Raw genomic sequence first — 452,912 nt, 5'->3', positions numbered from 1 at the left:
GGGCCGAAGCCGTAGCGGCCGTAGATCGGGTACTCGGCGGCGATCAGGGTGGCGACGACGTCACCGCGGTCCTTCGCGGCGGCCAGGTCGCGGGCCATCATGCGGGTGAGCAGGCCGCGGCGGCGGTGGGTGGGGCTGACGGTGACGTTCGAGATGGCGTCCGCGGGGACGGGGGCACCGCCGACTGCGGTGATCTCCTGGGCGAAGGAGCGGAAGGTCGCCACGCAACGGCCGGTGTCGAAGGCGCCGAGGGTGCGGGTCGGGACGATGTACGACGCGCGGTCGGCGACCTCTGCCTCGGAGACGTCGGGGCTGCGCAGGAAGCCGGTGTTCAGGGCCCGGGTCCAGTCGGGGATGTCGGCCTCGGTGATCGGCCGGACGTCGATGTCGGTGGGAGGTTCGGGACGGCTCATGGGGTCACGGTAGGTGGGCGGGCGTGGCGTGTCGCCGGGTTTTTACTCGCCCTCAAACTCCCCCAGAGGGGGCACCCCCGGACCGTCAGAAAGGCGACAGCCCCCTCCCTGTGGGTGGGGGCTGTCTCAAGCGCCGGTCCTCGGACCGCTCCGGCCGGCGTGCTACGTCAACAGGTCGTCCACCTGCGCCTCACCGTCCCGGTACCGCCGCGCGATCTCCGCGCTGCAGTCGTCGGCCGTCCGCTGCAGGCGCTGGCGGCGGCGGGACACCTGCTGCTCGTAGCGGACGAGGCGTCCCATCGCGGTGTTCAGTTCGGTGTCCGTGCGGGCCTCCAGGTCCGACAGTTCCACCTCGGCCAGCATCTCGGCCGCCAGCAGCCGGTACTCCTCGCTCTGCGGGGTGCCCAGCGTCACGTGGCGGGCCGAGGAGCGGTGGCGGGCGGGGGCGTCGGTCAGGATCTCCGGGAGACGGTCGACGACGGACGCCGCGCCCGCCGGCGAACGCCGTGCCACCTCCGCCCGCAGGATGTCGATCCGCCCCTGCAGCAGCCGTCGTAGATAGCTCAGATCCGCCTCGTCGCGCTGCGCGTCCCGGCGTAGGGTGCGCAGCTCGGGCAGGCTGAGTGCGGTCAGGTCGTGCTCGGGCGGTTCCACGGGCAGCCGCGGGCCCGGATCCTCGGCGGTGCGCTGCGTGGGCGGCCGCAGGCCGTCCAGCTGGGCCGCGTGGCTCAACACGACAGCCCCAGGAGGCTGCCCTGAACTCGGTGTGCTCATATGCCTCTACCGTCCCCTCGACCGGCGTGTGGAAGCATGGTGCCATCCCAACTGGCCCCAATGTGACCGAGTGCCCCCGAACGGGCCCAGATGGGGGGTTAAGGATCAAAAAAGAAACCCCCAAAGAGGCCTCTGCTCCGCACCCGGCATGATGGCCGCATGCGAGCTGTGGTGCAGAGGGTGGACGGCGCGAGCGTCGTCGTGGACGACGAGACGGTCGGGGAGATCGACGGCGAGGGGCTGTGCGTGCTCGTCGGCGTCACACACGAGGACACCAAGGAGAAGGCGGCCCAACTCGCCCGCAAACTCTGGTCGATCCGCATGCTGCACGACGAGAGGTCGTGCAGCGACATCGACGCCCCGCTCCTCGTCATCAGCCAGTTCACCCTGTACGGCGACGCGCGCAAGGGGCGACGGCCCACCTGGAACGCCGCCGCCCCGGGCGATGTCGCCGAGCCGCTCGTCGACGAGGTCGTCGCCCAACTCCGCGCTCTGGGCGCGACGGTGGCGACGGGCCGGTTCGGGGCCAAGATGCGGGTGGGCTTGACGAACGACGGCCCGTTCACCGTGCTCCTGGAGATCTAGGCCTGTCGTTGGATAGGCCCTAGGGCTCGACCACCGTCTCCTGCGCCGCGGCCGTCGTGTCCGCCATCAGCGGTGCGTCCACCGGCACGTTCCGCTTGATCAGCGCGAGCGCGACCGGGCCGAGCTCGTGGTGCCGTACGGACGTCGTGATGAAGCCGATCTTGCGGCCGTCCGGGCCCTCGTCGGCGAGCCGGATCTCGGTGCCGGGCGCCGGCAGGTGGACCTCGCTGCCGTCGAGGTGCAGGAAGACCAGCCGGCGCGGCGGCTTGCCGAGGTTCTGGACGCGGGCGACGGTCTCCTGGCCGCGGTAGCAGCCCTTCTGAAGGTGTACCGCGCCGGCGATCCAGCCCAGCTCGTGCGGGATGGTGCGGTGGTCGGTCTCGAAGCCGAGGCGCGGGCGGTGGTGTTCGACGCGCAGCGCCTCGTAGGCGAGGATTCCGGCCGGCGGACCGGTCTTCTCCGCGTACGACTCAAGGTCGGCGCGCGGGAGGAACAGGTCGCGGCCGTGCGCCGTCTCGCGTACGACGCCGCCCTCGGGTACCTCGGCGATCGACCCGGCGGGCAGGTGCACGACCGCGAACTCGGCGGTCCGGTCGGCGACTTCGACCTGGTAGAAGAACTTCATCGACTCCAGGTACGCGATCAGCGCGTCCTGGGTGCCGGGCTCGACATGGGCCCAGACCGTCGTGCCGTCGTCGACCAGGTACAGCGCGTGCTCGATGTGGCCGTGCGCGGAGAGGATCAGCGCCTCGGTGGCCTCGCCCACCGGGAGGTCGCTGACGTGCTGCGTGAGCAGCAGATGCAGCCAGCTCAGCCGGTCCTGGCCGGTGACGGCGATCACTCCGCGGTGCGAGAGGTCGACGAAACCGGTGCCGTCGGCGAGGGCACGCTGCTCGCGGAACAGGTCGCCGTAGTGGGCGGCGACGCCTTCGTCCACGCCCTCGGCGGGCACGGCACCGGGCAGGGTCAGCAAAGGGCTCTTCATATGCACAAGCCTACGACTCGGTAGTTGAATTCTTGAGCTTGCGGGCGCAGTCCTCACAGCGGCCGAAGATCGCGAAGTGCTTCATGTCCGTGTCGAACCCGAAGGTCTCACGCAGCTTCGCCGTGAAATCCGCGGCCACCGACACATCGGCCTCGATCACGTTCGTGCAGTCGCGGCAGACCAGGTGGAGGTGATGGTGCCGGTCCGCCAGGTGGTACGTCGGCGCGCCGTGCCCGAGGTGGGCATGGCTGACCAGCTCGAGCTCCTCCAGGAGCTCCAGGGTCCGGTACACGGTGGAAATGTTGACCCCCGACGCCGTCTTCCTCACTTCCACGAGGATGTCGTCGGGGGTCGCATGCTCAAGGGTGTCCACGGCTTCCAGGACAAGCTGACGCTGAGGCGTCAGCCGGTAGCCGCGCTGCCTGAGGTCGCTCTTCCAGTCGGTGCTCACCACACCCAAGAGTCTAGGACTACTTGAAGAAAGCGATGCCGTCGTCCGGCATGTCATCGGGCAGGGCCTTGGCCCAGCGCTCGACATCCTCCGGGGTGACGACCTTCTTCAGGTGGGCCGACATGTAGGGGCGCAGCTCGACCTCGGGGGTCTGCTTCTCGCCGACCCACATGAGGTCGCTCTTGACGTAGCCGTACAGCCGCTTGCCGCCGGTGTACGGCCCGGAGGCGGCCGTACGGGCCACCGCGTCCGTGACCAGGTCGATCTGCGGCTTCTTGTCGGCCAGCTCGCCGTACCAGATCTCGACGACACCGTCGTCGCGGACCATGGTGACCTCGACCTTGCGGTCGGCGTCGATGCGCCAGAAACCGTGCTCGGACTCCAGCGGCTTCACCTTGTTGCCGTCGTTGTCCAGCACCCAGGTGTGGGACCGGTACTCCAGGAAGTCCCGGCCGTCGTGGCTGAAGGCGACCTCCTGCCCGAAGTTGCACTTCTCGGAGCCGGGGAAGTCGTGCACGCCCGCGCCCGCCCAGCTGCCGAGCAGGAAGGCGAGGGGGACGAGGTCCTTGTGAAGGTCGGACGGGATCTCGATCATGAGCAGCTCAGAAGTCTCGTACGTCGGGTGATGGGGATCAGCGCTGGCCCTGGTACAGCTTCTTCACGGCCAGCCCGGCGAAGGCGAGGACGCCGACGCAGACCAGGACCAGCAGGGCTTCGAAGAAGATCTCCACGGGGTTGCTCCTCGATTGAGCGGAGAGTGTGCGGTACGTACACAGGGCCGGGCCCCAGCTTACGCGGCCGGGGACCGGCCCTCCGTGTGAGGTGGGCCCTCGCCGGGATCAGCCGAGCAGCTGGCTCTGGAGGACCACCGTCTGCTGGAAGGGGATGGCCGCGGCACCGCCCTTGCGGGACTGCACGACCAGCCCCAGGACGTCACCCGACACCAGGTACGCCTGCCGGACCTGCTCGGCGCCGTACGGCTTGGCCTCGGCGTAGGCGTAGTGCCGTACGTCGGTGACCTCGGCGGCGGCCGGGAAGTCCTCGTCCATGTGCACCTGGGCGGCGCCGCGCAGGGCGTGCTGGGGCGAGTCGTAGCTGGTGAAGTGGTCCTGCTGGAGCACGTCGGTCACCTGGGCGGACTCGAACTGCAGCAGGTAGATCCTGGTGTGGGTGCCGTCGGGGGTGGTCCAGCCGCGGGCGGCGATGTGCCGCAGGGCATGGTCCTTGAGCACCTGGGCGAGGGCGTCCCGGTCCTCCGCCGACTCGTACGCCGCCAGGAAGTCCTTCGTCGCCAGCCAGCCGTTCCGTCCGCCGAGCGCCTTGTCGGCCTTGTCCGTCCTGGCCCCCGCGGGCGCCGGCAGCAGGAGCTTGCGCAGGTCCGCGTGGTGCAGGGCGGCCGCGTTCTCCTCGGCGAACGGCGCGGGGCTGCCGGAGGGCAGCGGCGGCTTGGTGATCGCCGGGTAGGCCCAGCGCCCGTCCGCCTCGGTCTCGAGACCGGGTACGTCCGTACGCTCCATCCGCGTGATGCCGTACGCGGTCGAGGCGCCGACGGCGGCGAAGACGACGACGGTCGCGGTCCAGCGCAGGACGGCGCGCAGAACGCGGCGATCCTTCTTCACCGGAGTCACCGGAGTCACCGGGTTCTCCGGGCTCTCCGGAATCACCGGAATCACCGGAATCACCGGGGGTACGGCGGGGGCCGGCGGTGCCTCCGGCATCGGCGGTGCGTCGGCGACGGGCGCCGTGGCGGTGGGCTGCTGCTCGGTCATACGGCCTTCCCCGGGTCGTCGATGCGGTCGAGCTGTCGGGTGACGAATATCCCGATGCTGTTCAGGTCGAGGGGCCGGAGGCCCGACACGGTGGCGCTGATCAGCACGTCTCCCGAGTAGGCCGCGCAGAACACCCGGTCGAGCTTCTCGTCGTCGACCTTGGGCGTCAGGAAGCACTTGGCGTTCTTGTGACCCTCGATCTTGGGGCCCTTGCGGAAGATGCCGATGGCGGAGAGGAACTCGTTCTGGGCGGTCGCGACGTCCCGTGCGTCGTCGCGGCTCTCCATCCGCGCCAGTACGACGCTGACGGAGAACGCCGTCTTGTGGTGGATGTCGTAGGGGTCGGCGTTGTAGTAGCTGCGCATCGCCATGCCCTTGAGGCTCCGCTTGTCGAGCGCCTTCTCCAGCTTCCGCCGCTCGCTGCGGGGCAGGTCCTTGAGCGACTCCTTGCGCAGGGCGGTGGCCTGACGGCCGCTGAGCTCGGCGTCGGAGCCGAACTCTCCGAGGTCGGGGCCGCGGGTGTAGCCCTTCTCGTCGTACGGCAGCAGCAGACCGGCCAGCCCCGTGGCCGCCGCATCCGTCTTCTCCGCCTTGTCGCCGGCCACGGCGGGCTTGGGGAACTTCCAGGTCGGCGCGCCCGCATCGCGGTCGGCGTTCTGGACGGTCACCACGGTGTAGCCGGCACCGCCGACGACGGCACCGAGCAGCAGGACGGTCCCGGCGATGGCGGCGATGCGCGAGGCACGCGGCCGCTTGCGTTCGGGGCCCGCGGGGAGGCTCTCGGGGCTGGAGAGGATCTCGGGGCTCTGCACTTCCTCAGGTGTCTCGCTCACAGCCGGCCCACCTGCCGCTTGGCCAGGTCCATGATCTTCTCCTTGGGGATCGGCTTGGTGTCGTAGACCCAGATGTCCACCGCGATGTCACCGCGCCAGGCATGTGCCTCGGCCGAGTACAGCGGGAGGTAGCCGGCCTTGCGATCCGGGCTGTCGTGCACGTACGCCATGCCGTCGCCCGTGCCCGGGATGGGCCAGCTGCGGGTGTCGGACTCCTCCTCGGCCCAGTAATAGGAGCCCTCGGCGTTCTCGGCGGCCGACAAGGCCTGCTCCTGGCGGTACTGCACCAGGTGGATCACGACGTTCTGCGTGCTGCCCACCCGCCAGCTCGTCGCGGCGGCACGGCGGAACTGCTCCTCGATGAGGTTGCCGACGGCCTCGTCCGGCTCCTTGAAGGTCTCCGCGTACTCGGCGAGGTCCATCCAGCCGTCCGTGCCCAGCTCGAAGACGGTGTCCCGCGTGCCCTTGGGCCGCTTGAGGAGCAGCTTGCGCAGGTCGCCGCCGGTCTTCACCCGACGGTCCTCGGCGGCCGACAGCGGCGCGACCTCGCCCTTGGCCTGCTTGACCACGGGCTGGGAGAGCGGCGGCAACTTCGTGGGCTCGCGGTCGGCCTGCACGAGATAGCCGGTGCAGGTCCCCGCGACGACCCCGAGCACGACGGCTCCGGCGATCAGCAGTGCCGTACGCCCCCGCCGGCGAGGCCGGGGCACGACCTCGTCCACTTCTTCAGATAGATCCAAAACGTCCCCCCACGGAACGTGAAGTGCGCATTCCGTATGCGCGCGCACAGAAGACCCGTGGCCAACGCACCAGGTTGTAAGGGAGTTGATTACGATTCGGCCATGGCGAAGAAGCTGGTGATCAAGGTGACGGCGGGGGCCGATGCCCCCGAACGCTGCTCACAGGCGTTCACGGTTGCGGCGGTGGCGGTGGCGAGTGGCGTCGACGTCTCCGTGTGGCTGACCGGCGAGTCCGCCTGGTTCGCCCTCCCGGGCCGCGCCGCCGAGTTCGAACTCCCGCACGCGGCCCCGCTCCCCGACCTGATCGACTCCATCCTGGCCACCGGCCGCCTCACCCTGTGCACCCAATGCGCGGCCCGCCGGGACATCACGGAGAAGGACGTCATCGAGGGCGTGCGGATCGCAGGCGCCCAGGTCTTCGTGCAGGAGGCTCTGGGGGACGAGACGCAGGCGCTCGTCTACTGAGACGGCCACGCACCTCGCGGTGGGCAGGACCGCCGGGGGCCGCTCACTGGCGCGGCCGCTTCTTGCCGTCCAGTTCGTCCCACCACTCGTCGGACTGGGGGTCGCCGGACGGGTCGTCCCACCAGCGGTCCTCCGGGCCGCGGCGGTTGGCGACCATGGCGGCGAGCGGCGGGATGACCATGGCGACCACGCACATGCCCACGGCCACCGGGATCGACCACAGGCGTACGACGCCCCAGGCCAGGACGAAGAGCGTGATGCAGATCCCCATCATGGCGAAGTACCAGTGACGCCGCCGCGCGTACATGACTCCAGAGTAGATCCGCACAGGCCGAAGGGCCGCACCCCAGGCGTCCAACCCGTGGGGTGCGGCCCTTCGGCCGATCAGAGGTGCCTCAGACCGCGATCGCGATCTCCGCCAGGCCGCCCTGCTGGGCGACGACCGTACGGTCGGCGGTGGCGCCGGGGACGAGTGCGCGCACGGTCCAGGTGCCCTCGGCCGCGTAGAAGCGGAACTGGCCCGTGGCGGAGGTGGGGACCTCCGCGGTGAACTCGCCGGTCGAGTCCAGCAGACGGACGTAGCCCGTCACCGGCTCGCCGTCGCGGGTCACCTGACCCTGGATCGTGGTCTCACCGGGCTTGATCGTCGAGGCGTCGGGGCCGCCGGCCTTCGCTCCACACATGTCTTTCTCCAAAGAGGGGTCTGACCGGAAGGAAGGCCGGTCGGGATCTGCGGGTCTGCGCTCTTACTACGCTTGCTACGGGCTTACTTGTTGGCGCCGAGCTCGATCGGCACGCCGACGAGGGAGCCGTACTCGGTCCAGGAGCCGTCGTAGTTCTTGACGTTCTCCACACCGAGCAGCTCGTGCAGGACGAACCAGGTCAGCGCGGAGCGCTCACCGATGCGGCAGTAGGCGATGGTGTCCTTCGCCAGGTCGACCTGCTCCTCGGCGTAGAGCTCCTTGAGCTCGTCGTCCGACTTGAAGGTGCCGTCGTCGTTGGCGTTCTTGGACCACGGGATGTTGCGGGCGGACGGGACGTGGCCCGGACGCTGCGACTGCTCCTGCGGCAGGTGGGCCGGCGCGAGCAGCTTGCCGCTGAACTCGTCGGGCGAACGGACGTCGACCAGGTTCTGCGAACCGATGGCCGCCACCACGTCGTCACGGAAGGCACGGATGGCGGTGTTCTGCGCCTTGGCCTTGTAGTCGGTGGCGGGGCGCTCCGGAACGTCCTCGACCAGCTCGCGGGCGTCCAGCTCCCACTTCTTGCGGCCGCCGTCGAGGAGCTTGACGTTGTCGTGGCCGTAGAGCTTGAAGTACCAGTAGGCGTACGACGCGAACCAGTTGTTGTTGCCGCCGTAGAGGATCACCAGGGTGTCGTTGGCGATGCCCTTGGCCGACAGGAGCTTCTCGAAGCCCTCCTGGTCGATGAAGTCGCGGCGGACCGGGTCCTGCAGGTCCTTGGTCCAGTCGATGCGGATCGCGTTCTTGATGTGGTTCTTCTCGTAGGCGGACGTGTCTTCGTCCACCTCCACGATCGCGATGTTGGCGTCGTCCAGGTTGTCCTGGACCCAGTCGGCGTCGACGAGGACGTCGCTGCGGCTCATGCTCTTTCTCCTCCGGGGCAGTTGCGGCGGGGCGTGCGAGTGCGAGGGGTGCGTGCTCGGACCGAGACGACGCACCTGTGCCCTGATCGGGGCAGCGGGGAAACGCAGAAGTCGGAGCTTCCGCTCAGAAGGGGCGACAGAGCATGGCGGCAACGCGGCAGAGGTCTACTGCCCGCCGCTTCGTGAGATCCGCCTGTCGCTTCATGGGCTCGATCGTAGGGACGGACAGGCGGGCGTGTCACCGGCGTGTCGCATTCTGAGACGCGATCGTCCGCAATATGGGAAGGAAGCGCCGTCGAGGCCCCGGCCGCACGGCTTCCGGAGGGATGCGTCTCGCATCACATCTACGGTACGGACGACACCGTCTCGCCCATTGGACGCGAGGCGTTTACGGGCCCATTCGCTCCGCCCGCCGCGGTACTACCCGGCGAGGCGGACGTTCGAACCCTTCACGGTGATCTCGACGCCGTCCTTCGCCGCCTGGACGCTGTCGAGCTGGATACCGCCGGGGAGGCCGTCGATCTTCTGCTCGAAGTCGGTGATCGCACGGGCCCGGTTCTCGGCGATGTCGGCGCCGCCGAAGTTGGGCAGGGTGTCGGCCTTCACCCGTACGGTGTCGCCCTGCGCGGTGACCGAGCTGAGGACGTAGACCGGGCTGGGGAGCTTGGTGCCGAGGACGGTGGCTTCGACGGCGACCTTGATCTTGCCGTTGCCGCCGTCGGAGAGGCCGACGACGTTCGCGGTGACGCCGGGGGCGACCTCGGTGGGCTCGGACTTGGCGGTCTTCAGCAGCTCGGCGTAGGTGATGGACGCGGTGCCGGTGGCGCTGGCCGCGATGGCGGAGCTGTAGTTCCCGGAGAACTCGACGCCCTTCATGCTCGCCGTGAGGTCGTCGATCCGGATCGTCTTGCCGTCGGTGCCGGCGGTGGCCTCGTAGTCCTTGATGCCGACCTCGACATCGTCGAGCGAGCCGCTCGCGACCTGGGTGAGGAACGGGAAGCCCTTGATGGACACGTCCGGGGCGGCGGCAAGGTTCTCGCTCGCCTGGAGCTTCCCGGCCGCCTCATCCTCGGCGAACCCGACGGCCAGCCGGTCGGCCAGCACGAAGAGGCCGCCCAGGATCACGACGACTATCAGCAGTATCCGCAGGGCACGCATGTTGTGGTGTTCCCCCCACCTCGGTGTTCGTCAACGACGCGAGGGTAACCCTGCGGCGGGGGTTGACCGGCGAATTGTCGATCATCTGTGACAGGGGGTTTGCCTGCGGGCTGAGCCGCCGCAGAGGAAGGCGCCTTCAGGCGCCCCCTCTCAGGATGGCGCTCCGTAGCGGGTGGCGATCGCCTCTGCGCGGTTGCGCAGGGCGGTGCGCAGCGACTGTGGGGTCAGGGCTTCCGCGTCCGTGGCGAGCTGCCACAGCGCCCATTCGGCATGCCGTGAATCCTGGAAGGTCACCTTCAGCCGCAGCCAGCCGTCTGCGTCGGGTTCTTCCGCGCGGACGGCCAGCGCGGTGTCCAGCAGGTCCTCTCGCCGGGCGGGCTTCACCCGGACCAGCACGGTGAGGTGGTCGCTTCCGGAGAGGAACTGCGTGGAGCGTTCCTGCCAGATCCGGTCCAGATCGACCTGGTTCGGTCGCTGTGCCGCTTCGGGGAGTTCCTCGGCGGCCAGCACCCGCGACAACCGGTAGGTGCGGTCCGCGCCGGATCTCGTGGCCAGCAAGTAGCCCCGGTCGCGTACGGTGACCAGGCCGATCGGGTCCACCGTGCGCCATCGTGGTGTCTGGCCCGTGGCCTCGTAGTGGATGCGCAGCTTGTGTCCGGCGAGCACTGCGCGCCTGATCTCGATCATTGTGGTGTCGGGTATCTCATCAGCGGCCGGCCGCCGTGAGAGCAGGTCGGTGTCCGGGTCGACGAGGAACCGCCGGGCCGCGTCGCTCGCGGTGGCCCGGTGGCTCTCGGGCAGCGCGTCGAGCACCTTGCGCATGGCCGAAGCGAGTTGCGAGCCGAGGCCGAACACCTGCTCGCCGCGCCCCGATCCGGCAGCCAGCAAGGCGAGGGCCTCGTCGTGGTTCAGGCCGGTGAGCTCGGTGCGGAAACCGGGCAGCAGGGCGAACCCGCCATGCCGGCCGCGTTCGGCGTAGACCGGGACGCCGGCCGCGGACAACGCTTCGATGTCGCGCAGCACGGTGCGGGTGGACACATCCAGCTCGCGGGCCAGCGTGTCCGCAGTCAGCCGACCGCGCCGGCGCAGCAGTAGCACCAGTGAGACCAGCCGGTCGGCGCGCATTCGAAAACTCTAACGAAATACATGACTGAGGATGTCGTGATTCGTTGGGACGCTCGCTGACACGACGTCACAGTCGGCGAATGCCGAGCCGATGGACGTGCGTACTCCCGATGCAGCGAATGGAGCTGATGTGGCAGTGGAACGAACGGCGGTCAACCCGGTGACGCGGTCGGCGGAGATGGGATTCAACCAGGGCGAGGTCGTCTCGGGGCACACACGGACTCTGTACATCTCGGGGCAGACCGCGATGAGCAGCGATGGCAAGCCCCAGCATGCCGGCGACATGGCGGCGCAGTTGACGCTGAGCATCGACAACCTGCAGGCCGTGCTCGGCGAGGCCGGGATGTCTCTCGCGAACCTCGTCCGGCTCAACGTCTACACGACCGACGTCGATCTGCTCTTCCAGCACTACGGCGTGCTGGCGGCACGGCTGGGCGCCGCCGGGGTGGCGCCGACCACCACGATGCTCGGGACGACACGGCTGGCGATCCCCACCCTGATGGTCGAGCTTGAGGGAACCGCCGTCGCGTGAGTCGTCCGAGCCGCGGGACGCCGCGTCGTGGTGGCGTCCCGCGGCACCGGCGCTCTCGGCACTCAGCGAAAGCCCCGCCTCAGACCAGCGCCCGCCCCAACAAATAAACAACCGGCGCCGCAGCAGCCAACGGCAGCGCAACCCCCGCCGTGAAGTGCACGAACCGAGACGGATAGTCATAGCTGGCCACCCGATGGCCGATCAGGGCACACGCCCCGGCCCCGACCCCGAGCACGGCCCCGCCGGACCCCACCCCCGTCATCGCACCGACAACGACCCCCGCTCCGGCCGCGGCCGGCAGAGCGGCGACCACAGAAGCCACCGTCGGCAACGGCAACGCCCGCACCAGCACCGCGACAGCAACCGCCACCGCCCCGACACTCACCGCATCGGCGTCGGCCGCGAGATACCCCGCCGCGACAATCGCCAGCGCCGCCGAGACCACCGTCGCCATCAGCCCGTACATCCGCTCGTCCGGCTCGGCGTGCGAACGAAGCTGCAGAACCAGAGTGAGCAGCACCCAGACACCCAGCGTGCCGAGGATGGCCGCAGGCGCCCCGTCGGCCACCAGCAGCGACACATCCGCCGCCAGCGCGCCCGCGAAGGCCAGCGCAATACCCTGCCGGGCCGGCCACATGCCGTTCAGCCGGAACCAGCCGGCGGCCGTCACGGCCTGCAGGGCGACAAGGGGCACCAGCAGGGCGTACGACCCGACCGCAGCCGTGACCGAGAGCAACAGCCCCAGCAGCGCGGTGAGCGCGGCCGGCTGGATCCCGGGCTCGATGATCGGGGAACGGCCCTCCAGCCGGGCCCGCTGGGCGTCCGTGACACGGGTGTTGCCGGCGACGGTCGCGGGACCGTAGCCGGGACCGTCACCGGATCCGGCCTCCGCCTCGGGGCGGGACGCCTGAGCTGGAGACGCCTGGGCGTGGGACGACTGAGGCCGAGCCCGCTGAGCATGGAACTGCTGACCATGGCCCTGCTGGGCGCGCCCCTGCGGCTGAGCGGCAGCATGCCGCCCCTGTGCCTGCGGCACCCCGTCCCAGCCATGGGCCTCGGAAGCGCTCCCGTACCCCGCGTACGCCCCCGCCCCCTGCGAGGGCAGATAAGACGTCTCCGCAGCCGGATCGGAAGGGGCAGAGGGGGCAGAAGGAGCCACCGGCGGCTGCACCTGCGTCTCCCAGGTCTGCCCCTGCCACTGCTGCGTGTACTGCTGGGCGGCCTGCGGATCGTCGTACGCCTGCTGCCCCGGCCACGCCTGCGGCGCGGTCGGCTGCTGCGGTTGCTGCGGCTGCTGTCGCTGCTGCTGATACGGGTCGTACCCGTCGTAACCGTCGTACCCCTGATACGGCTGGTCGGTCATCGTCACCCTCCTGCGAACGGCGGGAGCACCTCGACCGTGCCGCCGTCGGCCAGCCGTACCGTCTCATGTTCGCGGGTGCCCACGGGGTCACCGTCGACGAGGAAGGAGCATCGCTGCAGGACGCGCACGAGTTCACCGGGGTGTCGCTCGCGTGCGGCGTCCAGCGCCTCGGCGAGGGTGGCCGCGTCGAACGGCTCCTCGGCGATTCCGGCCGCGGCCTTCGCGGCGGCCCAGTAGCGCACCGTGACCTTTGGCATCCGGTTCCTCTGTCGATCGGCTGTGTACCCCGTCAGGCTAGCCGCCCCGTGCGACGGCCCAGTCCCCGATCCGGGCCAGCAGATCGTCACCGGCCGCGTGCTCGGCATGGCCCATGCCGGGCTCCAGCCAGAGTTCGCCGTGGTCACCGGCCGCCTGGGCCAGCATGCGGGGGTGGTCGAGGGGAAAGTAGCCGTCGAGTTCGCCGTGCACGATGAGCAACGGCGTCGGCGCGATCCTCGGGACCGCTTCCACCGGGGACATCGGCACGGGGTTCCAGTCCCGGTGGTGGATCCGGGTACGGAATCCGTACCGGCCGACCAGGCGCCCCTCGGGCCGGGTCACCAGCCAGTGCAGGCGGCGCATGCGCGGCGTGCCCCGGTAGTACCAGCGCGCAGGCGCGCTCACGGACACCACCGCGTCCGTACGCGCCCCGCGCTCCGCCGGCTCCTCGCCGCCCCCGCCCTTGTCTCCCTCCCCGAACAGCGCCGCGTGCCGCAGCACCACCGAGCCGCCCATGGAGAAGCCGATGGTCGCCACGCGTGTGTGCCCGAGTCCGCGGGCCCAGCGCACGGCGGCCGCCAGGTCGAGCACCTCCTTGTCCCCGACCGTGGACCGCCCGCCCGACGCACCGTGCCCGCGGAAGGAGAAGGTGACGACGGCCGCGTGCCGGGTGAGGGCCTGCGCCACCCGTCGTACATGTGGCCGGTCCACATCGCCGGTGAAGCCATGGGCGACGACGAACACCAGGTCACGGGCAGGTGGACGTGAGGAGTCGTATACGACCGCACCCGGGTCGTATACGGAATCGATCGTCACGCCGTCATCCGTGTGCAGAAACGTCCGCATAGGTGTACGTCTGGTTGTCTCAGAATTCGGACTAACCGTGGATCGTGCCACATGACCTGCCGGACGAATGCTCATGTGGGCTATTCTGCTGGGCAGAGGACTCGGGCAGCGTAGCCCCCGGGTCCTTTTGTGCTTTCGGAAGCGTTGTATACGACGCGGGAAACCTCAGGTGACCGCAGGTGTACGGGGCCCCCGGGATCGCAGAGCAGTTCCGTACCGCACATGTCCTCGCAGGGACCGAGGAGGAACCAGACGTATGAGTTCTCTGCTGCTCCTGACCAACGCCCTCCAGCCGTCGACAGAGGTGCTCCCGGCACTCGGCCTGCTGCTGCACAACGTACGCGTGGCTCCGGCTGAAGGCCCGGCCCTCGTCGACACCCCGGGTGCCGACGTCATCCTGATCGACGGACGCCGCGACCTCCCACAGGTCCGCAGCCTGTGCCAGCTTCTGCGCTCGACCGGGCCCGGCTGTCCGCTCGTCCTCGTCGTCACCGAGGGCGGCCTCGCCGCCGTCACCGCCGACTGGGGCATCGACGACGTCCTCCTCGACACCGCAGGCCCGGCCGAGGTCGAGGCGCGGCTGCGGCTCGCGATGGGCCGCCAGCAGATCGTCAACGACGACTCCCCCATGGAGATCCGCAACGGCGACCTGTCGGTCGACGAGGCCACCTACAGCGCCAAGCTCAAGGGCCGGGTCCTCGACCTCACCTTCAAGGAGTTCGAGCTGCTGAAGTACCTGGCCCAGCATCCGGGCCGCGTCTTCACGCGCGCGCAGCTCCTCCAGGAGGTCTGGGGCTACGACTACTTCGGCGGCACCCGGACGGTCGACGTCCACGTACGACGGCTGCGCGCCAAGCTCGGACCGGAGCACGAGTCGCTGATCGGAACCGTCCGGAACGTCGGTTATCGATTCGTTACGCCCGAGAAGGTGGACCGCGCCGCCGAGGAAGCCAAGGCCAAGGCTGACCGGGCAAAATCGGCGGATGCGGACGAGATGGCCGCCCTGGACGGCGCCGAGGTCCGTGCTGACGTATGACGGGCGCCCGGGCGGGGTGTCGCGGGCGTCACTCTCGCGCAGGAGAGTGACAGTGGAGCGGCAGGCAAGCTCCTTCACGCCCTGCCCAGAGCAGGTCCATCCGCGTAGACTCCGCGCGTGGCCAAGGTGACTCGCGATGACGTCGCACGGCTGGCAGGTACTTCCACTGCCGTCGTCAGCTACGTCATCAACAACGGACCCCGGCCGGTCGCCCCGGCCACGCGCGAGCGTGTCCTCGCCGCGATCAAGGAACTGGGGTACCGGCCCGACCGGGTCGCCCAGGCCATGGCCTCGCGGCGCACGGACCTCATAGGCCTGATCGTGCCGGACGCCCGCCAGCCCTTCTTCGGGGAGATGGCGCACGCGGTCGAGTGGGCCGCCGCCGAGCGCGGAAAGATGGTGCTCGTCGGCAACTCCGACTACGTCGGCGAGCGCGAGGTCCACTATCTGCGCGCCTTCCTCGGCATGCGGGTCTCGGGGCTCATCCTCGTCTCGCACGCCCTGAACGACCTGGCCGCCGCCGAGATCGAGGCGTGGGACGCCCGGGTCGTCCTCCTCCACGAGCGGCCCGAGGCCATCGACGACGTCGCCGTCGTCACCGACGACCTGGGCGGCGCCCAGCTCGCCGTACGCCACCTCATCGAGCACGGCAACGAGTACGTCGCCTGTATGGGCGGCACCGCGGAGACCCCCGCGGTCGGTGACCCGGTCTCCGACCACGTCGAGGGCTGGCGGCGCGCGATGACCGAGGCCGGGATTCCCACCGAGGGGCGGCTGTTCGAGGCACCGTACAACCGCTACGACGCGTATCGCATAGCGCTCGACCTCCTCGCCGGGCCGCAGCGGCCGCCGGCGATCTTCTGCTCCACCGACGACCAGGCGATCGGCGTGCTGCGCGCGGCGCGGGAGCTGCGGATCGATGTGCCGGGGGAGCTGGCTGTCGCCGGGTTCGACGACATCAAGGAGGCGGCGTTGACGGATCCGCCGCTCACCACTATCGCCTCGGACCGGTCGGCCATGGCTCGGGCCGCGGTGGATCTGGTGCTCGATGACGGGCTGCGGGTTGCCGGGTCGCGGCGGGAGCGGTTGAAGGTGTTTCCGTCGCGGCTTGTCGTCCGACGGTCATGCGGGTGCGCCTGAGTGCTCGGGGGTTTTGACGTCGGACGGCTTGCGGTTGTCCGTGGTTGCTCGCGCAGTCTCCCGCGCCCCTGAAGGGGCGCTTCTGTGAAGCATCTCTGAGAGAGCCCGGCCGGCCTCCAGAAGCGTCTTTACATCGGGCATACGGCCTTCTGCCGGGCTTCTCAGGCAGCACTCAGGAAGCTCTCATGGTCGGGCGACAAGCTCATTGCCATGACCGAGAGCTTCCGCCGCAGCGGCGATTACGAGAACCCGTACCAGGGCGCCCAGCAGCAGCACGCCTCCTCCCCCGTGAACCCGGAGTGGCCGCCCCCGCCGGCCTACCGGCCGTCGGCGGAGCAGGCGGGCGGCGGAGCCCCCACCGCTCTCCTGACCGAGCCCGTCGCCCAGCAGCCGAGGTCGCGGCGCCGGCCGCGCGGCCCCGTCGCCCTCCTCGCCGCCGTCGCGATCGTCGCCGCGGCGATCGGCGGCGGCACGGCGTACGGCATACAGGAGCTGACCGGCAGCGACACCGTCGCCGCGTCCAGCTCCACCAGCACGAACGTCGTCCCGTCCAGCCAGAAGGGCACGGTCTCCGGGGTCGCCAAGGCGGTCAGCCCGAGCATCGTCGAGATCAACGCGGCCTCGAACGCCGGGTCGTCCACCGGCTCCGGCGTGATCATCACCGGTGACGGCGAGATCGTCACCAACAACCACGTCGTCGCCGGCGCCTCGTCGGTCAAGGTGAAGACCAGCGACGGCAAGGAGTACACCGCCGAGGTCGTCGGGACCGACAGCAGCAAGGACCTCGCGCTGATCAAGCTGCAGAACGCGTCCGGCCTGCAGACGGCCACCCTCGGCGACTCCTCCGGTGTCCAGGTCGGCGACCAGGTCGTGGCGATCGGCTCCCCCGAGGGCCTCACCGGCACGGTCACCAGCGGCATCGTGTCCGCGCTCGCCCGTGACGTGACCGTCTCGACGGACGAGGGCCGGCAGCAGCAACAGCAGCAGGGCGGCAGCGGATGGCCGTTCGAGTTCGGCGGCCAGGAGTTCAACGGCGACACGGGTTCGTCGACGACGACGTACAAGGCCATCCAGACCGACGCGTCTCTGAACCCCGGCAACTCCGGCGGCGCGCTGATCGACATGAACGGCAACATCATCGGCATCAACTCCGCGATGTACTCGGCCGCCGGCTCGAGTGCGTCCAACGCGGGCAGCGTGGGCCTCGGCTTCGCCATCCCGATCAACACCGTCAAGTCCGATCTGGCGAAGCTGCGGTCGGGATCGCAGAGCTGAGCCGGGCTCACCGAGCTGAAGGGGTACCTCATGATCAAGCAGGTGGAGAAGGTCGGCCGGGTCGAGCACACCGCGGCCGGCGGCGGACCGGCCGACCTGGTCCTGGCCCTGGCGGTCGCCGGCGCCCTGCACGCTCCCACGGCCCCGTCCCGGGCGCCGGAGGTGGCGACCGCCCGCCCGAGCACCGCTCGCCGCACCGCTGCCGCCCGCGGCCGCCGCCGTACCGTACGAGGCTGAGAAAGCATGCGAGGCTGAAGGCGTCCAGCCCGCTCAGCGCCTGTCCTGCCCTCCCGTCCCACCGCACCCGAGGATCCCGAGCCCATGAGCCCCGCCGACGGCGACCGTGACCCCCAGCGCATCCTGATCGTCGACGACGAGCCTGCCGTGCGTGAAGCACTCCAGCGCAGCCTCGCGTTCGAGGGATACGACACGGAGGTCGCGGTCGACGGCGCGGACGCCCTGGAGAAGGCGACCGCCTACCGGCCCGACCTGGTGGTCCTCGACATCCAGATGCCCCGCATGGACGGCCTGACCGCCGCCCGCCGCATCCGTGGCGCCGGCGACACGACACCGATCCTCATGCTGACCGCCCGCGACACCGTCGGCGACCGCGTGACCGGGCTGGACGCCGGGGCCGACGACTATCTGGTCAAGCCGTTCGAACTGGACGAGCTGTTCGCCCGGGTCCGCGCGCTGCTGCGGCGCAGCTCGTACGCGGCGGCCGCCGGTGCGGGCTCGGTGGAGCAGGACGAGGCGCTGACCTTCGCCGACCTGCGCATGGACCTCGCGACGCGCGAGGTCACGCGGGGTGGGCGGCCGGTGGAGCTGACCCGTACGGAGTTCACGCTGCTGGAGATGTTCCTGGCGCATCCGCGTCAGGTGCTGACCAGGGAGCAGATCCTGAAGGCGGTGTGGGGCTTCGACTTCGAGCCGTCGTCGAACTCGCTGGACGTGTACGTCATGTATCTGCGCCGCAAGACCGAGGCGGGCGGCGAGCCGCGGCTCGTGCACACGGTGCGGGGTGTGGGGTATGTGCTGCGCCAGGGCGGCGCGGAGTGAACAAGGTGCTACGCCGGTTCCGGTCCCTGCCGATCCGCTCGCGGCTGGCCATGCTGGTGGCGGCGGCGGTGGCGTTCGCGGTGGCGGCGGTTTCGGTTACGTGTTGGTTCATTGTGCAGGGCCGGCTGTACGACCAGGTGGACGACGATCTGCAACAGGCTCGGATGAAGCCCGGGCAGAACATCGAGATGTCGAGCGCGCTGTCCGACTGCACGCAGACCCCCCAGGGCACCCAGCCCTTCCGCAACCTCTACTCGCAGGTCGTCAAGGCGGACGGAACTCCCTGCGTCACCGACGACTCTGTTGGCACGATTGAGGTCACCCAGGCCGACAAGGACGTGATCAAGAGCGGTAGTGCCGGCAAGGGCATCATCCGCAACGGCACCGCCGAGGACGGCACTCCGCTGCGCGTGATGACCATTCCACAGGTCGCCCGGAACCAGGTCACGGGCGAGCAGTCCTACGTCGCCGTCACCGTCGCCGTGTCCCTCAAGGGCACCGAGGCCACCCTCAACGACCTGGCCCTGATCCTCCTCCTCGTCTCCGGCATCGGAGTCATCGGCGCCGGCGCCGCCGGCCTCGCAGTCGCCCGCGCCGGCCTCCGCCCCGTCGACAAGCTCACCGAAGCCGTCGAGCACGTGGCCCGCACCGAGGACCTGAACGTACGCATCCCGGTCGAGGACGACGCCGAGGACGAGGTGGCCCGGCTCTCCCGTTCCTTCAACTCCATGACGTCCGCCCTGGCCAGCTCCCACGAGCTCCAGCAGCAGCTCATCGCGGACGCGGGCCACGAGCTGCGTACACCACTGACGTCGTTGCGTACGAACATCGAACTCCTCACCCGCAGCGAGGAGACGGGCCGCCCCATCCCCGAGGCGGACCGCAAGGCCCTACTGGCCTCGGTCAAGGCACAGATGACCGAACTGGCCGCTCTGATCGGCGACTTGCAGGAGCTGTCCCGCTCGGAGGGCCAGCGCGGCGAGCGCGTACAGGTGGTCTCGCTGGAGGACGCGGTCGAGTCGGCCCTGCGCCGGGCACGGCTCCGCGGCCCGGAGCTGACGATCACCGCCGACCTCCAGCCCTGGTACGTACGGGCGGAACCGGCGGCCCTGGAGCGGGCGGTCGTCAACATCCTCGACAACGCCGTGAAGTTCAGCCCCGAGGGCGGCACCGTCGAGGTGCGGCTCACCGACGGCCTCCTCACCGTCCGCGACCACGGCCCCGGCATCCCCACCGACGAACTCCCCCACGTCTTCGACCGCTTCTGGCGCTCACCGAGTGCCCGCGCACTGCCGGGCTCGGGCCTGGGACTGTCGATCGTGGCGCGTACGGTGCAGCAGGCGGGCGGCCGGGTCACCCTGGCCCACGCGGATGGCGGCGGCACGGTGGCGACCGTACGCCTGCCGGGTGCGCCGACGGCTCCGCCGGAGACGCCGTAGGCCTCTCCCGAGGGCCCTGAAGGGACCCCGAACGGCTCTCTCAGGGCGGCAACCTTTCCGTGCGAGGCGGCGACTGATCCGCGGACCATCCCCCCGCACGGAACGGATCGCCCCATGAGTGAGCAGCACAGCAAAGCCCGCCACCGCAGAGGCGGGAAGGCCCTCGCGGTCGGGCTCCCCCTCACCCTGACCGCCGCCGGCGCCCTCGTCCACGGCACCGGCCTCGGCCTCCTCGGCGCCGGCGCCCAGCAGGCGTCCGCCGCGACCGCCGCCGCCCCCGCCTGGGCCACTGCCACCGCCGACGGCTTCGCGTCCGTCAACTCGCTGGGGCAGAACGGTACTTACGGCGGGCGTGACGGGCAGATCGTGACCGTCAGGACGCAGGCCGAGCTGGAGAAGTACGCGACGGCCGCCGAGCCGTACGTCATCGTCGTGGCCGGGACGATCACCATGAACCCGGTCGGGAAAGAGATCAAGGTTCAGTCGGACAAGACCATCGTCGGGTCCGGTACGTCCGGGCACATCGTCGGCGGCGGGTTCTTCCTCGGCTCCGGCGTGCACAACGTGATCATCCGGAACCTCACCATCCGGGACGCGTACCAGGGCATCTGGAACGACAAGGATCATGACTTCGACGCGATCCAGATGGATGGCGCGCATCACGTGTGGATCGACCACAACGATCTGCGGCACATGGCCGACGGGCTCATCGACGTCCGCAAGGACAGCACGAACGTGACCGTGTCCTGGAACAAGCTGAGCCAGAACAACAAGACCTTCGGCATCGGCTGGACCGAGAACGTCAAGACGGACATCACGATCCACCACAACTGGATCCGTGAGACCGAGCAGCGCAACCCGTCCACCGACAACGCCGCCCACGCGCACCTCTACAACAACTTCCTGGAGGACGTGGCGGGCACCGACATCACGTCGTCGTACGGCACCTACTCGCGCGGCAGGACGGCGATGGTCCTGGAGAACTCCTACTTCCAGGGCATGAACAACCCCGTCACCAAGGACGGCACCGCGACGCTCGTCCAGCGCGGCAACGTCTTCTCGGGCACCGGCGGCCGCAACGAGAGCGGCGGTACCGCCTTCGACCCGAAGGCGTACTACTCGTACGCGCTGGACCCGGCTGTGAATCTGCCTTCGCTACTCAAGTCGGGTGCGGGGCCCCGGAGTTCCCTCGGCACGATGGCCGCCGGCGCCCCGGCGAGCACCAAGGCCGCTACGACGCTCACCGTCGCCAAGGACGGCAGCGGACAGTACCGGACCGTGCAGGCGGCGGTGGACGCCGTACCCGCGAACAACCCGTCCCGGGTCGTCATCTCCGTGAAGCCGGGGACGTATCGCGAGGTCGTGAAGGTTCCGGCCAACAAGCCGCACGTCACCGTCCAGGGCACCGGCGGCAGCCGCAAGGACACGGTCATCGTCCACGGCAACGCGGCCGGCATGCAGAAGCCGGACGGTTCGGGGACCTACGGCACCCCGGGCAGCGCCACCCTCTCCCTCCAGTCCGACGACTCGCAGCTGCGCAACCTCACCGTCACCAACGACTTCGACGAGGCCGCCAACCAGTCCCTCTCCGGCCACCAGGCCGTGGCGCTGCTGACCTCCGCCGACAAGATCTTCCTCGACGGCATCATCGTCAACGGCGACCAGGACACCCTGGAGCTGGAGACCGCCGCCAAGGACAAGCTCGGCCGTGTCTACATCGCCGACTCCTACGTCACCGGCAACGTCGACTTCATCTTCGGCCGGGCGACGGCCGTCGTGGACAAGTCCGTCATCACGCTGAAGAAGCGTTGGAACGGCACGTCGGCGGGGTACGTCACCGCGCCGAGCACTCCCGGCAACCGCAAGGGCATCCTGATCAACCGGTCCACCGTCAACGGCGATGTGGCGGACGGCAGTTTCCACCTCGGCCGCAACTGGCACCCCGGCGGCGACACCACCGTCGACCCGCAGACCACGGTCCGGGACAGCACGCTGAGCGCGGCCGTCAAGTCCACGCCCTGGTCGGACATGGGCGGCTTCTCCTGGAAGGACGACCGTTTCGCCGAGTACCGGAACACCGGCCCGGGATCCGGTTCGGCGAGCTCCGAGCGGCCGCAGCTGACCGACGCACAGGCCGGCGGACAGGAGGTCGCCGACTGGCTGGGGGACTGGACGCCCACGGCCTCCTGAGGCCCTGCGGCAACCGCTCAACGTCAAGGCGAGCGCGGGAGAACGTCAAGGGCCGTCCAACGTTCGATCATGAGTTCCCCGCGCTCGACCATGATTCAGCAACGTGAACATGTGTTCCGATGCTCGGGCGTACGTTCCACGCCGTGAACTCCGACAGATCCGTCGGCGCCCAGCCGACCGCCGCCGCCCACCAGCGGTTCGCCCTTGCCTCTCCCGCCCGCCGCGCACTCCTGCGGTTCGGGCTGACCGGGGCCGCGGCGCTGGGGGCGACCGCGGCCCTCGGCACGGCTCCCGCCTCCGCCACCACCCCCACATCCCCCACATCCCCCACGGCCGGCGCCTCGCGCAGGCGGCCCGGCACGCCCGAGGAGGCCCTGCGGGAGCTCGCCGCGGGCAACCAGCGCTGGCGCACCTTCCGTCAGCGCCACCCCGACGAGTCGCCCGCCGTGCGCCAGAGCCTGACGTCCGGTCAGCACCCCTTCGCCCTGGTCCTCGGCTGCATCGACTCCCGGGTCCCGCCGGAGCTGGTCTTCGACCAGGGCCTCGGCGACCTGATGACCGTGCGCTCCGCCGGTGAGGTGCTCGACGAAGCCGTACTCGGCAGCGTCGCCTACGGCGTGCTCGAACTGGACATCCCCCTGGTCATGGTCCTCGGCCATCAGTCGTGCGGCGCCGTGAAGGCCGCCGTCGAGTCGGACCTGTCCGGCGAGCGACTACCGGCCCACATCCAGTACATCGCCGACCGGATAGCCCCGAACATAGACCGCACCCAGGAGGGCGACGCCCGCATCGACTCCACCATCGACGCCAACGTACGGGCGATCCGCGCCCAACTCGCGGCGGAGCCGGACCTCGCCGCGAAGGTGACCTCCGGCCAACTGGCCATCGTGGGCGCCCGCTACGAGCTGACGACTCAGCGCGTGCATCGGGTCGGCTGACGGCAGGGAACGGGGGCGGCGGCGAGGGCCGGGTCAGCGCCTGAGGACGAGGGTCTCCTCCGCGGGCGTCCCCGGCACCGGCACCGGCCCCGCCAGCCGCCCGTACACCCCGCCCCGCGCCGCCAACTCCGCATGCGTGCCCGCCTCCACCAGCCGCCCGCCATCCACGACCAGCACCCTGTCCGCATCCGGCGCCAGGCTCAGATCGTGGGTGATCATGATCGTCGTACGGCCTGACATCAGGCGCCGGAGCGGCTGTACGACCTGGCGGGCGGCCACCGAGTCGAGGCCGGCCGTCGGTTCGTCCAGGACCAGGACGGGGGCGGTACGCAGCATGGCGCGGGCGATGGTGAGCCGCTTGAGCTGACCGCCGGAGAGGGCGGCCGTGCCGGGGGCGATGTGCGTGTCGTATCCCTCGGGGAGCGCGGTGATGAAGTCGTGGGCCGCCGCAGAACGTGCCGCCTGCTCGATGTCCTCGTCGCTCGCGCCCGGCCGGCCGCACGCGATGTTCTCGCGGACGGTGCCGTTGAGGATCAGGGTCTCCTGGGGCAGCAGGGTGACGTTCTCGCGCAGGAAGCGCAGGTCCAGCTGCGGGAGCGGCACGCCGTCCAGGGTGATCGCGCCCGACCCGGGGTCGTAGAACCGGGTGAGGAGCTTGGCCGCCGTCGACTTGCCGGCGCCGCTCGGGCCCGTGACGACCACCAGCTCGCCGGGGCCGGCCGTGAAGGTCACCTCGGTCAGCGACTCCCGTGTGGCGCCCGGGTAGCGGAAGGACACCCCGTGGAAGCCGACCCGGCCGTGGACCGGCCACGGCCCGACGGGCTCGGCGGGGTCGGTGACGGCCGGCTCGGCGTCCAGGATCTCGCCGAGGCGCTGGGCGCCGGCGGTGGCGGCGGTGAGGGTGAGGCCGAGCCGGCCGAGGCTGCGGACGGGCGGGTAGAGGTAGCCGACGAAGGCGGCGAAGGCGAGGAGCTGCCCCAGGGTCATACGGCCGGCGGAGATCTCCCACACCCCGAGGCCGATCACCGCGAGCACGCAGATCGTCTCCACGACCTCGACGAACTGCTCGTACATCTCACTCAGCCGCGCACCCCGCACGGACGCCTTCATCCAGGCGCGTGCCTCGCGGTCGAGCCGCTTCTCCTCGTCGCCGTGGCGGTTGTAGGCCTGGGTGAGGACGATGTGGCCCAGCGACTCCTCGACCACCGAGGTGATCGCACCGTCGGCGACCCGCTCGTCCTGGGAGGCGGTGCGGATACGGCCGGCGAAGCGGCGGGCGGCCAGCAGGAACAGGGGCGCCAGGACGAAGGTGGCCAGGGCCAGGTCCCAGCGCAGGTACAGGGCGGCCGCCGAGTAGAAGAGAGCCGAGAACACCGCCGCCACGGTGCCGACGACGCCCGACACGACCATCTGCTCGATGGCCTCGACGTCCCCGGTGAGCCGCTCGACCAGATCCCCGCGCCGGTGCTTCTGGAAGAAGTGCGGCGGCAGGCCCTGCACATGCCGGAAGACCCTTGCGCGCAGCCTCAGCACGAATCTCTCGGCGGTCCAGGTGGCGAGCGAGTTCCCGAGATACCCGACGACCGCACCCAGCACGGCAACGCCCAGCCAGGCCGCCGCCGGACCCCAGAAGGCGGCGAGCGAACCGGCTTTCAGCGCGTTGTCGGTGAGTTCCGCGAACAGCAGGATCGACGCGGTCTCGGCGAGCGCGGCGACCACCACGCAGGCCACAATGACCGCCGACCACTTGCGGTCGCCGAGCGTCAGCGGCCAGAAGCGGCGGAAGGCCGTACGCACTTCCCTCATGCTCAAGTCCCTTTCCCAGCAACGGACATGACCGGCACCGGACATGACGGAGGCGGGGCCCCCGAAGCCCGATCGCTTCGGTGACCCCGCCTCCCGTGTCGTGTCCTCAGCCCTTGTGCGCGACCGGACGCCGCTTCGGAGCGGCCTTCTTCGCCACCGGCTTCTTCTTGGGCGCCGGGGCCGGGGCGGCGGGCTTGCGGGTCTTCTTGACGGGGGCGATCTTGTGGAAGCTCATCATGTTCTCCTTGTTCTTGCGCCGATTGCGCAGATGACGTCGGTCGCATCGATTGAATCGATTGCTTTCGACACGGAAAACATTACGGGAGCCCGAACCGGAAAATCGCCAATTCCGCTGAGACCTCTATTAATTGAGCCTGAGAGAGTTTTTCAGGGAATTCCCGGAACTAATCGCGAACTCACACAGAATTGATTACCGGCGCCCCACCGCCAGCCCGGCCCCCTCCAGCCGCACCCTGATCCCGTCCTCCTCCACCCGCACATCCCGCAGCCGTACGTCCCCGTTCGGCGGTTCCGGGAGGCGGAAGCCCAGGGAGAGCTGGTCGGCGAGGACCGGGCGGGTGAGCCGGGGGAGGGCGTCGAGGAGGGCGGGGTCGAAGCCGAGGAGCTTGAGGATCTGGGGGTGGTCGAGGGCCAGGTCGATGAGGTTCAGGCGCATGGCCTGGCGGATGAAGCGCGGCGTGCCGGTCAGCTCGGTGAGCTTGGACTCGTGGCGCAGGGCCTCGCGGACGACCGAGTCGGGCACGCCCAGGCGCCGTACGACGGACGGGACGGACAGCAGCGCCTTCGCCTTGCGGGTCTCGTGGGCCAGGCGGGCCGCCGACGCGCGGCTCAGGTGCAGGCCCTCCGAGGTGCGGGCACCCGGGCGGTACGTGGCCAGGTCGCCGATGTCCAGGCGCATGCCGCCGATGTGGGTGGCGATGCCCCGGTCGCCGTCGCGCAGGATGCGGGCCTCGGCGCGCAGGTTGAGGTCGTGTCCGGCGACCGGCAGGGTGCCGCGGGCCCGGATGCGGTCGTGGCCCTCTCCGGTGAACGTGACCTGGGATGCGCCGAGTTCACGGTTGAGGTCCGCGAAGGAGAGCAGGACGTCGCCCTCCAGTTCGGGGACGTCGGCGCCGCGTATCGAGAGCGGGCCGTCGGTGTCGAGCCGTACGTCTCTCGCCGTCGCCGTCACCTGGGCGAGGGAGATCCGGTCGGCGGCCACGTCGGGGACGGTCACCTTCACCGAGTCCAGCCGCTCGTCGGCGAGTTGGGTGAGGAAGGGGAAGCCGCCGATCTCCACCTCGGGAGCGGCGGCGAGGTCCAGGTGGGTCTTGAGGGTGTCCGCCGCTCTGCGCTCGGCGTAGAGGAGGGCCCAGCGATCGGCGAGGCTGAGGAAGGCGGCGAGGACGACGACGCCGACGACCGCCTTCATCGCGAACGGAAGAGCCGCGAAGCGGCCTTTGCGGCGGCGACGGCCGTTGCGGCGGTGATTGGGCGGGGCCCAGGGATCGTCCTGGGCCGCCGCTGCGTCCACTTCATCCGATTGGTCCGGCTCGTCCGGTACGTCGTCGTGGAGGAATTCCTCCAGAGGACCGCCGTCCAGCCTGCCGAGCTCCTCGTACGGGTTCGTATAGGGAGCGTTTGGATGGGGATGCGCCGTTATGTGGTGGGGGGAACGCATCGGCCCATCCGACCATGCGCACGCCCCCCACCCGCAACCTCTACCGGAGGTTTGCGATCTAGTTCACGCTATTTCACTTCACTACTGCACTACTGTGATCCGATTCGCCGCCGGCGGGGCGATCGGGTTCGTGGCCGAGGAGTTGGCCGTCAGGTACTTCTCCAGCACCGTCAGGTCGTCGGTCCCGACCAGGTCGTTCGTGCCCTGACCCAGCGTCGGGAAGCCGTCGCCGCCGCCCGCGAGGAAGTTGTTCATGGCGACGCGGTAGGTGGCCGTCGGATTGATCGCCTCGCCGTTGAGCTTGATCGAGTCGGTCACCACACGGTCCGCGCCCGACTTCGTCAGGTCCAGCGCGTACGTCAGGCCCGAGGAGATCTGGAGCACCTTCGGCGAAGCCGCGTTCGTGCCGCTCACCTGCTCCTTGAGCACCTGGATCAGCTGCGCGCCGGTCAGGTCCTGGAGGTTCAGCGTGTTGGAGAACGGCTGCACCGTGAAGCCCTCGGCGTACGTCACCACACCGTCGCCCTCGGCGCCCTTCGCCGCGAAGGTCAGCGGCGCCCGGATGCCGCCGGGGTTCATCAGCGCCAGGTCCGTCTCCGGGTCCAGTTCCTTGCCGTACGCCAGTTGCGCGTCCGCGATCAGGTCGCCGAGCGGGGACTCCGTGCCGGCGCTGGGGATGTCGGCGGAGATGTAGCCGATCGCGCGGTTGCCGATGGGCGCCGCGAGGGTGTTCCACCTGCTGATCAGCTGGGTCATGTCGGGCGCCTTGGGGACGTCCCGGGTGACCACGCGGTTCGCGGACTTCACGGCCGTACGGGCGATGTCGCCGGTGTAGCGGTCGTACGTCAGCGTCGTGTCCGTGTAGAGGCGGCCGAAGGACGCCGCCGACGTGACCATGCGGGGCTTGCCCGACGGGTCGTCGATCGAGCAGACGTACGCGGCGTGCGTGTGGCCGGTGACCAGCGCGTCGACCTGCGGGGTGATGTTCTTCGCGATGTCGACGACCGGGCCGGAGACGCCGTCGCCCGCGCCCGGGGCCTCGCAGTCGTAGTTGTACGACGCGGAGGCCGGGGCCCCGCCCTCGTGGATGAGCGCCACGATCGACTTCACGCCCTGGCGCTGGAGCACCTTGGCGTACTTGTTGATCGTCTCGACCTCGTCCTTGAACTTCAGGCCCTTGACGCCCTCGGCGGAGACGACGCCCGGCGTGTCCTCCAGGGTCACGCCGATGAAGCCGACCTTGACGTCCCGCTTCTTCCACACCCAGTAGGGCTTGAGGATCGGCTTGCCGGTCTTCTCGTCGAGGACGTTCGCGGCGAGGTAGGGGAAGTCGGCGCCCTTGAACTTCTTGTCCGTGTAGCAGCCGTCCTTCGGGTGGCAGCCGCCCTTCTGGAGGCGGGCCAGTTCCTCGGCGCCCTCGTCGAACTCGTGGTTGCCGACCGAGGTGACGTCCAGGTCGAGCTTGTTCAGCGCCTCGATGGTGGGCTCGTCGTGGAAGAGGCCCGAGATCAGCGGGGAGGCGCCGACCATGTCGCCGCCGGCCGCGGTGATGGAGTACTTCTCACCCTCGCGCGCCTGGCGCAGATGCGTGGCGAGGTACTCCACGCCGCCCGCGTCGATGGTCTTCGTCGTGCCGTCCGGCTGCAGTTCGGTGACCCGGCCGGAAGAGCCGGCCGGCGGCTCCAGGTTGCCGTGCAGGTCGTTGAAGGACAGCAGCTGAACGTCCTGGTAGCGGCTGTGGCCGTGACCGTGGCCGCCCTTGCCGGTGCTCTCGCCCGCCGACGCCGTGGCGGGCAGCGCCGCGGCCAGCGCACCCACGGTGGCCAGACCTGCGGCGGTCGCGATCAGTGCGTACGTACGGCGTCTGCGGTGCTGCTGGTGGGATGTGGCTGACATCCGCCCCCCTGTGAGTCGTGAGTCGTGAGTGACATGGCCCCGTCGGGCGGCAGCCTAGAGTCAACGCGCGTAGCGCGACAGGGGGTTCCGGGTTACAGGCTGGTTGCTTCTGTGCCGGGACTTTGGCGGGGGCGCCCCTTACCCTCGTACGCATGACCAGCGACGACGCCGCACACCCGCTTCCGACCCGTTCCATCGAGACCCACCTCGCGCTCGCCCCGGAGCAGACCGAGGCCGTGCTCGAACTGCTCGCGGAGGCCGCCCGGAACGACGGGCAGCAGGCGGTGTCCGAGCAGGGGCGGCTGCAACTGCGGGGCGGGGAGCGCGAGGGCGTGTCCCATCTGCTGCTGACGGTCGGCGGCGAACTCGTCGGTTACGCCCAGCTGGAGGACACGGACCCGGTGGAGGCCCCCGCCGCCGAACTGGTCGTCCACCCCTCGCACCGCGGCCACGGCCACGGCCGCGCGCTGGGCTCGGCCCTCCTCGCCGCGTCCGGCAAGCGGCTGCGGGTGTGGGCCCACGGCGGCCACGCCGCCGCCCGCCACCTGTCCCAGGTCCTCGGCCTCACGCTGTTCCGCGAACTGCGCCAGATGCGCCGCTCCTTGACGGACCTATCGCTGCCCGACCCGGTGCTCCCCGAGGGCGTGACGGTCCGCACCTTCGAGCCCGGCCGGGACGACGCGGCCTGGCTCGCGGTGAACGCCGCCGCCTTCGCCCACCACCCCGAGCAGGGCTCCCTCACCCAGCGCGACCTCGACGACCGCAAGGCGCAGCCGTGGTTCGACCCGGCGGGGTTCTTCCTGGCGGAACGGGCCGGCGAGCTCATCGGCTTCCACTGGACGAAGGTCCACGCGGAGGAGGGGCTCGGCGAGGTGTACGTCCTCGGCGTGCGACCGGGCGCGCAGGGCGGCGGCCTGGGCAAGGCCCTCACGACGATCGGGCTGCGGCATCTGGCGGCGCAGGGGCCGACCACGGCCATGCTCTACGTCGACGCCGACAACAAGGCGGCGGTGTCGGTGTACGAACGGCTGGGGTTCACCACGTACGAGACGGACCTCATGTACCGGACCGAGACCTGACAGCTGACATCTGGCATCTGACATCTGCCAGATAAGGGCAGATAAGGGGCGGCGATCTTGACGCCGCCCCTTTCTTTGCACCACCCTTTCACTACTCAATTAGTGAAAGGGTGGTGGAACGGATGGTCGAGTACCGCATCGACCGGCGCTCCGGCGTCGCCACCTATGTGCAGATCGTCCAGCAGACCAAACAGGCCCTGCGCCTGGGCCTGTTGGAGCCGGGCGACAAGCTGCCCACGGCCCGTGAGGTCGTCGAGGCAACCGCCATCAACCCCAACACCGTCCTCAAGGCCTATCGCGAACTGGAACGCGAAGGCCTGGTCGAGGCACGCCGGGGGCTCGGCACGTTCGTACGGCGCGGACTGAACACCGCGCCGGCCGACTCGCCTCTGCGCACCGAACTGGACCAGTGGGCCGTACGGGCCCGCGAGGCCGGGCTGGACCGCGACGACGTGGACGCTCTCTTCACTTCCGTACTGGACACGCACTTCAAGCTGGACACGCACTACAAGGGGGACGAGTCATGACCGAGACCGCCATCGAGGCGGCCGCGCTGGGCAAGAGGTTCGGGCGGCGCCGCAAGCGGGCGCTGGACGGCTGCGACTTCCGGCTCCCCACGGGGACCGTGTGCGCCGTCGTCGGGCCGAACGGCGCGGGCAAGTCGACCCTGCTGTCCCTCGCTGCCGGTCTGCTGCCCCCCACCGACGGCACGATCAGCGTCCTCGGCCAGGCCCCGGCGGCGGTCCGCGAGCGGATCGCGTACGTCGCCCAGGACAAGCCCCTGCACCCCCAGCTCACCATCGCCGACACCCTGCGTTTCGGCCGCGAGCTGAACCCCGGCCGCTGGGACGACCGGGCCGCCGAGCGGATCGTCGCCGAGGGCGACCTCGACCCGGACGCGAAGATCCGCACGCTCTCCGGCGGCCAGCGCACCCGCGTCGCGCTCGCCCTCGCCCTCGGCAAGCGCCCCGAACTGCTGCTCCTGGACGAGCCGATGGCCGACCTGGACCCGCTCGCCCGGCATCAGCTGATGGCCACGCTCATGGCCGACGCGGCCGAGCACGGCACCACGGTTGTCATGTCCTCGCACGTCGTGGCGGAGCTGGAGGGCGCCTGCGACCACCTCCTGCTGCTCGGCGCCGGCCGGGTCCGCCTCGCCGGCCCGCTGGACGACCTGCTCGCCGCACACCGGCTCGTCACCGGCCGCGCCGACACGTCCCTGGACCCGCACACCGTGGTCGAGTCCCGCACCACCGGACGCCAACTCACCGCACTCATACGCCCCGAGGGCCCCCTCGGCGACGCATGGCAGACCACCGCCCCGACCCTGGAGGAACTGGTCCTGGCGCACCTGCGCGCCCCCGAGGCCCCGGCGCTGCGCCTCGACGACGTACGGGAGGCCGCCGTATGACCACCGTGACCATCGAGACCTCCACCACCGCCACGCCCTCCCGCGGGCCGCGCGGCCTGGTGTGGACGATGCTGCGACTGCACCGCTCGGCGCTGTGGTTCTGGGTGATGCTGGTGGCCGTGGCCGCCGGGGCACTGCTGTGGGCGTACGGCCCGGGAGCGGACGCCGTCTGGGCCGCGTTCCGGAAGATGGGCTGCGCCTCGGCGCAAGAGGGCATGGGCTGCGACGTCACGAACCCCGCCGTTGTGCGGTACGACACGGTCATCGGCGTCGGCGCCGGACTGCTCGCCCTCACGCCGATCCTGACCGCAGCCTGGGCGGGCGCCGCGCTCATCGGGCGCGAACTGGAGAACGGCACCGCCCAGTTGGCGTGGACGCAGTCGGTCTCCCCGGCCCGCTGGCTGGCCGCCAAGGTCGCCGTCCCGGCCGCCCTGCTCGTCTCCGGCACGGTCCTGCTCACGCTGCTGCACCGCATGCTGTGGTCCGCGGACGGTCCGCTGCGGCCGGCGACCTCGCGCCAGTGGGACGACAGCATCAGCTTCGTGGCCAACGGCACCCTCGCCACCGCCTACGCCCTCCTCGGCCTCGCCGTCGGCATCCTCGCGGGCGTGCTCCAGCGCCGCGCCCTGCCCGCGCTCGGCACCGCGGTCATCGGCCTTGCGGTCCTGCTGCAGGCGCTCGCCACGCTGCGGCCGTATCTGTGGCCCGTCGAGACGCTCGTCAACAAGGACGAGTACCCCCCGTACATCGGCATGGTCGTCGGCGAGGGCGCCCTCACCTCCACCGGCGCCCGCGTCTCGGACCCCATCTGCGTCGACGACGCCAAGTGCCTCGCCGACCACGACATCGTGGGCTTCTACCGCGACTTCCACCCGTCGTCGCACTTCTGGCCGCTCCAGCTGACGGAGACGGGCATCGCCCTCGCCGTCGCTGCCCTGGCGGTCCTGGTCGCCTTCCGGCTGCTGAAGCGGCGCACCGGAGCCGCCGTATGACGACCGCGCTCACCGCCACGTCCGCACCCGCCGACCGCACCCCGCGCGGGCCGCGGGGCCTGCTCTGGACCGTCCTGCGGGTGCACCGCACGGCGCTCGTGTTCTGGGCGCTGGCCCTGCTCGGCGCCACGGCCGTACTGATCTGGATGTACGTCATCGCCGACGAGGCCCGCAAGGGCAACGTCCCGTGCATGACACCCGCCCGCGACGGATTCCCCGGCTGCGCGTCCATCGAGTCGATCACCGTGGACGATGTCTATGCCGGCTGGATCGAGCTGGTCGCCACCTCCCTGACCTACGCGATCCTGCCCGTGGCCGGCTGGGCCGGCGGCTCGCTCATCGGCCGCGAGCTGGAGAGCGGCACCGCGCGGCTCGCCTGGACCCAGTCGGTCACCCCGACCCGCTGGCTGGCGGCCAAGCTCGCCGTCCCGGCCGTACTGCTGACCATCGGTACGGGCGGACTCGTCCTGCTGAACAACTGGGCGCGCGGCGACGGCGACCCCGACCTGGTCGGGGACTGGTACAACGCGGACGCCTTCATCGGGACCGGCCCGACCACCGTCGGCTACACCCTGGCCGGCCTCGCCCTCGGCGCACTCGCCGGGCTGCTGCTGCGGCGAGCCCTGGCCGGCGCCGGGGTGGGCTTCCTGGCCGCGCTCGTCCTGTGCGGCGTGCTGGAACGCTTCCGCGAGGACCTGTGGCCGGCTGTCACCCGCAGCCAGGCCGGTGAGTTCGAGCTGCCCCGATCGACCTGGCAGCTGGGCTGGGACACGACCTGGGGCCGGCATCCCGGAGAGGGCGAACCATTGGCCACCAGCGCCACTTTCCACCCCCGGTCCCACTACTGGCCGATCCAGTACGTCGAAACCGGCATCCTGCTCGCCGTGGCCGCCGCCGCGACGCTCGCCGCCTTCTGGCTGCTGCGCCGCCGCACGCCGTAGACCCCGCCGCACGTCCCTCACGGGGGAAGGGACGTGCGGTCCGGACAGCCGCCCGGCGATGTAGACGTCCGCGAGCCGCCCCCCGCTATCCCACACGCCATGTCTCCGTAACCATTGGTTCAGACGGGCTTGCGACGCTCAGCCAATGACCCCCGCCGTGCCAGAGCCTTCGCCGCACCCGGGAGGGAGCGCGAGGAACGGGGACGCCCGGCGCCTCCCCGCCAAGCTCCCGCCCGCGCTTTCCGACGCGCCCATAAGCCTCGGCACGCGGAACAATGGGCATATGAGCCAGTCCTCGAACGCCCAGGCAAAGGTCCAGCACGCGCAGCCCTCCGTGGGCTCCATCGCGGCGCACCGTCCGCACGGGGTCACCTCGGCAGTGGTCTCCGACCTGGAACCCGACATCGATGCCGACCTCGACGCGTACGAGGTCACCGAGATCGACGGCGTCCAGTTGCCCCAGGGCCGTTTCCTGGACCGGGAGCGCAGCTGGCTCGCGTTCAACGAGCGGGTCCTAGAACTCGCCGAGGACCCGAACACGCCCCTCCTGGAGCGGGCGAACTTCCTGGCGATCTTCGCCAGCAACCTGGACGAGTTCTTCATGGTCCGGGTGGCCGGTCTGAAGCGCCGTATCGCCACCGGTGTCGCCACCCGGTCCGCGTCCGGCCTCCAGCCCCGCGAGGTCCTGGAGATGATCTGGGCCCGCTCCCGCGAGCTGATGGCCCGGCACGCCGCCTGCTACCACGAGGACGTCGCCCCCGCGCTCGCGGAGGAGAGCATCCACCTGGTCCGCTGGAGCGAGCTGACGGAGAAGGAGCAGGCCCGCCTCTTCACCCTGTTCCGGCACCAGATCTTCCCGGTCCTGACCCCGCTGGCGGTCGACCCGGCTCACCCCTTCCCGTACATCTCGGGCCTCTCCCTGAACCTGGCCGTACGGGTCCGCAACCCCGTCACCGGCACGCCGCACTTCGCCCGCGTGAAGGTGCCCCCGCTGCTCTCCCGCTTCCTGGAGGCCTCCCCCGGCCGGTTCGTCCCGATCGAGGACGTCATCGGCGCGCACCTGGAGGAGCTGTTCCCGGGCATGGAGGTCCTGGAGCACCACGCCTTCCGGGTCACCCGCAACGAGGACCTGGAGGTGGAGGAGGACGACGCCGAGAACCTTCTCCAGGCCCTGGAGAAGGAGCTCATGCGGCGCCGCTTCGGGCCGCCGGTGCGCCTGGAGGTCGAGGAGAACATCAACCAGGAGGTCCTGGACCTGCTGGTGCGCGAGCTGAAGATCAGCGAGGCCGAGGTCTACCCGCTGACCGGCCCCCTGGACCTCACGGGTCTCTTCCGCATCGCCCACATCGACCGGCCCGAGCTGAAGTACCCGAAGTTCGTCGCGGGCACCCATCGCGATCTCGCCGAGGTCGAGTCGGCGTCCGCGCCGGACATCTTCGCCGCCCTGCGCAACCGGGACGTGCTGCTGCACCACCCGTACGACTCCTTCTCGACCTCCGTGCAGGCCTTCCTGGAGCAGGCGGCCGACGACCCGGACGTCCTCGCGATCAAGCAGACCCTGTACCGGACGTCCGGCGACTCCCCCATAGTCAACGCGCTCATCGACGCCGCCGAGGCCGGCAAGCAGGTCCTCGTGCTGGTCGAGATCAAGGCCCGCTTCGACGAGCACGCCAACATCAAGTGGGCGCGCAAGCTGGAGGAGGCCGGCTGCCATGTCGTCTACGGCCTCGTCGGCCTGAAGACGCACTGCAAGCTGTCGCTGGTGGTCCGCCAGGAGGGCGAGACGCTACGGCGCTACAGCCACGTCGGCACCGGCAACTACCACCCGAAGACGGCACGGCTGTACGAGGACCTGGGCCTGCTGACCGCCGACCCGCAGGTGGGCGCGGACCTGTCCGACCTGTTCAACCGCCTGTCCGGCTACTCGCGCCGGGAGACGTACCGCCGGCTGCTCGTGGCCCCCAAGTCCCTGCGTGACGGCCTGATCTCGCGGATCAACAAGGAGGTCCAGCACCACCGTGCCGGGCGTCCCGCGCATGTCCGCATCAAGGTCAACTCGATGGTCGACGAGGCGATCATCGACGCCTGCTACGGCGCGTCCCAGGCAGGCGTGCCGGTCGACATCTGGGTCCGCGGCATCTGCGCGATCCGCCCGGGCGTGACGGGACTGTCGGAGAACATCCGCGTCCGCTCGGTCCTCGGCCGCTTCCTCGAACACTCCCGGGTCTTCGGCTTCGGCAACGGCGGCGAACCCGAGGTGTGGATCGGCAGCGCCGACATGATGCACCGCAACCTCGACCGCCGTATCGAGGCCCTGGTCAGGGTCACCGACCCGGCCCACCGCGCCGCGCTCAACCGGCTCCTGGAGACCGGTATGTCCGACACCACCGCGTCCTGGCACCTCGGCCCGGACGGCGAGTGGACCCGGCACGCGACGGACGCGGAAGGCCAGCCCCTGCGCAACGTCCAGGAGATGCTCATAGACGCCCGGAGGCGCCGGCGTGGCACAGCAACACCTTGATCCGACGGACCCCATGGCCGGGACTGTGGCCGGGGACGCCCTCGCGGGCTACCTGCGCGCCCAGGCCACGGAGTTCCTCCGAGCCCTGCGCATGCACCGGGAGACCGGCGGCGGTACGGCGGGCGGTGGCTCGGAGGAGTCCGTCGACGCGGCCCGGGCCCTGCGCCGCTCGGCCCGCCGTATCAGCGCCAGCCTGCACACGTTCCGCCCGTTGCTGGACACCGACTGGTCGGAGGCCATCCGCCCCGAACTGGCCTGGCTGTCGGGCACGCTGGCGTTGGAACACGCGTATGCGGCCCGCCTGGAGCGCCTGCTGCTGGCGCTGCACCGCTTGTCGGGGGCGGCGGTGCTGCCCGCGCAGACGGGGGTCGCCGGCCTGCCCGCTGCGAGCAGGGCCGCAGGCGCGGCGGCGGGGAGCGGTTCCACCGACGCGGTCACGGGCGGGCGTGCCGCGGGAGTCGTCCCGCAGAAAGGGGAACCTGCCGACGCCGGTCCCCCGGCCCACCCGGCGGCCACCCCGGAACGCGGCAACCTGACCGTCGGCGCGGCAAAGGCGGGCGCACTGCTCGAACGCCAGCTCACCCTGGCCCGGACGCGAGCGCACAGCACCGCACTCCAGGCCCTGGGAAGCAGCCGATTTCACGCCGTGGCCGACAACATCGCCGTACTGGCCAGCGAGGTCCCCCTCACCCCGGCCGCGGCGACCGCCGACCTGCGCCCCCTCGGGGCCGCCGCCGAGGAGCGGCTCACCGACGCGGTGACGGCGCTGCCCCTGGTGACCGCGGGCCACCCCTACAACGCCGAGGCCCTGATCCACGGACTGTCCCCGGACCCGGCGCCGCATCCGCAGGACGCGCCCTGGCACCAGGTCCGCCTGCTGCTGCGCCTGCACCGCTACGCCCGCGAGGTGCTGCACGGCGACAGCGGCCCGGTGGACGTACGGCTGCTGGCGACCGGTCAGTCCCTCAACCGGCACCGCGACGCCTCCGAGGCCGCGGCCGCCGCGGCCCAGGCGGCCCGCACCCCGCGGATCGCCCCGGCGACGGCGTACGCCCTAGGCGTCCTGCACGCCGACCAGCGGCACGAGGTGGAGGCGGCACGGTTCGCGTTCCAGCAGTCCTGGCAGCGACAGACGGTGGGCACGCCGTAGGCATCCCTGAGGCGGGAACTCGTTCCTGAATCAGGAACTCCCGAAGGAGGCTTCATCCGGTGACGCACGCAAAGGACCTCACCGTCCAAGCGGCCGGCTGCGTCCTGTGGCGCCGTTCGCCGGTAGACGGTGAGCTGGAGATATGCCTCATCCACCGGCCGAAGTACGACGACTGGTCCCATCCCAAGGGAAAGCTGAAACGTGGCGAGGCGCCCCTGGCCGGTGCGCTGCGCGAGGTCGCGGAGGAGACGGGGCACTCCGCCCGGCCGGGCACCGAACTGCCGACGATGCGGTACCTGGCGAACGACCGCCCCAAGGAGGTCCGCTACTGGGCTGCCGAGGCGGGCCCCGGCAGGTTCACCCCGAACGAAGAGGTGGACCGCATGCTGTGGCTCTCGCCCACGGCTGCCCGCAGCCGTCTGACCCAGCCGAGAGACCGCTCCCTCGTGGACGCCCTGCTGGAGTCGCTGCGCCTGGCATAGTCCGCAACAACCCCCCACAAAGCCTCGGAATGCACCCGTGTCCTCGACGTAAGCGTTCCGTGACCTCACCGCACCGTCCTCAGGGGTTCACCCCCCGTTCATTTACGCCCTTCGGCGCCTTCACCTGTTCTGCCTAATTTCGGCCTTGCACGATGACGGACCGCGTCGGGGGGACGAGTCCGCATCACCCATTCTTCGCACGCCGCCGAATTCAGGACGGCGGCTCCTGGAAGGAACTCTTTCAAGTGAAGCTTCAGCGCAAGAACCGGCGGGCTCTCGCTCTCGGCGCTCTCGCCGTCTCCGGCGCCCTGGCCCTCACGGCGTGCGGCTCCGACGACACCGGCACGAACGGCGGTGGCGACTCGAGCGCCGGCGCCGATGCCAGCAACATCAAGTGTGACGACGCCCAGGGCCAGCTGCTCGCCGACGGCTCCTCCGCGCAGAAGAACGCGATCGACGCCTGGGTCAAGCAGTTCACCGCCGCCTGCAAGGGCGTCCAGATCAACTACAAGGGCGGCGGCTCCGGCGCCGGCGTCACCGCGTTCACGCAGGGCCAGGTCGCCTTCGCCGGCTCCGACTCCGCGCTGGACGAGGAAGAGATCACCGCTTCCAAGAAGATCTGCTCCGGCGGCCAGGGCATCGACCTGCCGATGGTCGGCGGCCCGATCGCGGTCGGTTACAACGTCCCGGGTGTCGACAACCTCGTCCTGGATGCGCCGACCCTGGCCAAGATCTTCAACGACAAGATCAAGAACTGGAACGACCCGGCGATCGCGGCGCTGAACCCCGACGCGAAGCTGCCCGACCTGAAGATCCAGGCGTTCCACCGCTCGGACGAGTCCGGCACCACGGACAACTTCACCAAGTACCTCATCGCCACCGCCAAGTCCGAGTGGCCCTACGAGGGCGGCAAGGCCTGGGAGGCCAAGGGCGGCCAGTCCGCCGCCGGCTCCTCCGGTGTCGCCCAGCAGGTCAAGCAGACCTCCGGCGCCATCAGCTACATGGAGCTGTCGTACGCCAAGGACGGCATCAGCGCGGTGAAGATCGACACCGGCGCCGACGCCCCGGTCGAGGCCACCACGGCCAACGCCTCCAAGATGATCGCCGCCGCCAAGCGCGTCGGCACGGGCAAGGACATGGCCCTGGAGCTGGACTACGCCACCAAGGCCGCCGGCGCCTACCCGATCACCCTGGTGACGTACGAGATCGTCTGCGACAAGGGCAACAAGTCGGAGACCCTGCCCGGCACCAAGGCGTTCCTGCGCTACATCGCCTCCGAGGACGGCCAGAAGATCCTCGAGGAGAACGACTACGCCCCGATGCCCGAGGAGATCATCTCCGAGGTTCGTACCACCATCGATGGCCTGAACTGACCTGAGTGCGGTCCGGTCGGGGCCTGAAAAGGCCCGGACCGGACCGCACCGTCCGGTGCACCGCCGCCCGGAGCCGTACACCGCCTACGGCTCCACCGAGCCACCGCAGACCCGCGTGGCTCCGCAGACCGGAGAACCCGATGGACATATCGACACAGAACACTCAAGCACCTCCCCCCACTCCACAGCCTGCGACCGCCGACCAGAAGCGCGCGGCCCGTGGCACCACCCGGCCCGGTGACCGGGTCTTTCTCGCGCTCTCCCGCGGTTCCGGCATCTTCCTGCTGGTGATCATGGCCGCCATCGCGGTCTTCCTCACCTACCGAGCGACCCTCGCGATCAGCAAGGACGACGCCAACTTCCTCACCGCCTTCGAGTGGAACACCGGCGTGGTCCCGCCGAAGTTCGGCATCGCGGTCCTCGTCTACGGCACGATCATCTCCTCGATCATCGCCATGGTCATCGCGGTCCCGATCGCCGTCGCCATCGCCCTGTTCCTCACCCACTACGCGCCGCGCAAGCTCGGCGGCCCCATCGCGTACGTGATCGACCTGCTCGCCGCCGTGCCGTCCATCGTGTACGGCCTGTGGGGCGCCCTGATCCTCGTACCGAACATGGACGGCCTCTTCGGCTGGCTGGACCGGTACCTCGGCTGGACCGGGATCTTCTCCTGGGACGGCGGCGCACCCCGCTCGATGCTGACGGTCGGCATCCTGCTCGCGATCATGATCCTGCCGATCATCACCAACGTGAGCCGCGAGGTCTTCCGCCAGGTCCCGCAGATGCACGAGGAGGCGGCCCTGGCGCTCGGCGCCACCCGCTGGGAGGTCATCCGCATGTCGGTCCTCCCCTTCGGCCGCTCCGGCGTCATCTCCGCCTCGATGCTCGGCCTCGGCCGCGCCCTCGGCGAGACGATGGCCGTGGCCACCGTGCTCTCCCCCGACTTCGACATCCACGCCAGCCTGCTCAACCCGGGCGGCGGAACCTTCGCCCAGAACATCGCCAGCAAGTTCGGCGAGGCGTCCCCGTTCGGACGTGACGCGCTGATCGCCTCCGGCCTGGTCCTGTTCGTCATCACGCTGGTGGTCAACGGCGCGGCCCGCGCGATCATCGCCCGCCGCAAGGAGTACTCGGGGGCCAACGCATGAGCCACGCCATCGCCGACAAGCCCAGCAGCCTGCACGGTGCCCGTCTGCCCAAGTGGTCCCCGTACGCCATCGCCGGCGGCTCCATCGCCGTCGCGGTCGGCATCGGCCTGGGCGCCGGCCTCGACAGCCGGATCCAGTGGGGGCTGATCGCCAGCCTCCTCTTCATCCTCGGTACGTACGTCATCGCCGCCGCCGTCGAGGGCCGCCGCCAGGCCAAGGACCGCATCGCCACGACGCTGGTCTGGGTGGCCTTCATCCTCGCCGTCATCCCGCTGGCCTCCCTGGTCTGGGCGACCGTGCAGCGCGGTGTGAAGGTCCTCGACGTCTACTTCCTGACCCACTCCATGGGCGTCGTCGCCGACTCCGAGCCGGGCGGTGGCATCTACCACGCCATCCTCGGCACGCTGGAGCAGGTCGGCCTCGCCACCCTGATCGCCGCGCCGGTCGGTGTGCTCACCGCGATCTACCTGGTGGAGTACGGGCGGGGCAACCTCGCCCGGGCCATCACCTTCTTCGTCGACGTCATGACGGGTATCCCGTCGATCGTCGCGGGTCTGTTCATCCTCAGCCTCATGCTGATGATGAACATGCAGCCCTTCGGCTTCGCCGGATCGCTGGCGCTCGCGATCCTGATGATGCCGGTGGTCGTCCGCTCCACGGAGGAGATGCTCAAGCTCGTCCCGAACGAGCTGCGCGAAGCCTCCCTGGCACTGGGCGTGCCCAAGTGGCGCACCATCCTGAAGGTGGTCGTACCGACCTCCATCGGCGGTATCACGACCGGCATCATGCTCGCGGTCGCCCGTATCACCGGTGAGACCGCGCCGGTGCTGCTGCTGGTGTTCGGCAACAGCTTCATCAACAGCAACCCGTTCGAGGGTGCCCAGGCGTCGCTGCCGCTGTACATCTACCAGCAGTACGCGAACAGTGCCGGGTCGTCGGCGGCGTACGACCGTGCCTGGGCGGCATCGCTCACGCTGATCGCGTTCGTGATGATCCTCAACCTGCTGGCCCGCGGGATCGCCCGCTGGAAGGCCCCGAAGACCGGTCGCTGACGCGGCCACAGCGACTGATCCGAATCTGGAAGTGAAGTAGACATGGCCAAGCGAATCGACGTAAGCGGGCTCACCGCCTACTACGGCTCCCACAAGGCAATCGAAGACATCTCGATGACGGTCGAGCCCCGCTCGGTGACGGCCTTCATCGGCCCCTCCGGCTGTGGCAAGTCGACGTTCCTGCGCACGCTGAACCGTATGCACGAGGTGACGCCGGGCGGGCGCGTGGAGGGCAAGGTCCTCCTGGACGACGAAGACCTGTACGGCGCCGGCATCGACCCGGTGTCGGTGCGCCGTGAGATCGGCATGGTGTTCCAGCGTCCGAACCCGTTCCCCACGATGTCGATCTTCGACAACGTGGCGGCGGGGCTGCGGCTGAACGGCAGCTACAAGAAGAGCGAGCTGCAGGACGTCGTGGAGAAGTCCCTCAGGGGCGCGAACCTCTGGAACGAGGTGAAGGACCGCCTGAACAAGCCGGGTTCCGGCCTCTCCGGTGGTCAGCAGCAGCGTCTGTGCATCGCTCGCGCGATCGCGGTCGAGCCCAAGGTCCTCCTCATGGACGAGCCCTGCTCGGCCCTGGACCCGATCTCCACCCTCGCCATCGAGGACCTGATCGGTGAGCTGAAGGAGCGCTTCACGATCGTCATCGTGACGCACAACATGCAGCAGGCGGCACGTGTCTCGGACCGCACGGCCTTCTTCAACCTCTCCGCCGTGGGCCAGCCCGGCAAGCTGATCGAGATCGACGACACGGAGCGCATCTTCTCCAACCCGTCGGTCCAGGCCACGGAGGACTACATCTCCGGCCGCTTCGGCTGACAGACCCCTCGCGGTGCTGCATGGCGGTGCCACCGCGAGGCAGATAAAGGGCCCGCCCCCCGGCTCCCGGGGGGCGGGCCCGTCTGCGTACGGGGTGCCTGCGGCGGCCTGTCGCTGTTGGGTGGGGGTGCGCGTAGCGCCAACGGTTCGGTGGGTGGTCGGGGCCGCGCCGGGGGGTGTCCGTCCTCGGACCGGCGGCCAGGGTCGGGCAGAGAGGGTCCTTTTCCTTGACGCCGGCCACTGCGGGCGGACACCCCCCGGCACGTCCCCTTGCCGCCGTGGGCGACTGCGGCACCGCGGGGGTACGCCACCAACACGGCCGCCAGGTCGGTCTCTTTCAAGTGCCGGTCCCGGCATTCCAGCCCGTCCGGCGTTTGAGGACGAGGCCCGTTCAGGGCCGAAGCGGGGGTCTGGGGGCGGCAGCCCCCAGGGGCGGGGGCGAAGGGAACCCGGCGCTTACAGGAACGCCAGGTTCACGACCCCGAACGCACCCGCCGCAACCAACGCGGCCGCAGGCATCGTGATGAACCAGCCAAGGACGATGTTCTTGGCCACGCCCCACCGCACGGCATTCACCCGCTTCGTCGCCCCGACACCCATAATCGCCGAGGTGATGACATGCGTCGTGGAAATCGGCGCCTTGAACAGGAACGCCGTGGTGAACATGATCGACGCCCCCGTCGTCTCCGCAGCAAACCCCTGCGGCGGATCAAGCTCAATGATCTTGCGCCCGAGCGTCCGCATGATCCGCCAGCCACCCGCATACGTCCCGAGCGACAGCATCACCGCACAAGCGATCTTCACCCACACCGGAATCGGATCGCCGTAGTCCTCGACATCGGCGATGACCAGCGCCATCACCACGATGCCCATCGTCTTCTGCGCATCCTGCAGACCATGCCCGAGCGCCATCCCGGCGGCAGAAACGGTCTGCGCTATCCGGAACCCCCGCTTGGCCTTGTGCGGGTTCGCCCGCCGGAAGATCCACATGATCGCCGTCATCACGAGATAGCCCACGCACAGCCCGACAATGGGCGACACGAACATCGGGATGACGACCTTCTCCAGCACCCCGCTCCAGTACACCGTCGTACCGCCGGCCAGCGCCGCCCCCACCATGCCGCCGAACAGCGCATGCGAGGAGGACGACGGCAGACCGTAGTACCAGGTGATCAGGTTCCAGGTGATCGCGCCCACCAACGCCGCGAAGAGGATCCCCATCCCCTTCGAGCCTTCCGGCGTCTGGATCAGCCCCTCACTGACGGTCTTGGCGACGCCGGACCCCAGAAAGGCACCGCCGAGATTCATCACCGCGGCCATCGCCAGCGCGGCCCGAGGCGTCAGGGCCCGCGTCGACACGGAGGTGGCGATGGCGTTCGCCGAGTCGTGGAAGCCGTTGGTGTACGTGAAGAAGAGCGCGACCGCGATGGTCACGACCAGAGCAAAGGTGTCCATGGGAGGGTCTCAGGACTCCTTGACGGCGATGGTCTCCACCGTGTTCGCCACGTGCTCGAAGGCGTCCGCCGCTTCCTCCAGGACATCCACGATCTGCTTGAGCTTGAGGACCTCGATCGCGTCGTACTTGCCGTTGAAGAGATGGGCGAGGAGCTTGCGGTGTATCTGGTCGGCCTGGTTCTCGAGGCGGTTGACCTCGATCCAGTACTCCGTGAGGTTGTCCATGGTGCGCAGGTTCGGCATGGCCTCGGCCGTCAGCTCCGCGGCCCGCGCCAGCACCTCGATCTGCTGCTCGACGCCCTTGGGCAGTTCCTCGACGTTATAGAGGACGACCAGGTCGACGGCCTCCTCCATGAAGTCCATGATGTCGTCGAGGCACGACGCGAGCTTGTAGATGTCCTCGCGGTCGAACGGCGTGATGAACGAGGAGTTCAACTGGTGGAAGATCGCGTGCGTGGCGTCGTCACCTGCGTGTTCCGCGGCCCTCATACGCTCTGCGATCTCGGCCCGGCCGGCGGTGTCCGCCCCGAGCAGTTCCATCAGGAGTTTCGAGCCCGTGACGATGTTGTCCGCGGATGCGGCAAACATGTCGTAGAAGCTCGTCTCCCGGGGGGTCAGACGAAATCGCACGTGGGGTCCTCAAGAAGCATCGGTTTCGGTCAGGCTGATGCTAGGCGCATCATCCGGCCACGGCTAATGGGCCGTCCTCCAGTGTCGCCCATCAGGCACAGTGGTCGGCACGGGGGCTGCCCGGTGGTCCAGTTCAGCGGCCGAATCACGGCGTCGGCCACAGGGCCCTATACCCAGCAAAGTTCGGTACGATATACCCAGTAGGGGTATGTGACGCGGTTTACGTCTGGAGGACGCGATGACGACCACCGAGGCCGGCGCGGGTGCACCCTCCGCCGCCGATCAGGCCACCACCGAGATCGTGACGGACCACGACCGGGGCATCCACGGCTACCACAAGCAGAAGGACGAGCACCTCAAGCGCCTGCGCCGTATCGAGGGCCAGATCCGTGGCCTGCAGCGCATGGTCGACGAGGACGTCTACTGCATCGACATACTCACGCAGGTGTCCGCCTCGACCAAGGCCCTGCAGTCCTTCGCCCTCCAGCTCCTGGAGGAACACCTGCGCCACTGCGTCGCCGACGCCGCCCTCAAGGGCGGTACGGAGATCGACGCCAAGGTGGAGGAGGCCACGAAGGCGATCGGCCGACTGCTGCGGACGTGAGGGACGGCTCACGCACCGACGGCTCACGCACCGCCCGCGTCGCGCTCGCGCTCCTCGGCGACGCGCAGCACCTCGTCGATGTCCTCCAGGCTGAGCCGGTCCTCACGAGCGGCCGAGGCCGCGATGATCAGCTCTCCGCACAGCTCGATCTCGGCGAGGGCCACGTGGTCCTGAACTGCCGTACCGCCGACCGGAGCCACGTGCATCACCTCTTCTCTGCCGTTACCGACTTCCTAGAGTAGGGAGCGGCCTACACACCGCGCATGGCACGGACGGGCTAGTTCTTGACGCCCGTCACGTACACCCGCGGCGGCCCTCACTCCTCGGCGATCTTGCCCGCGTAGATGTCGTCATCGTCCGGAAGCCGTACGTCGACGGGGGCCCCGAAGTCGTACAGCAGGGTCGTCGAAGCCACGGCGACGGCGCTCTGCTGCTGCCCGTTCACGAAGCTGAACCGGTGCCGCACCTTGCGGATCCGCCCCTCGTCATCGAGGTAGACGTCGAACGGTACCTCGTCCGTGGCGAACCCTTTCGCCGCCGCCGCCAGGGCGTCCGCGTTCCCGTCGGAGGCCTCCCGCGCGGCAACCCGCAGGTCAGCCGTCCCCCGGTAGTGCCGCACCGCCGCCCCCGCGACCTCTTCCTCACCCACATACGTCGCCGTCCGCGCCCCGCGCAGCACCTCCGCCGCGGCGTACGGATCGGTCGCCCCACCGGTGACCAGGTTCCCGTCGGACAGCGACCGCGTCTCGACGCGCACCCACTTGTCGGCGGGCACCCCGGCACCGCGGTTCTTCATGAACAGCGCCCCGGGAGCGAGGAGCTCCACGATCGGCCGCTGCGCGGGCGCACCGGCGGGGTCCTGCGGCAGCAGCACCTTCAGCCGCCCCACCTGCCGACGGAAGTCGTACACACCCTCACCCCGGATGGTGACGCGCGTCCCACCGGTGGCCATCTCCATCGACGTACGGGCCTTGGAGGACCGCACCCCGGCCAACGCATCGGCTGCGCGCCGCACCACCTTCACGGCATCCCCGTCCCGCGAATCGTCGACGGCGGCCCCGCTCTCCGCCACGCACCCGCTGCCCGCGAGGCAGATACACAGGACCCCTGCCGCAACGCCCGCCCCACGCCTCTGCCTGTGCTGCCGCTCCGTCATCGCCTGCCTACCCCCAGCCGGTACGTCCGTCACGGGCCCCCTGTCGTTCCGGATAACGACCGGTACGTGCCCCCGTCACGCACGCGGCAGGGTTGCGCCTACTTGCCTTGGGTAACGTTGTCGCCGTGGCGCAGCAGGACGGACCGACGTCCCCCCAAAATCCCGACGGCCCCTCGAACCACCGCACGACAACAGTGGAGAAGGGCCACTTCTGCACAGCCCACTGCACCTGCGGCTGGCGCGGCCCCGCAAGACGGGCCCGCAGCCTGGCCCGGGCGGACGCGGAGGGGCATGTGAGCGCTTGAGTGAGCGCAAGGCGTCCGCCTCTCAACCCCGGCCCAGGCACTGAGGGCTACGCCCACACGCGGACGGTCCCTCTCCGCGCCGGCCCCCGCATTCCAGCCCGTCCGGCGCTCAATGACGAGGCTGCACCATCCCCAACCCCCACCCACCCACCCACCCACCCACCCGCAGGGGGCTACACACGCGCGCAGACGGTCCCCCCTCGGCGCCGGCCCCCGCGTTCCAGCCCGTCCGGCGTTTGAGGACGAGGCCGTTCAGGCCGACAGCGGGGGTCTGGGGGCGGCAGTCCCCAGAGACCGGGGTCGAAGGGGCAGAGCCCCTGGAGGACGGGACGGGTAGGGGCGGCGGGGGCGAGAAAACACCCGGCCACCACCCAGGTCACCCCGACCCCATGGAACCCCGCCCGCCACCACCCCGTCTCGTTCCACGAACCCTCCAGGAGGCGACATGGAACGGCGCACCTTCATCGGCGGCACAGCAGCAGCCGTAACCGCCCTGACGGCAACCGCCTGCAACACCAGCTCGGGCAACGGCACTGGCGCAGAAACAGCCACCAGCACAGGCACAAGCGGCACAGCCACCGGCACCCGCACCCAGACCACCGCCACCAGCAAATCCGCCGCCGCCAACTGGACCGCCCTCGCCCAAGACCTGGACGGCCCCCTCATACGCCCCGGCGACGCCTCCTGGAAAACGGCCCACCAGCTGTACAACACCCGCTTCGACACCCTGAAGCCCGCCGCAGTCGCCTACGTCTCCCACTCGGACGACATCCGCACCACCCTCGCCTACGCCCGAGCCCACAACCTCCACGTCGCCATACGCAACGGCGGCCACTCCTACGGCGGTTGGTCGTCCGGCAACAACCGCCTGGTCCTCGACGTCTCCAAGCTCAACCGCATCCGGGCCACCGGCAACTCCGCAGTGGTCGGCGCCGGTTCAAAGCTCATCGACGTCTACCGCGCCCTCGCCGCCAAGGGCGTCACGATCCCGGCCGGCTCCTGCCCCACGGTCGGCGTCTCCGGCCTCACCCTGGGCGGCGGCCACGGCGTCACGTCCCGCGCCTACGGCCTGACGTGCGACAGCCTCACCCAGGCCACCCTGATAACCGCCGACGGCAAGCAGCTCACCGCCAACGCCACCACCAACAAGGACCTCTTCTGGGCCCTGCGCGGCGCCGGCAACGGCAACTTCGGCGTAGTGACGGAACTGCACTTCAAGACCCACCCCGCCCCGCAGGCCGTAACGGCATACATGACCTGGCCCTGGTCGAAGGCGACCGCGCTGATCAAGGCCTGGCAGGAGTGGGGCCCGACCCAGCCCGACGAGATCTGGTCGTCGCTGCACATCGCGAACTCCGCCGGCGGCACCCCCACGATCTCCGTCGCCGCGTTCTCCCTGGGCACCTACCGCGAACTCCAGAACGCGGTGGACCGCCTCGCCGACCGCCCCGGCGGCCCCGGCCCCGCGAGGAGCGTCTCCCTCAAGCGCCGCTCGTACGAGGAGTCGATGGAGCTGTACGCGGGCTGCTCGTCCTTCGCCTCGGACGCGCAGTGCCACCTCCCCGGCTCCACGCCGGGCCGCTCGCCGCAGGGCGCGCTGGGCCGGGAGACATACGCGGCGAAGTCGGACTTCTTCGACCGTTCGCTCTCCGCGGCGGGCATCCAGACCCTGCTGAAGCAGATGCAATCAGTGCGAGGCGGCGCCGGCAGCATCGCCTTCACGGCCCTCGGTGGAGCCGTCAACCGCGTCTCCCCCACCGCGACGGCCTTCGTGCACCGCCGCTCCCGCATGCTGGCGCAGTACCTCGCCTCCTGGCGCACCGGCACGACGGGCAGTACGGCCCAGGCCTGGCTGACGTCGGCCCACGACGCCATGCGCCCCCACGCCTCGGGCGCCGCCTACCAGAACTACTCCGACCCGGCCCTGCGGAACTGGCGCAAGGCGTATTACGGCGACGCGGCAACCCGCCTGACAAAGCTGAAGAAGCAGTACGACCCGCAGGGCTTCTTCACCTATCCACAGGCGCTGTAGGTCGTAGCCCGGCACCGGGCGGGGTCAGCGGAGCCGACCTCGCCCTACCGGCCACCCCTAAGCCGCAAGATCCCGTTCCTCGGCCCCCGCCGGCTCCTTCCGGGCTCCCGGAATCACCGCTTCCTGCCCGCCCGCCCGGGACCGCCCCCGCGCCTTGATCAGCAGGCCGCCTCTCGGCGACCGTTCGGCCGCGGACATCACGGGTGTCAGCAGGGCCATGGCCAGGGGTGACAACAGGAGGGCGACGGCGGTGCCGAGGGCGAAGCCGCCGATGACGTCGGTCGGGTAGTGCACGCCCATGTAGACCCGGCAGAACCCTTCGAGAAGAGCGAGGCCGATCCCTGCGAGGCCGAACTTCCGGTTGGCGACGAACAGTCCGACCCCCAGGGCCATGGCGATCGTCGCGTGGTCGCTCACGAAGGAGTAGTCGGTCTTGCCGGTCACCAGGACCTCGAGCCCCTGGTGATCACGGAACGGCCGGGGCCGCTCCACGAACCCCCGTATGGGCACGTTCACCAGCACCGCGATCCCGGCCGCCAGCGGCGCCCACACGAGCGCGGCGACGGACGAGGCGGCGTCCTCGTCACCGCGGCGCCGCACCGACCACCAGCACCACACCACGAGCAGCACCATGGCGAGCACCAGCCCGTACTCACCGACGTACTCCATGACCCGGTCGAACCAGCGCGGGGCATCCTTGGCCAGGCCATTGATGTCGAAGAGCAGGTCGACGTCGGGGTTCGACCCGGATTCTGCGAGTCCAGCCATGATGCCGCGGCCCCTTCGTCGTCTCTCCGGCGCATCGTGCGTACGCCGCTCCGCCCACCCCCGTGGTTGTGGATCCGGCTACGACACCAGGAACGCACGGCCCCTGTTAATACGTTCCACACTCCACTGAATGATCACGCAGACGTTATCGAAGAGAGACCCATCACCGCAGCTCAGGGGGTGGGTTCACGCTCCGTCTACACCGTCGTGGGCAGCGCTTTCGCGCCATCTTCCGTCACCCGGGTCGCCCCGAAGTAGTCAGGGGTGTCGATCGGGTCGAACCGGATCACAGCACCCGTTCTCGGCGCGTCGATCATGTACCCGCCACCGACATAAATACCCACATGCCGGATGGCCCGGGAGTTGGTGAGGTCGTCCGAGAAGAACACCAGATCTCCCGGCAGCAGTTCCTCCCTGGCCGGATGCGGCCCCGCGTTCCACTGGTCGTTGGCGACGCGCGGCAGCGTTATCCCGACGCTTTCGTAGGCGGCCTTCGTCAACCCCGAGCAGTCGAACCGCCCGTTGTCCTCAGCAGTGCCGTCGCCACCCCAGAGGTAGAGCGTGCCGAGCTTCTTCTGGGCGTAGTAGATGGCACCGGCGGCCTGCTTGCTGGGATCGACACGGCTGACGGGCGCGGCGAAGCTCTGCTGCAGCGTCGTGATCGTCTTGACGTAGTTCTGGGTCTCCTTGTACGGCGGCACGCCCTTGTACTTGATGACCGCGTACGCCCCCGCGTTGTAGGACGCGAGCATGTTCTTCGTGGGGTCGCCGGGTACGTCCTTCACGTAGGAGGCGAGCTTGCAGTCGTACGACGCGGCCGACGGAATCGCGTCATTCGGATCCCATACGTCGCGGTCGCCGTCCCCGTCGCCGTCCATCCCGTGCGTGGCCCAGGTCCCCGGGATGAACTGCGCGATGCCCTGCGCGGCGGCCGCGCTCTGCGCCTTCGGGTTGAACCCGCTCTCCTGGTACAGCTGGGCGGCGAGCAGCGCGGGGTTGATGGCGGGGCACAGGTTGCCCCACTTCTGCACGAGCGCCGAGTAGGCGGCCGGCACGGCCCCCTTGGCCAGCGCTTTGGACGCTCCGCCCACTCCACCGGCGAGGTTCCCGGCGACGATGTAGACCCCGACGACGAGCAGCATCACGAAGCTGAGCCCCGCCGCGAGTGCGGCGCCCGCCACGATCCATGCCTTACGCACCGTCAACCGCCCCTCGCCCACCGGGATTCCGCCCGCGCCAGTCTATGAGCTTCCCACCGGGAATCCACGGCAACCGATGCGGTCCTACAGTCGTACGGTCCGCCGGACCGCCCGTCACGGCCATGACCGGCATTACCTCAGCGGTAATCGATCCCCCGCAGGCCCGCGTGCCACCATCGACACCGGACGGAGCCCGACCGAACGGAAGGACATCATGCCCGCCTACGCGATTGCTCACCTGCAGGAAGCCGCCCCGCACCCGGAGATCGCGGAGTACATCGAGCGCCTCCCGGCCACCTTCGAACCGTACGGCGGCCGCTTCCTCGTCCATGGCACGCAGCACGAGGTGAAGGAGGGCAGCTGGCCCGGACACGTCGTGATGATCGGCTTCCCGGGGATCACCGAGGCGCGGTCCTGGTGGGACTCGCCGGCCTACCGCGAGATCGCGCCCCTGCGCTCCCGGCACATCGAGGGCGACATCATCCTGGTCGAGGGCGTCGCCGTGGACTACGACCCGACGACCACCGCCGGGGCGATCCGGGACGCCGCGTCCGCCAAGTAGCGTTCAGCGCCGCCGGCTTGCATGGGGGCGCGTCGACGGGGTGGGGCCGGCCGTTCGAGCGGCCGGTCAGGCGGTCAGTTCCGTGCGGCCCGACGCGCGGGAGACCGGTTCCTTCCGGATGTACCACTCGGTCGCCAGGACCCGTTCGCGTACGGCCGCCGGGAAACCGGCCGGCAACCCGGGTGCCGCCCCTCGCTCCACCTCGGTGCGATGGGCCAGTACGGCCGCCCACTTCTGCTCCAGCCAGGGGCGCACGTCGACGGTCGCGGTGATCCTGTCGTCCGGCACGGTGTTCATCCCTTTGCCGGCACGGGCCAGTTCCTCCAGGGCGGGAAGCGCCGAGTGCGGATGGGTGGCCAGGTAGAGGGCGCTCGGCTGCCAGGGGGCGCCGGCGTCCGGGTGGAGCCGTTCGAGGCCGGCCTCCTGGACCGCGAGCGTGGTCACGCGGTGGGTGTGCACATGGTCGGGGTGCCCGGTCAGGCCGCCGTACGCGTCATGGGTGAGAACGATCCGCGGCCGGAACTGCCGTATGTGAGCGACCAGCCGCCCCACCGACTCGTCGAGCGGCGCATCGCACAGCCGCGGGCGACCGGGGGCGGAGTGCGGCGCCCCGGCGTCGGCATGGCCGAGCATCCGCGGCTCACCGGCACCGAGGATCCGCAGGGCCTCGGCGAGTTCGGCGCCGCGCTGCGTGTCCGGGGTCCAGGTCGCCGTCACGACGGCGGTGCGGGCACCGGCGGCCGCGTGCCGGGCGAGGACTCCGCCCGAGAAGAGCGACTCGTCGTCCGGATGGGCGAACACCGCGAGCAGGCTCGGCACCGACATCGATCGACCACCTCCGGATACGGCCTGCGTCCGTGTCGCAGCCCGGCCGGCCCGACGCCGGCTTCGGCAGCACCACCACTGCCTACCGCCCGGCAGCCGGCTCGGCAACCCGTCCCAACGGCGAGCTCACGCCGGTCAGTTCCTCCGACACCGTCCACAACCGCCGCGCCACCGCCGCGTCACTGGCCGCCGTCGTCCGCCCGACCAGCGTCGGCGCACCCCGCATCTCGCCCAGCCCGTCGGGTCCGACGTAGCTCGCACCGGGGAGGTCCTGAGTCGCGGCGTACAGCGTCGGCAGTGCGCCCGCCTTGTCGTCCTGCGCGAAGACCCTGTTCCCGATGCTCATGAACGCCCGCATCACCGGACTTCCCGCGTGGCTCTGCAGGTTGGTGGCGGCGTAGCCGGGGTGCGCGGCGAGGGTGCGGACCGGGGAGCCGGACTCCGTCAGGCGGCGCTGGAGTTCCAGCGTGAACAGGAGGTTCGCCAGCTTCGACTGGGCGTACGCGCCATTCGGGTGGTAGCCGGACGTCCAGTTCAGGTCCTCGAAGCGGATCCTCGCGCCGGACCACCGGTGAGCACCGGACGACAGCGTCACGACCCGGTCGGTGACGTACGGCAGCAGCAGGTTCGTCAGCGCGAAGTGGCCCAGATGGTTCGTGCCGAACTGCATCTCGAAGCCGTCCGCCGTCCGCTGCTGCGGCAGCATCATCACGCCGGCGTTGTTGATCAGCAGATCCAGCGGCCGGCCCTGCCATGCCTCGGCGAACTCCCGCACGGAGGCCAGGTCCGCCAGGTCCAGACGCCGCACCTCGGTACTGCCGGTCACGGTAGCGGCCGCGGCCCGGCCCCGGTCGAGGTCCCGTACGGCGAACACGACGTGCGCGCCGGAACGGGCCAGCGCACCGGCCGCGGTGAGGCCGATGCCGCTGTTGGCACCGGTGACGACGGCCGTGCGGCCGCCCAGGTCAGGGAGGCTGGTCGCGTCCCACGTCTTCTTCGTTTTGTCAGCCATACCAACGAATGTAGGCGTCGCCAACAATGCTGTCAATGACAACAATGGTGACGACGCCAACAAAGATGGCACCGGCAACATCAAGCTACGATGGTGCGCATGCCCGAGAGCCGCCCCTACCACCACGGCGACCTGCGCGCCGCCCTGCTCGCCGCAGCGGAAAGCACCCTGCGAGAAAAGGGCGTCGGCGCTCTCTCGCTCCGCGAACTGGCCCGCGAGGTAGGCGTCAGCCACGCCGCTCCCGGCCGGCACTTCAAGGACAAGCAGGCCCTGCTCAACGCCCTGGCGCTGACCGGGTACGAGCGGCTCGGCCGGGCCCTGAGCGCGGCCGACGACCCGGCACTCCCCCTTGAGCCGCGCCTCACCGCCCTGGCCCGGACCTACCTCGGCTTCGCCATCGACAACGCCGAGCTGCTGGAGCTGATGTACGCCCGCAAGCACGAGCCGGGCGCCTCGGAGCAGATGGCCGCCGCGGTCGAGCAGACGATCGGCAGCCTCGACCGGGTCCTCGCGGACGCCCAGCAACGGGGCGAGATCATCGAGGGCGCCCCGGAGGAACTCAACCTCGTCACGGGCGCCGCCCTCCACGGCATGGCCGCCTTCATCGCCGGCGGCATGCTGACCCCCGAGGCGGCCATGGCCGGCGTCGACGGCTTGGTCCACCACTTGCTGCACGGCCTCAGGCCCCGCTGAGGGTCACTCAAGAACCTGCGCCAACACCCTGAAGGGCGCGGGGCCGTATCCACAGGCAACTCCGCCGCAGGGACGCGGCCGGCCACGACGAGCCCGCACCCGGCCGAACACCCCGCACCCCTGCGGCGCCACCGCTCCAGGCCCGCTCAGCCGCCGAAGGCCACCTTCAGCACGCTCACCGCCTGCCCGATGGCCGCCTCCGCAGCCCGCGTCCCGCGCAGCGCGTTCAGCATCACGAAGTCATGGATGATGCCCTGATACCGCACCGCGGTGACCGGCACCCCGGCCTCACGCAGCTTGTTCGCATACGCCTCCCCCTCGTCGCGCAGCACATCGGCCTCGGCCGTGATGACGAGCGCCGGCGGCAACCCCTGCAACTGCTCCACACCGGCCCGCAACGGCGACGCCGTGATCTGCGCCCGCTCCGCCTCGTCGGTCGTGTACTGGTCCCAGAACCACTGCATCGCGTCCCGGCGCAGGAAGTACCCCTCGGCGAACCGGTGGTACGAGCCGGTGTCGAACGCCGCGTCCGTGACCGGGTAGAAGAGCACCTGCTGCACCAGCGGAACGTCCCCCCGCTGCTTGGCCATCAACGTCAGCGCGGCGGTCATGTTGCCGCCCACCGAGTCACCGGCCACGGCGATCCGGCCGGCGTCCAGGCCCTTGCCCGCACCCTCGCCGACGACCCACCGCGCGACGGCGTAGTTCTGCTCTACGGCGACCGGGTAGCGGGCCTCGGGCGAGAGGTCGTACTCGGGGAAGACGACCGCGGCACCGGTGCCGACGGCCAGCTCCCGCACGAGGCGGTCGTGGGTGTGGGCGTTGCCGAAGACCCAGCCCGCGCCATGGATGTAGATGATCACCGGGAGAGCCCCGGTGGCCCCGGCCGGGCGGACGATTCGGGCCTTGACCTCGCCGGTCGGCCCACCGGACACGGTGACCCACTCCTCGTCGACGGCGGGCTTGGCGATCTCGCCGGACTGCACCTCGTCGACGGTCTTGCGCCCCTCGGCCGGCCCCAGGTCGAACAGGTACGGCGGATTGGCGGTGGCCTCGACGAAGGCCTGCGCGGCGGGTTCCAGGACGGGACGGACGGGTTCGGTCATGGCGATCTCCTCAGATCGGGGCACCGCACGGGATCGGCGGCACGAGATGAACGTAGCGCGCGATTAAGTCGTGCGCAACTGATTAGGGCTCGATGGATTAGCCCTCGATAGAATCGAGGAGACGCGAACATGAAAAGACGCGAAGACGCTAAGACGCGAAGACGCAAGATCCCGACACAAGACCCCGGAGCCCCGATGAGCCGAGCCACCGAAACGCCCCCGGAAGACGGCTCCCTCCTCCTGGACGACCAGCTCTGCTTCGCCCTGTACGCCGCCTCCCGCGCCGTCACCGCGCGCTACCGGCCCCTCCTCGACGAGCTCGGCCTGACGTATCCGCAGTACCTGGTCATGCTCGTCCTCTGGGAGCAGGACTCGATCTCCGTACGCGACCTGGGCGCGGCCCTCCAGCTGGAGTCCAGCACCCTGTCCCCGCTGCTCAAGCGCCTCGAAGCGGGCGGCCTGCTGCGCCGCGAACGCCGCCCCGACGACGAGCGCTCGGTCGCCATCCGCCTCACCGACACCGGCGACCGGCTCCGCGACCGTGCGACCACCGTCCCGCTCGACATCGGCGACGCCATGGGCCTGACCCCCGAACAGGACGCCCTCGCCAAGCAGCTCCTCCGGCTGATCACCGCGAACGTCGCCGAGAACTGACCGCCCGTCACCATGCCCGGCAGGCACGGGCGGTCGCGGCACCCTGCCTAGGGATGTTCATGTATCGGCGATAACCTTCACCCGCAGAACACCGGCACGACCCCTCACCCGACCACCCGTCAGAAGCGGCACCCCGGCGTGAAGAGGGCTAACGACGGAACCACACGACAGGTTCCGCCCAGGCCTCGTTGCCCGGCGTGACCTGCCGTGATACACAGAGTGACCGTGCGAGGTTTTCGTACGAATCCCGCCCATCGATGACGCCAAGTCGACATACGACAGCGCCATTGTCGGCGAGAATGAGATCTGACCTCTGCGCACCGCAGGGGACTGCGGAACTACCCAACAGGGGCGGTGACTTACATGCTCTTTGCGGCCGATAAGGGCGATATCAACACCATCATCGGTGGGATCGCTCCGGACTGGGGCCCCTTCGGCAGCCTGGGCAACGAGGCGAAGGTGATGATCGAGGTCGTGATGGCAGTGGCCATCCTGCTCTGCCTCGGCCTCGCCATCTGGGGGGCGGCCAAACAGCGCATCGGCGCGACCGCACTGCGCGACACGTTCAGCGCCGAGCAGGGCAAAGGTCTCATCATCGCCGGGCTGACGGGCGTCTTCATCATCGGCTCCCTGGGCACGCTGTTCACGATCGTGTACGGCATGGCCGTTTAGCCGCCTCAGTCGCGCTCATTTGCTCGAACCCGTCCTCCCCCTTCATCCCCTCCATCTCCTCCATCTCCTCCGTCCGCTCCGGGCACGCCCGGTCCCCGTCGTCCCCCACCCACCCGTCGTGCCCACCGGCTGAGGTTGCGTTTCCCTGATGTCGAGTCACCACACCGCGCCCATGCGGGAACCAGCACGGCTACCGTCGTACTCCAACGTGTTGTTGTCCGACGTCGAGGGGGCGTACGCGGCATGAGTCTCGGAGACGAGCGGGAGGCCTCCGGCGGTTACGGAGGCACGGGTCAGACCCGTACGCGCCTGCCCGAAAGCGGTGGTGACGCGTACGGGGGCACACGACGGGGTGGCCGTTCGTCGTCCCGGAGCCTGGTCACCGTCGTCGGCGTGGTCGTCCTCCTCATCGCCGCGATCGCCTTCGCGAACCGTGGAGGCGACGACTCCGGTTCCACGACCGGGGACGAAAACAAGCCGAAATCCTCAACGACGGCAGCCACGGGGACACGACCGGTGGAGGGCAAGGCGGCGGGGATTCCTGGGGGGTTCGCGCACGATGAGCAGGGGGCGGGGAGTGCGGCGGCCAACTACTCCGTAGCGCTGGGCTCGGCCGAGATGTTCAACACAGCCAGACGGCACGAGATCGTCACCACCGTCTACTCCCCCGATGTCGCCACCGGCCGGCAGGCCGACCTGGATCGCGCGTACGCCAGCGAGGAGTTCCTGGCAAACATCGGCCTCAGCGCTGACGGCGCGGCGCCGACGGGGCAGACGTTCATCTCCCGGGTCATCCCGGTGGGCACCAAGGTCACATCGTTCAGCGCGAGTGCTGCCACCGTCGAGGTCTGGTACACCTCCCTCTTCGGTTTGTCCGGCAACGGCTCGACCAACCCGGTCTCCGAGAGCTGGTACACCACGACCTACCAGCTGAAGTGGGTCGGCAACGACTGGAAGGTCACCGACTTCCAGCAGAAGGACGGACCCGTACCGGTCGGGCGGGACCAGAGGGCCTCCACTGCCGACGACATGACGAAGGCCGTTGAGGAGTACGGAGGGTTCACGTATGCGCGCTAACCGCCGCTTCCTCAAGGTCACCGCGGCCCTCGCCGCCGTACAGACCACTGCCGTGCTGCTGGCCACACGTGCCGTGGCCGCACCCACCCCCACACCAACGCCCTCGGCGAGCAACGACCCCTGCGACCTCATCCGCGGCCCCGCCAAGGACTACTGCGAAAAAGACAACGGCGGAAGCAACCGCACCGGCGGATCCAGCCCCCTCACCGACCCCACCTCCACCCTCGACCCCCTCTCCTCCCTCGCCAAGGGCTGCGCCGAAGCCGCCGCCTGGACCGTCGACAAGCTCAGCGAGGCCGTGAAGGAGACCGCGAACGTCGACTTCACGAACACGAAGTTCCTCCAGCAGTACGCCGTCGTCTTCGCGGCGTCCACGGTCCTCACCCTGCTCCTGTGGCTGCTGGCCGTGGCCAAACGAGCCGTCCGCGGCGTACCTCTGAGCACCGCCGTCTCCGAGGCGATCGGCTTCCTCTGGCTGACGGTCCTGGCGTCCGCGTTCACGCCGCTGATCCTCTACACGGTCGTATCCGCCACGGACGGCATCACGGACGTCCTCGCGAAAACGACCGGCGATCAGACGGACACCTTCTTCGGCACCTTCTCCGGCGCCCTGGAGAAGGGCGAGGACATCGGCGGCGGCCCGATCATGCTGATCGTGGTGTCCCTGGTCTCCATCCTCGCCGCCGGCGTCCTGTGGCTGGAGCTCGTCATCCGCGCCGCCCTGCTCTACGTCGGCGCCCTCCTCGGCACCGTCGTCTACGCCGGCCTGGTCGACAAGAACCTGTGGGGCCACGTCCGCCGCTGGGCGGGAATCATGATCGCCGTCATCCTCGTGAAGCCGGTCATCGTCATAGTGCTCGGCCTGGCCGGCGCCCTGTCGTCCGCCGACGGCCCGAACGCCTTCTCGGCCGTGGTCTCCGGCCTGGCCATCATCCTGCTCGCCATCTTCGCGAGCGCGATGATCTACCGCTTCGTCCCCGGCTTCGGCGACGAACTCTCCGGCTCCCGCAACAACCGCATCATGCGGGGCGCCGAAGGCAAGGCCGCCGCGGTCATCAGCTCCCCGGCGACCCTCGTCGCCCAGGGCATCAAGACCCACAGCTCCCGCGCGGACAACAAGGGCGGCGGGGGCCAGTCCAGCTCCTCCGCCCGCCCCTCCAACCCCGCCTCCGGCGGCGTCGCCGCGCACAGTTCGCGCTCCTCGAACGGCGGCGGATCTGTCCCCTCCGCCGCACCCGCACCCCGCTCGAGCAGCCCGGTGAACACCCCTCACGCCAGCAACACCCGCAGCAGCAATCGTTCAGGAGGTGACGGGCGTTGACGACCGAGTCCCATGTGTCCCATCCGGTCACGCCCCGCCGCACATATCTGATCGGCCGCGCCCGGCCGAACGCGATCGTCGGCCGCAACCGCGAGACCGGTGAGATCGCGCTGATCATCGGGGGCGCGTTCCTCGGCATGATGTGCGGACTCCTCGTCCCCGTCCTGTCCCTGCGCATCGTGCTGCTGATGGGCTTCCCCCTGCTCGCGCTCGGCGCGGTCTACGTGCCGTACAAGCACCGGACCATCTACAAGTGGTTCGAGATCAACCGCAGCTACAAGCGCACCCTGCGCCAGGGCACCACCTACCGCTCCTCCGCCGTGGAGGCCGGCACCGGTCTCGACGGGCGTGAGGTCGAGGTCGGCCCGCCGCCGGGCATCGGCCGCATCAACTGGCTGGCCGCGCCCTTCGGGCCGGACGAGATCGCCGTGCTCCTGCACGCCGACCGCCGTACGGTCACGGCCGCGATCGAGATCGAAGGGCCCGGCGTCGGCCTGCGCGACTCCGAGGACCAGGAAGCCCTCGTCGACCGCTTCGGCACCCTCCTCAAGCACGTGGCCAACGGCGACGGCTTCGTCACCCGGCTGCAGATGCTCGCCCGCACCCTCCCCGCCGACCCGGACGCCCACGCCAAGGACGTCGCCGTGCGCGGCGACGAGCGGGCCCCGGGATGGCTGCAGCAGTCGTACGACCAACTCCAGTCGATGGTGTCGACGAGCAGCGAGCAGCACCGCGCGTACCTCGTCGCCTGCATGCACTTCACGCGCGAACTGGCCGCCGAGGCCCAGGCGATGGCCCGCGCGGCCCGCCCGCACGGCGGCAAGGTCGACCGGGACTCCGGTCTCGCGGTCGTCATGGCCCGCGAGCTGACGGACATCTGCTCGCGCCTCCAGGAGGCCGACATCCGCGTCCGACAGCCTCTCGGGCAGGGGCGTCTGGCCTCGCTCATCCACTCCATGTACGACCCGGACCACCCGATCGACCACATCCAGGCGATGACGAAGCGCAACGCCTGGCCGGCCGAACTGGACGCCATGGAACCGACGTTCCTCCAGGCGAAGACCCGGGAGTCCTCCACCCGCGCGCCCTGGTGCCACGCCACGGCCTGGGTGAAGGAGTGGCCGATGACCCCGGTCGGCGTCAACTTCCTGGCCCCGCTGCTCGTCCACACCCCGGACGTCATCCGGACGGTCGCCGTGACGATGGACCTCGAACCCACCGAGGTCGCCATCGAACGCATGCTCACCGAGAAGACCAACGACGAGGCGGAGGCCAGCCGCGCCGCCAAGATGAACCGGACCGTCGACCCCCGCGACATCGCCGCCCACAACCGCCTCGACCAGCGAGGAGAAGACCTCGCGAGCGGCGCCGCCGGCGTCAACCTGGTCGGCTACATCACCGTCTCCTCGCGTTCCCCCGAGTCCCTGGCCCGGGACAAGAGGACCATCCGGGCGTCGGCCGGAAAGTCGTATCTGAAGCTGGAGTGGTGCGACCGCGAGCACCACCGGGCATTCGTCAACACACTCCCCTTCGCCACCGGCATTCGGAGGTAGGACCTGATGCGGGACCCGCTGTCCGTCCTCACCGACGCCTTCACGTCCTTCCTCTTCGGGAAGGTCGAGACGACGCGGCTGCCGGTGCGCACGTCGACGGGCCAGGCCCAGGCGGTCTACCTCCCGACCGCCGCCCCCGGCCTCGGCGACTCGGGAGTCATCATCGGCCGCGAGGTCTACTCCGGAAAGGGCTACATCTACGACCCCTTCCAGCTCTACGGCCAGCAGCTCCCGGCCCCGCACTGGCTGGTCCTCGGCGAGTCCGGCAACGGCAAGTCGGCGCTGGAGAAGACGTACGTCCTGCGCCAGCTGCGTTTCCGCGACCGCCAGGTCGTCGTCCTCGACGCCCAGGGCGAGGACGGCGTCGGCGAGTGGAACCTCATCGCGCAGGAGTTGGGGATAACCCCCATCCGCCTGGACCCGACGGCCGCCCTGGACATGGGCATCCGCCTCAACCCGCTCGACCCCGCGATCACGACGACGGGCCAGCTGGCCCTGCTCCGCACGATCATCGAGGTCGCGATGGGACACGGCCTCGACGAGCGCTCGGGCTTCGCCCTGAAGGTCGCGCACGCCTACGTCAACGAGACCATCGTCGAACGCCAGCCGGTCCTCACCGACATCGTCGAGCAGCTACGGCATCCCAAGCCGGAGTCGGCCGAGGCGATGAACGTCGCCATAGACGACGTACGGGCGTGGGGCCTGGACGTGGCTCTGGTCCTGGACCGTCTGGTCGACGGTGACCTGAGGGGCATGTTCGACGGCCCCACGACGGTCGGCATCGACCTCGACGCGCCGCTCATTGTGTTCGATTTGTCCCACATCGACCGCAACTCGATCGCCATGCCGATCCTGATGGCGATCGTCGGCGTTTGGCTGGAGCACACCTGGATCCGCCCCGACCGGAAGAAGCGCATCTTCCTGGTCGAGGAGGCCTGGCACATCATCAACAGCCCGTTCGTGGCCCAGCTCTTCCAGCGCCTGCTGAAGTTCGGCCGACGGCTGGGTCTCTCCTTCGTCGCGGTCGTCCACCACCTGTCCGACGTCGTCGACGGCGCTGCGGCGAAGGAGGCCGCCGCGATCCTGAAGATGGCCTCGACCAGGACGATCTACGCCCAGAAGGCCGACGAGGCGAGGGCGACGGGCCGTGTGCTCGGCCTGCCGCGCTGGGCGGTGGAGATCATCCCCAGTCTCACCCCCGGCATCGCGGTGTGGGACGTCAACGGCAACGTCCAGGTGGTCAAACACCTGATCACCGAGACCGAACGCCCACTGGTCTTCACCGACCGCGCGATGACCGAGTCGTCCGCCGACCGCGAGCTGACCGACGACGCCCTGCGCGCCGCCGAGCTGGAGGCGGAGGAACGGGCGGCGGCCTTCGTGGAGCAACACCTTGGCGACTCCGAATCGACGGTGGCGTAGGGGGCAGCGTGAGACCGGACGACCGTCGGGAACACCGGTACACCCGGGACAACGGAGGCAGTCAGGGAGGCGTCCCCGACGGCCTGCTGATCGGCCTGCTCGCCTTCCTCCTGGGCATGACACTGCTGGTCTGGACGGCGACAGGCCTGGCGGGCCTGTTCGCGCACGGCTCCTGGCCCTCCGGCGTCACCTTCGCCCGCACGCCCCTGGCCATGCGCTCCCTGGTCGCCCAGCCCCACGACATCCCGGGCGCGTGGCCGGAGACACCGGACGGACAGCTGTCGGGGTACGGGCTGTTCTGGGGGCTGTTCATCGGCCAGTTGATGGTCCTAGTCGTACTGACCGTGTTCGTGCTGGGGACGGTGGCACGCTGGCGGGCAGTCAGGGCGGCGCGGCGCACGGGTAGGACGGGGCGCGTCGGCAAGGCGGAAGCAGAGACAGAAGCAGAAGCAGAAGCAGAGACAGAAGCTGCGGGGAAGGCGGCCAGGGCGGGGAAGACGGACGACCCGGTACACCCCGGCTTCTCAGCAGCCCCCGAGCCCGCTCCAGCACCGGTACGCGGCGACGTGCCCGCCCCGCGGACGGAGGCGGAGCCGATGACGGCGGTGCCGATGACGGCAACGACAACGACAGCGGCGTCGGCAGCCTCGGAGACAGCTGTACGCAGCGAGCCGACGGCCCCCGATGCCGCACCCCACACCGCGCTGCTCGCCGAACGAGCCGGCGCGTGGGAAAGGATCCACCTGGCCCCGAGGGAAAGCCGGCAAGCCACCGCGACCCAAGCAGTACGCGACGCGGAAGGCCCCGCCCTCGTGGTCACGTCGAACCCCGCGGTCTGGCAGGACTCGAAGGACGCCCGCGCGAAGCTCGGCCCGGTCCTCCTCTACGACCCCACCCACCTCTGCGACACCCCGGCCCGCCTCCACTGGTCCCCCACAACGGGCTGCGAGGACAAGCAGACAGCGGTCTCAAGAGCGACCGCGCTCCTGAGGCCGGTCCGCCCCGCCTCCCGCCTCGACCAAGCGGTCAGCGACACCGCCGAAACGCTGCTGCGCAGCTATCTGCACGCCGCGGCCATCGACGGCCGCACCGTCCGCCACGTCCACCGCTGGTCCCAGGGCACCCAGATCCAGGACGCCGTACGCATCCTGCGCACGAACCCGAAGGCGGCCCCGGGCGCGGCAGGCGAACTCGAAGCGGCCCTCACCGCCTACCCCGAACGGCGGGACATGGCCCAGGAGTTGACGACGAGGGCGCTCTCCGCCCTCTCCACGGTCAACATCCGGGAGTCCTGCACTCCAAACCGAACTGATGCCCTCACCTTGGATTCCTTCGTCCACGAAGGGGGCACGCTTTATGTGGTGGGTGAATCCATCGAGGATCCCCGAGCCAACCCCGGCGCCATGCCACTTCTGACGGCCCTCGCCGCAAGCGTGGTCGAGCGCGGCCGGCGCATGGCCGAACGGTCATCCTCCGGTCGCCTCGACCCACCAATGACGCTCGTCCTGGACGACGTCGCCGCCGTGGCTCCACTTCCCCAGCTTCCGGAGCTGCTGGCCACCGGAGCGGACCGGGGCATGCCGACCCTGGCCCTGCTCCGGTCCCGGGAACAGGCACGCTCCCGCTGGCCCCACGACGACCTCCCGGTGTAGCCGAACTCCCGGGCCAAATCTCCGGGCCGAACCTCCGGGCCGAACTTCCGGTGCAGGCGAGCCGATCACCGCCCCACCCCCGGCCCCTACGGCCGCTCGATGACGAACTCCAACTCGACCTCCGCCTCCCCCTCACCCAGCGGCACGGTCACGCCACTCGGCTCGAACCCCACCTTCCGGTAGAACCGCTGCGCCCGCCCGTTCTCCTCGTGCACGATGAGCCGCACCCGCTCCGCGCCCCGCGACCACGCCCACTCCAGGCCGGCGTCGAAGAGCACGTCGGTCAGCCCGCTCCCCCGCTCCTCCGGCCGCACGAACACGGCGACGACATGCCCCTGCTTCCGCTCCACCGCGAACCCGGCCCAGTCGGTCGTCCCCGGCTCCTCGACCAGCACGGTCAACGTCCCGACCCAGACCCCGTCCGGCCCTTCGGCGATGATCTGCTGCGCGCCGTCGGCCCCCTCGCAGGCCCCTGCGGCCCGCTCCTGCCAGAAGGAGTCGGGCCGGGCGACGGCCTGCTCGTACGTCTCCAGGAACGCGAGCGGCGCGACGGGATCCTGCAGCGCGGCGAGCCGCAACTCCTTGGCGGCGGGCCACTCGTCGGCATGTATGGACCGGATGACGTAGGCCCCGGGGTTCGTGGTGCTCATGGTCGCCACCGTAGTACCCGGGTACGACATCGCTCACCCGGATTCCTGCCCAGGGCCCTGTGCCGGCCACCACCGGACCCCGGAGGATGAACCCGTGACGCACGAGCGAGCGACGACGGAACCCCTCACCCAGCACGTCCAGCGCATCAGCCGACGCGTACGTGCCTTCGACGGACGCCGCCCGCTCGTCTGGGACCTGCACCTGACCGGCTTCTGGGTGATTGCGGCCCTGATCGACTACTACGGCGACGGCTGGCTCAACGTGGCCCGCGACCGCGACAACCCCGGCTGGCTCGTCCTCACCCTGAGCCTCGGCCTCTCCGTCCCTCTCCTCCTGCGACGCACCCACCCCCGCGCCGTACTCCTGGCCATAGCCCCGTTCGCCCTGGTCAACGCCTGGACCGGCATCGCCCTCCAAGCGGTCCTGCTCCAACTGCTCGTCGTCTTCCACATCGCCCTGCGCCGCCCTCCCCGCAACCTCTGGTGGGCGACGGCCCTGATCACCGCGCCCGTCGCCGTGATGGCGGCCCGTCACCCGCAGGGAACCCCGGACAAGGACATCGTCCCGGTCCTGATGTCCATCGCCGTAGCGGTAGCCATCGGCATCACGGTCCGGACCCGCCGCGACCACACCGAGGCCCTCGAGGACCGCGCCCGCCGCCTGGAGATCGAACGCGACCAGCAGGCCCAGCTCGCCGCCGCGGCAGAACGAGCCCGCATCGCCCGCGAGATGCACGACATCATCGGCCACAACCTCTCCGTCATCACCGGCCTGGCCGACGGCGGCAAGTACGCGGCCGCCAAGTCTCCGGAACGCGCCACCCAGGCCCTCCACGCCATAGCCACCACCAGCCGCCAGGCCCTGGCCGAACTACGCCGTCTCCTCGACGTCCTGCGCGACGACGAACACCCCCGCGCCCCCCACCCGGAGCTGACCCCCCAACCCACCCTCACCGACCTGACCCAACTCCTCGACGGCGTACGCGCCGCAGGCCTCCCCGTCCACACCACGACCCACGGCACCCCCAACCTCCCCCCGGGCCGCCAACTCACCGTCTACCGCGTCATCCAGGAAGCCCTCACCAACACCCTCAAACACGGCGGCCCCGAAACCACGGCACGCATAGAGCTCTCGTACGAGGAGAAGGGCGCCGTCACCGCAACCGTGACCGACACCGGCAGCGGGGGCCCCGCCGAACCCACGGGCGGCCGCGGTCTGCCCGGAATGCGCGAGCGAACGGCCCTGTACGGCGGCACACTTGAGGCCGGCCCCCGCCCGCACCCCGAGCAGGGCTGGCGAGTCCACCTGCATCTCCCGGAGGAATCCCCGCAGTGACCACCGTCCTCATAGCCGACGACCAGCCCCTGCAGCGCTTCGGCTTCCGGATGCTCCTCGAAAGCCAGGATGACATGACAGTGGTGGGCGAAGCCGCCAACGGCAGCGAGGCGATCCGCATGACAGCGGAACTACACCCCGACGTGATCCTCATGGACGTCCGCATGCCCGGCCTGGACGGCATCGAGGCCACCCGCCGCATCACCACCACCGGCGACCGCACCAGGGTGCTGATCCTCACCACCTTCGACCTCGACGAGTACGCCTACGCCGGCCTTCGCGCAGGCGCCTCCGGCTTCCTCGTCAAGGACGCCCAGCCGGAGGAACTCCTCTCCGGCATCCGTGCGGTCGCCACCGGCGACGCGGTGGTCGCTCCGAGCCTGACCCGACGCCTGCTCGACGCGTACGCCCACCACCTACCGACGCAAGGCCGCACAGACGGCCCGGAAGCGTCGCCCCTGGAGCACCCTCGTCTCTCTTCTCTCACCGACCGCGAACGCGAGATCCTCTCGGTGATCGGAAGGGGCTGGACCAACACGGAGATAGCCACCCGCCTCCACCTGGCCGAGTCGACGGTAAAAACCCACGTGGGCCGCGTCCTCGCGAAGACCGGCTCACGGGATCGAATTCAGGCTGTGATTCTGGCGTACGACACGGGACTGGCGCAGCCGTCCTGAGCCCTAAACGCAGAAAGGCCCACACCATAAGGTGTGGGCCTTTCTCACAATTTGTTCGGCGGCGTCCTACTCTCCCACAGGGTCCCCCCTGCAGTACCATCGGCGCTGTAAGGCTTAGCTTCCGGGTTCGGAATGTAACCGGGCGTTTCCCTCACGCTATAACCACCGAAACACTATGAAACTGTCAGCCGCACCGCATGTGGCCATACGGGGCTGTTCGTGGTTTCAGAACCAACACAGTGGACGCGAGCATCTATGGACAAGCCCTCGGCCTATTAGTACCGGTCACCTCCACACGTTACCGTGCTTCCAGATCCGGCCTATCAACCCAGTCGTCTACTGGGAGCCTTACCCCATCAAGTGGGTGGGAATACTCATCTCGAAGCAGGCTTCCCGCTTAGATGCTTTCAGCGGTTATCCCTCCCGAACGTAGCCAACCAGCCATGCCCTTGGCAGAACAACTGGCACACCAGAGGTTCGTCCGTCCCGGTCCTCTCGTACTAGGGACAGCCCTTCTCAATATTCCTGCGCGCGCAGCGGATAGGGACCGAACTGTCTCACGACGTTCTAAACCCAGCTCGCGTACCGCTTTAATGGGCGAACAGCCCAACCCTTGGGACCGACTCCAGCCCCAGGATGCGACGAGCCGACATCGAGGTGCCAAACCATCCCGTCGATATGGACTCTTGGGGAAGATCAGCCTGTTATCCCCGGGGTACCTTTTATCCGTTGAGCGACGGCGCTTCCACAAGCCACCGCCGGATCACTAGTCCCGACTTTCGTCCCTGCTCGACCCGTCGGTCTCACAGTCAAGCTCCCTTGTGCACTTACACTCAACACCTGATTGCCAACCAGGCTGAGGGAACCTTTGGGCGCCTCCGTTACTCTTTAGGAGGCAACCGCCCCAGTTAAACTACCCATCAGACACTGTCCCTGATCCGGATCACGGACCCAGGTTAGACATCCAGCACGACCAGAGTGGTATTTCAACGATGACTCCCCCTGAACTGGCGTCCAGAGTTCACAGTCTCCCACCTATCCTACACAAGCCGAACCGAACACCAATATCAAACTGTAGTAAAGGTCCCGGGGTCTTTCCGTCCTGCTGCGCGAAACGAGCATCTTTACTCGTAGTGCAATTTCACCGGGCCTATGGTTGAGACAGTCGAGAAGTCGTTACGCCATTCGTGCAGGTCGGAACTTACCCGACAAGGAATTTCGCTACCTTAGGATGGTTATAGTTACCACCGCCGTTTACTGGCGCTTAAGTTCTCAGCTTCGCCAGGACGAATCCTGACTAACCGGTCCCCTTAACGTTCCAGCACCGGGCAGGCGTCAGTCCGTATACATCGCCTTACGGCTTCGCACGGACCTGTGTTTTTAGTAAACAGTCGCTTCTCGCTGGTCTCTGCGGCCACCCCCAGCTCAGGAAGCAAGTTCCCTCACCAGTGATGGCCCCCCTTCTCCCGAAGTTACGGGGGCATTTTGCCGAGTTCCTTAACCATAGTTCACCCGAACGCCTCGGTATTCTCTACCTGACCACCTGAGTCGGTTTAGGGTACGGGCCGCCATGAAACTCGCTAGAGGCTTTTCTCGACAGCATAGGATCATCCACTTCACCACAATCGGCTCGGCATCAGGTCTCAGCCTTGTGTGCGACGGATTTACCTACCGCACGGCCTACACCCTTACCCCGGGACAACCACCGCCCGGGCTGGACTACCTTCCTGCGTCACCCCATCACTCACCTACTACAGGTCTGGTCCGTCGGCTCCACCACTCCCCTTTGCCCGAAGGCTCCAGGGCGGCTTCACGGACTTAGCATCGCCTGGTTCAATGTTTGACGCTTCACAGCGGGTACCGGAATATCAACCGGTTATCCATCGACTACGCCTGTCGGCCTCGCCTTAGGTCCCGACTTACCCTGGGCAGATCAGCTTGACCCAGGAACCCTTAGTCAATCGGCGCACACGTTTCTCACGTGTGAATCGCTACTCATGCCTGCATTCTCACTCGTGAACCGTCCACCACTGCCTTCCGGCGCGGCTTCACCCGGCACACGACGCTCCCCTACCCATCACAGCACCCGTTGGGGCTATTTGCTGCAATGACACGACTTCGGCGGTACGCTTGAGCCCCGCTACATTGTCGGCGCGGAATCACTAGACCAGTGAGCTATTACGCACTCTTTCAAGGGTGGCTGCTTCTAAGCCAACCTCCTGGTTGTCTCTGCGACTCCACATCCTTTCCCACTTAGCGTACGCTTAGGGGCCTTAGTCGATGCTCTGGGCTGTTTCCCTCTCGACCATGGAGCTTATCCCCCACAGTCTCACTGCCGCGCTCTCACTTACCGGCATTCGGAGTTTGGCTAAGGTCAGTAACCCGGTAGGGCCCATCGCCTATCCAGTGCTCTACCTCCGGCAAGAAACACACGACGCTGCACCTAAATGCATTTCGGGGAGAACCAGCTATCACGGAGTTTGATTGGCCTTTCACCCCTAACCACAGGTCATCCCCCAGGTTTTCAACCCTGGTGGGTTCGGTCCTCCACGAAGTCTTACCTCCGCTTCAACCTGCCCATGGCTAGATCACTCCGCTTCGGGTCTTGAGCGCGCTACTGAATCGCCCTATTCGGACTCGCTTTCGCTACGGCTTCCCCACACGGGTTAACCTCGCAACACACCGCAAACTCGCAGGCTCATTCTTCAAAAGGCACGCAGTCACGAGAATGTGCAAGCACATTCCGACGCTCCCACGGCTTGTAGGCACACGGTTTCAGGTACTATTTCACTCCCCTCCCGGGGTACTTTTCACCATTCCCTCACGGTACTATCCGCTATCGGTCACCAGGGAATATTTAGGCTTAGCGGGTGGTCCCGCCAGATTCACACGGGATTTCTCGGGCCCCGTGCTACTTGGGTGTCTCTCAAACGAGCCGCTGATGTTTCGACTACGGGGGTCTTACCCTCTACGCCGGACCTTTCGCATGTCCTTCGCCTACATCAACGGTTTCTGACTCGTCTCACAGCCGGCAGACTGTGAAAGAGAGATCCCACAACCCCGTATACGCAACCCCTGCCGGGTCTCACACGTATACGGTTTAGCCTCATCCAGTTTCGCTCGCCACTACTCCCGGAATCACGGTTGTTTTCTCTTCCTGCGGGTACTGAGATGTTTCACTTCCCCGCGTTCCCTCCACACTGCCTATGTGTTCAGCAGCGGGTGACAGCCCATGACGACTGCCGGGTTTCCCCATTCGGAAACCCCCGGATCAAAGCCTGGTTGACGACTCCCCGGGGACTATCGTGGCCTCCCACGTCCTTCATCGGTTCCTGGTGCCAAGGCATCCACCGTGCGCCCTTAAAAACTTGGCCACAGATGCTCGCGTCCACTGTGCAGTTCTCAAACAACGACCAGTACACCGTCACACACCACCTCAGTGGTGCTTCACCGGCGCCGGCAACCGAAGCACAACCTTGCGGCCGTTACTTCAGACACCCAACAGCGTGCCCGGCACCCTCGCCACTCGTGATCAGCGTTCCACGCTCCGAAGAGCAGTACTGGCAGCCCGAGATGACTGAGAGTGCCGAATAATCAACGTTCCACCCATGAGCAACCACCGCAGAACGTTTGCCTGCGTAGTGGCCTCTGACCTCGTCCCGAAGGACTCGGTAAGAAGTGCTCCTTAGAAAGGAGGTGATCCAGCCGCACCTTCCGGTACGGCTACCTTGTTACGACTTCGTCCCAATCGCCAGTCCCACCTTCGACAGCTCCCTCCCACAAGGGGTTGGGCCACCGGCTTCGGGTGTTACCGACTTTCGTGACGTGACGGGCGGTGTGTACAAGGCCCGGGAACGTATTCACCGCAGCAATGCTGATCTGCGATTACTAGCAACTCCGACTTCATGGGGTCGAGTTGCAGACCCCAATCCGAACTGAGACAGGCTTTTTGAGATTCGCTCCACCTCACGGTATCGCAGCTCATTGTACCTGCCATTGTAGCACGTGTGCAGCCCAAGACATAAGGGGCATGATGACTTGACGTCGTCCCCACCTTCCTCCGAGTTGACCCCGGCGGTCTCCTGTGAGTCCCCATCACCCCGAAGGGCATGCTGGCAACACAGAACAAGGGTTGCGCTCGTTGCGGGACTTAACCCAACATCTCACGACACGAGCTGACGACAGCCATGCACCACCTGTACACCGACCACAAGGGGGGCACTATCTCTAATGCTTTCCGGTGTATGTCAAGCCTTGGTAAGGTTCTTCGCGTTGCGTCGAATTAAGCCACATGCTCCGCTGCTTGTGCGGGCCCCCGTCAATTCCTTTGAGTTTTAGCCTTGCGGCCGTACTCCCCAGGCGGGGAACTTAATGCGTTAGCTGCGGCACCGACGACGTGGAATGTCGCCAACACCTAGTTCCCACCGTTTACGGCGTGGACTACCAGGGTATCTAATCCTGTTCGCTCCCCACGCTTTCGCTCCTCAGCGTCAGTAATGGCCCAGAGATCCGCCTTCGCCACCGGTGTTCCTCCTGATATCTGCGCATTTCACCGCTACACCAGGAATTCCGATCTCCCCTACCACACTCTAGCTAGCCCGTATCGAATGCAGACCCGGGGTTAAGCCCCGGGCTTTCACACCCGACGTGACAAGCCGCCTACGAGCTCTTTACGCCCAATAATTCCGGACAACGCTTGCGCCCTACGTATTACCGCGGCTGCTGGCACGTAGTTAGCCGGCGCTTCTTCTGCAGGTACCGTCACTTTCGCTTCTTCCCTGCTGAAAGAGGTTTACAACCCGAAGGCCGTCATCCCTCACGCGGCGTCGCTGCATCAGGCTTTCGCCCATTGTGCAATATTCCCCACTGCTGCCTCCCGTAGGAGTCTGGGCCGTGTCTCAGTCCCAGTGTGGCCGGTCGCCCTCTCAGGCCGGCTACCCGTCGTCGCCTTGGTGAGCCATTACCTCACCAACAAGCTGATAGGCCGCGGGCTCATCCTTCACCGCCGGAGCTTTCAACCTTCACAGATGCCAGTGAAGGTGGTATCCGGTATTAGACCCCGTTTCCAGGGCTTGTCCCAGAGTGAAGGGCAGATTGCCCACGTGTTACTCACCCGTTCGCCACTAATCCCCACCGAAGTGGTTCATCGTTCGACTTGCATGTGTTAAGCACGCCGCCAGCGTTCGTCCTGAGCCAGGATCAAACTCTCCGTGAATGTTTTCCCGTAATCGGGACGACACACACGAGAGCGGAACAGCCAGGCGGAATAAGCCCGGCCGTTCACAGCGTCCTCGCTGTGTTTATTTCAAAGGAACCTCGCCACCGGGAACTAATGTTTCCGGTAGACGGGGTATCAACATATCTGGCGTTGATTTTTGGCACGCTGTTGAGTTCTCAAGGAACGGACGCTTCCTTTGTACTCACCCTCTCGGGCTTTCCTCCGGGCGCTTCCCTTCGGTCTTGCGTTTCCGACTCTATCAGATCCTTTTCTCGATCCGATTTCCTCGGTGCTTTCCAGGTTTCCGCTCTCGCGTTTCCCTTTCCGGCGACTCCGACTCTATCAGATCCTTTCGGGCCTGACTCCCAGTCAGAGGGGCTTGTCTTCCCGGCCGTTGGGCCGTTCCGACGTCTCAAACCTTAGCGGATCAGCTCGGCGATTCCCAATCGGGCCGCCGAGTCCCAATTCGAATTGAATTCGGGCATGCCGAAATCAACCCCGACGGGAGATCGTGCTGGTGGTTTGGTTTGCCGCTTTCGCGGCGGGAGGTGCTACCGCAGAACCGTTACGGCTCGGTGGCAACCCGGAGAACTTTACGGATCCGGCAGAGGGCTGTCAAGCGCCGCTTGTCAAGATCTTTTACTGCGCGGCCGGACCTCGTGTCAGTCCAGGTCGCTGAGGCGTCCGCCGGCGTCCGGCTGGGCGTCCTCCACTCTACGGAGCAGGCGCGTGAGGACCTCTCCCAGGGTGGTGCGCTCCTCCGCGGAGAGGTCCTGGAGCAGTTCCTCCTCGAAGACAGACGCGAGCCGCATCACCTCCAGCCACTTCTCCCTGCCCTCGGCGGTCAGCTCGACGATGACGCGGACACGGTTGGACTCGTCCCGCTCCCGGGTGACCAGACCCTCGGCGACCATGCGATCGATCCGGTGGGTCATGGCGGCCGGGGTGAGGCCGAGGCCCTTGGCGAGATCGCTGGGGCCCATGCAGTAGGGAGCGCCGGAGATGACGAGGGCCTTGAGGACTTCCCACTCGGCGTTGCTGATGCCGAGGGCGGAGGTCTGGCGGCCGTAGGCGACGTTCATGCGGCGGTTCAGACGGGACAGCGCCGAGACGACCTTCTCGACCTGCGGGTCGAGGTCCTGGAACTCGCGCTGGTAGGCGGCGATCTGTTCTTCGAGTGTCGGTTCGCTGATGTCCGGGGTGTCGCCCATGGGCCGAGTATGGCACGGGCTCGCTTGGCGTTGAAGTCCTTCGGTGTGTAGAGTTTAGCTTCGAAGTTTAGGTTCGAAGTCTTCAGATCTGCATCTGAGAGATACGAGAGAGGTGAACGTGACCAGGGCGATGGGCGCAGCGATGCGCCGGATCCACGTGGGCAACGCACTCAGCGCATTCGGGCTCGGTTTCACCGTCCCCTACCTGTACGTCTATGTGGCGCAGGTGCGGGGGCTGGGAGCTATGACGGCGGGGCTGGTCCTCGCCGTCTTCGCCGTGGCCGCGCTGGTCGTGCTGCCGTTCGCCGGGCGGGCGATCGTCCGGCGTGGCCCGCTGCCGGTGTTGGTCGCCGCCCTGGTCACCGCTGCGCTCGGGGCGCTGAGCCTGGGGCTCGCGGGGAGCGCCGTATCCGTATTGCTGTCAGCGGCTGCCCTGGGTGCGGGACAGGCCGTGATGCAGCCTGCGCTCGCGACGATGATCGTCGACTGCTCCAACGCGGAGACCCGGTCTCGGGCGTTCGCGATGCAGTTCTTCCTGCAGAACCTCGGGCTGGGGGTCGGCGGGCTCATCGGTGGGCACCTCGTCGACGCTTCGAGTGTCTCGTCCTTCACTCTGCTGTTCTCGATCGAGGCGGCGATGTTCCTGCTGCTCGTCGTGGTGATGGTGACGGTGCGGATGCCGCGGGCGCCGTGGATTGAGGGGGCGCCGGGGGCCGGGGCGGGCAAGGGGAGCTGGAAGCAGCTGCTCCAGAACCGGGCCATGGTGCAGCTGTGTGTGCTGGGCTTCGTGCTGTTCTTCGCCTGCTACGGGCAGTTCGAGTCGGGGCTCAGTGCGTACGGGGTCGAGGCTGCCGGGGTTTCCACGTCGGCGCTCGGGACCGCGCTTGCGGCCAACACCGCGATGATCGTGGTGGCTCAGTTCGCCGTGCTGAAGTTCGTCGAGCGGCGGCGGCGGTCCCGGGTGATTGCGGCGGTCGGGCTCATCTGGGCCGTGGCGTGGCTCGCGGCGGGGTATGCCGGGCTGGGACACGGGAGCCAGGAGATGGCTACGGCCGCCTTCATCTCTACGTATGCGTTGTTCGGGCTGGGTGAGGCGATGTTGTCGCCGACCGTTGCTCCGCTGGTGGCCGATCTGGCGCCGGAGGGGATGGCTGGGCAGTACAACTCGGCGTTTGCGCTGGTCAAGCAGCTTGCGTTGGCTGTGGGGCCGGCTGTGGGCGGGCCGATGGGGGCGTCGCTGCATGGGCCGTATGTCGTGACGTTTCTGTTGTTCTCGTTGGGGATCACCTATCTCGCTGTGCGGTTGGGGCGGGAGCTGAGTGCGGTGCAGGATCGGCCGTGGGTGGGGAAGAGTCGGGTGGTGGCGCAGGGGTCTGCGTCGACTGCGGGGCAGGCTCGGGCGCGCGCCTGAGGGGTTTCGCCCCCGCCGCCCCTACTCGTCCCGTACCTGGGGGCTGCCGCCCCCAGCCCCCCGCCATCGGTCTGAGCGGACTCAGGGTCTCTGTGTGTCCAAGGCCGTCTTCGGCAGTACGAACTCGCACCACACCGCCTTGCCGCCGCCGGGTGTCCGGCGTGAGCCCCAGCCGGAGGCGATGGTCGCGACGATGGCGATTCCTCGGCCCGATTCGTCGGCCGGTTCTGCTCGGCGGCGTCTGGGGAGGTGGTCGTCGCCGTCCGTTACCTCGATGATCAGGCGGCGGTCGGTGCGGCGGAGGCGGAGGCGCATGGGCGGGGTGCCGTGTTGGAGGGAGTTGGCGACGAGTTCGCTGGCCGCCAGGACGCCCAGGTCGTGGAGGTCGGGCGGGAAGCGCCAACTGGTCAGGACGCCGGAGGCGAAGGCACGCGCGCGGGGGGCCGCTTCGATGCCGCCGAGGAGTTCCAGGGCGGCGTTGCGGAAGAGATCGCCGTCGGGGCCCGTGCGGGCCGGGTGCTGGAGGACCAGGACCGCCACGTCGTCGTCGTGGTCCGCTGTGACGCCTGCGCTTCGGACGAGGCGGTCGCAGACGACCTGAGGGGTGCCCGTCGCGCCGGCCAGGGCGCGTTCCAGAGAGGCGATTCCCTCGTCGAGGTCCTCGTCCCGGCGTTCCACCAGGCCGTCGGTGTAGAGGACCGCGGTCGAGCCCGGACTCAGGGGGATCGAGCCGGACGCGTGCATCCAGCCGCCCGTGCCGAGGGGCGGGCCGGTGGGTTCGTCGGCGCGTTGGACTGCGCCGTTCTCGTCTCGGACGAGGATGGGGAGGTGGCCGGCCGACGCGTAGATCAGGCGGCCCTCGTTCGGGTCGTGGATGGCGTAGACACAGGTGGCGATCTGGTTGGCGTCGATTTCCATTGCCAGGCCGTCCAGGAGCTGGAGCACCTCGTGCGGGGGGAGGTCCAGGCGGGCGTAGGCCCTCACCGCCGTACGGAGTTGGCCCATCACCGCCGCTGCGCGTACTCCTCTGCCCATGACGTCGCCGATGACGAGGGCCGTGCGGCCGCCGCCGAGGGTGATCACGTCGTACCAGTCGCCGCCGACCGCGGCCTCCGTGCCGCCCGGGTGGTAGGTGGCGGCGATGCGCAGGTCGTCCGGTTCCTCCAGCTCTTGCGGGAGGAGGGAGCGCTGGAGGGTGACGGCCGTTTCGCGTTGGCGGCGTTCGCTGGCGCGGAGGCGCTCGGCGGCTTCCGCGTGGTCGGTGACGTCGGTGGCGAAGATGAGGACTCCGCCGTCGCCCTCGGTCACGGGCGTGCAGGTGAAGGTGTAGGAGCGGCCGTCGGGTGCCTTGCGGGACTTGAGGGTGCGGGGCTTGCCGCTGCGCAGGACCTGGTCGAGGAGCGGGAGCAGGCCCAGTTCGGCGAGCTCGGGGAGGGCCTCGCGGGCCGGTTCGCCCGAAGGGCGTACGCCGAAGGCCGTGGCATAGGTGTCGTTGACGTACGCGAGGCGGTGGTCGGGGCCGTGGACGAGGGCGACCAGGGCCGGGACCCGGTCCAGAACCTCGCGGACCGGCAGCTCGTCCACGGCGGGGATCGGCCTGGCCTCGTCGGTGAGGTGTTCGGCGCGGGCCGCGGGGACGGCGCCCGGGCCCTCTCCTCGGCGGTCCTGGGCGACCGCCGCCGCGGGTTCGGTCCGCGCTGCGGCGCGGCGCTGTGTTCCGGGGAGCCGGGCGCTCCAGCGCGTGAAGTTCACGAATCCTTGCCTCGTGTCGTCGTCTTCGGCCAGCTCCGGACCCGGCCGGGGGTCTGTGGGGTGACGCCCCGGGGTTGCGGCACAGTGGGGAGAGCCTTGTGGTCGGGATCGGTTCGGGGATCAGTCTGGCAGTGCGGCCGACCTGGCCGACACCCGTCTGACGCCTGCCCGGTCGGTGGAGTTCCTGGGTCCGGTCAGGACGACCCCTTCGGGTCGTCTTCCGGGTTGAGGGGATGCTTTCCACCGGCCGCGAGTTCGAACTCCGCACGGGGATGTTCGAGTGAACCGAGGGAGACGACCTCCCTCTTGAAGAGCCCCGAGAGGGTCCATTCGGCCAGGACTCGGGCCTTGCGGTTGAAGGTCGGCACCCTGCTGAGGTGGTAGACGCGGTGCATGAACCAGGCAGGGTAGCCCTTGAGCTTGCGCCCGTAGACCTGTGCGACACCCTTGTGGAATCCGAGGGACGCGACCGAACCGGCGTATTTGTGGGCGTAGGTCTCCAGCGGTTCGCCGCGCAGGGTGTGCGCGATGTTGTCGCCGAGCACCTTGGCCTGGCGCAGGGCGTGCTGCGCGTTGGGGGCGCACTGCGTCCCGGGTTCGGCCGCGGTGACGTCGGGGACTGCGGCGGCGTCGCCTGCGGCCCACGCGTGCGTGGTGCCCTCGATCGTCAGCTCGGGGGTGCCCTTCAGCCTGCCGCGCTCATTAAGTGGCAGGTCGGTCGCGGCGAGGATCGGGTGGGGTTTGACGCCGGCCGTCCAGACGACCGTACGGGTCGGGAAGCGGGCGCCGTCGCTGAGGACGGCGACGCGGTCCGCGCAGGACTCCAGGCGGGTGTGCAGGCGTACGTCGATGTTGCGGCGGCGCAGTTCGGTGACGGTGTAGCGGCCCATGTCCTCGCCGACCTCGGGCAGGATGCGGTCCGAGGCCTCGACGAGGATCCACTTCATGTCCTCGGGGCTGACGTTGTGGTAGTAGCGCGTGGCGTAGCGGGCCATGTCCTCGAGTTCGCCGAGCGCCTCGACGCCGGCGTATCCGCCGCCGACGAAGACGAAGGTGAGGGCCGCGTCGCGGATCGCGGGGTCGCGGGTGGAGGAGGCGATGTCCATCTGCTCGATGACGTGGTTACGCAGGCCGATGGCCTCTTCGACGGTCTTGAAGCCGATGGCGTGGTCGGCGAGACCGGGGATGGGGAGGGTGCGCGCGATGGAGCCGGGGGCGAGGACGAGCTCGTCGTAGGAGAGCTGTTCGCTTCCCGTGCCCTCCTCCTCGGAGGCGAGGGTGGTGAGGGTCGCGGTGCGTTTGGCGTGGTCGATGGCGGTGGCCTCGCCGATGATGACCCGGCACCGGGGCAGGACGCGGCGCAGCGGTACCACCACATGGCGCGGGGAGATCAAGCCGGCCGCCGCTTCGGGGAGGAATGGCTGATACGTCATGTACGGGTCGGGAGTGACGACCGTGATCTCGGCTTCGCCCCGGCCGAGTTCCGGTTGCAGCCTCCGCTGGAGACGCAGGGCCGTGTACATCCCGACGTAGCCGCCGCCGACAACGAGAATGCGCGCACGTTCCTTCACCATCCCATGACGCACCCGGCGCTTGCGTTTGTCCACAGGCTCGACCATTTGTGTGACCGGAGATCGTCAGCGCCGCGATTTGGCCGAATTGCCGGAGTGCGGGGAAGACCCGCAGGTCAGCGGGTGTGCGTCAGGGCATCGCAGGTGGCGCAATCGGGACGTAAACGACTCGTACTCGGATCGAGGGGCGCTCCGTGCGGAACCTGCCCCTTCTGAATTGACTCCCTCTCAACTATGTTCGTGTGTCGACGGGGTGTAGGGGGATGCGCTCATCGGGTCCGTGAGTCACACGGAACGGACTCGTTGTCCGGGCTTGTTCCGCGACGCTCCGGCTTTGAAATGACGGGGAGTCTCCGGGGGGAGACGTCATTACCGGGGGATCGCTTATGCATGTTCAGGATTCTCGATGGTCTTCCGCATCCACCATCACACCGGGTGGCGGAGTGGGCGGCACGATGAGCGCGGCTGCGAGCAACGGACGCGGGGACGCGTCGCGTACGACGCCGCTGCGCGTGGACGCACAGCGCAATCTGGAGCACGTGCTGCGTGCGGCGCGTGAGGTCTTCGGCGAGCTGGGGTACGGCGCGCCGATGGAGGACGTGGCGCGGCGCGCGCGGGTCGGCGTCGGGACGGTGTACCGGCGCTTCCCGAGCAAGGACGTCCTGGTCCGGCGGATAGCCGAGGAGGAGACCTCCCGGCTGACCGACCAGGCACGGGCGGCGCTCGGTCAGGAGGACGAGCCGTGGTCGGCGCTCTCGCGCTTCCTGCGCACCTCGGTGGCGTCCGGCGCGGGCCGGCTGCTGCCGCCGCAGGTGCTGCGGGTCGGGGTCGCCGAGGACGGTGCCGCGCCCGACGAGGCCCGGGTGCCGCAGCAGCGGATGCAGCCGGGCATCGGAGAACTGCGGCTGGTGCCCGAGCATCCTCCGGCGGTGCCTGTCGACCCGGTGGACGACGCGGGCGCGGCGGCGCTGCTCGACGTGGTGGGCCAGCTCGTGGAGCGGGCGCGCGCGGCGGGCGAGCTGCGGGCCGACGTGTCGGTGTCGGACGTCCTGCTGGTGATCGCGACGGCGGCGCCCTCGCTGCCGGATGCGGAGCAGCAGGCGGCGGCCTCGGCGCGGCTGCTGGACATCCTGCTGGAGGGGTTGCGGTCCCGGCCTCAGACGTGAGTCTGCCGATGCGGCGACCGTGACCGCGAAGGGGTGACTTCGAAAGAGTTACTTCGAAAGGGTTACTTCGAAGGGGTGAGCGTTCGAGAGAGGTGTCTGCGAGGCGGGGTGCTGTGCCGCCCTCGCCTCGAACACCGCTGCGGTGAGCGCTGGTTGAGTCATCCCCGTAGGGGCGAGGGCCAGAATTGCGTTGCGGTGAGTCCCCACGGACGGGTGGATGTCCGTACGCGTGGGTCCTGACCAAAAGCCAATATGGCACCCTGACCCGGTGTCCGGGACTGTAGAGCTGGCGGCGGGGGCTTTCCGCGATGAGCGTTGACGGGTGGGACGAGTCACGCGGTGACGGTGACTCGGCGACTCCGCAGGTGCCGAATCAGGGCGGACGGGCGGACCTCCCGCCGGGCGGCGACCCCGTGGAGGGGCGTCCACAGGCCCGCGCGGAAGGCAGCGTCCCGGCCCAGCGCGACCGGCGTGAGGACAGCGTGCTGCCTCCGCCGCGCGAGCTGCCGTCCGACCTGCCGGCGCGCGAACTGCCGCCGTCGGACGCCGACCTGATCGGTCGGATGCGGTCCGGTGACGACACCGCCTACGAGGAGCTGTACCGGCGCCACGCGGGAGCGGTGCGCCGGTACGCGCGCACGTGCTGTCGCGACGCCCACACCGCGGACGACCTCACCGCCGAGGTGTTCGCCCGCATGCTCCAGGCCGTACGCCGAGGTTCCGGCCCCGAACACGCCGTACGCGCCTATCTGCTCACCTCGATCCGGCGTGCCGCCGCGGACTGGACGAAGTCGGTGCGGCGGGAGCAACTGGTCGACGACTTCGCGGTGTTCGCCGCTCGGTCCACGCGGGTCGCCGAGGTGTCCGACGACGACACGCTCGACCTGGGCGCGGACGTGCGGGCGATGCACGAGGCCGAGCAGTCGATGGCCATGCAGGCCTTCCGGTCGCTGCCGGAGCGCTGGCAGGCCGTGCTGTGGCACACCGAGGTGGAGGACGAGTCGCCGAGCGAGGTCGCCACGCTCTTCGGGCTCGATGCCAACGGCACGCGCGTGCTCGCCAGCCGCGCCCGCGAAGGGCTCAAGCAGGCGTACCTCCAAGCTCACGTCAGCGCCAGCCTCGCCGGCGACGAGGAGTGCGCCCGCCATGCCGACCGACTCGGCGCCTACGCCCGCGGCAGCCTGCGCAGCCGCGCCGAGCGGGGCATGCGCAAGCACCTGGAGGAGTGCGCCAAGTGCCGCCTGGCCGCGGGCCAGATCAAGGAAGTAGCCGGTGGTATCCCGGCCGTCGTGCCGGTCGCGGTCATCGGCTGGTTCGGCGCCGCCGGATACGCCAAGGCGGCCGGGCTCATCGCCGGTGGCGCAGGGGCGGGTGCGGCCGGTGCGGCTGGGGCTGCCTCCGCGGCGGGCGGCGGTTCGTCCGGCGGGGCGAGTTCCGGGGGCGGTGCTGCGGCCTCCGAAGGGCTGGGCGCGCCGTTGAAGGCCGGGATCGCGGCCGGTGTGGTCGCCGTGGGCGTGGTGGCGGCGATCGTGCTCGCGCTCGCCGGCAACGAGACGCCTGCCGACAGGCAGGACGCCAAGCAACCCCCGGTGCCCTCCCCCATCGTCGAGGAGACACCGACGCCCAAGCCGCCGAAGCCGACGGAGCCGACGGCGCCTTCGGAGAAGGAGCCCGCCCCGCAACCCCCGGCGATCGTCCCGGCCGACCATCCCGAGGCCACCCCGACACCGGCCTCGCCACCCACCCCCACGCCCAGTCCGACGCCCACGCCCTCCCCGACGCCGACTCCGACCCCCACACCGACCCCGCCACCCACCCCCACTCCGACGCCCCCGCCTGTCGCCTACCAGTGGAGTGAGCTGTCGTACAACATCACCGGCGACGGCACCGAACCCGAGATGCGGATCGGTGAGAGCAGCTGGGTGTGGCAGCGGCACGGCGTGTCGATCGGCGACGAGCGGTACGCGAACGGCGTCACCGTGCACGGCCGGTCCTCCGTCACCATCGACCTCAACCGGGAGTGCTCCGCCTACACGGCGATGGCAGGCGTCGACGACTCGGCTCTGGGGCTGGGCAAGTTCACTTTCTCGGTGTACGCCGACGGCGTCCGGTTGTGGCGGTCAGCGGTGATCGAGGGCGGGGACCCGGCCGTGCCCGTCCATGTGAACCTCGCCGGGCGGGAGACCGTTCGGCTGGTGGTCGAGCCGCACGGCACCTTCGACACCCTGCTGTTGGCGGACTGGGCGGAGTCGAAGTTCAGCTGCGTGTAGGGGCGTTCAGCCGGAGGTCCTGAACTTGGCTTACGGCGCCTGCTCCGCAGGGAGCTGGAGGCCGCGCACGGCCTGGTCGAGGTCGTACAGGACGTCGTCGTGGGTGAGGGCGGTGCCCCGGGTGTGCTCGGCGGTGAACCGTTCGGCGCCCAGGGCGGTGCGGGCGGTGGTCTCGGCCCGCTCGGCGTGCGCGCGCTCGGGCTGGAGACGTGGATTGCCGCGGCGCCAGTGCTCCGAGGCGGCGAGCAGCCGGGCCGCGCGCGAGTGGTCGTCGAGGCGGGTCAGCAGGTCCGCGGCGGCGTCCGTGAGGGTCGCCGTGATCACGTCGGCGCAGCGCTTCTCCACGGCCAGGCGCAGAGCGTCGACCAGCCGCGGCAGACCGTGCTCCGGGCCCGACTCCGCCGTCACCGTCAGGGCGTCGGTCACGTTCAGCATCACAACGAACTGGGGCGGTGGTGTGGCGTTCTCGGTCTCCACACGTGCCGCCTCGCACAGCTCGCGCGCACGGGCGGTGTCCTGGTCGTCCAGCGCGATCTGGGCCCGCATCAGCAGCACGAACGCCCGTGAGTCCGCCACGCCGTACCGGTCGGCCACGGCGCTCGCCTCGTCCAGCAACGTCAACGCGGCCGTACGGTCGCCCGAGCGGTAGGCGATCTCGGCCAGCCGGGCGATGAGGAACGGGGTCTCGGTGTACGCGCCCACCTCGTGGGCGAGGCGCAGGGCCTCCTCGTACTGCCCCTTGGCCTCCTCGAAGCGACCGCGCACCGTGGCCGTCTCACCGGCCGCGCTGCACACCTGGGCCCGCATCCAACGGTCACCGGCCCGTCGGCTGAGGATCCGCAGCTCCACGAGGTCGTCGTCGACATCGGCCAGGCCGCCCTGTGAGTCGACGAGCATGTGCGTGCGGAACATCAGGATGCAGCCGACCTCCCAGTCGCCGCCGTACGCACGGCAGTTGGCCAACGCGGCATCCATGACGGGACGGGTGTCCGCCGTGTCGCCCAGGATGTAGTGGGTCAACGGCCAGACCATGCCCGGGATGCGAGCCGCCTCCGGGCCGCCCCGCGCGAAGTGGGCCTGCACACGCTCGATGTACCGCCTGCGTCGCTCGTCCTGCCAGTGCTCCACCGGTTCGAACTCGATGGCGAGGAACAGATGCAGCATGCGCAGGCTCATCCGTGGTGCGTGCCTCGGGTGGTGCGTCTGTTCGACCGGGGCGGTGAGGAGGGCGTCCAGCGGGGCGGCGGCGGGAGGGGTGGAACGGGCAGCGGGAGGGGGAACGGGAGGGGCAGCAGGAGGTGAGCCCGGACCTGAGACGTCCAGGGTGACGGACAGGCGCAGAATCCGTTCGACCCAGGCCGCGCCCTCGACGCGGTAGTTGCGCAGCCACCAGAACCAGCTCATGGCGAGGGCGATGGCTGTGGCATCCGGTTCGTCGCCTGCGGTGAGGGCGTGGTCGAGGGCCGCGCGGATGTTGTCCAGCTCGGTCTCCAGGCGGGATACCCACGGGAGTTGACCGGCGGACCGCAGCAGCGGGTCGGCCTTCTGCACGAGGGCGCGCACCCACGCGCGGTGCCGGTGCTCGGCAGCGAGGCGCAGCTCGGGGAGCTCGGCGGCGCGCTCGACTGCGTACTCGTGGATGGTCTCCAGCATGCGGTACCGCATGCCGCCGGAGCCGTCCCGCTCGCACGGGGTGGCCACGATCAGGGACTTGTCGACCAGTGCGCCGATGAGGTCCGCGACCGGGCCGGTGCACACCGCTTCCGCCGCCTCGAGGTCCCAGCCGCCCGCGAAGACGGACACCTCGCGCAGTACCGTCCGCTCCCGCTCGTCGAGCAGTTCCCAGGACCAGTCGACGACGGCGCGCAGGGTCTGCTGGCGGGGCAGGACCGTACGGCTTCCGGAGGTGAGGAGGCGGAAGCGGTCGTCGAGGCGGTCGGCGATCTGGCGGGGACTGAGCAGCCGTAGCCGGGCCGCCGCCAGCTCGATGGCGAGGGGCAGTCCGTCGAGGCGGCGGCAGATCTCCGCGACGGCCTCCTGGTCGCGCCCGTCGCGCAGCACGGCCTCGGCGTCGGGGCGGACGGCCGCGGCGCGCTCCGCGAAGAGGCGGTGCGCCTGGTCGGGGAGCAGGGGTTCGACCGGGCGGACCAACTCGCCGGGGACGCCCAGGGGTTCACGGCTGGTGGCGAGGATCGTGAGGCCCGGGCAGCGGGTGAGGAGGGTCTCGGCGAGGGTGGCGGCTTCGCCGATGACATGTTCGCAATTGTCAAGGATCAGGAGCTGGCTGCGCGGGGCGCAGTACTCGACCAGGAGGGCGACCGGGTCGTCCTGCTGGGCCGTGAGCTCGTTGGTCATGAGCACGGTCTCGCGCAGACCGAGCGCGTTGACCACCGCGCCGGGCACCGCCTCCGGCCGGTCGAGCGGGGCGAGCTCGACGAGCCATGCCTGGGGGAGGCCGGCGGCGGCCTCCTCGGCGAGGCGGGTCTTTCCAGAGCCGCCCGGTCCGGTGAGCGTGACCAGTCGGGCCCTGTGCAATTCGAAACGGATGGCGTCGAGTTCGAGTTCCCGGCCCACGAAAGAGGTGAGGCGGGGGCGGAGGTTGCCGGTGCGTTCGGGAGGCTGGTGGTGGGGGTGGGGGTGGGGTGGAGGTGGGGGTGGTGGGGAGGCTGTGTGGGGGGCGGGTTGTGGCCGGGGCTTTGTCCGTGGGTCCTGCCGGGGCCCTGCTCTCAGGTCCCGTTCAGATCTGGCCCGCAGTTCAGGAGTCGCCCGTGTCAGCAGTTCGGTGTGCAGGGCGCGGAGTTCCGGGCCGGGGTCGGTGCCGAGGCCGTCGGCCAGGGAGCGGCGGGCGGTTTCGTATGCGGCGAGGGCGTCGGCGGGACGGCCCGTGTCGCGCAGGGCGCGGATGAGGAGGGCGTGCAGCGGTTCGTCGTACGGGTGTGCCGCGGTCAGTTCCTTCAGGTCGGGTATCGCGTGCCGGCCCCGGCCCAGTCGCAGGTCCGCCTCGATACGCGCGCGGGTCGCCTCCAGGCGCAGGGCCTCCGGGCGGGTGCCGGCGGTGCCGCGGTCCGGGAGGTCGGCGAGGGCCGGGCCGCGCCACAGGGTGAGGGCGCTGCCGAGGGTCTGTGCAGCGGTGGACGGGTCGCCGTCGGTCAGGGCGGAGGTGCCCTGGTGCACGAGGCGTTCGAAGACGAAGAGGTCCACGTCGTCCTGCGTCGCCGTGAGCCGGTAACCGCCGGGCGCGGAGGTGACGGTGTCCTTGCCGAGGGTGCGGCGCAGGCGGGCGATCAGGGCCTGGAGGGCGGCGGGGGCGTCCTGGGGCGGGTCGTCGGACCAGACCTCGTCGATCAGGGTGTCGGGGGTGGTGACGCGGCCGGGGCGGAGGGCGAGGGCCGTCAGGAGGGCGCGGAGGCGGGGGCCGCCCACGGGTATGACGGTGCCCTGGTCGTCCTCGGCCTGGGTGACGCCCAGGATTCTGTACCGCACCGGGTCATTGTCCCCGGGGTGGCCTGGTGGGGCGTGGGTTTGGCGGGGGGCGGGTGTCGTGGTTGCGGTGGTCCTTCGGCGCGGGCGGGTGAGTTCTCGCCCCCGCCGCCCCTACTCATCCCGTCCTCCAGGGGCTCTGCCCCTTCGACCCCGGTCCCTGGGGGCTGCCGCCCCCAGACCCCCGCTGTCGGCCTCAACGGCCTCGTCCTCAAACGCCGGACGGGCTGAAATACCTGGGCCGACGCTGCGAGCGAGGGACCCTCTGCGTGCCGGCATAGCCCCCTACGGGTGGGTGGGGGTTGGGGATGGCGCAGTCCCGTCCTCGAACGCCGGGCGGGCTGGAATGCAGGGACCGGCGCCGAGAGGGACCATCCGCGTGCGTGCACAGCCCCCAGCGGATGGGCGAGGGGTGGGGAAGGCGCAGCCCCGTCCTCGAACACCAGACGCGCTGGAATGCAGGGACCGGCACCGAGAAGCACCCCCTGGCACGCGTACCCAGCCCCCTACCGGCGAGTGGGAGCCAGCGGCGACGCAGCCTCGCCCTCGAACACCAGGCACGCTGAAATACCCGGCCCGGCACCAAGCGTGAGGCGCTCAAAGCTCCCCGTCCCCGTGTCCCTCGCCCCTACACCGGCCGAACCCCCGCCCCCGCCCCCAACGCCCCCCGCTGCGGCTTGATCCCCTCCGGTACCGCCCGTTGCCGGGCCGGTGTTCCCGTCCAGCAGGTGCCTCGGCGGGCCAGCAGGCGGCGTAGCCATAGCTCCAGGGAGACCAGGTCCGCCAGGCCGTCCAGGGGCAGTGGCTCGCCCTCGGCGGCGGCGCGGAGGGCCTTGCGGACCACTCGGGCCTCCACCAGGCCCGCCTGGGCCAGTAGGGGGGTGCCGAACAGGGTCATCAGGGAGTCGGCCGATACCCGTAGGCCCGTCCTTGCGGCCACGGCCGCCGACGCGTGGGACGGGGCGCCCCAGCCGGGTGGGAGGTCGGCCACGCCGGCGCCCTCCAGGACCGTACGCAGGATCGCTGCGCGGGCGCCGGGCTGGACGCGCAGGGCCTCCGGGAGGGCTCGGCAGGCGCGGACGACCTGGTTGTCGAGGAACGGGGCGTGCAGGCGTTGGAAGCGGATCTCGGCGGCTTGTTCCAGGACGCGCAGGTCGGCCGAGTGGCGGGCCAGTGCCGCACGCGCGCGGTAGTCGCCAGGGCGTTGGCCGGGGCCCACGCCGTTGCGGCTCGTCGCCGCTTGCAGGCGAACCGATACTTCAGCAAGGGCCTCGCCGGTCAGCCAGCGTGCCGCCGGGCCCGGTCTGGCCCAGGTGAGCGCGGCGAGCGACGCCCCTACGGCACCTCCGGGTTCGTCGAAGCGGCGATGGAGGAGCCGGTCGGCCAGGGATTCCAGGCCGGTGCGGTACGGCGTGCGGGCCAGCTTGCGCGCCGCGCCGTACACGCGCGCGGGGACCAGCACCGAGCCGTCCGCCTTCGCCAGCGCCGCGACCGGGCGGACCAGGTGGCGCCGCTTGCGGTCCATCAGAAGGTCCGCGAGGCGGGCCGGATGGGCGTCCAGGACCTGGCGGGCGCCGTAGCCGGTGAAGTGGTCGGCGCTGCCGGAGGCGAGGCGCGCGCGGTGCCGCGCGGCCGTCACCAGGCTCGGGCCGGGCTCGTCCGTCAGCGGGCCGTCCAGGTCGGCGTACGGCAGCGTCTCCTCGCCGCCGGCCACCACCACGTGGTGCAGGCGCGGGTTGGCCGCCAGCGTCCCCGCCCGTTCCAGCTCGGCCTCGCGGCCGCCGACCGCGAGGTCGTTGAAGGTGACCGCCAGGAGGCGCTCCCCCGCGCCCGTGCCGTGGCCCAGGACCGTGCCCGGCATGCCGGGCAGGCCGGCGGCCAGCAGCGCCAGGGTGCCCGAGGCCGGGCCGCCGGACAGGTCCGCGCCGATGCCCGGAACCGGCATCCCGCGCGCGGCACGCCGCTCGGCCGGGCCCATCCCCGGTACCGGTCCTGGGTCTATGTCGGCGCCGGGGACGTGGCGGGGCGCGGACAGGCGCGCGCGTACCGCCTCCACCAGGGCGTCGCGCACGGCGTCGACCGCGCTGTCGGGGTCGGCCGTCGGCGCCGCCACCGCCAGCGAGGCGACCTGCTCGTACCCGGCGATCTCGCGCGCCCCGGTGCGCAGGATCAGCGCATGCCCCGGTGGAATGCGCCGCACGCCGTCGTACGGAGTGGAGTCGTGCAGGGCCGCCGGTACGTCGGGGGCGGCCAGCAGCGCGGCGAGGTGTCCGAAGTCGAGGTTGGCCTCGATGAGGTCGGCGAGGGGGAGCGCGGCGGTCGCATAGGCCGTACCGCTTGCCCAGGGGGTGTAGAACACCGGCCGTGCGCCCGCCAGGTCACCGCACACCATGACCCTGCGGCCGACCTGCACGACGGCCGTGTAGCTGCCGGACCAGGCCGTCAGGTGCCGAAGTGCCCCTCCGCGCGCGGCGAACAGACCGAGGCGCAGCTGTTCGTCACTCGCCCCGCAGGTGCCCAGTACCGCGATCCGGGTCTGTGGGTCGGCCTTCACCACGCGCACCTCGTCGGGGCGCCAGTCGCCGACCGCCCACAGTGGGTCGGGGTCGCCCCACAGGAGCTGGGATCCGACCGGGTGCACGGTCTCGCCGTCGCTTCCGGTCGCCCCCGCGGAGCCCATCCCGGCGGCCACCGCGGTGGTGCTGCTCCATCCCACCAACCACCGCATCGCCGCCTCCACAGGCTGTGGACAACCAGTGCACCGTACGAACCGGTTCACCATGCTGCCATGAAGGAGGCGCGTCGGAGCGGCGGCGGAGCCGCTCGAGATCGCGGAATTGCGCCCGTGGGGGCGCCCCCGCGCCGTCACGAACGCGCCGGGCCCCAGCCCGAACACCCGGGCGGGGCAAGGCGATCGGGCGACTTGGCAGGACGTCTGAGGCAACTCCCGGACAACTCCTGCGACGCGAATGCGCCCCCGATACGCTCCCTAAAAACGCCCTTCGCGCCCTCAACTCCCGTGGTCGGAGCGGTAATCACCCGCGAGAGGCGGGGTCGCTTTTCGGCCAAATCGGCGCCGTAAGGACAGGCTCGCGCACGCTCCGTACAAGTCCTGCGCACTACTCGGTGTACTCGTCGTGCGCGCAGTCCGGGGAACGGAGTGCGCCCCCCGGACCGTTCCGCCGCCCGCGGGGATGTAGGCGGCGGAATCCCCCAGCCCACTGGATCCAGTACAGCGGGCCGACCCACGCAGAAGCCATGGAACCGCTCCCCCGGTGGCTGGAGAAGAGCGCACGGACGGGCGCACGGCCACACACCGGGAGCACGTCACAACTGTGCGTAGGGGGTGCGCACTTGAGTACGGACCACAATCCCGCCATCCGGAAGAATGCCCCTTAACGCTTGGGATGCGGCGAACTACGCTGGGTTTACGAATGCCGCATGGTTATGCCAGCGCGGCAGCCGTCTGTGTCGAGGGGTGGCGCATGTCCAGGGAGCAACGCGGGCCGAACGAAAAGCTCGGCGCCGTTCTCGCCCTCGCGGGAATCAGCAACGCAGGACTCGCTCGACGCGTCAACGACCTTGGCGCTCAGCGGGGCCTGACTCTTCGCTATGACAAGACATCGGTGGCGCGCTGGGTGTCGAAGGGCATGGTGCCGCAGGGTGCCGCGCCGCATCTCATCGCCGCCGCAATCGGCCAGAAGCTGGGCCGCCCGGTGCCGCTCCACGAGATCGGCCTGGCGGACGCGGACCCCGCACCCGAAGTGGGCCTCGCCTTCCCCCGGGACGTCGGACAGGCGGTGAAGTCGGCGACGGAGCTCTACCGTCTCGATCTCGCCGGACGCCGTGCCGGCACCGGCGGCATCTGGCAGTCGCTGGCCGGATCGTTCGCAGTAAGCGCGTACGCAACGCCCGCCTCACGTTGGCTGATAACCCCGGCCGACACTTCGGTGGCGCGCGAGGTGAATCCGTCCGAGAGCTCCGGCGCACCGCTCAAAGTCGGCCACAGCGATGTGCAGAAGCTGCGTGAGGCCGCCGAGGACGCCAGGCGCTGGGACTCCAAGTACGGAGGCGGCGACTGGCGTTCGTCCATGGTGCCCGAGTGCTTACGGGTGGAGGCGGCGCCGCTGCTGCTCGGCTCGTACTCCGACGAGGTGGGCCGTGCCCTGTTCGGGGCGAGTGCCGAACTCACCCGCCTCGCCGGGTGGATGGCCTTCGACACCGGACAGCAGGAGGCCGCCCAGCGGTACTACATCCAGGCCCTGCGGCTCGCCCGCGCGGCCGCCGACGTACCCCTCGGCGGGTACGTCCTGGCGTCGATGTCGCTACAGGCGACCTACCGGGGCTTCGGCGACGAGGGCGTCGACCTCGCCCAGGCCGCGCTGGAACGCAACCGAGGGCTCGCCACGGCCCGCACCATGAGCTTCTTCCGCCTCGTCGAGGCACGCGCACACGCGCGTGCAAGTGACGCGCAGGCCGCCGGCGCGGCCCTGAAGGCGTCGGAGGGCTGGCTGGAGCGGTCCAGGGAGGGGGACAACGACCCGTCATGGCTCGGGTTCTACTCCTACGACCGGTTCGCCGCGGACGCCGCCGAGTGCTACCGGGACCTGAAGGCACCGCGTCAGGTACGGCGGTTCACGGAACAGGCGCTGTCGAAGCCGACGGAGGAGTTCGTGCGCTCGCACGGACTGCGGCTCGTCGTCTCGGCGGTCGCCGAACTGGAGTCGGGCAATCTCGACGCGGCGTGCGAGCAGGGCGTACGGGCGGTGGAAGTTGCGGGGCGGATATCGTCCGCGCGTACCACCGAGTACGTGAAGGACCTGTTGCACCGCCTGGAGCCGTACGGCGACGAGCCTCGGGTCGTCGAGCTGCGGGAGCGGGCGCGGCCGCTGCTCATGGCGCCGGCCTAGACGGGGATCACCGGCACGCGCGCGTGCGCGGCGGCGCGGCAAGGCTGAGCCGCCGCGCCGCCGTGCGGTCCGGACAACAGGCGTTACGACGCGCCGTTCGTGCGCCCGAAGCAGCGCTCCAGCTCGTCGAGCTTGTAGAAGGTGCTGCCCTTGGCGATGGGATGGCAGCCGGCCTTGAAGGCGGTCTCCTTCTCGTTGTAGAGCATCCGCACCAGGTAGGTGCCGCCCTTGCGGAAGACGTCCCACTGGACGTTCGAACCGAGCGGCGCCACGGCCGCACCCCGCCAGGCGTTGTCGGCGTAGGTGTACGGCTGCTCGGCCGTCGCGCCCTTCGTGCTGCCGGGCAGGCCCATCAGAGCGGCCAGCGGGATGATCTCCTCGGCGTGGGTGAAGCGCAGCTCGGCGCCCAGGTCACCGGTGCCGGCGCGCTTGGCCTCGACCTGCTTGAAGAAGTCGTCGAGCAGGACGTCCGCCATCTTGTAGGTGATGTCGCTGCCGACGAAGCCAGGGCCCTTCGCGTAGAAGTCCTCGACGTCGCTCAGGTACCCGAACCAGGCCGCGTCCCGCTCGGAGATGAACCGCTCCATGCCCCAGCCCTTGCCGCCGGGGCTCTCGTCGCTCATGGCGGGCGCGATGGCGTACAGGTTGTAGACGGCCGTCGCGGCAGCCACGCGGTCGTCGTCGGAGAGCTGGTCGACGAAGGCGCCCTTGAAGAGCTTCTTCAGTACGTCCCGGGCGGCGCGGTGGGTGGTGGGCTGGTCGGTGAGCGACTTCAGGGTGCTCGCGAGCCGCTGGTCGTTCGCGATGTAGTCCCGGTAGGCCGCACCGCCGGCCGCCTTGTGGAAGTACAGGAGGTCGACGTCCGTGCGGGTCGAGCCGATCAGCGGCTTCAGGGCGGAGTCGGTGGCGGCGAGCGCCGCGGCGAACAGGTTCGCGCTGTCGACGGCGCGTCCCTGCCCCGAGCTGACGACGTCGATCTTCTCCTTGGCGCCGGCGATCTGCTTGAACAGCCCCGGCAGCCGCTGCTCCATCCGTACGGCCGTGTCCTGGATCTCCCGCTTGCCGCGTCCGCTGAGGTCGCCGTAGCCCACGGCGCTCATGGCCTCCTGCAGCGCCCGCACCTTGGGCCCGAACTGCTTGCCCTTCGCGGTGAGCGCGCCCGCGGCCTCGGCCTTCTGCCACAGCGCGAGGACCAGGTCCGCGTCCTCGCCGTCGGTCGCGGACCTGGAGCCGTGCCGGGAGACGTTCTCCGTGAACACGGGCGTGAAGCCGGCGGGGGGCCGCTGGTAGTTGCGGGGGTGCTGGCCGGGGGCGTACGTCGCCTTGGTGCCGTAGCTGTTCCGGGTGCCGGCGTTCTTGGCGGCGCCCGTGTCGGCGCCGGCCGGGGTGGCGACCAGAAGGGCGGCAAGGCCGAGGGCCAGGGCCGGGGGGAGGCATCTCATGGATGTGCCCTTTATGGATGTACGTCTCATGGCGGGGTGTCTCATGGGCGTCTCATGGCGGGGCCGTTTCGTTCAGTGCCGCTGCATCGCACCGAAGCGGCAGACCGGATGACTGCCGCATCGTCGAAGCGGCGCATGAACTTTCCGTGGCTGAATCACGGCGGGTCCATGGCCGGATTTCCCGCCCTTGCCAAAGGTTCCCCCTCGAAATCGCCACGCCGAGGTGCGCGAGCCCCGCATCCGGGTCGGGCCGCGTCGGTCCCCCGGGTTTGAGTGCGTTGTCAGTGGCGCAGTGCATTATCGAAACCGGGAGGTGGAGCAGGTGCGGGCGATCGCTTACGACTGTGACGTGCTCGTGGTCGGCGGTGGGATCGTCGGGCTGGCCACGGCGTTCGCGATCACGCGTGCCGCGCCGGGGACGCGGGTGACCGTGCTGGAGAAGGAGCCGGGTCCGGCCCGGCATCAGACGGGCCGCAACAGCGGGGTCATCCACAGCGGGATCTACTACCGGCCGGGGTCGCTGAAGGCGCGGTACGCGGTGCGGGGTGCCGCCGAGATGGTCAAGTTCTGCGCGGAGTACGGCGTCGCGCACGCCGTCACCGGCAAGCTGATCGTCGCGACCGAGCGGGCGGAGCTGCCACGCCTGCACGCCCTGGTCCAGCGCGGCCGGGAGAACGGCATTCCGGTACGTGAGCTGGGCGTCGCGCAGATCGCCGAGTACGAGCCGGAGGTGCGGGGGCTCGCGGCCATACACGTCGGGACGACGGGCGTCTGCGACTTCGTCGGGGTCGCGCGGCAGCTGGCCGAGGCGTCCGGGGCGGAGATCCGGTACGGCGCGGAGGTCGAGCGCGTCGACCGGCGGGCGGACCTCGGGGTCGCCGTACGGACCACGCGCGGGGACGTCGTGCGGGGGCGGGTGCTGGTGAACTGCGCCGGGCTGTACTGCGACGAGGTGGCCCGGATGACGGGGGACGAGCCCGGCGTGCAGATCGTGCCGTTCCGGGGGGAGTACTACTCGCTGGCGCGTCCCGAGCTGGTGCGGGGGCTGGTGTATCCGGTGCCGGATCCGGCGTTTCCGTTCCTCGGGGTGCACCTCACGCGCGGGATCGACGGGGATGTGCACATCGGGCCCAACGCGGTGCCGGCGCTGGCCCGGGAGGGGTACGGGTGGGGGGTCGTCCGGCCGCGGGAGGTCGGGGCGACGGTGGCGTGGCCCGGGGTGTGGCGGATGGCGCGGCGGCACTGGCGGTACGGGGCCGGGGAGCTGCGGCGGTCCGTGTCGCGGGGGGCGTTCACGGAGGCGGTGCGGAGGTTGTTGCCCGCGGTGACTGCGGATGATCTGGTGCCGGCTGCGGCGGGCGTGCGGGCGCAGGCGGTGTTGCGGGACGGGGCGCTGGTGGACGACTTCCTGATCCGGGAGGGGGATCGGGCCGTGCATGTGCTGAATGCGCCGAGTCCCGCGGCGACGGCTGCGCTGCCGATCGGGCGGGAAGTGGCTCGGCGGGCGTTGGATGTGCTGGGGCGCTCCGCCGGTTCTGGGGCGGGGTGATCTCGCCCCCGCCGCCCCTCCCCTCCCGTACCTGGGGGCTGCCGCCCCCCAGACCCCCGCTTCCCCCCAGACCCCCGCTTCGGCCCTGAACGGGCCTCGTCCTCAAAAGCCGGACGGGCTGGAACGTCTCGGGCTGCCCGTAAAATCGTTCCCACTGTGTCTGACTCCCTCAACGCCCCCGAAGCCCCCCAGCCCGGCGCCCCGCATCAGTCCGAGGCCCCCGGCGAGCACGTCGGTCATCATCCCGGTGTCTCCGTTCGGCACACCCGGGCCAAGGGGGAGCCCCGGTTCCCGGACGGGCCGAAGGCCGACCCCGCCGGGTCGCATTTCGAGCGGCGGATCCGGAGTTTTCAGCCGCGGCGGAGCAGGGTGACCGCGGGGCAGGCGGACGCGTTGCAGCGGCTGTGGCCGAAGTGGGGGCTCGATATCGACGGGCAGTGCGTCGTCGACCTCGCCGAGCTGTTCGGGAACGACAACCCCGTCGTGCTGGAGATCGGCTTCGGGATGGGAGAGGCGACCGGGCAGATGGCCGGCGCCGACCCCGGCACCAACATCCTCGCCGTCGACGTCCACACCCCGGGGCAGGGCAATCTCCTCAACCTCGCCGACCACAACGGGCTGAACAACGTCCGCGTCGGCAACGGCGACGCCATCATCCTGCTCCGCGAGATGCTCGTCCCGGACTCGCTCAACGGCCTGCGCGTCTATTTCCCCGACCCCTGGCCCAAGAAGCGGCACCACAAGCGGCGGCTGATCCAGCCCGAGTTCCTCAGCCTCGCCGCGACCCGGCTGAAGCCCGGCGCGCTGGTGCACTGCGCGACCGACTGGGAGCCGTACGCCGAACAGATGCTCGAAGTGCTGACCGCGCACCCCGACTTCGAGAACACACAGGCAGACGGCGGTTTCTCGCCCCGTCCGGAGTTCCGGCCGCTGACCCGTTTCGAGGGCCAGGGACTGGACAAGGGTCATGTGGTGAACGACCTGCTCTTCCGCCGCGTACAGCGGTAGGAGCAGCGGGAACCACAGCACCGACACCAGCACCAGCACCAGCACCAGCACCAGCACCAGCACCAGCACCGACCAGACCAGACCAGACCAGACCAGACCATCGACAGCAAACCCCACCGGCGCCCGAGCCCCCCTCGCGCTGCTGCGGGCGGCGCCCCTGCCTCGTTAGGGTCCATGCCGTGGCCACCTGCCCCCCGTACCCGACGCACCCCACCGGTCCCGCCGGCGGCGCACTGCGGCACGCGCACTGGTGGCAGAAGCGATGGGTGCGTTACGGCGCGCTCAGCACCCTGCTCGCGCTCTCCGGGCTGGTCATCCTCGCGCTGGTGCGTGAGCAGACCGGCACCGAGGGGTTCCTGGTCGGGCTCGGTCTGGCCGTCCTGCCCGTGCCGCTGCTGGTCGCCGCGTTCCGATGGCTGGATCGCGTCGAGCCGGGCCCGTGGCGCAATCTGCTGTTCTCCTTCGCCTGGGGCGCCTGCGCGGCGGCGCTGATAGCGATCGTCGCCAACAGCTTCGCGACCCGATGGATAGCGACCGCGACGGCCGATCCGTCGCACGCGGACACCCTCGGCGCGACCGTCATAGCGCCCGTGGTGGAGGAGATCGCGAAGGCCGCGGCCGTCCTGCTGGTCTTCCTCTTCCGCCGGCGGGACTTCACCGGCATCGTCGACGGCGTGGTGATAGCCGGCGTCACCGCCACCGGTTTCGCCTTCACCGAGAACATCCTCTACCTCGGCACGGCCTTCGGTACCGACCAGCTCTCCGGCGACCGCGGCATCGCCTCCGTCACCGCGGCGACCTTCTTCGTCCGCGTGATCATGTCGCCCTTCGCGCACCCGCTCTTCACCGTCCTGACCGGCATCGGCTTCGGCATCGCCGCACTCTCCGGCGAGCGGCAGCACGTGCGGCGGGTCCTCCTCCCCCTCTCCGGGCTGCTGCTCGCCATGGGCATGCACGCCCTGTGGAACGGCTCGTCGTCCTTCGGCGAGTTCGGGTTCTTCGCGGTGTACGCGGCCTTCATGGTGCCCATCTTCGGGCTGCTCACCTGGCTGGTGATCTGGACCCGGCAGCGCGAGCTGAGGACCGTGCGCGAGGAGCTGCCCGCCTATGTCGTCACCGGGTGGCTGTCGCCGAGCGAGCCGTACGCACTGGGCTCGATGCGGGACCGGCGGGTGGCCCGGCAGTACGCGCGCCGCCACGGCGGTCGGACGGCGGCGCGAGCCGTGGCGCAGTACGAGGCCTACGCCACCTCGTTGGCGTTCCTACGGCACCGGGGGCGCCGCGGGCGGGCCGGCGCCGACTTCGTCGTACGGGAACGGGAATTGCTGCACGAGCTGTGGCGACGCCGGGAGGTCGCACGGCCGGCGCTGGAGCACGCGGTGGCCGCGGCGCGGGTCTGGCCGCCGGCTCATGGGTACGGGGCGCCGCCCGGTCACTGGCAGCCCTACGGGAGCGGGTACGCGGGATACGGGGCGGCGGCGCCCTACCCGGCGTACAACCCCTATCGGACGTGACCGTCCCGGAAACAGGCGAACCCCCGGCCAAACAGGCGAACCCCGGCGCTGCAGATACCGGCAGCCCTGACGTCGGGGGGACGCCGTCAGGACTGCCGGGGATCAGAGCAGGAAGCCGGGGTTCAGAAGCGGCCGAGCCTCAACAGGCGCACGGGCCGTCAGACCTCAGGGCGTGAGGCCCTTGCCGCGCAGCCACGCCAGCGGGTCGATACCGCTGGAGCTGCCGCCGGGGTGCACCTCGAGGTGCAGGTGGGCACCGGTCACGTTGCCCGTGGCGCCCACGCGGCCGATGACGTCACCGGTGTTGACCTTCTGGCCGACGCTCACGCTGATCGAGGACTGGTGCGCGAACCAGACCTCGGTGCCGTCGTCGAGGGTGAGCTCGGTCTTGTAGCCGTACGAGCCGTCCCAGCCGGCGAACGTGATCGTGCCGCTGTGCACGGCCTTGATCAGCGTCCCGGTGGGCGCGGCGAAGTCGAGGCCCGTGTGGTAGCCGGAGGACCAGTAGGCGCCGGCCTGCCCGAAGGTCGAGGTGAGGGTGTACGAGGAGGTCGGCAGCGTGTACTGCTTGGCCAGCTCGGCGAGGCGCTCGGCCTCGGCCTTCTTGCGGGCCTCCTCCTCGGCTTCGGCCTTCGCGGCGGCGGCCTTGGCCTTGGCTTCCTTCTCCGCCTTGGCGGCCGCGTCGGCGGCCTCCTTCTCGGCGGCGGCGACCGCGGCTGCGGCGGCCTTGCTGTCGAACTGGTCCTGCTGGAACTCGGCCTGCGCGATGATCCGGCTCCGCAGCGCCTCACCGGCGTCGGAACCGCCCTGCGCGGTGTCCTCGGAGGTCTCGCCCATGGTGCTGAGCGCGGTGGCCGCGTCCTCGGCGGGTTCGGACGAGTCGTCCGAGATCAGGGGCAGGTCCGGCATGGTGATGGCGACCGGCGGCTTGCCGCTGTTCGCGCTGGCCATGCCGCCCGCGCCGACGGCGGCTATGACACCGACGCCGAGAACCGTGGAGCTGCGGGCGAGTCCCCCGCCGCGCTGCTTGGAGACGCGATGCCTGCCGCGTACGGGACGAAGGGACTCCGCGGTGGGGTTCCACTCCTCGAAGGGGGCCTCGTCGGTGCGGTTGCGGTCGTAGCCGAAAGTGTCGGTATTGCGCTGACTCGGCACGAACGGGGCTTGCGGGGCAGGCCGGTTGGACGCCACGTGGGCGTACTCCTTTCCTTCCTTCTCGCCTACCGGGTTAGCTGACGGGTTCGGAGCAGGAAGGTCTCCTACGCGCGTATACCGCCCGTGAGTTCACGGTGGTATTTGCGCGATTCACCCCAAGGTGGTGGTTCCCCGGTTCCCTTTCGAGATTCGGCGCGTGCGCACGGAGCCGCCTCTTGTGACGGCTGGGACGACCGCGCTGCGTTATCGAACGTTAATAGACCCGGGGTGCGGATTCCAAGCTGTTCCACTTGATCATTAACGATTTTCGCCTGGACTTACGGGTCATGAGCGGCCTAAATCGGGCGAGTTGGCCAGACCTCAGGTGCCACACGGGTGTTGACGGTATGTCAGTTGTTATGCGGAGGGGGGTCGCCCGGTCACGGCCGGTGACATCACGGCCGTCGTACGGCGATGAGGGCCATGTCATCCGCCATCCCGCCCCCGGAGTGCCGCCGCACCTCCGTCGCGAGGACGCCGAGCAGTGCGGCCGGCTCGCGGCGGGCGTTGGCGCGCCCCGCGAGGCCCGCCTCGGGGTCGTAGAAGCGGCCGGTGTCGTCCCGTGCCTCGGACAGTCCGTCGGTGTAGAGGAGCAGCGTGGCCCCGCTCGGGCAGTCGGCCTCCTGGGCCCGGTCGGGCCAGACGCCCAGCTCCCGCATGCCGAGCGGGAGTGCGGGCTCGGCGGCGGGCAGCGCGCGCACGGTGCCGTCGGCGTACAGCAACAGGGGCGAGGGATGCCCGCGGTTGACGAGGCGCACGATCCCGCTGCCATGCGACAGCTCGGCGAGTACGACGGTGGTGAACCCCTCGGCGGACTCGGCCCACTCGCGCCGGTCGTGCTCGCGGGCCAGCGCCCGCTCCAGGCGCAGTGCCACCGCCTCCAGCGTGGTCTCCTGCTCGGCGGCCTCCCGGAAGGCCCCGATGACCACGGCGACCGCACCCACCGCCCCGATGCCCTTGCCGCGCACGTCCCCCACGACGACCCGCAGGCCGTGCGGGCTGTCCTGCACGGCGTACAGGTCGCCGCCGATGGACGCGCCCTCCTGCGCCGCCTCGTACCGTGCCGCGATCTGGAAGCCGCCGATCCGCTCGGCGGGCTGGGGCAGTACGGCGCGCTGGGCGGCCTCGGCGATCTCGCGGGCGGAGGCGAGGCGTTCGTCGCTGCGGCGGACGAGGATGTTGATGAGGACGGCGAGGACGGAGACGGTGACCACGGTGACCAGCTCCGTGATCACCTCGGCCCGGCTGACGTCGCCGCGCGGGACGCGCAGCACGAGCAGTGCGGCGACGGCCACGACGCCCGTGAGGACCGTGCCGCGCTGCGAGTAGAGCGGGGCGGCGACCAGGGGTGCCGCGGTGAAGAAAGGGGCGCCGGTGAAATCCGTCGGCGTGACGTGGTCGTACACGCCTCCGGCCGCGATCAGCAGTGCGGGGAGCAGCCGGACGAACCGGCGTGTGTACGAGATCCGCCGTTGCTCCACCTCACCAGGGTTCCCGATGCGGGAGCGCGGGGCGAGTGGTGAGAGCCGACCGGACGAGCGGCGCGTCGAGGGAAAAACACTCAGGGCCGGAACTGATCAGTTCCGGCCCTGAGTCATCAGTAGCGGGGACAGGATTTGAACCTGCGACCTCTGGGTTATGAGCCCAGCGAGCTACCGAGCTGCTCCACCCCGCGGCGATGACTCAATAGTACGCCATCCGCAGGACAAGATGCACACGCGTTTCCCCTGCCCCGCCCAGACCGGTGTTTTCCGCACCCGTCGGGCGGGGCGGTCAGGACAGCAGATGGCTGTTCGGAGCCTTGGCCCGCCCCTCGTATTCCGGCAGGACCACGACATCCACTCCCTCCGCCGCCAGCAGCCCGCTCCCGTCGGCCCCCGCCACGAACGTGTCCGGCTCCCGCCAGGCCGTCACCACCCGCCGCACCCCCGCATCGAGGATCAACCGCGCACAGGGCACCGGCCGGGACGCCCGGCGCGTGCAGGGCTCCAGGCTCGTGTAGACCGTGGCGGATGTCACCCGAGGATCCCCCGCCGCGATCTTCGCCAGCGCAGCCTCCTCCGCATGCACCACGGGATCACCGCCCTCCCGCGAGTACCCCCGCGCCAGCTCCGTGCCGTCGGCCGCCACCACGACCGCCCCGACGCTGAAGGCCGTCTCCGACGGCGGGCACTGTGCCGCCAGATCGCAGGCCACCGCCAGCCACCTCCGGTCCGCGGCGGACGGCAGGACACCCGCACCGGGCGCCGTCGGCTCGTAGCGCATCAGCACGACGTCCTCGATCTGCCACGTCTCGACCAGCCGCAGCCGACCGCCCTGGTAGCCGCCGGGCCCGAACAGCCGCGGCGCGTCCGGGTCGCCCACGAACAGGGGCGCCAGCACCAGCTGCACCTCGTCGGCCAGCCCCTGCTGAAGGAGCTGCGTGTGGATGGTGCCGCCCCCCTCGACCATCAGCCGCTCGACGCCGCGCACCTCGCGCAGGTGCCGCAGCAGGCCCCGCCAGTCCAGGTCGGCGCCGAGCGCGACCACGTCCGCCGCGACCGGCGCCCGGCGCAGGCGCTCCGCGCCCTTCTCCGTCGTGTAGACGACCTTCTCGCCGCCGGTGTGCCAGAAGTTCGCCGTCGGGTCGAGCTCGCCGGACGCGCTGACCGTGACCTTGAGCGGATACTCCGGTTTCCCGGCCGCCACCCGCGCGGCCCGCCGCCCGGCCGAGTTCACCAGCAGCCGCGGGTTGTCCGCCCGGATCGTGCCGGCGCCGATCAGGATCGCGTCCACGGACGCCCGTACCTCGTCGACCCGGTCGAAGTCGGCCGGGCTGGAGAGCAGCAGGCGCTCGGGGGTGGTGTCGTCGAGGTAGCCGTCCAGCGAGACCGCGGCGGACAGCAGGACGTAGGGGTACGACGGCATCGGCACGCTCCGCTTGGTTCAAGTTTGAAACAAACCTACACTGGTCGCATGACGACTCGCTGGCTCACCCCCGAGGAGCAGCGCGCCTGGCGCGCCTACATCGCCTCCGCCGCCCTCGTGGAGGACGCGCTGGACCGGCAGCTCCAGCAGGAAGCCGGCATGCCCCATCTGTATTACTCCATCCTCGCCACCCTGTCCGAGGCTCCGGAGCGGCGGCTGCGCATGACCGACCTGGCGGAGGGCCTGAAGATCACCCGCAGCCGGCTGACGTACGCCGTGACGCGCCTGGAGAAGGACGGGCTGGTGCGGCGCGAGGACTGCCGCTGGGACAAGCGCGGCAGCATCGCGGCCCTCACCGAGGAAGGGATGCGCGTCCTGGAGCGGGCGGCCCCGGGCCATGTGGAGACCGTACGGGCGCTGCTCTTCGACCGGCTGACCCCGGAGCAGGTCGGGCAGCTGGAGGAGATCTTCACGGCGGTGGCCGGGGGCTTCCAGGGCGACAGCGCGCATGCCACCGCGGACGACGTGCCCTGGCGGCGGCGGTCCAACAAGCCGTGTTCGTGACGCACACCACAGAAAACTCATTGCTTCAAATTTAAAGCATGGGATAGGGTCCTGTATCGAGGTTCTGCTTCAAATCTGAAGCAGCTGGTCCACGCACGGAACCCGGAGAACCCGCATGCCCGACTTCACCGCCGCCGCCACCCAGCGCGCCCGCGTCCGGGTCCCGCTGCGCTTCCAGGACGGCTACGGCGTCGACGCCGAACTCGTCACCTTCCACGGCCTGGCCGACGGCCTGGAACACGTGGCCGTCGTCCTCGGCGACCCGGCCCCCGGCAGCACCCCGCTGGTCCGTCTGCACTCCGAGTGCCTGACCGGCGACGTCTTCGGCTCGGCCCGCTGCGACTGCGGCCCCCAGCTGCGCGAGGCCGTCGAGCGCATCGCCGAGCGCGGCGGCGTGCTGCTGTACCTGCGCCAGGAGGGCCGCGGCATCGGGCTCTACAACAAGCTCGACGCGTACGCCCTCCAGGACCAGGGCCTCGACACCTACGCCGCGAACGCCGCGCTGGGCCTCCCGGAGGACGCCCGCGACTACACGGCCGCCGCCCAGATGCTCACCGCCCTCGGCATCGGCGAACTGGACCTGCTCTCCAACAACCCCGACAAGGCCGACCAGTTGCGCGCCCTCGGCATCAAGGTCCAGGGCCGCGTCCCGACCGGCGTCTTCGCCACCCCGGACAACGTCCGCTACCTGCGCGCGAAGGTCCTCCAGACCCAGCACACGCTGCCGCTGGGCGACCTCGCGAAGCTCAGCGCGGGCTGAGCGAACGGCAACAAGAAGGGGCGGGCGCCCGGAACCGGACGCCCGCCCCTCAGTCGTGATGCCGACGACTACGGCGTGACCTTCTCGATCGTCACCCCGCCGACACCCGCGGTCGTCCCGCGCGTGTTCACCAGCCGTACCTCACCGAAGAGCTGACGGCCCTCGGGCACGGCCCGTGCGACGGTGACGGTCGCCGCCGCCTTCGCCGAGTCACCCGTACCGAGCTTCACCGGCGCCGACTCGTCGACCTTGACCGAGCCGAGCGCGGAGGAGAAGTACGCGTCCCGGTAGTCGTACGCGGTCGAACCGGACGGCACCTCGAAGCCGGCCACCTCGACGGTGTACTTGCCGGCGGCCGGGCCGGCGATGGAGACGGACTCCTCGGCGTCGCCGTCCGCGGACTGGCCGACGAGCTTGCCCTGGGCGTCGTACACCGACAGGTCGAGGTCGGCGCCCAGGTCGGAGACCTTGCCGATGGAGACGTCCAGCGAGGTCGTGCCCTCGGGCACCTCGATGGTGCTGGTGTGCGTCTCACCGGCCTTGATGGTCGGCCGCGCGGTCTTCGACGAGCCGAGCGCGCCGCCCTTGAGGTTGCCCTCGACGGCCTCCAGCTTGTTGGTCACCGTCCAGGAGGCGGCGACCGGGGAACCGACCTTGGCCTCCGGCACGGTCACCGACTCCGGGTCGAAGGAGGCGCCGTACACGGTGGCGTTCAGCTTGAACGGGTTGTCCAGCAGCGCCGACGTACGGCGCGAGTCGACCACGATCTCCCAGACGCCGGGCACCGGCTCGGCGGACTCGGGGAGGTCCTTGGTGTCCGGGCTGTTGTCCGCGGCGGGAACGCCGTAGGGGTTGATGGCGGTGAAGAACGTCCGGCTGCCCTGCTTCAGCCCGCCGAGCGTGATCTCCAGCGACTTCGTGCCCTCCGGGACGGTCACGAAGTACGACCTGAAGTTGTTGCGCTGCACCGAACCCGAGGCGGTGAAGGTGTACTTGGCCGGCGTGGAGACCACGACGGTGGTGAGGATCTGCTTGTCGACGCCGACCGTCCTCGGGTCGTCGGCCTCCAGGATCGCGCTCTTGATGCCCGCCTGCTTCGGCACTGCCTGCACCTTGACCGTCACCGGCTTGTTCAGCGGCAGGTCGACGACCTTCGGGCCGAGGATCGAGAAGGTGCGGGCCTTGTTGTTGGCCAGGCGCAGGCTGTGCGGGAGGGAGCCGGCGGGGCCGGACGTACGGGTGACGGTGACGTCGTACGTCTTCTTCTTGCCGGCCTTGAGGCCGCCCTCTCGGTCGTACAGCCCGGTGCCGGAGCCCGGCGTCTTCAGCGCCTGGTCGAGCGCGGTGTCGACGGGGGCCTTCACGGCGTAGTCGTGGGCGGTGGCGCCCGCCTTGACCGCCTTCCAGGCGTCGGCGACGTCGATGCGGCCGGCGCCCTCCTCGTATGCCTGGAGTCCCTCGATGTGGTGGGCGGTCGAGGTGAGGGCGGTGCGCAGCTTCTCGGGCGTCAGCTTGATGCCCTTCTGCTTCGCGGCCGACAGCAGCAGCGCGGACGCGCCCGCGGCCTGCGGGGACGCCATCGACGTGCCGTTGTACATGGCGTAGCCGGCCGGGAGCTTCCAGCCCGCCTCGGCGATGGGCGCGCCCGGCATCCAGGCCGGGATCGTGCTCACCGCGGCGCCGGGGGCCACGACGGTCGGGGTGAAGCCGCCGTCCTCACGCGGGCCGCGCGAGGAGAAGTTGAACAGCTGGTACCTGGTGCGCACGCCGGTGCCGTAGTTGGCGGCGAACGTCTCCTTGGAGACGCCGGCGCCGACCGAGATGACCTTGTCGGCGAGGCCGGGGTCGCCGATGGTGTTGGCGCCCGGGCCGGAGTTGCCCGCGGACAGGACGAGCTGGACGCCGTAGGTGTCGATGAGCCGTGTGTAGAGCTCCGCACGCGCGTTGTTGCCGTCGTTCAGCGGGGGCAGGCCACCGATGGACATGTTGACGACGTCGACGCCACGGTTGGCGACGAGGTCGATCATGCCCTCGGTGAGCGCGACGCTGGAGCAGCCGGGGCCGAAGACGCAGGCCCGGCTGGAGACGATCTTGGCGCCCGGGGCCTGGCCGTCCATCCTGCCGCCGAGCAGGCCGTTGGCGGCGGTGATGCCGGCCACGTGGCTGCCGTGCGCGCCGGCGGTCAGGCCGATGTTGACGAAGTCGGCCTTCTTGCCGGCCCAGTCGCCGCCCAGCGGGTCCATCGGGACGTCCTTGCGGACCTCCACGACGAAGTCCTGGCTCTCGGCGATGCCGGTGGCCGGGTCGTCGGTGCCGAAGTGGCCGACCTGGTGGCCGTCCTTGTACGGCTTCATCGGGGTGTCGTCGGTGAAGTCGCCGTTGTCGTTCACGTCGACGGTGACCTTGCCGGCCTTGGCGTCGTACAGGACGCCCCAGTCGTCGGTCGTGTCGCCGTCGCGGTTGACGTCACCGTCGGCGTCACCGTCCGCGGCCTTGCCCTGCTCGGTGACGTCCTCGCGGAAGGTGCTGACCTGGTACGCCCCCTCGGGCGCCGTCCAGCTCTTGCCGCCGAAGGTGAAGGACGGCCCGGAGACGGAGGTGGTCATCGCCCGCCAAGTGCCGTCGCCGTCGGCGATCGGATCGGTTGCGGTCACCCAGTCGACGATCTTGCGCTCACCGGTCGTCGTCTTCTGCAGCGCGGGGCTCGCGAGGTCGACGCCGGTGTCGAGGACGCCGATGGTGACGCCGCGGCCGTCCGCCTTCGGGTTCTTCTTCACGAAGTCGACGGCGCCCGTCTCGAAGGACGGGTTGTACGGGTTCTTCGCGGGGGTGTTCTTGTCGGGGCCGGGGTAAGTGGCCGCGGAGGCGGCCGACTTGGCGCCGCTGTCGAGGCCCGGCTCCTCAAGGGGTATCTCGTCCCGCAGGTCGATGGCCTGCACGGAGGAGAGCTGCGCGGCGGACGCGATGGCCGAGTCCGCCCTGCCGGTCGGCACGGTGGCCCGTACATAGCCGAGCCTGTCGTAGGTACGGCCCACGGAGCCGCCCTTGACCGCGTCCAGCTCCGCGGCGACCTTCTCGGTCTGCCCGGGCGCCGTGGCGATCATCATGGTGACGGTCTTGTCGCGCTGCGCCTTGGCCTCGGCGAGGAGGTCGGCGTCGTCCGCACCGAGCTTGTCATGAGCGGACTTGACGCCGGGGTCGGCCGCGGTGGCGGTGGAGCCGTCCGCGGCGAGGGCGAGGGGTATGGGGCCGGCCGCGGAGAGCGCGGCGACGAGGCCTGCGGCCACGGCGATACGGGCGACGCGTTTACCGCCCGATATCGGGGCCGTGTGGGGGGTGGGGGGCATCGTGATCCCTGGTGCTGAAGGAACATAGACGTCGGCGGCCGGATCGAGCACCTTCGACCGCCGCGGTCCGGAATGTGATCCCGGATGATCGCCCAGCTTCCCTCAAGGGACCGATTTCTGTTGATAGTTCAGGGCGGGGAGATCTCCGCCTGGCACAAACCCGCCAAGCGCCATGGCGGACGCATCGGGGCAGGCTGTGACATTCCTGTGAGGCGGCGGGGACTGGCGGGATGCCTGAGGTTTGGGAGGCGCGGCCCTTGCGCGGCACTGAACTCCGCCATCGCCCCGCCCTCAGCAGAGCGTGAACATCGTGGTCCTGGGCGACCACACGACACGGACGCTCTCGGAAACGTTCCGCCGCACCCTCGCCACGACCGGCCTGCCGCCCGTCACCCCGCGCGATCTGCGCCTCGTCGCCGCGACGCTCACGCACGAGCCTCAGAACGAGGCAGCGCCCGACCCGACCGAAGTCGGCTCGGGCGCTGCGACATCGTCCGCTCACCCATGCTCAGAGGCGGAGCAGTCGTTGGGTGACCTCCCGGTACTGCCTCAACGCGAGGTGGAGTTCGGCGGACTGCGTTTCGGGATCGTGGTCCTGCCAGCCCGCGCGGAGGGTACGCCGCTGTTCGCCGAGGGCGGCCATGAGCTGAGCTGTGGCTTCGTCGAAGGCGCCCTCGGCCTCCTCCAGTGACTGAAGCGGGGTGTCGGGGAAGGTGTTGAGGGCCCGTCCGAGACGCTGGGCGATCCTGTCACGCTCGGCCGACGGGAACAGCGGTGCCGGGCCGGGGCCGCGGCTTCCCGCGACGCCGCGGGGCTGGTCTGCGGGCTGTCGGGCGCGATTCTGGTCGTACATCATCAAGTGCCGCTTCCTGTGCGTCGTGCCGGATTTCCGGAGCGGCATGACATTGCGCCATGCCGCCAGTCGACGTCCGGCGCCGACCCGTGTTAACGCGATGCCAGTGAGTCCACCAGACCACATTCCTTCCACAGCACGCCACGAAGGCATAGCCATGCCGTCGCTGATCACCGGTCATCGCTCCGCAGGTACGTCCTGCCAGGCGTCCTGGACACTGGCGTACCGCGGGAACCGCTTCAGCAGGTCCGCGGCCCGGAACACCAGATTCGACGCCCGCCGGGTGTGGACCACGCGCACCCATCCGCTCCGCCCGCGGCAGTCGCGCCACGCCGCGCACAAGGGGTCCAGGACACTGCCGTCCATGAACGTCACATCGCTCAGGTCGACGATCAGAAACAGTCGGCCGGTGCCGTGGCGGGCGTCCTCCAGGTCACGCGCGAAGGCCGGTGTGGTCGTCAGGTCCAGTTCGCCCCCGACCCGGACCACGCGGCACTGGTCGAACAGATCGGGGTACGGGCCCATGTGTGCCCATCTCCTCTGTCGCTGAGGTGGCTCTTGCCTTGCGCAGGGCTCTGTTGCGCGGAAGGGGACTTCACGCAGAGGGCCGGGGTCACGTGCAGCCGTACGACCAACCTACTGCCGGCAGGGAGGAAGCGGGCCGTTTCTCCAGGTATTGACGGATTGTCATAGACGCCCACCGATGTCGACCAGGTCAGCCGCCGGACCGGGCCTGTTGGGGAGCGGACCACCTCTCCCACTACGCCCGGGCCCGCCCGGTGCCCCGGGAGGCAGGCACCGGAGGTCCGCTGTCCCGCGACAGGGTCAGCACGCAAGGAGCGCCCCGTCCGGGCAGCCCGAGCAACTCTCCGCGGTTCAGCCAACCCCACGACTCGTAAGCGGCTTGTCCGGCCAGGTCGGCCGGGTGCAGCAGGGCGACCCCGAGGGCGGCGTGCCGATCGGCCAGCAGACGCTGCTGCAGGCGGCGGCCGATGTCGCGGTGTTGGCCCTGGTGCTGAGCCACGACCTGAGTGAGGAGCAGGAACCCGGTACCGCCGGCGAGCCGCCCGATGCACTCCTGCAGCCCTCGCTCGGAGCAGCCCTCGGGGCTCACCGGAAATCCGAAGCTGCATCCCACCAGCACCGTCGTCTCGGCGAGCAGCAACGCGAAGCCGGGCCGTCGCGCGCTGACGGCAAGCCGCCACAGGAAGTCGACCCGCTCTCGGTGCGCCTGTCCCGAGGAGCCGGCGACGGTTGCCACGGCCAAGTCGGCGATTTCTTCTCTCATCCCCTCTGCCTGCCAGCGGTTCAGCCGGCGCAGACGAATCCCGTCCTTGAGCACCGGCACTTCCGCGCGGCCGCCGGACGCGCGTGTCCCTCCGGCCGACCCGACCGACGCGGATGTGTCCAGCAGGCCATGGAGCAGTGCGGGTGGCACCGCATGGGCCGGGGCCGCGAGGAGCAGGGGAGCGGAGCCGGTGGCTGCGAGGAGCCGGGTGATCTGCGCGCACGGATGGTGTAGCCACAGCGCGGCGTGCACCCGCTCGGCACGGCGTGACGCCGTCAGGAACACGTCCAGGCCCTTGGCGTCGCAGGAGCCGACGGTGGTGAGATCGACGTCGATGACGGTCATGCCGTCACGCAAGCACTGCTCCAGCGCGGCCCGTAGCAGGGGCGCCGTGGCCGGCCCCACCTCACCCAGCAGCGTGACCAGGGCTCGCTCCCCCTTGTCACGCCGGTGGATGTCCAGCCGCCGCACAGCCATCACCCCGCCCCTCGGCAGGGATTCACAACGACCTCGGCAGGGTGCGGAGTTGCAGTGATCGCGGCGTACATGATGCCGACCCGTCTCCGCACCGTCCGCTCGGGCGGCCCGGGGTTCGTCTCGCGCCGAGGACGCCCCGGCAAGACAGCCGGAATGCGCGATGCCCTCGGTACCTCCACGGTACGCCGCCGACGGTCTCGACCCGCAGTCTCGGACGGGCTCATCGAAACCGGGCGCACCGCCTGCCGAACGGCTCATGGAGACGTCCGCGGCAAAGGGCCCACTCGTGGGCCGAAAACGAAGCAGCGCCCGAGCCAACTTAAGTCGCCTCAGGCGCTGCGCAGCAGGTCAGAGGGGCTACCCCCCGTCACCCGCACCGTAGGCCCTGTGGGACTCGAACCCACAACCAATGGATTAAAAGTCCACTGCTCTGCCAATTGAGCTAAGGGCCCAGGCGATGTTGCCACCCCGAGCATAGCCGCACGTGGCCGTGGATCCGATCGGGTATCGGGGTCACGGCCACGTCAGCGGTGGCGGAGGGCCGCGGGAGGAGCTCTTCGCGGAACCCGCGCGCCGCAGTGCTACGGATCCACCGGTTCGGGCGCCCCCGCACGGGCCGCGTCCCGGGCGATCGTGCGCTCGTGGTCGGGGTTGAGGAACCAGTGCCGGGCCGACGCCAGCCACCAGGTCGCGGCAAAGCCGAGGACGACCAGGACGGCGACCGGGGCGTAGTTGAAGGTCTCCCAGGTCACCGGGGACACCTGCGGCAGCATGAACAGCACCGTGATCACACCGACCCACGTCACCGCGACCACCCCGACGACCCCCGACCAGCGCCCCAGGTGCCACGGCCCGCGCTCGAAGGCGTCCCCCATGCGCAGCCGCAGCAGCGTCGGGATGACGTACGCGATGTAGAGGCCGATCACCGCGATCGAGGTCACCGCCGCGTACGCCGTGACGTTGATCAGATACGGCAGCCCGAGCACCAGCGCCCCGCCCGCCGCCAGCCACACCGCCGCCACCGGCGTCCGGGTGCGGGGGCTGACGGTGTGCCACACGTGCGAGAAGGGCAGGGCACCGTCGCGCGAAAAGGCGTAGATCATACGGCTGTTGGCCGTCACGGACGCCATCCCGCAGAACAACTGCGCCCCGATGACGACCAGCAGAAGCAGCTTGCCCGCCGTCGCCCCCAGCGCGTCGAGCAGGATCTGCGCGGGCGGCGCGCCGGTCGGGGACGTGAGGGCCCCCTCGTACGACTGGATCGCGAAGGTGAAGCCCAGCAGGAGAACGAAACCCGCTATCCACGACGTCCAGATCGACTGCACGATCCCCTTCGGGCCCGCTGTCGACGCGTCGTGCGTCTCCTCCGTCATATGGGCCGAGGCGTCGTACCCGGTGAAGGTGTACTGCGCCATCAGCAGACCCACCAGGACGACGTACACCCCGCTGCCCCAGCCGGTGTTGTTCACGAACTCGCCGAACACGAAGGACGCCGACTGGTGCTCGTCCGGTACGAAGGTCAGCGCTCCGACGATCACCGCGACGCCCAGCACGTGCCACCACACGCTGATGCTGTTGAGGAGGGCGACGATGCGCACGCCGAAGGTGTTGAGGAGGCCGTGCAGGACGAGGATGCCCGCGAAGAGCAGGATCGTGCGGCCCGGGGTCACCTCGAAGCCGAACTGAAGGTTCAGATACGCGCCCAGGAACGACGCCGCCCCGAAGTCGATGCCGGCGGTCACCGCCACCTGGCCCAGCACGTTGAACCAGCCCGTGAACCACGCCCAGGCGGCGGCCGTACGCGGCGGCGCGAGCCGGTGCGCCCAGAAGTACAGGCCCGCCGACGTCGGATACGCCGAGCAGATCTCGGCCATGGCGAGGCCGACAAAGAGGGTCATCAGGCCCACGGCCACCCAGCCCCAGGTGATCACCGCCGGACCGCCCGTGTTCATGCCGAACAGGTAGAGCGTCAGACAGCCCGACAGCACCGAGATGATCGTGAAGGAGACCGCGTAGTTGGAGAACGCCGACATGCGGCGGGCGAGAACCTGCGTGTAGCCGAGCTGGGCCAGCCGCTCTTCGTCCGAGACCTTCCCGGAGGACCGCCCGCTCGCTATGGCGTCATCTGTCATGTCCCCTGCGATTCCCTCGCCGGGGGCATGACACACGTCACATCTTGGCTAGAAGAGGCCCTTGCAGCTCCGCGGTGCAACGCGAAGGGCCCGTACGAACGAGTCGTACGGGCCCTTCCATGCTCACTCAGCGAGCCTCACACGGCGTCAGCCGATGCGGCAGGCTCAGCCGTTGCGCTTCCAGCGCGGCTTGTCCTCGCGGCGTCCGAAGGACGAACCGCCGGTGCCACGGTGGTCGTCACGACGGCCGTACGGCCGCTCGTGGCCGCCGGAGCGGAAGCCCGGGCGGTCGTCGCGGTTGAAGGGACGGTCGCTGCCACGGTGACCGCCACGCTCGTCACGCCGCTCGAAGGAACGCCCGGCGGCCGGCCGGTCGTCCCGACGGAAGCCGCCACGGTCGTTGTCACGGCGCTCGAACGGACGGCTGCCACGGTCACGGTCGAAAGAACGGCCGCCACGGTCGCCCCCACGGTCACCGCGGTCGTCACGACGGAAGCCGCCACGGTCGCCGTCCCGGCGCTCGAAGGAACGGCCGCCACGGTCACGGTCGAAAGAACGGCCGCCACGGTCGCCCCCACGGTCACCGCGGTCGTCACGACGGAAGCCGCCACGGTCGCCGTCCCGGTCCCGACGCTCGAAGCCACGGTCGCCGCCGCGGTCACGGTCGCGGTTGAACCCACCACGGTCGTTGTCACGGCGCTCGAAGGAACGGCCGCCACGGTCACGGTCGAAGGAACGGTCACGGTCGCGGTTGAACCCGCCCCGGTCGTCCCGCCGCTCACGACGCTCGTACGGCGCCGAAGCCTCCGTACGCTCGGCCCGGTCGACGTCCTGCGCCGCCGGCTGCTCCGGCACGACCGCCTCGACGGCCTCGGCCGCCGCGGCCTGCGCCTCGGCCACCGCAGCCTCGGGGTCCTCACCGCGCTCGCGCGCCGCGCGGGCGACGAGCCGGTCGGACTCCTCACGCAGCTCGACGGCACGCCGCTGCGCCCGCTCCAGCTGCTTGGTGAGCTGGGCGACGTCACGCTCGGCCTGCTGAGCGGCGTTGCCCGCCGACTCCGCCTGCACCTCGGTCATCGAACGGGCGCCGGTGATCTCGGCGACCTCCGGGTCGAAGGCGGCACCGCCCTGGATGATGTGGCGCGAGGCGTCGACGCCCGCGTCCTCCATCAGCCGGAAGATCTGACGCCGCTGGTGCGGCAGGGAGAGGGAGACGACCGAACCGGTCCGCCCCGCACGCGCCGTACGGCCCGCGCGGTGCAGGTAGTCCTTGTGGTCACCGGCCGGGTCCACGTTCAGCACGAGGTCGATGCCGTCGACGTGGATACCGCGCGCGGCGACATCCGTGGCGACGAGGACGTTGACGTAACCGTCCTTGAAGTCGGCCAGCGTCCGGGTGCGCGCACCCTGCGTCATACCGCCGTGCAGCGCGTCCGCCTTCGCACCGGCGTCGCGCAGCTGCTCGGCGACACGGTCGGCGCCCAGCTGGGTGCGGACGAAGATGATGGTGCGGCCCTTGCGGGAGGCGATCGCGGCGGTGACCGGCGCCTTGTCCTTGGGCTTCACGATCAGGATGTGGTGCGACATGGTCGTCACGGCACCCTGCGCGGCGTCGACCTCGTGCAGGACCGGGTCCTTCAGGTACCGGTCGACGAGGGTCTTGATCTCGTTCTCCATGGTCGCGGAGAAGAGCATGCGCTGACCGCCGGCCGGGACCTGGTCGAGCAGCTCGGTGACCTCGGGCAGGAAGCCCAGGTCGGACATCTGGTCGGCCTCGTCGAGAACGGCGACCTCGACGTCCTGCAGCGAGCAGGCGCCGCGGTTGATGATGTCGCGCAGGCGGCCGGGGGTGGCCACCAGCACGTCCACGCCGCGCTCCAGGGCGTAGATCTGGTTCCCCATCGACGTACCGCCGCAGACGACCTTCATCTTCAGGCCGAGCTGGTCGCCGTACGGCTGGAGAGCGTCCGCGACCTGCATCGCGAGCTCACGGGTCGGGGTGAGGATGACGGCGCGCGGACGGTGCTTCTCGGTGCGGCCGCCGGAGAGGCGGGCCAGCGCCGGGAGACCGAACGACAGGGTCTTGCCGGAGCCGGTGCGACCGCGGCCCAGGATGTCCTTGCCGGCCAGGGCGTCCGGGATGGTCGCGGCCTGGATCGGGAAGGGGGTGGTCACGCCGTTCTGCGCAAGCTTGCGCACGACGCCCTCGGGGAGACCGAGGTCCGCGAAGGTGGCCTCGGGGGCCTCCTCGACGACCGCGTTCTCAGCGTCCTCGGGCATGACGACGTGATCAGTACTGGAAATGGACATGCGTATGCGAAACCTTCCGGAGTCTCGTCGGCACGCGCCCGTCAACTCCGTGATTCGCAATCGACCGCCTCAATGCGGTCCGCCACGGCAAGGGAGAGTACGCGCCACACGGCGCGCTCTGCAGTGGCGCCGGGCAAATGGGATCAAACGATCTACCACCATACGCACCCCCGGCCCCCCAGCGCAAACCAGCCGTCAACCCTGTAGGCAACGTCACTCGCCCCGGCCCTAGGCACCCTCACGTGCCCTGCCCCCTCGACCCCCGCAGGCCCTACCTCACGCCGGCGCCCCCGCAGCCGGCGCCGGCTCCCGCTGAGCCAACTGCGGCCCCGTCTCCTCATGCGCCGACGACGACGGCTCGGCCACGGTGGGCGTAGGCGTGACGGACGTCGGCTGCTCCGTCGGCGTCGGTTCCGGATCCGCCGGCCGGGTGGGCGTCGGCTCGGCCGTACGCGTGGGACCCGGCTTCTCGCTCTGCCCCGGCTTCACCGGCGGCCTGTCCCCGGCAGGAGCGGACGCACTCGCATCCGCGGACGGCGAGGCCGACGGAGAACCCGACTCAGCGCCCTTGTCCGCGTCCTTTCCCTTGCCCTTCCCCTTCGCCCGCTTGCCGTCATCCGCATGCGCCCCGAACCCGGACCCGCCCCCCGACACCGCCGCACCCCCGTCGGGCGCCTCACCACCCCGCTCCCCCGCCGAATGCGACGGCTCGGCACCCCCGCCACCACCGTCGTCACCCACACTCATACAGCCGGCGGCAGCGGCGACGGCCATCACCGTGGCAGCCAGACGGACAGGTACGTACAAGGGGCGCACGGGAGCCACCTCCAGGGGCGGGCGAAGAAGTCAACGTGCCCAACTCCCGCCGCCCACAAGAGGACACGCGCCCGCACCACTGCGACACAACCCCGGCACCGAAAGACCCCGGAGCCGCCTCACCCGTACCCGAGCGCATGCAATCGCTCGTCGTCGATCCCGAAGTGATGCGCGATCTCATGCACCACCGTCACCTCCGTCTCGGCCACGACCTCCTCCCGCGACTCACACATCCGCAGCGTCGGTCCCCGGTAGATCGTGATCCGGTCCGGCAGCACCCCGGCGTACCACTCCCCGCGATCGGTCAGCGGAGTCCCCTCGTACAACCCGAGCAGCTCGGGATCGTCCGCCGGCGGCTCGTCCTCGACGAACACCGCGACGTTGTCCATCAGCCGCGTCAACTCCGGCGGAATCCGGTCCAGCGCCTCGGCGACCGTTTCCTCGAACTCCTCGCGCGTCATCTCCAGCACACGCCCATTGTCAGGCACGAACCAGCCAAGAAGGAGCCGCCAACGGCCCCGCATATCCACCACGGCACTTGGGCATACGGGACCAATGGCCCGCGTCCCCGCCGCGTTCAGGAAAGCTGTCGGACCCCTCCCCAGGGCCCCGCGCGCCCTCGCCCGCCGCTACGCCACCCGCCGCCCGGGCCCCACCCCGGAACTCGTCACCCAGCCCCACCCGTGGACCCGCGCCGTCGGCCTGGTCGTCGTCGTCCTCATCGGCACCTGGCTCGGCCTGCTGATCGTCGGCAACGTCCGCGCCCCCGTCGGCCCCATGAACACGACGATGACCCTGCGCCCCTCCCTCACCGGCGGCACAAAGATCAACGTCTCCCCCCTCGGCGCCCTCCAACTCGACAGCCACATCGCCCCGGTCCGCCTGGACGTCAACGTCGACCAACTCGACCCCGTCCGCTCCCAGGCCCTCGTGGACCACCCCGAACGCCTCTCCGGCCTCCAGGACGAAGTCACCCAGGACGTCACCCACGGCACCGTCGACCTGGCCCTGCGCAGCTGCGTCGCCGTCGTCACCGGCGCCACCGCCCTCGGCCTCGCCGTCTACCGCCGCCCCCGCCGCGCCCTCGCCGCCGGCGGCCTCGCCCTCACCCTCCTGGCCGCCTCCGGCGGCACGGCGTACGCCACCTGGAAACCGGAGTCGGTCCTGGAACCGAAGTTCTCAGGGCTGCTCTCCTCCGCCCCGTCCCTGGTCGGCAACGCCCGCAGCATCGTCACCGAATTCGACGTCTACCAAAAGGAGTTGGCCCGCCTGGTCACGAACGTGACCAAGCTCTACGACGCCACCTCCACGCTCCCCGCCTACGCGCCGGACCCCACCACCATCCGCGTCCTGCACGTCTCCGACATCCACCTCAACCCGGCGAGCTGGAAGATCATCGGCTCGCTCGTCGACCAGTACAAGGTCAACGTCATCGTCGACTCCGGCGACACCATGGACCACGGCACCGCCGCCGAGAACGGCTTCCTCGACCCCATCGAGGACCTCGGCGCCCCCTACGTCTGGGTCCGCGGCAACCACGACTCCCGCCTCACGCAGCGCTACCTCGAAGACCTCAAGAACGTCCACGTCCTCGACGAAGGCAAGGCGAAGACCGTCGCCGGCCTGCGCTTCGCCGGCACGGGCGACCCCCAGTTCACCCCCGACCGCTCCCAGGTCCCCGGCGGCGACGCCGCCAACGAACTGGCGGGCGCCCGCCTGGCCACCTCCCTGCGCGACCAGAAGACCGCCGGCACCCCCGTCGACGTCGCCGTCGCGCACGAACCCGTGGCCGCCCGCCAGACCGACGGCGAGGTCCCCCTCGCCCTGGCCGGCCACATCCACCACCAGGAAACGGAGCTCCTCCCCTACGGCACCCGCCTGCGTATCGAAGGCTCCACCGGCGGCAGCGGCCTGCGCGCCATCGAGGGCAAGCACCCCGACCCCATCCAGACCTCGATCCTCTACTTCGACCGCCAGACCCGCCGCCTGCAAGCCTGGGACGAGATCGAACTCGGCGGCCTCGGCCTCACCACCGCGGAGGTGAGGCGCCACCTGGTGGAGGAGAACCAACCGGGCGCCACCGAATCCACGACGACGTCCCCCACGTCCCCCACCCCCACCCCGTAAACCGTTTTGGCGATACCTCCCGCCATCCCATATGCTTCTCACGTCCCCGACGCGCTGAGAAGCGCCCAGGCGGGCCGATAGCCCTCATCGTCTAGCGGCCTAGGACGCCGCCCTTTCAAGGCGGTAGCACGGGTTCGAATCCCGTTGGGGGCACGCAGTACGGTGTGCGACACTGTCGTACGCATCGCATGGTCCTGTGGAGCAGTTTGGAGTGCTCGCCACCCTGTCAAGGTGGAGGCCGCGGGTTCAAATCCCGTCAGGACCGCTGTGAGGCTTCGCAAGAGCCCTCACGGCTGGGTAGCTCAGTTGGTACGAGCGATCGCCTGAAAAGCGATAGGTCGCCGGTTCGACCCCGGCCCCAGCCACCACAGAAAGCCCTCGCCGATCACTCGGCGGGGGCTTTCGCACGTCCTGCCCCAACCGCCGCCGGGCGCCGCGGACAAAAGCGTTCGCCACGGATTTCGGTGGGATGAGATCCTGGACCGCGTATGTCTACGCACCCCGCCCCCGCCCTGGGCGCCCTCGCCCCCCGTCTGACCGAGTTGTCCCTGCGTGATGCGCAGCGGCTCGGGCGGCGGCTCGAAGGTGCGCGCAAGATTCGTAAGCCGGAGGCACGGGCCGCCGTGCTCGCCGAGATCGAGGCGGAGATCGCCAAGGGCGAGGAGCGGATCGCCGGCCGGCGGGCCCGGGTGCCCGCGGTCACGTATCCCGAGCAGCTGCCGGTCAGCCAGAAGAAGGACGACATCGCGGCCGCCATCCGCGATCACCAGGTCGTGATCGTCGCCGGTGAGACGGGGTCCGGCAAGACCACGCAGATCCCCAAGATCTGCATGGAGCTGGGGCGTGGCGTCCGCGGCATGATCGGGCACACCCAGCCCCGCCGTATCGCCGCCCGGACCGTCGCGGAGCGTGTGGCCGAGGAGCTCGACACGCCGCTCGGCGAGGCCGTCGGCTGGAAGGTGCGGTTCACCGACCAGGTGAGCCCGGAGGCGACCTTCCTCAAGCTCATGACGGACGGCATCCTGCTGGCCGAGATCCAGACCGACCGCGAGTTGCGCGCCTACGACACGATCATCATCGACGAGGCCCACGAGCGGTCCCTGAACATCGACTTCCTGCTCGGCTATCTGGCCCAGTTGCTGCCGAAGCGGCCGGATCTGAAGGTCGTCATCACCTCGGCCACCATCGATCCGGAGCGGTTCTCCCGGCACTTCGGTGACGCGCCGATCATCGAGGTCAGCGGCCGGACGTATCCGGTGGAGGTGCGCTATCGGCCGCTCCTGGAGGAGGACTCCGAGGACGCCGACCGCGACCAGATCACCGCGGTCACGGACGCGGTGGAAGAGCTGATGGGGGAGGGGAAGGGCGACATCCTCGTCTTTCTCTCCGGGGAGCGGGAGATCCGGGACACGGCGGACGCGCTCACCAAGAAGCAGTACCGCTTCACGGAGATCCTGCCGCTCTATGCCCGGCTCTCCCATGCCGAGCAGCACCGCGTCTTCCAGCCCCACACCGGCCGCAGGATCGTTCTGGCGACCAACGTCGCGGAGACGTCGCTGACCGTTCCGGGCATCAAGTACGTCATCGACCCCGGCTTCGCCCGGATCAGCCGGTACAGCCATCGCACGAAGGTGCAGCGGCTGCCCATCGAGCCGGTCTCGCAGGCCAGCGCCAACCAGCGCAAGGGCCGCTGCGGCCGGACGAGCGACGGTATCTGCGTCCGGCTGTACTCCGAGGACGACTTCGTCGCCCGCCCGGAGTTCACGGACGCGGAGATCCTCCGTACGAATCTGGCGTCCGTCATCCTGCAGATGACCGCGGCCGGCCTGGGCGACATCGAGAAGTTCCCGTTCATCGATCCGCCGGACCACCGCAACATCCGCGACGGCGTGCAGCTCCTGCAGGAGCTCGGTGCGCTGGATCCGGCGCAGAAGGACGCACGCAAGCGGCTCACGGACACCGGCCGCAAGCTCGCTCAGCTGCCCGTCGACCCGCGGCTGGCCCGGATGGTCCTGGAGGCCGACAAGAACGGCTGTGTCCGCGAGGTCATGGTCATAGCGGCGGCGCTGTCCATCCAGGATCCGCGCGAGCGCCCGGCCGACAAGCAGACCCAGGCCGACCAGCAGCACGCCCGCTTCCGGGACGAGACGAGCGACTTCCTCGCGTATCTGAACCTGTGGCGTTACGTCCGTGAACAGCAGCGCGAGCGGGGCTCGTCGTCGTTCCGGCGGATGTGCAAGCAGGAGTACCTGAACTTCCTGCGCATTCGCGAATGGCAGGACATCTACACGCAGCTGCGTACCGTCGCCAAGCAGATGGGCATCCACCTCAACGAGGACGACGCCCCCGCCGACCGCGTGCATGTCTCCCTCCTCGCCGGCCTGCTGTCGCACGTCGGCATGAAGGACGTGAAGGACGGCGCGAAGAACGAGTATCTGGGCGCCCGCAGCGCCAAGTTCGCGGTCTTCCCCGGCTCGGCCCTGTTCAAGAAGCCCCCGCGATTCGTGATGTCCGCCGAGCTCGTGGAGACCTCGCGCCTCTGGGCCCGCGTCAACGCGAAGATCGAGCCCGAGTGGGTCGAGCCGCTGGCGGAGCATCTGCTCAAGCGCACGTACTCGGAGCCGCACTGGGAGAAGGACCAGGCCGCGGTGATGGCGTACGAGAAGGTCACGCTGTACGGCGTCCCGATCATCGCCCAGCGCAAGGTCAACTACGGCCGTATCGACCCGGAGACCAGCCGGGAGCTGTTCATCCGCAACGCCCTGGTCGAGGGCGACTGGCGCACACACCACAAGTTCTTCGCCGACAACCGCAAACTCCTCAGCGAGGTCGAGGAGTTGGAGCACCGGGCGCGGCGCCGGGACATCGTCGTGGACGACGACACGCTGTTCGACTTCTACGACCAGCGGGTGCCCGACCATGTGGTCTCCGGTGCCCACTTCGACTCCTGGTGGAAGCACAAGCGGCACGAGGAGCCGGAGTACCTGGACTTCGAGCGGGCGATGCTCATCCGGGAGTCGGCCGAGGCGGTCACGAAGGCCGACTATCCCGACGCGTGGCGGCAGGGGCAGCTGAAGTTCCGTGTCACGTACCAGTTCGAGCCGGGCGCGGACGCGGACGGCGTGACGGTCCACGTCCCGCTCCAGGTCCTCAACCAGGTCACGGACGAGGGCTTCGACTGGCAGATCCCGGGACTGCGGGAGGAGCTGGTGACGGAGCTGATCCGCTCCCTCCCGAAGCCGATCCGCCGCCACTACGTACCGGCGCCGAACTTCGCGAAGCGCTTCCTGGATGCGGCGGTGCCGCTGCAGGAGCCGCTGACGGTGACCATGGCGCGCGAGCTGAAGCGCATGGTCGGAGTTCCCTTCACCGCCGACGACTTCGACTGGTCGAAGGTCCCCGACCATCTGCGCATCACGTTCCGGATCATCGACGAGCGGCGCCGAAAGCTGGCGGAGGACAAGGACCTGGAGACCCTCAGGCTCCGTCTGAAGCCGAAGGCGCGGCAGGCCCTCTCGCAGGCCGCGGCGGCCACCGCCTCCCGCCAGGGCGGTGAGTCCCTGGAACGCAAGGGACTGACCGACTGGACCATCGGCACGCTGACCCGTGTCTTCGAGACCCGCCGCGCCGGCCAGCCGGTCAAGGCGTACCCGGCGCTGGTGGATGACGGCGACACGGTCTCGGTCCGGCTCTTCGACACGGAGGAGGAGCAGGCGGAGGCGATGTGGAAGGGCACCCGCCGCCTGATCGTGCGCAACATTCCGGTCAACCCGGCGAAGTTCGCGTCCGAGAAGCTGACGAACGCCGCGAAGCTGGCCCTGTCCGCCAACCCCCACGGCTCGATCCAGGCTCTCTTCGACGACTGCGCCATGGCGGCGGCGGACAAGCTGATCGGTGACTTCGGGGGGCCGGTGTGGGACGAGGAGTCGTACCGGAAGCTGTACGACAAGGTGCGCGCCGAGATCGTCGACACGACGGTCCGTGCGGTGGGCCAGGTGCAGCAGGTGCTGGCCGCCTGGCAGGCCGCCGAGCGCCGTCTGAAGGCCGTACGCAGTCCTGTCCTGCTGGCGAACCTCACGGACGTCCGCAAGCAGCTGGACGCCCTGGTGAAGCCCGGTTTCGTGACGCAGGCGGGGCTGCGCCGCCTGCCTGACCTCATGCGGTACCTGATCGCGGTGGACCGCCGTCTCCAGCAGATGCCGACGAACGTCCAGCGCGACACGACGCGTATGGAGAAGGTCCACGAGATGCAGGACGAGTACGCCTGGCTGCTGGAGCAGATGCCGCAGGGCCGTCCGGTCCCTTCGCAGGTGCTGGACGTCCGCTGGATGCTGGAGGAGCTCCGCGTCAGCTACTTCGCGCACGCGCTCGGAACGGCGTACCCGATCTCGGACAAGCGGATCGTGAAGGCGATCGACGCGCTGGCGCCGTAACGGCCCGCGTACGCAGGGTGAGTTCGACCAGTGGGCTCACCCTCCTGTACAGTCTCTTCTCGCAGCGCAACGCACGAATCGCGCAGCGAAACCAGGTCCTGTGGAGCAGTTTGGAGTGCTCGCCACCCTGTCAAGGTGGAGGCCGCGGGTTCAAATCCCGTCAGGACCGCAGTGAAGAGGCAGGCCCGCATCCCGGCAAGGGAAGCGGGCCTTCTTCGTGTTCCGGCGCCGGTTCGGCGTCACCCGGTGGCCGGGGGAGCCCCCCGCCACCTTGACGGAGTCACATTCGCTCGGTACCCAGAAACCAGGGCTCTTCCCGGCGTGGCCCCTGGAGGTGGCGTATGGCGGCATCGACTAGGCACGAGACGCGGGCGTTGCTCCGTGCGCACCTGTCGGCCGCCTCCTGCTATCCGCGACATCTCACTCGGCACTGCCCGATCTGCCATCGCCTGTTGCGCCTGGCGATGGCTTCCGCCCCGCACCCCGCCCAGCCGGCTCCACCCCCTGAGGACGTCGCCGAGGACGAGGCCACGTCCTCGGCGTGACCTGGGCAACGTCAACTGCCGCCCCGTCATGGGGCGCTGGAAGCCGTGTGCCCCAATAGCGCACTTGGGCCAGAGGCAACAAGCACCACGTCATGTGACGGGTGTCACCGCATGAGTTTCCGGAAGCCTGGTACTTACACCTCGCCTACAACTGGTCAATTTAATATGTGCAATTGCACCAGCTTCCGGCGATCGCCGGGTACACACTGGGTGACCCTCGGGGCGAGTCCACAGGAGATCCGACGCGCCTCCCCAGACTCCGACAAGGCTGCCCACAGGACCACCTGCCGGCACACATCGTGCGCACAAAAAAGATCGCGCTGGACTCGGCGGAGTCCAGCGCGATCCACGACGCACCCTTGTTGCGTGCCTGAAGTGCTCTGATTGGCCTGGGCGTGGGCTCTGTTGGGGCAGAACCCGCGTCGCTTGGAGCTAGGGGTCGGGCGCCGCGACAGTTGGGGGAACTGCCGTTTTGCCCGGTTATGAAGTTGTTCAGGCCTCGCTGCGCTGCTGCGGGATGCCCGCGAGCAGTGCACGGACCTCCGCCTCGCGGTAGCGGCGATGCCCGCCGAGCGTACGGATCGAAGTAAGCTTCCCGGCCTTCGCCCACCGCGTGACCGTCTTGGGGTCGACGCGGAACATGGTGGCGACCTCAGCCGGGGTCAGCAGCGGCTCGGCATCAGGGGTGCGAGCGGTCATGAGCGGCCTCCTCGGGAGAACCGAACCTTCTCGGTTCTTTCCTCTAAATTCTGCACCTTGACCCGCGTTGCCCGAAATGGCGGACGCGAGTCGAGTCGGTTATAGGACGAACGGCTTGTCCTCGGCACTACAACTACACCATCTGTCCAGCCGCGTCGGCCAAACCGATGGAATTGCCCCTCCAGGTGTTCATCAGCGACGGAAGCCGATGGACCATGCCATAGCGGACAGTCACGCCCCTGTGACGATCAGTCACAGTGGCGTGCAGGAGTCTCAAGACCCCCCAAAGCGTGCAATGTCGAGCGAGAGTCCTCCCCGGACTCCTTGTCCTATTTTGGCACGAGGAGGGGTTAGGGGCGCAAGAGCCGCGTAAGTGCGGTCCGTCACGCTTAAGCGCATTGACGCATCCTTCGCGCAGTACGCCCGGATCGGGGCCTACGTCCCATGCTGACGAGACATCAGGAACCCCAGAGCGAGCACGAAACCCCAAAACGGGCGTTTCGTCAAACGCCAGTTCGTTACATCACACAGTTCGTTACGTCACACCAGTCATGACTTCTCACCCGGACCGCTCAGTTGGCGGAACGCCGGTCCCGTACCGACCGCCAGCGCTCCACCAGCCGTCCGTAGGCCGTCCCCGCGGCCGCCCCGTCGCCGCGCCGCAGCGCGTCGATGCCGTCGGCCACGTCCGCAGCCGAGTGGTCGTCCTCCAGCTCACCGGCCGGCAGGGTGTGCACCAGGCCGCCGTAGTCCAGCTCGACCAGTGAGCGCGGATGGAACTCCTCCAGCCAGCGCCCGACGTCCAGCAGGCCGTCGATGAGGGGCCCTTCGTCGATGGCGTCCTTCAGGGTCCGCAGGGCCCGCGCCACCCGCCGCCGCGCCTGCACCATCGGCGTCCGGTAGCGCAGCATCGGGGGAATGTCGCCCGAGCCCTTCTCGAAGCGCCGCTCCCCGTCCGACACCAGCACGAACCAGTGCAGCGGCACCTGCCAGGTCGAGGTGCGGATCCACGGCCGGGCGTCCGGGTTGCGGGCCAGCCAGCGCTCGTAGTCCTGGGCCGCCTGGCGCCGTACGACCTCCGGCAGCACCGCGTCCAGGACGGGCCCCGGCAGCTCGTCGCCGAGCTCTTCCAGGGCCTGCCAACCGCGCAGCCGGGTGCGCCACGGGCACACGCACAGCACCCCCTCGACCTCGAGCACGAAGGCGTCGCCGCTCTCGTGCACCGGCACGGGGATGGGCGGAGTGGGCAGCAAGTCGGCCAGCGAGCGGCGCAGTTCGTCCTGGTACGAGGGGCGGTCGGCACGGCGGGCATAGCGGGCCCAGTGGTCGCGCTCCGGTTCCGGGAAGGCGGCCAGTGGCTCGTACACCCGCAGATAGGTCGCGTACGGGACGATCACCGAGGACACCTTGGGCACGCCTGCTCCCTCCCCCGCCGTCTGCCAGGGAAACCTGCGAAACCCGCTCACAAACGTGCGGGAAAACTATGCAAATCGTCGCACGGGTGTACTCCGGGAGTAGGTGATCCTGAGCACTGCGGGTTGGACGGGCGCCGGCGGGTTTAATCTCATGCTCAACAGCTCTCCCGCCACCCGTACGGGAGCTCGCTCCAATCGCCGCACCGTACTCAGGAGTCACCACAGTGACCGACGTAACACACGGCGTCCTGCACACCCTGTTCCACTCGGATCAGGGGGGTCATGAGCAAGTCGTGCTCTGCCAGGACCGCGCCAGCGGCCTCAAGGCCGTCATCGCCATCCACTCCAGCGCTCTGGGCCCCGCCCTCGGCGGTACGCGCTTCTACCCGTACGCGACCGAGGAAGAGGCCGTCGCCGACGCGCTGAACCTCGCGCGCGGGATGTCGTACAAGAACGCCATGGCCGGTCTCGACCACGGCGGCGGCAAGGCCGTGATCATCGGCGACCCGGAGAAGATCAAGTCCGACGAGCTGCTGCTGGCCTACGGCCGGTTCGTGGCCTCGCTGGGCGGCCGCTATGTCACCGCGTGCGACGTCGGTACGTACGTCACCGACATGGACGTCGTGGCCCGCGAGTGCCGCTGGACCACCGGGCGCTCCCCGCAGAACGGCGGCGCGGGCGACTCCTCCGTGCTCACCGCCTTCGGCGTCTACCAGGGCATGCGCGCCTCGGCCCAGCACCAGTGGGGCGACCCGTCGCTGCGCGGCCGCAAGGTCGGCATCGCGGGCGTCGGCAAGGTCGGCCACCACCTGGTGGAGCACCTGCGGGCGGAGGGCGCCGAGGTCGTCATCACGGACGTGCGCGAGGAGGCCGTCGGCCGGATCCTCGCCGCGCACCCGGAGGGTGTGACGGCCGTCGCCGACACCGCGACCCTGATCCGGGCCGAGGGCCTCGACATCTACGCCCCCTGCGCGCTCGGCGGAGCCCTGAACGACGACACCGTGCCGGCGCTGACCGCCTCGGTGGTGTGCGGCGCGGCCAACAACCAGCTCGCCCACCCGGGCGTCGAGAAGGACCTCGCCGACCGCGGGATCCTCTACGCGCCCGACTACGTGGTGAACGCCGGCGGTGTCATCCAGGTCGCCGACGAGCTGCACGGCTTCGACTTCGAGCGGTGCAAGGCGAAGGCCGCGAAGATCTACGACACCACCCTGGCCATATTCGCACGTGCGAAGACGGACGGGATTCCGCCGGCCGCCGCGGCCGACCGGATCGCCGAACAGCGGATGGCGGAGGCACGCAGGACGCTCTGATCCGGGGGCAATGGATCATCCGGAAGCCCTGAAAAGGGTTTGAGCGGTACCCGCCGGTGGGCAGTTGGAGAGAACTCTCACTTCTACCGGCGGGTCGACCGCCGATAAAGGGTTAAAATCGCGGTTGACCAGCGAGGACAGGGCACCTCGAAGGTCCTGTGCACACGCGCGTGCTGCGGGCGACGTACCGTATGGGCGCGGGCTCAGGTACCGTGGAAGCCCTACGGACCGGCCTCTCCACGGAGAGTCCGTTCTGGATCATGAACGCGTGTCAGACTCTGGGGCCGTCGAGCCCCGTCGTTAAGGGGGTCGAGCCATGGGGCGCGGCCGGGCCAAGGCCAAGCAGACGAAGGTCGCCCGCCAGCTGAAGTACAACAGCGGTGGGACGGATCTCTCACGCCTGGCTGACGAGCTGGGCGCATCGCCGTCGAACCAGTCGCCGAACGGCGAACCGTTCGAGGACGATGGGCAGGATGACGACGACTTGTACTCCCGTTATGCCGACCTCTATGAGGACGACGACGAGGACGAGGACGGCGATCCCTCACAGCAACGTCGCGGAGCTTGACCTTGCATTGAGCACCCACCCGGTCGGTGACTTCGGTCGCCGACCGGGTTCTGTGCTGCTTGCAGGGTTTCAGCTCAAGGCGTGTCTACTTTGAGTACGTACCGACGAGGGCCGCGCCCGTCTCGTGGTCGCCCCTGTCCGTGATCTCGCCGGCGACCCAGGCGTCCACGCCGCGGTCGGCCAGCGTCTCCAGCGCCGCGTCCGTGGACTCCTCCGGCACGATCGCGATCATGCCGACGCCCATGTTCAGTGTCTTCTCCAGCTCCAGGCGCTCGACCTGACCGGTCCGGCCGACGAGGTCGAAGATCGGGGCCGGCGTCCACGTGGAGCGGTCGACGATGGCGTGCAGGTTGTCCGGGATCACCCGGGCCAGGTTCGCCGCGAGGCCGCCGCCCGTGATGTGGCTGAACGCGTGCACCTCCGTGGTGCGGGTGAGGGCCAGGCAGTCCAGCGAGTAGATCTTGGTGGGCTCCAGCAGCTCCTCGCCGAGAGGGCGGCCGAGCTCGTCGATCTGCGCGTCCAGGGCGAGGCCGCCCTGGTTCAGCAGGACATGCCGGACCAGCGAGTACCCGTTCGAGTGAAGGCCGGATGCCGCCATGGCGATCACCGCGTCACCCGTACGGATGCGATCCGGGCCCAGCAGCCGGTCGGCCTCCACGACACCCGTGCCGGCGCCGGCCACATCGAAGTCGTTCTCGCCCAGCAGACCCGGGTGCTCGGCCGTCTCGCCGCCGACCAGGGCGCAGCCGGCGAGCACACAGCCCTCGGCGATGCCCTTGACGATGGCGGCGACCCGCTCGGGGTGGACCTTGCCGACGCAGATGTAGTCGGTCATGAACAGCGGCTCGGCGCCGCACACCACGATGTCGTCCATGACCATGGCGACCAGATCGTGGCCGATCGTGTCGTAGACGCCCATCTGGCGGGCGATGTCGACCTTGGTTCCGACACCGTCGGTGGCGGAGGCGAGCAGGGGGCGCTCGTAGCGCTTGAGGGCGGAGGCGTCGAAGAGGCCGGCGAAACCGCCGAGGCCGCCGAGGACCTCGGGGCGCTGGGTCTTCTTCACCCACTCCTTCATCAGCTCGACCGCGCGGTCGCCCGCTTCGATGTCGACGCCCGCTGCTGCGTAGCTGGCACCAGTTGTCTCAGACATGGCAGTAGAGAACCTTCGTGTCGTACGGCAGGTGTTACGGGCCGCCTACGGGCGGCGGATCGCGTCGGCCGCGGCCGTGGCGGCCGGGCCGGCGGCCAGCTCCGTCTCCAGCAGCTGCTTGCCGAGCAGCTCGGGGTCCGGGAGCTCCATCGGGTACTCGCCGTCGAAGCAGGCGCGGCAGAGGTTCGGCTTGGCGATGGTGGTCGCCTCGATCATGCCGTCGATGGAGATGTAGGAGAGCGAGTCGGCCCCGAGCGAGGTGCCGATCTCGTCGATGGACATGCCGTTGGCGATGAGCTCGGCGCGGGTGGCGAAGTCGATACCGAAGAAGCAGGGCCACTTCACGGGGGGAGAGGAGATCCGGATGTGGACCTCGGCCGCTCCCGCCTCGCGGAGCATGCGCACCAGGGCCCGCTGGGTGTTGCCGCGCACGATCGAGTCGTCCACGACCACCAGGCGCTTGCCCTTGATGACTTCCTTCAGCGGGTTCAGCTTCAGACGGATGCCGAGCTGGCGGATGGTCTGCGAGGGCTGGATGAACGTACGTCCGACGTACGCGTTCTTCACGAGACCCGCGCCGAACGGGATACCGCTCGCCTCCGCGTAGCCGATGGCGGCCGGGGTGCCGGATTCCGGGGTCGCTATGACCAGGTCGGCGTCGACCGGGGCTTCCTTCGCGAGCTTGCGGCCCATCTCCACGCGGGAGAGGTACACGTTCCGGCCGGCGATGTCGGTGTCCGGGCGGGCCAGGTACACGTACTCGAAGACACAGCCCTTGGGCTTTGCTTCCGCGAATCGCGAGGTGCGCAGGCCGTTCTCGTCGATGGCGATGAACTCGCCCGGCTCGACCTCACGGACGTAGCTCGCGCCGCAGATGTCGAGGGCGGCGGACTCGGAGGCGACGACCCAGCCGCGCTCCAGGCGGCCGAGGACCAGCGGGCGGATGCCCTGCGGGTCACGGGCGGCGTACAGGGTGTTCTCGTCCATGAAGACGAGGCTGAAGGCGCCCTTGACCTGCGGAAGGACCGTGTGGGCGGCCTCCTCGATGGTCAGCGGCTTGCCGTCCTCGTCGACCTGGGCCGCGAGCAGCGCGGTGAGCAGGTCGGTGTCGTTGGTGGCCGCGACGCGCGGGGTGCGGCCACCCTCCTGCTTGGGCAGGTCGGCGACCATCTCGGCGAGCTGCGCCGTGTTGACCAGGTTGCCGTTGTGGCCGAGCGCGATGGAGCCGTGCGCGGTGGCACGGAACGTCGGCTGGGCGTTCTCCCAGACGGAGGCACCGGTGGTCGAGTAGCGGGCGTGGCCCACTGCGATGTGACCCTGGAGCGATCCGAGAGAGGTCTCGTCGAAGACCTGGGAGACCAGGCCCATGTCCTTGAAGACGAGGATCTGGGAGCCGTTACTGACCGCGATTCCCGCGGATTCCTGGCCCCGATGCTGGAGGGCGTAGAGCCCGAAGTACGTGAGCTTTGCGACCTCTTCACCCGGGGCCCAGACACCGAAGACGCCGCAAGCGTCCTGGGGGCCTTTCTCACCGGGAAGCAGATCGTGATTGAGTCGACCGTCACCACGTGGCACGGCTCCGAGTGTAGGCGAGATCGACCACTGGTCCGAATTGGGGATACGCGCCTGTAAAGGATCACTCAGCGGCGGATGCGTTTACGCGTTCGCCGTTTTCGCTGGTCAGCACGAGGGTGCGGTGATCCACTCGGTACTTCACCGTGCCGTCGAAGAGGCCCAGGAGGGTCTTCTCCGTATTCATGAGTGAGGTGTCGCACATCATTCGCGTGGTGGACGCCGTGCCGAGCGTGATACTGCCGTCGCGGACCGTGGCCTCGGCCCTCACCTTGTTGCAGCCGAGGCTGCCGTTGACCAGGCCGGTCTTCTCGTCGAACGTGAGGTGGGCCTTGCCGTCGGTGTCGGGGCTGGTGATGGCCCACTTCGTGCCCGCCAGCGGGGCCGCCTTCTCCTTGGTGAGGGCGACGCGGTCGCCGTCCGTCGTGGTGAGGGTGAGCTTGTCGCCGTCGACCTCGGCGGTGAGGTTGCCGTCGGAGAGGGTGCGGGCGAGGCTCACCTCGAAGTTCGGGGGGACGCCTTCGCAGGCCATCTCGGTCGCCTGCATCTTGTCGAAGGTGACCTTGCTGTCGGTGAAGGCGGCTTCGGCGCCGAAGCCGTTGCAGCCCAGGTTGCCCTTGACCGCGCCGCCGTCGGCGATGCGCACATAGGCGTTGCTCGGGGCGGCGCTCTTCTTTCCGTCGACGGTGACCTCGTCGACGGCCCAGTGCGCGCCGGTGACGGAGGCCGACGCCCCGGAGCCGACCGTGTCACTGCCCGCGTCCTCGCTGCCGCATGCCACGGCGAGCGGGAGGAGGGTCAGCGTGGCAACGGCGGCCAGTCGCTTCTTGTCCTTACCGAGTGTGCCGAGTGTGTTCATGCCGGTGGGACGGGAGGGACGCGAGACTGGTTCCGCTTGTGAGGCCGGACGGGGCACGCCGGCCGCGGTCGCCCTTTCGCCGGTCCCGCCTCACCCCATGAGCGGCAGCAGCCCGCCCAGATCCGCCCGCTCGCCGCTCGCGCGCACCTTGGCCTGCGCGACGGACGCCTGCCACGCCACCCGCCCGGTCGCCAGCCGGATCCAGGTCAGCGGATCGGTCTCGACGACGTTCGGCGGCGTGCCCCGGGTGTGCCTCGGCCCCTCGACGCACTGCACGACGGCATACGGCGGAATCCGCACCTCGGTCGACCCGCCGGGCGCCTTCGCGGCGAGCGCGTCGGCGAGGAGGCGGGTGCAGGCGGCGAGGGCCTGCCGGTCGTACGGGATGTCGAGGCCGGGGACGGCGGCGTTCAGGTCGTCGGTGTGGACGACGAGCTCGACGGTGCGGGTGACCAGGTAGTCGGCGAGGGGCATCGCGCCGATGCGGGCGGCGAGGAGCCGGTCGCCGGGGGCGTCCGCCAGCCTCTGCGTGAGGCGTTCCTCGGTGCGGGCGTAGAGGGCTACCAGGTCGGGGTTGGCGGCGGCCAGGTCGCGGGTGCCGTCGTCGATGTCGCCGGCGAGGGCCGCGGTGGCGAAGGGCCAGTCCAGGAGGGCGAGCTCGGCTTTCGCCGGTTCGTCGCGGTCGAGGTGGCGGCTCACGGCGTCCACAGTCATGGCCACGTGCGCCGCCAGGTCCCGTACGGTCCAGCCCGCCAGGCGGGTGGGCAGGGCGACTTGCTCGGGGGTGAGGGTGCGGACGGCCTCGCGGACGTGCCCGAACTGGGTGAGGACCGCGGTGCGGATCCTGGCGGGGTCGTAGGTGCGGGCGCGCTTCTTGGCCGGGGGCATGGGCGCGAGATTAGTCGGCGGCACCGACAACCGGGCGGGCCACCTCGAACACCTCCTGGTTGCGCGGCACTCCGACGCCGCGCCAGCGGAAGGGCACGCCACGGGCGCTGTCCGGGTCCGGGCCGTCCATCAGCTGGAAGTGGAGGTGCGGCTCGGAGGAGTTGCCCGAGTTGCCGCAGCGGGCGATGACCTGCCCGGCGTGCACCCGGTCGCCCTCCCGGGCGGTGAGCGAGCCGCGCCGCAGGTGCGCGTAGGCCGCGTAGGTGCCGTTGCCGAGGTCCAGGATCAGGTGGTTGCCGAGGATGCGGCGAAGGCCCGCCATCTCGCGCACCGAACCCTCGACCAGCATCAGGTACAGCAGCCCCGCGAGCGAGTTGCGGCTCAGGTGATCGCGCTGCCCGTCGACGGCCCGCACGACCGTGGCGTCGGCGACCGCGAGGATCGGCGCCTCGAAGGCCGGGAAGTCCTGGGGGCGCCGCGCGATCGGCCACAGCCAGTGGAAGGCGGGGCGGGCGCCGGGTTCCGGCTCGGCGATGATGTCGATGGCGTACGTCTGCCCGTGGGCGTGGATGCCATGGCTCGGGGTGCGGTCGGCCGGGCTGTTCAGCGCGGACCAGCGGCCGGTGACGGGCGGGGCGACCTCGACGGGTTCCCGGGCCCGGCGCGAGCTGTCCGGGGCGCCGCCCCAGCGGTTGGCGACGGTGACGACGACGTACGCGAGGACCAGCGGCAGGAAGTCCCACCAGACCGGGTAGCCCCAGCCGAAGCAGATGTGGGCGATCACCAGGCCGATGAAGGCCAACTGGAGGCCGCGGAAGGCCACCATGGCGAGCTTGCGTGCGGACATCGTTCCCCCTCTGGGTCGGTCCCTGTTCGGTCCCTCGCTCCGGGCGTTGCCCCGAGCGTTTCTTCGGGCGTTTCTTCGGGCGTTGCTCCGGGCGTTGCTCCGGCCTTGTTACGGACGGGCCGCCGACAGCGCCACCAGCAGCGGTACGACCCGCCCCGGCGGCACCTCGTAACGGCCCCGGCCGGTGGTGTGCAGCCAGCCCGCGCCGGTGAGCTGGCGCAGGTGGTGGTAGATCTGCCCGGTCGTGCCGACCTCGTCCAGCTCGGCCAGTTCGGCCGCGGTGCGCCGGCCGGCGATGACCTCGCGGAGCAGCCGGAGCCGGACCGGGTGCCCGAGGGCCGCGAAGGACTCGGCGGCCTCGGTCCACTCGGCGTCCAGCAGCCCCTCGGTCAGCGCGCCGTGCTGCCACTCGTACTGCTCCCCGGTCGGCAGCCGTACCGCGCCGGTGAACAGCACTCCGCCGTCGGCCGAGCCCAGCTCGGCCAGCTGCTCCTTGAACCCCTGAAGGGCCCAGAAGTCACCCTCGCCGATGCGGGGGGCGGTCTGCTGCGCGCTCTCCAGCGCTGCCAGCCGTCGCTCGAGGTCGGCGACGCGTTGTTCGAGTTCCACGCCCCGATGCTACGGAACTACGTAATTACGTGCAACCATCGGCTGCATCCGGTGGCCCGCGCCCGAGGGCGGTACGGCGAAGCCCCCGCCCGGTGACCGGACGGGGGCTTCGGAGCCGTAGAGCCCTGCCTGCTTACTCCAGCTGTGCTACGTCAGCTGTGCTACGTCAGCCGTGCTACTTCAACAGCGCCGGAATCGTCGCCTCGTGCGTCTCGCGCAGGTCCTCCAGGGAGAGCGCGAACTCGCCCTGCAGTTCCACCGAGTCGCCGTCGACGACACCGATGCGGGTGACCGGCAGGCCCCGCGCACCGCACATGTCGTTGAAGCGGAGCTCCTCGGAGCGCGGCACGGCGACGACCGCACGTCCCGCCGACTCGGAGAAGAGGAAGGTGAAGGCGTCGAGCCCGTCGGGTACGACCAGACGCGCGCCCTTGCCGCCGAGCAGCGCCGACTCCACGACCGCCTGGATCAGACCGCCGTCGGACAGGTCGTGGGCGGAGTCGATCATGCCGTCGCGGGAGGCGGAGATCAGGATCTCGGCGAGCAGCCGCTCGCGCTCCAGGTCCACCTGGGGCGGCAGGCCGCCGAGGTGGTCGTGCACGACCTGCGACCAGGCCGAGCCGCTGAACTCCTCACGCGTGTCGCCGAGGAGGTAGAGCAACTGCCCCTCCTCCTGGAAGGCGACCGGCGTGCGCCGCGCGACGTCGTCGATCACGCCGAGGACGGCCACGACCGGCGTCGGGTGGATGGCCACGTCGCCGGTCTGGTTGTAGAGCGAGACGTTGCCGCCCGTGACCGGGGTGCCCAACTGCTGGCAGGCGTCCGCCAGTCCGCGCACGGCCTCCGCGAACTGCCACATCACCGCCGGGTCCTCGGGCGAGCCGAAGTTCAGGCAGTCGGAGACCGCGAGCGGCTTGGCGCCGGTCGTGGCGACGTTGCGGTACGCCTCCGCCAGCGCCAGCTGGGCGCCGTGGTACGGGTCCAGCTTCGCGTAGCGGCCGTTGCCGTCCGTGGCGATGGCGACGCCGAGGCCGGTCTCCTCGTCGATGCGGATCATGCCGGAGTCCTCGGGCTGGGCGAGGACGGTGTTGCCCTGCACGAAGTGGTCGTACTGCGAGGTGATCCACTTCTTGGAGGCCTGGTTCGGGGAGCCGACCAGCTTCACGACCTGGTCCTTCAGCTCGGCCGAAGTCGTGGGCCGGGGCAGCTTGTTCGCGTCGTCGGCCTGCAGCTCGTCCTGCCAGGACGGACGGGCGTACGGGCGCTCGTAGACCGGGCCCTCGTGCGCCACGGTGCGCGGGTCGACGTCGACGATCTTGCCGCCGTGCCAGTAGATCTCCAGGCGGTCGCCGTCGGTCACCTCACCGATGACGGTGGCGATGACGTCCCACTTCTCGCAGATCTCCAGGAACCGGTCGACCTTCGCCGGCTCGACGACCGCGCACATGCGCTCCTGCGACTCGCTCATGAGGATTTCCTCGGGCGAGAGCGTCGAGTCGCGCAGGGGCACGTCGTCCAGGGTCACGCGCATGCCGCCGGAGCCGTTGGAGGCGAGCTCGGAGGTGGCGCACGACAGACCGGCGGCACCGAGGTCCTGGATACCGACGACCAGCTTCTCCTGGAAGGCCTCCAGGGTGCACTCGATGAGGAGCTTCTCCTGGAAGGGGTCGCCGACCTGGACGGCCGGGCGCTTCGACGGCTTGGCGTCGTCGAAGGTCTCGGACGCGAGGATCGACGCGCCGCCGATGCCGTCGCCACCCGTACGAGCCCCGTACAGGATGACCTTGTTGCCGGCGCCGGATGCCTTCGCCAGGTGGATGTCCTCGTGCCGCATCACACCGATGGCACCGGCGTTGACCAGCGGGTTGCCCTGGTAGCAGGAGTCGAAGACGACCTCGCCGCCGATGTTGGGCAGGCCCAGGCAATTGCCGTAGCCGCCGATGCCCGCGACGACACCGGGGAGCACGCGCTTGGTGTCGGGGTGGTCGGCGGCACCGAAGCGCAGCGGGTCGACGACGGCCACCGGGCGCGCGCCCATCGCGATGATGTCGCGGACGATGCCGCCGACACCGGTCGCGGCGCCCTGGTAGGGCTCGACGTACGACGGGTGGTTGTGCGACTCGACCTTGAAGGTCACGGCGTAACCCTGGCCGACGTCCACCACACCGGCGTTCTCGCCGATGCCGACGAGCATCGCGTCGGACTCGGGGGCCTTCTCGCCGAACTGGCGGAGGTGGACCTTGGAGGACTTGTACGAGCAGTGCTCGGACCACATGACCGAGTACATGGCGAGCTCGGCACCGGTGGGCCGGCGGCCGAGGATCTCCACGACCCTCTCGTACTCGTCCTTCTTCAGACCGAGTTCGGCCCAGGGCAGCTCGACGTCGGGGGTCGCGGCCGCGTGCTCGACCGTGTCCAGAGGCGTCCGGCTCATGCGTTGACCAGCTTCTTGAGGATCGAGGTGAAGAAGGGGAGACCGTCGGTGCGGCCCGACCCGATGAGGGGCTCGACGGCGTGCTCCGGGTGCGGCATGAGGCCTACGACGTTGCCGGCCTCGTTGGTGATGCCGGCGATGTCGTTGAGCGAGCCGTTCGGGTTGAAGTCCAGGTACCGGAATGCGACGCGGCCCTCGGCCTCCAGCTTGTCCAGCGTGTACTGGTCGGCGACGTAACGGCCGTCCATGTTCTTGAGCGGGATGTGGATCTCCTGCCCGCTCTCGTAATCACTGGTCCAGGAGGTTTCCGCGTTCTCCACCCGCAGCTTCTGGTCGCGGCAGATGAAGTGCAGATGGTCGTTGCCGAGCATCCCGCCGGGCAGCAGATGCGCCTCGGTGAGCACCTGGAAGCCGTTACAGATACCGAGGACCGGCAGTCCGGTCTTCGCCTGCTCGATGACGGTCTCCATCACCGGCGAGAACCGGGAGATGGCTCCGGCGCGCAGATAGTCGCCGTAGGAGAAACCGCCGGGCAGCACCACGGCATCGACCTGCTTGAGGTCCTTGTCCTTGTGCCAGAGGGCGACCGGTTCTGCGCCCGCGAGGCGGATCGCGCGCTGGGTGTCCCGGTCATCGAGACTCCCCGGGAAAGTGACGACGCCAATACGAGCGGTCACTTCGCGGCCTCCGCGACTTCCTCCACCTTGACGGTGAAGTCCTCGATCACGGTGTTGGCGAGGAAGGATTCCGCAAGATCGTGGATGCGGGCGAGCGCGGCCTCGTCGACCGGCCCGTCAACTTCCAGTTCGAATCGCTTTCCCTGACGTACGTCCGAGATGCCTTCGAATCCCAGCCGCGGCAGTGCGCGCTGCACCGCCTGGCCCTGGGGGTCGAGGATCTCCGGCTTGAGCATGACGTCGACTACGACGCGTGCCACTGGCACTCCCGGTGTGTGGTGCTGAGCAGGTTCCTTCAGACTACCCGTACAAAATTTCTACGCGAGTAGAGTTGTAGGAAGCTACGTGACAGCCATCACGATGAGGTACCGGAGGGAGGCGTTCACGAAAAGTTACGGGAAAGATCCCCGATCAGCCGCAGATAGGTATTGCGCTCGGACACGCGGACAGATTTAGTCGGGCTTCACATTGCATTGCCGGGCACTGTACAAATGAATTGGCAAATAGCCGACACTCGGCACGTCATCCCAGCTGAGCTGTATGACATGCCGGACGAAGGGACCGATATTCGTGGCGCAGAAGGTCGTGGTCACTCTCTTTGACGACATCGACGGCTCGGAAGCGGCGGAAACGATCGCCTTCGGACTCGACGGCAAGTCGTACGAGATCGACCTGAATGAAGCCAATGCCAAGAAACTGCGTAAGGCGCTCGCGCCCTACGTGGACGCCGGCCGCAAGCGGTCGAAGTCAGGCAAGGCGTACAAGCAGACCGAGGTAGCCCCGGACCCGGCGGCCGTCCGGGCCTGGGCCCAGGCCAACAAGATGGAAGTGCCGGCCCGCGGCCGCATCCCCAAGAAGGTCTACGAGGCGTTCGCCTCGGCCCGGTGAGGTGCTCCGAGGACGTGTCCTCAGGGTCCGTCAGCGCACCCTGAGGACGGCCGACTTGAGCCGGTGCGACAACCGACTTGCGCTACCCCCCTGCTGATCAGCTAATGTCTGGGGCACGCCGCCGGGCGGGGCAGAAAAGCCCAGCTCGCCGAGCTTGCGGGTGTAGTTCAGTAGTAGAACATCCCCCTTCCAGGGGGAAGGCGCAGTGTGCAATTCCTGTCACCCGCTCTGCACCGCCGTACGGACCACGTAAGTGGATCAGGTAGGCTGGTGCTCGCACCGATCGGTGAGAGCCGGTCGGGGGCAATGCGGACGTAGCTCAGTTGGTAGAGCGCAACCTTGCCAAGGTTGAGGTCGCGAGTTCGAGCCTCGTCGTCCGCTCGGGAATGAGACCCCGGTCCTGATGGACCGGGGTCTTTTCGTTATCCGGCGCGCGTCCCCTGACATTTGTCATGCGGAGTGATGACAGCGCGCACTGCTTCCGGCGTCGGATCGCCGGGACGCTTGTGTCATGAACATCAACGAACACGAACACGTGATTGAGGTCACCGACCTGCGTCGTGTGTACGGGGGCGGGTTCGAGGCGGTACGCGGAATCACGTTCTCCGTGGACCGCGGCGAGGTCTTCGCGCTGCTCGGCACCAATGGCGCGGGCAAGACGTCCACCGTCGAGCTGCTCGAAGGGCTCGCCCGGCCCGCCGGGGGGCGGGTGCGGGTGCTTGGGCACGATCCCCACGCCGAGCGGGACGTCGTACGGCCGCGCACCGGGGTGATGTTGCAGGAGGGCGGCTTTCCGTCCGAGCTGACCGTCGCCGAGACCGCGCGGATGTGGGCGGGGTGCGTGAGCGGGGCCATGCCCGAGGCGGAGGCCCTGGACATGGTCGGGCTCGGGCGGCGGGCCGGGGTGCGGGTGAAGCAGCTGTCCGGCGGGGAACGGCGGCGGCTGGATCTGGCACTCGCCCTGCTCGGCAGGCCCGAGGTGCTGTTCCTGGACGAGCCGACGACCGGGCTCGACGCCGAAGGGCGCCGGGACACCTGGGAATTGGTGCGGGAACTGCGCGACGCCGGTACGACCGTGCTGCTGACCACGCACTACCTCGAAGAGGCCGAGAACCTCGCCGACCGCATCGCGATCCTGCACGAGGGACGCATCGCCGCCGCCGGGACACCGGCCGAGGTGACGGCGGCACAGCCCTCGCGGATCTCCTTCGAGCTGCCGCAGGGCTACTTCGTGGGAGATCTGCCGCCCCTCGACGACATGGGCGTGCGCGAGCACGAGATCGACGGGCGTGTCGTACGGCTGCGCACCCACGAGTTGCAGCGCACCGCGACCCGGCTCCTGGTGTGGGCGGACACGGCAGGGGTGGAGCTGCGGCGACTGGACGTGCGCCCGGCGTCGCTGGAGGAGGCGTTCCTGGGGATCGCGCGGGAGGCGGCCGGCGCCGCCGAGAAGAAGGAGTACGCGGCATGAGTACGGCGATGACCACCCCGGTGGGACGCATGACGGCGTTGGCCCGCGCGGAGGTGACGCTGCTCGGGCGCAGCAGGGGCACGCTGTTCGCGGCGCTGTTCGTGCCGCTGCTGCTGCCCTTCAGCGTGCGGGAGGCGGCGAAGGGGATGGACCTGGCGGAGGCCGGCCTTTCCCTCGGCACGGTCGTCCTGCCCGCATCGATCGGCTTCTCACTGCTCTACGCGGTGTACGCCACGCTCGTCTCCGTCTACACCGCCCGACGCGAGGAGCTCGTCCTCAAACGGCTGCGCACCGGCGAGCTCAAGGACACGGAGATCCTGGCCGGGGCCGCGCTGCCGGCCGTGGTCACGGGCGTCGCGCAGAGCCTGGTGCTGGCGGTCGGCTGCACCGTCCTGCTCGATGTGGGCGCGCCGTCTGCTCCCCATCTCGCCGTGCTGGGCCTGCTGTTGGGGGTCGTGCTGTGCGCCTCGCTGGGCGCCGTGACCGCGTCGTTCACGCGCAGCGTCGAGAGTGCGCAGGTCACGACACTGCCCGTGGTGTTCCTCTCCATGATCTTCTCCGGGATGTTCGTCCCTCTCGAAGTGCTGCCGGACCGGGTGGCGTCGGTGTGCGAGTTCCTGCCGCTGACCCCGGTGATCACCCTGCTGCGGGGTGGCTGGACCGGCGACCTGTCGGTGTACGAGGCGATCGGTCCCGTGGTGACCGGGCTGGCCTGGACGGTCCTGGGCGTGTTGGCTGTGCGACGGTGGTTCCGATGGGAGCCACGGCACTGAGGCAGGGGGGACGGCGCATGCGCGGGCCGGGAACGTGGTGGCGGGGGAAGAGCACCCCGGCGAAGGTCGAGACGTACACACGGTGGTCGTTCCATTTCTTCGCGGTGATCGAGGTCGCCACGCTCGGTCTGCCCGCCGTCGGCTCGACGACGTCCGAGCCCGGGATCGCGCGCTGGCTGTTTCTGATGGTGTGCGCGCACGCCGTGACCTGTGCCTTCACCGCGTCGCGGGCCCTGGACTGGACGCGCGGGCGCCGTGAGCAGCCGCTGCGGGCGATGGCGGGGCTCGTCGCCGTCGCCCTGGCGGTCGTCGTCGCCGGCACCCTCATCGTGCGGTACGGCCCGAACGGCGAGGATGTCGACACGGCGGTGGGCACGGTCCTCGGCGGCACGCTGGCCTTCACGGTCGGCACCATCACGCTCGGCGTGGGCAGCAGGCGGCGCGTGTTCGCGGTCGTCGCGGGGACGGCGGTGGCCACCGGACTCGTGGCCCTCCCGCTCGGCTCCCCCGTCCCGGCGGCGCTGGGCGCGACGGTCGCGGTCTTCATCGCCTGCGGAATCCTGGCCCTCACCTCCGGTTTCTCCGTCTGGCTCCTCAACGCCGTCTACGAACTCGACGAGGCCCGCGAGACCCGGGCCCGGCTCGCCGTCGCCGAGGAGCGACTGCGGTTCGGGCGGGATCTGCACGACGTCATGGGGCGGAATCTGTCGGTCATCGCCCTGAAGAGCGAACTCGCCGTGCAGCTCGCGCGGCGCGGGCGGCCCGAGGCCGTGGAGCAGATGATCGAGGTGCAGCGGATCGCGGGCGAGTCGCAGCGCGAGGTGCGGGACGTCGTACGCGGCTATCGGGAGGTCGACCTGGAGGTCGAACTGGCCGGTGCACAGGGGGTGCTGACTGCGGCCGGGATCGAATGCCGGATGACCGGCCGGACGGCGGGACTGCCCGTCGAGGTGCAGTCGGCGCTGGCCTGGGTGGTGCGGGAGGCGACCACCAATGTGCTGCGGCACGGAAATGCCGGGCGGTGCTCGGTGGGGGTAACGGTGAGCGAGGGACGCGTGGTGTTGACGGTGGAGAACGACGGGGCTGCCGGAGCCTCCGACGAGGGTGGGGGCTCCGGGCTCGCCGGGCTGCGGGAGCGGCTGGCCGCGGTGGACGGGACGCTGGACGCCGGTCACGTGGGCGAGGCGGTTTTCCGGCTGGTGGCCGAGGTGCCGTTGGCGGGGGCGGGCGTGCGGGAGGTCGCCGTATGACCGACCTGCGGCGCGACCGAGCGACCGGCCGCCCGGCAGGGCCCGTACGACTGCTCCTCGCCGACGACGAGCATCTGATCCGGGGGGCGCTCGCCACCCTGCTCTCCCTGGAGGACGACCTCGTGATCGTCGCCGAGGCGGCGACCGGGCCGGAGGCGCTGGCGATGGCACGGGCGCACGAACCGGACGTGGCCGTCCTCGATCTGCAGATGCCCGGGGCGGACGGTGTGAAGGTCGCCACATCACTGCGGGCCGAACTGCCCAAGTGCCAGGTGCTGATCGTGACCAGTCACGGCCGGCCCGGGCATCTGAAACGGGCCCTTGCGGCGGGTGTGCGCGGGTTCGTCCCGAAGACCGTCAGCGCCCAGCGGCTCGCGGAGATCATCCGTACCGTGCACGCCGGAAACCGTTACGTCGATCCGGAGTTGGCCGCCGACGCCATCGCCGCCGGGGACTCGCCGCTGACCGCCCGGGAGGCCGAGGTGCTGGAACTCGCCGCCGACGGGGCGCCCGTCGCGGAGATCGCGGAGCGGGCCGCACTGTCACAGGGGACCGTGCGGAACTATCTGTCCTCCGCCGTCTCCAAGCTCGGGGCGGAGAACCGGCACGCGGCGGTGCGTCTCGCGCGGGAGCGGGGTTGGGTATAGTAGTTCTCGCGCCACGGCGCATGCGAACGTAGCTCAGTTGGTAGAGCGCAACCTTGCCAAGGTTGAGGTCGCGAGTTCGAACCTCGTCGTTCGCTCCATTTCAAAAGGCCCCCGGTTCTCCGGGGGCCTTTTGCGTTACGCCCAGCTCATGCCCGTCAGGCGCTCGTACGCCTCCACGTACTTCGCCCGGGTCGCGTCGACGACCTCCTGCGGCAGCGGCGGCGGGGGCTGCTCGCTCTTGCGGTCCCAGCCGGAGGCCGGCGAGGTCAGCCAGTCACGGACGAACTGCTTGTCGTACGACGGCTGCGCGCGGCCCGGCTCCCACTGCTCGGCCGGCCAGAAGCGGGAGGAGTCCGGGGTGAGGACCTCGTCGGCGATGATCAGCGTCTCCCCGTCGAACCCGAACTCGAACTTCGTGTCCGCGAGGATGATGCCGCGCTCGCGGGCGATGTCCCGGCCGCGGGAGTAGACGGCGAGGGTCGCCTGGCGCAGCTGGGCGGCGGTGTCGGCGCCGACCTGGCGGGCGACCTCCTCGTAGGAGACGTTCTCGTCGTGCTCGCCGACCGCGGCCTTGGTCGCCGGGGTGAAGATCGGGGCGGGGAGTTCGCTGCCGTCGACGAGGCCTTCGGGGAGGGCGAGGCCGCAGACCGTGCGGGAGTCGTTGTACTCCAGCAGGCCGGAGCCGGTGAGGTAGCCGCGGGCCACGGCCTCCACCGGGACCATCTGGAGCGACTTGCAGACGAGGGTGCGGCCCGCCCAGTCGGCGGGGGCGCCCTCGGGCACGTCGGTGCCCAGCACGTGGTTGGGGACCAGGTCGGCGAGCTGGTCGAACCACCACAGGGAGAGCTGCGTGAGGATGCGGCCCTTGTCGGGGATCTCGGTCGGCAGCACCCAGTCATAGGCGGACATTCGGTCGCTGGCGACCATCACGAGGTCACCGGCCTCGTTCTGGTACAGCTCGCGCACCTTGCCGGTGTGCAGGTGCACCAGGCCCGGAACCTGAATCGGCTCGGGCTTTTCTACGAATCCGGACACGGTTCCTCCCCGTGGTTCTGTCCAATGGGTCGATTGTCCCGCACGGGGCGCTGACCTTGGACTGGGGGTGTGCTGGGTGGCGCCTGGGGTGTGCCGGGTGAGCTCAGTCACGCTTGCAGATGCGGTCCAGGAGGTTGGCGGTGGCGCGCTGGACCCGGGCGTCGACGTGGCCCGGGCGGTCGAGTGCCGGGGACCACGCGAACGTCCCGGACGCGAACACCAGGGCGCCGGACGTGGCGCGGTAGAGGGACGTCTCCTGGTGGCGCAGGGCGCCTTCGCGGTCGGCGTACGGGGAGTGGGCGAGCAGGATGCGCTCCTCGTGCTCGGGGAGCGGGGTGCGCGGGAAGTAGCGGTCGGCCTCGCCCGCGACCATGTCCTTGATCTCGTCGCCCTCGTGGGCGCCGGTCGCCTCCCACAGCCAGTGGTCGGCGTTGCGGACGATCAGGGGGTGCGGCTCCGGGACCTGGCCCGCGTACTGGATGCCGATCACCTCCTGTTCGGGGCGGTCGATCTCGCGCCAGAGGACCGAGCGGCCGGGTCCCTTGCGCTTGCGGCAGGTGAGGAGTCGGTCCGGAACACCGGACGGGGACGGGCCCAACTCCACCTGCCAGTACATGGAATTGGCGGAGAGGAACACGAGGGATGTGCCGTTCTCGCGGGCCAGTTCCACCGTGCGGCGCATGTTCGTCGACCAGTACTCGTCGTGGCCGGGGAAGACCAGGCCGCGGTAGCGGGTGGGGTCGACGTGTCCTGCGTGCAGGTCGCGGGCGTCGGCGTAGGCGATGTCGTAGCCGTAGCGCTCGGCCCAGCGGATGAAGTCGTAGGCGTGGCCGACGTGCAGGGGCAGGCCCGCGCCCGCGTACGGGCGGTCGAAGGAGACGGTCGTGGCGGCGTCGGCCTCGCCGAGCAGCCGGCCGTCCTCGTCCCACGCGTGGTAGAGGCTGGCGCCGATGCGGCCGTCCTCCGGGTAGAGGTTGTAGGCCTGCCAGGTCACGTCGGGGAGGAGCAGGAGCAGGTCCGCGGGGTGGTTGTCGCGGACGGTGAACGGGATGTGCGAGCGGTAGCCGTCGGCCGTGGTCAGGACGGCCACATACGCGCCGATGCTCCAGTACGACGGGATCTGCAGGCGCCAGGACAGCCACCAGTGGTGGCAGGAGACCGTGCGGTCGGCGGTGAGCGGGGGCGGCTGGACGATGCCGGAGAGGCGGGGGCTGGTGGTGATCTTCGCGGCGCCGTCACCGCCGTAGTGGCCGATGCGGTAGATGTCGACGGCGAATTCCTGCGGCGGGTCGACGGTGATGTGGAAGTCGACGGCCTCGCCGGGGGCGACCGCGCCGGTGGAGATGAAGCCCTTGATCTGGCGGCGTACGTCGTCGGCCGAGCGGGGGCCGGCGCTGCGGGGCGCGGGGACCCGCGGGGTGTCCGACGTCGGTGGGTGGGCCTGGCCGTCGACGTACCAGGGGACGACCTGGCCGGTGTCGTCGAAGTACGTCACGTTGCCGCGCAGCCAGGGGACCGGGCCCTGGCCGAAGGGGTCCGTCACGGCGTGCGCGAGTGCGCCCGACTCCCAGCGGCGGATCTGCTCCGACCCCATGCCATACCCCTCCCTCGTCCCCCGTGGTTGTGCATCGAGCGTCGTGTGTCGTGGTGCGCGTCTGCTGCAAGTGCCGTGTGTTGCTTGCGGTTTGCTTGCGGTTTGCTTGCGGTTCCCGCCGTGCGGCCCGGGCTTCTTGTGGCTGTCGTATGTCGTAAGCCCTTGCCATGTGCGCTATCGGTCCCAGCACATCACATTCCGCACGCATCCTGTCACTATTCGTTGCGAATTGGCCGAAAGTGGAACCGGGGGTTCCGACCGCATACGGCGGGCACGGCCGCCGTCAGACCAGGCGAACCGGCTTCTCCGGGCGTATCCCCGACTCCACCAGCCAGGCCCGCAGGGGGGTCGGGTCGCCGTCCTCGATGAGGCTGAGAACTCTGGGAGCCAGGTCGGCGGCCCGTTCGCCGTTGATGAGGAGGGTGGGGCCGTCGAGCCAGTCCAGCCCCGGCACCGCACCGGCGGTGTCCATCGCCGCGCAGCACACCATCGCCGTCACGTGGTCGGTGAGCAACTCGCGGGAGGTGCGGGGCGGTTGGAGCGGGAAGAGGGGGAGCGCGCCGATGTCCAGGAGAGTGGTGCCGGGGTCGGGGGACGCAGTCCGCTCCGGCGGCGCCGCGGCCTCCTCGCGGGCCAACTCGGCGGTGATGCCTGCGGCGAGGGCGGAGCTGCGCTCGGTTTCCTGGTCTTCGGCGGGGTGATCGTCGGCCATGGCGGCGTAAGGGAGTTTGGGGAGTTTGGGGGGTTTGGGGGTTGTGGGGGTCGTGGGGGTCGTGGTGGTGCCGGGGTGCGCGTCGGCGGCCTGATCGCCGGTGGCGGGGGGCTGGTTGGTGCCCGAGTGCGCGTGGGCGGTCTGATCGCTGTCCGTGTGCGGATCTGGCGTCTGATCGAGGTTGGCAGACGCGTCGGCAGGCCGGTCGGGGTTGGCGGATGCGCCGGAGGCCGGGGCGATGTCGGTGTGCGCGGCGGACTCCCGGTCGACACCGGCATGCGCGTCGGAAGCCCGGTCATGGCCGTCGTCCGGGTCGGCAACCTGGCCCAAGGCCGCGCTCGCCTCGGCGTCCCGGCCCAGGCCGGCAGACGCGCCGGAGCCCGGGGCGACGCCGGCATGCGCGCCGGAAGCCCGGTCATGGCCGTCGTCCGGGTCGGCAACCTGGCCCAAGGCCGCGCTCGCCTCGGCGTCCCGGCCCAGGCCGGCAGACGCGCCGGAGCCCGGGGCGACGCCGGCATGCGCGCCGGAAGCCCGGTCATGGCCGTCCTCCGGGTCGGCAACCTGGCCCAAGGCCGCGCTCGCGTCGGCGTCCCGGCCTGGGTCGGCAGACGTGTCGGAGCCCGGGGCGACGCCGGCGTGTGCGTCGGTGGTCTGGTGGAAGCCGGCCTCCGTCGTGGTCGTCCGGCTTTGGGCCCTGTCCGACTCGGGGTGTCCTGTGTCGTCGGAGTACGCGGTGGAGGGCCCCAGGGTCGGTGGGGTCGTCAGGTGGTCCAGGACTCGGGACAGGGTTGGGCCGTCGGTTTCCGGGCCCTCGGTGGTGCGGCGGACGCCGAGGGCGTCGAGGACGCGGTGGAGGCGGGCCGCGTCGGTGCGCCATTTGCGGTCGACGACCTCCTCCGGGTACTCCTGCCAGCCCACCGGGGACCAGTCCGGGCCGGGCTCGGCGGGGCCGCCGTGGAAGAGGCGGGCGGCGAGGAGTGAGGCCGCCTCGTCGACCGTGCCGGGCTCTTCGAGCAGGTCACAGGCGGGGCGCTCGCCCAGCCGGGAGGCGAAGCCCTCGGCCAGACGGTCCCGGCGCGAGAGTTCGGTGAGCGCGGCGACGACGCCCGCGTCCAGCCGGGACGGCCAGCGGCCCATCCGCCAGGCGGGCAGCGCGACCCGCGTGAGCAGCCGGTCCCAGCCCGCGTACGCCAGCCCGACCTGTTCCTGCGCGACGATCCGCAGTCCGTAATCCACAGCCTGTGCACGCTCGGCGGCCGCGGCGGCCACGCCCCGCTCCATCTCGGCCGCATGGTCCCGGCAACTGCGCAGCAGCAGCCGAGCGACCCAGCCGATGCCCGCGCACACCGCCCGCGCCCCCGGGCAACGGCCGCGCGTCGAGGCGACGCCCACCGCGGCGTCCAGGCCCCGGACGAAGCGCCGGGCCTGGGCTATGTCCGGGTGCGCCGAAGGTCCCGTACCGGCGACGACCGGGGCGAGGACCGCGCGCAGCTCGCCGACCCGCATCCACCACAGGAACGGGGAGCCGATGACGAGGACGGGGGCGGCAGGCGTACGGCGGTGGGCGCCGCGCGCGCTTCCGCCGCGCAGGCCGTTGAGACCGTCCTCGTCGCGGTCCTCCGCCGGGGGCGGCGGGCCGTGGGACGGGTGGGTGCGGTCCTCCAGCCAGCTGTCGCAGTCCGGCGTGAGCGCTATCGCGGACGGGGCGGGGACGTCGAGGCGGTCGGCGAGGTCGCGCACCAGCCGGTACAGGTCCGGGGCCTGCTCCTCGCCGACCGGGACCGTGGGACTGACGGCGGGGCGGGCCCGGGCGACCACCAGCGCGATCGCCGCGGCGGCGAGCAGGACGAGGACGGCGACGGGGGTGACGACCCAGCGGGCGGCGTGCCAGCCCGGGCCGACGAAGTGGCCCGTGGAGACGCCGGCGAGCAGCACCACGGCGACCGCCGCGGGCAGCAGAGCGACGGCCAGCGCGCGGCTGCGGATGCGCAGCACCGCGAGGGCCCGGGCACGCGCGGCCTGCGCACCCATCTCCACACCCATACCGGTCACGGCCGGACCTCACCCCCTCCGCGCTGCCCTGGCTGTCCGAACTGTCCTGGCTTTGCTCACTCCCCCACTGTGGCACCCGCCACTGACATCGCAATGCCGGTGGGCCAAGTGCCGGAACGCTTGCGCCGCACCCTAGTTGGGGCTTCGGCCCACGTCAGCCGGATGGGGCATCGGTCACTCGATGGAATGGCTTTGGGGAAAGGTGGATGACGGACAGCGAGGATCAGGCCCCTGATCCCGGCAGGTGGCAGGACCTCCTCCCGGACGGTGGCAGGCCCTGGTCCCGGCATGGATCAGGCCCCGAATCCTGAGACGGATTCGGGGCCTTCGGGGTTTATCCGGGCGGGCGCTCGCGTTGATCCGGGGCGGGCGCCCGGGGTGGTTATTCGCCCGTCGCCGCCTTCGCCGCGATGTCCGTACGGTGCTGGGAGCCGTCGAGCCGGATGCGGGCCACGGCCCGGTACGCGCGGTCGCGGGCCTGGGTGAGGTCCTTGCCGGTGGCCGTGACGGACAGGACGCGGCCGCCGGCGCTCAGGACCGAGTCGCCGTCCTGCTTGGTGCCGGCGTGCAGGACGTATGCGAGCGGGGCGTCCTCGGCGGCCACCTCGTCGAGGCCGGTGATCGGGTCGCCGGTGCGCGGGGTGCCGGGGTAGTTGTGCGAGGCGACGACCACGGTGACCGCGGCGTCGTCGCTCCAGCGCAGGGGCTCCAGGTCGGAGAGTTCGCCCTTGGCTGCGCCCAGCAGGACTCCGGCCAGCGGGGTCTTCAGGCGGGCCAGGACGACCTGGGTCTCGGGGTCGCCGAAGCGGGCGTTGAACTCGATGACCCGTACCCCGCGGGAGGTGATCGCGAGACCGGCGTAGAGCAGCCCGGAGAACGGGGTGCCGCGGCGGCGCATCTCGTCGACCGTCGGCTGGAGGACGGTCTCCATGACCTCGTCGACCAGCTTCGGGTCGGCCCACGGGAGCGGGGAGTACGCGCCCATGCCGCCGGTGTTCGGGCCCTCGTCCCCGTCGAGCGCCCGCTTGAAGTCCTGGGCGGGCTGGAGCGGGAGCACCGTCTGGCCGTCGGTGATGGCGAAGAGCGAGACCTCGGGGCCGTCGAGGTACTCCTCGATGACGACGCGCTCGCAGGAGTTGGCGTGCGCCCTGGCCGCCTCGATGTCCGCGGTCACGACGACGCCCTTGCCGGCGGCGAGTCCGTCGTCCTTGACGACGTACGGGGCGCCGAAGGCGTCGAGCGCCTCGTCGACCTCGGCGGGCGTCGTACAGACGTAGGAGCGGGCCGTCGGGACACCGGCCGCCGCCATCACGTCCTTGGCGAACGCCTTGGAACCCTCGATCTCCGCGGCCTCCCCGGAGGGACCGAAGACCGGGATGCCCGCCGCGCGGACGGCGTCGGCGACCCCGGCGACGAGCGGTGCCTCCGGCCCGACGACCACGAGGCCGGCACCGAGCCGTTCCGCCAGCGCGGATACGGCCGTGCCGTCCAGGGCGTCGACCCGGTGCAGCTCGGCGACCTCGGCGATGCCGGCGTTGCCGGGGGCGCAGTGCAGCGCGGTGACGTCGGGGTCGAGGGACAGGGAGCGGCACAGGGCGTGTTCGCGGGCGCCGCTTCCGATGACAAGGACCTTCACGGGGGTCAGCCTAACGGGGTTTTTGTGCGGGGTGCCGAGGGGCCGGGGGTTCGTGACCTGTACGTTCCTCCAAGGCGCTCCTCCAAGGCACCGTGCCCCGCTACTCGTTCGTGAACTCCTCCACCACCGTCGCCCCCAGCTCCCGCACGATCAGTTCACGGCCGGAGAGCGCCGACTCGTTGAGGTCTGGGTCGTCGTCCTCGGGGATGTCGTCCTCAAGGTTCACCGGCGGGCGCGGTTCCGGGGCGGAGGCAGGCTCGGGTGCCGGGGAGGGGGCGGCCGCCGACGCGGAGGGCGTCGACGGTGGGGCGGGCGCCGTGGGCGTGGGCTGGGGAGGGGCCGGGCGCTGGGCGGACGTACCGCCACCGCCGTAGCCGCTGTTGCCGCCACCGCCACCGCCGCCTCCGCCTCCGCCGAAGCCCGGGGAGCCGCCCGGAGGCGGGGGAGCCGAGCCCCCGCCCGACGGGTCGACGACGGCCTCGATCTTCCACTGGACGTTGAACTGCTCGGCCAGCGCCTGGCGCAGGACGTCCTCGCTGCCGCTGCTCGCGAAGTTGTCGCGCGCTCCGGCGTTGACGAAGCCGAGTTGGAGGGTGGTGCCGTCGAAGCCGGTCACCTGGGCGTTCTGGCTGAGCAGAATCCAGGTGAAGCGGCGGCGGTTCTTGACCGCCTCCAGGATGTTCGGCCAGAGCATGCGGGGGTCGACGCCGCTGCTCGGGGGTGTGTAGGCGGGGGACGCGCCTGCGGTGGGGGCGGCTGTGGGCGCCGGCGCGGGTGCCGGGGGCTGCTGCGGGGTGGGTGCCGGGGTGCCGTCTGCCGGGGCCGGGGGCTGGGTGCCGCCGCCCGCCGGGGTCGCCGTGGGCCAGCCGCCGGGGCGTCGGCCGCCGCCTGCGGGGGCTGCGGTGGGCCAGGCGCCGGGGGCGGGGGCGGAGGGGGCCTGAGGGGTGGCTGCCGCCGGAGCGGGCGTAGGTGTGGACGGGGGTGCGGGTGCGGGCTCGGGGGTGGGCGGAGCCTGGGAGGGCTGAGGCCGGTGGCCGCTCTGGGGGGCCTCGCCCGGCGCTGCGGGCGCGGGCGGGGTCTGCCCCGTCGGGCCCGGGGCGGCCGTACCGCCCGTGCCGCCCGCAGCGCCGCCCGTCGGAGCACCGGGCCCGGCCGCGGGTGCCTGCCCCGGCCCTCCGGACACCCGTACGGCAGCCCGGGCCGCGGCGGGACCGCCACCCGGCGGAACCGGCGCGGCGGCCGCTCCCGCGTGGGCGTCGGGGCCGGGCACGTATCCCATCGCGGGCATGCCGGCGCCGCCGCCCGCGGAGAAGTTGACGCCCCGCTCCAGCCGGTCGAGGCGGGCCATCACGGAACGCTCGTCCCCGTACGCCGCGGGCAGCATCACGCGCGCGCAGATCAGCTCGAGCTGCAGCCGGGGCGAGTTGGCCCCCCGCATCTCGGTCAGCCCCTCGTTGACGAGGTCGGCGGCACGGCTCAGTTCGGCGGCGCCGAAGATGCCGGCCTGGGCCTGCATGCGCTCCAGGACATCGGCCGGGGCGTCGATGAGCCCCTTCTCGGTGGCGTCCGGCACGGCGGCGAGGATCACGAGGTCCCGCAGCCGCTCCAGCAGGTCGGCGACGAACCGCCGCGGATCGTTGCCCCCCTCGATGATGCGGTCCACGACCTCGAAGGCGGCGGCGCCGTCACCGGTGGCGAAGGCCTCCACGACGGAGTCGAGGAGCGATCCGTCGGTGTACCCGAGCAGGGAGGTGGCCATGGCATACGTCACACCCTCCTCCCTCGCTCCGGCGAGCAGCTGGTCCATGACGGACATGGAGTCACGCACGGACCCCGCGCCCGAGCGCACGACGAGCGGCAGCACGCCGTCCTCGACGGGGATGTTCTCCCGGCCGCACACATCGCCGAGGTAGTCCCGCAGGGTGCCCGGCGGGACGAGGCGGAAGGGGTAGTGGTGGGTCCGGGAGCGGATGGTCCCGATGACCTTCTCGGGCTCGGTCGTGGCGAAGATGAACTTCAGATGCTCCGGGGGCTCCTCGACGACCTTCAGCAGCGCGTTGAAGCCGGCCGACGTGACCATGTGGGCCTCGTCGATGATGTAGATCTTGTAGCGGCTGCCCGCCGGTCCGAAGAAGGCCTTCTCGCGCAGCTCACGGGCGTCGTCCACACCACCGTGCGACGCGGCGTCGATCTCGATGACGTCGATGGATCCGGGGCCGTTGCGAGCGAGGTCCTGGCAGGACCGGCACTCGCCGCAGGGGGTCGGCGTAGGACCCTGCTCACAGTTCAGACACCGGGCGAGGATCCGGGCGCTGGTCGTCTTGCCGCAGCCGCGCGGCCCGCTGAACAGGTACGCGTGATTGACCCGGTTGTTCCGCAGCGCCTGCTGCAACGGGTCGGTGACATGCTCCTGCCCGATGACCTCGGCGAACGACTCCGGGCGATAGCGGCGGTACAGCGCGAGAGACGACACGCATACGAGGTTATAGGCGCCCACTGACAACCCGGCCCCGGCGGTCCGGCCCCCGGGGAACGCAAGGGCCCCCCACGCACCCGCCAGAGCCAACCTACCCTTGCTGCCTTCCGGCCCTGGGGGAGTTCAGTCAGATAGCGCCGCGTGAGGGGCTTCCCAGAGAGTACCCGATGTCAGCAGTGGGGAACGAGTTCGCGAGCACTCCTCAACGTCTTGTATTGTTTGCGGCGGAGGATTCGCCTAGAGGCCTAGGGCGCACGCTTGGAAAGCGTGTTGGGGGCAACCCCTCACGAGTTCGAATCTCGTATCCTCCGCCAGTGCCTCACCGGGCACGATGTCGAAGGGCCCCACCGTTCGCGGTGGGGCCCTTCGTCGTTGTCCGTCGCAATTTCCGTCTCAGCGCGCTGTCGGGGCCGGAACGGGCCGGGCCCGTCCCCCTCAAGGGAACGGGCCCGGTCGCGTCTCGCAGTGCGGGTCAGGCGTTGGTGTCCGCGTTGCGGCGGCGGGCGACGACCACCGCGCCGGCGCCGAGCATGAGCGCCGCGCCGCCCGCCAGGGCGACCTTCGACAGGGCGTCGCTCGAGCCGGTCTCGGCGAGCGAGCCGCTGTCGCTGCCGCCGGTGCCGTTCACCGGAGTGGTGGAGGTGCCGCCCTGCTCGGTGGTGTTGTCGGGCTTGCCGGGCTTGCCGTCGGTGTCCTCGTTGTTGCCCGGGTCGGTCTTGGCCAGGATCTGGAACTCGTGGTGGTCGAGGTCCGGGTAACCGCCGCAGGACTCGTCAGCGTTGATGTAGTCGGCCGAGACGAAGACGGCGCCCTGCCCGGCCGGGATGTCCGCGTCGACCTTCAGCCGCAGCTTGACGTCGACCGACGCCTTCGCCTTGAGGGAGCCGACGGACGATCCGTCGAGCACGTCGAAGTCGCGCCAGCTCGGGTTCGCCGCGGTGGACCACTCCAGGTCGAGGTAGGAGTCGAGTTCCTTGAGGCCCTTGTCGTCGAAGGCGTGGACGGCAGCGTACGGGTACACCTCGTCCATGGTCTTGCTGGTGCCGTTGGTGACGCGCAGCGTGAAGTTCTCCGTGGTTCCGCCGACGACCTTGTCCGGCAGGCCGCTGAGGACAGCGGTGAGCTTCGGCTCGGGGACGCACTCGCCACCCGGCTCCTCCCCTTCCTCCCCCTCCTCGGCCTCGGCATCCGCGAGCGCCTTCTTCGCGTCGTCAAGCTTCTTCCTGGCCTCGTCCCTCGCCTTCTGCAGAAGGCCGATCTTCCGGGCCTGGGCGACGCGGGCGTCGTCGTGAGCGGTCCTCGCCTCGGCGGCCTTGGTGTCGGCGGCCGTCTTGGCCGCCGCGGCGTCCTGGGCGGCCTTCAAGGCCGCGTCCAGCACCGTCTGCGCCGCGGCCTTCTCCTCGTCGGTGGTGGCGGCGTCGAGCTTGGCCCGGGCGTCCACGACGGCCTGGTCGGCCTCCGTCTTGGCCTTGGCGGCGGCCTCAGCGGCCTTCTTGGTCTCGATGACGGCGGCCTTGGTCGGGTAGTTCTCCGCCTCCAGGCCCTCTTCGAGGAACTTGATGGCGTCGTTCACCGCGATGACGGCGGCGTCGTACTCCTTCTGCGCGAGGTCGACGGCCTGCTCGAGCTCTTCGATCGTCGGCTTCGCCTTCTGCGTCTGCGTGGCCGGCTTCTCGTCGGCGAAGGCGGGTGCCGTCGAGAGAAGGACGACCGGGGCGGTCACGGCGGCGGCGACGGCGGTCGCGAGAACACGGCGAATCTTCACAAGGGACCCCTGGTCGGTGGCGAAAAGGTGCGCTGGGCGTCGCACTTGCGGACTACTCACGCGGGGCGACGCAGCGGTGATCGTATGACCTGCCTGATCAAGGCCGCAGGCGGTTTCTCGTGCCCTCTGCCGGAGAAACCTTCACGGCGCACGCACATAGGGCACTTAGCGCACAGTTGCCTGCGTAGGCCGCACTTTTTCTGTGATGCATCACTCAGCCGCCGCCCGGGTCGCTCCACAGCCACCCGCCGGCCTGTGCGTGGAAAAGCGCGTGGCGCCGTCCATCCGTGGAACGGACGGGCGGCGCCACACGTGGAACCGGAGACTCAGCCGAGACTTAGCCGGGGAACGGCTTGCTCGCTTCGTCATCGGCCTTGATGCAGGCGTTGAGCTTCTTCTGGATGGCCGCAGCCTCGTTGAGCGCCCTGTTGGCCGCCGCGGTCTCCCCCAGCTGCTTCAGCTTCGCGGCCTTGCTCTTGAGGTTGGCGATCTGCTGGCTCATCTGGTTCTTGTTGCACGTGACGGCGGCCCTGGCCGAGACCGCGCCCTGGTCGGCGGACGGGGCGGCGTGAGCGGGCACCGACGTGATGAAGAGGCCGCCGACGATGGCCGCGGAGACGGCCAGGGCGGAGAAGCGCTTGGTCATGAGTGTTCCCCCAGTTAGGGCTTGCGTTGGTCGGAGTGGATCTTACAGAGCATCCGAACTCGCCAGTAACCTGCCTCGCGACCCGGCGGGCTGCTGTCAGCCGCCCGCCTCAGGGCCCCAGTGATCGGGGCCCACTCCCCGCCAGTCGATCCACGACACCTGCGCCACGTCCGACGGGTCGATCTCCAGCCCGGCCCTGCGGAGGAACTCCGCCACGTCGGCCACGTTGTGCGCCAGCCCGAGGATCTCGCCGTCGACGCGCACGCGTCGGCCTCCTGTGGCGGACGGTGGATGCACGGTCACGCGTATCGGTGCGGACATGTCCTCAGGATCATCCGGGAAGTCGGGCCCTGCACCCCAGCTCGTCATCGACGATGCCGCTCGTGCACGTCCCCGCCCGAACGGCCCAGGTCACGCAGGTCCCACCAGGCGGCGGGGCTGGGGCGCCGTTGCTGCCAAAAGGGATGGAAGAACACCTCGGCCGACAGCCGGTACAGGCGTCGGCGCAGCTCCGTGCGGCCGGGACGCTCGGCCAGCTGCCGGTAGGTGGCGCTCCACTCCCGCTGTGCCTGGGCGAGGTCGTCGGGAAATGTTCGCATGGCCAAATTCAATCATGTGTTCGATTTTTCAGGCCACACCAGTGAGCCCGGTGTGGCTCACTGGTTTTCTGCCGTGCCCGTTCCCGCGGCCCGCACGGCGCTAGCGTTGGATCCCATGATCGTATGGATCAACGGCACCCACGGTGCGGGCAAGACGACGACCAGTGCGCTCGTGCAGCAGCTGCTCCCGGGCTCACGGGTGTTCGACGCCGAGAAGGTCGGCGAGACACTCATGGACATCACACCGGGGCTGCCCGGGACGGACAACTTCCAGCACTGGCCACCGTGGCGGCCGCTCGTCGTCGAGACCGCCCGCCGCGTACTCGACTACACCGGCGGCACCCTGGTGATGCCGATGACCGTCCTGGTCGAGGAGTACTGGCGCGAGATCAGCGCGGGCCTCGCCCAGCACGTCATTCCGGTCCGGCACTTCGTCCTCCACGCCGACCAGGAGACCCTGCGCGGGCGTATCGCGGGCGACACCGTGGTCGGGCCCAACTCCTCGTTCCGTCTCAAGTACCTGGAGCCCTACGCCGAGGCGGCCCGCACGTGGCTGCACGGCGAGGCCGAGGTCGTCGACACCACGCACCTCACGCCCGCCCAGGCCGCCCTGCAGATCGCCGAAGCGGTCAAGGGGTGAGGCCGGGCCGCGGTCCTGGCTCCCACCCGGTCGAGGGTGCAGGTCGCGCCCGGCAGGAGGGAACCCACCGTGGCTCGCACCGAGTACTACGCCGACCCGGACGCGCCCACGCCGAACAGCCTGGTCGTCGCGGCCTCGGCCGTCGTCACGGACGGGCAGGGGCGCATTCTGCTGCAGCGCCGGCGGGACAACGGCCTGTGGGCCCTGCCGGGCGGCGGCATGGAGCTCGCGGACTCGCTGCCCGGGGCGGCTGTCCGGGAGGTGCGGGAAGAGACCGGTCTGGACGTGGAGATCACCGGGCTCGTCGGGACGTACACCGACCCGAGGCATGTCATCGCCTACTCGGACGGCGAGGTGCGGCGGCAGTTCAACGTCTGCTTCACCGCCCGCGTCGTCGGCGGGCGGCTCGCGTCGTCGGACGAGTCCACCGGCATTCGGTTCGTGGCTCCCGACGAACTGGACGGCCTCCCCATGCATCACACCCAGCGGCTGCGGCTGCGGCACTTCCTGGAGGCGCGGGAGCGGCCGTATCTCGGCTAGCCGGGAGCGTTCGTCCCGCTCGATCGGGCTCGCAATCGGTCAGACGCCGGCCGGCGGCACCGGCTCCACCGGCTGTTCCGCCCAGATCGTCTTGCCCTTGGCTGTCTGGCGGGTGCCCCAGCGCTGGGTGAGCTGGGCGACGAGGAGGAGGCCCCGGCCGCCCTCGTCGTAGGTGCGGGCGCGGCGGAGGTGGGGGGCGGTGTTGCCGCCGTCGGAGACCTCGCAGATGAGGGAGTCGTCGTGGGTGAGGTGGATGAGGCGGAGCTGGATCGGGGGTTCCGCGTGCCGGATGGCGTTGGTGACGAGTTCGCTGACGACCAGTTCCGTGACGAATGCGGCGTCCTCCAGGTCCCAGGCCTCCAGCTGGCCCAGCGCGTCCTTGCGGGTCTGGGCGACGGCGGAGGGGTCGGCCGGTACGTCCCAGGTGGCGACCTGGGAGGCATCGAGTGCCCGGGCGCGGGCGATGAGGAGGGCCACGTCGTCCGGCGGGCGGGGCGGCAGCAGGTCGGTGAGGATCCTGTCGCACAGGCCGTCCAGGGTCGGCTCCGGGCCCGTGAGCAGCTGGCGGAGGCGGCGGATGCCGTCGTCGAGGTCCCGGTCGGGGGATTCGATGAGGCCGTTGGTGTAGAGGGCGAGCAGACTGCCCTCCGGCAGGTCGATCTCGGCCGCCTCGAAGGGCAGGCCGCCCAGGCCCAGCGGAGGGCCGACCGGAAGGTCGAGGAGTTCGGCGGTGCCCTCGGGGCTCACCACGGCCGGCAGCGGATGCCCGGCCCGGGCCAGGGTGCAGCGCTGGGAGATCGGGTCGTACACGGCGTACAGGCAGGTCGCCCCGACCTCGCCCGCGGGCTCGGAGTGCGCGTCGGCCGACCGGCCCGCGTCGCGTTCCGTGGACAGGCGGGCCACCAGGTCGTCGAGGTGGGTGAGCAGTTCGTCCGGGGGCAGATCGATGTCGGCGAGGGTGCGTACGGCCGTCCGCAGCCGGCCCATCGTCGCGGAGGCGTGGATGCCGTGGCCGACGATGTCGCCGACGACCAGCGCCACCCGCGCCCCGGACAGCGGGATCACGTCGAACCAGTCACCGCCGACACCGGCGTGCGCGCCGGCCGGGAGGTAGCGGGACGCCACTTCTATCGCCGCCTGCTTGGGCAGCCGCTGCGGCAGCAGGCTGCGCTGGAGCATCACGGCGGTGCCGCGTTCGCGGCTGTAGCGGCGGGCGTTGTCGATGGAGACGGCAGCCCTGGCCGCCAGCTCCTCGGCCAGCACCAGGTCGTCCTGCTGGAAGGCCTGGGACTTGCGGTGACGGGTGAAGACGGCGACACCCAGCGTGGTTCCGCGGGCCGTCAGCGGCACCGCCAACACCGAATGGACGCCGAACTCTCGGACCCGGGCGCCCCGGGCCGGGTCACGGGCGACCAGCCGCGTGATCTCGGGGTGTGTCATCTCGTACACCGCGGACCGTCCCGAGCGGAGCGTCACGACCGGCGCCGTGCCCTCCGGGTACTCGTCCACGTCGCCCATCGCCACGACCGCCTCCGGCATGCCCGGGGTCACGGACTGGTGGGCGGCCCGGCGCATCATCACGGGGCCGGGCGGCGGCCCGCCTTCGGGGAGCGGCTCGTGCAGGTCCTCGAGGGAGGTCAGCAGGTCGACCGTGGCGAAGTCGGCGAGTTCCGGGACCGTCACGTCCGCCAGCTCCTGCGCCGTACGCATCACGTCGAGGGTGGTGCCGATGCGCCGGCCCGCCTCGGCGATCAGCTGGAGGCGCTTGCGGGCCCAGTGCTGCTCGGTCATGTCGTGCGCGGTGAGGCAGACGCCCCGCACCTCGCCCGCCGGGTCGCGCAGGGCCGACAGGAAGATCGACCAGGCGTGCTCGCGGGTCTCACCCTCGGCGCGCAGGAAGTTCTCGTTGTACTGCGGTTCGCCCGTCTCCAGGACCCGCACCATGCTCTCCTCCGCCCGGTCGCCGGCCGGGTTGTCCACGATCTCGTTGACCCGCAGGCCGAGCATGTCCGCCTCGGTGAGGGCGACCGAGCGTTCCATGTCCGCGTTGGCGCGGCGCAGCCGGAGCCGGGTGTCGTAGAGCGCCAGAGCGCAGCAGGGGGACTGGGCGAAACTCCAGGTCACGAAGGGGTCGTCGGCGAGTGGCGGGGGCTGCTGATTGCTCAGGGCCGACACCAGGAACCATTCGCCGGTCCGGTGGTGGGCGAGGACCTTGATCTCCAGCCGTCGGCCGTCGCGGTGTCGGACCGGGACCGTGCCGTGCCATCTCGGCAGCCGGGCGAACGGGGGCAGGTCCGGCGGGAGAGGCCCGGCCGGCAGCTCGGCCGCCGGGCGCCCGACGATCTGTTGGGCCGAGTAGCCCAGGAGCTGCTCGGCGCCCGCGTTCCACCCGGTCACCGTGCCGTGTTCGTCGACGGTGACGCGGGCCGTGAGGGCCTCGCCGACCACGTCGTCGAGCGGACGTGTCGTCCGGCCGGTGATGACGGGCTCGTCCATGATCGTTCATCTCGCTCTCGCCGAGATTCACCGGGATCCTGAACCGGCCCGCGCACGTCGGGCCGTCGTTTCGAAGTCGTCTGCCGCCCTCACGCCCCCTTCTCCTGGCACCCCGGACACCACACCGTCGTCCGGCCTGCCATGCGGGTGCGGCGCAGGTGCGTGCCGCAGCGGGGGCAGTGCGGGTCGGGGTCGTCGCGGTGGCCGGTGAGCCAGGTGGGGCGAGGGGGGACCCGGCCGGCGGCGACCGCGGGGCGCAGGGTGCGGCGCATCTCGGTGTAGAGGCGGCGGCGCTCGGGCTCGGCGAGGACGTTCGCCGGGGTGTTCGGGCGCAGCCCGGCCCGCCACAGGATCTCGTCGGCCAGGAGGTTGCCGAGGCCCGCCAGGGCCGACTGGTCGATCAGGACCGACTTGACGCGTCCGCGATGCGAGGCGAGCACGTCCTCGAATTCCTCGCGGTCCACCGTCAGGGCGTCGGGCCCCTGGTCCCGCAGCAGCCGTACGACGTCGAAGTCGTCGTCGGCCAGCCGGAGACCCTGGAGTTTGCGCTGGTCACGGTAGCGGAGCTGGTGGTCGCGGCCGACGGTGAGCAGGACGCGGTCGTGGGGCTCGGCCGCGTCGTCCGGGTCGGCGCAGAGCAGCAGGCCGGTCATGCCGAAGTGCAGCGCGAGGGTCGGGCCGCCGGTGCGGGCGAGCAGCCACTTGCCGTGCCGCTCCGCCCTGGTGACGCGCCGCCCCTCCAGCGAGTCCCGCAGCCGCCGTGCGCTCACGCCGTGCAGGACGCCCGGGTCGCGGACGTCGACGCGGCGGATGGTCCGGCCTTTCGCGCAGGACTGGAGCACGTTCCGGAAACCCTCGACGTCTGGCAGCTCAGGCATGGCGGACGGCCTTCGCGGTTGGATGCCGTGCTCTTATCTGTTTTGCCCCGTTTAGGGGACTTCTCACCTCGCCGGGCCCGGGCGTCGGGCCGGCGTCGGCTCAGCGCCGCTTGAACTCCACCGGCCCCGCGTTCATCTCGACGGTGCCGTCCACGTGCAGGACCGGGCGGCGCTCGGTCATACGGGCGCTGTAGGCCTCGACGTGCTGGATCTCCGCCCCGTCGGACGCGGTGAAGTCGACGAGGGCGATGGCCACCCAGTACCGGGTCTTCGTGTTCTCGAAGAGCGGGACCGTGACGGTCGAGCCGCGCCCGTCGGTGACGACGACCTTCGCCCCGAAGCTGCGGAAGGAGCCGAAGCCGTTGCTGAGCGCGGAGTAGGCGCAGAGCAGGACGTAGCCCTGCTGGTCGGGGCGGACGATACGGAGTGTCTCGCGGCCGGGGACGCGGGCGTCGCCGTCGAGGTGGATGAAGGGACTGTTCTTCCGCGAGCCGAGGCGCTTGTAGTAGACGACGTCCGCGCCCTTGCCCTTGTGCGCCGTGTCCGAGGCGCGCGCGGGGCGCGAGCCCTTCTTCGGCGTGATGAGGGTGCCGGGAGCCCGGTCGCCGCGTATCGCCTTCGACGCCGGCACGAACAGGGCGTAGAGGTCGAGGTCGGCGCCCCGTTTGCGGCGCTGCTCGCTGCCGCCGTCCCACTCCAGGGTCGCGGTGACCACCAGCTTGCGGTCCGCCTTGTCCAGGCTCAGCGCGACCTGGCCGCCCTTGTCGAGGCTGATCGTGCCGAGCGGGGGCTTGCGCAGGCTCATCGGGGGCGCGGTGGGGGCCGGCTGCGCCGCGCCGGCGGGCGGCTCGGACGGCATCGGCGCCTGTGCCGCCGCCCGCTGCTCGGGCTCCCCGGCCGCTTCCGGCTCCTCCGCCTCCGCCACGTCTATGCCGAAGTCGGTGGCGAGCCCGGCCAGCCCGTCGGCGTACCCCTGGCCGATGGCGCGCAGCTTCCAGGCCTCGCCCCTGCGGTAGAGCTCCATCAGGAGTACGGCGCGTTCGCCGTCGGTGAGGGCCGGCGGACGGAAGTGGACCGGGTCGGCGCCGACTTGGGAGGCGCGGACGAGCACGTCCTTGACCTCGCGGAAGGTGCGGTGCACGTCGTCGGGATCGCAGCTCCCGACCAGGACCACCCGGTCCACGTCCGCCGGGAGCGCGGCCGGGTTCATCTCGATGCGCTCGGGGCCCCCGGTATCGGCGGCGAGGTGCCGGACGGCACCGGACTCGGCGGACGGCTGGTTGTAGAAGACCAGGTCGTCGTCGGACCGGACCTTGCCGTCCGCCGCCACCAGCAGGGCACTGAGGTCGACCGTGCCGCCCACGACGTGCAGCTCGGCGACGACGGGCCCGGAGCCCACCGCGATGTTCCCGCCCTTGGTCAGCTCCGGCATGCCGCCCCACCCCTCGAAGATCCCCCGGCGATTTCCCGCCACCATGCCACAGGGCGGGATGCTCAGCGCGGCTCGCGCACCACCGCCGTCTCCCCCGCCGGAACACTGACCGAACCCGGCAGCACCTTGCCGGTCAGCAGCTCCGTGGCGTCCGACGCGACGGCCACGTGGGCGGGACGGTCGGTGTGGTTGACGAGGAAGAGATAGTCGGCGTCCGCGCCCCGCCGCAGGACGGCCTCGACGCCCTGCGGCGTGCTGCGCACCGGCTCCACGCCCGCCTCCCGGCGGATACGGTCCAGGAGCGCGGCCAGGGTCGTCGGGTCGGGAAGGGTGGCCACGTACCAACTCACCCCGGACCCGGTGCTGTTGCGCGTCACCGCCGGTACGCCGCTCAGCGGACCGGTCGTGTACGACTCGACCGGCTCGGCGCCGGACAGCCGTACCCGCTCCGACCACAGGGTCCCCGTGCCGCCCCCGCTCAGCCCGACCGGCTCCCCCGGCAGCAGCGGGAACAGCTCGTCGGTCCGTACCCCGAGCGCCTCCCGGAACGCGCCCGGGTAACCGCCCAGCCGGACATGGCAGTTCTCGTCGACCGCACCGCTGTGGAAGCCGACCGCCAGCGTGCCGCCGCCCGACGCGAAGGCCGTCAGATTCCTCGCGCCCTCGTCGTCCACCAGGTACAGCGAGGGGGCCAGCACCAGCCGGTAGGCCGACAGGTCCGCGTCGGGCCGTACGAAGTCCACCGCGATGCCTGCGCGCCACAGCGGCTCGTACCAGGCGCGGACCAGGTCCTGGAAGCGCAGCTCGGCGCTCGGCTGGGAGGGCAGTTCCATCGCCCAGCGGGAGTTCCAGTCCCAGACGATGGCCACCTGGGCCGGGACCGTACTGCCCCTGACCTCGGCCAACGCCCGCAGATCCGCGCCGAGCCGGACCACGTCCCGCCAGATCTGACTGTCCGTGCCCGCGTGCGGGAGCATCGCCGAGTGCCACTGCTCGGCGCCCGCCTTCGCCGCGCGCCACTGGAAGTACGCGATGCCGTCGGCGCCCCGGGCCACGTGCGCCAGGGCATTGCGCCGCAGTTCGCCAGGACCCTTGGCCCTGTTCACCGGCTGCCAGTTCACCGCGCCCGTCGAGTGCTCCATCAGCAGCCAGGGGCCGCCCGCGAGGGAGCGGACCAGGTCGCCGCTGAGCGCGATGTCGATCTCGGACTCGGGATCGGCCGACCGGAGGTAGTGGTCGTTGGAGACGATGTCCAGCTTCGGGGCCCAGCGCCAGTAGTCGAGGGCGTCGAAGTTGTACATCACCATGAAGTTGGTGGTGGCGGGGATCTGAGGGGCCGCCGCCAGCAGAACCTCGCGCTCCGCCTCGTACAGCGACAGCAGCTCGTCGCTGCAGAAGCGGCGCCAGTCCAGCTGGTGGGTGGGGTTCGGGACGGCGCCGGTGGGGCGGGGCGGCAGGATCTCGTCCCAGTCGTAGTACCACTGGCTCCAGAAGCGGGTGCCCCAGGCGTCGTTGAGCGCGGCGAGATCGTCCGCGTACCGCGCCCGCAGCCAGCGCCGGAAGGCGGCCGCGCTCTCGTCGCAGTAGCACTCGGCGTTGTGGCAGCCGTACTCGTTGTGGACGTGCCACATCGCCAGCGCCGGGTGCTGCGCGTAACGCCCGGCCAGCGCCCGCGCCATCCGCAGCGCGGCGTCGCGGTAGGCGGGGCTCGACGGGCAGAACGTCTGGCGGCTGCCGTACGACAGCCCCCTGCCGTCCTTGTCGACGGGCAGTGCCTCGGGGTGGGCGCGGAAGAACCACGCCGGGGGCGCCGCCGTCGGGGTCGCGAGGTCGGCCGCCATGCCGTGGGCATGCAGCAGGTCCAGGACGCGGTCCAGGAGGGAGAAGTCGTACTCGCCCTCCTTCGGCTCCAGCAGCGCCCACGAGAAGATGCCGACGCTGACCATGGTGACCCCGGCCTCGCGCATCAGGCGCATGTCCTCGGCCCAGACTTCCTCGGGCCACTGCTCGGGGTTGTAGTCGCCGCCGTAGGCGATGCCCTCGACGGACAGTTCCCGCTTCATCGGGCGCCCCCGGACAGCAGCCGGCGCGTCGTCGACACGCCCCACTCGTCCAGCGAGAGCAGTCGGTCGCTGGACGCCATCAGGCCGCCCGTCGCCTCGACGTGCGCCGCCCACTGCGCACGGGTCTCCACCGCCGGGCGGGCCATCAGGCAGTCGGGGTCGTTGATCCACAGGCGGCCGTGCTGCCACTGCCGGCCGGCGCCGGTGAACTCGGCCGGGTCCTGGCCGGGTTGGCTGTGGTCGTCGGCCTCGGGGCGGCGGTGCGGGGCCGTGTCGGGGCTGACCCGCATCGCGTCGAACAGGCCGATGGACGCGAGCAGGGGTGCCCCGCAGCCCAGCAGGTAGGCGTCGTCGCCGATGGCCTCGCGGATCAGCTCGATCCCGGAACGGTACGCCGTCAGCGCGGCGGCGTCCCCGTCGTCTCCGTCGTGCCGTACGCCGTCCAGGGCGCCCGCGTAGAGGAAGTCGACCTTGAAGTAGTCGTAGCCCTCGGCGCGCAGGGTCCGGAAGACCTCCGTCAGGTACGCCGCCGCCTCGGGGTGCGTGGTGTCCAGGACGCGCAGGTCGTGACCCCAGTTGCGGCCGGCGTGCGTGAAGCCGCCGTCTTCGTCGCGGACCAGCCACTCGGGGTGCTCGGCGGCCAGGTCGCTCGCCGGGTCGACCAGGAAGGGTGCCGTCCAGATGCCGGCGCGGCGGCCCCTCGCCCGGATCGCGTCGGCGATGCCCGCGCGGGATCGGAAGCGGCCGGAGAGGGTGAGCCAGTCGCCGAGGGCCTTCTGGTAGCCGTCGTCGATCTGGACGACGTCGACGGGCAGGTCGAGGGTGTCCATCGCACGGAGGTTCTCGTGGATGTCGTCCTCGGTGACGGCGGTGAAGTACTCGTACCAGGAGCACCAGACGGTGGGCGCCGGGCGGGGGGCCGGCAGCTGGAGGCCCTCGGCCCAGTCGCCCAGCACCGACTGGATGGTGGCGCCCGTCCACTCCTTCACCGGCCCGTCGGCGCTGACCTCCGCCGTGTCCCCGTCGACGACCAGGCGGATCGACGGCACCGCACGGGTCGGCTCGACGGCCGCCCACAGGCGTACGGGTGAGCCGTCGCCGGGGTCCAGGGCCAGCAGCCCCTCGCCCTGGAAGGCTCCCTCGGGGACGGTGACGCCGGGCCGGTAACAGACCGTCGCCCAGTTGTCGTTGGTCGGACGGTACGGCTTGCCGCCGAGGGCGTAGGCGCCGCTCGGGCTCCAGGACTGCCAGCCCTCCTCGTGGACAAGGGCGGTGCGCAGGTCCACGGGCACGGAGGCGACGGGGGTGAAGAGGTGGTGCACGGGTGTCTCTTTCAGGAAAGGGGCCGTCAGCCCTTGTTGGCGCCCAGCGTCAGACCGCTGACGAACTGCCGCTGGAGCACGAAGTACACGATCAGCGTGGGGATCGCGGTGAGTAGAGCGCCTGCGGCGACCAGGTTCGGGTCCGTGAAGTACGCGCCGGTGAGGTTGTTCAGCGCCGAGGTGATCGGCATGTTCTCGCCGGTCGAGATCAGGACGAGGGCCCAGAAGAAGTCGTTGTAGATCCAGATGGACAACAGCGTCGCCAGGGCCGCCATCGCCGGGCGGCACAGCGGCAGCACGATCTGCCAGTACTGCCGCCACACCGAGGCGCCGTCGACCAGCGCGGCCTCGGTCAGCTCGTGCGGCAGCGAGCGCATGTAGTTGCTGAGCACGAAGGCGCAGAAGCCCGACTGGAACGCGACATGAATCAGCACCAGGCCGAGCGCGGAGTCGTAGAGCTTGCCGCTCATCGTGATGCCGGGCAGGTCGATCAGCAGGTACAGCCGGTACAGCGGGGTGATGATGACCTGCTGCGGCAGCAGGTTGCCCGCCGTGAAGACCAGCAGCAGCGCCAGGTTGATGCGGAAGTCGAAGCGGCTCACGTAGAAGGCGACCATCGAGGACAGGAACAACGTCACCAGCACCGCCGGCACGGCGATGATCATGGTGTTGACGAAGTAGTGGCTCATGTCCGACTGCTGATACGCGTTCGTGAAGTTGTCGAAGTTCAGCGTGTCCGGCCAGGACACGTATCCCTTCTCGCTCGTCTCCGAGTACGGCCGCAGCGCCGCATAGATCGCCCAGGCCAGCGGCGCGAGCCAGGCCAGCGCCGCGCCGGCGAGGAAGACGTGCAGCAGGATCCGGGCGGGGCGGACGGGGGCGCGCTTCTTGCCGAGCGCGAGGGTGCCGGTGCTCATGCGCGCCGCTCCTTCCGGAAGGTGGCCACCAGGTAGGGAATGATCACGACGAGGGAGATCAGCAGCAGGACAACCGCGATCGCGGAGCCGTATCCGATGCGGCTGGACTCGCCGATGATGTTGTTGGTGACCAGGATCGAGAGCAGCTCGGTGCCCTCGGCGCCCTTGTTGAAGACGAAGACCAGGTCGAAGGCGCGCAGGGCCTCGATGATGGTGACGACCAGGACGACGGTGTTGGTGGGGCGCAGTGTCGGGAAGATGACGTTCCTGAACGTCTGCCACTCGCCCGCCCCGTCGAGCGCGGAGGCCTCCCGCAGGGACGGGTCGACGCCCTTCAGGCCGGCCAGGTACAGGATCATCATGTAGCCGGTGTGGCGCCAGGACGCGGCGACGAGGATCGCCCAGAGGTTGAGGTCCGGGTCGCCGATCCAGTCGATGTACTTGCCGGGCTCGTTGGCCCCGATGAGGCTGTTGATCAGGCCGGTGTCGGGGTTGTAGATCAGCTGCCAGACAAAGCCGATGACGGCCATCGACAGCACGACCGGCAGGAAGAACGCGGTCTGGTACACCCTGCTGAACCGGATCTTCTTGTCCAGCTGCACGGCCAGGAACAGGCCGAGCGGGGTCGGGATCGCGATCAGGACGACGAACCAGATGACGTTGTGCTGGACGGCGGGCCAGAACTGCGGGTTCTGCTCGAAGAGTTCACGGAAGTTCTGCAGCCCGACCCACTGGATCGAGTCGAAGCCGATCCCGTCCCAGGTGGTGAAGGCCAGCGCGATCGAGGCCAGCGCCGTGACCCAGACGAGAGCGATGTGCAGGACGGTCGGCAGGCCCGCCATCAGCCCGAGGGTGAGCCGGTCGCGGCGGGTCAGCAGACGGCGGTGCCCGTGGGGCACCTTCTTGGCGGGGGCAGCGCCCGGAGGCGGCACGGCGGCCGCCTCCGGGATCTCCTTGGTGGTTTCTGTGGTCATGTCGATCAGCCGGACGCGAAGATCGTCTTCTTCTGGCGCTCGATCGAGGACAGCAGACTGTCCACGCCCTTGGGGTCGCGGATGAACTTCTGCAGCGCCGGCTGCATCACCGTGGAGGTGAAGTCGGGGCGGGAGTCGCGGTCCATGAACTGCGTCAGCGACTTGGCGCCGGCGATCATGTCGTACGCCTTCTTCTGCAGGGCGGTGTACGAGGAGGTGTCGGCCTTGGTGGAGGCGTGGACCGAGCTCGGGTCGGACTTGAGATAGACGGTCTCGGCCTCCGGGGTGCCCAGGAACTCCAGCAGCTTGACGGCCTCGGCCTTGTTCTTCGGGCTCTTGCTCATCATGAAGCCGTCGGTCGGCGCCTCGACGGTGTCCTGCCCGAACTGCGGGTCGATCTCCGGGAACGCGAAGAAGTCGAGGTCGTCCAGGGCGGCCTTGTCGGTGAACTGCTGGGCCACGAAGGTGCCGAGCAGATACATGCCGGCCTTCTTCGAGGCGAGCGTCTGGGCCGCGTCCTGCCAGGTACGGCCGACGGCGCCCTCCTGGTGGTACGGGAGGATCTCGGTCCACAGGTCGAAGACCTTGCGCACCTTGGCGTCGGTCCAGGAGGCCTTGCCGCCCATCAGGTCGACGTGGAAGTCGTAGCCGTTCTGGCGGAAGTTGATCTGGTCGAAGGTGCCGAGCGCGGGCCAGGCGTCCTTGTCGCCGAAGGCGATCGGGACCAGCTTGTCCTTCTGCATCTGCTTGCAGAGCGCGACGAAGTCGTCCCAGGTGGTGGGGACTTCGTAGCCGTTCTCCTGGAAGACGCTCTTCCGGTAGAAGACCGCCCACGGGTACGTGTACAGCGGCACGAAGTAGTACTTGCCGTCCTCGCCCTTGCTGAGCTTCTTCATCGCGTCGGGGAAGTTGCCCCCGATGGTCTGCCACACGTCGTCGATCGGCGTGGCCAGTCCCTTGGCCGCGAAGAACTGCATCCGGTAGCCGGCGAACCAGGTGAACACGTCGTCCGGCGTGCCCTGGAGGTAGGAGTTGATCTGCTCCTGGAAGGTGTTGGAGTCCTTGGTGTTCACGTCGACCGTGATGCCGGACTTCTTCTTGTAGGCCGCGTAGATGTCCGCGAACGCCTTCTTCGGCACGGCGTCGGACGCCTTGGAGCCGAGGGTGACGGTCTTCGGGTCGCTCGCCGTGCCGCTGCCGCCGCAGGCGCTGAGCAGCGGAATGCCCGCGCCGAGTACGGCGGTGCCGCCTATGCCGCGCAGCAGGGTGCGCCGACTCGGCGAGGACAGCGAGAGACCGGAGGGGGAGAGGTGCTGCATCTACGGCTCCTGAGGGCAGGGTTCGATCATGAGGGTTGGACGCGTCGAAGTCCGTCGTAACCGATCAGAAATCAACTTGACCGAACACGATGGCGCAATAACAGCCGTATGTCCGGTCATGCGTCAAGGGATGTCGATCGACGTTTCGGAAACGTGACCGATATCTCGGATCGACGTTCAACACTGCGTTGAGGGCAGGGAACCGAAGAGGCGCACGGCTGTCACCGTCGAGCAGGGACAGCCGAGGGAGGGACTCGGAAGGGGGAGGGACTAGCGGACGGTCACGGTCCTGGTCTCGCTCACCTGGTCGACCTCCGACGTCCGCACGGTCACCTTCATCTCCCACTTCCCGGCGAGGGGCAGGTTGAGGAAGCTGTTGCCCCAGTAGCCGCCCTTGTCGGCGACTCCGGCGTCGATGGGACCGACGTCCTTGGCCGGGAGGGTGAAGGAGACGCGCAGTTCGGGGACGGTGGCGACGCCGCCGTCGGGGCCGAAGACGATGGCCTCGATGGAGTTGTCGCCGACCCGGCCCGGGTCGAGGGTGATCTGCACCTTGCCGTGGCCCCCTTGGGTGCCGACGTCGAAGGGAACGACCGTCACGGAGGCGCCGATCACCGCGGGCGACTCCGCCGCCGCCTCGGCCTGCGCGCGGCCGGGCAGGGTGCTGGTGAGGATCGTGGTGACCGCCAGCACCGCGGCACCGACGGCGACCTCGGCCAGGACGGAACGGCGCAGCGCCCGGCGCTGCGGGTCGGTCGGCGGCGGTACGTCGGCCTGCGGCGCCTCGGGCAGCGCGGGCGGCCCGCCGACAGGCTCCGGAACCCGTTCGTGCTCCTTCTCCGCCACGACCGCCGCCGCGTCGGCCGTCGCCAGCCGCGCCGTCCAGCGCCGGGACACGGCCGCCGCCGCGAGCAGCAGAGCCACCGCGACGAGCTTGAGGACGAGGAGCCTGCCGTACGTCGTGCCGGTGAGCGCGTCCCAGGAGCCGAGGCCGCGCCAGGACTGGTAGACGCCGGTGACGACCAGGACGGTCACGGAGGCGAACGCGAGGCGGGAGAAGCGGGTGACCGCGGCCGGGGTCAGGCGGGCGCGGTACAGCGTCGCGAGCAGCGCCGCGAGCCCGCCCATCCACACCGCCGTGGCCAGCAGGTGCAGCGCCGAGGACGTCATCGCCACGGGCACCTGGATGCCCGCGGAGGCGTGCTCGCCGGCCGCCCAGGTCACGGAGAGACCGACGGCGAGGGCGGCGCCCGCCCAGCCGTAGGGCTTACGGCGCCCGGTGAGCCGTACGAGATAGACGGCGGCGACGGCCAGGAGGCCCAGCCGGGCCAGCAGGACCGCGCCCGGGCGGCTCGTCAGGGTGCGGGAGAGGGAGTCGAAGCTCAGGGATCCCAGGGGGCCCTCGCCCGTCTCGTACGGGGCGCGCAGCACCAGCAGGGCGAGGGTGGCGGCGAGGAGGGTCCACCAGGCGGCCCTCAGCAGCTTGAGGAGCACCGGGGCGTCCGGTGGGCGGCAGACCGCCATGAAGGTCGCGGCGCCGATGAGCAGGGCGGCGGCGAGGTAGGCCAGATAGCGGGCGATGTTGTAGAGGCTCTTGGTCGCCGGGTCCTCGGCGGGTCCGGTGTCCACGGTGGCCGTCGTCAGGGACGGCTTCCCGACGGAGAACGTGAATGCCCCGGACACCGGGTGACTGTCGGCCGACACCACCCGCCACGCCACCGTGTACGTGCCCTCGGCCAGCTTCGCGGGCAGCGTCACCCGGGCGCTGTCACCGCCGTCCGTGCCGTGCTCCGGCTCACCCGTGCGCAGCCGGCGGCCCTCGGGGTCCAGCACGCGGAAGGAGTCGTCGAGCAGGCCGACGGACTCCGTGAAGGTCAGGGTGAGGTGACGGGGGGCCGACTTGAGGACGCTTCCGTCCTCGGGGTCGGTGGCGCGGAGGGCCGCGTGGGCCGACGCGGGGGCTGTGCCGCCGAGGAGGAACAGGACCAGCAGGGTGCCGAGCAGCACCAGCCGTTGAATTCCTCGCCGCCCCTGGATTCGGCGCCGCGCTCGTCGTCGGTCATCGCACCCCACGTGTGTCACATCTCCGTCGTCGGACTTGAGGCCTCGGGGATAGGTACGGACGCGAACCATCGCACGCTCACCTCTTCCCCGGTTCATCCGCCCAGCTCGAACCAGAGCAGCTTCCCGGCACGACGGTCGAAGGCGCCGCCGCCGTCGCCGCCGAGGGACACACCGCCCCAGCAGTCGGCGTATTCCTGTACGAGGCGCAGGCCGCGACCACCGACGGCACCCGGCGGGGCGAGTGGGACGTGATCGTGGGGCGGCCGGCCAAAGGGTGCGGGCACGCGGGCGTGACTGTCCCAGACTCCGACGCGCAGCCGCCCGTCGGCGAGCGCGGTCAGGCGGAGGGATGCGGGGCCGTTGGTGTGCCGGTAGGTGTTCGTGACCATCTCTGAGGTCATCAGCTCGACGGCATCGAGGATCTCGGCTCTGCCGTGACTGGCCAGCACCGACCGTACGGTCATGCGTGCGACCCGTGCCGCGCGGGGGTCGTGGGGCAGACGGAGGGCGTACGTCCAGGTGTCGGGCGGGGATACGGTGCGCATGGAAGCCTCCGGCTGTCTCACAAAGAGGGGAGTTCGCGGTCGCTCAACTGCCTTGCCCGGCGGTGGCATCGCCTGGATTGGTGCGCTTCCGGCTTAGGGACAGGGGGAGTTGGACGGTGTGGCGCTACGCTAGCGCAGCGCTGAGATACTTCTCAGTGAATCCAGAGAAGTCCATTGGTGATTACCTCCTGTGAGGTACCTGAGCGCCGCGCCACGGCCGGAAAGGAGGGCCCCTTGCCCACCGCCAGCACACTCACCCTGCGACAACGGCGTCTGGGCGCTGAACTGCGCAAGCTTCGCGAGCGAGCGGGGCTTACGGCCACCGGCGCCGCTGCAAGGCTCGGCGTCAACCAGGGACGGGTCAGCATGATCGAGACAGGGCGCAGTCCCCTGAGTGCCGACCGCGTGCGCTCCCTCGCGCGCTCCTACGACTGCGGCGACCCCCAGCTCGTGGATGCCCTTGCCGCTATGGCGCAACGCCAGGCGAGCGGCTGGTGGGACAGTTACCGCGACCACCTGCCGGTCGGCCTCATCGACCTCGCCGAGTTGGAACACCACGCGACAGCCCTGCGCGTCGCCCTGGTCATTCACATCCCCGCCCTGCTCCAGACGACCGACCATGCCCGCGCCCTCTTCAAGGCGGCGGTGCCCGCACTGCGGCAGTACGAGATCGAGCACCGCGTCAGCCACCGGATCAAGCGGCAGGGAGTGCTCCACCGCGAGGACCCGCCCCCGTACACAGCGGTGATCCACGAGTGCGCACTCCACATGGGGTACGGCGGTCCTGCCACCGTGCGCGCTCAGCTCCAGCACCTTCTGGACATGAGCGAGCTGGACCACGTCACCCTGAGGGTCATCCCGTTCGGCAAGGGCTCGTTTCCCGGCACAGGACAGTCCGTCGACTACCTGGCGGGGCCGGTTCCGCAGCTCGACACTGTCCAACTGGACACCTACCACGGCTGCGACTTCCTGGACGCGGAAGCCCAGTTGGGGAAATACCGCGTCGTACTCGACAGCATGGAGGCGGACGCCCTCAAACCCGCAGACTCCCGTGACCTGATCCACCGGATCGCCCAGACCACCTGAGGAAACCGTGCCCGAACTCCACTGGAAGAAGTCCAGCTACAGCCCCGACGGCTCGAACTGCGTCGAGATAGCCACCACCCCCACCACCATCCACATCCGCGACTCCAAGAACCCGACCGGCCCGCACCTCACCCTCCGGCCCACCGCGTGGACGGGCTTCCTCTCACTCGCGATGGCCGCGACGCGGTAATCCGCGTACAAGTTCTTGCAAGTTCCTGGCTCCCATTCGACGTTGAGCGCAAGATCGAGCACTGATGCCCAACAACAAGGGAGGCAGCGATGGCTCTGATCAAACTTGGCCAGGACCCCGAGAGCCCGGAGGGTAAGTCGCCCACCATCTACCTCGATGACGAGAAGGGCACCTACCTGGTGCAAGGCTGGAAGGTGGACGACGAAATTCGGCGTTCGCAGCTGGATCTTCCAGGCCACGAGGATGTGATCGAGATCCCTCAGCGCATGGTGCAACTCTTCCCGGAAGTGAAGGGCGGTGGCCGTGCCGACGCTTGAGGACAGACTGCGGCGCTGCACCCGTTCCGCCGTCCATCTGGAGATGCGCGACGCGTACATGCGCTCCGACCCTCGATTCGCGGCCTGGCAGAACGGCGTCCGCAATGATCCCGCGGAGAGCGACCCGGACCGTCGACCGTGGCTACGGCTCGTCGCCGACCTCGTAGCCCAGGGCGTCGAGGTCCGCAGGGCCCGGATCGTGTCGGAGCCGGTGTCGGACTACATCCGGTTCGAGCACCACCTGACCGGCCCCAACGTGGAGTCCGGCGAGCAGGTGCGCTGGCTGCCACGCCGTCACGCGTCCGCGCTGGCCCTCCCCGGCAACGACTTCTGGCTCTTCGACGACAGCTCCGTTGTCTTCAACCACTTCGCCGGTGATGGCGAACTTGCTCCGGACGACGAGGAGTTCACTGACGACCCGGGTGTCGTGAAGCTGTGTGCCGGTGCCTTCGAGGCCGTCTGGGCCTTGGCAGTGCCACACGAGGACTACACGCTCTCCTGATCCACAATCCCCGGTGTGACTTCATCCAGTGTTCAGCAGGCACGGGAGGCCCTCGGCCGGCGTCTCCGCGAGATCCGCCTGGACGTCGGCCTTACGGCACGAGAGCTGGCCAGGCGCGCCGACTGGCACGAGTCGAAGTGCTCCCGACTTGAGAACGGGCGCACGTCCCCGTCCGACGCGGACATTCGGACGTACACGACTCTCTGCGGCGCGCAGGACCAGACCTCCGACCTGATCGCCACGGCACGTGGCATAGAGGGCGCCTACATCCAGTGGCGGCGCATGGAGCGGGCGGGCCTTCGGCGCGTCCAACAATCTGTGGCACCGCTCTTCGAGCGCACCCGCCGATTCCGCGTCTACCAGTCCTGGGTGCTCCCCGGTCTGCTACAGACCTCCGCCTACACCCGCGCGGTGCTGAGCACCGTGGCCCACCTCCGGGACGTCCCCGACGACATCGACGACGCCGTGGCGGTCCGCATGGATCGGCAGCGCATCCTCCACACCGGCGACCACCGGTTCGCCCTGCTCGTCGAAGAATGGGTACTGCGCACCGTCATAGGCGACGACGACACTATGGCCGGAGCACTCGGCCACCTGCTCTCTGTCGCCTCGCTCCCTTCCGTCAGCCTGGGCGTCATTCCTCTCGGCGCACCGCGTGGTTCCGGGTGGCCCGTCGAATCGTTCACCATGTACGACGACGCACAGGTGAACGTGGAACTCGTCTCCGCACACCTGACCGTCACCCAACCCGGCGAGATCGCGGACTACGCGAAGGCGTTCGCCGAGCTGTCCGCCATCGCCGTGTACGGCACACAGGCCAGATCGCTCATCACCGCCGCCATCGACGCACTCGGGTGATCGCTGCGCAAGCTCATGCAAGTCCGTGGATCGGCAACCCGCTGTCTCCATACGGTCGTTGCACCGAGAGGCGATCGGACGTGGAGGCGACGCATGGAGACCCGGAAGCCGCAGGATTACGGCCTGACCGAGCTGCCTGCCGAACCCTCCGCCGTACCTGGCTGTGCCGCGTGTCTGCCACTGGCCGTTGCCAGACAGAACGCCCGCTCCACCGGTGACTACAGTGCCGTATCTGACGTGAATGTAGAGCTGCGTAAGCATCAAGCAGCGACACACACGTCATGAGCAAGGAAACGGGCTCAAGTCTCTATGCCAACCGGCCCTTGATGACCATGCGCGTCTCTCGTGACTCCGGGCGTACGTGGGGGCCTGAGCAGATCGTGTTCACCACAGATGACCTGCCGGCCCTGCTCACTGCCGATTGGCCGCCCTGCCGGTGCCGCCGCTGCAACGAAATGGGCAGGCGCCCCGGTCGTTGAGGGGTCTCCCTCTCCTCCCCCTTGAACTCCCGCTCGACCCGGGCGGCGGCGGTCAGCCATGGCCGCGATCAGTTGAGCAGGAAGGTGCAGTGATGCTGAACGGAAACGACCTGTACGCACTCGACATCAACGGGGCCTCGTTCGTGAAGGCATGCGGAGGCCCCTGCACCGAAGGCTGCGTAACCCTGGCACGGATCGGCGACGACGCCTGGGCCCTCGGTGACAGCAAGCGGCCCGACGCACAGCCGCTCCGCTTCACCACGGAGGAACTGGACGCGGTCGGCATCGACCCAACGCGCTTCGGACTGAACGTCTGACCCTCCCCTCCCCACCAGCCGGGCCGGAGCCACCCCTCGTCCTCGGATCCGGCCCGGCTCGCACGTCTCGAACGGGATCGACTGGTGCACCACCACGGCTACCTCTGGACCGGCCCCAAAGAGCGCTTCGATAACGAGGCCCTACGGCGGCCTCCGCACCCTGAGCCCCCACCCCCACCGGCCCCCAACGACCTCACCGGGGAACGCTTGCTCCAGCGCTACCGCGAGGTGGCGACGGAGTTCCTCACCTGCGACCTGCCGCCCCTGGAGACGGCGTACTGGCTCGTCAAGCCGCGCTCGCTCGTGCGCGGCACCTGGGGCGAGGCGAAGGAAGCAGCCGCCTGGCTCGGAGAGCGGCTGGCCGAGTACGGGCATCGGTTCGCCTGTGCATACGGCCGTGACCCCGCCTGGCCGGCCCACCTGGTCGACTCCGTCGCCCAGCGACTCGCCACGGGAGCCGACGCGTCGTACGGCCTCTACCTCGAACGCCCCGCGTACCTGTCGCTGGCCGTGGTGACCTGCTCCCACGAACCGTTCGACGGCCACCCTGCGGTGTCCCCTCGGATGACCGTCACCACGTCGGCCGAGCCGACACCCCACCGTCCACCACCAGGTCATGCCCGGTGACCCAGGACGCCAGCCCCGACGCCAGGAACACACACGCGTCCCCCACGTCCTCAGGCCGCCCCAGTCGCCCCGTCGGCGCCGACCGCTCCCACCGCCGCACCCCCTCCGGCCACGCCTTCTCCAGCCCTTCCCGGTGGATCAGCCCGGGCGAGACCGTGTTGACGCGGATGTCGAAGGGGCCGTACTCCAGGGCGGCCGAACGGGCGTGCATCACAACTGCCGCCTTGGCGGCGGAGTAGTGGGCGTGCAAGGGCGCCGGATGCGTCGCCTCGATGGAGGCGATGTGGGTCACCGAGCCGCCGCCCTCCTGCTCCCGCATCACCTCGGCCGCGGCCTGCGTACACGCGAACACGCTCGACAGGTCGGTGTCCACGACCGCCCGCCACTCCGCCACGGTCATGCCCGGCAGCTCCCGCGTCGGTTGTACGCCCGCGTTGTTGACCAGCGCGGTCAGTCGCCCGTCACCCCAGTCGGCGGCCTCCCGCACCACGCGTCGGCAGACGTCCTCCCCGGTCAGATCCCCCCGCACGACGAGCGCCCGCCCACCCGACTCCCGGATACGGGAAGCCACTTCCCCCGCCGCCTCCACCGCCGTACGGCAATGCAGGACGACCGCCGCCCCCTCCTGCGCGAACCGCATGGCGATCCCGCGCCCGATACCGCCACCCGCACCCGTGACGAGGGCGACCTGTCCTTCGAGGAGTCCGCGTCCGGTCATGGACGGCACAGTGCCGCGATTCGCGCGGCCTCGGAGGGATAGCGCGCCGTCAGCTCCGCCAGGTCGCCGTGCTCGTAGCCCTCGTAGGTGAAACCGGGCGCCATCGTGCAGCCGAAGAAGGACCAGGAACCGCCCTCCGCCACCCGCGCCCCCATCCAGGTCCCGGCGGGAACGGTGAGCTGGATGTGCCGGCCCCGCAGGACGTCGGGGCCGAGCACGGCGGTGCGTGACGTGCCGTCGGGGGCGAGGAGGAGCAGTTCCAGCGGGTCGCCCAGATAGAAGTGCCAGACCTCGTCGGACGGCAGACGGTGCAGGGCCGAGAAGTCGTCCGCGGTGAGCAGGACGACTATCGCGGTCCCCTGCGGCCGTCCGTCGGGCAGCTCGGGCCCCGCCCAGGTCTGCCTGAACAGCCCGCCCTCTCGCGGGATCGGCTCCAGTGAGTAGTGCGCGACGAGGTCTTCGGGGGTCACGCCCGGAAGGCTACCTCCCGGGTCAGGAAGGCGAGTTGGGCCTTCTTCTCCGGGATGTACACGTCCGGGAGGTCGACCTCCGGCAACACGACCACCGGGCCGGCCACGAAGCCCTGCTTGAGGAAGCGGGCGATGGCCTTTTCATTGCGCACATCCGGGTCGACGACCACCCGTCGGCGGTCCAGGGTGCCGAAGACGTACGACGCGACGACGGCCAGCAGCACCGAGGTCCAGCCGGGCCGCGCGCCCCCGGGACCGGCGGGCGCCAGCAACAGGTGGATGCCGATGTCGCCCGGAAGGACCTCGTAGCACTCGCTGACCCGGTCCGCCTCCGGCTCGTACGTCTGGAGCACCGCCACCGGGTCCCCGTCCAGTGCCACGAGGAAGGCGTGGTGGGTGTCGAGGGTGTCCATGTGGGCGTAGATCCCGGCCACTTGGTCCCTGGTCAGGCCGTTCATGCCCCAGAAGGAGGCCCGTTCCTGGCTGACCCAGCCGTGCAGGAGGTCGGCGTCGGCGTGCGGGACGAGGGGGCGGATGCGGACGGTGCCGAATCCGTCGACGGCCTGCTCGTGGACTGCTGCGGACGGCTCAGACATCGGATTCCTTCTCGAACTCGGTGAAATCGGTGACGACCGGGACCAGATCTCCCCCGACCCACAGGGGGAGCTGGTCGCGGTGGTGGGGCGTGGCGGGGATGCCGGACGCGCCGAGCGGGACCACCCAGCGGCTCGCCTCGCGGTCGGCCAGGTCCCAGACGTAGCGGGCGGCGGGTCCGCGCGCGCTCAGGTCGGTGAGGCCGGGCACGGCGGAGGTGCACAGCACGCAGTCGTGGTCGCCGGAGAGGCCGGGTCCGTCGTACGGGCCGGTGGGGAGCGCCCGCCACGGGGCGAGGCGGTGGGTGTCGCCCCAGGTGCCGGTGAACTGCCCGGCGGACGCGGCGGCCACCTCCTCGACCGCCTCGCGGACGATCTCGGCGCGGTCGATGCCGTACAACTCCTCGGCGCGCAGCAGGTGTTCCAGGGCGAAGCCGACGCGCGGGAGCAAGGCCAGCCAGGGGAGGAGGACCTCCGGGTAGGCGGGCGGGGCGGACAGCGCGGCGAAGGCCGGGTGCGCGGCGAGTCGCCGGACGACCGCACCGCGCACCGCCGCGTACCCGGCCGCGGCCACGCTGTCCGCGTCCATGCGGCGGTCCCAAACGAGGAGGGTCCGGCGGATGCGGGCAGCCTCGGGGCTGAGGGTTTCGAGAGCGTGCAGCATCCCCAGCAAGGGTTCCGCGGAGGCGAGTTGAGTGTCCATGTGGATCGCCGGCATGTCGGCGGCCGACCACTGGTCCTTCTCGCCCAGCAGGGCCGTGATGCGGTCGGCGCGATGGGGCGGGGCGAACTCGACGCCCAGGGGTGCGGCGAGGCCGCGCTGGTTGGCCATGGCGGCGACGCCGTCGGTGAGGCCGCCGCGGGGCGTCTCGTGCCAGCCGCGCCAGTCGTGGCCTGGCTGCCAGGCGGGCACGAGCCGGGTGCGGTTGGCCTCGGAGCGCACCGGCACCTTCCCGGCGACGCGGTGCAGCAGGCCGCCCTCGGTGTCGGCGGCCTGGACGACGTTGACGGGCTCGGCCCACAGGTCGACGGCCCGGTCGACGTCGGTGACGCCGCGGGCGCGGAGGAGGGGGAGGAGGGCGCTGAAGCCGAGGTCGGCGGTGACGCGGGGCGGGTAGCGGAGGGTGACGGCGAGGGGGCCGTCGGCCCGGACATGCCCAGCGGAGAAACCTTCCTGCAACTCTTCGGGCAGCCCGTCCTGCGACCCCTCGGGCAACCCCTCGGACAGCCCGTCCGGCACCCCCTCGGGCAACCCTTCCGGCCCCCCGATGATCACCGGCCCCCGCTCCGTCTCGATCACCTCGACCTCGGCCGGCTCCTCCCCCGCGACCTCCACGACCTCGGTGTGCCGCACCGCCCGCCGCCAGACCCCGTCCGGGTCCAGGGCCTCCACGCCCGCCCCGGTGCGCCGCAGCCGCTCCCGGTACAGGTCCTGGTAGTCGGCCATGGCGTTGGTGATGGCCCAGGCGACCGTGCCCGTGTGGCCGAAGTGGGCGATGCCGGGGACGCCGGGGACGGCCAGGCCGACGACGTCGAACTCGGGGCAGGAGAGGTGGATCTGCTGGTAGACCCCTGGCTCCTCGATGAAGCGGTGCGGGTCGCCGGCGATGATCGCGTGTCCGGTGACGGTCCGTTCCCCGCTCACCAGCCAGCCGTTGCTGCCGGAGGTCGCGGGCCCGTCGGCGGCGAACAGCCCGACAGCGTCGGCGCCGAGATGCCGTACGACCTGCTCACGCCAGAGCTTGGCCGGGAAGCCCGCGAAGAGGATGTGGATGCCGAGCCAGATGCCGAGCGGGGTCCAGGGTTCCCAGCGGCCGGGGGCGAGCCCGGCCTGCGCGAACTCCGGGCTGCGGCGGGCGCCTTCGGCCAGACTCTCGTTGACCCCGTCGACGTACGCCCGCACCCACTCCGACGTCTCCGGGTCCCGTCTCTCCAAGGCGTCGAAACAACGTCTCGCCGTGTCGTCGAGGCGGGCCCGTCTGACGAACCGGTCCCAGGGCAGGGCCTCGGCGCCGAGGAAGGACGCGGACGTGCCCTGGGACCGGTGCCGCTCCACCTCCAACTGCCAGGCCCGGTCCAGGGCGGTGACGCGGCCCTGGACCCGGGCGAGTTCTCTCGCTCCGTCGGCACGGAGATGCGGTATGCCCCAGGCATCACGGAAGATCTCGCCGGTCACCTGTGCCCCTCCTTTGCTTTAGGTTAGGCTTCCCTAAGTTATTGGTGCGGGAATCGTACGCGAAAGGTGAAGACACCATGGGGCAGGGGCACGGCTGGGAGGGCGCGGTCCTGAAGCTGCTGCGCGCCAAGGACTTCGTGTTCACGGTGACGGGCGCCGAGGACGTCACGCCGCAGTACCGCCGCGTCCACCTCAAGGACGGCGGCATGCTCGCGGTGACCGGCGTCCATCCCACCATGTGGGTCCGCCTGTGGTTCGACAACGCGGGCAAGCCGCACCAGCGCGCGTACACCCTGGTCGACGCGGACCCGGAGGCCGGCACCTTCAGCCTGGAGTTCGCCCTGCACGAGGGGTGCGCGAGCGACTGGGCGCGGGCGGCACAGCCCGGCGACACGATCGAGGCGACCGTCCACGGCACGGACTTCGCCCAACCCGACCCGGCCCCCTCCCACGTCTTCGCCATCGCGGACACGGCCTCCCTCCCCGCCCTCAACTCCCTCCTCTCGGCCCTGGACTCCGCGCCGGCGACGGTGTGGTTCGAGGGCGAGCGGGACGGCCTGCCCTTCCGGACGGCCGAGGCCCGGCACGACGTACGGACCCTGCCCAGGCGCGACGCCGGGGCCCACCTGGTAACCCAGGTGAAGGAGGCCCTGCCCGACCTGCTCAAGGGCACCGATGAGCCGTACGTCTGGATCGCCTGCGACACGGCGACGACCCGCGCCCTGACCTCCTACGTCCGCAAGGAACTGGGCCTGCCGAAGCAGCGGGTGAACGCGCTGGGGTACTGGCGCCCCTGACCGGGCAGGGACGCGGACCCCTTGCGCGTCCCTGCCCCCGCGCGCGTACGGTCGGTGCGCGCGGGATGATCGGGGTCATGGACGTCACCCTGCATCTCGCCCAGGACCCCGAGGCCGACGCACTCCTCGGCCGCAGCCCGCTCGCCGCACTGGTCGGCATGCTGCTGGACCAGCAGGTTCCGATGGAGTGGGCGTTCAAAGGTCCCCGTACGATCGCGGACCGGCTCGGCGCGGACGACCTCGACGCGCACGACATCGCGGCCCAGGACCCCGACGCCTTCGTGGCCCTGCTGTCCGAGAAACCGGCCGTGCACCGCTACCCGGGCTCCATGGCCAAGCGGATCCAGCAGCTGTGCCAGTACCTCGTCGAGCACTACGACGGCGAGGCCGAGCTCGTCTGGAAGGGCGTCGCCGACGGACGTGAACTGCTGCGCCGTCTGGAGGACCTGCCCGGCTTCGGCAAGCAGAAGGCCCAGATCTTCCTCGCCCTCCTCGGCAAGCAACTGGGCGTGCGCCCCGCGGGCTGGCAGGAGGCCGCGGGTGCCTACGGCGAGCCGCAGGCCTTCCGCTCCGTCGCCGACATCACGGGCCCCGAGTCCCTGACCAAGGTGCGCGCGCACAAGCAGGAGATGAAGGCGGCGGCCAAGGCGGCGAAGGCGGCGCGGAAGTAGGCAGCGCGGCAGCGGCCCCCGGCCACGGCGAGCGGCCGGCCGTCAGCCGACTGGACCGCCCCGAATGGCGGGCGGAACGGGGACGTTCCCAGCATGGAGCATGACCGAGTCACCGGGTGGCCCCCTCGGGGGCCGGGACTATGACGACCGGCGGGTTCATGCGGGGCATCCGCCCGGGGCGGGGGCGGCGCGGGAGGCCGAGCCCGCCTTCGAGGGGCCCCTGCACGTCCTGTCCCGGGCCGCCTGGCAGGTCGTGCTGGGCACCGGGGTCTGCTCGCTGGTGCTGGGCATCCTGGTCCTGGTCTGGCCGGATGCCCCGCTCTTCGTCTCCGCGGTCCTCTTCGGCCTCTACCTCCTGATCAGCGGCGTCTTCCAGCTGGTCTCCGCGTTCGGCACGCACCGGACGACCTCGCTGCGGGTGCTGGCCTTCGTCAGCGGCACCGTGTCGGTCCTCCTCGGTCTGTTCTGCTTCCGCCGCCCGATGCAGTCGATCCTGCTGCTCGCCCTGTGGATCGGCATCGGCTGGCTCTTCCGCGGCGTCACCCAGACCCTGGCCGCCGCCTCCGACAAGTCCATGCCGGCCCGCGGCTGGCAGATCTTCCTCGGCATCGTCACCGTCGTCGGCGGAATCGTGCTGATCGACTCCCCGATCGAGTCGGTCACCGTACTGATGCTGCTCGGCGGGTGCTGGCTGGTGGCGGTCGGTGTCGTCGAGATCGTCATCGGAATCCGGATGCGCAAGCGGGCGCGCCAGGTCCCGCACGAGCTGTGAGACGCGCCGCGGATCAGTACGCCGTGCGGGCGTATCTCACCCCGAACGGGATGAACGCCGTGCGGCCCCCGGGGAGATGACCTTCCGTGAGTACCGCGAGTACCGCACGCCGCCGCTCGCGCAGCCGCGCCTGGCTGCGGGTCCTCGTGCTGCTGCTCGCGCTTCTGGTGCCCGGCGCGCACGCCCAGGCGCACGCCCTGCCCGTCGTGGCGGGCGCCCCCGGCGAGGTCGCCGAGCATGACGTCCTCGACACGGCCCTGCGGCCGGCGGCCCGCGGCGACCGGCGCAGCGCCGTACGGCCGGCACGGTCGGGTACCGGCCCGCAGCCGAAGCCCGCGCGATGCGTCCGGGCAGGCCTGACGCCTGCCGCGCCGCCACGGCCGCCGTACCTCACGCACATCGTGCGCACCGTGGTCCTGCGCTGCTGACAGACCCCCGCGACGAGGTCAGTCAGTACGGCACAAGGAGCCACAAGGAGCACAGCCATGCCCACCGACCACTACGCCGTCCTGCGCGCCCTGCTGCGCGCGGAATCCGTACGCAACACGCCGAAGCCGCAGCCGCAGAAGGAGAAGCCGCAGCACGCCCCGAAGGAACGGGGGCGCGGCTGACACGGGCGCGGCGGAGGCGGGCTCCCACCGGGTCCACCGGTCTGCGGGTCTACCGCCTCCGCCGCGCCGTGCCGAAGACCGACCGGGTGATCTCCCGCCCGATCTGCGAACCGAGCGACCGGGCGAGGGACTTGAACATGCCGCTCCCGACGACCTGCTCGACGACGGAGGACTGCTCCTTCTGCTCCTCCCGCTCCTTGTGCCGGCCCCTGCGCTCCCCGGCCGCCGTGGCCTCGCGCATCTCGTCCGGCCCCTTCGCGCCGCGGGACGCGTGGAGCCGCTCGTACGCCGACTCCCTGTCCACAGCCTGTGCATACCGCCCGTACAGCGCGGACGCCGTCACCGCCCGCTCCAGCGCGCCGGCCTCGACCGGCCCCATCAGCGACTCGGGGGCCCGCAGCCGGGTCGCGGCGACCGGTGTCGGGGCGCCCTTCTCGCTGAGCACCGTCACCACGGCCTCGCCGGTGCCGAGGCCGGTGAGGAGTTCCTCCAGGTCGTACGCCGAGTTGGGGAAGGTCTTCACCGTGGCCTTGAGCGCCTTCTGATCGTCCGGCGTGAAGGCGCGCAGTGCGTGCTGGATGCGGTTGCCGAGCTGGCCGAGCACATCGGCGGGGACGTCCTTCGCCGTCTGCGTCACGAAGAAGACGCCGACCCCTTTCGAGCGAATCAGCCGCACGGTCTGCGCGATCGAGTCCAGGAAGGCCTTGGACGCGTCGTCGAACAGCAGATGCGCCTCGTCGAAGAAGAACACGAGCTTCGGCCTGTCGGCGTCCCCGACCTCGGGCAGGTCGTGGAAGAGGTCCGCGAGCAGCCACATCAGGAACGTCGAGAACAGCTGCGGTCTGTCCTGCACGGCGGCCAGTTCGAGGACCGACACGACGCCCCGCCCGTCGGGTGCCGTCCGCAGGAACTCGCTCGTGTCGAACTCCGGCTCCCCGAAGAAGTCCGCCATGCCCTGCGCCTCGAAGGCGGTCAGGGAGCGCAGGATCACCCCGGCGGTGGCGGTCGAGAGCCCGCCGATGTTCCTGAGCTCTCCCTTGCCCTCGTCGGAGGTGAGGAAGGCGACGACCGCCCTGAGGTCCTTGAGGTCGACCAGCTCCAGGCCCTTGGTGTCGGCGTAGTGGAAGATCAGGCCGAGGGACTGCTCCTGGGTCTGGTTGAGCCGGAGCACCTTGGACAGCAGGACCGGGCCGAAGCTGGTGACCGTGGCCCGTACGGGAATGCCGTGGCCGATGCCCCCGAGGGCGTAGAACTCGGCGGGGAAGCCGGTCGCCGCCCACTCCTGGTGGACCTCGGCGGCACGCGAGCGCACCTTGTCGTTCGCCTGGCCCGGCGCCGCGACCCCGGACAGGTCGCCCTTGATGTCCGCCAGGAACACCGGCACACCCTGCGCCGACAGCTGCTCGGCGATCAGCTGGAGCGTCTTGGTCTTGCCGGTACCGGTGGCGCCCGCGACCAGGCCGTGCCGGTTCAGCATGGGCAACGGCACCCGGACCTGCGCGTCGGGCAGGCACCGGCCGTCCCAGAGCAGGGCGCCCAGATCGAGGGCGGGGCCGCCGAAGGCATACCCGGCGGCGATCTCCAGGGCCTCCTGCGGCAGCGCGGCGGCAGTGCCCCGCATCTCGGGAGCCCCGGCCGACGACACGGTCGCCGGCCCGCCCTTGGCCCTGCTCTCTCGCTCGCTCATGCCAGACCTCCGCCCACTGAAATTCCGACCTATCCCCGTTCGGAGCAACCCGTCGCAGCACCCCGCCGCCCCGTCGATCTGGCCGTCGCCGTCTCGATCTTTGCCGTTTCATTCCGTTTGCCCCGGTTTTTCCAGCGTCGCACTGCGCCGCCATGGCTGCGCCCGGAAGGTCTTGACCGGTAGGCTTTCCGTGTGATCTTCAAGCGCATCGGAAACGGCCGGCCGTACCCCGACCACGGCCGGGAAAGCACCCGGCAGTGGGCGGACGTCGCGCCGCGCCCGGTCCGCCTCGATCAGCTCGTGACGACCAAGGGCCAGCTCGATCTGGAAACCCTGCTCGCCGAGGACTCGACGTTCTACGGCGACCTCTTCGCGCACGTCGTGAAGTGGCAGGGCGACCTGTATCTGGAGGACGGCCTGCACCGCGCGGTGCGCGCGGCGCTCCAGCAGCGCCAGGTGCTGCACGCGCGCGTCCTCGAACTGGACTGAACCCGGGCCGGCCCGCTCCCGGGCGCCACTTGTTGACCCTTTCGGGTTGGACCGGGCGGCATCGAATGATCATCTAGTAGGCATTGCCGCTCGGGCGCACTACGCTGCGCCCATGAGCATGCTGACTCCCCCGGGCATGGGCGGCCAGTACCGGATCAAGGGGGACAAGTACCCGCGAATGCGCCGTCCTCGGCGGCGCGGCAGGCTCGTCGTCCTCACCGTCGCCTCGGCCGCCGTACTAGGCATGATCGGCTGGGGCACTCTGCAGCTCATCGATGTCTTCACCGACGGCGGAAAGGCCTCGGCGGCCGGTCCGAAGGCCGACTGCGGGTCCCGGGCCACGCCCTCGGCCACCGCGGCGGCGGCCCTGCCCAAGCCGGGCGGGATCACCGTCAACGTCTTCAACGCCACGACCCGCAGCGGCCTCGCCAAGCAGACCGCGGACGAGCTGAAGAAGCGCGGCTTCAAGATCGGCGACGTGGGCAACGCGGCCAAGGAGTTCGACAAGAAGGTCAAGGGCACCGGGCTACTGCTCGGCCCGTCGTCGTCCCTGGACACCGCGCTGCCCGTCCTCGGCACCCAGCTCGGCACCGCGGAGCGCCGCACCGACGCCGCGCGCAAGGGCCCGGCCGTCGACCTGATCATCGGCAACGGCTTCAAGGAGCTCGCGAAGAAGGCCGACGCCGACAAGGCGCTGGCCACGCTGGCCAACCCCGAGCCGACGCCCACCGGCAAGAAGAGCTGCTGAGGGAGAGCAGGGCCCTTAAGCCTCGTGGAGCCCGTTCGGCAGCCCGGCAGGGCTACTCGGCGGCGCCGTACAGGCGGTCCCCTGCGTCCCCGAGCCCCGGCACGATGTACCCGTGCTCGTTGAGGTGGTCGTCGACGGCGGCCGTCACGACCGTCACCGGGGTGCCCGCGAGCTCGCGTTCCATGAGCTCGACGCCCTCGGGGGCGGCCAGCAGCACCACGGCCGTGACGTCGTCGGCGCCGCGCTTGATGAGCTCCTGGATCGCCGCGACCAGCGTGCCGCCGGTGGCGAGCATCGGGTCCAGGACGTAGACCTGACGGCCCGAGAGGTCCTCCGGCATGCGCGAGGCGTACGTGGAGGCCTGGAGCGTCTCCTCGTTGCGGATCATGCCCAGGAAGCCCACCTCGGCGGTCGGCAGCAGCCGGACCATGCCGTCCAGCATGCCGAGGCCGGCGCGCAGGATCGGCACCACGAGGGGGCGCGGGTAGGAGAGTTTGACGCCGGTGGTGCCGGTGACCGGGGTCGTGATGTCGACCGCTTCGGTGCGCACGTCCCGCGTGGCCTCGTAGGCGAGCAGGGTGACCAGTTCGTCGGCGAGCCGGCGGAAGGTCGCGGAGTCGGTGCGCTGGTCGCGCAGCGCGGTGAGCTTGTGGGCGACCAGGGGGTGGTCGACGACGTGGAGACGCATGTCCACAACAGTAACCGGGCCCGGTATGCCCAGCGTCCTCACACGCAGCAACCCCAGGGCCATCACTTAACCCTTGCGCTGGCATCAAACCGCCCATCGGAGGGAAAGTGGGAGGGACGTACCGGGGGTGATGTGCCGATGCCTGACCGTGAGTCCCCGGCGGACACCGCGCAGGAGGAAGCCGACTCCGCGCGTCGCCGCCGCCGGGCGCAGTTCCTGCGGGAGCTCGCCGAAGCCCGCGCGCTGCGGGACCGCGTCCAGCCACGCCGCGCCAAGGCGGCCCGGCTGCGCCACGCCATGCGCATGCGAACGTTCCGCTGGTAGGGCGAGGCACCGGGGAAGATCCGCCCCCTTCGGGGGCGTTGAGGTGGTGAGCGTGCGTGGACACCTGGAAAAGCCGCGTACGATCCGCACGTGGCGGCAACGAGTGTGCTGGTGAGTCCTTCACGGACGTGCTCGCGGACCCCCTCGGGACGACGCGATCAAAACTGCCGGACACAGGGAGCCGAAGACGTCCCCTGAACGCCTTGTTTCTGCCACGATTCCGAGTGGGTGGGCTCGGAGCACAGCTCTCCCCGCCCCCAACCTCCGCCGGGGGGACCCCCAACCGGCACGCCTATGACCAGTGGGAGAGTCACGGTGTACTTCGCCGCACTGCTCGCGCGCACCGAAGACGGGTGGGAAGCGAGCGACACAGAGCTCGACGATGTGGAGACCCTGTCGGATCTGGCCGAACTGGCCCGTGAAGCCTCGCCCGAGGACGACACGGTGCTGGTGCTCATCGAGCAGGAGGACGCCTGGTTCGGCGTCGTCCGCATCGACGGTGAGGACGACCCGCGTATCTACGTCTCGGACGCCGCCGCCGCTGCCCGCAGCAGCTACGGCGAGATCCTGCTCACCGACGAACTGCTCGGCAGGGAGCCCGGCGACGACAGCGCCGACCTGGACTCCCTCGACCTCGACGGCACGGAGGAGCCCGACGGCGACTCCGATGACGACGAGGAGGGCGGCGGCGCGGACGCCGTCCCGCACAGCCCCGTCGGCGACAGCGAGATCCTCGACGACCTCGGCGTCGGCGTGAAGGAACTCAAGGCCCTGGACGCCGAGGACGCGCTGGGCGCGATCGCCGAGGCGCTGGGCGCCTCGGAGGTGTTGGAGACCGTCCGCTGACCCGTTCGACGGGGTCGGCACCCGAGGGGCCCGAGGTGCCTGAGGAATCCGAAGTGCCCGACCCCGTACGCGACCGCTGGCGGGCCGCGATGCGGCTCGCCCTGGACCAGGCCGAACGGGCCGTCCGGGGCGGGGACGTCCCCGTCGGCGCCGTCGTGCTGTCCGCCGACGGCACGACCGTGCTGGGCGTCGGCCACAACGAGCGCGAGGCGACCGGCGATCCGACCGCCCACGCGGAGATCCTGGCGATCCGCAAGGCTGCCGCGCAGGTCGGCGAATGGCGGCTGTCCGGCTGCACGCTCGTCGTCACGCTGGAGCCCTGCACGATGTGCGCGGGCGCCATCGTTCAGTCCCGGGTCGACCGGGTCGTCTACGGCGCCCGGGACGAGAAGGCCGGCGCGGCGGGCTCCCTGTGGGACGTCGTGCGCGACCGGCGGCTCAATCACCGGCCCGAGGTGATCGAGGGCGTGCTCGCCGAGGAGTGCGCCCGGCTGCTCACGGAGTTCTTCCGGGATCGGTGATCCGAGCTCGGCGAATACCGATTTCGGAGCAGGCCGGGGCGTGCTGTAAGGTCTCCCTCGGTAGCGTGTCCGAGCGGCCGAAGGAGCTCGCCTCGAAAGCGAGTGTGGCGCAAGTCACCGAGGGTTCAAATCCCTCCGCTACCGCTGAAGAAGGGCCCCGTCGTCAGACGGGGCCCTTCGTGCTGTTGATCTCCCGAGAGGCGCGAAGGTTACACTCACCGCCGGTAACACGGGGCCCTTTCGGCTCTTTCGACACGTTCGGCGCAGCAGACACAGTCAGAAACAGCAGCCACAGGGGAGGCCGCGATGGCGGTGAATTCGAAGAAGGTCGCCGTCTATGTGGTCGTGGTCTTCGCGCTCTACGTGATCATCACGGACCCGGCCAAGGCCGCCGACTACGTGCAGATAGGGTTCGAGGGCATATCGGACGCCGCCCAGGCCATCGGCGACTTCATGACGTGGATCGCCAACGGTGGCGACAGCTAGGTCCTGCCGCAGGGAGTACTCATGATCCGCCACCTGGTCCTCTTCAAGCTCAACGAGGGCGTCGAGCGCGACGACCCGCGGGTCGTGGAGGGCGTCGAGGCCTTCCGCTCGCTGGAGGGCAAGATCCCCGAGCTGCGGCACTGGGAGCTCGGCTGGAACTTCAGCGACCGCCCCATCGCCTACGACTTCGCCATCAACTCCGCCTTCGAGGACGCCGCCGCCCTGCGCACGTACGCGGAGCACCCCGAGCACCAGGCGGGCGTCACGCTGTGGCGGGAGTTCGCCACCTGGGTGATCGCCGACTACGAATTCTGAGCCACGGCCCCCCGGATCCTCCCGGAACCCCCGCAGCCCTCCGCCGGAACGGCGGGGGGCTTTCGCGTGTCTTGCGCAGCGTTCCATCCCCAACACGGGATTATGCGGTACTTGAACACAATGAACTGTCTTGTGATGCTATGACCGCTTTTGACGGATGAGTTGATGGATCACGAGGTGGAGTTGACCGTGCCGGCCAGTACTGCGCCTCAAGTCCCGACCCAGGAGGACACCCCCGCGTCCCCGCCGCCCCGCAGCCGCGGTGCCGACACCCGGGCGCTGACACAGGTGCTCTTCGGGGAGCTCAAGGACCTGAAGCCGGGCACGCCGGAGCACAACCGCGTGCGCGGGGCGCTCATCGAGGCCAACCTCCCGCTCGTGCGCTACGCGGCCGCCCGCTTCCGCTCCCGCAACGAGCCGATGGAGGACGTGATCCAGGTCGGCACGATCGGGCTCATCAACGCCATCGACCGCTTCGACCCGGAGCGGGGCGTGCAGTTCCCGACGTTCGCCATGCCGACCGTCGTCGGCGAGATCAAGCGGTACTTCCGGGACAACGTCCGCACGGTCCACGTACCGCGCCGGCTGCACGAGCTGTGGGTCCAGGTCAACAGCGCGACCGAGGACCTCACCACCAGCTTCGGGCGCACCCCCACCACCTCCGAGATCGCCGAGCGGCTGCGCATCACCGAGGACGAGGTGCTGTCCTGCATCGAGGCCGGACGCTCGTACCACGCCACCTCGCTGGAGGCCGCACAGGAGGGCGACGGGCTGCCCGGACTGCTGGACCGCCTCGGCTACGAGGACCCGGCCCTGGACGGCGTGGAGCACCGGGACCTGGTGCGGCACCTGCTGGTCCAACTCCCCGAACGCGAGCAGAGAATCCTTCTTCTGCGGTACTACAGCAACCTCACCCAATCGCAAATCAGTGCGGAACTCGGGGTCTCCCAGATGCACGTTTCGAGGCTACTCGCGCGTAGCTTCCAGCGACTGCGTTCGGCGAACCGGATCGACGCGTAACCGCAAGCAGGATCGAGTCGTAACCGTCGCGAGCGAATCGCCCACCAGGGCGGATCCCGACAGTTGTCCGTTGAAAAACCGTCAGACCCCGTTTATCCAGGGCGGATTCAAGTCTCACATGTCGACATGTCACTACAGCGTGTTGCCGACATGTGACATTCTTCGGGAAGCGCGTTTGCCGTGGCTTCGGCTCCGGTATTCAGGTGAAGGCTGGCGTTCCTCGTTCGGAGCGTTCGTCACGACCGTCCCGCGACCCAAAGGGGGTGGCATGTCCGCAGACCAGGGCAGCTCGAAGGTGCTCACGCTCACAAAGAGCGAGTCCGCGCCCGACGCCGTTCTCGACGACGTCACGGCTCTGGAGGCCGTCCCGGCCCAGGCCCTCCCGGCAACCGATGTCCCGGCCGTCCCGGCCATCCCGGCCTCGGGTGACATCGACACCCGCACCCTGTCCCGCTCCCTGTTCCTGCGGCTCGCCGCACTGGACGAGCACAGCCCCGAACGCGCGTACGTCCGGGACACGCTGATCGAACTCAACCTCCCGCTGGTGCGCTACGCGGCCGCCCGCTTCCGCTCGCGCAACGAGCCGATGGAGGACATCGTCCAGGTCGGCACCATCGGCCTGATCAAGGCGATCGACCGCTTCGACTGCGAACGCGGCGTGGAGTTCCCGACGTTCGCGATGCCGACGGTGGTCGGCGAGATCAAGCGGTTCTTCCGCGACACCTCGTGGTCGGTGCGCGTGCCGCGCCGGCTCCAGGAGCTGCGCCTCGCCCTCACCAAGGCCAGCGACGAGCTCTCCCAGAAGCTGGACCGCTCCCCGACGGTGACCGAACTCGCCGCCGTGCTGGGCGTGTCCGAGGAGGACGTCGTCGACGGCCTCGCGGTCGGCAACGCGTACACCGCCTCCTCGCTGGACTCCCCGGCCCCGGAGGACGACGGCGGCGAGGGCTCCCTGGCCGACCGGCTCGGGTACGAGGACACCGCCCTTGAGGGCGTCGAGTACCGCGAGTCCCTCAAGCCGCTGCTGGCCAAACTCCCGCCCCGAGAGCGCCGGATCATCATGCTCCGCTTCTTCGCGAACATGACCCAGTCGCAGATCGGCGAGGAGGTCGGCATCTCCCAGATGCACGTCTCCCGGCTGCTGACCCGGACCCTGGCGCAGCTGCGCGAAGGCCTCATCTCCGACTGACCCCCGCTCCCCCCCTTCATATTTGACGGAGCGTCAGCCACCATGGCCCGATGCTTCGCCGGATATGGACGACCTCGACACCTGGCCGTCGGCGCACCGTGATCGGTGCTTCGGCGGCCGTCGTCTGCCTGGGCGGGGCGCCGGCCGCGTGCGGGGACGGCGGAGGCGGTGACGGGTATGTCGCGACGGGCGCGGCGGGCGGGCCGCCCCGCATCTCCGGTACGGCTGCCGTGCCGACGGGCGAGGTGACGCTGGTGCCGCTCGACGGGCCGAAGGGCGGCGAGGGTGGCGAGGGTGGCGACAACAGCGGTGGCAGCGGCGAGAGTGGCCGTAACTCCCCTGGCCAGGGCGGGAGTCAGGAGCCGACACCCGCTCTGGAAGCAGAGCGCGAAGGGACGGCGAGTCCCGGCAGTCCCCCGGGCGAATCCCCCGGCCGCGCGGTCACGCCGGCCGACCCGGCCGCCCCGCCCGGCAGTTCACCCGCACCCTCGACGCCCGCGACCACTCCCTCGCCCGCGAAGCTGACCGTGAGCGACCCCGTACGGGAGCCCGCTGACAAGCGCTGGTGCGAGAAGGTGACGCTCGACTTCCGCAACTCGGGCGGCACGGCCGTGCGTTCGGGCACCGTCACCTTCGGCACCCACATCATCGGCGCGCTCGGCATCGACTGGGCGACGATCGAGTCGTCGGAGGAACTCCCGGCGCCGATCAAGGCCGGCGCGCGCAAGGAGAAGAGCTGGACGGTGTGCGTCGAGTCCTGGCGGGTGCCGCTCGGCATGCACGTCGAGACGCAGGACGTCTCCGTCCAGTGGAACTAGGCCTGTCGCAGGGGCCGTAGGTCTACTTGAGTGCCAGCCAGGCGACCGCCGCGACGATCACCACGGCGGCGATCACGCCGACGATCAGGCCGATGCGGGGACCGCTCGAAGCCGCCTGCTGCCGACCGCCCTGCGGGCCCTCGTCGACGAACGCGCGGAACATCTGGGTGTTGCCTGCGGGGTCGTGGTTGCCCTGGGGGCCCTGGGTGTTAGCCATGGCCTGAGACCCTAGCGAATCCGCGCGTTCGGCCCAAGTGGGGGCTCCTGCCCTGCACAGGGGGTCACAGGACCCACGCGACCTGCACATTTACGGTCGCAATACTTGCCTTTGCCAAGTTTTTGCGGCCCGGCCACCCCGTTTGTTTGCCTGTAGCAACCAATTGCTTCTATGGTTGCCCTAAGCAACAAACGACGGAGGTGTGATGGCCGAGCAGGCGCAGTACGAGGAGCTGGTCCGTCAGTTCAGCGCCTTCGGCGCCGTGAAGCGGGAGATGGGGCGGGTCCTGCCAACCGACTGTCCCGCCGGTTCCGCCGCCGTCCTGACCTTGCTGAACCGCCACGGCGACATGCGCATGAGCAAGCTCGCGGAGTTGCTGGCCGTGGACATGTCGGTCACCAGTCGCCATGTCGCCCACATCGTGGAGCGCGGCTGGATCGAACGGTCCGCCGACCCGGCGGACAAGCGCTCACGCATCCTGCGCCTGACGCCCGAGGGCCTGGCACAGGTGGACCGGCTTTCGCGGTGCACCACGCAGATGCTCGCCGAGCGCCTGAGCGACTGGACCGATGACGAGGTCGCCCAGCTCACCCGGCTCATGGCGCGGCTGAGGTCGTCCTTCGACGAGTCCCCCCGTACACCCGCGATCACCCAGTAGGAAAAGGAATTTCATGGCAACGACCACACCAGCCGGTGTGCGGGCGCACGCCAAGCACTCAGCAGGTGCCTCCGCCGACGGCGCCCCGATGTCGCACCGGCAGATCATGGAGGCACTGACCGGGCTGCTGCTCGGCATGTTCGTCGCGATCCTGTCGTCGACGATCGTCTCCAACGCCCTGCCCGACATCATCAAGGACCTCGGCGGCGGCCAGAGCGCCTACACCTGGGTGGTCACCGCGTCGCTGCTGGCGATGACCGCGTCCACCCCGCTGTGGGGCAAGCTCGCCGACCTCTTCTCCAAGAAGCTCCTCATACAGCTGGCCCTCGTGATCTTCGTGGCCGGCTCCGCGCTGGCCGGTCTGTCGCAGAACCCGGCCATGCTCATCACGTTCCGCGCGGTGCAGGGCATCGGCATGGGCGGTCTGTCCTCGCTGGCCCAGATCATCCTGGCCGCGATGATCTCCCCGCGTGAGCGCGGCCGGTACAACGGCTACCTCGGCGCCACCTTCGCGACCGCGATGGTCGGCGGCCCGCTGATCGGCGGTGTCATCACCGACACCGACTGGCTCGGCTGGCGCTGGTGCTTCTACGTCGGCGTGCCCTTCGCAGTCGTCGCCCTGATCGTGCTGCAGCGCACCCTGCACCTCCCGGTCGTCCGCCGGAAGGTCAAGGTCGACTGGGCCGGCGCCTTCTTCATCACCGCCGCGGTCTGCCTGCTGCTGGTCTGGGTGACCTTCGCCGGCGACAAGTACGACTGGCTGTCCTGGCAGACCTACGCGATGACCGGCGGCTCGCTCGCGCTGCTGCTGATCTTCGTCTTCGTCGAGTCCAGGGCGAGCGAGCCGATCGTCCCGCTGCGCCTGTTCCGCAACCGCACCATCACGCTCGCCTCGCTGGCGTCCCTCTTCGTCGGCATCGCGATGTTCGCGGGCACGATCTTCTTCAGCCAGTACTTCCAGCTGGCCCGCAACGAGTCGCCGACCATGTCCGGTGTCCTGACGATCCCGATGATCGTCGGCCTGTTCGTCTCGTCGACCGTCTCCGGCCAGGTCATCACCCGCACCGGCCGCTGGAAGGCGTGGCTGCTCGCCGGCGGTGTGCTGGTGACGGCGGGCCTCGGGCTGCTGGGCACGATCCGCTACGACACCGAGTACTGGCACGTCGCGATCTTCATGGCCCTGCTGGGTCTCGGCGTCGGCATGATGATGCAGAACCTGGTCCTGGCGACCCAGAACCAGGTGGCCCCGAGCGACCTGGGCGTCGCCAGCTCGGTCGTGAACTTCTTCCGCTCCCTCGGCGGCGCCATGGGCGTCTCGGCCCTCGGCGCGGTCCTCAGCCACCGCATCACCCACTACGCCGAGGAGGGCATGACCAAGCTCGGCGTCCAGGGCGGCTCGTCCGGCCACGGCGAGATCCCCGACCTCGACGCGCTGCCCGGACCGGTGCGCACGGTCATCGAGAGCGCGTACGGCCACGGCGTCGCTGACGTCTTCCTGTACGCCGCGCCGATCGCCTTCCTCGCCCTCCTGTTCGCCCTGTTCATCAAGGAGGTCCCGTTGAAGACCAAGGGCGCCCTGGCCCAGGCAGCCGAGGGCACCGAGCCCGCGACGCCGGAGCCCGCCGAGGCCGCCGCGCCGGCCCCTGCGCAGGAGCGGGTGCCGAGCTGGGCCGCCGCCTCCTCCGCCTCCTCGGACACGGAGGCCGCTCCCGACGGCACCCAGAAGCTCGCCGCCGTCGCCACGGTGGCGCATGCCGAGGAGACCGGCGGTGCGTCGTCCGGCGGCGTCCCGGTCCGCGGCTTCGTGCGGGGCGCGGAGAGCGCGCCGGTGCCGCAGGCCGCCGTCACGCTGATCTCCCTGGCCGGGCGCCAGCTGGGCCGCTCGGTGGCACAGGGCGACGGCTCGTACGCGGTCGACGCGCCCGGCGCGGGCTCGTACGTCCTGATCGCCTCCGCCGACGGCTTCCAGCCGCAGGCCTCCACGATCGTCGTGGGCGGCGACGACCCGGTGGCGTACGACATCCTGCTCAGCGGCACCAGCGGCCTGACCGGTGTGGTCCGGGCCGCGGGGAGCGCGCTGGCCGTCAAGGACGCGATGGTGATCGTCACCGACGTGCGCGGCGATCTGCTGGCCACGGCGGCCACCGGCGAGCAGGGCGAGTTCAGCTTCGCCGAGCTGGTCCCGGGTGCCGTGACCGTCGCGGTGAACGCCGCCGGATACCGGCCGCGCGCCCTGCCCGTCGAGATCGGCGGCACCGGGGTCACCCGGGTCGAGGTCGACCTGGAGGCAGGTGCCCAGGTCCAGGGCGTCGTACGGGCGCCGCACGGCCCGCTGGCCGACGCGCGCGTCACGCTGGTGGACGCCGCGGGCAACGTCGTGGGCAGTGCCACCACCGGGCCGGACGGGGCGTACGCCTTCACCGACCTGGACGGCGGCGAGTACACGGTCATCGCGACGGGCTACCCGCCGGTGGCGACGGCCCTGACGGTCACCGGCCGCGGAGCCGACGACCACGACATCGAACTCGCCCACCCCGGCGAGTAGTCGAATGGCCCGGTCGCCAATCTCCCGTCGTCCGCCCGAAGGGCGGGCCGTGCGGCGTCTGGTGCGTGCAGCTGCAAGGCGGAGGAGGGCGTCGACGCATGCGTCGGCAACCGACGACAACGCGGCAGATGCGCGTGCCAGACGCCGCACGGCAGGCGGGAGATTGGCGACCGGGCCATGCCCCGGCCCGTGGCGGGCGGCGCGCTCTGAGCGGAGGTGCGCCGCCGCCGCGGGCCGGATTCTTTTGGGACTTTTCTGAGGGAGTACGTGAGATGGGACTGACCGCGAGGATCCGTACCCGGGACGGTTGGGCCGTGTCGCACGCGGTCGTGACGGTGACAGACATGACCGGAACGCAGGTGCTGCGGGTGGAGGCGGACGCGGAGGGGGCCGTACGGGACGCGAATCCGCTGCCTGCGGGGGCGTACACCGTCATCGTCACCGCCGTCGGGTACGCCCCCGCCGCCGCGAGCGCGATCGTCACCGCGAGCGGCCGGGCCGAGGTCGGCACGGTGACGCTGGCCCGGCAGGGCGGCACGGAACTGCCGCCGCCCGGGCCGTGGACGGTCGACCCGGCCCACTCCAGCGTGGCCGCCGTCGCCCAGCACCTAGGGATCTCCAGCGTGCACGGGCGGTTCACGGAGTTCGGGGGCTCGATCGAGATCGCGCCGGACGATGTGGCCAAGTCGCGGGTCGAGGCGGTGATCCGGGCCGACTCGATCGACACGGGGAACGGCATGCGGGACGGGCATCTGAAGTCGCCGGACTTCCTGGATGTGGAGAAGTTCCCCGAGATCACGTATCGCTCGACGGGAGTCACGGCTGCCGCGGGCACCGACCGCTGGACGGTGCACGGCGAGCTGACCATGCACGGTGTCGTACGGCCGGTGGACCTGGACCTCGCCTACCTCGGCACGGGCGCCGACCCCTGGGGCGGCACACGGGCGGCGTTCCGGGCGACGACCGAACTGCACCGGGACGACTTCGCCATGAACTACAACCAGGTCGTCCAGGCGGGGATCGCGGCCATCGGTACGACGCTCAGGGTCGAGCTGGACATCCAGGCGGTCCAGGGGGAATCCCTGCCGCAAGGGTAGGCACGCCAGGGTCAGGCCGAGAGGGCCGGCCGGCCCCTAGGCTGACCCCATGGCACCGAACATCGCGACCAACACGCGCGTTTCGCTCGAAGAGCTGCTCGACTTCGTACGGCCCCGTCACCGCGCCATCCTGCTGACCCGGCGGGCCGACGGCAGCGCGCAGGCCTCGCCGCTGACCTGCGGGGTGGACGACTCGGGGCGGATCGTCGTGTCCACGTACCCCGAGCGGGCCAAGACCCGCAACGCCAAGCGGGACCAGCGGGTCAGCCTGCTCGTGCTGAGCGACGACTGGAACGGGCCGTGGGTGCAGATCGACGGTTCCGCCGAGGTCATCGACTCGCCGGAGTCGGTGGAGCCGCTCGTCGAGTACTACCGCAACATCGCCGGGGAGCACCCGGACTGGGACGAGTACCGGGCGGCGATGCTGAAGCAGGGGAAGTCGATCATTCGGGTCACGCCGGAGAAGTGGGGGCCGGTGGCGACGGGCGGGTTTCCTGCGCGGCTCGTTGAGGGCGGCGCCTAAGGGGTGGGGCGCTGAGGGGTAGGGGGCTGAGGGGAGCTTCGCGCCACCATGGCCTCGATGCCTGCCACCAGTAGGTCCAGGGCGAAGCCGAAGTCCCTCTCCCACATCTCCTGCACCGTGTCGCCGCCCCGCGCCTCCATGAGTTCCGCGGACTCCTGGACGATGTCGGCGGCCTCCGGGGCCTGGGTGACCGTGCTCATGGCGTGCTGGAAGTAGTCGTCGGGGGTCATGCCGAACGCCGCGCTGCGGGCGATGAAATGGCCCTCGATCGTGCCGAAGCCGTACACGAACTGGAAGACGGCGGAGATGGCCGCGACCAGGCCGTGTGCCGGGAGGCCGGTCTTGCGGATGATCCGCTGGACCTGACGGGAGAAGGCGAGGCTGTTGGGGCCGATGTTGACGTACGTGCCGATCAGCGGCGACAGCCACGGGTGCCGGACCAGCAGGCCGCGGTACTCGCCGGCCAGCGCGCGCAGTTGGTCGCGCCAGTCCTCGTCGGTCTCCGGGTCGGGCAGGGTCAGCTCGCCGAACGCGGCGTCCAGGGCGAGTTCGAGGAGGTCGTCCTTGGTGTCGACGTACCAGTACACGGACATCGCGGTCACGTTCAGCTCGGCGGCCAGGCGTCGCATGGAGAACTTGGCCAGCCCGTCCGCGTCCAGCAGCCGTATGGTCACCTCGGTGATCCGGTCCCGGTCGAGGCCGGAGGGCTGCCCGCCGCCCCGTCCGCCACGACGTTCCTTGCCCTCAAGCCAGACGCTGGTCCGTGCGGACTGCCCGGCTGCCCTCACCATGGCGCACCTTCCTCGACTCCGTCACTGATCAAGATGCTAGGCGGCAACGCCCCCGTAGGGGCGCGGGGCTGTGTCGATGTGCGGCTCCGCCGCGTGGGCGCGATCAGCCACAACGAACCCGCAGTCGTCCCACAGCCCCTGTGTCCCGAGCTCTCAGGCGAACTCTGCCCGCTCAGCACGCCGAAGCAACGCCCACGCGACCAACCCCCCGAGCAGCACAGCCGACGCCCCCACCAACAGGCTGCTCTCCAGCCCGGACGAGAACGCGTCCAGAATCCGCCCCTTCTCGGCCTCGCCGTCCGCCATGGACAGCGCCGCCGGCAGGGACGTCGCCGCCACCGGAATCAGAGCCGCGAACCGCGAGTTGAGCAGCGCCCCCAGCACGGCGACCCCGAGCCCGGTGCCGAACTCCGCCACCGTCCCGTTGATCCCGCCGCCGACCCCGGCCTTCTCCGGCGGAATCGCGCTCATGATGGCGTGTGACATCGCCGGACTGGCGACCGCGGCACCGGTGCCGATGAGTACCAGCCCCAGCAGCGTGCCGGCGTAACCGCCGGAGGCCATCGTGGCGATGGAGGCCAGGCCGGCCGCCATGACCGCCATGCCGAGCCCGATGGCGAGCGGGTTCCCCAGTCGGGCCGACCACTTCGCCGCCACGCCGGTGAAGTTCAGCGCCACGATCATCAGGGCCAGCGGGGCCGTCCGCAGCCCGGCCTCCAGAGGCTCGTAGCCGAGCACGAACTGCATGTGCTGGGTGAGCAGGAAGAGCGACCCGCCCATGCCGAACGTGATGAGGATTCCGCCCGAGACCGCCCCTGTGAACTGCCGGTTCCGGAAGAAGTGCATGTCGATCATGGGGTACGGGATCCGGCTCTCCCAGTACGCGAAGGCGACCAGCACGACGACGGCCACGGCCGCCGTCACCAGGACGCGGCCCGACGCCCAGCCGTGTTCGGGCCCGGAGATGATCGCGAACACCAGGGAGGCCATGCCGATCGTGGAGAGCACGGCACCCACCAGGTCGGGGCGGTCTCCCTGCGGGTTCTTCGACTCCGGGACCAGCACCACGACGGCCACCAGGGCGAGCACCGCCACCGGGATGTTGATCAGGAAGATCGCGCCCCACCAGAAGTGGTTCAGCATGAAGCCGCCGAGCAGCGGACCCGCCGCGAAGCCCAGCGAGTTCACCGCGGCCCAGATGCCGATCGCCTTCGGCTGCTCCTCCGGCGTGAAGATCTGTATGGCCACGGCCAGGACGGTGGTCATCAGCAGGGCGCCGCCGACGCCCATCCCGGCGCGGGCCGCGATCAGCTGGCCCGTGGAGTCGGCGAGGCCGGCCACGAGCGAGCCGACGCCGAACAGGGCCAGGCCCGCGGCCAGCATCTTCTTGCGGCCGTAGCGGTCGGCGGCGCTGCCTGCCGTCAGCAGCAGACCCGACTGCACGAGCGAGTAGGCGTTGATCATCCACTGGATGTCGGAGGTGGCCGCGCCCAGCTCGCGGGTGAGCGAGGGGATGGCCACGTTCAGGACGGTGTTGTCGAGCACCACGGTGAGCACCGCGACGCACAGGACACCGAGGATCAGCCATCGCTGCGGGTGGCCGCCCGGCGCCGCGGGCTGTGGCACGGCCGGGGCCTGTTCCTGGGGGGACGTCGTCATGCTGTACACCGTAGAACAGATCCCATACACCGTACAACGCGAATTTCCGCCGCCCCGGAAACGCCGGAAGGGCGTACGGCCTCGGCGGCCGTACGCCCTTCCTCTGCGAGAACCGTCAGCTGCCGGTCTGCTGCGTCAGGTCGTAGAACGTCGACGAGCCGGCCGTCACCTGCTTGAAGTTGGCCTCGACCCACTCGGTGATCTGCGAGGACGTGCCGCTGCTGCTGCCGCCCATGCCGCCGCCGGAGCCGCTGGCGATGAAGTAGTGGATCTTTCCTTCGGTCACGTACTTCTTGAACTCCGCCAGCGTCGGGGACGGGTCGGTGCCGTTGAAGCCGCCGATCGCCATGACCGGGTCGCCGGTGGAGAGCTGGTAGCTCGCGGCGTTCTGGGCGCCGATGGCCGCGGCCACCCAGGTGTAGTCGCTCGCGTTCTTCTCCAGCAGGTCCTTGGCCTCGTCGCTGACGCTGGCGCCGTTGAGCAGGCCGCCCACGCCGCCACCGCCGCCCATACGACCGCCTTCACCCATCTGGCCGCCGCCCTGCTGGTTCTGGCCCTGGGTGTTGCCATTGCCATTGCCGTTCGGCCGGCCCTGGCCCGGCATACCGCCGCCCGGGAAGACGTTGCCGTTCTGCTGGTTCTGGCCGCCCTGCTGGCCCTGCCCCTGCTGTCCCTGCTGGCCCTGCTGGTTCTGGCCGGGCATGCCGCCACCGCCGGGGCCGCCGCCCATGCCGCCACCGCCGGGGCCACCGCCACGGCCGCCCGAGACAGCGGGCCCCGCCGTGACGATCGAGCCGGTGTGGCCTTCGTTCACCGTGGTGAGGGTGTACGCCGTCGGACCGGCCAGCGCCGCGACGAGGCCCAACCCGACGACCCCCATGGTGAGTTGACGCCCGAGCTTCGAGGCGAAGATCAGGCCCAGCGCCGCGGCCAGACCGCCGACCAGCACGACCCACTTCAGCCAGGGCAGGTAGTCGGAGGAGCGGTTGAGCAGGACGTAGCCCCAGACCGCGGTGGCCGTCATCGTGGCGGCCAGGGTCAGCGACGCCCACGCCTTGTCGCGCTTCTCCCAGAGCAGCGCCGTGCCCATGCCGATCAGCGGGGCGATGTAGGGGGCGAGGGCCACCGTGTAGTACTCGTGGAAGATGCCCTGCATGTAGCTGAAGACCAGCACGGTCGTGATCAGCGCGCCGCCCCAGACCAGGAACGACCCGCGCGTCACCGACGTACGGCGTGCCATGGGGGTCCCCCCGCTTGAGCGAATTCGAGAGTGGGGGAGCGTGGCCACCAGGCCCGCGATCAGCAGGATCAGCGCGGCCGGGATCAGCCAGGAGATCTGGCCGCCGATGCTGGAGCCGAAGAGACGGTCCCAGCCGGTCTCGCCCCAGTTGCCGCCGCCGTTTCCGCCGCCACCGCCCCCGCCGACGCTGCCGGTCTCCTCGCCGTTGAGCCGGCCGAGGCCGTTGTAACCGAAGGTCAGCTCAAGGAAGGAGTTGTTCTGCGAGCCGCCGATGTAGGGGCGGGAGGAGGCGGGCCACAGTTCGACGATCGCGACCCACCAGCCGCCGGAGACGACGATCGCGACCAGGCCGGCGGCGAGCTGACCGATCCGCTTCTTCACCGACACCGGCGCGCAGACCGCGTACACGAGCGCGAGCGGCGGCAGGATCAGGAAGGCCTGCAGGGTCTTGGCGAGGAACGCGAAACCGATCGCGACGCCCGCCCACACCAGCCACCTGGTACGGCCGTCCTCCAGGCCCCGGATGACGAAGTAGCAGGCCACGGCCATCAGCAGGGCCAGCATCGCGTCCGGGTTGTTGAACCGGAACATCAGCGCCGCGACGGGTGTGAGCGCCAGCACGGCGCCCGAGATCAGGCCGGCCGCGGGGCTGAAGCGGCGGCGCACGGCCGCGTACACCACGGCCACGGTGCCGACGCCCATCAGGACCTCGGGGAGCAGGATCGCCCAGGAGTGGAGGCCGAAGAGGCGGACCGACAGGGCCATCGGCCACAGGGAGGCCGGGGGCTTGTCGACGGTGATGGCGTTGGCCGCGTCCAGCGAGCCGAAGAAGAACGCCTTCCAGGACTGGCTGCCGGCCTGGACGGCCGCCGAGTAGAAGGAGTTGGCGTAGCCGGAGGCACTCAGGTTGCAGAGGTAGAGGACGAGGGTGGCGAGGAGGAGGCCCAGGAAGGCCGGGCGGGCCCAGCGCGGGTCCTCGGGACGCCCGCGCCACAGCCGTCGCACGAAGGGCTGCTCGGGTTCACCGGCCCCGGGCGCCGGTGCGGCGGACGGGGGCGGCGGGGGAGGGCCCCAGGTGGCGGGGTCCGCGTCTCTGCCGTGGTCGTAGGTCTGCTGGTCGTAGTGAACGGTCATCGCAGGTCCCTGGAGTCGGTGTCGTGCGGGCGCACCGGCTGCAACCGCATGGTGGCGTCCCGCCCGTTGCCGTCCGCGGCTTCACCGGCGCGGAACTGAGTGGTGTCGAACGGGTGGTGGGGAGCGCTCCGGGTGACCGGGCGCTGCGGGAGCGGGCCGTGGTGGCCGGGCTGCGCCATGGAGCCGGCGCCCACCGTGGAGTAGGCCGGGGAGGACGGGGTGTGGACCGGGGTGTACGGGGCGCCCACCGTCGCGTCGGCGTCGCGTCGGTCCGGGAACACCCACGCCCTGAAGAGCAGGAAGCGCAGCACGGTCGCCGCGAGGTTGGCGGCGATCAGGACGGCGAGTTCGGTCGAGTGGCCGGGGTCGCTGCTGGCCGCGTTCAGGGCGGCCAGCGAACCGCTGGTCAGGGCGAGTCCGATCCCGAAGACGACCAGGCCCTGCGCCTGGTGCCGGACGGCACCGCCCCGGCCGCGCACCCCGAAGGTGAGGCGCCGGTTGGCCGCCGTGTTGGCGATCGCGGAGACCAGCAGGGCGAGCGCGTTGGCGATCTGCGAGCCGGTGAAGACGCGGAAGCCGCTGTAGAGGAGGAGGTAGAAGAGGGTGGACAGGCCGCCGACGACACAGAAGCCGACGAGCTGACGGGCCAGGCCCCTGGGTACGTCCTTGATCTCGCGGTCGCGCGGGTCGTCGCCGAAGGGACGGGTGAGCCGGTCCAGCGACAGCGAGCCGGTCGCCAGGGCCCTGCCCACCCGCCACACGCCCTTGAGGTCGTCGGTCGCCGTCCTCACGATGTGCACCGTCGAGTTGGGGTCGTCGACCCAGTCGACCGGCACCTCGTGGATCCGCAGGCCCGCGCGCTCGGCGAGCACCAGCATCTCGGTGTCGAAGAACCAGCCGGTGTCCTCGATCAGCGGCAGCAGCACCTGGGCGACATCGCGGCGTATCGCCTTGAAGCCGCACTGCGCGTCCGAGAAGCGGGCCTGGAGCGAGCCGCGCAGGATGAGGTTGTACGTGCGGCTGATGAGCTCCCGCTTGGCGCCGCGCACCACGCGCGAGCTCCGGCTGAGCCGGGAGCCGATCGCCAGATCCGAGTGACCGGAGATCAGCGGCGCCACCAGTGGCAGCAGGGCGTTGAGGTCGGTGGACAGGTCCACGTCCATGTAGGCGAGGATCGGGGCGTCCGAGGCGGACCAGACGGTCCGCAGCGCCCGGCCGCGGCCCTTCTGCTCCAGCCGGAAGGCCTTGACCTCCGGGATCTCCGCCTCCAGCCGCCGGGACACCTGGGGGGTGGTGTCCGTCGACGCGTTGTCCGCGATCGTGATGCGGAACGCGTACGGAAACGTGCGCTTGAGGTGGTCATGCAGTCTCAGCACACACGGCTGGAGGTCCTTCTCCTCGTTGTAGACGGGAATCACTACGTCCAGGACAGGCGTACCGGCGTCGCCGGCCGGGAGGTGCTCCCGCGCCGGCAGGGTGCCGGGAGAAGAGTCGGTTCGCATGACACCGACTTTTGTCAGGCGCCCTGTTCCGCCCATGTGGTGGCACTGTGCTGTGCCTGTGAGTGCTGTTGCCAGCTCATTTCGGGGCTCGGCGGCGTGCGGAGCGCGGGCAGATGCACCGTGAAGACGGTGCGCCCGGGCACGCTGTCGACGGTCACGGCGCCGCCGTGCGCGGTCGCCACGGCCTGCACGATCGCGAGGCCCAGGCCCGTCGAGCCGGTGGCACGGGAGCGCGCGGAGTCACCGCGCGCGAACCTCTCGAAGACGTGCGGGAGCAGATCGGCCGGGATGCCCTGGCCGTTGTCCTCGACGTCCACGCACAGCCACGGGCCGCGTCGCTGCACCCGGGCGCTGACGGTCGTACCCGGTGGGGTGTGGTTGCGGGCGTTGCCGAGCAGGTTGACGAGGACCTGTTGCAGACGGGCCGCGTCCGCCGACACGAGCGCGGGCTCGTCGGGCAGGTCGAGGCGCCAGTTGTGGTCCATGCCGGCCGCGCGGGCGTCGCTGATGGTGTCCACGACGAGCGGGATGAGGTCGGTCTGCTCGAACTGCAGGGGCCGTCCGGCGTCCAGCCGCGCGAGCAGGAGGAGATCCTCGACGAGGAAGGTCATGCGCCCGGCCTCGGACTCGATACGGCCGAGCGCGTGCCGGGTGTCGGGGCCGACCTCCTCTCTGCCGCGTCTGGTCAGCTCGGCGTACCCGCGGATGGAGGCGAGCGGCGTCCTCAGCTCATGGCTGGCGTCGGCCACGAACTGCCGCACCCGCATCTCGCTCTGCTGGCGGGAGTGCAGGGCGGCGTGGACGTGGTCCAGCATCCGGTTGAGCGCGGCGCCGACCTGGCCGACCTCGGTGTGCGGGTCGGTCTCGGTCTCGGGGACGCGTTCGCTGAGGTTGACCTCGCCGGTGTGGAGGGGGAGTTCGGAGACTCGGGTGGCCGTGACGGCGACCCTGCGCAGGGGGCGGGTGGCCACGCCGACGATGACGGTGCCGGCGATACCGGCGGCGACCAGGGCGGCGGCGGTGACGCTGGCTTCGATGAGGATGAGGGTGTTGAGGGTGTTGTCGACGTCGGTGGTCGGGATGGCGACGTAGAAGGTGCCGTTGGGGCCGGTGGCGTACTGGACGCGGTATTCGCCGTAGCCGGGGATGTCGACGGTGTGCTTCTTGGTGTCCTGGGCAACGGAGCCGACCGCCTGCGTCGCGGCCTCGCTGAGCGACTCGGGCTTCATCTGGGGGACGCCGTTGTCGTCGGTGGTCTTCTTGCCGATCTGGGCTTCGGTGACGGAGCCGTTCTGGACCTTCGCCGCGATGGTGCCGCTCGGCTGTGGCCCCTTGGCGACGAAGTCCTTGAGAACGACCGCCTTGGGTTTCCTCCCCTGGTCGGGCGCCTCGGTGTCCTTGGGCTGGTCCGGAGGCCTGAACGAGCCCGATGCCCGAGCCGCGACCTCGTTGAGCTGACCGTCGAGCTGTTCGTACAGGTGCGAGCGCAGGGCGAGCGTCGTCACGGTGCCGATCACCGCACACACCACGGCGATCAGCACCACCGACGCGACGACGAGCCGCGTCCGCAGGGTGCGCGGCTGACCCGCCCGTCTCTTCTGCGTACGCGGTCGTCGTCGCCCGCTCATGACACCGCGGGCTTGATCAGATAGCCGGCGCCGCGCCGGGTGTGGATCATCGGCTCCCGGCCGGCGTCGATCTTCCGGCGCAGGTAGGAGATGTACAGCTCGACGACGTTGGCCTGCCCGCCGAAGTCGTACGACCAGACCCGGTCGAGTATCTGCGCCTTGCTGAGCACGCGCCGCGGATTGCGCATGAGGAACCGCAGCAGCTCGAACTCGGTGGCGGTGAGGTGGATGTTCTCCCCGGCCCGCGACACCTCGTGGCTGTCCTCGTCGAGGGTGAGGTCCCCGACGACCAGCACGGAGTCGGAGCGCCGGTCGGCGGCGCCGGAACGCCGGATGAGTCCGCGAAGCCGGGCCACGACCTCCTCCAGGCTGAACGGCTTGGTGACGTAGTCGTCACCACCGGCGGTGAGCCCGGCGATACGGTCCTCCACGGCGTCCTTGGCCGTCAGGAACAGCACCGGCACGTCCGGCAGCTCGCGCCGCAGCCGGCCGAGAACGGTCAGCCCGTCCATGTCCGGCAGCATCATGTCCAGGACGACGGCGTCGGGCCGGAAGTCACGCGCGGTCTGGATGGCACCGGTGCCATCCCCCGCACTCCGGATCTGCCAGCCCTCGTAACGCAGGGCCATGGACAGAAGTTCGGTGATCGACATCTCGTCGTCCACCACAAGCACTCGGACGGGGCTCCCGTCCGGCCTCAGCAGTTCGGTGCGCCCCTGGGGCGAGGTCGTGGTCATGGTGGACACCTAATCGGCGTCCTCTAAGAACACGCTTTCTACAGCCTGTGAGTTTCCTAAGAAACGCACAGGAGGCTCTCAGGCAGTGCCTGGGAACTCCTTGGGGACCCCCGCTCACCAGCTCTCCCGCGCGCGGCGGTCGTGGTGCCCGCCCCCTGCCGGCGCGGCCCGCCGTCAGAACAACCCGTCCTGCACGCTCGCCTCCCGCTCCCTGAACTCCCGTACCGGCATGGTCAGTTCGCCGCCCTCTCCCTCACCGGCCGTCGGCACCAGCTCCCACCCCGTCATCAACCGTGTGTCGACCACGACCACCCCGCCGCCCGTCTCCACATGCAGATCCGGCCCCGCAGCCGCCACCAGCCGCCCGCTCACCGCCCCGCCCGCGACCAGCTCGGTCACCACCCCGACGGCGGCCGGCAGATCCGCGAGTCCGAACACCCCCACATGGTCGACCGGTTGGCAGGGCTCGCGGATGAGTGACTCCGGCCAGGCGGGAAGGGCAACGGCCCGGGCGTGCAGGTCCGCCACCTCGGCAGCCCGCTCCGCCGCCGACGCCGGCAGCGCGGACCGCACCGCCCGCTTGTCGGCGTACGGAATCCGGTCCGGCACCCGCAGGGCCGCCCGCAGCAGTTCCTCCGTGCGCCGTGCCGCCATCAGCGGGCCCGCGCCCAGCCAGCTGAAGCAGACCGCCCCCTGTTCCAGCAGCCGGGCCGGGCCTCGCTCAAGGGCGGTGATGCCGACCTTGGTCATCCCGGGGCCGAACCAAGCCAGATATACGTGGTACGGGCGTGGGTCGTCCGCGATCGTGTCCGCGGCCACCGAGTGCGCCCGGTCCAGCCGCGCGCACTCCTCGCACCGCGCCCCCGTGCTCCGCCCCGGCACGACCGCCGGCACCGGACACGCATGCCCCCGCGCTCCCACGCATGTCCGCACTCCCCCTTCCGCGACCCCGAAGGCCACCCGTTTCCCCCAGGTCAGCTCTGAGCGCCGACCACCGTCCCACGCCAGCTCAGGGCCGTCCGCCGACCAACGCAGCCCCTTGCATCTCCATGCCTGTGCCATCGCTCTTCGAGAGTAGAGGCAGCCACTGACAACGGCCGTCCAGCGGCCAATTGCCCCATCGCCCCATTGCCCCACCGGCCTCAGCGTGCTTCAACGTGCTTCAGCAACAGCGGGCTCCTGCTCGCCCGGGACAGCGACGGCCTCGGAAGTCGCCGCGAACGTACGCCGTTCCAGTGCCCGTCCGCGCCCCCGTCCCGCCAGCCGGCATCCCCAGCAGCCCGCATGCCCCTCCCGCGCGCTCAGGTCGCGTGTCCCCATCCGCCACTGGCCGCGCGGCCGTACGCCCGGAGGCTTGCCCCAGCCGGAGAGGTGCAGGGCCCAGGTGACGAGGACGCTCGCCGCCGTGATGCCGAGTCCGCCTGTGATCAGCACGGCCGAGACCGTGCATATCCCCGCCCCCACCACGGCGGAACCGAGCGTCGCGATCGCGGTTCCGGTCCATCCTGCGACCGTATGCCCCTCGTCATACTGGCTCATGTGCCTGCTCCCTCCTCGTAGGCAGCGAATCCCTCACGATGTAAGAAGTTTAGCGACTCAATCTCTCACGAGCTAAGGCAATTAGAAAAGATGCAAGCCAAGCCGCGTCCCGCCGCCACCCCGGCCCAGGCGCTGGAGGCGATGGACTCCCTCATCGCGGCCCACCTGCTCGGCCAGCAGGAGATGGCCCAGCGGCTGGGCCTGAACATCACCGACCTGCTCTGTTTCGGCTGCGTCCTGAAGGCCGGCGAGAACCTCCTCACGGCGGGCGACCTCGCGGAGCACGCCCACGTCACGACCGGCGCGATGACCGGCATCCTCAACCGGCTGGAACGCGCCGGCTTCGTCACCCGCCGCCCCGACCCGACCGACCGCCGCCGCGTCCGCGTGGCCGCCGTCCCGTCCGCGGTCACCCGCGTCGAGGCCCTCTACGGCCCCTACTACGGCCGCCTGACCGACCTCTTCGCCGACTACTCCGCCGACGAGATCGCCGTACTCACGGACTGGTTCACGCGGACAACGGGCCTCGCGCAGGGCTACATCGACGAACTCCGCGACCAGGACAAGGCCTGACGCCGACCCGGACCCTGGCTCTGCGCCGACCCGGACACCAGCCCTGATACCAGCCCTGACACCGGCCCTGACACCGGCCTCACTGCGGGCGACCTCGGCACTGCCCCCCTCGTATGGTGGAGCCTGCCCCACCTCCGGTCCGGTAGGTCACTCCATCGTCTGCGCGGGCGGACAACGGAATCGTTGACCTCGGCTGATCCCGGCTGAAACCCCACTGAGGCACCCCTGAAGGCGCGCCGGGATGAGCTGTGTCCCTCAGAGGAGCAGCCCGCCCGGAAGGAACCCGCCATGGAGGCGCAGCACCCGTCGATACCGAGCCCATCGAAGCCGGGCGTCTTCGCCTCCTTCGCCCGGTTCGTGGTGTGCGGCGGCGGTGTCGGGCTCCTAGCCGGTGCCGTCGTACCGCTGCTGGCCACGGCGATGGCCTGGCACTCGCGAACGCCCTGGTCACCGTCGCCTCCACCCTCCTGTGCACCGAGCTGCACGCCCTGTTCACCTTCGGCACCGGACGCCGACCGGACCTGCGCGAGCACCTCCGGTCGGCGGGTTCGGCCTTCGCCGCCTACGTCGTCACGACAGCGGCGATGCTCCTGCTCACGCGGTCCAGCCGTCTCCCCCGCTGCTCCGGGAGCAGGCCGTCCACCTCACCGCCTCCGGCCTGGCCGGCATCGGCCGGTTCCTGGTGCTACGGCTGTTCGTGTTCGCCGAGCGGAAGAAGGAGGCTGCGCCGTCCGCAACGGCCCCTGCCGAGACGCCCCTTGGCCGGACGGCCTCGGCTCAGTCCACTCGCATCCCGTCCAAGTACCCGGTGACCCGTTCCAGGGGCCACACCTCGCCGATCTTGTGCCGGATGTCGAAGAGGTTCGCCGCGTGGACGTCCGGGTCACGGTCGCCGACCGCCTCCTCGACGACGACCGGGACGAACCCGTGCTGCATGGCGTCCAGCGCGGAGGCACGCACGCAGCCGCTCGTCGTCAGTCCGCCGATGAGGAGGGTGTCGACGCGGTTCGCGGTGAGGTGCGCCGCCAGGGCCGTACCGAAGAAGGCGCTCGGGTACTGCTTGGTCACCGTCAACTCGTCGGCCACCGGAGCCAGTCCGTCGATGAAGTCGCCCTGCGGACTCCCCTCTGTGAACACCCGCAGTGTCGGCACCTTGCGGAAGAAGACGCCGCCGTCGCCGCCGTCGGGCCGGAACCGCACCCGCGTGACCACCACCCGGATCCCCGCCCCGCGCGCCGCCGCAAGCAGCGCCCTCATGGCCTCCACGGCCGGTTCGACCCCGGCGTACAGCGGGCAGTCGGGGTCCACGTAGGCCCGAGCGGGGTCCACCAGGAGCAGTGCCGGGGACCTGCCGGGGGCGAGGTGCCCGTCCAGGCCGGCCCGCGCGTAGTCCTCCTCCTGCGCCGCCGGTCCCGGCCGCCGTAAGCCGCTCATGCCTGCCGGCACTTCAGCAGCGGCTGGATGCGCGTGCCGAAGTCCTCGATGCCCGCCAGGAAGTCGTCGAAGACCAGCATGATCCCCTTGGTGCCGTCGACCTCGGCGATCTCGTCGAGCATCCCCGCGACGGTCTCGTACGACCCCACCAGCGTGCCCATGTTGAGGTTCACCGCGCCTTCGGGCAGCACGATGGTGCGGGCCGTCGAGGAGTCGTCGGCGGTGGTGTCGGAGGCGGATTCGCCCGCCATGTACGCGAGGGCCGCGCGGTCGGCGTGGTCGTGGTAGTCCTGCCACTTGGCCTGCGCGGCCTCGTCGGTCTCGTCCGCGATGACCATGAACAGGGACAGCGCCCCGACGTCCCGGCCCGTCCCGCGCGCTGCGTCCGCGAGCGTGGCGGTGGAGTCCGCGAACGCGAGCGGGGTGTTGACGCCGCTGCCGAGGATGAAGTTGTAGTCGGCGTGCTCGGCGGCGAACCGCATGCCGGTGCTGCTCTGGCCGGCGGCGACGATGTCGATGTGCCCGTTCGCCGGGCGCGGCGACAGCACGCAGTCGTCCATCTCGTAGAACTCGCCCTTGAAGTTGCTGACACCCTCGCGCCACAGCTCCTTCATCACGGTGACGTACTCGACGGCCCGGTCGTAGCGGTTGCCGAAGTGCTCGTCGCCGGGCCACAGGCCCATCTGGGAGTACTCGCCGGGCGCCCAGCCGGTGACGATGTTGACGCCGAAGCGGCCGGGGGCGATCGAGTCGACCGTCGTGGCCATGCGGGCGACGATCGCCGGGGGCAGGGCGAGGATCGGCGTGGAGGCGTACAGCTTGATCCGGTCCGTCACCGCGGCGAGGCCGGCCATCAGCGTGAACGACTCCAGGCAGTGGTCCCAGAACTCGGTGTCGCCGCCGAATCCCTTGAGCTTGATCATCGACAGCGCGAAGTCGAGGCCGTGCTCCTCGGCCTTCTGCACGATGGCCTTGTTCAGCTCGAAGCTGGGCAGGTACTGGGGGGAACTCTTCGATATGAGCCAGCCGTTGTTGCCGATGGGGATGAATACGCCGATGTCCATGCCGCTCCTCAGCGGTCGGGGTTGCTTCAACTCCACGGTAGATAACGGCTGTTGACGTTCCGTCGGGTGGCCCGGTGCGCGGCGTGAGGATCTTGCAAACCGGCGAATCGGTTGAGCGCGGAACGGTAAAGTCCGCAGCATGAACGCTCGGCTGGCACTGCTCGGCACGGTGGCCCCCGGTGTCGCGGAGAGCGAGGTGTTCCGGCTGGCCCTGCAACACGCAGTGGGCGAACTGGGCGCCCTGGGCGGCATGATCCACCTCCGGGGCCCGATGTCCGCGCTGCGCCTGGTGTCGACGGCCGGGCTCCCTCCCGCCCTCACCCGCGCCTGGGAGATCATCGACCAGGAGGGCCCGCTGGCCCCGTCCCACGCGCTGCACGAGGGGAACGGGGTGTGGGTCCCGCTCAGCGCGGCCGGGGGGAACGGGGTGTGGGTCCCGCTCAGCGCGGCCGAGGGGAACGGAGAGTGGGTCCCGCTCAGCCCGGCCGAGAGGAACGGAGAGTGGGTCCCGCTCAGCCCGGCCGAGAGGAACGGAGAGTGGGTCCCGCTCAGCCCGGCCGAGAGGAACGGAGAGTGGGTCCCGCTCAGCCCGGCCGAGAGGAACGGAGAGTGGGTCCCGCTCAGCCCGGCCGAGAGGGCCGAAGCCCTGGGCGGGGCCAGCAGCTTTGCGGGCGAGGCCACCGGCTTTGCGGGGACGGGGACCGGCTCCCCGGGCATGGGCACCGACACCTCGGGGACGGCCGACGGCACCCCAGCTGCGGCCGCCGGTTCCCCGGGCACGGGCACGGGCACGGGCACGGGCACGGGCACCCCGAACGCCGCCACTAGCACCTCGGGGACGGCCCACGGCACCCCGGGCGGGGCCAGCGACTCCCCGAGTACTGCCACCGGCACCTCGGAGACGGCCCACGACACCCCAGCTGCGGCCGCCGGTTCCCCGGGCACCGGCACCTCGGGGACGCCCAGCGACACCCCGGCCGCCGCCAACGGCTCCCCGAGCACGGGCACGGCCACCCCGAACGCCACCACCAGCACCTCGGAGACGGCCCACGACACCCCAGCTGCGGCCGCCGGTTCCCCGGGCACCGGCACCTCGGGGACGCCCAGCGACACCCCGGCCGCCGCCAACGGCTCCCCGAGCACAGCCACCGACACCTCGGGGACAGCCAACGGCACCTCAAGGACGGCCAGCGACACCCCTGGCGCAGCCACCCCCACCTCGGGCGCCGCCACCGACACCCCAAGCGCAGCCACCCCCGCCCCAATCGCAACCACCCACACCCCAATCGCCGCCACCGACGCCCCAAGCGCAGCCACCCACGCCCCAATCGCCGCCACCGACCCTCACGGCACGGCCACCGACCCCCCGAACACCGCCACCCCCTGGCCCGGCACCGGCCTGGCCGCGCTGCCGTTGTTCAGTGGGAGGCGCAGTATCGGTGCCCTCACCGTTCTGATGGGCGACGGAGGCGAACCGAGCCCCGAGCAGTGGGAGTTTCTGCGCGCCGTCATCGCCTGGACCGAGGACCGTATGGTCCAGGCGCCGCCCCCGGCCGGCCCCTCCCACCCCACGCGGCCGGAGCAGAACGGCGGACGCCTGCGCCAGGCGCTGAAGGAGGTCAGCGTCGGCTCCTGGGACTGGAACATCCGGACCGGCGAACTGCTGTGGGACGAGGCCGCGCTGGAGCTGTACGGCACCCGGCCCGAGGACTACGTCGGCCGGGTCGAGAACTGGATGAGGTGCGTCCACCCCGACGACCTGGCGCCGACGCTGGCCCTGGTCGACCGGGCGATCCGGGAGCACGGCGTGTTCGAGGCCGAGTACCGGGTGCGCAAGCTGGACGGCGCCTGGGGCTGGACCCAGGCCCGCGGCAGAGCGACGTACGACGATGACGGCGAACCGCACCGGATGATCGGCGTCGGCTGGGACAGCAACGAGCCGCGTTCCGCCCGTGACGCGCTCGGCCGGGCCCTGCGGCACATGAGCGACGGCTTCCTCGCGATGGACGACGACTGGCGGATCACCTTCGCCAACGTGGAGGCCGAACGCACCCTGGGCTACTCCGAGGAGGAGTTGTTCGGCCGGCTGCTGTGGGACCTGCCCGCCGCCGAGCAGGTGCCGGGCCTGGAGATCCGCTGCCGGCAGGCCGCCGCCGCGGAGAAGTCGGTCAGCTTCGACGTACGGCTGCCGAACGGGCGCCTGTGTCACCTCCGGCTGGTCCCGGGCCCCGACGGCCGCACGATCTACTTCACCGACGTCACCGAGAGGCGGCGGCTGGAGGAGGAGCGCCGGTCCGCCGAGCGGGCCGCGACCGAACGGGCGGCGCGGATCGCGGAGTTGACGGCGGCGCTCGCCAAGGCGACGACCTCGAAGGACGTGGTGGACGCGGTCGCCCGCCGGGTACTGCCGCCGTTCGAGGCGACCGGTCTGGTCGTGCAGGCCGTGGAGGGCGACCGGCTGCACACCGTCGGCTCCGTCGGCTACCCGGAGGACGTCCTCACGGTCCTCGACGGCCGCGAACGTACGGAACCCAGCCCGCTGTGGGACGCGATACTGACCGGCACGCCGCTGTTCATGTCCTCCCCGCGGGAGTTCGCCGACCGCTACCCCGAGCTGGCCGACCTGCCCGCCCGCGCCGACAAGCAGGCCTGGGCGCTCCTCCCGCTGACGGCCTCGGGCCACACCTTCGGCATCTGCGCGGTCACCTTCGACCACCCGCGCCGCCTCACCCACGAGGAGCGCACCCTGCTCACCGCGACCAGCGCCCTGGTCGCCCAGGCCCTGGAACGCGCCCGCCTCTTCGACGCCGAGCACACCCGGTCCCGCGAGCTCCAGCGCAGCCTGCTGCCCCGGGACCTGCCCACCGTCCCCGCCTGCACGGCCGCGGCCCGCTACCTTCCGGCCGGCCCGGGCATGGACGTGGGCGGCGACTGGTACGACATCATCCCGCTCTCGGGCGGCCAGGTGGCTCTGGTCGTGGGCGACGTCATGGGCCACGGGCTGCCCGAGGCGGCGACGATGGGCCGGCTGCGCACCGCCGTGCACACCCTGGCCGACCTCGAACTGCCCCCCGACGAGATCATGAGCCACCTCAACGACATCGTCGGCGGCATGGGCGAGGAGTCGTACGTGACGTGTCTGTACGCGCTGTACGACTCCACGACGAGGATCTGCTCCATAGCCGGCGCAGGCCACCCGCCCCCGGCCCTGCTGCACCCCGACGGCACGGTGGTCTTCCCGTCGCTGTCGGCCGACCCGCCCCTGGGCGCCGCCGAGCCCCCGTTCGAGACGACGGAGATCCCGGTCCCCGAGGGCAGCGTCCTCGTGCTGTACACCGACGGCCTGGTGGAGTCGTCGAAGCGCGAGATGGACGAGGGCATGGCGGCGCTCGCCGACGTACTGCGCTCCTCGCACGCGGACGGCACGGCGAAGGACCTTGAACAGCTGTGCGAGCGGGTCACCTCCGCCCTCCTCCCCGACGACCACCAGGCGCCCGACGACGCGGCCTTCCTGCTGGCCCGCCTGCACGCGCTGCCCGCCACCCGCATGGCCTCCTGGCCCCTCCCCGACGACCCCAGGGCGGCCGGCCAGGCCCGCGGCCTGATCCGCAGGCAGCTCGCGGCCTGGGGCCTGGACGACCTGGCCCCCACCACCGAACTCCTGGCCAGCGAACTCGTCGGCAACGTCATCCGCCACGCCAAGGGCCCCCTGCGCCTACGGCTCCTCCACGGCGCCGAGCTCATCTGCGAGGTGTTCGACGGCAGCCTGACCATGCCGCGCATACGGCGGGCGACGGAGACGGACGAGGGGGGCCGGGGTCTGCAGCTGGTCACCGCGCTGTCGCAGCGGTGGGGGGCGCGGTACACGGCGACGGGGAAGTGCATCTGGACGGAGCAGGCGTTGCAGCCGGCGGCGGACCCGCTGGAGCGGATGTTCCTGGACGTGGCGGGTCTGCCGGAGCTGCTGGGGCTGTCGGAACCGCCGGGGGCGGCGGGCGCGGCGGGCGCGGTTCGGGACCAGGAAGACCCGCCCACTGCCGGGGTACGGTAAAAGCGCCACACTTGTGAGGCAATGCGGAATATACGACGTATGCCGCATGTGGCCCTCCGCAAGAACCGGGGTGTGACGCCATGGCCCACCGCCGCACCGAATCGGCCGGTACCGCCAGAGAGCTGTTGCAGCAGCTCGGGGACCTCACGGGCCGGATCATGGACCAGATCAAGCTCCAGCAGGCGCGCGTCGAGCTCGCCGCCGCGCTCCAGCGCCAGGTCCTCGCCGCGGAGCTCCCCGCGGTGCCCGGTCTGCAGGCGGCGGGACGGTACACGCCGGCGCGGGGCGGGCTGGACATCGGCGGCGACTGGTACGACGGCTTCCTGATGCCGGACGGCTCGGTGGGGTTCGCCATCGGGGACGTACAGGGCCATGACGTCGAGGCAGCGGCGCACATGGGGCAGGTGCGGACCTGTCTGCGCGCCGTCGCGACCGCCACCACGGACCCCGCAGAGATACTCGGACGCACCAACGACCTGCTCGTCGCGATGGCCTCCGAGCTGTTCGTGACCTGCTCGTTCCTGCGCTTCGACCCGACCACCGGTGAGCTGTGCGACGCCCGCGCCGGGCACGTCCCGGCCGTCTGGGGCTCGGCCGACGGCCGCTGCGAGATCGTCCTGCACGACGGCGGCCTGCCCCTGGGCATCCACGCCGGCGAGCACTACCCGTCGTCCTGTCGGCAGCTGACCGGCGCGGGCGCGTTCGTGCTGCTCACCGACGGTGTGGTGGAAGGCCCCGACTACCCGATCGACGACGGCATGAAGAAGGTGGCCGCCCTGGTCGGCGACGCCTGTTGCACCGACCCGGACGCACTGGCCGCACAGGTGATCAAGGTGGCGGACCTCACCGGCCACAACGACGACGCGGCGGTCCTGGTGCTTCGCTACGACAGCCTCGGGGAGCGCACGCGGACCGGCGGAGGGTGAACGGCAATGCACGAGCGGGACGACGACCGCTGCGGTGGGCAGCGATGACGGCGGCGCCGCCCGGCACACCGCTCCGGCGATACGGCGCCGAGGGTCTGCGACTGGTCGCCGTGACGGCCGCCTACTACGGCAGCGCCGAGCTCGGTCTCGAACAGGAACTGGTACGAGGCCAGGTCACGCCCTTCTGGCCGCCCACCGGCATCGCGCTCGTCGCCCTGATGCTCTGGGGGCTTCGCATGTGGCCGGCCGTCGCGGTCGGGGCGTTCGTGGTGAACGTGACGCTCGGACCGTCGATCCTCCCCGTGCTCGCCATCGCGGCCGGCAACACCATCGCCCCGATCTGCGCCTGCCTCCTCCTGCGGCGCGCGGGATTCCGCCCCGCCCTGGACCGACTACAGGACGCCCTCGCCCTGGTCTTCCTCGGCGCCCTGGGCGGCATGGTGATCAGCGCGACGATCGGCACGGGCGTCCTGGTGGCCGCCGGCGCGCTGCCGGCCGGCGAGTTCTGGGCGACCTGGTCGGTGTGGTGGACGGGCGACGCGATGGGCGTCCTGTTCATCGCCCCGCTCCTGCTGGCCGCCCGCAGCGCCCGCCTGCCCCGCGGCTCCCCGGTGCTGCGCGGCGCGGAGGCCCTGCTCCTGCTGGGCGGCACGGCGACGATCACCCTGGTCGCCACCCACAGCTCGGTCGACCTCCTCTTCCTGGTCGTCCCCTTCCTCATCTGGGCGGCCTTCCGCTTCCAACTCCTCGGCGCCGCCCCCTGCGCCCTGACCGCCTCCATCGTCGCGATCACCGCGGGCGCCGTGGGCTCGGGCCCCTTCGCCGGCCAGGACCTCCTCGGCAAGATGGTCATCCTCCAGGCCTTCAACGGCACCGTGGCCCTGACGGCCCTCCTGCTCTCAGCAGTGATCACCGAACGGAACCAAACCCTCCAGGCCCTCCAGGAGGCCTGCGACGACCTCACAGAGGCCCTGACCCAACTCGCCCCGGACCGCCCCCTCACCACGCTCCCACCCCGGCCCGACCCGACTCCGGCACGGACGAACGGAGGGCCGACGCACCGGACTTCAGACGACGCCTGAGATCTGTGCAAGCCTGCGGCGTCGGACGACCGCAGGCACATGTTCACCGCCGAACGGTCGAACCGTCCGATGTCTCCTGCCCCTCGGGCAGGGTTGTCCGCAGCGGCCCGCACCGAGATCGCCGCTCCCCGTTGTTCCTCCGGGTCGAGCTCCCTGCCGTCCAGTACTGCGGTCCCCTTGGCACTGCGGTCCCCTGGGCCCGATCCATGAAGGCCTCGCAGTCGGAGGGCTCCCCACGAGGTTCACCAAGGGGAACGCAAGGGGCACTCCTGAGGGGACCTTGCGCGACCGCTCGACCTGCCCGCCGAAAGAGCCCGCCAAGAACCGGACGTCTCGCGCCTGGTTGCGCCCACACGAGCTGCCGTCCTGATCGCCAACGGAATTCGCCCCCTCCGGCTCCGAGGCCGCCCAGCTCCACCACCGGCAGACTGGCGGCCAGAGCCCCGAGGCTCAAGAACGCCGTGTGCTCGCATCACAGGGCGTCGATCTGCCACGCGATCACGCCGGTCGCCCCCTTGGCGCCCTCCACATCGACACGGACCAGCCTGTCCCCAGCGATCCGCTGCTGAACCACTGACTCATCGCACGGCACCGTGGCCCCCGCTCCAGCGCTCGCAGGCACGAACTCCAGCTGTGCGCTGCCGCTGCCGGCACACACCAGGTTGAGCCGGTAGATCTTCCCCTTGCTGAGCCCGGGCTCGGTGTGAATGCCGTCGGTCACGCGTTCCACGCCGGCCTCGACCATTGCCCCGTTCCGGACAGCGGCAAGAGCCGCCCGGGCCTGCTCGGTGAGCTTCTTCTCCGATGGCTCAGTGGCCGGTCGGGGCCGACTCGGCGCAGGCGAGGGTGAATTCGCCGCGCTGTCCGCCCGGCTCCCGGATGCCGTGCATGAGGTGAGCAGAAATGCCGACACCACGAAAGCGCACCCGGCGAGCCGGGTCGCCCGCAGGCTCGAGTAGGTCATGACTTGGTCCGTCGTCTCGTCGGCAGAAACAGCCGTGTCGTCAGCCTGCGCTTCTCTGCTTCGGGACTGTGGGTACTGCTGCTGCAGAGAAGCAGCCCGGCACTGGCAGCGCCGGGCGACTTGGACAGTATGCCTAGGGCATGCACGCGACAAGTAAAGGATCGTCGCGAACCCCGTCTAAGCCGCGAGCTCACGACGAACAGCCGCAAGTCGCTCGCGGGCCGAGTCAAGCCACTCGGCCTTGAGGTCGATCGGGACCCGGACGGAAATCTGAGTGCTGGACGCGTCGTGCACCTCGACCACGTACGGGTCCTCCGCAACCAAGGTGAGGTAGGCCGTGCGCCCCTCGCTCGGCCAGTTGCCGGTGAAGACGGTGTCAGCCTCGTCGGCTTCGGCGTCCCCTTCCTCGACGGCGTCCAGGAGCGCCGCCCAGTCGGCGATTGTCATCGGCATGGAAACCCGTCCGCGCAGCGGCGTTCACGAAGCCACTGCGGATGACGATCTCGGCGTCGTAGTAGCCGAGCTGCGGAGTCGCGGACAACAGCCGGACGGCAACGCCCTGTACGCCATCGTCCAGGACGATCAAGTCGAGTGGCTCAACGTTCTCCATCGAGGGCTTCTCCTTGAGCTGACATCAACCGCTACCGCACTTCACTGCTGTACGGCACGAAAAAGCCCCCTCCGGGATGATCCCGAGGGGGCTTTGACCTGTGTGCACTCGGCAGGATTCGAACCTGCAACCTTCTGATCCGTAGTCAGATGCTCTATCCGTTAAGCTACGAGTGCTTGTTGTTCTGTTTTCCCGCCGCTCCCGGCCCTTCTGGCCCGCTCGCGGCGACAGGAAGAACATTACATGACTGCCGCCGCCATGTGAAATCCGTTTGCCGTACCCCTTGTGACCTGCGAAAACGGCCTGATGGAGGCGAATCTCAGGGGTGTCGCAAAACGCCGAAGCCCCGGTCCTGGGACCGGGGCTTCGTGATCTAGCGCGGAGGCGGAGGGATTTGAACCCTCGATGGGCTTTAAGGCCCAAACCGCATTAGCAGTGCGGCGCCATAGACCGGACTAGGCGACGCCTCCAGCACAGCCGCCCGCGCGAGCGCGAGTGGTGCGTGCAGATGATGACACAGTCGAGCGTGCTGTCACCAATCGACCTCCACGGTACTAGGCGGGTGGGCCGCAGGGCAAAGCTCTTCCCGGCGTGCTTCGCGGAGCGCCGGGCAGGGAGGGGCGGGGCCGCAACGTACGCGGGGGTGCGGCGTTAGTCAGGTCATGTTGCAGGTCAACCGTTCCGCCCCGGCCCGGCGCCTTCGCCGGCTGCTCTTCGTCGCCGCCGGCTCTCTCGTCGCCGTCGGCTCCACGTCCGTCGTGCCCGCCGCCGCGCACGCCCAGGCCGCGCCGGTCCCCCTCGCGTCCCCGTCCCTGAAGGACCCCGGCCGCTCCGGCGACCACCTCACCGTCACCGTCCGCAATGCCGGCGGCGCCGACGGAACCCACGAGCTGTCCTGCCACCCGGCCGGCGGCGACCACCCCGACGCCGCCGGAGCCTGTGCGGCGCTCGATCGCGGTGGCAGGTGGGGCAGGGACACCTTCGCTCCGGCGGCGCGGGACGGCTTCTGCACCATGCAGTACGGCGGGCCGGCGACCGCGCATGTCACCGGGACCTGGGCCGGGCGCCCCGTCGACGCGCGGTACGACCGCAGCAACGGGTGCGAGATCGACCGCTGGGACCGGCTCGTGCCGCTCCTTCCCGACCTGCGGCGGCAGGGGCGGCCGTAGCCGCACGACAGCGCCGGGCCGCCCTACGTCAGGAAGCAGGGGGTCCGGTACGCCGTCGCACAGGCTTTCCATGAGGGAAGCATCGGCTCCGTAAAAGTCCCGCGAAGGTCTCGCGAAGCCCGAAGGACGCTGGCGGGACGTCGGCACAGGCGGACATACGTTCTGGGTCACTTCGTCGTGCGACCTCCCTCTCATCCGACGCCGCGAGCGCAACCCCAGCCTTTAGACTCCCTCGCGTGACACGTCGCGGGCCGGTTGGCAAGATGGCCCGAGCGGTCGGCAAGGTGCGGTAACAGGGAGGAAGCGTCTCGTGAGCAGCAGGCCATCCCGAGGCGCTGCTCGCCTCGCAGCCATACTCGACGCGCTTCCCGATGCGTTGGTGCTGGTCAACGCCAATGGGACCGTCGTCAACGCCAACACCATCGCCCTGGAGGCCTTCGAGGCGCCGGGGACGGCTCTGGTGGGGCGGGGGCTGCTCGATCTGCTGCCGCAGTTCGACTCCAAGCTGATTCCGGGGTCCATGCGGCGGCCCGACCACATGGACCCGCAGGGCCGGACCAAGCCGACCCGGATGATGGCCCGGCGGACCGACGGCGGCGAGTTCCCCGTCGAGGTCACGTCCGCGAACCTCGAGAACGGGCAACAGGCCTACGACGGATACGGCTACGGCGGTGACGAGCTGCTGATGCTCGTCGTACGGGATCTGACCGGCACCGTCGACACCGAGGCCGAGCTGGCGCGTTCGCAGCGGCAGACCGAGATGATTCTGCGGGCCGCTTCGGAGGGTGTCATCGGCACCGACACCGACGGGCGGATCGTCCTCGTCAACCCGGCCGCCGCTCAGATACTGGGTTATCGGGCCAGCGACCTCGGCGGACGCGAGCTGCACACGCTCGTCCTGCACTCCCGTGTCGACGGGTCGCCCTTCCCGTACGAGGAGTCCGCGCTCGCCGACACCCTGCGATCGGGGCGCAAGCACCGGGTGCGTGGGCAGGTGCTGTGGTCCAAGGGCGGGGACGAGGTGTCCGTCGACCTGACGACCGCGCCGGTGCGCGACGGCGACCAGCTCGTCGGCGCCGTGATGACCTTCACCGACCGTCGGCCCTACGACGCCCTCTCCGAGGAGAAGACCACCGCCGAGGAGCGGCACGCCGAGGAGCTGGAGCGGCTCGCCGAGGAGCACTCCTCCGAGCTGACCGCCCTGCGGCAGAAGCATGTGAGCGAGGTCGAGGAGCTCCAGGAGCTGCACGCCGAGGAGCTCGCCGCCGGCGAGGAGCGGTACGCCGCGCTCGGGGAACGGGAGAAGGACCGGTACGAGGCGCTGGCGGCTCGGCACGAGCAGTTGCTGACGCTGCTCGCCGGCTCGCTCCGGGGTCCCCTCGACGAGCTCCGCCGTGAACTGGCCGCGCTCGCCGCCGACGACGCCGGGCAGCTGTGGCCCGAGGCCAACCAGGTGCTCCATCACCTGTCGGCCGGCTACTCCCGGATCACGACGCTCATCGACAACGTCCTCGGGTACCAGCAGCTCGACTCGGGGACCGACCAGGTCTCCCGTACGAAGGTGATGCTCGACGCCGTCGTCGCCGCGGGTGTCGACGGGGCCGTCGAGCTCATCGGGCCGGGGCGGGTGCAGTTCGCCGTGCACGCGCCGCCCATCGAGGCCGAGGTCGACCCGCAGCGCCTCGCCACCGCGCTCGCGCATCTCGTCGCGGATGTCGCGGGGGTCGACGCGACCGGGAACTCGCCCGTGTCGGCGGGCGGTTACATGGACAACACCGTCGTCGTCGCCGCGGCACAGCGCGGGGAGGTCGTACGGATCGAGGTGCGCGGGCCGTATGCCGGCGGAGACCCGGTGCACGAGCCGATCGTGCGCGGGATCGTGCGGGCGCACGGCGGCGTGCTGCAGACACACGACGTGCCGGGGATGAGCGGCAGTGCGTACGTCCTCGAAGTGCCCATCGGGGGTGGGGCGGGAGCCGTTCCGGCCGCCTCCGTGGACGGTGTCGCGCCTGAGGCCGGTGACGGGACCGAGGGTGCCGCTGCGGCTACCGGTGCCGAGCAGGGTGCGGGCGGCGGGCGGCGGCGGGCCCGGCGGTCCTCCGTGGACGCCTTCCTGGAGGGCGACACGCCCGGTGCCGACGCCGATTCCGGTGACTCGGATGGCTCTGCGCCCACCGGGCGGCGGCGCAGGCGTGCGGCAGCTGCCGCTCCGGAACTGCCCCAGGGCGGAGCGGACGCCGGCGGCGAGGCCTCCGGCGGTACCGGACGGCGGCGCGGACGACCTGCCGAGGACGGCGGGGACGGCGGCGACGGCGTCTCCGAGGGGGCCGTCGTCACGGCCGCCGAACATGCGGCGGGGGCCGCGGCCACCGGGAACGGCCTCGGCGGGACCGTACCTCCGCAAGGGGTGCCCGCACCCGGCGGACGGCGCGCCCGGCGGGACGGCGGCGAGCAGCACGCCCTGCCGCCCGCCCTGCCCGCGGCCGGCGCCTCCGCTTCGGCTTCCGGGTCCGGTACGGCCGGCTCGGGCGACGCTCCCCAGCCGTCCGGACGGCGTCGACGTGCCCTCGCCACGGCCGCCGAGCGGGGTGCCGCGCAGGCGCAGGAGGCGGGGCCCCGTCCGGTGTTCGCGCTGCCGCCCGCCGCGGCGGACCGGACTGGTGCCAGTAGGGGGGAGGGGCAGGGCGGTGGTGAGCCGGCTGCGGCTCCTTCTACGGCGGCGGCTATGACGCCGGGTGTGGCTGGGGCGCCGGGTGCGCCTGTGGCTGCTCCGGGTGCGGTCCCGGCCGCCGTACAGGCGCAGGCCCAGGTTCCCGGGCAGGTCCCGGCTCCGGGGCAGGTCCAGGTACCCGGGCAGGGGGCTCCTGGGGACGTTCTTGTCGACGAGGGCCGGCACGATGCCGTGCCGCACGATCAGGCCGCGGACCACACCCCGCCGCAGCCGCATCCGACCAGCGGGCCGACCGGGCGTCGCCGACGGGCCGTGGGCCAGCCGGGTACGGAACACCCCGCGCAGCCGGTTCCGGACCAGCCCGCCCGGCCCACCGCGCCGAATCCCGCCGCCCCGAGCGGGCCCCTCCCCGCCGAGGCGGCCCCCGAGCAGGGCACCCCGGCTCAAGGCACCCCGGCCCCGCAGCCGTGGCCCGCCGCCGATGACACCCCGGACGCCGGGACTGCCGTACCGGCGAACGTCGCTGCCGGCACGCCCGTACCCCCGCAGGCCGCGCCGGGCGCACCCGTGCCGCCGAAGCCGAACGGCACCCGTACCGCGCAGCCCCAGCCCGCCTCGGGCACGCCGGCTCCGGGCACCCCGTTGCCTCCGGAAGCGGCGGCTGCGGCCGGTCCGTCCGAGCGGGCGGCCCAGCCGCTGCCCGCCGAAGCCGCGGCTCCCGGTGCCCCGGCCGCCCCCGTCGACCCGAACTCGACGCAGGGCCGGGCGATCAGTGTGCGGACGTTGGGGCAGGGGGTGCCGTTCACGCGGCAGGCTGCTCAGGTGCAGCAGCCTGCGCCGCCGTCTGCCACGCCTCCCCCGCATCAGACGAGCGGCGGACGGCGCCGCAAGCTGGGTACGCCGCCCGACCCCGCCGCGCGGCCCGGCGCTTCGCCGGAGCAGGCGGCGCGGCCGCATCCGCCGACCGAGCAGCCGGTGCCCGCACAGCCGCAGCAGTCGCTCGGCGGGCAACAGCAGTCCCAGCCGCAGACCCAGTCGTCGCCGGCCGGGCAGTCGCGGCCGGCGCCGACGGCCGAGGCGGCCGGACGGTCGTACGCCATAGGTGCGCCGGACGAGAACGCAGCCGAAGGGCCCGAGCCGCTGGACGGGCCGGGCGGGGCCATCGAGGTCGCCGACACCCCGCGCCCGCAGCCGATGGACGACGAGCTTCCGCCGGAGCCGCTCGACAACCCGCGGCGGCTGCTGGTGTGGCCCGCGCCGGATGTGACGACCCAGCAGGCGCTGAGCGACCGCGGCTACCGGCCGGTCATCGTGCACTCGCGCGAGGAGGTCGACGCGCAGATCGCGGCGTTCCCGGCCGCGCTGTTCGTCGACCCGCTGACCGGGCCGATCACGCGGACCGCGCTGCAGTCGCTGCGGCAGGCCGCCGTCGCGGCCGAAGTGCCGGTGATGGTGACCGCGGGCCTCGGACAGGCCTCGCGGGAGGCGGCGTACGGCGCCGATCCCGCCGTACTGCTCAAGGCGCTGGCGCCGCGGGACAGTGAGCAGCACCCGCCGCGCGTGCTGCTGATCGAGGAGCACGCGGAGATCGCGCTGGCGCTGACCGCGACGTTGGAGCGGCGCGGGATGCAGGTGGCGCGGGCCGCGAGTGATGCCGACGCGGTGGCGCTGGCGGGTGACTTCCGGCCGAACCTGGTCGTGATGGACCTGCTCCAGGTGCATCGGCGCCGGGCCGGGATCGTGGACTGGCTGCGCGCGAACGGGCAGCTCAACCGCACCCCGCTCGTCGTCTACACCGCCGCCGTCGACCAGGCCGACCTGCCCCGACTGGCCTCCGGCGAGACGGTGCTGTTCCTGGCCGAACGGTCCACGAGCGGTGAGGTGCAGTCTCGGATCGTGGACCTGCTGTCGCGGATCGGGACCAACTAACCGGCAGGTGAAGCGCCCCGAAAGGGGCGCGGGACTGTTTCGATGTGCGGCTAACGCCGCGTGGGGCGAGCAGCTGCGGACCACCCGCAGCCGCCCGCCCCACGACAGTTCCCCGCAACGACGCCCCGTCGGAGCCGTCAGAGCCGTCAGAGCCGTCAGAGCTGGGTGACGTCCAGATCGCCCTCGGCGTACTGCCGGCGCAGCACCTTCTTGTCGAACTTGCCGACGCTCGTCTTCGGCACCGCCGCGATGACCGTCCACCGCTCCGGCAGCTGCCACTTGGCGATCTTGCCCTCGTCGGCGAGGAAGGCGCGCAGGGTCTCGAAGTCGGCGTTGGCGCCCTCCCTGAGGACGACGGTCGCCAGCGGGCGCTCGCCCCACTTCTCGTCGGGGACGGCGACCACGGCGGCCTCGGCGACGTCCGGGTGGGACATCAGCGCATTCTCCAGGTCGACCGAGGAGATCCACTCGCCGCCGGACTTGATGACGTCCTTGGCGCGGTCGGTGAGGGTGAGGAAACCGTCGGAGGAGATGGTGCCGACGTCGCCGGTCTTCAGCCAGCCGTCCTCGCTGAACTTGTCGGCGGGGCGCAGCGGTTCGGCGTCGGGGCCGTTGTAGTACGCGCCCGCGATCCAGGGGCCGCGCACCTCCAGCTCGCCCGCCGACTCGCCGTCCCACGGGATGCGCTCGCCGCCGGGGCCGGTGAGCCGGGCCTCGACGCTCGTCGGGAAACGGCCCTGCGTCAGCCGGTACGCGAACTCCTCCGCCGTACCCACCGCGTGCGCCGGCGGCCGTGCGACCGTGCCGAGCGGGGAGGTCTCCGTCATGCCCCAGGCGTGGCAGACCCGCATGCCCAGGCTGTCGAACGCCTCCATGAGCGAGGGCGGGCAGGCCGAGCCGCCGATGGTGACCTGGCCGAGGGTGGAGACGTCCCGGGGGTTCGCGGTGAGCTCGGCGAGCAGGCCCTGCCAGATGGTGGGCACGGCGGCCGCGTGGGTCGGCTTCTCGCCCTCGATCATCTGCGCGAGCGGCGCGGGCTGGAGGAAGCGGTCCGGCATCAGCATGTTGACGCCGGTCATGAAGGTGGCGTGCGGCAGTCCCCAGGCGTTGACGTGGAACTGGGGCACCACCACGAGCGAGGTGTCCTGGTCCGTCAGGCCCATCGACTGGGTCATGTTGACCTGCATGGAGTGCAGGTAGATCGAACGGTGCGAGTAGACGACACCCTTCGGGTCGCCCGTGGTGCCGGAGGTGTAGCACATGGCGGCGGCCTGCCGCTCGTCCAGCTCCGGCCAGTCGTACGTCGTCGGCTTGCCGGCGATCAGTTCCTCGTACTCGTGCACCTGCACGTCGGCGGCCGCGAGGCCCGAACGGTCGCCCGGCCCCGACACCACCACGTGCTCCACCGTCTTGAGGTGCGGCAGCAGCGGAACCAGCAGGGGGAGGAGCGAACCATTGGCGATGACGACCCGGTCGGCCGCGTGGTTGACGATCCAGGCCAACTGCTCGGCCGGGAGGCGCAGGTTGAGCGTGTGCAGGATCGCGCCCATGGAGGGGATCGCGAAGTAGGCCTCGACGTGCTCGGCGTTGTTCCACATCAGGGTCGCGACCCGTTCGTCGCCGGCCACGCCCAGGTCCTCGCGCAGGGCGTGCGCCAGCTGGGCCGTGCGGGCACCGACCTCGGCGAAGGATCGGCGGTGCGGCTCGGCCTCACCGGTCCAGGTGGTGACCTGTGATGTTCCGTGGATCGTCGACCCGTGGGTCAGGATCCTCGAGATCAACAGCGGTACGTCCTGCATCGTGCTCAGCACGGCGTCCTCCCGGGGGCGACATTGCCTACGCGGTAGTAAGGGTTGCGGAGATTCTGCGCGCATACCGCGCGGTATGTCACTAGTACCGGCTGATCGATCACGTCACGTTGCGTTCACGGGGCTGTGACGGTAGGCGGGGCGGGGCGGTGGACGCAGGCAGGCAGCGGTGGGAGGCGGGGCGGTGGCCATGCTTCGCGTCGGCCTCGGTCGTGCCTCGGCGTCTGCGCCTGCGCCTGCGCCTGCGCCTGGGCCTGCGCCTGTCCTACCGGGCCAGCACCAGCTCAGGGTCCTCGCGGAGCTTGCCGAGGGCTCTCGACACCGCCGACTTCACCGTGCCCACGGAGACGCCCAGCACCTCGGCCGTCTGAACCTCGCTGAGGTCCTCGTAGTACCGCAGGACGACCATCGCCCGCTGCCGCGCCGGCAGCCGCATGATCGCGCGCCACATGGCGTCGTGCAGCGCCTGCTGCTCGGCCGGGTCGGCGTCGTGGCCGAGGGTGGGCTCCGGCTCGGGCAGCTCGTCGCAGGCGAACTCGTCGACCTTGCGCTTGCGCCACTGCGACGTCCGCGTGTTCAGCAGCGCCCTGCGCACATAGCCGTCGAGCGCGCGGTGGTCCTCGATGCGCTCCCAGGCCACGTATGTCTTCGTGAGCGCGGTCTGCAGCAGGTCCTCCGCGTCGCACGGGTTCGCGGTCAGCGACCGGGCGGTACGCAGCAGCACCGGCTGGCGGGCCCGCACGTACGACGTGAAGGAGGGATACGTCGCGTTCGGAAAGGACCGCGTCGCGGCGTCGGAAGCGCTGGTGCAGACGGGTGTGGTCATGGCTCCACGCTATGAGCGACCCCTACTTCAGCGGATCGGCCGCAGGTGCCGAAGCAACGTCCGCCTCAGGTTGTAGGGGTGGGGCTGACTACACCTCCTGAAGGTGGACGAGCGACGGACACATACTGCGGGATTACCCCTGAGGGTCACCCGCCGCCGACGAGGCCGGGATCACCCGTCGGCGGCCAGGACCAGGCCCGATGTCGGCACCCCTGTCCCCGCCGTCACCAGCACTCGCTCCGCCCGGGGTATCTGGTTCACCGACCTCCCCCGCACCTGCCTCACCCCCTCCGCGATTCCGTTCATCCCGTGCAGATACGCCTCCCCGAGCTGCCCCCCGTGTGTGTTGAGCGGCAGCCGCTCCTCGGCCACGAAGTCCGCCGCCTCCCCCTTTCCGCAGAACCCGAACTCCTCCAGCTGCATCAGTACGAAAGGAGTGAAGTGGTCGTACAGAATGCCCACGTCGATCTCCCCCGGCCCCAGCCCCGCCGTCCGCCACAGCTGCCGCGCCACCACGGCCATCTCCGGCAGGCCGGTGAGGTCATCCCGGTAGAAGCTCGTCATCTGCTCCTGCCCGCGGCCGGCGCCCTGGGCCGCCGCCGCTATGACGGCCGGCGGGTGAGGCAGGTCACGGGCCCGGTCGACGGACGTGACGACGATCGCCTGGCCGCCGTCCGTCTCCTGGCAGCAGTCCAGCAGCCGCAGCGGCTCGACGATCCAGCGCGAGGCCGCGTGGTCGGCGAGGGTGATGGGTCTGCCGTGGAAGTACGCGGCCGGGTTGGTCGCGGCGTACTTGCGGTCCATGACCGCCACATGTCCGAAGGCCTCCGGCGTCAGCCCGTAGGTGTGCAGATACCGCTGCGCCGCCATCGCCACCCAGGAGGCCGGAGTGAGCAGCCCGAACGGCAACGACCAGCCGAGCGCCACGCCCTCCGCCGACGGCTCCCGGTGCTGCACTCCCGAGCCGAAGCGCCGCCCCGACCGCTCGTTGAAGGCCCGGTAGCAGACCACTACCTCCGCAATCCCCGTGGCCACGGCGAGCGCCGCCTGCTGGACGGTCGCACAGGCCGCGCCGCCGCCAAAGTGGACGCGGGAGAAGAAGGACAGGTCACCCATCCCGCACGCCTGGGCCACGGTGATCTCCGGGCTGGTGTCCATCGTGAACGTCACCATCCCGTCCACGTCCCCCGGCGTCAGCCCCGCGTCGTCCAACGCGGCCCGCACTGCTTCCACCGCCAGCCGCAGCTCGCTGCGCCCCGAGTCCTTGGAGAACTCGGTGGCCCCGACACCGACGATCGCCGCCCGCCCGGCGAGGGCGTCCCGCGTCCGCACGCTCATGCCGGTCCCTCCGACACGGTCACCGTCACTGTCCCGGTCACGTGCTTGCCGATGCCGTTCGCGCCGGTCACCCGAACCGTGGCCGTGCCGCCGTCGATCTCCTCGACCCTGCCCGTCAACACCATCGTGTCCCCGGGGTAGTTGGGCGCCCCGAGCCGTATGGCCACCTTGCGCAGGACGGCTGTCGGTCCGAAGTGGTCGGTGATGTAGCGGCCGACCAGGCCGTTCGTCGTCAGGATGTTCATGAAGATGTCGGGGGAGCCCTTCTGGCGGGCCAGGTCCGCGTCGTGGTGCACGTCTTGGTAGTCGCGTGAAGCGATGGCGCCGGAGACGATCAGCGTGCGGGTGATCGGGACCTCCAGCGGAGGCAGTTCGTCACCGGCCCTTATGGGCCTCACCGCTACTCCCTCACCGCCCGTCATGTGTCCGACTCCTGCATCTCCTCGGCCTCCTGAACGCGCCAGACCGGCAGCACCAACTCCTCCTCGTACTCCTGGAATTCCAGCCGCACCGGCAGCCCGATCCGCACCTTGTCGTACGGCACCCCCAGCACGTTGCCGATCATCCGCACCCCTTCGGCCAGTTCGATCAGGCCGACCGCGTACGGAGGATCGAAGGCCGGGAACGGCGGATGGTGCATCACGACGTACGAATAGACCGTCCCCTCGCCACTCGCCTCGACCGTGTCCCAGTCCAGCCCGCCGCAGGCGTTGCAGCCGGGCAGCCAGGGGTGGCGCAGGGTGCCGCAGCCGGTGCACCGCTGGACGAGCAGTCTGTGCTGCTCCACGCCCTCCCAGAAGCCGGCGTTGTCGCGGTTGACGACAGGGCGGGGGCGCGCGGGCGTCTGTCGCCGGTCCGGCTGTGACGGCTTCTGCCCTGTCCGGCGTATGGGCGCGAACTTGAGGATGCGGAAGCGGTGGGTGCCGGCGAGGTCGGGGCCGACGCGGATGTCCATGCGGGTGGTGACGAAGTACCCCGTGCCGAGCTTCGTCGTCTTCTTCTCCGAGATCGACTCGATCACCGAGTCGAAGGTGATCTCGTCTCCCGGCCGCAGGGGCCGTAGATACTCCTGCTCGCAGTCCGTGGCGACCACCGAGGTGAAGCCCGCTTCGTCGAGCAGGCCGAGCAGGTCGTCGTACGCGTGCGTGCGTCCCCTGTGACCCACGAGGCCGCTCATGGTCCACGCCTGGAGCATGGTGGGCGGTGCGATGGCGTCCGGTCCCGAGTACGCCGGGTTGGTGTCGCCCATCGCCTCGCACCAGTGCCGGATCATGGGCGCGTTGACGGGGTCCCTGCCCGCACGGGCCACGGCGGCCCGCCGACCCTCGTAGGCCTTGAGCCGCGTCTCGAACTCGTCGCCCGCTTTCACCTCGTGGCTCACCACCGACCCGTAGCTCACCGTCGCCCCCTCGTCCTCATCGCCCCACGGCGCATCGCACTGACACTTCTGGTACACCGCGACCGCCGATCCGGTTCCCACCACTTCTCAGGAACGTCCACGAGGCCCCACGAAGGTTTCTGGCCCGACGTGGCCCCACGTGGCCCGACGTGGCCCCACGAAGGTTTCTGACTGTCCGTCAGATGCGACGCACTGTCAAGGCCACAGAAAAACGCCTGTGCGGCGGTACCGAAGTACCGCCGCACAGACGCGTTACACCCCACAGAGCACACCCCGCACAGTCCGAGGAGGCCGGTGCCTGAGCACGGGACACCGGCCCCCTCAGCTCACTACCAGAGCGGCGCGAAGTTGACGGCCGTGTTGTCGTTGCCCTGGTTGACGGAGGTGAACGCGGAGCCGTTGACCTGGGCCGTGTTGCTCTGGTTCGAGGCCCCGGAGCCGGTCGCCTGCTGCTGGGTGGTGGACGAGTTGCCGTAGTTGTCGCCGCCGACCCCGCTGCCGATGAGGCCCTGAGCGGCGTTCGTGACAGCCGCGCTGGATCCGTCGTCCGCGAAGGCGCCGTTGTCCGCCGTCGCGACGCCGGTGAAGAGGGCGGCGGCCAGCGGAAGTGCGGAGACGGCGGCGATGACGCGGGCGGTACGGATGCTTGCCATGTTTGTTCCTCCAGAACAGGTGCGCCCAGGCTCCCCGCCGGACGCATTGGTGGTGCATGAAGTACTGCTCTTTCCAGGGCAGTTGGCCGACCGCCCCGGAACTCTGCACGACGTCGCGAGATCAGAGTTGCCCACCGAATCCCCGGCGAACCACCCCGGAAGCCCCTATTCGCCCTCAAGCGTGATGACAAGTCGATAAACCCCTTTCACCACTTCCATCTCCCAAGTCAGGGCAGTACGGGGCAGCTCCACCCCAAGCCCCACAAGGGAGGAAAGGTTTCGGCGCACTTCCGGCCAATCCCTGCCGATCGGCGCGTCGCCCGGCGAGTCACCCCCTCCCCCTCTTTCTTTTTTCGAACACGCGTACGAACATAGAGGTATGGCCACCACCGACCGGCAGGCCACGACGCTGGCCCTCGCACACGCCCTGTCAGCCGCCGAGCGCGGACTGGCCGTCATCCCCCTGTCCCGGACGAAGCTCCCGGCCCTGCGCTCCCCGCATCGCGACGAACCCGACCCCGCCCCCTGCCACGGCGAGTGCGGCCGTTTCGGGCACGGGGTCTACGACGCCTCCACCGACCCCGCCCGTATCCGCGAACTCTTCGCCGCCGCCCCCTGGGCCACGGGCTACGGCATCGCCTGCGGCCTGCCCCCGCACCATCTGATCGGCATCGACCTCGACACCAAATCCGGTACGGACTCCTCCGCCGCCCTGCGCGAACTGGCACTGCGCCACCTGTTCACCATTCCGCCCACGGTCGTCGTCCTGACCCCGAGCGGCGGCCGCCACCTCTGGCTGACCGGCCCGGCCGACGTCGTCGTCCCCAACTCGGCGGGCCGACTCGCACCCGGCATCGACATCCGCGGCGCCGGCGGCTACCTCGTCGGCCCCGGCTCCCGCACCGACCACGGCACCTACAGCACCGCTCCCGGCACCACCCACATAACCCCCGCGCCCTGCCCGCGCGCTCTCCTGCGCCTTCTGCTCCCCCCGCCCCGCACGCACCACTTCACGCCCCCGTCGGCCGGCGGCCACGGCCAGGGGCTCGTGCAGTTCGTGCTCGCCGCCCACGAGGGCCAGCGCAACACCCGCCTGTTCTGGGCGGCCTGCCGCGCCTACGAGGACGGCATCGGCCCCGCGCTCGTCGACGCCCTTGTCGAGGCGGCGCTCAACACCGGCCTGACCGAACGCGAGGCCCGCGCGACGATCGCTTCGGCGGCGCGGATGACGGGGCACCGGCCCTGACGGGCGCAGACGTCCGACCGAGGCCTCGAATCCGACCAGGGCCTCGAAAATGCACGGGAGCTCGATGCACCACCGCCCTAGAGTGCCGACCATGTCGCTGACCCGCGTCGTCCTCACGTCCGGCCGCTCGCTCGACCTCTCCGAGCTGCGGCTCTCCTCGACGTACGGCGGAATGCTGGAGGGCTACCCGTGCAAGCCGGTCAATGAGATGAAGATCAAGGGCCTCGTCCGCACCGCGGAACGAGCCCATCCGTCTGTGCCGGTGCACGTCGTGCCGCCACCGCGCGAGTATCCCGACCAGTACGCGGGCGCGTTCGGCCCGGTCGAGGTGCTGCCCTCCGTGGCCTGCGTCGGCGCCTTCCGCTCCACGGCCCTCGACCGCGACCACGACCCGGTCCTGCACCGCTCCGCCCTCACGATCATCTGGTTCCAGCCCACCACGCACGTGCCGTACGGCTGCGACGCGGAGGACGCACTGCGGGAGGTGGACTGGGAGGGGCTGGCGCGGGACTGCGAGCTTTAGCGCTCTGCGATCTTCAGCGTGCGCGGCCTCTCGCGCGGTAATGCCTCGCGCGCGGTACGACCTCGCGCGTGCGACGGCCTCTCGCGCGCTACGGCCCTTGCAGGCAGCGCCTCCCGGGGCAGCCGCGGCGTGGGGAAATCGGCTTGCCCCGCGCGGGAGCTCCTGTGCCGAGGTCGGCCGATGAGCGTTTCCCGACGTGACCTGCTGCGCCGGCAGTTCGATCTGACCTGGGCGCTGTTCGAGTACCACCTCGACCGACTCCGGCCCGAGGACTTCCTGTGGGAACCGGGGCCGCGCTGCTGGACGGTACGCCGGGCCGCAGACGGCACCTGGGTGCCGGACCGGGCCGAGACCGAGCCCGACCCCGTCCCGGTGCCGAAGATCGCCTGGGTCAGCTGGCACATCGGCCGGTGGTGGAGCGTGGCCACGGACCATCTGCGGGGACGCCCGCCCCGGGAGCGGAACGACGTCACGTGGCCCGGCGACGGTACGGCAACCGTTGCCTGGCTGCGCGACCTGCGCTCGGACTGGCCGGCGGCGCTGGAGGGGCTCGACGAGAGGGGCCTGGACACCACGGCGCCGTTCCCGTGGCCGAACGACCCGCAGTACACGGTCGCCCACATGATCGGCTGGGTGAACGCCGAGCTGATGAAGAACGCCGCGGAGATCGGGCAGTTGAGGCTGCTGCGGGCGAGCCGGACGGACGGCTGACCTGGACGTTCACCGCACGTCGCCACGAGATGTCCAACTCGGCCTGCACCCCCAGAATGGGCATTACCGGGTGTTTTATGCGCCGGATCGGATCGGAGACGCCATGACGGACCTCAAGTTTGAGCAGAAGCGTTCCCTGTCCCGCCTGGAGGCGGCTGATCAGCTCGCGGCGCTCGCGACCGCCTTGCGGCAGGGCGGGGACGCCGAACTGGATATCGACCCCTGGAAGTTGAGCCTGCGGATCCCCGACGACTTCCACAGCGAGATCGAGTTCGAGGTCGAGGACGGGGAGATCGAACTCGAGATCGAGCTCAAGTGGCCGATCACATCGGCTGCTGCCCGGACGGCATCATCGCCGGCGCCGGAAGAGCGGACCGCCACGAAGAGGACCACGGCGAAACGGGCGACAGCGAAACGAACCACGGCGAAACGAACCACCGCTAAACGAACCACCGCTGCCGCGAAGGGGACCGCCTCGAAGAAGTCCTGAACCCCTGAACCTCGTCGGCACCGCACTTCGCAGCGCAGCATGCAGCACGCAGCAGCCGGGGGAGGGCAGCGACGAGCCGAAGAAACGCCTGTTCCCGACGTCACGGTGTGTCTCGGAGCCGGATCGCCTGCCAGGGTCGGCAGACCCCGAAGGCAACGAGTTCTGCATCCTCGGCCAACGGCATCAGTGAGAACCCCTGAGAGCGCGCGCATCCATCAACGCCTCCGCTGATAGGCCAGGACGATCCCGACCATGGCCAGCACCACGACCAGGACGACGAACCAAGAGGGCATTGAGTCGAACCCTTTATAGGCGATCGGGGCGGTCACGAGCATCCGACCTCCTTGGACGGCAGCACTCTCCGAGTGCCCGTTGTCGAGATCAAGATGCTCCGCCCCGGAGCCATCCCCCGTGCAGGCACCACGCACCAGAACGGCCCCCGACCGATCTACCTGGTCAGGGGCCGTACTCACTGCTCATCGCGCGGTGGGTGTGGGATTTGAACCCACGGTGACATCGCTGCCACGACGGTTTTCAAGACCGTTCCCTTAGGCCGCTCGGGCAACCCACCTCGGCCCCGGCCCACCTGGGGCGGAGCGGCTACAGCCTACCGGCCGCGCGGGCTGTGCGGGGTGCGTGGTCCGTGTGGGGCCAATGGCTCCGCCGTCAGGAGTGGTTGGTCGGGCGGAGCCGGTCGTACGCGCGCGTGGCCGTCGGTGTCAGCTGTCGCCCGTGCGGGAGCCCAGGGTCAGGTCGACCGTGCGGGACTGGCTGCCCCGTTCGTAGGTGATCGTGACCTTGTCGCCGGGCTCGTGGGTCCAGATCTCGCCGATCAAGGTCGGGCCGGAGTCGATCACCCGGTCGTCGAGCTTGGTGATGACGTCGCCGGGCTTGAGGCCGGCCTTGGCCGCGGGCCCGCCCGCCTCGACCGCGTCCGAGCCGCTGGCGCCCTGCTCGGTGATCTTGGCGCCGTCGGTGGTGTCCTCCAGGGAGACGGAGGCGCCGATCTTGGCGTAGACCGGCTTGCCGGTCTTGATCAGCTGCTGGGCGACGTACTTGGCCTGGTTGATCGGGATGGCGAAGCCGAGGCCGATCGAGCCGGACTGGCTGGTGCCGCCGAGGCCGTTGGCGGCGGACTGGATCGCGGAGTTGATGCCGATGACGTTGCCCTGGGCGTCCAGCAGCGGGCCGCCGGAGTTGCCGGGGTTGATCGAGGCGTCCGTCTGCAGGGCGCTCATGTACGAGGCGTTGCTGCCGGTGCCGTCGCTGGAGGCGACCGGGCGGTTCTTGGCGCTGATGATGCCGGTGGTGACCGTGTTGGAGAGCCCGAAGGGGGCGCCGATCGCGATGGTCGAGTCGCCGACGGCCACCTTGTCGGAGTCGCCCAGCGTCAGCGGCTTGAGGTCCGACGGGGCGCTCTTGAGCTTGATGACCGCGACGTCGTAGCCCTGCGCGTTGCCAACGACCTCCGCGTCGTACTTCTTGCCGTTCGCGAAGGTCGCCGTGAGCTTGCCGCCGTCGACCGCGTCGGCCACCACGTGGTTGTTGGTGACGATGTGGCCCTCGGTGTCGAAGACGAAGCCGGTGCCGGTGCCGCCCTCGCCGCCGCTGCTCTCGGCCTGGATGGTGACGGTGCTCGGCAGCGCCCTGGCCGTCACGCCGGCGACGGTGCCCGGGTCGCGCTTGACGGAGCCGCCGCTGTCGGGGGCGGAGACGGTCGTCGAGGAGGTGTTCTCGTTGTTCTTGGCCAGGGTGTAGCCGAGGCCGCCGCCCAGGCCGCCCGCGACCAGCGCGGCGATGAGAACCCCGGCGAGCAGTCCGCCGCGCCCGCGGCCGGACTTCGGCTCCGGCTGCTGGTAGGCCGTTCCCCAGCCGGAGCCCGCACCGGAGCCGCCCGCACCGAAACCACCGGCACCGAAGGTGCCCGTACCGGCACCCCCCGCACCTGCGCCGCTGTCGGCATACGGCGGGGTGCCGGGCGGCGGCGGGGGCGGCCAGGACGCGTCGGGGGCCGAGCTCTGCGGCACGGGGGCCTGCGCAGGCTGCTGGGCTCCGTTCGAGGCGGCCTCGGCGGCGGGCGGCTGAGAGCCGTCGGCGGCCGGGGCTGCGTACGGCTGGGTGCTGTTCGAGCCTGCCGGGGCGTCGCTCGGCACCGGCGGGATCGAAGCGGTCGGGGCGTCACCGCCCTCGGGAGCCGGGCGCTCCTGGGACGCCGGAGCAGCGGGAGCATCCACCGGCACGGGGGGTGCGGACGGGGCCGGGGGTACCGCGGCGCCCTCGTTCTCGGTGCTCACAGCTTCTCTCCTCGATCCACGGCTGTTGATATCGGTCGCACTCGGTCACGCCCGTTCACGCTGCAGTAATTGTCGGCTGTCGGTGCGCTTCAGCTGTGCATGGCTTTTTGTATGCCGTCAGCTTTTCCCACGGGCCGTCAGAGCACCATAAGCGGTTGCTGTGGGTCCACGGCCATTCTTTATATAGGTCATGTGCGACTAAACATGCACAATCCGAGCGTCTTCACGACTCCTCCGGTCCCACGTCTACCCCCGCTCGGTGGCACCATGACGCGGTGACCCAAGCACGGCAGCAGCAGACCCAAGTCGTCGCCCATCGCGGAGCCTCCGAAGACGCCCCCGAGCACACCCTGGCCGCGTACAAGAAGGCCATCGAGGACGGTGCGGACGCCCTTGAGTGCGATGTACGCCTCACCGCCGACGGTCACCTCGTGTGCGTCCACGACCGTCGCGTCAACCGTACGTCCAACGGCCGCGGCGCGGTCTCCGCGCTGGAGCTCGCCGAGCTCGCCGCCCTGGACTTCGGCTCCCGCAAGAACCGCGACTCGTGGAAGAACCGGGCCGAGGAGCCGGACTGGGAGTTCCGGCCGGAGGACCCCGAGGACACCTCCGTACTCACTCTGGAACGACTGCTGGAGCTCGTCGCCGACGCGGGGCGGCGGGTGGAGCTGGCGATCGAGACGAAGCATCCGACCAGGTGGGCGGGGCAGGTCGAGGAACGGCTGCTGCTTCTGCTGAAGCGGTTCGGGCTCGACGCGCCCGCCTCGGCCGCGGAGTCCCCGGTGCGTGTCATGAGCTTCTCCGCGCGCTCGCTGCATCGCGTGCGTGCCGCCTCGCCCACGCTGCCCACTGTTTATCTGATGCAGTTCGTCTCACCGCGGCTGCGGGACGGACGCCTGCCCGCCGGCGTCCACATCGCGGGCCCCTCGATCCGGATCGTGCGCAGCCATCCCGCTTACGTGGAGCGCCTGAAGCGGGCCGGTCACCAGGTGCACGTCTGGACCGTGAACGAGCCACAGGATGTCGATCTCTGTGTCGAGCTGGGCGTCGACGCCATCATCACCAACCGCCCGCGCGCGGTCCTGCACCAGCTCGGCCGCTGACACACAGGGAAACCCCTTGAACCCCTTCAATCCCTGCGCAACCTCTTGACCCCTGGACTCCTCCAGCCCCATTCTCCACTTCGGCCACACCGACGAATTCCAGCCATCCCGATTACAGGGAGTGCTCCGGCGCGTTCGTTCCGTATTCGATCGTTCTGAATGCGTCCCCGGACCTTGGTTGGCCGGTTTCCGGTACAGGCCAATGGGGCATCCACACCGTGGCGTGGGGCAAAGGAGGTCTCGGGGGTGGCGTTTGTGGTGGCACAGGAGGTGCCCACGTCGTCGAGCATGGCCGTTCCCCACGGCCCTGCGGGCGTGGGGAAAGCGCGGCACCGTATGCGCTCTCAATTGCGCAGGGGCGGTGTAGCGGAATCGGTCATCGACGACGCCGTTCTGATTCTTTCCGAACTCTTGAGCAACGCGTGCAAACACGGCCGACCGCTGGGTGACGCGCTGTCCGGGGACGGCGACGTCCGTGCCACATGGCGCGTGGAGGCGGGCGGCAGGCTCACGCTGGAGGTGACGGACGGCGGCGGACCCACTCGCCCTGCTCCGGCCACGCCCTCGGTCACCGCGCACGGCGGCCGCGGGCTGAACATCATCACCGCCCTGGCCGACGACTGGGGTGTTCGGGACGACGCCCGCGGTGAGGTCACGGTCTGGGTCGTGGTCCACGACGACGTTCATGATCCGGAAGTCGGGCACCGCCGCGACGATTTCGCTACGCGCGTCGCAGCCCCGACCGTGGGCGCGATATCCGGCCTCGACTTCGCGGACGCCTTCGACGATCTGGACTGAAGGCACCGAACCGAGGGAAACGGAACTGGAACCATGGGTTTCGACCGACGTTCCGCCTCCGTCGCGAAGTTCCTCCGCTCCCGGCACGACCGTCGGTTGTCCACAGCCTCCCGTCGACCATGGCGTGAACGGCTAGGCTCGCGCCCGTACGAGACGAGCCGTAACCGGGAGACACCCACGATGGCCAAGAAGCGACCCCAGACCAAGGCCAAGCGCCCGCAGATCATCGACGGCGAGGTCCCGGTCGTCGGCGCGCGCGAGCCCTGCCCCTGCGGCAGCGGCCGCCGCTACAAGGCCTGTCATGGCCGGTCCGCCGCGCAGGCGGTGACCGAGCTGGTGCAGCGCCCGTTCGACGGGCTGCCGGGCGAGTGCGACTGGGTGGCTCTACGCGAGCTGGTGCCCGCCGCCACCGTCGAACTGCCCCTGAAGGGCGGCCTCCCCGAAGGTGTCCCGTCCGTCACGCTGGCCACGGTGCTGCCGATGGCCTGGCCGGCCCTGCGCCGCGACGACGGCTCGGTCCTGCTCGGCCTGCAGAACGACACGGCGTCGGGCGACATCAGCCGCGACCTCGCCGACACCCTCCAGCAGGCACTCAGCGCGCAGCCCGGCACCCCGGTCCAGGGCCGCCGCGCCCCGGCCGACGGTCCGCGGCTGCAGGATCTGCTCGACCCCGAGGGCGCCTTCGAGCCAGTTGTTCACTCCGGGTTCGAGTTCTGGGTCCCGGACGCGGAGAACGCCACTCCGGAGGTGTCCGCCTCCCTGGAGCGGGCCAACGCCGCGGCCATCCCCACGGTCAAGCTCACCGGCGTGGACGCCGCCTACTGGTGCGAGACGCCGGACAAGAACCACCTGCGCTGGGTCATGCCGCACCCCGAGGAGCAGCTTCTGGACGCTCTCGCGCGGCTGCACGCGGCAGGGAAGTCGAACCTCGGCGAGGGCACGCGTCTCGTGGGCTCCTTCCGCGCTCACGGCCTCACCGTGCCGGTCTGGGACCTGCCGAGCGGTGTCGGCGCGGAGGACGTGGAGAAGCCGGCGGCCGAGTTCGCCGAGCGTCTCGCAGCGGCCCTGGCCACGGATGCCCCGCTCACCGCGGACGAGCGTCGCGCGCGTGGCGGCCTGACCAACCGGCAGGTCACGCTCAGCTGACGGGCGCCTCGCGGATCGGGTGCAGCTGAACGACCGTTCAGCTGCACAGCCCCCTCGGGAGGGGTGAATCCGATCACAACTCCCATGCGGAGCAAGGGAATCCGTGACTGGAAAGCCCGGATCGAATTTGCGAACCGCCGATCTCTTGTTACCGTTCGAGTAGCCCGGTTGCTGGTGCATCCCCCGTCGCCAGCAACCGGGTCTTTCCATGTGCGCAGACCTTTACGGAATGACGTCACATGTCAACGGCCCGTACCGGCCCCGGAATTGCCCGGTGCGGAGTTGCTCGCGGAACGCAGCAACAGCGCCCCGCCCCCGGCCCGCTCGGCGAACTCCGTGACGGCCGTGTAGGCGCCCCCATCTCCACGCGTGCGCTCCCGGGGTGTCTCGCAGGTCCCCGGTTCGTCCTCGGCGCCCACGACGCAGCGCATCTGCAGCGTGCGTCCAGCGGGCCCCATGAGGCTCAGTACGGAGTCCAGCGCGCCGCCGGTCGCATTACGGAAGTAGGTGCGTGCCCAGGTCTCCTCGCCTTGCGTGAGGACACAGGTCTGCGCCTCGATGCCCTCGGGCGAGGTGAGTTCGGGACCGCAGCGCACGGCGGTGGCAAGGCCCAGGTCGAGCAGCAGCGGGGAGCCGGTGCCGGCAGCCGACGGCGCCTTGGCGTCACCGCGAGGGGACGGACGTACGGCGCCGTCCTTCGGGGCGGGCGGGGAGGACCGTACGGCATCGCGCGCGGGCGAACCCACGGCGGCCCGGCCCGCTTCGACGACCTGGCCGGCGGCCGCCCAGGCCAGCGGCAGGGCGACCGCGGCCGCCGCGACGGACGCGAGGGCGATCAGACGGATTCTTCTGTGCTTCGGCCCGCGGCGATGCGATGACGGTGCCCGGTTTCCCCTGGAATGACGCGACATATAGCGGAACATTACGACCGTGCGCGTGTGCACCGTTCCGCGCGCGCCGGAGAGCCCTACAACTCGGGCGCGCTCACACCCGTACGAGTGAGGGCCTCGACCACCGCGTCCACCACGGCCTCCACATCGGGCACCCACGGGGAGGCCGAGCCGGGCAGCGGGGCGCGCTGCCAGCTGATGGGGCCCTGGCCCGTCTCGGACGGGGGCAGGGCGATGTAGCCGCCCTCGCCGTGGAAGCGGAGGGAACCGGGGACGAAGTCCTTGGCGTACAGCAGTTCGCCCAGCTGCTCCATGGAGTACGGCTTCACCAGGATCGCCCAGCGGGCGGGCGAGGCGACGACCGGGCCGAGGCGCATACCCATGCGGTCGAGTGCGGTGAGTGCGTGAGCGGCCGGCAGAGCGGGCAGGCTGACCGCACAGGGAGCCTGGCCGCCGGTGGCGAGGATGATCGGGGCCGCCGGCCGGTTGGTCCACCACCAGCGCAGCATGCGCTCGTCGGTGGTGGCCGCGAGCAGGCCGGGGTCGAAGGGGTGCGCGCCGGGCACCGTGCAGTCCGGGTCGGGGCAGCCGCAGCGGGAGTGCCCCTGCGGGTGCGTCGCCACGCCCGGGAGTACGGGCCAGCGCCATTGCGTCGCGAAGGTCAGGGCCGCGCTGATCTGCTCAGACTTCCCGTCACCGCGCAGGAGCCTGCGTCGCTTTCCGAGGATCTCGCGCATGAGCGCTCGTTCCTTTCCGTTGCACCGCTGGCAACACCGTGGGCTTCATCACACCATGTGTCGATCACTTCACTGTGCGTACCTGTTGGCGCATCACACCCCTGCACTGAGCAAGGGGAACCCCTATGGGCCGAGCGTTGGCTGCGTCCGCGGCAGCCTCGTCCACACTGCGTCTACCAAAAGCATGGGCGTGGCGTGGGGTGGCGAAGTCTGGCGTTTTGCCGTCGCGCGTATTTCTCTTCGCCTCCGCCACGGGAGGATGGGGCACGATCGTCAGTGGCTAAGACGCCCGGGTCCGTCACCAGGTTCCGGGTGGTTGTCCACCACCCCTGGCCTTCACCGAGTACGTACCCATCACGACCGCTGTGACGCTCCGTGGAGCGAAACCAGTCGACCGCAATACCCCGTTCCCTGAGGCAGTTTTAAGCCAACTTTGCCTTTACGCAAGAGGTCTACGAGGAGTACTCGGGTGACCCACGGACACCAGGAATCCCGGCAGGACAATGCTGGACATCCCCTTACGAGTGCGTGTACATGTGGAGACACTGCTAGCGGCGCAGAATGACATGGGGGTTTGCGATGCTTTTGAGCAATACGCACCGGTCGGAAAGCCGGACGCCATGAACGCCCCTCACCCTCCGAAAGTGGCCGGAATCGATTCCACGGTTCCCTCGCCCGCACACACTGTCGCGCCCGCGCCCGGAGCCTCGGGAACCCCAGCGGTTCCCCCACCCAACCCGCCGGGCGCACTGCTTCAGGACCGTCTCGCCGGCTGGGTCTCGGACCTCACGACACTCCACGAACTCACCGAACGCCTGGCACGCACGGACGCACTCGACGATGCCCTTCAGGAACTGCTGCGCGCCGGATCCGCCCTCGTCGGCGCCCGGCGCGGTCTTGTCGTACTGGAACCCGCCGACGGCCTCGGCCCGGACACGACCATCGGGCTGGGCCTCGCGCGCGCCGACCTCGGGCACATCGAGACCGTGCCGCGCAGCTCCCTTTCCTACGGCAGGATCCTCGACGGACTGCCCGGCGGCGACGGCGAGATCGCCGAGCCCGACCTGTTCGCCGGGGACAAGCTCGACCCCCGCCACCGCGAGGTGGCCGCCCGCCTCGGCTACGCCGCCAGCTACGCCCTCCCCCTGTCCACCGACGCCGCCGGCCGCCTCGGTGCCGCCGTATGGCTGTACGACGAGCCCGCCGAACCGGTCGAGCGCCAGCGCCACCTCGTCGGCCTGTACGTCCGCTACGCCACCGAGCACCTGGCCCGGCTCCTAGAGGTCGAGCGCACGCGCGCGGCCATGAAGACGATGGCCGAGGAACTGCTCCCCTCGCGTCTGCCCCGCATGGCCGGCGTCCAGCTCGCCGCGCGGCACCGCACCGGCCCGCGCGGGGGCGGCGACTGGTACGACGCGCTGCCCCTGCCGGACGCCGCGCTCGGCCTCGCGGTCGGCTCGGTGACCGGGTCCGGGCCCAGCGCGGTCGCCGCGATGGGCCGGCTGCGGGCCAGCCTGCGCGCGTATGCCGTGATGGAGGGCGAGGACCCGGTCGCGGTCCTGTCCGATCTGGAACTCCTGCTCAGACTCACCGAGCCGGCCCGCTCCGCCACCGCCCTGTTCGCCTACTGCGAGCCCTCCCTGCGCAAGATCACGCTCGCCGGTGCCGGGCACACGCCGCCGCTGCTGATCGGCGATCGGCGCACGGAGTTCGTGGAGACCTCCGTGTCCGCGCCGCTGGGCATGCTGGCCTGCTGGGAGGCGCCGAGCGTGGAGCTGCTCGCCGAAGCCGGAGAGACGGTTCTGCTGTACACCGACGGGCTGCTGCACCGCACCGGCGACGCCACGGACCGCGCCTTCGCCCGGCTGCATGCCGCGGCGGCCGGGGTACCGAGGGCGATCCGGCACGACCCGGACGCCGTCGTCGACCACGTCCTGCGGACCGTGCTGCCGGACGGGGTGGACCGGGCGGACAGCGAGGAGGACGTCGTCCTGCTGGCTGCGCGCTTCGAGTAGCGGCCCGAGGCCCTTCGGCCACTCACCCATAACAGGCACGTGGCCTGCGTCATAGCACCGGCGGGCATCCTGCCCATCGGCCCTGGGACATGTCCCGTACGACCGTACGATGGACGGGGTCCAGTGCCGTATCGAGGAGGATGACCGTGGCCGACGAGCTCACCCCGGCCGAGTCCATTGCTGCTACCGCAGCGGGCCCGGAGACCGAGTCTGAAGAGCCGATCAAGCAGCGCAAGAACGGCCTGTACCCGGGCGTGTCCGACGAGCTTGCCGAGAACATGAAGTCCGGCTGGGCCGACACGGAGCTGCACGGCCTGGAGCCGATCCCCCAGGCCGCCGAGACCGCCGCGCGGCGCGCCGCGCTGTCGGCGCGGTTCCCGGGCGAGCGGCTGGTGATCCCCGCGGGCAACCTGAAGACGCGCTCGAACGACACCGAGTACGCCTTCCGGGCGTCGGTCGAGTACGCGTACCTCACGGGCAACCAGACCGAGGACGGTGTGCTCGTCATGGAGCCCGCCGCCGACGGTCACAAGGCGACGATCTATCTGCTGCCGCGCTCCGACCGCGAGAACGGCGAGTTCTGGCTGTCCGGCCAGGGCGAGCTGTGGGTCGGCCGCCGGCACTCGCTCACCGAGGCGGAGAAGCTGTACGGCATTCCCGCGTCCGACGTGCGCGAGCTGGCGGACGCGCTGCGTGAGGCCACCGGTCCGGTGCGGGTCGTCCGTGGCTTCGACGCCGGCATCGAGGCCGCGCTCACCGACAAGGTCACCGCCGAGCGGGACGAGGAGCTGCGGGTCTTCCTGTCCGAGGCGCGGCTCGTCAAGGACGGGTTCGAGATCGGCGAGCTGCAGAAGGCCGTCGACTCGACCGTGCGCGGCTTCGAGGACGTGGTGAAGGTCCTCGACAAGGCCGAGGCGACCTCCGAGCGCTACATCGAGGGCACGTTCTTCCTTCGCGCGCGCGTGGAGGGCAACGACGTCGGCTACGGCTCCATCTGCGCGGCCGGTCCGCACGCCTGCACGCTGCACTGGGTGCGCAACGACGGGCCCGTGCGGTCGGGCGACCTGCTGCTGCTCGACGCGGGTGTCGAGACGCACACGTACTACACCGCCGACGTCACGCGCACGCTGCCGATCAACGGGCGGTACAGCGAGATCCAGAAGAAGATCTACGACGCCGTGTACGACGCCCAGGAGGCCGGTATCGCGGCCGTGAAGCCGGGTGCGAAGTACCGGGACTTCCATGACGCGTCGCAGCGGGTGCTCGCCGAGAGGCTCGTCGAGTGGGGGCTCGTCGAGGGGCCGGTCGAGCGGGTGCTGGAGCTCGGGCTGCAGCGGCGCTGGACGCTGCACGGGACCGGGCACATGCTCGGCATGGACGTGCACGACTGCGCTGCCGCGCGCGTGGAGTCGTACGTCGACGGCACGCTGGAGGCGGGCATGGTGCTGACCGTCGAGCCGGGGCTGTACTTCCAGGCCGATGACCTGACGGTGCCGGAGGAGTACCGGGGTATCGGTGTACGGATCGAGGACGACATCCTGGTGACCGAGGACGCGAACCGGAATCTGTCGGCCGGGCTGCCTCGGCGGTCGGACGAGGTCGAGAGCTGGATGGCGGCTCTGAAGAGCTGACGTGGGGATTGATGGCCGGGTACCAACAGGGTGTCCGGCCATCCTTGCCGTCTGTGGGTCGTGAGGGCTGTTCTCGCGCGCCTCCAGGGGCTGCCCGCCGCTCCTGCTCACGGCCCCCTGCTGGTGGAGTGAGGGACGCCGGGCTGGCTGCTGCTGGGCGGGGCGATGCCGGCCGCGTCATACGCGATGGGACCGGCGGCACGGTGGGCCGCCGGTCGCCGCGCCGAGGAGGACCGCGTCAGGCAGCCCGTGCTCGTGCCGTGACGGGCAGGGCGTCCAGGAACAGCGCCCCCGCGAGGAGCCCTGCGCTCCCCCGCGGACTCCACGCGCGCGCGTGGAGGTCGGCGTCGAGGGCGGTGAGGGCCTCGGCGCCGGCGGCGGTGGCCGTACCGCCCGACTCCAGGACTCCGCGGGCGCCCGCCTGGACGTGCCGCAGTCCCATCGGGCCCGCGGTGTAGAGGAGTTCGGTGTCCTGAAGGGTGCACATCACGGTCAGGAGGGCGTTCAGGCGGGCCTGCTGCTCCGTGGCGCCGGCCGCGCGAGCGGCGGCGAGCGCGTCCAACGCCCGCCGTACGTGCGGGAATCCGGCCCGTGCCTCGCCCCGCGCCCCGGCGGCGCCGTACTGCGCGGACACCGACGAACCCCGGGAGGGCCTGCGCGGGGCGCGCTTGTCGGTGTGGGCGGCGATGCGCTTGGCGGTCGCGGCGACGTCCTGTGCCCCGGCCCGGGGGTCGAGAGCCGCCGCGGCGACCAGCAGGCCGAGCGTCCACAGCGCGCCCCGGTGGCCGCCGCCCGCGAGGTGCACCGAGTGCTCGGCGCACCTGCCGATCGCGCCGAGTTCGCTGCGCAGCCCGGGCGTCGGCTCACCCGTGCGCCGGGCGGCGGCCGCCATCGCCGCAAGGCCCGGCGTGAGTGCCTTCGCCGACCAGCGCAGCATGCCGTGGTCCCGACGGGTGACGCGGGCGCCCAGGTCGCGCGGGTCGGGCAGGCCCGGCTTGGGGGCCAGCGCCAGCTGCCCGGTCAGCGCGGTCACGGCGGCCCGCGCCAGGGCCTCGTCCTCGCGGCTGCTCATGGCAGTACCCCTAGGAGGAGGCCGAGGCCGAGGCCGACGGGGTGCCGCTGGGCGCGTCGCCGGGGGCGCCGCTCGGCGCTCCGCTCGGGGGCGTACCGCCACCGCCGCCACCGCTGCCCGCGCCGGTGTTCTCGGCATCCGGGTCGACGCCGATGGTGAGGGTGCCCTTGTAGCCCTTGGACGGGTCCTTCTTGTGCACGGCCTTCAGGGTCAGCAGGCCGCTGGAGGCGCCGCCGCCGTCGTAGACCATGTCGTTGTCGAGGGTGGTGTAGCTGCCGGAGTGCTTCGCGTACGGCTCCAGCGTGAAGATCTCCTCGGCGATCGCGTCGTCGAAGAACAGCTGGCCGGTGTAGTTGACCGTGCCGCCCTCGTAGGTGCCGTCCTCCTTCTGGCCGCCGGTGTGCACCTTGAGGTGGATGTGGCAGGTGCGCGGGGTGTACCAGCCCGGGAAGATCGTCTCGAACTTCACGACCCCGTTGGCGTCGGCGATCTGATACCCGCGCAGATAGGTGTTGTCGTTCGCGGTCGAGCCGTCCTCGCTCTCGGCGGGCGCGGAACCACCGGGGTTGGCCGTGGTGTAGCCGGAGTAGTAGCCCCAGGCGTCGCAGTGCCAGATCTCCACGGCGGCGCCCTTGACGGGGGTGCAGCCGTCGGTGGCGTCGACGACGGTGAGGCGCAGCGTCAGCGGGACGCCGCTCTTGCCCTCGGTGATGTCCTTCCGCACCAGGGCGTTGTCGAGGTAGTACGGCCCTTCGGTGACGCTCGACATCAGCGTCATGCAGGTGCCTGCGCTCTCCGAGGCGGTCGTGGTGGCCGTCGCCGCGGCGTCGGTCGCCGTCTCGGCCGTGTCGGCGAAGGCCGCCTGATAGCCCGCGACGGCCAGTCCGCCCGCGGCGACCGTGCCGCCGGTCACCACGATCGCGCGGCGCCGGGTGATCGACTTGTCCTTGTGGATTCCCGTCATGGCCAGGAAGTTAGGGACGCCGCCCGTCAACAGCGTGGGGTGGCACTGTGCGGGGGCTGTGAGTCCTGAGGAAGCTGAAGCCGCTCGACGCTCGACGTGACCTACGGCGTCGAGGCGTCGGCGCTACACCGCCATGAGCGACGGGTCCTTCTTCCACTTGAGGATCTTGTCGAAGCTCACCACGGCCCCGCCCCGCCCCGGCCTGTTGCCGAACTGGACGTGGTCGGCGAGTTCCTCGATGAGGCAGAGCCCCCGGCCGTGCTCGGCGTCGGTGGTCGCCGGGCGGGGTGCGCGCAGCGGTGCGGTGAAGCCGGGCCCTGTGTCGGCGACCTCGATGTGGCACTTCTCGCCGTCCAGGTACGCGGTGACGCGGTACGCCGGTGGGGAGCCGTCGGGCGTGGTGTCGCCGCCGTGTTCGACGGCGTTGGCGCAGGCCTCGCTGAGGGCGACGGAGAGGTCGTACGACACGTCGGGGTCGACGCCCGCGGTCTCCATGGTGCCGATCAGCAGCCGTCGGGCGAGAGGCACGCTCGCAGCTTCTCGCCGCAGATGGAGTGACCACCAGATGCTCATGCTCCAGCCTCCTGGCTGCGGCTCGACATACCGTTACGTATTGCCACGAGTGCCCATCGGTAAGCACATCATTGACGTGATGCCGCCCATATGGTCGATGCGCCTACGCAGGAATCGGTGTATGTGGGGGCGGCCCACACCAGAGGGTGACCTTCCGGTCGTACGACCCCAATGCCCCGTACCGCCCCTATGCCCCGTACGTCCCCTACCGCTCGTATGTCATCTTGCGGACCTGCCGTATGGCGGTCATAGGGCCAGTGCGATGATGACCCCGCCATGACTGCCCCCCACCCGCGCACGGTGCGCTCCGGGAGTGATCTCCGGATACTGCGGGCCGCGGTGTTCGCCGCGGTCTGCGTCGTGCTGGCCGGGGTGGGGCATGTGCTGGGCTCCTGCGCCACGATCCCGCTGTGGACGCTGGGCGCGGGGTTCCTGGGAGTCCTCCTGGTCACGGTGCCGTTCACCGGGCGTGAACGTTCGCTGCCCGGGATAGCCGCGCTGCTCGCGGCGGGCCAGACCGTCCTGCACACGCTGTTCGGGCTGGGGCAGCACGGGGCGGGTGCCGGGGCGGCCACCGGGTCCTCCGCGACGTCCGCCTCACTGTCGGACGCCGCACTCGTGGAGCAGGCCGCGCGGCTGGTCTGCGGGACCGCCGCTGCGGCCATCAGCCCCGCCCAGGCCCAACGGCTCCTCACCGAGGCGCGGTTGAGCCCGGCCGCCGGGGCACATGCGTCACACCCGTCGGCGGACGCCATGTCTGCCGCCACCGACTCCTCCGCATCGCTGCTGCCGTCCCTGCCCATGGCGCTCGCCCACGTTCTCGCGGCGGTCGTCGCGGGGTGGCTGCTGCGGCGCGGGGACCTGGCCCTGCTGCGGATCGCCGAGATGTCCGCAGTGTCGGCGCATGTGGTCGCCGAGGGGGCTCTCGTACGTTCCTTGCGCGGGGCGCTCGCGCTGGTGCGCGCCCTGCGTGCCGGGCTCCCGGGCGCGCCCGACGCGGGGCCGCGGCTGCCGCGCGCCGAGACGCTCGGGCGGTCCGCACCCCGCACCGTCGCCCTCCAGCACACGGTGATCAGGCGCGGCCCGCCGGTCACCGCGCTGATTCTCGCCGCCTGACACGACGCGACCGCCACTCCACCGAGGTGGGGACGAGGGCCGCCGTCGTGCGGCACGCGCGCGTGCCCGCGTGCACCGATCGAGGAAGAGGGGCTTCCGCCTCCGGAGTTCCCGGAGGGACACCTCAGTTCCCGGAGGGACACCTCTTTTCCGTCTGATCGGGCACCCCCGCGCAGGCGTACTCCTCTTCACCACCGGAATCCCGATCTCACTCACAGTGGAGCGCTCAGCATGAAGGTCTCTCGTATCGCCGCCGTCGGCGCCCTCGCCGGCACGGGCGTGCTCGCCCTGTCCGTCCCCGCCTTCGCGCACGTCAGCGTGCAGCCGGAGGGCACCGCCGCCAAGGGCGGTTACGCGGTCGTCGACTTCAAGGTGCCGAACGAGCGTGACGACGCATCGACCACCAAGCTCGAGGTCACCTTCCCGACCGACCACCCGCTGGCCTCCGTGATGCCGGAAGCCATTCCCGGCTGGAAGGCCAAGGTCACCAAGTCGACGCTGGACAAGCCGCTGGAGATGCACGGCAAGAAGATCACGGAGGCGGTCAGCAAGGTCACCTGGACCGCCGACGGCAAGGGCGTCGAGCCCGGCTTCTTCCAGAAGTTCCCCGTCTCCGTCGGCACCCTGCCCGAGGACGCCGACGAGCTCGTCTTCAAGGCCATCCAGACGTACTCCAACAAGGAGGTCGTGCGCTGGATCGAGGTGCCGCAGGAGGGCCAGGAGGAGCCCGAGAACCCGGCGCCGGTACTCGAACTGTCCGCCGCCGAGGAGGGCCACCACGGCTCGTCGTCCTCCGACAAGGCCTCCGCCGAGGCTTCCGACTCCGACGACGCCGAGGCCGCCTCCGCGAAGACGGACGCCGCCGAGCCCGCCGACAGCAGCGACACCACGGCCCGCGTCCTTGGCGTGGTCGGCATCGTCGTCGGCGCGCTGGGCGTGGCGTACGGCGTGATCGCCGGCCGTCGGCGCACCGACGCCTGACGGCACCTTCGGTTCACGGCGCGCGCCGGGGCACGCCCCCGGTGCGCGCCGGAGCTCACACAATTGGGACATTTTTCTATGCGTACGAAGACCCGTAAGAAGACCTTTGCCGCGGCCGCCCTGCTCGCCGCCGCCACCCTCACCCTCTCCGCCTGCGGCAACGGTGATGACAGCGCCGAGCCCGTCACCGTGGTCTCCGAGGAGGCCGGCTCGGACAAGGCCGCCATCGTCCTCGACAAGCCGTTCGAGAAGCCGGACCTGGTCCTCACCGACACGAACGGCAAGAAGTACGACCTCCGCAAGGAGACCAAGGGCAAGCCGACGCTGATCTACTTCGGCTACACCAACTGCCCCGACGTCTGCCCGCTGACGATGAACAACGTCGCCGTCGCCAAGAAGCAGCTGCCGAAGGCCGAACAGGACGAGCTGCGCGTGGTGTTCGTCACGACCGACCCGGAGCGCGACACGGCGTCCGCGCTCGGCAAGTGGCTCAAGGGCATCGACCCGCAGGTCGTGGGCCTGACCGGCGAATTCGACACCATCCAGGCCGGCGCCCGCACCCTCGGCATTTCCATCGAGCCGCCGCACAAGGACAAGAACGGCAAGGTCGTCTCCACCCACGGCACGCAGGTCGTCGCGTTCTCGCCGAAGACCGACGCCGGGTACGTCCTCTACACCGAGGACGCCACCGTCGACGACTACACCAAGGACCTCCCCGAGCTGATCAAGGGAGCGAAGCCGTGAGGCGGTTCGTCCCGGTGACCGCGGTGCTGACCGGAGCCCTCGTCCTGGCGGGCTGCGGCTCCGGCGATTCCCAGGACGACTCCAAGGCCGAACTGTCCGTCGGCGGCGCCTACATGCCGCAGCCCGTCTCGGACTCCATGGCGGCCGGTTTCCTCACCGTCACCAACAAGGGCGGCGCGAAGGACGAGTTGACCTCCGTCACCAGTGACGTCGGCGACGTGACCGCCCACGAGACGGTCGGATCGTCGATGCAGGAGGCCAAGGACGTCGCCGTCCCCGCGCACGGTCAACTCGTCTTCAAAAGCGGTGGCAGCCATCTGATGTTCGAAAAGCTGAAGCGGAAGCCGAAGCAGGGCGAGAAGGTGACCGTGAAGCTCCACTTCGCCGAGTCCGGCACGGTCACCGTCGAGATGCCGGTGAAGTCCGCCACGTACAGCCCGAAGACCGGACACTGAGGGAGAGATCGCCTTGACCCAGACCATCGCCCCCCGCGTCCGGACACTGGTGCTGCTGCTCCTGGCCGCCACCGGTCTGCTCCTCGCCGGTGCCGGTCCGGTCTCCGCGCACGCCGCGCTGACCGGCAGCGACCCCCAGCAGGGGGCGGTGGTGGACAAGGCCCCGACGCAGGTCTCGCTGACGTTCTCCGAGGGGGTCGCCCTCTCGAACGACTCCCTGCGCGTGCTCGATCCCAAGGGCAAGCGCATCGACCGCGGCGACCCGGCCGGCGTCAGCGGCACGACGTACGCCGTGAAACTCCACAGCGGCCTGCCCGACGGCACGTACACCGTCACCTACCAGGTGGTGTCCGAGGACAGCCATCCCGTCGCCGGCGCCTACACCTTCTCCATCGGCGCGCCCTCCCAGACGACCGTCTCGGTCTCCGGCCAGGAGGCGGGGGGCGGTGTCGTCGGCTGGCTCTACGGGTTCGGTCGGTACGTGTCGTACGCCGGATTCATCGTCCTGGTCGGCGGCGCCGCCTTTGTGCTCGCCTGCTGGCAGCGCGGGTCGGGCGTGCGGGCGCTGCAGCGGCTCGTCGTCACCGGATGGCTGGCCCTGACCGCCGCCACACTCGGACTGCTGCTCCTGCGCGGCTCGTACACCAGCACCGGGAAGGTCGGCGACATCTTCGACCTGGACCTGCTCGGGCAGGTGCTGCAGACCAAGACCGGTGCGGCACTGGTGTCCCGGATGTTGCTGCTCGCCGCGGCGGCACTGTTCATCGCCGTGCTGTTCGGGGCGTTCGACAAGCGGGACGACGAGGAGAAGCGGGACCTGACCTTCGGGCTGGCCATCGGCGGGACCGTCGTGACGGCCGGGCTCGCGGCGAGCTGGGCGATGTCCGAGCACGCCTCGACCGGGCTCCAGGCCGGGATCGCGATGCCCGTCGACATCCTCCACCTGCTGGCCGTCGCGAGCTGGCTGGGCGGGCTGGTCGCCCTCCTCCTCGCGCTCTACCGGGCGCCCGCGGACACGCCGCTCCCGGGGTCCGCCGTACGACGGTTCTCGCGCGTCGCCTTCGGCAGCGTGCTGGCACTGGTCGCGACCGGGATCTACCAGTCGTGGCGGCAGCTCGGGTCGTGGTCGGCGTTCACCGGCACGCGGTACGGGCAGTTGCTGCTGGTCAAGATCGGGCTCGTGGTGCTGCTGGTGGGGATCGCCTGGATCTCGCGGCGATGGACCGCCCGGCTGGCGGAGACGGTCGTGGCCAAGCCGCGGAAGGCGACGGAGGACTCCGACGGCGAGAAGGAGCACGCCACGGCCCAGGCCGGCGCGTCCGCCTCCACCTCTGCCGCCGCTTCCGCCAAGAAGGGCGCCTCGACCGAGGCCTCCGGCAAGAAGGACGGCGGCTCCGAGCGGGCCGCCCAGCTCGCCCGGCAGCAGGCCGCGATCGACACGGCACGGCAGAAGCAGGAGCGGGACGCCGATCCGAACCGGTTCGGGCTGCGCCGCTCGGTGCTCGCGGAGGCGGGCGTCGCCGTCGTCCTGCTCGCCGTCACCACGATGCTGACATCGACCGAACCGGGGCGTACCGAGGAGGACGCGCGGGCGGCCACATCGTCCTCGTCCGCCGAGGCGTCGTCGGCCGGTGCGCTGACGCTGGACATGTCCTTCGACACCGGGGGCGAGGACGGCAAGGGCGTCGTACGCATCGACCTCGATCCCGCGCGCGTGGGCGGCAACGAGATGCACGTCTACGTGCAGCGCCCCAACGGCCGCGCCTTCGACATCCCCGAGGTGAAGGTCGCCTTCACCCTCGAGTCCGAGGACATCGGGCCGCTGCCCGTCGTTCCCGACCACATCGCCACCGGACACTGGTCGGCGAGCGGAGTGCAGATCCCTGTGGCGGGCGAGTGGAAGATCACCGCGACCGTGCGGACCTCCGACATCGACCAGACCACTGTCTCCAAGAACGCGCAGATCGGCTGAACCTGACCATGGCTGACCAGTCCATTCCGGAGGCCCGTACGCCCAAGACTCCCAAGACTCCTGAGCCGGCGCTCAAGGGCGGGAGCCCGCTCAAGGGCGAGACGGCACTTAATGGCGGCGTTTCCGAAAGCGCCCCTATTAATGGGGGCCTGTCGCGCAAGGAGGGCATGTCGCGGCGTCACCTGCTCGGGACCGCCGGTGCGACCGGGCTGGTGCTCGGTGCGGCCGGTGGGGCGGTGGGCTACGCCGCCCGGCCGGCCGAGGCGACGCCGCTCACCTCGTTGGGCGCCGATCAGGTGATGTTTCACGGGAAACATCAGCCCGGCATCCTCCAGGCACTCCAGGCGCGCGGCCACGTCGTCGCGTTCGACCTGGCGGCGGGCGCGGGCCGCAAGGAGGCGGCGGCGTTGCTGCGCCGCTGGTCGGAGACGGCTCGGCGGCTGATGGCGGGCGAGGCGGCGCAGCAGGACGACACGGATGTCGCCCGGGACGCCGGGCCGTCGTCACTGACGATCACCTGCGGCTTCGGGCACAGCTTCTTCGCACGGACCGGCCTGGAGAAGCAGCGTCCGGTCTCCCTGGATCCGCTGCCCGACTTCTCCTCGGACCAGCTCGACAAGGCGCGCAGCAACGGTGACCTGTGGGTGCAGATCGGCGCCAACGATGCGCTGGTCGCCTTCCACGCCCTGCGCGCGATCCAGAAGGACGCGGGTCAGGCCGCCCGGGTGCGCTGGCAGATGAACGGCTTCAACCGGTCGCCGGGTGCCACCGGGCACCCGATGACCGCGCGCAACCTGATGGGCCAGATGGACGGCACGCGCAATCCGAAGCCGACGGAAGCCGACTTCGACGAGCGCATCTTCGTGCCGGAGTCCGGCTCGAAGGACCCGGCCTGGATGGCGGGCGGCTCCTACGCCGTCGTACGCCGCATCCGCATGCTTCTCGACGACTGGGAGCAGCTCTCGGTCACGGCGCAGGAGGACGTCATCGGGCGCCGCAAGTCCGACGGGGCGCCGCTGTCCGGGGGCACCGAGACGACCGAGATGGACCTGGAGAAGACCGACAAGGCAGGAAACCTGGTCGTCCCCATCAACGCCCACGCGCGTATCACCCGGCCCGACCAGAACGGCGGGGCGGCGATGCTACGGCGCCCGTTCTCGTACCACGACGGCATCGACGCGGACGGGGTGCCCGACGCGGGGCTGCTCTTCATCTGCTGGCAGGCCGACCCGCTGCGCGGTTTCGTCACCGTCCAGCGCAAGCTCGACCGGGGCGACGCGCTGTCGAAGTACATCCGGCACGAGGCGAGCGGGCTGTTCGCGGTGCCGGGCGGGGCGGCGGAAGGGGAGTACGTGGGCCAGCGGCTGTTGGAGGGGTGACAGCCGCCCTCCCGGGCCATCGGCGACGTCCGCCCCTCCCGGGCCCTCGGCCACGGACCGCCCTTTGCGGCGCCCGGGTGAGATGTGTACGCCGCGTTTCGCAAGGCCCATTAGGGTGAGGTCATGCCAGCGAGCTATGCCTATCTCGGCCCCGAGGGCACCTTCACCGAGGTCGCCCTGCGCACCCTTCCCGAGGCCGCGACCCGGGAGCTGATCCCGTACGTGTCCGTGCAGTCCGCGCTCGACGCGGTGCGCGTCGGCGAGGCCGAGGCCGCGTTCGTGCCGATCGAGAACTCCGTCGAGGGCGGGATCACGACCACGCTCGACGAACTGGTCGCGGGCACGCCGCTGATGATCTACCGCGAGGTGCTGCTGTCGATCACCTTCGCGCTGCTGGTCAGGCCCGGCACGAAGCTGTCGGACATCAAGACGGTCTCCGCGCACCCGGCCGCCCAGCCGCAGGTCCGCAACTGGCTGAAGCGGAACCTCCCGGACGCCCAGTGGGAGTCCGCCGCCTCGAACGCGGACGCCGCGCGTCTGGTCCAGGAAGGCCAGTACGATGCCGCCTTCGCGGGCGAGTTCGCGGCCGCCCGGTACGGCCTGGAGGCCCTGGAGACCGAGATCCACGACGCGGAGAACGCCCAGACGCGGTTCGTACTGGTGGGCCGGCCCGCTCGGCCCGCGGCGCCGACCGGCGCGGACAAGACGTCCGTCGTGCTGTGGCAGCGCGACGACCATCCCGGTGGGCTGCGCGACCTCCTCGGCGAGTTCGCCACGCGCGGCATCAACCTGATGCTGCTGCAGTCCCGGCCGACCGGCGCGGGCATCGGCAACTACTGCTTCTGCATCGACGCCGAGGGGCACATCTCCGACCGCCGGATGGCCGAGGCGCTGATGGGGCTCAAGCGGATCTGCCTGGGGGTGCGGTTCCTGGGGTCGTATCCGCGCGCGGACATGAAGCCGGGGGATGTGCAGCCGCCGCGCCTCGGGACGTCGGACGAGGAGTTCGTGTCGGCGGCGGACTGGGTGGCGCAGTGCCAGGACGGGCGGTTCTGAGCGTCCCCTCGGCGGCCGGTGTCGACTGGTGCCGACTGGTGCCGGTGTAGGTTTCCGGCCAGTACTACCAGCGGATTATCGTTATCCACAGGGGTTATCCACAGGTACTCATCTCGACCTGGGGACAAGTCGACAGGGAAGCATGAGTCTGTCGACAAATCGCTCCCCAGCCCCTCTCGGTGTCCACCGTCGCGCAAGTCACCCTTCGTCCACTCTTTTCCTTTGGGCAATCCTTTGGGGCGACTGCTTTCCACTCGAAAGTGCGGATCGGCAGGGTTTGTCCTGGGAATCCTCGACTCACGCGGCACGTTACGGAGTGATCAATTCCGACATCCACAGTCCATCCACACACCCTGTGGATAACTCTTCGGAGGCCGGGGATCCCTGTGGACAACCGCGACCCAAGTCCCGTTCTCCACAAGGGAATCGAGTCAACCGGCCGCCTCCCGCCTGCCCCGTTCCAGGGAGTGAGACACCTTTTATTGACACGATTAGCAATTACCCCATAACGGTATGTAAGCCTCAGTCCGGAAAAGCGAGTCGTGGGCTGTCACCCCTCCCCGGTAGCCTTGAGCGCGTGATTGACCTTCGCCTGCTCCGTGAGGACCCCGACCGAGTGCGCGCCTCGCAGCGCGCCCGTGGAGAGGACGTCGCGCTCGTCGACGCCCTCCTGTCTGCCGACGAGCGGCGCAGGTCGTCCGGCGTCCGCTTCGACGAGCTCCGTAACGAGCAGAAGCAGCTCGGCAAGCTCATCCCCAAGGCCTCCGCGGACGAGAAGGCCGAGCTGCTGAAGCAGGCCAGCCAGCTCGCCGCCGACGTCAAGGCGGCCGACGCCGAGCGCGACGCGGCCGACACCGAGACCCAGGAGCTGCTCCTCCAGCTCGGCAACCTCGTCCACCCGGACGTCCCGGTCGGCGGCGAGGAGGACTTCGTCACGCTGGAGACGCACGGCGAGATCCGCGACTTCTCGGCCGAGGGCTTCGAGCCGAAGGACCACCTGGAGCTCGGCGCGCTCCTCGGCGCGATCGACGTCGAGCGCGGCGCGAAGGTCTCGGGCTCGCGCTTCTACTTCCTCACCGGCGTCGGCGCCCTGCTGGAGCTCGCTCTCGTCAACGCGGCGATCACCCAGGCCACGGCGGCCGGCTTCACGCCGATGCTGACCCCGGCGCTGGTCCGCCCCCAGTCCATGGCCGGCACCGGCTTCCTCGGGCAGGCGGCCCAGGACGTCTACCACCTGGCCAATGACGACCTCTACCTGGTCGGCACCTCCGAGGTCCCGCTCGCGGCGTACCACATGGACGAGATCCTCGACGCCGACAAGCTCCCCCTGCGCTACGCGGGCTTCTCGCCCTGCTTCCGCCGCGAGGCCGGCTCGCACGGCAAGGACACTCGCGGCATCTTCCGCGTGCACCAGTTCGACAAGGTCGAGATGTTCTCGTACGTCGATCCGGCGGACTCGCAGGCCGAGCACCAGCGCCTGCTGGAGTGGGAGAAGCAGTGGCTGACGTCGCTGGAGCTGCCGTTCCGGGTCATCGACGTCGCCTCCGCCGACCTCGGCTCCTCGGCCGCCCGCAAGTTCGACTGCGAGGCGTGGATCCCGACGCAGGGCAAGTACCGCGAGCTGACGTCGACCTCGGACTGCACCGAGTTCCAGTCCCGGCGCCTGTCGATCCGGATGCGTGACGGCAAGCAGGTCAAGCCGCTGGCCACGCTCAACGGCACGCTGTGCGCCGTCCCGCGCACCATCGTGGCGATCCTGGAGAACCACCAGCAGGCCGACGGTTCCGTCCGGGTCCCCGAGGTGCTGCGCCCGTTCCTGGGCGGCCGGGAGGTCCTGGAGCCGGTCGCCAAGTGAGCGCCGGTTTCCCTTACAAGCTGATCGCGACCGATCTCGACGGAACGCTCCTGCGCTCCGACGAGTCGGTCTCGCAGCGCACGCGTGACGCCCTCGCCGCCGCGACCGCCGAGGGCGCCGCGCACATCGTCGTCACGGGCCGGGCGGTCCCCTGGACCCGCCATATCCTCGACGACCTCGGCTACGAGGGCCTCGCCGTGTGCGGCCAGGGCGCCCAGGTCTACGACGCCGGCGAGCACCGCCTGCTGACGTCGGTGACCCTGGACCGTCAACTGGCGGGCGTGGCGCTGGCCAAGATCGAGGCGGAGGTCGGCCCGCTGTTCATGGCTGCGAGCCGCGACGGGCTCGACGGTGACGTGCTGGTCGGCCCGGGCTACTCGCTCACGGGCAAGCTTCCGGCCACCCCGTTCACGGACGCGTCGGATCTGTGGACCGCCCCGCTGAACAAGATCTACATACAGCACCCGGAACTCTCGGACGACGAGCTGGCCAAGGCCGCCCGCAAGGCCGCGGGCGGCTTCGTCACGGTGGCCATGGCAGGCGAGGGCATCGTGGAACTGCTCCCCCTGGGCCTCTCCAAGGCAACGGGCCTCTCCCTGGCAGCCCGCCGCCTGGGCCTGAAGGCAGCCGACACCATCGCCTTCGGCGACATGCCGAACGACCTCCCGATGTTCGCCTGGGCCGCACATGGCGTAGCCATGGCCAATGCCCACGTCGAACTGAGAGCGGTGGCCGACGAGGTGACGTCCTCCAACGAGGAGGACGGGATCGCGGTGGTGTTGGAGAGGTTGCTGGGCTGAGGTTGCCGAGGCCGACTGCCGTCTTTCGGCGGCCACCGGCCCGACGCCGGGGCTGGTGCCCCGTCGCCCGTCGCCCGTCGACTGCACGGTCGACGTCGACTCCCGAATGCCGGCCATCGCCGAATGCCGACTGGCCGACGGCGACTGGTACCTCGTCGGCTGGGGCGCGCCTCGGTTTCCGGCCTGACCGGGACTCTCGGTATGCCGGGGACTCGTGGTTGCCGGGGGACTCGTGGTTGCCCGGAATGACGGCGAATCCCGGTTGCTGGCCGACAGCGACTCACGGTTGCCGGGCAAGCGCCTGCTACGGGCTACCGGGTCATCACCGACCCGTGGGGGGCCACGCTGCCACCGACTCGCGACTGACCGAGCTGGCGCCAACCCCCGGGGGGCCGGGACAACGCCTGCCACGGGCAACTGGGCCACCACCGACCGGCGGCTGCCCGAGCTGACAGCGCCCCCGTTGCCCCGGGCCCAACGCCCGCTCCGTATTGCCAGGCCGACGGCCACTCCCGATCGTCGGGGCAGACGCTGGCTCGCGGTTGCCCCGCGGGCGATGCCCCGTGGTCGGCGGCCGTGGTCATTGCGAAGTTGCCGGCCGACGTGCCCGCACGCCGGAGGCCGACGTACCCGCGACGTCCGCCGGTCGTACCGGCCCCCAGCCGCAGGGGTCCGCACCCAGTGCCCGGGGCGCCGAAACTCGCGGGCACGCGTGGCGCCCGGGGTGGCACGGATGGGCGCGGGCGGCGCCCGGTAACGCCGGGCCACGCGGCCGGCCTCTCAGCTGAAGCGCAGGACCGCATCTTCAAGGCACCCCAGCCCTGCAATGCGGCCAAGCCCCAGTGGCAACGTCTCGCGGAGGATGCACGGATCGAACGTGCGCGGGCCTTTCGGACCCGACCACGGTTTAGCAAACCGGTGCCTTACCACTCGGCCAATCCTCCGGGTGGGCGGCCCACGCGAGAGCGACATCGCGTGCTCGAAGCGGCCGCCCCGGGCAGCTCCCCATGCGGTAGGGACTCGACGGAGGGGTAGCGATTACTCCGGAGCCCGCCGCGGACTGCCCTGACGGGAGCTGGACGTACTGTCGTGCATGGACATCGCCCTGCTCCTCTCCCAGCAAGTGGCGCCGAACTCACCGTCCGGCGATGTGGACACAACCACTGTGCCTGTACGGAGAGTTGGACGCCACCGAATAACAAGGCCAGGGAGGAAGCCGGAAGGACGGCGTACGTCCCCTACCGGCGGCGCCACTTACGACGGCGCCCCTTGCTGAAGAACCACCCGGCAGGCGGCTCGTCCGAGCGCCACGGCTGCGGCTCGGGCTTCTCACGGCGCCAGCGCGCGGCCAGCATGCGGGCCCGGGCGGACGGCTCGGCGGTGTCGGCCGCGCGTATGAAGTGGTCGTCCAGGACCAGGCTGTCCCAGGTGTCGTCCCCGGACCGTTCGCGATCCTCGTGCTGCGACATGCCGCCTGCCATCCCCGTCCTCCAGTTCGTGCAGTGCACCCCGGTGCATCCCCTTTGCCCAGTGTGCCCGGGCGGAGGTGAAGCCGCCGTCAAGAGGCGGGCCCCCTCAGGGGCCCGCCTCTTGACACGTCACGGGCATTTACACGTCACAGGCACCGGCGCCCGTCACTCCTCACCGGCGAGCGTCAGCGACCGCAACTTCTGTCCCGCGTACCAGGTCGCGAGGACGGTCACCACCGCCAGCAGCACCGTCGCGGTGGGCAGGGCGACGTCCGAGGTCACCATGTCCCCGCCGGCGACCTTCTGCGCCACCGCCAACGCCCACTGCTGGACGCTCAACGTGCGCGCACCCGGCACCAGGGAGCCGAACAGGGCCTCCCAGACGAGTGCGTAGACGAGCCCGAAGACCACCGCGTGCCGGGACACCGTGCCGAGCAGCAGGAAGAGCGCGGCGTATGCGATGGACGCGACCAGCGCGGCCACCGTGTAGGCGACGGCGATCTGCTGGCCGTTGCCGTTGAGGATGAAGCCCGCGATGAACGTGGGCAGCGCCGAGAACACCATCGTCACGGCGATCGCGACGATCAGCTTGGTGAAGATGATCGTCGGCCGCTTCACCGGCTTGGACAGCAGATACACCACCGAGCCGTCGTCGATCTCCGGGCCGATCGCGCCGGTTCCGGCGATGACGCCGATGATCGGCACCATGGTGGCGAGCGCCAGCCCGCCGAGCAGGTCCGACGCGGTCTGGTCGTCGGCTCCGGCGAGGGCACGCACCACCACCGAGATACCGATGAGCAGCAGCGGCAACGCGCCGAGAATGAGGGCCCGGCGACGGCCGAGCAGGGCCCGGTAGGTAAGTCGGGCGACTGTGGGGTCGTACATCTTTTTCGGCCTCCTACGCCGCGACCAGATACGAGAACACGGACTCGAGGGACTCGTCGGACGGCGAGACCGTGAGCAGGCGGATGCCGTGCTCGCGTGCCACCCTCGGCAGCAGGGCGGTGAAGCGACCGAAGTCGACGGCCTGGATGTGCAACGCGCCCTCGGCCAGGTCGACCTCGATCCCGGATGTCGACGGGTCGGCGATCAGCGCCGCCGCGAGGGTGCGGTCGTCGCTGGAGCGCACCAGGTAGCGGTGCGGGCGGTCGGTCATGAGACGGCGGATCTTGCGGAAGTCGCCGCTGGCCGCGTGCCGTCCGGCGACCACGACCTCGATGTGCCAGGCGAGTTGCTCGACCTCTTCGAGGATGTGGGACGAGAACAACACCGTGCGGCCCTCGTCGCCCATGCGTCGCAGCAGGTCCATGAGCTGCATGCGCTGACGCGGGTCCATGCCGTTGAAGGGCTCGTCGAGCAGGAGCAGCGAGGGGTCGTGGACGAGGGCGCTCGCCATCTTCACGCGCTGGCGCATGCCCTTGGAGTACGTGGAGATCTTCCGGTCCTGCGCGTACTCCATCTCGACCGTGGCCAGGGCCTTCTGGGCGGCCTTGGCACCCAGGCCGTGCAACTCGGCGTTGGCGACGACGAATTCGCGGCCGGTGAGGAAGTCGTACATCGCCTCGCGCTCGGGGACGATGCCGATCTGCTTGTAGATCGCCTCGTTGCGCCACACCTGCTGCCCGTCGAGGGTGACGGTGCCGGTGGAGGGGGCCAGGAAGCCGCCCATCATGTTGATGAGGGTGGACTTTCCGGCGCCGTTGGGGCCGAGCAGGCCGGTGACGCCGGGGCCGATCGTCATGGTGATGTCGTTGACGGCGACCACGTTGCCGAACCAGCGGGAGACGTGGTCGATCTGGAGCGTGGTCACAGTCCCACCTTCTTGTAGCGGCGCATCAGGAGGCCGTAGGCGGCGGCGATCAAGCCCAGGGTGACGAGGACGTACACAGCGCCTTCGCCGTTGCTCGGGCCCACCCCGCCGGGGAAGGCGGAGGTCGCTCCCAGGAAGGCGGACTGCACCCCGTCGATGAGCGTGACCGGCGAGAAGAGGCCGATCCAGGCGATGGCGCCGCTGCTGCCCCCGCCGTCGATGGCCTGCGCGTCGGCGATGGCCTGGAGCGTGGAGACCGCACCGTAGGAGATGGTCAGCACGGCGATCACGGCCGCGATGCCGAAGCCGCGGCGGGGCGTGACCGACGCGATGACCAGGCCGATTCCTGCGAACAGCAGCGAGAGCAGTGCGACGGACACGAGTCCCTGCGCGAATCCCTTGGTCTGGTCGGCGAAGTCGAGCTTGGCCAGCAGTGCGCCCACGTAGAGCACGAGCAGCGGGGCCGCGGTGAGGAGGAACAGCGCGGAGGCCAGCGCCGCGAACTTCGCGCGGACGTAGTCGGCGGTCTCGATCGGCCGCGAGAAGTACAGCGGCACGGTCTTGAAGCGCAGGTCGCGGGAGACGGACTGCGGTGCCTGCGAGGCGACGTAAAGGCTGATCACGGCCTGCATGACGATCGCGTAGCGCGTGTAGTCGACGGGCAGGTCGTTGGCCTTGGTGGCGACCGCGACGGCGACCATGATGGCCGCGGGCACGCACATCACCACGAACAGCAGCATCGGCAGCACCTTGGACTTGACCGAGCGGCCGAGGCCGTAGGAGCCGCGCAGGGACTGCGAGTAGAGGGACCGGGTCGCGTACGAGCGGCCGAGGCGGGGGCCGTCGTAGCTGCGGTAGCCGATGTTGTGGATGCGGGTCTGGTCACCCGACTGTGTGGTTACGGGCTGCTCAACCGCCATGGCCGACCGCCTCCTTCCGCTGTGCGTCGCTGCTCTGCTCGCTGTGCTCGGTGTCCGTGAAGACCTCCGAGATGTGGTGCCGGCGCTGCTCCATGCGCACCAGGCCGAGCCCGAGGTCGGCGACGACGTCGCGCACCAGGTCGTAGGTCTCCTCGCCCTGCGCGGTGAGCAGCAGGATGTGACCGGCGCCGGGAAGGCCGCCGCTGCCGTCGAGGACCTCCACCCCGCGCGCGTGGAGCGCGTCGCGCACCGCGCGGGTGCCGTCCGGGTGGTCGTCGGTGTCGGTGACCTCGATCGCGAGCGTCGTCGTGGTCTGGGTGAAGTCGGTGGTGGAGCTGGAGCGCAGCAGCTTGCCGCCGTCGATGACGACGACGTGGTCGCAGGTGCGCTCGAGTTCGCCCAGCAGGTGCGAGGTGACCAGGACCGAGATGCCGAAGTCGGTGTGGATGCGGCGGATGAGGCCGAGCATCTCGTCCCGTCCGACCGGGTCGAGGCCGTTGGTCGGCTCGTCCAGGAAGACCAGCTGCGGGTCGTGCACCAGGGCCTGGGCCAGCTTCACGCGCTGCTTCATGCCGGTCGAGTAGCCGCCGATGGGGCGGTAGCGCTCCTCGTACAGGCCGACGTGGCGCAGCGTGTCCGCGGTGCGCTCGCGCGCGGCGGCGGGTGGCAGGCCGGACATGCGGGCCATGTGGACGACGAACTCGGTGGCCGAGACGTCGGGCGGCAGGCAGTCGTGCTCCGGCATGTACCCGACCCGCTCGCGGATGGCGGCGCCCTTGGTGGCGACGTCGAGTCCGAGCACTTCGGCACGGCCCTCGGTGGCGGGGGACAGACCCAGCAGAATCTTGATCATGGTGGACTTGCCGGCTCCATTGGCTCCGACGAGTCCGGTCACCCCGGGCCCGATGTCCATGGTCAGCCGGTCAAGCGCGGTCACCCTGGGGAACCGCTTGCTCAGGCTTTCGGTCGCGATCACAGTCACGGCATAGACGGTAGTGACCCGTACCACTCAGGTCATCAGACCCGAGAGCCGTCTTGATATCAGACCTCAGGTGTACGGGGGTCTAAGGGTCACCCTGAGGTCTCACGCGATCTATTGACGCAACCTCTAACAACTGTCACATTCGTCAGTGTCAAGTTACGGGCACGTACCGCAGTCAGCGTGGACGAGGGTGGGCGGTGGCATGACGACGGCAGTGGCAGCAGGTACGGGTGAACTGGCCGCGGAACTGCGCGGGTTCAGAAAGGTGCAGCGCCTCGCGTACGAGTGCGCGGAAGCCGTCGCCGCGCAGCTGGAGCCCGGCATCACCGAGCGCGAGGCGGCGCGCATGCAGCGCGAGTGGCTGCGCGAGCGCGGTGTGCGTGACTGGTTCCACCTGCCCTTCGCGTGGTTCGGGAACCGCACGGCGTTCGTGAACTTCCGGGTCCCGCTGCAGTTCTTCCCCACCAACCGGCGCCTCGAGCCCGGGATGCCGTTCATCCTGGACATGGCCCCTGTGTACGACGGCTTCACGGCCGACATCGGCTACTCCGGCTCGCTCGGCATCAACCCGGTGCAGGACAAGCTGATGGACGACCTCGAGGCGCACCGCGAGCTGATCCTGCGCGAGGTGCGCGAGCGCCGGCCGCTGCGGGAGATCTACGACGACGTGGACCGGCTCATGGTCCGCCAGGGCTACGCCAACCGGCACCGCGCCTATCCCTTCGGCGTGATCGCGCACAAGGTCGACCGGGTCAGCCAACGCCGCTGGTCACCGCATGTCTTCGGGTTCGGCACCCAGTCCCTGAAGGGCCTGGCGAGCGACGCGCTGCACGGCCACCGCGAGGGCTGGTCCCCGCTCTGGTCGCCGTACCGCTTCTCCGACCACCCGCCGCAGCCGGGCCTGTGGGCGGTCGAACCGCACCTCGGCTTCAGAGGTACGGGCGCCAAGTTCGAGGAGATCCTGGTCGTCACCGACTCCGAGGACCCCGAGCAGAGCGCCTTCTGGCTGGACGACGATCTGCCGCATGTGCGGCGCTGGGCGGAGGAGAAGTGACGGTGCCGGTGACTCTTCAAGGCGCGCGCGAGCGCCGGGTGCGGAGCGGCGACGTCGAGCTGTGCGTCGCCGAGCTGGGCGAGCCCGGCCGGCCGACGGTAATGCTCGTGCACGGATATCCGGACAGCAAGGAGGTGTGGTCCGAGGTCGCGCCGCGGCTGGCCGACCGCTTCCATGTCGTGCTGTACGACGTCCGCGGCCACGGCCGGTCGACGGCACCGAAGCCGCTGCGCGGCGGGTTCACGCTGGAGAAGCTGACGGACGACTTCCTGGCCGTCGCGGACGCGGTCAGTCCGGGCGAGCCCGTGCATCTGGTCGGGCACGACTGGGGCTCGGTGCAGGCCTGGGAGTTCGCCACGGTCAAGCGCACCGAGGGCCGGATCGCGTCCTTCACCTCGATGTCCGGGCCCTCCCTCGACCACTTCGGCCACTGGATCGGCGGACGCCTCAAGCGGCCCACCCCGCGCCGGATCGGGCAGCTCCTCGGTCAGGGCGCCAAGTCCTGGTACGTCTACGCGCTGCACACGCCCGTACTGCCCGAACTGGCCTGGCGCGGCCCCCTCGGCAAGACCTGGCCGCGCATCCTGGAGCGCATGGAGAAGGTCCCCGGCGGCGGATACCCGACCTCGTCCCTGCCGACGGACGCGGCACACGGGGCATGGCTGTACCGGGACAACGTACGAGCCCGACTGAGCCGCCCGCGCGCGGACGCCTACGCACACGCGCCCGTGCAGCTCATCACGCCCCTCGGGGACGCCTTCCTGTCGGAGCGGCTCTACGACGAACTGGAGCAGTGGGTTCCGCAGTTGACCCGGCGCACGCTCCCGGCGAAGCACTGGATCCCGCGCTCCCGCCCCGACCAACTGGTGTCCTGGATCACGGAGTTCGTGACATCCGTCGAGGGCGGTCGGCCGAAAGGCGTGACCGCGACCGGGAAGTACGCCGACCGCTTCGGCGGGCAGCTCGTCCTGGTCACCGGCGCGGGCAGCGGCATCGGACGGGCGACGGCGTACGCCTTCGCGGAGGCCGGCGCGCGCGTGGTCGCCGTCGACCGGGACGCCGAGGCCGCGGGTCGCACCGCCGAAATGTCCCGGCTGATCGGCGCACCCGACGCCTGGGCCGAGACGGTCGACGTCTCCGACGAGCAGGCCATGGAGAAGCTCGCCGAGAAGGTCGCCACCGAGTACGGCGTGGTGGACGTCCTGGTGAACAACGCCGGGATCGGCCTGTCGGGCTCCTTCTTCGACACCACACCGGAAGACTGGAAGAAGGTCCTCGACGTCAATCTGTGGGGCGTCATCCACGGCTGCCGGCTGTTCGGCAAGCAGATGACCGAGCGCGGACAGGGCGGCCACATCGTCAACACCGCCTCGGCCGCGGCGTACCAGCCCTCCAAGGCGCTGCCCGCCTACAGCACGTCCAAGGCGGCCGTACTGATGCTCAGCGAGTGCCTGCGCGCCGAGCTGGCCGGCCAGGACATCGGCGTCACCGCGATATGCCCCGGCTTCGTCAACACCAGCATCACCTCGACCGCGCACTTCGCCGGTGTCGACGCCGATGAGGAGAAGCGCCGCCAGAAGAAGTCCGCGCGGCTGTACGGGCTGCGGAACTATCCGCCGGAGAAGGTCGCCGACGCGATCCTGCGGGCGGTGGTGCGGGGCGATGCAGTTGTTCCTGTGACGCCGGAGGCGCGTGGGGCATATCTCATGTCGAGGTTCACGCCGAAGGCGCTGCGCAGGATCGCACGGTTGGAGCCGCCGCTATGAGCGACGGGGGTCATGCGCGCGGGGGAGCGGTTGCCGGCGAAAGCCTGTCCGGGAGGCGCGGTGAGGCAGGGCGCGCGGCCGGGGCGGCGCCTGCGCCCCCCTACCGGATCGAGGACCTCGCGCACCTCAGCGGCGCCACCGTCCGCACCATCCGTGCCTACCAGGACCGAGGCCTGCTCCCCCGCCCGGAGCGCCATGGCCGGGCCAACCTGTACGCGGACGCCCATCTCAACCGCCTGCGCCAGATCGCCGATCTCCTCGACCGCGGCTACACCCTGGCGTCCATCAAGGAGCTCCTGGAGGCCTGGGACGCCGGTCGTGGCCTCGGTGGGGTGCTCGGGCTGGTCGCCGAGGTGGACGGGCCGTGGACCGACGAGGAGGCGGTACGGATCTCGCGTGCCGAGCTGGAGGAGCGCTTCGGCGGCACCCCGGACGACGCGGCGGTGGTCGAGGCCGTGGAGCTCGGCGTACTGGAGCCGGTCCCCGGTGACGAGGACTCGTTCGTCGTTCCGAGCCCTCAAGAGCTGGCTGTGGCGGTCGAGTTGCACGCGGCCGGGGTGCCGCTGTCCGCGATCTCGGGCCATCTGCGGGAGTTGAGGGGTCAGGTCGAGCACATCGCCGCCCGTTTCCTGGAGTTCACCACCGAACACGTCTTCGCACGCTACCTCGACGGTGCCCACCGTCCGACGGACGCGGAGGCGGCCGAGGCGGCCTCTCTCGTACGGCGGTTGCGTCCGCTCGCCCAGCACACCGTGGACGCGGAACTCGCCCGCGCCATGAGGCGGGTGGCCGTGCGACATCTGCGTCAGCACCTGGGCGCGGACGAGACGCCCGAACGTCAGAATCGGACGAGAGCTGTGCCCGTACCCGAGGAGACAATGCAGGCCGTTGAGGGCCTGGTTGGCGCAAAGCAATCAGCCGAGTTCATCGCGCTGGCCGCCGAACGGGAGGTACAGGCAAGGGCCTTGGATCGGCTCGCCACAAATCACGGCTCATCAGGTGATCTTGACGAAACCCCTTGAAACGACGGCTCGTTGTCCACAGAATCGCCAATTCCCCTGTGGATAACCGCACTTGGTTGTGGACCAAACATCCGGACTGAAATCGTTCGCGTGATTCGAGCCTCTCCCGGCAGTCTGGTGGCATGGACGAAAGACGCACCGTGAAGGTCTCGAAGTACCTCTCGAAGCACCTGCGCCACCAGCCCGAGCGCATCGGGCTCACCCTCGACGAGGGCGGCTGGGTCGAGATCGAGACCCTGATCGCCGCCGCGACCGCGCACGGATTCCGGTTCACCCGGGAAGAGCTGGATCACGTGGTGGCCGCCAATGACAAGCAGCGCTTCGCGATCGACGGCACCCGGATCCGCGCCAGCCAGGGCCACAGCATCGACGTCGAACTCGGACTGCCCCCGGCGACCCCGCCGGCCCACCTCTACCACGGCACCGTGGCTGGCAACCTGGCTGCGATTCGCAGCGCGGGCCTGCTCCCCATGAACAGGCACGATGTGCACCTCTCCGCGGACCGCGAGACCGCGACGCGGGTCGGAGCCCGGCGTGGCCGCCCGGTCGTGCTTTCCGTGGACGCCGGCGCCATGCACAGCGACGGCCATGTCTTCCACGTCAGCGCGAACGGGGTGTGGCTGACGAAGGCCGTGCCGCCGGAGTATCTGCGGTTTCCCGAGGCGCACTGATCCGGGCCGCCACGGGACCCCGAGTACATACCGGTGATCGACTCAGACACCGCTGATCGACTCGGACACCGCTGATCGACCGCGCTCCGTGGCTGAGCAGCCGCGGTCGGTGGCTGTTTCACGTGAAACCCATTCGGCCGCATAGGCTCGATGCATGAGTCTGCGCCTGAGCACCGTGATCCTCCCGTACCGCCGCTGGTCCGAGGGGGGCCGCCAGGCATGGCAGCGCGCGGAGGAGCTCGGTTTCCACACCGCGTACACCTACGACCACCTGTCCTGGCGGAGCTTCCGGGACGGCCCCTGGTTCGGCGCCGTGCCGACACTGACCGCCGCCGCGGCCGTCACCGACCGGCTGCGCCTGGGCACCCTGGTGACCTCGCCGAACTTCCGGCACCCGGTGAACCTGGCCAAGGAACTGATCTCCCTCGACGACATCTCGGGCGGCCGGGTCACGCTCGGCATCGGCGCAGGCGGCACCGGCTTCGACGCCACCGCGCTCGGCCAGGAGCCATGGACCCCGCGCGAGCGGGCCGACCGGTTCGCCGAGTTCGTCGCGCTGCTGGACCAACTGCTGACCGAGGACTCTGTGTCGTACGAGGGCGACTTCTACTCGGCGCACGAGGCGCGGAACATCCCTGGCTGTGTGCAGCGCCCTCGGTTGCCCTTCGCGGTCGCCGCGACCGGGCCTCGCGGCCTGCGGCTCGCGGCGCGCTACGGGCAGGCGTGGGTGACCACGGGCGACCCGAAGCTGTATGAGAACGGCACTTCTGAACAGTCGGTTCAAGCCATTCGCGGACAGGTCGGGAAGCTGGCAGACGCCTGCGCCGAGATCGGCCGGGACGTGGCTGGGCTCGACAAGATCCTGCTCACCGGGTTCACCCCGGACCGCGGTCGTCCGCTGGAGTCCCTCGACGCGTTCGTGGACTTCGCCGGGCGCCATCAGGAGCTGGGATTCACCGAGATCGTGGTCCACTGGCCGATCCCGGACTCGGACTTCGCGGCCGACGAGAAGGTCTTCGAGCAGATCGCCATGGAGGCCTTGGCGCAGCTGCACTGAGCTCATGGGAGCGACGGTGCTGGTCAGGAGGATGTGGGCGGTGTTCGCAGGGGCGGTTTCTCCTCAGGTGCGGACTCAGATGTGCGGGCTGCCGCACGGCCGTGCAGGCGTATACGGGAGAATGGCCCGGTGACCTCAGCGACTCGACAGCCCCAGACCCCGGCCGCCGCTGTCCGCCCGCGGCTCATCGCCACCGACCTGGACGGCACGCTGCTGCGGGACGACAAGTCGGTCTCCCCCCGCACGGTCGCCGCGCTGGCCGCCGCCGAGGAGGCGGGCATCGAGGTGTTCTTCGTCACCGGCCGCCCCGCGCGCTGGATGGACGTCGTCAGCGACCACGTCCACGGGCACGGCCTGGCGATCTGCGGCAACGGCGCCGCCGTGGTCGACCTGCACGGCGGCCCCGGCACCCACCGGTTCGTGAAGGTGCGCGAGCTGGCCCGGGAGAACGCCCTGGACGCCGTACGGCTGCTGCGTGACGCGGCTGAGGGCACGGTGTACGCGGTGGAGCAGACGTACGGCTTCTACCAGGAGCCGGGCTATCCCAAGCTGCACATGGAGATACCGGACGAGCTCGCGCCGGCCGAGCACCTCCTGGCGCCGGACGCCCCGGGAGCCGGCGAGCCGGTGCTCAAGATCCTCGCCTACCACCCCACCCTCGACCCCGACGCCTTCCTCACCCTCGCCCGCCTCGCCATCGGCGACCGGGCCAACGTCACCCGTTCCAGCCCCAGCGCCCTGCTGGAGATCAGCGGGCCCGGCGTCTCCAAGGCCAGCACGCTCGCCCTGTGCTGCGCCGAGCGCGGCATCTCGCACGAGCAGGTCGTGGCCTTCGGGGACATGCCCAATGACGTCGAGATGCTGACGTGGGCGGGCCAGTCGTACGCGATGGGCAACGCGCACCCGGATGTCGTCGCCGCCGCGTCGGGGCGGACGGTCGCCAACAACGAGGACGGCGTGGCCTTGGTGATCGAACAGCTCCTGGCGAAGCGGGCCTAGACCTACCCGAGCGGCGCTCCGCGTTCGGAGAGCCACGGCACCGGGTCCACGCCCGAGCCCAGTTCCGGAGTGACCCGCACCTCGAAGTGCAGGTGCGGGCCGGTGGAGTTGCCCGTCGTGCCCGACTGGCCGATCCACTGCCCGGTGTCGACCCGCTCGTCCTGGTCGACGGCGACGGAGGCGAGGTGGGCGTACTGCGTGTAGTAGCCGTCCGTGTGCCGGACGACGACCTCCATGCCGAAGGCGCCCGCGCACGCCACCTTCACCACGCGCCCGTCCCCGACCGCCCGCACGGGCGTGCCGATCGGCACCGCGAAGTCCTGCCCGGTGTGCCGCTTCGCCCAGCGCTTTCCACCGCTGCCGAACGCGGCGGACAGCTCGTACCTCGCGACCGGCGTGACCCAGGCGCTCGTGCTGTCCGTCTCCTTCTGGTCGAGCCGGACCGCACCCGGGCACGATCCGGCGGCCACGGAGACGTCGGCCTTCCCCTGCAACTCCCACCGCGCCTCTTCGAGCTTGTCCTCGATGCCCTGCTTGAGGTCAGCGAGCTCGGAATTGCGTTTCTCCAGCACCTGCCAGGCCGCCGCGGCCCTGGCCTCGTCCCCGGCGAGCCGCACCTCGGCGCGACGGCTCTTCTCGATGGAGTTGGCGACGGCCAGGTTCGCCTGCGAGAACACATGCTGACCGCGCATCAGCTGCTCCGGGCTCGTCGCGAGGATGATCTGCGCGGTGAGCGGCACGCCGCCGCCGTTGCGGTACTGGGCGCGTGCGATCCGACCGAGGTCCTTGTGCATGACGCCGATCTCCCGCCGCTCCCGATCCAGCAGCGCCTCGACCCGCAGTGCCTTCGCCCGCTGCACTTCTGCCCGCTTCCGCCCCGCTTCGTATCGCCCGGTCGCCACGGCCGCGTCCTCGTACAGCTTCAGCACCTGGGCGCTGAGGGTCGAGTCACCGCCGGTTCCGGTGCCGTTGTGGCCCGAGGTGCCCTTGCCGTCACCGGCCGCGTCTGCGGGCCGGGCCACGAGGCCGACGAGCACACACAGCAGCGCCGGAGCGACCAGGAGGCGACGGCGATATGAGCACATGTCAGCGATCCTGGCCCGCGGGGCGAGTGAGGGCCCTGTTCAAGTCGTACAGCTGGGGGATGTGTTGCTGCGGATGGGTCAGTACGGCCGTTGACGCGAGCGCCGGCGAGCGTCGCGCCACGCCAGGGCCGACAGTGCGTGGCCGCCGGACCGCAGGCGCCCACGGCCACGGTCCCGTCGGCCGCTACGGCGCCCCCACCAGCAGATCCGCCTGCTCCTCCCGCTCCACCATCCCCCGCAGCGGACCGTCCCCGGCGGCCAGCTCCGCGAACGTGCCCCGCTGCACCAGCCGCCCCTCGTCCAGGACGACCACCTCGTCGACGGCCTCCAGCCCGGCGAGTCGGTGCGTGATGAGCAGGGTCGTACGGCCCTCGGTGGCGGCCAGCAGGTCGGCGGTGAGGGCGTCGGCGGTGGGCAGGTCGAGGTGCTCGGCGGGCTCGTCGAGGACGAGGACGGGGAAGTCGGCGAGCAGTGCGCGGGCCAGCGCGAGCCGCTGCCGCTGACCGCCCGACAGCCGTGCCCCGTGCTCACCCACGAGCGTGTCCAGCCCGTCGGGCAGGCCATCGGACCAGTCGAGCAGCCGGGCGCGGTGCAGGGCGTCACGCAGGTCGGCCTCGGTGGCGTCCTTCCTGGCGAGGAGCAGGTTCTCGCGCACGGAACTGTCGAAGAGGTGCGCGTCCTGCGCACACAGCCCGACGAGACGCCGTACGTCGTCACCGTCCAGCGCGTGCGCGTCCACGCCGCCCAGCGTGTACGAGCCCGCGTCGGCGTCCAGGAAGCGCAGCAGCACCTGCGCCAGCGTCGTCTTGCCGGACCCTGACGGGCCGACCACGGCGATCCTGCGGCCCTTCTCCAGGGTCAGGTCGAGTCCGGCGAGCGCGTCCCGGTCCTGTCCGGCATGACGGGCGGTCAGGCCCGTGACGGCGACCGGGAAGGGCGATGCGGGCGCCTGCCGGGGCCGGGCGGGTTCCCGTACGGGCTCGGGCGCGTCCAGCACCTCGTATACGCGTTCCGCGCTCTTGCGCACCCGCTGCCGGTACTGCACGGCGAGCGGCAGCCCCAGGACGGCCTCGAACGCGGCCAGCGGGGTGAGGACGACAACGGCCATGGTCACACCGCCGAGCCGCCCGTCGGCGACCCCCTGGGCGCCCACGAGGGCGGTGGCGGCGACGGTGAGCCCGCAGATCAGCGCGGTGAGCCCGTCGCCGAGCGCGGTCGCTGAGGCGGCCCGCGAAGCGATCCGGGTCAGCGTGCCGTCGGCCCGCCGCGCCTCTGCAGTACGGCTGGGCAGGGCGCCGGCGACGGTCAGTTCCGCGGTGCCGGTGAGCAGATCCGTCACGCGCGTCGCGAGTTCTCCGCGTGCGGGGGCCAGCCGGCGCTCGGCGCGTCGGGCGACGGCACCGGTGAGGAACGGGACTCCGGCCCCGGCCGCGAGGAGCCCGGCCGCGAGCACGGCTCCGGCCTCGGGCAGCAGCCAGGCCGTGAAACCGACGGCCCCGGCGGACACGACGGTCGCGGCAGCGGCGGGCAGCAGCCACCGCAGCCAGTAGTCCTGCAGCGCGTCCACATCCGCGACGAGCCTCGACAGCAGATCGCCGCGACGCGTGCGGCGCAGCCCTGCGGGCGCCAGCCGCTCCAGCCGCCGGTACACGGCGACCCGCGTGTCGGCCAGCATCCGCAGCACGGCGTCGTGCGACACCAGCCGCTCGGCGTACCGGAACACGGCCCGCCCGATGCCGAAGGCCCGCGTCGCCGTCACGGCGACCATCAGGTACAGCACGGGCGGCTGCTGCGAGGCCCGCGAGATGAGCCACCCGGAGGTCGCCATGAGCCCGACGGCGCTGCCGAGCGCGAGGCTGCCGAGCACCAGCGCGAGGACGAGACGACCGCGCCGGGGACCGGACATGGCGCGGACGCGGGCGAGAACACCGCGCTTGGCTGCGGTGAGCGGCACGGTCCCGGCGTCTTCCGAAGCGGAACCGCTGTCCGGGTCCTGCTCGAGCGGACGGTCAACGGACGCCTTGGGCAAGGCCTCTGCCGACACCGGCGCCACGGCCTCCGACAACCGCACCACCCGGTCCGCCACGCCCAGCAGCGCCGGCCGATGCACCACCAACAGCACCGTCCGCCCCACCGCCAGCCTCCGCACGGCCTCAACGACCGCGGCCTCGGTGGCCCCGTCGAGCGCGGCCGTCGGCTCGTCGAGGAGCAGGACGGGCCGGTCCGCCAGGAACCCCCTGGCCAGCGCGAGCCGCTGCCGCTGCCCCGCGGACAGGCCGACCCCGTCCTCGCCCAACACGGTCTCGACGCCCTGGGGCAGCGCGTCCACGAACTCCAGCGCCCCGGCGTTCCCCAGCGCCCGCCGCACGGCAGCGTCGTCCGCGTCGGGACGCGCCAGCCGTACGTTCTCGGCGATCGTCCCCGCGTACAGGTGCGGCCGCTGCGGCACCCAGGCGATCCGTGAACGCCATTCCTCCAGATCGAGTTCGGCAAGATCCGCTCCCCCGACCAGGATCCGCCCCTCGGCCGGCCGCACGAACCCCAACAGTGCGTTGAGCAGCGTCGACTTGCCCGCCCCGCTCGGCCCGACGAGCGCGACCGTCTCCCCGGGCTCGACGGCGAAGGACACATCCGACACTGCGTCGGAGGACCGTCCGGGGTAGCGGACCGAGACTCCCTCGAACGACACCGCCCCCGTCGGCACCGCCGCGCTTCCCGACGCCGGCGCCGGAGTCTCCAGCACCTCGAAGATCTCCTCGGCCGCGGACAGGCCCTCGGCCGCCGCGTGATACTGCGCTCCCACCTGACGCAGCGGCAGGTAGGCCTCGGGTGCCAGCACAAGGATGACCAGGCCGTCGTACAGATGCATGTCGCCGTGGACGAGGCGCATGCCGATCGTCACCGCGACCAGGGCCACCGAGAGCGTCGAGAGCAACTCCAGCGCGAAGGAGGAGATGAAGGCGATCCGCAGCGTCCGCATGGTCGCCCGGCGGTATTCATCGGTGATCCGCCGGATCGACTCGGCCTGAGCCTTGGCACGCCCGAACACCTTCAGGGTCGGCAGACCGGCCACGACGTCCAGGAAGTGCCCGGACAGCCGGGACAGCATCCGCCACTGACGGTCCATCCGGGACTGTGTGGCCCAGCCGATCAGCATCATGAAGATCGGGATCAGTGGCAGGGTGCCGACGATGATGGCCGCCGACACCCAGTCCTCGGTCACGATCCGCGCCAGCACGGCGATCGGCACGACCACCGCGAGCCCCAGCTGCGGCAGGTAGCGCGAGAAGTAGTCGTCGAGGGCGTCGACGCCCCGCGTGGCGAGCGCGACCAGCGATCCGGTCCGCTGTCCGCTCAGCCAGTCGGGCCCCAGCTCGGTCGCCCGCTCCAGCAGTCGCCCGCGCAGCTCCGACTTCACAGCGGCGCTGGCACGGTGAGCGGCGAGTTCGGTGAGCCAAGCGACTACGGCGCGGCCGATGGCCACGGCCACCAACAGCATTAGGGGAGTGCGCAGTTCAGCCGCGGACATCCCGTGCTGGAACGCCCCCACCACCGCCTCGGCGATGAGCATCGCCTGCGCGATGACCATCACGGCACCGACGGCGCCCAGGCCTACGACCGCGATCAGGAAGAGGCGAGTGGCGCGGGCGTATCGGAGAAGACGCGGATCGATCGGTTTCACGTGAAACATGCCCTTCGGTCCAGGGCGGGGTGTTTCACGTGAAACATCGTGAACCACCCCGCCACAGCGGACTCAGTGCTTGGCCCCCGAAGCGGCGTTCGCAGCAATGTGCTGCGTGCCGATCCGCTTGCGGAAGACCCAGTAGGTCCAGCCCTGGTAGAGCATGACGACCGGTGTGGCGATCACCGCGCACCACGTCATGATCTTCAGGGTGTACGGGCTCGACGAGGCATTGGTGACCGTGAGGGACCACTCGTCATTGAGTGAGGACGGCATGACGTTCGGGAAGAGCGTCAGGAAGAGCATCGCGACGGCGGCCACGATGGTGACGCCGGAGAAGGCGAACGACCATCCCTCGCGCCCCGCTTGGTTCGCCACCAGCGCCGCCACCAGCGCGGCCACGGCCACCACGAGCGCGACCAGGCTCTGACCGTCGCCGTTCTCGACCTGCGTCCAGAGCAGGAAGATCAGCGCCAGCACGGCGGCGGCGAGTCCGACCCACAGGGCCAGCTTCCGCGCCCGCTCCCGGATCTCCCCCACGGTCTTGAGCGCGGTGAACACCGCACCGTGGAAGGTGAACAGCGTCAGCGTCACCAGACCACCGACCAGCGCGTACGGGTTGAGCAGGTCCAGGACGTTGCCGACGTACTCGTGGTTCTCGTCGAGCTTCACGCCCCGCACGATGTTGCCGAAGGCCACACCCCACAGGAACGCCGGGAGCAGCGAGCACCAGAAGATGGCGTTCTCCCAGTTGCGCTGCCAGTGCTCCTCGGGCCGCTTCGCGCGGTACTCGAAGGCGACGCCCCGGACGATCAGACAGACCAGGATGAGCAGCAGCGGCAGATAGAAGCCGGAGAAGAGCGTGGCGTACCACTCGGGGAAGGCAGCGAAGGTGGCGCCGCCCGCCGAGAGCAGCCACACCTCGTTGCCGTCCCAGACGGGACCGATGGTGTTGATCAGCACCCGTCGCTCGGGCCGGTTGCGGGCCAGCAGCTTGGTGAGGACGCCGACCCCGAAGTCGAAGCCCTCCAGGAAGAAGTAGCCGATCCACAGGACGGCGATCAGGACGAACCAGACGTCGTGAAGTTCCATGACTGTGCAGCTCCCTCGGCCTAGTACGAGAAGGCCATCGGCTTGTCGGCGTCACGGTCGTCGCCGCCGATCTTCGTTGGCGGGTTCAGGTCGGCCTCGGTGAGCTCGGGCGGGCCGGCCTTGACGTACTTCGCGAGGAGCTTGACCTCGACGACGGCGAGGATGGCGTACAGCGTCGTGAAGACGATCATCGAGGTGAGGACCTCGCCCTGGGATACGCCGGGGGAGACCGCGTCCCGAGTGCGCAGGACGCCGTACACGACCCACGGCTGACGGCCCATCTCGGTGAAGATCCAGCCCCAGGAGTTGGCGATCAGCGGGAAGGCCAGGGTCCAGATGGCGATCCGCCAGTACCACGTGGTCAGCTTCGGACCGAGCGCCTTCTTCGGGAGCAGCACCAGATGCGGCACCTCGTCGTCACCGACCCTCAGGTGCTGCGGCAGCATGAACTTCTTGCGGGTCAGCCAGAGTCCGATCAGGCCGATGGTGAAGGACGCCATGCCGAAGCCGATCATCCAGCGGAAGCCCCAGTAGGCGACGGGGATGTTGGGCCGGTAGTCGCCGGGACCGTACTTCTCCTGCTCGGCCTTGTTGACGTCGTTGATGCCGGGGACGTATGAGGTGAAGTCATCCTTGGCCAGGAAGGACAGCAGGCCGGGGATCTCTATGGCGACCTTGTTGTGGCCCTTGTCGACGTCGCCGACGGCGAAGATCGAGAAGGGCGCCGGCTCCTCGCCGTCCCACAGAGCTTCGGCCGCGGCCATCTTCATCGGCTGCTGCTCGTACATGATCTTGCCGAGCGTGTCACCGCTGATCGCGGTGAGCAGGCCACCGATGGCGACGGTGACCAGGCCGAGCCTGAGCGAGGTCTTCATATCGCGGATGTGCTTCTTGCGCAGCAGGTGGAAGGCGGAGATGCCGACCATGAACGCGCCACCGGTGAGGAAGGCCGCCGAGAGGGTGTGGAAGGCCTGGGCGAGCGCGGTGTTCTGGGTCAGCACGAGCCAGAAGTCGGTGAGCTCGGCCCGCCCCTTCGCCTCGTTGATCCGGTAGCCGACGGGATGCTGCATCCAGGAGTTGGCCGCCAGGATGAAGTACGCCGACAGGATCGTGCCGATGGAGACCATCCACATACAGGCCAGGTGGATCTTCTTCGGCAGCTTGTCCCAGCCGAAGATCCATAGCCCGATGAAGGTGGACTCGAAGAAGAAGGCGATCAGGGCCTCGAAGGCGAGCGGGGCGCCGAACACGTCACCGACGAAGCGGGAGTAGTCGGACCAGTTCATGCCGAACTGGAACTCCTGCACGATGCCGGTGACGACACCCATCGCGATGTTGATCAGGAAGAGCTTGCCCCAGAACTTCGTCGCTCTGAGGTACTTCTCCTTCTCCGTGCGCACCCATGCGGTCTGTAGCCCGGCCGTGAGGGCGGCCAGCGAGATCGTCAGGGGGACGAACAAAAAGTGGTAGACGGTGGTGATACCGAACTGCCAGCGCGCCAGAGTCTCCGGCGCCAAAGCCAGGTCCACGTCGCCGCTCCTTACCTGCCGCTTGTGAAAGCGTTCACATTCACAAGCAATTATGCAGCACGCCTATCCCTGCCCTCAAAGGGGGGGTCCTTCGTCGAGATCAGCCCCTTGGCGCACACTTCAACATATTGTTGAATCGGTGCCATGCAGACACCGACGCCCCTACAGATACTGATCTCCTGGCCCGCGGGACACCTCACCGCGACCCTCGACGACACTCCCACCACGCAGGCCCTCGTCAAGGCCCTGCCCCTCGCCTCCACGGCCCGCACCTGGGGAGAGGAGGTCTACTTCGACACGGGCGTCGCGGTTCCACGTGAAACCAGCGCCCAGCAGGTCGTCGAGCCGGGCACGGTCGCCTTCTGGACCGACGGAGACGCGCTCGCCCTCCCCTACGGGCCCACACCGATCTCGCGAGGCGAGGAGTGCCGCCTCGCGAGCCCGTGCAACGTTCTGGGCCGCATCGACGGCGACCCCCGTCTGTTGGCGACGGTCCGCGACGGCGACCCCGTCCGCGTGGAGCTGGTGGACGCCTGACCGTGCCCGTGGAGCCCTAGAACTCCTTCCGGAACCCTTCCGCCACCTTCAGGAAGATGTCGTTCGCCTCGTCCTCCCCGATCGTCACCCGCACACCCTCGCCCGGGAACGGCCGGATCACGACGCCTGCCTGCTCACACGCCTGAGCGAAGGCGACCGTGCGCTCCCCCAGGCGCAGCCACACGAAGTTGGCCTGGGTCTCGGGCACCGTCCAGCCCTGAGCGCGCAGCCCGTCGACCACGCGGTTGCGCTCGCACACCAACGAGCCGACCCGGCCGATCAGTTCGTCCTCGGCACGCAGCGAGGCGATCGCCGCCTCCTGCGCGACGTGGCTCACCCCGAACGGCACGGCCGTCTTGCGCAGGGCCGCCGCGACCGGCTCGTGGGCGATCGCGAAACCGACGCGGAGGCCGGCGAGACCGTACGCCTTGGAGAAGGTCCGCAGAACACAGACGTTCGGCCGCTCGCGGTAGATCTCCACCCCGTCCGGCACCTCGGGGTCACGGATGAACTCGCGGTACGCCTCGTCCAGCACCACCAGGACGTCACTGGGCACCCGATCCAGGAACCGCTCCAGCTCGGCCCGCCTCACGACCGTGCCCGTCGGGTTGTTGGGGTTGCAGACGAAAATCAGCCTGGTGCGGTCGGTGATGGCGGCGGCCATCGCATCCAGGTCGTGCACATCGCCCGCGGTCAGCGGCACCTTGACGGACGTGGCGCCGCTGATCTGCGTGATGATCGGGTACGCCTCGAAGGACCGCCAGGCGTAGATGACCTCGTCACCGGGTCCGGCGGTGGCCTGGATCAGCTGCTGGGCGACGCCGACCGAGCCGGTGCCGGTGGCCAGGTGGGAGATCGGGACGCCGAAGCGCTCCGACAGCTCGTTCATCAGCCCCGTGCACATCATGTCGGGGTAGCGGTTGAAGGACGAGACGGCGGCCGTCACGGTCTCCATCACGCCGGGCAGCGGCGGATAGGGGTTCTCGTTGGAGGACAGCTTGTAGGCCACCGGACCACCGGCCGTGGCAGGCTTGCCCGGCTTGTAGGTGGGGATACCCTCCAGCTCGACGCGCAGCTTGGGGCTCATCTCGCTCACCGCAGTCCTCCTCACGACCACCGGCGGCCATCACCACCGCCGGCTCCAATACTGCTCACCTTATGAGGATTCGGCGCCGATGCGTACAGGTGAGGGAGGGTCGATACGCAGGGAAGGGGCGGGCCCGTCTGTTGATCCCTCCTGTCACACCTGCATCAGGGGCATCAGGGTACGAAGGCGCACGAATTAGGGGGCGCGCCACACATATATCTACGCGCCGGTGGCTCACTCCGTGGCGCGCATCACCCGTGAAGGTGAGTTGAGACCTCTTCGAAACATCGGTCACTTGGCAGGCCCATGCGCGCCGACAAGTCACGTCCTGCCATAGGATCGTTCAACTCCCTTGTTTTTAAAGGGCATTGACGCATGATGACCTTGCAGAAACGTGTCTGTCAACGCGTGCATATGCGTCCGCACTACCCCACCGAATGAGCCCTACTATCGGCTCGCCATGACAGCAGCAGGGAAGCACCAGGTGAGCCGCGCGGAAACCTCTCGTCGAGGCAGTCGACCCGGCCGGGCGGGTATCAGAGACGTGGCCGCCGCCGCGGGGGTCTCCATCACGACCGTCTCCGACGCCCTCAACGGCAAGGGCAGGCTCCCGGACGCCACCCGACGCCATGTCCGCGAAGTCGCCGACCGGCTGGGCTACCGCCCGTCGGCCGCCGCCCGCACACTCCGTACGGGCAAGTCAGGACTCATCGGCCTGACCGTGACGACATACGGGGATGAACCTTTCACCTTCACGGAGTTCGCGTACTTCGCCGAGATGGCACGCGCCGCCACTTCGGCCGCGCTCGCCCGCGGCTACGCCCTCGTGATCCTCCCCGCGACCTCACGTCACGACGTCTGGTCGAACGTCGCCCTCGACGGCACGGTCGTCATCGACCCGTCCGACCATGACCCGGTCGTCAGTGAGCTGGTCAGACAGGGTCTGCCGGTCGTCTCCGACGGCCGCCCGGCCGGCTCGCTCCCGGTCACCGCCTGGGTCGACAACGACCACGAGGCCGCCGTGATGGGCATCCTCGACCACCTGGCCGACGCCGGCGCCCGCCGGATCGGACTGCTGACGGGCACCACGACGGACACGTACACCCATCTGTCGACCACCGCCTATCTGCGCTGGTGCGAACGGGTCGGCCAGGACCCGGTGTACGAGGCCTACCCGGCGCACGACCCGTGCGCGGGCGCCGTCGCCGCCGACCGGCTGCTCGCCCGCCCCGACCGGCCCGACGCGGTCTACGGACTGTTCGATCCGAACGGCACGGACCTGCTCGCCGCAGCCCGCCGCTACGGGATGCGCGTACCGGACGACCTGCTTCTCGTGTGCTGCAGCGAGTCCACGGTGTACGCCAACACCGAGCCGCCGGTCACCACGCTCTCCCTGAAGCCCCGCCGCATCGGCACGGCCGTGGTGCAGCTCCTCATCGACGCCATCGAGGGGGTCGAGTCGGACCAGCCGGTCGAGCAGGTGATACCGACCGAGTTGATTGTGCGTACCTCGTCCCAGCGACGCCCGCCGCGTACGACGGTCAGCCCGCCCCGGTCGCCCGAGGGCCGGTAGAAACCGGGCGGAGACCTGCGGCAGATGCCGGACGAGGAGCGGCAGAGGCAGGTCGAGGGACTGCAGCAGCGGGGCGAGGGGCTTCAGGAGCAGCTCGAGGGGCGTCAGGAACGCGGCGATCGAGCTGCCGAAGCCCGGGCCAATCGGGGCGAAAGCCGCAGCGGACAGGAGTCCTGCTCCGATTCACCACCCCTGGGTCATCACATGGCGCGATCGGCATTCCTATGATGGGCCCACGACACCCACGGGCCGCTGCGACCAGGCAGTCCGATGCGGTGCAGCTGCGGCGCGATGGTGGAGGGGTCTGATGACTCAGGGGGCCGGTCAGGGACCCGAGATGGAGCGGACGGCGACGTTGCGCGACTTCCGGGTGCCCGCTTACGTGCACGAGACCGGTCCGTACGTCCAGAGCATGAACCCGGGCGAGGTCGCCCCGCCCCTCGACGAGACGTACCCGGAGGGGTACACGCCCACGCAGCGCGACCTGCCCGTGATCAATCGCGGCGACACGGTCCAGGTGCACGTCGACCCCGCCGCCATGCCGGTCCCGGACTCGACGGCAGGTGCCGGCCCGCTGTTCGTGGTCGGCGACGTGCACGGCTATCTCGACGAGCTGATGGCCGCGCTCCAGGAGCAGGGCCTCATCGACTCGGCGGGGAACTGGTCCGCGGGCACCGCCCGGCTGTGGTTCCTCGGCGACTTCACCGACCGCGGCCCGGACGGCATCGGCGTCATCGACCTCGTGATGCGGCTGTCCGCCGAGGCCGCAGCGGCCGGCGGCTACTGCAAGGCCCTGATGGGCAACCACGAACTGCTGCTCATCGGCGCCAAGCGATTCGGCGACACCCCCGTCAACTCCGGCGCGGGCACCGCCACCTTCCAGGCGGCCTGGCTGCTCAACGGCGGCCAGAAGACCGACATGGACCGTCTCCAGGACCACCATCTGCAATGGATGTCGCGTCTGGACGCCATGGAAGAGGTCGACGGGCATCTGCTCGTCCACTCGGACACCACCGCCTATCTCGACTACGGCGACTCGATCGAGGCGGTCAACGACACGGTCCGCGAGACGCTCACGCGCAATGACGCCGACGAAGTCTGGGATCTCTTCCGCAAGTTCACCAAGCGCTTCTCCTTCCGCGACGAGGGCGGCGCCGACCATGTGCGTTCCCTGCTCGATACGTACGGCGGCACCCGCGTCGTTCACGGCCACAGCCCCATTCCTTACCTGACCGGCGAGGTCGGCTCAGAGGACGGCGAGGACAACTCCGGGCCCCTGGTCGAGGGTCCGCACCTCTACGCCGAGGGTCTCGCCATCGCCATGGACGGCGGCGTGACCATGGCCGGAAAGCTGCTGGTCCAGCAACTTCCCCTGGATATCTGACCGTTCACGGGGCAGGCGTCGCCCAAGGCGGGGTGACAGAAGAGGGCGCAGGCCAGGGCCCAATTTTGGCAAACCCCCTGTCACCGTGTGCCGTGACCGCTCTACCATCGGCTTATCCGTAGCAGGCTCCCCTCCGTTTCTGCCCGACGGCTCGTTGGCATGCGAGCCCCAAGCCCTACGGAGCATCGGGGGATGCACATGAACAGCGTTCCGCAGCACCTGCTGAGCGAGGACCGCCAGGAATACGAGCGGATCCTCGATGAGGCGCTGCGCTCCGCCCCACACCGCCCGGAACTGGCCGCTGTCGGTCAGCGGCTCAACCCCGAACAGCTGCGCACCATGGCGCTCAACGCCACCGCTCTGATCACGGCGGCCGCGGCGACCGAGTACCAGCACTACGTGAAGGTCCGCGAGGAACTGCGCCAGCCGGCGCCGTCCACCCCGTCCTCCAACCGCGAGTCCGGCTCCTCCGAGTCGGGCTCGGGCGCGATGGGGCTCGCCACGGCCATGGGAGAAGTCGCCGAGACAGCGGGCCCGGGCGTCATAGCCGTGCTCGCGGTCCTGGCACCCGTCCTCGCCGGCACCGCCGCGGCGATCTTCCTGCTCGTCGGCTACATCCTGAAGATGTTCGACCCCGAGCCGGCGTTCGCCCAGACGATGCTCACCACCGGGTGGGTGTTCGGCGCCGTGGCAGCGGCCGCCATCCTGGTCGCCGCCGTCGGACTCCTGCTCACCGCCCTGCAGAACCGGCCGGCGTTGGACGGCGGGCCGTACGGCGAGCTGAGCGGGGACGTCACCCGGGCCAGGGAAGCCTGGCGCGAGGCCCTGCTGGAGCGCGGCGTCCTGCCTTTCCTGCGGGAGGCACTCGCCGACCCCGGCACGGCGTCGGCGCTGCACCGCACGCCACCGTCGACACCGGCCGGCCGCATCCCGAATCTCGGCTACGGCCGCCCGGGTTTCAGCAGCCCGGACGACGGCGCCTCCCGGGGCTCGCGGCCGAGCTTCAGCAGCCCGGACTACACGAGCCCGGACTTCGGAGGCCCGGAACACCAGCCGGACTAGCACCTCGGCTTGCGCCCCGCCGCAGGAGAGCCCCGCCGTGGGTCCCTCCTTCACGACGGCACCCCGGGGAGACCTCCTCGGGGAGGCGCAAGCCGAACAGCCGGACAGCAACGCCGTACACGACGGCAGCACGCCGGACACCGGGGCATGGCGCCCCGGGTCAGGACGTCGACGTCAGTCCGCGAGCGGCAGGTACACCCGGTTACCCGCCGCGGCGAACTCCTTCGACTTCTGCGCCATGCCCTCTTCGATCTCCGCCTTGGACCCGCCATGTGCGCGGCGGATGTCCTGGGAGATCTTCATCGAGCAGAACTTCGGCCCGCACATGGAGCAGAAGTGAGCCGTCTTGGCGGGCTCGGCCGGAAGGGTCTCGTCGTGGAACTCCCGTGCCGTGTCCGGGTCGAGGGCCAGGTTGAACTGGTCCTCCCACCGGAACTCGAAGCGGGCGTCGGACAGCGCGTCGTCCCACTCCTGTGCCCCGGGGTGCCCCTTGGCGAGGTCGGCCGCATGGGCGGCGATCTTGTAGGTGATGACCCCGGTCTTGACGTCGTCACGGTTGGGCAGGCCCAGGTGCTCCTTGGGCGTGACGTAGCAGAGCATCGCCGTGCCCCACCAGGCGATCATCGCAGCGCCGATGCCGGAGGTGATGTGGTCGTACGCCGGCGCGACGTCGGTGGTCAGCGGGCCGAGCGTATAGAACGGAGCTTCATCGCAGATCTCCTGCTGAAGGTCGATGTTCTCCTTGATCTTGTGCATCGGGACGTGTCCCGGGCCCTCGATCATGGTCTGTACGTTGAAACGCTTGGCGATCGTGTTGAGTTCCCCGAGCGTCCTCAACTCCGCGAACTGCGCCTCGTCGTTGGCGTCCGCGATCGAGCCGGGTCGCAGGCCGTCGCCCAGCGAGTACGTGACGTCGTACGCGGCGAGGATCTCGCAGAGCTCCTCGAAGTTCTCGTACAGGAAGCTCTCCTTGTGGTGCGCCAGGCACCACGCCGCCATGATCGAGCCGCCGCGCGAGACGATGCCGGTCTTGCGGTTGGCCGTCAGCGGTACGAACGGCAGCCGCACGCCCGCGTGGACCGTCATGTAGTCCACGCCCTGCTCGGCCTGTTCGATGACCGTGTCCTTGTAGATCTCCCAGGTCAGCTCCTCTGCCCGGCCGTCGACCTTCTCCAGCGCCTGGTAGAGCGGCACCGTGCCGATGGGGACGGGGGAGTTGCGCAGCACCCACTCACGGGTGGTGTGGATGTTGCGACCGGTCGACAGGTCCATGACCGTGTCGGCACCCCAGCGGGTCGCCCAGGTCATCTTCTCGACCTCCTCCTCGATGGAGGAGGTGACCGCGGAGTTGCCGATGTTGGCGTTGACCTTCACCAGGAACCGCTTGCCGATGATCATCGGCTCGATCTCCGGGTGGTTCACGTTGGCCGGCAGCACTGCCCGGCCAGCGGCGATCTCCTCGCGGACCACTTCGGGAGAAACGTTCTCCCGGAGAGCCACGAACTCCATCTCGGGCGTGACCTCGCCACGGCGTGCGTACGCGAGCTGCGTGACCGCCTCGCCGTCACGGCTGCGACGCGGCTGACGCGGCCGACCGGGGAAGACCGCGTCGAGGTTGCGCAGACCGCCGCGCGGCGAGGTGTGCTTGACGCCGTCGTCCTCGGGACGGACGGGACGGCCCGCGTACTCGGCGGTGTCACCGCGGGCGATGATCCAGTTCTCCCGCAGCGGGGGCAGCCCCCTGCGGACGTCGGTGTCGGCGAGCGGATCGGTGTACGGGCCCGAGGTGTCGTACAACGTGACCGACTGCCCGTTGGTGAGGTGCACCTGGCGGACCGGCACCCGCAGATCGGGGCGTGAACCCTCGACATACGCCTTGTGCCAGCCGATGGACTTCCCGGCCTCCTCGGACTTCTCGTCCTGAACGGAGGCAGGCGTGCGCGCGTCCTTGATGGTCATGAGACCTACTCCCTACGCCGGCATTACCCGGTAACAGGTTCGGCGGTCGACGCAGCCGTATCCGTCTGCCGACGTTTCGTGTGAAACATCACTCGCGATGAGTGATGTTTCATGTGAAACATCGCTGGGACGGAGGTCAGCGCCCTCTCAGCCCGGTGCTCCGAGCTCCCGCGTGTACAAAGGTGGCACCACGCTAGCGTCAATTCGGGCGCGGTGAACAGGGGGCCCCAATCGTTCTTGCGATGATCGGGCGGTGACCACGACGCATGAGCCTCCGTACCCACCGCCCGATCCGCCCCGCGGCTCCGGCTCCGGAAACGGCCCCGGACTCGGCCCCGCGCGGGGTAACGGCCGTACAGGCGGCCTGGGTTCGGAGGTTCCCGGGGGGAGTTACGGCGGTCCTTACGGCCGTGGTCCCGGAGGCGGACAGGACGATCAGGAGACTGGGAACGGGGGCTGGCACGAGCACGGTCCCAGATCCGGGGGGATGCAGGATCGCGGGAGCGGGGTCGGCGGCGGGCAGGGGCGCGGGCCCGGTCCCGGCGGTTTTCACGAGCGCGGTCCCGAATCCGGCGGTTCACAGGCGCCGGTTCCCGGCCCGGGTGACGGCCACGGTCACGATTCCGGGGGCAGTCATGGGCATGGTCCCGGATCCGGCGGCGGTCATGGGCACGGTCCTGGATCCGGGGGCCGGCGTGGCGGTGGTGACGGTGGCGAGCACGGGCACGGGCACTCCCACAGTCACGCCCACGGTCCGGCGGCTCCCGTCTCCCGGCATCTGCGCAAGGTCATCGCGGCAGTCGTGATCCCGTTCGCCGCAGCGGTGGTGGTGGGCCTCGCGGTGCTGTGGCCGGGCGGTGCCCCGCCGCACGAGCGCACCGGGGTCGGCTTCGACCGGCAGACACAGCAGGCCACGGTCACCAAGGTGGTCGAGGTGAGCTGCCAGGAGGTGGGGGCCTCGGGGGTGCCCCCGACCGGCGACACCTCCACCGCCGAGGGGTCCTCCGCCGTGCAGCAGGAAAGCGGCACCTGCAAGAAGGCGACGATCCGCGTCGACGGTGGCAAGGACAAGGGCCGTACGTTCACGGAGATCGTGCAGCCCGACCAGTCACGACAGTTGCAGGAGGGCCAGGAGGTCGTGGTCGCCTACGAGCCCTCCGCGCCCAAGGACCTGCAGTACTCGGTCACCGACGTGAACCGGCGTGTCCCGTTGACCGTGCTCGCCGGCATCTTCGCAGTCGCCGTCGTGGTCGTCGGGCGGTTGCGGGGTCTCATGGCACTGATCTCGCTGGCCATAAGCTTCGCGGTGCTCAACTTCTTCATCCTGCCCGCGATCCTCCAGGGCTCGAACCCGCTGGTCGTCGCCGTGGTCGGGTCGAGCGCCATCATGCTGATCGCCCTCTACCTGTGTCACGGCCTGTCGGCCCGTACATCGGTGGCGGTGCTCGGCACGCTGATCTCGCTGCTGCTGATCGGCATCCTCGGGTCGGTGTTCATCGACTGGGCCGCGCTCACCGGCAACACCGACGACAACACGGGCCTCATCCACGGGCTGTATCCGTCGATCGACATGAGCGGTCTGCTGCTCGCCGGCATCATCATCGGTTCGCTCGGTGTCCTCGACGACGTGACGGTCACCCAGACATCCGCGGTCTGGGAGCTGCACGAGGCCAACCCGGCGATGGGCTGGCGCGGGCTGTACCAGGCGGGCATCCGCATCGGCCGCGACCACATCGCGTCCGTCGTCAACACCCTCGTCCTCGCTTACGCGGGTGCCGCGCTGCCGTTGCTGCTGCTCTTCTCGATCGCGCAGAGCGGCGTGGGGACGGTGGCCAACAGTGAGTTGGTGGCGGAGGAGATCGTGCGCACCCTGGTGGGCTCCATCGGCCTGGTCGCCTCGGTGCCCGTCACCACGGCCCTCGCGGCCCTGGTGGTCTCGGCCGACCGGCCGGAGAAGGGGGCGGTGCCGGCGGGTGCCCAGCCGGTCCCGGCAGGCGGGGCGCCGATCTCGACGGGCCCACAGCCGGCTTCGGGGCGCGGCGGGCGGGGACGTCGGCGGAAGCGGTGAGGGCGGGGAAGCGGGGACGTCGGGGAAGCGGGGGCGTCCGCCGAACGCAGTGACGTCGGCGGAAGCAGTGGCGGGCACGGTTCGCCAACCACGCGCGTACTGGGCGCGCCTGACACGCGCCCGAACCTGAACCCCAACCCGTGCACCTACGGCCTTGCAGCTCCGGCGTCATGGGGAGCTCAGCGGCAGGGAAGCGCTCCCATGCGCGCCGGGAGCGCCCGGCGAAGCGTTACGCCACCCCTGCGCAGCCGTAAGCCTCAGCCCGCGCTCTGCTCCTCCGCGAGGATGCGGTCCAGGGCCTCGTCGAGATGGGCGTCGAAGTCGGCGAGCGCGCCCTCCTGCCCGAGCGGCACCAGCTTGTCGGTGCGGTCGAGAAAGGCCACCAGAGGCGCCACGGAGGAGCGGAACAGCGCCTGGTCGGGCCCGACTTGAAGCCGGATCAGGACGTCGCCGAGCGTCTCGGTGCCTGCCGGAGAGACCCGTACATCTCCCTCCCCGCACGGCCGTCCCACCCCGTCGACCAGCAGTTCCCGACCGAATGCCCAGGTCACGGGGGCATCGCCGGGCAGGTGGAAGGTCAGCCGTACGGCATAGGGATCACAGGTCTCGTAGCGCAACTCCACCGGGATGCGGAAGGAGAGCTCCTCGGACACGAGAAAGCTCATCATGACCTCTGCCTCTACGGACTCGCGCATCGCCCTACCCCGTCGTTTGCAGTCGACTGGCCGGGAACGGACCCCGACACTGGTGGAATCTTGCTGAACGTACACGAGAGATCACAAGGAGTGAGTTTTCAGATACTGATAGAGATCGAGAGTGACCCCAGGAGCCGCCCGATCTCCTCCTGCAGTTGCAGCACCGCCGACAGCAGCCGGTCGGCCTGGTGGGCGGGCAGCGAAATGGCCATCGTCGCGGCCGTGGTGCCCACCGTGATGGGGATGGCCGCGCACACCGTGCCCAGGGCGTACTCCTGACGCTCGGTCACCGGCTCCATCCGCCGGGTCCGTTCGAGTCGTCGCAGCAGGGAGCGGGTATCGCGCACGGTGTACGGGGTGATGGACTCCACGGGATGGCGGTCCAGATGATCGCGGCGAGCATCCTCGTCGAGCTGGGAGAGCAGGCACTGGCCGATGGCGTGCGCGTGGCCGGTCTCCCGGAAGTCGGCCCATTCCTCGACCGCCGGATTGCCCGGGGTGTCGGAGACGCACATGACCTCGATCTCGCCGTCGCGGTACTGGGCGTAGTAAACCGGGACACCAATGGCGTCACGCCATTGAGCGAGCGCGTCGGCAACCGTGCTGCGACGTTTCTGCTCGGCTGCGCTGCTGCTGAGCCGTACGGCCGCCTCGCCGAGGAAGAACAGCCCTTTGTCACGGCGCAGATAGCCCTCGTGCACCAGCGTGCGCAGCAAGTGGTAGGCGGTGGGCAGGGCCAGGCCCGCCTCACGGGCGAGTTGCTTGGCCGGGGCGCCGTATTCATGCTCGGCGACACATTCCAGCAGGCGCATCGCGCGCTGGACGGATCCGATGAGCGTCGCGGACTGCGGCTGCTCGGCGGAGGCCGGGGAGGCCTGCTGCGGGACCTGAGGGACGCAGGAGCGCGGCTGTTCGAGGGGTGTCTGGGGTTCTGAGGGTGCGGTGTCGACCGTGGCCAAGGGTTACTCCCGAAGCGCGAGGGGGGAGCCCGTGCTGGGGAACACGGGGGGTGCACGCCGCTCGCGGGGTCGCCCCCGCGTCGATTTCCGGACTCTATTGGCCAGTCACCGCTCGGAGACGCCCTGCTCGGAAAACTTCCCTCGCCCGAGGGAACCGGCGATTCCTGTTACCGCCCACCGGTCCCCACGGCCCCCACAGCCCTCACCAGTCGCTGCGCGACGAGGAGCTCGACGTGAACTTCCGTACGACGTAGATCAGTCCGCCGACCAGTGCCACGAAGACCAGCACCTTGAAGAGCAGTCCGATGACGAACCCCACGACGCTGGCTATCAGCCCACCGAACACCACCAGAGCGATGACCGGCACCGCGATCCACTTCACCCACCACGGCAGTCCTGCGAAGATCTCACGCATCGCCCTCGTCCTTACCTCTCCGCCCGTTACTGTGCCGGGTCCTGATCCTTCGAATCTGCTGATTCCTGCACTCGATGCTAGGTCCGGCAGGTGCCCAGCGGGCGTCTCGCAGCCCTTGTCCTCCCCTGATCGATCCCCTAGGGAACCCCGAGGCCAAAGGTCAGCTTCCGGGCGGAGAGAACACCACGAGCACCCTCAGGTCCTCGCTGATGTGGTGGAACTTGTGGGCCACCCCGGCCGGCACGTACACCACACTGCCGCGCGCCACATGTGTGGTCTCCATGCCGACGGTGATCTGGGCACGGCCGCTCACAACGAAGTAGACCTCGTCCTGGTTGTGCGGCTTCTGTGGATCGTGCGCACCGGCGTCGAGCGCGTAGAGACCGACCGACATGTTCCGCTCCCGCAGAAACTGCAGGTAAGCGCCCTCGTTGGCGGCGCGCTCCGCCTCCAGTTCATCCAGCCGGAATGCCTTCATCGCTCTCGTCCGCCCTTGTCCCGGTGCTTGTGACCGATCTCGTCTGCCACGATCAGACACATGAAGAATTTCGTAGTCAAGACGATCGCCAACGCGGGTGCCCTGGCGGTCGCCGTCTGGCTGATAGACAAGATCACCCTCACCGGTGACAGCACGGGCAAGAAGATCGGCACCCTGCTCATCGTCGCGCTGATCTTCGGCCTGGTGAACTTCGTCGTCAAGCCGTTCGTGAAGCTGCTGAGCCTCCCGCTGCTCATCCTGACGCTCGGCCTGTTCACCCTGATCGTCAACGCGCTGATGCTGCTGCTGACCTCGTGGCTCGCCGACAAGGTCGACCTGAGCTTCCACGTAGATGGCTTCTGGACGGCCGTCCTCGGCGGCCTGATCATCTCGATCGTCTCCTGGGCGCTCAACGTCGTCCTGCCCGACGGGGACTGAGTATCCGATGACCTACCGCGTCTGCTTCGTCTGCACCGGCAACATCTGCCGCTCCCCGATGGCCGAGTCCGTCTTCCGCGCGCGCGTGGCGGAGGCCGGGCTCGACGACCTGGTCGAGGCCGACAGCGCCGGCACCGGCGGCTGGCACGAGGGCGACCCGGCCGACCCGCGCACCGTCTCCGTCCTGGAGGAGCACGGCTACGACAGCGGTCACACAGCCCGCCAGTTCCAGCCGTCCTGGTTCGCGCGGCTCGACCTCGTCATCGCTCTCGACGCCGGCCACCTCAAGGCCCTGCGCCGCCTTGCGCCCACACCTGAGGACGCGGCGAAGGTGCGCCTGCTGCGCTCCTACGATCCCGCTGCCGGCGACGACCTCGACGTTCCGGACCCGTACTACGGGGCCATGGACGGCTTCGAGGAGTGCCTTGAGATGGTGGAGGCCGCAAGTACGGGCCTTCTGACGGCGGTCCGCGAACAGGTGGAGGGACAACCGGTATGAGCAGTACGGATCCTCAAGGGCTGCCTTCCCAAGGGCTGTCTTCCGACGGAGACGGCACGCGCGCGGTGCGAGCCGGGCTGCCCGAGCCGGTCGCGTACGAGCCGACCCTGCCCGGCCCCGTGTTCGCCGCCCACTTCCACCTGCCGGGCGAGCCGACGGGACCGTACACCTACGGCCGCGACGAGAACCCGACCTGGACCCATCTGGAGCGCGCCATCGGCGGCCTGGAGGCGCCGGGGGAGGACGGCGTCGAGACGCTGGTCTTCGCGTCGGGCATGGCCGCCACCTCGTCGGTGCTCTTCTCCCAGCTGCGAGCCGGAGACGCGGTCGTCCTGCCCAGCGACGGCTACCAGGCGCTGCCCCTGGCACGCGCGCAGCTGGAGGCATTCGGCATCGAGGTGCGCACGGCACCGACCGGCGGGGACGCCCAGCTCGGCGTCCTGGACGGTGCGAAGCTGCTGTGGATCGAGACTCCGTCGAACCCCGGCCTCGACGTGTGTGACATCCGGCGGCTCGTCGAAGCGGCACACGCGCGTGGCGCCCTCGTCGCCGTCGACAACACGCTCGCGACGCCGCTCGGGCAGCGCCCGCTTGAGCTCGGCGCCGACTTCTCGGTGGCCAGCGGCACCAAGCAGCTGACGGGACATGGCGACATCCTGCTGGGATACGTCAGCGGCCGCGACGCCGGGGCCATGGCCGCCGTACGGCGCTGGCGCAAGATCGTCGGGGCGATTCCGGGGCCCATGGAGGCCTGGCTCGCCCACCGTTCCCTCGCCACGCTCCAGCTGCGTGTGGACCGGCAGAACGCCACCGCCCTGGCCGTCGCCGCGGCACTGCAGGACTGGCCGGAGGAGCTCGGGGTGCGCTATCCCGGGCTGCCTCGCGACCCCTCGTACAAGATCGCCTCGCAGCAGATGCGGCGCTACGGGTGCGTGGTGTCCTTCACGCTGCCCACGCGCGCGCGTGCCGAGCGATTCCTGGACGCGCTGCGGCTCGTCGACGACGCGACCAGCTTCGGCGGAGTTCGCTCCACGGCCGAACGGCGCGGACGCTGGGGCGGCGACGCCGTGCCGGAGGGCTTCATCCGTATGTCCGTCGGCGCCGAGGATCCCGAGGATCTGGTGGCGGATGTGCTGCGCGCGTTGGACGAATCGGCACAGTGACCGGGTCCGCCGGTGCGTGGATCGGTGCCCGGATATGTGAAACGGGCGGTCCGAGCCTCCCCCCTCGTGGCTCGGACCGCCCTCGGTTCTGCGCGCGAAGAACCGCGCGAACAAGGCTAGTTGACTCTCTGTCAGTGTCCAATCACAGTAGCGACAGCGACCTATCGACTTATTTATAGTTGGGCCCTGCCCTGGGGATGGAGAGAAGGGCGGGGAAGGGGAGGGTGTGGCATGGATCTGGCCTTGTTGCGCACATTTGTGACCGTGCACCGGGCTGGTTCCTTCACCCGCGCCGCGGCCCTGCTCGGGCTGTCGCAGCCGGCCGTGACCTCGCAGATCCGCACCCTGGAACGGCAGTTGGGCCGCCCACTCTTCCTGCGCCAGGCCCGCGGAGTGACGCCCACGACCATCGGCGACGAACTCGCCCACAAGGCCGCACCTCATCTCGATGCCCTGGTGGAGATCACCGAGACCGGCCTCGACGACGAGTCCTCCTTACGATCCCTGCACCTCGCCGGCCCTCCCGAGTTCACCGCCGAGCGGGCCCTGCCCGCGCTCACCGAGCTGACCGGCGAGGAGGGCCAGGGCTTCGCTCTGCGCGCGTCCTTCGGCAACGCCGAGGAGACCCTGGAGGGGCTGGCTGCCGGACATCATGATCTGGCCATCAGTACGGCCCGTCCGCGCGGCGGTCTGCTCACGGCGACTGCGCTCTGCGACGAGGTGCACGTGCTTGTCGCCGCGCCCCAATGGATCGACCGGATCGGTTCGGGGCAGCTGCGCCACAAGGGAGCGCACGCGCTGGAGGACGTCCCGGTGGTGGAGGTGCACGAGTCCCTGCCCTTCGCCTCCCGCTACTGGGCCGCGGTCTACGACTCCCGTCCCGCCGCACCCGGCACCGTGATCGTCCCAGACCTTCGTGCGGTCCTCGCTTGTGCGGTCGCGGGGGCAGGGCTGGCGGTGTTGCCCCGCTATCTGTGTGCGGCCGCCCTGGAGCGCGGCGACGTCGTCGCCCTGCACGATCCGCCGGTGCCACCGCTGCGGACGTACTTCCTGGTGGTCCGTACCGGCACACTGGCGATGCCCCATATCGCGCGGGCCCATGAGTGGCTGCTGCGAGCGGCTTGTGACTGGGCCTGAGCCGGGCATTCAGGGCGCTTCCGGCGGCGAATCCGAGGCCCTCACAGGATGAGCTCGGCCGGTGACGTTTCGCGATGTTTCACGTGGAACCAGCCGGGCCACATTTCTCCCATGACCGTCCGACCTGTGGTCAAGCGCACCGCCCGCGCCGTTCTGCTGGACGGCGACGACCTGATCCTGATCAAGCGCACCAAGCCCGGCCTCGATCCCTACTGGCTCACACCCGGTGGCGGAGTCGAGCCCACGGACGCGACCGTCGTCGACGCCCTGCACCGTGAGGTGTACGAGGAGCTCGGCGCCAAGATCGTCGACGTCGTGCCCTGCTTCGTCGACACCGTCGAGCACATCGGCGAGGACGGCGGAGCGACCGGAGTGAAGGTGCAGCACTTCTTCGTGTGCCGCCTGGAGTCCATGGACACGTCCTTGCGGCACGGGCCCGAAGTGGACGAACCCATCGGCGAGTACGAGATCGTGCGCGTGCCGTTCACCCGGGTCGGGATCGCTTCGGTCCACCTCGTACCGCTGTCACTGCGGCACTACCTCGACGGGAACATCGAGGGCGTCCGGGCCATGCACGCCCCCGATCTGGGCTGATCCGACGGGGGACCTCGGCCGCGGCAAGGCTTGTCAGTCCCCGGCGGTGACGAGCTCCTCCACAGAGTCATGCCGTATGCGCTCAAACGGCATGCCGATGTTCCTCAGTGCGTCGACACCGCTGCGGATCATGCCGGGCGGTCCGGAGACATAGGCGTCGTACTCGGTCCACGGCCCGTACTCGCGTATGGCTTCGGGAAGCTGGAGCAGTCCATGCCGGTCCACCACCGGGCGGACATGCAGCCAGGGGTGGGACTGCTGAAGCCGGAGCATCGTGTCGATGTCGTACAGGTCCTGGTTGGTGCGGGCGCCGTAGAAGACCTCGACCTGTCGCCGCTCGCCGTGCTCGGCGACGTCCTCGACCAGTGCCTTGATGGGCGCTATGCCGGTGCCTCCGCCCACGCAGAGCAGCCCGCTGTCGGTGGTGTGGTCCACGGTCATCGAACCGGCCGGCGGGCCGAGCCGGATGATGTCTCCCGGCCGGGCGCGGTGCACCAGCGCGTTGGAGACCCAGCCCGCGGACACGGCCTTCACATGGAACGTCAGCAGGCCGTCCGAGCGGGGCGCCGAGGCGAACGAGTAGTGCCGCCAGATCCTGGGCCACCAGGGCGTCTCCACGCTCGTGTACTGCCCGGCGAGGAAGGGATAGGGCTGGTCGGGCCGGACGGTGAGGACCGCGACGTCCGGGGTTCTGAGGTCGTGCGAGACGACCTCCGCGTACCACCAGGCGGGGGCGCGCAGTTCGTCCGCCGCCGCCGCGTCGATCATGACCTGCGAGATCGTCGTGTACGCCCGGACCCAGGCGGCCTCCATCTCGCCGTCCCAGATGCCGGCGGCGTACTTGCTCAGCGCGCCGATGAGGCACTCGCCGACGGCCGGATAGTGCTCGGGCCGGGTGCCGTACTTGCGGTGTCCGCGGCCCAGGTTCTGCAGGTAGTCGACGAGGACGGGGGTGTTGTCGATGTGCTCGGCCGCAGTGAGTAGCGCCTTCAGCAGCCGGTCCCGCTGGGTGTCCATCGCGGCCGGGAAGAGGGAACGCAGGTCGGGGTGGCGTACGAAGAGCAGCGCGTAGAAGTAGGAGGTGACCTTGTCGGCCACGGGGCCGACCTCTGCCATGGTCCGGCGGATCAGGACGGCGTCCGGGGAGACGGGTTGGGCCGGAGCGGGGCGCTGGGTCGGCACGCGCAGTTGGGGGGAGGGCGCTGCGAGAGGGGCGGGGCCCGGTGTCTCCGGACGTGCTGCGGTGGCTTGGGCGGAGGCTTGTGGGGCCTGAGCGGCCTGCATCTCCGGACGTGCTGCGGTGGCTTGGGCGGACGCCTGTGGGGCCTGAGCGGCCTGCATCTCCGGACGTGCTGCGGTGGCTTGGGCGGACGCCTGTGGGGCCTGAGCGGAGACGTGCGGGGCTTGGCCTGGGTACGAGGCGTGGGCGGGCGCCGACCGGGTGGGCCGTATGTGATTCGGGGCGGTCATGTCGGGGGTCGATATCGCCGCTGGCGCCCCTTGTTCCGCGTACGGGCGGCGGCCGACGGGATCCGGTGCGGCGGGATCTGAGCCGACGTCCGCGGGGATGGGCCCCGGCGGATGAGCCGTCGCGCTGGGCTGGGGCGGGCCGGCCGTCGTGGTGGGCCGCGTGGTGTTCTGGGGCGGAGGGGCCGGGCCGTCGCCGGCTGCCGTCCGGCCCACCGGGCGCATCGCCGCCAAGCGGCTGCCCTCTGCCGCCTCCTGTTCGCCGCCCGGAGAGGTCTCCGGCTGCTTGCGCGGCGTGAACCAGCCGCTCCCGCCGCCGGAAGTGCCGTTGTCGGCCGACGTGGTGGTCGGAGCGTCCATGGTGTGCCTCGCCTCGAGCATCTTTCGGTCGGTCTGCGCACTTCCTCTATCGGAAGGTGCCTGCTTCCCCCGCGACGGCTTGCTTGTCCCCGTTCGTTGCCGCTACCAATACGGCCACATTCAACCCGTATTCACACTCGGTACGGACAAGTAAGGCGAGAGTGTGACATTGGCCGCAGTACTCTCACCGCAGCATCCCACTGCGTGTGGGCACCCAGGCCGCATAACCACGAATGCGGGTCTTCGATCTCTCCGTCCCGTTACGCTGCATTGCCTTGCGCTCGGTCCGCGTCGACAGTCCGCATCACGGCTCGGACACGAACCGGAGTCGACCATACCGGCCGCTGCCCCGATCACAAGTCCCCCCTTGCTTCCTCACGAATTGGGCGAGGGGACGAACGGGCAATTCCTTCAATTACCGCCTGCTGCGCACCAATTCGTAGGCTTCCCACAGATCCATCCGCATGTAGGAGCGGTTCGCGAGTCCGGGCGGATGGCGGCCTCGCATTGAGTGGAATCCCGGCGCACTTCATGGACGCTCGCCGTTCGTCCATGTTTCACGTGAAACACCCAGCGTCTATCGGCGGGCCGTGCGGCGGACCATGACATGGCCAAAAGCTCGTACGTCTCACCGGAAACGGCTGGACGACCAGGGCAGTCGTCAGACAGCCTGACCTGCGTGCCGACTCCTTCCCTCGCCGCTCTGCCCATTCGCCGTCTGACGCCTCGTGACCTCACCGCCTGCGCTGACTTGTCCGAGGATCGGGGCTGGCCCCGTGAGGAACACAAGTGGCAGTTCCTTCTGACAGCCGGGAAGGGCTACGGGATCGACGACCCCGACGGCGGGCTTGTCAGCGCCTGTGTCGTCACGGACTACGGACCGCGGGACCGCCCCGATCTGGGGGCCATCGGCATGGTCCTGGTCGCCGAGCGTCATGCACGCCAGGGCGTCGCGCGCCGGCTCATGCGTCACGTCGTCTCCGCGATGGGCACGACACCGCTGACGCTGCACGCGACACCGAACGGCCAAGCGCTCTACGAGGAACTCGGCTTCAAGGTCACCGGCCGGACGGAGATGCTGCGCGGGCACTTCAGGGCCGGTGCCTCGGTGCCCTCGGTGGCCACGCGCGCGGCCACCGCCGATGACCTCACCGCAATCGTCCGGCTCGACGAGGAGGTGTTCGGCGCGGATCGCACGCACATCATCACGCGGCTCCCCGCCTTCACCGACCGGTTGCGCGTCGCCGAGGAGAACGGCCGGATCATCGGATACGCGGGGACCTGGCCCAACATGGACACACAGGTCGTGGGCCCACTGATCGCCCACGACACGGAGACTGCGAAGGCACTCATCGCCTCCCTCGCCGCCCACACCGACCGCCCGCTGCGCACTGACATCGACGTACGTCATGAGGAACTGCTCACCTGGGCGAAGGAGCACGGTCTGGCGTCCATCGCCTTCAACTCGGTGATGACGTACGGCATCTCGGAACTGCCCGGCGACTGGACCCGGCGGTTCGCTCCGGTGACGGTGGCGGCGGGCTGACGAGCCGGCTGCGAGCTGAAGCGGTCATGGAACACGCCGGTCCCCCTCGGGAACCGGCGTGTTCTCGTTGATGGGTGCCTTGACGGCGTGCCCCGCTGCTTGCGGTGTGCCGTCAGACAAGTCCCTCGATCGCGGCCGTCGCGAACTGGTGGTCCTGCTCGGGCGCACCGCCGCCCACGCCGATCGCGCCGATCAGCCGGCCGTCCCGATGGATCGGCACGCCGCCCGCGATGAACAGCAGCGGCCGGTCCAGCGCGGTCGGCAGGGTGTGGAACAGGCCACCCGGCTGTACGGCCTCCACGAGATCGGCGGTGGGGGCGTTGAGCTGGAGTGCCGTGTAGGCCTTGCGGGTGCTGGTCTCCCCGGAGATCAGCACGGCTCGGTCGTCCCGCCGGAACGCGAGCAGGTGGCCTCCGGCGTCGAGGACGGTGACGCTGACGGTCACTCCGGCGGCCTCGGCGGCCCGGTGGGCGGTGGCGACGAGGAGGTCGGCGTCCTGGGTGGTCAGGGGCGCGACGGCGGTGTTGGTGCTCATGGGGGCGTTCTCCTTGATGGTGGTGCGAAGGTATGGAGCTGAGGTGTGGAGCTGAGGTCCTGGTGTGGGCGGTCACGGAGTCGTGTCTGCGGGGGCGGCCCTGACCCCGCTGACGGGTCGGCTCAGTGGTGTACGACGGCTCGCTGCTCTGCGGGCGCGGCGCTCGTGACGACGCCGGCGACTGCTCCGTCGCGGCGCTCCAGCGCGGCCGAGAGGAACGCGAGCAGCAGGGCGGCCGCGGCGAGGGCGGCGCCCACCCAGTTGGGGGACGTGTAGCCGTAGCCGGCCGCGATGACCATGCCGCCGAGCCAGGCGGCGAGGGCGTTGCCGAGGTTGAAGGCGCCGATGTTCACGGCCGAGGCCAGCGTCGGGGCACCGTGCGCCTGGTCCAGGACGCGCTTCTGCAGCGGCGGGACCGTGGCGAAGCCCAGGGCGCCGATCAGCGCGATGGTGATGGCCGCGAGAACCTTGTTCTGCGCCGTGAGCGTGAAGAGCGCGAGCACGACGGCGAGGGCGCCCAGGGAGACGTACAGCATGGGCATCAGCGCGCGGTCGGCGTACTTGCCGCCGATCAGGTTGCCGCCGACCATGCCGAGCCCGAAGAGGACCAGCAGCCAGGTGACGGAGCCGTCCGCGAAGCCGGCGACATGGGTCATCATCGGTGCGATGTAGGTGATGGCTGCGAAGACGCCGCCGAAGCCGAGGACCGTCATCGCCATGGCGAGCAGGACCTGGGCGTTCTTGAACGCCGCCAGCTCATGGCGCAGCTGTACGCCCTGGGGCTTGGGCATGTCGGGGACGAGCTTGGCGATCCCGGCCAGGCCGACCACCCCGAGGGCAGCGACTATGCCGAAGGTGACGCGCCAGCCGGCGGACTGCCCGACGAACGTGCCCAGTGGGACGCCGACGACGTTCGCGACGGTCAGACCGGTGAACATCATCGCGATGGCCCCGGCCTTCTTGTTCGGGGCGACCAGGTCGGCCGCGACGACCGAGCCGATGCCGAAGAAGGCGCCGTGGGCGAGCGAGGCAACCACACGGCCGATCAGCATGACGGTGAAGCTGGGGGCGAGAGCGGACAGCACGTTGCCGGCGATGAACAGTCCCATCAGCAGCATCAGCATCCGCTTGCGGGAGACCTTGGTGCCGAGCACGGTCATCAGGGGAGCGCCGAGGACCACGCCGAGCGCGTAGCCGGTCACCAGCAGCCCGGCGGTGGGGATGGTGACCCCGAAGTCACCCGCGACCTCGGGCAGCAAGCCCATGATCACGAACTCGGTCGTGCCGATTCCGAAGGCCCCGATCGCGAGGGCCAGAAGCGCGAGAGGCATGAAGGGGTACACCTTCCAGAAGATTGCAGGAGCGCTTTACGCTTGACGACAATACTTGCAGACGCGTCATACTTGCAAGCGCAGGCTATTGCGATCCTGCTCTACTCTGGCTTCAGCCACTCCGGGACGGAGGAAACGCCATGACAGCGACAGATCCCGCGCTGACTGCGCTCGCCCAGGGCTGGTGCGCGCTCTCCCTGCTGCACGGGAGGATCGAGGCGCACATCGAGCGTGCCCTGCAGACCGGGCACGACCTGAGCGTGCGCGAGTACTCCCTGCTCGACGTGCTCAGCCGTCAGCACAGCGGCGAAGGCGGCCATCTGCAGATGAAGCAGGTCGCCGACGCCGTCGTCCTCAGCCAGAGCGCCACCACCCGGCTCGTCACCCGGCTCGAGGACCGCGGCCTGCTCTCCCGCTACCTCTGCCCCACCGACCGCCGCGGCATCTACACCGACGTCACCGAAGCAGGCCTGAGGCTCCTCGACGAGGCACGGCCCACCAACGACAAGGCACTGCGCCAGGCCCTCGACGAGGCCGCCACAAACCCCGAGCTGGCCCCACTGGTCCGGGCCGTCGAGACGCTCCGCATCCCCGTCTGAGGGCCCCGCCCGCATAGGGTGCGGGCATGGGAGATCTTGAGATACGAGCCGCCGTCGCCGATGACGTCCCTGCGATCGTCGGCATGCTCGCGGACGATCCGCTGGGTGCACAGCGTGAGTCACCGGACGACCTGGCTCCTTACCTGAACGCCCTGGAGCGGCTCAGCGCCGATCCGAACCAGCACCTCGTCGTGGCCGTCCGCGAAGGCCGCGTCATCGGCACGCTACAGCTCACGATCATTCCCGGGCTGTCCCGCATGGGCGCGACCCGCTCCATCATCGAAGGTGTGCGCATCCACGCCGACGAGCGCGGCAGCGGCCTGGGTACGCAGCTCATCGAGTGGGCGGTCGCCGAATCCCGGCGCCAGAACTGCCGATTGGTACAGCTGACCACCGACAAGTCCCGTACCGACGCCCACCGCTTCTATGAGCGGCTCGGCTTCACGGCCTCGCACTTGGGCTTCAAGATCCAGCTGTGACGACTGCGGAGCGCCTGTTTCACGTGAAACAGGCGCTCACCCGGACCGTCAGACCCTGCCGGTCCCCCGCCACCCGTCCGGATCCACACCACCCGGCACAGCAGCCCCCTCGTCGTACGGCTGACGCGTGAACACGAACGATCCGAGGTCCAGATGGTCCACGGTCCCGTCGGGGCGTCGTACGGCCGTCAGGAGCTCGCCTGCGTAGTAGCCCTCCAGCCCCGTCCAGGAGCCGTCACCGTTGGCTCGGAACCGCGAGCGGCGGCCCTTGCCCGAAAGCGGCTCCAAGGAGAGCAGCCCGTCGGCCGTCAGCCGGAGCGCGAAGGCGTGTGTCCCCCAGTACCACTGTCCCGCCAACTCCAGGGGCACTGCGTCGGCCTCCGCCATCGGACGCCATGGCTCGGGGATGCGGGGCTCGGCTTCGGCGACGATCCGGACGAGGTCGGCGGCGACCGTGAACAGCAGCGGGCCCGAGGTGCAGTTGGTCAGCACGATGGCTGCGAGGTCGTCCTCCACGCTGGCAGTGAGGCAGGCGAGGAAGCCCGGCAGGGATCCCGTGTGGCCGATGAGGCTCCTGCCCTCCTGGTGTCGGATCTCCAGACCCAGGCAGTACGCGTACCCACTCGCCACATCCGCCGCCTCCGCCGGAGCCGCCGGCGTCCTCATCTCTCGCAGCGAGTCGGCACTCAGCACACGGTCGTCACCCTTGATCAGGAACGCGGCGAACTTCGCCAAGTCGCCTGTTGTCGACCAGAGTTGCCCCGCCGGAGCCATCCGACCGAGGTCTTCGAGGGGCTCGGGAAGCATCACGTCGGCCCAGGGATGGACCGCCCAGCCGCCCGCGTGCGGTGCCTGCGGTCGTGTACTCGTCCGCTTCAGGCCCAGGGGTTCGAGCACTTCGCGCCGGAGTACGTCCTCCCACGAAGCCCCGCGCAGTTTCTCGACCAGAGCGCCCAGCAGCGTGTAGCCGGGGTTCGAATAGTGGAAGCGGCGGCCGGACGGATGCAGGAAGGGTTGCTCGCCCAGGACGTCGGAGAGCTCGGGTCGCAGTGATCCAGGGGTCCGCTCCCACCAGGATCCCGGCGTCTCGGCCGCCAGCCCGCTGGTGTGCGCGAGCAGTTCGACGATCGTTGACTCCCCCGCTGCCGTGCCCGGCAGATGCTTCTCCAGCCGGTCCCCGAGGGCCAGCAGGCCCTCGTCGCGCAGTCGCAGGACGAGAACGGCGGTGAAGGTCTTGGTGATCGAGCCGATCCGGTACTGCACGTTCTCGTCCGGCCCGTGCCCGTCCACCGACGTACGCGAGCCATGCCACACCACCCGACCGTCCCGTACGACCGTGGCGACCAGCGAGGGCGTCCGCCCTTCGGCCTGGGCCACTGCGACGCGGTGCAGCAGCGCTCGACGCGTGGCGGGGAGCAGATCTTCCTGAGCTGTCGTCATGGCCCCAGTCCACCCCGTCGACCGCACGGGAGTCGAACTCATATCCCCGAAGCCCGCCATCCCCGCGGGCGGGCCCCGATCAGGTCTGCGCCATGTCCACGAATCGTGAGTAGTGGCCCTGGAAGGCGACCGTGATCGTCGCCGTCGGGCCGTTACGGTGCTTGCCCACGATGATGTCCGCCTCGCCCGCGCGGGGCGACTCCTTCTCGTAGGCGTCCTCGCGGTGCAGCAGGATCACCATGTCGGCGTCCTGCTCGATGGAGCCGGACTCACGCAGGTCGGACACCATCGGCTTCTTGTCCGTGCGCTGCTCGGGGCCACGGTTGAGCTGCGAGAGTGCGATCACCGGGACCTCAAGCTCCTTGGCCAGGAGCTTGAGGTTACGGGACATGTCCGAGACCTCCTGCTGACGGCTCTCGGAACGCTTCGAACCACCGGCCTGCATCAGCTGCAGATAGTCGATGATCACGAGCTTGATGTCGTTGCGCTGCTTCAGCCGACGGCACTTCGCACGGATCTCCATCATCGACAGGTTCGGGGAGTCGTCGATGTAGAGGGGCGCCGCCGAGACTTCGGGCATCCGGCGCGCCAGGCGGGTCCAGTCATCGTCCGTCATGGTGCCGGAACGCATGTGATGCAGCGCCACGCGCGCCTCGGCGGACAACAGGCGCATCGCGATCTCATTGCGCCCCATTTCCAGGGAGAAGATGACGCTGGCCAGGTTGTGCTTGATCGACGCCGCCCGAGCGAAGTCCAGCGCGAGTGTGGACTTACCCATGGCGGGGCGCGCCGCGATGACGACCATCTGGCCTGGGTGCAGGCCGTTGGTGAGCGAGTCGAGGTCCGTGAACCCGGTGGGCACACCTGTCATCTCACCGGTACGGGAGCCGATCGCCTCGATCTCGTCGAGCGCGCCTTCCATGATGTCGCCGAGCGGCAGATAGTCCTCGCTGGTCCGTTGCTCGGTGACCGCATAGATCTCGGCCTGCGCGCGGTTGACGATCTCGTCGACGTCGTCGTCGGCCGCGTATCCCATCTGCGTGATGCGGGTACCGGCCTCGACCAGGCGGCGCAGGACGGCTCGCTCGTGGACGATCTCCGCGTAGTACTCGGCGTTAGCCGCCGTCGGCACCGTCTGGACGAGGGTGTGGAGATAGGAGGCGCCACCCACCTTGTTGATCTCGCCGCGCTTGGTGAGTTCGGCGGCGATGGTGATGGGGTCGGCCGGCTCACCCTTGGCATAGACGTCGAGGATCGCCTGGAAGATCGTCTCGTGGGCGGGCTTGTAGAAGTCGTGGCCCTTGATGACCTCGACGACATCGGCGATGGCGTCCTTGGACAGGAGCATGCCGCCGAGGACGGACTGCTCGGCGTCCAGGTCCTGTGGCGGCACCCGCTCGAAGGCCGAACCGCCGCCGTCCCACTGGCCGTTGTCCCGGCCGCGATCATGCTGCTCGTCGCGTCCTCGGCCGCCGTCGCCCTGTCGGCGGGAGGCAGGCAGACGATCACTGGGGCCGCTGTCGGCCCACGGGTCGTCCAAGGGCTCGGAAATGCTCACCGAGCAACCTCCTCCCGTCCGCCGAGCGGACCTCGCCGTGCCCCTCTGTTCTACGGCACGACACTGACAAATGAGAGGCCCAAGTCCGGTCCTGGCACGTCGGTTGTACGACGGTTTCCCGGGCCGACGGACGGAGTGGGCGCCGCACCACGGTAGGCCCGCGGGCACCGTCAGCCAATCTGGTTATCCACAGGCCATGTGGACGACGGCCCGGATGCTGTGGAGAACTCCACAAAACCTGTGCACGACACGGTGGACAGCCCTGTGAACAAGCCCCCAACAATTCTCGATCAGCGGCTCTGACCTGCTGCTTTGCCATCCACCGGCTGTGCAGAAGAAAAACTTCCCCAGTCGGACCAAGATCGCTTCGAACGGTGCACGAGAGCACACACCACGAGACGGTGAGTAAGGGTCAGTACTCCATTGCATCTCTTACCTGTGGACGATTAGATTGGTGGCCATGACACAGGCTCCCGCGACGCCCAAGGCCGCCCGGCGACAGCACGACCGAGAGATCGTCGCACTGGCCGTCCCAGCCTTCGGCGCACTCGTCGCCGAGCCCCTCTTCGTCATCGCCGACAGCGCGATCGTCGGCCATCTCGGCACAGCCCAGCTCGCCGGGCTCGGGGTCGCTTCCGCCCTTCTCATGACAGCCGTCAGCATCTTCGTCTTCCTCGCCTACGCCACCACAGCGGCCGTTGCCCGACGTGTCGGCGCCGGCGACCTCCAAGCCGCCATCCGTCAGGGCATGGACGGTATCTGGCTGGCCCTCCTCCTCGGCGCCGCCGTCATCGCGGCCGTCCTGCCCACCGCACCGTTTCTCGTGGAACTCTTCGGAGCCTCGGACACAGCGGCCCCGTACGCGACCACCTACCTACGGATCTCGGCGCTCGGCATCCCGGCCATGCTCGTCGTACTTGCCGCCACCGGCGTTCTGCGCGGACTCCAGGACACGAAGACTCCTCTCTACGTCGCTGTCGCCGGCTTCGTCGCCAACGCCGCCCTGAACGTCGGTCTCGTCTATGGCGCGGACCTCGGCATCGCAGGCTCCGCCTGGGGCACCGTCATCGCTCAGTGGGGCATGGCCGCGGTCTACCTCATAGTCGTCGTCCGCGGGGCTCGCAAGCACGGTGCCTCCCTACGCCCCGACGCGGCCGGCATAAGGGCCTCCGCACAAGCCGGAGTACCGCTGCTGGTCCGCACCCTCTCGCTGCGGGCCATCCTCATGATTGCGACGGCCGTCGCAGCCCGCCTCGGGGACGCCGACATTGCTGCGCACCAGATCATCCTGTCGCTATGGAGCCTGCTCGCCTTCGCACTGGACGCCATCGCCATAGCCGGGCAGGCGATCATCGGGCGGTATCTCGGGGCCGACGACGCCGAGGGCGCCCGAGCCGCCTGCCGCCGCATGGTGGAGTGGGGCATCGCAGCAGGCGTCGTCCTCGGACTGCTCGTGGTGATCGCCCGGCCGCTCTTCCTGCCGTTGTTCACCAGCGACACGGCCGTGCAGAACACAGCCCTGCCTGCCCTGCTCGTGGTGGCGCTCTCTCAGCCGATCTGCGGCGTCGTCTTCGTCCTGGACGGAGTCCTGATGGGAGCAGGCGACGGCCCCTACCTCGCCTGGGCCATGGTGCTCACTCTGGCGGTGTTCACTCCGGTGGCGCTGCTCATCCTCGCGGTCGGTGGCGGCCTCACCGCAGTCTGGGCAGCCATGACACTGATGATGACGGTGCGCATGCTGACGCTCTGGGCACGCACCCGCTCCGGCCGCTGGCTCGTCACGGGCGCGACGCGCTGAATGTTTCACGTGAAACACGCTGTTTCACGTGAAACGGGCTCGATCTGACCCGCTACACAGATGAGGGGCCGTACCCAGCGGGTACGGCCCCCCATCTCAGCTGTTCAGCCGAGCGCAGCAATCAGGCCGCGACAACCTCGATGTTGACCTTGGCGGCAACCTCGGGGTGCAGACGCACGGACGTCTCGTGGGCGCCCAGGGTCTTGATCGGCGAACCGAGCTCGATGCGGCGCTTGTCGACCTCGGGACCACCGGAAGCCTTGATCGCGGAAGCGACGTCGGCCGGGGTGACGGAACCGAAGAGACGACCGGCGTCGCCGGAGCGAACGGCCAGACGGACCTTGACGGCCTCGAGCTGGCCCTTGATCTGGTTGGCCTGCTCGATGGTCTGGATCTCGTGGATCTTGCGAGCACGACGGATCTGCTCGACGTCCTTCTCGCCGCCCTTGGTCCAGCGGATAGCGAACTTCCGCGGGATCAGGTAGTTGCGAGCGTAACCGTCCTTGACGTCGACGACGTCGCCCGCGGCACCGAGGCCGGAGACCTCGTGGGTGAGGATGATCTTCATGTTTCGGTCACCCTTCCCTTATCGCGCGGTGGAGGTGTAGGGCAGCAGCGCCATCTCACGGCTGTTCTTCACGGCCGTGGCGACGTCACGCTGGTGCTGCGTGCAGTTGCCGGTCACGCGGCGGGCACGGATCTTGCCGCGGTCGGAAATGAACTTCCGCAGCATGTTCGTGTCCTTGTAGTCCACGTACGTGACCTTGTCCTTGCAGAATGCGCAGACCTTCTTCTTCGGCTTGCGCACAGGCGGCTTCGCCATGATGTATCTCCTGTGTGATCAAGAAGTGTGGGTACGACCCACCCTCGGCCCAGGGGCCTAGAAGGGGGGCTCGTCCGAGTAGCCGCCGCCCTGCTGACCGCCGCCGGAGTTTCCACCCCAGCCGCCGCCACCGCCGCCGCCCTGGGTGCCACCGGCAGGAGCGCCGGTCGCCCACGGGTCGTCGGCGGGAGCACCGCCGCCTTGCTGACCGCCGCCGGAGTTTCCACCCCAGCCGCCGCCACCCTGGCCGCCACCGCCGCTGTAACCACCCTGGCCACCGCGAGCGCCACCGGAGGTCTTGGTGACCTTGGCCGTGGCGCTGCGCAGGCTGGCGCCGACTTCCTCGACGTCCAGTTCGTAGACCGTGCGCTTGACGCCCTCGCGGTCCTCGTAGGACCGCTGCTTCAGCCGGCCCTGCACGATGACGCGCATGCCTCGCTGGAGCGACTCCGCGACGTTCTCCGCCGCCTGACGCCAGACCGAGCAGGTCAGGAACAGGCTCTCGCCGTCCTTCCACTCGTTCGTCTGGCGGTCGAAGGTGCGGGGAGTGGACGCGACACGGAACTTCGCGACCGCCGCACCGGAGGGGGTGAAGCGCAGCTCGGGGTCATCGACAAGATTGCCGACGACCGTGATGACGGTCTCGCCTGCCATGGGGGAACCTCTCGGCGGGTTTGCTGCTCTGGCTGCTTGGTTGCTGCTACTCGAATCCCGAGATCAGCTGAGCGGGAGAGCTCAGTGGGTCTCGGGGCGGAGGACCTTGGTCCGGAGGACCGACTCGTTCAGGTTCATCTGGCGGTCGAGCTCCTTGACGACCGCAGGCTCGGCCTGCAGGTCGATGACCGAGTAGATGCCCTCGGGCTTCTTCTTGATCTCGTACGAGAGACGACGACGGCCCCAGGTGTCGACCTTCTCGACCTTGCCGTTGCCCTCACGGACGACGGAGAGGAAGTTCTCGATCAGGGGGGCGACAGCGCGCTCCTCCAGATCGGGGTCGAGGATGACCATCACCTCGTAGTGACGCATGTGGAACCCACCTCCTTTGGACTCAGCGGCCACGGTCGTTCCGTGGCAGGAGGGTTGTGATGCGTACGCAACGGTATCGGCCGCCACTGACAATCGGGTGACCTTGCGGTCGCCCCGAGCTGGCCCGGGCAGACACCGGTGCAGACGGTACACAGTACCCGCACACCCGCTTCCGGTTGAAATCCGGCCGCCCTGGTCCACAATCTGTACACATCGGGTGTGTATGGCGCTACGATGCGCCGCCTTCCGCAGGAGGTGCCCTATGGCACAGGCAATGCGACCCAACACCGTCGGAGGCCTCTTCGCCACGGACGGAAAGTCCCATCCCATCCAGGACACCCTGCTCGTGGTGACCCTGGTGCTCGGCATCACGTCGTTCATCACGGCCCAGTTCCACTTCTTGCACCTGCTCAGCTCCTGGACCGGTCTGGTGGGCATCCTCGCGGGTGCTTACGGGCAGTGGATCTCGGAGACGACCCGTGAGCGCTTCGGCCTGATCGTGGGTCTCGGCGCCTCCGGAGTCGGCTTCTTCCTCGGCATGGCACACGGCGGGCTCTTCGGCGGCTTCTGACGCCGGCGCCCACGCACTCCTCGCGCCGGCCTCGGAGCCCGACCTCCGAACACCGGCACAACAGCGCATAGAACACCCTCGAACGCCCCGGCGGCCTCAAGGCCGGGGCGTAGCTGCCGTCCGCCCAGTCGGGGCGCTCGCAAGGCGCAGTAGGCTTCGGCGCGAGAGCCGGAGCCCCTGAACCCATGGGGACACACCAGCCCGAGGAGCGCCCCGAATGAGCCTGACCCTGAGGACGATCAGTCGCGAGCAGCATCTGGCGTACATCCAGAGCCTGCCGTCGGCGAGCCACATGCAGGTCCCGGCCTGGGCAGACGTCAAGGCGGAGTGGCGCTCGGAGAGCCTCGGGTGGTTCGACAAGTCCGGCGAACTCGTCGGCGCGGGCCTCGTCCTCTACCGGCAGCTGCCCAAGATCAAGCGTTATCTCGCCTATCTGCCCGAGGGCCCGGTCATCAACTGGTTCACGCCGAACCTGACCGACTGGCTGGAACCGATGCTCGCGCATCTGAAGAACCAGGGCGCCTTCTCCGTGAAGATGGGCCCGCCGGTGATCATCAGGCGCTGGGAGGCCACCTCCATCAAGGCGGGCATCCAGAACCCGGACGTGAAGCGGCTGCGTGACATCGAGGCCGACTTCATCGAGCCGCGCGCCTTCGAGGTCGCCGACAAGCTCCGCCGCATGGGCTGGCAGCAGGGCGAGGACGGCGGGGCCGGCTTCGGCGACGTACAGCCTCGCTACGTCTACCAGGTGCCGCTGGCCAACCGGTCCCTGGAAGAGGTCCACAAGAACTTCAACCAGCTGTGGCGACGCAACATCAAGAAGGCCGAGAAGGCCGGCGTCGAGGTCGTCCAGGGCGGCTACCAGGACCTCGAGGAATGGCAGCGTCTGTACGAGATCACGGCCGTGCGCGACCACTTCCGCCCGCGCCCGCTGTCGTACTTCCAGCGCATGTGGACGGCCCTCAACACCGAGGACCCCAACCGCATGCGGCTGTACTTCGCCCGTCACAACGGAGTGAACCTGTCGGCGGCGACGATGCTGATCGTCGGCGGGCATGTCTGGTACTCCTACGGCGCCTCCGACAACATCGGCCGTGAGGTCCGGCCCTCGAACGCGATGCAGTGGCGGATGCTGCGCGACGCCTACGCGCTCGGCGCGACCGTCTACGACCTGCGCGGCATCTCCGACTCCCTGGACGAGACCGACCACCTCTTCGGCCTGATCCAGTTCAAGGTGGGCACGGGCGGCCAGGCCGCCGAGTACCTCGGCGAGTGGGACTTCCCGCTCAACAAGCTGCTCCACAAGGCGCTCGACATCTACATGTCGCGTCGCTGACCTTGCGCTCTCTGCTTCGATACCGTCAACAGCTACACCGTCGATAGCTTCCATATCTCTGATACACCGCAGCCACCAGAAAGGTTCCAGGTCCGGCCATGGCGCTCACGCTCTACGTCGACACCGCGCGCTGGCGGGCGCACCACAAGCACGTGCAGGAGCAGTTCCCGGGACTCGTCCCGGTCTGCAAGGGCAACGGCTACGGGTTCGGGCACGAGCGGCTGGCGGAGGAGGCCACTCGACTGGGCTCGGACGTCCTCGCAATCGGCACGACGTACGAGGCCGCGCGCATCAAGGACTGGTTCGGCGGTGACCTGCTGGTGCTGACGCCGTACCGGCGCGGCGAGGAGCCGGTGCCGCTGCCCGACCGGGTCATCCGCTCGGTGTCGTCGGTGGACGGCGTGTACGGCCTCGTGGGCGCCCGTGTCGTCATCGAGGTGATGTCCTCTATGAAGCGGCACGGCGTCAGCGAGCACGATCTGCCGCAGCTGCACGCCGCCATAGAGAACGTCCGGCTCGAGGGCTTCGCCATCCACCTGCCGCTGGACCGCACCGACGGCTCGGACGCCGTCGAGGAGGTCATCGGCTGGATGGACCGGCTGCGCGCGGCCCGGCTGCCCCTGCACACGATGTTCGTCAGCCATCTCAAGGCCGAGGAACTGGCCCGCCTGCAGCAGCAGTTCCCGCAGACGCGCTTCCGTGCCCGCATCGGCACCCGGCTGTGGCTGGGGGACCACGACGCCACCGAGTACCGCGGCGCGGTCCTGGACGTCACCCGCGTCTCCAAGGGTGACCGCTTCGGCTACCGGCAGCAGAAGGCGGCCTCGGACGGCTTCCTGGTGGTCGTGGCGGGCGGTACGTCGCACGGAGTGGGCCTGGAGGCCCCCAAGGCGCTGCACGGCGTCATGCCGCGCGCCAAGGGCGTCGCCCGGGCGGGTCTCGCCACGGTCAACCGGAACCTGGCCCCCTTCGTGTGGGGCGGCAAGCAGCGCTGGTTCGCGGAGCCGCCGCACATGCAGGTGTCGATCCTGTTCGTTCCCTCGGACGCGCCCGAGCCGAAGGTCGGGGACGAGTTGGTCGCCCATCTGCGGCACACCACCACGCAGTTCGACCGGATCGTGGACCGCTGAGCTGCCGCACTCGGCACACACGGCAGGGCCGTAACAACGAAAGGCCGCACACGGACTCTCCCGTGTACGGCCTTTCGCCTGTACGGCCTTCGCGGAGGCTTCCTACGCCGTGTTCGCTCAGAGCGAACCGCCGGCCGCCCCCCGGTTGCCCCACTCCACCTGCGGCCCCTCGAAGTGGGCCGCGTGCCGCGGTGGATGGGCTGCAGGGCCGAGCACGAACACGTCCTCCGCCCCGTCGAGGACGCCGCCCGACGGGTCGTCGTCACCGGCCCGGCGCACCGGGTCCCGCTCCGGCATGAGGATGTCCCGTACGACGACGGCGCACATGTACAGCGTCCCCAGCAGGTGCACGCCGATGGCCCAGTGGTAGCCGTCGGGCGGCAGTCCCTTGTGGGCGTCCCCACTGGTCGTGTACGCGAGGTACAGCCAGATCCCGAGGAAGTACGCCACCTCGCACGCCTGCCAGATGAGGAAGTCCCGCCACCTCGGCCGGGCCAGCACCGCCAGCGGCACCAGCCACAGGACGTACTGCGGCGAGTAGACCTTGTTGGTGAGGATGAACGCCGCGACGATCAGGAAGGCCAGCTGGGCGAAGCGCGGACGGCGCGGTGCGGTCAGCGTGAGCGCGGCGACACCGGCACAGCACAGCAGCATCAGCAGCGTGGCGAGCGTATTCACCGTCTCGGTGCTCAGCGGGTCGCTGGAGTTCTGCGCCAGGATCAGCCAGAAGGAGCCGAAGTCCACGCCTCGTTCCTGGCTGAACCGGTAGAACTGCGACCATCCGTCCCAGGCCAGGAGCATCACCGGAAGGTTCACGACCAGCCAGGCCACCGCCGTTCCACCCAGCGCCTTCCCGAAATCCCGCCACCTGCCCGCGCGCCAGCACAGGACGAACAGCGGGCCGAGCAAGAAGACGGGGTAGAGCTTCGCGGCCGTGGCGAGCCCCAGCAGGACGCCGAAGGCGAACGTGCGGCCACGTGACCACATCAGCATTGCCGCGGCCGTCAGGGCAACGGCCAGCAGGTCCCAGTTGATGGTCGCGGTCAGGGCGACGGCGGGCGCCAGGGCGACCAGCAGACCGTCCCAGGGACGCCTGGCGTGCGTGCGGGTCACGCAGACGGCGATGACGACCGCGCAGACCATCAGCATCCCGGCGTTGACCATCCAGTACCACTGCTCCTGGTCCTGGATGCTGCCGCTGCCCGTCGTGAGCCAGGAGGCGACTTCCATGAACACACCGGTCAGCACCGGGTATTCGAGGTACTCCATGTCGCCGGGGAGCTTGTCGAAGTACGGCACCAGCCCGTCGGCGAAACCGCGCCCCTGGAACAGGTGCGGGATGTCCGAGTAGCAGGCATGCGTGTACTGCGAGCTGGCGCCGAAGAACCAGGCTCCGTTGTAGCAAGGTGCCTTCTGGACCAGCCCGAGGGCGAACATGCCGATCGCCACGAGCACGATGATCCGCACGGGAGTCCACCAGGACGTCCCGAGCAGGGCACGCCGTCCGATGGGGCCACCGATCAGCTCACTCCCGTTGGCGGCGACCTCGTCCTCTCTGGTCGGCCGCACCAGGTCCGGCTCGTGCGCGCTTGTGGGCGTCGTCTCTGCACTGGGCATGGGGCACATCCTGCCGTACGTGTCTGAGGACGGTGCGAGGGCGACGGGATGAGGCGGCTGAGTGTTTCACGTGAAACCGACGTTTCACGTGAAACAGGCCCTCGCCCGAGACCGCCCGCCCGCGGCCTTTCTCGTGACGAAGGCCGGGGTCTCATGAAAAAGGCCGGTGGCCGGCATCCCCGCTGCGGGGATGCCGGCCACCGGCCTTGTGGCGTCGGACGAGCCCGTCAGCCTGACGGTCCGCCGAAGATGCCTCCGTTGCCGTTGCCATTGCCGTTGCTGTTGCCGTCCGTCTCGGTTTCCGTAGGCGTCGGCGTGGAGGTCACGCCTCCGTCCGTGCCGCCGTTGTCCGAGCCTCCGACGTCGTTGCACTGGAAGCCGAAGCAGGTCTCGGTCGGCGTAGGCGACGGCGAGGGCAGCGACTCGCTGGGCGTCGGGCTCGGACTCGGGCTGACTTCCTCGGTCTCGCTGGGCGTGGGAGAGGGCGTTGGCGTGGGGATGTCGTTGACGACCTCACCGATGGGCGTCGGCACCGGGAACGGTGTCGGGCGCGTGCCCTTCAGCGCCTGCTCCATGTAGTCGTGCCAGATCTCGGCCGGGAACGAAGCACCGTGGATCTTCTCCTGACCACCCGTTCCGAACATCTTCAGGAACTCGCGGTTCTGGTTCTTCTCGTTGTCGTCCAGCCTGAACATCGCGATCGACGTCGACAGCTGCGGGGTGTAGCCCACGAACCAGGCCGACCTGTTGCCGTCCGTGGTACCCGTCTTGCCGGCCACCTCACGGTCGCTCAGCTGGGCGCTGGTACCCGTGCCCTTGTCGACCACCGTCTTCAGGACGTCCGTGACGTTGTCGGCGACCTCCGGGGTGAAGGCCTCCTTGGTCAGGGCCTTGTGGGAGAAGACCTCGCCGTCCTTGTCCGTCACCTTCTTGACGGAGTAGGGAGCACGCTGCTTCCCGCTGGACGCGAACGTGGCGTAGGCGCCCGCCATACGGATCGCGCTGGGCTGAGAGGTGCCGATCGAGAAGGACGGGTAGTCCGTACCGGTCAGGCTGCTCTCCAGGATGCCGGCGTCCTCGGCCGCCTCCTTCACCTTGTCCAGTCCGATGTCCATGCCGAGCTGCACGAAGGCGGAGTTCACCGAGTTCCTCATCGCCTCACGGAGGTCGATCCGGTAGGTGGGAGGAGTGCCGTACGACTCATCGCCGTCGTTGACCTGGTTCCATTCCTCCCCCTTCTCGTTCCGCCAGATGTCGCCCTTGTAGTCCTTGATCTTGAGCTTGTTCTTGCCGCTGTACAAGCTCTTCGGCGACACCTGCGTGCGCTCGTCCTGCGCCTGTTCGCCTTCGAGATCCGGGTCCCGCACGCCCCACTTCATCGCAGCCGCGAGAACGAACGGCTTGAACGTCGAACCGACCTGGGCGCCGGTGACGTCGGCGTTGTTGGTGAAGTGCTTCGTCGCGTCCGCACCGCCGTAGATGGCCTTGATGGCACCGGTCGCCGGATCCACCGAAGCCCCGCCGAACTGGACGTGAGTGTCCGTCTTCGGACGCTCCTCGGGCTTGATGTTCGCCTTCTGGACCTTCTTCACCGCGTTCTCGAGTTCCTTGACCTTCTTCTTGTCGAAGGTCGTCTGGATCGAGAGGCCGCCCTCTCGCAGCTTCTGCTCGGTGATGTTGGTCGTTTTACTGTTGTTGACTAGGTAGCCGTTGGCGAGATCGACGAGGTAGCCGATCTGGCCGCTCAGCGCGGAGTTGAAGCGCGGGTTCTTCCACTCGGGCAGCTTGGTGTACTTGGCCCGCACCTCAGGGCTCAGATGCCCGTACTGGACCATCTTGTCGAGGGTGTCCTGCATCTGGACCAGGGCGCGCTTCTGATTGGACTGGGGATCCGCCGTCGTGTCGACGGACTGCGAACCCGCCGGGTCGTAGTACGTGGCGCCCTTGAGCATGGCCGCCAGGAAGGCGCACTCGCCCTCGTTCAGCTTGATGGCGTCCTTGTTGAAGTACGCGCGGGCGGCGGCCTGGATCCCGTAGGCGTTGCGCCCGTAGTAGGCGGAGTTCAGGTAGCCGGCCATGATGTCGTCCTTCGACACCGTGGTGCCCACCTTGACCGAGATGAAGATCTCCTTGAACTTCCGCGAGAGCGTCTGAGACTGGTCACCCAGCCTCGCGTTCTTCACGTACTGCTGGGTGATGGTGGAACCACCCTGCGTCTCGCCACCGGTGGCCATGTTGAACACGGCGCGGGCGATGCCCTTCGGGTCGATGCCGCTGTCGCTGTAGAAGGTCTTGTTCTCCTGCGAGATCACGGCGTTCTGCATCGCCTTGGGAATCTGCGACAGGTTGATGATCTGCCGGTTGGTCTCACCACCGGTGGAGACCATCTCGCTGCCGTCGCCCCAGTAGTAGACGTTGTTCTGCGCCGTAGCGGTCTCGTCGACCTTGGGGACGCCCACCATGGCGTAACCGATGCCGGCCACGGCCACCAGGCTTCCGAGGAAGCCGACGAAGAGGCCCGCCACGAGCTTCCATGACGGCACCCAGCGCGCGACGCCGTACTTGCCCGCCCGCGGATAGTCGACGAACCGCTTCTTTCCGGGGGGAGCGGCACGCCCTCGGCCCCGTCCGGGACCGGTGGCGCCGCCAGGAGCGGCGCGGCGGCCGCCCCGGCCCGGTGGTTCCGGCGCTCTGCGGCGGCTGCCGCCGCCTCTCTGGGCCGCGCGTCGTGCCTCGGCACGGCCGCCGTACGGACGTTCTTCGCCTTCCGAACCGCTGAAACCCGACCCGTACGAGTCGGAAGGAGATCCGGTGGCGCCTCGCGGTGCCGCTCGGCGGCCGGAGGACGAGCCGGACTGGCCGCGTCGGGCCGCGGCACGTCCGCCTTCCTGCGGCTGCGGCGGTTTGCGACGGTGCTCGCTCATCGAACGACTACTCCTCGGGCAGGCGCACCCCTGCGCGCCTGACAACGGCGGCTGATTTCCGGTCCCCCCGAAGTACGGATGTGGTCGGTTCTGCATTCACCCGTACTGCACCAAGGACAACGACGCCCTCAGGTGTCACGCGGTTCCCGGTGCTGTGCATGGCGCACAGACTACGCACCGTCAAAGCCCGCCTAGTCCCGAACTTCACCCCAAATCAGGCAACTCGCTCCACATGAATCGTTGATGTGATCCCGTTCACCGTTCCCCCACTTGTCGCGCCCGGAAGGCCGTTCTATCGTCTAGATGTATCGAGTCGATACATCAGCGCGAGATATGACGAGGAGGCGAGGGGATGAGCCGACGGTCCGGGATCCTCGAGTTCGCCGTCCTCGGACTGCTCCGCGAGTCCCCCATGCACGGCTACGAGCTGCGCAAACGACTCAATACGTCACTGGGCGTGTTCCGCGCGTTCAGCTACGGCACGCTCTACCCCTGCCTCAAGACGCTGGTCGCCAACGGCTGGTTGATCGAGGAACCGGGGCACACCGCCGAGGACGCCCTTGCCGCACCACTCGCCGGGCGTCGCGCAAAAATCGTCTACCGGTTGACGGCGGAAGGTAAGGAGCACTTCGAGGAACTGCTCTCGCAGACCGGCCCCGACGCGTACGAGGACGAGCACTTCGCTGCCCGATTTGCCTTCTTCGGACGCACACCGCAGGACGTGCGCATGCGCGTGCTGGAGGGCCGACGCAGCCGGCTGGAGGAGCGTCTGGAGAAGATGCGCGCCTCCCTGTCACGCACGCGGGAGCGCCTCGACGACTACACGCTTGAGCTCCAGCGCCACGGGATGGAGTCCGTGGAGCGCGAAGTGCGCTGGCTGAACGAGCTCATCGAGAGCGAGCGGGCCGGGCGGGACCTGAAGGGTTCCGCTTCCGGGGGGTCCGCTCAGCAGGACACCACAACTGGAGAGCCGGGCGATCTGCCCCGTCCCGGGGACACCCCCAGGACGGATTCGCCCGGCGACACCGCCACGTGAGAGCCCAGTCAGGGCCTCACTCGTACACACAGGGAGCAACCGGAATGGGTTCGGTTCGCGTAGCCGTCGTCGGCGTGGGCAACTGCGCCGCGTCGCTGGTTCAGGGAGTCGAGTACTACAAGGACGCCGACCCGGCGTCCAAGGTCCCCGGCCTGATGCACGTGCAGTTCGGCGAATACCACGTCCGTGACGTCGAGTTCGTCGCCGCCTTCGATGTCGACGCGAAGAAGGTCGGCCTCGACCTCACGGACGCCATCGGCGCCAGCGAGAACAACACCATCAAGATCTGCGACGTGCCCCGCTCCGGCGTGACCGTCCAGCGCGGCCACACCCTCGACGGTCTCGGCAAGTACTACCGCGAGACCATCGAGGAGTCCGCCGAGGCCCCGGTCGACATCGTCCAGGTCCTCAAGGACAAGCAGGTCGACGTCCTCGTCTGCTACCTGCCCGTCGGCTCCGAGGACGCGGCGAAGTTCTACGCCCAGTGCGCCATCGACGCCAAGGTCGCCTTCGTCAACGCCCTGCCGGTCTTCATTGCCGGTACGAAGGAGTGGGCGGACAAGTTCACCGAGGCGGGCGTCCCGATCGTCGGCGACGACATCAAGTCCCAGGTCGGTGCCACCATCACGCACCGCGTCATGGCGAAGCTCTTCGAGGACCGCGGCGTCATCCTGGACCGCACGATGCAGCTGAACGTCGGCGGCAACATGGACTTCAAGAACATGCTCGAGCGCGAGCGCCTGGAGTCCAAGAAGATCTCCAAGACGCAGGCCGTCACCTCGCAGATCCCCGACCGTGAGCTCGGCGAGAAGAACGTCCACATCGGCCCGTCGGACTACGTGGCGTGGCTCGACGACCGCAAGTGGGCTTATGTCCGCCTCGAGGGCCGCGCCTTCGGTGACGTTCCGCTGAACCTGGAGTACAAGCTCGAGGTCTGGGACTCCCCGAACTCCGCCGGCGTCATCATCGACGCCCTGCGCGCCGCGAAGATCGCCAAGGACCGCGGCATCGGCGGCCCGATCCTCTCGGCGTCGAGCTACTTCATGAAGTCCCCGCCGGTGCAGTTCTTCGACGACGTGGCCCGCGAGAACGTCGAGAAGTTCATCAAGGGCGAGGTCGAGCGCTAGCGAGACCCAGCCGTGCGCCAAGCACCGCGGCGCCGCAGTTGAACGCTCCTGCCAGAGCTGCCGAGGGTCCCCGGGTTGTACCGCCCGGGGACCCTCCCCGTATGTGAGGCTGTGCCCCATGTCCGTGGTACGCGACCTGCGGGTCCTGTTGCGCTTCGGGAACTTCCGGCGCCTGCTCGTCGTACGCCTGCTCTCGCAGGGCGCCGACGGCGTCTACCAGACCGCGCTCGCCACGTACGTGGTCTTCTCCCCGGAGAAACAGACGTCCGCCACCGCGATCGCCTCCGCGATGGCCGTCCTGCTCCTGCCGTACTCCCTGGTGGGCCCCTTCTCCGGCGTCCTCCTGGACCGCTGGCGCCGCCGCCAGGTTCTTCTGTACGGCAGCCTGCTGCGCACCGTGCTGGCCTCGGCGACGGCCGTCCTGATCATCACCGACGTACCGGACTGGCTCTTCTACGTCTCGGCCCTGTGCGTCACCGCCGTCAACCGCTTCGTCCTGTCCGGCCTGTCCGCCGCACTGCCGCGTGTGGTCGACGAAGAGCGCCTGGTGATCGCCAACTCCCTTTCCCCGACCGCCGGAACACTCGCCGCGACGGCGGGGGCCGGTCTGGCCTTCGTCGTACGGCTGGTGGCCTGGGACTCCGATGCGGCCGTGGTGCTTCTGGGCGCCGCCCTGTACTTGTGCGCGGGACTGGCGGCCCTGCGTATGTCACGGGAACTGCTCGGCCCCGATCGTGAGTTGGTGCAGCCACGCATAGCGACGGCCCTGGCCGGCACCGCGCGCGACCTGGCGGCGGGCGTACGCCATCTCGCCGCTCCGCCGCGCCGGGAGGCCGTCTGGGCTCTGCTCACGATGACCCTGATGCGCTTCTGCTACGGCGCCCTGCTGGTCATGCTGCTGATGCTGTGCCGGTACGCCTTCTCGTCGAACGCGGATGACGGACTCGCCCTGCTGGGGCTGGCGTTGGGCATCTCCGGCGCCGGCTTCTTCGCGGCGGCCGTGGCAACCCCCTGGGCGGTGGGGCGTCTGGGTCCCGGTCGCTGGATCGCCGTGTGCGCGGGGGTCGCCGCACTCCTGGTGCCCGCGCTCGGCCTGCCCTTCGCCACAACTCCCATGCTGGTCGCGGCTTTCGTCCTCGGCATGACGACTCAGGGAGCGAAGATCGCGACGGACACGATCGTGCAGTCCTCGGTCGAGGACGGCTTCCGTGGCCGGATCTTCTCGGTCTACGACGTGCTGTTCAACGTCGCGTTCGTCGGTGCGGCCGGAGTGGCCGCCCTGGTACTGCCGTCGGACGGCCGCTCGGCACATCTGGTGGTCGCAGTCGCCGCTGTCTACGCGGCAGTTGCAGTGGCTATGGCCCGCTTTGAACACCGCTCTGTGTCACATCAATGACACAGAGCCCCCCGCGGCTACGGGGCTGTCAGTGGCGCCCGGTAACTTACGTGCGTCTTATAACGCGCATTGTTCGCGCCACGCACCCATGTTCCAGGGGGACCCCAAGTGACAACTCCGCCGCCCCAAGGCAACCCGTTCGCCCAGGGCCAGAACCCGTACGCCCAGGGTCAGCAGCCCTACGGCCAGCCTCAGGGCCAGGCCCCGTACCCGCCCCAGGGCGGCTACCCGCAGCAGCCGGGGCAGCCGGGGTTCCCTCCGCAGGGCGCGGCGCCGTATGCGCCGGTTCCGCCGCAGCAGCCCGGCCGCCGGTTCAGCTTCAAGACGATCAAGAACGTTGCTGCCGTCGCCATCGTCGGCATCATGCTCGTCGTCGGCTACATAATCAGCCTGGACGACGCCGAGAACGCCGCGGTGGGCGACTGCCTGAAGTCAAGCTCCTCGTCGTCCTCGAACGACCGCATGGAGGTCGTGGACTGCACCTCCTCCGAGGCCGAGGCCAAGGTGCTCAAGAAGATCGACGGTACTTACACCTCGCTGACGGCCGAGACCGAGTGCCGCAAGGTCAGCGGCGCCACCAGCTTCTACGCCCAGACCGGCGACGGCGACAACTTCCTGCTGTGCCTTTCGGACGTCTGATCTGACCTCTCCACCTACTGAGCGGCGGTGTTTCACGTGAAACACCGCCGCTCAGCACGTGCTGCTCGCTATGGAGCCGGGTCATGTTTCACGTGAAACATCGCCCGGCTCCATAGCCTCAGTCCTGCTCGGCCCACCACTCCTTGAGTGCAGCCACGGCCTCGTCGTGCCCCATCGGACCGTGCTCCAGCCGCAGTTCCAGCATCTGCTTGTACGCGCGACCGATGACAGGGCCTGGACCGACGCCAAGGATCTCCATGATCTGGTTGCCGTCGAGGTCCGGGCGGATGGCGTCCAGTTCCTCCTGCTCCTGGAGCTGAGCGATTCGCTCCTCCAGGCCGTCGTAGGCGCGGGACAGTGCAGCCGCCCTGCGCTTGTTCCGCGTGGTGCAGTCCGAGCGGGTCAGCTTGTGGAGGCGGTCCAGGAGCGGACCGGCGTCACGGACATAGCGGCGGACGGCGGAGTCCGTCCACTCTCCGGTGCCGTAGCCGTGGAAACGCAGGTGGAGTTCGACCAGACGTGAGACGTCCTTCACCAGCTCGTTGGAGTACTTCAGCGCCGTCATGCGCTTCTTCGTCATCTTCGCGCCGACCACCTCGTGGTGGTGGAACGAGACCCGGCCGTCCTTCTCGAAGCGACGCGTGCGGGGCTTGCCGATGTCGTGCAGCAGCGCGGCGAGGCGGAGGGTCAGGTCGGGACCGTTCTCCTCCAGCGCCATCGCCTGCTCCAGGACGATCAGCGAGTGCTCGTACACGTCCTTGTGGCGGTGGTGCTCGTCACTCTCCAGCCGCAGAGCCGGCAGCTCGGGCAGCACATGGTCGGAAAGCCCGGTGTCCACCAGGAGCCTCAGCCCCTTGCGCGGGTGGGCGGACAGGATCAACTTGTTCAGCTCGTCCCGGACCCGCTCCGCCGAGACGATCTCGATCCGTCCGGACATCTCCTGCATGGCCGTGACAACCTCGGGAGCTACCTCGAAGTCGAGCTGCGCCGCGAACCGTGCCGCCCGCATCATGCGCAGCGGGTCGTCCGAGAAGGACGCCTCGGGAGTGCCCGGCGTGCGCAGTACCCGCTCCGCGAGGTCCTCCAGACCGCCGTGCGGGTCGACGAACTCCTTCTCCGGAAGCGCGACGGCCATGGCATTCACGGTGAAGTCACGCCGGACGAGGTCCTCCTCGATCGAGTCGCCGTACGAGACCTCCGGCTTGCGGGAGGTCCGGTCGTAAGCCTCCGATCGGTAGGTGGTCACCTCGATCTGGTAGCCGTCCTTCTGTGCTCCAACCGTGCCGAAAGCGATACCGACCTCCCACACGGCGTCCGCCCACGGGCGCACGATCTTCAGCACGTCCTCGGGACGGGCGTCGGTCGTGAAGTCCAGGTCGTTGCCGAGCCGGCCGAGCAGCGCGTCCCGGACCGATCCGCCGACCAGGGCGAGTGAGAACCCGGCCTCCTGGAAACGGCGGGCGAGGTCGTCGGCGACAGGGGCAACCCGCAGCAGTTCACTGACCGCGCGGTGCTGCGCCTGGCTCAGGGCGCTGGGCTTTTCTTCGTTGGCGTTCGGCACAACAGAAGAGGGTACGTGGCCCGGCCGACCGTGGGCGCCCCCATTAAACGTGCACACCGTAGGCCGCAGACAGCTCCGTCGATACGCTCACAAGATCCGCCCTTGCGACCTTAAGAAACGCTCCTCTTTATACGTGCACATACGGGACAGGGCCGACGGCGGGAACCGATCTTGTGGAGGAGACCGCGGCACTTCCCCTCAGCGTGCATCGTTACCATGCGTGGACGCACATTCCGACGACCACTGACGACGACGAGGGACGGACGAGCGCGTGGCCGAGGCGGCAGACTTCCAGGGGATGACTCCCTCACCTGCCCGCCGGTGGATGCGGCGCACCGGAGCACTGCTCGCCGGGGCGCCTCTGCTGGCCGGGCTGCTTCAGCTGCCCACCGCCGCCCCCACGCAGGCTGCGGGGCAGGACTCCGTGAAGGCCGTTTCCGGCTCGGGCGCGGTGGCTGTCGCTGTGGACTCGCTCACCCCCGCTGCCCCCAGTGACGGCGACACACTGACCGTGTCCGGCACGGTGACCAACAAGGGGAAGCAGGCGGTCACGGACGCGCAGGTGGACCTGCGTCTCGGGGGCGCTCTCAACACCCGCTCGGCCATCGACAGGATCGCCGGGCGCGGCGACTACCAGCACGGCGTCGACGCAGCCCCGGTGGGCGGGAAGTACGTCAAGGAGTTCTCCAGGCTCACCCCTGGCGTGTCCCAGCGCTTCAGCATCGCCGTGCCGGTGGACAAGCTGGACCTCGGCGAGGACGGCGTCTACGAGTTCGCCGTCTCCCTGTCCGGAGAGACATCCGCGCGGCCGTGGGAGCAGGTGCTCGGCATCCAGCGGACGTTCCTGCCGTGGCAGCCCGACGAAGCCGACACGAAGACCCGGACGACGGTCATGTGGCCGCTCACCTCCACCGCGCACATGACGGCTCAGACGGGGTCGGACGAGTCGCAGACGCCGGTCTTCCGTGACGACGATCTCGCCAAGGAGATCGCTCCCGGCGGCCGCCTCGAACAACTCGTGTCGCTGGGGAAGGAGCTCGACGTCACCTGGGTGATCGACCCCGACCTGCTGGCCTCCGTGGACGCGATGACGGAGAGCTACCGCGTCCAGGGCGAGGGTGACGCGACAACCGCGGGCACTCACCAGGCGCTCGCCAAGCAGTGGCTGGCCGAGCTGCAGGAAGCAGTGCAGGACAAGGAGGTCGTCGCCCTGCCCTTCGGCGACCCCGACCTCGCTTCCCTGGCCCACAACGGCACGAACGTCACCGGCTCGCTCAGCCACCTCAAGGAAGCCTCCGACGTCGCCGCCGACACCGTCGACTCGATCCTCCACGTGGAGCCGACCACCGACTTCGCCTGGCCCGTGAACGGCGCCGTCGACCCGTCCATCGTCAAGGTCGCCACTTCCGCCGGCGCGGACAAGATCATCGCCCGCAGCGACAGCCTGGCGGAGACGGCCGGGCTGCCTTACACGCCCTCCGCGTCCCGCCCCGTCGGCGGCGGTACGACAGCGGTCGTCACGGACGCACGGATGTCGACGCTGTTCCAGGGCAACCTGACCAGGGCGTCGAGCTCGACGCTCGCCGTGCAGAGGTTCCTGGCGCAGAGCCTGGCCCTCAACCTCCAGACGGACAATCAGCGCAACATCGTCGTCGCCCCGCAGCGGATGCCGACCGCGAGCCAGGCCCGCGCGATGGCCGAAGCGGTGACGGCGCTCCAGGACGGCACGTGGTCCCAGTCCCAGGACCTCACCGCCGCCGCCACGGCCAAACCCGACTCCTCCGCCACCACTCAGGTGCCGGCGGCGTCGAAGTACCCCTCCTCGCTGCGCAAGCAGGAGCTGCCGCGATCGGCCTTCACACAGATCGCGACCACGCAGGACAAGCTCGACAAGTTCAAGGTGATCCTCACCAACCAGGACCGGGTGGTGACCCCCTTCGGGCGGGCCATGAACCGGGAGATGTCCACGTCATGGCGCGGCCGCTCCGCAGAGGCCGCGGATGATCGCAACGGCGTGGAAGCGTACGTCGACTCCCTGGCCGGCCAGGTCACGCTGATCGACAAGTCCGAGACCAAGCTGTCCGGACGCAGCGCCACGATCCCGGTGACGGTGCAGAACAACCTGGTGCAGGGCGTCGAGCACCTGGTGCTGCGGCTCACCTCCAGCAGCCCGAGGCGGCTCGAGATCGGCGGGGAGCGCTTCTTCGAGCAGCGCGTCGCGGTGTCCGGCGGGCACAGCCAGACGGTGAAGTTCCCCACGTCCGCTCAGGCCAACGGCCAGGCCACGGTCGTCGCCCAGCTGTACACGGAGGACGGCCAGAAGTACGGCGCACCGGTCACCTTCGACGTGAAGGTCACCGAGTTCACGGCCACCGTGATGCTGGTCATCGGCGGCGGTTTCCTCCTGCTCGTCCTCGCCGGGTTCCGTATGTACACGCAGCGCAAGCGTGCGGCGGCCCGTGCGACCGAGGAGGACGGTGCCGAGGAGACGAGCGAGGCGGACAACGATCCGGAGAACCCGGAAGGCCCCGAGGACCGTCTCACGCAGGAGGACCTTCTTGAGGAGGAGTCCCGCGCGAGCACCCGGCAAGAGGCCCCGGAGCAGCCGAGTGACCCGACACCGGACACCGCAGCGGAAAGCGCCGACCCGTCCGGCACGGGTGAGAGAGTGGACCGTTGAGCAATGTCGTGGCCGGTGGGCCCGGGACGATGAGGTGGGGTAACCATGAACGCGCCGTACGACGGTGACCGCGGCCAGGCCGCGGGCGCCCCGGGGCACCCCGAGGGCCCGCCGCCCGAGGACGGCCAGGTACCGCCGCAGCACCCCGCGGACATGTACCTCCAGGACGCCTACGACCAGGACCCCTACCGGGCCCAGGACCTCTCGTCCCAGGACCCGGTCGCAGAGGCCATGTACGACCGTGCCGCGCATCCGCCGCCCCCGCCGGGCACGTACCCGCCGCAGCAGCAGCTGTACGCCCAGCCGCCCCAGTCGCCGTACGCACCCGACCCCCAGGTGTGGGCGCAGACCCCGGCGCCCGAGCCGGAGGGCCCGACCCAGTACCTGCCGTACGGCGACGACCCCCGTACGACCCAGTACGTCGGCGTCGACGACCTCGTCACGCACTCCACCGAGAACCACCCGGAGCACGACGCCTTCGCACACCTCTTCCGGGACCAGCAGCAGGGCGGCCACCCGCAGTACCAGCCGCCGACGGTCCCGGGGCCTTCCCCGGCGCCTGCCGGGGGCCCTTACCCGGGGCCTGCGGCGCGTGCCACGGCCGAGGCCGCTGCGCCGGCGCCCGCTCCTGCTCCTGCCCCTGCGCCGGCCGCCAAGAAGGGCGGGCGGGCCGGCGGTCTGCTGAAGTCGAGCGCCGTAATGGCGGCGGGCACGATGGTGTCCCGGCTCACCGGCTTCGTCCGGTCCATGATGATCGTTTCGGCGCTGGGTCTCGGCCTGCTCGGCGACTCGTTCCAGGTCGCCTACCAGCTGCCGACGATGATCTACATCCTGACCGTCGGCGGCGGCCTCAACTCCGTCTTCGTGCCGCAGCTCGTGCGCGCGATGAAGGACGACGAGGACGGCGGCGAGGCGTACGCGAACCGGCTGCTGACCCTGGTGATGGTGGCACTCGCCGCACTCACCGCCCTGGCGATGTTCGGCGCGCCGCTCCTGGTCAGGGCCCTGTCCAATCCGGTCGCCAACGATCCCGCCGCCAACGAGGTGGCCATCACCTTCACCCGCTACTTCCTGCCCTCGATCTTCTTCATGGGCGTTCACGTGGTGATGGGGCAGATCCTCAACGCCCGCGGCAAGTTCGGCGCGATGATGTGGACGCCGGTCCTGAACAACATCGTCATCATCGTGACGCTGGGAATGTTCCTCTGGGTGTACGGCACCGCGGAGCACTCCGGCATGTCCGTCACGAACATCCCGCCGGAGGGTCAGCGGCTCCTCGGCATCGGTGTTCTGCTCGGCCTGGTCGTCCAGGCCCTGGCGATGATCCCGTACCTGCGTGAGACAGGCTTCCGGCTGCGGCTGCGCTTCGACTGGAAGGGCCACGGTCTCGGCAAGGCCGCGATGCTCGCGAAGTGGACGATCCTGTTCGTCCTGGCCAACCAGGCGGGCGCGCTCGTGGTCACCCAGCTGTCCACCGCCGCCGGTGTCGACGCCGATGTCGACGGAACCGGCTTCGCCGCCTACGCCAACGCCCAGCTGATCTGGGGCCTGCCGCAGGCCATCATCACCGTCTCGCTGATGGCCGCCCTGCTGCCACGGCTCTCGCGCTCCGCCGCCGAGGGCGACAGCGGTGCCGTCCGGGACGACATCTCCCAGGGCCTGCGGACGACGGCCGTCGCCATCGTCCCCATCGCCTTCGGATTCCTGGCCCTGGGCATCCCGATGTGCACGCTGATGTTCGGCTCCTCGGGCACCAGCGAGGCCACCAACATGGGCTTCATGCTGATGGCCTTCGGCCTCGGCCTCATCCCGTACTCCGTGCAGTACGTGGTCCTGCGCGCCTTCTACGCCTACGAGGACACCCGGACCCCCTTCTACAACACGGTGATCGTCGCGGCGGTCAACGCCATCGCCTCGGCCGCCTGCTACTTCGTCATCCCGGCCCGCTGGGCCGTCGTCGGCATGGCCGCCTCCTACGGCCTGGCCTACGCGATCGGCGTCGGCATCGCCTGGAGCCGGCTGCGCAAGAAGCTGGGCGGCGACCTCGACGGCACCCGCGTGATGCGGACGTACGCCAGACTCTGCATCGCCTCGGTGCCCGCGGCCCTGCTGAGCGGTGCGGCCTGCTACGGGATCGCCCAGACACTCGGCCAGGGAGTTGTCGGCTCCTTCGCCGCCCTGCTGGCCGGCGGAGCCGTTCTGCTCGGGATCTTCTTCGTAGCCGCCCGCAGGATGCGCATCGAGGAACTGAACTCACTGGTCGGCATGGTTCGCGGGCGCCTGGGGCGCTGAACCTTGGGTATGCGCACAACCATCGTCCGCCATCGTGTGTCGTGCATAGCGGCGGACTGTGGGCACAATTGGTTTCGGCGTTGGACGGCGCGCACTGAGTCGGACGGCGCGCAACGAATGGGGAGGCAGGAACGACGGTGGCGGAACGGAGCACGGCTGCCGTCGACGTGGCAGACAACAGCGGCGATGAGCCGCTGACCGCTCAGGCGGACCAGTCCACGGCCGACGGGGTGGCCAAGAATCGGGAGCGGGACACGGACATCGACGAGGCACAGGGGAGTGGCGGGACCGAGGGTCCCGAAAAGGCCTCACCGCCCGAATTGCACAGCGGTCACAAACTCGCCAGACGCTACCGCCTTGAGGAGTGCGTCACCCGTCTGGACGGTTTCAGCAGCTGGCGTGCGGTCGACGAGAAACTCCGTCGCGCCGTCGGCGTGCACATCCTGCCCGCGGACCACACTCGGGCCCGTTCCGTGCTGGCCGCTGCCCGCTCCTCCGCACTGCTCGGCGACCCTCGGTTCGTCCAGGTCCTCGACGCCGTCGAGGAGAACGACCTCGTCTACGTCGTTCACGAATGGCTCCCCGACGCCACCGAACTGACCACGTTGCTCGCCTCCGGCCCGCTGGAGCCGTACGACATCTACCAGATGGTCACCCAGGTGTCCGCCGCCATGGCGGCCGCGCACCGCGAGGGCCTGGCGCATCTGCGCCTGAACCCGAACGCCGTGCTGCGCGCATCGACCGGCCAGTGGCGCATCCGCGGCCTCGCCGTGAACGCCGCCCTGCGCGGCATCAGCTCCGACACCCCGCAGCGCACCGACACGGAGGCGATCGGCGCCCTGCTGTACGCCGCGCTCACCCAGCGCTGGCCGTACGAGAGCGACGCCTACGGGCTGTCCGGGCTGCCCAAGGACATCGGGCTGATCGCCCCCGACCAGGTGCGCGCCGGCGTCCACCGGGGCCTGTCCGAGCTCGCCATGCGCGCGCTGGTCAACGACGGCGCGACCGCGTCCCGCCACGAATCCGCGTGCACGACGCCGGAGGAGTTGGTGAAGGCGATCGGCGAGATGCCCCGCATCCGCCCGCCGGAGCCCTCGTTCACGGCCCCGCCGGACTATCAGCGCACGACGTACCAGCAGGGCACGTATGGCCGCCAGGCGTCGCATCCGGGCGCCACCCAGCCGGTACCGACCCCGCCGCCCCCGCTGCAGAGCCGTACCGGCAAGGCCCTGAAGTGGGCCGTGTCGGCTCTCCTGATCGCGGCGCTGGGTCTCGGCAGCTGGCAGCTCGCTGACGCGCTCATGGACCAGGGCAACAAGCCCGAGGACGGCAGCCAGACGCAGACGACGGACGACAACGACAAGAACGGCGACAACACCAAGCCGGTCCGTCCGATCAAGATCCAGAACGCCCAGGAGTACGTCGCTAAGGGCGGAGCGCAGGCTCCGGAGGACGTGGGGAAGACCTACGACGGCGACAGCTCGTCGTACTGGCGCACCAAGAGCTTCGTCGACGGTCCGGAGATGAATCCGGCCTTCAAGCCGGGCGTGGGCATCGTCTACGACCTCGGATCGCCTCAGTCGGTGTCGGCCGCTTCGATAGGGCTTCTGTATCCCGGCGACCACACGACCGTCGCGCTCTACGCGTCGGACTCCCTGACGCCCTCGTCGCTGGACTCGATGGAAAAGATCGGCACCGTCACGACAAGCGGCACCAGTGCGACGGTGAAGGTCACCAAGTCGGTGAAGACCCAGTACGTTCTCGTGTGGCTCACCGCCATGCCTCATGCGGACGGTGACCAGTACAGCGGCTCCGGGTTCAAGCAGGCCATCACCGACCTGAAGTTCACCGGCTAGAGCTCACCACGTCCAAGGGGAGGGGGTCCGATGGCAGAGGGCACCGCACACCGCGAGGTGAGCGACCAGGATCTCCTGGCCCTCCATGTGAAGGGCGACCCCGATGCCTTCGGTGAGCTCGTGCGGCGCCACCGCGATCGGCTCTGGGCGGTGGCGCTGCGGACGCTCGGAGACCGCGAGGAGGCCGCTGACGCCGTCCAGGACGCCCTCGTGTCCGCCTACCGGGCCGCCCACACCTTCAGAGGCCAGTCGGCCGTCACGACGTGGCTGCATCGGATCACCGTGAACGCCTGCCTGGACCGCGCCCGCAAGGCTGCCTCCCGAAAGACCTCCCCCGTCGACGACACCGAGCGCCTGGAGCAGTTGCTGGAGCCTCACGAGGAGGCATCCGCGCCGGCGGAGCGCAACGATCTGCATCGCCAGTTGCTGGAGGCCCTCGGCACGCTGCCGCCCGACCAGCGCGCGGCACTCGTCCTGGTGGACATGCAGGGATACCCCGTCGCGGAGGCTGCCCGGGTCCTCGATGTGCCGACCGGGACGGTCAAGAGCCGATGTGCGCGCGGCAGAGCCAGACTCCTGCCTCTCCTCACGCATCTACGACCGGAGAGCGCCCGCGGCGGCAAGGACTCCGGCCAGAGGCGGAACCGGACGGAGGGGGCATCCGTCCCACCGGCAGCGGGTCCTCATGACACGGCGCAAGCCAAGGATCCGCGTGATGGCGGGCCGAGTGATTCAGCAGCAGTGAAGGGCGGAGGTGGGCGAGCGTGACATCCACGACGGACACGGCCGGGCACCCGGACGTCACCGAGCTCTCCGACCTCACCGAGGGCCTGCTCCCTCCGGCCAGGACTACCGAGGTACGGAGTCATCTGGACCAGTGCGAACTTTGCGCGGACGTCCACGGCTCGCTTGAGGAGATCCGGGAGCTGCTCGGCACCCTGCCCGGCCCGGCGCGCATGCCCGCCGATGTCGCCGGCCGCATCGACGCCGCTCTCGCCGCTGAGGCGCTGCTGAACGCGACGGCGCCCGATGGCGTCGATGCGCCGACGCTCGCTGGTGATACCCACGCTGCGATCTCCGGTGCGGACGACGGCGCGCATGTTTCACGTGAAACATCGGCAGCGGCGCACCGTCCGGCAGGGCACGCCCGCTCCTCGACCACCGGTCCCGGCCGCAAGGACCGCAAGAAGCCCGGGCGCCGCAGGGTGGCCGTCCTCGGTGCCGCCTTCACAGCTGCCGCTCTCGGACTCGGCTCCGTGCTGCTGACCTCACTGATGGGGGGCGGAGGGGCCGGTCCATCGGCTGATGGCGGGCAGACCACCGCCGACACCTTCTCCGCAGCGAAGCTGGAGAAGCAGGTCACCGATCTCCTCGCCGCGAGCGAGAGCTCTCCAGGCACCTCCCGCGGTCCGGACCGCAGCCTCGGCGTGGAAGGCAATTCCGACACCGAGAGCCCCAAGATCCTGCGTGAGATCACGGTGCCCGACTGCGTCAGGGAGGGCATCAACCGCGACGACGCGGCGCTCGCCGCTGAGGAAGGTGTCTACCAGGGCAAGGACGCTCTCCTCGTCGTGCTGCCGGACGCCAACGATGCCAGCCGGGTCACCGTCTACGTCGTGGACTCGACCTGTGTGAAGCAGCCGTCGTCGACTACGGCCAAGGTTCTCCTGAAGGACTCCTACCCGCGTTCCTGAGTCCCGGCGGCTCGTCTCCGTCCGGCCCGCCCAACCCCTACGCTGTGGCGTCACCGTGTGCCCGGACACAGCGGGAATGCGCGCCCCTTAGGATCCGTTGGGTGGGGTGAGAGTCCTGAAAGGGACTCCCCCCGGCCCTTCGACGCAGTCCAGAGACGAGGAATCAAGCCGTGAGCGATGTCCGTAACGTGATCATCATCGGCTCCGGGCCCGCCGGTTACACGGCGGCGCTCTACACCGCGCGCGCGTCGCTGAAGCCGCTCGTGTTCGAGGGAGCCGTCACCGCTGGCGGTGCGCTCATGAACACGACCGAAGTCGAGAACTTCCCGGGCTTCCAGGACGGCATCATGGGCCCCGAGCTCATGGACAACATGCGCGGCCAGGCAGAGCGCTTCGGAGCCGAGCTCATCCCGGACGACATCGTCAACGTCGACCTGAGCGGTGAGATCAAGACCGTCACCGACACCGCGGGCACCGTCCACCGGGCGAAGGCCGTCATCGTCGCCACCGGCTCTCAGCACCGCAAGCTCGGTCTGCCGAACGAGGACGCCCTCTCCGGCCGCGGCGTCTCCTGGTGTGCGACCTGCGACGGCTTCTTCTTCAAGGACCAGGACATTGCCGTGATCGGCGGCGGCGACACCGCGATGGAGGAGGCCACCTTCCTCTCCCGCTTCGCCAAGTCCGTGACGATCGTCCACCGTCGTGACACCCTGCGCGCCTCGAAGGCGATGCAGGACCGTGCCTTCGCCGACCCGAAGATCAAGTTCGTCTGGGACAGCGAGGTGGCCGAGGTTCAGGGCGAGCAGAAGCTCTCCGGCCTGAAGCTACGCAACCTCAAGACCGGCGAGCTGTCGGACCTGGCGGTCACCGGCCTGTTCATCGCGATCGGCCACGACCCGCGCACCGAGCTGTTCAAGGGCCAACTGGAGCTGGACGAGGAGGGCTACCTCAAGGTCGAAGCCCCCTCCACCCGCACCAACCTGACCGGTGTCTTCGGCGCCGGCGACGTGGTCGACCACACCTACCGTCAGGCGATCACTGCGGCCGGTACAGGCTGTTCCGCCGCCCTGGACGCCGAGCGCTTCCTCGCCGCCCTCTCGGACGAGGAGCAGGCCGAGCCCGAGAAGACCGCTGTCTGACCTCCACCCATCCCACGCACCACAGTTAAGGAGCCCGCCGTGGCCGGCACCCTGAAGAACGTGACCGACGACTCCTTCGAGCAGGACGTCCTCAAGAGCGAGAAGCCCGTCCTGGTGGACTTCTGGGCCGCCTGGTGCGGTCCGTGCCGCCAGATCGCGCCGTCCCTCGAGGCCATCGCCGCCGAGCACGGCGACAAGATCGAGATCGTCAAGCTCAACATTGACGAGAACCCGGGTACGGCCGCCAAGTACGGCGTCATGTCCATCCCGACGCTGAACGTCTACCACAACGGCGAGGTCGCCAAGACCATCGTCGGCGCGAAGCCGAAGGCCGCAATCATCCGCGACCTCGAGGACTTCATCGCCGAGTGATGTTTCACGTGAAACACGAATGGGCCAACCCCCTCGGGTTGGCCCATTTGCTTTGAGAGGGGCCCAGAGCAGCGGTCAGAGAGGCCGCAGTACGGGTTCCTTCTGCACGGCCCCCAGTAGCCGGTCGATCGCCATCTCCACGTCTTCCTTCCAGGACAGCGTCGTCCGCAGTTCCAGCCGCAGACGTGGAGAGGTGGGATGCGGGCGAACGGTCTTGAAGCCCACGGCCAGGAGATGATCTGCCGGCAGCACACATGCCGGCTCTTTCCAACGCGCGTCGCCGAAGGCCTCGATGGCCTTGAAGCCCCGTCGCAGCAGATCTTTGGCGACTGTCTGGACCATCACTCGGCCCAGCCCCTGTCCCTGGTACCCGGGCATGATGAACGCCGTCATCAACTGCACGGCATCGGGCGACACGGGACTCGTGGGGAACGCAGTCGAGCGCGGGACGTAAGCCGGAGGCGCATAGAGCACGAAGCCCACCGGTACGTCGTCGACATAGACGACCCGACCGCAGGAGCCCCAGTCCAGCAGGACAGCTGAGATCCAGGCTTCCTTCTCCAGCGCCGGCGTGCCGGCTCTTACCGCGGCTTCACCGCTGACCGGGTCCAACTCCCAGAAGACACACGCGCGGCAGCGCTTGGGAAGGTCCGGAAGGTTGTCCAGCGTGAGCGGTACGAGCCGTCGCCCCATGAAGGCTGTTCCTCGCTTCCTTCGCCCGCGGCATCGCGAGCGGCTGTCAGGGCGCTCCGTTCCCTGAGCAGGCTGCCGACGAATCCGCCGACCGCGCCCAGCCCAAGACCCGCGCTCACCAATCCGGTGCGGCTCACCATTCGCATGGACCCCGCCCTCCCCTTAGAGGTCTGCCAGGTGGATGCGCCATACCCGAACGCATCGTATCCACGATGCGATTCCATCGATACCGCCAGAAAGCAAAGTGCGGGCCGTGTTCCGGTACACACCGGACACGGCCCGCATGGGCACGCTGGGTAGGAAGCCGGCCTGCAGGGCCTCAGGCCTCGTCCTCCTCCGCGTCGCCTTCCAGAAGACTCTTCTGGAGAGCGAGCTTCTCACCCGGAGCAAACGTGGTGAGGATTCGCTCAAGGTCCTCCGGGGAGGCGAACTCGACAGTGATCTTGCCCTTCTTCTGGCCCAGTTCGACCTTCACCCGTGTCTCGAAGCGGTCCGAGAGCCGGGTCGCGAGGTCGGACAGCGCCGGGGAGGGCACGGAGCCGGCCCGCGGCCCCCTGGAGCGCTGGGCCTTCTGCGGGCGGGAGCCCATCAGAGTCACGATCTCTTCGACGGACCGAACCGAGAGACCTTCAGCGACCACCCGGTAGGCCAGCCGCTCCTGCTCCTCGGAGTCATCCACGGAGAGAAGCGCCCGCGCATGGCCGGCGGAGAGCACACCGGCGGCCACCCGGTTCTGGACCTTGGGCGAGAGCTTCAGCAGACGCAGAGTGTTGGAGACCTGCGGGCGGGAACGGCCGATACGGTCCGCCAGCTGGTCGTGCGTGCAGTTGAAGTCCTTCAGCAGCTGATCGTAGGCGGCCGCTTCTTCGATCGGGTTCAGCTGAGCACGGTGCAGGTTCTCCAGGAGGGCGTCCAGGAGAAGCTTCTCGTCGTCCGTCGCCCGCACGATCGCCGGGATCGCCTCAAGGCCGGCCTCACGGCAGGCCCGCCAGCGTCGCTCACCCATGATGAGCTCGTACCGTGCGGGGCCGATCTGCCGTACGACGATCGGCTGGAGGAGGCCGACCTCCTGGATGGAGGTGACGAGTTCCTGCAGTGCGTCCTCGTCGAAGACCTCACGCGGCTGCCGCGGGTTCGGCGTGATCTCGTCGAGGGGGATCTCCGCGAAGTGGGCGCCCATGGGAGACGCGGGGGTCTCCACGGCACCGTTGAGCGAAGGCTCCTCGGTTTCATGTGAAACAGGCGGCAGCGTGGCCACCTTGGCCGCGGCCACGCCACGGTCGCTCAGCACCGGTACAGCAGCCGAGGACGCGGAAGAAGCGCCACCCATCGCTGCCGGGGGCACCGTCTTCTCCGTCGGTGCAGCAGGGATCAGTGCGCCGAGACCACGACCCAAACCCCTCCGTCGCTCGCTCACTGGATCCCCTCCGCCATGCTCGGGTTGTTCTGGGCGCCGAAGTGGGCGTTGGTCGGGTCGTAACTGACGCCAACGCCCTTCAGCGCGATTTCTCTTGCCGCCTCAAGATACGACAAGGCACCGCTCGATCCTGGATCGTAGGTCAGCACGGTCTGCCCGTAGCTCGGCGCCTCGGAGATACGGACCGAGCGAGGAATGCTCGTCCGCAGCACCTCGTCGCCGAAGTGGCTGCGCACCTCGTCCGCGACCTGGGACGCGAGCCGCGTCCGGCCGTCGTACATGGTGAGCAGGATCGTCGAGACGTGCAGAGCGGGGTTGAGGTGCCCCCGCACCAGGTCGACGTTGCGCAACAGCTGGCCGAGGCCCTCCAGCGCGTAGTACTCGCACTGGATCGGGATCAGGACCTCCTGCCCAGCGACGAGCGCGTTGACCGTCAACAGGCCGAGCGAGGGCGGGCAGTCGATGAGGATGTAGTCCAGCGGCTGGTCGTAAGCCTGGATCGCCCGCTGCAGTCGGCTTTCGCGTGCCACCAAGGAGACCAGCTCGATCTCCGCACCGGCGAGATCGATCGTGGCCGGGGCACAGAAGAGACCCTCGACATCAGGGACCGGCTGGACGACCTCCGACAGCGGCTTGCTCTCGACCAACACGTCATAGATCGACGGAACTTCTGCGTGATGATCGATCCCCAGGGCGGTGGAGGCATTGCCCTGCGGGTCGAGATCGATGACCAGCACACGGCCACCATGCAGAGCCAGCGACGCGGCAAGATTGACGGTCGTCGTCGTCTTGCCCACGCCCCCCTTCTGGTTGGCGACCACCATGACGCGGGTCTGCTCGGGCCGTGGCAGGCCCTCGCCGGCGCGACCTAGAGCTTCCACCGCCAGTTGGGCAGCACGACCGATGGGAGTGTCGTCCATCGGGGGCGGTGTTTCACGTGAAACATCCTCCCCCATCGACTCGGTACGGGGACCGGGGACCGGATCGGTCATCGGTCCCGCGATGTTGGCGTCGGACCGCAAGGATTCACTCTCCTCGACTTCAGGCTCGCAATGAACAGAGCCTCCCATGCCTTCGGGGTCGTGAACCAGTGAGGCCTGTTGTTCTGTGGAGAAATCCACCTCTGTGGACAACTCCGTGCCCCCCACGGGGGACGGAGTGTCGTCGGAATCACCTTCTCCGAGAGAACCGAGGGGCTTCCTGTCTCGAGGTTCGGCAGCGCGGCTGCGGCTGATGATGCCGTGAAGCAGTGAGCGACGTTTCACGTGAAACACGATGCCAGCGCCATCCGGAAATGCTCCACGACACTCCACCTTGAGTAGTTTTGTACCCTTTTGCGGAGTGCACTCTGAGTGCCGACTGGGCGTCACCGCCACCGTTCAGGCGGCCGCGCATGAGACCTCCGCCACAGCCGCCACCCCCACGCATGATGGGACGATAACGATCTTTCAGGTAGAAACGCCCCACGCCGTGCAACCCAAATACACCTCAAGGTATTTATCGGGAGAATTTCGACGAAGGATTAACGAGGTAGGGTGTGAAATGAAACGGGGGGCACCGGGCGTCGACCAATCCCGGAAGCCATTTACGGGGTAGTACATTCGCGCGCTTTCCGCTTCGTTGAGCATTGACCAAAAGAAAGACATTACGGGGAGCACCATGAAGAGCAGGAATGTCGCGCGCACGGCTGCCGTAATTATCGGCATCGGAATGCTGAGCGCCACCACGCCGGCCTTCGCCGACCAGGACGTCAAGGCCATCTGGGGACACGGGTACCGCACCAGCGCTGACAAGGGCGTTGCTGCCGTCAAGGACCTCGGCGACGACGGCAACGAGGTCTACGTGCAGTACACGCGCAGCGGCCACGGCAGCAAGATCTTCACCCTGTGGAACAAGAAGGGCAAGGGCACCACGACCTACAGTGGTGACGGCGGCACGGTGACCATCAAGAAGGTCTGCCGCTCCATCTCCCTCAGCTCGGACTACTGCGTCAACCGGTAGATTCGGGTCTGTTAACAGAGGTCCGGAAACGCATAAAAAAGAGGTGCCCTTTCCCGGGGGTAATCCCCCGGGAAAGGGCACCTCTTTTGCGTAGAATTCGATACGCGGCGCCCCGCCTCCGTCAGCGCCTGCGCCGTGCCCGGGTCGTCCGGGCCGCCTTCGCACGCTTCGCTGCGAAACGCACACCTCCCGGGCTCTCCCCGACCTCCACACGGACGACGGTGGACATCGGATCCACCACTCCCTCGCCCACATGCAGGATCGACGTCTCCACAGCACCGAGCTTGCTCAGCGCCGTCGCAGCGCTCTTCAGCTCCTCCTCGGCGGTGTCGCCCTTGAGGGCGAGCATCTCGCCGTATGGCCGCAGCAGCGGAATGCCCCAGGTCGCAAGGCGGTCCAGCGGTGCCACCGCACGCGCGGTCACCACATGCACCGGCGGCATCTTGCCCATGACCTCCTCGGCACGGCCACGGACGACCGTCACGTGGTCCAGCCCGAGCAGCTCCACGACCTCCGTCAGGAAGTTCGTCCGTCGCAACAGGGGTTCCAGCAACGTGATCTTCAGGTCTTCCCGGACCAGCGCCAGGGGGATCCCGGGCAGGCCCGCGCCCGAGCCGACGTCGCACACCATCACGCCCTCCGGGACGACCTCGGAGAGCACTGCGCAGTTCAGTAGATGCCGCTCCCACAGGCGAGGCACCTCTCGTGGGCCGATCAGGCCGCGCTGCACACCCGCTTCGGCGAGCAGTTCGGCATAGCGGACCGCATCACCGTAGCGATCGCCGAACACCTCACGTGCCTGCTCGGGCACAGGGGGAAGCTCCGCTGCCTCCGTCACGGGGGACCGTCCTTCCGTTCGCGCCGACGCAGAAAGCGCCGGCACCAGAACCACCACAACTATTCAGGCTGACAAAGTTCGGCCCCGCCTGCGCGCAGACGGGGCCGGGGGAACGTAGGGGACCGATCAGGCGGGAAGCACAACGACGAACCGCTGTGGTTCCTCGCCCTCGGACTCGCTGCGCAGGCCCGCGGACTTGACCGCGTCGTGCACGACCTTGCGCTCGAACGGCGACATCGGATTCAGCTTCACGGGCTCGCCCGTGCTCCTGACCTCGGCGGCGGCCTTGGCACCCAGCTCGGAGAGCTCGGCACGCTTCTTGGCCCGGTAGCCCGCGACGTCCAGCATGAGCCTGCTGCGGTCCCCGGTCTCCCGGTGCACGGCCAGACGCGTGAGCTCCTGCAGTGCCTCCAGCACCTCGCCGTCACGCCCGACCAGCTTCTGCAGGTCTCGACCGCCCGAGTCGCTGATGATCGATACAGCGGCGCGGTCGGCCTCGACGTCCATGTCGATGTCGCCATCGAGATCGGCGATGTCGAGCAGACCCTCGAGGTAGTCCGCCGCGATTTCGCCCTCCTGCTCCAGGCGGGACAGGGTGTCTGCACCCTCGGCAGCAGCGGAGGTGGTGCCTTCCGTCACGGGATGGGCTCCTTCTTACTTCTTGGTCGGGGACTTGGGGCGCTGCGGACCGCCCTTGCGCTGCCCGGACTGGGCCTTGCTACGGCCGCCACCGCTGCCGGACTTCTGCGCGGTCTTCTTGGCAGCACCAGGCTTTTCGTCCTCGGGCTCCTCGGACTTCTCCAGGGACATCGTCGGCTCACCGGCCTGCTTGGGACCGCCGTGCTGACGCTGGGACTTGCTCTGCCGCTTCGGCTGCTGCCGCTTGGGGGCAGCAGCGGTGGCCGGCGTACCGTCCTCGGCCACTGTGGCGACTGTGCCCTCGCCCTTCAGCACGGTGCCGTCGGCCTGCGCCGCCAGACCCGCCTTGCTCAGACCGTTGATGAACTTGCGCTCGAACTCATTGCGGTCGCGGCCCTTGGCGACGATGGCCTTGACGATGGCGCGCTCACCGCGACCACGGGTCTTCCCGTGCTGCGTGACGTGCTTGGTCAGACGCTCCAGGTACGCGGACTGCGCCTTGGAACCCGGGGTCGGGTTGTTGCGGATGACATACATCTGCTGGCCCATGGTCCACACGTTGGTGGTCAGCCAGTAGACGAGGACACCGACCGGGAAGTTGATGCCGAAGACGGCGAACATGACCGGGAAGATGTACATCAGCATCTTCTGCTGCTGCATGAACGGCGTCTTCACCGTGGTGTCGACGTTCTTCGTCATCAGCTGGCGCTGCGTGTAGAACTGCGACGCCGACATCAGGACGATCATGACCGCGGTGACGATGCGGACCGTGGTCAGAGTGGCGTCGAGCGCCGCGACGTCCGAGCTGCTGTCGGTGAACTTCGCGGCCAGCGGAGCACCGAAGATGTGCGCCTTCTGCGCGCTCTCCAGCAGGCTCTCGTTGATGACACCGACGGTGTCGTTGTTCGCGATGCTGTTGAGCACGTGGTACAGGGCGAAGAAGAACGGCGACTGCGCCAGGATGGGAAGGCACGAGGAGAGCGGGTTGGTGCCCGTCTCCTTGTACAGCTTCATCATCTCTTCGGACTGGCGCTGTTTGTCGTTCTTGTAGCGCTCTTGGATCTTCTTCATCTCGGGCTGCAGCGTCTGCATGGCCCGGGTCGCCTTGATCTGCTTCACAAAGAGCGGGATCAGGCAGATACGGATCAGAATCACCAGGGACACGATGGACAGGCCCCAGGCCCACCCGGTGTTATCGCCGAAGATGGCGCCGTACACCGTGTGGAACTGGACGATGACCCAGGAGACAGGTGTCGTGATGAAGCTGAAGAAGCTGGCAATCGTGTCCACTAATCATGCTCCTTGGGCATGGGACGGGGTCTCTGCGGCCGGGCTCGAAGGAACATTGTCCTCGGTGGCCGTTTCGGCGGCGGAGGGCCCGCCCTTGCGTGCGCGCCACGCGTTGCGCAGCAGCTCGTGCCACCGCGGGCGCTTGCGTGGCGGGACATGGTCCACACCGCCCAGCGACCACGGGTTGCACCGCAGGATGCGCCAGGCGGTGAGCGCGGTGCCCTTGATCGCACCGTGCCTGTCGATGGCGGTGTAGCCGTAGTGGGAGCACGACGGGTAGTACTTGCAGACCGGCCCGAGCAGTGGACTGATCGTCCACTGGTACAGCTTGATCAGGGCCAGCAGTGGGTACTTCATCGCGCGCCCCCTCCCAGCAGCCGCTGCAGAGCGGCGTCCAGGTCTTGGGCCAGCTGTGCATGGTCCGCGTCACCCGCACCGGGCAGCGCTCGTACGACTACCAGGCTACCGGGGGGCAGCTGGTCGACTCGGTCGCGCATCAGATGGCGAAGCCTGCGCTTCACCTTGTTCCGCACGACCGCGCCACCCACTGCCTTGCTCACGACGAAACCCGCACGCGTCGGGGGAGCGCTCTCCCCAGGCGCGTGCGGGTCCGTGGCACCGCTACGAAAGTGGACGACGAGAGTCGGGCGTCCAGCCCGGCGTCCTCGTCGTACCGCGGTCGCGAAGTCCTCGCGCCGCCTCAGCCGATGCTCGGTAGGCAGCACGACGTCATGACCTGATCGGGATCAGGCGGACAGGCTGGCGCGACCCTTGCTGCGGCGGTTCGCCAGAATCGCGCGGCCGGCACGGGTGCGCATCCGCAGACGGAAGCCGTGGGTCTTGGCACGACGACGGTTGTTCGGCTGGAAGGTGCGCTTGCTCACTCGGGGGCTCCAGAAATAAATCGGGGTTTGCGGGTGCCGTCCTGGCTGTCACCGTGCGCCCACGAGTAGCTCGCGTTAACGCCCGAGTGCACCGCTTACCGATCACCTTGACGCGATCTGGCCCATCGGAGGCAGGCGGCAGCAGCCATCGACAACTCGACCTGGTTACGGTACGCGCGGCTACGCCATCCGGTCAAACCAGAGGTCACTAGGAGACACTATCCACAGCCTGGGGACAACAACTTGAACCGCACCCACCGCCCTGACTACCGTGACTGAACTCCGATTCGTTCCCTTGTCCCCTTGATTCGGGCTCCGCCCGGTTTGAATCCCGACCCGTCCCACAATCACACGTTCGTGGGACCCGTGAGAGAGCGTGCCCTGTGGCTGACGTACCTGCCGATCTTGCCGCAGTGTGGCCACGAGTACTCGAGCAACTCCTCGGTGAAGGTCGCGGTCAGGGTGTCGAGGTGAAGGACGAGCACTGGATCCGACGCTGCCAGCCGCTCGCGCTGGTCGCCGACACCGCCCTGCTCGCCGTGCCGAACGAATTTGCGAAAGGCGTACTGGAGGGCCGCCTGGCCCCCATCGTCAGCGAGACTCTGAGCCGCGAGTGCGGTCGTCCGATCCGCATCGCGATCACCGTCGACGACTCCGCCGGCGAGCCCCCGGCGCCACCCGCTCCGCCCCAGCCGCGTTACGAGGAGCCCGAACTCCCCTCGTACGAGGGCTACGGCCGCCACCGCGCCGACGACCAGCGACCCGGCGACCAGCTGCCCACCGCCCGCCCGGCCTACCCGAGCGAGTACCAGCGCCCCGAGCCCGGCCCCGGCAGCTGGCCGCGCCCGAGCCAGGACGAGTACGGCTGGCAGCAGCAGCGGCTCGGCTTCCCGGAGCGGGACCCGTACGCGTCGCCGTCGCAGGACTCCTACGGCCAGGACTCGTACCAACAGGACTCCTACGGCCCGCCCTCCCAGGACTACCGCCCGCAGCCGATGGAGCGGTCGTCGTACGACGGGCACCGCCCCGACTACGAGCAGCAGCGGCCGGACTACGACCGCGACGCCCGGCGTGACCTGGACGCCCGGCGTGACCTGGACGCCCGCCGGGGCCTCGACGCCCGCCGCGACCGGTCCGAGCCGCCCTCCGGCTCCGGCCATGTGCACCGCGGCGGCCCCGTCGGCGCGAACCTGCCGACCACCGGAGCCCCCGGACCGCTGGCAGCGCAGCCCGCGCCGGCGCCCGGGCCCGGTGAGCCGACCGCGCGCCTGAACCCGAAGTACCTCTTCGACACGTTCGTCATCGGCGCCTCCAACCGCTTCGCGCACGCGGCCGCGGTCGCCGTCGCCGAGGCGCCGGCGAAGGCGTACAACCCCCTCTTCATCTACGGGGAGTCGGGGCTCGGCAAGACGCACCTGCTGCACGCGATCGGGCACTACGCGCGGAGCCTGTACTCCGGCACGCGCGTGCGGTACGTGAGCTCGGAGGAGTTCACCAACGAGTTCATCAACTCCATCCGCGACGGCAAGGGCGACAGCTTCCGCAAGCGCTACCGCGAGATGGACATCCTGCTCGTCGACGACATCCAGTTCCTCGCGGACAAGGAGTCGACGCAGGAGGAGTTCTTCCACACGTTCAACACGCTCCACAACGCCAACAAACAGATCGTGCTGTCCAGCGACCGGCCGCCCAAGCAGCTGGTCACGCTGGAGGACCGGCTGCGGAACCGTTTCGAGTGGGGCTTGATCACCGACGTCCAGCCGCCCGAGCTGGAGACGCGCATCGCGATCCTGCGCAAGAAGGCGGTGCAGGAGCAGCTCAACGCCCCCCCGGAGGTGCTGGAGTTCATCGCCTCCCGCATCTCGCGCAACATCCGCGAGCTGGAGGGCGCGCTGATCCGGGTGACGGCGTTCGCCTCGCTCAACAAGCAGCCGGTCGATCTGGGTCTGACGGAGATCGTCCTCAAGGACCTGATCCCGGGCGGTGACGGCGCGACGCCGGAGATCACCTCGACGGCCATCATGAGCGCCACGGCCGACTACTTCGGTCTCACCGTCGAGGACCTGTGCGGCAGCTCCCGCGGCCGCCAGCTGGTCACGGCCCGGCAGATCGCCATGTACCTGTGCCGTGAGCTGACCGACCTGTCGCTGCCGAAGATCGGCGCGCTGTTCGGCGGCCGCGACCACACCACGGTGATGCACGCCGACCGCAAGATCCGCAATCTGATGGCCGAGCGACGCGCCATCTACAACCAGGTCACCGAGCTCACGAACCGCATCAAAAACGGCTGACGGACCCAGCTGTACGCACGCAAGGGCGCCCCCGGTGGAAGACATCGGGGGCGCCCTTCGTCATGTCGCGGTTGTCGGCTGTTCGAATACTTGCCGGGTTACGGCCACTCTCCACAGATTCGGTGACTTTCCGCCGTCCACATCCTGGGGACTGGGAAGTTGTCCAGACTGTGTCCACAGAGGCCGCTGTTGAAAGACCATCAGACCAGGTCAACTGCCTGTGGATTCGTGGACGAACGATCTCCACAGACTGTGGACAGCGAGACGATCCACAGGCTGTGCATCAAGTTGTCCACCGGCAACCCACAGGCCGGGGCCAGTTGTCCCCAGCGATCCCCAGCTTCTCCACATCACTGTCCACTGTTCGGCAACGCGACGCGCCTTCTCACCGGCGCGAGTGAAAGGCGTCACACGAAGGTGCCGGGTTGGCCTGTGGGAAAGGTGGGTAAAGCTGGGGACGGCGCTGGGGAGAAGTCGCCTCAGGCTGTGCATGGGGTGTGCAGAACTTTCCGTTCTCCACAGATACGCCTGGTTGTCCACTGCCGTCGCCCACAGGGTCCGTGGACAAAATCTTGGCTCTGAGCTGGGCAAACACGGTTATCCACCGTTTCCACAGGCCCTACTACTACTCCCAACTAGAGAGAGCTGGGAATCCGTTTCGAAGTGGGTCCTGTGCACAACTCGCTGTCCGGCTCCCGGCTGCCCCTCGTCACGACTTGACCCCGAGAGGCACCTACTGTCAGTGGGGTGCGTCAGACTGTTCCCGGTGTCCTTCCCCTCACTGGGGGCCGACGACACCGAGACAGACGACGAAGCCAGGCAGGCCGAGAAGCGCCGGCAACAGCAGGAGGCGGCAACAGTGAAGATCCGGGTGGAACGCGACGTACTCGCGGAGGCAGTGGCCTGGGCGGCACGCAGCCTCCCGGCCCGTCCGCCGGCGCCTGTCCTCGCCGGCCTCCTCCTCAAGGCCGAGGACGGCCAGCTGAGCCTGTCCAGCTTCGACTACGAGGTCTCCGCGCGGGTGAGCGTCGAGGCCGAGGTCGAGGAGGAGGGCACGGTCCTGGTCTCCGGCCGCCTGCTGGCCGACATCTGCCGCGCTCTCCCCAACCGACCGGTGGAGATTTCCACAGACGGTGTACGGGCGACCGTGGTCTGCGGCTCCTCGCGGTTCACACTCCACACCCTGCCTGTGGAGGAGTACCCGGCGCTGCCGCAGATGCCGACCGCCACCGGCACCGTCCCCGGTGAGGTCTTCGCCTCCGCCGCCGCCCAGGTGGCCATCGCCGCCGGCCGCGACGACACGCTGCCCGTCCTCACCGGTGTGCGCATCGAGATCGAGGGCGACACCGTCACGCTGGCCTCCACCGACCGCTACCGCTTCGCGGTCCGCGAGTTCCTGTGGAAGCCGGAGAACCCGGAGGCGTCCGCGGTCGCCCTGGTGCCCGCAAAGACGCTCCTGGACACCGCCAAGGCGCTCACGAGCGGCGACAGCGTCATCCTGGCTCTGTCCGGCTCGGGCGCCGGCGAGGGCCTGATCGGTTTCGAGGGCGCCGGCCGCCGGACGACGACGCGTCTCCTGGAGGGTGACCTTCCCAAGTACCGCTCGCTGTTCCCGACGGAGTTCAACAGCGTCGCCGTGATCGAGACCGCCCCCTTCGTGGAGGCCGTCAAGCGCGTGGCCCTGGTCGCCGAGCGCAACACCCCGGTGCGGCTCAGCTTCGAGCAGGGCGTGCTCATCCTGGAGGCCGGTTCCAGCGACGACGCACAGGCTGTGGAAAGGGTCGACGCCCAGCTGGAGGGCGACGACGTGTCGATCGCCTTCAACCCGACCTTCCTGCTGGACGGCCTGAGCGCCATCGACTCCCCGGTCGCCCAGCTGTCCTTCACGACGTCCACGAAGCCCGCGCTGCTCAGCGGCAAGCCGGCGCTGGACGCCGAGGCGGACGAGGCCTACAAGTACCTGATCATGCCGGTGCGGCTGAGCGGCTGAGCGGCTGCAGAGGTCGGCGCCGCGGTTGTCCACAGCGTCCCCAGGCACGGTGGATCACCGGACCTGGGGACGAGCTGTCGGACGAAGCCGCAGGTAAGGGCGTACGTATGAGCGCCTATGCCCACGGATGTGCGCGTGCGTCCGGGTTTAGGCTCGTACGCGGGTACGAAGGTGCCCCACACGCCACAGCAACCTAAGGAACAACTGATGGAGCTCGGTCTCGTCGGCCTCGGCAAGATGGGCGGCAACATGCGCGAGCGGATCCGCCGCGCAGGCCACACCGTCGTCGGATACGACCGCAACCCGGACCTCGCGGATGCCCACAGCCTGGAAGAGCTTGTGGGCAAGCTCCCCGGGCCGCGCGTGATCTGGGTGATGGTCCCGGCAGGTGCCCCGACCCAGTCGACCATCGACGAGCTCGCCGAGCTGCTGGAGCCCGGTGACGTCGTGGTCGACGGCGGGAACTCCCGCTGGACGGACGACGAGCGGCACGCCGAGGAGCTGGCGGCCAAGGGCATCGGATTCGTCGACTGCGGCGTCTCCGGCGGCGTCTGGGGCCTGCAGAACGGCTACGCGCTGATGTACGGCGGCGACGCGGAGAACGTCGCCAAGGTGCAGCCCATATTCGACGCCCTCAAGCCGGAGGGCGACCGTGGCGCTGTACACGCCGGCAAGGTCGGCGCGGGGCACTTCGCGAAGATGGTCCACAACGGGATCGAGTACGCGATGATGCAGGCCTATGCCGAGGGCTGGGAGCTGCTGGAGAAGGTCGACTCCGTGACCGACGTCCGGGAGATCTTCCGTTCCTGGCAGGAGGGCACGGTGATCCGTTCCTGGCTGCTGGACCTCGCGGTGAACGCCCTCGACGAGGACGAGCACCTGGACAAGCTCAGGGGTTATGCACAGGACTCCGGCGAGGGACGCTGGACTGTGGAAGCAGCCATCGACCACGCGGTGCCGCTCCCCGCGATCACCGCGTCGCTGTTCGCGCGGTTCGCGTCCCGCCAGGACGACTCCCCGCAGATGAAGATGATCGCGGCGCTGCGGAACCAGTTCGGCGGCCACGCGGTCGAGAAGAAGTGACGGGTGGAGCACAAGTGACCGTCGGGGCGGAAGTGCCCGTCGGAGACCGGAGAAAGTAGTCCACACCCTGGGGATGGCACCCTGGCACCCTCAGGAGTGACCCGGTTGTCCACAACTGGGGACAGTCGAACCACATGTTGGGGGAGGTCGGCGAACGACCATGCACGTCACGCATCTGTCGCTGGCCGACTTCCGCTCGTACGCCCGGGTCGAAGTCCCGCTCGACCCGGGCGTCACCGCATTCGTCGGACCCAACGGCCAGGGCAAGACCAACCTCGTCGAGGCCATCGGCTATCTCGCCACCCTCGGCAGCCATCGGGTCGCCTCCGACGCCCCCCTCGTGCGCATGGGCGCCGACCGGGCGGTCATCCGGGCGCAGGTGCGGCAGGGTGAGCGGCAGCAGCTGGTCGAGCTGGAGCTGAACCCCGGCAAGGCGAACCGGGCCCGCATCAACAGGTCCTCGCAGGTCAGACCCCGTGATGTGCTTGGCATCGTACGGACCGTCCTGTTCGCCCCGGAGGACCTCTCCCTGGTCAAGGGAGACCCCGGCGAGCGGCGCCGTTTCCTGGACGAGCTGATCACCGCCCGCTCTCCGCGCATGGCCGGCGTCCGCTCCGACTACGAGCGGGTCCTCAAGCAGCGCAACACGCTCCTGAAGTCGGCCGCGCTGGCCCGTCGGCACGGTGGCCGTTCCATGGACCTGTCGACCCTCGACGTCTGGGACCAGCATCTCGCCCGCGCGGGCGCCGAGTTGCTCGCCCAGCGCCTGGACCTGATCGCGACGATCCAGCCGCTGGCCGACAAGGCGTACGAGCAACTGGCCCCCGGCGGCGGCCCCATCGCGCTCGACTACAAGCCGTCCGCTCCCGGCGAGGCGCATACCCGCGAGGACCTCTACGAGCAGCTGATGGCGGCGCTCGAAGAGGCACGCAAGCAGGAGATCGAGCGCGGCGTCACCCTCGTAGGGCCTCATCGGGACGATTTGCTTCTCAAACTCGGTCAGCTGCCCGCCAAGGGATACGCCTCGCACGGCGAGTCCTGGTCCTTTGCGCTGGCGCTGCGCCTGGCGTCGTACGACCTGCTGCGGGCCGAGGGCAACGAACCGGTGCTGGTCCTGGACGACGTGTTCGCCGAGCTGGACAGCCGGCGCCGTGAGCGCCTGGCCGAGCTGGTCGCGCCCGGCGAGCAGGTCCTGGTGACCGCCGCCGTCGACGACGACGTACCGCACGTGCTGGCGGGGGCGCGGTACACGGTGTCCGGGGGGACGGTGGAGCGCGTATGAGCGAGAACCCGTCCGCGAACGACAACGAGAGCTCCCCCAGGAAGACCCCCGAACCCTCCGGCGTCGACCTCGCGCGCGTGGCGCTCAGGGCGGCCAAGGAGCAGGCACGCGCGCGTGGCGACGCGGCGCAGCAGAAGAAGCAGGCGCGGCGCGGCGGCCTGCGCTCCGGTGCGCGGGCAGACGGCCGCGACCCCATGGCGCTCGGCTCCGCCATCAACCGCTTGATCACTGAGCGGGGCTGGGAGGCCCCGGCCGCGGTGGGCGGGGTGATGGGCCGCTGGCCGCAGATCGTCGGCGAGGACGTCGCCAAGCACTGCGTGCCGGAGAAGTACGACGAGGACGAGCGGACCCTGATCGTGCGCTGCGACTCGACGGCCTGGGCGACGAACCTGCGGCTGCTCGCGCCGACGCTGGTCGCCCGCCTCAACGAGGACCTCGGGCACGGCGCCGTGCGGCAGATCAAGGTGCAGGGTCCCGGCGGCCCGGCCCGCCGTTACGGTCCGCTGCGCGCTCCCGGCAGCACGGGGCCCGGCGACACCTACGGGTGATCGGACCGGCGGGGCCGCGCGTGAAGGGGCTTCCCGAGCCGCCGTCACAGCAGTCCCCACAGCCCCGTCGGCCGCAGGTGACCGACATCACATCAGCAGTCATCGGCGGTCGCGAAGTGCTGCCGGCGACCTCCTCCTCGTGCAACCGCACGCGGTTGCGAATCGCGACCTGACTCCGAAGTAGCCAAGGGTTGACGGCCGGAAGCGCTGAGTGGCTCCGTGAGCCTCTTGGAGACCCCATCCGTATATCGGGAGTCGGCCGAGCCGGGTTCAGGGCGGCACATGCGGACTCAGGTACCGGCAAACCCCCATCACTGTCGGCGCTACCGGTAGACTGGAGCCCAATCCCGCCCCACTCGTGGGGACCGTCCGGGAAAAGCTGAGCAACGCTGATCAAGGCTTACCAACGCAACATGCCGCAGCCGCTCCGGCAACCCGCCGACGAGCCTGGCTTGTGCTGTGCCAGAAAGGGCGCTTCGTGGCCGATTCCGGCAACCCCAACGAGAACATCCCGTCCACCGACGCCGGCGCCAACGGCGCGGTCACCTCGTCGAACGGCGAGGTCACCGCCTCGTACGACGCCAGCGCCATCACCGTCCTCGAGGGTCTGGACGCGGTCCGCAAGCGACCCGGTATGTACATCGGTTCGACCGGCGAGCGCGGCCTGCACCACCTCGTGCAGGAGGTCGTCGACAACTCCGTCGACGAGGCGCTGGCCGGCCACGCGGACACGATCGACGTCACGATCCTTGCCGACGGCGGCGTGCGCGTCGTCGACAACGGCCGAGGCATCCCGGTAGGCATCGTGCCCTCCGAGGGCAAGCCGGCCGTCGAGGTCGTGCTGACGGTCCTGCACGCGGGCGGAAAGTTCGGCGGCGGCGGCTACGCGGTCTCCGGCGGTCTGCACGGCGTGGGCGTCTCCGTCGTGAACGCCCTGTCTACCAAGGTCTCCGTCGAGATCAAGACCGACGGCCACCGCTGGACGCAGGACTACAAGTTGGGCGTCCCGACGGCCCCGCTTGCCCAGCACGAGGCGACGGACGAGCACGGCACCTCGGTCACCTTCTGGGCCGACCCGGACATCTTCGAGACCACCGAGTACTCCTTCGAGACGCTGTCGCGGCGCTTCCAGGAGATGGCGTTCCTCAACAAGGGCCTGCGCATCAACCTCACCGACGAGCGTGAGTCGGCGAAGGCCACCGCCGGTGCGGACGAGGCGGGCGAGGACGAGAAGCACGAGGTCAAGCACGTCTCGTACCACTACGAGGGCGGCATCGTCGACTTCGTGAAGTACCTCAACTCCCGCAAGGGAGAAGTGGTGCACCCCACCGTGATCGACCTGGAGGCCGAGGACAAGGACAAGCACCTGTCCCTCGAGATCGCCATGCAGTGGAACGGTGGCTACACCGAGGGTGTCTACTCCTTCGCCAACATCATCCACACGCACGAGGGCGGCACGCACGAAGAGGGCTTCCGCGCGGCGCTGACCTCGCTGATCAACAAGTACGCGCGTGACAAGAAGCTGCTGCGTGAGAAGGACGACAACCTCACGGGCGACGACATCCGCGAGGGTCTGACCGCGATCATCTCGGTGAAGCTGAGCGAGCCGCAGTTCGAGGGCCAGACGAAGACCAAGCTGGGCAACACCGAGGTGAAGACCTTCGTGCAGAAGGTCGTCTACGAGCACCTCAACGACTGGCTGGACCGCAATCCGGTCGAGGCCGCGGACATCATCCGCAAGGGCATCCAGGCGGCCACCGCGCGCGTGGCGGCCCGCAAGGCGCGTGACTTGACGCGGCGCAAGGGCCTGCTGGAGACCGCGTCCCTGCCGGGCAAGCTCTCCGACTGCCAGTCGAACGACCCCATCAAGTGCGAGATCTTCATCGTCGAGGGTGACTCCGCCGGCGGCTCGGCCAAGTCCGGCCGTAACCCGGAGTACCAGGCGATCCTCCCGATCCGAGGCAAGATCCTCAACGTCGAGAAGGCGCGGATCGACAAGATCCTGCAGAACCAGGAGATCCAGGCGCTGATCTCGGCCTTCGGTACCGGAGTCCACGAGGACTTCGACATCGAGAAGCTGCGCTATCACAAGATCATCCTGATGGCGGACGCCGACGTCGACGGCCAGCACATCAACACCCTGCTGCTGACCTTCCTGTTCCGCTTCATGCGGCCGCTGGTCGAGGCCGGGCACGTGTTCCTGTCCCGTCCCCCGCTGTACAAGATCAAGTGGGGCCGGGACGAGGTCGAGTACGCGTACTCCGACCGTGAGCGCGACGCGCTCCTTGAGATGGGCCGTCAGCGTGGCAAGCGCGTCCGCGAGGACTCGATCCAGCGCTTCAAGGGCCTCGGCGAGATGAACGCCGAGGAACTGCGCATCACGACCATGGACCAGGAGCACCGCGTCCTCGGCCAGGTCACCCTCGACGACGCCGCCCAGGCCGACGACCTGTTCTCGGTCCTCATGGGCGAGGACGTCGAGGCCCGTCGCCAGTTCATCCAGCGCAATGCCAAGGACGTCCGCTTCCTCGATATCTGAGTCGGTCTCAGCTGACCGAACCAGGAAGGATCTTCACCAGCAATGACCGACGAGAACACTCCCGTCACGCCTGAGGACGACGGCCTGGCCCTGCGCGTCGAGCCCGTCGGGCTCGAGACGGAGATGCAGCGTTCGTACCTCGACTACGCGATGTCCGTCATCGTCTCGCGTGCGCTCCCGGACGTCCGGGACGGCCTCAAGCCCGTCCACCGACGCGTCCTGTACGCCATGTACGACGGCGGCTACCGCCCCGAGCGCGGCTTCTACAAGTGCGCGCGCGTGGTCGGCGACGTCATGGGTAACTACCACCCCCACGGCGACTCCTCGATCTACGACGCCCTGGTCCGCCTCGCGCAGCCGTGGTCGATGCGGATGCCGCTGGTGGACTCCAACGGCAACTTCGGCTCTCCGGGCAACGACCCGGCGGCGGCCATGCGCTACACCGAGTGCAAGATGGCGCCGCTGTCGATGGAGATGGTCCGCGACATCGACGAGGAGACCGTCGACTTCACGGACAACTACGACGGCCGCTCCCAGGAGCCGACCGTCCTTCCCGCGCGGTTCCCGAACCTGCTGATCAACGGCTCGGCCGGTATCGCGGTCGGCATGGCGACCAACATCCCGCCGCACAACCTGCGCGAGGTCGCGTCCGGCGCCCAGTGGTACCTGGAGAACCCGGAGGCTTCGCACGAGGAGCTCCTGGACGCTCTCGTCGAGCGCATCAAGGGCCCGGACTTCCCGACCGGCGCCCTCGTGGTCGGCCGCAAGGGCATCGAAGAGGCGTACCGGACCGGCCGCGGCTCGATCACCATGCGCGCGGTCGTCGAGGTCGAGGAGATCCAGAACCGCCAGTGCCTGGTGGTCACGGAACTGCCTTACCAGACCAACCCCGACAATCTCGCCCAGAAGATTGCCGACCTGGTCAAGGACGGCAAGATCGGCGGCATCGCGGACGTCCGGGACGAGACCAGCTCCCGTACCGGTCAGCGTCTCGTCATCGTGCTCAAGAGGGACGCGGTCGCCAAGGTCGTACTCAACAACCTCTACAAGCACACGGACCTGCAGACGAACTTCGGCGCCAACATGCTGGCGCTCGTCGACGGCGTCCCGCGCACGCTCTCCCTGGACGCGTTCATCCGCCACTGGGTGACGCACCAGATCGAGGTCATCGTCCGTCGTACGAAGTTCCGCCTGCGCAAGGCGGAGGAGCGGGCGCACATCCTGCGCGGCCTGCTGAAGGCCCTGGACGCCATCGACGAGGTCATCGCGCTGATCCGGCGCAGTGACACCGTCGACATCGCGCGCACGGGCCTGATGGGGCTCCTGGAGATCGACGAGATCCAGGCCAACGCCATCCTCGAGATGCAGCTGCGCCGACTGGCTGCCCTGGAGCGCCAGAAGATCGTCCAGGAGCACGACGAGCTCCAGACGAAGATCACCGAGTACAACGAGATCCTGGCCTCGCCGGTCCGCCAGCGCGGCATCGTCAGCGCGGAACTCGCCGCGATCGTCGAGAAGTACGGCGACGACCGCAAGACCATGCTGGTGCCCTACGACGGTGACATGTCCATCGAGGACCTGATCGCCGAGGAGGACATCGTCGTCACGGTCTCGCGTGGCGGCTACGTCAAGCGCACCAAGACCGTCGACTACCGGGCGCAGAAGCGCGGCGGCAAGGGCGTACGGGGCACGAAGCTCAAGGAAGACGACATCGTCGACCACTTCTTCGTCTCGACGACCCACCACTGGCTGCTGTTCTTCACCAACAAGGGCCGCGTCTACCGGGCGAAGGCGTACGAGCTCCCCGACGCCGGCCGTGACGCGCGCGGGCAGCACGTCGCGAACCTCCTGGCCTTCCAGCCGGACGAGGCGATCGCCGAGATCCTCGCGATCCGCGACTACGAGGCGGTGCCGTACCTGGTGCTCGCCACGAAGGGGGGTCTGGTGAAGAAGACGCCTCTGAAGGATTACGATTCGCCGCGTTCCGGTGGTGTGATCGCGATCAACCTCCGGGAAACGGCAGACGGTTCCGATGACGAACTGATCGGTGCCGAACTCGTATCGGCCGACGACGATCTGCTTCTGATCAGCAAGAAGGCACAGTCGATCAGGTTCACCGCGACCGACGAGTCACTGCGTCCCATGGGCCGCGCCACCTCGGGTGTCAAGGGCATGAGCTTCCGCGAGGGAGACGAGCTCCTCTCGATGAATGTTGTTCGACCCGGTACGTTCGTGTTCACTGCCACCGACGGCGGGTACGCGAAGCGGACTCCCGTCGACGAGTACCGCGTCCAGGGTCGCGGCGGCCTCGGCATCAAGGCCGCCAAGATCGTCGAGGATCGCGGCTCCCTCGTCGGTGCGCTGGTGGTCGAGGAGGCCGACGAGATCCTCGCCATCACGCTGGGCGGCGGTGTGATTCGTACGCGAGTCAACGGGGTCAGGGAGACGGGCCGTGACACCATGGGCGTCCAACTGATCAACCTGGGCAAGCGCGATGCCGTCGTCGGTATCGCTCGTAACGCCGAGGCGGGACGCGAGGCGGAGGAGGTCGACGGCGACATCGTCGTCGACGACATCGCCGAAGGTGCCGCGACCACCGGCACGGACGAGGGTGTAACGCCCTCGGCCGAGTAGCACGAGGAGAGAGTCATCGTGAGCGGAGCCACGGGCGCCGGATCGTCCGGTACCTCGACCGGTTCTACGGCCGGTTCGGATACGGGCGGCGGCCGTGGCTCCGCCGCGCCTGCGAACGACCCGCACACCACCCAGCTGAAGGCGATCAAGTCGCCCGCGAAGGGCTCGCCCTCGCCCGACGCACGTGGATCCCAGGGGGGACCTGTGACGGACACCCGAGGCTCGCAGACCCAGCAGTACGCGGCGGGCGCGGGCTCGGCTCCGGGCGCTCAGCCCCAGCCCCAGCCGCAGCCCTCCAGGGCGCAGCAGGCGGCCTCCACGCCGTCCACGTCGCCGCTGCCCGGGGAACGCCAGCCGCAGCAGTCCGCCGGGCCCTACCACCCGCCGCAGGCCTACCAGACGCCCGCTCCGGAGAGCGCGGTACGCCGACCGCGCACCGGGGCCCGTACGACGCCCCGCACCCGCAAGGCGCGCCTGCGCGTGGCCAAGGCCGACCCGTGGTCGGTGATGAAGGTCAGCTTCCTGCTCTCCATCGCGCTGGGCATCTGCACGATCGTCGCGTCCGCGGTGCTCTGGATGGTCATGGACGCGATGGGCGTCTTCTCGACGGTCGGCGGCACGATCTCCGAGGCCACCGGCTCGAACGAGTCGAACGGCTTCGACCTACAGGCCTTCCTGTCGCTGCCGCACGTCCTGATGTTCACGTCGATCATCGCGGTCATCGACGTCGTCCTCGCGACGGCGCTGGCGACCCTCGGCGCGTTCATCTACAACCTCTCCGCCGGCTTCGTGGGCGGCGTCGAGCTGACGCTCGCGGAGGACGAGTGACCGTTGCCGCCCGACGGCGGCTTCAAACCTCTCCTGACGGTCCCCCGACAACCGATTTTGGGACTGCCCACGTCGTGCGCTAATCTTCAGGAGTCAGCGCGCGGGACACACACCGCAGAGCGCGGCGGGGCTATAGCTCAGTTGGTTAGAGCGCATCCCTGATAAGGATGAGGCCACAGGTTCAAATCCTGTTAGCCCCACATCGGCATAGTGCCAGGTGAGAAGCCCGGTAGATCCACAGGATCTACCGGGCTTCTACATGTGTTGATCTTGGTACCCCGCTACTACCCCGTAGCCTCTCCGGCTTGAGGGGACGTCAGCGTCTCGGCGCCGATGTCGGCCCCTCGGTCTACGCTTGCAGCGCACCCCCTGCCGATTCACGCGGCAGGGGGTGTCTGCCATCCGGCCGGAACCTCCCGAGCCCGACCGGAGCCTGCCTGGCAGTGTAATCGAACGTCCATCCGAACATGCAGGCAGCAGCATCGCGATAACGCACCGTCGCCACGGCCCCCCTCAAAAGCGGGCGACCGGTCGGATTTTTTGTCTTGAACTACCCGGTAGTAGCGGGTGCATAAATGCACAAGAGTGGTCGAACTGCCTGTGGAGGCAATGTGGAACCGCTTCCCACTGCCTGCAAAAACCGGCCACGCGTGGGTAAAGTGCCTGCTGGGGAGGCGGACGTGACCCCCACCCGTCCACCTGACGCACAGCCCCAGAACAAGCCCGGTCGGAGAGCTCGGGAGGCCTCCGACCGGAAAGGGTGCCCCCTGCCGCATAGCTCGGCAGGGGGCGCCTGAAAAGACTAGACCGCCCCGCCCTCCAGTACGGAGGGCGGGGCGGTTGCGCTCAGCCATATTTGGCCAGCGCCTTGCGGAAGCAGCGGACGCACATCACACTGCCCCGCCACCCGGGGCGGCAGGCGCGCCCGGGGGTCTTCGCTCCAATCGACAGCGGTTCGATCAAGTACCCCTGGCTAACAAGATCACGCAAATTAGGGTTGACCCTAATCACTACTGATCATGAGGTCGGGAGCGTGGACGTGTGCCACGTCCCACACCGCCCGACGCCCGGGTCCTCGCCCGCCGACGCGCTGTGGGCGAGCAGATTCGTCACGTCCGCGAGCACCACAACCTGACCCAGCAGGCGGTCTGCAGCCGGTCAGGCATCGACGTCGCGACGTACAGCCGCATTGAGCAGGGGCACGCATCGCCCAAGCTGGACACGCTCATTCGGATCGCCGACGCGATCGGCGTGGACCTCGAGAAATTAGTGGCCCAGGGAGGGAACCACGCCCATCCACAACGGGGAGAGCGGACGAGCGAGGCCAGGTTCAGGACCCCCAGCGAATGACCTGACCTTCAGGGCTGACGGTGACGGTGAACTCCTCCAGCGCTGGCGCGCCGGCATGCCGCCACCGACCGAAGTGGTCCTCCACGATGTCCCACAGGGGCTCCGGGCCGCCCTGCCGGACGAGCGACCGGTCGCCCTCCGAGTGCAGCGCGGCCCACGAGCCGGTGTCGACGTCGACCAGGACGTCCTCGGTCCGCCCGTCCCGCTCGAGCGTCAGCCGCTGGGCGGCCGGCACGGCGAGCTGCGCGACGAACCGGGCGGTCCAGTTGTTCAGCACGTCCGCGCCGATGGTGGTCTCGCGTTCCTTGCCGTCCTCGAGGTCGGGAAGCAGGCCGAGCGGCGGCGGCTGGTGCGGGCGGGCGAGCATGAAGTTGACGCCGCCGCCCAGCAGCGGCCCGGACGCGGTGCCGTCCTCGTGGACCGTCAGGCGCGCGAGCTCCGAGGAGCCGAGCCATCCACCGACGGTGACGAGGATCAGTCCGCCCGGGCGGGTCTGCTCAATCCACGCCTGAGGGACCGTGCGCACGCCGCAGGTGGCGATGACCCTGTCGTACGGGGCTTCCGCGCCGTGGCCGAGGAGCCCGTCGCCGGTGACGAGCGTCGGGTACATGTCGAGGTGGCCGAGGGCCGCCCGGGCTCGCGACGCCACCCACGGATCGATTTCGATCGAGGTGACGCGCTCCTCGCCGAGCCGCGCGCAGAGCATGGCGGTCGAGTAGCCGGTGCCGGTGCCGATCTCCAGCACCTTGTGCCCGTCGTCGACCTGGAGGTCCTCCAGCATGCGCAGCACGAGGGAGGGCAGCGTGCTGGAGCTGGTCGGCTCACGCGTGATCCTGCCGCGGATGTCCTCCGGGACGATCGTCCCGGCGATCTGGGTCACCAGCGATTCGTCCGTGTAGCAGCCCTCCAGCCAGCCCGGGTCGTCTTCCCGTACGGACTCCCACGCGGTGAAGTCCGAGCCGACCGCGCGCCGGAAGAAGCCTCCGCGCAGGAACTCGTGCCGGGGGACGGCCACGGCGGCGCGCCTCCACGGCTCGGTGCGCAGGCTGCCGCCGATCACCATCCTGTCGATGAGCTGCTGGTGCAGCTGTTCCTGGTCGGTCACGATGTCCTCTCCAAAAGGTCTGCGAGGGCTGCGCACATGGGCAGGCCGGTCTCGTCTTCCAGCCAGTGCCACTGGCCGCTCGGGTTGCACTCCAGGAACCACCATCGGCCGTCCGCGCCGACGGCGAAGTCGAAAGCGCCGAAGACCAGCTTGAAGCGGTTCATGTAGCGGTGCAGCGCCGGCCGGATGCCGGGCGGTGCTTCCACGGGGGTGTAGGCCAACCGGCTGTAGTCGGTGCGCCAGTCGAGGAGGTCGGAGTCGATGCGGACGCAGAAGACGTGCCCGCCGATGACGGTCACGCGGACGTCGGCGACCTTGGGGACGCGCTGCTGGAAGAGGTGCGCGGTGCCCGCGACGTCGTCGTCGATGTCGTCTGCGGTCACCTCGGCGACCCTGATGGCGGACGAGACGCCGTCGACTCGGTACACCGGGGCGCTCAGCGGTTTGTAGATGACCGGGCCGCGGGCCTTGATGAACTCGCGGGCGGCGTCGGGGCTGGAGGTGACGAGCGTGGGCGGCACCAGGAACCCGGCCTTCGCTGCCGTGGCCAGCCCGGCCGGTTTGAACTCCGCGTCGCCGATGCGGTGCGGGTGGTTGACGTACAGGCAGTCGGGCAGCGAGGCCAGGACCCCGCCGAGCCCGTAGCGGGCCTGGGTGATGGCGAAGCGGGCGTCCTGCTCGTCGAGGTGCGGGAACGCGAACCCGGTCGGTCGGCGGTAGTACATGGACCGGACGTTGGCCAGGTCGGCCGTGCGGGAGGGCGTGAGGAGACGGCCGCGGAGGCCGTGTTCGGTGATCTCTGCCTCCACCGACAGTGATGCGGGGAAGTCCCCTGAGTCGAGCCGCACGACCGGGATGTCCCGGTCGTGCAGCTCGCGGATCACCACGTCGGCGGTGGGGTCGTGCAGGCTGGTGACGACCAGCACCGGACGTGGATCAGTCACTGGTCGCTGTCGCTTCCCGTGTCGGAGTCGGGGGACGAAGGGTCGCCGTCCGGGCTGGTCCCCGTCGTGGGGCTGGTGCCGGTGGAGGTGCCGTGCTTGCCCATCTCCAGCACCTGGCCGGCGTCGTCGTAGAAGCGGGCGGTCTGCGTGGCCGGGTCCAGCTCGGCGCGGGCGTAGGCCGGGGCCATGGTGGGGTAGGGCGCCATGCGGCCGAGCCCCCACGGGCGGGCGGTGACGAGGCCCTGCGGGATTGCGGGGCCGGCGGGCAGACGGTCGGAGTGAACGAACATGCCTCTCCCTTGTGTTGTCGCGATGGTGGGTGTGCAACCCGCCCCGGACCGGACAGTCCAAGGTGGCGGCCCGGGGCGGGAGTCTTGGGGCCCGTCAGGTGCTGCGGCGCGCCTGCCGATACTCCGCGGTGAGGCGAGCGGCCGTGGCGCAAGGGAGATTGAGGTTCGCGCCCTTGTCGTCGATGGCCCGGCAGGTCGGGCACGTCAGGCAGTGATCCCACAGGGCGGCCTGCTCGGGGGTCTCGGCGAGGATCATCCGCGCGCCTCCAGCGCGAGGCGGCGCAGAGCGCGCCGGGTATCGCACAGGGTGGGGTTGTCGACGCACTGCTCGCAGGTGTCGGCGTGTACGCCGTATGTGCGGAGCGCTGCAGCTCGTACGCAGTCGCGGCAGCCGCGGGGGAAGAGCGTCACCCCGCCGGGCCCGGGTGGGCGCTCGCCGAGGTCGACAGCCGTCTCGATCGTGAGCCCGATCTGGCACCAGACGCAGGCCGCGCCGCGGGCCTGTAACCCGGACAGGCTCGTGACCCTGGGGAGCGGTAGCAGGTCAAGCGCACTGTCCTCGGCGCTGCTGCTGGTGCGTGTCTCCCCGAGCACGAAGGCCTCCACGGTCGCGGTGATCTGTCTCACACCAGCGACCGTAGAAGCCCTCAACTGGAGGCAGGGGCACAGTTTGTGCCCCCTCGTCAGGCGGCCAACAAGCCCAGCTTCACGGCCAGATCCGAGGCGCGGCGGCGGCGTGCCGGGCTCTTCGCCTCGGTCTCCTCGAGGACGATGCGCTTGGCGTAGCCGTTGTACCGGATCGTCTCTGGCGCAGCCTCGTGTGCTTGCGCCAGCGTGGCGAGGGCGACGTCCGGCTGCCCGTCGAGCTGGTACCCGCGGGCTTCCTCGATTCGGTGCCGGGCCCGGCGCGGCCGAGACGGGATCACCACGGCGTCCGCGGCGGCAGCCTGCCGCACAGACTCGCCGCCCTGGTGCAGCTCGACGGCGATCGTGACGGCGTGCGCGCCCATGATGGCCCGGCTGAACGAGGTGATGGGGTGGTAGTACCCCTCCGGGAGGCGGGCCGCCATGTCGCGGGCCTGGTCCCAGTGCCGCCACGCGGTGCCCGTCTCGCCTCTACGGGCCGCCGTGTACCCGGCCTCGAAAGTCAGTGCGCCGGTGATGGCCAAGACGTCCGCGGTGGCATCGGAGAGCAGCGGGTCGAGGAACGCGAGGGTCTGCTGCGTGACCTCGTCGGCTGCGTCGAAGTGGGCGGGGCCGGAGTCGCGGTGCGCTTGGGCGGCGAGCCAGGCGGCGACGCCGATCGCGTGAGGGTCCTCGGACTCCTGGGCGGCGATCAGGCCGCGCTCGGCGACGCGCCACAGCAGCGCGGCATCGGGCTGGTAGGCCACGAAGAACTGCGACAGCGAGTAGACCTCGGCGAGGACGGCGTGCGCCGCACGGCGGTCGGCACCGGTCTCGGCCTGCCGCACTGCCGCCTGCGCATCCCGGATCAGGTCGGGCAGCAGCGCACCGATCACGTCCCGGTGGTTCGGTGCCGAGTGCCGGGCGGACCAGGCTCGGGCGAGTCGGGCCCGCAGGTGCGCGGCCGGTGGCGCCTCGCGGCGAGCGCCGAGCGGGAACGCGTCGACCGCGGCCTTCACCTCGGGCAGGCGGGGGTGGCCGGGGCCGGTGAAGAGGTCGATGTGCACGGACTGGTCCCCGGTGAGGTCGGACAGGTCACGGACCCGGAGGATCTCGGCGAGCCGTAGTACGACTTCCAGCTTGGGTGTCTTCAGGCGTCCTGTCTCAACGCCCTTCACCCAGGAGCCGGAGCGGCCGGCGAGCCCGCCGAGCTGATCGCGGGTCAGTCCGCGGCGGGTGCGGAGAATCTGGAGCCGTTGGCCGAAGACCAGCGGGTCGCTGTACGGGTCCGGGGTAGCATCAGTAGGCACGGTCTCGCCCCAATCTCTGCCAGCTTCGTCACTGCCAGGGTATGGGGCGAGACCCTTTTCGTGTGAGCGCTCCGCGACTCTCAGCAGCCCGCGGACATGACGAAACGCCCCCTCCCGCCCGAAGGCGAGAGGGGGGCAACAGCGTTCAGGGATACTGCCGGCGGGTCGGATCGAGTCCGGCCGCGATCGAGCCAGGAAGGCCGGGATCCGGATCGCCCTCGGTCGGCTCGCAGCTGTAGGCGGTCGATCCGCCCTCGTTGGGGGTGCAGGTGTAGGTCACGCCGCGGTAGGTGAACGTCCAGGACGAGGGCGGCGATCCCGCGGCCCCCCGCTCACCCTTCTCACCGCGCTCGCCCTGCGGACCGGGCGGGCCTGGCTCTCCCTGCGGGCCTTGCTCGCGGGGCGGCCCCTGCGGTCCTTCCGGACCGGCCGGCCCCTGGGCTCCGTCCGCTCCCGGGGCGCCATCTTCCCCGGGCTCGCCGTCTTGGCCCGGCGTTCCAGGAGCCCCGTCGTCGCCGGGCTCGCCCTCGGCTCCCGGTGAGCCGTCCCGGCCCGGGCGACCCGGGTCTCCCTTCGGGCGGGGGATCGGGACGGGCACCTCGGCCCGGTCGGGTAGGTCGTCCACGGCCTCGGACGGGTCGGGGGCGACGGGCGTCTGCCCCTCGCTGCGCACCTGCTCCCGTAGCTTCCGTACGTCCGTCGCGAGGGTGGAGACGGCTTCCCCTCGCCGGTTGGCCTCAGCGACCGCCTCATGTCGTGCGGTCATCTCGGCGTCGATGCGCCCCCAGATGATGACGACCGCGCCGGACAGGGCGACCAGCCAGCACAGCAGCGCCACCGGGCGCCAACGCCGGGCGAGCGCCCGCTCTGTCCGGGTCACGGTTGTCCTCCGGGTGGGATGAGTGCGCGGAGCCGGGCGATCTCCGCTTGGTCAGCAGCCCGCAGTGCGGACAGTTCGGCGATCTTCGCGTTCAGCTCGGTGACCTTCGTGTCGAGCCGGTCGCGTTCCTCTTGCAGGTCGTTGGTGAGCGAGCCGTAGAGAGTGATCGCGTTCTCGCCCCGCTTGCCCAGGTACGCCACCACGCCGCCGACGACTGCGCCCACGCCCACGAGCAGGGAGCCGAGGGTGGTGGCGTCCAAGGGGCCCCCTTACGGATCGTGCTGACGCGCCGCGTGGATCAGACGCCCGCCGCCGTGGAGGCGCTGTTCTTCTGGCCGACGACCCGGGCTGCGACGCCCTTCAGCAGGGCGAACGCTGCCGCCAGGCCGCCCGCGCCGACGGCCTGCCAGAACGATGCGTTCAGCATGTCGGCGGGGCCTGCGGCCACGGACACGGCGGTCGCCCCGCCGAGGAAGGACCAGATGGTCCGTTCGGCGAGGTCCTTCGCGTAGGTCTGCGCGGTCTTCACGACGGTCTCGGCGTTGGGGAGGTTGAGCTGTGACATGGGTTCCTCGTTTCAGACGGGCTGCGCGAGCGAGCGGCAGCCGATGACGGTCCCTGAGGCGTTGCGGACCTCGCGGTAGGGGACGAGCAGGTCGCTACGCCGGTCGGCGAGCGCCAGGGCGACGACGAGGGAGACGATGTACTGGTAGCCGTCGCGCTTGGGCGGGAGGTTCTGGGCGTGCCCGAACTCGACCAACTCGGGCCACATGCCGCTGCTGACTTCGAACGTGGCCAGCCGTGCGGGCACAGGCCCGGGCTCGATGACCTCGCGCAGGTGCGGTTCGAGGTCGTCGATGCCGTCCTCGCGCTCGTTGCTGTAGAGCCGGATCGGGTGCGGGGTGAGGTTGAGGATCACTCGGCGAGCCGTTCGGCGAGCTTGTCGGCCACCTTGTCGGCGAGGGCGTCCAGGTCGACGCCGCCGACCTCCAGCGAGGTGACCTTGGCCTCGATCGCCTTCACGCGGGCCAGGGTCTCCCGGCCGGACGCAGCGATCGTGTGGATCGCGTACTTCGCCGTCCAGGTCTTGTTGCCCTTGAGCCAGTCGGCGTTGTTGTACGGCGGGGGGACGGCCGGGATGTGGTCGCCGTACCAGAGCTTCTTGACGTCGTCGTCGCCAAACGCCATGTCGTCGTTTCCTTTCCACTGTCCCGCCGGGAGCGCCAGGCACGCGGCCAGGTCACGGCGGAAGTCGGTCATGTCGATGCCGCGGGGATCGACCTTCCAGTCCGACCACTCCAGGTGGCCGATCGCGCTCTTCGCGCCCCAGCCGTGCGCGCGGCAGATCGCGGCCGTGGCCTTGACCATGGCGACGTATTGGACGCGCGGCCACGGGTCCTTGCCGTCGCCCTCGTTCTCGCACTCCCAGCCGTAGAAGCGGGCGTTGCCGTCGACCGCGCCTGGCGAGCCGTCATGCTTCTGCGTCGCTGGCGGCCGGCCGCTGTAGGACTCGTTGATGACTGCGTCCAGGACGCGGCCGTCGCCACCGCCAGCGTGGTTGGCGCGGCCGTTGCCGGTCAGGTGGACGACGCCGTCCTTGGTGATGCAGCCGGTGGAGAGCGGACCGGGCAGCGCGCTGTGGCCGTCGTAGATGAGGTTGACGACGTCCGTGCCGGGGCCGGTGACGGTGTGGTGGATGAGCACGCCGTTGACGGGGCCCCAGGCGCCCTTGTGGTTGCGGTTGTTGGTGCGCCATCCGGGGACCTCGTGGACGGTCACGCCCTCGGCGCGGAGGGCCTCCACCAGTCTCGACGCGGATAGGGGTGCGGCCATCAGGCCTCCAGGCATGAGAATGGCCCCGGCCTTGTGGCGCGGGGCGAAGATGGCGGGCGGTCAGGCGGCTTCGTACTGGCCAACGACGCGGATGAAGTCGCCGTTGGCCCACGTGAAGGGCGTGACTGCGTCGATCAGGCCCGTGGGTGTGGCGGAGTAGCCGCCGGTGAAGCCGGTGCCGCCGCCGCTGGTCTCCAGCTCCAGCACGGTCGAGCTCGTCAGACGGACTCGCAGCGGCACCCGCACAGACGAGGGGCTGCCGCCGGTGGCACTGTCCTGCGCCTCCCCGGACCCAGCGATCAGCTGCGTACCCGCGGATGCCACCGGCAAGCTGAAGCGCCAGTTGTCCGACCCGCCACCGCCGCCGAAGTTGGTCGACGCCCCGAAGCCGATCTCCAACCGGAAGAAGACAACGCTGGCGGCCTGCGCATAGCGAGCAAGGACCGAGGCGTCACCGAACGAGGGCGTAGCAGACCCGGTCGATGTCGTCCACGCCGGAGACCAGTCCTGCCAGGTCGGGGAAATCGACGCGAGCCGCTCCTCCGTCATGATCATGCCCGGTTGCCAGAGCTCGAACGGCATAGCGCCTCCTACAAAGCGACGATGGCGGGTGGGGCGAGGCGCACCTCGGCGCCCGCCGACTGGGCTTTCACCACACCGTTGCGGGACCGGACGACCGTCATCCGCTGCGGTGTGGGAAGCCGTAGATTGTCGAACCTGATCTGCGGGTTCACCGGCGTCGAGCCGGTGTTCGCGAACGACCTGGTGCCCACACTGTTCGCAGCCGTGAGCGCCGCATCGGTGGCCTCGGCGTGCCACAGGGTCGGCTCCGCAGCGGTCGCGGCCCAGATCTTCGCCCGCAGCGCGCTGCCCTGCGCTTGGAACCTGACCCGGTAGAACGTGCCCGCCACATGGGCGAGGGGACTGGTGTAGGCGGCCAGCTGCGACTCGACGTTCGCGACCCGCTTGCGCAGCGTCAGCGCGATCCCGGCCGCCGTGGTGAAGTCGATCCGGGCCATGTAGAAGTCGGCGTTGCTCACCGCCCGCACGACCGGCCCGGCGTACAGGCTGGCCCCCGCGGCGAGCACGCTGGTCGCGACGTCCACGTACAGGTCGACGTCTGGGCCGGGCGCCGGCACCAGCGTGAGGTGCGCGATGCCGGTGGCCGGCTGGTTGACCGCTCCGTAGCCGGATCCGACGGAGTAGTCCGCAGCCGACCCCACGACTGTCCACGCCTGGCCCGAGTCGGCCTGACCCCAGCCGCCAGCCACCGTCCGGCCGAAGGCGTCCCACACGGCGGGCTCGTTGGCCGTGACCTGCATGACCTCCCCGCCGATACCGACGTCGTAGGGGAACTCGCCCGGGTAGATGGGGGTGGGCCCCTGCGAGGTGATCCACGGGCGCGGGGTCAGGGAACCCCGGGCCGGGGTGTGCACAAGGAGCTGGGTGGCGTCAGCAGCGGCGCCCGCGGCAAGGGCCGAGCCTCCCGGGTTGGCGTCCACCCGCATCGGCGCTGGCATGGTAAACACCAGGTCGTCGATGTGCGCCGCGTCCTCTCCCGAAGCTGTGGAGTTGTCCTTGACGTAACGGAAGGTCACCGCCGTCTTGCCGGTGACGTCGATCGTGGCCTGTGTCCATGGTGTCGCCCCCTGCGCCCGTAGTACCTGCTCGTCGTCGGCCAGGACCAGGAGCTGGTCACCGTCGAATCCAGGCCCCGACGCCTCCGAGGACGTCCAGTACCAGAACGTCAGCTCGGTCGCCCCGGCTGGCACGGTCACGATCGCGTCGGACGTCTGGTTGTTGGTGATCGCACCCGAGCGCAGCGACCACGAGGCGGACTGGTAGTGCAGCTGCGACCGGGCCCACGGCAGGTTCCCGCCGTCGGTGATGGTGACGGCGTAGTCGGTGTCGCTGAAGTCCTCGTAGATGCCGACCGCTCCCACGGTCCACGGCCCGGCCGGTGAGCAGTTGAAGGTGATCTCCCACGTGCGTGGCCGGAAGGTCTCCGTCCAGCCGTCGATCAGGAGCTCCACCGCGCTGCCGGAGGCGAACCGGACCGGCAGCCCCTCGATGCGGATCTTGTCCCCGACATCCAGGGCCAGCACGTCCCGGATCAGCTCAGGGTGCCGGTGCAGCCGTACGGTGACCTGCGGGTAGCGGGCCTCGTCCCACGTGGTGAGGTGGAGCAGCCATCCGGCGATCGGCTCCGTCTGGGCGTCGCTGTACAGGTTCAGCGTCGTGGAGTCCGGATACTCGCCGATCCCGTCCGGCGGGGACTGAACCGACAGGTCCCCTTCCTCGAGCATCGCGTAGCCGGAGGATCCGCCGTCGCGGTTCACCTCCCACTTGTTGCGGACCTGGTCGTCCTCGACCGGCTCGAACGGCGGCGCCAGCTGCTTGTTCGCGTAGCTGAGAACGAGCTTGGGAGGCTGGTTGTACAGGCTCTCGCGGGGCCGGTACAGCAGCTCCCGCCGGTTGCGGGCCTCGCCGAAGATCCCGCCGTCCGCCTCGGCGCACTCACGCAGCAGGTCCAGCAGCGCTGACGGGCGCTGCGGCCCCACCAGCTCTGTGGCAGTGACGTCACCGGCGACCACCAGAGGGACGCCTTCTTCGACGGACAGGCGCTGCATGCGGGCACCGGCGGTCTCACCGGTGAACCCGGTGTCGGCGTTGTTGTAGATGGTGGTGCCCGCCGTGGTGAGCACGCTGAGATGGCCCAGCGCCAGGCCGTCCAGATCGGAGCTGTAGCCCCCATCCGGGCCCTTGAGGCCGGAGATCCGGCCCACGGTGCCCGGGTAGCTGGTCGTGACCAGGCCGGTGCCCTGGCCGCCGATCGGGATGAACCGCAGGCTCCAGTCGACGTTGCCGCCGTTCTGGACAGCGAACAGCTGCCACCGGCACCAGGCGTTGAAGACGCCAAGCCCGCTGAGGTCCAGCAGGCTGGAGGTGACCACGTTGTCGTCGGCGTCGTAGCCGAAGACGTTGCTGGCGTTGGTGGTCAGCATCAGCCGCCACCGCTTCACCGTCCCCGTGCCCAGCCACTGCAACACGGTTCGGGTGGTGGCCGGGCCGTTGTTGGGGATGAAGAACACGAACTCGGTGTGCCACTGCGTGGGGCTCCCCGATGGTGCGGGGACGCTGCCCGACAAGAACGCGCCTCCGTTCAGGGTGGGCAATGGGCTCGACCCGGCCAGTGAGGCCTCTGCAGCGAGGTCCATGCCGCTGGTTCGCAGGGGGCGCACCCCGGCGATAGGGGAGGAGAACTGGGTGGCCGCGGAGCCGTCTTCCAAAGGCCAGTACGCGACCGGGTTTCCCGACGGGATCCGGCGCCGCAGCGTCGAGTCCAGAGGCTTCTTGCCCTGGTTGAGGCGGCGGAGGATGCCGGCGGCCTCGATGGGCGTCCACGCGTCCGCTTCGGACCGTGACCACTTCGGTGGCCATTCGGGGATTTCTCCGTTGAAGCGGATCACGCGGTCGCTGAGTTCGGCGTTGCCCTCGATGGTCCACGTGAGGCCCGTACTGTCGGTGAACGAGGTGGTGCCGGGCGTCTGGGCGGTGAAGTCGGCGTCGGCGGCGAGGGTGCCGTCGATGCCGTTGTACAGGCGCATGCCGTAGATGGCGCCCTGCGGCACGTTGAGGATCATGCCGCCGACGTCCCCTACGTCCAGGGGCGCGTTGCTGTTGAAGACGGAGGTGACGCCGGCGCCGGTGACCGGGGCGCCGAGCTGCGTCCACGGCCCGTTGATGGTGCCTGCGGTGTACCAGGTGACGGTCCAGCCGCCGGCGCCGTTGTTGACGTCGAGGGTGACGCGCAGCGCGATGCGGCCTCCGGGCACGACGGGCAGTGCCACGGTGGTTTGTGCGGAGGTGCCGGAGGCGGCGGTGCCGTCGGTGAACCACACCAGCTCGGCCTTGCCGCTGGCGCCGAGCTGCACCAGCCTCCAGGAGCGCTGGTCGGTGGTGAACTCCTGCTTCGCGGCGAGTTCGAGGAACGCCTCCTGGCCCCAGTTGTCCAGCCGTGCGTCGATGCGGATGTCGAGGTCGCCGGTGATGTCGAGGGCGGCCGTGTCGGGGGTGCGGGCCCGGTCGCCGGTGGCGTTGATGGCGAGATGGGGCTCTCCTCCAGGGAGGCTGATCCGGAAAGGGGTGTTGCCGGTGAGCAGGCCGTAGTACTCGCTGAGCGGGTTACGGCGCGTGTACTTGCCGTCCCGGTTCTTGATCGTGGCCGAGCATGAGGCCGGATCGGCGGCGTTGGCCCGGTAGGCCCGGCCTCGCTTGTGTGTGATCGGGTCGCGGGTGTACAGGTCGGCGGTGATGTCGGTGAGGTTGGATCCGAGCAGCAGCTCACCGCGCAGCCCGAGCGGGTCTTCTGGGAACGCCAAGGCTCATCCCTTTCCGAGTACGAACTGGACGTCGCCGCCCAGGATGGCGACTTGCTTGCGCAGCTTGTCGATGACGTACCGCCCGAAGTCGTCGCCGCCGGTGAGCTGCACGGTCTTGGTCGACCGCTGTCCGGACGACACTCCTGCGCTCATGGCGGAGCCCACGGCGCCGGCGTACGACGCGGACGGGGTCGGGGTGCGCACCAGGTTGGCCATCGTCCGGTCGACCTCACCCGCGGTGGACTCGATACCGGCGACGATGCCGCGGGGGATCCACCGGCCGACCTGCTTGGCCATCACCTTGGAGGGGCTGGAGATGCCCAACGCCTTGGCGACCGGCCCGGGGATCACGCTCCGGGCCCAGCCCATGATCTTGGAGCGGAGCCAGCCGCCCATGCCGACGATGCCGTTCCACAAGCCGGTGACGATGTTGCGGCCCTTGCTGTACAGCAGGTTTCCTACGGAGCCGATCGCGCGGGCGACGCGGCCGGGGATGCCCCGCACCCAGCTGATGAACGACACGATCTTGACGGCGGCAGCGTTCCGGAACGACGTCCAGGCGTTGTTCGAGGCCGTGCGCAGGCGGCCCGCCAGGCCGGAGATCGCCGACCAGACGCGGCCCGGGATGCCCCGCACCCACGCCACCCAGGCGGTGACGATCTGGACCGTCTTGTCCTTCACGCCCTTCCACCAGCCCGCGACCTTGCCAGGGAGTGTGCCGAGATAGGCGATCGCGGCGAGGACCATGGCCTTCGCCCACCGGACCTTCATCACGACCCATTCCCAGGCCGCGCTGGTGGCCGCGACGATGTCGTCCCAGTACAGGACGATCAGCGCGACCGCACCGGCGATCAGTGCGACGACACCGGCGATGATCCAGAACATGGGGTTGGCGAGCATCGCCGAGTTCATCGCCCACACGCCGATCGCCGCTAGCGAGAACGCGGCACCCAGCGCCGTCACCCCGGCCGCCGCCGGGACGAAGACGTCAGCGTGCTCCTTAACGAACCCGAACAGCTTCTCCAGCGGCGGGATGACCTTCGTGCCCAGGAACTCCACGAACGTCTGCTGCATCGTGTTCTTGAAGGCCTTCACCTTCGCGCCCGCGTTGTCCCGCAGACCGCTGCCCAGCTTGTCGGCCGCGCCCTCCGCGCCGCCCATCGCCTTCGAGGCCTCACGCAGGTTCAGCTTGAAGAACGCGGCACCCAAGTCCTCACCCGGGCCGCCGAACAGATCCTGGATCGCAACCTTCGCGACGTCCGACTTGGGCCCGAGCTTCAGGATGGCATCGTGGATTTTCGCCATGGCCTTCTCGCCGCGTGCCCCGCCTGCGGACAGGTCGGCGATCATGTCCTTGGCGTTCAGGCCGACGGACTTCAGCGCGTCGACCTGCGCCTTACCACCCCCGGTGACGCGGAGCTCCAGTTCCTTGAAGGCGTCCGCGACCTTGTCGGTGTCCTTCCACCCGGCCTGGATCGCCTGCCGCATCAGCCCGAACGCCGTGCGCCCGGACAAACCGCTCTTCGCGAACTGCACGCCGTACTCGTTGACGGTCTCCAGCAGGTCCTCACCCGCAGGACCAAGACCCGACATGCCTTGCGTGATCAGGTCGAAGGCCTCAGTTGAGTTCTTCGCCAGCCCGGTCTTTACCGCGATACCGGCCGCTTGCGCGGCCATCGCCACATCGACGTCGAAGGCGTTCGCCAGGTCAGCCGCGTTCGCAGAGATGTCCTTGATCTGCGCGTTTGTTGCCCCCGGAGGCAGCAGCCCCTCCGAAGCGATCGCCCGGATAGTGTCGGCGCCCGTCTGGAAGTCGCTGACGATCGCGTCCTTGAAGAGGGCGCCGGCGACCTTGCCGTACCGCTGCGCCACCGCCGGCGTCGTGCCCAACTGCGCGCCGAGCCGCGCCGTGATCTGCGACTGGTCGAGAGCCTCCTGAAACCCGGCCACGAGCACAGCGCCAGCCGCCACGCCTGCACCCGCTGCGGCGAGCTTCAGCCGTCCCGTCAACCGCTGCCCGATGGTCTCCCCGGCCTCGTCGGCGCCCGCGCTGCCGGACCGGGTGAGTCCGTCACCGAGGGCGTCCCCGGCGTCGTCGCCCGCCCGGCGGGCCGCCCGGGTGGCACCGTCTCCCAAACCGTCACCGAGCTGCTGCCCCGCCCGTTGCCCGCCTCGGCGTGCGGCGGCCTCGGCGTCCAGAGCGGCAGCCGTGACCGCGTCGACGAGCTGGCCGCGCAGGTTCCGCCATTGCCCGTCGGCCCCGCGGACGAGGCCGCCGCCGAGCTGCTGCCCGGCACGTTGGCCTGCGTCGTCGGCGTCTCCGGCGAGGCGCTGCCCGGAGGAGCGCATGGCTCCTTCGACACGGCGCAGGGCGGTGGGTACGCCGTCGGCGTCGAGGGAGATGACACCTGTGAGTTCGCCGATGACGAGGGCCACCGCTACCTCCTCCGGTACTTGGGTTGCTCGGGCGGGGGAGGTGCGAAGTGACGCGAGACGCGGGATTCGGCAGAGATGAGGCCGTAGAGGCGGGTCTGGAACCAGCGCCACGACCGCTTGTCGAGCAGCTGCTTGTCGTCGAGGTCGAGGCCGTAGGTGTCCTGGAAGTCCGCCTCCACCAGCGGCCACTGCTCCAGCAGAGCGGCGCGGGTTACCCGCTTGCCCTGCCGCTGCGCCTGCGACGCTGGCGGGAGCCCGCCTTCGTACCACTCGTAGAGCCCCGTGATCGGGTCGTACTCGCCGCGTCCGACTCCGAGCGCGGAGACCTCTGCTGCCGACGGGCCGCCCGATTCGGGGCCAAGAGAGAAGGGTCGCCACCGCTGGCCCAGAATTTTGCGGCCGTCTCGCGGTCGTTGAGGACCCACACCATGGTGGTCATGGCGACGTGCCGGAACCGTGTCCAGGACAGATCGGCTGCGATCTCGTCGTGGACGGGCCCAAGGAGGAGCCGGTACAGGTCGCGTTCCTCGTCATCGTCGAGGACTTCCGCGTCCGGCTCGGTGCCGTTGAGGAACAGCTTCGCGGCCATCTTCGTGATCTGCTCCACGCGGAGGCCGGCGCGGGCGGACGGTGACGGGATGCGGTAGACGCGGGTCTGCCCGCCCTCTGTGAGGACGGGCAGCTCCAGGTAGTCGTCGAGGAAGTCACCGAGCGCCTCGAACTGGGCGGCCATCAGCTCCCCGCCAGCGGGTTGTCGATCGGCGTGAGCGCCCCGTCACCAGTGAAGGTGATCTCGACCTCGCCGAGCGCCGTGTACTCGCCGCCCGCCGGCGCCCAGGTCGGGATGGCCTTGCCCTCGTACGCCTCGGGCAGGCCGTTGCGCTGCATGTACCGCAGGTGCACCAGGTTGGCGTCCCCGTACGCGAAGTGGGCGAGCCTGATCGCCTCGTGAACCGGGCTGTACACCTTGACGGTCTTGTTGGCCTTGCGGCGGATCGTCGTGGTGACCTCCCACGACTGTGCCGTCTTGGTGTTGCCCGCCCAGCCGTCGGAGTCGTAGTCGGACGAGTCTTCGATGTTCGGCTCCGACGCGGGCTGGAAGGCCCGGACACCCGGGCACAGCTGCCAGTCCGGGGCCTCGTCGGTGCCCATGTTGATTTCCAGCCGCCACTCGCGGGCAAGCTCGGTCTCCTCGATGGGAGTGGACATCAGGTCCTCCTCAGTCGCTCAGATGGGGCCCGGACCTGACCGTCCGGAAGTAGTAGTTCGCGACCAGCTCCATGCGGCCGCGGGTGTCCTGGCCGATCCAGGCCTGGGAGTTGCGCCAGGAGATCTCCACCCACACGTCGCGCAGCAGGTACGAGCGGCGGTTGTGGAGCACGTCGAAGACGTCGCCAGCGAGCTGCACGACGTCGAGCGCGTTGGTGCCCGCGCGCATGCGCGCCTGGACGCCGGTGACGGAGTCGGTGGAGTCGTCGTCCGCGACCGGGTACGGGGTGAGGCCCATCGCCCGGTCCGGGCCGTCGGGAACGCGGCCGAGAACGATGCCCGTGCCGCCCTCCGGCAGCGCCCCGGCCGGGTCGTAGGTTCCGATGCCCTCGGTGTCGAGGAGCTCGGCGAGGCCCTGGAACAGGTCGGTGTCGTGGCTCATTGCAGCGCCCGCCTCACCTGCGCGGCGATGATCCGCTGGACCGGTCCGCGGTTGGCGTTGAGGGGCTGCTCCAGGTACTTGGCCTGCCTGCCGGGCGCGTGCCGCCAGTCGAGTTCCTCGTGTTGGCGGACGGCGTACGGGCCGTCGAAGCTGACGGCGGCGGTGAGCGTGCCTTCGTCCACGGAGGCGGTGCCGGTGGACTGGAGGTAGCCCTCGTCGAGCGGCACGACCTCTTGGGCTTCGGTGAGGACGTGCTCGGCGGCCAGGAGCAGGCCGCGGGCTGCGGCGGCGCGGAGTTCCCGCTGGACCGCTGCCCCGTTGAAGCGAAGTTCGAAGCGAGCGGCCACCTGCGGGCACCCCCTATTGAAGTTGGATCTCCACGTGGTCCGGTGTCGGCAGCCCGCCGCCGTCGCGGTCCAGGGCGGCGATCACCGTGGTGGTGCGGCCGGACGGCAGCGTGACGCGGGACAGCGGCGGCACCGTCGTGCCGGGCGCCGCGTAGGCGGTCGAGGACGAGGTGACCTCCTCGCCGCCGGGGGAGCGCACGGCGCGGGTCTGCTCGTCCACGAAGCACCGCACCTCTGTGGGCGGCCCGTAGAGGGGGCCGGTGCTGGAGTCCCCCAGGTGCGGCTCGATCGTGATGCGGTGGCGCAGCAGCCAGCCCGGAATGCGGCTCACCAGGGCACCGCCACCGCGCCGATGACGAGCTTGTCGTGCAGGTCAGGGGAGCGAAGTTCGTCCATCACCTGCGGGGCGATCTGCCGGGCCGCCGAGTCGTCACCCGACACGCTGGTCACCGACCGGCCGAGGTTCACCGAGCCGATCGCCACCGAGCCGTAGCCGACCCCGGCCGCGCCCGTACTGTCGCCGACCTCGTCCCACCAGGCGACCTGTGCGCACACCGCGCGGCCGATCGCCGCGGCGACGTCCGGGTCGGTGGGCATGCCGTCGTCGTCGACGTCGTAGCGGCACAGGAACAACACGCGGGTGTCGAGCATCTTCGATGCGGCCAGCAGCAGCCCAGAGGCGTCGAGCGGCGGGGCGGCGCGCAGGTAGTTCGCGAGGTCCGTCGTCGTGGCGTACACCCGGCCGGTTTGCCCGGCGCCTGGTGTCGGGGCGACGGCCACCTGCTGGTTCTCCACCGACGCGCCAGTGCCGGTGACCGTCCAGCGCAGCAGCCACACCCCGGCCGCCGTGTAGGTGAGCGGCGCCGTCCACGTCTGCCCGCCGTCCGCCGTAGAGGCGACAGGACTCGACACGGTCCCGTCCGGCGCAGTCACCGCCAGCGATGCGGACGTTGTCCCGTCGTAGGGGGCCACCACCAGCTGCGCGGTGACCACGTCTCCCACATCGGGCATCAGCCACCTCCGGAAGTGCTCGAGGGCGTCAGCGACGGCCCGTATACGGATGCGGTCAGCGACGGCCCGGCGGCCGACGGGGTGAGGAGAGGCCCGGCCACCGACGGCGTCAGCTGGTCGGCCGGCTGCTGCACACGCGACGCCACCGGCCGCGGGCGGTCCGCGGCGCGGGCAGTGCGGATCATGCGGGTCTGGTACGGCTGACGCACCCCACGCGCCCGCGCGGTCTCACGCGCAGCCGCTACGACGGTGTGCTTCGCCGCGTCCACTGGCCGTACGGCGTCGGTACAGCGGGCAATCCCGAGCGGCACCAGCAGCAGACCGTGCAGCGGCCGGGCCGCCACGACGGTGCGCGCCGGAGCCACACTCAGACGTTTCACGCCAGCCAGCGGACGAGCTGCCTCCACACCGAGAGCCGCGCCCAGGGACAGCGTCCCGGACCGGCCCAATGGGCGTCCGGTGGTCGTCTGCCGTGCCGTGCCCACGTGGACGGTGCGGGAGTGCCCCAGCCCGCGGGCGGCCTCCGTCGCCCGCGCGGCGCCGAGAGGCACCGCCCGCATCACCGTCACGGGTCGCGCGGTATCAGCCGCCCGCGCCGGGCCGGTGCCCGCGGATTTCTGCACCGGCACAGGAAGCGCCCCGACCGCGACCGCGGCCGAGCCCAGCCGCGTTGCGCCGGAGAGCGCCAACTGGCCGGCGGCCGTCGACTGCCGGGCCACGCCGATCGGCACGATCCGCAGAACCCGCAGCGACCTCGCCGTCTCGGTCGTGCGTCCTGCGCCGGCCGGGATGGCCCGTGTGGCCGTGACCGCCCGGGCCGCCGCCGCCTGCCGGGCCCGGCCGGGGCGGGCGGTCCGCTCCCACGACAGGGCCCGCCCGCCAGCAACCACATGGGCCGCGGTGACGGGTGCCGTCTTCTTCCCGGCGACCAGCCCGCCGGCCACCACCGTGCGGGCTGTACCGACCGGCACCGTTCGCGCCGCGACCACGGGGCGTGCCGTAGCCGACTCGCCCGCCGCCGTAACCGGGACGGTCCGCCGTACGGTCACCGTCCGTCCGGTCGCCAGATCCCTAGCCGTGCCGACCATCGCGGTCTTCGCCGCCTGCACTCCTCGGGCCGCCGCCGCGGTCCGGGCCACGCCCGGGTATGCCGTCGCCAGGCCGGACACCGATGCGCCAGCCTCAGCGGACCGGGCCGCACCCAGCCCGGTCGTCTTCGCCTTCCCGAGCGCCCCCGCGCTGGCGGCCGTGCGCGCGGTCCCGAGGGCCACTGTCTGCCCGCCGGTCGGAACGATGTTGAAGTCGTCGTACTCGGCGAAGTCGTCGGTGCCGTCACTCCGGTGGGAGATCAGCTGCACCTGGAGCGTCGTGTCCGCCACCCACGCCGGGGCGGTCTCGCTGCGCTGCACCGTCCACGTCGTGCCGTCCGGGGACGTCTCCCAGTACAGCGTTCCCGCGGTCTCCCGGATCCGCAGATAGGCGTGGTCCACCGGGTCGTAGGTGGTTGAGGTGTATCCCGGGTCGCCGTAGTCGACGCGCACCGCCATGCCCAGATCGCCGTCGATGGCGTTGACCTCGATCACCGCGTCCGTGCCGAGCGTGGTGGTCGTGATCAGGATCTGCGACCACGCCTCCTCGGTCGCGCCGCCCGCCGCCGGCGGATACATCCGGGCCTGCACATGCGAGCCCTGGAGTGTCCACGCGGTGTCCGAGGCGTAGGCCGCGTAGTCGGCTGTGCAGGGCACCCGGGCCCGGCCCCCGGTCTCGCTGACCGTGCCGTAGGAGTCGGGCCACTTGACGGTGTCGACGGTGTTGTCGTCGAAGTCGTCGGTGAGGGTGTCCAGCAGTGGCACGACCGGTCACCCCCTGTCCGCAGGTTGTCAGGCGGCGTTCTCGGCGACCGCCAGGCCGTCGGCGTGGATCTGCGCGGTGATGTCCGTGCCGTCCGGGGTGACCGCGAAGTCGTGCAGGGTGAGCGGGATCAAGTCGGCGTCGGTGCCGCCTGTGGTGTCCGGGTCATAGCAGATGACCAGCTTCCCGGTGGCGTTACCCGCGGCAGCGGTCCACACGATGTCGTCGCAGTCGAAGGAGGCGTCGTTGGCGGTGTCATCGACGGTGACCGCGACGTTCGCCAGGGTCTTGCGGCCCATGGTGGTCTGCTCGTTGGACGCTCCGGCGAGGAGCGCGGCGAGCGTGTCGTAGTCCTGAAGCGCGTCGTCCGTCTCCAGGCCGGAGGCTTCCAGCACGACCGCAACCAGGGCGTCGTTCGTGGCGGGCAGCCCCGCGTAGTAGATGAAGCGGCCTTTGCCGATGTTGGTGACCAGGTCGGCCATGGCTCAGTGCTCCTTGCTGCCGTAGCGGTCGATGAGTTCGGCCTTGGTGAGGGTGGCGATCTCGGCAGCCTCGTCGGAGTCCTGCGCCTGCCGGGTGGCGTACTCCAGCCAGGCGGCCTTCGGGTCCTGCTGCGCCGGACGCTCCGGCGGGTCAGCCGGCGGCGGGCCCTGCTTCGGCTCCTCGGCCTGCTGCACCTCCGGGGCCGGGGCGGCGATGCGCTTCCAGTTCGGCAGCATCTCCAGCCGGGCGTTGGGGTGCGGGTACTCGACCTCGTCCCCGGTGTTGTCGTTCTTGTACCTGTACTTCATGGGTGATCCCTCCAGTGGGGTCGGACAGAACTCGGCCACCAGCGCCCGCATCTGCGCGGCCTGGCCGGAGGCCGCCTGATAGCGGCGGTAGCGAGCGAGGGACTCGGCCGAACCGACCGAGCGGGACCGGCGCGGGGCGGGCGGGTGCCACAGGTGGAACAAGTCGCTGTCGCCACGCCACATCGGCCCCGCCAGCGTCTCCAGGGCGAGCGCCCACGCCTGGTCTTCCTGGCCCCACCCTTGGAAGTGCGGGTCCATGGGGACGCCTTCGAGGACCTGGCGGTCGAGGACGACGATGCCGCCGCCGGGCATGCCCGGATGGGTCTCGTCGGTGGGCTGGCCCTCGAGCGGGGCGCCACCGAGAACGGCCTGGGTGGCCTCGGGGGTGAGGCGGCGCACGAGCTGGTGGGGCATCGCCCACCGGGCCCGGCCGGACACCACCTCGTCCACGGCGTCCAGGGTGCCTACCGTCCAGACGTCGGCGTCGGCGACCACCAGGACGTCAGCGTTGGTCTGCCGCAGCGCATCAGCGACCGCTGCACCCTTGGACCAGGGGCCGTCCGGGCAAGCGCCGGTGACGATCTGCCAGTCCGGCCAGCGGGCCCACTGTCGGCGTACCCACGCCCACACGGATTGCCGTGAGCCACCGTCTGGCCGCCACGGCACCAGGACGGCGACGCTCACGCCGGCTCCCGGTAGAACACGACGTCCCGGACCTCACCACCACGCTGCGCGAGCCCGGGGCCGCGGCCCCACTTGCTGACCCAGTCGTAGTCGCGGACCCACCGGTCGGCCTCGTGGAAGCCGCGGCCGGTCATGAACGCGGACACCTCGTCGTACGGCGCGGCCATCGTCGGGTCGTCCACGGTGCAGGTCTCGGCGATGACCAGGCGGAGGCTGTCCCACGGGGCGGCCTTCAGGACGTCCAGCTCCAGGCCCTGCGCGTCGACCACTGCGGCGTCGGCGTCGGGGGCGAGTTCGTCGAGGCGGCGCACGTCCACGTCGATGGTCCGGGTCACACGGTCGGTCTTCTGCGGTGTGGCCAGGGTCGAGAGGTTGGTGCGGGCCATGATGTGCAGCCGGGTCCACGCGTTCGTGGGCCCGCACGCGCATTGGTGCACAACGGTGTCCGGGTGTTCGCGGTGCAGCTGCTCGGCGAGCCACGGGATCGGCTCCACCAGGGTGATCCGAGGAATGCCGGCCTCGCGGTAGAACGGCATCTCCTGGCCCTCGTGCGCGCCGACATGCACGAGGTGCTGAGGCGTCCAGCCCAGGCCCTTCAGCAGGGCGGGCAGGGCGCGCATGACGTTGGCCACCGGTCAGCCTCCGTCTCTGGTTGCCGGGTGGCGCACGTAGTCGGCCACGGTGTCGAAGTCGTCGGTCAGGTCGTCGATCTCGGTGAACCAATCCCGGCTCACCCGGTGCTTACCGACCGGCGTGCCCTGCCAGGTGCGCAGCAGCATCCAGCCCGGGGGTCGGGTGACGATCCCTTGGGCGCGCATCTCGTGGACGTGCCGCAGCCGGGCGTCCATGCGGGTGTGCTGGCCGGGCCACCAGGAGGCGGCGAAGATCTCCCCGTACGGGGTGCCCGTCACCTTGGACGGCCCGTACCGGCCGAACACCCGGTAGGTCTGCGGCCGGAACCCGGCCACGGTGGCCATCGCCTCGTCGGTGAAGTACACGTCGCCGAGCAGCAGCACCGTACGGCCGCGCTCGTTCCACAGGCTGCGGGTGGCCGCATACTCCGACGGCGCGGTGCCGTCCTGCTCGTGCACCGTCACCCCGGGCAGCCGGTAGCGGGCGCCCCCCGCCGGGCACGTGAGGTGCACGTCGTCGGTCAACTCCCGCACCTGCCCGACCGTGCGGTACAGCAGCGGCACCCCGAAGTGCGCCCGCAGCGGCACCAGATGCGACGGAACACCGAGATGGCCGCCCCACTTGGCCTGCGACCCCGCACACGCGATGATCACCCGCACCCGAACACCACCCTCTCGATGTCCTTCAGCCGGTGCTCCCACAGATGCCGCTCCTCCACCAGAGCGATCGCCGCATCGGTCATCTCCCGCCGGCTGGAGGCCGTCAGCGCGTCGATGCGCTCGCCGAGCTGGGGGAACTGGCCGCGCTCGTACAGCAGCATCACGTCGTCGGTGAAGCCGAGCTCGGCCATGCCCTCGACACGGGGGTGGGCGAGGAGTCCGCCGCGGCCCATGGTGCAGACGACGCGGTCTGACCAGTAGTGCGAGGCGTCTGCGGAGTCGCCGAGCACGACTTCAGCTGAGGCGTACAGGCTCCCCAGGTCCGGTCCCCACACGGGCCGGCTGGGGCCGTACTGCTGGAACTGGAACGCGAACCGGCGGCGGGCCCAGTTGATGAGGTCGGGCCGGTGGGTGCCGTGGATGTCCGGGACGTAGCCGCCGACGAACACCACCCGGCTACGGAACCGTGACCGGTCCGGCGCGGTGCGGCCGAGCCAGCGGCGGCCGAGGGGCGGCGGCAGCCAGACGTGGTTCACGCCGCGCTGCCGGAACTGCTCCTGGTGGCCGCCGTCGGCGGTGAACACGAACTGGCACGACCACCACGGGTCCACGCCGATCTGCTGCTCCCGTCGGGGGATGCCCCAGTACAGGTCGAGGTGGACGCCCACCGTGGCGGTGCCCTCGTCTTCGATCCGGCACAGCATGGCGCCGATATCGCCGGTGGGCTGATGGCCGTGGGTGCGGGCCCAGATCAGCATGTCCGCGCCCTTGCACGCGCGGACCACATCCTCGGCCGGGATGCCGCGGGCCGGGAGGTGCAGCACGTCCCAGCCCAGTTCGCTGCCGCCTTCTGTGAGGCAGTCCTTCCACCGGTTCAGATGCAGCGGCCGGGGAGCGCCGAGCACAATCACGCGCATCGACGCCCCCCTTCACCCGCCACCCACTCCCCGGAAGGGAGGATCAGGAACCGGCGCCCTGGAGCAGGACGGCCCGGTTGGCGTCGAGGGTCTTCGTGCCGTACAGGCAGTCCACCGACACGACGGTCTGCTTGTACTTGATGTCGTAGTCGTAGACCACGCGCAGGCCGAACCCCTTGTAGTTCATGATCGTGGCGTCCTGGGCGCCCGGCGGGATCTCCAGCGGCCGGGTCACCAGAGCGAACGCCGTGCGGTGAAAGGCGACACCCTCCTCCGGCTCCGCCACATGCTGCGTCCAGTACGGGTCGAACCCGAACAGGCGCCGGCCGATGTACGCCTCCCGCAGCGCCTCCGTGCTGCCGGACTCGTTGACCTTCTTCAGCACATCCGTGTCGAGCCAGTCGGCGTTCGCGACCGGGCCGATCACTGCGGACCGGTCGGTCGTCGGAACCTTCTGCTGGTTGAGGATCCTGCCGGCGTCGATGAGGATCTCCGGCTTGGTCAGCTCGCGGCCCGTGGTGGCGCCGGCCGTCTGCACGATGTCGTCGCGCAGCGCCAGAAGGTCAGTGTCGATCTTCTGGGCGATGGCCTCCATCGCCGGGTCGAGGAGCTGCGTACCGAAGTCCTCGATCTCCAGCGTGAGCTGCTCCGTCGTCACGTTGAAGGAGACGTCGGAGAAGTGGTTCAGCGTGACGTCCACGCCGGACTCGGTCGCGTTCTGCGGCACGATGCCGGTCCCGCGGTCGAACTCGGTCGCGGTGAACGTGGCGGGCTTGCGCACCGTGATGGTGTCGCCCTGCTTGCCACGGAAGTCGGCGTCGAAGTCGCGGTGGACGAGCTGCGCCATGACGGTCGTCTCGTACAGCGTGGCGAGCGCCCTCGTGGCGATGGTCTGCGGGGTCAGAAACGTGTTGGCCACAAGGGCCTCCTACTCATGTGGGGAGGCTCAGGCGCGTGCCTTGCGGCGTGCTTCGCGCTGGGCCTCGATGCTGTTGCTGTTCTTGGGCTTCTCGGTGCTGCCGGAGAAGTCACCGGAGTTGCGCGCGGGCGCCTGGCCCTGCGCCTTGAGCTTGGGGTTGTCGTCGACCGCCTTCTTGATGGCGGCGTTGACCTTCTTGGCGAACTCCTCGTCGGACGGGTCGAGGTCGGCGATGGACTTGAGGAAGGCGCGGCTGTCGGTCAGCGCGTCCGGGTCGGCGCCGTGCTTCGATGCGCCCCGGTACACGGCCAGCTCGACCGCGGTCTCCCTGTGCGCCGCCGTCGCCTTCTCGATCTGCGCCGTGAGCGCGGCCGGGTCGGGCGGCGTGTCCTTGTCGTCCTTGACCAGGCCGAGGGCCTTGCCGAGTTCCTGCACGATCTGCGTGCGGGCCTCGTCGGCCGCCGCCTTCTTGGCGTTGGTCCGGGCCTTGCCGGCGTCGGCGTTCGCCTGCTTCAGCTCCTTCTGGAGCCGGGCGATCGTCGCAGTCGGGTCCTCGTCGTCCTTCTTCGCGGGCGGCTTCGGCTTGGGCTTGTCGTCCTTGGCCGCATCGTCGTCCTGGTCGTCGTTGCCGGTCCCGCCGGCGTCGTTGTCTTGGTCGTCGCTTGCGCCCGCGTCGTCACCGCTGTCGTCGCTGTCGGATCCGGAGTCGCCTCCGTCCCCGCCGTCGGCGTACAGCCACGGGTCGAAAGGGCCGTGGCTGTAGGGGTGTGCCCAGCCGGCACCGGCCAGCCTGGGGAGGGTTCGCTTGTTCATGCGTGCACTCCTGGTGCGCGTCGGGTTGGTTCGGCCCCGCGCCTGGCGGGGGTTGTGCGATCCGGCCCGCGCCTGGCGGGCGGAAGTCTGAGCGGACAGTTCTCTGTCAGACCGGTGAGCTACCGTTCCGGCATGTCTGTAGAGATCAAGTTCATAGGCGAGCAGGAGCCGTTCAGCTACACGGACGGCGAGGGCACGGAGTACCGCTACCGGGTGCAGGACAGCGGGGCTCTGTCGATCTTCGAGAAGGCAGCCGGGAAGACCATGGCGAGGGACGCTCTCCCGATCGCTGTATATGGGCCTGCCGCGTGGTTCAGCGTCACCGGTACGTCGCTCGGCGCGTCTGACCGGGGACCAGGGCGGGTTGCTGGCTTCTAGCGTGCAGTGGTGAGCTGCTCGCGGTGGCTCTTGCGCGGCAGGCCCGTCTCCGCGACCAGTTCACGCACCCGCGCCTGATAGGCCCGCACCCGCGCCTGCCTGGCCCTCACCGTGGCCTCGTCCATCCCCGAGTCCGCGAGCCGCTTCCACTTGCGGATCTGCCGCTCGTAGTACCGCTGCCGCTGCGTGTCCTCGTATGTACCCCGCGACGCCTGCACCGCCGGGATCCGGGACACGCCGGGCAGGTAGGCGCTCACGGTGTGGCGGCAGTTCGGATGCTGGAAGCCAGCCGACCGCGCCTCGTTCAGCGTCCCGGCGACCCGCACCGTGACCATGCGGCCGTCGTCGGTGGCGTGCTCCACCTGCACGCTCCGCTTCCCGGGCGCGCCCGTGCGAGCGAGGACCTTCCGCTCCCACGGCCGGCACAACGGGCACTGCTCGGGCGCCTGCGACACGATCACCAGATCCACCCCGGCGGCGCCGAGCCGATCCGTGTGCGCCTCCACTGCAGCACGACCGACCACCGAGCGGGTCGCCATCTCGACGTACGACCTCATGTCCCAGGCCCGTCCGGACCGGTCAACGAAGCCGGTGATGCCGCGCTTCGCGAACTGGTCCAGCGCCGATTGTGCGGCCTGCCGCCGGGACTGTGCCCCAAGGATCGGGGCCGCTCCCGCGCGGGCGATCACGTCCCGGTACACGTCCAGGGACTGGCGCAGGATCCGCGTGTACACCGGGCCGGTGTCATCGATGAGGGCCTGCGCGAGCCGGTCCACGGCCTGCGTGCCGGGCGGGATCGCCGCCACAGCCGGGGCGAGCGCGCCGAGCTCCACCACGGCCGCCTGCGCGCCACGCTCGTACGCCTCGGCAACAGCTTGGTGAATGGCGCCAGTCGCATCGAGCTGAAGGGCGGCGATGATCTGCTCGATCGCCGTCTGGAGGTGGCCGACAGCGGACAGCTTCAGCTGCACCCAGGCGGGGCTGTCGAGGCCTTCGGCGAGGGCGCGCCGGATCTTCTCGATCAGCACACCCTCCGCGCTCTCGTACAGGTCAGCGACAGCGGCCGCGAGGTCTTCAGCCATGGCCGGTGACACGGGCACAGCCGACCACCACCTTCTACGGGAGCGCGCCAGTCTGCATCGGATCCGGCACCGCAGTACCGGCCTCCTGCTGGATCCGCGCCACCTCCGCCTTCACCTGCGTGTCGTCCCACTCGGGGTGGGTCATCCGCACCAGCGTGTCCGTCGAAGCAGCCTGAGCCCGGCGCAGCACATCGGCGGTGTTCGCCAGTGACAGCGGGTCCTCCTGGACGGAGTCCTCGAACTCCACCGTCGGCCGCTGCGGGACGATGCTGCCGCCGAACACTTCACGGTCCACGGCCAGCAGCGCCTCGACGAGCTGCGCCAGCGCCGGCCTCCAGCGCAGCACCTTCTTGCCGCGGGTCGTCATCGACCGCCGCTCCCGGGCGGTGACCTCGGTCGCGGTCACGGCGACGTCGCCGCCGATGCCGAACGTCTGGCCGGAGTAGCCCGCGCTGCGGAGGATCTGGTTCACCAGGTCCTCCGCGGTGTCCCGGTGTTCCTGGACGCGGATCGCGAACTGCACGGTCGTCAGCTGCTGGCCGGCGTCACCGCGGGCCAGCATGTCCAGCCCTGCGTAGATCTCCTGGTCGGGGTTCCAGGAGGCTCCACGCCCGGGCCCGTTGCTTTGCAGGAACGCGTTCGGCGTGATGACACGTCCCTTGCCGATCCGGATGTCCCGCATCCAGCTGGAGTACGTCTCGTCGAGGGCGTCCATCAGCGGCTCGACGCCGTCCAGGTCGGAGCGGCCGAAGTCCTTCAGCTTCGGGTTGCACCGCCACCGGCGGGAGACCTGGTTGGGGATGGCCACCACGTCCAGGCCGTCGTAGCCGGTCGGGATCGCACCCTCGGCGTTGACCAGCGGGGCGAACCCGGCCGTGGCCTCGCTGTCCTCCAACGGCACTGGCCGGCCGAGGTTGTCCTTCGTGCCCTGGTACAGGCCGTGCATGATGACGCCAGGCTCGTGCCGCTGGAGCCACCGCCAGATCTGCCCGTCTTCCTCGCGGACAACCTTCCAGAAGGTGACTGCGGAGAGCCGTCCCCAGGTGAACTCGGGGATGGCCCGGTCGGCGTGCTCGGCGGTGATCCATGGCCGGTCGGAGAGGTCGGTGTCGTAGACGGGCCGCAGGTAGATCCCGCCGAGCGCGGCGCCGACCTCGGCCGCGGTCTGGAGGGTGGCGAGCATGCCGTCGTCGGCGAGGTCGTCGAGCCGGGCCTGGGTGGTGTCGTCGTCGACGGTGAACTTCGGAGGCTCGGAGAACAGCAGGTCTGCGGAGCCGCCGCACAGGTCCCCGGCGATCGGCACGTGCATCTTCGTACGGCGCTCACCGGGGGCGGTGGGTGTGCCCCACCACCAGCGGGCGATGCGGCCGACGACTCCGCCGGAGTACTGGAGACGCTTCGGGTCGGGGCCGCCGCCGGTGCTGCCGCCGTACAGCTGCTCCAGGCGGTCGGGGTCGCCGGACCACCAGGCGTCCCAGGTGTGCATCGCCTCGAGGGCGGGCCCGAGGTACGGGGGCGGCCAAGCGGTCCCGCCGGTGGGCAGCGGCATCAGACGCCCTCCCGTTCCATCAGCAGGTGCGCCAGCCCCAGCCAGGACGTGGCGAGTTCGTCGAGCCGCTCCATCAGGGCGAGGTTGGTCTCGAGTTCGGCGGCGTGCAGCAGTCGGGCAGCGTTCTGGATCGCGGCGTCCGGGGTGATGGGCTCGGGAGCCTTGTTCGTCACGCGGCCACCTCCAGACGAGTCGGCAGGTACGGCCGCCACAGGGCTTCCGTCGTACGCACCCCGTAGCGCAGCGCGTCACATGAGTGGTCGTTCTCCTTGATCGGCTTGTCCTCGCCACGCTCTGCCGCCTCGTCATCCCAGCTGTAGCCCGGGATTTCGTCGATCAGGCCCTCGGCGGATTCGTGGATGAACAGGTCCTCGGTCGAGAACAGGGAGGACACGGTGCGGATGCCGTCCAGGACGGTGTTGTCGGCCTGGGTGACGCCGAGGACCTGGTCTCGGTGCAGCTGCTCGATGTACGACGAGGCGGACGGGTCGACGACGGTCCACTCCGGGGTGACGCCGACCACGTTGGTGCCGGGCTGTGGCACCTTCGCGAGCCACTGCCGGCGGGCCCTCGAGTACTCGGCGTCCGTCATCTGCTTCCGCTCGCGGCGGGAGTCGTACCGGTACTCGGAGACGACGTACAGCTTGTGGTCTGCGCCGAGGCCGATCAGGAGGTCGGCGTACGGGTTGACGGTGCCGTAGTCGATCGCGTCGCACAGCCACCGGTCGATGCGCGGCAGCGTGGACACGACGTGCTTCTTGACGTCGAACTGCTCGTAGATCGCGCCCTCGGACTGCACCCAGTGGCCCAGGATGTAGCGGCGGTACCACAGGCCGGTGAAGTTCCGCTTCATCCGGGCCTTGTAGTCCTCGGACAGGGCCGGGTTGTCGTCCATGACGAAGTGCCATGTGCGGATGCCGAGTTCGTCGGCCCGGTTCAGCCACTCCTTGCGCGCCCAATGTCCTGGATTGTCCGGGTTGGTCGTGGCGAAGATCAGCGCGCCGGGCACCGACATGCGGTCGACGAGCCGCTTGAAGAACTCCTTGGGGAGCAGCGTCAGCTCATCGACGTACGCGCCCGCGCCCGTGAGCCCGCGCAGGCGCGCCTCCGCCTTGGCGTCGTTGGCGGTGATGACTTCGATCTGCCGACCGAGGATCCAGGCGACGCTGGAGCCGCGGGTGTAGCTGACCAGCTTGGCGATGTCGGGGCCGACGATGCTCGGGTCCTGGAGCGGGCCGAAGACGTTGCGGGCGACGGTGTCGTAGGTCTTGCCGACGACGACCAGCTGCCCGCCGTGAGGGGCTGTCACGACGTACATCAGCCAGCGCAGCAGCGAGGCGACGGTCTTGCCCGACCGGACCGATCCTTCCCACACGTTGAGCCACGAGGTGGAGTGGGCGATCGAGCGTTCCTGCTTGTCGGACAGCCGGAGGCTAGTGGTCTCCATGGCGTTCTCGGAGCTGGTCGAAGAGGCTCGTGAGGAGCGATCCGACCTTGTCGGTGCCGCCCTCTTCCTTCGGCGGGGAGAGCTTCAGCGACCGGTCCACGGCGGTGGCGACCAGGCCCATGTACGCGCGCTTGTCGCCGGGGGTCGGCTCTGGCGCGGTGTGGGTGTCGAAGTCGTGCTCTTTGCCGCCCCAGTCCCAGTACGTGTGCGGCTCATTGATCTTCGCTGCCTCGCGCTCGGCGATGTCCTGGAGCTTGATGGCGAAGGCCGCGCGACGGGCGGCGAGGTCGGCCTGGCGGACCTCGGTGGCGGTGCGCACCTCGGCGGCCCGGTCGAATGTGATCGGCGGTTCGAGCTTGGACGCGATGTCGCTGATGGTGCGGCCGGAGCGCCCGAGGATCTTCGCGATCTCGTTGCGGCCCTTGCCGTCGGCGTGGAGTTCACGGACGCGCTGGCGGTCGTTGTCGGTGACCGGTCGGGCCTTGCCCATGGCGGTCACCCCCCTGGACATGGCGAAGGCCCGCACGGTGGCGGGCCTTTGTGGTGCGCTCGGTCGGCGCGATCTATGAGTCTGTGAATGTGTCCGGGCACGCCGGACTTGGCCCCAGGATGGATCATGTGGTCCCGGGATGCAACTACGTCACGTGGTCAGGCCTTGCAGAAACTCGTCTTGATGACCTCGACGATCTTCGCGGCCTTGGTGTCGTCGACACTCGCATTACCGCCGTCGTATCGGAAGGCAGCGTTGTGGACGACCGTGGCGTGGTCCTTGCCCGTGCGGATGTCGTCACAGACGCCGACCGATCGGCTGATCGCGCGGCTCTCCTTCACGGTGAGACCGGGGTCGATGGCGGTCAGCCCGCGGATCAGCACCTTCTCCTGCGCCGAGGTGGGGCGCAGAAACGCGCTGCTGGTAGCAGGGCTTGGGCTGGCTTCGGGTTTCCTCGCTGCCTTGTCGCTGCTCTCGGTCGGGCTGGAGCAGCCGTTGAGCGCGAAGGCGAGCGCGGCTACGGCAACGATGGTGTGACGGATGTGCATGGTCCCCCCTGGGCGGTTGCTGAGGGGACATCTTGCGCTGCAAGAGGACAGCGTGAAGGCGATGTGGCTGTTCTGTGACGAAGCGTGCGACGATCAGTTCGGCGCCGGACCTGTCCCCTGGAGGTCGATGGTCCACCGGGTCCCGTCGAAGTTGACGAACCCGAGCACTTGGCCCCTTCGACCATCGGCCAGTTCGATCAGCACAGGGCTGTTGAGGTCGAGATTCGCTGGGAAACCCTCGGGCGCCTCGCTGACGTGGAAGACCGCTGAGCCCTCCCACGACCGTAGCCCGCCTTCCGGAGGGTTCTCCTGGAGTCGGACGTTCGGGAGCTGCACGCCGTCGATCACGGCTGAGCCGCTGTACGAGAATCGCTCGTTCATGGGCTCATCATCCCTGTGGTGTCAAACAGCGTGGGGCCTGCCGCCGCCGGCCGACTTCACGGCGGGGCCCGGTGACTGTACGGCGAGGATCTGACAACGGCGCTATGGCCGCCACTCCTCGCGGTAGCCGGGCCGGTCCGCGTACGGCAGGGCGAGCAGACGCAGCGTGGCGCATGGGTACTGGACTTGTAGATCCTCCATGTCGTTGCGCCACGAGCAGGTGCTACAGCCCGGCCAGGGGTCACCGTCAACCCGGAACGGGATGTGCAAGGCGAGGATCTGCCGCTTGGCGTCGATCTCACGCAGCACCCGCGCCGGATCATGCCGGACGATGTGCTCGGCGACCCCGGCCCAGTTGGCGGAGGCGCACTCCTCAGCACGGTCGCCTTCGGCGGCGACGATGACGCCGGTCTCACCGATCTGCCGGAAGCTGTCACCTGCCCTCCGCGCGGTCCGCTCGTCCTCGTCGAGCTGCTCGCCCAGCCACTGCACCAGTTCCTCGGTCACAGGGTCATCCTTCCGTGCTGCGCCGGTAGCCGCGACGGGCCGTCAGGGCCGCCGTGACGGTCGTGCCGTACCAACGATGGGCGCGCTGGGCCGTGTCGTCGGGGGCCGGCCACCGGCCTCGGGTGATGTCGGCGCGGATCGTCGCGGCCGTGACGCCCGTCAGTGCCTCGATCTCGCGGGCGGTGTAGAGGCGGCGGGGCTCCAGCTCGGCGGCGTCGCGGGTGAAGTGCTGGGCGATGACGCGGTCCACGGCGGCGGGGTCGTAGACGTACGAGCGGCCGCGCTTCTCGGGGAGCGGGTCCGGCCAGTCGGGGTGCCGGGACCACTGGTTGCGGAGGGTGTTGTAGGCGCGGCCGTGGCGGGCGGCGATCTCGCGGAGGGTCTCGCCCTCGACGGGGGGTTCTACCATGGTGTTACCGGCCTTTCGGCTGGGTGGGACCGGCAGGTTTTGGCGAGCACCCCTCGGGGTGTCTGGGCTTCGGCTCGGGCCTGCCGGTCACGTCATTTCTGATCTTGCAATGGGGACGCCCCCGGCTGGCTGCCGGGGGCGTTCTGTTGGGCTACTCCTGGTTCTCGACCAGCCACTCCATCGCCTGGATGATGGCCTCGGAGGCGGTCAGGAGGCAGATCGCTGCTCCCGCGATCCGGCTCGGCCTCGGCTTGACGATCTCAAGGCGGAAGAGGTCCTCCGTGCTGAGCCAGGAGGCGCAAGCCACCTGGAAGTCCAGCCGCACGCCCTCGGGGACCGGCTCGGAGTCGATGAGCTCCAGCGCGCGGATCATGCCCTCGACAGCTTCCTTCGGCTGGACCAGGCCCTCGGGGAGCCTGATCGGGATGGGCAGGTGGCGCAGGGCGGTGGCGATCTCGGCGTAGCTGACGGCGAGATCCATCGCCAGCTGCTCGATGCGCTTGTCGTGTTCGTCGGCCATGTCGGTCCTTTCGACCTGTGGGTGGTGGGTCCAGGTTGGCGGCCCGTTCCCGCTTACGTGTCTATTGTGGCACATTGGTGCACTGAAAGACAACACTTCTAGGGAAGGAAAAGGCCCCAATCCAGCCTGTGGAGAGGGGCCGTGACCAGGCGTTAGGCCAGACGCCACCCAGACAGGCGATCATCCGGACCAACCACGGCCGTCAGTGACCGCCCAGGCAACTCCTCCGGGGCCACGCCGACAGCCTCAGCGATGTCCGCCGCCGGGTAGCGGGCCGGCTCACCGCGCTCATCCGCCGGCACATCGGCCACGATCTCGGCGTCATCGCCGAACAGCAGCAGGACCTTGACCTTCACACGCTCGCTCATCAGTTGCTCTCCTTCTCTCAGGGGGTGGCAGGGGTGGCGGGGACCGGGGACCCTACCGGTCGGTCCGCTCGACGGTGATCTCGATCTCCTCGTTCTTGCGCTGCGCCTGCGTGGGCGGGAAGTGACCGCCCCGGGCGCCCTGGTAGGTGGTGGCGTGCTGCCGCTGCTGCTCGGGGGTCAGCCTGGCGCGCAGTTCCGCTTGAGGGACGCTTCGGCGGAAGCCCATGATGGGTGCTCCTGTCTCGATCGGGATGGGGACCGGGGCGGCCGGACGACTTGGCGGAAGGACGGCCGCCCCGGGGGTCTACTTGCCGCGCACCGTGTGGTGGCGGACGGTGTCGGCCGGGTTGCGGAGGATGTAGCCGGACTGGCCGATGCGCTCTACACGCAACCCCTCTTCGGCGCCCCTCTCGGCGCCGCTGTTGGTGTTGGCGTTGGCGTCTGACCTGCAACAACAACCCTCGACAGGGGTCGGGGGAGGGGTGGGGATGTCGTCCGTGTGAACGCCCGGCCCATTGCCCGCCCGCGTGCGCACACCCGCCCGGACCGGGATGCCGGCGGTGTCCAAGAGCGTGCGCACGGTCTTCGTGTCGGCGGCGCCGAGGTCATCGCGGAGCCGGGTGAGCAGCACCCCACGGTCGTCGCCGACGAGCCGGTTCAGGGCGGCCACGACGTCCCGCTCCGACTCCTCTGCGGCAGGCTTCGCGCGGCGGGCAGTGCGCCATGCGCGGACTCGCTGGGCGCCGATTGTCCCCAGTACGCCGACGATGACGTAGGCGGTCTCAGGGAGGGCCGCGACGATGCCCCACATCGCGAGCAGCAGCACGGCGAGCAGGATCAGGCGGGCCGCGCGCTCGCTCAGCCCTCCAGGCTCGTCCCCCACCTCGGAGGCCTGCGGCTCCGCCTCCGGCTCAGGCTGTGCGGTGCTCATCCGAACGCCCCGTTGAAGCCGCTGCCGAGGAAGTTGACGGCCGAGCCGAGAGGGATGGCGGCGACGCCTGCCACGTTCCCGGACAGGGCGACCGCGATTCCCGCGAAAGCCCCAGCGATGATCTTCCCGGTGGGGATCCGCTTGGCGAACTTGCACAGGGCGACCAGGACCACGGTCAGCAGCAGGACGATGACGTACCCGCCGGGAGTGAGGGCGAGTTGGCCGGCGCGTGTGACGTCGGGCGCGGTGCCGCCGACGCCCCAGACGAGCCCTGCGTAGCCGCCGACGTTGGCGGCCCAGAGATTGAGCCAGACCGCCCAGCCGAGCGCGGAGGCGGAGCCGTAGGCGGCCAGGGCGGCGACCATGCCGTACAGCAGGGCGAGGACGAAGGGGACAAGGGCTGTCCAGCGGTGCTGTTCGGCGAACCACCAGCGGACGAGGAACCACAGGATGACGGCGACGCCGACGGCAACGCCACCGAGGTTGATGGTCATGTACGGCATGGGGTGTCCTTCAGCGGACGAGGGCCACGGCGAGCGCGGCGAGGGTGCAGATGAAGGCGCACGTCCCGCTGATCTTGGGGACGTCGCGGGGGACCACCAGGGCCAGACCGACGAGCGCGAGCAGCGCGCACGCAACACAGAACGCGCCGAACAGGACGGCGAGCATGGTGCGGATCAGGCGCTGAACGCGACGGGCGCGGGCGGGAGCTGCGCGAGGTGCGGTTCGTGCCGCTCGATCTCGGCGCGGAGGGTGCCGCGGATGATGCCGTCGGAGCAGTCGGCGAACCCCGCGGCGATGATCGCGGCGCGCATGGCCTTGGTGCCCGGGCGGAGGCCCGTGTCGTACAGGGGGCGGATCGCTTCGCACCGGGGGTCGTCGTACTTGATTGGCGCGCCGAGGTGCGACGGGGCGGGGGCCTGGGCGACGGGCCGGGTGGTGATCGGCAGGAGCTGCGCGGCTGCGGGCACGACCGGGTGCCGGGGCGCGGCCGCGGGAGGTGTCGCCTTCGCGGGCTGCTCGGCGGTTGCGGGCGGCGGCGTGACGGGGGCCGTCTCCTGCTGCTCCTGGGTGGCGACGGGCGTCACGGCCTTCACACGCACGGGCGTGGCGGCGAGGTGCAGCAGGTGTCCCAGCACCAGCGGCGGGATGCACGAGACGGTGACGACCAGCCACACGGGCGGGCGCGGTTCAGCGGTCCAGTGCCCGGTCACGAACATGTGGCTGACGGGCTGCGCGGACATGGCCGCGGCGAGGGAGAGCCAGGCGCCGGCGACGGCGGAGAACTTGCCGGGTGCTCCCTTGGGGCGCTTGGTGGCGACGGCGGCCGCGATGCCGGCGTAGGCCGCGAGGACTCCGGCCATGCCCCACGCGAGGGTGTCGTTCCATCCGGCGAGCTTGCCGAGGTGGTGCTCACCAGGGGCGCACATGATCATGACCCAGGCGGCGACGACGGGTCGGCCGAAGTCGGTGAGGAGGGAGACCCATCGGGGGGTCGGGGTGTCGTAGGTGGCAATGGGCGCACTAGGGTGCAGCTCAGCCATAGGAGGTCACTCTCCTGTGGTTAGAGCCCTGGCCGGACCCGGAATGTCTTGGCCGGGGCTCGCACTGTTTCTGGAGGGTGACGCCCTACGGGGGGCATCTGCCGTCCATGACGGTACCGCGTGGTGCGCGGGTGGTGCTACGGGTTCAACGACGGGCCGGGCTGACGGGCGTCACGAGGACGTGGCGCGTGCGTGTCGCAGCGCCAGCCGCACGGGTAGAGACGGGCGGGCCCGGTGGCGTGGTCGGGCACGGGGACGTCGCACCGCTGTTGCTGTAGGGCCTCGTCATGCGGCGTCACTCGACGACGCCTCCGTCTCTGTCCAGGTGCGGCCGCACCCTGGGCTCGTGCAGCGCACGATCGGCGGTGCACCGTCCCCGCCTTCGACGACCAGCTGGCCGCCGCACGGCTGCGGGCACGGGTGCGGCACGTCCTCGACCCGGCGGGCGTCCCCGAGGGCTCGGCCTACGAGTTCGCTGGCCATGCGGGCGACCTCGACGATGGCTCCGCGCTCGCCGTCTTCGAGTGGCCGGCACGGGCCGGGTTGGGCGGCCAGCCGGGCGGCGAGCCAGGCCGCGGCCGTCGAAGCAGTGCGCTGCCCGGTGAATCGCCACCGGGCGGGGTCCGCGGCGTCCTTCGTGGCCAAGAGGACGGCGGCCTTGTGCGCGTCGTCCCCCCAGCCCTTTCCGGCCGGGGCGGTGACGGGCTCGCGCTGGATGCGGGAGGCGAGCCAGTCCGCGGCCGTAACGAGTCCCGTCTCGACGGTCGTCATGACGTCCAGGACGCCGACGTCGACGGGTGCCGGCCGCGGCCCGGGCGCGTCCGGGTTGGTGTCGGCCCGCTCCTCGGCGAGCTCCTGGCGCTCCTCCTCGGACATGAGCCGGCTGATGCCCATGGCCGGGGGCCAGCTGGTGGCGGGGCGGGTTCCGGTGCGCTCTTGGAGGGCGGGCCAGCGGTCGGCCACGGTGTCCAGGTGGCCGACCGGGCAGTCGGGGTGGGGGTGGACCTCCTGGCCGAGCTCTTCGTAGCAGTGGCCGCAGGCGAGGGCGCGGGGCGGCCGGTACGCGCAGGCGGCCGCGCAGGTGGTGCAGTGGGCTTTGCGGGTGTCGTGGTCGTCGCGGTGGTGGTTGCAGGCGCCGCAGACGGGCGGCGGGGTGGTGGCGGTGGTCATCGTGACTCCTGGGGTGACTGGGTTACGGTGATCACTGCCGGGGGCGCGCTGTGTCTGGGGAGACTGCGAGCGCGCCCCTTCCGCATGCTCAGGACGGGTACTTGCGTTTCGTGGAGGTTCAGATGCGGGCGATGACGATCGCGGTGACGCAGATGATGACGATCGCGGCCACGGTGTTGTCGCTCATCGGCGCGCCGCGATCTCGTCGAGGTATCGCGCGCGCACCAGGTTGTGACGGGCGTCAGCGAGCGCGTTGTGCAGGCCGTCCGGTTGCTCGGGCAGCGCCGGGTCGCCGAGCCGCACGGCCTCTTGCTTGAGGTCGTTCGTCCACATCGGTACTCCCTCGGGCAGGCCGATCATGCGGCCGAAGAGCTGTGCCAGGGCGACGTGGTCGTAAGCGCCGTACCAGGCCCACAGCTGGACGTCGGGGCCGGCGGCCCGGATGAAGTCCATGACGAGGCGCGCGATCTGCGCACGGGACCGGACGTCGGGGTGGTCCAGGTCCAGGGTGTCGATGCCGCGGAAGCCGGGTCGGTTCTTCTTGACCGGCAGGGAGGGCCAGACGTTGTCGCGGAGCCAGGGGTGTTGGCGGACGGCGGTCTGGTTGAACTCGGAGCTGACGGCGTACAGCTCGGCGCCGTCCTCGCGGACCATGCCGATGCTGATGAGGTCGATGGTCTTGCCGTCCTCGAGGAACTCGGTGTCGTAGAAGATTCGCATGGTCACTGCTCCTTGTGCTGGGTGGTGTTCGGCTTGGGCAGCTCGCGCCAGGCGAAGGGGGACTCGCCGTCGTCGCTGTCGACGTCGGGATGGTCGAGCTGGGCCAGGAGGTCCTCGGCCCGGGCCCGGTCGTGCGCCCAGAGCGCGGCGTCGTCCTGGGCCTGGGTGGCGCCGACGGGGACGTGGCGGATGCGGGCGGTGGAGTGGCCCCAGCACCAGCCGACGGCGAGGGCCAGGAGCGCGATGAGGATGTAGGTCACGGCTTCCTCCGGGTGAGGTTGTGGAGGGCGCGCCCTGCCCGGCCGAGGCCGAGCAGGGCAGCGGAGATGAGGCAGGCGCCGGCGATTGCGCCGCCGAGGATGTGGCCGATCACGCGGCTTCCTCGCAGTCGCGGGTGGCGCGGGCGATGCGGCGGGCGGCGAGGCGGCTGCGTGCCCAGGACGGGCCCGGGGTGTAGCGGCGGAGGGTGCGGAGGACGGGCGGGAAGTCTTCGCCGTGGTGGCCGCAGAGCAGGGCTGCGATGGCAACGACCATGACCGTGTACGCGACGACGCCCGTCATGACGGCTGGCCCGGGTCGTGGAGGCGGGCCTCGGCCGCGAGCCACTTCGGCCAACGGTCAAGGTCGCCGGTGAAGTGCCGGCCGACTGCCTCCGCGTGGACGCGTGCGCCGTCCAACATCCACCAGCCCTTGACGTACGCGTGGACGCGTCCGAGTTGGCTGTCCGGCGTGGACCGGTAGGTGAGCGTGATCTCGGTCGGGGCGATGGTGCGCGTCTCGTTGTACTCGTCGTCGATTTCGGGCCGACCACGTACGGCGTAGACGAGGGAGATGGCGATCGGGACGTCGCGGGTGGCTTCGTCGAGGGCGCGCTGGGAGGGCCAGGTTGCGGTGGGGACGTTGGGGTCGGCGACCAGGCGGAGGAGTTCGTCGGCTGCGCGGGCGACGCCTTCGGCGGTGCGTTGGCCGGCGTCGTCGTAGACCTTGTGGAACAGGGTGGTGCGGAGGTGCTCGGAGGCGCTGGCGAGGGTGGCGCCGCGGAGTTCGGCCCGCTCCTGGGCCTTCGCGGCGCGGAGCTGCTTCTCCAGTGGGGCCATGGCGGCGCGGGCCTTGGCGGTGGCGGCTTCCTCGTCGGGGAGGTCGGGGATGGTCGCGGCGATGTGGTCGAGGAGGCCGTCGAGGGCTGCGGGACGGTCGGACATGTGCTGCTCCTGGTGGGATGGTGGGTGCCGGCCGCCCGCGGTTGCTGCGCGGGCGGCCGGGCCGGGTCAGATGTGGCGGAAGGTGATCTCGGCGAGTTCGGCGCGGGCGTCGGCGATGGTCGTGCGGCCGTTGGCCAGGTCGTAGATCAGGCCGACCGCGTGGTATTCGCCGCTGTCGGTGGCGTCGCGGAGGCGGCTGGCGATCTCGGAGATCAGCTCGAAGACGTCGCCGTCCGCGTCGCCGGACTCCTCGTCCTCGTCGTCCAGGCCGTCGCCGTCGGCGCACTGGTCGCAGGCCTCGCCGACGGTGCAGGTGCACGGGGTCTCGTCGTCGTCCTCATACCCGGCGACCGTCCACCGCTCGGCGGTCGGGTCCCAGACGACCGACCAGGCGTTGTGGTCGGTGAGGGTGCCGTCGAGGTCGATGCCGACCGGCATTCCGGCGGTGTGAGCGGCGTTCAGGGCAGCGGCAATGTCCTGCCAGCGCTGCATCTCGGTGCGCGGCACGGGCGCGGTGTCGAACTCGCCCGCGTTGACGGGCTGTGACGGGTCGTCGAGGGCGGCGCGCAACTCGGTGGCGGCACCACCGTAGGCGCGCAGGACACCCCATTGGGAGGCCAGCTTGCGGGCCCGCTCGACGGACGCCTGAGCCCTGCGGAAGTCGCGCCGGGCGTCCTCCAGCTCGATGACGGTCCGGGTGTACAGGCCGATCGCGTGCTTCGCGCGGCCTTCCCACGACAGCGGGAACGTCTCCTGGGTCGTCATGACGGCGTCGAACACGTCGCGGGCCCACCGTGCGTCCCCGAGCGCGGTGTGCGCGGCGTCCTCGCTGGGCGGCTCGACTCCGACCGCGCGGGACAGGACGTGCGATCGCCACGGGAGCGGGCCGGCCGCGTACACGCCGAGCTTCACGGCGGCGAGCTGGACGATGTCGTACGGCCGGTAGTGCCACTGGGCGGCGCCGGGGCCGAGGAGCTTGCGCAGGTGCCGTTCGTCGAAGCCCGGGTTGGAGCCGACGAGGAGGGCGCCGGAGAGGACGTTCGTGATGGCGGTGACGGCCTCGTCCCGGGTCATCGGCGTGACGTGCCCGCTCTCGTGGGCGGTGAACGCGGCCTCGGCGTGCGGCGGGACCGCGAAGCGCTCCTCGAACCGGCCGATGCGCAGTGCTTCGGGGTCGAAGCTGATCAGGTCGGGGCGGATCTGCCAGACGTACTCGGTGTCGGTGGTCTCCTGGCCGTCCTGCTCGCGCAGGATGACGGCGACCTCCCAGGCCTCGCCGATCTCGGCGTCGAGGTGGGTGGTCTCGCAGTCCACGAAGGCGATGTTCACGCGGGTCTACTCCAGGTTGGTGTGCTGTGATCGGGGAAGCGGCCGCCCGCGATTCGGGCGCGGGCGGCCGGCCAACGCGGCTACTGGCTCCAGCCGATGAGGCGGAACTCGACGCCCCGGTCTTCGAGCTCCCGCTTGGAGCTGCACTCGGCGACCTCCCAGACGAGGCGGAGGATCGCGTCGCCGTGGGAGGGCGGGCTGGTCTGGTACTCGCCCCAGAGCTGGCCGTGCTGGTCGACGAGGACGGCGTCGTGCTCGGGCGTGGGCCGTTCGTCGGCCCAGACGATGCGGGTGGCGCCCTGGTGGCCATGGACGTGCTCGGCGTCGACCAGGCGGTCCCAGTGCACGGTCGACGGACGGTCGCCACGCCACCGGATGGCGACGGTGCCGTCGGGCCACAGCACGCCGTCGGCTACCCGGCCGGTGCCGGACACGCCGGACACGTCGTGGTCGCGCTGGAGGTGGAAGAGGCGGGGCTTAGGCACTGTGCGCCTCCAACTCCGTCATGACGCCCGTCAGCGGGACGTCCTCGAGCGCCAGGAGCCGGACGTGCTGCCGGATCCGCTGGTACTTCTGCTCCGTACCGTGGCCGTCCCAGCGAGCACGCGGGTCCGACGGCTCCACCAGCTCCACGTGCCGGAACAGGGAGACGTCGCGCGGGGCGATGTGCCAGGACATCTGCCAGCCGCCGGCCACGAGGTACAGCAGGTGCCAGCCGTCCTCGTCGACGTCGGACGCCGGGGTAATTACGGCCGATGACGGGTGCAGCGCGGCGAGCCAGGCGAGGAGCTGCGCACGCTCGCGGTACGCGCCGTCACGCTCGCGCCGGGCGTCCTCCGCCTCGAGGACCTTCGCGTTGAAGGCCGTCACCGCGGTGTCGCGCTCGTCGTCGAAGGTGTCCGCGTGGCGCTTCCACCGCGCGGCTTCCTCCTGCGCATCGGTCAGGGCCTGCGCCAGGACCGTGAGCGGGTCGCCGATCGGCGTGGTGGGGGCGCTGGACAGGCGCGCGAGGGTGGGGCGAACCGGTTCCGGTTCCTGGTTCCTTCGGAGCCAGCGTGGCATGGACATGGGGTGCCTCCGTGGTGTCGGGGGCGGGTCCCTTCGTGGGGCCCCTTGTCCGGTGGTGGGTTACTGCTGTGGTGCGGGGAGGGCGTCGAGTGCGTCGCCGATGTCGTCGGCGAGCCAGCGCCAGCGGAGCGCCAGTTCGGGGGCGTCGGCTTCCTTGGCGTCGGCCGCCGCTACGAGTGCTTCGACGATCTCGGCGAGGTCGTCAGCGCCTGGTAGCCGTACGACGAGGGCCATGTCAGGTCCCTTCGGCCGGGGGCGTGGGTGGTGCTTGCGGTGCCGGTGTGGGCAGGCGCTGTGTGTCGCTGCATCCGGTGAGGAGTGCTGCGGCGAGGAGCACGGCGGCGAGGACGCGCATTAGAACGGGGGTTCGTCGCTGTAGCCCTTGGCCTTGTCGACGGCCCAGGGGTCGTCGTCCTGGGGCGGTCCGGAGCGGCGCTGGGTCTGGCCCTGGCTGCGCTGCTGGTTCTGCGGGGGCCGCTGCTGTCCGCCTTGGCCGTTCTGCTGGCTCGCCGCGTCCTTGGAGACCTGCGCGACGGCGAAGGCGAGGTTGGGCGCGATGGAGCGGATGAGGAGGGCCGGCCGCTCGTGCTTCTGACCGTCCTTCTCCCACCGTTCGGTGCGCAGGTCGCCGGAGACGAGGACTTCCATGCCCTTGGACAGGGTCTCGGTGGCGTTCTCGGCGAGGCGTTCCCAGACGGTGCCGCGGATGTAGAAGACGTCGCCGTCTTCCCACTGCTGGGTCTGGGGGTTGAGGCGGCGGCTGTTGAAGGCGAGAGGGATGGACGCGACGGCCTTCCCGGCCTGGGTGAAGCGGAGTTCGGGGTCGCCGGTGAGTCGTCCGACGCCGGTCATGGCGGGCAGGGACATGGTCAGTTCTCCTCGGTGGTGATGGGCTTGGTGGGCGAGTGGAAGGCGTTTTGCCACTCGTCCCAGTCCTCCTCGCCGAACCCGCGACTTTCGGGGTCACCCGCCAGGGGCTGAACGGAGACGCGGGCGGCGACGGCGGCGAGCTGAGCGTGGACGTGGGCCCGGGCGATGAGGGCGTCGCGCTCCTCGGGCCGCCTGGGGAGGCCCTGGCGAGTGACGGGTCTGCCGGTGATGCTCTCGAAGCTGGCTTCGGAGAGGAGGCGCTCCGCTTCGCGGTAGTGCTGGGGTCCGGTCACTGGTCCGGCTCCTTCGGGAGGGTGAGCTGGATGGGGAGGCTGGTCTGGTCGGGGTGGGTGCCGGGCGTCGTGACGGCCGTGACGGGTCCTGTCGGGCGGCTGTGACGGGGCGTCGGCGGGGGGATGAGGCCGAGCTTCCGGCCGCACACGAGGCCGTATCCGCGGTCGCGGGACTCCTTCGTCCGGAGGGTGCGAGGGCAGTAGCGGCACTTCATCGGGGTCGTCTCTTTCGACGATGAGCGGCGAGGCTGGTCACGCCGGCGGGGAGGGCGAGCTGCTGGGCGTGGGTGGGGCAGGTGGCGACGTGCGGCATGTGCAGGCGCTCCCAGCCGCAGAGGGGGAGCTCGGCGGAGGGGCGTCGGGAGCGCCAGGCGCCGGTTCCGTCGCGCCAGACGGCGGTGTTCCCGGCCTCGTCGGGTTCGGGGTCGACGGCGAGGCGTTTCCCGGCTTCGGTGATCGTCCAGAGGACGGGGCGGCGGCAGTCTCGGCATGGGACGAGTCGCTTCATGGCGTGGTGGTGGGGGTGAGGGCCGCGGTGATGCGGGCGGTGTGGACGTCGGGGGTGAGGGTGCAGGGCTGGCCGGGGGTGGCTTGGCAGATCCGCTCAGGGCACCGGGTTGACATGACCCTGTCCCAGTCGGTGAGGCGGGTGTCGTGCGTGTCCGCGCGGCGGGCCTTGGTGCCGCGGTGGTTGGTGCACAGCTCGCCGACGTGGGCTCGGCACCAGCGGCACTGCACGGCCATCTGCGGGAACCGGTAGGGCGGCCGTGGGCGGGGCGGCTGGTTCATGACGTCTCGGCCTCCTGCTCCTGGTCGTCGCTGCGGGCCAGGGCGGCAGCGGCTGCGGCCTTGATGCGGGCCTCGGCGGCGTCCTGGTCGAGGAGGGGCAGGCCGGCGGCGGCGCGCTGGGTGTCTTCGAGGCGGATGGGGTGGACGTCGCGGCGTCGGCGGTCGCCGGTGGTGCAGCTGCTGCCGGGGGCGGCTCCGCAGCGGCGGCAGGCGCGGCCGCGGGGGTCGACGGTGGGGTCGCGGTCGGCGGGCATCTTGCCGATGGCGGCCCGGACGGCGGCTGCGCGGCCTGCGTATGGGCCATGATCGGCGCCTGGGGGCAGCGCGGGCCGTTCGGCGGTCCCGAGGGAGGCCCGGATGCTGGCGGGGCCCAGGAGGCCGTCTCCAGCGGCTCGGATGATCTCGCGGAGGGCGGCGGCGGACTCGGCGCCGGTGTGGGTCGGGTCGCCGTCGATGACGATGTTCGCCTGCTCGATGCGTTCGGCTCGGCGCTCGCGGATCTCGGTGACGATCTCGGCCGGGGAGACGAAGGGCTGGCGGCGGGCGACGGCGATGACGGCCGCGCGGGCTTCGTCGACGTCGTACGGCGCGAGGATCTCGCCCCAGACGTCGGGGGTGTACTCGCCGAATTTCTGGGCGGGGCAGGCGGCCTGGACGTACTCGGCGATCTGCACGGCTTCTTCTTCGGTCACGGGGCTGCTCCTTCCTGGCGTGATGCGGCACGGGCGGCTGCGCGGGCCCGGGCGCGGTCGAAGACGGACTGGCCGGCGGGTGGCTGCTGGCCGGGCTGGGCGCCTGCGGTGTTCATGACCTCGTTGACGACGCTGGGGAGCGTCGAGGGGTGGAGGCCCTTGCGCATCCAGTGGGCGATACCGCGGCGGATGTGGTCGGGGTGGATGCGGTCTTCATCGAGGAGCACGCGGATCTGCTTGGCCATCTGGCCGATGACAACGGAGGGCGGGCGGGCGGTGCAGCGCTCCAGCCACTCGCCGACGATGGTCTGCGCGGTGATCGGGGTTTCGGGGTCGGCGGCGTCGGCTTCGTCGACGGGCTCTCCCTCGAGGACCTCGTCTGGTGCGTCTCCTGTGTCACCGGGGGTGGGTGTGGCGGCGGCACCGGAGGCTTCGGCGGGCTCCGCGAGAGGTTCTTGGTGGTTCCCCTGGTGGTTAATGACGGTTAGGGGGGCACTGAGTGCGTGACGTTCGGACGCAGAGTGCGTGACATCACGCATTGAGAGTGCGTGACTCACGGACTCTGAGTGCGTGACGCCCTCCTCTGTCACGTCGTCTGAGTGCGTGACTGTCACGGACTCTCCGTGCGTGACAGTCACGGCTTCTGACTGCGTGACACGCTTCTGCCGGGCCCGCCTCTGACGCTCCGCAGCCTGCTTCTTCGCATCCTCGGCCTCGGCCTCCAGCTCCGCCCAGTCGAACTCCGGCCGCTGCATTTGCATCTGGAGGCGCCACTTCTTGCGGCCCTGCACCGTGCCCTGCTGCTTGATGAGTCCGCCGGCCTCCAGGCGGCGAAGGGCCCGCTGTACGGTCCGCTCGTCGTAGCCGGTCCGGTACTGGATCCGCAGGATCGACGGGTGGCTGTTGGAGCCGTCGGGGCGCGCGTGCTCGGCCAGGACCTGGAGGACGTGCCGCGCCGTGCTGTCGGGCCGTCCCGTGTCGGTCCGCAGCATCGGGGCGTCGTCCATCGCCCAGGTCACAGCCTCAGTGCTCACGCGCTCCTCTTCCAGTCAGTGGGGTGGTGGCCGGTGGCCCGGCGGCCGCTCTCATCCGCCGGGCCACCGGTGCTCAGGTCGCGGCGACCTTCGTGGAGCCTGTGCGCCGGTACTGGCGTCGGGCGGCCGCGTTCGCTTCCCTGCACGCCTGGTCGATCGGCTCCTTCAGCCGCAGGTGCCGCTGGTACGCAGCAGGCGTCCCGCACAGCGGGGCAGACCCTCGGGGCCGTCCGGCCGGCTTCTTCCTCGGTTTCGGCTTCGGCCGGGGCTTCGCGCCGCCCGCGGCGGCCTTCCGCTGCTGCTCGATCGCCCACCGCTGCGAGCCGGTGGTGTTCGCGACGAGGCCGATCCGGAACGCCTTCGCCACTCCGGCCTCACGGACGAGGGCGGCCTCCAAGCAGTCCATCTGGACCGGGCATCCCCGACAGGTCTGCTTAGCGAGACCGACCGTTCTCTTCGAGAAGAAGACGTCCGGGTCGACGTTCCGGCAGGCGGCCTTCAGCTCCCACGCTCGATCCATGACGGGACCTCCGTACGGGCGGTGTTGATCAGGCGAAGATGTGCTGGTGACGGGCGGGCGACGGGCGTCATCGACGGGCGTCATGCGGCGATCTCCGGAGCGCCGACATACGTGCCGTGCTCCCGGTAATGGCGGTCCGCGGCCCGCTTGGCCTCCCGGCACGGCCCGCACATCGGCTCTTTCCGCTTCTTGTGCCGCTGGGCGCCCGCGTACGTGCCGCACCGGGCGCGGCGCCTGTTCGGGTTCGCGGCCGCCAGCCGCTGTGCTTCGTGCCGGCTCCGAATCCGGGTGAGGGCGTCGTTCAGGGGCGTGTCGTCGGTCGGGAACCAACGGCGCAGGGTGTCTCCGCTCACCCCGATCCGGTGGGCGATCACGGAGTACTGCACGCCCCGCTGGAACATGAAGTCCGCTGCGAAGGCGGCCTCGTGCGAGGTGAGAGTCCAGCCCCGGCGGAGGTTGTTCACCGCGAGCTCGACGGCGACCAGGTCGAGACAGACGATGCCGTCGGCTGTGGCCAGCCACACGGTGGGTACAGCCAGCGTCGTGACGGGCATCCAGTCGCGGTGACGCCCTACGGGGACACCGCGGACGGCGGTGGTGGGGTGCTTCATTCGCTCACCGCCGTGACGTCGTGCACCCAGGCCAGGGCGGTGTCATCGAGCTGCTCGCGCGCCCGGGTCACCGCCACGTACGCCAGGCGGGCCTCCTCGCGCGGCAGGATCACCAGACCGGTGTCCTGGTCGGGCTTGGGCGCCCGAAAGTCCGCGTGGATGCGGACGGCCGACCACTCGCGGCCCTTCGACCGGTGAGCGGTCGACACCACTAGCTCGGCCTGTGCCTCGGAGCACAGTCCGTCGGCGGCGGCGACGATGCGGTCCGGGCCGTGCTCATCGATGAGCTTCACCAGGACCTCGAGGGAGCCGTCCTCTTCGGCGGCGTACTGGCGGACGTCGTCCCAGGAGGCGAAGCCGCACAGCTCGGGGTGGTCGGTGGGGCGGCCGCCCTGGAGAGCCTCGGCGGCCCAGGCCAGGTTCTTGATGTCCCCGCCGCCGCCGACGAGGGCGACCTTCCGACCGGCGGCCAGGCCCTCCATGACGATGCCCATGGCGCCTGCGTTCGTGCGGCACAGGATGGCGTCCGGTGAGTCGAGCGGGCCGACGGTGGACTCGGCGGCCTCCCAGCCGGTGAGGCGGAGCGGCGCGTCGATGAGCCGGAGCCAGATGTTGGCCCGGGTGGCGATTGCCGGGCCGAACCGGAACGACTGACTGAGCGTGAGTTCGGGACAGCCAAGTTCGCGGAGGAACTTCTGCAGGGCGTCGTTGGCGCCGCGCCAGCTGTAGATCTGCTGGGCGGAGTCGCCGACGGCGATGCGTTGCGCGTGCTCCTGGGCGAGGAGGACGGCGGAGAGGACGTCGTTGGTGTCCTGTGCCTCGTCGAGCAGGACCACGTCCGTCGGGATGGTCGGCCGGGAGAGGGCCCACATCTTCAGGTAGTGGTCGTGGTTGAGGTTGAGGACGGAGTCGTCCTGCTTCAGGTCCTCCCAGGCGGCGCGGGCGACCGGCAGGACGAGCTTCTCCAGCTCGGCGCGGGCCTGCTTCTTGGTCAGGCCGTCGTAGCGCTGCATGTGCCGGGCGGTGATCTCGTCATCCGCGCTGTGGCAGAAGCGGGTGACGGTGTCCAGCGCCATCCGCATGATGATCTTGGACGTCATGGCCTTCGGGTGGCCGAGGTCCGTGCGGATCGACGGTGTGGCGCCGATGATGCCGAGGATCGAGCGGACGTCGAGGGCCTGCGCGGCCTGGTGCGCCGTCTGGCGGGGCCGCCTGAGGCGGGCGCCGTACTTCGGGTCGAAGGCGAGGCCGTGACCGGTCTTGGCCATGCAGTTGGACGGGAAGCTGCGGCGGGCGTCGGCCGCGATGGACGCGTTGTAGGCGACGTACGTCATCCGGCGCCGCCGATCGCTCTTCGCGATCATCTTGAGCGTCGAGGACTTGCCGCAGCCCGCGCCGGCCTGGAGGACCAGGTCCAGCCCATCGCCGTACGCGTCGACCGCGTCGGCCTGCTCGTGGGTGGGGTTCACCACTGTGGTGCACCTCCTTTCTGGGGGTGCGGGCCCGCCCAGCAGAGGGGAAGTCGGGGCGGGCCCGCGGTCAGTGGTGAATCAGGCGGACGTGAGGGCTTCGTTCTCCAGGCCCCGGACCATCTCGGTGAAGTCGGCAGCCGCGGTGTCCCCGCGCTCGCCGTAGTTCGTGAGCGTGTCGAGGAGGGTCTGGGCCTCGTCCTTCGTCAGCTCGTTCGCCGAGCCGATCTGGCGGCCGATGATCAGCGAGGTGGCGCGGAGACGCTCGGCGCGCGAGTCCTTCTGACCGAGGCCAACCTTCGTGAAGCAGGCGTGCATCATCCGCATCTGCGGGGCCGTGACGGGCGTCGGGCCCTGGTCCGGCTCCGGCGGCGCCTGGCGGACAGCCGGAGCGGACGCCTCGGCATCGGACAGCGAGTGCGCCGACGGCCCGGTGTACTCCCCTTCGCCCTGCCCGGCACCCTGGGGTGACGGGGCCGTGACGCCCGTCGCGACGGGCTTGACGGCCTGGCCGTACTCCTTGATGACGTCCCCGAGCTTGGCGGGCTCCCCGGTCTTCGGGTGCAGCAGATCGGCGCCGAGGAGGCGGCGGTTGTTGGCCTGCCCGTGCAGCTCCAGGGCTCGGTCATACGTCAGGCCGTCGGCGACCAGTTCGTCCACGATGACCTGCACGGGGTCGACGCCCTGGCCGAGCTGCTCCAGGATCACCTCGGCGAAGTCCTCACCGGGGTGGTGCACGCTGACGTCGTACAGCGGCTCGTAGCGGGTCTTCGTGACGGTGCCGGTGCCCGCGATCATGTCGATCACGACGTCGAACTCGTACTCAGCGCCCTCACGCTGGACGGTCTTGACGCCGACCTTCGTGACCTTCTTCCCTTCCATCTCGTAGTCGTTCTTCGTCCGCATGGTGACGATGACGTGCCCGGGGAAGTTCAGCAGCGCGTCGAGCATGTCCTGTTCGAGGTCGTTGACCGGCGCCCAGGCGGTGAACTTCCCGCCCCTGTTCGAGGACTTCTGGGACTCTTCCTCGACACGGGCGAGGAGACCGCCCTTGCCCGCCCAGAAGTGGGACCAGCTGTCGACGATGAGAACGGCGAGCCGGGCCTCCTCGGCGGCCTTGACCGCGGCGATGAGGTTCTCAGGCGAGCAGAACGCCATGGGCATGTGACCGAACTCGTGCCCGCCGAGGTCGGGCCGGCCGGGGACGACGGCGTACTTCTTCGCGGAGCCACGCTCGGTATCGATGACGCCGATTTCGCCGCCGTCCGCGAGACGCTCGGCCATGCGGAGGGCGGTCTTGGTCTTGCCGCTACCGCCGGGTCCCTGGAGGGCGATGCGGGCCTTGGCGGTCTCGCGGGTCGCCGGGGCGAAGGTGAAGGTCGTCATGACGTGCTCCGGTTGGTGGTGTCGCCCTGCGGCGGAACGGTGGCTCGAAAGGGGGAGGCCGCGATCTCGCGGGCGAGGTTGGCGGCGCGCATCACGGCGCCGTACGCGCGGCGCTTGCGGCGGTCGTCGGCCTTGCTGTCTGTCGGCTTCGGCCGGTACTGCTCCGTGGCGTGCTTGCCGAGGGCGTCCGCCAGCTCGTCGCCGTGCTCCTTGCGGAGTTCGGCGAGCAGCTGCGCGGCCTCGTCGGGTCGCAGGGGGCGGCCGCTGGTGAGCGCCTGGTAGGCGCGGCTGTAGGCGCTCATTCGTCGGCCTCCGGGTCGTACTTGGAGGCGATCTCCAGGGTGGTCACGGTGTAGCCGGTCGGGCTCTCCACCCCGTGGACCGTGGCGACGAGCTCGGCGACGCCGTCCTCCTCGTCCTCGATCCAGTCGAAGGACGCGGTGGGCAGGTCGCGGCGGGCGTGCGCCTTGCAGTGCTTGCGGGCCTCGGTGGGCGTCGTGTACCAGCCGAGCGGGACCGTGTCCCAAGCCGCCCGGTAAATGATCACCTCGGAGTCCGGGGACTGGAGCAGCTGCGCGGACTCCAGCGCCTCGGCGGCCTGCGTCGCCAGGTCGTAAGACGACCCGTTCAGCCAGGCGGCCTCGATCGTCTTTTTCGCCAGCATGGCGAGCTTCGAGATCATCGGGTGGTCTCCTTCACGAGGGCCGTGGAGCGGTAGACGCGTCGGCCGTCCTGGGCGCGGTCCTGGGCGGTGAGTCGACCGTCGCGGGCCAGGCCGCGGAGGTCCTTGCGGAGGGTGTTCCGGCCGGCGGTGGGCCACGGCGAGTCCGCCATCAGCTCCTCGGCGACCTGGGTGGTGACCTCGCCGCCGTACTCCGTCACCGCAGCGAGGAGGTACTCGCGGCGGGTCGTCGGCGCGGCCGTCAGCGCGGCCAAGGCGTCGTTCCAGGCCTCGTTGGTCGAGCCCACGTAGCGGGCCTTCACGCGGGCGCCGAACTCGGTCAGCTCACGGGTGGCCTCGAATGCTCCGGCCGGGGCATAGGGGGACACGGCCTGGGCGGCGGTGGACCAGGCGCGGGCGTTGTGGATGGCCCACACCATGCCGCTTGCGGACTGCGCGGAGTTGTACTCGCCAACCTCCTGCCATTGGCCAGGGTTGGCCCGGCAACGGGCGGCGACACTGAGGTGATCGACCCGAGTCCTCATGCGCGCTCACCGCCCTGCGGCGCGGTGACGGGCGTCGTCGAGTCCGTGACGGCCGTCAACGGGCCGAACTGAGCCACGATGCCCGCGAGCGAGCAGCGCTCAGACCGGCCGTCAATCGACAGCAACGGCATGCCATCGCCCTTACGCGCACCCTGGAAGAACCAGACGCCACCGCGGGAGTCCTGCTGCGGCACGGACAGGTCGTACACGTCGCCGTCCAGAACGAACGGACGCTTCGCGGACTGGACCGCACGGGTCCGCGCCTGCGGCAGGTCGTACGCCACGACCGACACGCGGACACCGTCCCGGTAGCCATCCCCGGCGATCGCGTACGGGAGCGGCTGTTCCTTGTCGTGCGTGATGCCGAACCAGGCACGCCACTGCACCCACTGGGCCTGATCCGTGATGTGCAGTGCCACGAGCACTCGGTCCTGGTCGACCTGCACGTTCTGAAACTCGGGGTGCTCGCCGATCTGCTTCTTGATGGCGGCCGCGACTCCCTCGGCCCGGGCGCACGACTGGTCCCAGGCGAGGGCCTGCTGCTCCAGGTCCGTGAGCTCTGTGGCCGCCGGCTGCTGCCGGTCGGACCATCCGCCGGCGGGCGTGCGGTGCAGCACGCGGCCGAAGCGCTCCGGGTCGACCAGGAGGCGGGCGTCGTTGAGGGTGTGGGCGATGGCGGTGGCCGGGTCGCTGCCGCTGGAGGCCAGGGCCGCCCGGATCACGCGGACGGCGTGGGGAAGGTTCTTGTTCATGCGGCTGCCTCTTCCGTCTCGGTGGCGAAGCGGGCGAAGGCGTGGAACTCGACGCCCTTGACCTCGGCGTCGAAACCGATCCGCATCTGGCCGTTGGCGCCGACGCTGAAGGCGAGGTCCTCGGCGGGGACGTGCAGCGCCTCGCGCCACGCCTCGATCTCGGAGGCGCTGTCCATGCAGAGGCTCACCCGGTTCGGGAAGATGCCGCTGAAGGTCAGGGACGGCGCCGTGAGGCCCGGGTGCAGCTCGGCGAGGCGGGCGACGAACGCCAACGCGGGTGCCAGCGAGCCGAATTTGATCTGCTCCGTCATGCCGCCACCGCCTTGGCGGTGAGGCTGCTGCGCATCTGCTGGAGCGCGCGGAACTGGACGGTCTTCGTGGCGCCGATGCCCTTGCCCAGCCGGGCGGCCGTCTGCGGCACCGACAGGTCCTCGAGGAACCGCAGCCGCACGCACTCCCGCTGGTACGGGGTGAGCGCCGCCAGCGCGGCCTCCACGGTCTCGGCCGCCTCGGCGATGTCCAGCTCCCGCAGGGCGGAGGACTCGGCGGAGCGGTCCCGCTCGTCGCCGTCGGCCATCTCCGCGACCGTGACCTCCAGCCGCGTGCGGGCCAGCTTCACGTGGTCCAGGTAGATGTTCCTGGCGATGACCATCAGCCAGCCAGCGAAGCCGCTGGAGCGGGGGGAGTTGAAGGTCCCCAAGCGGCGAAGGGCCCGCAGGAACACGTCCTGCGTGAGGTCCTCCGCCAGAGGCCGGTCACCGCGGGTCCGGTTGTAGAGGAAGCCGAACACGTCGTCGTAGTGCTGGGCGTAGAGGGCAGCGAATGCGGCGCGGTCGCCAGCGCAGGCCTGCGCAACGAGCTCCGCACCTCCCGCCCGGACCTTGCCGTTAACCTTGTGAGGCACGACCTGTTCTCCTTTGACGTAGGGGTTTTCGGGTGTGTGAGGGCCGTTCCGGGTCGCATCCGGGGCGGCCCTTCCGTGTGTCAGGCAGCGGTGCGCTGCCGCTGAAGGCCGGCGAGGACGGCGTGCGGGTCGAAGCGCCTGCTGCGGCCGACGTAGATCAGGCCGGGCCAGTCGTCCTCGTGGTCCCGCGCCCAGTCCTGGATCTGCTTGTCGATCCAGCTCAGGGACTTCCGCAGGAATCGAGCCAGCTCCTTCTGGTCCATCAGCTGCTCGGGCAGTTCCTGCTTCCGCTGACCTTCGGTCTTCGATCTACGTGTAGATGTAGATTCCGTGAGCGTGAAAACGGTCGCCGCGAAGAGCGCGTCGAGCTCCCGGTTGAGTGCTGCAGCGATGAGCTCGGCGGCTCGGTCGCTGCACTCTTCCCGGGCCGTCTTGCCGCTACCGACGATGAAGCCGACCATCGCCCGCGAGAGGCCCTCGCCTGTGGGATCCACGTCCTTCGTCTTGGCGGCGAGGCGCGGGATGTCCAGCCCGGCCGCCTTCATGGCGGCCCGCAGCGGGGCACCTTTGTCCAGTCGTCGCATGGTGAAACCTCCGGCGCATGGCCGAATCAGGGGTCCGCGGGTCCCTCTGACCTGCGGTATCTACAATCTACGTGTAGACGCATATCGAGTCAAGGGATACCCACAGGGGTGTTGCTACGCGACAGAGGGGCGCACAGGGGCGGTGTAGTTGCGCCGGAGCACCGTTAAGAACGGGTCATGGATCTGCGATCTACTTGCGTATGTAGATGCCGATGCACGATCCTCAGAGCGTGACGAGCCCCCAGAACGACCCCGGCGAGCCCCACACCGCCGAGGACCGAGCCCACCGCGGCGAGGACCTGGCGGCACTACTGGAGCGCCTACTCGCGCAGGCGCCCGACAGGACACAGAAGGACCTGGCCGGCGCGGCAGGTATCTCCTACCCGACCCTCAACGCCTGGATGAACAGGACACGAGGGACCTCCCGCGTGGCCCCGGAGACGCTGCGAGCCCTCGTGGACGCCTTCCGTCACTGGGGAGTCGGAGTCACGCCCAAGGAGATGTTCGAGGCGGCCGGGAGACCGGTGCCCGGGCGGGCTGACGAGGAGCGCGAGGGCCGACTGCTGGCTTTGTATCGGCAGCTGCCGGAGAGCAAGCAGCGCGACCTGATCAAGTTCGCCGACGCGATGCTCAGGGATGCTGCGGCCGCTGTCCAAGTGAGTCGCGTTTCATAGCAGTTGGTAAGGGTTGCCTTAACAGGGAGAGTCTGTTTTAAGTGACCCATTTTGTCCGAAATGATGACCTCTAGGGAGGGTTGGTTCGCCGCTAAAACAAACCGTTGATTGATCTCCCTATCGGTCTACATAAGGCCCTCACACACAGGTACGATCAGTCACCCGCTGTCCTCCCGGAGCGGAACATTCCGTGCCCGCACGCACATCTTGGGGGACACCTGTGTGCATCCGCATCGCCATGGTCGACGATCTCCCGACGATCGCCCACTGGGACCCAGACGAGGTCACCATCCTCGCCAAGAGGGGCACCCACCCCCACGACCTGATCAGAGAACTACACGCGATCCTCGCGGTTGACCTCGGCGCACCGGACCTTCCCGGCGCCGGCCTCTTCTGCTTCTGCGGTACACGCGTTGAGCTCCCGCGCGAGCTCACAGTCACCGCTGTGCCCGTCGGCGCCTCGATTCTCTGATCAGGAGCACGCCCGATGGTGCGCAAGAAGGCCCCCGCCCGGGCCACCAACAACCCACGCCCCAACCCGTCCATGCGCTGCGGCTGCCCGCCCTGCCTGAGGAAGTTCCCAGGCGAACGGCCACCCACCGACGAGCACACCGGCAGCTGGGAAGCGCGCTACACCGACCCCTCCGGAAAGGAACGCAGCAAGACGAAGCCGACCTTCACGGCCGCCGTCGAGTTCCTGGAGCAGACCCGCACCGAAATGCGGCAACGGACATGGATCGACCCGGCCCGCGGGGAGATCACCCTCGCCGCCTGGTGGAAGCTGTGGTGGCCGACCCAGACAAAGGGCTGCACCCGCATCGAGGACTGGTCCCAGTCCCAACTGCGCGACGAGGGCATGTGGCGGAACCACATCGAGCCCACCTTCGGCAGCGTCCGGCTCTTCGAGCTGGCGTGGCGAGAGATCCAACTCTGGGTGAACGCGCTGCACGACGAGAACGGCGGGCCCCTGGCCGCCAGTTCGGTCACGAAGTGTTTCCAGGTCCTGGACCGGATGATGGAGGACGCGAAGCGCGATCGCCGTCTCCCCTTCAACCCGGCGGAGGGCGTGAAGCTCCCGACGATCAAGAAGAAGCACCCGGAGGACCGCCGGCCGCCCTCCTACGCTCAGCTGTGGCTGATCCGGCAGAAGCTGCCCGAGCACTTCCACAACCTGCTGATCGTCGCCCAGGAGACAGGCCTGCGCTTCCAGGAGCTGGCCGGACTGCGCTGGAGCAACGTCGACTTCGAGGGCCGCCGCATCCACGTGCGTGAGGTCCTGGTCGAGCCACGCGGCAAGATCAAGCGGAAGGCCTACCCGAAGAGCGACGCTGGTCTGCGCACGGTGCCCATGACGGGTCTGGCCGCCAGGGTGCTGCGCGAGGTGTGGGCCGAGGAGAGCGAGGAGGGCACCCCCAGCCGGGCTGTGTCCGAGCTGAAGGACGGACTGTGCGAGGACGAGCTGGTCTTCCACGGCCGAAACAAGGTGCGCCGCGGCTCGAAGGTGAACGGCGGTGCGGGCGAGCCGTACCGGGCACCGCTGCGTCGGTCGGCGTTCCGACGGCTCTGGATCGACGCCATCACCAAGGCCGGCGTCGTCCGCACCACCGTGAAGACGGTCAAGGCGCAGCGGGTCGACGAGCAGACGGGCCGGACCCGGACGGTCGAGCTGGAACGGACCGACTGGTGGCCAGACTTCCACGACGTCCGACATGCGTACGCGTCCCGGCTGCACGACCGCGGTGTGCCAGAGGTGATCACGCAGGAGATCCTCGGGCACGAGCGCGCGGGCGAGGTGACGTGGATCTACACGCACGCGGCAGCGGACTACGCGGGCCAGGTCCTGGCGGCGCTGGAGGAGGGCAAGCCGGGCGCGGTTGCCCAGGCACCGAAGCGCCGGCTGCGGGTGGTGTCGGCAGCGTGAGCCACCCGGGAGTACCCCGGATCTACCCCGGGAGACAGGTACGTTCCACAGGGGTCGGGCGGTTATCCACAAGGTAGACGGGCGTAGATGTGGATAAGCACCGCAGGTCAGGTGACCTGCGGAGATCATCCGGAGAGAGCTGTTTCCTGATAAGGATGAGGCCACAGGTTCAAATCCTGTTAGCCCCACATGCGAAGAGACCCCCAGCCGATATCGGCTGGGGGTCTTTGACATCTACGGCTGACATCAGCCGATCAGTGGATCTTCCAGTGAATCGGCGAGCGGACCCGCAGCCTCGCGTTGGTCCGGGGATGCAGGTCAGCTCTCGGCCGATCCCAGCTCGCAGTCACGTGCTCTTGGCCCCCTGCCGTTGTGGTGGCGAGGGCCAAGCGGGCTGCTACGAGTGCCTGCCTGTCATGGACACCAGATCGGATCCGGGTTCCAGTCATGGTGCTTCGAGGCTGTCCGGTTCCAAACGCCGTTGACCCGCAGGTCGCCGTACGCAGTGTTCCTGCCGCACTTAATCTGCACCTGGTGGTTGTAGCAGCCGCGGGTGAAGCCCGGTTGGAGTACCGAGGCTTGGCAGTCGATGGTCTGCCCGTTCCAGGTCTGAGTGATCGAGCCCTCAAGCGAGATGGCCTTGGAGCTGTTGTTTGTCACCACGAGCACGCTCTTGGCCTCGTCGCTCTCATTCAGCGTGCCGAAGACCATGCACGCCTGGAAGCCAACCCCCGGTACTGCGGTGTGCTGCTTGGTCGCCCCACACTTCCAGGTCGAGTTTGTGCTGACCTTCTCCCACATGCCCATCGCTGACGCCGGGCTCGCCGCGAACAATGCGACACCTACGGCCGCGGCTGCGAGGCCGATGCTCTTGCCTGCACGCTTCATTGGGTCCCCTCCCACAAGATCCGAACAACTGTATGACTATAGCGAGGCGGGGAAGAGCCCAGGCTCCCCGACGAGGCCCTGCAGAGCGCCGACAGGGCTGACGGACATCAGCCGATGAGCGGATCTTCCAGAAGGTCGGCGAGCATGCCGACCGCTTCCCGCTCGCTGTCGCCCGCCCGATTGTCAGTGCTGGATGAGAGCCTGGCTGCATGATCGTCGAACGGGCATACGCGCATGTTGCCGAGGGCGAGCTGGGGGAAGGCAGCCAGTGGCCCTGGTCGGTGCCGTGCGTGCGGCAGCTGCTCGATGACGGCCTGAAGTTCACCGCGCCGGTCACGTTCCTGGTGGGGGAGAACGGCTCGGGCAAGTCGACCCTCGTCGAGGCGCTGGCGGAGGGCTTCGGCCTGGACTCCTGGGGCGGGTCCGCGGGATACAAGTACGCGAGCTGGCGTGAGCCGTCGGCGCTGGGCAGCCGGATACGGTTCGAGGCGACGCCTGCCGGTCGGCGCATGCTCCAGGGGCCTCGTACGCGCCGCAGAGGTTTTTTCCTGCGGGCGGAGACGGCGCTGGACGCGCTGGACCGGGAGCAGAAGACGGGAAGGCTGTCCGGGGCCGCGGACGAGATGAGCCACGGCGAGGGCTTTCTGATGGCCTTCAGCGAGCGGTTTCAGGAGCCGGGGCTGTACGTCATGGACGAGCCCGAGGCTGCGCTGTCCTTCGCTTCTTGTCTTCAACTCGTGGGTCTGCTGCATGAACTGGGGCGTTCCGGCGCACAGATCATCTGCGCGACGCACTCACCTGTGCTGACGGCGCTGCCTGGCGCCGAGATCATCGAGGTGGGTGACCACGGAATGCGTCCCGCCGGCTGGCGGGATCTGGAGCTCGTCGACCACTGGCGGCGCTATCTCAACGATCCATGGGCCTATCTCCGGCACATCGTCGATGAGGGGTGAGCACGCCGTGGCGGTTACGCGATGGTGCAAATTGGGGCAGGGGGTGACAGCTCGGGGTGGGCCGTCGGTTCAACGCTGGTGTGGCACGAGGGGTTGTGCCGGGGAGCCCGCGTGGACGCACTCCCGGGGGGCCGAGGGTGGGCTCGCCGCTTCCGCTTCCGTTTCCGTGAGCGGTCGGTGCCGGCAGCTGGGGGTCTTGCCGTGAGCCTCGGCTCGGATGCGCTGCTTCATCGTGGGGGGCAGCGCTCTGGCGTAGGACCAGGCCCAGTTTGGCATCGCAGGCACTGTCAGCTCCGCGCTGCGGTCACTGTCGTCGCTGCCGCTCTTGCGTGACGTCTCGGTGTGCGGAACCGCCGCGGCGGCGGTCGACGTGACGAATCCGAGCGCTGTGCAGAGCGCCAGGAAGGCGGTGACGATGGCGGTCCACAGGTTCATGACCTTGTTCCTGGTCATGGCCCCTCACTTTCGGGTTGGGCGATTTGCGTACTTTCCTCATGATGTGTATGGGGACCGAGAAGTCATGGACCGACGCCCATGACGCGTCGATCTTCAGATGAACACCACTCGAATGGGCGCAAGAGGGGAGAAGAGTGCCGAAAATCGGAGGAACGGGAGCGAAGTCACCGTCTGTCGGGGTGTGATCACCCTCCGATCGGAGCGACGTCATCCGCTTCTACTGCGCTGTTTCGGAGGGAAGTTGAGCCCCGACGCAGGTCACCGATCGGTATCGGTCGGTGTGTATAGTCGGGCGCCAGAGGTCCCCTACGTCAAGGAAAGACGAGGTCGCGCGGTGAAGAAGCTTCTCCTGGTCGCACTGGCCGCCATCGGCGGGCTCCTCGTGTACCGCCAGATCCAGGCGGATCGCGCCGAGCAGGATCTGTGGACGGAGGCGACTGACTCCGTGCCCACGGGTTCGTGAGTCACCACTTCGGAATCTGAACAGACCCCGGCCGCCCTTGCGGTCGGGGTTTTGTGTGCTCGGGTTGCGGGAGTGGCCGGGAGGCCTTAGAGCCGGGCGTTTCGGACAGCCGTACGGATTGCGGGGGTGCCGAGCGGCCGGGCTGGGCAGGATGGGCGAGTCCGGGGTCCGGCGGCGGCGAGGGGTGGCGCGTGATGAGGCGGCGGCGTACGGCGTGGTGGCGCCGCGCGGGGGTGCGGCGGGGCGCAAGGGTGCGGCGCGTTGCGAACACGTGGCGCGATCACTCGTCGGCACGCGCGCGTGTGACCGTCGTAGGGGCACTGCTGCTGTGTACGACCACCGCATTGCCGGGCGGGGCCGCGCTCGCGGCCGGCACGCCCAGCCCGTACGCCTTCGCGCCGGACGCCCGGTCCGTCGCGGGCGCGACAGGCACTGCGGATGCCGCACGCTTCACACCCGGAGCGACGTACAAGAGCTCCCTGCCGAGCGACGGGAAGCTCTACTACCGCCTCGACCTCGACGCCACCTCTGACACATACGTCTCCGCGACCGCGATCCCCGCCGCTGGCAGCACCGTCTCCGCGAACGACGGCATCAGGGTCTCCGTGCAGGACGCCGACGGCGGCTCCTGCTCCTTCGACTCCGAGCGCTTCGGCACCGTCCACAGCCCACGGCCCATCGCGGCGTGGGCGGCACGTGAGATCTCCGCCAACAGTCCTCGTTGCGAGACCGCGGGCACCTACTACGTGGTCGTCGAGCGCGTCGGTACGGCGAGTTCCGCGCCGGATCCCTGGGACCTGGAGCTCTTCGCCGCCTCCGAGCCGTCCCTGGAGCAGACCGGCGCGACGAGTGCCCCTGAGGCGTGGGATTCGGCCTCACCCGCCCCGCTCACCGGCGAGGGCGTGCGCCGCGAGGGCGGCTCCGGCTTCGCCTCGGCGGTGTCCGTCGGTGAGGGCGTCTGGAGCGCCGGCATCGAGCCCGGCCGGACGTTCTTCTACAAGGTGCCGCTGACCTGGGGACGCCAGCTGTACGCCACCGCCGAACTGGGCAGCTCGGCCGGCGGCGGCGGCACCGCGGTCGGTGCCCTCAACCTCTCGCTCTACAACCCGGCACGCGGCCTCGTCGACGACACGAACACCAACTACGACGGCAGTCAGAAGGCCGCCGAGATCGATCCCCTGCCGCCGGTCGCGTACGAGAACCGGTACGCCGTGCCCAAGCGGCTCAACGGCATGCGGTTCGCCGGCTCCTACTACCTCGTGGTGCACCTCGCGGCCGAGGTGGCCGAGAAGTACGGCGACGGGCCGCTCCCGCTGACGCTGCGGGTGCGGGTGGGGGGTTCGGCGGAGTCAGGTCCCGGCTATGCGGGGGAGTCCGAGCCGCCCGGTCTCTTTCAGGTCGGGGCAGGCGATCCGGAGGCCGCTGCGGAAAGCGGGGCCGCGGGCGACGGTGATGCTGCGATGGCCGTGCTCGCGGTGAGCGGGATCGGGGCGGGGACTGTGGTGCTGGTGGTGCTGGGGGTGTGGATGGTGGTGGCTCGGCGGAGGGTTGGGGCTCTGTAGGGCGGGATGGGACCCGTCGGACGGGTGAGGGGCGGGCTTGTGGGTTCGCTGCCCACTGGTTGGGCCCAGGGCGGGTGAAGCCCAGCGGGGCCGGGGGCCGGTCGGTGTCCTTCGGTGTCTCAGCCGCCTTAGCCTCAGCCGCCTCAGCCGCCTCAGCCGCCTCAGCCGCCTCAGCCGCCTCAGCCGCCTCAGACGCGCGTCAGCGCCCAGAAACCCACGGCGTAACAGGCCAGCGCCAGCAGCAGGAGCGGGATCGCCACCTTGGCAGGCGGGCCGGGGCGACGCGTGATGCCGTGGGCTGCACGGCGGCTGGCGCGGTGGCCGCCGCGACGGTGCGGCTGCGGAACTGGTGGCGCCGAAGGTGGAACCTGCGGGCTCTGAGCGGTGTACGAAGCAGTAGAGGCATCGACGCGTTGGGGCTGCACCGGCGTCGGGGGCTGAGACGGGTACTGCGGTGTGTGCGTGTGGGGGGAGGACAGGACATGGGTGGTGTCGTAGGGGGAGACGCGGGGCGCGTGATGCTGCGCGCCGTGGGGTGCCTGGCCGCTCTCTCTCCGGCCGCGGGCCTGGCCGGACTCCTCCTGGTCCTGGCTCTGATCCTGGCTCCGGCCCTGTTCCTGACCGTGGCCCTGTGCCGGGTGCGGCTGTGGCGGGGGCGTGTGAGTCCGGAGGGAGGAGGACGTGGTCTGAGGGGGTGGCAGGTGGAAGCTGCCGGTGTCCGACATGGTGAGGCGCCCGTCCTGCCTGTCCCTTTCTCCGTCGTGCCCGTCGTTCCCGTCGCTCCAGTTGCTCGGCTGCGAGGGGGCGTACGGCTGCTGGGCGCCCGGGAGGGCGGCCGACGACTGGAGGCCCGGCTGGGGGGCGGCGTGCGGTGCGGGCGGGGCCTGGGACGGTGTGACGTCCGAAGCAGAAGCAGAATCAGAAGTCGAGGCGGAAGCCGAAGCCGGAGCCGAACCGGGTGTCGGTCCCACCACGCCCTGGCGCGGATCGCTCCGGGCGGTGCCCGAGCCGGCGCCGGTGCCGTTGGCCGCGTATCCGGTGCCGCTCGCCACCGACCCGGTGCCGGAAGGCGTGGACACGGAGCCGGTGTTCGCGGTCCCTGCAGAACCCGGGGTCGCGTCCGCGCCGACCTGGCGTGAGCTCCCCGTGCTCTCCTCGACGCCAGGTGCCCGTTTGAACGGCCCGTCCGGCCCGAACCCCGGTGGCAGCGGCCCGATTTGGTCGAAGATCTCGATGAGCTCGTCGTCGGGGCCGGGCTCCGGCAGGAGTTCGGCGGCCGAGGCGAGGGCCTTGCGCGCCCCTGTTGCCGTGCGGAACCGCGCGTGCGGATCCGGCTGCAGCAGCGAGGCCACGACCTGCCACAGCGGTTCGGGAATGCCCTTGGGCGCACCGGGAGTTCCGTGCGCGGTGAAGTACTGGACGAGCGCCTTGACGTCAGGCTTGGCGCCCTCAAGCAGGTACAGGGCGACCAGTCCTACGGCGAACAGGTCGGCGGGGAAGTCCGGTTCCGATCCCATGAGTTGCTCGGGCGCGAGATAACCGGGCGTTCCCACCACGAGGTTGGTCTCCGTCAGGCGTGGCTCACCGAGGCGCATGGCGATACCGAAGTCGGACAGACGCAGGCGCGGGCGGGCGGTGCCGGTTGCTTCGAGAAGCAGGTTGGCGGGCTTGATGTCGCGGTGGACGACGCCCTCAGCATGCACCGCGGCCAGCCCCGCGAGGAGCTGGTCCAGGAGTGTGCAGACGAAGGGGGGCGGCAAGGGGCCGTAGTCCCCGATGAGATGGACCAGCGAACCGCCGGCCACCAGGTCCATGGTGAACAGGACCTTGTCGTCGTCGGCGGCCCAGCTGGCCGGCGCGAGCACATGGGGGTGATCGATCCGGAGGGCCTGTTCGCGGACGAACCGCAGCAGCGAGTGCGCGTCGCTCTGCTGCAGCACCTTGGCGGCCACATACCGGCGGCGGCGGTGGTCCCAGGCACGCCAGACGGCGCCGACGCCTCCGCGTCCGATCGGGTCGACCAGTTCGTACCGGCCGGCGAAGACCTCACCCATGGCTGTGCGTCGCTCCTCCCCCTTCGACTACCCCCCTTGCTTCCCCCTCGACGAGCGATACGACTCCCCCTCGCTGACTCCCCTTCTCGCCCAGCCACGGCGAGGGACACTCCCGCCGTGCCCTCGTGCCCGCTCAGGACGTGGACCGTCGGCCCGGTCGCCGAACCCCCTTCGGCGACCGGGCCTCGGGGTCAGTTCTGGTGGGACTGGTAGTGCGTGACCGCGTCGGACGTGCGGCCGGCGCCGTACACCCGGAGGAACTCTGCCAGTTCCGGGTGGGTGGGGGCGAGGGTGTCGGCGGCGTCGATGATGTCTCCGGCGGCCGCCACCGAGCGCAGCAGAGACTGGATCTCACGGACCACCCGCTTGACCGTGGGCGCGCCCGAACTGCTCGTGGTCTGCGTCGTGTTGCTCAGCACCGAACCCCCCTGCGACTTCTTGATCTCTTCCATGCGCTCGGTGGCCTCCGCCGCGCTCACGCTGCCGTCCGCGACCTGCCCCGCCAGGTCCTGCAGCAGCTGCACCCGCTGGACCACTGCGGGATTGCCGATCTTCGCCCGCTGGCCGCTCATCAGCTGCGACAGCATCGGTGCGGACAGTCCCAGTACCCCCGCAAGACGAGCCTGGTTGAGACCAAGATCGTCGATGAGCTTACGGAAGAGCGTCCCCAGCGGCTCCCCGTACCAGTTCCGCTGCAGATCCCGCGCTCTTGCGGTGGCTTCCTGCTGTGCGGCGTCCATTGCGTCTCCCCATCGCTTCCCCAAAACCGCGGTTCGCTGTCGCGAACCACGCCGAGCATCTTACGGAGAGTGGTCGTTCATCGGGACCCCCAATCTTTTTGCGAGATACGGGGGGCGACCCGGTACTCTGGTCTGCGGCGCCCGCCGGTACGTGGTTCTTCCGGTTGGTTGCTCCCCTTCCGGGGCCTTAGCTCAGTTGGTAGAGCGCTGTCTTTGCATGGCAGATGTCAGGGGTTCGACTCCCCTAGGCTCCACCCTCCGGACCGGTCAGATGCCTCGTCGCCTCTGGCCGGTTTTTGTATGCCCTGCGACCTCCTACGGGTGCGAATCCCTGAGTGACGTGTGTCACGTGACGGGCTGTGGGGCCGTTGCAGATGTTTGCGCAAACGTGTCGGATCAGTGGAGTCCGTGAGGTCGGTGCGCAGGTGGCGGACGTGGCGCAAGGGTGGCGGCCTCGGGCGAGGAGGCCGCGTGTGAGCTGGCGTAAACGTGGTGGCGTAATCAGAAGGATGCGCTCCGTTAAGAAAATCTGTGCGGGACTTGCACACACGGGCCGTTGCAAACGTCATCGTGGGCGGAGGGCGTAAACACGCGCCGTCCCGAGGCCCACCGGGGGTGCTGAGCGGCCTCGCCTTGCATCAGGAAGGCACAACAGCACAGTGACGATGGACATTGCCGGTGAGGTGATCCTGGCGGCGCTCGCCCTACGGGTGTTCGGCCGTGACGCGGTCGTTCTGTTGCGTCGGCTGGCCGCGGCCGGAGTACGGGCGGGCATCAGCGAGATGAGGCGCGACCTCCCCAAGGGCGCCAAGGACCCACACCACGAGGGGCAGGCGTCGTGAGTCAGGACCTGCCGAGCCAAGCCCCTCGCGCCCCGCGCATGAAGAAACTGCCGCTGGACTTCGAGGCCTTCCACCAGATGTACCGGCCGCTGTACGTCAGCTGGGCCAAGTCCAGGCTGGGTAACTGGCACGACGCCGAGGAAGCGGTCGACGCCGCCTTCGAGCAGCTGCTGAAGGCGTGGAGCACCGTGCTCTCCAAGGAGAACCCCGCCGCGTACGCCTGGCGGGTGCTCAAGAACAGCACCATCGACCACTCCCGCACCCGCGACCGCCGCCCGGCACTCATCGGCGAGGCTTTCGAGACCGTGGCGTTGAACCGGGCCGTGGACCCCATCAGCCAACTCGAGGAAAGCCTCAACCTCTACGCGGAGATCGGCCAGCTGCCGCCGCGTCAGATGGACGTGGTCCTCCTGCACTTCGGGCTCGGCTACAGCGCGGTCGAGATAGCCGCCGCCCTCGGTATCACCCCGGCTGGCGTGCGCTCCACGGTCCGCCACGCCAAACGGCGCCTCCAGCACGCGTATGGCGTGAAGAAGAGCCTCGCGGAATCCCGTACGGATGCCGAGCCCTGTACGGGCGCGGAAGGGCAAGCCGACGAAGGGCATGCCGACGAAGGGCATGCCGACGAAGGGCATGCCGACGAAGGGCAAGCCGACGAAGGGCAAGCCGACGAAGGGAATGCCGGTGACATCGCCCCTTGACGAGCTGCTCGGCCGGGCCCGCCTTCTCCGGCCGCCCTACGCCCAGGCGGCCATAGAGGCGGCTGCCGTACGCCTGTCCGCGCGCGGCGCCTCCTTCCTGCACCCAACCGACCCGAACCCGGCAGACGGCGCCGCCGGCCAGGTCCCGCCGATCGCGCAGAGCCAGGCTCCACCGGCCGACGAGCGCTCCGCCGCCGACGATCTTCAGACCCTCTGCGAGACGGTCATCACCCACACCGACGCTCTCGCTGATCTCGAGGAATTCCTCGCCCGAGCGCTTCCCCAACCCCCGGGAGCCCGTGTCCTTGGCTGCATGCTTCAGCTCTGTGCGCGGGAGGAGTCGGCACGCTTCTGGTGGCAGTACGCCGCGGGCGCCGGCGACTCCGCTGCGAGCTACTGCCTCTACCTGCACCACCGCGCCCTGGGCGAACCCGGCGTCGCCGACTGGTGGCAGACGCAGCACGCGCGGTACGCCCGCAGCCTCCGGCCCGAGACGGACGACCCGCACGGCGAGGCCACCGTCGGTGTGGACGCCGCCATCCGCATCGAGGACCTGGGCCCGGAACCCGAGGACGAGATCAGCACTACCCTGCGCGTCCTGCGCGCCCTCAAACCCGACTGCTCACCCGTCCCCGACCCCGTCAACGCCGTCCTGCACTACATCCCCGCCGCCGTTGCCTACGTCGACGACGATCTGGACCTTCCGCTGCCGGACCCCGACTTCACCGACCGAATACGCGCCCTGGCCACGCCGGACCCGGTGGCGCAGGACACCGGGCGGCGTGGCCGCAGGCTCGCCCCCCTGCCGTCGCGCCGGCGGACGTGACCGGCGTTTCACGTGAAACATCGCCGTGGGGCGGGAGACCCTCAAGTCTCCCGCCCCACGGCGCAGTTCAATATCCCGGCCGTAGCCGGCCTTCACCTCACCGGTTCTCGTCTCACCGACCCTCGCCCTACCGGCCGTCGTCGCGGCGGGCGGCCTCTTCCTCGGCCTCCTTCGCCTCCACCTCGGGATCGAGGACACCGCTGCCGTCCACCGAAGTGAGACGGTTCGACTCGGGGACCTCGGTCGCGGCGGGAGGCTCGACCAGCCAGTCCGGGTTGGCCTGCTTGTCCCACCACTTCCACGCGGCGAACGCTCCGCCCGCGAGGGCGCCGAGCACCGCCAGCACCTTCACGGCACGGCCGGCCCTGGCGCGCCGCTCATGCCTACGGACGAGCTTCTCGATCTCCTTCGGCGAGACCTGACCACGGAGCGCGGCCACAGCGGCCACACCGCGCGCGGTGGCCTCGTCCCTGACGGGCCCGGCCGCGGCCACTGCCTGCTCAAGCCTCGGACGGGAGTAGTCGGCGGCCTGACGGGCAGCCTTGCGGGTACGGACGGCGGCTTCATGCGCGGCGTTGTCGACGCCCGGCGGCACATGGGCCAGTGCCTGCTCCAAGCGCGGCGCGACATGCACGCCGTACTGCAGGCGGGCCTGGGCGCGGGCCTGCTCGGTGGCCTGCGTCACCTTCGGCGCGAGCCGTACGCGTGCCTCGTGTGCGTAGTGCGTGGCCCTGTCCTTGGCGGTGTCGGCGTAGGGCGCCACCACTTCCGCGGCGTGCAGCACGCTGTCCTTCGCCGAGCCGGTCGCGGCGCGCACGCTGTCGATGCGGGTCACGGGTTCCTCCTCCTCGGTGGCGTACGGTAATTCGACTTTCCACCCTTTTACGGATCATGCCTGTCAGAACGCTGCCCGGCATGTGAGGGCGGGCATATGGGTGCCCATAAGCTTGATCAAGTGCAATAACGGACCAATGCGGGGCAACGGTGGCTTGTCGTCGACAATGCCACGGTTCTCCGCGTCGCGCCCCCGCCACGGACCGACTCGTAGGGTTTTCTGCAAGCAATCCGCCCGGTTGCGTACCGGTGAACGAGCGCCGGGGACGGATGTCGCCGTTCGTGCGAGGATCGTGGGGTCACAAGAGGACAACGGAAGGCAGATCGTGGCCGAGCAGCTCTACGCCACCCTGAAGACCAACCAAGGCGACATCGAGGTCCGACTCCTCCCGAACCACGTGCCGATCACGGTCAAGAACTTCGTCGAACTCGCCAAGGGCGAGCGTGAGTGGACGAACCCCACCACCGGTGAGAAGTCCACGGCCAAGCTCTACGACGGAACGGTCTTCCACCGGGTCATCAGCGGCTTCATGATCCAGGGCGGTGACCCCCTGGGTAACGGCCTGGGCGGCCCCGGCTACCAGTTCCAGGACGAGTTCCACCCGGACCTCTCCTTCGACAGGCCGTACCTGCTGGCCATGGCCAACGCCGGACCGGGCACCAACGGCTCGCAGTTCTTCGTCACCGTCTCCCCGACGACCTGGCTGAACCGCAAGCACACCATCTTCGGCGAGGTCGTCGACCCGGCCAGCCAGAAGGTCATCGACGCCATCGCGAGCGTCCAGACCAACCCCCGCACCGACCGCCCGCTCAACGACGTCGTCATCGAGTCGGTCGTCGTCGAGACCCGCTGAGGCCGGGTCCGACACCTCCCGCAGGGAACCAATCGCCCCGCTCGTCCGTAAGGATGAGCGGGGCGATGTATGAGGACGTGCATCGCGTACGACGACCTAGGGGACCCTCATGGACCAGCCGGCAGGCAGCCCGCAGGACGCGCAGAGCCTGCCCGTCTGCTACCGCCACCCGGACCGCGAGACCGGCATTCGCTGCACCCGCTGCGAGCGCCCCATCTGCCCCGAATGCATGGTCAGCGCCTCCGTCGGCTTCCAGTGCCCCGACTGCGTCCGCGACGGCTCCGGCACCGGACACGCCCCCGACGCCGCCCGGCCCCGCACCATCACGGGCGGCACCATCGCCGCCGACCCGCGCCTGCTCACCAAGATCCTCATCGGGATCAACCTCGCGGTCTTCATCGCCGTACAGACCAGCACCGCGCTCCTGAACGACCTCGTCCTCATCGGCGCCTGGCCCCCCGCCCCCTTCAACCCCACCGAGGGCGTCGCCGAAGGCCAGTGGTACCGCCTGGTGACCTCGATGTTCACGCATGAGGCCATCTGGCACTTCGCCTTCAACATGCTGAGCCTGTGGTGGCTGGGCGGCCCCCTGGAAGCCGCCCTCGGCCGCGCCCGCTACATCGCGCTCTACTTCTGCTCGGGCCTCGCGGGCAGCGCCTTCACCTACCTGCTGGCCGGCCCGACCACGGCATCGCTCGGTGCGTCCGGCGCCATCTTCGGCCTCTTCGGCGCCACCGCCATCCTGATGCGGCGACTCCAGTACGACATGCGGCCGATCATCGCCCTGCTGGTGATCAACCTGATCTTCACCTTCGGGTGGAGCAACATCGCCTGGCAGGCCCACATCGGCGGCCTCGTCGCCGGCGTCATCATCGGCTACGCCATGGTCCACGCCCCACGCGAGCGCCGGTCCCTGGTGCAGTACGGCACGTGTGCGCTTGTCCTGGCCGCGGTGGTGCTGATGACCGTGCTGAGAACGCTCCAGCTCACCTGAGCCACGCCGTTATCCACGTGAGCGGCGCTGTTGTCCACAGCGTGTGGTGGATCTTGTGCGCACGGTGTGGGAACAGCTTCGCCCCCTGTCTAATCCCTACGTATCCGCAGGTCAGACAGGGGGCGTACGTGCGTTCGAGAACCCTTCGGGTGACCGGTGTGGCTGTCATACCGGCGTCAACCCCCGATGGGTTATCCACAGATCGTCGTCTTTTCCCCAGTCAGCTTGTGGAAATTGCTGCAAGGCTGTGGATAACTCAGCGGATAGTCCTGGGCAGAACTCTGTTCACCGCGAAGTGGCCGCCGCGTCGACTGCCGCTGAGGCTGACGCCGACGTCTCGACCGCTACTTCCACTGAGTGGAGACGCCGAAGCCGGCGGCGATGAAGCCGAAGCCCACGACGATGTTCCAGTTGCCCAGCGCATCGAGGGGCAGCGAACCGTCGGTCACATAGAAGACGACGATCCAGGCGAGGCCGATGAGGAACATGGCCAGCATCACGGGCGCGACCCAGGCGCGGCTGTTCAGCTTGATCGCGGTCGTCTGCTTCGACGGGGGCGGCGTGTAGTCGGCCTTCTTGCGGATACGTGACTTCGGCACGAGGGTCTCTCCTGTCGATGCGCTGCGTGGCCGCGCAGGGAACTGTGGCTGGCTCGGGGCAGCGTACAAGGGGACTCTGATTGCTCCCCCGGGCGTCCGTTAGCGTAGTGCTTCCGCGGCGCCGAAGGAGATAAGGGTACGTTGAGCAATTCTGCCGACTCCCCCGGGGCTGGATCCAGCCCTGTACGCGGCCGATTCCGGCCGGTGCGGGTGCTGACCGCGGCCGTTTTCGCTCTCGCCGGGCTCATTTTCTTCACCAGCTTCAACACGGCCAAGGGCACCAATATCCGCACGGACGCCTCTCTGCTGAAGCTCTCGGACCTGATCCACGAGCGCAGCCACAAGAACGGCGAGCTGGGCGAGTCCAACGCGGCTCTGCAGGACGACGTGGAGTCCCTGGCCGAGCGTGACGACGGCAGCACCCAGGCCGAGGACGACAAGCTGGCTGCCCTGGAGCAGAACGCGGGGACGCAGAAGCTGACGGGCGAGGCGATCTCGGTCACGCTCAACGACGCCCCGCCGGACGCCACCGCCAAGCTCCCCGGTTATCCCGAGCCGCAGCCCGACTACCTGGTCATTCACCAGCAGGACCTCCAGGCCGTGGTGAACGCGCTGTGGCAGAGCGGCGCCAAGGGCATCAAGGTCATGGACCAGCGGCTGATCTCCACCAGCGCGGTCCGCTGCGTCGGCAACACCCTGATCCTCCAGGGCCGGGTCTACTCACCGCCGTACAAGATCACGGCGGTCGGTGATCCGGAGAAGATGCAGCAGGCGCTCGCGGCCTCGACGGCGATTCAGAACTACATGGTGTACGTCAATGTCTACGGCCTCGGCTGGAAAGTCACCGAGGACGGGACGGTGACTCTGCCGGGTTACTCGGGCACAGTGGATCTGCAGTACGCCAAGCCCGTGGAGTGAGTGAGCCCCTCTCTGGAGCTGCCGGTGCGTGTCGTCGTCAGGACCGTCAGCGAACTGTGCATCACCGTCGGTACCGTGATCGTCCTTTTCGTCGTCTATGTGCTGTTCTGGACCGGTGTGAAGGCCGACACCGTCATGGACGACCAGATCGATCAGTTACAGGACCAGTGGGCGCAAGAGGCGGTACGCCCGACGGCCGCGGCCCCCGGCGGTTCGGCAAGTCCGGGCGCCGGTACGACTCCGGGCGCGACCACGAGTCCGCCGAAGCCCGCCCCGTATGCCGCGGACAAGCCCTTCGCGATCATGTACATCCCGCGCCTTGGTTTCACGTGGAACAAGCCGGTGCTCGAAGGCACCGCCACCAAGACCCTCAAGAAGGGCCTCGGCCACTACGCGCGCACCGCCCAGCTCGGTCAGAAGGGAAACTTCTCGGTCGCCGGTCATCGGCGCACGTACGGCGACCCCTTCAAGGACTTCCCGAGGCTGCGGGCCGGCGATGCGGTGGTGCTGACGGACGGTACGACCTGGTTCACGTATCGGATCGACAAAGGCCCTTACAAAACCGTGCCCACCGACATTGAGGTGATTGACGCTGTGCCCCGTAAGTCGGGGTACACGCGTGAAGGCCGCTATCTGACCCTGACCACGTGCGATCCCGAGTGGGGGCACAGTCACCGGCTGATCGTGTGGGCCCATCTCGACTCCACCCAGCCTGTGGAGGCCGGGAAACCGGAGGCGTTGCGCCGTTAGTCTGGTGGCTGTACGGCGTGAGTCTGGTGCCGTGGTGCGACGGAAGGGACGGCATGTACGGCTGGATCTGGCGGCATCTGCCGGGGAACGCGTGGGCGAGGGCGCTGCTCTCGCTCGCTCTGGTCGTGGCCGTGGTCTACGTCCTGTTCAACTACGTCTTCCCGTGGGCCGAACCGCTCCTGCCCTTCAACGATGTGACGGTGGACAACCAGTGAGCGCGCGCATTCTCGTCGTGGACAACTACGACAGCTTCGTCTTCAACCTGGTCCAGTACCTCTACCAGCTGGGCGCCGAGTGCGAGGTCCTGCGTAACGACGAGGTGTCGACGGCACACGCGCAGGACGGCTTCGACGGTGTCCTGCTGTCGCCGGGCCCGGGCACGCCCGAGGAGGCCGGGGTCTGCATCGAGATGGTGCGCCACTGCGCCTCGACCGGGGTGCCCGTCTTCGGCGTCTGTCTCGGCATGCAGTCGATGCAGGTCGCGTACGGCGGTGTCGTCGACCGTGCGCCCGAGCTGCTGCACGGAAAGACCTCGCTGGTCGAGCACGAGGGCAAGGGCGTCTTCGCAGGCCTGCCGACGCCCTTCACCGCGACCCGCTACCACTCGCTGGCCGCCGAGCCCGAGACGGTGCCGGCCGACCTCGAGGTCACCGCGCGGACACACGACGGCATCATCATGGGCCTGCGCCATCGTGAACTCCCGGTCGAGGGCGTGCAGTTCCACCCCGAGTCCGTGCTGACCGAGCACGGGCACCGGATGCTGGCCAACTGGCTGGTGGAATGCGGCGACCAGGGCGCGGTGGCGAGGTCGACGGGGCTCGCCCCGGTGGTGGGCAGGGCCACGGCGTGACCGCGCTGCGCCCCGAGCGCGAGTCCGGCGCCACGTACGGGGAGTCCTTCACGGACTCCTACGGCGGCGTCGGCGACCAGGGCACCTCGTACGGGCAGCAGCCGTACGGGGGGCCGGGTGCGCGCGGGGAGCAGTACGGCGGGGAGGACCACGTCACTCAGGGGCAGGCGCACGGGCCGGGCGCCGAGGCTTACGGCGCCGACGGCTACGGCGGCGGATACACCTACGGCACCGACGGGTACGGAACGCAGACCAGCGGCACCGAGGGCTACGGCACTGAGGGGGCCGCCGCGGCCCGACAGCCGTACGAGGAACCGTATGCGGAGCCGTACATACCTCCTGCGGACGACGAGACGGTGGCCCTGCGGGTACCCGATCCGCCGCCCCTCGCCGGCCGCGTATCGGCTTCTGCCGCCTCCTCCGCAGCTTCCGCCGCGGGAACCCCAACAGGCGGCCGTGCGGCCCGCAGAAAGGCCGCCAAGCGGCGTCATGGGCGGCACGGCGGCTCACACGCGGCGTCGGAGTCCGCCGAGACGGGCTCGGAATCCTCTCAGGCCCCCCTCTCGCGCCTGGAGGCCCGCAGACAGGCAAGGGCGCGCAAGCCCAGCCCGGGTGTCCTCGCCAGCCGGGCGATCGGCGAGGTGTTCATCACCACCGGCGTGCTGATGCTGCTGTTCGTCAGCTACCAGCTGTGGTGGACGAACGTCCGCGCGCACGCCCAGGCGGACAAGGAAGCCAGCAGCCTCCAGAACGACTGGGCGAGCGGCAAGCGCAACCCGGGGACCTTCCAGCCGGGGCAGGGCTTCGCCATCCTGCACATCCCGAAGCTGGACGTCGTCGTCCCGATCGCCGAGGGCATCAGCAACAAGAAGGTGCTCGACCGGGGCATGGTCGGCCACTACGCCGAGGGCAAGCTGAAGACGGCGATGCCGGACGCCAAGACCGGCAACTTCGCGCTCGCCGGGCACCGCAACACCCATGGTGAACCGTTCCGGTACATCAACCGGCTCGCACAGGGCGACGCGATGGTCGTGGAGACGCAGGACAAGTACTACGTCTACAAGATGGCGTCGATCCTGCCGGTGACGTCGCCGAGCAACGTGAGCGTGCTGGAACCGGTTCCACCGGGGTCGGGCTTCACCGGGCCGGGCCGCTACATCACACTCACCACGTGTACGCCGGAGTTCACCAGCAAGTACCGGATGATCGTCTGGGGCAAGATGGTCGAGGAACGGCCGCGCAGCAAGGGCAAGCCGGATGCGCTCGTCAGTTAAAGGCAGATGAAAAAGTGGCAGCGACCACCGACGGCACCGAAGAGCAGACGGCCGCCCCCGCAGCACCGCGCCCCCCGGCACGCCGCCGCGGCAGGGGCCGGATCGCGACGGCGGTCAGCGTCTTCGGCGAACTCCTGATCACGGCGGGCCTGGTGCTGGGCCTGTTCGTCGTCTACTCCCTGTGGTGGACGAACGTCGTCGCCGACCGCGCGGCGGACAAACAGGCCGACAAGGTCCGTGACATCTGGGCCCACGAGGACGAGGACTCCGGCCGTCCCGCCGAGTTCGACTCCAAGAACGGCATCGGCTTCCTGCACGTGCCGACGATGAGCGGCGACGACATCCTGGTCGAGAAGGGCACGACGTCGAAGATCCTCAACGACGGCGTCGCCGGCTACTACACCGACCCCGTCAAGGCGACGCTGCCGACCTCGGGCAAGAAGGGCAACTTCTCCGTCGCCGCCCATCGCGACGGCCATGGCGCGGAGTTCCACAACATCCACAAGATCAAGAAGGGCGACCCGATCGTCTTCGAGACGAAGGGCGACTGGTACGTCTACAAGGTCTACGCCGTCCTTCCCGAGACCTCGAAGTACAACGTGAAGGTCCTCTCCGCCATCCCGAAGGAATCGGGCAGGACGAAGGCGGGGCACTACATCACGCTGACGACCTGCACGCCGGTGTACACGAGCCGGTATCGGTATGTGGTGTGGGGGGAGTTGGAGCGGGTGGAGAAGGTGGATGCGGAGCGGACGGTGCCGGAGGAGCTGCGTTAGCGACAGCCCCCTTCAGCTGTTCGTTGCCGGGCCGGGATGGATATGGCTGAGCCCCGGTGCCCTGTTCGGGGCACCGGGGCTCAGCCTTTGATACCGGGGGTCAGTCCTCCGTGCGGGCCGACGTTCCCGTCACGCCGCCGAAGATCCCGCCGTTGTCACCGCCTCCGTTGTTGCCGCCCTGGCCGGGCACGGCGACCAGGTTGACCGCGGTGCCCTTGGCGACCGGGGTGTTCGGCTGGGGGTCCTGGGTGAAGACGATGGCGTTGTCGTCCTGGGAACCCTGGATGTTGCCCACGGCCAGCCCTGCGTCCTGGAGCGCCTTCTTGGCGTCCTTGAGAGACAGCTGGGTCACGGTCGGCACGGCCACCTGCTCCTGCTCGGCTGCCTTGCCGATCTGGATGGTCACCGTCGAGTTCTTGTCGGCGGAGCTGTTCGCCTCCGGTGAGGTCGCGATGACCTTGCCGACCTGGTTCGGGTCCTGGGTCTCCACCTCGGTGCAGGTGCCGACCAGGTTGTTGGCCGTCATCTGCGCCTTGGCCTCGTCACAGGTCTTGCCGAGGACGTCCGGGACGGTGGACTTCTCCTCTTCCTTGGCCACGGTGAGGGTGATCGTCGAGCCCTTCTCGACCTCCTCGCCGCGCCGCGGGTCCTGGTCGAGGATCGTGTTCGGGTCGTCCGAGGAGGTCTCGCGGGTCTCGGTCTTGACCACGAACTGGTAGTCGTCGTCCTCGAGCTGCTCCTTGGCCTCGTTGAGCTTCAGCCCGATCACGCTCGGCACCGTGACCTTCGGCGCACCCGTCGAAACCACCAGATCGACGGACGAGTCCTTGTCGACAGTGGTCTTTGGCTCGGGGTTCTGTTCGCAGATCTTGCCCTGGGGCTGGGCCTCGCAGGCCTTCTTGGTGACCTCGCCCACCTTGAGGTCGCTGTTCGTCAGCAGACTCTCGGCGTCCTTCTGGCTCTGGCCGACCAGGTTGGGCACGGCCACCGTGTTGTTCCCGACGCCGTCGCCGCTGAACACCCACCGGCCGATCAGGACCGCGCCCACGAGGACCAGCACAGCCGCGACGACCAGCAGGATCGTCGAGGTGTTGGACTTCTTCTGCTGGCGGCGTCGGTCCGGGCGGTCGTCGTAGCCGTAGCCGCCGTCGTCCGGGTTCATGGGCGGCAGCATCGTCGTGGCGCCGCCGTCGGCGGAACGCAGGGCCGTGGTCGGCTGGTCGTCCGGGTAGCCGCCGTAGCCCACCGAGCCCATGGCCGCCGTGGCGGCGACGGGTTGGCCGTCGAGGCAGGCCTCGATGTCGGCGCGCATCTCGTCGGCCGACTGGTAGCGGTAGTTCGGGTCCTTCGTCAGCGCCTTCAGGACGATCGCGTCCATCTCGGGCGTGATCTCCGGGTCGAAGACCGAGGGAGCCTGCGGCTCTTCCCGGACGTGCTGGTACGCGACCGCGACCGGGGAGTCGCCCACGAAGGGGGGCCGCACCGTCAGAAGCTCGTAGAGCAGGCAGCCGGCGGAGTACAGGTCCGACCGGGCGTCGACCTGCTCGCCCTTGGCCTGCTCCGGCGAGAGGTACTGGGCGGTGCCGATCACGGCCGCGGTCTGCGTCATCGTCATACCGGAGTCGCCCATGGCGCGGGCGATGCCGAAGTCCATCACCTTGACCTGGCCGTTGCGCGTCAGCATGACGTTCGCCGGCTTGATGTCGCGGTGGACGATGCCGTTGCGGTGCGCGTACTCCAGGCCCTGGAGGATGCCGATGGTCATCTCCATGGCGCGCTCCGGCAGCAGCTTGCGGCCGCTGTGAAGCAGCTCACGCAGCGTGGAGCCGTCCACGTACTCCATGACGATGTACGGGATCGACACGTTGTCGATGTAGTCCTCGCCCGTGTCGTACACCGCCACGATCGCGGGATGGTTGAGCGAGGCGGCCGACTGGGCCTCCCGGCGGAACCGGGCCTGGAAAGACGGATCGCGCGCGAGATCCGCGCGCAGCGTCTTCACCGCCACGGTGCGGCCGAGCCGGGTGTCATGCGCGAGGTATACCTCCGCCATGCCACCACGGCCGAGCACCTGGCCCAGCTCGTACCGGCCGCCGAGGCGACGCGGCTCTTCCATAGCTACCTACCAGCCCTCTCCGTCGGTCCCGCCGTCACCCTTGTGGGTGCGGAGGTGTGCCGTCCGGGCATACCGTACCCGGCTCATCTTGTGTGACCTGGCCAAGCCCGTAACCCGATACAGGACCGGTATCGCAACGTGCACCGATGTGAAGGGGACGTGAGCGGGGTCACTTCTTGCTGTCGATGACCGCCTCCATGACGCTCTTGGCGATGGGGGCCGCGAGGCCGCCGCCGGAGATGTCGTCACGGACCGCGTTCTCGTCCTCGATCACCACGGCCACGGCCACCGGCGAGCTGTTGTCGCTGAGCTTGGCGTAGGAGATGAACCACGCGTAGGGGTTCTCGCTGTTGTCCACACCGTGCTGGGCGGTACCGGTCTTGCCGCCGACCTTGACGCCCTGGATCTGCGCCTTCTTACCGGTGCCGTCCTGGACGACCGTCTCCATCATCGACTGCAGGATCTCGGCGTTCTCCCCGGACAGCGGCTTGCTCATCTCTTCGGGGTCGGTCTTCTCGAGGGGGTCGAGATTGTTGGTCTGGATCTCGTCGACCATGTACGGCTTCATCAGCGTGCCGTCGTTGGCGACGGCCGAGGCGACCATGGCCATCTGCAGCGGGGTGGTGGCGGTGTTGAACTGGCCGATGGAGGACAGTGCCGTCTGCGAGGGGTTCATGTTGTCGGAGAAGATCGACGCGCTGGTGCGGACCGGCGTGAACTGCTCCTCGGTGAAGCCGAACTTCTTGGCCGTCTCCAGCATCTTGTCGTTGCCGAGGTCCGAGCCGACCTTGCCGAAGACGGTGTTGCAGGAGTACTGCAGGGCGACCCTCAGGGTCGCGTCCTTGCAGGGGATGTTGCCCTCGTTCGGCAGCTTGGTGGTGGTGCCCTCCATGACCCACGGGTCCGGTGACTTCGTCTTCTCGTCGGCGTCCGTGTACAGGCCGTGCTCCAGGGCCGCGGCGGCGGTGACGACCTTGAAGGTCGAGCCCGGCGGGTAGACCTCGCGCAGCGCCCGGTTGAGCATCGGGTCGTCCGGGTTGGTCTTCTTCTGGAGCTTCTGCCACGCGTCGGTGTCGGTCGTCGTGGAGTTGCCGGCGAAGGACGAGGGGTCGTACGACGGGTAGGAGGCCAGCGCCAGGATCTTGCCGGTCGACGGCTCGATGGCCGCGACGGCGCCCTTGGCGCCCTGCTTCTTCAGACCGTTGTACGCGGCCTTCTGCGCGGCGCCGCTGAGGGTGGTGACGACGTTTCCACCCTCCCTCTCCTTGCCCGTGAGCATGTCGAGGGTGTTGCGGAAGAACAGCCGGTCGTCGTTGCCGGTGAGGATGCCGTCCTCGATGGACTCCAGCTGGGTGGCGCCGAAGGCCTGCGAGGCGTATCCGGTGACGGGCGCCCACATGGGGCCGTTCGTATAGGTGCGCTTGAACTTGAAGTCGCTGCCCGAAGTCTCGTCCGAGCCGGTGATGGCCTTGCCGTCGACGATTATGTCGCCGCGGGGTGTGCCGTAGCGCTCGATGACGACGCGGCGGTTGTTCTTGTCGGTCCTGAGCTCGTCGGCCTGGACGTACTGGATCCAGTTGTCGCGGATGAGAAGCGCCAGGACCAGAAGTCCGCAGAAGATCGCGATCCGGCGTAGGGGCTTGTTCACGGACGGACCACCTGGGTCATCTCGGCGTCGGGGTTGGGCGCGGGGGCGGGCGCCGGGCGGCGTGCGGTGTCGCTGATGCGCAGCAGGATGCCGATCAGAGCCCAGTTGGCGATGACGGAGGAACCGCCGTATGCCACGAACGGCAGCGTCATACCGGTCAGCGGGATGAGGCCCATGACACCGCCGGCCACGACGAAGACCTGGAGGGCGAAGGCGCCGGACAGGCCGACGGCGAGCAGTTTGCCGAACGGGTCGCGGGCCGCGAGGGCCGTACGCACACCGCGCTCGACGATCAGCCCGTAGAGCAGCAGGATCGCCATGACGCCTGCCAGGCCCAGCTCCTCGCCGAAGGTGGCGAGGATGAAGTCGGAGTTGGCGGCGAAGCCGATGAGGTCGGAGTTGCCCTGGCCGAGGCCGGTGCCGAGGGTGCCGCCGGAACCGAACGCCCACAGGGCCTGCATGGCCTGCTCGGAGTGGACGATGCCGTCCTGGACGCCGGAGCGGGAGAGCGCGAACTCGCGCGCCGGGTCGAGCCAGGCCTGCACACGCGTCTGGATGTGCGGCTCGAAGCTCGCCACACCGACGGCGCCGACCGCGGACATCAGCAGACCGAAGACGATCCAGCTGGTCCGCTCGGTGGCGACGTACAGCATGATGACGAACATTCCGAAGAACAGCAGCGACGTACCGAGGTCGGTCTCGAAGACCAGGATGAGGATCGAGATCACCCAGACGACGAGGATCGGACCGAGGTCGCGGCCGCGCGGCAGATACAAGCCCATGAAGCGGCGGCTGGCCAGGGCCAGGGCGTCTCTCTTGACCATGAGGTAGCCGGCGAAGAAGACAGCGAGAATGATCTTCGCGAACTCGCCGGGTTGGAGCGTGCCGAGACCGGGGATCTTGATCCAGATCTTGGCGCCGTACACGTCCGCGCCGAGCCCTGGTACGAGCGGCAGGAGGAGCAGGAACAGCGCGGCGGCCATGGAGATGTAGGTGTAGCGCTGCAGGACCCGGTGGTCCTTGAGGAAGATCAGCACGGCCACCAGCAGGGCGACGCCCATCGCGGAGTACAGCAACTGGCGCGGTGCCGCCTCGACGAAGGTCTTGCTCTGCTGGAGTTTCTCCGACTGGTCCAGCCGCCAGATCACGACCAGGCCGATGCCGTTCAGCAGCGTGGCCAGCGGCAGCATCAGGGGGTCGGCGTAAGGCGCGAACTTCCGTACGACGAGATGGCCGATGCCGGCCAGCAGGCCGAGGCCGATTCCGTAGCTCAGAAGACCGGCCGGTACCTGGTCATTGATCGCCAGCCCCACGTTGGCATAGGCGAACACCGGAATGGCAACCGCGAACACCAGCAACGCGAGTTCGGTGTTGCGCCTGCTCGGCGCGCCGATCGCGCCGATCGTGGACGTGTGATGCGTCGGCGAGTTCGTAGTACTGCTCATCGTGTGACGGGGCCTCTCACGGCTTGCCTACTGCGTACCGCAGTTCGAGACGACCTTCTGCTCTTCCTCCGAGAGAGTGGGGCCGGGGTTTGGCGTCGCAGTCGGTGTCGGGGAGGTGGACGGGGGCGGGGACTTGGTGGACGCCGACGGATTCGGCGTCGGTGTCGCCTTGGACGTAAGGGAGGTACGGGTGGTTCCCGTGGTGCCTCCGGCCTCGCCTTCGCCCGTCTTGGAGTTCTGCTCGCTCTGGGCGGCCTGCTGCTCGGACCGCTTCTTGCATGCGGAGGCCTGCAGTGCCAGCTCGTCGATCTTCGCCTGGGCGTCCTTGAGGCCGCCCTCGGTGATGGTCCCCTCGACGAGCTTCTGCTGGTACGGCGGCAGGTACTTGAGTTCGATCTCGGGGTGGTCCTTCTCCACCTTCGAGAGCGAGACCCAGGCCAGGTCCTGGCTGATCCCGCGGTACAGGGCGACGTGTTTCTCGTTGGTGCCGACGTAGTACTGGGTCTGCGTCCAGCGCCAGCCGCCGTACAGGCCGCCGCCGATGACGGCGAGGGCGAGGGCCGAGTAGAAGGATCTCTTCAGCCACGTGCGGCCCTTGCGGGGCTTGACGAAGTCGTCGTCGGTGTAGTCGCCGAAGCCGCCCGCCGGTACATAGCCGGTGGTGTCGCCGGAGCCGGGCGGGCCGAACTCGCCGCCTCCGCCGCCCTGTCCGGGCACCTGGCGGCCGAGCCCTGAGGCGCGGCCGGCGGGGGTCTGCATGATGCCGTTGTCGTGCAGGTGGTGCTGCTGGTTCTCGGCGACCGCGCCGACCACGACCGGGGTGTCGGACAGCTGCCCGGCCAGGGTGTCGCCGGTGTCCAGGTCGAGGACGTCGGCGATGATCACGGTGATGTTGTCGGGGCCGCCGCCGCGCAGCGCCAGCTGGATGAGCTCCTGGACGGTCTCCTGGGGGCCCTGGTAGCTGGCGAGGGTGTCCTCCAGGGTCTGGTGGGACACCACGCCGGAGAGGCCGTCGGAGCAGATCAGGTACCGGTCGCCGGCGCGGACTTCACGGATGGAGAGGTCGGGCTCGACGTGGTCGCCGCTGCCCAGCGCGCGCATGAGGAGGGACCGCTGCGGATGCGTGGTCGCTTCTTCCTCGGTGATGCGGCCCTCGTCGACGAGGCGCTGCACCCAGGTGTGGTCCTGCGTGATCTGCGTCAGCACGCCGTCGCGGAGCAGGTACGCGCGCGAGTCGCCGACGTGGACGAGGCCGAGGCGCTGGCCGGTCCACAGCAGGGCCGTGAGCGTGGTGCCCATGCCCTCCAGCTGCGGGTCCTCGTCGACCATCGCGCGCAGCTGGTCGTTGGCGCGCTGTACGGCCGTACCGAGCGAGGTGAGGATGTCGGAGCCGGGGACGTCGTCGTCGAGGGCGACGATGGTGGAGATCGCCTCGGAGGAGGCGACCTCGCCCGCGGCGGCGCCGCCCATGCCGTCGGCGATGGCGAGCAGGCGCGGACCGGCGTATCCGGAGTCCTCGTTGCCCTCCCGGATCATGCCTTTGTGCGATCCGGCGGCGAAGCGCAGTGACAGACTCATGCGCACCTCGCCCGTCGGCTCCGGGTACATCCGCACGGTGCCCACCCTCCGGTCGGGAGCGCGCCGGGGCCCCTGGTGGGGGCCGCCACTGCGTGCTCGCTCCGCTCGCTCATTGTCGTACTACTTCCGCAGCTCGATGACGGTCTTGCCGATGCGGATCGGCGCGCCCAGCGGAATCGGTGTCGGGGTCGTGAGCCGCGTTCGGTCGAGGTACGTGCCGTTGGTGGAGCCCAGGTCCTCGACGATCCACTGGCCGTCGCGGTCCGGGTAGATCCTGGCATGTCGGCTGGAGGCGTAGTCGTCGTCCAGCACGATCGTGCTGTCGTGCGCTCGGCCCAGGGTGATGGTCTGGCCCTGGAGCGCGACGGTGGTGCCGGTGAGCGTGCCCTCCGACACGACCAGCTTGGAAGGGGCGTTACGGCGCTGGCGGCCGCCGCCCTGCTGGCCGCGCTGCTGCGGCGGGGTCGCCGCCTGCCGTGCGGCCTGCTGCGGCCGTGCGGCCTCGCGACGTGATCCGCGCTGCGTGACGCGCGTACCGAACAGGTCGCTGCGGATGACCTGCACGGCCACGATCACGAACAGCCACAGGACGGCCAGGAAACCCAGCCGCATGACCGTGAGGGTCAGCTCTGACATTGCCCCCGCTTCACCCTTCGGCTTGCCGGTAAATGATGGTGGTGCTGCCCACGACGATCCGCGAGCCGTCGCGGAGCGTAGCGCGGGTGGTGTGCTGCCCGTCCACCACGATGCCGTTGGTGGACCCGAGATCCGCGATCGTCGAGGGCGTTCCGGTCCGGATCTCACAGTGCCGGCGGGAGACGCCGGGGTCGTCGATCCGCACGTCGGCGTCGGTGCTGCGGCCCAGCACCAGCGTCGCGCGGGAGATCTGATGGCGGGTGCCGTTGATCTCGATCCAGTAGCGGGTGCGACCGCCGGCCGCGGGCGCGGCGGGGGGTCGCTGGCCGCCCGCGGGCTGCGGGTAGCCGTAACCGCCGGGGCGGCCGCCGGGTGGCGGCGCGGCCGGCATGGGCGGGGCGCTCGCGGGTGCGGCGGCCGGCGGGTAGCCGTAGCCGCCCTGGGCGCCACCACCGCTGCCACCGGGCCGCCCGGCCGGGGCGGCGGGTGCGGGGGCCGGCTGGCCGCCCTGCTGGTCGGCGGAGCCGGCGAGCGTGCGGCTGCGTACGCGGTACAGGCCGGTGTCGAGGTCTTCGGCCTTCTCCAGGTGGACCTTGATCGGGCCCATGAAGGTGTAGCGCTGCTGCTTGGCGTAGTCGCGGACCATGCCGGCGAGCTCGTCGCCGAGCTGGCCGGAGTAGGGGCTCAGACGCTCGTGGTCCGGGGCGCTGAGCTCCACGATGAAGTCATTGGGGACGACCGTGCGGTCGCGGTTCCAGATGGTCGCGTTGTTGTCGCACTCGCGCTGGAGCGCTCCCGCGATCTCCACGGGCTGGACCTCGGACTTGAACACCTTGGCGAAGGTGCCGTTGACCAGACCTTCGAGACGCTGCTCGAACTTCTTCAGGACTCCCATGGGGCACCTCCTCCGTTGCCTGCTTCGTCCTTTTTCCCGCCGGGCGGGCACTGCCTTACCTGGTACTGCTTACTGATCGTATCCACGCGCCGGTGAATCGGCTGGTTCCCCCTGTCGGCCCGGTCGACGGGTGTCGACGCCCTCGAAGTTCCCTGTGGAGCTCCCCTTCGAACTCCTCACGCACACAGTCTTGCCATGGATCGTAGAGGCGGCCGAAGACCAGTGTCCCGCACCTGACTGTGGACCCCGACCGGCTCCTGGGGAGATGCGCGGTACCGGTACGAGGTTGATACGTGAACAGGTTCTCGTTGATACGGAGCGCGGGGCACCCCGGCTCGGCCGGTCCGGGGCGGGCTGTCCCGACCGTGCTGGTGGGCGACTGTACGGCCGCCGCAAGGCATCTGCACGGCCTGCGCATGCCCGCTGCACGGCGGCTGCCTGGGGATAAGGGATGTGAATCCACCCTGGACGGCGTGCTAATGTTCTGCGTGTCGGAAGGCGCCGGACCGCAAGGGAAGAGCCCGAGGACACACCCAATGCGCGGGTGGCGGAATAGGCAGACGCGCTGGATTCAGGTTCCAGTGCCCGCAAGGGCGTGGGGGTTCAACTCCCCCCTCGCGCACCCCCGAAGAGGCGGCATCGTAAACACGATGCCGCCTCTTCTCGTTGTGCGGTGTTGCGTTCGACACGTCGCGCCCTCACCGCATCGATACGGCTCCCTCGGCGGCCGTGACCTGTGATGAAGCTCTCAGGACACGGCGCCGTGCTCAGCCGGCCGCGATGACCGTGGCGAGGGTCACGGCTGCCGGCAGGGCCTGGGCGAAGAGGATGCGGCGGTTGGCGGTGGCGGCGCCGTAGACGCCCGCGACGACGATGCAGGACAGGACGAAGACCTGGACGCGGTATCCGGTCGGGTCGTCGGCGATCAGGCCCCAGACCAGCCCCGCGGCGAGGAATCCGTTGTAGAGGCCCTGGTTGGCCGCCAGCGGCGCGGTGGTGCGGGCCAACTCGGCGTCGAAGCCGGAGAAGCGGCGGCCCGGGCCGCGCTGCCACAGGAACATCTCCAGGACCAGGATGTAGATGTGCAGCAGCGCCATGAGGGCGACGAGGACGACAGAGGTCAGATGCATGCGGTGATTGTGCCGGTGGGGTGTGCGGGGTCGGTGACCGCGGTCGCCGCAAGGTCCTTCGGTCGGTCCGGGCCCCGGTCGGAGGCCGGGTCGGCCGGTCGGTCGTTCGGCTGAGGGGTTCGCTGCGAGGGCTGTGAACGGTGGACGTTCGGCCGAGGTGGCTGGTGCCGTCTCGGCGCGAGATTGACTACAACCCCTACCTGCCGGGCATGGCGATCTTCGGCATTCCTCACGCGCTGTTCGGCGGCACGCCGCTCGCCGACGGGGAGTCGATCCGTGGGAAGCCGAGCTACGGGGCGTCGCGCCGGACGCCGTGCTCCTCCTCGCGGTCTTCCCCGCGGTGGCGCTCCCGCCGGCCGTCGGCGGTGTCGATCCGCCGGTGATCGGGCTGATGTGCCTCGGGCCGGCGCCGGCGGGCCGGGGCGGGCCCGGTACGGCGGCGGGGCCGGCGTTGGGGGCCGGCCGCGCTGAAGTGGACGGCCTGGCCGCTGCTGCCGGTGGGGCTGGTACTGCTCGCGATGACGGCGGGGCGCCGGGCGGCGATACGGGCCGAGCCGTCGCCGTGCTGGTGGCCACGCCGGCCGTGGTGCCGGTGGCCTTGGCCGATCCGCACGCCTTCGCCGAGCGCGTGGTGCTCTTCCCGCTCGGCGAGGGCGGGCTGCGCTCACCGGCGGCCGGCCCGCTGCCGGGGTACCTGCCGGCCACGTACGTCCCCGGCCGTTCCCTCCCCGCCATGGCCGGGCTCCCGGCCGCTGCCGTCGGCGTCGCGGTGTCGTTGGCGGTACGTCCGCCCAGGACCGTCGTCGCAGCTGCGGACCGGTCGGCGCTCGGGCTGGGGCCGGCGATGTGCCTGATCCCGGCGACGCGGTTCGGATACCTGGTTTATCCCGCTGGTGCCGGCTGCCTGGTTCCGGCGCACGGAACCGGTGACGGCCGCTCGTGGGGCGGCGCGGTTGGTGGGGGTCGGCCGTGGGCGTGGGTGGTTCGGTTGTTTCGGTGCAGGGTGTCGGCGGTTCCCGTAACCCGTAACCCATGACCCCGTGACCGTGACCCGTGAGGCGTCGCGAGACGTGCCCTTCTCCGGCGGGTTGGGCGTCGTAGTGGCTCCCTGAGGCTGCGCAACGCCACGCGCGCGTAGGGCCCCGTTCGCCGGAGCGGGTCTCCCACGCGCACGTGGCTGCAGTGCGGCAGCCCTGCGGCAGCCTGCGATGTTGCTACGCCGCGAGCCGCTGGGCCAGCTGCTTCGCCTTCGTGGCGGCCTCGTCGAGGGCACGCTCGCGGGAGGCCTCGAAGAGGGGGACCAGCTCGGCCATCGCCGGGTTGGCCGGGGCCATCGTGAGCTCCGGAACGATGAACTCGAGGTCGGCGCCGAGGAAGTCGGCCAGGACTGCCGACAGATAGTTCTGCACGTACTCGTAACCCTCGCGCGGAGTGCCCGGACCGTACGCGCCGCCGCGGCTGGCCACGACGGTGACCGGGGTGCCCTTGACCGACTGGGCGTCGCCCGCGGTACGGCCGAACAGGACCACCTGGTCCAGCCAGGCCTTGAGCGTCGACGGAATCGTCAGGTTGTACATCGGGGCGCCGATCAGCACGGCGTCCGCACGCTCCAGTTCCTCGATCAGCGTCACGCGCTCGGCGAAGGCGGCGGCCTGCTCGGGGGTGTGCGTGGCCGGATCGGCGAAGCCGGCGGTGTGGGCGTGGGCGGAGATGTGCGGGACGGGGTTCAGGGCCAGGTCGCGGTGGATCACCGTGCCCTCGGGGTGCTGTTCCTGCCAGGTGCGGCGGAAGGCGTCGGTGACGGCGCGGGAGGAGGAGGCGTCGGTCGGGAAGACCGAGGAGTCGATGTGCAGAAGCGTTGCCATGGAGGTCTCCAGAGAAGCAGGCAGCGGGCTGGATGCACCTTCCCGCAGTTACTGAGGATTCGTACTCGACTATGAATAACACAGTCACTTACTTTTTTTCATCCCCGTACTGCAGGGCAGTACCCTGAAGGGCATGGCGGGTGAGCAGAGTCACGACGTATCGGCGTGCAAACGGGTCGACGAGGGCATCACCCGCGTCTTCCAGCTGCTCGGAAAGCGCTGGACCGGCCCGATCGTGTCCGTCCTGACCGCAGGGCCCGCGTACTTCGTCGCCCTGCGCCGGGCGATTCCCGGCATCAGCGAGCGCATGCTCTCCGACCGGCTGACCGAACTCGCCGCCGCGGGACTGGTGGTGCGTGAGGTGTATGAGGGGCCGCCGCTGCGGGTGGTGTACCGGTTGACGGAGGCCGGCGCCGCGCTGGAGCCCGCGCTGACCGAGCTGGGCCTGTGGGCGAAGGAGTACCTGGCGGGCGGCGAGGAACTCGAGAACTGCTGAGGCGGAAGGTCGGAGAACCGCCGAGCCGGACGGGCCGGAGAACCGCCGAAGCGGACGGGCCGGAGAACCGCCGAAGCGGACGGGCCGGACAACCGCCGAAGCGGACGGGCCGGACAACCGCCCAGGCGGATCGCAGCACCCTTGCCCCGGCGGTGCGGCACCCGCGGCCGGGCGGCGTTTTCCACAACCGTGGAGTTGTCCACAGGGTCTGACGCGTTTCGGCCACCGGCTGTAACGTCGGCACGAGTTGATGTTCGTGCGTGAGCGGGGGAGGCGGTCGGTGACCGAGGTCGGTGCGGAGGCTACGGCGCAGGTGGCTGCGGCGGCTTCGAAGGCGTCGTCGGATTCCGCGGCGCCTCGGCTGCCCAGGGTGCGTGGCTTCGCCGAGTGGCCCGGCGGCGGATCGCCCAAGGAGGACGGCAAGGCACTGCGCAGGCGGGTTCCGCGCGGTGACCACGCGGTTCTCGACCTCGACGCCGCCCGGCCCGACGCCGTGGCCGCAGTCGAGGAGTCCAACCTCGGCCGGCTCCCCGAGCTCACGCCGATAAGGGTCGGCCGGATGGCGGCGACGCCCTTCGCGTTCCTGCGCGGCTCGGCGGGACTCATGGCGTACGACCTCGCCCGCACCCCCATGACCCGGATCCGCGCCCAGATCTGCGGTGACGCGCACGCGGCGAACTTCGGCCTGTACGGCGACGCGCGTGGCGGCCTGGTCATCGATCTGAACGATTTCGACGAGACGCTGTACGGCCCCTGGGAGTGGGACCTCAAGCGCCTCGCCACCTCGCTCGTGCTCGCGGGCCGGGAGGCGGGCGCGGACGAGGACGCGTGCCGCAAGGCGGCGAACGACACGGTGGGTGCCTACCGGCGCACCATGCGCCTGCTGGCCAAGCTCCCGGTGCTGGACGCGTGGAACGCGATCGCGAACGAGGAACTGGTCTCCCACACCGACGCCCATGACCTGATCGGCACGCTGGAGCGGGTCGCGGAGAAGGCGCGGGGCAACACCAGTGGGCGCTTCGCGGCGAAGTCGACGGAGTCGACCGGGGACGGAGGCCGCCGCTTCGTCGACGCCCCGCCCGTGCTGCGCCGGGTTCCGGACGCGGAGGCGGCGGCGGTCGCGTCGTCGCTGGAGAGCTACCTCAGCACGCTCTCCGAGGACCGCCACCCCCTGCTCTCCCGGCACGCGGTGCACGACGTGGCGTTCCGCGTGGTGGGCACGGGCAGCGTGGGCACACGCTCGTACGTCGTCCTGCTCCTGGACCACCGGGGCGAGTCGCTGGTCCTTCAGGTGAAGGAGGTCCGCCCCTCGGCCCTCGTCCCGCACCTGGTGACGGCCGGCTTCGAGGTGCCGGAGCCGGAGCACGAGGGGCGGCGCGTGGTGCTCGGCCAGAAGCGGATGCAGGTGGTCAGCGACATTCTGCTGGGCTGGACGACGGTCGAGGGACGGCCCTTCCAGGTACGCCAGTTCCGCAACCGCAAGGGCAGCGTCGACCCGGCCGCGCTGGCTGCCGACCAGATAGACGACTACGCCCGCATGACCGGCGCCCTGCTGGCCCGCGCCCACTCCCACAGCGCCGACCCCCGCCTCATCGCCGGCTACTGCGGCAAGAACGAGGAACTGGACGAGGCGATCGCAGCATTCGCCGTCACCTACGCCGACCGCACGGAGGCGGACCACACCGCTCTGGTGTCGGCGGTGCGGGAGGGGCGGATCGCGGCGGAGACCGGGGTGTGAGGGGAGGCGGTTGGTTCGCCGGGAGGGGGCGGTGAGGTACGTCACTCTCGGCACCGGTGGGCCCGGCGAGTCGGTCGGCGTCATCGATCCGACCGCGTATCCGGCCCGGCTGTCCGAGCTCGCGGATGACCTGCCGTCCGGCGCACGTGCGTTCGCCACCGACCCCGGCCACTACGACTTCTCCGGCAGACGCTGTGTGAAGGACCTGACGCCCCACGAGGTCCGGCGCGTCGGCGACAGGGCCGAGCTCCGGCTCCGGCACCACTGCGGGAAGCACGACGAGGACCTGGTCGTCCGCTACGAGGGCGTCTCGCGCTTCCATGTGGACACCGCGGAGGTCTGCGATGTGCGCATTTTGGGGGAGGTGGTTCTCGACGAGGTGCTTCCGCATGCAGAGGGCTGCTCGCATGAGATCTCCTGTCGGACCGGGACGCTTGTCGTGGTGTGCCGGGATCTCGTGGCGGGGTGGGTGGCCGCCGGCTGTCCCGAGGCGTGAGGGCGGGGCGGGTAGGACCGGGGAGCGGCGCTGTCCGCCGGGACGAGCGTCCGGGCCTGGTGGGGCTCAGAGCCGGACCCGCAGGGCCGAGCAGGAGAGAGTGAGTGAGGGGCCGGGCCTCCTGGGCGAAGGTCCGGGCGGTCGGCGCGAGGGTCCGCAGCCGCCGGAGCGGAAGCGCAGGGCACGAGGGCCAGGCCGGCCGGCCAAGGCGGAGGTCCGGAGCCGCTGGGTACGAAGGGCCCAGGCCCACTGGGGCGAAGGGGCCGAGCCGTCGGCGCGGAGCCGCAGGCACGAAGGGCCGGGCGCACGTGGCCTACGCTGGTCGGGTGACGACGCCGGAAGCTGAACAGTCCCAGGCCGAGCCCGCTGGTGCGGGGACGTCGGGCGGTGCCGAGGTGCCCGCCGGCGGAGCTGAGCAGGGTGGTGAGGCACAGGTGCCGGCCGAGGACGGGGCGGAGCGGCCCGAGGCGCGGCTGGAGCGGGCCGTGCGGGCCGCCGAGCAGGCGTTGATCGAGTACGAGATCGCGGTGGAGACCTTCCGCGTCGAGGTGGAGAACTTCTCCCGGCTGCACCACCAGAAGCTCGGCCCGATGTACGCCCGCCTCGACGAGCTGGACGCCCGGGTCGCCGAGGCCACGGCCGCCCGGACCGGCGACCCCGAGGACATCCGCAAGGCCGACGAGGCACGTGCCAGGGTGCTGCCGATGCCCGGCGTCGAGGAGCTGTTCCACGGCTGGATGGATGGCGAGGGGCTGTTCCCGGAGGCCGCGGCGATGCTGACGGACCAGCCGGTGCGGCCCCCGCAGCGGGTGCGCCCGAGCGACGAGGCCCGCAAGCTCTACCGCGAGCTGGCCCGCAAGGCACACCCGGACCTCGCCCAGGAGGCGGCCGAGCGTTCGAGGCGCGAGGAGTTCATCACTCGCGTCAACGCGGCTTACGCCCGTGGCGACGAGGTGCTGCTGCGGGAGCTGGCCGAGGAGTGGGCCGCCGGACCGGTGCCGAAGGAGCAGGGCCCGACCCCGGCTGAGGAGCTGTACGCCCGCCTCGAGTGGCTCGCCCAGCGCAAGGAGATGCTCGCCCTGGTCGCGAGCGAGCTGGAGGAGAGCGCGATCGGTGCCATGCTCCGCCTGGCCCCGGACGACCCCGACCGTCTCCTCGACGAGATCGCCGACCAGCTCCTGGCCCAGGTCGAGGCGCGGGAAGCGGAACTGGCAGCACTGCTCGACTAGGGGCCGGAGATCGCCCACATGGGGCCTGCGAGGGGCCTCCTCCCGGGAGCCCCGTCGGGCACCCGCGCCCGTCCGGTAGCGTCGGACTCATGCATTTCGGATCTGGCGTGCCGACGGTCGAGGTCACCGACCTCAAGGACGACGACTTCCTGCTGGACGTCCGTGAGGACGACGAGTGGCAGGCGGGTCACGCCGAGAAGGCCCTGCACATCCCCATCAGCGACTTCGTGGCCCGCTACGGCGAGCTGACCGAGGCCGCCCCGCAGGACGGCCGCGTCCATGTGATCTGCCGCTCCGGCGGTCGCTCGGCGCAGGTCGCGATGTACCTCGTCCAGCAGGGCATCGACGCCGTGAACGTCGACGGCGGCATGCAGGTGTGGGCGGCGGTGGGACGTCCCGTGGTGACCGACGAGGGTCAGCCGGGCTTCGTCCTGTAGGGACCGTACGTCCCCCAGGGCACCCGGTATCCGCAGGTCAGCCCAGCGGATGCGCCGCCAGTAGATCCCCCAGCGCCTCCTCGTGCGCCGCCGCCGGGCCGAGCGCCAGCTCAAGGTGCTTGGCCCAGGCGTGGTACCGGTGCAGCGGATAGTCGACGTCGGCGCCGAAGCCGCCGTGCAGATGCTGGGCCGTCTGCACGACGCGGCGTACGCCCTCCGAGGCCCAGATCTTGGCCACGGCCACGTCTCCGGAGGCGGGCAGCGCTCCCGGCGCCCCCGAGGCGATCCGCCACGCGGCCTGCCACAGCGTGGCCTCCATCGCGCGCAGGTCGATGTAGCGGTCGGCGGACTGCACGGCGACCGCCTGGAACGTGGCGATCGGATGCCCGAACTGCTCCCGCTTGCCCGCGTACTCCGAGGTCATCCCTAGCACCCGCTCACCCAGCCCGAGCGCCAGCGCACAGGTCCCTGTGGCCAGCAGTTCCCGCAGCCACTCCCACGCCCCCTCGGCATCGATGACATCCCGTGCCGCCAGCTCCACCGCGTCCAGCCGCAGCTCCCCCAGCCGCTCCCCGCTGGTCGAGAACTGCTCGGCGAGCGTGACCCCCTGCGCCTCGCGCGGGACCAGCGCGAGGACGGTCCGGTCGGCGGCCGTACGGGCCGGCACGACGACGAGATCGGCGTCGTACGCCCAGGGCACCGCCGTCTGCACCCCGTCCAGCACCCACCCGGAGCCGGAACCGTCCTGCCGGGCGGTCACCGCGAGCTCGGCCGGGTCGTGGCCGGTGCGGCCGTGCGCGGCGACCGTGAGCACGGCCTCCCCGCGGCCCGCCCGCGCGAGCAGCCCGGCCTTCAGCTCGGGGCCGCCGTACGCCTGGACGGCCGCCGTCGCCGCGCTGCTCTCCAGCAGCGGCACCCGTGCCAGTACCTTCGCCGACTCGCGCAGCACCAGGCAGAGCGCGACGGCGTCGAGGCCGGCCCCGCCGTACTCCTCGGCGAGCAGCAGGCTCAGCAGGTCGGCGTCCGCGAGCCGGCCCCACAACGGGCGGTCGAAGCCGTCGGCGACGGCGCCCGGCGTGAGCGCTGGAGAGGGCACGGAGTCCGGCGCGACCCCGGCGAACACCCCGCGCGCCGCCTCGGCCGCCGCCTGCTGCTCCTCGGTGAAGGTGAAGTCCACGGTCCCTGCCCTTCCACACGTCCACACCCACGGCGATCTGACGGAGCGTCAAGATAGAACAGGTTCTAGAAGAAGGGAATGCTCTGTGGAGGACCTACGCAGGGCCCCTTACGGCCGTATAGGACCCCCGTAAGGTGTCGTCGACGGCAGCCCGGCTGGGGCTTTGCCCGGCGGGTGGGCCTGAGTACCGTTCCGGTGCGAGCGCCGAGGGCTGAGGGAAGACGGACCGGAATCGGGAAACGGGGCTACATGGACGCGCACGACGCAGGCTCGGCCGCCCGGCACGGGCCGGACGAGGAGCCGCGGGACGCCGCTGCGCCGTCAGCCGTCGAGCCGTCTCCCGCCCTGCCGGCCGCCGAACCCCGCACCGGCGTGGCCGCCCTCTCCCTGCGCTACCAGATCGGTGCCGCCCTCGCCCTCGCGGTCGTGGCGATCGCCGTCTGTGTCCACATAGGCATGGTCTTTCTGCACGTCGCCCCGCCGAACACGGTCACCAAACAGCACGGCAAGGCGATAGACGACTGGATATACCCGGAGTTCGAACAGAACTGGAAGCTGTTCGCCCCCAACCCGCTGCAGCAGAACATCGCGGTGCAGGTCCGCGCCCAGGTCGGCACGGCCGACGGCGGGCGCCGCACCACCGGCTGGTACGACCTGTCCGCCCAGGACGGCCGGGCCATCGACGGCAATCTGCTGCCCAGCCACACCCAGCAGAACGAGCTGCGCCGGGCCTGGGACTTCTTCGTGGCCACGCATGACGCCGGGAACCGCCCCGTGGGCCTGCGCGGCGCCCTGTCCGAGACGTATCTGCGGCGCATCGTCGAGCTGCGCCTCGCCCGCGCGGACGCGGCCGGTGAGAGCGGCGTCCTCGAACGCGTCCAGGTCCGCTCCCGCACCACCAACGTGCATCCGCCCAAGTGGAGCGACGAGCAGGTCTCCGACAAGCCGGCCTACCGGGTGCTGCCCTGGTGGTCGGTCACCGCCGACGCGACCGACAGCGCGGGCGCGCAAGAGGGGAACGCCCGGTGAACCGCTTCTCCCTCGCGATCTCCGCCGGCATCGCCCGGGTCACCGAGTCCGCCCTCGGCCCGTACCAGACGGCCGTGATCCGCATCGGCTTCACGGCGACCTGGCTGCTGTTCCTGCTGCGCGAGTTCCCGCACCGCCAGGAGCTGTACGGCCCCGACGGCCCCTGGGACTTCGACCTGGCCCAGCAGCTGATCGGGACGAACGGCTCGTTCACGGCCCTGATCTGGTCGAGCAGCCGGTTCTGGTTCGAGAGCGTCTACGTCCTCGCGGTCCTGGCCGGTGTGCTGCTGCTGCTCGGCTGGCGCACCCGCACGATGTCCGTGCTCTTCATGGTCGGCGTGCTCTCGCTGCAGAACCGCTCCATCTTCATGGGCGACGGCGGCGACAACGTCCTGCACCTGATGTGCGTCTACCTCGTGTTCACGCGTTGCGGCCAGGTCTGGTCGCTGGACGAGCGCCGGGCCAGGCGTGCGGGCGAGGCACGCGCGCGTGGCGAGCGGGTCGGGCCGGACCGGATCGGTCCGCTCCTGTGGAGCGTGCTCGGGGTCGCGCTGGTCGCCGTGACCGCGGCGGGCCGTCTCGACGGCGACCTGACCGTGCCGCTGATCCTGTGGGGCGTCTGGCTCGCCCTGGCCGTCCGATGGATCGTGGACCGCCTCGCGCGGACCGACGAGCCCCGCATCCTGCTCGACGTCATCGGCAACATCGTCCACAACGGCGCCCTGCTGGTGATCATGGCCGAGGCGTGCCTGATCTACGCGACCGCCGGCTGGTACAAGATCCAGGGCTCCCGCTGGCAGGACGGCACCGCCGTCCACTACCCGCTGCACCTCGACTACTTCTCGCCCTGGCCGGCCCTCGCCGACCTGCTGTCCTCCAGCGGCACGATGGTGATGCTCATCACCTACGGCACGGTCATCGTCCAGGTCGCCTTCCCGTTCACGCTGTTCAACCGGCGGGTCAAGAACGTCCTGCTGGCCGCGATGATCACCGAGCACGCCGTGATCGCGGTCGTTCTCGGGCTGCCGTTCTTCTCCCTGGCGATGATCGCGGCCGACGCGGTGTTCCTGCCGACATCGTTCCTGCGCCGCCTGGGCGGCTGGGCGGCACGCACGCGTGGCGGGCTGTCGAGGCTGGTCCGGCGCGGGGACGACCCCACGGAACTGCCGGGGCCGCGCACCCCGGAGAACCCGGAGCACGCGCACGTAGGCTTCACGGCATGACCGTGACCTCCTGGAACCGGCTCGCCGGCACCTCCGTGCTGCTCGACGGCTTCCACGCCCTCAAGCACGCCGTGCGCTTCGGCGCCGAGGTCCCGGTCGCGGTCGCCGTCGACCGGGCTGCGGCGCTGGCCCTCGCCGACGAGCTGGCGCCCGACGTGCGGGACGCCCTGGACGCGCTCCTGACACAGGTCCCGGAGTCGACGTACACCTCGCTGGTGACGCGCCCGCACCCCACCGCGGTCGCCGCCCTGGCGGTACGGCCGCCTCGCGCCGCCAACCTGGAGAAGCTGGCGCACACCCCGCGCACAGCCCCCGTCGTGGTCCTGGACAACCCGCGCAACCTGGGCAACGCGGGCGCCGTGATCCGCCTGGCCGCCGGCTTCGGCGCGACCGGCGTCGTCACCACCGGCACCCTCGACCCCTGGCATCCGACGGTCGTACGCGGCGGGGCGGGGCTGCACTTCGCGACCGCCGTGGAGCGGCTGGGCGTCGAAGAGCTGCCGCCCGGACCGCTGTACGCCCTGGACCCCGAGGGCGACGACATCCGGGGCAGCAAGCTCCCGGACGACGCCGTCCTCGCCTTCGGCTCCGAACGCACCGGCCTGTCGGCCGAACTCCGCGCGCGTGCCGACCATTTGGTGGCCCTGCCGATGCGCCCCCAGGTCTCCAGCTACAACCTCGCGACCAGCGTGGCGATGACGCTGTACCACTGGAGTCTCACCGGGGGCGCCTTCAGGGCTTAGGCCTCCCGGCGCACCTCGACGACCCGGAACCGGTTCGCCACGAACGCCCCGTCGCACAGTGCCGAGTTGGCCGCCGGGTTGCCGCCCGACCCGTGGAAGTCCGAGAACGCGGCCGTCTGGTTCACGTACACCCCGCCCGTGAGGTTCAGCGACAGCTGGGCCGCCTCCTCCAGGCACGCCTCCTGCACGGCCTGCTCGACCTCGTCGTCGGTGGTGTACGCGCCGACCGTCATCGCCCCCTTCTCGCGCACGGTCCGCCGCAGCAGCTCCACCGCGTCCGCGGCCGAGTCGACCGCGACGGCGAAGGAGACAGGGCCGAAGCACTCGCTCATGTAGGCGGCCTCGTCGTCCGGCTTGGCGCCGTCCAGCTTCACGATCACCGGCGTACGGACCACCGCGTCCGGGAACTCCGGGTTCGCGATCTCGCGGGAGGCGAGGGCGACTTCGCCGAGGCCGGCGGCAGCCTCCAGGCGGGCCTTGACGTCGGGGTTGACGATCGCGCCGAGCAGCGCGTTCGCGCGGGCGTCGTCGCCGAGGAGGCCGTCGACCGAGCGGGCGAGGTCGGCGACGACCTCGTCGAAGGTCCGCGGGCCCTCCTCGGTGCGGATGCCGTCACGGGGGATCAGCAGGTTCTGCGGGGTGGTGCACATCTGGCCGCTGTAGAGGGACAGCGAGAAGGCCAGGTTGGACAGCATGCCCTTGTAGTTGTCCGTCGAGTCGACGATCACCGTGTTGACGCCGGCCTTCTCCGTGTAGACCTGCGCCTGGCGGGCGTTGGCCTCCAGCCAGTCGCCGAACACGGTCGAGCCCGTGTAGTCGATGATCCGGATCTCCGGGCGCGTGGCCAGCGTCTTGGCGATGCCCTCACCGGGGCGCTCGGCGGCCAGCGCGACCAGGTTCGCGTCGAAGCCCGCCTCGGCGAGCACCTGCCGGGCGACCTGCACGGTGAGCGCGAGCGGCAGGACCGCGCGCGGGTGGGGCTTCACCAGGAGCGCGTTGCCGGTGGCGAGGGAGGCGAACAGGCCCGGGTAGCCGTTCCAGGTCGGGAAGGTGTTGCAGCCGATGACCATCGCGATCCCGCGCGGGACCGGCGTGAACTGCTTGTTCAGGGCGAGCGGATCGCGCTTGCCCTGCGGCTTGGTCCACTCCGCCGTGTCGGGGGTGCGGACCTGCTCGACGTACGCGTACGCCACCGCCTCCATGCCGCGGTCCTGTGCGTGCGGGCCGCCGGCCTGGAACGACATCATGAAGGCCTGGCCGGAGGTGTGCATGACCGCGTGCGCGAACTCGTGCGTGCGGTCGCTGATCCGCTTGAGGATCTCCAGACAGACCACCGCGCGCATCTCCGCGCCCGCGTCCCGCCACGCCCGCATGCCGGACTTCATGGCGGGCAGCAGCTGGTCGATGTCCGCGTGCGGGTACTCGACGCCCAGCTCGATGCCGTACGGAGAGGCCTCGCCGCCCACCCAGCCGTCGGTGCCGGGCTGGTCGAGGTCGAGGCGGCCGCCGAGGAGGGCGTCGAAGGCGGCCTTGCCCGCCGCCGCGTCCAGGCTGCCGTTCTCGCCGTAGGCCTTGGGGTGCTCGGGGTGCGGGGACCAGTACGCACGTGTGCGGATCGCTTCCAGCGCCTGGTCGAGGGTGGGCCGGTGCTTGGCGATCAGCTCGTGGGCGGTCAGTTCGGCGGCCATGCGGGACCAACTCCTCGTCTCAAGAGCTCTCCGTCGAGCTCATGACCTGGGCAGAAACATGGGCAGGAACAGCCAGTCAGAGTTAGAGTAACCGAACGATCGGTCGGTTCAAGGGGGTCCGCCGCATCTGTGGAAAACCCCGTGCGGGAGGATCGCGCTCATGACAGCACTCGACCTCAGCAGCCCTGTGGCCGTCGTCGGCACCGGCACCATGGGCCAGGGCATCGCCCAGGTCGCGTTGGTGGCGGGCCACCCCGTACGGCTGTACGACACAGCTCCTGGGCGTGCCCAGGCAGCCGCCGACGCGATCGGCGCGCGCCTCGACCGGCTCGTCGAGAAGGACCGCCTCACCGGCGCCGACCGGGACGCGGCCCGCGCGCGGCTGCTGCCCGCCGAGTCCCTCACCGACCTCGCGGACTGCACCCTGGTGATCGAGGCCGTCCTGGAGCGCCTCGACGTCAAACAGGAGCTCTTTCGCCAGCTGGAGGGCGTCGTCGGCGAGGACTGCCTGCTCGCCACCAACACCTCGTCCCTGTCGGTGACGGCCATCGGCGGCGCTCTGGACAACCCCGGCCGCTTCGTCGGCCTGCACTTCTTCAACCCCGCGCCGCTGCTGCCGCTGGTCGAGGTCGTCTCCGGGTTCGCCACCGACGTCACGTCGGCCACGCGCGCGTACGAGACGGCTCGCGCGTGGGGCAAGACGCCGGTCGCCTGCGCGGACACCCCCGGCTTCATCGTCAACCGCATCGCGCGGCCCTTCTACGCCGAGGCCTTCGCGGTCTACGAGGCCCAGGGCGCGGATCCGGCCACCATCGACGCCGTCCTGCGCGAGTGCGGCGGCTTCAGGATGGGCGCGTTCGAGCTGACCGACCTCATCGGGCAGGACGTCAACGAGTCCGTCACGCACTCCGTGTGGCAGTCCTTCTTCCAGGACGTGCGCTTCACGCCCTCGCTCGCCCAGCGGCGCCTGGTCGAGTCCGGCCGGCTCGGCCGCAAGAGCGGACACGGCTGGTACGACTATTCCGACGAGGCCACGGCTGCCGAGGCCGCCGAGCCGCACACCGCGGAGAAGGCGCGGCAGCCCGCCTACGTCGTCGTCGAGGGTGACCTGGGCCCCGCCTCCGAGCTGCTCACGCTGATCCGCGAGGCGGGCATTCCGGTCCGTGAGGAGGACGAGGACCACGGCAGCCGCCTGGTGCTGCCCGGCGGCGGCCAGCTCGCGCTCGCCGACGGCCAGACGTCGGTGGAATTCCGGGACGTCGTCTACTTCGACCTCGCCGTCGACTATCGCCGGGCCACCCGGATCGCGCTGTCCGCCTCCCAGGACACCTCGCCGCAGACCCTCGCGGAGGCCACCGGCCTCTTCCAGGCGCTCGGCAAGGACGTCAGCATCATCGGTGACGTCCCCGGCATGATCGTCGCCCGCACGGTCGCCCGGGTGGTCGACCTCGCGCACGACGCGGTCGCCAAGGGCGTGGCCACCGAGGAGGACATCGACACGGCGATGCGCCTTGGCGTGAACTACCCGCTCGGTCCCTTCGAGTGGAGCCGCAGGCTCGGCCGCAACTGGGCGTACGCCCTGCTCGACGACCTGCACCTGCGCGACCCCTCCGGGCGCTACGCGCCGTCCCTCGCGCTGTACCGCCACGCGTACGCCTCCGACAAGCGGGAGGGCAGCTCCTCATGACCACCGCCAAGCGCGACACGTACACCCCGGAGACACTGCTCTCCGTCGCCGTGCAGGTCTTCAACGAGCGCGGCTACGACGGCACCTCCATGGAGCACCTCTCCCGCGCGGCCGGCATCTCCAAGTCGTCGATCTACCACCACGTCACGGGCAAGGAGGAGCTGCTGCGCCGCGCCGTCAGCCGGGCGCTGGACGGCCTCTTCGGGATCCTCGACGAGGAGCACGCGCGCGGGGGGCACGCCGCCGACCGGCTGGAGTACGTCGTCCGGCGCATGGTCGAGGTGCTCATAGCGGAGCTGCCGTACGTGACGCTGCTGCTGCGCGTGCGCGGCAACACCGACACCGAGCGGTGGGCCCTCGAACGGCGTCGCGACTTCGACCACCAGGTCGCCGCCCTGCTGAACGCGGCGGCCGCCGACGGGGAGGTGCGCGCCGACGTGGAGGTCCGGCTGGCGACCCGACTCGTCTTCGGCATGATCAACTCGATCGTCGAGTGGTACCGCCCCGACGGCCGCGGCATGAACGAGCGCGAAGTCGCCGACACCGTCGCGCGGCTGGTCTTCGGGGGCCTGCGCCGGGCGAGCTGACCTCGGAGGTCACCGACCTTGCGTGGCGGCCCGAGTACGCGCGCGTGGGCGGGTGAGTACGCCGCCCGATGGACCGGGACGTCCTGGGCTGGTGAGCTGGGTCGCGTGATCCAGAACGACGTGCCGCTCCTCGTGTGGGAGTACGGCATGTTCCGCGCCGGCGGCTACACCAGCGGCATCGAAGTGATGATCCTTTGGGATTCGCCCTGCTCGCGATCGCCTGGGCGCTGCCGCACCGCCGGTCCCTGCGGATGCTGCGCATGACGGCGGCCGGTGCCGGGCTCGGATGCGCGCTCCTTCCGGTGCTGTTCGCGATGCTGATGGCCATGGCGATGGCGATGGCCTCGGGCTGACCGCCCGACTCGGCCCTCAGCCCTGCGGCTCCAGGTCCTCCTCCTCGAACACCAGCAGCGTGCGCGTGCTGAGCACCTCGGGGATCGCCTGGAGGCGGGTGAGGACCAGTTCGCGCAGGGCCCTGTTGTCGGAGGTGTGGACCAGCAGCAGGACATCGAAATCGCCCCCGACGAGGGCGATGTGAGAGGCGCCCGGCAGCTGTCTGAGCTGCCCGCGGACCGTGCGCCAGGTGTTCTGGACGATCTTGAGGGTGATGTAGGCCGAGGTTCCGTGACCGGCGCGTTCGTGATTGACGCGAGCGCCGAAACCGCGGATGACGCCGTCCTCGACGAGGCGGTTGATGCGCGCGTAGGCGTTCGCGCGGGAGACATGGACCCGCTCGGCGACCGACCGTATCGACGCGCGGCCGTCCGCCTGGAGCATCTGCAGGATGTCCTCGTCGATGGCGTCGAGGGGGCGCGCGGGTGGCAGGGGAGCGCCGTCGTCCGGGCTCTCGGCCATTTGTTCAGGCGCCATGTCCCCCCACCTTCCCTCCGTGGACGTACTGCGTTCATTGGAGGCTGTGGAGAACCGTTTGTCCACAGCCTGAGGGCGCCTGTAGCCAAAATGTGCCGACGACCGAACAATCGGTAGGTGAGGCGCGTCACTGGAGCTGCGCCTCCCGTAGCCGCTCCCACGAGGAGGTGCCGTCATGACGGTCATGGAGCAGCGAGGCGCGTACCGGCCATCGCCGCCGCCCGCCTGGCAGCCCCGCATGGACCCCGCGCCGCTGATGCCCGACGCGGAGCCGTACCGCGTCCTCGGCACCGAGGCCGCCGCCAAGGCCGACCCGGACCTGCTGCGCCGGCTGTACGCCGCGCTGGTGCGGGGCCGCCGGTACAACGTGCAGGCGACCGCGCTGACCAAGCAGGGCCGACTCGCCGTCTACCCGTCCAGCACCGGCCAGGAGGCCTGCGAGGTCGCCGCCGCGCTGGCGCTTCAGGAGCGCGACTGGCTCTTCCCGAGCTACCGCGACACCCTCGCCGCCGTCGCACGCGGCGTGGACCCCGTCGACGCGCTGACCCTCCTGCGCGGCGACTGGCACACCGGCTACGACCCGTACGAGCACCGCGTGGCCCCCCTGTGCACGCCGCTCGCCACCCAGCTTCCGCACGCCGTCGGCCTCGCGCACGCCGCCCGCCTCAAGGGCGACGACGTGGTCGCGCTCGCCATGGTCGGCGACGGCGGCACCAGCGAGGGCGACTTCCACGAGGCGCTGAACTTCGCCGCCGTTTGGCAGGCGCCGGTCGTCTTCCTCGTCCAGAACAACGGCTTCGCGATCTCCGTCCCGCTCGCCAAGCAGACCGCGGCCCCGTCGCTGGCCCACAAGGCCGTCGGCTACGGCATGCCCGGCCGCCTGGTCGACGGCAACGACGCGGCCGCCGTGCACGCGGTGCTGAGCGACGCCGTACGGCATGCGCGCGCGGGCGGCGGTCCCACGCTGATCGAGGCGATCACCTACCGCATCGACGCCCACACCAACGCCGACGACGCGACCCGCTACCGCGGCGACTCCGAGGTCGAGACCTGGCGCGGGCACGACCCGATCACGCTCCTGGAGCACGAGCTGACCGAGCGCGGCCTGCTCGACGAGGCCGGCAAGCAGGCCGCGCGGGACGCCGCCGAAACCATGGCCGCCGACCTGCGCGAACGCATGAACCAGGACCCGGTGCTCGACCCGATGGACCTGTTCGGCCACGTGTACGCCGAGCCCACCCAGCAACTGCGGCAACAGCAGGCGCAGTTGAGGGCCGAGCTCGAAGCCGAGTCGGAAGGGTCGCACCGATGACCACCGTCGCCGCCAAGCCGGCCACCATGGCGCAGGCCCTCACGCGCGGGCTGCGCGACGCCATGGCGGACGACCCCACCGTGCACGTCATGGGTGAGGACGTCGGCACCCTCGGCGGTGTCTTCCGGGTCACCGACGGGCTCGCCAAGGAGTTCGGCGAGGACCGCTGCACCGACACGCCGCTGGCCGAGGCGGGCATCCTGGGCACAGCGGTGGGCATGGCCATGTACGGCCTGCGCCCGGTCGTGGAGATGCAGTTCGACGCGTTCGCCTATCCGGCGTTCGAGCAGCTCATCTCGCACGTGGCGCGCACGCGCAACCGCACCCGCGGCAGGATGCCGCTCCCCATCACCATCCGCGTCCCCTACGGCGGCGGCATCGGCGGCGTCGAGCACCACAGCGACTCGTCCGAGGCGTACTACATGGCGACTCCGGGGCTCCATGTCGTCACGCCCGCGACCGTCGCCGACGCCTACGGGCTGCTGCGCGCCGCCATCGCCTCCGACGACCCGGTCGTCTTCCTGGAGCCGAAGCGGCTGTACTGGTCGAAGGACACCTGGAACCCGGACGAGCCGCAGAGCGTTGAACCGATTGGCCGCGCGGTGGTGCGGCGCTCGGGCCGGAGCGCCACGCTCATCACGTACGGACCGTCCGTGCCCGTCTGCCTCGAAGCCGCCGAGGCGGCCCGGGAGGAGGGGTGGGACCTGGAAGTCGTCGATCTGCGCTCGCTGGTGCCGTTCGACGACGAGACGGTCAGCGCCTCGGTACGGCGGACCGGGCGAGCGGTCGTCGTGCACGAGTCGGGCGGGTTCGGCGGCCCGGGAGGGGAGATCGCGGCCCGGGTCACGGAGCGCTGCTTCCACCACCTGGAGGCGCCGGTGCTGCGCGTGGCCGGGTTCGACATCCCCTACCCGCCGCCGATGCTGGAGCGTCACCACCTGCCCGGCGTGGACCGGATCCTGGACGCCGTGGGGCGTCTGCAGTGGGAGGCCGAGAGCTGATGGCACAGGTGTTGGAGTTCAAGCTCCCCGACCTCGGGGAGGGGCTCACCGAGGCGGAGATCGTCCGCTGGCTGGTGGAGGTCGGTGACGTCGTCGCCGTCGACCAGCCGGTCGTCGAGGTCGAGACGGCCAAGGCGATGGTCGACGTCCCCTGTCCCTACGCCGGGGTGGTCACGGCCCGCTTCGGCGAGGAGGGCTCCGAGCTTCCCGTGGGGGCGCCGTTGCTGACGGTGGCCGTCGGCACGTCCGCCTCCGACGGCCCGGCCGAGGACTCGGGTGCGGCCTCGGACAAGGGCTCCGGCAATGTCCTGGTCGGCTACGGCACCTCCGAGGCGCCGGCGCGACGCAGAAGGGTGCGCCCGGGGGAGTCGGCACCTGTCGTACCCGTGGAACCCGTGTCCGCCAACGGCGCCGCTGCCGCGCGGGAGGTGAGCGAGGGGCCCGTGCCCGTCATCTCGCCCCTGGTCCGCCGCCTCGCCCGGGAGAACGGCCTGGACCTCAGGGAGTTGCACGGCTCCGGGCCGGAGGGGCTGATCCTGCGCGCCGACGTCGAGTACGCCCTGCGGGCCGCCCAGGCACACGGGCGCACGGCACCGCCGGCGGCCGAGCCGCACACGCGCGTGACGCCCACCCCGGCACCGGCCACGGCTTCCTCCGCTGCCGTCCCGACCGCGCAGCCTCCCGTCCGCTCCTCCGCCCCTCCCGCCGGTATCCGCACCCCCCTCAAGGGCGTCCGCGGTGCCGTGGCCGACAAGCTCTCCCGCAGCCGGCGGGAGATCCCGGACGCGACCTGCTGGGTGGACGCCGACGCGACGGAGCTCATGCGGGCGCGGGCCGCGATGAACGCGGCAGGGGGACCGAAGATCTCCCTGATCGCCCTGCTGGCCCGCATCACCACCGCCGCCCTGGCCCGGTTCCCCGAGCTCAACTCCACGGTCGACATGGAGGCCAGGGAGGTCGTCCAGTTCGACCATGTGCACCTCGGGTTCGCCGCGCAGACCCAGCGCGGGCTCGTCGTCCCGGTCGTACGGGACGCCCACGCGCGGGACGCGGAGTCACTGACGGCGGAGTTCGCAAGGCTGACCGAGGCGGGCCGCACGGGCACCCTCACACCGGCGGAACTCACCGGCGGCACCTTCACGTTGAACAACTACGGCGTGTTCGGCGTCGACGGCTCCACCCCGATCATCAACCACCCCGAGGCCGCGATGCTCGGCGTCGGCCGCATCATCCCCAAGCCCTGGGTGCACGAGGGTGAACTGGCGGTGCGGCAGCTCGTCGAGCTGTCGCTCACCTTCGACCACCGGGTCTGTGACGGCGGCACCGCGGGCGGCTTCCTACGGTATGTGGCGGACTGCGTGGAACATCCGGCGGTGCTGCTGCGCACGCTGTGACGAAGCCCCCCGAGTTTCGGCTGCTTCCCCTGCGTTCCCTGTGATCGCCAAGGCACGCATACTCGGGGGGTGACCGCGTACGAACCGACGGGCGAGCGAGGCGCCGCCGATGCTGTTCACGACGTCGCGTACGACGCCGTCGTGCTCGCCGGCGGGGCCGCGCGGCGGCTCGGCGGGGTGGACAAACCCGGGGTACGGGTCGGCGGGCGTCCCATGCTCGACCGGGTGCTCGCCGCCTGCGCCGACGCACGGACCACCGTCGTCGTCGCCGACCCCCGGCCCACCGCGCGCCCGGTGACCTGGGCGCGTGAGGACCCGCCCGGGGGCGGCCCGGTCGCCGCCCTCGACGCCGGGCTCCGGCACACCGACGCGGAGCAGGTCGTCGTCCTCTCCGCCGACCTGCCGTTCCTCGACGAGGGCACGGTACGGCGGCTGTTGGCCGCCCTGCGCACCGGCGACGCCGACGGCGCGCTGCTCACCGACGCCGACGGCCGCGACCAGCCGCTCGTCGCCGCGTACCGCGCGCCCGCGCTGCGCCGCGAACTGGCCGTGCTCGCCCAAGGGCAGGACGGCCTCGCCGGCCTTCCTCTGCGCCGCCTGACCGGCGCGCTCGGTCTCACCCGCGTCCCCGACCCCGTCGCGTCCTTCGACTGCGACACCTGGGACGACATCGCCACCGCCAGGGCACGCATCAGGGAGCATGGGCACGTGTTGGATGAATGGATTTCCGCAGTCAAGGACGAACTGGGCATCGACCTCGACGTCGACACCAAGGTGCTGTTGGACCTCGCCCGCGACGCCGCCCACGGCGTGGCACGGCCCGCGGCCCCGCTGACCACCTTCCTCGTCGGGTACGCGGCAGCACAGGCCAGGGACGGTGAGGGCGGACCCGAAGCGGTCGCCGAGGCATCCCGCAAGGCCGCCGCCCTCGCCCTGCGCTGGGCCGAAGAGGCCGCCGCCAAGTCCGACGTGGCCCCCGACGCCACCCCGGATACCCGCCCGGACGCCGGATGACCCCCCGCGGCATCCAGGCGGACGAGGACGCCGAGGACCTCGACGTCGAGGAGGTGCTCGCCCTTGTGAACGAGGACAACGGCCACCACACACCGGGCGATCAGGAGCCCGCACCCACCCCGGGCTCCCCCAAGCCGGACGGCCAACACAAAGCCACCCCCTGGCCCGAAGCCCGCGACATCGCCGCCCGCGCCGCCCGGTCCGGTACCCGGGCCGCCGGCCGTGCCCACGTCTCCGTCCCCCTCGACGCCGCCCTGGGCCTCGCCCTGGCCGCCCCCCTCACCGCCCTCACCGATCTGCCCTCCTTCGACACCTCGGCGATGGACGGCTGGGCCATCGCGGGACCCGGCCCCTGGGACGTGCGGGACAAGGGCGTGCTGGCCGGGCACGGTGAACCCGAGCCGCTCACCGACGGCGAGGCCGTGCGTATCGCGACCGGCGCCCGCATCCCCCCGGACACCACCGCCGTCCTGCGCAGCGAACACGGCCGCACGGACGCCCAGGGCCATCTGCACGCCACCCGCAAGACCCAGCCCGGCCAGGACATCCGCGCACGCGGCCAGGAGTGCCGTAAGGGCGACCATCTGCTGGCCGTCGGCACCCTCGTGACCCCGGCCGTGCTCGGCCTGGCCGCCGCCGCCGGATACGACACCGTCACCGCCGTACCCCGCCCCCGCGTGGAAGTGCTCGTCCTCGGCGACGAGTTGCTCACCGAAGGGCTCCCGCACGACGGGCTGATCCGCGACGCCCTCGGCCCGATGCTGCCGCCCTGGCTGCGCGCACTCGGCGCAGAGGTCACCGCCGTGCGCCGGCTCGGCGACGACGCCAAGGCCCTGCGCAAGGCGCTCACCAGCTCCCACGCGGACCTCGTCGTCACCACCGGCGGCACCGCGGCAGGCCCCGTCGACCACGTCCACCCCACCCTGCACCGCATCGGCGCCGAGCTCCTGGTCGACAGCGTCAAGGTGCGCCCCGGCCATCCCATGCTGCTGGCGCGTCTCAAGGAGAACCAGCACCTCGTGGGCCTGCCCGGCAACCCCCTGGCCGCGGTGTCCGGCCTGCTCACGCTCGCCGAACCCCTGCTGCGTACGCTCGCGGCACGCCCCGCCCCGGAGCCCTACACGCTGCCGCTGAGCGAGGCGGCGCACGGACATCCGTATGACACCCGGCTCATCCCCGTCGTGCTGCGCGGCGACCATGCTGTGCCACTGCGCTACCACGGCCCTGCCATGCTGCGGGGCATGGCGGCGGCCGATGCCGTCGCCGTCGTACCACCGGGCGGTGTCCGTGCCGGTCAGGAGACCGAACTGCTCGACCTGCCCTGGGCCACCGCCGGTATCGAGGTGTGTTTCACGTGAAACTTCCGGGCCAGGACGCCATTGCCCGCGAGGCGGACGAGCGGGTCGCCACCTATCGCGTGAAGCTCCCGAAGAAGATCGTGGAGCATCCGTTCCGGCAGGTCGCCAAGCGGGTCACGATCGCCATGTCACTGCTCGTGGCGGCCGCCTTGATCGTCTACGCCGACCACGACGGCTACAACGACAGCTCCGATGGTTCCGTCGACCTTCTCGACGCCTTCTACTACGCGACCGTCAGCCTCTCCACCACCGGATACGGCGACATCACCCCGGTCAGTGACGCCGCGCGGCTCACCAATATCTTCGTCATCACGCCGATGCGTGTGCTGTTCCTGATCATCCTGGTCGGCACCACGCTCGAGGTCCTCACCGAACGGACCCGGGAGGAATGGCGTCTGAACCGCTGGAGGTCCACCTTGCGCGACCACACCGTCGTCGTCGGCTTCGGCACGAAGGGCCGTTCGGCGATCCAGACCGTCTGCGCCACGGGCTTGAGCAAGGACCAGGTCATCGTGGTCGACCCGAGTTCCAAGGTGATCGAGGCAGCGGTCGCGGACGGATACGCCGGAGTCACGGGGGACGCGACGCGCAGCGAGGTCCTGAAGCGGGCCGAAGTGCACAAGGCACGGAAGATCATCATCGCCACCCAGCGCGACGACACCGCGGTCCTGGTGACGTTGACGGCCCGGCAGCTCAACCGCGGGGCGAAGATCGTGGCCGCGGTGCGTGAGGAGGAGAACGCGCCGCTGCTCAAGCAGTCCGGCGCCGACGCGGTCATCACCAGCGCCAGCGCGGCCGGGCGGCTGCTCGGCCTCTCCGTGCTCAGCCCCGCCGCGGGCATGGTGCTGGAGGACCTGATCCACCAGGGCAGCGGGCTCGACATCGTCGAACGGCCGGTCATAAAGGCCGAGGTGGGCAAGAACCCGCGCCAGATGGACGACTTGGTGGTGAGCGTCCTACGCGGGCACCGGGTGCTCGGATACGACGATCCGGCCGTCGGGGCACTGGAGTTGACGGACCGGCTCATCACGATCGTGAGGGCGACGCCGGGCAGTCAGGTCGCACCTGATGACCGGCGTCTGCCCCCGGGGATGAAGCCCGTCTGACGTCTCGGACGGGCTCCATGTTCGGCGCTGCGTGCGGCTGTACGCGCTACTTGCGGTTGTACAGCCGCATCGTGATCGGCCCGAAGACCAGCACGAACAGGCCCGCCCAGCCCACCGACCAGGCGATCTCGTCCGCCGGCCAGTTGCCCGCCATCAACTCGCGGACGGCCGAGGCCAGATGGGTGATCGGGCTGTTGTTGACGAAGGCCTGGAGCCAGCCCGGCATGGTCTTCGGGTCGACGAAGATGTTCGACAGGAAGGTGAGCGGGAACAGCACCATCATGCTGACGCCCATCACCGACTTCTCGCTGCGCAGCAACAGCCCGAACATCGTCCAGACCCACGAGAACGCGAACGAGAAGGCGACCAGCAGGGCGATCCCGGCGAGGACACCGAGCACCCCGCCGTCCGGGCGGTAGCCGATGATCATGCCGACGGTGAGCATCACCACGGACGCGATCGTGTAGCGCAGGGCGTCGCCCAGCAGATAGCCGACCATCGTCGACGGCCGCCAGATGGGCAGCGAACGGAACCGGTCGAAGACGCCCTTCTCGATGTCGGTGTTCACCGAGACGCCCGTGTACATCGTGATCATCACGACCGACATCACCAGGATGCCCGGCAGCAGGAACTGGATGTACTCCTTCGGGGACCCGGCCAGGGCGCCCCCGAACAGGTACGTGTACATCAGCACCATCATGATCGGGAACGCGGTAACGTCGAAGAGCTGCTCCGGCACGTGCTTGATCTTCAGGATCGCGCGCCAGCCGAAGGTCATCGAGGCAGAGAGGGCGCTGGGCCGCGGCGGCCGCTCCCCCGCGACGAGCAGCGCCGCGAGCGACTCGGCGCTGACGGGGGCGAGTTCCTTGTTCTCGGTCTGCGTCACGGTGCTCATGCCGCCACCCCGTCCTTGTCGTCCTTGCCGGCCCCGTCGGCCCTGTTGGCCTTGTCCGTCCGGTCGTCGTTGTCGCGTGCGTCGTGGGTGTCGTGCCCGGTGAGGGCGAGGAAGACCTCGTCCAGGCTCGGCTGGCCCAGCGAGAAGTTGTCGACGGTGATGCCGGTGCGGGCCAGCTCGGAGAGCGCGCGGGCGGCCTGTTCCGCCGCGCCCTGGCCATTGGCCGCCCCGGCGCCGACACGCGCGGTGAGGGCCACGGGATCGGGCTCCAGTTGCACGTCCGCGTCCAGGATCAGCCGCAGGACGCGCTCGGCCTCGGGACGCTGCGCCGCGTCGCGCAGCCGCAGATGGACGGAACCGCCACCCACGGACGCCTTGAGCTCGCCCTTGGTCCCTTCGGCGATCACCTTGCCCCGGTCGATCACGGCGATCCGGGAGGCCAGCTGGTCGGCCTCGTCCAGGTACTGCGTGGTCAGCAGCACGGTGGTGCCCTGGGCGACGACCGCGCGCACGATGTCCCACACCTGGTTGCGGCTGCGCGGGTCCAGGCCGGTCGTCGGCTCGTCGAGGAAGAGCAGGTCGGGGGTGTTGAGGATGGAGGCGGCGATGTCGATACGGCGCCGCATGCCGCCGGAGTAGTTCTTGACCTGCTTCCCGGCGGCCTCCGTCAGCCCGAAGGCCTCCAGGAGCTGCCCGGAGCGCTGCCGCGCGGCCTGCTTGCCGTGTCCGAGGAGCCGGCCCAGCAGGACCAGGTTCTCGGTGCCGGTGAGGTCCTCGTCCACCGAGGCGTACTGGCCGGTGAGGCTGACGCGGCCGCGCACCTCGTCGGCCTCGCGGACGACGTCGTGGCCGAAGACGTGCGCCTCGCCGCCGTCGGGTCGTAGGAGGGTGGCGAGCATCTTCACCGTGGTGGTCTTTCCGGCGCCGTTGGGGCCGAGGACGCCGTAGACCGTGCCGGCCGGAACCGCGAGGTCCACGCCGTCGACGGCCCGTGTCTCACCGAATGTCTTCACCAGGCCCGCGGTCTCGATCGCGAGACCGGACGTCGTCTGCGTGCTCATGCTTTCGGGGTTCCTTCCGGGTGGTCCTTCCGCGTTCTTGGGCTACGCATGGGGAGACCTTTACGGTCGCGCAAACTCATCGGCGACGCACAGGGATTTTCGAATGACCCGCCCAAGGACCGAGGAGCATGGGACCGGCGACCGAGGCGGGGGGCTCCGCCGGGGGAACGGGGAGGGCGGCTGGAGGGCTCGGGTGGGAGTCGGGAGTACGGGGCCGGGGTGGAGAGCTCGGGCGGGAGCAGGGGAGGTGAGGTTGAGGGCCTCGGGCGGGAGGACAGGGCGCGAGGCGGGGGGTCCGCCGGGGCACGGGCACGGGGGCGGGGGCGGAGGCTGGAGGGCTCGGACGGGAGAGGGGGAACGGGGCGGAGGGCTCGGGTGGGAGTACGCGGCGGGGTCGCGGACCTCGGGCGGAGTGCAGGGACCGGGTTGAGTGCTCCGGGCGGGAGGACAGGGGCCGAGGCGGGGGGGTGCCCCTATCTGTTTCGTCAACCCTGGCGGGGTTGACTTGTAGGGGTTCGTGATGGTTTTCGGGAACGTTCCGCGAAGCGGGACGTTCCCGGTGAATCGGGTGCGGTGCGGGCAGCCTGGTGGCCGCCTGGCAGGGGTGGACGTGCCGGTGGCGGGGTGGAGCGGGCTGGAACAGGTAGGGGGTGGTGCGGGTGTCAGGCGGCGAGACCTAGGGTGCGGGGTTCGTAGAGGGTGCCGGTGCGGATCATCGCGTGGATGACGTTCACGCGTTGCCTGGCCAGTCGCAGGATCGCCTGTGTATGGGTCTTGTTGCGGGCGCGTTGGCGGTCGTAGTAGATCCGCGAGGACGGATCGGACTTGCAGCCGATCGCGGCGAACGCGGCCTGGAACAAGGCGCGTTTGAGGAGCCGGTTGCCGCGGTGGGGTGCGTGCTCGCCGCGGATGGAGGTGCCCGAGGACTTGGTGGCGGGGGCGAGTCCGGCGTAGGAGGCGAGGTGTCCGGCGGTGGGGAAGCCGGTGCCGTCACCGATCGCGACGATCACGGCAGCGGTGGTCCTGACGCCCATGCCGGGCAGCGACGTCAGGAGGTGGAAAAGAGGGAGGGCCTCCAGCAGGGCGGCGATCTCCCGCTCGGTGGCCTGCCGCCGGCTGTGGGCGGCGGCGAGCTGGGCGGCCAGGCCGGGCACGATCAGCGCGGACGTCTCGGTGCCCGGGACGATCAGGGTCTGCTCGGCCAGTGCCTCGAAGATCTCCTCGGTCAGGTGCTTGGCCTTGCGCGAGCCATGCGCGGTGAGTAGGGCCTGGCAGCGGGCCCGGCCCAGCTTCCTGATCTTCGCGGGGGAGCCGTGCCGGGTCAGGAGGGCCTGGACATATGGGTAGGCCAGGCGCTTGCCCAGGACGCGTTCCAGGGAGGGGTGGATCTGGGAGATCAGGCCGCGCAGCCGGTTGGTGGTGCGGTTGACCTCGCCGGCCAGGTCGTTGTCGTAGCCGGTGAGCATGGTCAGCGCGGCCAGCGTCTCGTCGTCGCGGTCGATCGCGCGCAGGGTGTGCGGCAGGGTGCGGGCGGTGTCGGCGATGACGAACGCGTCGCGGGCATCGGTCTTGGCCTCGCCGGGATACAGGTCGGCAGCCCGCCGCATCGAGAGTCCGGGCAGGTAGGCCACCCGGCAGCCCGCCGCGCGGGCCGCGGTGATCGGCAGGGCACCGATATTGGCGACCTGGTCGACCACGACCAGAACGGTGCCGAACTTCGCCACCAACTTGGTGAACAGCTCGATCAGCTTCGGCTCGGTATTCGGCAGCCGCTTGTCGTGGACGGTCTTGCCCTGCTCGGTCAGACCATGGGCGTGGTGGAACTCCTTGCCCAGGTCCAGACCGAGGAACAGACGTATATCGACGGTGTCGACCATGCTCACGTGCCCCCAGATCCTTCTACGCGTACTCGATGTGCAGTTCCTGGCCGTCCCTGCGGCACCACACGCCGGCAACCACGTTACGCAGACATGCCACCCGGCAAGCGGCCCGGCGTTGCACCGGACCCGGGCGGTCGTCAGGCCCCTCATCAGCGGTCAAGCGGTGCCCCGAAGCCCGGCGGCAACACCCCCCAGGTCATCACCTCGACAGGGGGCAAACAGCCATACCGGACCCGGGGGCCAGGCGCCCCGTTGCAGGGCCATGAGAAAGGTAACGGGGCTCCGCCGGGGCTACGGAGGCGGAGGCGGGGGCTCGGACTGGAGACGGGGGGACGGGGCGGAGAGCTTGGTTGGGAGTACGCGGCGGGGTCGCGGACCTCGGGCGGAGCGCAGGGCCCGGGTTGAGGGCCTCGGGCAGGAGGACAGGGGCCCGAGACGGGGGGCTCCGCCGGGAGTACCGGCCGGGCCGGAGGCCAGGACCCGAGGCGGAAGGCTCGGGCGGGAGGACAGGGGCCGAGGCGGAGGGCTTGGGTGGGAGACCGGGACGGTGGCTGGAGGGCTTGGGTGGGAGTAGCGCGGCCGGGGTGCGGGGGGCGAGGAGTAGCGTCCGTGCCATGCATGCGATCACGATTCCCGAACCTGGTGGGCCCGAGGCGCTGGTGTGGGACGAGGTCCCCGATCCCGTCGCCGGAGAGGGCGAGGTGCTGGTCGAGGTGGTGGCCGGGGCCGTCAACCGTGCCGACATCCTGCAGCGGCAGGGCTTCTACAACCCGCCGCCCGGCGCCTCCCCCTACCCCGGTCTGGAGTGCTCCGGCCGGATCGCCGAGATCGGCCCCGGCGTCTCCGGCTGGGCCGTCGGCGACGAGGTGTGCGCGCTGCTCTCGGGCGGCGGCTACGCCGAGAAGGTCGCCGTACCGGCGGGCCAGCTGCTGCCCGTGCCCAAGGGCGTGAGCCTCACGCGGGCCGCCGCGCTGCCCGAGGTGGTCTGCACGGTCTGGTCGAACGTCTTCATGGTCTCCCACCTGCGCCCCGGCGAGACCCTGCTCGTGCACGGCGGTTCGAGCGGCATCGGCACCATGGCCATCCAGCTGGCCAAGGCCGTCGGCGCCAAGGTCGCCGTCACGGCGGGCAGCAAGGAGAAGCTCGACCGGTGCGCCGAACTGGGCGCCGACATCCTCATCAACTACCGGGAGCAGGACTTCGTCGCCGAGGTCAAGAAGGCCACCGACGGGGCCGGAGCCGACGTCATCCTCGACAACATGGGCGCCAAGTACCTCGACCGCAACGTCCAGACCCTCGCCGTGAACGGCCGCCTCGCCATCATCGGCATGCAGGGCGGCGTCAAGGGCGAGCTCAACATCGGCGCGCTCCTGGCCAAGCGGGCCGCCGTCAGCGCGACCTCGCTGCGTGCCCGTCCCCTCGGCGAGAAGGCGTCGATCGTCGCGGCCGTACGCGAGCACGTGTGGCCCCTGCTGGACGCCGGGCACGTACGGCCGGTGGTGGACCGCGAGATGCCGATGAACGACGCGGCCGGGGCGCACCGGGTGCTGGAGGAGAGCGGGCACGTGGGCAAGGTGCTCCTCGTCGTGCCGTAGGCCGGCCGCGGTGGCCAGGGCGGCCCGAGCGGCCACCCGCTAGCCGCGCCGCAGCCTGAGACCCACGAAGGCGAGGCCCAGGCCGAGCCCGATGAGCACGAGCCCGGTGCCGAGGGGCAGGACCTGCAGTACGGGTTCGGCGCGGTCCTCGGCGTGCGTGACGGGCCGGGGTACGGCGTGGGTCGCCGGGGCGGAGGCGTCTCCGGCGGCCTCCGAGCTCTCCGTCGCCGTACCCCCGTCGTCCTCGCCCGCCGACTCCGGCCGCGTCGAGCCGTCACCCTCCCCGCGGTCGGGCTCCCGCCCCGTCACCGCTTCCTCGTCCTCCAGCGGCCCCTTCTCCCGCCCGGGCCGCTCCCGCCCCTCACCGGCCCGGCTCCCGGCCCGGGACGGCCCGTCGGAGGGGCTGGGGCGGAAGGCGCCGGGGCCGTGGGCCGTGGAGGTGGGCGTTGCCCCGGACTTCATGTCCCCGTCCGACTTCCCGACCTCGTCCGACTTCCCGACCTCCCCGTGCTTGCCGGATTTCCCGGACACCGTGGGGGAGGCGGAGGCGCCCCCGGACGCCGGGGGCGAACCGGAGGAGGGCCCGGACTCGGGGTCGGAGCCGACGGAGCCCTCGGACGCCGTTGCAGGGGAACCCGAGGGCCCGGAGGAGGCCGGGGGTGCCGCCGCGGAGCCGGAGGGGCCACGGGAAGCGGCAGCCGGGCCGGGCCGGGGCGTGCTTGTGGGGCCGTAGGAGCCCCTGGACTCGCCCGTGGAGCGGGAGATGGCCCGGGACCCGGCTGTGGAGTCGGCGGAACCCCTGGACCCGGCTCCGGAGTCGGCGGAACCCCTGGACCCGGCCCTGGCATCGGAGGAAGCCCCGGACGGGGCAGCGCCACGCCCGCCATCGAAGCCGTACGCCATCACGGACCCGCCCGGCCCCAGGAGCAGCCCCAACGCCAGCACCCCCAGCACTCCCGCGGCGCGCAGCTCCCGCGGTCGCCCCCGCCCTGCCCGCCCCGCCCGTACGGCCCCCAGCCATGAAGTCATGGCACAAGCCTCACAGGACCTGGCAAACCTGGCATTTCGGAGGCCGCCACCCGACCGAACCGAGCCTGACGGAATCTCCCGCCCCGTAAACGGTGGATCACCCCACACGGGGGGCACCACGATGATGAGCTGTACGGGTGCGAGAGAATGGCGGCATGGAGATGCCGAGGAACGAACGGTCGTCGGAGAACCCCCAGATCCTGGTCGTGGGCCAGGACGGGATGGCCATCGGCGGCGGAGGCGACGAGGACTCCCGCGAGGTTCCGGTGACGGAGATGGTCGAGCAGCCGGCGAAGGTCATGCGGATCGGAAGCATGATCAAGCAGCTGCTCGAAGAAGTCCGCGTGGCGCCGCTGGACGAGGCGAGCCGCGTCCGGCTCAAGGAGATCCACGCCAGCTCCGTGAAGGAGCTGGAGGACGGCCTGGCCCCGGAACTCGTCGAGGAGCTGGAGCGGCTGTCCCTGCCGTTCACGGACGAGGCGACACCGAGCGACGCGGAACTGCGTATTGCGCAGGCCCAGTTGGTCGGCTGGCTGGAGGGCCTGTTCCACGGCATCCAGACCACGCTGTTCGCCCAGCAGATGGCCGCGCGGGCCCAGCTGGAGCAGATGCGCCGCGCCCTCCCGCCGGGCGTCGGCGGCCCCGAGGACGGCGAGCAGCACCCGGGCGGCCGCTCGGGCGGACCGTACCTGTAGGACACACCCGACTTGTAGGACACCCGCCGCGTACGCGAAGGGCCCGGCAGCCGATGCTGCCGGGCCCTTTCGGTTACGGGATCAGTCCGAGTCCGGATTGCCCGTCGAGACCGTGAACTTCATCTCCGGCGGGTCGTCCGGGTCGAAGTCCGTACCCTTCTCGGGCGACTGCCGCATGACGGTGCCCTCGCCCCAGGTGTTCTCGTCGACGTCGACCTTCTCGACGTCCCACCCGGCGGCCTTGAGGCATTCGACGACCGACGGCCAGTACTTGAAGGTCATGTCCGGCATCGTCACCTTGTCGGGGTCGAGGTACGACTCCCGCGGCTCGGTGCACTCGGTCGTCTCGACCGTGTTCGTGCTGTCGCCCGCCCGGTATCCCGCCGCCTTCGTCGCCGACTCCGAGGCGGTCGTGCCGCCGCTGCCGCCACTCCCGCCCCCGTCGTCCTCGGTGCCCCCGCCCTTCAGCGTCAGGGCCGCGATCAGGCCGCCCACAGCGACGACGGACACGATGATCGAGCCGATGATCATCGGCCGGTTGCTCCTGCCGCCGCCCGAAGTGGGCCGCGTCTGGGGCGACATGGTGTACGGCGCCGGGGTCGGGTGGCCCGGCTGCGGGGAGTACGACGCCGGAGGCGGCGTCTGGAAGCCCTGCTGCTGCGGGTAGCCGTATGCCGGCGAAGGCATCGACGGCGGCGGGGTGCCGTACGGGTTCGGGGCCGGCGTCTGCTGGTACGGCGCCTGGACGGGGCCCGCGGGCGGGGGCGTCTGGCCGACCGGCGGGAACACCGAGGCGCCGACGCCCTGGCCGCTCTGCGTCTGCGAGCCCGGCACGATGCTGGGCGGGGCCGCCTGGAAGGACGCGGCCACGCGCAGGCACTCGTCGCGCATGGACTCGGAGCTCGGGAAGCGCTCGTTCGGGTTCTTCTTCAGCGCGCGGGCGATCAGGGCGTCCACGGCCGGCGGCAGGGCGCTGTTGATCGAGGACGCAGCGACCGGCTCCTCCTGCACGTGCGCGTAGGCGATCGCCAGCGGTGAGTCGGCGTCGAACGGCAGTCGTCCGGTGACCAGTTGGAACAGCATGATGCCGACCGAGTAGAGGTCGGAGCGGGCGTCCACGGCCCGGCCCAGCGCCTGTTCCGGCGAGAGGTACTGCGGGGTGCCGACCACCATGCCGGTCTGTGTCATCGACGTCACACCGGACTGCATGGCGCGCGCGATGCCGAAGTCCATGACCTTGACGACGCCGCGCTTGTTCATCATCACGTTGCCCGGCTTGATGTCCCGGTGGACCAGGCCCATCTCGTGGCTGATCTCCAGCGCCGCGAGCACATCCGCGGTGATCTTCAGCGCCTTGTCGGCGGACATCGCGCCGAACTGCCGTACGTCCTCGTCGAAGACGGAGCTGAGGGGCCGGCCCTCGATGTACTCCATCACGATGTACGGCGTCGTCATGCCGTCGACTTCGTCCTCGCCGGTGTCGAAGACCGAGACGATGTTGGTGTGCGTGAGCTTCGCCACGGCCTGGGCCTCGCGGCGGAAGCGCTCGCGGAAGGCCTGCTCGCGGCCGAGTTCGGTGTGCAGCGTCTTGACCGCGACCTGCCGGTCGAGCACGGAGTCGTAGGCGAGATGCACGGCTGCCATGCCGCCCTGGCCGAGCAGGTCGCGCAGCTGATAGCGGCCGCCGGCCAGCGACCGCCCCGCGTTCTGGCCCTGTGCGCCGTCCTGGCTCATGTTCTGCGTCCCCCGTAACCCTCTCGGGCGCCTGCGATTGCCGTGGATCGAGTGATCCCGAGTGATCCAATGTGGTATTCCCGGCCAAGTCTGCCCCACGGCACTGACAGGTCAAGCGCGGTGCCCGTTCCGTGACCGTACGCGAAGGGAGCGTCGCGGAAGCGTTACAGGGGCTGTACGGCCGGTGCAC

At 70.0% G+C, this 452,912-nt stretch carries 429 protein-coding genes, 18 tRNA genes, 3 rRNA genes, 1 other RNA gene, 2 pseudogenes and 2 riboswitches (1 of these 455 cut by a window edge); of the genes and pseudogenes, 203 read left to right on the top strand and 250 right to left on the bottom strand.

What is annotated here, in order from left to right; all coding sequences use genetic code 11:
- A protein-coding gene (locus OG331_RS27110) for a GNAT family N-acetyltransferase (protein WP_406200749.1) crosses the window boundary here: on the bottom strand, positions 1 to 413 show its 5' end (the start). Its footprint begins 853 nt before the window's first position; the window shows 413 of its 1,266 coding nt (coding positions 1-413); the start codon lies at positions 411 to 413; its stop codon lies beyond the left edge, outside the window.
- 162 nt (positions 414 to 575) lie between these two features.
- Entirely contained in the window at positions 576 to 1,187 is a 612-nt protein-coding gene (locus OG331_RS27105) for an aerial mycelium formation protein (RefSeq protein WP_406200747.1), read from the bottom strand.
- Between the two features lie 159 nt (positions 1,188 to 1,346).
- Between OG331_RS27105 and dtd the strand changes: the two genes are divergently transcribed.
- Complete coding sequence (gene dtd / locus OG331_RS27100) at positions 1,347 to 1,772, top strand: D-aminoacyl-tRNA deacylase (protein WP_406200745.1); 426 nt, start codon at positions 1,347 to 1,349, stop codon at positions 1,770 to 1,772.
- A 19-nt stretch (positions 1,773 to 1,791) separates the two neighbouring features.
- Here the strand turns inward: dtd and OG331_RS27095 are convergent, their stop codons facing one another.
- The 6 genes from OG331_RS27095 to OG331_RS27070 form a co-directional block, all read right to left on the bottom strand.
- A complete protein-coding gene (locus tag OG331_RS27095; RefSeq protein WP_406200743.1) occupies positions 1,792 to 2,757 on the bottom strand; it encodes a YgfZ/GcvT domain-containing protein in 966 nt (321 codons plus the stop codon).
- Between the two features lie 10 nt (positions 2,758 to 2,767).
- On the bottom strand, positions 2,768 to 3,211 hold the full coding sequence (locus tag OG331_RS27090; protein WP_406200741.1) for a Fur family transcriptional regulator: 444 nt from the start codon (positions 3,209 to 3,211) through the stop codon (positions 2,768 to 2,770).
- A gap of 16 nt (positions 3,212 to 3,227) precedes the next feature.
- The gene (locus tag OG331_RS27085; protein WP_406200739.1) at positions 3,228 to 3,803 is read right to left on the bottom strand and encodes an FABP family protein; all 576 of its coding nucleotides are present in this window, start codon (positions 3,801 to 3,803) and stop codon (positions 3,228 to 3,230) included.
- Positions 3,804 to 4,047: 244 nt separating this feature from the next.
- The gene (locus OG331_RS27080) at positions 4,048 to 4,977 is read right to left on the bottom strand and encodes a hypothetical protein (protein ID WP_406200737.1); all 930 of its coding nucleotides are present in this window, start codon (positions 4,975 to 4,977) and stop codon (positions 4,048 to 4,050) included.
- Positions 4,974 to 5,810: a hypothetical protein gene (locus OG331_RS27075; RefSeq protein WP_406200735.1), complete on the bottom strand. Its 837-nt coding sequence runs from the start codon at positions 5,808 to 5,810 to the stop codon at positions 4,974 to 4,976. The genes OG331_RS27080 and OG331_RS27075 overlap by 4 nt, the downstream gene beginning before the upstream one ends.
- Entirely contained in the window at positions 5,807 to 6,520 is a 714-nt protein-coding gene (locus OG331_RS27070; protein WP_406200733.1) for a hypothetical protein, read from the bottom strand. Before OG331_RS27070 ends, OG331_RS27075 begins: the two co-directional genes overlap by 4 nt.
- A 132-nt stretch (positions 6,521 to 6,652) precedes the next feature.
- Between OG331_RS27070 and OG331_RS27065 the strand changes: the two genes are divergently transcribed.
- Positions 6,653 to 7,015 (top strand): DsrE family protein, encoded by a 363-nt coding sequence (locus tag OG331_RS27065; RefSeq protein WP_053197877.1) that lies wholly within the window; start codon positions 6,653 to 6,655, stop codon positions 7,013 to 7,015.
- Between the two features lie 43 nt (positions 7,016 to 7,058).
- Here OG331_RS27065 and OG331_RS27060 read toward each other — a convergent pair whose 3' ends face one another.
- From OG331_RS27060 to OG331_RS27035, 6 genes are all read right to left on the bottom strand, one after another.
- On the bottom strand, positions 7,059 to 7,322 hold the full coding sequence (locus OG331_RS27060; RefSeq protein WP_328880761.1) for a DUF3099 domain-containing protein: 264 nt from the start codon (positions 7,320 to 7,322) through the stop codon (positions 7,059 to 7,061).
- Positions 7,323 to 7,410: 88 nt separating this feature from the next.
- Positions 7,411 to 7,698, bottom strand: a complete 288-nt coding sequence (locus OG331_RS27055) for a DUF1416 domain-containing protein (protein WP_328426615.1) — start codon at positions 7,696 to 7,698, stop codon at positions 7,411 to 7,413.
- 83 nt (positions 7,699 to 7,781) lie between these two features.
- The gene (locus OG331_RS27050; protein WP_406200730.1) at positions 7,782 to 8,621 is read right to left on the bottom strand and encodes a sulfurtransferase; all 840 of its coding nucleotides are present in this window, start codon (positions 8,619 to 8,621) and stop codon (positions 7,782 to 7,784) included.
- A 124-nt stretch (positions 8,622 to 8,745) separates the two neighbouring features.
- On the bottom strand, positions 8,746 to 8,826 hold the full coding sequence (locus OG331_RS27045) for an Ms5788A family Cys-rich leader peptide (protein WP_350751515.1): 81 nt from the start codon (positions 8,824 to 8,826) through the stop codon (positions 8,746 to 8,748).
- A gap of 215 nt (positions 8,827 to 9,041) precedes the next feature.
- Positions 9,042 to 9,779, bottom strand: a complete 738-nt coding sequence (locus OG331_RS27040) for a DUF2993 domain-containing protein (RefSeq protein WP_406200728.1) — start codon at positions 9,777 to 9,779, stop codon at positions 9,042 to 9,044.
- A 150-nt stretch (positions 9,780 to 9,929) separates the two neighbouring features.
- Positions 9,930 to 10,904, bottom strand: a complete 975-nt coding sequence (locus tag OG331_RS27035; protein ID WP_406200726.1) for a helix-turn-helix transcriptional regulator — start codon at positions 10,902 to 10,904, stop codon at positions 9,930 to 9,932.
- A 136-nt stretch (positions 10,905 to 11,040) separates the two neighbouring features.
- On the opposite strand from OG331_RS27035, the gene OG331_RS27030 reads away from it, so the two are divergent.
- Positions 11,041 to 11,436 (top strand): RidA family protein, encoded by a 396-nt coding sequence (locus tag OG331_RS27030; RefSeq protein ID WP_406210298.1) that lies wholly within the window; start codon positions 11,041 to 11,043, stop codon positions 11,434 to 11,436.
- Between the two features lie 79 nt (positions 11,437 to 11,515).
- Here the strand turns inward: OG331_RS27030 and OG331_RS27025 are convergent, their stop codons facing one another.
- The 3 genes from OG331_RS27025 to OG331_RS27015 are packed head-to-tail and all read right to left on the bottom strand — an operon-like array spanning position 11,516 to position 13,978.
- A complete protein-coding gene (locus tag OG331_RS27025) occupies positions 11,516 to 12,799 on the bottom strand; it encodes a hypothetical protein (RefSeq protein ID WP_406200724.1) in 1,284 nt (427 codons plus the stop codon).
- 2 nt (positions 12,800 to 12,801) lie between these two features.
- Entirely contained in the window at positions 12,802 to 13,056 is a 255-nt protein-coding gene (locus tag OG331_RS27020) for a MoaD/ThiS family protein (protein WP_030052141.1), read from the bottom strand.
- A 37-nt stretch (positions 13,057 to 13,093) separates the two neighbouring features.
- Positions 13,094 to 13,978: an alpha/beta hydrolase gene (locus OG331_RS27015; RefSeq protein WP_406200721.1), complete on the bottom strand. Its 885-nt coding sequence runs from the start codon at positions 13,976 to 13,978 to the stop codon at positions 13,094 to 13,096.
- Between the two features lie 181 nt (positions 13,979 to 14,159).
- Between OG331_RS27015 and OG331_RS27010 the strand changes: the two genes are divergently transcribed.
- The 8 genes from OG331_RS27010 to OG331_RS26975 all read left to right on the top strand — a co-directional run bounded on the left by OG331_RS27010 (position 14,160) and on the right by OG331_RS26975 (position 22,980).
- Complete coding sequence (locus OG331_RS27010) at positions 14,160 to 14,939, top strand: response regulator transcription factor (RefSeq protein WP_362388745.1); 780 nt, start codon at positions 14,160 to 14,162, stop codon at positions 14,937 to 14,939.
- Positions 14,940 to 15,056: 117 nt separating this feature from the next.
- Positions 15,057 to 16,079 (top strand): LacI family DNA-binding transcriptional regulator, encoded by a 1,023-nt coding sequence (locus OG331_RS27005; RefSeq protein WP_328880753.1) that lies wholly within the window; start codon positions 15,057 to 15,059, stop codon positions 16,077 to 16,079.
- 210 nt (positions 16,080 to 16,289) lie between these two features.
- The gene (locus tag OG331_RS27000; RefSeq protein WP_406200717.1) at positions 16,290 to 17,354 is read left to right on the top strand and encodes a S1C family serine protease; all 1,065 of its coding nucleotides are present in this window, start codon (positions 16,290 to 16,292) and stop codon (positions 17,352 to 17,354) included.
- Positions 17,355 to 17,384: 30 nt separating this feature from the next.
- The gene (locus OG331_RS26995) at positions 17,385 to 17,591 is read left to right on the top strand and encodes a hypothetical protein (RefSeq protein WP_406200715.1); all 207 of its coding nucleotides are present in this window, start codon (positions 17,385 to 17,387) and stop codon (positions 17,589 to 17,591) included.
- An 84-nt stretch (positions 17,592 to 17,675) separates the two neighbouring features.
- The gene (locus OG331_RS26990) at positions 17,676 to 18,413 is read left to right on the top strand and encodes a response regulator transcription factor (protein ID WP_406200713.1); all 738 of its coding nucleotides are present in this window, start codon (positions 17,676 to 17,678) and stop codon (positions 18,411 to 18,413) included.
- Positions 18,410 to 19,852 carry a sensor histidine kinase gene (locus OG331_RS26985; protein ID WP_406200711.1) on the top strand — a complete coding sequence of 481 codons (1,443 nt, stop codon included), beginning with the start codon at positions 18,410 to 18,412 and terminating at the stop codon, positions 19,850 to 19,852. Before OG331_RS26990 ends, OG331_RS26985 begins: the two co-directional genes overlap by 4 nt.
- A gap of 114 nt (positions 19,853 to 19,966) precedes the next feature.
- Positions 19,967 to 22,042, top strand: a complete 2,076-nt coding sequence (locus tag OG331_RS26980; RefSeq protein ID WP_406200709.1) for a pectinesterase family protein — start codon at positions 19,967 to 19,969, stop codon at positions 22,040 to 22,042.
- Between the two features lie 143 nt (positions 22,043 to 22,185).
- On the top strand, positions 22,186 to 22,980 hold the full coding sequence (locus OG331_RS26975; protein WP_406200707.1) for a carbonic anhydrase: 795 nt from the start codon (positions 22,186 to 22,188) through the stop codon (positions 22,978 to 22,980).
- 33 nt (positions 22,981 to 23,013) lie between these two features.
- Here OG331_RS26975 and OG331_RS26970 read toward each other — a convergent pair whose 3' ends face one another.
- The 4 genes from OG331_RS26970 to OG331_RS26955 form a co-directional block, all read right to left on the bottom strand.
- Entirely contained in the window at positions 23,014 to 24,786 is a 1,773-nt protein-coding gene (locus OG331_RS26970) for an ABC transporter ATP-binding protein (RefSeq protein ID WP_406200705.1), read from the bottom strand.
- 106 nt (positions 24,787 to 24,892) lie between these two features.
- The gene (locus tag OG331_RS26965) at positions 24,893 to 25,024 is read right to left on the bottom strand and encodes a hypothetical protein (protein WP_406200703.1); all 132 of its coding nucleotides are present in this window, start codon (positions 25,022 to 25,024) and stop codon (positions 24,893 to 24,895) included.
- A 192-nt stretch (positions 25,025 to 25,216) separates the two neighbouring features.
- Positions 25,217 to 26,467 carry a DUF2993 domain-containing protein gene (locus tag OG331_RS26960; protein WP_406200701.1) on the bottom strand — a complete coding sequence of 417 codons (1,251 nt, stop codon included), beginning with the start codon at positions 26,465 to 26,467 and terminating at the stop codon, positions 25,217 to 25,219.
- Positions 26,468 to 26,548: 81 nt separating this feature from the next.
- Entirely contained in the window at positions 26,549 to 28,363 is a 1,815-nt protein-coding gene (locus OG331_RS26955) for a bifunctional metallophosphatase/5'-nucleotidase (RefSeq protein WP_406200698.1), read from the bottom strand.
- 152 nt (positions 28,364 to 28,515) lie between these two features.
- On the opposite strand from OG331_RS26955, the gene mshD reads away from it, so the two are divergent.
- From mshD to pstB, 12 genes are all read left to right on the top strand, one after another.
- On the top strand, positions 28,516 to 29,442 hold the full coding sequence (gene mshD / locus OG331_RS26950; RefSeq protein WP_406200695.1) for a mycothiol synthase: 927 nt from the start codon (positions 28,516 to 28,518) through the stop codon (positions 29,440 to 29,442).
- Positions 29,443 to 29,564: 122 nt separating this feature from the next.
- Positions 29,565 to 29,969: a GntR family transcriptional regulator gene (locus OG331_RS26945; protein WP_406200692.1), complete on the top strand. Its 405-nt coding sequence runs from the start codon at positions 29,565 to 29,567 to the stop codon at positions 29,967 to 29,969.
- Entirely contained in the window at positions 29,966 to 30,853 is an 888-nt protein-coding gene (locus OG331_RS26940) for an ABC transporter ATP-binding protein (RefSeq protein ID WP_406200690.1), read from the top strand. The genes OG331_RS26945 and OG331_RS26940 overlap by 4 nt, the downstream gene beginning before the upstream one ends.
- A complete protein-coding gene (locus tag OG331_RS26935; RefSeq protein ID WP_406200688.1) occupies positions 30,850 to 31,845 on the top strand; it encodes an ABC transporter permease in 996 nt (331 codons plus the stop codon). Before OG331_RS26940 ends, OG331_RS26935 begins: the two co-directional genes overlap by 4 nt.
- Positions 31,842 to 32,786 (top strand): hypothetical protein, encoded by a 945-nt coding sequence (locus OG331_RS26930; protein WP_406200686.1) that lies wholly within the window; start codon positions 31,842 to 31,844, stop codon positions 32,784 to 32,786. Before OG331_RS26935 ends, OG331_RS26930 begins: the two co-directional genes overlap by 4 nt.
- A 145-nt stretch (positions 32,787 to 32,931) precedes the next feature.
- The gene (locus OG331_RS26925; RefSeq protein ID WP_406200685.1) at positions 32,932 to 35,307 is read left to right on the top strand and encodes an RNA degradosome polyphosphate kinase; all 2,376 of its coding nucleotides are present in this window, start codon (positions 32,932 to 32,934) and stop codon (positions 35,305 to 35,307) included.
- Positions 35,288 to 36,457, top strand: coding sequence for a CHAD domain-containing protein (locus OG331_RS26920; RefSeq protein ID WP_406200683.1), 1,170 nt, complete (start codon positions 35,288 to 35,290; stop codon positions 36,455 to 36,457). Before OG331_RS26925 ends, OG331_RS26920 begins: the two co-directional genes overlap by 20 nt.
- A gap of 59 nt (positions 36,458 to 36,516) precedes the next feature.
- On the top strand, positions 36,517 to 36,939 hold the full coding sequence (locus OG331_RS26915) for an NUDIX hydrolase (protein ID WP_406200681.1): 423 nt from the start codon (positions 36,517 to 36,519) through the stop codon (positions 36,937 to 36,939).
- Between the two features lie 245 nt (positions 36,940 to 37,184).
- On the top strand, positions 37,185 to 38,312 hold the full coding sequence (gene pstS, locus OG331_RS26910) for a phosphate ABC transporter substrate-binding protein PstS (RefSeq protein ID WP_406200679.1): 1,128 nt from the start codon (positions 37,185 to 37,187) through the stop codon (positions 38,310 to 38,312).
- A 140-nt stretch (positions 38,313 to 38,452) separates the two neighbouring features.
- Positions 38,453 to 39,460 (top strand): phosphate ABC transporter permease subunit PstC, encoded by a 1,008-nt coding sequence (pstC, locus tag OG331_RS26905; RefSeq protein WP_406200677.1) that lies wholly within the window; start codon positions 38,453 to 38,455, stop codon positions 39,458 to 39,460.
- The gene (gene pstA, locus OG331_RS26900) at positions 39,457 to 40,512 is read left to right on the top strand and encodes a phosphate ABC transporter permease PstA (RefSeq protein WP_406200675.1); all 1,056 of its coding nucleotides are present in this window, start codon (positions 39,457 to 39,459) and stop codon (positions 40,510 to 40,512) included. Before pstC ends, pstA begins: the two co-directional genes overlap by 4 nt.
- Before the next feature lie 42 nt (positions 40,513 to 40,554).
- Positions 40,555 to 41,331 carry a phosphate ABC transporter ATP-binding protein PstB gene (gene pstB / locus OG331_RS26895; RefSeq protein WP_406200673.1) on the top strand — a complete coding sequence of 259 codons (777 nt, stop codon included), beginning with the start codon at positions 40,555 to 40,557 and terminating at the stop codon, positions 41,329 to 41,331.
- A gap of 456 nt (positions 41,332 to 41,787) precedes the next feature.
- Here the strand turns inward: pstB and OG331_RS26890 are convergent, their stop codons facing one another.
- A complete protein-coding gene (locus OG331_RS26890; RefSeq protein ID WP_406200671.1) occupies positions 41,788 to 42,786 on the bottom strand; it encodes an anion permease in 999 nt (332 codons plus the stop codon).
- A gap of 9 nt (positions 42,787 to 42,795) precedes the next feature.
- Positions 42,796 to 43,416, bottom strand: a complete 621-nt coding sequence (locus OG331_RS26885; protein WP_362388253.1) for a DUF47 family protein — start codon at positions 43,414 to 43,416, stop codon at positions 42,796 to 42,798.
- Positions 43,417 to 43,654: 238 nt separating this feature from the next.
- On the opposite strand from OG331_RS26885, the gene OG331_RS26880 reads away from it, so the two are divergent.
- Positions 43,655 to 44,020, top strand: coding sequence for a metal-sensitive transcriptional regulator (locus OG331_RS26880; protein WP_328880732.1), 366 nt, complete (start codon positions 43,655 to 43,657; stop codon positions 44,018 to 44,020).
- A gap of 23 nt (positions 44,021 to 44,043) precedes the next feature.
- Here OG331_RS26880 and OG331_RS26875 read toward each other — a convergent pair whose 3' ends face one another.
- Together OG331_RS26875 and OG331_RS26870 are read right to left on the bottom strand one after the other, a co-directional pair.
- Positions 44,044 to 44,226, bottom strand: coding sequence for a hypothetical protein (locus OG331_RS26875; protein ID WP_406200669.1), 183 nt, complete (start codon positions 44,224 to 44,226; stop codon positions 44,044 to 44,046).
- Between the two features lie 110 nt (positions 44,227 to 44,336).
- Positions 44,337 to 45,176 (bottom strand): hypothetical protein, encoded by an 840-nt coding sequence (locus OG331_RS26870; protein ID WP_406200666.1) that lies wholly within the window; start codon positions 45,174 to 45,176, stop codon positions 44,337 to 44,339.
- A 125-nt stretch (positions 45,177 to 45,301) separates the two neighbouring features.
- On the opposite strand from OG331_RS26870, the gene OG331_RS26865 reads away from it, so the two are divergent.
- Both OG331_RS26865 and OG331_RS26860 read left to right on the top strand, forming a co-directional pair.
- Positions 45,302 to 45,481, top strand: a complete 180-nt coding sequence (locus OG331_RS26865; RefSeq protein ID WP_406200663.1) for a hypothetical protein — start codon at positions 45,302 to 45,304, stop codon at positions 45,479 to 45,481.
- Positions 45,482 to 45,926: 445 nt separating this feature from the next.
- Positions 45,927 to 47,513, top strand: coding sequence for an FAD-binding oxidoreductase (locus OG331_RS26860; RefSeq protein WP_406200660.1), 1,587 nt, complete (start codon positions 45,927 to 45,929; stop codon positions 47,511 to 47,513).
- A 57-nt stretch (positions 47,514 to 47,570) separates the two neighbouring features.
- On the opposite strand, the gene OG331_RS26855 is transcribed toward OG331_RS26860, so the two are convergent.
- Both OG331_RS26855 and OG331_RS26850 read right to left on the bottom strand, forming a co-directional pair.
- Positions 47,571 to 48,281 carry a phosphatase PAP2 family protein gene (locus tag OG331_RS26855; protein WP_406200657.1) on the bottom strand — a complete coding sequence of 237 codons (711 nt, stop codon included), beginning with the start codon at positions 48,279 to 48,281 and terminating at the stop codon, positions 47,571 to 47,573.
- Positions 48,282 to 48,478: 197 nt separating this feature from the next.
- On the bottom strand, positions 48,479 to 49,501 hold the full coding sequence (locus OG331_RS26850; protein WP_328880727.1) for a bifunctional lytic transglycosylase/C40 family peptidase: 1,023 nt from the start codon (positions 49,499 to 49,501) through the stop codon (positions 48,479 to 48,481).
- A gap of 193 nt (positions 49,502 to 49,694) precedes the next feature.
- On the opposite strand from OG331_RS26850, the gene OG331_RS26845 reads away from it, so the two are divergent.
- Complete coding sequence (locus OG331_RS26845; protein ID WP_406200654.1) at positions 49,695 to 50,042, top strand: DUF1330 domain-containing protein; 348 nt, start codon at positions 49,695 to 49,697, stop codon at positions 50,040 to 50,042.
- 66 nt (positions 50,043 to 50,108) lie between these two features.
- Here the strand turns inward: OG331_RS26845 and OG331_RS26840 are convergent, their stop codons facing one another.
- Together OG331_RS26840 and OG331_RS26835 are read right to left on the bottom strand one after the other, a co-directional pair.
- Positions 50,109 to 50,867 (bottom strand): PIG-L family deacetylase, encoded by a 759-nt coding sequence (locus OG331_RS26840; protein WP_406200651.1) that lies wholly within the window; start codon positions 50,865 to 50,867, stop codon positions 50,109 to 50,111.
- An 82-nt stretch (positions 50,868 to 50,949) separates the two neighbouring features.
- Complete coding sequence (locus OG331_RS26835) at positions 50,950 to 51,879, bottom strand: oxidoreductase (RefSeq protein ID WP_406200648.1); 930 nt, start codon at positions 51,877 to 51,879, stop codon at positions 50,950 to 50,952.
- 90 nt (positions 51,880 to 51,969) lie between these two features.
- Here OG331_RS26835 and OG331_RS26830 point away from each other — a divergent pair, with 90 nt between their 5' ends.
- Positions 51,970 to 52,572: a TetR/AcrR family transcriptional regulator gene (locus OG331_RS26830; protein WP_406200646.1), complete on the top strand. Its 603-nt coding sequence runs from the start codon at positions 51,970 to 51,972 to the stop codon at positions 52,570 to 52,572.
- A gap of 146 nt (positions 52,573 to 52,718) precedes the next feature.
- Here the strand turns inward: OG331_RS26830 and OG331_RS26825 are convergent, their stop codons facing one another.
- On the bottom strand, positions 52,719 to 53,678 hold the full coding sequence (locus OG331_RS26825; protein ID WP_406200644.1) for an alpha/beta hydrolase: 960 nt from the start codon (positions 53,676 to 53,678) through the stop codon (positions 52,719 to 52,721).
- A gap of 195 nt (positions 53,679 to 53,873) precedes the next feature.
- Between OG331_RS26825 and OG331_RS26820 the strand changes: the two genes are divergently transcribed.
- The 7 genes from OG331_RS26820 to OG331_RS26790 all read left to right on the top strand — a co-directional run bounded on the left by OG331_RS26820 (position 53,874) and on the right by OG331_RS26790 (position 62,029).
- A complete protein-coding gene (locus OG331_RS26820; RefSeq protein WP_406200642.1) occupies positions 53,874 to 54,332 on the top strand; it encodes a MarR family winged helix-turn-helix transcriptional regulator in 459 nt (152 codons plus the stop codon).
- A gap of 363 nt (positions 54,333 to 54,695) precedes the next feature.
- The gene (locus OG331_RS26815) at positions 54,696 to 55,004 is read left to right on the top strand and encodes a hypothetical protein (protein WP_123996587.1); all 309 of its coding nucleotides are present in this window, start codon (positions 54,696 to 54,698) and stop codon (positions 55,002 to 55,004) included.
- A 243-nt stretch (positions 55,005 to 55,247) separates the two neighbouring features.
- Positions 55,248 to 56,081, top strand: coding sequence for a hypothetical protein (locus OG331_RS26810; RefSeq protein WP_406200640.1), 834 nt, complete (start codon positions 55,248 to 55,250; stop codon positions 56,079 to 56,081).
- Positions 56,071 to 57,402, top strand: coding sequence for a hypothetical protein (locus tag OG331_RS26805; RefSeq protein WP_406200638.1), 1,332 nt, complete (start codon positions 56,071 to 56,073; stop codon positions 57,400 to 57,402). The genes OG331_RS26810 and OG331_RS26805 overlap by 11 nt, the downstream gene beginning before the upstream one ends.
- Entirely contained in the window at positions 57,399 to 58,955 is a 1,557-nt protein-coding gene (locus OG331_RS26800; protein ID WP_406200636.1) for an SCO6880 family protein, read from the top strand. Before OG331_RS26805 ends, OG331_RS26800 begins: the two co-directional genes overlap by 4 nt.
- A 6-nt stretch (positions 58,956 to 58,961) precedes the next feature.
- A complete protein-coding gene (locus tag OG331_RS26795; protein WP_406200634.1) occupies positions 58,962 to 60,377 on the top strand; it encodes an ATP-binding protein in 1,416 nt (471 codons plus the stop codon).
- Between the two features lie 8 nt (positions 60,378 to 60,385).
- The gene (locus OG331_RS26790) at positions 60,386 to 62,029 is read left to right on the top strand and encodes a type IV secretory system conjugative DNA transfer family protein (RefSeq protein ID WP_406200631.1); all 1,644 of its coding nucleotides are present in this window, start codon (positions 60,386 to 60,388) and stop codon (positions 62,027 to 62,029) included.
- 86 nt (positions 62,030 to 62,115) lie between these two features.
- Here the strand turns inward: OG331_RS26790 and OG331_RS26785 are convergent, their stop codons facing one another.
- Positions 62,116 to 62,679 (bottom strand): GNAT family N-acetyltransferase, encoded by a 564-nt coding sequence (locus OG331_RS26785; protein WP_406200629.1) that lies wholly within the window; start codon positions 62,677 to 62,679, stop codon positions 62,116 to 62,118.
- 94 nt (positions 62,680 to 62,773) lie between these two features.
- Between OG331_RS26785 and OG331_RS26780 the strand changes: the two genes are divergently transcribed.
- Positions 62,774 to 64,015, top strand: coding sequence for a sensor histidine kinase (locus OG331_RS26780; RefSeq protein ID WP_406200626.1), 1,242 nt, complete (start codon positions 62,774 to 62,776; stop codon positions 64,013 to 64,015).
- The gene (locus OG331_RS26775; protein WP_406200624.1) at positions 64,012 to 64,692 is read left to right on the top strand and encodes a response regulator; all 681 of its coding nucleotides are present in this window, start codon (positions 64,012 to 64,014) and stop codon (positions 64,690 to 64,692) included. Before OG331_RS26780 ends, OG331_RS26775 begins: the two co-directional genes overlap by 4 nt.
- A gap of 53 nt (positions 64,693 to 64,745) precedes the next feature.
- Here the strand turns inward: OG331_RS26775 and rrf are convergent.
- The 4 genes from rrf to OG331_RS26755 form a co-directional block, all read right to left on the bottom strand.
- Positions 64,746 to 64,862, bottom strand: a 5S ribosomal RNA gene (rrf, locus tag OG331_RS26770).
- An 85-nt stretch (positions 64,863 to 64,947) separates the two neighbouring features.
- Positions 64,948 to 68,066, bottom strand: a 23S ribosomal RNA gene (locus OG331_RS26765).
- 315 nt (positions 68,067 to 68,381) lie between these two features.
- Positions 68,382 to 69,907: ribosomal RNA gene (locus OG331_RS26760) — 16S ribosomal RNA — on the bottom strand.
- The 16S, 23S and 5S rRNA genes sit together here, the layout of an rRNA operon.
- A 665-nt stretch (positions 69,908 to 70,572) precedes the next feature.
- Positions 70,573 to 71,121: a MarR family winged helix-turn-helix transcriptional regulator gene (locus OG331_RS26755; RefSeq protein WP_406200621.1), complete on the bottom strand. Its 549-nt coding sequence runs from the start codon at positions 71,119 to 71,121 to the stop codon at positions 70,573 to 70,575.
- Between the two features lie 142 nt (positions 71,122 to 71,263).
- On the opposite strand from OG331_RS26755, the gene OG331_RS26750 reads away from it, so the two are divergent.
- Positions 71,264 to 72,532 (top strand): MFS transporter, encoded by a 1,269-nt coding sequence (locus OG331_RS26750; RefSeq protein ID WP_406210295.1) that lies wholly within the window; start codon positions 71,264 to 71,266, stop codon positions 72,530 to 72,532.
- 81 nt (positions 72,533 to 72,613) lie between these two features.
- Here the strand turns inward: OG331_RS26750 and OG331_RS26745 are convergent, their stop codons facing one another.
- Both OG331_RS26745 and OG331_RS26740 read right to left on the bottom strand, forming a co-directional pair.
- Entirely contained in the window at positions 72,614 to 74,284 is a 1,671-nt protein-coding gene (locus OG331_RS26745; protein WP_406200618.1) for a SpoIIE family protein phosphatase, read from the bottom strand.
- Between the two features lie 194 nt (positions 74,285 to 74,478).
- Positions 74,479 to 75,858: an NAD(P)/FAD-dependent oxidoreductase gene (locus OG331_RS26740; RefSeq protein ID WP_406210292.1), complete on the bottom strand. Its 1,380-nt coding sequence runs from the start codon at positions 75,856 to 75,858 to the stop codon at positions 74,479 to 74,481.
- Positions 75,859 to 76,241: 383 nt separating this feature from the next.
- Here OG331_RS26740 and OG331_RS26735 point away from each other — a divergent pair, with 383 nt between their 5' ends.
- Both OG331_RS26735 and OG331_RS26730 read left to right on the top strand, forming a co-directional pair.
- Entirely contained in the window at positions 76,242 to 77,021 is a 780-nt protein-coding gene (locus tag OG331_RS26735; protein ID WP_406200615.1) for a TetR/AcrR family transcriptional regulator, read from the top strand.
- Positions 77,022 to 77,329: 308 nt separating this feature from the next.
- Positions 77,330 to 79,291 carry a sigma-70 family RNA polymerase sigma factor gene (locus OG331_RS26730; protein WP_406200613.1) on the top strand — a complete coding sequence of 654 codons (1,962 nt, stop codon included), beginning with the start codon at positions 77,330 to 77,332 and terminating at the stop codon, positions 79,289 to 79,291.
- 30 nt (positions 79,292 to 79,321) lie between these two features.
- Here the strand turns inward: OG331_RS26730 and OG331_RS26725 are convergent, their stop codons facing one another.
- The gene (locus OG331_RS26725; protein ID WP_406200610.1) at positions 79,322 to 82,774 is read right to left on the bottom strand and encodes an AfsR/SARP family transcriptional regulator; all 3,453 of its coding nucleotides are present in this window, start codon (positions 82,772 to 82,774) and stop codon (positions 79,322 to 79,324) included.
- A gap of 625 nt (positions 82,775 to 83,399) precedes the next feature.
- Positions 83,400 to 85,499, bottom strand: coding sequence for an asparagine synthase-related protein (locus OG331_RS26720; RefSeq protein ID WP_406200608.1), 2,100 nt, complete (start codon positions 85,497 to 85,499; stop codon positions 83,400 to 83,402).
- Between the two features lie 757 nt (positions 85,500 to 86,256).
- Between OG331_RS26720 and OG331_RS26715 the strand changes: the two genes are divergently transcribed.
- Positions 86,257 to 87,681: an MFS transporter gene (locus OG331_RS26715; RefSeq protein WP_406200605.1), complete on the top strand. Its 1,425-nt coding sequence runs from the start codon at positions 86,257 to 86,259 to the stop codon at positions 87,679 to 87,681.
- An 83-nt stretch (positions 87,682 to 87,764) separates the two neighbouring features.
- Here the strand turns inward: OG331_RS26715 and OG331_RS26710 are convergent, their stop codons facing one another.
- Positions 87,765 to 89,123: a histidine-type phosphatase gene (locus OG331_RS26710; RefSeq protein ID WP_406200603.1), complete on the bottom strand. Its 1,359-nt coding sequence runs from the start codon at positions 89,121 to 89,123 to the stop codon at positions 87,765 to 87,767.
- Positions 89,124 to 89,445: 322 nt separating this feature from the next.
- Here OG331_RS26710 and lhgO point away from each other — a divergent pair, with 322 nt between their 5' ends.
- The 3 genes from lhgO to OG331_RS26695 all read left to right on the top strand — a co-directional run bounded on the left by lhgO (position 89,446) and on the right by OG331_RS26695 (position 93,194).
- Complete coding sequence (gene lhgO, locus OG331_RS26705; protein ID WP_406200601.1) at positions 89,446 to 90,672, top strand: L-2-hydroxyglutarate oxidase; 1,227 nt, start codon at positions 89,446 to 89,448, stop codon at positions 90,670 to 90,672.
- A gap of 156 nt (positions 90,673 to 90,828) precedes the next feature.
- Entirely contained in the window at positions 90,829 to 91,680 is an 852-nt protein-coding gene (gene trmB / locus OG331_RS26700; RefSeq protein WP_406200599.1) for a tRNA (guanosine(46)-N7)-methyltransferase TrmB, read from the top strand.
- Between the two features lie 179 nt (positions 91,681 to 91,859).
- Positions 91,860 to 93,194, top strand: coding sequence for a PrsW family intramembrane metalloprotease (locus OG331_RS26695; protein ID WP_406200597.1), 1,335 nt, complete (start codon positions 91,860 to 91,862; stop codon positions 93,192 to 93,194).
- Between the two features lie 165 nt (positions 93,195 to 93,359).
- Here OG331_RS26695 and OG331_RS26690 read toward each other — a convergent pair whose 3' ends face one another.
- The 4 genes from OG331_RS26690 to OG331_RS26675 all read right to left on the bottom strand — a co-directional run bounded on the left by OG331_RS26690 (position 93,360) and on the right by OG331_RS26675 (position 97,295).
- A complete protein-coding gene (locus OG331_RS26690) occupies positions 93,360 to 94,385 on the bottom strand; it encodes a M23 family metallopeptidase (RefSeq protein ID WP_406200595.1) in 1,026 nt (341 codons plus the stop codon).
- Positions 94,386 to 94,396: 11 nt separating this feature from the next.
- Positions 94,397 to 94,554: riboswitch (cyclic di-AMP (ydaO/yuaA leader) on the bottom strand.
- A 229-nt stretch (positions 94,555 to 94,783) separates the two neighbouring features.
- Positions 94,784 to 95,869, bottom strand: a complete 1,086-nt coding sequence (locus tag OG331_RS26685) for a PP2C family protein-serine/threonine phosphatase (RefSeq protein ID WP_406200593.1) — start codon at positions 95,867 to 95,869, stop codon at positions 94,784 to 94,786.
- A gap of 120 nt (positions 95,870 to 95,989) precedes the next feature.
- Positions 95,990 to 96,063: transfer RNA gene (locus tag OG331_RS26680), tRNA-Met, on the bottom strand.
- A 98-nt stretch (positions 96,064 to 96,161) separates the two neighbouring features.
- A complete protein-coding gene (locus tag OG331_RS26675; RefSeq protein ID WP_406200591.1) occupies positions 96,162 to 97,295 on the bottom strand; it encodes a dihydrofolate reductase family protein in 1,134 nt (377 codons plus the stop codon).
- A 48-nt stretch (positions 97,296 to 97,343) separates the two neighbouring features.
- Here OG331_RS26675 and OG331_RS26670 point away from each other — a divergent pair, with 48 nt between their 5' ends.
- Together OG331_RS26670 and ribA are read left to right on the top strand one after the other, a co-directional pair.
- Positions 97,344 to 97,859, top strand: a complete 516-nt coding sequence (locus tag OG331_RS26670; RefSeq protein ID WP_406200588.1) for a MarR family winged helix-turn-helix transcriptional regulator — start codon at positions 97,344 to 97,346, stop codon at positions 97,857 to 97,859.
- 115 nt (positions 97,860 to 97,974) lie between these two features.
- On the top strand, positions 97,975 to 98,619 hold the full coding sequence (gene ribA, locus OG331_RS26665) for a GTP cyclohydrolase II (RefSeq protein ID WP_406200586.1): 645 nt from the start codon (positions 97,975 to 97,977) through the stop codon (positions 98,617 to 98,619).
- Positions 98,620 to 98,687: 68 nt separating this feature from the next.
- Here the strand turns inward: ribA and OG331_RS26660 are convergent, their stop codons facing one another.
- The 9 genes from OG331_RS26660 to OG331_RS26620 all read right to left on the bottom strand — a co-directional run bounded on the left by OG331_RS26660 (position 98,688) and on the right by OG331_RS26620 (position 110,312).
- Positions 98,688 to 101,966 carry a S8 family serine peptidase gene (locus tag OG331_RS26660; protein WP_406200584.1) on the bottom strand — a complete coding sequence of 1,093 codons (3,279 nt, stop codon included), beginning with the start codon at positions 101,964 to 101,966 and terminating at the stop codon, positions 98,688 to 98,690.
- 508 nt (positions 101,967 to 102,474) lie between these two features.
- Positions 102,475 to 102,822: a hypothetical protein gene (locus tag OG331_RS26655; protein WP_406210289.1), complete on the bottom strand. Its 348-nt coding sequence runs from the start codon at positions 102,820 to 102,822 to the stop codon at positions 102,475 to 102,477.
- 174 nt (positions 102,823 to 102,996) lie between these two features.
- A complete protein-coding gene (locus OG331_RS26650; protein ID WP_406200582.1) occupies positions 102,997 to 103,344 on the bottom strand; it encodes an STAS domain-containing protein in 348 nt (115 codons plus the stop codon).
- Between the two features lie 235 nt (positions 103,345 to 103,579).
- Complete coding sequence (locus tag OG331_RS26645; protein WP_406200580.1) at positions 103,580 to 104,584, bottom strand: STAS domain-containing protein; 1,005 nt, start codon at positions 104,582 to 104,584, stop codon at positions 103,580 to 103,582.
- Between the two features lie 379 nt (positions 104,585 to 104,963).
- Positions 104,964 to 105,036: transfer RNA gene (locus OG331_RS26640), tRNA-Lys, on the bottom strand.
- A 129-nt stretch (positions 105,037 to 105,165) separates the two neighbouring features.
- A complete protein-coding gene (locus OG331_RS26635) occupies positions 105,166 to 106,716 on the bottom strand; it encodes an amino acid permease (protein ID WP_406200578.1) in 1,551 nt (516 codons plus the stop codon).
- Positions 106,717 to 106,881: 165 nt separating this feature from the next.
- A complete protein-coding gene (locus OG331_RS26630; protein ID WP_406200576.1) occupies positions 106,882 to 109,026 on the bottom strand; it encodes a DEAD/DEAH box helicase in 2,145 nt (714 codons plus the stop codon).
- 276 nt (positions 109,027 to 109,302) lie between these two features.
- On the bottom strand, positions 109,303 to 109,842 hold the full coding sequence (locus tag OG331_RS26625; protein WP_406200574.1) for a hypothetical protein: 540 nt from the start codon (positions 109,840 to 109,842) through the stop codon (positions 109,303 to 109,305).
- 119 nt (positions 109,843 to 109,961) lie between these two features.
- Positions 109,962 to 110,312, bottom strand: coding sequence for a metallopeptidase family protein (locus OG331_RS26620; RefSeq protein WP_406200572.1), 351 nt, complete (start codon positions 110,310 to 110,312; stop codon positions 109,962 to 109,964).
- Positions 110,313 to 110,397: 85 nt separating this feature from the next.
- Here OG331_RS26620 and OG331_RS26615 point away from each other — a divergent pair, with 85 nt between their 5' ends.
- The 7 genes from OG331_RS26615 (at position 110,398) to OG331_RS26585 (ending at position 116,947) form a co-directional block, all read left to right on the top strand.
- On the top strand, positions 110,398 to 111,969 hold the full coding sequence (locus tag OG331_RS26615) for a metallophosphoesterase (RefSeq protein WP_406200569.1): 1,572 nt from the start codon (positions 110,398 to 110,400) through the stop codon (positions 111,967 to 111,969).
- An 80-nt stretch (positions 111,970 to 112,049) separates the two neighbouring features.
- Positions 112,050 to 112,122: transfer RNA gene (locus OG331_RS26610), tRNA-Glu, on the top strand.
- 37 nt (positions 112,123 to 112,159) lie between these two features.
- Positions 112,160 to 112,234 (top strand) — tRNA-Asp (locus tag OG331_RS26605).
- Positions 112,235 to 112,260: 26 nt separating this feature from the next.
- Positions 112,261 to 112,337, top strand: a tRNA-Phe gene (locus tag OG331_RS26600).
- A 120-nt stretch (positions 112,338 to 112,457) separates the two neighbouring features.
- On the top strand, positions 112,458 to 116,402 hold the full coding sequence (hrpA, locus tag OG331_RS26595; protein ID WP_406200566.1) for an ATP-dependent RNA helicase HrpA: 3,945 nt from the start codon (positions 112,458 to 112,460) through the stop codon (positions 116,400 to 116,402).
- A gap of 94 nt (positions 116,403 to 116,496) precedes the next feature.
- Positions 116,497 to 116,571: transfer RNA gene (locus tag OG331_RS26590), tRNA-Asp, on the top strand.
- Between the two features lie 172 nt (positions 116,572 to 116,743).
- Complete coding sequence (locus OG331_RS26585; RefSeq protein ID WP_406200564.1) at positions 116,744 to 116,947, top strand: DUF6274 family protein; 204 nt, start codon at positions 116,744 to 116,746, stop codon at positions 116,945 to 116,947.
- 492 nt (positions 116,948 to 117,439) lie between these two features.
- Here the strand turns inward: OG331_RS26585 and bldC are convergent, their stop codons facing one another.
- Together bldC and OG331_RS26575 are read right to left on the bottom strand one after the other, a co-directional pair.
- Positions 117,440 to 117,646 carry a developmental transcriptional regulator BldC gene (gene bldC / locus OG331_RS26580; protein ID WP_003949541.1) on the bottom strand — a complete coding sequence of 69 codons (207 nt, stop codon included), beginning with the start codon at positions 117,644 to 117,646 and terminating at the stop codon, positions 117,440 to 117,442.
- Between the two features lie 572 nt (positions 117,647 to 118,218).
- A complete protein-coding gene (locus tag OG331_RS26575) occupies positions 118,219 to 119,061 on the bottom strand; it encodes a hypothetical protein (RefSeq protein WP_406200562.1) in 843 nt (280 codons plus the stop codon).
- Positions 119,062 to 119,285: 224 nt separating this feature from the next.
- Here OG331_RS26575 and OG331_RS26570 point away from each other — a divergent pair, with 224 nt between their 5' ends.
- A complete protein-coding gene (locus OG331_RS26570) occupies positions 119,286 to 120,374 on the top strand; it encodes a Leu/Phe/Val dehydrogenase (RefSeq protein WP_406200559.1) in 1,089 nt (362 codons plus the stop codon).
- 316 nt (positions 120,375 to 120,690) lie between these two features.
- Positions 120,691 to 120,942: a DUF3073 domain-containing protein gene (locus OG331_RS26565; protein ID WP_406200557.1), complete on the top strand. Its 252-nt coding sequence runs from the start codon at positions 120,691 to 120,693 to the stop codon at positions 120,940 to 120,942.
- 85 nt (positions 120,943 to 121,027) lie between these two features.
- Here OG331_RS26565 and purM read toward each other — a convergent pair whose 3' ends face one another.
- The 9 genes from purM to purS all read right to left on the bottom strand — a co-directional run bounded on the left by purM (position 121,028) and on the right by purS (position 130,241).
- Positions 121,028 to 122,095: a phosphoribosylformylglycinamidine cyclo-ligase gene (purM, locus tag OG331_RS26560; protein WP_406200555.1), complete on the bottom strand. Its 1,068-nt coding sequence runs from the start codon at positions 122,093 to 122,095 to the stop codon at positions 121,028 to 121,030.
- A 45-nt stretch (positions 122,096 to 122,140) separates the two neighbouring features.
- Complete coding sequence (purF, locus tag OG331_RS26555) at positions 122,141 to 123,670, bottom strand: amidophosphoribosyltransferase (protein ID WP_391406351.1); 1,530 nt, start codon at positions 123,668 to 123,670, stop codon at positions 122,141 to 122,143.
- Positions 123,671 to 123,731: 61 nt separating this feature from the next.
- Positions 123,732 to 124,526: an META domain-containing protein gene (locus OG331_RS26550; RefSeq protein WP_406200551.1), complete on the bottom strand. Its 795-nt coding sequence runs from the start codon at positions 124,524 to 124,526 to the stop codon at positions 123,732 to 123,734.
- 90 nt (positions 124,527 to 124,616) lie between these two features.
- A complete protein-coding gene (locus tag OG331_RS26545) occupies positions 124,617 to 125,414 on the bottom strand; it encodes a sterol carrier family protein (RefSeq protein ID WP_406200549.1) in 798 nt (265 codons plus the stop codon).
- Positions 125,415 to 125,424: 10 nt separating this feature from the next.
- Positions 125,425 to 126,261, bottom strand: coding sequence for a M23 family metallopeptidase (locus tag OG331_RS26540; protein WP_406200547.1), 837 nt, complete (start codon positions 126,259 to 126,261; stop codon positions 125,425 to 125,427).
- Between the two features lie 108 nt (positions 126,262 to 126,369).
- Positions 126,370 to 126,870: an ArsR/SmtB family transcription factor gene (locus OG331_RS26535; RefSeq protein ID WP_406200545.1), complete on the bottom strand. Its 501-nt coding sequence runs from the start codon at positions 126,868 to 126,870 to the stop codon at positions 126,370 to 126,372.
- A gap of 175 nt (positions 126,871 to 127,045) precedes the next feature.
- Positions 127,046 to 129,304 carry a phosphoribosylformylglycinamidine synthase subunit PurL gene (gene purL / locus OG331_RS26530; RefSeq protein WP_406200543.1) on the bottom strand — a complete coding sequence of 753 codons (2,259 nt, stop codon included), beginning with the start codon at positions 129,302 to 129,304 and terminating at the stop codon, positions 127,046 to 127,048.
- Entirely contained in the window at positions 129,301 to 129,981 is a 681-nt protein-coding gene (purQ, locus tag OG331_RS26525) for a phosphoribosylformylglycinamidine synthase subunit PurQ (protein ID WP_328880676.1), read from the bottom strand. The genes purL and purQ overlap by 4 nt, the downstream gene beginning before the upstream one ends.
- Positions 129,978 to 130,241, bottom strand: a complete 264-nt coding sequence (gene purS, locus OG331_RS26520) for a phosphoribosylformylglycinamidine synthase subunit PurS (protein ID WP_015659417.1) — start codon at positions 130,239 to 130,241, stop codon at positions 129,978 to 129,980. The genes purQ and purS overlap by 4 nt, the downstream gene beginning before the upstream one ends.
- A 310-nt stretch (positions 130,242 to 130,551) precedes the next feature.
- On the opposite strand from purS, the gene OG331_RS26515 reads away from it, so the two are divergent.
- The 8 genes from OG331_RS26515 to OG331_RS26480 all read left to right on the top strand — a co-directional run bounded on the left by OG331_RS26515 (position 130,552) and on the right by OG331_RS26480 (position 135,108).
- Positions 130,552 to 130,869 carry an Lsr2 family protein gene (locus OG331_RS26515; RefSeq protein WP_328880675.1) on the top strand — a complete coding sequence of 106 codons (318 nt, stop codon included), beginning with the start codon at positions 130,552 to 130,554 and terminating at the stop codon, positions 130,867 to 130,869.
- 156 nt (positions 130,870 to 131,025) lie between these two features.
- Positions 131,026 to 131,097, top strand: a tRNA-Gly gene (locus tag OG331_RS26510).
- A gap of 80 nt (positions 131,098 to 131,177) precedes the next feature.
- Positions 131,178 to 131,250, top strand: a tRNA-Gly gene (locus OG331_RS26505).
- 130 nt (positions 131,251 to 131,380) lie between these two features.
- A complete protein-coding gene (locus OG331_RS26500) occupies positions 131,381 to 132,340 on the top strand; it encodes an ABC transporter ATP-binding protein (protein ID WP_406200539.1) in 960 nt (319 codons plus the stop codon).
- Entirely contained in the window at positions 132,337 to 133,113 is a 777-nt protein-coding gene (locus tag OG331_RS26495) for an ABC transporter permease (protein ID WP_406200537.1), read from the top strand. The genes OG331_RS26500 and OG331_RS26495 overlap by 4 nt, the downstream gene beginning before the upstream one ends.
- A 17-nt stretch (positions 133,114 to 133,130) precedes the next feature.
- The gene (locus OG331_RS26490) at positions 133,131 to 134,363 is read left to right on the top strand and encodes a sensor histidine kinase (protein ID WP_406200535.1); all 1,233 of its coding nucleotides are present in this window, start codon (positions 133,131 to 133,133) and stop codon (positions 134,361 to 134,363) included.
- On the top strand, positions 134,360 to 135,010 hold the full coding sequence (locus OG331_RS26485) for a response regulator (protein ID WP_406200533.1): 651 nt from the start codon (positions 134,360 to 134,362) through the stop codon (positions 135,008 to 135,010). Before OG331_RS26490 ends, OG331_RS26485 begins: the two co-directional genes overlap by 4 nt.
- A gap of 22 nt (positions 135,011 to 135,032) precedes the next feature.
- A tRNA-Gly gene (locus OG331_RS26480) sits at positions 135,033 to 135,108 on the top strand.
- A 37-nt stretch (positions 135,109 to 135,145) separates the two neighbouring features.
- On the opposite strand, the gene OG331_RS26475 is transcribed toward OG331_RS26480, so the two are convergent.
- From OG331_RS26475 to ffs, 6 genes are all read right to left on the bottom strand, one after another.
- Positions 135,146 to 136,045 (bottom strand): phosphoribosylaminoimidazolesuccinocarboxamide synthase, encoded by a 900-nt coding sequence (locus OG331_RS26475; protein WP_406200531.1) that lies wholly within the window; start codon positions 136,043 to 136,045, stop codon positions 135,146 to 135,148.
- A gap of 103 nt (positions 136,046 to 136,148) precedes the next feature.
- Positions 136,149 to 137,639: a N,N-dimethylformamidase beta subunit family domain-containing protein gene (locus OG331_RS26470; protein ID WP_383608016.1), complete on the bottom strand. Its 1,491-nt coding sequence runs from the start codon at positions 137,637 to 137,639 to the stop codon at positions 136,149 to 136,151.
- A 283-nt stretch (positions 137,640 to 137,922) separates the two neighbouring features.
- On the bottom strand, positions 137,923 to 140,394 hold the full coding sequence (locus OG331_RS26465) for a hypothetical protein (RefSeq protein WP_406210287.1): 2,472 nt from the start codon (positions 140,392 to 140,394) through the stop codon (positions 137,923 to 137,925).
- A gap of 391 nt (positions 140,395 to 140,785) precedes the next feature.
- Entirely contained in the window at positions 140,786 to 142,039 is a 1,254-nt protein-coding gene (gene purD, locus OG331_RS26460) for a phosphoribosylamine--glycine ligase (RefSeq protein ID WP_406200529.1), read from the bottom strand.
- A gap of 100 nt (positions 142,040 to 142,139) precedes the next feature.
- Entirely contained in the window at positions 142,140 to 144,512 is a 2,373-nt protein-coding gene (locus OG331_RS26455; protein WP_406200526.1) for a DNA polymerase III subunit gamma and tau, read from the bottom strand.
- Between the two features lie 61 nt (positions 144,513 to 144,573).
- Positions 144,574 to 144,668, bottom strand: an RNA gene (gene ffs, locus OG331_RS26450) — signal recognition particle sRNA small type.
- Between the two features lie 73 nt (positions 144,669 to 144,741).
- Here ffs and OG331_RS26445 point away from each other — a divergent pair.
- Positions 144,742 to 144,829 (top strand) — tRNA-Ser (locus OG331_RS26445).
- A gap of 158 nt (positions 144,830 to 144,987) precedes the next feature.
- Here OG331_RS26445 and OG331_RS26440 read toward each other — a convergent pair.
- The 4 genes from OG331_RS26440 to OG331_RS26425 all read right to left on the bottom strand — a co-directional run bounded on the left by OG331_RS26440 (position 144,988) and on the right by OG331_RS26425 (position 147,525).
- Positions 144,988 to 146,280, bottom strand: coding sequence for an LPXTG cell wall anchor domain-containing protein (locus tag OG331_RS26440; protein ID WP_406200524.1), 1,293 nt, complete (start codon positions 146,278 to 146,280; stop codon positions 144,988 to 144,990).
- A 337-nt stretch (positions 146,281 to 146,617) separates the two neighbouring features.
- Positions 146,618 to 146,926 carry a hypothetical protein gene (locus OG331_RS26435; RefSeq protein WP_406200522.1) on the bottom strand — a complete coding sequence of 103 codons (309 nt, stop codon included), beginning with the start codon at positions 146,924 to 146,926 and terminating at the stop codon, positions 146,618 to 146,620.
- A 96-nt stretch (positions 146,927 to 147,022) separates the two neighbouring features.
- Positions 147,023 to 147,247, bottom strand: a complete 225-nt coding sequence (locus OG331_RS26430) for a hypothetical protein (protein ID WP_406200519.1) — start codon at positions 147,245 to 147,247, stop codon at positions 147,023 to 147,025.
- 44 nt (positions 147,248 to 147,291) lie between these two features.
- Positions 147,292 to 147,525, bottom strand: coding sequence for a hypothetical protein (locus OG331_RS26425; protein ID WP_406200517.1), 234 nt, complete (start codon positions 147,523 to 147,525; stop codon positions 147,292 to 147,294).
- A 115-nt stretch (positions 147,526 to 147,640) separates the two neighbouring features.
- Here OG331_RS26425 and OG331_RS26420 point away from each other — a divergent pair, with 115 nt between their 5' ends.
- Positions 147,641 to 148,165, top strand: coding sequence for an ATP-binding protein (locus OG331_RS26420; RefSeq protein WP_406200515.1), 525 nt, complete (start codon positions 147,641 to 147,643; stop codon positions 148,163 to 148,165).
- A gap of 69 nt (positions 148,166 to 148,234) precedes the next feature.
- Positions 148,235 to 148,705 (top strand): NUDIX domain-containing protein, encoded by a 471-nt coding sequence (locus OG331_RS26415; protein ID WP_406200512.1) that lies wholly within the window; start codon positions 148,235 to 148,237, stop codon positions 148,703 to 148,705.
- 39 nt (positions 148,706 to 148,744) lie between these two features.
- Here OG331_RS26415 and OG331_RS26410 read toward each other — a convergent pair whose 3' ends face one another.
- The 10 genes from OG331_RS26410 to OG331_RS26365 all read right to left on the bottom strand — a co-directional run bounded on the left by OG331_RS26410 (position 148,745) and on the right by OG331_RS26365 (position 162,715).
- Entirely contained in the window at positions 148,745 to 151,201 is a 2,457-nt protein-coding gene (locus tag OG331_RS26410; RefSeq protein WP_406200510.1) for a SpoIIE family protein phosphatase, read from the bottom strand.
- Between the two features lie 89 nt (positions 151,202 to 151,290).
- The gene (locus tag OG331_RS26405; RefSeq protein ID WP_406200508.1) at positions 151,291 to 152,079 is read right to left on the bottom strand and encodes an Fpg/Nei family DNA glycosylase; all 789 of its coding nucleotides are present in this window, start codon (positions 152,077 to 152,079) and stop codon (positions 151,291 to 151,293) included.
- Between the two features lie 100 nt (positions 152,080 to 152,179).
- Positions 152,180 to 153,511, bottom strand: coding sequence for a TerD family protein (locus OG331_RS26400; RefSeq protein WP_406200506.1), 1,332 nt, complete (start codon positions 153,509 to 153,511; stop codon positions 152,180 to 152,182).
- A 62-nt stretch (positions 153,512 to 153,573) separates the two neighbouring features.
- Entirely contained in the window at positions 153,574 to 155,574 is a 2,001-nt protein-coding gene (locus OG331_RS26395) for a beta-galactosidase (protein ID WP_406200504.1), read from the bottom strand.
- A complete protein-coding gene (locus tag OG331_RS26390; RefSeq protein WP_406200502.1) occupies positions 155,571 to 156,896 on the bottom strand; it encodes a glycoside hydrolase family 36 protein in 1,326 nt (441 codons plus the stop codon). The genes OG331_RS26395 and OG331_RS26390 overlap by 4 nt, the downstream gene beginning before the upstream one ends.
- Positions 156,897 to 156,922: 26 nt before the next feature.
- Positions 156,923 to 157,813 carry a carbohydrate ABC transporter permease gene (locus tag OG331_RS26385; RefSeq protein ID WP_362387066.1) on the bottom strand — a complete coding sequence of 297 codons (891 nt, stop codon included), beginning with the start codon at positions 157,811 to 157,813 and terminating at the stop codon, positions 156,923 to 156,925.
- On the bottom strand, positions 157,810 to 158,787 hold the full coding sequence (locus OG331_RS26380) for a carbohydrate ABC transporter permease (RefSeq protein ID WP_406200499.1): 978 nt from the start codon (positions 158,785 to 158,787) through the stop codon (positions 157,810 to 157,812). The genes OG331_RS26385 and OG331_RS26380 overlap by 4 nt, the downstream gene beginning before the upstream one ends.
- A 5-nt stretch (positions 158,788 to 158,792) precedes the next feature.
- A complete protein-coding gene (locus tag OG331_RS26375) occupies positions 158,793 to 160,106 on the bottom strand; it encodes an ABC transporter substrate-binding protein (protein ID WP_406200497.1) in 1,314 nt (437 codons plus the stop codon).
- 270 nt (positions 160,107 to 160,376) lie between these two features.
- A complete protein-coding gene (locus OG331_RS26370) occupies positions 160,377 to 162,113 on the bottom strand; it encodes a copper resistance CopC/CopD family protein (protein WP_406200495.1) in 1,737 nt (578 codons plus the stop codon).
- A gap of 149 nt (positions 162,114 to 162,262) precedes the next feature.
- Positions 162,263 to 162,715 (bottom strand): ATP-binding protein, encoded by a 453-nt coding sequence (locus OG331_RS26365; protein ID WP_406200493.1) that lies wholly within the window; start codon positions 162,713 to 162,715, stop codon positions 162,263 to 162,265.
- A 234-nt stretch (positions 162,716 to 162,949) separates the two neighbouring features.
- Here OG331_RS26365 and OG331_RS26360 point away from each other — a divergent pair, with 234 nt between their 5' ends.
- From OG331_RS26360 to OG331_RS26330, 7 genes and pseudogenes are all read left to right on the top strand, one after another.
- Positions 162,950 to 163,801: a helix-turn-helix transcriptional regulator gene (locus tag OG331_RS26360; protein ID WP_365061409.1), complete on the top strand. Its 852-nt coding sequence runs from the start codon at positions 162,950 to 162,952 to the stop codon at positions 163,799 to 163,801.
- Positions 163,802 to 163,808: 7 nt separating this feature from the next.
- On the top strand, positions 163,809 to 163,991 hold the full coding sequence (locus OG331_RS26355) for a DUF397 domain-containing protein (RefSeq protein ID WP_365061410.1): 183 nt from the start codon (positions 163,809 to 163,811) through the stop codon (positions 163,989 to 163,991).
- An 89-nt stretch (positions 163,992 to 164,080) separates the two neighbouring features.
- Positions 164,081 to 164,308: a hypothetical protein gene (locus OG331_RS26350; RefSeq protein ID WP_406200491.1), complete on the top strand. Its 228-nt coding sequence runs from the start codon at positions 164,081 to 164,083 to the stop codon at positions 164,306 to 164,308.
- Positions 164,295 to 164,810, top strand: coding sequence for a DUF6879 family protein (locus tag OG331_RS26345; protein ID WP_365061412.1), 516 nt, complete (start codon positions 164,295 to 164,297; stop codon positions 164,808 to 164,810). The genes OG331_RS26350 and OG331_RS26345 overlap by 14 nt, the downstream gene beginning before the upstream one ends.
- 15 nt (positions 164,811 to 164,825) lie before the next feature.
- Positions 164,826 to 165,668 (top strand): helix-turn-helix domain-containing protein, encoded by an 843-nt coding sequence (locus tag OG331_RS26340; protein WP_406200488.1) that lies wholly within the window; start codon positions 164,826 to 164,828, stop codon positions 165,666 to 165,668.
- Between the two features lie 571 nt (positions 165,669 to 166,239).
- On the top strand, positions 166,240 to 166,464 hold the full coding sequence (locus OG331_RS26335; protein WP_406200486.1) for a DUF397 domain-containing protein: 225 nt from the start codon (positions 166,240 to 166,242) through the stop codon (positions 166,462 to 166,464).
- Between the two features lie 84 nt (positions 166,465 to 166,548).
- Positions 166,549 to 167,032: pseudogene (locus OG331_RS26330) on the top strand (hypothetical protein).
- 3 nt (positions 167,033 to 167,035) lie between these two features.
- Here OG331_RS26330 and OG331_RS26325 read toward each other — a convergent pair.
- Genes OG331_RS26325 through OG331_RS26310 form a run of 4 tightly spaced genes read right to left on the bottom strand, consistent with a single transcriptional unit; the run spans position 167,036 to position 171,048 of the window.
- Positions 167,036 to 167,809, bottom strand: a complete 774-nt coding sequence (locus OG331_RS26325) for an SDR family NAD(P)-dependent oxidoreductase (protein ID WP_406200483.1) — start codon at positions 167,807 to 167,809, stop codon at positions 167,036 to 167,038.
- A complete protein-coding gene (locus OG331_RS26320; RefSeq protein ID WP_328426348.1) occupies positions 167,806 to 168,279 on the bottom strand; it encodes a cupin domain-containing protein in 474 nt (157 codons plus the stop codon). The genes OG331_RS26325 and OG331_RS26320 overlap by 4 nt, the downstream gene beginning before the upstream one ends.
- Positions 168,276 to 168,875, bottom strand: a complete 600-nt coding sequence (locus OG331_RS26315) for a GNAT family N-acetyltransferase (protein WP_406200480.1) — start codon at positions 168,873 to 168,875, stop codon at positions 168,276 to 168,278. Before OG331_RS26315 ends, OG331_RS26320 begins: the two co-directional genes overlap by 4 nt.
- Positions 168,868 to 171,048, bottom strand: coding sequence for a penicillin acylase family protein (locus tag OG331_RS26310; RefSeq protein WP_406200478.1), 2,181 nt, complete (start codon positions 171,046 to 171,048; stop codon positions 168,868 to 168,870). Before OG331_RS26310 ends, OG331_RS26315 begins: the two co-directional genes overlap by 8 nt.
- Before the next feature lie 77 nt (positions 171,049 to 171,125).
- Here OG331_RS26310 and OG331_RS26305 point away from each other — a divergent pair, with 77 nt between their 5' ends.
- From OG331_RS26305 to OG331_RS26285, 5 genes are all read left to right on the top strand, one after another.
- Positions 171,126 to 171,845, top strand: coding sequence for a siderophore-interacting protein (locus tag OG331_RS26305; protein ID WP_406200476.1), 720 nt, complete (start codon positions 171,126 to 171,128; stop codon positions 171,843 to 171,845).
- A gap of 77 nt (positions 171,846 to 171,922) precedes the next feature.
- Entirely contained in the window at positions 171,923 to 172,516 is a 594-nt protein-coding gene (locus tag OG331_RS26300) for an HhH-GPD-type base excision DNA repair protein (protein ID WP_383246985.1), read from the top strand.
- A gap of 100 nt (positions 172,517 to 172,616) precedes the next feature.
- Entirely contained in the window at positions 172,617 to 173,288 is a 672-nt protein-coding gene (locus OG331_RS26295; RefSeq protein ID WP_406200474.1) for an HdeD family acid-resistance protein, read from the top strand.
- An 86-nt stretch (positions 173,289 to 173,374) separates the two neighbouring features.
- Positions 173,375 to 173,716 (top strand): hypothetical protein, encoded by a 342-nt coding sequence (locus OG331_RS26290; RefSeq protein WP_406200472.1) that lies wholly within the window; start codon positions 173,375 to 173,377, stop codon positions 173,714 to 173,716.
- A 57-nt stretch (positions 173,717 to 173,773) separates the two neighbouring features.
- The gene (locus tag OG331_RS26285) at positions 173,774 to 173,899 is read left to right on the top strand and encodes a hypothetical protein (protein WP_328880642.1); all 126 of its coding nucleotides are present in this window, start codon (positions 173,774 to 173,776) and stop codon (positions 173,897 to 173,899) included.
- 49 nt (positions 173,900 to 173,948) lie between these two features.
- On the opposite strand, the gene OG331_RS26280 is transcribed toward OG331_RS26285, so the two are convergent.
- Positions 173,949 to 175,586, bottom strand: coding sequence for a helicase HerA-like domain-containing protein (locus OG331_RS26280; RefSeq protein ID WP_406200469.1), 1,638 nt, complete (start codon positions 175,584 to 175,586; stop codon positions 173,949 to 173,951).
- A gap of 192 nt (positions 175,587 to 175,778) precedes the next feature.
- On the opposite strand from OG331_RS26280, the gene OG331_RS26275 reads away from it, so the two are divergent.
- Complete coding sequence (locus OG331_RS26275; RefSeq protein ID WP_003999914.1) at positions 175,779 to 176,075, top strand: type II toxin-antitoxin system VapB family antitoxin; 297 nt, start codon at positions 175,779 to 175,781, stop codon at positions 176,073 to 176,075.
- A gap of 136 nt (positions 176,076 to 176,211) precedes the next feature.
- The gene (locus tag OG331_RS26270) at positions 176,212 to 176,823 is read left to right on the top strand and encodes a LytR C-terminal domain-containing protein (RefSeq protein WP_406210284.1); all 612 of its coding nucleotides are present in this window, start codon (positions 176,212 to 176,214) and stop codon (positions 176,821 to 176,823) included.
- A 52-nt stretch (positions 176,824 to 176,875) separates the two neighbouring features.
- Here OG331_RS26270 and upp read toward each other — a convergent pair whose 3' ends face one another.
- Positions 176,876 to 177,511, bottom strand: a complete 636-nt coding sequence (gene upp / locus OG331_RS26265) for a uracil phosphoribosyltransferase (RefSeq protein ID WP_406200467.1) — start codon at positions 177,509 to 177,511, stop codon at positions 176,876 to 176,878.
- 138 nt (positions 177,512 to 177,649) lie between these two features.
- On the opposite strand from upp, the gene OG331_RS26260 reads away from it, so the two are divergent.
- The 9 genes from OG331_RS26260 to OG331_RS26220 all read left to right on the top strand — a co-directional run bounded on the left by OG331_RS26260 (position 177,650) and on the right by OG331_RS26220 (position 183,030).
- A complete protein-coding gene (locus tag OG331_RS26260; protein ID WP_328880639.1) occupies positions 177,650 to 177,835 on the top strand; it encodes a hypothetical protein in 186 nt (61 codons plus the stop codon).
- A gap of 315 nt (positions 177,836 to 178,150) precedes the next feature.
- Positions 178,151 to 178,681 (top strand): hypothetical protein, encoded by a 531-nt coding sequence (locus tag OG331_RS26255; RefSeq protein WP_362387172.1) that lies wholly within the window; start codon positions 178,151 to 178,153, stop codon positions 178,679 to 178,681.
- Positions 178,682 to 178,770: 89 nt separating this feature from the next.
- The gene (gene tadA / locus OG331_RS26250) at positions 178,771 to 179,202 is read left to right on the top strand and encodes a tRNA adenosine(34) deaminase TadA (RefSeq protein ID WP_406210281.1); all 432 of its coding nucleotides are present in this window, start codon (positions 178,771 to 178,773) and stop codon (positions 179,200 to 179,202) included.
- Between the two features lie 59 nt (positions 179,203 to 179,261).
- Positions 179,262 to 179,346, top strand: a tRNA-Ser gene (locus tag OG331_RS26245).
- Between the two features lie 162 nt (positions 179,347 to 179,508).
- Complete coding sequence (locus OG331_RS26240; protein ID WP_328880638.1) at positions 179,509 to 179,688, top strand: hypothetical protein; 180 nt, start codon at positions 179,509 to 179,511, stop codon at positions 179,686 to 179,688.
- 21 nt (positions 179,689 to 179,709) lie between these two features.
- Positions 179,710 to 180,003, top strand: coding sequence for a Dabb family protein (locus tag OG331_RS26235; protein WP_328880637.1), 294 nt, complete (start codon positions 179,710 to 179,712; stop codon positions 180,001 to 180,003).
- Between the two features lie 165 nt (positions 180,004 to 180,168).
- A complete protein-coding gene (locus OG331_RS26230) occupies positions 180,169 to 181,023 on the top strand; it encodes an RNA polymerase sigma factor SigF (protein WP_406200463.1) in 855 nt (284 codons plus the stop codon).
- A 268-nt stretch (positions 181,024 to 181,291) separates the two neighbouring features.
- Entirely contained in the window at positions 181,292 to 182,212 is a 921-nt protein-coding gene (locus OG331_RS26225) for an RNA polymerase sigma factor SigF (protein ID WP_406200460.1), read from the top strand.
- 50 nt (positions 182,213 to 182,262) lie between these two features.
- The gene (locus OG331_RS26220) at positions 182,263 to 183,030 is read left to right on the top strand and encodes a hypothetical protein (protein WP_406200457.1); all 768 of its coding nucleotides are present in this window, start codon (positions 182,263 to 182,265) and stop codon (positions 183,028 to 183,030) included.
- Between the two features lie 22 nt (positions 183,031 to 183,052).
- On the opposite strand, the gene OG331_RS26215 is transcribed toward OG331_RS26220, so the two are convergent.
- Positions 183,053 to 183,247 carry a hypothetical protein gene (locus OG331_RS26215; protein ID WP_328880634.1) on the bottom strand — a complete coding sequence of 65 codons (195 nt, stop codon included), beginning with the start codon at positions 183,245 to 183,247 and terminating at the stop codon, positions 183,053 to 183,055.
- A gap of 205 nt (positions 183,248 to 183,452) precedes the next feature.
- Between OG331_RS26215 and OG331_RS26210 the strand changes: the two genes are divergently transcribed.
- From OG331_RS26210 to OG331_RS26195, 4 genes are all read left to right on the top strand, one after another.
- The gene (locus OG331_RS26210) at positions 183,453 to 183,905 is read left to right on the top strand and encodes a MarR family winged helix-turn-helix transcriptional regulator (RefSeq protein WP_406200454.1); all 453 of its coding nucleotides are present in this window, start codon (positions 183,453 to 183,455) and stop codon (positions 183,903 to 183,905) included.
- Positions 183,906 to 183,918: 13 nt separating this feature from the next.
- Positions 183,919 to 186,450, top strand: a complete 2,532-nt coding sequence (locus tag OG331_RS26205) for an MFS transporter (protein ID WP_406200452.1) — start codon at positions 183,919 to 183,921, stop codon at positions 186,448 to 186,450.
- A 272-nt stretch (positions 186,451 to 186,722) separates the two neighbouring features.
- On the top strand, positions 186,723 to 187,547 hold the full coding sequence (locus OG331_RS26200) for a YceI family protein (RefSeq protein ID WP_406200449.1): 825 nt from the start codon (positions 186,723 to 186,725) through the stop codon (positions 187,545 to 187,547).
- 49 nt (positions 187,548 to 187,596) lie between these two features.
- A complete protein-coding gene (locus OG331_RS26195; RefSeq protein WP_328880630.1) occupies positions 187,597 to 188,070 on the top strand; it encodes a PPOX class F420-dependent oxidoreductase in 474 nt (157 codons plus the stop codon).
- On the opposite strand, the gene OG331_RS26190 is transcribed toward OG331_RS26195, so the two are convergent.
- From OG331_RS26190 to OG331_RS26155, 8 genes are all read right to left on the bottom strand, one after another.
- The gene (locus OG331_RS26190) at positions 188,067 to 188,861 is read right to left on the bottom strand and encodes a TetR/AcrR family transcriptional regulator (protein ID WP_406200445.1); all 795 of its coding nucleotides are present in this window, start codon (positions 188,859 to 188,861) and stop codon (positions 188,067 to 188,069) included. The genes OG331_RS26195 and OG331_RS26190 overlap by 4 nt on opposite strands.
- Before the next feature lie 153 nt (positions 188,862 to 189,014).
- The gene (locus OG331_RS26185; RefSeq protein ID WP_406200442.1) at positions 189,015 to 190,520 is read right to left on the bottom strand and encodes an MFS transporter; all 1,506 of its coding nucleotides are present in this window, start codon (positions 190,518 to 190,520) and stop codon (positions 189,015 to 189,017) included.
- A gap of 115 nt (positions 190,521 to 190,635) precedes the next feature.
- Positions 190,636 to 192,894, bottom strand: coding sequence for an ArnT family glycosyltransferase (locus OG331_RS26180; RefSeq protein ID WP_406200440.1), 2,259 nt, complete (start codon positions 192,892 to 192,894; stop codon positions 190,636 to 190,638).
- Positions 192,891 to 194,396 carry a glycosyltransferase gene (locus OG331_RS26175; RefSeq protein ID WP_406200438.1) on the bottom strand — a complete coding sequence of 502 codons (1,506 nt, stop codon included), beginning with the start codon at positions 194,394 to 194,396 and terminating at the stop codon, positions 192,891 to 192,893. Before OG331_RS26175 ends, OG331_RS26180 begins: the two co-directional genes overlap by 4 nt.
- Before the next feature lie 14 nt (positions 194,397 to 194,410).
- Positions 194,411 to 196,024 carry an ATP-binding protein gene (locus OG331_RS26170; RefSeq protein WP_406200435.1) on the bottom strand — a complete coding sequence of 538 codons (1,614 nt, stop codon included), beginning with the start codon at positions 196,022 to 196,024 and terminating at the stop codon, positions 194,411 to 194,413.
- Positions 196,021 to 196,761 carry a response regulator transcription factor gene (locus OG331_RS26165; RefSeq protein WP_406200432.1) on the bottom strand — a complete coding sequence of 247 codons (741 nt, stop codon included), beginning with the start codon at positions 196,759 to 196,761 and terminating at the stop codon, positions 196,021 to 196,023. Before OG331_RS26165 ends, OG331_RS26170 begins: the two co-directional genes overlap by 4 nt.
- 174 nt (positions 196,762 to 196,935) lie before the next feature.
- A complete protein-coding gene (locus OG331_RS26160; protein ID WP_406200430.1) occupies positions 196,936 to 197,823 on the bottom strand; it encodes a DUF2797 domain-containing protein in 888 nt (295 codons plus the stop codon).
- Positions 197,824 to 197,913: 90 nt separating this feature from the next.
- Positions 197,914 to 198,300 carry an HGxxPAAW family protein gene (locus tag OG331_RS26155; RefSeq protein WP_406200428.1) on the bottom strand — a complete coding sequence of 129 codons (387 nt, stop codon included), beginning with the start codon at positions 198,298 to 198,300 and terminating at the stop codon, positions 197,914 to 197,916.
- Between the two features lie 90 nt (positions 198,301 to 198,390).
- Between OG331_RS26155 and OG331_RS26150 the strand changes: the two genes are divergently transcribed.
- On the top strand, positions 198,391 to 198,873 hold the full coding sequence (locus OG331_RS26150) for a MarR family winged helix-turn-helix transcriptional regulator (RefSeq protein ID WP_406200426.1): 483 nt from the start codon (positions 198,391 to 198,393) through the stop codon (positions 198,871 to 198,873).
- A gap of 288 nt (positions 198,874 to 199,161) precedes the next feature.
- Positions 199,162 to 199,618, top strand: a pseudogene (locus tag OG331_RS26145) (GtrA family protein); the annotation flags it as partial.
- A gap of 32 nt (positions 199,619 to 199,650) precedes the next feature.
- On the opposite strand, the gene OG331_RS26140 reads toward OG331_RS26145, so the two are convergent.
- Positions 199,651 to 200,307, bottom strand: a complete 657-nt coding sequence (locus tag OG331_RS26140; protein ID WP_406200424.1) for an isochorismatase family protein — start codon at positions 200,305 to 200,307, stop codon at positions 199,651 to 199,653.
- Positions 200,304 to 201,371 carry a pyrimidine utilization protein A gene (gene rutA / locus OG331_RS26135; protein WP_406200421.1) on the bottom strand — a complete coding sequence of 356 codons (1,068 nt, stop codon included), beginning with the start codon at positions 201,369 to 201,371 and terminating at the stop codon, positions 200,304 to 200,306. Before rutA ends, OG331_RS26140 begins: the two co-directional genes overlap by 4 nt.
- A gap of 139 nt (positions 201,372 to 201,510) precedes the next feature.
- On the opposite strand from rutA, the gene OG331_RS26130 reads away from it, so the two are divergent.
- The 3 genes from OG331_RS26130 to OG331_RS26120 all read left to right on the top strand — a co-directional run bounded on the left by OG331_RS26130 (position 201,511) and on the right by OG331_RS26120 (position 207,430).
- Positions 201,511 to 205,422, top strand: coding sequence for a SpoIIE family protein phosphatase (locus OG331_RS26130; protein ID WP_406200419.1), 3,912 nt, complete (start codon positions 201,511 to 201,513; stop codon positions 205,420 to 205,422).
- Between the two features lie 80 nt (positions 205,423 to 205,502).
- Complete coding sequence (locus OG331_RS26125) at positions 205,503 to 206,348, top strand: PP2C family protein-serine/threonine phosphatase (RefSeq protein WP_406200416.1); 846 nt, start codon at positions 205,503 to 205,505, stop codon at positions 206,346 to 206,348.
- Between the two features lie 44 nt (positions 206,349 to 206,392).
- On the top strand, positions 206,393 to 207,430 hold the full coding sequence (locus OG331_RS26120; protein ID WP_406200414.1) for an MASE1 domain-containing protein: 1,038 nt from the start codon (positions 206,393 to 206,395) through the stop codon (positions 207,428 to 207,430).
- Between the two features lie 472 nt (positions 207,431 to 207,902).
- Here the strand turns inward: OG331_RS26120 and OG331_RS26115 are convergent, their stop codons facing one another.
- The 4 genes from OG331_RS26115 to OG331_RS26100 form a co-directional block, all read right to left on the bottom strand.
- Positions 207,903 to 208,175 (bottom strand): hypothetical protein, encoded by a 273-nt coding sequence (locus tag OG331_RS26115; protein ID WP_406200412.1) that lies wholly within the window; start codon positions 208,173 to 208,175, stop codon positions 207,903 to 207,905.
- A gap of 396 nt (positions 208,176 to 208,571) precedes the next feature.
- Positions 208,572 to 208,847, bottom strand: a complete 276-nt coding sequence (locus OG331_RS26110) for a DUF5959 family protein (protein WP_406200410.1) — start codon at positions 208,845 to 208,847, stop codon at positions 208,572 to 208,574.
- A gap of 260 nt (positions 208,848 to 209,107) precedes the next feature.
- Positions 209,108 to 209,180, bottom strand: a tRNA-Arg gene (locus OG331_RS26105).
- A 203-nt stretch (positions 209,181 to 209,383) separates the two neighbouring features.
- A tRNA-Ser gene (locus OG331_RS26100) sits at positions 209,384 to 209,474 on the bottom strand.
- A gap of 192 nt (positions 209,475 to 209,666) precedes the next feature.
- On the opposite strand from OG331_RS26100, the gene OG331_RS26095 reads away from it, so the two are divergent.
- The gene (locus OG331_RS26095; RefSeq protein ID WP_406200408.1) at positions 209,667 to 210,173 is read left to right on the top strand and encodes an SSI family serine proteinase inhibitor; all 507 of its coding nucleotides are present in this window, start codon (positions 209,667 to 209,669) and stop codon (positions 210,171 to 210,173) included.
- Between the two features lie 310 nt (positions 210,174 to 210,483).
- Positions 210,484 to 214,773, top strand: a complete 4,290-nt coding sequence (locus OG331_RS26090) for a PAS domain-containing protein (protein ID WP_406200405.1) — start codon at positions 210,484 to 210,486, stop codon at positions 214,771 to 214,773.
- A 155-nt stretch (positions 214,774 to 214,928) separates the two neighbouring features.
- Here OG331_RS26090 and OG331_RS26085 read toward each other — a convergent pair whose 3' ends face one another.
- The 6 genes from OG331_RS26085 to OG331_RS26060 all read right to left on the bottom strand — a co-directional run bounded on the left by OG331_RS26085 (position 214,929) and on the right by OG331_RS26060 (position 220,797).
- The gene (locus OG331_RS26085; protein WP_406210279.1) at positions 214,929 to 216,572 is read right to left on the bottom strand and encodes a long-chain fatty acid--CoA ligase; all 1,644 of its coding nucleotides are present in this window, start codon (positions 216,570 to 216,572) and stop codon (positions 214,929 to 214,931) included.
- A gap of 274 nt (positions 216,573 to 216,846) precedes the next feature.
- Positions 216,847 to 217,407: a SigE family RNA polymerase sigma factor gene (locus OG331_RS26080; protein WP_328880611.1), complete on the bottom strand. Its 561-nt coding sequence runs from the start codon at positions 217,405 to 217,407 to the stop codon at positions 216,847 to 216,849.
- A 171-nt stretch (positions 217,408 to 217,578) separates the two neighbouring features.
- On the bottom strand, positions 217,579 to 218,745 hold the full coding sequence (locus OG331_RS26075; protein ID WP_406200401.1) for a lipid-transfer protein: 1,167 nt from the start codon (positions 218,743 to 218,745) through the stop codon (positions 217,579 to 217,581).
- Positions 218,742 to 219,134 (bottom strand): MaoC family dehydratase, encoded by a 393-nt coding sequence (locus OG331_RS26070; RefSeq protein ID WP_406210276.1) that lies wholly within the window; start codon positions 219,132 to 219,134, stop codon positions 218,742 to 218,744. Before OG331_RS26070 ends, OG331_RS26075 begins: the two co-directional genes overlap by 4 nt.
- Positions 219,135 to 219,163: 29 nt before the next feature.
- Positions 219,164 to 220,144, bottom strand: coding sequence for a bifunctional MaoC family dehydratase N-terminal/OB-fold nucleic acid binding domain-containing protein (locus OG331_RS26065; protein ID WP_406200399.1), 981 nt, complete (start codon positions 220,142 to 220,144; stop codon positions 219,164 to 219,166).
- Positions 220,145 to 220,473: 329 nt separating this feature from the next.
- Positions 220,474 to 220,797, bottom strand: a complete 324-nt coding sequence (locus OG331_RS26060; RefSeq protein ID WP_406200397.1) for a hypothetical protein — start codon at positions 220,795 to 220,797, stop codon at positions 220,474 to 220,476.
- Positions 220,798 to 221,176: 379 nt separating this feature from the next.
- Between OG331_RS26060 and OG331_RS26055 the strand changes: the two genes are divergently transcribed.
- From OG331_RS26055 to OG331_RS26040, 4 genes are all read left to right on the top strand, one after another.
- Positions 221,177 to 222,043: a bifunctional DNA primase/polymerase gene (locus OG331_RS26055; RefSeq protein ID WP_406200395.1), complete on the top strand. Its 867-nt coding sequence runs from the start codon at positions 221,177 to 221,179 to the stop codon at positions 222,041 to 222,043.
- 91 nt (positions 222,044 to 222,134) lie between these two features.
- Entirely contained in the window at positions 222,135 to 222,566 is a 432-nt protein-coding gene (locus OG331_RS26050) for a hypothetical protein (RefSeq protein ID WP_406200393.1), read from the top strand.
- Positions 222,567 to 222,746: 180 nt separating this feature from the next.
- Positions 222,747 to 223,277 (top strand): DinB family protein, encoded by a 531-nt coding sequence (locus OG331_RS26045; protein ID WP_406200391.1) that lies wholly within the window; start codon positions 222,747 to 222,749, stop codon positions 223,275 to 223,277.
- 70 nt (positions 223,278 to 223,347) lie between these two features.
- A complete protein-coding gene (locus tag OG331_RS26040) occupies positions 223,348 to 223,767 on the top strand; it encodes an amphi-Trp domain-containing protein (protein ID WP_406200389.1) in 420 nt (139 codons plus the stop codon).
- Positions 223,768 to 224,251: 484 nt separating this feature from the next.
- Here the strand turns inward: OG331_RS26040 and OG331_RS26035 are convergent.
- A tRNA-Ser gene (locus OG331_RS26035) sits at positions 224,252 to 224,338 on the bottom strand.
- 148 nt (positions 224,339 to 224,486) lie between these two features.
- Positions 224,487 to 226,061 carry a trypsin-like peptidase domain-containing protein gene (locus tag OG331_RS26030; protein WP_406200386.1) on the bottom strand — a complete coding sequence of 525 codons (1,575 nt, stop codon included), beginning with the start codon at positions 226,059 to 226,061 and terminating at the stop codon, positions 224,487 to 224,489.
- A 275-nt stretch (positions 226,062 to 226,336) separates the two neighbouring features.
- Between OG331_RS26030 and OG331_RS26025 the strand changes: the two genes are divergently transcribed.
- From OG331_RS26025 to OG331_RS26015, 3 genes are all read left to right on the top strand, one after another.
- Entirely contained in the window at positions 226,337 to 227,164 is an 828-nt protein-coding gene (locus OG331_RS26025) for a glycerophosphodiester phosphodiesterase (protein WP_406200384.1), read from the top strand.
- A gap of 159 nt (positions 227,165 to 227,323) precedes the next feature.
- A complete protein-coding gene (locus OG331_RS26020; RefSeq protein WP_406200381.1) occupies positions 227,324 to 227,962 on the top strand; it encodes an ATP-binding protein in 639 nt (212 codons plus the stop codon).
- A gap of 180 nt (positions 227,963 to 228,142) precedes the next feature.
- The gene (locus OG331_RS26015) at positions 228,143 to 229,108 is read left to right on the top strand and encodes a DUF5926 family protein (RefSeq protein ID WP_406200378.1); all 966 of its coding nucleotides are present in this window, start codon (positions 228,143 to 228,145) and stop codon (positions 229,106 to 229,108) included.
- 242 nt (positions 229,109 to 229,350) lie between these two features.
- Here OG331_RS26015 and OG331_RS26010 read toward each other — a convergent pair whose 3' ends face one another.
- Complete coding sequence (locus OG331_RS26010) at positions 229,351 to 230,019, bottom strand: hypothetical protein (RefSeq protein WP_406200376.1); 669 nt, start codon at positions 230,017 to 230,019, stop codon at positions 229,351 to 229,353.
- Between the two features lie 56 nt (positions 230,020 to 230,075).
- Positions 230,076 to 230,735 carry a bifunctional DNA primase/polymerase gene (locus OG331_RS26005; RefSeq protein ID WP_391397858.1) on the bottom strand — a complete coding sequence of 220 codons (660 nt, stop codon included), beginning with the start codon at positions 230,733 to 230,735 and terminating at the stop codon, positions 230,076 to 230,078.
- Between the two features lie 503 nt (positions 230,736 to 231,238).
- Between OG331_RS26005 and OG331_RS26000 the strand changes: the two genes are divergently transcribed.
- Both OG331_RS26000 and OG331_RS25995 read left to right on the top strand, forming a co-directional pair.
- Positions 231,239 to 232,750, top strand: a complete 1,512-nt coding sequence (locus tag OG331_RS26000; protein ID WP_406200374.1) for a PP2C family protein-serine/threonine phosphatase — start codon at positions 231,239 to 231,241, stop codon at positions 232,748 to 232,750.
- Between the two features lie 146 nt (positions 232,751 to 232,896).
- Positions 232,897 to 234,381 (top strand): aminopeptidase P family protein, encoded by a 1,485-nt coding sequence (locus OG331_RS25995; protein WP_406200372.1) that lies wholly within the window; start codon positions 232,897 to 232,899, stop codon positions 234,379 to 234,381.
- Positions 234,382 to 234,619: 238 nt separating this feature from the next.
- Here OG331_RS25995 and OG331_RS25990 read toward each other — a convergent pair whose 3' ends face one another.
- The 3 genes from OG331_RS25990 to OG331_RS25980 form a co-directional block, all read right to left on the bottom strand.
- On the bottom strand, positions 234,620 to 235,453 hold the full coding sequence (locus OG331_RS25990; RefSeq protein ID WP_406200369.1) for a triphosphoribosyl-dephospho-CoA synthase: 834 nt from the start codon (positions 235,451 to 235,453) through the stop codon (positions 234,620 to 234,622).
- 10 nt (positions 235,454 to 235,463) lie between these two features.
- On the bottom strand, positions 235,464 to 236,417 hold the full coding sequence (locus OG331_RS25985) for an intradiol ring-cleavage dioxygenase (RefSeq protein ID WP_406200365.1): 954 nt from the start codon (positions 236,415 to 236,417) through the stop codon (positions 235,464 to 235,466).
- Between the two features lie 123 nt (positions 236,418 to 236,540).
- Positions 236,541 to 236,990 carry an ATP-binding protein gene (locus OG331_RS25980; protein WP_406200362.1) on the bottom strand — a complete coding sequence of 150 codons (450 nt, stop codon included), beginning with the start codon at positions 236,988 to 236,990 and terminating at the stop codon, positions 236,541 to 236,543.
- 276 nt (positions 236,991 to 237,266) lie between these two features.
- Between OG331_RS25980 and OG331_RS25975 the strand changes: the two genes are divergently transcribed.
- From OG331_RS25975 to OG331_RS25930, 10 genes are all read left to right on the top strand, one after another.
- Complete coding sequence (locus tag OG331_RS25975) at positions 237,267 to 238,106, top strand: hypothetical protein (RefSeq protein ID WP_406200359.1); 840 nt, start codon at positions 237,267 to 237,269, stop codon at positions 238,104 to 238,106.
- A gap of 231 nt (positions 238,107 to 238,337) precedes the next feature.
- On the top strand, positions 238,338 to 239,087 hold the full coding sequence (locus OG331_RS25970) for a YcnI family protein (protein WP_406200357.1): 750 nt from the start codon (positions 238,338 to 238,340) through the stop codon (positions 239,085 to 239,087).
- A 78-nt stretch (positions 239,088 to 239,165) separates the two neighbouring features.
- Positions 239,166 to 239,831, top strand: a complete 666-nt coding sequence (locus OG331_RS25965) for an SCO family protein (RefSeq protein WP_406200354.1) — start codon at positions 239,166 to 239,168, stop codon at positions 239,829 to 239,831.
- Entirely contained in the window at positions 239,828 to 240,286 is a 459-nt protein-coding gene (locus tag OG331_RS25960; RefSeq protein WP_406200352.1) for a copper chaperone PCu(A)C, read from the top strand. The genes OG331_RS25965 and OG331_RS25960 overlap by 4 nt, the downstream gene beginning before the upstream one ends.
- A 13-nt stretch (positions 240,287 to 240,299) precedes the next feature.
- Positions 240,300 to 242,258, top strand: a complete 1,959-nt coding sequence (locus OG331_RS25955) for a copper resistance CopC/CopD family protein (protein ID WP_406200350.1) — start codon at positions 240,300 to 240,302, stop codon at positions 242,256 to 242,258.
- Between the two features lie 8 nt (positions 242,259 to 242,266).
- Positions 242,267 to 243,637 (top strand): iron uptake transporter deferrochelatase/peroxidase subunit, encoded by a 1,371-nt coding sequence (efeB, locus tag OG331_RS25950; protein WP_406200347.1) that lies wholly within the window; start codon positions 242,267 to 242,269, stop codon positions 243,635 to 243,637.
- A gap of 123 nt (positions 243,638 to 243,760) precedes the next feature.
- Positions 243,761 to 244,693, top strand: a complete 933-nt coding sequence (pheA, locus tag OG331_RS25945; protein WP_406200345.1) for a prephenate dehydratase — start codon at positions 243,761 to 243,763, stop codon at positions 244,691 to 244,693.
- 577 nt (positions 244,694 to 245,270) lie between these two features.
- Positions 245,271 to 246,548 carry a serine--tRNA ligase gene (gene serS, locus OG331_RS25940; protein WP_406200343.1) on the top strand — a complete coding sequence of 426 codons (1,278 nt, stop codon included), beginning with the start codon at positions 245,271 to 245,273 and terminating at the stop codon, positions 246,546 to 246,548.
- Positions 246,545 to 247,348, top strand: a complete 804-nt coding sequence (locus OG331_RS25935; RefSeq protein WP_406200341.1) for an HAD family hydrolase — start codon at positions 246,545 to 246,547, stop codon at positions 247,346 to 247,348. The genes serS and OG331_RS25935 overlap by 4 nt, the downstream gene beginning before the upstream one ends.
- 55 nt (positions 247,349 to 247,403) lie before the next feature.
- Positions 247,404 to 247,535: a hypothetical protein gene (locus OG331_RS25930; protein ID WP_406200338.1), complete on the top strand. Its 132-nt coding sequence runs from the start codon at positions 247,404 to 247,406 to the stop codon at positions 247,533 to 247,535.
- 669 nt (positions 247,536 to 248,204) lie between these two features.
- Here the strand turns inward: OG331_RS25930 and OG331_RS25925 are convergent.
- The 6 genes from OG331_RS25925 to OG331_RS25900 form a co-directional block, all read right to left on the bottom strand.
- Positions 248,205 to 248,292 (bottom strand) — tRNA-Ser (locus tag OG331_RS25925).
- 294 nt (positions 248,293 to 248,586) lie between these two features.
- Positions 248,587 to 248,817, bottom strand: a complete 231-nt coding sequence (locus OG331_RS25920) for a hypothetical protein (protein ID WP_406200337.1) — start codon at positions 248,815 to 248,817, stop codon at positions 248,587 to 248,589.
- 165 nt (positions 248,818 to 248,982) lie between these two features.
- Positions 248,983 to 249,702 (bottom strand): ABC transporter permease, encoded by a 720-nt coding sequence (locus OG331_RS25915; protein ID WP_362386946.1) that lies wholly within the window; start codon positions 249,700 to 249,702, stop codon positions 248,983 to 248,985.
- A gap of 13 nt (positions 249,703 to 249,715) precedes the next feature.
- Positions 249,716 to 250,627 carry an ABC transporter ATP-binding protein gene (locus tag OG331_RS25910; protein ID WP_328880580.1) on the bottom strand — a complete coding sequence of 304 codons (912 nt, stop codon included), beginning with the start codon at positions 250,625 to 250,627 and terminating at the stop codon, positions 249,716 to 249,718.
- Positions 250,624 to 251,547, bottom strand: a complete 924-nt coding sequence (locus tag OG331_RS25905; protein ID WP_406200333.1) for an ABC transporter permease — start codon at positions 251,545 to 251,547, stop codon at positions 250,624 to 250,626. Before OG331_RS25905 ends, OG331_RS25910 begins: the two co-directional genes overlap by 4 nt.
- On the bottom strand, positions 251,537 to 252,523 hold the full coding sequence (locus OG331_RS25900; protein ID WP_406210273.1) for an ABC transporter ATP-binding protein: 987 nt from the start codon (positions 252,521 to 252,523) through the stop codon (positions 251,537 to 251,539). Before OG331_RS25900 ends, OG331_RS25905 begins: the two co-directional genes overlap by 11 nt.
- Before the next feature lie 208 nt (positions 252,524 to 252,731).
- Between OG331_RS25900 and OG331_RS25895 the strand changes: the two genes are divergently transcribed.
- From OG331_RS25895 to OG331_RS25870, 6 genes are all read left to right on the top strand, one after another.
- Positions 252,732 to 253,583 (top strand): M24 family metallopeptidase, encoded by an 852-nt coding sequence (locus OG331_RS25895; RefSeq protein WP_406200330.1) that lies wholly within the window; start codon positions 252,732 to 252,734, stop codon positions 253,581 to 253,583.
- Positions 253,584 to 253,591: 8 nt separating this feature from the next.
- Complete coding sequence (locus OG331_RS25890) at positions 253,592 to 255,349, top strand: SDR family oxidoreductase (protein WP_406210270.1); 1,758 nt, start codon at positions 253,592 to 253,594, stop codon at positions 255,347 to 255,349.
- Positions 255,346 to 256,371 (top strand): MerR family transcriptional regulator, encoded by a 1,026-nt coding sequence (locus OG331_RS25885; protein WP_406200328.1) that lies wholly within the window; start codon positions 255,346 to 255,348, stop codon positions 256,369 to 256,371. The genes OG331_RS25890 and OG331_RS25885 overlap by 4 nt, the downstream gene beginning before the upstream one ends.
- A gap of 122 nt (positions 256,372 to 256,493) precedes the next feature.
- Positions 256,494 to 257,042 (top strand): RNA 2'-phosphotransferase, encoded by a 549-nt coding sequence (locus tag OG331_RS25880; protein ID WP_406200325.1) that lies wholly within the window; start codon positions 256,494 to 256,496, stop codon positions 257,040 to 257,042.
- A 154-nt stretch (positions 257,043 to 257,196) separates the two neighbouring features.
- Positions 257,197 to 258,099, top strand: coding sequence for an LLM class flavin-dependent oxidoreductase (locus tag OG331_RS25875; protein WP_406200323.1), 903 nt, complete (start codon positions 257,197 to 257,199; stop codon positions 258,097 to 258,099).
- A gap of 129 nt (positions 258,100 to 258,228) precedes the next feature.
- Entirely contained in the window at positions 258,229 to 259,098 is an 870-nt protein-coding gene (locus OG331_RS25870; RefSeq protein ID WP_406200320.1) for an HAD hydrolase family protein, read from the top strand.
- Positions 259,099 to 259,100: 2 nt separating this feature from the next.
- On the opposite strand, the gene OG331_RS25865 is transcribed toward OG331_RS25870, so the two are convergent.
- The 4 genes from OG331_RS25865 to OG331_RS25850 all read right to left on the bottom strand — a co-directional run bounded on the left by OG331_RS25865 (position 259,101) and on the right by OG331_RS25850 (position 266,486).
- Positions 259,101 to 260,183, bottom strand: coding sequence for a M23 family metallopeptidase (locus OG331_RS25865; RefSeq protein ID WP_406200318.1), 1,083 nt, complete (start codon positions 260,181 to 260,183; stop codon positions 259,101 to 259,103).
- A gap of 184 nt (positions 260,184 to 260,367) precedes the next feature.
- Complete coding sequence (gene cydD / locus OG331_RS25860) at positions 260,368 to 263,874, bottom strand: thiol reductant ABC exporter subunit CydD (RefSeq protein ID WP_406200316.1); 3,507 nt, start codon at positions 263,872 to 263,874, stop codon at positions 260,368 to 260,370.
- 63 nt (positions 263,875 to 263,937) lie between these two features.
- The gene (cydB, locus tag OG331_RS25855) at positions 263,938 to 264,957 is read right to left on the bottom strand and encodes a cytochrome d ubiquinol oxidase subunit II (RefSeq protein ID WP_406200314.1); all 1,020 of its coding nucleotides are present in this window, start codon (positions 264,955 to 264,957) and stop codon (positions 263,938 to 263,940) included.
- 20 nt (positions 264,958 to 264,977) lie between these two features.
- Positions 264,978 to 266,486 carry a cytochrome ubiquinol oxidase subunit I gene (locus OG331_RS25850; RefSeq protein ID WP_406200311.1) on the bottom strand — a complete coding sequence of 503 codons (1,509 nt, stop codon included), beginning with the start codon at positions 266,484 to 266,486 and terminating at the stop codon, positions 264,978 to 264,980.
- Positions 266,487 to 266,630: 144 nt separating this feature from the next.
- On the opposite strand from OG331_RS25850, the gene OG331_RS25845 reads away from it, so the two are divergent.
- Complete coding sequence (locus OG331_RS25845) at positions 266,631 to 267,023, top strand: cyclophilin-like fold protein (RefSeq protein ID WP_363040388.1); 393 nt, start codon at positions 266,631 to 266,633, stop codon at positions 267,021 to 267,023.
- A 16-nt stretch (positions 267,024 to 267,039) separates the two neighbouring features.
- On the opposite strand, the gene hisC is transcribed toward OG331_RS25845, so the two are convergent.
- Positions 267,040 to 268,119, bottom strand: a complete 1,080-nt coding sequence (hisC, locus tag OG331_RS25840) for a histidinol-phosphate transaminase (RefSeq protein WP_406200308.1) — start codon at positions 268,117 to 268,119, stop codon at positions 267,040 to 267,042.
- Between the two features lie 451 nt (positions 268,120 to 268,570).
- Between hisC and OG331_RS25835 the strand changes: the two genes are divergently transcribed.
- From OG331_RS25835 to OG331_RS25825, 3 genes are all read left to right on the top strand, one after another.
- Entirely contained in the window at positions 268,571 to 269,683 is a 1,113-nt protein-coding gene (locus OG331_RS25835; RefSeq protein ID WP_406200305.1) for a LacI family DNA-binding transcriptional regulator, read from the top strand.
- Positions 269,684 to 269,990: 307 nt separating this feature from the next.
- Positions 269,991 to 271,067 (top strand): metallophosphoesterase, encoded by a 1,077-nt coding sequence (locus OG331_RS25830; protein WP_406200302.1) that lies wholly within the window; start codon positions 269,991 to 269,993, stop codon positions 271,065 to 271,067.
- A 192-nt stretch (positions 271,068 to 271,259) separates the two neighbouring features.
- Positions 271,260 to 272,129 carry a hypothetical protein gene (locus OG331_RS25825; protein ID WP_406200300.1) on the top strand — a complete coding sequence of 290 codons (870 nt, stop codon included), beginning with the start codon at positions 271,260 to 271,262 and terminating at the stop codon, positions 272,127 to 272,129.
- Between the two features lie 174 nt (positions 272,130 to 272,303).
- On the opposite strand, the gene thiC is transcribed toward OG331_RS25825, so the two are convergent.
- On the bottom strand, positions 272,304 to 274,088 hold the full coding sequence (gene thiC, locus OG331_RS25820; protein WP_406200297.1) for a phosphomethylpyrimidine synthase ThiC: 1,785 nt from the start codon (positions 274,086 to 274,088) through the stop codon (positions 272,304 to 272,306).
- Positions 274,081 to 274,270: riboswitch (TPP riboswitch) on the bottom strand. It overlaps the preceding gene by 8 nt.
- A gap of 305 nt (positions 274,271 to 274,575) precedes the next feature.
- Here thiC and OG331_RS25815 point away from each other — a divergent pair.
- A complete protein-coding gene (locus OG331_RS25815) occupies positions 274,576 to 276,156 on the top strand; it encodes a YibE/F family protein (protein WP_406200295.1) in 1,581 nt (526 codons plus the stop codon).
- A gap of 257 nt (positions 276,157 to 276,413) precedes the next feature.
- Here the strand turns inward: OG331_RS25815 and OG331_RS25810 are convergent, their stop codons facing one another.
- The 4 genes from OG331_RS25810 to OG331_RS25795 form a co-directional block, all read right to left on the bottom strand.
- Positions 276,414 to 276,851 (bottom strand): SsgA family sporulation/cell division regulator, encoded by a 438-nt coding sequence (locus OG331_RS25810; protein WP_406200292.1) that lies wholly within the window; start codon positions 276,849 to 276,851, stop codon positions 276,414 to 276,416.
- A 98-nt stretch (positions 276,852 to 276,949) separates the two neighbouring features.
- Positions 276,950 to 277,684, bottom strand: coding sequence for an IclR family transcriptional regulator (locus OG331_RS25805; RefSeq protein WP_406210267.1), 735 nt, complete (start codon positions 277,682 to 277,684; stop codon positions 276,950 to 276,952).
- 328 nt (positions 277,685 to 278,012) lie between these two features.
- A complete protein-coding gene (locus OG331_RS25800) occupies positions 278,013 to 278,225 on the bottom strand; it encodes a DUF5326 family protein (protein WP_030048440.1) in 213 nt (70 codons plus the stop codon).
- A 160-nt stretch (positions 278,226 to 278,385) separates the two neighbouring features.
- Positions 278,386 to 278,703 (bottom strand): cupin domain-containing protein, encoded by a 318-nt coding sequence (locus OG331_RS25795; protein WP_391397918.1) that lies wholly within the window; start codon positions 278,701 to 278,703, stop codon positions 278,386 to 278,388.
- Between the two features lie 60 nt (positions 278,704 to 278,763).
- Here OG331_RS25795 and OG331_RS25790 point away from each other — a divergent pair, with 60 nt between their 5' ends.
- The 5 genes from OG331_RS25790 to OG331_RS25770 all read left to right on the top strand — a co-directional run bounded on the left by OG331_RS25790 (position 278,764) and on the right by OG331_RS25770 (position 282,534).
- A complete protein-coding gene (locus tag OG331_RS25790; RefSeq protein WP_406200289.1) occupies positions 278,764 to 279,141 on the top strand; it encodes a phage holin family protein in 378 nt (125 codons plus the stop codon).
- A 7-nt stretch (positions 279,142 to 279,148) separates the two neighbouring features.
- On the top strand, positions 279,149 to 279,640 hold the full coding sequence (locus OG331_RS25785) for a low molecular weight protein-tyrosine-phosphatase (RefSeq protein WP_406200286.1): 492 nt from the start codon (positions 279,149 to 279,151) through the stop codon (positions 279,638 to 279,640).
- A complete protein-coding gene (locus OG331_RS25780; protein ID WP_406200283.1) occupies positions 279,637 to 280,803 on the top strand; it encodes a cystathionine gamma-lyase in 1,167 nt (388 codons plus the stop codon). Before OG331_RS25785 ends, OG331_RS25780 begins: the two co-directional genes overlap by 4 nt.
- A 231-nt stretch (positions 280,804 to 281,034) precedes the next feature.
- Entirely contained in the window at positions 281,035 to 281,940 is a 906-nt protein-coding gene (locus OG331_RS25775; protein WP_406200280.1) for a LysR family transcriptional regulator, read from the top strand.
- 111 nt (positions 281,941 to 282,051) lie between these two features.
- Positions 282,052 to 282,534, top strand: a complete 483-nt coding sequence (locus tag OG331_RS25770) for an NUDIX domain-containing protein (RefSeq protein WP_369272141.1) — start codon at positions 282,052 to 282,054, stop codon at positions 282,532 to 282,534.
- A gap of 33 nt (positions 282,535 to 282,567) precedes the next feature.
- On the opposite strand, the gene OG331_RS25765 is transcribed toward OG331_RS25770, so the two are convergent.
- Positions 282,568 to 284,361 carry a globin domain-containing protein gene (locus OG331_RS25765; protein ID WP_406200277.1) on the bottom strand — a complete coding sequence of 598 codons (1,794 nt, stop codon included), beginning with the start codon at positions 284,359 to 284,361 and terminating at the stop codon, positions 282,568 to 282,570.
- 679 nt (positions 284,362 to 285,040) lie between these two features.
- On the opposite strand from OG331_RS25765, the gene OG331_RS25760 reads away from it, so the two are divergent.
- Positions 285,041 to 285,907, top strand: coding sequence for a GNAT family N-acetyltransferase (locus OG331_RS25760; RefSeq protein ID WP_406200274.1), 867 nt, complete (start codon positions 285,041 to 285,043; stop codon positions 285,905 to 285,907).
- 112 nt (positions 285,908 to 286,019) lie between these two features.
- Here OG331_RS25760 and OG331_RS25755 read toward each other — a convergent pair whose 3' ends face one another.
- Positions 286,020 to 286,442: a heme-binding protein gene (locus OG331_RS25755; protein ID WP_362386903.1), complete on the bottom strand. Its 423-nt coding sequence runs from the start codon at positions 286,440 to 286,442 to the stop codon at positions 286,020 to 286,022.
- A gap of 122 nt (positions 286,443 to 286,564) precedes the next feature.
- On the bottom strand, positions 286,565 to 287,773 hold the full coding sequence (locus tag OG331_RS25750; RefSeq protein ID WP_406200271.1) for an MFS transporter: 1,209 nt from the start codon (positions 287,771 to 287,773) through the stop codon (positions 286,565 to 286,567).
- Positions 287,774 to 287,913: 140 nt separating this feature from the next.
- Between OG331_RS25750 and OG331_RS25745 the strand changes: the two genes are divergently transcribed.
- Together OG331_RS25745 and OG331_RS25740 are read left to right on the top strand one after the other, a co-directional pair.
- Complete coding sequence (locus tag OG331_RS25745; protein WP_406193832.1) at positions 287,914 to 288,372, top strand: MarR family winged helix-turn-helix transcriptional regulator; 459 nt, start codon at positions 287,914 to 287,916, stop codon at positions 288,370 to 288,372.
- Positions 288,373 to 288,398: 26 nt separating this feature from the next.
- Entirely contained in the window at positions 288,399 to 288,851 is a 453-nt protein-coding gene (locus OG331_RS25740; protein ID WP_406200269.1) for a GNAT family N-acetyltransferase, read from the top strand.
- 48 nt (positions 288,852 to 288,899) lie between these two features.
- Here OG331_RS25740 and OG331_RS25735 read toward each other — a convergent pair whose 3' ends face one another.
- Together OG331_RS25735 and dnaB are read right to left on the bottom strand one after the other, a co-directional pair.
- The gene (locus OG331_RS25735) at positions 288,900 to 290,291 is read right to left on the bottom strand and encodes a serine hydrolase domain-containing protein (protein ID WP_406200267.1); all 1,392 of its coding nucleotides are present in this window, start codon (positions 290,289 to 290,291) and stop codon (positions 288,900 to 288,902) included.
- A 79-nt stretch (positions 290,292 to 290,370) separates the two neighbouring features.
- Positions 290,371 to 291,849 carry a replicative DNA helicase gene (gene dnaB / locus OG331_RS25730; RefSeq protein ID WP_406200265.1) on the bottom strand — a complete coding sequence of 493 codons (1,479 nt, stop codon included), beginning with the start codon at positions 291,847 to 291,849 and terminating at the stop codon, positions 290,371 to 290,373.
- A 460-nt stretch (positions 291,850 to 292,309) separates the two neighbouring features.
- Between dnaB and OG331_RS25725 the strand changes: the two genes are divergently transcribed.
- Positions 292,310 to 293,647, top strand: coding sequence for an MATE family efflux transporter (locus OG331_RS25725; RefSeq protein ID WP_406200263.1), 1,338 nt, complete (start codon positions 292,310 to 292,312; stop codon positions 293,645 to 293,647).
- Positions 293,648 to 293,768: 121 nt separating this feature from the next.
- Here the strand turns inward: OG331_RS25725 and rplI are convergent, their stop codons facing one another.
- The 4 genes from rplI to rpsF form a co-directional block, all read right to left on the bottom strand.
- Positions 293,769 to 294,215 (bottom strand): 50S ribosomal protein L9, encoded by a 447-nt coding sequence (gene rplI / locus OG331_RS25720; protein WP_406200261.1) that lies wholly within the window; start codon positions 294,213 to 294,215, stop codon positions 293,769 to 293,771.
- Positions 294,216 to 294,233: 18 nt separating this feature from the next.
- On the bottom strand, positions 294,234 to 294,470 hold the full coding sequence (gene rpsR / locus OG331_RS25715; RefSeq protein ID WP_003949403.1) for a 30S ribosomal protein S18: 237 nt from the start codon (positions 294,468 to 294,470) through the stop codon (positions 294,234 to 294,236).
- A gap of 57 nt (positions 294,471 to 294,527) precedes the next feature.
- Positions 294,528 to 295,124, bottom strand: a complete 597-nt coding sequence (locus tag OG331_RS25710) for a single-stranded DNA-binding protein (protein ID WP_406200259.1) — start codon at positions 295,122 to 295,124, stop codon at positions 294,528 to 294,530.
- A gap of 81 nt (positions 295,125 to 295,205) precedes the next feature.
- Positions 295,206 to 295,496: a 30S ribosomal protein S6 gene (rpsF, locus tag OG331_RS25705; RefSeq protein ID WP_005482942.1), complete on the bottom strand. Its 291-nt coding sequence runs from the start codon at positions 295,494 to 295,496 to the stop codon at positions 295,206 to 295,208.
- Between the two features lie 262 nt (positions 295,497 to 295,758).
- Between rpsF and OG331_RS25700 the strand changes: the two genes are divergently transcribed.
- From OG331_RS25700 to OG331_RS25690, 3 genes are all read left to right on the top strand, one after another.
- The gene (locus tag OG331_RS25700) at positions 295,759 to 296,067 is read left to right on the top strand and encodes a hypothetical protein (RefSeq protein ID WP_406200257.1); all 309 of its coding nucleotides are present in this window, start codon (positions 295,759 to 295,761) and stop codon (positions 296,065 to 296,067) included.
- A gap of 217 nt (positions 296,068 to 296,284) precedes the next feature.
- Positions 296,285 to 297,403, top strand: coding sequence for a peptidoglycan bridge formation glycyltransferase FemX (gene femX, locus OG331_RS25695; RefSeq protein ID WP_328880545.1), 1,119 nt, complete (start codon positions 296,285 to 296,287; stop codon positions 297,401 to 297,403).
- A gap of 98 nt (positions 297,404 to 297,501) precedes the next feature.
- Complete coding sequence (locus OG331_RS25690) at positions 297,502 to 298,533, top strand: alanine racemase (RefSeq protein WP_328880544.1); 1,032 nt, start codon at positions 297,502 to 297,504, stop codon at positions 298,531 to 298,533.
- A 117-nt stretch (positions 298,534 to 298,650) separates the two neighbouring features.
- Here the strand turns inward: OG331_RS25690 and OG331_RS25685 are convergent, their stop codons facing one another.
- Both OG331_RS25685 and OG331_RS25680 read right to left on the bottom strand, forming a co-directional pair.
- Positions 298,651 to 300,150: a glycosyltransferase family 87 protein gene (locus tag OG331_RS25685; RefSeq protein WP_406200254.1), complete on the bottom strand. Its 1,500-nt coding sequence runs from the start codon at positions 300,148 to 300,150 to the stop codon at positions 298,651 to 298,653.
- 227 nt (positions 300,151 to 300,377) lie between these two features.
- A complete protein-coding gene (locus tag OG331_RS25680) occupies positions 300,378 to 303,074 on the bottom strand; it encodes a transglycosylase domain-containing protein (protein ID WP_406200252.1) in 2,697 nt (898 codons plus the stop codon).
- A gap of 352 nt (positions 303,075 to 303,426) precedes the next feature.
- Here OG331_RS25680 and OG331_RS25675 point away from each other — a divergent pair, with 352 nt between their 5' ends.
- The 4 genes from OG331_RS25675 (at position 303,427) to OG331_RS25660 (ending at position 307,272) form a co-directional block, all read left to right on the top strand.
- Positions 303,427 to 304,110 (top strand): PadR family transcriptional regulator, encoded by a 684-nt coding sequence (locus OG331_RS25675; protein WP_406200250.1) that lies wholly within the window; start codon positions 303,427 to 303,429, stop codon positions 304,108 to 304,110.
- A gap of 44 nt (positions 304,111 to 304,154) precedes the next feature.
- Positions 304,155 to 305,237 (top strand): inositol-3-phosphate synthase, encoded by a 1,083-nt coding sequence (locus OG331_RS25670; RefSeq protein ID WP_406200248.1) that lies wholly within the window; start codon positions 304,155 to 304,157, stop codon positions 305,235 to 305,237.
- A gap of 118 nt (positions 305,238 to 305,355) precedes the next feature.
- Positions 305,356 to 306,633, top strand: a complete 1,278-nt coding sequence (locus OG331_RS25665) for an MFS transporter (protein WP_406200246.1) — start codon at positions 305,356 to 305,358, stop codon at positions 306,631 to 306,633.
- 108 nt (positions 306,634 to 306,741) lie between these two features.
- On the top strand, positions 306,742 to 307,272 hold the full coding sequence (locus OG331_RS25660) for a hypothetical protein (protein WP_328880538.1): 531 nt from the start codon (positions 306,742 to 306,744) through the stop codon (positions 307,270 to 307,272).
- A gap of 118 nt (positions 307,273 to 307,390) precedes the next feature.
- Here the strand turns inward: OG331_RS25660 and OG331_RS25655 are convergent, their stop codons facing one another.
- Positions 307,391 to 308,833 carry a CCA tRNA nucleotidyltransferase gene (locus OG331_RS25655; RefSeq protein WP_406200242.1) on the bottom strand — a complete coding sequence of 481 codons (1,443 nt, stop codon included), beginning with the start codon at positions 308,831 to 308,833 and terminating at the stop codon, positions 307,391 to 307,393.
- Positions 308,834 to 309,104: 271 nt separating this feature from the next.
- On the opposite strand from OG331_RS25655, the gene OG331_RS25650 reads away from it, so the two are divergent.
- From OG331_RS25650 to trxA, 7 genes are all read left to right on the top strand, one after another.
- Entirely contained in the window at positions 309,105 to 311,513 is a 2,409-nt protein-coding gene (locus OG331_RS25650; RefSeq protein WP_406200239.1) for a DUF6049 family protein, read from the top strand.
- Positions 311,514 to 311,558: 45 nt separating this feature from the next.
- Positions 311,559 to 313,805 (top strand): murein biosynthesis integral membrane protein MurJ, encoded by a 2,247-nt coding sequence (murJ, locus tag OG331_RS25645; RefSeq protein ID WP_406200237.1) that lies wholly within the window; start codon positions 311,559 to 311,561, stop codon positions 313,803 to 313,805.
- Between the two features lie 137 nt (positions 313,806 to 313,942).
- Positions 313,943 to 315,661, top strand: a complete 1,719-nt coding sequence (locus OG331_RS25640) for a protein kinase family protein (RefSeq protein ID WP_406200234.1) — start codon at positions 313,943 to 313,945, stop codon at positions 315,659 to 315,661.
- Between the two features lie 30 nt (positions 315,662 to 315,691).
- Entirely contained in the window at positions 315,692 to 316,429 is a 738-nt protein-coding gene (sigM, locus tag OG331_RS25635) for an RNA polymerase sigma factor SigM (protein ID WP_406200231.1), read from the top strand.
- Positions 316,426 to 317,355, top strand: coding sequence for an anti-sigma factor family protein (locus tag OG331_RS25630; RefSeq protein ID WP_406200229.1), 930 nt, complete (start codon positions 316,426 to 316,428; stop codon positions 317,353 to 317,355). The genes sigM and OG331_RS25630 overlap by 4 nt, the downstream gene beginning before the upstream one ends.
- A gap of 170 nt (positions 317,356 to 317,525) precedes the next feature.
- Complete coding sequence (gene trxB / locus OG331_RS25625) at positions 317,526 to 318,494, top strand: thioredoxin-disulfide reductase (RefSeq protein ID WP_362385967.1); 969 nt, start codon at positions 317,526 to 317,528, stop codon at positions 318,492 to 318,494.
- Between the two features lie 39 nt (positions 318,495 to 318,533).
- Positions 318,534 to 318,866, top strand: a complete 333-nt coding sequence (gene trxA, locus OG331_RS25620) for a thioredoxin (RefSeq protein WP_328880530.1) — start codon at positions 318,534 to 318,536, stop codon at positions 318,864 to 318,866.
- 75 nt (positions 318,867 to 318,941) lie between these two features.
- Here trxA and OG331_RS25615 read toward each other — a convergent pair whose 3' ends face one another.
- The 3 genes from OG331_RS25615 to OG331_RS25605 form a co-directional block, all read right to left on the bottom strand.
- Complete coding sequence (locus tag OG331_RS25615; protein WP_406200225.1) at positions 318,942 to 319,559, bottom strand: GNAT family N-acetyltransferase; 618 nt, start codon at positions 319,557 to 319,559, stop codon at positions 318,942 to 318,944.
- Positions 319,560 to 319,878: 319 nt separating this feature from the next.
- Positions 319,879 to 320,976, bottom strand: coding sequence for a ParB/RepB/Spo0J family partition protein (locus tag OG331_RS25610; protein WP_406200223.1), 1,098 nt, complete (start codon positions 320,974 to 320,976; stop codon positions 319,879 to 319,881).
- Entirely contained in the window at positions 320,973 to 322,046 is a 1,074-nt protein-coding gene (locus tag OG331_RS25605; RefSeq protein WP_406210264.1) for a ParA family protein, read from the bottom strand. The genes OG331_RS25610 and OG331_RS25605 overlap by 4 nt, the downstream gene beginning before the upstream one ends.
- A 589-nt stretch (positions 322,047 to 322,635) precedes the next feature.
- Here OG331_RS25605 and OG331_RS25600 point away from each other — a divergent pair.
- Positions 322,636 to 322,977: a hypothetical protein gene (locus OG331_RS25600; RefSeq protein ID WP_369272168.1), complete on the top strand. Its 342-nt coding sequence runs from the start codon at positions 322,636 to 322,638 to the stop codon at positions 322,975 to 322,977.
- Between the two features lie 121 nt (positions 322,978 to 323,098).
- Here the strand turns inward: OG331_RS25600 and rsmG are convergent, their stop codons facing one another.
- The 6 genes from rsmG to rpmH form a co-directional block, all read right to left on the bottom strand.
- Entirely contained in the window at positions 323,099 to 323,815 is a 717-nt protein-coding gene (rsmG, locus tag OG331_RS25595; protein ID WP_406200220.1) for a 16S rRNA (guanine(527)-N(7))-methyltransferase RsmG, read from the bottom strand.
- Between the two features lie 126 nt (positions 323,816 to 323,941).
- Positions 323,942 to 324,454, bottom strand: coding sequence for a protein jag (locus OG331_RS25590; protein WP_406200218.1), 513 nt, complete (start codon positions 324,452 to 324,454; stop codon positions 323,942 to 323,944).
- Between the two features lie 15 nt (positions 324,455 to 324,469).
- Positions 324,470 to 325,744: a membrane protein insertase YidC gene (yidC, locus tag OG331_RS25585; protein WP_406200216.1), complete on the bottom strand. Its 1,275-nt coding sequence runs from the start codon at positions 325,742 to 325,744 to the stop codon at positions 324,470 to 324,472.
- A gap of 3 nt (positions 325,745 to 325,747) precedes the next feature.
- Positions 325,748 to 326,101: a membrane protein insertion efficiency factor YidD gene (gene yidD, locus OG331_RS25580; RefSeq protein WP_328426094.1), complete on the bottom strand. Its 354-nt coding sequence runs from the start codon at positions 326,099 to 326,101 to the stop codon at positions 325,748 to 325,750.
- Positions 326,098 to 326,469 (bottom strand): ribonuclease P protein component, encoded by a 372-nt coding sequence (gene rnpA, locus OG331_RS25575; RefSeq protein ID WP_383608304.1) that lies wholly within the window; start codon positions 326,467 to 326,469, stop codon positions 326,098 to 326,100. Before rnpA ends, yidD begins: the two co-directional genes overlap by 4 nt.
- A gap of 21 nt (positions 326,470 to 326,490) precedes the next feature.
- The gene (gene rpmH / locus OG331_RS25570) at positions 326,491 to 326,628 is read right to left on the bottom strand and encodes a 50S ribosomal protein L34 (protein ID WP_005482975.1); all 138 of its coding nucleotides are present in this window, start codon (positions 326,626 to 326,628) and stop codon (positions 326,491 to 326,493) included.
- A gap of 383 nt (positions 326,629 to 327,011) precedes the next feature.
- Here rpmH and dnaA point away from each other — a divergent pair, with 383 nt between their 5' ends.
- From dnaA to OG331_RS25520, 10 genes are all read left to right on the top strand, one after another.
- Complete coding sequence (gene dnaA / locus OG331_RS25565) at positions 327,012 to 328,919, top strand: chromosomal replication initiator protein DnaA (RefSeq protein ID WP_406200212.1); 1,908 nt, start codon at positions 327,012 to 327,014, stop codon at positions 328,917 to 328,919.
- A gap of 859 nt (positions 328,920 to 329,778) precedes the next feature.
- Positions 329,779 to 330,909, top strand: a complete 1,131-nt coding sequence (gene dnaN, locus OG331_RS25560) for a DNA polymerase III subunit beta (RefSeq protein ID WP_328884390.1) — start codon at positions 329,779 to 329,781, stop codon at positions 330,907 to 330,909.
- 207 nt (positions 330,910 to 331,116) lie between these two features.
- On the top strand, positions 331,117 to 331,992 hold the full coding sequence (gnd, locus tag OG331_RS25555) for a phosphogluconate dehydrogenase (NAD(+)-dependent, decarboxylating) (protein ID WP_362385980.1): 876 nt from the start codon (positions 331,117 to 331,119) through the stop codon (positions 331,990 to 331,992).
- Between the two features lie 160 nt (positions 331,993 to 332,152).
- Positions 332,153 to 333,274, top strand: coding sequence for a DNA replication/repair protein RecF (gene recF / locus OG331_RS25550; protein ID WP_406200210.1), 1,122 nt, complete (start codon positions 332,153 to 332,155; stop codon positions 333,272 to 333,274).
- Entirely contained in the window at positions 333,271 to 333,822 is a 552-nt protein-coding gene (locus tag OG331_RS25545) for a DUF721 domain-containing protein (protein ID WP_406200207.1), read from the top strand. Before recF ends, OG331_RS25545 begins: the two co-directional genes overlap by 4 nt.
- A gap of 478 nt (positions 333,823 to 334,300) precedes the next feature.
- Positions 334,301 to 336,361 (top strand): DNA topoisomerase (ATP-hydrolyzing) subunit B, encoded by a 2,061-nt coding sequence (gene gyrB, locus OG331_RS25540; RefSeq protein WP_383234903.1) that lies wholly within the window; start codon positions 334,301 to 334,303, stop codon positions 336,359 to 336,361.
- Positions 336,362 to 336,403: 42 nt separating this feature from the next.
- Positions 336,404 to 338,995 (top strand): DNA gyrase subunit A, encoded by a 2,592-nt coding sequence (gyrA, locus tag OG331_RS25535; protein WP_406200205.1) that lies wholly within the window; start codon positions 336,404 to 336,406, stop codon positions 338,993 to 338,995.
- An 18-nt stretch (positions 338,996 to 339,013) separates the two neighbouring features.
- Positions 339,014 to 339,823: a DUF3566 domain-containing protein gene (locus OG331_RS25530; protein ID WP_406200203.1), complete on the top strand. Its 810-nt coding sequence runs from the start codon at positions 339,014 to 339,016 to the stop codon at positions 339,821 to 339,823.
- 126 nt (positions 339,824 to 339,949) lie between these two features.
- Positions 339,950 to 340,023, top strand: a tRNA-Ile gene (locus OG331_RS25525).
- A gap of 892 nt (positions 340,024 to 340,915) precedes the next feature.
- Positions 340,916 to 341,173 carry a helix-turn-helix domain-containing protein gene (locus OG331_RS25520; RefSeq protein WP_406200201.1) on the top strand — a complete coding sequence of 86 codons (258 nt, stop codon included), beginning with the start codon at positions 340,916 to 340,918 and terminating at the stop codon, positions 341,171 to 341,173.
- Here OG331_RS25520 and tgmC read toward each other — a convergent pair.
- From tgmC to OG331_RS25375, 29 genes are all read right to left on the bottom strand, one after another.
- Entirely contained in the window at positions 341,154 to 342,278 is a 1,125-nt protein-coding gene (gene tgmC / locus OG331_RS25515; RefSeq protein ID WP_406200199.1) for an ATP-grasp peptide maturase system methyltransferase, read from the bottom strand. The two genes, OG331_RS25520 and tgmC, sit on opposite strands and share 20 nt — an antisense overlap.
- A complete protein-coding gene (gene tgmB, locus OG331_RS25510) occupies positions 342,275 to 343,222 on the bottom strand; it encodes an ATP-grasp ribosomal peptide maturase (protein ID WP_406200197.1) in 948 nt (315 codons plus the stop codon). The genes tgmC and tgmB overlap by 4 nt, the downstream gene beginning before the upstream one ends.
- Positions 343,219 to 343,512, bottom strand: coding sequence for a putative ATP-grasp-modified RiPP (gene tgmA / locus OG331_RS25505; protein ID WP_406200195.1), 294 nt, complete (start codon positions 343,510 to 343,512; stop codon positions 343,219 to 343,221). Before tgmA ends, tgmB begins: the two co-directional genes overlap by 4 nt.
- A 94-nt stretch (positions 343,513 to 343,606) precedes the next feature.
- Entirely contained in the window at positions 343,607 to 343,768 is a 162-nt protein-coding gene (locus OG331_RS25500; RefSeq protein WP_406200193.1) for a hypothetical protein, read from the bottom strand.
- Entirely contained in the window at positions 343,765 to 344,139 is a 375-nt protein-coding gene (locus tag OG331_RS25495; protein WP_406200191.1) for a hypothetical protein, read from the bottom strand. The genes OG331_RS25500 and OG331_RS25495 overlap by 4 nt, the downstream gene beginning before the upstream one ends.
- Before the next feature lie 56 nt (positions 344,140 to 344,195).
- Positions 344,196 to 345,446: a helix-turn-helix domain-containing protein gene (locus OG331_RS25490; protein ID WP_406200189.1), complete on the bottom strand. Its 1,251-nt coding sequence runs from the start codon at positions 345,444 to 345,446 to the stop codon at positions 344,196 to 344,198.
- 145 nt (positions 345,447 to 345,591) lie between these two features.
- A complete protein-coding gene (locus OG331_RS25485) occupies positions 345,592 to 346,326 on the bottom strand; it encodes a collagen-like protein (protein ID WP_406200186.1) in 735 nt (244 codons plus the stop codon).
- Positions 346,323 to 346,586 carry a hypothetical protein gene (locus tag OG331_RS25480; protein WP_406200183.1) on the bottom strand — a complete coding sequence of 88 codons (264 nt, stop codon included), beginning with the start codon at positions 346,584 to 346,586 and terminating at the stop codon, positions 346,323 to 346,325. The genes OG331_RS25485 and OG331_RS25480 overlap by 4 nt, the downstream gene beginning before the upstream one ends.
- 38 nt (positions 346,587 to 346,624) lie before the next feature.
- On the bottom strand, positions 346,625 to 346,891 hold the full coding sequence (locus OG331_RS25475) for a hypothetical protein (RefSeq protein WP_406200181.1): 267 nt from the start codon (positions 346,889 to 346,891) through the stop codon (positions 346,625 to 346,627).
- Between the two features lie 12 nt (positions 346,892 to 346,903).
- Positions 346,904 to 347,245 (bottom strand): hypothetical protein, encoded by a 342-nt coding sequence (locus tag OG331_RS25470; protein ID WP_406200179.1) that lies wholly within the window; start codon positions 347,243 to 347,245, stop codon positions 346,904 to 346,906.
- Positions 347,242 to 348,159, bottom strand: a complete 918-nt coding sequence (locus tag OG331_RS25465) for an N-acetylmuramoyl-L-alanine amidase (protein ID WP_406200176.1) — start codon at positions 348,157 to 348,159, stop codon at positions 347,242 to 347,244. The genes OG331_RS25470 and OG331_RS25465 overlap by 4 nt, the downstream gene beginning before the upstream one ends.
- 60 nt (positions 348,160 to 348,219) lie before the next feature.
- Positions 348,220 to 348,741 (bottom strand): hypothetical protein, encoded by a 522-nt coding sequence (locus OG331_RS25460; RefSeq protein WP_406200174.1) that lies wholly within the window; start codon positions 348,739 to 348,741, stop codon positions 348,220 to 348,222.
- Between the two features lie 8 nt (positions 348,742 to 348,749).
- Complete coding sequence (locus OG331_RS25455; RefSeq protein WP_406200171.1) at positions 348,750 to 352,541, bottom strand: hypothetical protein; 3,792 nt, start codon at positions 352,539 to 352,541, stop codon at positions 348,750 to 348,752.
- Between the two features lie 3 nt (positions 352,542 to 352,544).
- A complete protein-coding gene (locus OG331_RS25450; protein WP_406200168.1) occupies positions 352,545 to 354,977 on the bottom strand; it encodes a phage tail tape measure protein in 2,433 nt (810 codons plus the stop codon).
- Positions 354,978 to 354,979: 2 nt separating this feature from the next.
- The gene (locus OG331_RS25445; protein ID WP_406200166.1) at positions 354,980 to 355,156 is read right to left on the bottom strand and encodes a hypothetical protein; all 177 of its coding nucleotides are present in this window, start codon (positions 355,154 to 355,156) and stop codon (positions 354,980 to 354,982) included.
- A gap of 32 nt (positions 355,157 to 355,188) precedes the next feature.
- Entirely contained in the window at positions 355,189 to 355,710 is a 522-nt protein-coding gene (locus OG331_RS25440) for a hypothetical protein (RefSeq protein WP_406200164.1), read from the bottom strand.
- The gene (locus OG331_RS25435; protein ID WP_406200162.1) at positions 355,710 to 356,186 is read right to left on the bottom strand and encodes a phage tail tube protein; all 477 of its coding nucleotides are present in this window, start codon (positions 356,184 to 356,186) and stop codon (positions 355,710 to 355,712) included. Before OG331_RS25435 ends, OG331_RS25440 begins: the two co-directional genes overlap by 1 nt.
- Before the next feature lie 10 nt (positions 356,187 to 356,196).
- Entirely contained in the window at positions 356,197 to 356,628 is a 432-nt protein-coding gene (locus OG331_RS25430) for a minor capsid protein (RefSeq protein WP_406200159.1), read from the bottom strand.
- On the bottom strand, positions 356,625 to 356,975 hold the full coding sequence (locus tag OG331_RS25425) for a hypothetical protein (RefSeq protein ID WP_406200157.1): 351 nt from the start codon (positions 356,973 to 356,975) through the stop codon (positions 356,625 to 356,627). The genes OG331_RS25430 and OG331_RS25425 overlap by 4 nt, the downstream gene beginning before the upstream one ends.
- A 13-nt stretch (positions 356,976 to 356,988) precedes the next feature.
- Positions 356,989 to 357,306 carry a hypothetical protein gene (locus tag OG331_RS25420; RefSeq protein ID WP_406200155.1) on the bottom strand — a complete coding sequence of 106 codons (318 nt, stop codon included), beginning with the start codon at positions 357,304 to 357,306 and terminating at the stop codon, positions 356,989 to 356,991.
- Positions 357,303 to 357,986 (bottom strand): hypothetical protein, encoded by a 684-nt coding sequence (locus OG331_RS25415; RefSeq protein WP_406200153.1) that lies wholly within the window; start codon positions 357,984 to 357,986, stop codon positions 357,303 to 357,305. The genes OG331_RS25420 and OG331_RS25415 overlap by 4 nt, the downstream gene beginning before the upstream one ends.
- The gene (locus tag OG331_RS25410; RefSeq protein WP_406200150.1) at positions 357,986 to 359,839 is read right to left on the bottom strand and encodes a hypothetical protein; all 1,854 of its coding nucleotides are present in this window, start codon (positions 359,837 to 359,839) and stop codon (positions 357,986 to 357,988) included. The genes OG331_RS25415 and OG331_RS25410 overlap by 1 nt, the downstream gene beginning before the upstream one ends.
- Positions 359,840 to 359,866: 27 nt before the next feature.
- Positions 359,867 to 360,319, bottom strand: a complete 453-nt coding sequence (locus tag OG331_RS25405) for a hypothetical protein (protein WP_406200148.1) — start codon at positions 360,317 to 360,319, stop codon at positions 359,867 to 359,869.
- A 3-nt stretch (positions 360,320 to 360,322) separates the two neighbouring features.
- Positions 360,323 to 361,312 (bottom strand): hypothetical protein, encoded by a 990-nt coding sequence (locus tag OG331_RS25400; RefSeq protein WP_406200146.1) that lies wholly within the window; start codon positions 361,310 to 361,312, stop codon positions 360,323 to 360,325.
- The gene (locus OG331_RS25395; RefSeq protein WP_406200143.1) at positions 361,309 to 361,944 is read right to left on the bottom strand and encodes an FkbM family methyltransferase; all 636 of its coding nucleotides are present in this window, start codon (positions 361,942 to 361,944) and stop codon (positions 361,309 to 361,311) included. The genes OG331_RS25400 and OG331_RS25395 overlap by 4 nt, the downstream gene beginning before the upstream one ends.
- A gap of 3 nt (positions 361,945 to 361,947) precedes the next feature.
- Positions 361,948 to 362,604: a hypothetical protein gene (locus OG331_RS25390; RefSeq protein ID WP_406200141.1), complete on the bottom strand. Its 657-nt coding sequence runs from the start codon at positions 362,602 to 362,604 to the stop codon at positions 361,948 to 361,950.
- A complete protein-coding gene (locus OG331_RS25385) occupies positions 362,595 to 363,521 on the bottom strand; it encodes a glycosyltransferase (protein WP_406200138.1) in 927 nt (308 codons plus the stop codon). Before OG331_RS25385 ends, OG331_RS25390 begins: the two co-directional genes overlap by 10 nt.
- Before the next feature lie 43 nt (positions 363,522 to 363,564).
- Positions 363,565 to 364,440, bottom strand: coding sequence for a P22 phage major capsid protein family protein (locus OG331_RS25380; RefSeq protein ID WP_406200135.1), 876 nt, complete (start codon positions 364,438 to 364,440; stop codon positions 363,565 to 363,567).
- 27 nt (positions 364,441 to 364,467) lie between these two features.
- Positions 364,468 to 365,253, bottom strand: coding sequence for a hypothetical protein (locus OG331_RS25375; protein WP_406200132.1), 786 nt, complete (start codon positions 365,251 to 365,253; stop codon positions 364,468 to 364,470).
- Between the two features lie 132 nt (positions 365,254 to 365,385).
- On the opposite strand from OG331_RS25375, the gene OG331_RS25370 reads away from it, so the two are divergent.
- Complete coding sequence (locus OG331_RS25370) at positions 365,386 to 365,631, top strand: hypothetical protein (protein WP_406200129.1); 246 nt, start codon at positions 365,386 to 365,388, stop codon at positions 365,629 to 365,631.
- Here OG331_RS25370 and OG331_RS25365 read toward each other — a convergent pair.
- The 43 genes from OG331_RS25365 to OG331_RS25155 all read right to left on the bottom strand — a co-directional run bounded on the left by OG331_RS25365 (position 365,628) and on the right by OG331_RS25155 (position 392,006).
- On the bottom strand, positions 365,628 to 366,731 hold the full coding sequence (locus OG331_RS25365; RefSeq protein ID WP_406200125.1) for a phage minor capsid protein: 1,104 nt from the start codon (positions 366,729 to 366,731) through the stop codon (positions 365,628 to 365,630). The two genes, OG331_RS25370 and OG331_RS25365, sit on opposite strands and share 4 nt — an antisense overlap.
- 16 nt (positions 366,732 to 366,747) lie before the next feature.
- The gene (locus OG331_RS25360) at positions 366,748 to 368,262 is read right to left on the bottom strand and encodes a phage portal protein (protein ID WP_406200122.1); all 1,515 of its coding nucleotides are present in this window, start codon (positions 368,260 to 368,262) and stop codon (positions 366,748 to 366,750) included.
- Complete coding sequence (locus OG331_RS25355) at positions 368,262 to 368,435, bottom strand: hypothetical protein (RefSeq protein ID WP_406200120.1); 174 nt, start codon at positions 368,433 to 368,435, stop codon at positions 368,262 to 368,264. Before OG331_RS25355 ends, OG331_RS25360 begins: the two co-directional genes overlap by 1 nt.
- On the bottom strand, positions 368,432 to 369,709 hold the full coding sequence (locus tag OG331_RS25350; RefSeq protein ID WP_406200117.1) for a PBSX family phage terminase large subunit: 1,278 nt from the start codon (positions 369,707 to 369,709) through the stop codon (positions 368,432 to 368,434). The genes OG331_RS25355 and OG331_RS25350 overlap by 4 nt, the downstream gene beginning before the upstream one ends.
- Entirely contained in the window at positions 369,696 to 370,199 is a 504-nt protein-coding gene (locus tag OG331_RS25345; RefSeq protein ID WP_406200114.1) for a helix-turn-helix domain-containing protein, read from the bottom strand. The genes OG331_RS25350 and OG331_RS25345 overlap by 14 nt, the downstream gene beginning before the upstream one ends.
- A 158-nt stretch (positions 370,200 to 370,357) precedes the next feature.
- Complete coding sequence (locus tag OG331_RS25340; RefSeq protein WP_406200111.1) at positions 370,358 to 370,747, bottom strand: hypothetical protein; 390 nt, start codon at positions 370,745 to 370,747, stop codon at positions 370,358 to 370,360.
- 93 nt (positions 370,748 to 370,840) lie between these two features.
- Positions 370,841 to 371,128 (bottom strand): hypothetical protein, encoded by a 288-nt coding sequence (locus tag OG331_RS25335; RefSeq protein ID WP_406200109.1) that lies wholly within the window; start codon positions 371,126 to 371,128, stop codon positions 370,841 to 370,843.
- Between the two features lie 102 nt (positions 371,129 to 371,230).
- Positions 371,231 to 371,635 (bottom strand): DUF6221 family protein, encoded by a 405-nt coding sequence (locus OG331_RS25330; protein ID WP_406200107.1) that lies wholly within the window; start codon positions 371,633 to 371,635, stop codon positions 371,231 to 371,233.
- Positions 371,636 to 371,639: 4 nt separating this feature from the next.
- Complete coding sequence (locus OG331_RS25325; RefSeq protein WP_406200104.1) at positions 371,640 to 372,044, bottom strand: helix-turn-helix transcriptional regulator; 405 nt, start codon at positions 372,042 to 372,044, stop codon at positions 371,640 to 371,642.
- A gap of 151 nt (positions 372,045 to 372,195) precedes the next feature.
- Positions 372,196 to 372,564: a hypothetical protein gene (locus OG331_RS25320; RefSeq protein WP_406200102.1), complete on the bottom strand. Its 369-nt coding sequence runs from the start codon at positions 372,562 to 372,564 to the stop codon at positions 372,196 to 372,198.
- Between the two features lie 152 nt (positions 372,565 to 372,716).
- On the bottom strand, positions 372,717 to 372,932 hold the full coding sequence (locus OG331_RS25315) for a hypothetical protein (RefSeq protein WP_406200100.1): 216 nt from the start codon (positions 372,930 to 372,932) through the stop codon (positions 372,717 to 372,719).
- Between the two features lie 52 nt (positions 372,933 to 372,984).
- Positions 372,985 to 373,158 carry a hypothetical protein gene (locus OG331_RS25310; RefSeq protein WP_406200098.1) on the bottom strand — a complete coding sequence of 58 codons (174 nt, stop codon included), beginning with the start codon at positions 373,156 to 373,158 and terminating at the stop codon, positions 372,985 to 372,987.
- 78 nt (positions 373,159 to 373,236) lie between these two features.
- A complete protein-coding gene (locus OG331_RS25305) occupies positions 373,237 to 373,863 on the bottom strand; it encodes a hypothetical protein (protein ID WP_406200096.1) in 627 nt (208 codons plus the stop codon).
- Positions 373,860 to 374,366, bottom strand: a complete 507-nt coding sequence (locus OG331_RS25300; RefSeq protein ID WP_406200094.1) for a hypothetical protein — start codon at positions 374,364 to 374,366, stop codon at positions 373,860 to 373,862. Before OG331_RS25300 ends, OG331_RS25305 begins: the two co-directional genes overlap by 4 nt.
- 10 nt (positions 374,367 to 374,376) lie before the next feature.
- A complete protein-coding gene (locus OG331_RS25295; RefSeq protein WP_406200092.1) occupies positions 374,377 to 374,532 on the bottom strand; it encodes a hypothetical protein in 156 nt (51 codons plus the stop codon).
- Between the two features lie 8 nt (positions 374,533 to 374,540).
- Positions 374,541 to 375,407, bottom strand: a complete 867-nt coding sequence (locus OG331_RS25290; RefSeq protein ID WP_406200090.1) for a hypothetical protein — start codon at positions 375,405 to 375,407, stop codon at positions 374,541 to 374,543.
- Between the two features lie 285 nt (positions 375,408 to 375,692).
- Positions 375,693 to 376,577, bottom strand: a complete 885-nt coding sequence (locus tag OG331_RS25285) for a hypothetical protein (protein ID WP_406200087.1) — start codon at positions 376,575 to 376,577, stop codon at positions 375,693 to 375,695.
- Positions 376,578 to 376,760: 183 nt separating this feature from the next.
- A complete protein-coding gene (locus OG331_RS25280) occupies positions 376,761 to 377,297 on the bottom strand; it encodes a hypothetical protein (protein ID WP_406200085.1) in 537 nt (178 codons plus the stop codon).
- Positions 377,298 to 377,299: 2 nt separating this feature from the next.
- The gene (locus tag OG331_RS25275; RefSeq protein WP_406200083.1) at positions 377,300 to 377,557 is read right to left on the bottom strand and encodes a hypothetical protein; all 258 of its coding nucleotides are present in this window, start codon (positions 377,555 to 377,557) and stop codon (positions 377,300 to 377,302) included.
- A gap of 109 nt (positions 377,558 to 377,666) precedes the next feature.
- Positions 377,667 to 377,858, bottom strand: a complete 192-nt coding sequence (locus tag OG331_RS25270; RefSeq protein WP_406200080.1) for a hypothetical protein — start codon at positions 377,856 to 377,858, stop codon at positions 377,667 to 377,669.
- Positions 377,855 to 378,499: a hypothetical protein gene (locus OG331_RS25265; protein ID WP_406200078.1), complete on the bottom strand. Its 645-nt coding sequence runs from the start codon at positions 378,497 to 378,499 to the stop codon at positions 377,855 to 377,857. Before OG331_RS25265 ends, OG331_RS25270 begins: the two co-directional genes overlap by 4 nt.
- 66 nt (positions 378,500 to 378,565) lie before the next feature.
- A complete protein-coding gene (locus OG331_RS25260; RefSeq protein WP_406200076.1) occupies positions 378,566 to 379,828 on the bottom strand; it encodes a hypothetical protein in 1,263 nt (420 codons plus the stop codon).
- Positions 379,829 to 379,908: 80 nt separating this feature from the next.
- A complete protein-coding gene (locus OG331_RS25255; protein ID WP_406200073.1) occupies positions 379,909 to 380,313 on the bottom strand; it encodes a hypothetical protein in 405 nt (134 codons plus the stop codon).
- Positions 380,306 to 380,896, bottom strand: a complete 591-nt coding sequence (locus OG331_RS25250; protein ID WP_406200071.1) for a hypothetical protein — start codon at positions 380,894 to 380,896, stop codon at positions 380,306 to 380,308. The genes OG331_RS25255 and OG331_RS25250 overlap by 8 nt, the downstream gene beginning before the upstream one ends.
- Positions 380,897 to 380,956: 60 nt before the next feature.
- A complete protein-coding gene (locus OG331_RS25245) occupies positions 380,957 to 381,130 on the bottom strand; it encodes a hypothetical protein (protein WP_406200069.1) in 174 nt (57 codons plus the stop codon).
- Between the two features lie 120 nt (positions 381,131 to 381,250).
- Entirely contained in the window at positions 381,251 to 381,763 is a 513-nt protein-coding gene (gene ssb, locus OG331_RS25240) for a single-stranded DNA-binding protein (protein ID WP_406200067.1), read from the bottom strand.
- Between the two features lie 2 nt (positions 381,764 to 381,765).
- The gene (locus OG331_RS25235; RefSeq protein ID WP_406200065.1) at positions 381,766 to 382,059 is read right to left on the bottom strand and encodes a hypothetical protein; all 294 of its coding nucleotides are present in this window, start codon (positions 382,057 to 382,059) and stop codon (positions 381,766 to 381,768) included.
- On the bottom strand, positions 382,056 to 382,274 hold the full coding sequence (locus OG331_RS25230; RefSeq protein WP_406200063.1) for a DUF6011 domain-containing protein: 219 nt from the start codon (positions 382,272 to 382,274) through the stop codon (positions 382,056 to 382,058). The genes OG331_RS25235 and OG331_RS25230 overlap by 4 nt, the downstream gene beginning before the upstream one ends.
- Positions 382,271 to 382,567: a hypothetical protein gene (locus OG331_RS25225; RefSeq protein WP_406200060.1), complete on the bottom strand. Its 297-nt coding sequence runs from the start codon at positions 382,565 to 382,567 to the stop codon at positions 382,271 to 382,273. Before OG331_RS25225 ends, OG331_RS25230 begins: the two co-directional genes overlap by 4 nt.
- Positions 382,564 to 382,848: a hypothetical protein gene (locus tag OG331_RS25220; RefSeq protein WP_406200057.1), complete on the bottom strand. Its 285-nt coding sequence runs from the start codon at positions 382,846 to 382,848 to the stop codon at positions 382,564 to 382,566. The genes OG331_RS25225 and OG331_RS25220 overlap by 4 nt, the downstream gene beginning before the upstream one ends.
- Positions 382,845 to 383,540: a hypothetical protein gene (locus OG331_RS25215; protein ID WP_406200055.1), complete on the bottom strand. Its 696-nt coding sequence runs from the start codon at positions 383,538 to 383,540 to the stop codon at positions 382,845 to 382,847. The genes OG331_RS25220 and OG331_RS25215 overlap by 4 nt, the downstream gene beginning before the upstream one ends.
- Entirely contained in the window at positions 383,537 to 384,574 is a 1,038-nt protein-coding gene (locus tag OG331_RS25210; RefSeq protein ID WP_406200053.1) for a helix-turn-helix domain-containing protein, read from the bottom strand. The genes OG331_RS25215 and OG331_RS25210 overlap by 4 nt, the downstream gene beginning before the upstream one ends.
- Before the next feature lie 73 nt (positions 384,575 to 384,647).
- Positions 384,648 to 385,094, bottom strand: a complete 447-nt coding sequence (locus tag OG331_RS25205; RefSeq protein ID WP_406200051.1) for a WhiB family transcriptional regulator — start codon at positions 385,092 to 385,094, stop codon at positions 384,648 to 384,650.
- A gap of 80 nt (positions 385,095 to 385,174) precedes the next feature.
- A complete protein-coding gene (locus OG331_RS25200; RefSeq protein WP_406200049.1) occupies positions 385,175 to 385,705 on the bottom strand; it encodes a hypothetical protein in 531 nt (176 codons plus the stop codon).
- Entirely contained in the window at positions 385,702 to 387,177 is a 1,476-nt protein-coding gene (locus OG331_RS25195; protein ID WP_406200047.1) for a UvrD-helicase domain-containing protein, read from the bottom strand. Before OG331_RS25195 ends, OG331_RS25200 begins: the two co-directional genes overlap by 4 nt.
- Before the next feature lie 78 nt (positions 387,178 to 387,255).
- Complete coding sequence (locus OG331_RS25190) at positions 387,256 to 388,560, bottom strand: AAA family ATPase (RefSeq protein WP_406200044.1); 1,305 nt, start codon at positions 388,558 to 388,560, stop codon at positions 387,256 to 387,258.
- On the bottom strand, positions 388,557 to 388,862 hold the full coding sequence (locus OG331_RS25185; RefSeq protein ID WP_406200042.1) for a hypothetical protein: 306 nt from the start codon (positions 388,860 to 388,862) through the stop codon (positions 388,557 to 388,559). The genes OG331_RS25190 and OG331_RS25185 overlap by 4 nt, the downstream gene beginning before the upstream one ends.
- Positions 388,859 to 389,242, bottom strand: a complete 384-nt coding sequence (locus OG331_RS25180) for a hypothetical protein (protein ID WP_406200040.1) — start codon at positions 389,240 to 389,242, stop codon at positions 388,859 to 388,861. Before OG331_RS25180 ends, OG331_RS25185 begins: the two co-directional genes overlap by 4 nt.
- Positions 389,239 to 389,766: a hypothetical protein gene (locus tag OG331_RS25175; RefSeq protein ID WP_406200038.1), complete on the bottom strand. Its 528-nt coding sequence runs from the start codon at positions 389,764 to 389,766 to the stop codon at positions 389,239 to 389,241. The genes OG331_RS25180 and OG331_RS25175 overlap by 4 nt, the downstream gene beginning before the upstream one ends.
- A complete protein-coding gene (locus OG331_RS25170; protein ID WP_406200035.1) occupies positions 389,763 to 390,518 on the bottom strand; it encodes a BN159_2729 family protein in 756 nt (251 codons plus the stop codon). Before OG331_RS25170 ends, OG331_RS25175 begins: the two co-directional genes overlap by 4 nt.
- The gene (locus OG331_RS25165; protein WP_406200032.1) at positions 390,515 to 390,829 is read right to left on the bottom strand and encodes a hypothetical protein; all 315 of its coding nucleotides are present in this window, start codon (positions 390,827 to 390,829) and stop codon (positions 390,515 to 390,517) included. Before OG331_RS25165 ends, OG331_RS25170 begins: the two co-directional genes overlap by 4 nt.
- Positions 390,826 to 391,422 (bottom strand): RNA polymerase sigma factor, encoded by a 597-nt coding sequence (locus OG331_RS25160; RefSeq protein WP_406200029.1) that lies wholly within the window; start codon positions 391,420 to 391,422, stop codon positions 390,826 to 390,828. Before OG331_RS25160 ends, OG331_RS25165 begins: the two co-directional genes overlap by 4 nt.
- 80 nt (positions 391,423 to 391,502) lie before the next feature.
- On the bottom strand, positions 391,503 to 392,006 hold the full coding sequence (locus tag OG331_RS25155) for a hypothetical protein (RefSeq protein WP_406200026.1): 504 nt from the start codon (positions 392,004 to 392,006) through the stop codon (positions 391,503 to 391,505).
- A gap of 230 nt (positions 392,007 to 392,236) precedes the next feature.
- Between OG331_RS25155 and OG331_RS25150 the strand changes: the two genes are divergently transcribed.
- The 3 genes from OG331_RS25150 (at position 392,237) to OG331_RS25140 (ending at position 394,601) form a co-directional block, all read left to right on the top strand.
- A complete protein-coding gene (locus OG331_RS25150; protein WP_406200024.1) occupies positions 392,237 to 392,680 on the top strand; it encodes a helix-turn-helix domain-containing protein in 444 nt (147 codons plus the stop codon).
- Between the two features lie 238 nt (positions 392,681 to 392,918).
- A complete protein-coding gene (locus tag OG331_RS25145; RefSeq protein WP_406200022.1) occupies positions 392,919 to 393,152 on the top strand; it encodes a hypothetical protein in 234 nt (77 codons plus the stop codon).
- Between the two features lie 15 nt (positions 393,153 to 393,167).
- A complete protein-coding gene (locus OG331_RS25140; protein ID WP_406200020.1) occupies positions 393,168 to 394,601 on the top strand; it encodes a tyrosine-type recombinase/integrase in 1,434 nt (477 codons plus the stop codon).
- A 414-nt stretch (positions 394,602 to 395,015) separates the two neighbouring features.
- Here OG331_RS25140 and OG331_RS25135 read toward each other — a convergent pair whose 3' ends face one another.
- Complete coding sequence (locus OG331_RS25135) at positions 395,016 to 395,489, bottom strand: hypothetical protein (RefSeq protein WP_406200018.1); 474 nt, start codon at positions 395,487 to 395,489, stop codon at positions 395,016 to 395,018.
- Positions 395,490 to 395,698: 209 nt separating this feature from the next.
- On the opposite strand from OG331_RS25135, the gene OG331_RS25130 reads away from it, so the two are divergent.
- Complete coding sequence (locus tag OG331_RS25130) at positions 395,699 to 396,442, top strand: AAA family ATPase (RefSeq protein WP_406200016.1); 744 nt, start codon at positions 395,699 to 395,701, stop codon at positions 396,440 to 396,442.
- A gap of 69 nt (positions 396,443 to 396,511) precedes the next feature.
- Here OG331_RS25130 and OG331_RS25125 read toward each other — a convergent pair whose 3' ends face one another.
- Complete coding sequence (locus OG331_RS25125; protein WP_406200013.1) at positions 396,512 to 396,895, bottom strand: DUF6344 domain-containing protein; 384 nt, start codon at positions 396,893 to 396,895, stop codon at positions 396,512 to 396,514.
- A 337-nt stretch (positions 396,896 to 397,232) separates the two neighbouring features.
- Between OG331_RS25125 and OG331_RS25120 the strand changes: the two genes are divergently transcribed.
- Both OG331_RS25120 and OG331_RS25115 read left to right on the top strand, forming a co-directional pair.
- Positions 397,233 to 397,361 carry a DLW-39 family protein gene (locus tag OG331_RS25120; RefSeq protein ID WP_003999697.1) on the top strand — a complete coding sequence of 43 codons (129 nt, stop codon included), beginning with the start codon at positions 397,233 to 397,235 and terminating at the stop codon, positions 397,359 to 397,361.
- A gap of 302 nt (positions 397,362 to 397,663) precedes the next feature.
- Positions 397,664 to 398,923 carry a hypothetical protein gene (locus tag OG331_RS25115; protein WP_406200011.1) on the top strand — a complete coding sequence of 420 codons (1,260 nt, stop codon included), beginning with the start codon at positions 397,664 to 397,666 and terminating at the stop codon, positions 398,921 to 398,923.
- A gap of 188 nt (positions 398,924 to 399,111) precedes the next feature.
- Here the strand turns inward: OG331_RS25115 and OG331_RS25110 are convergent, their stop codons facing one another.
- Positions 399,112 to 400,977 (bottom strand): serine/threonine-protein kinase, encoded by a 1,866-nt coding sequence (locus tag OG331_RS25110; RefSeq protein ID WP_406200008.1) that lies wholly within the window; start codon positions 400,975 to 400,977, stop codon positions 399,112 to 399,114.
- 191 nt (positions 400,978 to 401,168) lie between these two features.
- Entirely contained in the window at positions 401,169 to 401,717 is a 549-nt protein-coding gene (locus tag OG331_RS25105) for a DNA-binding protein (RefSeq protein WP_328880513.1), read from the bottom strand.
- Between the two features lie 181 nt (positions 401,718 to 401,898).
- Here OG331_RS25105 and OG331_RS25100 point away from each other — a divergent pair.
- The 4 genes from OG331_RS25100 to OG331_RS25085 all read left to right on the top strand — a co-directional run bounded on the left by OG331_RS25100 (position 401,899) and on the right by OG331_RS25085 (position 404,086).
- A tRNA-Ala gene (locus tag OG331_RS25100) sits at positions 401,899 to 401,971 on the top strand.
- Positions 401,972 to 402,376: 405 nt separating this feature from the next.
- Positions 402,377 to 402,559, top strand: coding sequence for a hypothetical protein (locus tag OG331_RS25095; protein ID WP_406210925.1), 183 nt, complete (start codon positions 402,377 to 402,379; stop codon positions 402,557 to 402,559).
- Positions 402,556 to 403,260 (top strand): RNA polymerase sigma factor, encoded by a 705-nt coding sequence (locus tag OG331_RS25090; RefSeq protein ID WP_406200005.1) that lies wholly within the window; start codon positions 402,556 to 402,558, stop codon positions 403,258 to 403,260. Before OG331_RS25095 ends, OG331_RS25090 begins: the two co-directional genes overlap by 4 nt.
- Positions 403,244 to 404,086, top strand: a complete 843-nt coding sequence (locus OG331_RS25085; RefSeq protein ID WP_406200002.1) for a hypothetical protein — start codon at positions 403,244 to 403,246, stop codon at positions 404,084 to 404,086. The genes OG331_RS25090 and OG331_RS25085 overlap by 17 nt, the downstream gene beginning before the upstream one ends.
- A 127-nt stretch (positions 404,087 to 404,213) precedes the next feature.
- On the opposite strand, the gene OG331_RS25080 is transcribed toward OG331_RS25085, so the two are convergent.
- Positions 404,214 to 404,921 carry a DUF5324 family protein gene (locus OG331_RS25080; protein ID WP_406200000.1) on the bottom strand — a complete coding sequence of 236 codons (708 nt, stop codon included), beginning with the start codon at positions 404,919 to 404,921 and terminating at the stop codon, positions 404,214 to 404,216.
- 325 nt (positions 404,922 to 405,246) lie between these two features.
- Between OG331_RS25080 and OG331_RS25075 the strand changes: the two genes are divergently transcribed.
- Together OG331_RS25075 and OG331_RS25070 are read left to right on the top strand one after the other, a co-directional pair.
- Positions 405,247 to 405,774: a peptidylprolyl isomerase gene (locus OG331_RS25075; RefSeq protein ID WP_406199998.1), complete on the top strand. Its 528-nt coding sequence runs from the start codon at positions 405,247 to 405,249 to the stop codon at positions 405,772 to 405,774.
- A 109-nt stretch (positions 405,775 to 405,883) separates the two neighbouring features.
- A complete protein-coding gene (locus tag OG331_RS25070; protein ID WP_406199996.1) occupies positions 405,884 to 406,768 on the top strand; it encodes a rhomboid family intramembrane serine protease in 885 nt (294 codons plus the stop codon).
- Between the two features lie 344 nt (positions 406,769 to 407,112).
- On the opposite strand, the gene crgA is transcribed toward OG331_RS25070, so the two are convergent.
- The gene (crgA, locus tag OG331_RS25065) at positions 407,113 to 407,367 is read right to left on the bottom strand and encodes a cell division protein CrgA (RefSeq protein ID WP_328425900.1); all 255 of its coding nucleotides are present in this window, start codon (positions 407,365 to 407,367) and stop codon (positions 407,113 to 407,115) included.
- Positions 407,368 to 407,508: 141 nt separating this feature from the next.
- Between crgA and OG331_RS25060 the strand changes: the two genes are divergently transcribed.
- The 6 genes from OG331_RS25060 to OG331_RS25035 are packed head-to-tail and all read left to right on the top strand — an operon-like array spanning position 407,509 to position 411,935.
- Complete coding sequence (locus tag OG331_RS25060) at positions 407,509 to 408,285, top strand: DUF881 domain-containing protein (protein ID WP_406199993.1); 777 nt, start codon at positions 407,509 to 407,511, stop codon at positions 408,283 to 408,285.
- Positions 408,286 to 408,309: 24 nt separating this feature from the next.
- Complete coding sequence (locus tag OG331_RS25055) at positions 408,310 to 409,035, top strand: class E sortase (RefSeq protein WP_406210259.1); 726 nt, start codon at positions 408,310 to 408,312, stop codon at positions 409,033 to 409,035.
- A 17-nt stretch (positions 409,036 to 409,052) separates the two neighbouring features.
- Entirely contained in the window at positions 409,053 to 409,250 is a 198-nt protein-coding gene (locus tag OG331_RS25050) for a hypothetical protein (protein ID WP_365055405.1), read from the top strand.
- Positions 409,247 to 409,885, top strand: coding sequence for an aminodeoxychorismate/anthranilate synthase component II (locus tag OG331_RS25045; protein ID WP_363041644.1), 639 nt, complete (start codon positions 409,247 to 409,249; stop codon positions 409,883 to 409,885). Before OG331_RS25050 ends, OG331_RS25045 begins: the two co-directional genes overlap by 4 nt.
- Entirely contained in the window at positions 409,882 to 411,159 is a 1,278-nt protein-coding gene (locus tag OG331_RS25040; RefSeq protein WP_406199991.1) for a class E sortase, read from the top strand. The genes OG331_RS25045 and OG331_RS25040 overlap by 4 nt, the downstream gene beginning before the upstream one ends.
- A gap of 14 nt (positions 411,160 to 411,173) precedes the next feature.
- Positions 411,174 to 411,935, top strand: a complete 762-nt coding sequence (locus OG331_RS25035; protein WP_406199989.1) for a class E sortase — start codon at positions 411,174 to 411,176, stop codon at positions 411,933 to 411,935.
- Between the two features lie 100 nt (positions 411,936 to 412,035).
- On the opposite strand, the gene pknB is transcribed toward OG331_RS25035, so the two are convergent.
- From pknB to OG331_RS25005, 6 genes are all read right to left on the bottom strand, one after another.
- The gene (gene pknB, locus OG331_RS25030) at positions 412,036 to 414,051 is read right to left on the bottom strand and encodes a Stk1 family PASTA domain-containing Ser/Thr kinase (protein ID WP_406199986.1); all 2,016 of its coding nucleotides are present in this window, start codon (positions 414,049 to 414,051) and stop codon (positions 412,036 to 412,038) included.
- A gap of 169 nt (positions 414,052 to 414,220) precedes the next feature.
- On the bottom strand, positions 414,221 to 415,699 hold the full coding sequence (locus OG331_RS25025) for a peptidoglycan D,D-transpeptidase FtsI family protein (RefSeq protein ID WP_406199984.1): 1,479 nt from the start codon (positions 415,697 to 415,699) through the stop codon (positions 414,221 to 414,223).
- On the bottom strand, positions 415,696 to 417,144 hold the full coding sequence (locus tag OG331_RS25020) for an FtsW/RodA/SpoVE family cell cycle protein (protein WP_406199981.1): 1,449 nt from the start codon (positions 417,142 to 417,144) through the stop codon (positions 415,696 to 415,698). The genes OG331_RS25025 and OG331_RS25020 overlap by 4 nt, the downstream gene beginning before the upstream one ends.
- Before the next feature lie 27 nt (positions 417,145 to 417,171).
- A complete protein-coding gene (locus OG331_RS25015; RefSeq protein WP_406210256.1) occupies positions 417,172 to 418,752 on the bottom strand; it encodes a Stp1/IreP family PP2C-type Ser/Thr phosphatase in 1,581 nt (526 codons plus the stop codon).
- Positions 418,753 to 418,842: 90 nt separating this feature from the next.
- Complete coding sequence (locus OG331_RS25010) at positions 418,843 to 419,358, bottom strand: FHA domain-containing protein (RefSeq protein ID WP_383608365.1); 516 nt, start codon at positions 419,356 to 419,358, stop codon at positions 418,843 to 418,845.
- Positions 419,359 to 419,368: 10 nt separating this feature from the next.
- Positions 419,369 to 420,253 carry an FhaA domain-containing protein gene (locus tag OG331_RS25005; RefSeq protein WP_406199977.1) on the bottom strand — a complete coding sequence of 295 codons (885 nt, stop codon included), beginning with the start codon at positions 420,251 to 420,253 and terminating at the stop codon, positions 419,369 to 419,371.
- Between the two features lie 538 nt (positions 420,254 to 420,791).
- On the opposite strand from OG331_RS25005, the gene OG331_RS25000 reads away from it, so the two are divergent.
- A tRNA-Leu gene (locus OG331_RS25000) sits at positions 420,792 to 420,875 on the top strand.
- A gap of 145 nt (positions 420,876 to 421,020) precedes the next feature.
- Here OG331_RS25000 and OG331_RS24995 read toward each other — a convergent pair.
- From OG331_RS24995 to OG331_RS24985, 3 genes are all read right to left on the bottom strand, one after another.
- Complete coding sequence (locus OG331_RS24995) at positions 421,021 to 421,383, bottom strand: DUF1304 domain-containing protein (protein WP_406199975.1); 363 nt, start codon at positions 421,381 to 421,383, stop codon at positions 421,021 to 421,023.
- Positions 421,384 to 421,672: 289 nt separating this feature from the next.
- Positions 421,673 to 421,996, bottom strand: a complete 324-nt coding sequence (locus OG331_RS24990) for a hypothetical protein (protein WP_406199973.1) — start codon at positions 421,994 to 421,996, stop codon at positions 421,673 to 421,675.
- A gap of 601 nt (positions 421,997 to 422,597) precedes the next feature.
- Entirely contained in the window at positions 422,598 to 423,248 is a 651-nt protein-coding gene (locus tag OG331_RS24985) for an FMN-dependent NADH-azoreductase (RefSeq protein WP_406199970.1), read from the bottom strand.
- A gap of 133 nt (positions 423,249 to 423,381) precedes the next feature.
- Between OG331_RS24985 and OG331_RS24980 the strand changes: the two genes are divergently transcribed.
- The 5 genes from OG331_RS24980 (at position 423,382) to OG331_RS24960 (ending at position 427,644) form a co-directional block, all read left to right on the top strand.
- Positions 423,382 to 423,744, top strand: a complete 363-nt coding sequence (locus OG331_RS24980) for a winged helix-turn-helix transcriptional regulator (protein WP_406199967.1) — start codon at positions 423,382 to 423,384, stop codon at positions 423,742 to 423,744.
- A gap of 250 nt (positions 423,745 to 423,994) precedes the next feature.
- Entirely contained in the window at positions 423,995 to 425,482 is a 1,488-nt protein-coding gene (locus OG331_RS24975) for a DUF2252 domain-containing protein (RefSeq protein WP_406199964.1), read from the top strand.
- 31 nt (positions 425,483 to 425,513) lie between these two features.
- Positions 425,514 to 425,978: a hypothetical protein gene (locus OG331_RS24970; RefSeq protein ID WP_406199962.1), complete on the top strand. Its 465-nt coding sequence runs from the start codon at positions 425,514 to 425,516 to the stop codon at positions 425,976 to 425,978.
- Between the two features lie 326 nt (positions 425,979 to 426,304).
- Positions 426,305 to 427,207, top strand: a complete 903-nt coding sequence (locus tag OG331_RS24965) for a J domain-containing protein (RefSeq protein WP_406199960.1) — start codon at positions 426,305 to 426,307, stop codon at positions 427,205 to 427,207.
- Positions 427,208 to 427,314: 107 nt separating this feature from the next.
- Entirely contained in the window at positions 427,315 to 427,644 is a 330-nt protein-coding gene (locus OG331_RS24960) for a rhodanese-like domain-containing protein (protein ID WP_406210253.1), read from the top strand.
- A gap of 37 nt (positions 427,645 to 427,681) precedes the next feature.
- Here OG331_RS24960 and OG331_RS24955 read toward each other — a convergent pair whose 3' ends face one another.
- Positions 427,682 to 428,821 (bottom strand): acyl-CoA dehydrogenase family protein, encoded by a 1,140-nt coding sequence (locus OG331_RS24955; protein ID WP_406199958.1) that lies wholly within the window; start codon positions 428,819 to 428,821, stop codon positions 427,682 to 427,684.
- Positions 428,822 to 429,070: 249 nt separating this feature from the next.
- Here OG331_RS24955 and OG331_RS24950 point away from each other — a divergent pair, with 249 nt between their 5' ends.
- From OG331_RS24950 to OG331_RS24940, 3 genes are read left to right on the top strand one after another with little or no spacing between them, the layout of a single operon-like run.
- Positions 429,071 to 429,850 carry a DUF5819 family protein gene (locus OG331_RS24950; protein ID WP_406199956.1) on the top strand — a complete coding sequence of 260 codons (780 nt, stop codon included), beginning with the start codon at positions 429,071 to 429,073 and terminating at the stop codon, positions 429,848 to 429,850.
- Positions 429,847 to 431,073 carry an HTTM domain-containing protein gene (locus OG331_RS24945; protein ID WP_406199954.1) on the top strand — a complete coding sequence of 409 codons (1,227 nt, stop codon included), beginning with the start codon at positions 429,847 to 429,849 and terminating at the stop codon, positions 431,071 to 431,073. The genes OG331_RS24950 and OG331_RS24945 overlap by 4 nt, the downstream gene beginning before the upstream one ends.
- Positions 431,070 to 431,816 (top strand): TrmH family RNA methyltransferase, encoded by a 747-nt coding sequence (locus OG331_RS24940; RefSeq protein WP_406199951.1) that lies wholly within the window; start codon positions 431,070 to 431,072, stop codon positions 431,814 to 431,816. The genes OG331_RS24945 and OG331_RS24940 overlap by 4 nt, the downstream gene beginning before the upstream one ends.
- On the opposite strand, the gene paaN is transcribed toward OG331_RS24940, so the two are convergent.
- Positions 431,813 to 433,504 carry a phenylacetic acid degradation protein PaaN gene (gene paaN, locus OG331_RS24935; RefSeq protein ID WP_406199949.1) on the bottom strand — a complete coding sequence of 564 codons (1,692 nt, stop codon included), beginning with the start codon at positions 433,502 to 433,504 and terminating at the stop codon, positions 431,813 to 431,815. The two genes, OG331_RS24940 and paaN, sit on opposite strands and share 4 nt — an antisense overlap.
- Positions 433,505 to 433,664: 160 nt before the next feature.
- Between paaN and OG331_RS24930 the strand changes: the two genes are divergently transcribed.
- From OG331_RS24930 to OG331_RS24920, 3 genes are all read left to right on the top strand, one after another.
- On the top strand, positions 433,665 to 435,191 hold the full coding sequence (locus OG331_RS24930) for a 3-hydroxyacyl-CoA dehydrogenase (RefSeq protein ID WP_406199947.1): 1,527 nt from the start codon (positions 433,665 to 433,667) through the stop codon (positions 435,189 to 435,191).
- On the top strand, positions 435,188 to 435,778 hold the full coding sequence (locus OG331_RS24925; protein WP_406199945.1) for a TetR/AcrR family transcriptional regulator: 591 nt from the start codon (positions 435,188 to 435,190) through the stop codon (positions 435,776 to 435,778). The genes OG331_RS24930 and OG331_RS24925 overlap by 4 nt, the downstream gene beginning before the upstream one ends.
- Positions 435,779 to 435,972: 194 nt before the next feature.
- Positions 435,973 to 436,131, top strand: a complete 159-nt coding sequence (locus OG331_RS24920) for a hypothetical protein (protein WP_406199942.1) — start codon at positions 435,973 to 435,975, stop codon at positions 436,129 to 436,131.
- 16 nt (positions 436,132 to 436,147) lie between these two features.
- On the opposite strand, the gene OG331_RS24915 is transcribed toward OG331_RS24920, so the two are convergent.
- Positions 436,148 to 436,633 carry an Lrp/AsnC family transcriptional regulator gene (locus OG331_RS24915; protein WP_406210251.1) on the bottom strand — a complete coding sequence of 162 codons (486 nt, stop codon included), beginning with the start codon at positions 436,631 to 436,633 and terminating at the stop codon, positions 436,148 to 436,150.
- Between the two features lie 190 nt (positions 436,634 to 436,823).
- Here OG331_RS24915 and pdhA point away from each other — a divergent pair, with 190 nt between their 5' ends.
- The 6 genes from pdhA (at position 436,824) to OG331_RS24885 (ending at position 443,833) form a co-directional block, all read left to right on the top strand.
- Entirely contained in the window at positions 436,824 to 437,960 is a 1,137-nt protein-coding gene (gene pdhA, locus OG331_RS24910; RefSeq protein ID WP_406199939.1) for a pyruvate dehydrogenase (acetyl-transferring) E1 component subunit alpha, read from the top strand.
- The gene (locus OG331_RS24905; RefSeq protein WP_328880485.1) at positions 437,957 to 438,961 is read left to right on the top strand and encodes an alpha-ketoacid dehydrogenase subunit beta; all 1,005 of its coding nucleotides are present in this window, start codon (positions 437,957 to 437,959) and stop codon (positions 438,959 to 438,961) included. Before pdhA ends, OG331_RS24905 begins: the two co-directional genes overlap by 4 nt.
- On the top strand, positions 438,961 to 440,355 hold the full coding sequence (locus OG331_RS24900) for a dihydrolipoamide acetyltransferase family protein (RefSeq protein ID WP_406199936.1): 1,395 nt from the start codon (positions 438,961 to 438,963) through the stop codon (positions 440,353 to 440,355). Before OG331_RS24905 ends, OG331_RS24900 begins: the two co-directional genes overlap by 1 nt.
- 69 nt (positions 440,356 to 440,424) lie before the next feature.
- The gene (locus tag OG331_RS24895) at positions 440,425 to 441,369 is read left to right on the top strand and encodes an NTP transferase domain-containing protein (protein ID WP_406199934.1); all 945 of its coding nucleotides are present in this window, start codon (positions 440,425 to 440,427) and stop codon (positions 441,367 to 441,369) included.
- On the top strand, positions 441,366 to 442,727 hold the full coding sequence (locus OG331_RS24890) for a molybdopterin molybdotransferase MoeA (RefSeq protein WP_406199931.1): 1,362 nt from the start codon (positions 441,366 to 441,368) through the stop codon (positions 442,725 to 442,727). The genes OG331_RS24895 and OG331_RS24890 overlap by 4 nt, the downstream gene beginning before the upstream one ends.
- Positions 442,715 to 443,833, top strand: a complete 1,119-nt coding sequence (locus OG331_RS24885) for a potassium channel family protein (RefSeq protein WP_406199928.1) — start codon at positions 442,715 to 442,717, stop codon at positions 443,831 to 443,833. Before OG331_RS24890 ends, OG331_RS24885 begins: the two co-directional genes overlap by 13 nt.
- Before the next feature lie 46 nt (positions 443,834 to 443,879).
- Here OG331_RS24885 and OG331_RS24880 read toward each other — a convergent pair whose 3' ends face one another.
- From OG331_RS24880 to OG331_RS24870, 3 genes are all read right to left on the bottom strand, one after another.
- Entirely contained in the window at positions 443,880 to 444,728 is an 849-nt protein-coding gene (locus OG331_RS24880) for an ABC transporter permease (RefSeq protein ID WP_328880480.1), read from the bottom strand.
- Entirely contained in the window at positions 444,725 to 445,789 is a 1,065-nt protein-coding gene (locus OG331_RS24875; RefSeq protein WP_406199926.1) for an ATP-binding cassette domain-containing protein, read from the bottom strand. Before OG331_RS24875 ends, OG331_RS24880 begins: the two co-directional genes overlap by 4 nt.
- Before the next feature lie 662 nt (positions 445,790 to 446,451).
- Positions 446,452 to 447,666: an IS110 family transposase gene (locus tag OG331_RS24870; RefSeq protein WP_406209625.1), complete on the bottom strand. Its 1,215-nt coding sequence runs from the start codon at positions 447,664 to 447,666 to the stop codon at positions 446,452 to 446,454.
- 617 nt (positions 447,667 to 448,283) lie between these two features.
- On the opposite strand from OG331_RS24870, the gene OG331_RS24865 reads away from it, so the two are divergent.
- A complete protein-coding gene (locus tag OG331_RS24865) occupies positions 448,284 to 449,264 on the top strand; it encodes an NAD(P)H-quinone oxidoreductase (protein ID WP_406199924.1) in 981 nt (326 codons plus the stop codon).
- Between the two features lie 39 nt (positions 449,265 to 449,303).
- On the opposite strand, the gene OG331_RS24860 is transcribed toward OG331_RS24865, so the two are convergent.
- Positions 449,304 to 450,293, bottom strand: a complete 990-nt coding sequence (locus OG331_RS24860; RefSeq protein ID WP_406199922.1) for a hypothetical protein — start codon at positions 450,291 to 450,293, stop codon at positions 449,304 to 449,306.
- A gap of 155 nt (positions 450,294 to 450,448) precedes the next feature.
- Here OG331_RS24860 and OG331_RS24855 point away from each other — a divergent pair, with 155 nt between their 5' ends.
- Positions 450,449 to 450,988 carry a bacterial proteasome activator family protein gene (locus tag OG331_RS24855; RefSeq protein WP_328425801.1) on the top strand — a complete coding sequence of 180 codons (540 nt, stop codon included), beginning with the start codon at positions 450,449 to 450,451 and terminating at the stop codon, positions 450,986 to 450,988.
- A gap of 81 nt (positions 450,989 to 451,069) precedes the next feature.
- On the opposite strand, the gene OG331_RS24850 is transcribed toward OG331_RS24855, so the two are convergent.
- Complete coding sequence (locus OG331_RS24850) at positions 451,070 to 452,722, bottom strand: protein kinase domain-containing protein (RefSeq protein WP_406199920.1); 1,653 nt, start codon at positions 452,720 to 452,722, stop codon at positions 451,070 to 451,072.
- Between the last annotated feature and the right edge of the window lie 190 nt (positions 452,723 to 452,912).

The organism is Streptomyces sp. NBC_01017 (assembly GCF_045162795.1).
In the GTDB taxonomy this organism is placed as follows: domain Bacteria; phylum Actinomycetota; class Actinomycetes; order Streptomycetales; family Streptomycetaceae; genus Streptomyces; species Streptomyces machairae.
The sequence above is the reverse complement of the archived record's forward strand: the minus strand, read 5'-3'. Positions and strand labels throughout refer to the sequence as shown.

Excerpts from the sequence above, each read along its gene's own strand:
- OG331_RS25175 (WP_406200038.1), bottom strand. The coding sequence starts at position 389,766 with ATGAGGACTCGGGTCGATCACCTCAGTGTCGCCGCCCGTTGCCGGGCC.
- OG331_RS26935 (WP_406200688.1), top strand. The coding sequence starts at position 30,850 with ATGACCACCGTGACCATCGAGACCTCCACCACCGCCACGCCCTCCCGC.
- pknB (WP_406199986.1), bottom strand. The coding sequence starts at position 414,051 with ATGGAAGAGCCGCGTCGCCTCGGCGGCCGGTACGAGCTGGGCCAGGTG.
- OG331_RS25690 (WP_328880544.1), top strand. The coding sequence starts at position 297,502 with ATGGCGCTCACGCTCTACGTCGACACCGCGCGCTGGCGGGCGCACCAC.
- OG331_RS26470 (WP_383608016.1), bottom strand. The coding sequence starts at position 137,639 with ATGGGGTCGGAGCAGATCCGCCGCTGGGAGTCGGGCGCACTCGCGCAC.
- OG331_RS25305 (WP_406200096.1), bottom strand. The coding sequence starts at position 373,863 with ATGAGCACCGCACAGCCTGAGCCGGAGGCGGAGCCGCAGGCCTCCGAG.
- OG331_RS26925 (WP_406200685.1), top strand. The coding sequence starts at position 32,932 with ATGACCCCCGCCGTGCCAGAGCCTTCGCCGCACCCGGGAGGGAGCGCG.
- OG331_RS26335 (WP_406200486.1), top strand. The coding sequence starts at position 166,240 with ATGCTGAACGGAAACGACCTGTACGCACTCGACATCAACGGGGCCTCG.
- OG331_RS25780 (WP_406200283.1), top strand. The coding sequence starts at position 279,637 with ATGAGCAGTACGGATCCTCAAGGGCTGCCTTCCCAAGGGCTGTCTTCC.
- OG331_RS26815 (WP_123996587.1), top strand. The coding sequence starts at position 54,696 with ATGCTCTTTGCGGCCGATAAGGGCGATATCAACACCATCATCGGTGGG.
- OG331_RS25920 (WP_406200337.1), bottom strand. The coding sequence starts at position 248,817 with ATGTCGCAGCACGAGGATCGCGAACGGTCCGGGGACGACACCTGGGAC.
- OG331_RS25800 (WP_030048440.1), bottom strand. The coding sequence starts at position 278,225 with ATGCGTGAGATCTTCGCAGGACTGCCGTGGTGGGTGAAGTGGATCGCG.
- OG331_RS25205 (WP_406200051.1), bottom strand. The coding sequence starts at position 385,094 with ATGGATCGAGCGTGGGAGCTGAAGGCCGCCTGCCGGAACGTCGACCCG.
- OG331_RS25785 (WP_406200286.1), top strand. The coding sequence starts at position 279,149 with ATGACCTACCGCGTCTGCTTCGTCTGCACCGGCAACATCTGCCGCTCC.
- OG331_RS25975 (WP_406200359.1), top strand. The coding sequence starts at position 237,267 with ATGACTGCCCCCCACCCGCGCACGGTGCGCTCCGGGAGTGATCTCCGG.
- OG331_RS26930 (WP_406200686.1), top strand. The coding sequence starts at position 31,842 with ATGACGACCGCGCTCACCGCCACGTCCGCACCCGCCGACCGCACCCCG.
- OG331_RS25125 (WP_406200013.1), bottom strand. The coding sequence starts at position 396,895 with ATGACCAGGAACAAGGTCATGAACCTGTGGACCGCCATCGTCACCGCC.
- OG331_RS25070 (WP_406199996.1), top strand. The coding sequence starts at position 405,884 with ATGGACCAGCCGGCAGGCAGCCCGCAGGACGCGCAGAGCCTGCCCGTC.
- OG331_RS26425 (WP_406200517.1), bottom strand. The coding sequence starts at position 147,525 with ATGCGAACATTTCCCGACGACCTCGCCCAGGCACAGCGGGAGTGGAGC.
- OG331_RS25280 (WP_406200085.1), bottom strand. The coding sequence starts at position 377,297 with ATGCGAATCTTCTACGACACCGAGTTCCTCGAGGACGGCAAGACCATC.
- gnd (WP_362385980.1), top strand. The coding sequence starts at position 331,117 with ATGGAGCTCGGTCTCGTCGGCCTCGGCAAGATGGGCGGCAACATGCGC.
- OG331_RS25110 (WP_406200008.1), bottom strand. The coding sequence starts at position 400,977 with ATGGGTGAGGTCTTCGCCGGCCGGTACGAACTGGTCGACCCGATCGGA.
- OG331_RS25865 (WP_406200318.1), bottom strand. The coding sequence starts at position 260,183 with ATGTGCTCATATCGCCGTCGCCTCCTGGTCGCTCCGGCGCTGCTGTGT.
- OG331_RS26710 (WP_406200603.1), bottom strand. The coding sequence starts at position 89,123 with ATGAGATGCCTCCCCCCGGCCCTGGCCCTCGGCCTTGCCGCCCTTCTG.
- tgmA (WP_406200195.1), bottom strand. The coding sequence starts at position 343,512 with ATGTTCGTTCACTCCGACCGTCTGCCCGCCGGCCCCGCAATCCCGCAG.
- OG331_RS27025 (WP_406200724.1), bottom strand. The coding sequence starts at position 12,799 with ATGACCGACCAGCCGTATCAGGGGTACGACGGTTACGACGGGTACGAC.
- OG331_RS26735 (WP_406200615.1), top strand. The coding sequence starts at position 76,242 with ATGCATGTTCAGGATTCTCGATGGTCTTCCGCATCCACCATCACACCG.
- OG331_RS26495 (WP_406200537.1), top strand. The coding sequence starts at position 132,337 with ATGAGTACGGCGATGACCACCCCGGTGGGACGCATGACGGCGTTGGCC.
- OG331_RS26500 (WP_406200539.1), top strand. The coding sequence starts at position 131,381 with ATGAACATCAACGAACACGAACACGTGATTGAGGTCACCGACCTGCGT.
- OG331_RS26755 (WP_406200621.1), bottom strand. The coding sequence starts at position 71,121 with ATGGGCGACACCCCGGACATCAGCGAACCGACACTCGAAGAACAGATC.
- OG331_RS25415 (WP_406200153.1), bottom strand. The coding sequence starts at position 357,986 with ATGCCCGATGTGGGAGACGTGGTCACCGCGCAGCTGGTGGTGGCCCCC.
- OG331_RS25105 (WP_328880513.1), bottom strand. The coding sequence starts at position 401,717 with ATGGACGCCGCACAGCAGGAAGCCACCGCAAGAGCGCGGGATCTGCAG.
- purL (WP_406200543.1), bottom strand. The coding sequence starts at position 129,304 with ATGAGCCGGACGCCTCTGGACACGGTCGAGCACGCGGCCGCGACCCCC.
- OG331_RS26880 (WP_328880732.1), top strand. The coding sequence starts at position 43,655 with ATGACGACCACCGAGGCCGGCGCGGGTGCACCCTCCGCCGCCGATCAG.
- pdhA (WP_406199939.1), top strand. The coding sequence starts at position 436,824 with ATGACGGTCATGGAGCAGCGAGGCGCGTACCGGCCATCGCCGCCGCCC.
- OG331_RS27045 (WP_350751515.1), bottom strand. The coding sequence starts at position 8,826 with ATGAAGCGACAGGCGGATCTCACGAAGCGGCGGGCAGTAGACCTCTGC.
- OG331_RS25440 (WP_406200164.1), bottom strand. The coding sequence starts at position 355,710 with ATGGCCGCCCAGTTCGAGGCGCTCGGTGACTTCCTCGACGACTACCTG.
- OG331_RS25170 (WP_406200035.1), bottom strand. The coding sequence starts at position 390,518 with ATGAACAAGAACCTTCCCCACGCCGTCCGCGTGATCCGGGCGGCCCTG.
- OG331_RS24995 (WP_406199975.1), bottom strand. The coding sequence starts at position 421,383 with ATGCATCTGACCTCTGTCGTCCTCGTCGCCCTCATGGCGCTGCTGCAC.
- OG331_RS25750 (WP_406200271.1), bottom strand. The coding sequence starts at position 287,773 with ATGCCTCTCGCGCTTCTGGCCCTCGCGATCGGGGCCTTCGGAATCGGC.
- OG331_RS27095 (WP_406200743.1), bottom strand. The coding sequence starts at position 2,757 with ATGAAGAGCCCTTTGCTGACCCTGCCCGGTGCCGTGCCCGCCGAGGGC.
- OG331_RS26960 (WP_406200701.1), bottom strand. The coding sequence starts at position 26,467 with ATGCGTTCCCCCCACCACATAACGGCGCATCCCCATCCAAACGCTCCC.
- OG331_RS26825 (WP_406200644.1), bottom strand. The coding sequence starts at position 53,678 with ATGACCGAACCCGTCCGTCCCGTCCTGGAACCCGCCGCGCAGGCCTTC.
- OG331_RS26830 (WP_406200646.1), top strand. The coding sequence starts at position 51,970 with ATGGTGCGCATGCCCGAGAGCCGCCCCTACCACCACGGCGACCTGCGC.
- OG331_RS26060 (WP_406200397.1), bottom strand. The coding sequence starts at position 220,797 with ATGGCAAGCATCCGTACCGCCCGCGTCATCGCCGCCGTCTCCGCACTT.
- OG331_RS26125 (WP_406200416.1), top strand. The coding sequence starts at position 205,503 with ATGGCCCACCGCCGCACCGAATCGGCCGGTACCGCCAGAGAGCTGTTG.
- hrpA (WP_406200566.1), top strand. The coding sequence starts at position 112,458 with ATGTCTACGCACCCCGCCCCCGCCCTGGGCGCCCTCGCCCCCCGTCTG.
- OG331_RS25775 (WP_406200280.1), top strand. The coding sequence starts at position 281,035 with ATGGATCTGGCCTTGTTGCGCACATTTGTGACCGTGCACCGGGCTGGT.
- OG331_RS26490 (WP_406200535.1), top strand. The coding sequence starts at position 133,131 with ATGCGCGGGCCGGGAACGTGGTGGCGGGGGAAGAGCACCCCGGCGAAG.
- tadA (WP_406210281.1), top strand. The coding sequence starts at position 178,771 with ATGCGGCTCGCCCTGGACCAGGCCGAACGGGCCGTCCGGGGCGGGGAC.
- OG331_RS26210 (WP_406200454.1), top strand. The coding sequence starts at position 183,453 with ATGGCCGAGCAGGCGCAGTACGAGGAGCTGGTCCGTCAGTTCAGCGCC.
- OG331_RS25710 (WP_406200259.1), bottom strand. The coding sequence starts at position 295,124 with ATGGCAGGCGAGACCGTCATCACGGTCGTCGGCAATCTTGTCGATGAC.
- OG331_RS25435 (WP_406200162.1), bottom strand. The coding sequence starts at position 356,186 with ATGTCCACTCCCATCGAGGAGACCGAGCTTGCCCGCGAGTGGCGGCTG.
- pstA (WP_406200675.1), top strand. The coding sequence starts at position 39,457 with ATGAGCCACGCCATCGCCGACAAGCCCAGCAGCCTGCACGGTGCCCGT.
- OG331_RS25375 (WP_406200132.1), bottom strand. The coding sequence starts at position 365,253 with ATGAACAAGCGAACCCTCCCCAGGCTGGCCGGTGCCGGCTGGGCACAC.
- mshD (WP_406200695.1), top strand. The coding sequence starts at position 28,516 with ATGACCAGCGACGACGCCGCACACCCGCTTCCGACCCGTTCCATCGAG.
- OG331_RS26185 (WP_406200442.1), bottom strand. The coding sequence starts at position 190,520 with ATGACGACGTCCCCCCAGGAACAGGCCCCGGCCGTGCCACAGCCCGCG.
- sigM (WP_406200231.1), top strand. The coding sequence starts at position 315,692 with ATGGCAGAGGGCACCGCACACCGCGAGGTGAGCGACCAGGATCTCCTG.
- OG331_RS24925 (WP_406199945.1), top strand. The coding sequence starts at position 435,188 with ATGACCACCGCCAAGCGCGACACGTACACCCCGGAGACACTGCTCTCC.
- OG331_RS26670 (WP_406200588.1), top strand. The coding sequence starts at position 97,344 with ATGACGACTCGCTGGCTCACCCCCGAGGAGCAGCGCGCCTGGCGCGCC.
- OG331_RS26160 (WP_406200430.1), bottom strand. The coding sequence starts at position 197,823 with ATGGCACAGGCATGGAGATGCAAGGGGCTGCGTTGGTCGGCGGACGGC.
- OG331_RS24875 (WP_406199926.1), bottom strand. The coding sequence starts at position 445,789 with ATGAGCACGCAGACGACGTCCGGTCTCGCGATCGAGACCGCGGGCCTG.
- OG331_RS26220 (WP_406200457.1), top strand. The coding sequence starts at position 182,263 with ATGCTTCGCCGGATATGGACGACCTCGACACCTGGCCGTCGGCGCACC.
- OG331_RS25005 (WP_406199977.1), bottom strand. The coding sequence starts at position 420,253 with ATGGGAGTCCTGAAGAAGTTCGAGCAGCGTCTCGAAGGTCTGGTCAAC.
- OG331_RS25815 (WP_406200295.1), top strand. The coding sequence starts at position 274,576 with ATGCAGGATCGCGGGAGCGGGGTCGGCGGCGGGCAGGGGCGCGGGCCC.
- OG331_RS25795 (WP_391397918.1), bottom strand. The coding sequence starts at position 278,703 with ATGAAGGCATTCCGGCTGGATGAACTGGAGGCGGAGCGCGCCGCCAAC.
- OG331_RS25405 (WP_406200148.1), bottom strand. The coding sequence starts at position 360,319 with ATGGCCGACCTGGTCACCAACATCGGCAAAGGCCGCTTCATCTACTAC.
- OG331_RS25345 (WP_406200114.1), bottom strand. The coding sequence starts at position 370,199 with ATGGGCAAGGCCCGACCGGTCACCGACAACGACCGCCAGCGCGTCCGT.
- OG331_RS27020 (WP_030052141.1), bottom strand. The coding sequence starts at position 13,056 with ATGCCAAAGGTCACGGTGCGCTACTGGGCCGCCGCGAAGGCCGCGGCC.
- OG331_RS24870 (WP_406209625.1), bottom strand. The coding sequence starts at position 447,666 with ATGGTCGACACCGTCGATATACGTCTGTTCCTCGGTCTGGACCTGGGC.
- OG331_RS26350 (WP_406200491.1), top strand. The coding sequence starts at position 164,081 with ATGGCTCTGATCAAACTTGGCCAGGACCCCGAGAGCCCGGAGGGTAAG.
- OG331_RS26205 (WP_406200452.1), top strand. The coding sequence starts at position 183,919 with ATGGCAACGACCACACCAGCCGGTGTGCGGGCGCACGCCAAGCACTCA.
- OG331_RS25465 (WP_406200176.1), bottom strand. The coding sequence starts at position 348,159 with ATGGCCGCACCCCTATCCGCGTCGAGACTGGTGGAGGCCCTCCGCGCC.
- OG331_RS26835 (WP_406200648.1), bottom strand. The coding sequence starts at position 51,879 with ATGGCTGACAAAACGAAGAAGACGTGGGACGCGACCAGCCTCCCTGAC.
- cydB (WP_406200314.1), bottom strand. The coding sequence starts at position 264,957 with ATGGAACTTCACGACGTCTGGTTCGTCCTGATCGCCGTCCTGTGGATC.
- OG331_RS26175 (WP_406200438.1), bottom strand. The coding sequence starts at position 194,396 with ATGCGAACCGACTCTTCTCCCGGCACCCTGCCGGCGCGGGAGCACCTC.
- OG331_RS26315 (WP_406200480.1), bottom strand. The coding sequence starts at position 168,875 with ATGTCTGAGCCGTCCGCAGCAGTCCACGAGCAGGCCGTCGACGGATTC.
- OG331_RS26730 (WP_406200613.1), top strand. The coding sequence starts at position 77,330 with ATGAGCGTTGACGGGTGGGACGAGTCACGCGGTGACGGTGACTCGGCG.
- pstC (WP_406200677.1), top strand. The coding sequence starts at position 38,453 with ATGGACATATCGACACAGAACACTCAAGCACCTCCCCCCACTCCACAG.
- OG331_RS26675 (WP_406200591.1), bottom strand. The coding sequence starts at position 97,295 with ATGCCGTCGTACCCCTACGTCCTGCTGTCCGCCGCGGTCTCGCTGGAC.
- OG331_RS25200 (WP_406200049.1), bottom strand. The coding sequence starts at position 385,705 with ATGAAGCACCCCACCACCGCCGTCCGCGGTGTCCCCGTAGGGCGTCAC.
- OG331_RS26195 (WP_328880630.1), top strand. The coding sequence starts at position 187,597 with ATGGCACCGAACATCGCGACCAACACGCGCGTTTCGCTCGAAGAGCTG.
- OG331_RS26860 (WP_406200660.1), top strand. The coding sequence starts at position 45,927 with ATGGAACGGCGCACCTTCATCGGCGGCACAGCAGCAGCCGTAACCGCC.
- OG331_RS25605 (WP_406210264.1), bottom strand. The coding sequence starts at position 322,046 with ATGGGAGGCTCTGTTCATTGCGAGCCTGAAGTCGAGGAGAGTGAATCC.
- OG331_RS26365 (WP_406200493.1), bottom strand. The coding sequence starts at position 162,715 with ATGCGCACCGTATCCCCGCCCGACACCTGGACGTACGCCCTCCGTCTG.
- dtd (WP_406200745.1), top strand. The coding sequence starts at position 1,347 with ATGCGAGCTGTGGTGCAGAGGGTGGACGGCGCGAGCGTCGTCGTGGAC.
- OG331_RS25140 (WP_406200020.1), top strand. The coding sequence starts at position 393,168 with ATGGTGCGCAAGAAGGCCCCCGCCCGGGCCACCAACAACCCACGCCCC.
- OG331_RS25735 (WP_406200267.1), bottom strand. The coding sequence starts at position 290,291 with ATGACGACAGCTCAGGAAGATCTGCTCCCCGCCACGCGTCGAGCGCTG.
- OG331_RS26875 (WP_406200669.1), bottom strand. The coding sequence starts at position 44,226 with ATGCACGTGGCTCCGGTCGGCGGTACGGCAGTTCAGGACCACGTGGCC.
- OG331_RS25755 (WP_362386903.1), bottom strand. The coding sequence starts at position 286,442 with ATGAGCACCAACACCGCCGTCGCGCCCCTGACCACCCAGGACGCCGAC.
- OG331_RS26795 (WP_406200634.1), top strand. The coding sequence starts at position 58,962 with ATGCGGGACCCGCTGTCCGTCCTCACCGACGCCTTCACGTCCTTCCTC.
- ribA (WP_406200586.1), top strand. The coding sequence starts at position 97,975 with ATGCCCGACTTCACCGCCGCCGCCACCCAGCGCGCCCGCGTCCGGGTC.
- OG331_RS26805 (WP_406200638.1), top strand. The coding sequence starts at position 56,071 with ATGCGCGCTAACCGCCGCTTCCTCAAGGTCACCGCGGCCCTCGCCGCC.
- OG331_RS24900 (WP_406199936.1), top strand. The coding sequence starts at position 438,961 with ATGGCACAGGTGTTGGAGTTCAAGCTCCCCGACCTCGGGGAGGGGCTC.
- OG331_RS27040 (WP_406200728.1), bottom strand. The coding sequence starts at position 9,779 with ATGCGTGCCCTGCGGATACTGCTGATAGTCGTCGTGATCCTGGGCGGC.
- OG331_RS26630 (WP_406200576.1), bottom strand. The coding sequence starts at position 109,026 with ATGTCCATTTCCAGTACTGATCACGTCGTCATGCCCGAGGACGCTGAG.
- OG331_RS27050 (WP_406200730.1), bottom strand. The coding sequence starts at position 8,621 with ATGAGCCGCAGCGACGTCCTCGTCGACGCCGACTGGGTCCAGGACAAC.
- OG331_RS26845 (WP_406200654.1), top strand. The coding sequence starts at position 49,695 with ATGCCCGCCTACGCGATTGCTCACCTGCAGGAAGCCGCCCCGCACCCG.
- OG331_RS26140 (WP_406200424.1), bottom strand. The coding sequence starts at position 200,307 with ATGAGCGGCTTACGGCGGCCGGGACCGGCGGCGCAGGAGGAGGACTAC.
- OG331_RS26410 (WP_406200510.1), bottom strand. The coding sequence starts at position 151,201 with ATGGACGAGCCCGTCATCACCGGCCGGACGACACGTCCGCTCGACGAC.
- pheA (WP_406200345.1), top strand. The coding sequence starts at position 243,761 with ATGCCAGCGAGCTATGCCTATCTCGGCCCCGAGGGCACCTTCACCGAG.
- efeB (WP_406200347.1), top strand. The coding sequence starts at position 242,267 with ATGGCTGACCAGTCCATTCCGGAGGCCCGTACGCCCAAGACTCCCAAG.
- OG331_RS25895 (WP_406200330.1), top strand. The coding sequence starts at position 252,732 with ATGACGACGGCAGTGGCAGCAGGTACGGGTGAACTGGCCGCGGAACTG.
- rpsR (WP_003949403.1), bottom strand. The coding sequence starts at position 294,470 with ATGGCGAAGCCGCCTGTGCGCAAGCCGAAGAAGAAGGTCTGCGCATTC.
- OG331_RS25165 (WP_406200032.1), bottom strand. The coding sequence starts at position 390,829 with ATGACGGAGCAGATCAAATTCGGCTCGCTGGCACCCGCGTTGGCGTTC.
- OG331_RS27035 (WP_406200726.1), bottom strand. The coding sequence starts at position 10,904 with ATGCGCGCCGACCGGCTGGTCTCACTGGTGCTACTGCTGCGCCGGCGC.
- OG331_RS25680 (WP_406200252.1), bottom strand. The coding sequence starts at position 303,074 with ATGAGCGAGCACCGTCGCAAACCGCCGCAGCCGCAGGAAGGCGGACGT.
- OG331_RS25725 (WP_406200263.1), top strand. The coding sequence starts at position 292,310 with ATGACACAGGCTCCCGCGACGCCCAAGGCCGCCCGGCGACAGCACGAC.
- ssb (WP_406200067.1), bottom strand. The coding sequence starts at position 381,763 with ATGTCCCTGCCCGCCATGACCGGCGTCGGACGACTCACCGGCGACCCC.
- OG331_RS26120 (WP_406200414.1), top strand. The coding sequence starts at position 206,393 with ATGACGGCGGCGCCGCCCGGCACACCGCTCCGGCGATACGGCGCCGAG.
- OG331_RS27085 (WP_406200739.1), bottom strand. The coding sequence starts at position 3,803 with ATGATCGAGATCCCGTCCGACCTTCACAAGGACCTCGTCCCCCTCGCC.
- OG331_RS25370 (WP_406200129.1), top strand. The coding sequence starts at position 365,386 with ATGTCTGTAGAGATCAAGTTCATAGGCGAGCAGGAGCCGTTCAGCTAC.
- bldC (WP_003949541.1), bottom strand. The coding sequence starts at position 117,646 with ATGACCGCTCGCACCCCTGATGCCGAGCCGCTGCTGACCCCGGCTGAG.
- OG331_RS25315 (WP_406200100.1), bottom strand. The coding sequence starts at position 372,932 with ATGAGCGAGCGTGTGAAGGTCAAGGTCCTGCTGCTGTTCGGCGATGAC.
- OG331_RS26565 (WP_406200557.1), top strand. The coding sequence starts at position 120,691 with ATGGGGCGCGGCCGGGCCAAGGCCAAGCAGACGAAGGTCGCCCGCCAG.
- OG331_RS26870 (WP_406200666.1), bottom strand. The coding sequence starts at position 45,176 with ATGACGGAGCGGCAGCACAGGCAGAGGCGTGGGGCGGGCGTTGCGGCA.
- OG331_RS26190 (WP_406200445.1), bottom strand. The coding sequence starts at position 188,861 with ATGGTGAGGGCAGCCGGGCAGTCCGCACGGACCAGCGTCTGGCTTGAG.
- OG331_RS26240 (WP_328880638.1), top strand. The coding sequence starts at position 179,509 with ATGGCGGTGAATTCGAAGAAGGTCGCCGTCTATGTGGTCGTGGTCTTC.
- rplI (WP_406200261.1), bottom strand. The coding sequence starts at position 294,215 with ATGAAGATCATCCTCACCCACGAGGTCTCCGGCCTCGGTGCCGCGGGC.
- OG331_RS26200 (WP_406200449.1), top strand. The coding sequence starts at position 186,723 with ATGGGACTGACCGCGAGGATCCGTACCCGGGACGGTTGGGCCGTGTCG.
- OG331_RS25135 (WP_406200018.1), bottom strand. The coding sequence starts at position 395,489 with ATGAAGCGTGCAGGCAAGAGCATCGGCCTCGCAGCCGCGGCCGTAGGT.
- OG331_RS25770 (WP_369272141.1), top strand. The coding sequence starts at position 282,052 with ATGACCGTCCGACCTGTGGTCAAGCGCACCGCCCGCGCCGTTCTGCTG.
- OG331_RS25880 (WP_406200325.1), top strand. The coding sequence starts at position 256,494 with ATGGACGAAAGACGCACCGTGAAGGTCTCGAAGTACCTCTCGAAGCAC.
- OG331_RS24985 (WP_406199970.1), bottom strand. The coding sequence starts at position 423,248 with ATGGCAACGCTTCTGCACATCGACTCCTCGGTCTTCCCGACCGACGCC.
- OG331_RS26080 (WP_328880611.1), bottom strand. The coding sequence starts at position 217,407 with ATGACCACACCCGTCTGCACCAGCGCTTCCGACGCCGCGACGCGGTCC.
- OG331_RS25745 (WP_406193832.1), top strand. The coding sequence starts at position 287,914 with ATGACAGCGACAGATCCCGCGCTGACTGCGCTCGCCCAGGGCTGGTGC.
- OG331_RS26980 (WP_406200709.1), top strand. The coding sequence starts at position 19,967 with ATGAGTGAGCAGCACAGCAAAGCCCGCCACCGCAGAGGCGGGAAGGCC.
- OG331_RS25265 (WP_406200078.1), bottom strand. The coding sequence starts at position 378,499 with ATGTCCGACCGTCCCGCAGCCCTCGACGGCCTCCTCGACCACATCGCC.
- OG331_RS27105 (WP_406200747.1), bottom strand. The coding sequence starts at position 1,187 with ATGAGCACACCGAGTTCAGGGCAGCCTCCTGGGGCTGTCGTGTTGAGC.
- OG331_RS25700 (WP_406200257.1), top strand. The coding sequence starts at position 295,759 with ATGGCACAGGCAATGCGACCCAACACCGTCGGAGGCCTCTTCGCCACG.
- OG331_RS24905 (WP_328880485.1), top strand. The coding sequence starts at position 437,957 with ATGACCACCGTCGCCGCCAAGCCGGCCACCATGGCGCAGGCCCTCACG.
- OG331_RS27060 (WP_328880761.1), bottom strand. The coding sequence starts at position 7,322 with ATGTACGCGCGGCGGCGTCACTGGTACTTCGCCATGATGGGGATCTGC.
- OG331_RS26965 (WP_406200703.1), bottom strand. The coding sequence starts at position 25,024 with ATGATGAGCTTCCACAAGATCGCCCCCGTCAAGAAGACCCGCAAGCCC.
- OG331_RS26085 (WP_406210279.1), bottom strand. The coding sequence starts at position 216,572 with ATGCAGGACGTACCGCTGTTGATCTCGAGGATCCTGACCCACGGGTCG.
- paaN (WP_406199949.1), bottom strand. The coding sequence starts at position 433,504 with ATGGCCGCCGAACTGACCGCCCACGAGCTGATCGCCAAGCACCGGCCC.
- OG331_RS26955 (WP_406200698.1), bottom strand. The coding sequence starts at position 28,363 with ATGTCAGCCACATCCCACCAGCAGCACCGCAGACGCCGTACGTACGCA.
- OG331_RS26430 (WP_406200519.1), bottom strand. The coding sequence starts at position 147,247 with ATGTCCGCACCGATACGCGTGACCGTGCATCCACCGTCCGCCACAGGA.
- OG331_RS24880 (WP_328880480.1), bottom strand. The coding sequence starts at position 444,728 with ATGAGCACCGTGACGCAGACCGAGAACAAGGAACTCGCCCCCGTCAGC.
- OG331_RS26840 (WP_406200651.1), bottom strand. The coding sequence starts at position 50,867 with ATGTCGGTGCCGAGCCTGCTCGCGGTGTTCGCCCATCCGGACGACGAG.
- OG331_RS25990 (WP_406200369.1), bottom strand. The coding sequence starts at position 235,453 with ATGAGCAGCCGCGAGGACGAGGCCCTGGCGCGGGCCGCCGTGACCGCG.
- OG331_RS25020 (WP_406199981.1), bottom strand. The coding sequence starts at position 417,144 with ATGAGCAGTACTACGAACTCGCCGACGCATCACACGTCCACGATCGGC.
- OG331_RS25295 (WP_406200092.1), bottom strand. The coding sequence starts at position 374,532 with ATGCTCGCCGTCCTGTTCGGCGCGTTCTGTGTTGCGTGCGCGCTGCTC.
- OG331_RS26585 (WP_406200564.1), top strand. The coding sequence starts at position 116,744 with ATGGCGGCATCGACTAGGCACGAGACGCGGGCGTTGCTCCGTGCGCAC.
- OG331_RS26095 (WP_406200408.1), top strand. The coding sequence starts at position 209,667 with ATGTTGCAGGTCAACCGTTCCGCCCCGGCCCGGCGCCTTCGCCGGCTG.
- OG331_RS26225 (WP_406200460.1), top strand. The coding sequence starts at position 181,292 with ATGTCCGCAGACCAGGGCAGCTCGAAGGTGCTCACGCTCACAAAGAGC.
- OG331_RS25475 (WP_406200181.1), bottom strand. The coding sequence starts at position 346,891 with ATGTCACAGCTCAACCTCCCCAACGCCGAGACCGTCGTGAAGACCGCG.
- OG331_RS25500 (WP_406200193.1), bottom strand. The coding sequence starts at position 343,768 with ATGATCCTCGCCGAGACCCCCGAGCAGGCCGCCCTGTGGGATCACTGC.
- OG331_RS24930 (WP_406199947.1), top strand. The coding sequence starts at position 433,665 with ATGACAGCACTCGACCTCAGCAGCCCTGTGGCCGTCGTCGGCACCGGC.
- rpsF (WP_005482942.1), bottom strand. The coding sequence starts at position 295,496 with ATGCGTCACTACGAGGTGATGGTCATCCTCGACCCCGATCTGGAGGAG.
- OG331_RS25965 (WP_406200354.1), top strand. The coding sequence starts at position 239,166 with ATGCGTACGAAGACCCGTAAGAAGACCTTTGCCGCGGCCGCCCTGCTC.
- OG331_RS26635 (WP_406200578.1), bottom strand. The coding sequence starts at position 106,716 with ATGACAGATGACGCCATAGCGAGCGGGCGGTCCTCCGGGAAGGTCTCG.
- OG331_RS26655 (WP_406210289.1), bottom strand. The coding sequence starts at position 102,822 with ATGATGTACGACCAGAATCGCGCCCGACAGCCCGCAGACCAGCCCCGC.
- OG331_RS26270 (WP_406210284.1), top strand. The coding sequence starts at position 176,212 with ATGGGCGGCCAGTACCGGATCAAGGGGGACAAGTACCCGCGAATGCGC.
- OG331_RS25810 (WP_406200292.1), bottom strand. The coding sequence starts at position 276,851 with ATGCGCGAGTCCGTAGAGGCAGAGGTCATGATGAGCTTTCTCGTGTCC.
- OG331_RS25545 (WP_406200207.1), top strand. The coding sequence starts at position 333,271 with ATGAGCGAGAACCCGTCCGCGAACGACAACGAGAGCTCCCCCAGGAAG.
- OG331_RS25180 (WP_406200040.1), bottom strand. The coding sequence starts at position 389,242 with ATGATCTCGAAGCTCGCCATGCTGGCGAAAAAGACGATCGAGGCCGCC.
- OG331_RS25970 (WP_406200357.1), top strand. The coding sequence starts at position 238,338 with ATGAAGGTCTCTCGTATCGCCGCCGTCGGCGCCCTCGCCGGCACGGGC.
- OG331_RS26015 (WP_406200378.1), top strand. The coding sequence starts at position 228,143 with ATGGCCAAGAAGCGACCCCAGACCAAGGCCAAGCGCCCGCAGATCATC.
- OG331_RS25220 (WP_406200057.1), bottom strand. The coding sequence starts at position 382,848 with ATGAACCAGCCGCCCCGCCCACGGCCGCCCTACCGGTTCCCGCAGATG.
- OG331_RS26325 (WP_406200483.1), bottom strand. The coding sequence starts at position 167,809 with ATGACCGGACGCGGACTCCTCGAAGGACAGGTCGCCCTCGTCACGGGT.
- OG331_RS24975 (WP_406199964.1), top strand. The coding sequence starts at position 423,995 with ATGTTCGTGCGTGAGCGGGGGAGGCGGTCGGTGACCGAGGTCGGTGCG.
- OG331_RS25915 (WP_362386946.1), bottom strand. The coding sequence starts at position 249,702 with ATGTACGACCCCACAGTCGCCCGACTTACCTACCGGGCCCTGCTCGGC.
- OG331_RS25360 (WP_406200122.1), bottom strand. The coding sequence starts at position 368,262 with ATGCCGCTGCCCACCGGCGGGACCGCTTGGCCGCCCCCGTACCTCGGG.
- OG331_RS25290 (WP_406200090.1), bottom strand. The coding sequence starts at position 375,407 with ATGGCTGAGCTGCACCCTAGTGCGCCCATTGCCACCTACGACACCCCG.
- OG331_RS26720 (WP_406200608.1), bottom strand. The coding sequence starts at position 85,499 with ATGCGGTGGTTGGTGGGATGGAGCAGCACCACCGCGGTGGCCGCCGGG.
- OG331_RS26785 (WP_406200629.1), bottom strand. The coding sequence starts at position 62,679 with ATGAGCACCACGAACCCCGGGGCCTACGTCATCCGGTCCATACATGCC.
- OG331_RS25225 (WP_406200060.1), bottom strand. The coding sequence starts at position 382,567 with ATGAAGCGACTCGTCCCATGCCGAGACTGCCGCCGCCCCGTCCTCTGG.
- OG331_RS26990 (WP_406200713.1), top strand. The coding sequence starts at position 17,676 with ATGAGCCCCGCCGACGGCGACCGTGACCCCCAGCGCATCCTGATCGTC.
- OG331_RS26235 (WP_328880637.1), top strand. The coding sequence starts at position 179,710 with ATGATCCGCCACCTGGTCCTCTTCAAGCTCAACGAGGGCGTCGAGCGC.
- OG331_RS25350 (WP_406200117.1), bottom strand. The coding sequence starts at position 369,709 with ATGGAGACCACTAGCCTCCGGCTGTCCGACAAGCAGGAACGCTCGATC.
- OG331_RS26020 (WP_406200381.1), top strand. The coding sequence starts at position 227,324 with ATGCGTCCCCGGACCTTGGTTGGCCGGTTTCCGGTACAGGCCAATGGG.
- OG331_RS24980 (WP_406199967.1), top strand. The coding sequence starts at position 423,382 with ATGGCGGGTGAGCAGAGTCACGACGTATCGGCGTGCAAACGGGTCGAC.
- OG331_RS26750 (WP_406210295.1), top strand. The coding sequence starts at position 71,264 with ATGCGCCGGATCCACGTGGGCAACGCACTCAGCGCATTCGGGCTCGGT.
- OG331_RS25015 (WP_406210256.1), bottom strand. The coding sequence starts at position 418,752 with ATGTACCCGGAGCCGACGGGCGAGGTGCGCATGAGTCTGTCACTGCGC.
- yidD (WP_328426094.1), bottom strand. The coding sequence starts at position 326,101 with ATGAAGTACCCACTGCTGGCCCTGATCAAGCTGTACCAGTGGACGATC.
- OG331_RS27000 (WP_406200717.1), top strand. The coding sequence starts at position 16,290 with ATGACCGAGAGCTTCCGCCGCAGCGGCGATTACGAGAACCCGTACCAG.
- OG331_RS26285 (WP_328880642.1), top strand. The coding sequence starts at position 173,774 with ATGCCCACCGACCACTACGCCGTCCTGCGCGCCCTGCTGCGCGCGGAA.
- recF (WP_406200210.1), top strand. The coding sequence starts at position 332,153 with ATGCACGTCACGCATCTGTCGCTGGCCGACTTCCGCTCGTACGCCCGG.
- OG331_RS26280 (WP_406200469.1), bottom strand. The coding sequence starts at position 175,586 with ATGAGCGAGCGAGAGAGCAGGGCCAAGGGCGGGCCGGCGACCGTGTCG.
- OG331_RS26000 (WP_406200374.1), top strand. The coding sequence starts at position 231,239 with ATGCTGGACATCCCCTTACGAGTGCGTGTACATGTGGAGACACTGCTA.
- OG331_RS25740 (WP_406200269.1), top strand. The coding sequence starts at position 288,399 with ATGGGAGATCTTGAGATACGAGCCGCCGTCGCCGATGACGTCCCTGCG.
- OG331_RS25010 (WP_383608365.1), bottom strand. The coding sequence starts at position 419,358 with ATGTCAGAGCTGACCCTCACGGTCATGCGGCTGGGTTTCCTGGCCGTC.
- OG331_RS26075 (WP_406200401.1), bottom strand. The coding sequence starts at position 218,745 with ATGAGCGTGCGGACGCGGGACGCCCTCGCCGGGCGGGCGGCGATCGTC.
- femX (WP_328880545.1), top strand. The coding sequence starts at position 296,285 with ATGAGCCTGACCCTGAGGACGATCAGTCGCGAGCAGCATCTGGCGTAC.
- OG331_RS25905 (WP_406200333.1), bottom strand. The coding sequence starts at position 251,547 with ATGGCGGTTGAGCAGCCCGTAACCACACAGTCGGGTGACCAGACCCGC.
- OG331_RS26180 (WP_406200440.1), bottom strand. The coding sequence starts at position 192,894 with ATGACCGTTCACTACGACCAGCAGACCTACGACCACGGCAGAGACGCG.
- OG331_RS26810 (WP_406200640.1), top strand. The coding sequence starts at position 55,248 with ATGAGTCTCGGAGACGAGCGGGAGGCCTCCGGCGGTTACGGAGGCACG.
- OG331_RS25340 (WP_406200111.1), bottom strand. The coding sequence starts at position 370,747 with ATGCACATCCGTCACACCATCGTTGCCGTAGCCGCGCTCGCCTTCGCG.
- OG331_RS25875 (WP_406200323.1), top strand. The coding sequence starts at position 257,197 with ATGAGTCTGCGCCTGAGCACCGTGATCCTCCCGTACCGCCGCTGGTCC.
- purM (WP_406200555.1), bottom strand. The coding sequence starts at position 122,095 with ATGTCTGAGACAACTGGTGCCAGCTACGCAGCAGCGGGCGTCGACATC.
- OG331_RS26995 (WP_406200715.1), top strand. The coding sequence starts at position 17,385 with ATGATCAAGCAGGTGGAGAAGGTCGGCCGGGTCGAGCACACCGCGGCC.
- OG331_RS24855 (WP_328425801.1), top strand. The coding sequence starts at position 450,449 with ATGGAGATGCCGAGGAACGAACGGTCGTCGGAGAACCCCCAGATCCTG.
- OG331_RS26155 (WP_406200428.1), bottom strand. The coding sequence starts at position 198,300 with ATGAGCCAGTATGACGAGGGGCATACGGTCGCAGGATGGACCGGAACC.
- OG331_RS27010 (WP_362388745.1), top strand. The coding sequence starts at position 14,160 with ATGAGTTCTCTGCTGCTCCTGACCAACGCCCTCCAGCCGTCGACAGAG.
- gyrA (WP_406200205.1), top strand. The coding sequence starts at position 336,404 with ATGACCGACGAGAACACTCCCGTCACGCCTGAGGACGACGGCCTGGCC.
- cydD (WP_406200316.1), bottom strand. The coding sequence starts at position 263,874 with ATGTTTCACGTGAAACCGATCGATCCGCGTCTTCTCCGATACGCCCGC.
- OG331_RS24940 (WP_406199951.1), top strand. The coding sequence starts at position 431,070 with ATGACCGTGACCTCCTGGAACCGGCTCGCCGGCACCTCCGTGCTGCTC.
- OG331_RS26395 (WP_406200504.1), bottom strand. The coding sequence starts at position 155,574 with ATGAAGCGGGAACTGTCCGTCGAGGGCATCGCCTACGGCGGCGACTAC.
- OG331_RS25670 (WP_406200248.1), top strand. The coding sequence starts at position 304,155 with ATGGGTTCGGTTCGCGTAGCCGTCGTCGGCGTGGGCAACTGCGCCGCG.
- OG331_RS26485 (WP_406200533.1), top strand. The coding sequence starts at position 134,360 with ATGACCGACCTGCGGCGCGACCGAGCGACCGGCCGCCCGGCAGGGCCC.
- OG331_RS26550 (WP_406200551.1), bottom strand. The coding sequence starts at position 124,526 with ATGAACACACTCGGCACACTCGGTAAGGACAAGAAGCGACTGGCCGCC.
- OG331_RS24890 (WP_406199931.1), top strand. The coding sequence starts at position 441,366 with ATGACCCCCCGCGGCATCCAGGCGGACGAGGACGCCGAGGACCTCGAC.
- OG331_RS25185 (WP_406200042.1), bottom strand. The coding sequence starts at position 388,862 with ATGAGCGCCTACAGCCGCGCCTACCAGGCGCTCACCAGCGGCCGCCCC.
- OG331_RS25130 (WP_406200016.1), top strand. The coding sequence starts at position 395,699 with ATGATCGTCGAACGGGCATACGCGCATGTTGCCGAGGGCGAGCTGGGG.
- OG331_RS26170 (WP_406200435.1), bottom strand. The coding sequence starts at position 196,024 with ATGAGCGGGCGACGACGACCGCGTACGCAGAAGAGACGGGCGGGTCAG.
- OG331_RS26150 (WP_406200426.1), top strand. The coding sequence starts at position 198,391 with ATGCAAGCCAAGCCGCGTCCCGCCGCCACCCCGGCCCAGGCGCTGGAG.
- OG331_RS25430 (WP_406200159.1), bottom strand. The coding sequence starts at position 356,628 with ATGAGCCACGACACCGACCTGTTCCAGGGCCTCGCCGAGCTCCTCGAC.
- OG331_RS24915 (WP_406210251.1), bottom strand. The coding sequence starts at position 436,633 with ATGGCCGAGAGCCCGGACGACGGCGCTCCCCTGCCACCCGCGCGCCCC.
- OG331_RS26050 (WP_406200393.1), top strand. The coding sequence starts at position 222,135 with ATGTCGCTGACCCGCGTCGTCCTCACGTCCGGCCGCTCGCTCGACCTC.
- OG331_RS26045 (WP_406200391.1), top strand. The coding sequence starts at position 222,747 with ATGAGCGTTTCCCGACGTGACCTGCTGCGCCGGCAGTTCGATCTGACC.
- OG331_RS25190 (WP_406200044.1), bottom strand. The coding sequence starts at position 388,560 with ATGACGACCTTCACCTTCGCCCCGGCGACCCGCGAGACCGCCAAGGCC.
- OG331_RS25765 (WP_406200277.1), bottom strand. The coding sequence starts at position 284,361 with ATGGACGCTCCGACCACCACGTCGGCCGACAACGGCACTTCCGGCGGC.
- OG331_RS26855 (WP_406200657.1), bottom strand. The coding sequence starts at position 48,281 with ATGGCTGGACTCGCAGAATCCGGGTCGAACCCCGACGTCGACCTGCTC.
- OG331_RS25245 (WP_406200069.1), bottom strand. The coding sequence starts at position 381,130 with ATGGCCCTCGTCGTACGGCTACCAGGCGCTGACGACCTCGCCGAGATC.
- OG331_RS26130 (WP_406200419.1), top strand. The coding sequence starts at position 201,511 with ATGAACGCTCGGCTGGCACTGCTCGGCACGGTGGCCCCCGGTGTCGCG.
- OG331_RS25310 (WP_406200098.1), bottom strand. The coding sequence starts at position 373,158 with ATGGGCTTCCGCCGAAGCGTCCCTCAAGCGGAACTGCGCGCCAGGCTG.
- OG331_RS25830 (WP_406200302.1), top strand. The coding sequence starts at position 269,991 with ATGACTCAGGGGGCCGGTCAGGGACCCGAGATGGAGCGGACGGCGACG.
- OG331_RS25675 (WP_406200250.1), top strand. The coding sequence starts at position 303,427 with ATGAGCCGACGGTCCGGGATCCTCGAGTTCGCCGTCCTCGGACTGCTC.
- OG331_RS25685 (WP_406200254.1), bottom strand. The coding sequence starts at position 300,150 with ATGCCCAGTGCAGAGACGACGCCCACAAGCGCGCACGAGCCGGACCTG.
- OG331_RS25285 (WP_406200087.1), bottom strand. The coding sequence starts at position 376,577 with ATGACCACCGCCACCACCCCGCCGCCCGTCTGCGGCGCCTGCAACCAC.
- OG331_RS25615 (WP_406200225.1), bottom strand. The coding sequence starts at position 319,559 with ATGGGGCGACGGCTCGTACCGCTCACGCTGGACAACCTTCCGGACCTT.
- OG331_RS25250 (WP_406200071.1), bottom strand. The coding sequence starts at position 380,896 with ATGTCCATGCCACGCTGGCTCCGAAGGAACCAGGAACCGGAACCGGTT.
- OG331_RS26295 (WP_406200474.1), top strand. The coding sequence starts at position 172,617 with ATGACCGAGTCACCGGGTGGCCCCCTCGGGGGCCGGGACTATGACGAC.
- OG331_RS27015 (WP_406200721.1), bottom strand. The coding sequence starts at position 13,978 with ATGAGCATTCGTCCGGCAGGTCATGTGGCACGATCCACGGTTAGTCCG.
- OG331_RS26110 (WP_406200410.1), bottom strand. The coding sequence starts at position 208,847 with ATGCCGATGACAATCGCCGACTGGGCGGCGCTCCTGGACGCCGTCGAG.
- OG331_RS26740 (WP_406210292.1), bottom strand. The coding sequence starts at position 75,858 with ATGGTGAAGGAACGTGCGCGCATTCTCGTTGTCGGCGGCGGCTACGTC.
- OG331_RS26400 (WP_406200506.1), bottom strand. The coding sequence starts at position 153,511 with ATGCCGGAGCTGACCAAGGGCGGGAACATCGCGGTGGGCTCCGGGCCC.
- rutA (WP_406200421.1), bottom strand. The coding sequence starts at position 201,371 with ATGGACATCGGCGTATTCATCCCCATCGGCAACAACGGCTGGCTCATA.
- OG331_RS25825 (WP_406200300.1), top strand. The coding sequence starts at position 271,260 with ATGCACATGAACAGCGTTCCGCAGCACCTGCTGAGCGAGGACCGCCAG.
- OG331_RS26820 (WP_406200642.1), top strand. The coding sequence starts at position 53,874 with ATGAGCCGAGCCACCGAAACGCCCCCGGAAGACGGCTCCCTCCTCCTG.
- OG331_RS25300 (WP_406200094.1), bottom strand. The coding sequence starts at position 374,366 with ATGCCGTACATGACCATCAACCTCGGTGGCGTTGCCGTCGGCGTCGCC.
- murJ (WP_406200237.1), top strand. The coding sequence starts at position 311,559 with ATGAACGCGCCGTACGACGGTGACCGCGGCCAGGCCGCGGGCGCCCCG.
- OG331_RS26945 (WP_406200692.1), top strand. The coding sequence starts at position 29,565 with ATGGTCGAGTACCGCATCGACCGGCGCTCCGGCGTCGCCACCTATGTG.
- OG331_RS25845 (WP_363040388.1), top strand. The coding sequence starts at position 266,631 with ATGCAGACACCGACGCCCCTACAGATACTGATCTCCTGGCCCGCGGGA.
- OG331_RS26405 (WP_406200508.1), bottom strand. The coding sequence starts at position 152,079 with ATGCCTGAGCTGCCAGACGTCGAGGGTTTCCGGAACGTGCTCCAGTCC.
- OG331_RS26650 (WP_406200582.1), bottom strand. The coding sequence starts at position 103,344 with ATGGGCCCGTACCCCGATCTGTTCGACCAGTGCCGCGTGGTCCGGGTC.
- OG331_RS25270 (WP_406200080.1), bottom strand. The coding sequence starts at position 377,858 with ATGACGGGCGTCGTCGCGTACACGGTCATGGTCGTTGCCATCGCAGCC.
- OG331_RS24850 (WP_406199920.1), bottom strand. The coding sequence starts at position 452,722 with ATGAGCCAGGACGGCGCACAGGGCCAGAACGCGGGGCGGTCGCTGGCC.
- OG331_RS26545 (WP_406200549.1), bottom strand. The coding sequence starts at position 125,414 with ATGCCCCCGGCCAAGAAGCGCGCCCGCACCTACGACCCCGCCAGGATC.
- OG331_RS26375 (WP_406200497.1), bottom strand. The coding sequence starts at position 160,106 with ATGCAGCACCTCTCCCCCTCCGGTCTCTCGCTGTCCTCGCCGAGTCGG.
- OG331_RS26305 (WP_406200476.1), top strand. The coding sequence starts at position 171,126 with ATGGGGCAGGGGCACGGCTGGGAGGGCGCGGTCCTGAAGCTGCTGCGC.
- OG331_RS26970 (WP_406200705.1), bottom strand. The coding sequence starts at position 24,786 with ATGAGGGAAGTGCGTACGGCCTTCCGCCGCTTCTGGCCGCTGACGCTC.
- upp (WP_406200467.1), bottom strand. The coding sequence starts at position 177,511 with ATGCGTCTCCACGTCGTCGACCACCCCCTGGTCGCCCACAAGCTCACC.
- OG331_RS26465 (WP_406210287.1), bottom strand. The coding sequence starts at position 140,394 with ATGGGTGTGGAGATGGGTGCGCAGGCCGCGCGTGCCCGGGCCCTCGCG.
- OG331_RS26940 (WP_406200690.1), top strand. The coding sequence starts at position 29,966 with ATGACCGAGACCGCCATCGAGGCGGCCGCGCTGGGCAAGAGGTTCGGG.
- OG331_RS26420 (WP_406200515.1), top strand. The coding sequence starts at position 147,641 with ATGATCGTATGGATCAACGGCACCCACGGTGCGGGCAAGACGACGACC.
- OG331_RS25985 (WP_406200365.1), bottom strand. The coding sequence starts at position 236,417 with ATGACGGGAATCCACAAGGACAAGTCGATCACCCGGCGCCGCGCGATC.
- OG331_RS25325 (WP_406200104.1), bottom strand. The coding sequence starts at position 372,044 with ATGGTAGAACCCCCCGTCGAGGGCGAGACCCTCCGCGAGATCGCCGCC.
- OG331_RS26230 (WP_406200463.1), top strand. The coding sequence starts at position 180,169 with ATGGATCACGAGGTGGAGTTGACCGTGCCGGCCAGTACTGCGCCTCAA.
- OG331_RS25600 (WP_369272168.1), top strand. The coding sequence starts at position 322,636 with ATGAAGAGCAGGAATGTCGCGCGCACGGCTGCCGTAATTATCGGCATC.
- OG331_RS27080 (WP_406200737.1), bottom strand. The coding sequence starts at position 4,977 with ATGACCGAGCAGCAGCCCACCGCCACGGCGCCCGTCGCCGACGCACCG.
- OG331_RS24865 (WP_406199924.1), top strand. The coding sequence starts at position 448,284 with ATGCATGCGATCACGATTCCCGAACCTGGTGGGCCCGAGGCGCTGGTG.
- OG331_RS24950 (WP_406199956.1), top strand. The coding sequence starts at position 429,071 with ATGGACGCGCACGACGCAGGCTCGGCCGCCCGGCACGGGCCGGACGAG.
- OG331_RS26010 (WP_406200376.1), bottom strand. The coding sequence starts at position 230,019 with ATGTCGCGTCATTCCAGGGGAAACCGGGCACCGTCATCGCATCGCCGC.
- OG331_RS26165 (WP_406200432.1), bottom strand. The coding sequence starts at position 196,761 with ATGACCACGACCTCGCCCCAGGGGCGCACCGAACTGCTGAGGCCGGAC.
- OG331_RS26615 (WP_406200569.1), top strand. The coding sequence starts at position 110,398 with ATGGCCCGCGTCCCCGCCGCGTTCAGGAAAGCTGTCGGACCCCTCCCC.
- OG331_RS25320 (WP_406200102.1), bottom strand. The coding sequence starts at position 372,564 with ATGGCCGACGAACACGACAAGCGCATCGAGCAGCTGGCGATGGATCTC.
- OG331_RS26385 (WP_362387066.1), bottom strand. The coding sequence starts at position 157,813 with ATGAGCACCGGCACCCTCGCGCTCGGCAAGAAGCGCGCCCCCGTCCGC.
- OG331_RS26300 (WP_383246985.1), top strand. The coding sequence starts at position 171,923 with ATGGACGTCACCCTGCATCTCGCCCAGGACCCCGAGGCCGACGCACTC.
- OG331_RS25460 (WP_406200174.1), bottom strand. The coding sequence starts at position 348,741 with ATGCCGTTCGAGCTCTGGCAACCGGGCATGATCATGACGGAGGAGCGG.
- OG331_RS26540 (WP_406200547.1), bottom strand. The coding sequence starts at position 126,261 with ATGTCCGCACGCAAGCTCGCCATGGTGGCCTTCCGCGGCCTCCAGTTG.
- OG331_RS27065 (WP_053197877.1), top strand. The coding sequence starts at position 6,653 with ATGGCGAAGAAGCTGGTGATCAAGGTGACGGCGGGGGCCGATGCCCCC.
- OG331_RS26660 (WP_406200584.1), bottom strand. The coding sequence starts at position 101,966 with ATGCCCCCCACCCCCCACACGGCCCCGATATCGGGCGGTAAACGCGTC.
- OG331_RS26890 (WP_406200671.1), bottom strand. The coding sequence starts at position 42,786 with ATGGACACCTTTGCTCTGGTCGTGACCATCGCGGTCGCGCTCTTCTTC.
- OG331_RS26005 (WP_391397858.1), bottom strand. The coding sequence starts at position 230,735 with ATGCGCGAGATCCTCGGAAAGCGACGCAGGCTCCTGCGCGGTGACGGG.
- OG331_RS24860 (WP_406199922.1), bottom strand. The coding sequence starts at position 450,293 with ATGACTTCATGGCTGGGGGCCGTACGGGCGGGGCGGGCAGGGCGGGGG.
- OG331_RS25885 (WP_406200328.1), top strand. The coding sequence starts at position 255,346 with ATGAGCGACGGGGGTCATGCGCGCGGGGGAGCGGTTGCCGGCGAAAGC.
- OG331_RS26715 (WP_406200605.1), top strand. The coding sequence starts at position 86,257 with ATGTCCAGGGAGCAACGCGGGCCGAACGAAAAGCTCGGCGCCGTTCTC.
- OG331_RS25335 (WP_406200109.1), bottom strand. The coding sequence starts at position 371,128 with ATGAACGAGCGATTCTCGTACAGCGGCTCAGCCGTGATCGACGGCGTG.
- OG331_RS25980 (WP_406200362.1), bottom strand. The coding sequence starts at position 236,990 with ATGAGCATCTGGTGGTCACTCCATCTGCGGCGAGAAGCTGCGAGCGTG.
- OG331_RS25835 (WP_406200305.1), top strand. The coding sequence starts at position 268,571 with ATGACAGCAGCAGGGAAGCACCAGGTGAGCCGCGCGGAAACCTCTCGT.
- pstB (WP_406200673.1), top strand. The coding sequence starts at position 40,555 with ATGGCCAAGCGAATCGACGTAAGCGGGCTCACCGCCTACTACGGCTCC.
- OG331_RS26435 (WP_406200522.1), bottom strand. The coding sequence starts at position 146,926 with ATGACCAAGCGCTTCTCCGCCCTGGCCGTCTCCGCGGCCATCGTCGGC.
- OG331_RS26115 (WP_406200412.1), bottom strand. The coding sequence starts at position 208,175 with ATGGTCGAGGCCGGCGTGGAACGCGTGACCGACGGCATTCACACCGAG.
- OG331_RS26645 (WP_406200580.1), bottom strand. The coding sequence starts at position 104,584 with ATGGCTGTGCGGCGGCTGGACATCCACCGGCGTGACAAGGGGGAGCGA.
- OG331_RS27055 (WP_328426615.1), bottom strand. The coding sequence starts at position 7,698 with ATGTGTGGAGCGAAGGCCGGCGGCCCCGACGCCTCGACGATCAAGCCC.
- OG331_RS26260 (WP_328880639.1), top strand. The coding sequence starts at position 177,650 with ATGCCTGACCGTGAGTCCCCGGCGGACACCGCGCAGGAGGAAGCCGAC.
- thiC (WP_406200297.1), bottom strand. The coding sequence starts at position 274,088 with ATGACCATCAAGGACGCGCGCACGCCTGCCTCCGTTCAGGACGAGAAG.
- OG331_RS26215 (WP_328880634.1), bottom strand. The coding sequence starts at position 183,247 with ATGGCTAACACCCAGGGCCCCCAGGGCAACCACGACCCCGCAGGCAAC.
- OG331_RS25665 (WP_406200246.1), top strand. The coding sequence starts at position 305,356 with ATGTCCGTGGTACGCGACCTGCGGGTCCTGTTGCGCTTCGGGAACTTC.
- OG331_RS25155 (WP_406200026.1), bottom strand. The coding sequence starts at position 392,006 with ATGCGACGACTGGACAAAGGTGCCCCGCTGCGGGCCGCCATGAAGGCG.
- OG331_RS25385 (WP_406200138.1), bottom strand. The coding sequence starts at position 363,521 with ATGCGCGTGATTGTGCTCGGCGCTCCCCGGCCGCTGCATCTGAACCGG.
- OG331_RS25145 (WP_406200022.1), top strand. The coding sequence starts at position 392,919 with ATGGTCGACGATCTCCCGACGATCGCCCACTGGGACCCAGACGAGGTC.
- OG331_RS26380 (WP_406200499.1), bottom strand. The coding sequence starts at position 158,787 with ATGACCACAGAAACCACCAAGGAGATCCCGGAGGCGGCCGCCGTGCCG.
- OG331_RS25230 (WP_406200063.1), bottom strand. The coding sequence starts at position 382,274 with ATGAAGTGCCGCTACTGCCCTCGCACCCTCCGGACGAAGGAGTCCCGC.
- OG331_RS25790 (WP_406200289.1), top strand. The coding sequence starts at position 278,764 with ATGAAGAATTTCGTAGTCAAGACGATCGCCAACGCGGGTGCCCTGGCG.
- OG331_RS26055 (WP_406200395.1), top strand. The coding sequence starts at position 221,177 with ATGGCCACCACCGACCGGCAGGCCACGACGCTGGCCCTCGCACACGCC.